The following is a 461,373-nucleotide window of genomic DNA, read 5'->3' on the forward strand; positions in this document are numbered from 1 at the left end:
GAAGGATTTAATGGGGTAAAACAGGCGACAATGTCTGTCTATGTGCAGCGATAACGCGTGATTGCGGCTGTTTACCCTCTTTGGAGTTTTTTCTCGATGTTCGGCTTTTTCAGGTCCCCCACTTTATCGCCGCGCTTGTTGCGTCTGAAGGATTCGGCGTTGTTCGCCACGCTCACACCCCTCGAACTGAAAATCGTCGACGGCCTGATGCATGAGCGCCGCTACCTTGCCGACGAAATCATCTTCGACGAGGGCGAGGAAGGCCAGGCGTTGTATGTGGTGATGTCGGGCCGGGTGCTGGTCAGCCGCGAGGTCGGCGCCGGGCGCGAAGTGGTGGCCGAGCTGTCGGCCGGCGCCTTCTTCGGCGACATGGCGCTGCTGGACGACTCGCCGCGCAACGCCCAGACGCGCGCGCTGGAAAACTGCGAGTTGGCGGTGTTCTTCCGCGCCGACTTCATGGGGCTGATGGAAACGGACGCCGTGATCGGCTACAAGATCGCGCTGGCCCTGGCGCGCCACATCGGCACCCGCCTGCGCGAATGGATGGGCGCCGCGCCGCACTTCGAGGCGCTATGACGTTCATCCCCACCCAACAGCGCGCCGGCCCGGTCGTCTGGAGCGGCATCATCGCCGCCACCTGCGCATTGCTGTTCCTGTTGCAGCAGATGCTGTTCCTGGCCATCCCCTTCTTGTTCGGCATCGTGCTGTACTACATCCTGCAACCGCCGATGCAGCGCCTGATCCGCATGGGCGTGAGCCTCAACGCGGCCACCATGACGGTCGGCTCGGTATTCCTGCTGGTATTGCTGATCGCCATCGTGATCGCCGTGCAGTGGGATTCCGGCCCGTCCGTGTCGTGGCAGGACATGCTGGGCAAATACATCAACGGCGGACTGGAATTCGTGCGCCAGACGATGCTGTCGCTCGAGCGCGAGTTCCCCATCCTCAAGCAGGTCAAGCTGGCGCGTACCGTCAACAGCCGCGTCAACTCGTTCACCGGCACCTTCGTGCAAAAGCACCTGACCGAGATCCTGGTGTCGGTGGCGGCGTGGCTGCCGTCGCTGCTGCTGGCGCCGTTCCTGACCTTCTTCTTCCTGCGCGACGGCCTGCGCTTCAAGAAATTCCTGGCGCGCGCGGTGCCGAACGCCTTCTTTGAAAAGACCCTGTGCCTGCTGCACGAGGTCGACCAGACCGCGCACCGCTACTTCCAGGGCCTGGTCAAGCTGACCCTGCTCGACACGGCGGTGCTGGCGCTGGGCCTGTGGGCGATCGGCGTATCCTCGCCGCTGGTGCTGGGGCTGATTGCGGCGGTGCTGGCGTGGGTGCCGTATGTCGGCTCCATCCTCGGCTGCGTGCTGGTGGTGATGGTCGCCTCGACCGACGCGCCCGGCGATCCGTCGGTGGCCTACCTGGCCATCGGCGTGTTCATCCTGGTGCGGCTGCTGGACGACTTCGTCTTCATGCCGTTGACCTTGGGACGCAGCCTGCACATCCACCCGCTGATCACGGTGCTGATGATCTTCATCGGCGGCTACGTGGCCGGCGTGGCCGGGTTGATGCTGGTGCTGCCGCTGCTCGGCGTGGTCATGGTCGTCGGCGAAACGCTGGGGCGTCTGATCACCGATGCGCGCCTGCGCGCGCGCCACCGCAACGCCATCCACCTGCGCAACAAGCAAGCCAGCGTCGGCCTCGTCACGTAAAACTGCGGGGGTCAGGTCCGACATTCGGACACGACCCCAGCTGCGGTACCAGATAGTTACCGATCAGGACGTGTCCGAATGTCGGACCTGACCCCGCCCTATGATTCCGCCCTAGGCGCGAAAGCCAGACTTGCCCCCACCTTAGGCGCCAATCGGCGCCTTTCACGCTCCGCGTCCGCTAATTTCCATTGACTTTTGAATGAGAATCGTTATCATTCCTGTTCCGGTCGAAATACCAGTAATTACAATCCTCCCGCCCCCACGTTTCGCCAAACTAACAACAGGAATCAATGAATACGCACGCCCGCGCCCACCAGCGTCTCAAACTGAATAAACTCGCCATCTGCGTGGGACTGGCGATGCCCTTCATCGCCCAGGCACAGATCGCCGACCAGAACAGCACCGTGCTGCCGCAGGTAGAAGTCACCGCCGACAAGATGGGCGACACCACCGAAGGCACCGGTTCGTACACGACCGGCCGCACCCGCACCGCTTTGCCGCTGGGCCTGTCGCTGCGCGACACGCCGCAATCGGTCTCCGTGGTCACCCAGCAGCGCATCGAAGACCAGGGCCTGGTATCGATCACCGACGTCATCAACAACGTCACCGGGGTCTCCGTCAACCAATACGAAACCAACCGCGCCGGCTTCACCGCGCGCGGCTTCGACATCACCAATCTGCAAATCGACGGCATCCCGACCACCTGGGAGCAGCCATGGAGCTCGGGCGAAGTGGCCGGCAGCCTGGCCATCTACGACCGCGTGGAAGTGGTACGCGGCGCCACCGGCCTGATGACCGGCGCCGGCAACCCGTCGGCCGCCATCAACCTGGTGCGCAAGCGCGCCACCAGCAAGGAACTGACCGGCTCGGCCGAAATCGGCTTCGGCCGCTTCAGCGAGCGCCGCGCGCTGGTCGACGTGTCGACCCCGCTGACCCAGGCCGGCAACGTGCGCGCGCGCGTGGTCGGCGAGTACCAGGAAGCGGACAGCTGGATCGACTCCGCCAGCAATCAAAACAAGACCATCTACGGCACCGTCGAGGCGGACCTGACGCCGAAGACCTTGCTGTCGGCCGGCTTCAGCCGTCAGGAGACCGATCCGAAAGGCGCGATGTGGGGCGGCCTGCCGTTCTGGTACAGGGACGGCGTGCGCACCAACTATCCGGTGTCGAAGACGTCGGCCGCCGGCTGGACCACCTGGGGTTCGTCGTACGAAAACTACTTCACCAATCTCGAGCACACCTTCGACAACGGCTGGAAAGTCCGCGCCACCTACACCCGCGGCGACCGCAAGGGCGACTCGCACCTGCTGTACCTGTCCGGCTTGCCCGACCGCGCGACCGGATTGGGCGTGTCGGCCTTCCCCGGCTCCTACGTCACCAATACCAAGCAGGACGACGCCGGCCTGCACGCCAGCGGTCCATTCGAGCTGGGCGGGCGCAAGCACGAGGCGGCCTTCGGCTACATGCACTCGAAGCAAAGGTTCAACGCCAACAGCCGCGCCGCCGATTTTGGCGGCCAATCGTCGGACGTGGGCAACTTCAACAACTGGAACGCGGACGCCTACCCGACCCCGACCTGGGGACCGCAGACGTTCTACGAAGGTGGCGTCACCAAGCAGGAAGGCTTGTACGGCGTGGCGCGCTTGTCGCTGGCCGATCCGCTCAAGCTGATCCTCGGCGCGCGCGTGACCAACTACGAGAAGGACGTCACGCTCAGCTATAGCGCCCCGTACACGATGAAGTACGACAAGGAAGTGACGCCGTACGCCGGCCTGGTCTACGACCTCAACGACACCTACTCGACCTACGTCAGCTACACCGACATCTTCCAGCCGCAGAGCCAGAAGAACTTCGGCGGCGGCTCGCTCGAACCGGTGATCGGCAAGAGCTACGAGGGCGGCATCAAGGGCGAGCATTTCGGCGGCCGCCTGAACACCTCTCTTGCCGTGTTCCGCATCAAGCAGAACAACCTGGCGCAGGAAGCCGGCCTGGTCGACCGCGACGGCAGCGGTCCTGCGGCGCCGGAAGTCTACTACCGCGGCGCCGAGGGCGCCACCAGCACCGGCTTCGAGCTGGAAGCGTCGGGCGAACTGGCGCGCGGCTGGAACGCCACCGTCGGCTACACGCAATTCAAGGCGGAGGAGGCCAGCGGCGCCGACTTCAACAGCATCTATCCACGCAAGTTGTTCCGCGTGTACACCACCTACCAGCTTCCCGGCCAACTGAGCGGCCTGACGGTGGGTGGCGGCGTCAACTGGGAAGGCCGCACCTACACGGTCGTCCCGGGCGCGCCGGCCAACACCAACGGCTTGATCGAGCAGGATTCGTTCAGCCTGGTCAACCTGATGGCGCGTTATGACATCACCAAGCAGCTGTCGGCGCAGTTCAACATCAACAACGCGCTCGACAAGAAACACTTCGGTATGTTCTCCGCCTACGGCGCCATCACCTACGCCGCGCCGCGCACGGCGTCGGTGTCGCTCAAGTACCGCTTCTGATCGACAGGGACGCTGACCCGCACGGCCAAGCGGGGTCGGACCCGACGGGTCCGACCCCTAAGAGGTAAAGCGAGCGTATCGCTAAAAGCAATCGGGGTTCGCCCTTAATTTTTTTTATAGGAGCTCAGAGATGCGCGCCTTCTGGACTTTGGTTCATCGCTACGCCGGCCTGCTCATGGCTGGCTTTTTGTTTATCAGCGGCGTCACCGGCGCCATCATTTCGTGGGACCACGAGCTCGATGACGTGCTCAATCCGCACCTGATGGAAGCCCACACGGCCGGCCCGGCGCAAGCGTCGCTGGGGCTGGCGCGGCAGGTCGAGGCGCGCTACCCGGACGTGCGCGTGTCGTACATTCCGCTGCACGCGGAAAAGGGCGAATCGATCGCGCTCGGCGTCAGTCCGCGCGTCGATCCGGCCACCAAAAAACTGGCCGAGCCGGGCTTCAACCAGGTCTTCGTCGACCCCGTCAGCGGCGCCGAGCTGGGCAAGCGCGAATGGGGCGCCGTCTGGCCGATCACCAAGGAAACCTTCGTTTCCTTCCTGTACCGTCTGCACTACACCCTGCACATTCCGGAAATGTGGGGCATCGACCGCTGGGGCATCTGGCTGCTGGGCGGCATCGCCATCATCTGGACCTTGGACTGCTTCGTCGGCTTCTACCTGACGCTGCCGGTGCGTCGCAAGAAGGCCGACGCTGCTGGTAACAACACGGCACGTGTTGTCGCCCGCGACGACATCGCCGGCGACCTGCCGGCACCGGCCGGCAAATCGTGGTGGCAGCGCTGGCAGCCGGCATGGAAGGTGCGCTGGAACGGCGGCAGCAACAAGCTCAACTTCGACCTGCACCGCGCCTTCAGCCTGTGGACGTGGGCGCTGCTGTTCATTCTCGCCTTCACCGCGTTCTCGCTCAATCTGTACAACGAAGTGTTCGCGCCGGTGATGAAGACGTTCTCGCAGGTCACGCCGACGCCGTTCGACACCCGTCCGATGGCCGACAAGCATCACCCGATCGAGCCGCGCCTGGGCTACGCCGAGGTGATCCAGCGCGCCAGCAACGAAGCGATCAACCGCAAGTGGGCCGAGCCGGCCGGTGCCGTGTTCTACTCGCAGGAATTCGGCATCTACGGCGTCAGCTTCTTCACGCCCGGCAATGACCACGGCACCGGCGGCGTCGGCACGGCCGCGCTGTACTACGACGGCGCGGACGGCCGCCTGCTGGGCGACCGTCAGCCGTGGAAAGGCACGGCCGCCGACATCTTCCTGCAGGCGCAGTTCCCGCTGCATTCGGGCCGCATCCTCGGCCTGCCGGGACGCATCCTGATCTCGTTCATGGGCGTGGTCGTCGCCATGCTCAGCGTCACTGGCGTCATCATCTGGTGGCGCAAGCGCGCCTCGCGCGTGACGGTGGCGCAAAAGCGCCAGCGCAACGTCCTGGTTACCGAATAGATTTTGCAGGGGCGAAAAAAAACCGGGAGCTTGCTCCCGGTTTTCATTTGATGCGGCGGTTGCTTACGCGGTCATCGCGTGCTTCTCGGCCGATTCCTCGACCACTTCCTCGTCGTCCGAGCGGATCAGGTGATCGAAGGCCGACAGCGCCGCCTTCGCGCCTTCACCGGTGGCGATGATGATCTGCTTGTACGGCACCGTGGTGACGTCGCCGGCGGCGAACACACCCGGAATCGAGGTCTGGCCACGGGCGTCGACTTCGATCTCGCCGTGGCGCGACAGCGCCAGCGTGCCCTTGAGCCACTCGGTGTTCGGCACCAGGCCGATCTGCACGAACACGCCTTCCAGCTCGACCTTCCTAGCTTCGCCCGACACGCGGTCGTTGTAGCTCAGGCCGTTGACGATCTTGCCGTCGCCGTGGATCTCGGTGGTTTGCGCCGAGGTGATCACGGTGACGTTGGCGAGACTGCGCAGCTTGCGTTGCAGGACCGCGTCGGCGCGCAGCTCGGCGCCGAACTCGATCAGGGTCACATGCTTGACCAGGCCGGCCAGGTCGATCGCCGCTTCGACGCCGGAGTTGCCGCCGCCGATGACCGCCACGCGCTTGCCCTTGAACAGCGGGCCGTCGCAGTGCGGGCAGTAGGCGACACCGTGGTTGCGGTATTCCTTCTCGCCCGGCACGTTGATCTCGCGCCAGCGGGCGCCCGTCGCCAGGATCACCGATTTGGCCTTCAAGGTCGCGCCGGTGGCGGTGGTGATCTCGATCAGCTTGCCCGGCACCAGCTTGGCGGCGCGCTGCGTGTTCATGATGTCGACTTCGTATTCCTTGACGTGCTGCTCCAGCGCCACGGCGAATTTCGGACCGTCGGTTTCCTTGACCGAGATGAAGTTCTCGATCGCCAGGGTGTCGAGCACCTGGCCGCCGAAACGCTCGGCCAGCACGCCGGTCTTGATGCCTTTGCGGGCGGCGTAGACGGCCGCTGCCGCGCCGGCGGGACCGCCGCCGACGATCAGCACGTCGAACACGTCCTTCTTGCTCAGCTCGGCGGCCTGGCGGGCGCCGGCGTTGGTGTCCAGCTTCGCCAGGATCTCTTCAACGTTGGTGCGGCCCTGGCCGAAATGCTCGCCGTTCAGGAACATCATCGGTACCGCCATGATCTGGCGCGCTTCGACTTCTTTCGGGAACACGCCGCCGTCGATGGTGGTGACCTTGATGCGTGGGTTAATCACCGACATCGCGTTGAGCGCCTGCACCACTTCCGGGCAATTGTGGCAAGTCAGCGAGATGAAGGTTTCGAAGGCGTAATCGCCGTCGAGGTTGCGGATCTGTTCGATGACGGCGTCGTCGAACTTGATGGTGTGGCCGCCGACCTGCAGCAATGCCAGCACCAGCGAGGTGAATTCGTGGCCCATCGGGATGCCGGCGAAGCGTACGCCGATATCGGTGCCGGGGCGGTTGATGCTGAACGACGGCTTGCGCTCGGCGTCGTCGGTGCGCTTGACGAGGGTGATCTTGTCGCTCAACAGGACGATTTCCTGGAGCAGTTCTTCCATCTCGCGGGCCTTGGCGCTGTCGTCGAGCGATGCGACGATCTCAATCGGTTGCACCACTTTTTCCAGGTAGGTTTTCAACTGGGCTTTGAGATTTGCATCCAACATGATTTTATTCCTTTTTTACAAATATTTAGGCGTATGCCGGGCCGGACGCCCGGTCCGGCATCGCGGTAACTACTTGTGTGCTGCGTGCTTCAAGCGCTCAGCTTTACAACTTAGATCTTGCCGACCAGGTCCAGCGATGGGGTCAGGGTCGCTGCGCCTTCGGTCCATTTAGCTGGGCACACTTCGCCTGGGTGGGAAGCGACGTACAGGGCGGCTTTTACTTTGCGCAGCAGTTCCGACGCGTCGCGGCCGATGCCGTTGTCGTGCACTTCCATCACTTTGATCTGGCCTTCTGGATTGATGACGAAGGTACCGCGCAGTGCCAGGCCTTCTTCTTCGATCATGACTTCGAAGTTGCGCGACAGGGTGCCGGTTGGGTCGCCGATCAGCGGGTAGTTCACTTTCTTGATCGCGTCCGAGGTGTCGTGCCATGCTTTGTGCGCGAAGTGGGTGTCGGTCGACACGCCGTACACTTCCACGCCCAGTTTGGCGAATTCAGGCTGGTGATCGGCCAGGTCTTCCAGTTCGGTTGGGCAAACGAAGGTGAAGTCGGCTGGGTAGAACATCAGAACGGACCACTTGCCCTTCAGGGATTCGTCGCTCACGTCGATGAACTTACCGTTAGCGTATGCGGTTGCCTTGAATGGTTTTACTTGGGTATTGATCAGAGACATTGTGGTTTCCTCGTTGGGGTTGTGAATCATTGAGACGCCAGTGTACGGCTTTTTAGTCCATATGCAAAATTGATTGTTCCAATAGTTTCAATTTGTTTTAACTATGACGCATGCATATGGGATAGCTATTATCGCCGTTCCGGCCAGGCGCCGCGCGCGCCTTACTTTTTGGCATGACGGTCGCCTGAGCGGCCGAACGGTAGGGGAAGCGGTAGGGAGGAAGGCGTGTCGGAACGGGCAGAACCGCCCGTTCATGCGTCCGGACGGCTCAACCATCTTACACAGGGCGCCGACGACTGATCAGGGTGTCCGACGTTTCTGGCCCTCCAGCCAGGCGGCCGGTAGCTTCGCAAACAAGGGGTCGTCGGCCAGCAGGTTGCGCCAGCGCTTGCCGCCGTCGCCCGAATACACCAGCAGATAAGGACTGGGGCCATCGCCTTCCGGCCACGCCGCCGCCAGCCAGATCTCGCGATCGTTGACCACGTAGCTGCTGACCAGCGACGACAAGCCCGCCGGCAGGCTCACCTTGCTCCAGCGGCGTCCATCGCGCGAGCGCAGCAGCGTTTGCTCGACCGAACCGGTGATCCACCAGCCGCCGCGCTCGGAATGCGCCAGCTCGACCAGCAAATCCGGGTTGCCCAAGCGCTGCTGCGCCACCACCTGACACCGGCCGATGTCGATGCGCTCGACCAGATAGTCGGCCACCGCGCCGTCGGGACCGAAGCGCGTCGCCAGCGCCAGCAAGGTATCGCTCGCGCTCACCAGGACAAGATTCGCGTCTTTCAGCGCGTCGAGCGCGCTCTTGTTTGCATCGAGATGGAGCTGCCGCGGCGACAGGCGGCACTCCTTGCCGCCGCGACGGAAACGATAGCCCTCATCGAGCACCGCCACCTCGACACCGTGCGGCAGCGCCAGCGTGGCGTCCGCGCGCGCCATCACGCGCCCGGTGGCGCCATCGATGACCGTGCCGCCGGCGTAGATGCGCCCGGCCTCGTCAAGCGACAATGCCGGCCAGGTCTTGCCCCCGGGCAGAATCGCCACGGTGACGGCAGGCTGCGCATGGATCACGATTTGATGCTGGTCCTCGCTCACCCTGGTTGCGCCAAGCTGGTAGTCGAAGGCTGCCACGCCGGCCAGCGCGGCCTGCGCCAAGCCCAGGCCCGCCGTCAATACTATGCACAGCAATCTCATCGATACTCCTTAAGGCGTTTTTTTAAGCAAGTCCGCGCCGACGGCGGACAGCCAAAAGCGCGAGCGGCCGATATGGGTGCCCGCGCCGGTCGGATTGTAGCCGCGAAAATTATCGTACTGATAGTTGGCATCGGGCCCGGCGGCCAGGAAGGCGTTGACCGCGTCGATCGCTTCGATCAGGTCGCCACACTCCCGCTTGCCCAGCCTCTGCGCCGACGCCTTGTCCGCCTGCGAAAACTTGGCCGTGCCTTTAAACACCGATTCGAACTGGCCCGGCGCGTCGCACACTTCACGGAACGTCTCGGCGACGTAGCGGTTATTGGGGTAGCCTTTACGATTTAACCTGAAATGATTGACGTTCATGATGGCGGACTTTTCCTTGTCCCGCTCGGCCTTGTCGGTCAATTGCATCGATCCGGACGCCTCGGCATACAGCACGCGCACGAGATAATTCAAGTCGACGCCGGAAAAGCTCAGCGCGGCGGTGCGCCCCGGTGCGTTGGCGATCTTGTACTGCTTGCGCTCGTCGAACCATTCGGGATCGCAAATGAGGATGTCGTGCCCCTTCTTGTCGGACACCGGCGTCAGCTCGGCATCCCGGCTGAGCGTGACAACACCGTTATCTGCCATCGCGCGCGCCCTCGACGACGGCCTGCCCTGCCAACGATGACACCACCAGCACCGACAAGCCCAGATTGGCATTGGGCACGGTGCCGGAGACGCTGGCCGTCAGTCCAGAATTGTCCAGTCCGCACGCCAGCGAGACAGCCGGATGCGCTTGCTGCCAGTTGGCCTGTGGCTGGGTGATCGCCAGCCGCACATCGCGCATGAGCATGAAGGTCAGCGGAATCTCATAGCGCTCGACCATCACTTGAGCCGGCCCGGAAGACGCTTGCCGCAAGCGGCGACGTACCGCGTCGGGATTGCCGCAATGCTGCAACACCGCCTGGTCGAACGCCGCCGAATCAAGTTCCGTCAGAGCAAATTGCGGCAAAGCCCGATAGCGCACCTCGACCACCGAGGACGCGTGCGGCGCGACCGGCGCGTTCCATGAGTAGGCGACATACCCCTGCCACTGGTCAAAGCGCAGTCCACCAATCTTGGGCAGTCTGCCCAGCTTTTTGGCGTCGGCCTGAAGGTCCGGCAACGGCGCCAGGCCCGCCCTCGACAACTCCGCAGTGATGTCGCGTCCCATGAAGTAGCCCCGCCGATAAACGGCCGGCGTCATCGCCCGGCCATCGAACCTCGCGCCGACATCGGAAAACGACTTGTCCAGATGCTCTTCGCCCTCGCCGAGCAAGATGAATTGCGGCGTGCTGGCATACCAGCCGATTTGCCGGGCGCGCGCGTCGTCGTTTCGCAGCGTGGTCAGCACCGAAACCTCGCGGCCGTCGAGCTTGACGGCGATTTGCTCAACGATGGCCTTGCCCGCCTCCAGTCCGAGCGTCAACGGTACCGCGTTCTCACTCTCATAGGCGGCAACGTTCGCGCCCACGGTCAGGGCGGCAAGCAACGCTGATAGTTTTAACGTGGTCTGTGTCATGGCGGACAATTCTCCGGGCCGGGCAGGATGAGGTAGCGATAGACGGTATAGGCGTCGCCACGGAACGTGGCGATATTGTAGGGCCCGTAAGGCGTATTGGTTCGGCTATTGAAGGCCGTGTACATATTGTTCGCCATCTTTTTGCCGCGCAGGACCACGCCGGTGTCGCGCCGGGGATCGCCTTCGGGGAACGGCGCATATATCGCCATGTGGCCCGGCCACAACAGCACGTCGCCTGCCTGCAGGGGTTGTTTCGCGGGATCGATCTTGCGAAAGCGGTTGCTGGTCCGCGCATAAGCCGCGAAGTTGGCGGTGGATTGATAAGGATAGGGAAAGCCCGCTTCCGTAAAACTTTTGTTGGTGGTGCCGGAGCAGTCGCCGCCAACCTGTTTGACCGAGTTGGCGCCGACCAGGCTGTAAGGCGTGCCTTCCCAACCCCTGGCCGCCTCAATGATCTTCCAACCGTCCGCCTCGGTGATAAATTTACCCAACACACAATCCTTGCCCTGTGTGTTGGCGCGCTCGCTAGTGGAGGACTGATCCAACTTGACATCAACATCGGCCATCAGTTTACCCCCTCGTCGGCGGGCATGTCGACCGCGATATATAACAATTCAATTTTCTCGATTTTGTCGCCGGCAAACAGCATGGTGCGGCCTTCATCGTCGGTCTGTCCCTCCACCTCGACACCATCGGCCGAACGGATCTTATAACGCATATTGGCCACGGGTTCGCCCAGCGGGTCGCGGATGATGAAGTGTTCATCATGGCTGGTATCGACCAGCTCGAACCGCGCAAGCTGACCAAGATAACCGTCCAATATCGCGCTGCGCCCCGCCGCATCGGTAAAACCCTCGATGGTCTGGTTGCCGGTGGCCGCGCGATAACGACGGTTCGCGACCGGCTTGCCGCTATGGCCCTTGAGGACAAAATGCTGGTCGGCCGGCTCACCTTCCGAACGCGGTAGCAAAGGCAGTTTCGGCGTGCTCGATGCAGGTCCGCTCAGCTCCTTCAGCGACGCCTTGAACGTCACAGCGCCCGGCCCGTGGAGCATGATGTTGCCGCCCTCGAGCTTCAACCCGGCACCCTGCGCCGTCAACATCACGTGCGCCTTGGCGCCGACCGTAACGCTCTTGCCGACGCTGGCCACGGTGACCTGTTTGTCGGCCGCGACCTTGGTGACGTCCGACTGGCTCTGCACGCTGACCTTGCCGCTGGCCGCATGCAGCTTGATGCCGGTTTCCTGGTTGGGTTTGTCTGCGCTGCTGGCTTTGCCATAGGTGAACAGACCGATGCCGGCCATGACCAGATGGTGGATGTTGCCCTGGGCGGCGACATTGACATCCTGCCCGGCACTCAGGCTGGCCGTGCCGCCGGCCGCCAGGACCGCGCCGGCTGGCGTCACGGCCGCGATGCCGGCCGGACTGGACAGCTGCAAATGCGGCTCGCTGTATGCCGTGACATCGCCGCCCGCGCCAGCGGCGGTGGCCCCCACCACCGCGCCGCTGCCTTCCATCCGCGCCAGCGCGGCCAGCTTGGCCGGCTCGGCTTCGTCCTTGAGCTTGGCGTTGTGCTTTTGCGCGGTCTCTGCCAGCGACACCTGCAACGTGTGGCTTTGCACGATCTGCGCCTGCGCCTCGCGCGAGTCGAGCTGGGTGCCAGTGCCGGCGCCGCGCGCATCGGTCGACAGCAACAAGCCCTGGCCGGCGCGCAGCGCGACGCTATGCTCCGTCTTGAGCTCGGCGCCGAAGCCGGCCGGCCCCAAGCGCTGGTTGTCGCTCTGGTGGCGCAGGTGGCCCAGGTTCAACTCGTCCGTTCCCGCGTGCGCCGACGCGTGCCGCTGCAGGGCCACGCGCGCTTCGCCCGGGTGATCGTCGAACACCAGTTGACTGTAGGCGCCGGCGCCGCTCTGGCTGGCCTGCATAACCTGCGACTTGAGGCCCGACAGCGCCGCCGGGTGCGCATGCGCGCCGCGCTCGCCGGGGAACCAGGCCGGCGCGTTGCCGGTCGCTACGCCGGCGCCTTGGCCGACCTCGTTGTGCTGCGCGTCGGGCGCGCCCCTGCCGTTGTAGACGCTGCCGATCACCACCGGCCGGTCGATGTCGCCGTCGATGAAGTCGATCAGCACTTCGCTGCCCACGCGCGGCACCGCCACCGCGCCCCAGTTGGCGCCGGCCACCGGCGCCATCGGCGTGGCGATGCGCACCCAGGTACCGACGGCGTCGTCGGCCGAGGCGTCGCTGTGGCCGTTCGGCGCGGGATGCGTCAGGCGGCTGTGGTACACCTCGCGCGCACACGGCGAGCGCATCGTCGCGCGGCAGGTCGAGGCGCTCGAGGCCAGCCGCGAAATCTTCACCGGCGCGGGCACCGTGCGCACGCTCAGCCCCGGCACCACGTTCACGCTGGACGGCCAGGCATCGCTGGACGCCGGCGATGCCGACGGGCGCAACTTCGCCATTACGCGCGTGCTGCACCTGGCGCACAACAACCTGGTCGCCGGAATCCGCGACGCGGCCGAGCGGGCGTTGGGCGCCAGCGCGCTGGAACAAACCATCGCGCGCGAAATGGCCGGCGGCCTGCACGCGGTCGGCGCCGGCAAGGGCGAACGGCCGCTATACCGCAACCGCATCGACGCCATCCGCAGCAAGGTGCCTTACCGCAGCAGCGATGTGGACGGCCACGGCCTGCTGCTGCATCCCAAGCCGACCGTGCGCGGGCAGCAGACCGCCATCGTCGTGGGACCGGCCGGCGCGGCCATCCATACCGACCGCGATCACCGTATCAAAGTACAGTTCCACTGGCAGCGCGGCGAGCTGTAGGCGTAGGCGCCCGGCGCGTCGCGGCTGAACGGGGCGCCGGGTTCGGCGCCGAAACTGGCGGCCGACGCCGGCCGCGTGCCGTTGACGCGATAGTCCCAGCTGGCGATCTCCAGCCCGCCGGGGGTCCAGCGCGACACGCTGCGCCAGCGGTCGATCACATCCTCCTTCATCACCGCGCCCGGCTGCGTGAAGCGCGCCGTGGCCTGGGCATTGGGCTGGAAGCTGCCGTTGTGATCGGCGATCACCATCATGTGGCCGCCCAGGCCGGGACCGGCCGCGTCGCCGCTGTGCTCGAAGTAATAAAACAGGCCTTCCTCGCGCATCAGGCGCTCGGCGAAGGCCAGGCTCGATTCCTGGTACTGGCAGGTCAGCGAGCGCTTCGGGTAGACCTCGCGCTCGACGATGTCGTAACGCCACTGCGGCGCCAGCTTGCCGGGGGCCTGCCAGCCGTTGAAGACGGCGTCGAGGATGTCGAACACGGTGCGGTCCTGGAACACCCGGCTGTCGCGCCCGACCGCCAGGAAGGCATACCACGGCCCGATGGTCAGCTCATAGCGGGCCAGGCCGCCATCGGCGCCTAGCATGCGCAGCGCGGTCACATGGCCGTGGAAGGGGCGCGGCGCATCGCGGCCGGCGGCCGTCTGCAGCTCGAGCAGCACCGGCTGGCCCAGCAGCGACTTCAGCGGGATCGCCGCGTCGCTGGACAACGCCGTCACGGTCAGCTTATAGGGCGCGCTGAGCGCCTCCTCGCCGCGCAGCCACTCGGCCACCAGCTTGTCCGCGCCCAAGGGCGTGCTCAGCCGCATGACGCGGTTATCCTGGGTCAAACTTTCCAAAAGCGGTGGCATGATCGTACCCATTTAACCTTATCGACAAAGAGCACCATTATGACTGAGGTTGCGATTTCAATAACATTACGAATGAGTAATATTCTCGTCTATGCGGGCTCATTCGGCGGCGGCGGACTTGAGGAAGGCGTCGAAATCGTCGGCCGGCATCGGCTTGGCGAACAGGTAGCCCTGCCCGTAGTCGCAGCCGGCGGCGGCCAGCAGCTCGCGCTGCTCGGGCGTTTCGACGCCCTCGGCGATCACTTTCAGCCCCAGCTTGTGCGCCATGACGATGATCGCGCCCGACAAGGCCATGTCGCTCGAGTCGGCCGCCAGGTTGCGCGTGAACGAGCGGTCGATCTTTAAATAGTCGATGTCGAATTTCTTCAGGTACGACAGCGACGAGTAGCCGGTGCCGAAGTCGTCCAGCGCGACCTGGATGCCGGCGTCGCGCAGCTGCAGCAGCTTGTTGCTGACGGCCGTGTTGGCGTCGAGCAGCAATCCTTCGGTGATTTCCACCACCACCGATTGGCCCGGCAAATCCAGCGCCCGCAAATGGTCGAGCCAGGCCACATAACAGCCGTCCTCGCGCTGGAACTCCAGCGGCGACTGGTTGATGCTGACCTGGAAATCCGGATGGTGCTCGCTGCGCCAGCGCCGCACCCACTGCGCCGATTCGCGGAACACCCATTCGCCGATGCCGGAGATCAGCCCGCTCGCCTCGGCCAACGGGATGAACTCCAGCGGGCTGACGACGCCGCGCTGCGGGTGGTTCCAGCGGATCAGCGCCTCGGCCTTGTGGATGCGCCCGCTCGCCAGGTCGACGATGGGCTGGAAGTACAGCGCGAACTGCTCGCCGGCGAGCGCGCCGCGCAGGTCGTTGGTCAGGCGCATGCGGTTGAGCGCGGCCACCTGCAGGGTCGGCGTGAAGAAGCTGTAGCGGTTGCGCCCGGCGCCCTTGGCCGCGTACATGGCCTGGTCGGCGTGCTTGAGCAGGTCGCCGATGTCGAGCGCGTCGTCCGGGTACAGGGTGATGCCGATGCTGGCCGACACGAACGCCTGCTCCTGCCCCAGCGCGAACGGCGCGCGCAGGCTGTCGATGATCTGCTGCGCGATGCGCTCGACGCGGTCGGTCTGGCCCAGCGTCGACAGGATCACGGTGAACTCGTCGCCGCCGAGCCGCGCGACGGTGTCGGATTTGCGCACGCAGGCGCTGATGCGGCGCGCCGCGTCCACCAGCAGGATGTCGCCCTGGTGGTGGCCGAGCGTGTCGTTGACCTCCTTGAAGTGGTCCAGGTCGATAAACAGCACGGCCAGGCTGGAGCGCTCGCGCTGGCAGACGACGATGTCGTGCGCCAGCCGGTCGTGGAACATGCGCCGGTTGGGCAGCTGCGTCAGGGTGTCGAAGTTGGCCTGCTGCCAGATCAGGGTCTCGCTCTGCTTCTTGGCCGTGACGTCCTCGATCATGCACAGGTGGTGCGGCTGGCTGGCGGCCTCGGTGTCGAGCACGGTGATCGACATGTCGATCCAGGCCATGTCGCCGTTCGGAAGGTACATGCGGCTGGTGGCCTTGAAGCCGGTCGAACCCTGCGCCGTCAACATGGCCATCTGCGCCTTGATCTGGGCGGCGTCGTCCGGATGGGCGATGTCGAGCCACTTGCCGGCGCGCAGCTCCTGCTGCGAGCGGCCGACGATGTCGAGGTAGCGCAGGTTCAGGTCGCGGTATTCGTAGCTGACCGAGTCGACCAGCGCGATGCCCAGCGGCGAGGCCTCGAACATGGTGCGAAAGCGCTGTTCGCCCTTGCGGATGGCGTCGAGCGCGCGCTTGCGTTCGCGCGCCAGCAGGCTGAAGTGGACCGTCGCCGCCAGCACCAGCGCCAGCGCGACCGCGCCCAGCACCCGGTACAGCCACACCAGGCTGGCGCGCTTGTCGTCGCCGTCGTACAGGAAGCCGTCGAAGCTGACCGCCTTGGGCAGCATGCCCAGCCCGGCGTAGACGTCGGCGATGTGGCGCCAGCGCTCCGGGTTCATGTAGCCGACCTCGACGAGCACCGGCTGCACCAGCCCCACCATCTGGCGCGCCTCGTACAGCAGGTGCCGGCGGTCGTTGCGGCGCGAGTACTTGTTCAGGATCAGGTCGACGGTCTCTTCCTGGTGGCTCATCGCCCATTGCCAGCCGCGCATGGTGGCGGCGCGGAAGGCGCGCACCCGCTCCGGATGGCTGGCGATCTCGCGCTCGCTGGTGAACAGGTTGTCGCCGTAGAAGTCGATGCCGACCGCGCGCGGGCTGTAGATATCGTACGGAAAGCCGACCCGGTCGAACAGGTCGGGCTCGTTGGTCGTGTAGACGGCCATGGCGTCGACCCGGCCCTCGATCAGGTCGTGCGGATCGAAACTGGGCGCCACGCGCTGGATGCTGCCGACCGGCACGCCCTCCTTGGCCAGGTAGGCCAGCAATTCGTCGGCGTTGCCGGCCTCGTCGGAAAGCGAGCCGATCATCGCCCGCTTGCCGATCACGCGGCGGATGTCGGGCTCGCCGCCGGACTGGCGCATCGCCAGCCCGTACGGCGAATGCTGGAAGATCACGCCCAGCACCACCACCGGCTTGCCGGCCAGCCGCGCCAGCAACAGGCTGCTGCCGGCCACGCCGTACTCGGCCTTGCCGGACAACACGTCGCGCTCGGCCTCGTTGCCGTCCGCGCCCTCGAGGATGCGCACGTCGAGCCCGGCGTCGCGGTAATAGCCCTGTTCGATCGCGGCGTAGTAGCCGGCGAACTGGAATTGATGCAGATGCTTGAGCCGCAGCGTGACTTTGTCCTGCGCGACGGTCGGCGCGGCGACCAGCAACAGCACAAGGAGGGAGAGGATGACGCGTATGCGGGATGGCACTAGTGGTCCTGGAGCGAAAGAGCTAGGCAAATTGTAGCCGCTCCACAGCGTTTGCCGGTGCTTTATGACATGTCATCGGTACAAAAAGCAACGGACGGACCGGCGCGCGCCGTCCGTCCGCCTCCCGCCGGCGCCAACCGGTGGCGGCGCCGCGCTTTGTGGCCTGGTGCGCTAGTTCGGCACGTTGACCGGCACCGGCGCGTACGGGGCGTTGGCGCCATTGCCCAGCTGGCCTTCCACATTGCGGCCCCAGCCCCACAGCGTGTCATCCGCTTTCAGGCCGAAGCTGTGCGACATGCCGGAGGTGACGGATTTCCAGTTGGCGCCGGTCCCGAGCTGCAGCGGCACCGGGGAATCGGTGCCGCCGGTGCCCAGTTGGCCCTCGGTGTTGGCGCCCCAGCTCCACAAGGTGCCGTCGTTGCGCAGGCCGACGGTGTGCTGCGCGCCCGCCGACAACTGCGACCAGTTGCCGTCGGTGCCGATCTGCACCGGCGCGGTGACGTCGGTCAAGGTGCCGGTGCCCAGCTGGCCATAGGTGTTCTGGCCCCATGCATACAAGGTGCCGGAGGTGGTGATCGCGGTCGAGTGGAAGGCGCCGGCCGCCACCGAGGTGTACTTGAGCGTGCCGATCTTGGCCGGCGCCGTCACATCGGTGCGGCTGGCGTTGCCGACCTGGCCGTTCACGTTGCCGCCCCAGCCATACAGATCGTTGGTGTCGCGCTGGATCGCCAGCGAATGGGTGTCGCCGGCGGCAATCGAGGCCCACAGCAGCACGCCGATCTTGGCCGGCGCCGTGCGGTTGCCGGTCAGGGCGACGTCGCCGAGCTGGCCCTTGTCGTTGCGGCCCCACGCGTACAGGTTGCCGTTGACCTTCAGCGCCAGCACGTGGGCCTTGCCCGCGGCCACCACGGCCCAGTCCTTGGCGGTACCGACCTGGGTCGGCACGGCGCGGTTGACCTGGGTGCCGTCACCCAGCTGGCCGTCCTGGTTGTAGCCCCATGCCCACATGGTGCCGTCGTTGCGGATCGCCACGGCGAACTGGTCGCCGACGGCCACCTGTTTCCAGGTCGGGCTCGCGCCGGCCACCAGCACCGGCGCGTTGCGGTCGATGGTGGTGCTGTCGCCCAACTGCGACTTGATGTTCGAGCCCCAGCTATAGAGATTGCCGTCGGCCTTGCGCGCGATGGTCTGGTAGCCGCCGGCGGTCACGCCCATCCATGGCGCCGTGACCGTGATGGGCAAGGTGCCGACCACGCTGTCGACCGTGGCGGTGACGTTCTCGGTGCCGACGGCCCTGGCCGTGAGCGAGCCGTTGGTGGCCACCGCCAGCACCTTGCCGTTGGTCGGCGCCCAGATCAGGCCGGTGGCGGCCGTCAGCGCCTTGGTGCTGCCGTCCGAATAGCTGCCGGTGGCGACCAATACCTTGGGCGCCGTGCCGACCGCGATCGTGGTGGCGTTGCCGGGCACGGTGATGGCGATGCTGCGCAAGGTCGGCGCCGTGGCGGCGGGAGGCGTCGCCGCCGAATCGCCGCCGCCGCCACCGCCGCAGGCGGCCAACACCGCCAGCAGGGCCACCATCGGCACGTGCAGCAGGGACGAGAATTTAAAGTTTTTCATGATGATCCAGTTTCACAGTGAAAGTCTGCGTTGCCGGCCGCCGGAGATGACAGCCATCCTCGACCAGTGTAGTCGGAAGGGCCACGCCCGCATCGCTGGAGCAGGACCGAATTAGCCGTGCAATTTGACCGATGCAACTATTTAGCAACATTTCCAGAGTGGATGTACGAAAAAAAAGCAGATACATCGCTGCATCTGCTTTTTGTGTACCTGCTTTTCGGCAGGGCGCCGGCGGTGCGGCCTTACTTGCGGCCGCGCGGCGCGGCGGCCGGCGCGCGCGCCGGTTTGCCGCCCTTGGCCGGGGCCGATGCGGCCGGCTTCTTGACCTTGATGGTGTCGAGGATGGACGCGCGCACCTTGGTCTCGAGCGACTGGCGCGCCGTGAGCGAACCGGTCAACGCGTTGGCGCGCTGGCCCTGGCCACGTTGTTGAGGCTGAGCCGACGCCACGATGCCGGACTTGGCGCCCTTCCTGGGGGCGGCACCCGGCAGCGGCAGCGCCGAGGCCGGGCCACGGCGGCCGTCGGTGCTCGGATTGCTGGTCGCTTCGCCCGCCGACCAGCTCGGGATCAAATGCTTGTCGCCGTTGCCGATCAAATCGCCACGGCCCATGGCCGCCAGCGCCTCGCGCAGGATCGGCCAGTTCTCCGGGTCCTGGTAGCGCAGGAAAGCCTTGTGCGTGCGGCGTATCTTGCCGCTGCGGGCCGTCTCGACGGTTTCCGAATCGGCCGTCACCTTGCGCAGCGGATTCTTGCGCGTGTGGTACATGGTGGTGGCCATCGCCATCGGCGTCGGCATGAAGGTCTGCACCTGGTCGAGCTTGAAGTTGTTCTTCTTCAGCCACAGCGCCAGGTTCAGCATGTCCAGGTCGGTCGTGCCCGGGTGGGCGGCGATGAAGTACGGGATCAGGTACTGCTTCTTGCCGGCTTCCAGCGAGAAGCGGTCGAACATTTCCTTAAACTCGTCGTAGGCGCCGATGCCCGGCTTCATCATCTTCGACAGCGTGTTCTCTTCGGTGTGCTCGGGCGCGATCTTGAGCAGGCCGCCGACGTGGTGCGTGACCAGCTCCTTGACGTACTCGGGCGAACGCACGGCGATGTCGTAGCGCAGGCCCGACGAGATCAGGATCTTCTTCACGCCCGGAATGGCGCGCGCCTTGCGGTACAGCGAGATCAGCTTGCTGTGGTCGGTGCCGAGGTTGACGCAGATCGACGGGTACACGCACGACAGGCGGCGGCACGATTCCTCGATCTTCGGGTCCTTGCAGGCCAGGCGGTACATATTGGCGGTCGGCCCGCCCAGGTCGGAAATGGTGCCGGTAAAGCCCTTGGTCTTGTCGCGGATGTGCTCGATCTCGCGCAGGATGGACGGCTCCGAGCGGCTCTGGATGATGCGGCCTTCGTGCTCGGTGATCGAGCAGAAGGTGCAGCCGCCGAAGCAGCCGCGCATGATGTTGACCGAAAAACGGATCATTTCCCACGCCGGGATGCGGGCCTTGCCGTACGACGGATGCGGCGCGCGCGCGTAGTTCATGTCGTAGACGCCGTCCATCTCGTCCATGCGCAGCGGCAGCGGCGGCGGATTGATCCACACGTCGCGCTCGCCGTGCGCCTGCACCATGGCGCGGGCGTTGCCGGGATTCGATTCCAGGTGGAAAACGCGCGAGGCGTGCGCGTACATCACCGGGTCTTCGCTGACGGTCTCGTACGACGGCAGCCGCACCACGGTCTTGTGGTGCTTTTCCTTTTCCATCGCCTGGCGCTCTTCGCGGCTCATGATGCGGATGGTTTTGACGACTTCGACAGGGGCGACCGGCTGAGGCTTGGGCTCGACCATGGCTTCGTTGACCTCGGCCTCACCGCCGGCCGCAGCCTTGGCGCCGCCGTTTTCGGTGGCGCACGACGAGGTGTTCTGCTGCACCATCATGTACGGATCGACGTGCGGATCGACCTTGCCCGGCGTATCCATGCGGGTGCTGTTGTTGACGCCCCATTCCTCGCTCGGCAGCCAGCCGGCCGGCACCATGAAGGCGGTGCCGCGCAGGTCGCGGATGGCCTTGATGTCCTCGCCCGCGGCCATGCGGTGGGTCAGGTCGACTAGCGCGCGCTCGGCGTTGCCGAAGATCAGCAGATCGGCCTTGGAATCGGTCAGCACCGAACGGCGCACCTTGTCGGACCAATAATCGTAGTGGGCGATGCGGCGCAGCGACGCCTCGATCGAGCCGATGACGACCGGCGTGCCGGGGAAGGCTTCGCGCACGCGCTGGGCGTAGACGGTGACGGCGCGGTCGGGCCGCTTGTTCGGCTCGCCGTTGGCGGTGTAGGCGTCGTCGGAGCGGATCTTGCGGTCGGCCGTGTAGCGGTTAACCATCGAATCCATATTGCCGGCGGTGATGCCGTAGTACAGGCGCGGCTTGCCGAGCGCGCGGAAGGCCTCGGCCGAGGTCCAGTCGGGCTGGCTGATGATGCCGACGCGGAAGCCTTGCGCCTCCAACAGACGGCCGACCAGCGCCATGCCGAAGCTCGGATGGTCGATGTAGGCGTCGCCGGTGACCAGGATCACGTCGCACTCGTCCCAGCCGAGCGCGTCCATCTCGGCGCGGGACATCGGCAGGAAAGGCGCGGCGGCAGCGCGGGCAGACCGCTTCGGGACGGTCGCAAATAAATTGGTAGGGGAGATCATATCGGACAGCATTGTACCGGAAATGCCATCCCTCCGCTCACGGGGCGCGGAAAATTCTTTTAGTATTCAACAACTTGTGACGAAAGCGCCAGTATTATCGGTCGATAAACGCTGGCGCTTCGACACCGCCCGGGCGGGCGGCGGCAAGCTTTAAACGCCGATATTGGACAGCATGCGGCCCAGTTCGCGCAGCGCCGGCTCCAGTTTGGGGTGTTCGGCGGCGAATTTGGCCGAAATTTCCTGCGAACGCTCGGCCAGCCCGTAGGTGGTGGTGCCGCCGTCGGGCTGTTCTTCCTTGCCGCGCTCGAGCAGCGCCTGGATGTCGCCGTCCAGCTGCACCAGCAATTCCTGCAGCTCGGCGTCGACCGGGCCGGCATTGGCCAGGTTGGCCTGCAGGGTTTTGAGCGATGTTTTCAGATTACTGTCCATGATGCTTATCCCTCGTTGTTCAATCGGCAAATTTAGTGGTCACGTACAACTCTTCGACCTTGGTCCTTGCCCACGGAGTCTTGCGCAAAAACTTCAGGCTGGATTTAACGCTTGGATCGCTGATGAAACAATTGATATCGATCCGCTGGGCCAGCTGTTCCCAGCCGTAATGCTTGTGCAAACGGGTGACGATGGCTTCCAGCGTGACGCCGTTCAGTTCGTTGCTCATGTGTTGCTGCTCATGGTTATATCTTACTCAAAAAATGAAAGGGCCGAAGCCGATTCTACACAAATCGGGTTCGGCCTCGGGTTCCGGGTGAACGAATCAAACCCGTATGCGTTTGGCGCCATGCATGCGTTATCGCTTAGGGGTCGGACCCAGAAGGGTCCGACCCCGCATGGGGGTGCGGGTTTACGAGAGATTACTTCTCGGTCAAACCCCGACGTTCCAGCAGCGGCTCGATCTTGGCGTCGCGGCCGCGGAATTCGCGGAACATTTGCATCGCGTCCATCGTGCCGCCCTTTGACAGCAGCATCTTGCGGAAGTAATCGCCGTTCTTGCGCAGCATGCCGCCGTTTTCGTTGAACCATTCGACGGTGTCGGCGTCCAGGCGCTCGGACCACAAGTAGCCGTAGTAACCGGCCGAATAGCCGCCCGAGAACACGTGCGAGAAGTACGTGGTGCGGTAGCGCGGCGGCACCGGCGCGTAGTCGACGCCGGCGGCCTTCAACGATGCCGCTTCAAAGCCCAGCACGTCGGTCGGGATTTGCGACGCGCCCAGCTGGTGCCATTTCTGGTCCAGGATCGACGCGGCCAGGTACTCGGTGGTGCGGAAACCTTCGTTGAATTTCTTCGAAGCGATCACCTTGTCGAGCAACTCCTGCGGCATGGCGGCGCCGGTCTGGTAGTGCTTGGCGTAGTTGGCCAGCACTTCCGGCTGGGTCGACCACATCTCGTTGACCTGCGACGGGAATTCGACGAAGTCGCGGGGCACACGGGTGCCGGCGAAGCGCGGGTATTTGACGTTCGAGAACATGCCGTGCAGCGCGTGGCCGAACTCGTGGAACAAGGTGCGCAGTTCGTCGTAGGTCAGCAAGGTCGGCTCGCCGTCGTTCGGCTTAGGAATGTTGAGGTGGTTGGCCACCACCGGCTGCGTGCCCATCAGCGACGATTGCGACACGTAGGCATTCATCCAGGCGCCGCCGCGCTTGTTGCTGCGGGCGTAGAAGTCGGCGATGAAGATGGCCAGTTGCTTGCCGTCGGCGTCGATGACGTCGAACACGCGCACGTCCGGGTTGTACACCGGCAGGTCCTTGCGCTCCTTGAACGACAGGCCGTAGACCTTGTTGGCGGCGAAGAACACTCCGTTTGTCAGCACGCTGTTCAGCTCGAAGTACGGCTTGAGCTGGTTCTGGTCGAAGTTGAAGCGCTCGGCGCGCACCTTGTCGCTGTAGAACGACCAGTCGTGGGCGGCCAGCTGGAAACTATTACCATTCGCACCCTTCTCCTTGTCGATCACCTGCTGGATCTCGGCGCCCTCTTTCTTGGCGTTGGCGACGGCCGGACGGGCGAACTCGGACAGCATCTTGTTGACCGCTTCCGGATCGTGCGCGGTCTGGTCTTCCAGCGCGTACGCGGCGAAGCTTGGATAGCCCAGCAACGCGGCCTTGTCGGCGCGCAGCTTGGCCAGTTGCAGCACCACTTGCGTGTTGTCGAACTTGCCGCCGTGGCTGCCGCGCGTCAGCGACGCGGCCATCAGGCGCTCGCGCGTGGCGCGGTTGGTCAGCACGGCCAGGTTGGCCTGGCCGGAGGTATTGACGACCGGGATGGCGAATTTGCCTTCCAGGCCGCGTTTGTTGGCGACGATGGCGGCGGCGTCGATCGCCTTGTCGGTCATGCCGGCCAGTTCCTCGCGGGTGTCGACGATCAGCGCCGAGGCGTTGGCTTCCTCCAGCACGTTTTGCGCGAAGGTGGTTTGCAGCTTGGCCAGCTCGGCGTTCATGGCCTTGAGCTTGTCCTTGTCGGCGGCCGACAGCTTGGCGCCGGCACGCACGAAGTCGGTGTTGTAGCGTTCCAGCAGGTATTTCGACTCGGCGTCGAGGTTCAGCTTGTCGCGCTTGTCGTACAGCGACTTGATGCGGGCATACAGCTTGCCGTTGAGGCGGATCGCGTCGCTGTGGGCGGCCAGTTTCGGCGACAGCTCGCGCTCGAGCGCCTTGAAGGTGTCGTTGGTGTTGGCGCCGGACAGGTTGCCGAACACGCTGGAGACGCGCGACAGCAGCTGGCCCGATTTTTCCATCGCGACGATGGTGTTGTCGAAGGTGGCCGGCTTCTTGTTGTTGGCGATGGCTTCGATCTCGGCGGCCTGCTGGCGCATGCCTTCGGTGAACGCCGGCGCGTAGTCGTCGTCCTTGATCTTGTCGAACTGCGGGTAGCCGTATTGCAGCGGGCTCACCTTGGCGAACGGGTTGCTCGCCGCCAGCAGCGAGGCGGGTTGGGCGGCGTGGGCAACGCTACAGATCGCGGCGACGCCGGCGGCAATGATCAGGTTGGTGCGATTCATGTTATCCCTTGGTGTATAAGTGGTTGTAACCCCGCACGGCGCTCAGTCGCGGGGTCGTACCCCTTGGGGTACGACCCCTCGTACGGGGTGCGGGTTTGGCTTTCTCTATTACTTGCCGGTCAGGCCACGGCGCTCCAGCAGCGGCTCGATGACAGGATCGCGGCCACGGAAATTGTGGAACAGATTCATCGCATCGTCCGTGCCGCCGCGCGACAGCAGCTTGGCGCGGAACCAGTCGCCGTTCTCGCGTTTCAGGCCGCCCTTCTCCTTGAACCATTCGACGGTGTCGGCGTCCAGCTTCTCCGACCACAGGTAGGCGTAGTAGCCGGCCGAATACCCGCCCGAGAAGCTATGCGAGAAATACGTGGTGCGGTAGCGCGGCGGCACCGGCGCGAAATCGACGCCCATGTCCTTCAGCGACTGCGCCTCGAAGCCCAGCACGTCGGTCGGGATCTGCGCCGGGGTCAGCTGGTGCCAGCGCTGGTCCAGCAGCGACGCGGCCAGGTACTCGGTGGTCATGAAACCCTGGTTGAACTTTTTCGATGCGACCACCTTGTCCAGCAATTCCTTCGGCATCGGCGCGCCGGTCTTGTAGTGCTTGGCGTAGTTGGCCAGCACTTCCGGCCATACGGCCCACATCTCGTTCACTTGCGACGGATACTCGACGAAGTCGCGCGGCACGCTGGTGCCGGAGAAACGCGGATACTTCACGTTCGAGAACATGCCGTGCAGCGCGTGGCCGAACTCGTGGAACGCGGTCTTGACCTCGTCGTAGGTCAGCAGGGTCGGCTCGCCGGCCGGCGGCTTAGGAATGTTGAGGTGGTTGGCCACCACCGATTTGGTGCCCAGCAGCGACGATTGCGAGATGTACTCGTTCATCCACGCGCCGCCCTGCTTGTTGCCACGGGCGTACATGTCGGCCAGGAAGATGGCCAGCTGCTTGCCGTCGGCGTCGAACACGTCGAACACGCGCACGTCCGGGTTGTACACCGGCAGATCCTTGCGCTCCTTGAAGGTGATGCCGTACAGCTTGGTGGCGGCGAAGAAGACGCCGTTGATCAGCACGTTATCCAGTTCGAAGTAAGGCTTCAGCTGGTTCTCGTCGAAGGCGAAGCGTTGCGCGCGCACCTTGTCGGTGTAGTAGGCCCAGTCGGCCGCGCCGATCTTGAAGGCACCCTTCTCGGCGTCGACCACGGCTTGCAGGTCGGCCGCTTCCTTCCTGGCGTTGGTGACGGCCGGCGGGGCCAGTTCGCCCAGCAGCTTGTTGACGGCGGCCGTATCGTGCGCGGTCTGGTCTTCCAGCGAGTAGGCGGCGTAGTTGGCGTAGCCCAGCAGGGTGGCCTTCTCGGCGCGCGCCTTGGCGATCTTCAGCACCACCTGGCGGTTGTCGAACTCGCCGCCATTGGCGCCGCGCGACAGCGACACGGCCATCAGCTTGTCGCGCACGGCGCGGCTCTTGAGCACGGCCAGCGGCGGCTGGCCGCTTGTGTTGACCAGCGCGATCAGGAACTTGCCATCCTTGCCTTTGGCCTTGGCGGCCGCGGCGGCCGCGTCGATCTCGGCGTCGCTCATGCCGGCCAGTTCCTCGCGGGTATCGACCAGCAGCGCCGACGCGTTGGTTTCCTTCAGCACGTTTTGCGTGAAGGTGGTCTGCAGGGTGGCGATGACGCCGTTGAGCGCCTTCAGTTTTTCCTTGTCGGCGGCCGACAGGTTGGCGCCGGCGCGGACGAAATCGGTGTGATAGCGTTCCAGCAGGTGCTTCGATTCGGCGTCCAGTTTCAGGTTGTCGCGCTTGTCATACAGCGCCTTGACGCGCGCGTACAGCTTGGCGTTCAGATAGATGGCGTCGCCATGGGCGGCCAGCTTGGGCGACATTTCGCTGTCGATGGCGTCGAGCTTGTCGTTGGTATTGGCACCTTGCAGGTTGGCGAAGGTGGTTTGCACGCGCGTCAGCAGCGCGCCGGATTTCTCCATCGCCACGATGGTGTTGTCGAACGTGGCCGCTTTCTTGTTGTTGGCGATGGCATCGATTTCCTTCAGTTGCAGGCGCATGCCTTCCGCGTAGGCGGGCAGGAAATGCTCATCCTTGATCTTGTCGAAGGCCGGATAGTGGAACGGCAAGGTGCTGGCGGTGGCCAACGGGTTGCCGGCCAGGGAGGCGGCCGGAGCGGCCAGAACTGTCTGGGAAAAAGCCAGGCCAAGGGCGACGGCGACAACAAGCATCTGAGGACGGGACATGATCTGGATCTTTCAATAAGCGCCAAGAAAAATGCCGGCGCGGCGAAGCGCGGCACGGAAGCGCAAGATCATATCAGGGTGATATACAGACAGTCACTCGCAAAAAATGGTGCACTGCACTTGATTGGAAAGCGGCGCCATTTTCCGAAGAATGCTTTGTTGAGGCGGGTTTTTTATCGTGGATGGACGTCAAGTAGCAATATCGGCCGTAGAAAAGGCGAGCCTTCTTCGACCCTCTCGCGGCAAACAATTGTTTGAATTGTTATTGTTTATATTAGTATTACGACATTCATTCTGGAGCCAGTTCCCATGCCGCGTATCCTGCTTGTTGCCGCCATGCTTGCCGCCGGTGCCACCGCCGTTCCGCGCGCCGCCGACGCCGCCGTCTCCCTGGCGGCTTACAAGAAGGTGGCGCCGCCGCCAGGCCTGTACCGTCTCGACCAGGACGGCACCATGCGTATGCCCGATGTGGACGCCAGCTTCCGGCAAAAGGAGGATGGCGCCACCGGTGACGTCAGCACCCGCAGTACCCAGGGCGGACAGAGCTACGACCGTCAATTCAAGGGCAAGGGGCCGAACACCTTCTGCGTCAAGTCCAGCGCGGGCAAGCCGGTGGCGCTCCCGCCCGAGATGGCGGCGGCGGCCTGCAAGAACCTATCGGAAAGCGCCACCGACGACACCATCGTGCTCGAGTCGCAGTGCTCGATCGGCAAGATCAAACTCACCATCCGCAAGCTGGGCAAGGACACCTGGGAATACCTGCACGAGGGCGACGTTAAGGTGCACAGTGGGGCGCCCGACATGAACGCCATGCGCCCGATGCTGGAGATCGCGGCGAAGAACGCCGCCACGCCGGAAGAACGGGCGCAGGCCAAGAAGATGTTGAAGGAGTTGCCGCAACAGCAGGCGGCTATGCAGGCGCAACTGGACGAAACCAGGGCCGCGATGCTCAAGGAACAAGCACAAGCCACCTCGCCCGAAGAGAAAGCCGCCATCGCGCAGGCGCTGCAGGCGATGGGGCAAGGCGGTCCGCGCATGCAGACCAACAGCCGCACGCTGTGGACGCGCATCGCCAACGGCTGCGCGCCGTAGGCGCGTGAGAAACTTACGAGCGCATCGCCGCCTCGATGCGGCGGTCGGGCAGGAACCACAGTATCGCCACCAGCACGAGCAACGTGAACGATGCCCACACCGCGACGAATGCCAGCGGCACTGCAAGGAAATACAGCACCATCGACGCCATGCCTTTGCGGTCCTTGCCGATGGCCTTGGCCAGCACGCGGTCCTTCGGATTGCAGGAGATCAGCATGTGCTCAAGGATGAAATAGGCCACCGAAGCCAGGAACAACGTGGCGGCGTAAAGCGCGACGGGCAGCGGCGCGAAATGGTTCTCCCCCATCCAGCCGGTGGCGAACGGGATCAACGACAGCCAGAACATCAGATGCAGGTTGGCCCACAGCACATTGCCGTTGACCACGGTCGAGGCGTGCAGCATGTGGTGGTGGTTGTTCCAATAAATGCCGACGTAGACGAAACTGAGCACATAGCTGAAAAACACCGGCACCAACGGCTCCAGCGCCGCCAGATCGGCACCATGCGGCACCTTTAGTTCCAGCACCATGATGGTGATGATGATCGCGATGACGCCATCGCTGAACGCCTCAAGCCTGCCTTTGCCCATGTGATTCCCCGGTGTTTTTTGTGGGCTGATTTTACAGGATGGCAGACAGCCTGGTGGCGTCCTGTCCTCCCCCATCGGTTAGGCTCGCATGAGCTGGCATCGAAGTCCGAAATGCGACGCTGCCTTTGCCATGATGCGATCAAAGGTCCACAGTTCGGCTTGGTATTCCTGGACCAAGGCCAAATGCAGTGCGTCGCCCGCGCGAACGCTTGTCTGCCATCCATCCAACATATGTGACGCCATACGATGGTCGTTGTCATCGACCGCAAGCCTGACTAACGCGGGCGCAACGACGTTCGCGAATGCATCAACTGCCTTCTTTGCTGCACGCTTTGTTATTAGCTTGCGCCGAACCTGTATGCCGAATGCCGACAGTAACTCCACCTCGGTCCAGCTACTGTAGGCGAGGGCATCACCGGGACTAGTCATCAAGCGCTCGGCAAGTTGGCTGCCGGATTCTGGGACCAGGAAAGCGATCAAGACACTGGTGTCGACATAGCGCATCAGAAACGATCCGAATCGCGCATTTTGCGAATGAATTCGGCGGCGGGCTCACCTCGATAACGAATGCCGGCCCGATGTTCGGCCAAGCTCGGAACTTGCTGGCGGGGCTGTTCGCTTTTAACGATCTTGACGACCGCTTTTCCACGCTTGGTGATCGTCACCTGCTCACCACTTTCCACTAACTCGACCAGCTTGCTAAGCTGGGCTTTCGCTTCAGCCAAAGAAAATGTGTACATGGGAACCTCATGACTATCTGGATAGTCATTTAATCATAGCACCGGGCGAAACCGACCGCACGGCCGGCTGTGGCGTTCGGAGCTGCGTCAATCGTGCGCTCTATCCCGCCCATGCGCAAGGGCGTAAAGTAGTGATCACTGCGGAGGAGCCCATCATGAACAGCAATCACCAGTCCCAGCAGGGCCAGCCTTACATCGCCGAGCGAGTCGCCCATCTGGAGACGGCGATTGACTACCAAGGCCAGGCCACATCAGGACTGCGCGACGAAATGCGGGCCGGCTTTGTCCGTACCGATGCCGGCTTCGTCCGTACCGACGCCGAGTTCGTTCGCGTGCACGAGCAATTGATGAAGATTCGCACCACGGACTTCCGCATTCTGTTGAGCATCTGCCTGACCACCGCCCTTGGCACGGCGGGCTTGATCGTCAAGGTCTATGGCCTGCTGCCGCCGCCTTGAGCGTCGATCATTGCGCCACCGCGTGCATACCTCACCCTTTGAAAACTACTGGCGAATCTCCGGCTCGACGAGTTGCGCCAGCAGCACCAGCGACTCCTGCCAACCCAGATAGCATGCCTCGGCCGGGATCACCGCCGGTATGCCTTCCTGCACGACCTTGATCTCCACGCCGCAGAACACCTCCCGCAAGGTCACGGTCGTCTGCATCTGGCCCGGCAGGTTGGGATCGTCGAACTTGGCCGTGTAGCGCAGCAACTCGTTTGGCACCAGTTCCAGGTATTCGCCGCCGAACGAGTGGCTGTCGCCGGTGGTGAAGTTGGTGAATGACATGCTGTAGGTGCCGCCGACCTTGGCATCCATCTGGTGGACCTTGCCGATAAAGCCAAACGGCGGCAGCCATTTGGCCATGGCGTCCGGGGTCAGGAAAGCGCGGTAAACCCGGTCCGGCGTGGACTTGAGGACGCGATGCAGTTGCACGGTATTGGTGGTCATAATCGATTCTCCTGAAAGAAGTAGAGGACAGCCCTCAGATGATACGACGAACGCCAAGCGGCCGATTCGACATCGGCCCGCATTTTTTTTTAACTATCGTGGCGCAGCTGCTGCAGCCTGGCCCGACTACCCGCCCAGCGTGACGGCCCGGCCCTGCGCCTTTGCCAGGTACAGCCCGGCGTCGGCGCGGCGCAGCATGGCCTCGATGCTGTCCGCATCCGACAGGCGCATGGCGATGCCGGCGCTGTACGACAGTTCGAAATCCAAGGTCGGCAACACATAATCGGTTAGCCAGTCGCGCAGGCGGCGGTCGTAGGCCTGGACGGCGGCGATGTCAGCACGGTTGAGCAGCACGCAGAATTCCTCGCCGCCGTAGCGGCAAAAGACGTCGCCGGTGCGGCTGACCGCCCGCAGCGCCGCCGCGAAGCGCTGCAGCGCGCGGTCGCCGGCGGCATGGCCGCGCGTGTCGTTCAGTTGCTTGAAGTGGTCGAGGTCGAGCATCAGCACACCCATCGGCTGCCGGTAGCGCACGCTGATCGCCAGGTCGACGCCGGCCTGCGCCAGCCAGGCGCGGCGGTTGAGGGCGCCGGTCAGGCCGTCGACCGTGGCGAGCCGCTCGAGCTCGCGCGCGGCCTCGTCGCGGTGGGCCAGCAGGATGGCCGCCAGCGACAGCACCACCGTGATGTTGGCCACCAGCGCGAACACCAGGTTGACCGCGTGCGGCGCGAAGAAATGGGGAAAGTCGACCGTGTAGAAGGCGCCCAGCGCGCCGCGCCAGGCGGTCACCACCATTTGCGCCAGCAGCGAGATCACCAGCAACCAGCGCCAGCGGCCGACCGGCGCCTGCGGCCGTCGGCACAGCGCCATGACCACCATCGCCATCTGCAGGGTCAGCAAACCATTGGCCCAGCCGACGCGGAAGGCGTAACTCGAAAAGCCTGCGCCGTAGCCGAGCGTCAGCAGCACGGCGATGATGGCTGGCGCGCGCGCGGTGGCCTGGCGGCCGCACCACAAATCGAAGGCGACCGCGTTGAACGCCATGCCGCCGGCGATGCAGCCCATCGACAAGGTCGACAGCAGGCGGTCGAGCCAGGCACCGGGCTCGCACATGCTCGACAGCAACAACAGCACCCAGCCGGCCGTTTGCAGGACGATGCCGACCTGCGCCCGCCGCGCGGGCCGGTTGACATGGCCCATGAAGTACGGCAACGCTACCGCCATCGTCAACATGTTGAGCGTCATGGCGATGAGCAGGGTGGAAACGTCGATTTGCATGAAAAACCACGGGAGGGCGTGGCGGGGCGCGGCACGCGGGCCGATAGTATAACGCACAACCATCTGTTCCATCAGACAACTTTATAGGCATTGACACAACTAAATATCGGTGTTGCGTCTTGCAGATGGGAACAAAGCGCCGAGCTCGGCTACACTGCGGTCTGCTACGCTTACCGACTAAGTACCCACTAAAGGATTATCGATGGAAAATTTCCCGGAGTTGCTCGACACGCTGACGCAGCAGGAAAAGGAATTGCAATTTACAGCCTTCGGCAGCGATACCGCGCTGGCGCTGGGCTTGAAGGTGGTCGAGCTGGCCAAAGACAGGCAAAAGAGCGTGACGATCAACATCACCGTCAACGGCAAGGTGCTGTTCCATCACGCGATGCAGGGCGCCTCGGCCGACCAGGCCGACTGGATACGCCGCAAGAACAATGTGGTGGAGCGCTTCGGCCGCTGCTCGTTCTTCATCGGCATCGACCATAAACACCGGGGCGTGGCGTTCGACGAGATCAAGTATCTCGATCCGGCCGACTACGCGGCCCACGGCGGCGCGTTCCCGATCACGATCAGGAACGTCGGCATGATCGGCACGGTGACGGTGTCGGGCCTGCGCCAGGCGGAAGACCACGCGATCGCCGTCGAGGCGTTGCGCGCGGTGCTGGTTTAAAACTCAGTATTCAGCAATTAATAGTGCGGCGGCGGCTCGTGCGCGAGCGCGCCGCCGCTGTTGCCCTGCGCCTGGTCGCGCACATGCTGGACCAGCGCGGCGCACATCTGCTCGAGCTTGTCGATCTGCTGTTGCTGCTCGTAGACGCGCTGGTTCAGCGACTCGACGATGTGCTCCTGGTGCGCCAGTTTGATTTCAATATCGATGAAGCGGTCTTCGGTGTTGCCCACGGCATGCTCCCTGCTGGAAAGCATGCATTCTAACCGCCCCGGCGCTTATTTCAGATAGACGCCCCCGCACATCACCATATCTTCTTCCGGCACGCAGTACATGCTCTTCGGTTCGATCTTGCCGTTGGTCGGGTTGGTGAACTTGTAATCCTGCCAGAACGGCTTTTTCTTCTTGGCCAGCTCGATGCGCTCCTTGATGAAGAACTTGCCGTCAACGTCGCGGATCTCCATCAAGTTCTTGCCGATCATCTTGGGATTGGCGCCGTGCGTGCGCACCGTGCCGTCGAGGCCGTAAATCACCAGATACAGGTCGCGATCGACGAACTGGCCATCTTTCTTGCCGATCTCGGCGTAGGTTTTCTCGTTGCCGTTGGCCTTCCAGTATTTCAAGCCCTTGGCCACCATGGCCTCGGCCTCCGGCTTGGTGGCGAATTCCTCGGCCTGGGCTGCGGGCAAGAGCGCGCAGGAGAGCAGCAAAGCAGCGATAAGTCGGGTACGCAAGATGTCACCTCCGGAAGCATTTGGACCAAAGCGGTCGGCAAATCGATGCTAGCACATTGCCCCGGAACAACGCGCGCTTATCGCCGACTCAGGACTTCACTTCCGGCTTGGGTGTGGTTAAAAGTTCCTTCATCCTTGCCAGTCGCTCCTTGGGCGTGATGATTTCGGACTCGACCGGCGCGGCGGTGCCGACGTCGAGCTCCATTTCCTTGATGAAGCGCGACGGGTCGCAATGCACTTGCTCGCCGCCGCGCTTGCGCTTTTTGCACCACGTGATCTGCAGGGTGCGCTGGGCGCGCGTGATGCCCACGTACATCAGGCGCCGCTCCTCCTGCACGCGGGCGGCGATGGTCTCGGCCGGCGCGTCCGGGTCGCCCTTGTGCGGCAGGATGCCCTCCTCCACGCCGACCAGGAACACGTGCGGATACTCCAGCCCCTTGGACGCGTGCAGGGTCGACATGCGCACCGCGTCGGGGTCCTCGTCCTGGCCCTCGAGCATGGACATCAGCGCCACCATCTGGGTCAGCTCGAGCACGTTCTTCTCGTCGCTGTCGCGGTCCTTGCCGCCACGGCCGCGCTCCTTGAGCCAGTTGGTGAATTCCAGCACGTTCTGCCACTTGCCCTGGGCGGCGCGCTCGTCGAACATATCGTACAGATAAGACTCGTAATTGATCGCCTCCAGCAGGTCGTCCAGCACCTGGGCGGCGTTGTCGCCGCTGCCGCTCGGACCGGGACGGCTGGCGCGCGACTCGAGATTGTTGATGAAATTGCAGAAGTCGCGCAGCGGGCCCAGTTGGCGATCGTTGAGCAGGGCTTCGATGCCGCCTTTGAACACGGCCTCGAACAGCGAGCACTGCCACTGGCCCGAGAAGGTGCCAAGCGTTTCCATGGTCGACTGGCCGACCCCGCGCCGGGGCGTGGTCACGGCGCGGATGAAGGCCGGATCGTCGTCGGTGTTGGCCAGCAGGCGCAGGTAGCTGATGATGTCCTTGATCTCGGCCTTGTCGAAGAAGCTTTGGCCGCCGGAAATCGTGTACGGAATGCGTTCCTTGCGCAGGCTCTGCTCGATGATGCGCGCCTGGTGGTTGCCCCGGTACAGAATGGCGTAGTCGGACCACTTGTTCTTGCGCTGGAAATGGTCGGCCGAGATCATGATGGCCACCTGCTCGGCCTCCTGGTCGTCGTTGGCCATGCCGAGCACGTTGATCGGCTCGCCCAAGCCGTGTTCGGACCACAGCGACTTTTCGAACAGCTTGGGATTGTTGCCGATCACCGCGTTGGCCGCCTGCAGGATGCGCGTGGTCGAGCGGTAGTTCTGCTCCAGCTTGATCACCTGCAGGTCGGGGAAGTCGGTCTGCAGGGTCTTCAGGTTTTCCACCGAGGCGCCGCGCCAGGCGTAGATGGCCTGGTCGTCGTCGCCCACGGCGGTGAACATCGGCTTTTTGCCGACGCCGGTCACCATCAGCTTGACCAGCTCGTACTGGCAGGTGTTGGTGTCCTGGTACTCGTCCATCAGCAGGTAGCGCAGGCGGCGCTGCCACTTGTCGCGCACCGGCTCGTTGCTGCGGAACAGTTCCACCGGCAAACGGATCAAATCGTCGAAGTCGACCGCCTGGTAGGCGGACAGGGTCGCCACGTAGCTGGCGTAGATGCGCGCCGACTGCGCCTCGTCCTCGTCCTTGGCCTGCTGCAGCGCGATCATCGGGTCGACCAGGCCGTTTTTCCACAGCGAGATGTCGGTCTGGATGCGGCGCACCACCTGCTTGTCGGTGGTGATGGCCAGATCCTGGATCAGCGAGCCGCAGTCGTCGCTGTCCATGATGGAAAAGCGGTCCTTGAGCCCGACGCCGTTGGCCTCCTGGCGCAGGATCTTGACGCCCAGCGAGTGGAAGGTCGATACCGTCAGCTGCTTGGCCTGCTTGGGCTGCTTGAGCAGCTTGGCGATACGCTCCTGCATCTCCAGCGCCGCCTTGTTGGTGAAGGTCAGCGCGGCGATGGTGCGCGGGTCGTAGCCCCGGTCCTCGATCAGGTGGGCGATCTTTTGCGTGATCACGCGCGTCTTGCCCGAGCCGGCGCCGGCCAGCACCAGGCACGGGCCGTCCAGATAGGTCACGGCTTCGCTTTGCGGGACGTTGAGGCCGAATTGTGGTGCTTTGGACATCGGGGGACGATCTGACGAGGAAATAGCCAGCCATTGTAGCAGCGCCGTGCACGGTCGGGGCGGCAGCGGGCCGCCCGGCGCGGGGCCTTCATGACATTTGCGTTACCATGTTGGCCTGGAGCGCAAACGCGCCCGCTTTTACACGGTAGAACTATGAAATTCGAACATTTAATTGAGATTAACGATCCGCTGAATCCTTTGATCGACGCCCTGACCGTCGAACAGCTGTGGGCCGGCCTGGTGCTGAGCGCAGAATCGCCGAAGTTGTTCGTACCGCACCTGGACGATTGCGTCGTCGACGAGCGCACCGAGAACGGCTTCCGCCGCCGCCGCCGCTTCGGCGAGCTGGTGGTCGAGGACCATGTGGTGCTCGAACCGATGCGCCAGCTGCGCTACGAAGTGGCGCCGCAGCAGGACATCAGCCGCCAGAGCCTGACGGTGACTATCGAGACCCCGACCGCCGACACCTTGTACGTGCGCTTCCAGTACCAGGACGACCACGACGCCGCCACCGACGCCGCCAACGCCATGTACGACGAGTTCCGCAAATCGGCCTATCAAGAGTCCGACATCGACATGATCCGCGTGCTGCGCGACCTGGCCTCGCAGGGACGGCTCGGCGCCACCTTAAACTAGGCGGCCGGCTTTCACCCCGCACTGCGGCGTACAGGGGTCGGACCCCGGGGGTCCGACCCGCTTGGCCTTGCGGGTTACTGCTGTGCTCAATCAAGCATCACAGCGCCGCCGCGCGGCCCCACACCTGTTCCATGCGCAGCGGCGGCGCGTTCAGCGCGGCCACCTGGGCATTGGTCAGCACCTCGCGGATCGCGTGCAGCGGCACGCGCGTGTCACGCTCCAGAAACACCTCCAGCGGCGCGCCGCGCGGGCCGAGCACCGACTCCACATGCGGTGTCGTCGATTGCAGCCCCCGGCGCGACACCACCGCCACCTCGCCGTTGATCAACCGTACATAACTGCCGATGGGATAGATGCCCAGCTCGCGTATCAGCAGCGACGCCAGGTTGGTGTGCAGGGTGGTTCTGGCTTCCAGCAGGATATCGCGCAGTGCCGCGTTGGCCGACATCGCCGGACGATAGCCGCGCTCCGATACGCGCGCGCAGTAGCGGTCGGCCAGGATCACCAGCTTGGCCAGCGGCGGAATCTGCGCCCCGGCCTTGCCGAACGGATAACCGGTGCCGTCCTCGTTTTCATGGTGGTGCAGCACGCAGTCGACCCAGGTCGGGTCGGTGATGCCCACATCGGCCAGCAAGCGCGCGCTCAGCTCGGGATGGGCCATCATGCGCTCGCGCTCGGCCGCATCGAAGGCGGCGGCGCCGTCATGCCAGCGCTGCTGATCCTCCAGCAAGCCCAGATTCATCGTCAGCGCGGCCAGGGTCACGGCCATGATGTCGTCCGGCGAGCGCTCGCGGGCGCGGGCGAGCACCTGGGCGACGATGGCGGTGTCGACGCAGTGGCGCACCGGATAAGGCGCCTGCCGCTGGTTGTGCAGGATGCTGGCGGTGGCGATATCGACATTCAGCGAGATCGCGTCGCCCACCAGGGTCGCGATCTCTTCGAGCTTTCGGCGCAGGCCGGGCGGCGCCGCGCCCCCGGCGATGGCCTGCTGCAGCCCTTGCAGTTCCAGGCACGCGCCGTTGAGCTTGCGCAGCACGGACGCTGGCCCGGCCGATTCCGGGCCGTGGTCGCTATAGTCTTCGAAACTGCCGCGCTCGACCAGATAAGCGATCTGATTGGCGCTGGCGATCATGTGTCCCTTGCGCACCAGCAACGCGCCGGTATCGCTATATACATTCCACGGAATCAGCATTCCCAACTTTAAATCCGCCGCCGTGACCTTTCGTATCTTCATCAAACCACTACCGGAACTATCGATCTAGCAGCATAAAGCTTCCGGATGGAAATGTGTGACTTTTTTTGTATCGTTGTGTGACAATCCAGAATCATGGCGCGGGGGTGCAATCGACGCACGGATCGTCGTGCTTGGGCTCGTTCGCCAGCTGGTGCGCCAGGTCGCGCAACGCGGTGCGCACGCCCTCCTCCACCACCGGATGGTAAAACGGCATGTCCAGCATGGCGGCCACGCTCAGCCCTGCCTGGGCGGCCCATGACAGCAGATGGCCGATGTGCTCGGCGCGCGGCCCGATCATCTCGGCGCCGAGGAAGCGGCCGCTGCGGAACTCGCCGTAGACGCGCAGCATCCCCTTGTTCTGCAACATCACGCGGCTGCGGCCCTGGTTCTCGAACGACACCTTGCCGACCGCGAAGCGGCCCGTGTGCGAGGCGCACAATTCCGCGTGGCTGGCGCCGGCCGTGGCGATCTGCGGCTCGGTGAAGGCGATCGTCAGCGGCGTGCGGCGCAGGCCCGGCTTGACGTCCGGATAGCGCGCGGCGTTGTCGCCGGCGATGCGGCCCTGGTCGGCAGCCTCCGGCAATTGCGGCCGTTCGTTGTCGGCGTCGCCGGCGATGAAGATGGGGCTTTCCTGGCACTGCATGGTGTATTTGTCGTACACCGGAATGCCGTGGTGGTCGCGCTTGAGGCCGGTGTGTTCCAGTCCGAGCTCGTGCACGTTCGGGCGCCGGCCCACCGCCGAGAGCAGGTGGCTGAAGCGCTCGGTGCGCTGCTCGCCGTCCAGCTTGGTGCTGGTGACGACCAGTTGCTCGCCGTCGAGCTCAACCTTGGTCACCTTGGTTTCATAACGGATATCGAGCTCGACGCTCATGGCGCGGCGCGCCACCGCCAGCACGTCCGGGTCGCTCAACTGGGCGATGCTCTCGCCGCGCGCGAAAATGGTCACGCGCACGCCCAGCCGGTGCAGCGCCTGCCCCAGCTCCAGCCCGATGATGCCGGTGCCGGCGATGGCGATCGATTCCGGCAAATCATCCCAATAGAACACGGCGTCGCTGTTGATGACGCGCGGACCGGCGGCGGCCCACTCCTCCGGCACGATGGGAGTCGAGCCGGTGGCGATGACGAAGCGCTCGGCCTCGACCACGGTATCGTCGCCGACCTGCAGCTTGTTGTCGCTGATGAAGCGGGCGTGGCCGTGCAGCTTGTCGGCGGCCGGATAGCCGTCGACCGCCTCGACGACGAAGCCGACAAAGCGGTCGCGCTCGGCACGCACGCGCGCCATCACGGCCTTGCCGTCGATGCGCACCGGCCCCGGATGGACGCCAAAAGCCGGCGCCGCCTTTGCCGCGTGCGCGGCCTCGGCCGCCGCGATCAGCAGCTTGCTGGGCATGCAGCCGACCCGGGCGCAGGTGGTGCCATAGGGACCGCTCTCGATCAACACGGCTTTCTTGCCGCCGGCGGTCGCCGCGCGATAGGCCGTCATGCCGGCGGTGCCGGCGCCGATCACCGCAACTTCTGTCTTGATAGTCTTCATGATGTGTTCCGATTGGTTTTCTAATTTTACTTTGGAGCAAAAGAGCATTAGTATTACTTATTGTATTTCAATTTTATAAGTAACACTTATGGCTCCACTAGACTATCGCGCGCTTGCCGTGCTGGACGCAGTCGCCAGCCACGGCAGCTTTGAAAAAGCCGCGACCGCGCTCGGCATCAGCCAGTCGGCCGTCTCGCAGCGCATCAAGGCGCTGGAAGACGCCGCCGGCCGCCTGCTGATCGTGCGCGGCCAGCCGGCCGTGCCGACCGGGCTGGGCCAGCGCCTGGTCTCGCACCACCGCAGCGTCAAATTGATGGAAGCCGCGCTCGACATCGATCTCGGCAACAAGGTTAGCATGCCGGAGATTTCCCTGGCGGTGGACGCGGCCAGCCTGGCCACCTGGTTCCCGCTGAGCTTGCAACCGCTGCTGTCGCCGCCGCGTTGTCAACTCAACATCCAGCAGGCAACGCGCGACATGGCCCTGCATCTGGTGCGGGAGGGTAGCGTATTCGGCAGCATCGCCGCCGCCCAGCCGCACGGCGAGCACACGGCAAACGGTCCCGAGGTGACGCCGCTGGGCAAGCTGCGCTATGTCTGCGTGGCCACGCCGGTGTTCGCCGGCCACTGGTTCGGCGACGGCTTCTCGGCCGAGGCGGCCCGGCTGGCGCCGGCGGTGGTGTGCGACCGCGACATGATGGCCGGCTTCCTGCGCGAGGTGCTCGACCTGGACGGCCCGTATCCGCACCACACGGTGCCGCTGTCGCCGGCCAGCGCCGAGTGCATCCACGGCGGCCTGGCCTACGGGCTGATGCCGCTGTCGCAGGCGACCCGGCCGCTGGCCGACGGCCGTCTGGTGGATCTGGCGCCGGGCAGGCATGTCGATGTGGCGCTGAACTGGCACGCGTGGAATCTGGACACGCCATTTACGCGCGCGCTCAGCGAGCAAATCATCGCCACCGCGCGGCGCTTTCTGTTGCAGCCTTAAATATCGAGCGGATCGACTTCCAGCGACCATTTCACGCGGCTTTTCATCTCGCGCAGGGTCCACAGCCAATCCTTTAGGAACGCCTGCAGCATCGGCCGCGACGCCGATTCGACCAGCAACTGCGCGCGGTCGACATTGTGCACGCGGGTCATGCTCATCGGGATCGGATCGTTGATCGTGATGCCCGGATGCTCGACGCAATCGCGCGCGATAGTCAGGAACTCGATGGCGGTCGCCAGCTCGGGCGCCTCGGCCCGCAACAGCGCCTGGAACAGGTACGGCGGCAGCGCGGCCTGCTCGCGCTCCTCCAGCAGCGCGGACGCGAAGTGGTCGTAATCGTGGTGCACCACCGCGCCGTACAGCGGATGCTGTGGATAGCGGGTCTGGATCAGCACCTCGCTGATGCTGCCGCCTTCCGTGCGCCCGGCGCGGCCGGCGCGTCCCGCCACCTGCATCAGCTGCGCGAACAGCCGCTCGCTGGCGCGGTAATCCTGCGAGAACAGCGCGGTGTCCGGATTGAGAATGCCGACCAGCGTAAGCTTCTTGAAGTCGTGTCCCTTGGCGACCATCTGGGTGCCGATCAGGATATCGACCTCGCCGCGATGGACGGTGTCGAAGGCCTCCTGTGCGCTGCCCTTCTTGCGGGTCGAGTCGGCGTCGATGCGCAGCACGCGCGCCTCCGGGAACAGCGCCTGCAGGCCCTCCTCGACGCGCTGGGTGCCGCGTCCCAGCGGTTGCAGGTCGACGTTGCCGCAGGTCGGGCAGTGGCGCGGAATGCGCAGCTCCAGGCTGCAGTGGTGGCAGCGCAGCCGGTGCTCGGGACGGTGCAGCACCATGAACGAGGTACAGCGCGTGCACTCGCTGATCCAGCCGCACGATTCGCAGCAGATCACCGGCGCGTAGCCGCGTCGGTTGAGGAACAACAGCGATTGCTCGCCGCGCTCCATGCGCTGCTTGATGGCGGCGATCAGTCCCGATGTCAGGCCGTCCTTCGGCTTGTCGCGCTCCATGTCGATCAGTTTCACCTGCGGCAGCACGGCGTTCTTGACGGCGCGCTCGCGCAGTTCCAGCTTGCGGTAGCGGCCCGACTGCGCGTGGTGCCAGCTCTCGAGCGACGGCGTGGCCGATCCGAGCACGATCGGAATCGCCAGCTGCCAGGCGCGCCACACGGCCAGGTCGCGCGCCGAATAGCGCAAGCCTTCCTGCTGCTTGTACGACGGGTCGTGCTCCTCGTCGATGACGATCAGCTTCAGGTTCGGCAGCGAGGCCAGGATCGCCAGCCGCGTGCCGAGCACGATGCGCGCCCGGCCCTGGTGCGCGGCCAGCCAGTGCAGCATGCGCTCGCCTTCGGACAGGCTGCTGTGCAGGGTCGCCAGCATCACGCCGGGGAAGCGCGCGCGGATATTGCCTTCCAACTGGGGCGTCAGGTTAATCTCGGGCACCAGGATCAAGATCTGCGCATCCACGTCGCGCGCCAGCACTTGCGCGCACGCCTGCAGATACACCTCGGTCTTGCCGCTGCCGGTCACGCCGTACAGCAAAGTGGGCGTGAAACCCACGGCGCCGCCGATGGCGTCGGCCGCCTCCTGCTGCGAGGGATTGAGCACCGGCATGTTGAGCGGCGTGCCGTCGTGGGGGGCGTCGAGCTTGGCCAGCTTTTTCAGCGCCTTGTCCAGGGTGAGCGGGGTGGGCGCGCGCAGGTTCTTCGGCAAGCCCGGCAGGGCCACCTCGCCCAACGGACGCTGATAATAGTCGGCGGCGAAGCCGGCCAGCGCCAGCCATTGCGCCGACAGCGGCGCCAGCTGGCTGCGGATCGCTAGCGCGTCCTTCAATTTCCCGTCGGGCACATCGGTCTCGGCGGCGACGCCGACGATCAGCCCCATCACCTCGCGCGGGCCGAACGGGACGAACGCCAATTGGCCGACTTGCGGCTGTTCCGCCGCATCGCAATACCAGCGGTAGTCGAAAATGGCATTCAGCGGCGTGTCGAGCGCCACCTGAAGAATGCAATGGTGAAAGAGGCCCTGCATAGATCCAATCACATGAAATTCGGTGCTGTGCAAGACTGCACAGTTTTTGTGGATAACTTTGTGGACAAGAGAATCTTAATCTCCGGAAACCAATCACTTAACAGTTGGTAGCCGTCGGAACCGGGCAAATATTCGAAATTATTTTCTTTTAAAATCAATCACTTGGAAAAACCCTCCTAGGAGACGGAGAAATGCGCTTTTTTCTCTCCGGCTGTGCATAAGTGAAGTATTTCCGATTAATTTTTAACGATTTCCAACACTTTCCGGGGCGTTTTAATGGCTACCGGAAAGTACAACGTTCGGCCGATAACGACAAATTTTATACAGGCCGCGCCCAAATGGTTTGCGCGCACATAACTTCGTTATCAAGCCAGCCATTTTGCCTAAAAATCGTGCAGCGCAACATAGACCTCATGCAAAACAACAACATTATGGCTAAGTCACGGTTTACTAAGTACTTTTATTTTTTATCCACAGTTTTTGTGGATAACTTTGTGGACAATGAAGAAATAAACTCGCGGAAGCCCGACTTATGGGTTTACAACCAGTACACAGCCTCATCCAGCAAGCCGAAATTACAATTACAAATCAACGACTTAGAACCAACGCCCGGGCGAGGAAAATAGTGCTGCCTGTTATTCTTGCACCAAAAAAAATTGTGCATAAGTCGGTTTGCTTTCCTCTGCGCACCAATGAAAATGGGGCACGCTCCATCGGAACGTGCCCCACGGGTTTGCGGTAGCTCAAGATGCGCGCTGGGCCTTGCTGTAGGCGTGAACAGCGTCCACCATGGCCGCCACATTCTCCGGCGGCGTGAACTGGGAGATGCCGTGGCCCAAATTAAATACGTGTCCATGGCCGTTTTCCGGCTTACCGAAGGCGTCCAGCACCTTGTGCACTTCGGCGCGGATCTGCTCGGGGCTGGCGAACAGGATCGCCGGGTCCAAGTTGCCTTGCAGACCGACCTTGTGGCCGACCAGCTTGCGCGCCTGCGTCAGGTTCACGGTCCAGTCCAGGCCTACCGCGTCGGCGCCGATGTCGGCGATCTGCTCGATCCACTGGCCGCCGCCCTTGGTGAAGACGATGGCCGGAATCTTAACGCCGTCCTTGTCCCTCTTCAGCAGCGACACCACCTGGCGCATGTAATCGAGCGAGAACGCCTGGTAGGCGCCGTCGGCCAGCGCGCCGCCCCACGAGTCGAAGATCATCACCGCCTGGGCGCCGGCGTCGATCTGGGCGTTCAGGTACTCGGCAACCGCCTTGGCATTGATGGCCAGGATGTGGTGCATCAGGTCCGGACGGTTGTACAGCATCTTTTTGATGGTGTGGAACTCGCGCGAGCCCTGGCCTTCGACCATATAGCACGCCAGCGTCCACGGGCTGCCCGAGAAGCCGATCAGCGGCACGCGGCCGTTCAATTCCGTGCGGATCTGCGTGACCGCCTTGAATACATAGTCCAGCGACCCCAGTTCCGGTGCGCGCAGCGCCAGCACGTCGGCCTCGGTTTTGAGCGGACGCTCGAACTTGGGGCCTTCGCCTTCGACGAAATACAGGCCCAGGCCCATCGCGTCGGGCACCGTCAGGATGTCGGAGAACAGGATGGCGGCGTCCAGCGGGAAGCGGTCCAGCGGCTGCAAGGTCACTTCGGTGGCGTAATCGGGATTGGTGGCCAGGCCCATGAAGGAGCCCGCTTTTTGGCGCGTGGCGCGGTATTCCGGCAGGTAGCGCCCCGCCTGACGCATCAGCCATACCGGGGTGTGCTCGGTCGGCTGGCGCAACAACGCACGCAAAAAGGTGTCATTCTGAAGCGGAGCAAATTGTGGCATGAAAGGCAATCAAAAAGCGGGGAAAGGGCTATTATCGCACTCCGCGCCGTTTTTTTTCGGCGGACGCTGGAACATTGCGCGCCCTTTCTCTATCATCCTAGCACCCCCGCCCAGTCACCCAACCCAAGCCCTCGGAGCCGCCATGACATCAGAAGCATCGACCATCGCCGAATACGGCACCTGGCCATCGACCATCAGCGCCGAGCGCGTGGCGGCCGGCGCCACGCCGATGTCGTCGCTGATGCTGGGCGGCGCCGACGGCGGCGATATCTTCTGGCTGGCCGGACGCGCCGCCGAGGCGGGCCGCAACACGCTGCTGCGCCATCACGGCGCCGTCACCGACGAACTGACGCCGGCGCCGTTCAATGTGCGCAGCCGCGTGCATGAATACGGCGGTGGCGCCTACGCGGTCGATGGCGAGACGGTCTACTTCTCACATTTTGCCGATAACCGCGTCCACCGGCTGGATTTCGCCGGAGATGAGGATTCGCTGTCCGCGCCAGTGCCGCTGACGGCGGCAGGCAAGCAGCGCTTCGCCGATTTCGTGGTCGACGGCGCGCGCGGACGCCTGATCGGCGTGCGCGAGCTGCACCGCGAGGATGGCCACGGCGAACCGTCCAACACCATTTGCGCGATCGGCATCGCCGACGGCGCTGAAACGGTATTGGCGCAAGGCGCCGACTTCTATTCGTCGCCACGGTTGTCGCCGGACGGCCGCGCGCTGGCGTGGCTGACCTGGGACCACCCGCGCATGCCGTGGGAAGGCACCACCTTGTGGCTGGCCGAATTCCAGGCCGACGGCACGCTGGCGGCCCCGGTGCGCGTGGCCGGCGGCGCCGAGGAATCGATCTGCCAGCCGGAATGGTCGCCGAACGGGCTGCTGCACTTCGTCTCCGACCGCAGCGGCTGGTGGAACCTGTACCGCCTGGGCGCGGACCGCCAAGGCGTCGAGGCCCTGTGCCCGATGCAGGCGGAATTCGGCTCGCCGCACTGGACCTTCGGTAACTCGATGTATGGCTTCCGCTCGGCCTCGGAAATCATCTGCACCTATATCGACAAGGGCGTGAGCCGGCTGGCGCGCCTGCTTCCGGCCAGCGGCAAGCTCGAAGCGATCGCCAATCCGTACGAGGAAATCCGCGAACTGCGCGTGGCGCCCGGCTACATCGCCATGCTGGCGGGCGGCCCGTCGATCCCGCTGGAGCTGGCGCGCATCGACTTTACCGAGGAAGGCGTGGAAATCCTGGCGCAATCGATCGCCGACCTGCCCGACGAGGACAACCTGTCCATCCCCGCCAATATCAGCTACCCGAGCGCCAACGGCCGCACCTCGCACGCGTTCTTCTACGCGCCGCGCAACCGCGACGCGCGCGCGCCGGACGGCAGCAAGCCGCCCGTGATCGTCATCAGCCACGGCGGCCCGACCGGCATGACCGTCAACACGCTGAAACTGGCGACCCAGTACTGGACCAGCCGTGGCTTCGGCGTGCTCGATGTGAACTACGGCGGCAGCACCGGTTTCGGCCGCGCCTACCGCGACCTGCTCAAGGGCCAGTGGGGCATCGTCGATGTCGAGGATTGCGTGGCCGGCGCCCGGGCGCTGGTCGAGCGCGGCCTGGCCGACAACGACCGCCTGATCATCCGTGGCGGCAGCGCCGGCGGCCTGACGACCCTTTGCGCGCTGACCTTCCATGATGTGTTCAAGGTCGGCGCCAGCTACTACGGCGTCTCCGACCTGCAAGGGCTGGACGACGACTCGCACAAGTTCGAATCACGCTATACCGCCTACCTGATCGCGCCGCAGCCGCAGGCGCAAGCGCTGTACAAGGACCGCTCGCCGATCAACCACACCGACAAGCTGTCGCGCCCGATGATCTTCTTCCAGGGCCTGGACGACAAGGTCGTGCCGCCGCAGCAATCGGAAATGATGGTCGACGCGCTCAAGGCGAGCGGCGTGCCGGTGGCCTATGTGCCGCTGGAGGGCGAGGGTCACGGCTTCCGCAAGGGCGAGAACATCGTCCGCACCCTGGAGGCGGAGCTGTACTTCTATCAGCGGATACTGAAGCTGAACCCCGGCCTGCACGATCCTGCGGCGGCAGCGCCGGTCCACATCGATAACCTGAAAGACTGATCCACGCATGGCCGACCCGAAGCTGCTTGCCGAATTTGACGCGCTTGAATTCAATGAAAAAATGATACTGGCGCTGCTCGCCCTGATCGGCGAGCCGGTCGGGCGCACCGCCATCCTCGATCATTTGAACAAGGCGCGCATCGAGGACAAGGACGGCCACCACTACAACGTCGGCACCCTGGACGAATCGATGCGCAAGCTGGAACGGCTGGCCTTCATCAGCGTCGTCACCGGGCGCGGCTTCGTCTGCAATCCCAAGCTGCGCTGGCCGGCCATGCGCGCCTCGATCGGTACCCACGCGCTCGACGACCTGTGCGAAGCCTACGATGAACTGGTGCCGATGCGCCAGACCTGGAACAGCGTCGAGCCGCGCAGCTACCGCGCCGGCATGGCGCGCCTGCGCATGGGCCTTCTGCGCGGCCAGGCGCCGCAGCAGATCCAGCCGATCCTGGCCTTCTGCCTCGGCAGCTACGAGGCGGCGCAGCTGCACCCCATCGTCGACATCTTCGGCCGTCCGTTCGAGCCGGGGATGATCGCGCGCGTCCATCCGCTGCTGCAGGACGACGTGCTGGCGGTGCTGCTGGAGAACGCCAAGCGTGAACTGCCCACCGTGCCGGTGATCCGCGAGTTCTGCGAACAGCACCTGCAACGGCGACTGGCGGCCAAGGACGACATCAGTCCCGAACTGCGGCTGGCGTTGGCGGAGGACGCCATCCTGTGCGGCCGCCTGGACGACGCCAAGCGCTATCTGGAGCGCACGGCCGGCCCGCAAAGCCAGTTCCTGGCCAGCACCATCGTGCTGCTGCGCGGCGCCACCGGCGCGGCCTTCGTCGGCTACGAGGCGGCGCTAAAGCTGCTGCGCCGCGAAACGGGCAAACGCAAACACCTGTTCGCCGGCATCGGCGCCTATCTGTATCTGCTGTCGCTGTTGCGCAGCGAGGACCCCAAACATCAAAAAGCGGCGGACGCCTACCTCGAGATCGCGGTACGCATGCCGCCAAACTACGACGCCGCCATCCACCAGCAGATCGACATGCTGCGCCAGATCCGCGCAGGCACCATGCAAACGGACGTCGTCTCCGCGCTGCCGTGGGACACCGCCGTGCAGACGCAGTTGTTCCAGTGCCTGCTATATTTCTGGCTGTCGTTGCCGCATCTGGGCGAGCGCCGCCTGCAGTTGCAGGAGCTGTTCGAGAACGCCGAACGCGCCGGCTACCTGTTCATCGCGGCGCAGGCGGCCGCCCTGCTCGGCCACCTGGGCGACGTCGACCAGCAGCGCCACGCGAGCGCGCTGCGCACGCGTCTCGGCATCCCGGACATGACGGTGTGGTTCGAGCGGCAGGAAGCGTGGCAGCGGCAGTTGTCGGCGTTGATCAACCTGCAGCAGCCGGCGACGGCGGAAGCGGCCGGCGCCACGCGACTGGTGTGGCAGCTGACCTACGACAACCGCCACGGCCTGACCGACGTCGCGCCGGTCGAGCAAAAACGCGACGCGCGCGGCTTGTGGAGCAAGGGCCGCGCCGTCGGCTTGAAGCGCCTGCGCTTCGAGCCGGAACAATTCGATTTCCTGACGCCGCAGGACGTGCGCGTGTCGGAGGCGATCTCGGTGGCCCACCGCAGCTACCAGTCCAGCGGCCTGGCCTACGAGATCGACCCGCAGCGCGCCGCCTCCGCGCTGATCGGCCACCCGCTGCTGTTTTGGGCCGACGCCCCCGACACGCGCGTGGAAATGCTGGCCGGCGAGCCGGAACTGCTGATCAAGAAAAGCCCGGGCAACCTGGAAATCCGCCTGCACCCGCGCATCCCGGACGACAATTCCTTCGTCATCGTCAGCAAGGAGACGCCGACGCGCCTGCGCGTGGTCAGCATCCTCGACGAGCACCGCCGCATCGCCGCCATCGTCGGCGACAGCCTGACGGTGCCGGCGCACGCCGAGCAGCAGGTGCTGCACGCGATCAGCTCCATCTCGTCGCTGGTGACGGTGCAGTCGGAGATCGGCGGCGCCGCGCCGGACATGCAGCAGGTGGAGGCCGACACCCGGCTGCACGTGCATCTGCTGCCGTACCAGCACGGCCTGAAGATGCAGATCCTGGTGCGGCCGCTGGCCAACGGCGCCTACTACGCGCCGGGCGCCGGCGCCGACAGCGTGATCGCCGATGTCGGCGGCAAGCCGGTGCAGGCGCGCCGCCATCTGATCGACGAACGCGACGCCGAGCGTGAGCTGATCGCCAAGTGCCCGGTGCTGGAATCGGCCGAACAGGATCATGGCGAATGGCTGCTCGGGCAACCGGCGCTGTGCCTGCAATTGCTGGTCGAGCTGCAGGAAATGAAAGCGGGCAGCATCGTGCTGGCCTGGCCGGAGGGCGAGAAATTCCGCGTCACCGCCAAGGTCGAGACCAAGCAGGTGCGCCTATCCATCAAGAGCAACAAGGACTGGTTCGCGGCCAGCGGCGAGGTGCAGATCGACGAAGACAAGGTTATGGACCTGCGCACCCTGCTGGAGCTGATGCAGAAGAACCAGAGCCGCTTCGTGGAACTGGGCGAGAACCGCTACCTGGCGCTGACCGAGGAGCTGCACCGGCGCCTGCGCGAAGTGTCGGCCTACGGCGAGCTGACCGCCGACGGCGTGCGCCTGCATCCGCTGGCCGCGTTCGCGCTTGAGGAGCTGGCCGACGACGTCGGCGGCCTGAAGGCGGACAAGCTGTGGAAGGAGCACTTGCAGCGCATGGCGTCGCAGGCGGCGTTCGAGCCGCATCTGCCAAGCACCTTGCAGGCCGAGTTGCGCGACTACCAGCTGGAAGGCTACAACTGGCTGTCGCGCCTTGCGCATTGGGGCGTGGGCGCCTGCCTGGCCGACGATATGGGCCTCGGTAAAACCTTGCAGGCGATCGCGCTGATCCTGTCGCGCGCGCCGCAAGGGCCGACCCTGGTCATCGCGCCGACGTCCGTCTGCATGAACTGGATCAGCGAGACGGCGCGCTTCGCGCCGACGCTCAACGTCAAGCTGTTCGGCGCCGGCGACCGCGCCGAAACGATGTCCACCCTGCAGCCGTACGACGTGGTGGTGGCCAGCTACGGCCTGCTGCAGCTGGAATCGGCGCTGTTCGCCGGCGTGAAGTGGAACACCATCGTGCTCGACGAGGCGCAGGCAATCAAGAACGGCGCCACCAAGCGCTCGCAGGCCGTCATGGCGCTGCAAGGCGACTTCCGCATGATCGCCACCGGCACGCCGCTGGAAAACCATCTGGGCGAGTTGTGGAACCTGTTCCGCTTCATCAATCCCGGCCTGCTGGGCAGCATCGAGCAGTTCAACCTGCGCTTCGCGGCGCCGATCGAAAAGCCGCAGGACCACCGCGCCGAACTGGGTGCGCGCAACCGCCTGCGACGCCTGATCCAGCCGTTCATGCTGCGCCGGACCAAGGCTCAGGTGCTGACCGAGCTGCCGTCGCGCACCGAGATCACGCTGGAGGTCGACCTGTCGAAGGAGGAGACGGCGCTGTACGAATCGTTGCGCCGCACCGCCCTGGAAAACCTGGCCGCCGTCGAGGGCCCGGCCGAGAAGAAGTCGATCCAGATCCTGGCCGAGATCATGCGGCTGCGGCGCGCCTGCTGCAATCCGAACCTGATCGCGCCCGAACTGGGACTGGCCAGCAGCAAGCTGGCGGCGTTCGCGCACCTGCTTGAGGGCCTGCTGGAGAACCGCCACAAGGTGCTGGTGTTCAGCCAGTTCGTCGACCACCTGTCCTTGATCCGCGCGCACCTGGACGCCAACGACATCAGCTATCAATACCTGGACGGTTCGACTTCGATGGCCGACCGCAAGAAGCGCGTCGACGCCTTCCAGGCCGGCACCGGCGACGTCTTCCTGATCAGCCTGAAGGCGGGCGGGGTCGGCATCAACCTCACCGCCGCCGACTACGTGATCCACATGGACCCGTGGTGGAACCCTGCGGTGGAGGACCAGGCCTCGGACCGCGCGCACCGCATGGGCCAGCTGCGCCCGGTGACCATCTACCGCCTGGTGGCGCGCCATACGATCGAGGAAGGCATCGTCGACCTGCACCAGCACAAACGCGACCTGGCCGACAGCTTGCTGGAGGGCAGCGACGTCTCGGGCCGCATGTCGGCCGGGGAAATGCTCAACATGCTGCAAGAAGGCTTGAAAAAATAAGGTTTGTGGATACCGCGTGAACTTTGCCGCGCGGCTCCCGTCTTACTGGCATGGCGCCGTGCGGCGCCACGTCACGTAAAGGGGAACCACGATGAAAACCATTGCAGAAGTCATGAGCCGGGACGTCACCAGCGTCTCCCCGGACGATACGATACGGCAGGCCGCCGAGATGATGGACGATCTCGACGTCGGCGCGCTGCCGGTCACCGAAGGCAACCGCCTGATCGGCATGATCACCGACCGCGACATCACCATCCGCGCCACCGCCGCCGGTCTGGGGCCGGAGGAAACCCTGGTCACCGAGGTGATGAGCGAGGATATCTGCCACTGCTACGAGGACCAAAGCATCGACGAGGTGATGCAGGACATGCGCGACATGCAGGTACGCCGCGTGCCGGTCGTCAGCCGCGACCAGCACACCTTGATCGGCATCGTGTCGCTGGCCGACCTGACCGACCCGGAGGCCGAGACCGATCCCGAGGAAACCGCCGAAACCCTGCGCGATATCTCGTCGCCGACCGGCATGGGACAGCCGTCGGCGCGGCCGTAGGGAGGCCCGGGATTTCCCCGGTCGCCGCGTTTTGTCTTGTATCGAGCGCTCTCAAGCGGGCCGATTAGTGATAATCTCCAACGCTTCGACTTGGCCCGCTTGCCGCAGCGTGATGTGGACGCGCGTGCCTTGTCAAAATAAACACAAGGCTGCAGACGATGATCAAGACAAAAATTGCACTGGCTGTGGTGATGGCGGCACTCGCCTTCACGCCGGCCGGCGCGGCGACCACCAACAAGGAAGCCAGCACCAGTACTAAAAACAAGAACGCCAAGAGCGGCAAGAGCGCCGGCAAAACCGGCACCAAAAGCGCGACCGCCGGCAAGGCTGGCAAAAACAGCAAGACGACCACGAAGGGCGGCAAGAGCGGCAAGGGCAAAGCTGTCGCGGCCGCGGCGGCGACAACTGCGGTGGTCGCCGCCAGGCCGGCCGTGGCCGCCGTGCCCGAACGGCGCCAGGACCGTTCGTTCGACACCCTCAGCAACCAGTTCCTCAACGCGCTGTGGCGCATCGACTCGGAAAGCGCGATCTACGCGGGCAAGTACGACACCGCCGCCACGCTGAGTATTCCGGACGTGGCCACGCAGACCAAGGAACTGGCCTTCATCGACGACTGGAAGCTGCGCTTCGGCAAAGTCAACGCCAGCCAACTGTCGCCCAAGCAGCGCACCGATCTGGCGCTGCTAATCAACAAGCTCGATAGCGACCGCTTCCGCCTGACCACCCTGCGCGAGTTCGAATGGAACCCGGCCAGCTACAACGTCGCAGGGCCACTGGACCTGATCCTGAGCACGGAATACGCGGCCCAGCCGCAGCGCCTGCGCACCTTGCTCAAGCGCATCGCCAGCATTCCGGCGTACTACGAGGCGGCGCGCAACAACATCGTCAACCCGACCCGCGAACATACGCGCCTGGCGATCAAGCAGGCGCCCGGCGTGCAGACCGTGCTGATCGAAGTCGACAAGGCGGCCCAAGCCTCGATCCTGACGCCGATCGAGAAGCAGCAGTTCACGCAGCGGGTCAACGCGGCGCTGACGGCGGTCGACGGCTACGTGGCCTTCCTGACCGAGATGGACAAGCTGATGGACACCAAAGGCCGTCGCACCTTCCGCATCGGCAAGGCGATGTATGAGCAGAAGTTCGCCTACGACATCCAATCCGGCAGCACCGCCGAGCAGACCTATCAAAAGGCGTTGGCCGCGCGGGAAGATCTGCTGGCCAATATGGACAAGCTGTCCGACGACATGTGGGACAAGTATTTCCCGGGCGTGGCCAAGCCGGCCGACCGCTTTGCCAAGATCGGCATGATGATCGACAAGCTGTCGGCCAACCACGTGCGGCGCGAGGATTTCGTCAACGAGATCAAGCGCCAGATCCCCGTGCTGCAGGATTGGGTGATCAGCAAAAACCTGCTGACCCTGGACCGCAACAAGCAGCTCGAAGTGCGCGCGACGCCGGCCTATCAGGCGGGTGTGGCGGGCGCCAGCATCGACGCGCCGGGACCGTACCGGCCGCAGGACCGCACCTACTACAACGTCACGCCGCTCGACGGCGCGACGGCGGAGGCGGCCGAGAGCAGCCTGCGCGAGTACAACCACTGGATCCTGCAGATTCTCAATATCCACGAGGCGATCCCGGGCCACTACGCGCAACTGGTGTATGCCAACAAGTCGCCGTCGATCGTCAAATCGATCTTCGGCAACGGCGCGATGGTCGAGGGTTGGGCGGTCTACGGCGAACGCATGATGCTGGACTCCGGCTACGGCGACAACGCGCCGGAGATGTGGCTGATGTATTCGAAGTGGAACCTGCGCAGCGTGACCAACACCATCCTCGACTACAGCGTGCACGTGCTGGGTATGACGGAGGAACAGGCGATCGACCTGCTGACGCGCCAGGCCTTCCAGACGCGCACCGAGGCGGTCGAGAAGTGGCATCGGGTGCAGGTGTCGTCGGTGCAGCTGACCAGCTATTTCAGCGGCTACAGCGAGATCATGGAATTACGCGAGGAACGTAAAAAGGCGCTGGGCGACAAGTTCAACCTCAAGGAATTCCACGAGCAATTCCTTAGCTACGGCAGCGCGCCGGTGCGGGTGATCAAGGGCTTGATGACGAAGTAGTAGTTGCACGGCATTGATATGGCGGGGCGGGGTGCCGGCGGAGACGTTGGCGCCCCGTTTTCATTGGGCCGCGCATTGAGCGCTTGCGAGCGCGCAAAGGCCTCATCCACCGATTCGATACGATGGTCGCTTGGCCCATGCCGGGCCGATTCTGCTAGGATAAAAGCCGGGAGTGATCATGACCATGCCGATCAAGTTTGATACCCTTGAGTACGCCAGAAGGTTGGCGGAAGCCGGAATCCCGGCCGATCAGGCCGACGCCCATGCGCAGGCGCTGAGCGAGGCGCTGGCGACGGCCAGCGTCACGCCGGCCGAGTTGGTGCTGGTGAGAAGCGAGCTCTTGGCGCGAATGGATATGCTGAAGAGCGAGGTGTATGCGCGCATGGATCGGCTGAAGGTCGAAATCGATGCGCGAATCGACCAGTTGAAGATTGAAATCGATGCGCGAATCGACCAGTTGAAGATTGAAATCGATGCGCGAATCGACCAGTTGAAGATTGAAATCGATGCGCGAATCGACCAGTTGAAGATTGAAATCGATGCGCGATTCGACCGATTGGACTTTGAAATCGATGCGCGATTCGACCTTTTCAAAAGGGAAATCGATGCGCGATTCGAGCGGCTTGAAGCGCGGACGAACGCCAAGTTCAAAGTCTTATACTGGCTGACCGGCTTATCGCTCGTAATGAGCGGTCTCACCCTCGCGACGCAAATCTATATGCTGGCGAAACTGTTGCCTTAACGTTAGGACTGCTTCTCTTCCGGCGCCGTCGAGATGCGCACGAACAGCGGCGCCACCAGCAGGCCCAGCTCGAACAGCAGGCACATCGGGATAGCCAGCGAGAACATGCTGACCGCGTCCGGCGGCGTGACGATGGCTGCGATGACGAACGCGCCGACGATGGCGTAGGGACGAATTTCCTTCAGCTTGGCCACGGTCACAAAGCCCATGCGCACCAGGATCACCACCACCACCGGCACCTCGAAGGTGGCGCCGAAGGCCAGGCACATCGACATGACGAAGTCGAGATAATTCTCAATGTCCGGCGTCACCGCGATCGACTGCGGCGAGAACTCGGCGATGAACTGGAACACGCGGCCGAACACCAGGAAGTAGCAGAACGCCACGCCCGACATGAACAGCAGCGACGACGAGATGACCAGCGGCGCGATCAGGCGCTTTTCATGCGCGTACAGACCGGGCGCGACGAACGCCCACAGCTGGTACAGCACCCACGGCAATGACAGGATGATCGAGATCACCAGCGTGACCTTCATCGGCACCAGGAACGGCGAAATGACGCCGGTGGCGATCATCTTCGAGCCGACCGGCAGCGAGGCAATCATCGGCTGCGCGATGAAATCGTAGATTTGCGCCGGCCCCGGCCACATCATCAAACCAAAACACACCAGCGCCACGCCGATCGACGCCTTGACCAGACGGTCGCGCAGTTCGATCAGGTGGGAAATGAAGGTTTCTTCGCCGGAGTTCGGTGTAGTCATTAGTAGAAGCTAGCGTTGGTATTGCCGCGTGGGCGGAAGCGGGCGACGCGCGCCGCGCCGGAGGTCACATGCAGCTTGCCGCCGTGGCGCTGCTTGTACCAGGCCGGGATGGCGGCGCTGCGCACCACCTTCTTGCGGCGGAATTCGCGCGCCTTGCGCGCCAGGTCGTCCGTGCTGACGCTGCCGTACGAGGAGGTGTCGGGTGTCGACGCCGGCGTGTCGTGCCAGGCGTTTTCGACTTCGGAGATATTCTGCGAAATCGAGTTTTCCACATCGCTCTTGATGTTCTGAGCGGCGTCCTGCACCGTCTTGTGAAGGTTTTTCAGTTCCTCCAGCTCGATTTCGCGCGAAACCTCGGATTTGACCTCGTTCAGGTAGCGCTGGGCGCGCCCGTACAAGGTCCCGGCCATGCGCGCCACGCGGGGCAGCTTTTCGGGACCGATGACGATCAGCGCAACCACGCCGATCACAGCAAGTTTGGTAAGACCGAGATCGATCATAGGATATGCGCGTAAGCCAGGGGCCGGGCGACAACTCGCGGGGCCCGCACAGGCTTACTGCTTGTTTTTCTCTTTGGCGTCGACGTCGATGGTGCTCGGCGTGGCCGGCGTGACGGGCTTGTCTTCGTCGCCCTTGACGCCATCCTTGAAGCCCTTGACGGCCTTGCCGATGTCGGAACCCATATTGCTCAGTTTCTTGGTGCCGAAGACCAGCATCACAATCACCAGAACGATCAGCCAGTGCCAAATACTAAATGAACCCATCATATTCCCCTTGCAAGGCGCATGCGCCCAGATTATCCGTTGATTCAAGAACCGCGTGCGACAGTATAAGCGAACAGCGGCGTGTCATGTAGATGTCATGTGGCAAGCGATATAAACCACCGGTATGCCGTTTGGAAGCCGGCTGTTACCGCTGGCCGCGCCAGGGGTGCGCGCCGCCGATCACGTGCAAATGCAGATGGTACACCTCCTGCCCGCCGTCCGGCCCACTGTTGATCAGGGTCTTGTAACCGCCGCCGGGCGTGCCGTCCGCATCATAGCTGACCGCGCAACCGAATTCCTCTGCCAGACGGGGGGCGAGCGCCAGCATCTTGCCCAGCAGCGGCGCCTCGTTGGCGCTGCAATCGGACAGTGTCGAGATGTGTTTCTTAGGAATCACCAGCAAATGCACGGGCGCCGCCGGATTGATATCCTTGAACGCGAGCAACTCGTCATCCTCGTACACGGCCGTCGAAGGAATTTTCTTTTCGGCTATCTTGCAAAACAAACAGTTTTCCACAGCGACTCCATCAATGATTCGAGTTGACCCGGCGTTATTCCTTGCGCGCGGCTTTTTCGGCGATGCCGGAGACGCCTTCGCGGCGCGCCAGCTCGTCGAGCACCTGCTGTGGCTTCAGATCGAACTGGGCCAGCAGCACCAGCGTATGGAACCACAAGTCGGCCACTTCGTACAAGACCTTGTCGGCGTCGCCGCTGGCGCGCGCGTCCTTGGCGGCCATGACGGTCTCGGTGGCTTCCTCGCCGATTTTTTTCAAGATGGCGTCGTCGCCCTTGGCGAACAGCTTGGCGACGTAGGAGGCGGCGGGGTCGCCGCCGTTGGCCGGCTTGCGTGACTCGATCAGCTCGGCCAGGCGGTCCAGTTGTGTGCTCATGGTGTCTTCTTCGGCTTTGCCGCGTAAATATCGGACGGGTCTTTCAGCACCGGCTCGCTGTTCTGCCAGTCGCCCTCGAGCGCGTCGCCCTCGAACTTCTGGTAGAAGCACGAATGCCGGCCCGTGTGGCAGGCGATGCCGCCCGCCTGCTCGATCTTGAGCAGCACCACGTCCTCGTCGCAGTCGAGGCGGATTTCCAGCACCTTTTGCGTGTGGCCGGACTCCTCGCCCTTGTGCCACAGTTTCTTGCGCGAACGGCTCCAGTACACCGCCTCGCCCAACTCGACCGTCTTGGCCAGGGCGTCGCGGTTCATCCATGCGAACATCAGCACGTCATTGCTGCCGGCTTCCTGGGCGATGACCGGCACCAGGCCGTTCTCGTCCCATTGAATTTTTTTCAGCCATTTGGCTTTGGCGAGGCTGCTCGGAGTGGTCGACATAATGCTATCCAGTGCTGTGATCAATTAGTCAGGCGCATCGGAATGCCCTGTTGTGCCATGAAACGTTTGGCTTCCTGCACCGTGTGCTGGCCGTAGTGGAAGATGCTGGCCGCCAGCACCGCGTCGGCCTTGCCCAGCTTGACGCCATCGGCCAGGTCTTGCAGGCCGCCGACACCGCCCGAGGCGATCACCGGGATGCCGACGGCGTCGGACACGCCGCGCGTCAAGCCCAGGTCGAAACCGGACTTGGTGCCGTCGCGGTCCATGCTGGTGAGCAGGATTTCGCCCGCGCCCAGTTTTTCCATTTTGACGGCCCACTCGATGGCGTCGATGCCGGTGGCCTTGCGGCCGCCGTGGGTGAACACTTCCCACTTGCCGGGCGAGACCTGCTTGGCGTCGATCGCCACCACGATGCATTGCGAACCGTGCTTTTGCGAGGCGTCGAACACCAGTTGCGGGTTGCTGACGGCCGACGAGTTCATGCTGACCTTGTCCGCGCCGGCGTTGAGCAGGCGGCGCACGTCGGCCACCTCGCGCACGCCGCCGCCGACCGTCAGCGGAATGAACACCTGCGAGGCCACGGCCTCGATGATGTGCAGGATCAGGCCGCGGTTGTCGCTGGTGGCGGTAATGTCGAGGAAGGTCAGTTCGTCGGCGCCCTGCTCGTCGTAGCGGCGGGCGATCTCGACCGGATCGCCGGCGTCGCGCAGCTCGGTGAAGTTGACGCCTTTGACGACGCGGCCGTCGGTCACGTCCAGGCAGGGAATGATGCGTTTAGCGAGCATGGCAGCCTTATTCTTCCTCGTCGTCGATGAGGTCGCCGCTGAGCTCGTCGGCGCGCAGCTGCGCCGAGGCCAGGTCGATCGTGCCCTCGTAGATCGAGCGGCCGCAGATGACGCCCTCGATGCCTTCGTCCTGCACCGCGCACAGCGCTTCGACGTCGGCCAGGTTGTGCAGGCCGCCGGAGGCGATGACCGGAATCTTGACCGCCTGCGCCAGCTTGACGGTGGCGTCGATGTTGACGCCGCCCATCATGCCGTCGCGGCCGATGTCGGTGTAGATGATCGATTCGACGCCGTAGGCCTCGAATTTCTTGGCCAGGTCGATCACCTCGTGGCCGGACATCTTGCTCCAGCCATCGGTGGCGACCTTGCCGTCCTTGGCGTCCAGGCCGACGATGATGTGGCCCGGGAACGCGCCGCAGGCGTCGTGCAGGAAGCCAGGCTCCTTGACGGCGGCCGTGCCGATGATGACGTAGCTGATGCCGGCGTCCAGATAGCGCTCGATGGTGTCGAGGTCGCGGATGCCGCCGCCCAGCTGCACCGGGATCTCATCCAGGCCGTTTTCCTCGGCGTACTCCTGCACCACCTTCAGGATCGCCTTGACGGCGCCCTCGTTCTTCGGCTTGCCCGCGAAGGCGCCGTTCAGATCGACCAGATGCAGGCGGCGCGCGCCCTGCTTCAGCCAATGCAAAGCCATGTCGGCCGGATCTTCGGAAAATACGGTGGCGAGTTCCATATCGCCTTGTTTCAAGCGAACGCAGTGACCGTCTTTGAGGTCGATGGCAGGAATGAGCAGCATGATGGTTTAAGTGTGAGAAGGTGAGAGGGTTCGGGGAAACATCAATAAGCGATCAAGGATTCCAGTGAACGAAGTTCTTGTACAACTGCAGCCCGGTCGCGGCGCTTTTCTCCGGATGGAACTGTGTAGCAAAAATATTATCACGAGCGACGGCGCAACTGAACGGCGCACCGTAGACGGTCAGGCCGACCGTGTGGGCGCTCTGCTCGGGCTGGGCGAAATAACTGTGCACAAAGTAGAAATAACTGTTGTCGGCGATCTCGCTCCACATTGGGTGGGACGCGTTTTGCTGGACTTGGTTCCACCCCATCTGCGGCACCTTGAAGCGCGAGCCGTCCTCCTGCAACTGGCCGTCGAGCTGGAAGCGCACCACCTTGCCGGGCAGCAGGCCCAGGCCGGCGGCGTCGCCCTCCTCGCTGCCATCGAACAACATCTGCTCGCCGATGCACACGCCCAGCAGCGGCTTGTTGCGCGCGGCCACCATCAGCGCGTCCTGCACGCCCGATTCGCGCAGGCTGCGCATGCAGTCCGGCATCGCGCCCTGGCCCGGCAGCACGATGCGGTCGGCGCTCTCGATATCGGCCACTTCGCCGGAGATCAGAACGTTGGCCTCGGGGGCGACGGCGCGCAGCGCTTGCGCGACCGAACGCAGATTACCCATACCGTAATCAACTACGACAATTTTTTTCATAATCTTGGTGTGTAAGCCGGTTGTGCCCTTACAGGCTGCCCTTGGTCGACGGAATGGTGCCGGCGGCGCGCGGATCCAGCTCGGACGCCATGCGCAGCGCGCGGCCAAAGGCCTTGAACACGGTTTCGCATTGATGGTGCGCGTTGGTGCCGCGCAGGTTGTCGATGTGCAAGGTCACCAGCGCGTGGTTGACGAAGCCGCGGAAAAATTCCAAGGTCAGGTCGACGTCGAAGGTGCCGATCATCGCGCGCGTGAACGGGATATGGTATTCGATGCCTGGACGGCCGGAGAAATCGAGCACCACGCGCGACAGCGCCTCGTCCAGCGGCACATACGAGTGGCCGTAGCGGACGATGCCCTTGCGGTCGCCGATGGCCTTGGCCACGGCCATGCCGAGGGTGATGCCGACGTCTTCGACCGTGTGGTGGTTGTCGATGTGGATGTCGCCGGTGGCTTCGACGTCGAGGTCGAACAGGCCGTGGCGGGCGATCTGGTCCAGCATATGGTCGAGGAAGGGCACGCCGGTGTTCAGCTTTTGCTTGCCGGTGCCGTCGAGATTGATGGAAACGCGGACTTGCGTCTCGTTGGTGTTGCGGATGATTTCTGCGGTGCGGTTCATGAAAGACTCGGTGGCGGTGATTTAAGCTGCAAGCGTTAAGCTAAAAGCGATGCAAGGGATGCCGAAAGGGCATCCAGGAAGGCGGCATTCTCTTCCGGTGTGCTGACCGTGACACGTAAACAATTGGCCATCACGGTATCCATTTTACTCATATTTTTAATTAATACCTTGTGAGACAGTAGTTTCGCATAGGCATCATCGGCATTTGGCACCCGAATCAAGATAAAATTCGCCGCCGACGGAAATACCTCGACCCCCGGCACAGCGGCCAGCGCGGCCATCAGATCGGTCCGTGCGGCGCGCAAAGCGGCCGCCTGCTGGTTCAGCACCTCCAGATGGTCGAGCGCGAATTCGGCCGCCGTCTGCGTCAGCACGTTGATGTTGTAAGGAGGCCGCACTTTGTCGAATTGCTCCAGCAATTTGGGCGCGGCGGACATGTAGCCGAGGCGGATGCCGGCCAAACCGAGCTTGGACACCGTGCGCATGACGATCAGATTGTCGAACTCCGGCAGGCGGTGCATGAAGGTTTGCTGGGCGAACGGCTCGTAGGCCTCGTCGACCACGGCCAGGCCGAAACCATCCAACGCCTTGATGATGGTGACGATGTCGTCGTCCGAGAACAGGTTGCCGGTCGGGTTGTTCGGGTAGGACAGGAACACCAGCGCCGGTTTGTGCTTCTCGATCGCCGCCAGCATGGCCGGCATGTCGAGCGTCAGGTCGGCCTTGACCGACACGCCGACGTAGTCCATGCCGGCGAACTTGGTCGAGCGCGAATACATGACGAACGACGGCGTCGGCGAGATGGCGACGGCGCGGCGGTCCTGGTGGGCGCAGGCCATGCACAGGATCGAAATCAGTTCGTCGGAGCCGTTGCCCAGCATGACGTCGTAGCCGGCCGGGATGCCCAGCTTGGCGCGGATGCGTTCCTTGGTGCTCTCATAGGACGCCACCGGGTAGCGGTTCAGGGTGACGTCGGCCAGGCGCTGGGCCAGTTCGCGCGTCAGATGCTCCGGCAGGTGGTAAGGGTTCTCCATCGCATCCAGCTTGATAAAACCGCTCGCGTCGGCGACATGGTAGCCATTAACGGCGCGCACATCGGAACGGATGGTGGTGTTGATCAGGGTGTCGATGGAAGACATCTTGCGTGGGCTCCTAGGTGGTGGTGGCGGTGCGTTTCACCGCGGGTTTTTTACTGCTACGGGGGACGGGCTTCTTCTTTTCGGGCGGTGGCGGCAGATCCGCCGCCGCGAGGCGTTCGGCGATGATGGCGCAGTAATCGGCATTGAGCTCGAAGCCGACGAAATTGCGCCCGCAGCGCTTGGCGGCGATGGCCGTCGTGCCGCTGCCCATGAACAGGTCCAGCACCACGCCGTCGGCCGGGCACGAGGCCTTGACCATGCGCTCGATGATCTCCAGCGGCTTCTGCGTCGGATGGTCGGCGCGCTCGGGATGCTCGCGGTGCAGACGCGACACGCTCCACAAATCCTTGGGGTTGTAGCCCACTTCCAGCCACTTGGCGCCGACGAAGATCGAGCGTGATCGCGCCTTCTTGGTCTCGGCGTCGTACGGAATGCGCACCGCGTCCAGATCGAAGTAGTAGTCCTTGCGGCGCACGAAGAAGCCGATGGTGTCGTGCACCGACGAATAACTGCGCACGCTGCCGCCCATCGACGGCACCCGGCGGTCCCAGATAATCTCGTTCATCATCGTCATGCGCTTTTTCAGCAGCACGAAGATCTCCGGCGAAAAACGCCAGGTCAGGAAGATATACAGGCTGCCGTTGGGTTTCAACTTGGGCAGCGCGGCGTCGATCCATTGCTCGGTCCAGCGCAGGTACTCCTCCACCGTCTGCGAGTCGGAATCGTTGCCGTAGTCCTTGCCCAGGTTATAGGGCGGGTCGGTCAGGATCAAATCGATGGAGCCATCCGGGATGCGCGCCAGTCCGGCCAGCGCATCCTCGCAGAAGACCTGGTTGATCCAGGCCTCCTGACTGTCCATGGCCACGGCCACGGTCATTGCGGCGTCTTCAAACGCAGTTCGGCGCTGCGCGCGTGGGCCTGCAAGCCTTCGCCGTAGGCCAGTTCGGCCGCGACCTTGCCCAGGGTTTGCGCGCCCTCTTCGCTGACCATGATCACCGATGAACGTTTCTGGAAATCGTACACGCCCAGCGGCGACGAGAAGCGCGCGGTGCGCGACGTCGGCAGCACGTGGTTCGGGCCGCAGCAGTAGTCCCCCAGCGACTCGGACGAGAAGCGGCCCAGGAACATGGCGCCGGCGTGGCGGATCTTGTCGGCCCACTGCTGCGGATTCTCGGCCGAGATTTCCAGGTGTTCGGCGGCGATCGAGTTGGCGATGGCACAGGCCTCGTCCATGTCGCGCACCTTGACCAGCGCGCCGCGATCGGTCAGCGAGGTGCGGATGGTTTCGTGGCGCGGCATCGTCGGCAGCAGTTTGTTGATGCTTTCTTCCACCTTGGCGATGTAATCGGCGTCGGGGCAAAGCATGATGGCCTGCGCCAGTTCGTCGTGCTCCGCCTGGGAGAACAGGTCCATCGCCACCCAATCCGGATCGGTGGTGCCATCGCAAACGATCAGGATTTCCGAAGGGCCGGCGATCATGTCGATGCCGACGATGCCGAACACGCGGCGCTTGGCGGCGGCCACGTAGGCGTTGCCCGGGCCGACGATCTTGTCGACCGGCTGTATCGTTTCGGTGCCGTGAGCCAGCGCGCCGACGGCTTGCGCGCCGCCGATGGTGATGACGCGGGTGACGCCGGCGATGGCGGCGGCGGCCAGCACCATCTGGTTCTTCACGCCGTCCGGCGTAGGCACCACCATGATGATTTCCTCGACGCCGGCGACGTGCGCCGGGATCGCGTTCATCAGCACCGACGACGGATAGGCGGCCTTGCCACCAGGGACATAGATGCCGACCCGGTCGAGCGGGGTGATTTTTTGGCCCAGCACCGTGCCATCGGGCTCGGTGTAGGTGAAGCCTTGCAGCTCCTGCTTCTGGCGCTCGTGGAACACGCGGATGCGCTGCGCGGCCACTTGCAGCGCCTCGCGCTGCGCGGCCGGAATCGCGGCCAGCGCGGCCTGCAGTTCGGATTCGGGAATGTCGAATGCGGCCATGCTGGCGGCGCCGCCGTTGGGGATGCGGTCGAAGCGGTTGGTGTATTCCAGCACGGCGGCGTCGCCGCGCGCCTTGACGTCGGCCAGGATGCCGGCGACGGCGCGCTCGATGGCGTCGTCGGTGCCCGCTTCAAACGCCAGCAGGGTGTCCAGTGACTTTTTGAAATCGGCTTGGGTGGAATCGAGCTTGGTGATTTGAATCGGCATGATGGAATCCGTGGTTACTTCTTCGAAGCGCGTTCGAACGCTTCGATGATCGGTTGCAGACGCTCGCGCTTGAGCTTCAACGCGGCCTGGTTGACGATCAGGCGCGACGAGATGTCCATGATGGCTTCGACTTCGACCAGGTCGTTGGCGCGCAGCGTGTTGCCGGTGCTGACCACGTCGACGATGGCGTCCGACAGGCCGACCAGCGGCGCCAGCTCCATCGAGCCGTACAGCTTGATCAGATCGACGTGCACGCCCTTCTTGGCGAAGTGCTCGCGCGCGGTCTGCACGAACTTGGTGGCCACGCGCAAGCGCGCGCCCTGGCGCACGGCGGTCTCGTAATCGAAGCCGTTCTTGACGGCGACCGACATGCGGCAGGCCGCGATGTTCAAGTCGATCGGCTGGTACAAGCCCTCGCCGCCATGCTCCAGCAGCACGTCCTTGCCGGCCACGCCGAAGTCCGCCGCGCCATGCTGCACATAGGTCGGTACGTCGGTGGCGCGCACGATGATGACGCGCACGTCGGGATCGTTGGTCGACAGGATCAGCTTGCGCGACGTCTCGGGGTTTTCGGTGACGGTGATGCCTGCCGCTTCCAGCAGCGGCAAGGTGTCCTCGAAAATACGTCCCTTCGACAGCGCCAGGATCAGCTGCTGGTTGGCCGGGGCTTGGGCTTGGAATGCGCTCATGTTTACTTTATCCGTTTGATATTGGCGCCGACGGCGGACAGCTTCACTTCCATTTGGTCGTAACCGCGGTCGAGGTGATAGATGCGGTCGATCAGGGTCTCGCCGCGCGCGGCCAGCGCCGCGATCACCAGCGAAGCCGAGGCGCGCAAGTCGGTCGCCATCACCGGCGCGCCGACCAGCTGCGCGACGCCCTTGATGTGGGCCGTGTTGCCGTCGGTCTCGATGGACGCGCCCAGGCGATTCATCTCCTGCACGTGCATGAAGCGGTTTTCGAAGATGGTTTCGGTCACGCGGCTAGGACCGGAGGCGATGGTGTTGACCGCCATGAACTGCGCCTGCATGTCGGTCGGGAAGCCGGGGTATTCGGTGGTGCGGAAGGTGACCGGCTCCGGGCGCTGGTCCATCTGCGCCCGGATCCAGTTGTCGCCGATGGTCATCTTAAGGCCGACTTCGCGCAGCTTGTCGAGCGCCGCGTCCATGATGTCGACGCGGGTGTTGCGGATCGTGATGTCGCCGCCGGTGGCCGCGACAGCGCACAGGAAGGTCGCCGCCTCGATGCGGTCGGAGATGACGGCGTGTTTGGCGCCGTGCAGCTCGGCCACGCCCTGGATCACCAGGCGGTCGGTGCCGATACCTTCGATCTTGGCGCCCATGGCAACCAGCAGGTTTGCCAGGTCGGTCACTTCCGGCTCGCGCGCGGCGTTTTCCAGGATCGTCTCGCCTTCGGCCAAGGTCGCGGCCATCAGCAGGTTCTCGGTGCCGGTCACGGTGATCATGTCGGTGACGATGCGCGCGCCCTTGAGCTTTGCGCACTTGGCGTAGATGTAGCCGGCGTCGATGGTGATCTCGGCGCCCAGCGCCTGCAGACCCTTGATGTGCTGGTCGACAGGGCGCGAACCGATCGCGCAGCCGCCCGGCAGCGACACCTTGGCTTCGCCGAAGCGCGCCAGCAATGGGCCGAGCACCAGGATCGAGGCGCGCATGGTTTTCACCAGCTCATACGGCGCTTCGAGCTTGTTGATCGCGGAGCCGTTCAGCGTGACGGCGTCGCCGTCCTGCTTGACCTGCAGGCCGGTTTCCTTCAGCAACTTGAGCATCGTGGCGACGTCGTGCAGGTGCGGCACGTTGGTCAGTTCCAGATCGCCGGCGGTCAGCAGGCCCGCGCACAGGATGGGCAGCGCCGCGTTCTTGGCGCCGGAGATGTTGATGTCGCCGTGCAGGCGGTTGCCGCCTTGGATGAGGAGCTTGTCCATGCTTATCCTTTGTATTCTTCAGGGGTGAGGGTTTTCATCGACAGCGCGTGGATCTCTTCGCGCATGCGGTCGCCCAGCGCGGCGTAAACGATCTGATGGCGCTGGATCGGACGCTTGCCCGCGAACGCCGGCGAGACGATGACGGCCTGGAAGTGCTGGCCGTCGCCTTCGACTTCGAGGTGGGTGCATTCGAGACCGGCGGAGATGTAGCCGTGGATCAGTTCTGGAGTGGTGGTCATGATGAATCCTTAAATAATAATGGCGCCGCTTTAGTGACGTAACCCTCAGTGGCGTAAACGATAGCCGCTGCGCAGAAGACGAATGGCGGCCAGCGACAGCACCACCAGGAAGCCGGAGACGATGGCAAGGCTGGTCCATGGATTGGTGTCGGACTGGCCGAAGAAACCGTAGCGGAAGCCGTCGATCATGTAGAAGAACGGGTTCAGGTGCGACACCGTCAGCCAGAACGGCGGCAGCGAGTGGATCGAGTAGAACACGCCGGACAGGAACGTCAGCGGCATGATCAGGAAGTTCTGGAACGCGGCCAGCTGGTCGAACTTCTCGGCCCAAATGCCGGCGATCAGGCCCATGGTGCCCAGGATGGCGGCGCCCAGCAGCGCGAACACGATGATCCACAGCGGCGCGGTGAACGACATGTGTGCGAAATAGGCGGTGGCGGCGAACACGCCAAGGCCGACCGCGATACCGCGCACCATCGCCGCCAGCACGTAGGCGGAGAAGATCTCCCAGTGCGACAGGGGCGTGAGCAGCACGAACACCAGGTTGCCGGTGATCTTGGACTGGATCAGCGACGACGACGAGTTGGCGAAGGCGTTCTGCAAAACGCTCATCATCACCAGGCCGGGAATCAGGAACGACGTGTAGCTGACGCCTTCATACACCTGCACCCGGCCTTCCAGCACGTGGCCGAAGATCAGCAGGTACAGCATGGCCGTCAGGATGGGCGCGGCGACGGTTTGCGTGGCGACTTTCCAGAAGCGCAGCGTCTCCTTGTAGACCAGGGTGCGGAAGCCGCTCGAGATGAAGTTCATACGGTCCCCTTGTCCATGATCTGCAGGAAGATATCTTCCAGGTCGGCCTGTTGCAGCTGCATGTCGTCGATGACGGCGCCGGATTCGCGCAGGCGCGCCAGGATGGCCTCGACCTCCGAATATTCGTTGATGCGCAGGCTGTATTTACGTCCGTGCTCGGATGCCTCGGGATGCGTGACCAGATGCTGCAAATCGGCCGGCAAATCGCCCTGCACCATGTTGACGATCAGCTGCGAGCCGGAGATGCGGCGGATCAGCGCTGCCATCGTATCCAGCGCGACGACCTTGCCGCTTTTGAGCATGGCCACGCGCTTGCACATGGCTTGCGCCTCTTCCAGATAGTGGGTGGTCAGCACCACGGTGTGGCCTTCTCGGTTCAGGCGCGAGATGAACTTCCACAAGGTCTGGCGCAGTTCGACGTCGACGCCGGCGGTCGGCTCGTCGAGCACGATGACGGGCGGCTTGTGCACCAGCGCCTGCGCCACCAGCACGCGGCGCTTCATGCCGCCCGAGAGCGCGCGCATATTGGTGTCGGCCTTGTTGGTCAGGTCGAGGTTGTGCATCACTTCGTCGATCCAGGCGTCGTTGTTGGGCAGGCCGAAGTAGCCGGACTGCAGGCGCAGGGTTTCGCGCACGGTGAAGAACGGGTCGAACACCAGCTCCTGCGGCACCACGCCGAGCTTGCGGCGCGCCTCGCGGAAGTCGCCCGTGACGTCGTGGCCGTGGATGGACACCTTGCCGGCGTCGGGCCGGATCAAGCCGGCGATGATGGAGATCAGCGTGGTTTTGCCGGCGCCGTTGGGGCCCAGCAGGCCGAAGAACTCGCCCTCCTCGATCGAGAGGGAGACGCCGCCCAGTGCCTGGAGCGACTTGTAGCGCTTCTCGACATTCGTTATTTGGATCGCTGTCATTCGTGACTTATCAGTTGTTCGCGGCGGCGTAGACCGGCGCGGGATGCGTAATGATGCCTAAAGGCGGAAGGTAGACCAGGCGCCACGGCTCTTAGGCGGTGGCAACGTTCAATTATATTGGAAATCTGGTTCGGCAGAGCCGGATGGGCAATAACCGGGGTGAGTCAGGGATACAGCGGGCGGCGGGGTGGGGCGGGGGTCAATGATGGCGGTGCAGGTCGGCAGGCACGTCGGCCTGGCCGGCGCAAGCTTGCGCGGGGTCGCTTTGTTCGGGGAAGACCAGCGCGCAGACGCCATAAAGCTTGGTCAAGCTTTGCAGCGCCGGCGGCAGGTTCTTCAGTTCCAGCTTGACGCCGGCCTCGCTGGCGGCGCGTTGCCAAGCCAGCAAGACCGAAACGGCCACCGAATCGACCGTCAACACGTGGCGCAAATCGAACACCGTCTGGCCGGCCTTGATGGCGGCCAAGCCGCGCTCCAGCGCCGCAGTGGCGTTGAGCACGGTCAGGGACGTGAGCGATTGCAAGTTGTCGGTCGGTTCGGACATGGTCGTTATCTTAGGAAAAACGTCGCGGAGACGTTATTTTGCCGTAGTTTTCAAAGGTTTGCTGGCCAGCGATTGGTTTTTCGCGGTCAGGGTCTTGATCAGGCCGTCGATGCCGCCCTTGCTGATCTCGGACGCGAACGTGCCTTTGTAGGTTTCGACCAGCCAGGCGCCCATGACGTTGATGTCATAGATCTTCCAGCCGGTGGCGGCCTTGGCCACGCGGTAGTTCAGGGTGATCGGCTCGCCACGGGTCATGTTGACCTTCGAGCGCACTTCCACCTCGGTATCCGACGGGTCGGCGCGCAGCGGCTGGAAGTCCACGGTTTCGTTCTTGATCTGCGACAGCGCGCCCGAGTAGGTGTAGATCAACAGGGTGCGGAACTGCTCCGACAGCTGCTTTTTCTGCTCGGGGGTGGCGTCGCGCCAGAAACGGCCGGCCGCCAGCGAGGTCATACGGTCCGAATCGACGTACGGCAGGATCTTGGTCTCGACCAGTTGCATGACTTTCTTGGTGTCGCCGGCCTGGATCGCCTTGTCGCTCTTGGCCGTCTCGATGACGTCCTGGCTGATGCGCTTGACCAGCGCGTCCGGCGCTTCGTTGGCTGGGCCGGCGGCGTGGGCATTGAAGGCCAGCGAAACGGTGGCGATGGCTAACAGCTGTTTAAATAATTTCATCTTTTATCTACCTATGTGGGTTCTTCGGGGTCACAGGCTGGCGTCGCTCGCAGCCGGCGTACCGGAGTTTAACTCCTTGGGTGCCGATTCGGATGACACGCTTGCGGATTTTTCCGCAGGTTTCGCGTCGGTAGGGCCTTGCGGCGTGACCGGCGCGGCCGGCGCGGCGTCGGGTTTGGCCGCTGGCGCGCCCTCGTCTTCCGCCGGATCTTGTTTCTTGGAACTATTCGGATTGCCGTCCGGATGGATCTGGCTCTCGCGGCGCTGCAGGTAGCCGTCGCGGATGAACTCATAGCGGTCCAGCGCGGCGTCTTCCAGCATGCTGGTGGCGTCGAGCAGGCTGGCGCGGGTGTCGACCAGGTTGACGCCGGTGCCGATGTTACGCAGGTAGACCGGGGTTTTGTACGACCAGATGTTGCCGGCGAAGTCGGCCGGCAGCGCCACGGTGTCGCGCACCGTCGACGGGCCCAGCAGCGGCAGCATCAGGTAGGGACCGGACGATACGCCCCAGGTGCCCAGCGTCTGGCCGAAGTCTTCCTTGTGCTTTTGCAGGCCCGCCTCGGAGGCGATGTCGAACAGGCCCAGGATGCCCAGGGTCGAGTTCAGCGCGAAGCGGGTGACGTCGGTCATGCCGGCCTCGCCCTTGCCTTGCAGCAGGTTGTTGACGGCGGTCCAGGCGTCGCCCAGGTTGCCGAAGAAGTTGCCCACGCCCGTTTGCACGAACGACGGCGTAACGTCGCGGTACACGGTCGCAACGGGCTTCAACGCGTAGGTATCGACCGTGTCATTGAACGAGAACACGGCGCGGTTGTAGCTCTCGTACGGATCGCGCGGGTTGGGACCGGCGCAGCCGGCCAGCATCAAGGTGACGCCCAGCGCCAGCGCGGCCTGACGGAAGTGTTTCGGAGTGCTAGACATTTATTCTTCCTTTTTTCCTTCAGCGGCCTTGCTGTAGATGAACTGATTGATCAGGTCTTCCAGCACGGCGGCCGATTGGGTTCGTGCGATTTTGTCTCCGGCGGCCAGATTATTGGTGTCGCCGCCGGCCTCGATGCCTACGTATTGCTCGCCCAGCAGACCGGCCGTCAGAATTTTGGCGGAGCTGTCCTTAGGGAATTTATAACCTTCTTCCATATTCAAGGTTACCAGCGCCTGGTAACTCTTGTCATCAAACTTGATCTCGCCGACGCGGCCAATCACCACGCCCGACGCCTTGACCGCCGCCTGTGGACGCAGGCTGCCGATGTTGTCGAACTTGGCCGTGATCGGGTACGTTTTGCCAAAGGACATGGAACCCATGTTGCCGGCTTTCAAGGCCAAGAACATCAGCGCGGCCACGCCGATGACGATGAACAGACCGACCCAGACATCCAGTGATTTACGTTGCATAGCTATCCTCGCGTAATACTACTAAGTATTCTTTAATAATGTTTTATTTGCTGAACATCAAAGCGGTCAGCATGAAGTCGAGCCACCAGATCATCAGCGATGAAATCACGACTGTGCGGGTGGTGGCGCGCGCAACGTCTTCCGGCGTCGGCTGGGTCTGATAACCCTGGTACAGCGCGATAAAGGTGATGGCGATGCCGAACACCACGCTCTTGACGAAGCCGTTGAAGATATCCTTCCAGATATCGACGCCGCCCTGCATCTGCGACCAGAACGCGCCCTCGTCGACCCCGATCAACTTGACGCCGACCAGATAGCCGCCCAGCACGCCAACGGCGCTGAACACCGACGCCAGCAGCGGCACCGAGATCACGCCGGCCCAGAAACGGGGCGCGAGCACGCGCTGGATCGGGTTGACGGCCATCATTTCCATCGCCGACAACTGCTCGCCGGCCTTCATCAGGCCGATTTCCGCCGTCAGCGAAGTGCCGGCGCGGCCGGCGAACAGCAGCGCGGTGATCACCGGCCCCAGCTCGCGCGTCAGGCCCAGGGCCACCAGCAGGCCGAGCGACTGCTCGGCGCCGTATTTATTCAGCGTGTAATAACCCTGCAGGCCCAGCACCATGCCGACGAACAAGCCGGACAGGGTGATGATCAACATCGAGTAATTGCCGATGAAGTGCAACTGCTCGATCAGCAAGCGCGGGCGGCGCAGCAGGCCGGGCGACAGGCCCAGCATGTTGAGGAACAAGCGCGCGCCGTAACCGATGCTTTCGATATAGTCGCGCAGCGGCGCGCCCAGCTGGGACAACCAATTTCTTACAGTCATGCTTTCCCCCCCAGGCCCAAATCATCGGCCAGGGACTTGCCTGGATAGTGGAACGGCACGGGGCCGTCCGCTTCGGCGTTGACGAACTGGTGCACGTAAGGATCGGTCGACACCATCATGTCGGCCGGCGTGCCGTGCGCGACGATCTTGCCCTGCGACAGGAAGTAGACGTAGTCGGCGATGGCGAAGCATTCCTTGACGTCGTGCGACACCAGCACCGTGGTCGAGCCGAGCGCGGTGTTGAGGTTGCGGATCAGGTTGGCGGTCACGCCCATCGAGATCGGGTCGAGGCCGGCGAACGGCTCGTCGTACAGGATCAGTTCCGGGTCGAGCGCGATCGAGCGCGCCAGCGCGACGCGGCGCGCCATGCCGCCGGAGATCTCGCCCGGCTTCAATTTGGCGGCGTTGCGCAGGCCCACCGCGTGCAGCTTCATCAGCACCAGGTTGCGGATTAGCTCTTCCGGCAGATCGGTGTGCTCGCGCAACGGGAAGGCGACGTTTTCAAAGACGGTGAGGTCGGTGAAGAGCGCGCCATGCTGGAACAGCATGCCCATTTTGCGCCGCAGCAGATACAAGCCGGCGGTATTCAACTTGTGCACAACCTGGCCCTGGACTTTCACCTGGCCTTTTTGCGGGCGGATCTGGCCGCCGATCAGTCGCAATACCGTCGTCTTGCCGCTGCCCGAACCGCCCATCACTGCGATCACTTTCCCGCGTGGGAAATCCATCTGGAGGCCCGACAGGATCGAGCGCTTTCCATAGGAAAAGTGTAAATCACGGATTTCGACAAGATTAGGCACGACTGAACTCATTATTTTTAATGCCGTATTGTAGTGCAGAAAGGTTAATCTCTGCTGGAGAGGCCCCGATTTCGGGCCTTTGGCGCTATGGTGCGTGGCAGATAATACAACACTACTGAATCTCAAGTCAGCAATTTACACGAGGCATGAAATGTTACATTGCTGCGGCGCGGTAGCCAGTGTGCGGGCAAAACTCTTACCGGATTCTGACTGACGCGGGATAAATAACCGTGCGGACAGGCACATAGTCCCCGATTTAGGCGCATCGGGGGCGGGCCGGGCTGAACAGAACCGTTCAGCCGCCGTTCATGCGCTCGAACAACGCCTCGCCCATCTTGCGCGAGCCCGCCGACAGGCCGACCAGCACCTCGTCGCGGCCGTCCGCCAGTTGGATCAGCGCCTCCGTGGCGAACTCGTCGGGAGACATCATCGGTTGGCCGCTGGTGGCGCCACTGCGCGTCCCACCGCCCAGGCCCGTGTCGACGATGGGCGGCGCCATCTCCACCACCCGCACGCCGGTGCTTTTGAGCTGGTGGCGCAGGGTGAGCGTAAACGAATGCATGGCCGCCTTGGTCGCGCAATAGATGGGGATGTCGGCCAGCGGGGCGAAAGCCAGGCCCGAGCTGACGTTGACGATTGCCGCCATCGGCTGCCGCAACAGCAGGGGCAGCAGCTCGCCGACCAGCCGCACCGGGGCGGTGAAATTGGTCGCCACCTCCTGTTCCAGCTGGTCGAGCGCTCCGGCCTCGTGATAGTTGCGTCGGTATTGCACGCCGGCGTTGTTGATCAGCACGTTCAGCGCGGGATGGTTGGCGGCCAGCCACTCCACCATGGCCTGGCGGCTGGCGGCGTCCGTGATGTCGCAGACGCGGGTAATCAGGGCCGGCGCTTGCGCCTGGGCCCGGCGCAGCGACTCTTCGCCGCGTCCGCAGATGATGACCTGGTTGCCGCGCTCGGCGAGTTGGCGCGCCAGCGCGAAGCCGATGCCGGCGGCGGCCCCGGTGATGAGGATGGTATTAGATGTCAGATGCATGTCGGGACTCCTTCTTTGGTTGTAAACGGGAAGGTGTGCCGACGAGGACGAGGGTTTTCCGCGGGCACACCTGTACCACCGGCAAGCCGGTGCAGGTGTCGCGGATACCCTGTTGGGAAAAGCAGCCGCCCCGGGGAGGGACGGTGACCGGGCTACCATCGGGTCAGCGCTCTTTCGACGGGGAAAATGGTAGCACGGCCCGTTTTAAGCCGCAAGCCGCTTACAGCAGCGCGGCGGGGAGCTGCTCGACCAGCGCGTCGATCGCCAGGCGCAGGCGCAGCGGCATATGCGAGGTGCCGGGCCAAACGGCATAGCAATCCATCGTCGCGCTTGGCAAATCGTCGAGCACGCCCACCAGCCGGCCGTCGCGCAGACGCTCGCGCACCAGCCATTCGGGCAGCCAGGCCAGGCCCAGCCCGGCGGTGGCGGCGTCGGCGATGGCCTCCAGGTCGTCGAGCTGCAGGCGCGAGGCCAGCGGCGTGTCGACGATGCGCCCGCTGGCGTCGGCTAACTGCCAAACGTTGATGCGGTCGCCGCGCCGGTACTGCAGGATGCTGTGCGCGGCCAGCGCGGCCGTGTCGCGCGGCGCGCCGTGGGCGGCCAGGTAGGCCGGCGACGCGCACACGCGCTTGCGCTGCACCACCAGCTTGCGCGCGCGCAGCCCGTCGCTGTCGGCGCCCAGCACGCCGCTGCGGATGGCCAGGTCGAAGCCTTCGGCCAGCACGTCCACCGGGCGGTCGCTAAAGCTCAGGTACAGGTCCAGCGCCGGATGCCGGCGCGCCAACTCCAGCAGGATGGGCGCCACGCAATGGCGGCCGAACAGCACCGGCATCGACACACGCAGCCGGCCCGCCACCTCGTGCCGGCCGGACAGCATCTGCGCCTCGGCCGCGCGCATCGCCGCCAGCGCGCGCAGGCAGTGCTCGTGATAGATCTGGCCGTCCTCGGTCAGGCTTTGCACCCGCGCGGCGCGGTGGAACAGGCGCGCGCCCAGCCGCGCCTCGAGCCGCGCCATCGCCTTCCCCACCGCCGAGCGCGTCAAGCCCAGGTGCTCGGCGGCACGCGCCAGCCCGCCCAGACGCACCACCTCGACGAACATGGTGATGCCGTCCAGCCGCTCCTGGCCAGCCGGCAACGCGTCCAGCTGGATCATCGGGGAATTTAATTCTTCTTTCATCGGAATTTATCTCTACCAAAGATCGTATTTTTCTACTTTAGCATAGCGCCTAGCCGTCGCGGCGGTGTTCCCGGCCGCCGGCCTCTTTCTGCTGATCAAGGAGCCACACCATGAAACTGCTTTGCCTCGACATCCCCCAGCCCGGCGCCACGATGGAAAAATACCAGCCGCACATGCTCGATGAGGCGCGCCACGCCTGGCAGCTCTACAAAAGCGGCGTCGTGCGCGATATGTATTTCCGCCAGGACCGCCCGGGCGTGGCCATCATCGCCGAGTGCGAGTCGGTCGAAGCGGCCAGGCAGGCGCTGCGCGAATTCCCGCTCGCGCAGGCCGGACTGATCGACTGGGAGGTCATTCCGCTCGGCCCCTTCCTCAACTGGGAGATGCTGTTCGCGCCCGGTAACGCCTGATCGCATGACAGCCGGCGTCGCATCCTCCCAACAACTGAAAGTCGCCATGATCAAGACAGTCGCCTTCCACAACAAAGCGGTGCAGCTTTCCGGACACCTTCATCTGCCGGACGACTTCCGCGAAGACAACAAATATCCGGCCCTGGTCGGGATACACCCGGCCGGCGGCGTCAAGGAACAAACGATCGGCCTGTATGCCGCCAGGCTCGCCGCGCACGGCTTCATCGTGGTGGTGTATGACTCGTCCTACCAGGGCGCCAGCGGCGGCGAACCGCGTTTGCTGGAAGACCCGGCGGTCCGGGTTGAAGATGCGCGCTGCGCAGCCGACTTCCTCACCACGCTGCCGTACGTCGACGCCGAGCGCATGGCCGTGTACGGCATCTGCGCCGGCGGTGGTTACGCGCTGGCCGTCGCCCAGAGTGAGCGCCGCTTCAAGGCGGTAGCCGGGATCAGCGCCACGCCGATGGGCGAGGCGGCCCGCAGCGCGTTCGGCGTACCGATACCAACGGCAGAACTGATCGGGACGATGGAAGCGGCGGCCGCGCAGCGTACCGCCGAGGCCCGGGGCGCGCCACCGGCCTATGTCCCCTTCGTTCCGGAAGGCCTGGAAGACATCGACGAGCACACGCCGACGATGTTACGCGAAGGTTACGATTACTACCGCACGCCGCGCGGTCAGCATCCCAACTCCAAGGGCCGCTTTACGATGGCCAGCCTGGACAAGATGCTGGCGTTTACGACCTTCCACCTGATCCCGGAGTTGCTGACGCAACCGTTGCTGTTGATCGCGGGTAGTGCCGCCGACACCAGGATCTACAGCGAACAGGCGTACGCGCTGTCGAACGGACCGAAGGAGTTGTTCGTCATCGACGGCGCCACCCACATCGCGCTGTACGACCGCCCCGAGTACGTGGACCAAGCCGTGCCCAAGCTCGCGCTCTTCTTCGCCGCCAATCTCAAGGCTTAATACGCCGCCACATCACTTTCGCTTCAATCAAGGAAACCAATACATGACCAAGCAAGCATCCGCACTCAAACCCGTCCTGTTCGTCGTCAGCAGCAACGCCGTCAAGGGCGCGACAGGCATTCCCACCGGCTACAACCTGGCCGAGGTGACGCACCCGCTGGAAAAACTGCAAGCGGCCGGCATCGCCGTGGAATTCGCCTCGCCCAAGGGCGGCGACGCCCCGCTCGACGGCCTTGAGGACATGAGCGACCCGGTCATCGCGCGTTACTGGGCCGACGCCGACTTCCGCCAAGCCATCGCCCACACGCTGCCGCTGGACGACATCGATCCGGCGCGCTATTCGGCCATTTTCTTCGCCGGCGGCCACGGCACGATGTGGGACTTCCCCGACAACGCCGCCGCGCAAAACGCCATCCGCGCAATCGACGCGGCCGGCGGCATCGTCTCGGCCGTGTGCCACGGACCGGCGGCGCTGGTCAACGCCCGCCGCGCCGACGGCTCCCTGCTGGTGGCCGGCAAGCGTCTGGCCGCCTTCACCGACGACGAAGAGGAGGAGGTGCAGTCGACCCACGTCGTGCCGTTCCTGCTGGCGAGCACGCTCACCGAACGCGGCGCGCACCACCAGAACGCCGCCAACTGGGCCGACAACGTGGTGGTCGACGGCCGCCTGATCACAGGTCAAAACCCGCAATCGGCCGGCAGCCTGGGCGTGGCGCTGCGCGACGCCTTGCTGGCGTAACGCGACAACCTGGAGGGCGCGATGAAACTGATCTGTGTTGAAGAGCATGTACTCGATCCGGCCATCGGCGCCGCCACGCAACGACTGGCCCTGGCGCAGGCGCCCTATCTGCCAGATTGGGGCAGCCGGGTGACCGACGGCGTGCACGTGGCCGACCCCGCCCGGCCGCACGTCATCGCCGCCAGCGAATCGACCCGCAAGGGGCTGGAGATGGGCGCGCCGCGCCTGGCCGACATGGACAGCGCCGGCATCACGATGCAGGTGCTCTCCTACGGCGGCTTTCCGCAGCTATTGCCCGACGCGCAGGCGATCGACCTGAACCGCGCGGCCAACGACCGGCTGGCCACGGCCGCGCAAGCGCACCCGACGCGCTTCGCCGGCTTCGCCACCCTCCCCTGGCAGGCGCCGGAGGCGGCGGCGCGCGAACTCGAGCGCGCCGTCACGCAGCTCGGCCTGAAGGGCGCGCTGATCAACGGCCGTCCCGGCGACAGCTTCCTCGACGATCCGCGCTACGCGCCCATCCTCGCCGCCTTCGACGAGTTGAAGGTGCCGCTGTATGTTCATCCCGGCCTGCCGTTGCCGGCGGTGCAGGCGCCCTACTACGGCGGGTTCGAGCGCGAACTTGGCGCGCGGCTGGCGATGTTCGCCTGGGGCTGGCATAACGAAGCCGGCATCCAGGTCGTGCGCATGCTGCTCGCCGGCATATTCGATCGCTACCCCGGCCTACAAGTCATCAGTGGCCACTGGGGCGAGATGGTGCCGTTCTTCCTGCAACGACTGGAAGATTCGATTCCACAAGAGGCCTCCGGCCTGCGCCGCCCCATCGTCCAGACCTACCGCGAGCATGTTTACGTGTCGCCCAGCGGTATGCTGACGATGCCGCACTTCCAGTTCATCCGTGCGGTGCTGGGCGCGGAGCGCATCCTGTACTCGATCGATTATCCATATCAGAGCCTGGACGGCGCGCGGGCGTTCATCGAACGCCTGCCGGTCAGCGACACGGACAAGGCGTTGATCGCCCACGGCAACGCCGAGCGGCTGCTGGGGCTGTAAGCAGCACGGCGGGCAAGTCTGAGCAGTGCGGGGGTCAGATACCGTCTTGAATAGCAAGCCCTTTCAGCAAATAATTTGCGTCAAAGGGCTTGCCGTTGTGAATCACCCCGTAGATCAGGTGGGCGAGTTTATGCATCACGGCGCCGACTACGGCCTTCTTTGCCATGCCAGTGGTGGCCAATCGCTCTGCGAAACGACGTAGTATGGGGTTATGCCGGCTCCCCACTAAGCTTGGCATGTAGAGTGCGGCACGCATCGACGTGCTGCCAGTTCGACTGATCACGGTTCGTCCTTTGAGCGAACTCCCGGAACTGCGCTGTTTGGGTGTTACTCCGAGAAAGGCTGCAAATGCCTTAGCGCTGTCAAATCGTCGAATGTTGCCGAGGTGGCCCAGGATTTTGGCCACCGTCGTCATCCCCAAGCCAGGAATGCTGACCAGTAAATCGGCGTCACGTTTGAGATCAGGATGACGGTCAATGTGGTCGTCGATATCATCTTCGAGCTTTTCAATCTCAGCGCTCAGCCAGGCGATGTGCTGCTTGACGTGTTCTGCTACATCATCGAGCCCACTGATGCTTAACGCCTCCATCCGATTTTCTTCTTGCTGGCGAATATCTTTTAATGCCTGTACGCGCAACGACCACGCCCGCAGCTGGCGCTGCTCGAGAGGCGGTGGATGCCAGGCCGGCGGTGCCATCGCACGGCAGTAGCGCGCAATCAAGCCTGCATCGATTTCATCGTTCTTATTGCGTATATTTTCGCTGTGGCCAAAGCCTTTGATGCAGGCAGGATTGACCACGCTCACCAGCATGCCGACTTGATGCAAAGCTAGCGCTACCGGTTCAGAATAGACCCCAGTCGCTTCCATGCACACATGCATCGCCGACAGCGGCACTTTGGATTTACCAAGCCAGTCCACCAACGCCTGATGGCCCTTGGCACAATTTTCAACTACCTTGGCCTTAATCTTCCCGTCCACCAACAAGGCCACATCGAGCTTCTTCTTACTGACATCAATACCTACCGCAGCGCTTATCGTATCCATTTTTGACCTTCCTCGTATGCGGGCTTACGCGCTAACGCGATGGCCCCAGATACCGTTCGGACTTATAAAATGAAACAGGCGAAGGCACCTATCTGACCCACGTGCTCGTCGGCACTAAGTCTGAACGGTGTCACTCCGCCTGACCGCATCAACATCTGTATTATCCGGTGCCGAGGCGGTAATCTCAATATACGAAGTCTGACATTCGGACATGAACCCATGCGTAGGTAGGGAGCTTCCTTTCTACGGCTTAGCCCGTGTCCGAATGTCAGACTTGACCCCGAGGTTTGGGAATAAAAAAACCGGGCAGCGAACGGGGATCACCCACTCGCTCCCGGCTGGGAAGCAAACCGTTCCGCTGCTAATTAACGTGGCAGGTCGGAATAGCCCATCAGGAACTCGTCGACCGCGCGCGCGCACTGGCGGCCTTCGCGGATCGCCCACACCACCAGCGACTGGCCACGGCGCACGTCGCCGGCGGCAAACACTTTAGGCGCGGAAGTCTTGTAGCAACCCTCGCCATCGGTGGTGGCCTTGGCGTTGCCGCGCGCATCCTTGTCGATGCCGAACGCATCCAGCACGTTGGCGACCGGCGATACGAAGCCCATTGCCAGCAGCACCAGGTCGGCCTTCATTTCGAATTCCGAGTTCGGCACTTCAGCCATCTTGCCGTCTTTCCATTCGACGCGGCAGGCGATCAGCTTCTCGACCTTGCCGCCCTTGCCTTCCAGACGCTTGGTGGCGACCGCCCAATCGCGCTCGCAACCTTCCTCGTGCGACGACGAGGTGCGCAGCTTGGTCGGCCAGTACGGCCACACCAGCGGCTTGTTCTCTTGCTCCGGTGGCATAGGCATCAGTTCGAACTGGGTGACCGAGGCGGCGCCGTGGCGGTTGGAAGTGCCGACGCAGTCGGAACCGGTGTCGCCGCCGCCGATGACGACCACGTGCTTGCCGGTGGCCTTCAGTTGGTCCTTGACCTTGTCGCCGGCGTTGACCTTGTTTTGCAGCGGCAGGAAGTCCATCGCGAAATGCACGCCCTTCAGTTCACGACCCGGCACCGGCAGGTCGCGCGGCTGCTCGGCGCCGCCGGCCAGGATGACCGCGTCGTATTCCTTTTCCAGGTCTTCCGGGAAAATGGTTTCCTTGGCCCAGTTGTTGACGTTGGCCGGGAAGTCCTTGCCCACCAACACGCTGGTGCGGAACACGACGCCTTCGGCTTCCATCTGCTTGATACGGCGGTCGATGTGCGACTTTTCCATCTTGAAGTCTGGAATGCCGTAACGCAGCAGGCCGCCGACGCGGTCGCTCTTCTCGAACACGGTCACGGCGTGGCCGGCGCGCGCCAGCTGCTGCGCCGCCGCCAGGCCGGCCGGGCCGGAGCCGACCACGGCCACTTTCTTGCCGGTCTGTTCGGCCGCAGGCTGCGGCACGACCCAGCCGTGCTCCCAGCCTTCGTCGATGATCTTGTGCTCGATCGACTTGATGCCGACCGGATCATTGTTGATGCCCAGGGTACAGGCGGACTCGCACGGCGCCGGGCAGATGCGGCCGGTGAATTCCGGGAAGTTGTTAGTCGAGTGCAGGGTGTCCAGCGCTTCGCGGTAGTTGCCGCGATAAACCAGATCGTTCCAGTCAGGGATGATGTTGTTGACCGGGCAGCCCGTGTTGCAGAACGGGATGCCGCAATCCATGCAGCGCGCGCCCTGCACCTTGGCCTGCTCGTTGGTCAGGGGGATGACGAACTCGGCGTAGTTCTTCAAACGCGCCGCTGGTGGCAGATAGCCCTCGTCCTGGCGCTGGAATTCCATGAAACCGGTGATTTTACCCACGATAAATCCTTAAATATATTCAGTCAACGACGTCGGTCGGAGGCGCTCAGGCGGCGATAGGCTGTACGGCGGCGGCTTCGTTCGCCACGTCCTCGGCCATTTCGGCCAGGGCGCGTTTGTATTCGCTTGGGAATACCTTGACGAACTTGCTGCGGCCATCGGCCCAGTTGTCCAGCAACAGACGGGCGCGCGTACTGCCGGTGTGCTTGAAGTGGCGCTCGATCAAGCGCTTCAGGATCACCTCGTCCGCTTCCGCGCCGTTGTCCTTGTGCTGGATGTGCCATGTGGCCTTGTCCGCTTCCTGCTGCTTGGCGGTCAACACCGGCTCCAGCGACACCATCGCGGTGTTGCAGCGCGTTTCGAAATCGCCGTCCGGGTCGTACACATAGGCGATACCGCCCGACATGCCCGCCGCGAAGTTGCGGCCGGTGCCGCCCAGCACGACAACGGTGCCGCCGGTCATGTATTCGCAGCCGTGGTCGCCGGTGCCTTCGACGATCGCCGTGGCGCCCGAGTTGCGCACCGCGAAACGCTCGCCGGCCACACCGTTGAAGAACGCTTCGCCGCTGATCGCGCCGTACAGCACCGTGTTACCGATGATGATGTTGTTGACGGCCCAGCCGCGGAACTCGGTGTTCGGACGCACGATGATGCGGCCGCCCGACAAGCCCTTGCCGACGTAATCGTTGCCTTCGCCGACCAGGTCAATCGTGATGCCGTGCGCCAGGAAGGCGCAGGCCGACTGGCCGGCCGTGCCCTGCAGCTGGATGTGGATGGTGTCGTCCGGCAGGCCGGCGTGGCCATAGCGCTTGGCCACTTCGCCCGACAGCATGGTGCCGACGGTGCGGTTGACGTTGCGCACCGGCGAGATGAACGAGACGCGCTCGCCCTTCTCCAGCGCGGCCTTGGCTTGCGCGATCAGCTTGTGGTCGAGCGCCTTGTCGAGGCCGTGGTCCTGGTCCATCGTGTGATAGATCGAGTGGCCATCCTGCACTTCCGGCTGGTAGAAGATGGCGCTGAAGTCCAGGCCCTTGGCCTTCCAGTGCGTGATCGCCTTCGACTTGTCCAGCAGGTCGACGCGGCCGATCAACTCGTCATAGGTGCGGATGCCCAGTTGCGCCATCAGCTGACGGGCTTCCTCGGCGACGAAGAAGAAGTAGTTCACGACATACTCAGGCTTGCCGGAGAACTTGGCGCGCAGCACAGGATCCTGGGTGGCGACGCCGACCGGGCAAGTGTTCAGATGGCATTTGCGCATCATGATGCAACCTTCGACCACCAGCGGCGCGGTGGCGAAGCCGATCTCGTCGGCGCCCAGCATGGCGGCGATGACAACGTCGCGGCCGGTGCGCATCTGGCCATCCGCTTGCACGCGAATACGGCTGCGCAGGCCGTTCAGCACCAGGGTTTGCTGGGTTTCAGCCAGGCCCAGCTCCCAAGGGGTGCCGGCGTGCTTGACCGACGACAGCGGCGAGGCGCCCGTGCCGCCGTCATGGCCGGCGACCACGACGTGGTCGGCCTTGGCCTTGGTGACGCCGGCGGCGACGGTGCCGATGCCCACTTCCGACACCAGCTTGACCGAGATCGAGGCGCGCGGGTTGGCGTTCTTCAGATCGTGGATCAGCTGCGCCAGGTCTTCGATCGAATAAATGTCATGGTGCGGCGGCGGCGAGATCAGACCCACGCCAGGCACCGAGAAGCGCAAGGTCGCGATGTATTCCGACACTTTATGGCCGGGCAGCTGGCCGCCTTCGCCAGGCTTGGCGCCCTGGGCCATCTTGATCTGGATCTGGTCGGCCGAGTTCAGGTAGGCGGCGGTGACGCCGAAACGGCCCGAAGCCACCTGCTTGATGCGCGAGCGCAGCGAATCGCCTTCCTGCAACGGAATGTCGACCACCATCTGCTCTTTGCCCATGACCGAAGCCATGGTCTCGCCCTGCTTGATCTTGATACCTTTCAGTTCCATCGTGTAGCGCGATGGGTCCTCGCCGCCTTCGCCGGTGTTGGACTTGCCGCCGATGCGGTTCATCGCCACGGCCAGGGTCGCGTGCGCCTCGGTCGAGATCGAACCCATCGACATCGCACCGGTGGCGAAACGCTTGACGATTTCCTTGGCAGGCTCGACTTCCTCCAGCGGAATCGCCTTGGTCGGGTCCAGCTTGAACTCGAACAGGCCACGCAGGGTCAGGTGACGCTTGCTCTGGTCGTTGATGATCTGCGCGTACTCTTTATAGCTGGAGAAGTTGTTGCTGCGGGTCGAGTGCTGCAACTTGGCGATCGCGTCCGGGGTCCACAGGTGGTCCTCGCCGCGCACGCGGAAGGCGTACTCGCCGCCGGCGTCCAGGTTGTTGGCAAGCACCGGATCGTCGCCGAAGGCCAGGTTATGCAGACGCAGCGCTTCCTCGGCCACTTCGAACACGCCGATACCCTCGACGTTCGAGGCGGTGCCCTTGAAGTACTTGTCGACCAGCGACTTGTTCAGGCCGACGGCTTCGAAGATCTGCGCGCCGCAGTACGACATATAAGTGGAGATGCCCATCTTCGACATCACCTTCATCAGGCCCTTGCCGATGGCCTTGGTGTAGTTGTAGACGGCCTTGTCGCCGGACATGTCGCCCGGCATGCCGTGCGCCAGCTCGACCAGCGTTTCCATCGCCAGGTACGGGTGGATCGCTTCCGCGCCGTAGCCTGCCAGCAGCGCGAAGTGGTGCGTTTCGCGGGCCGAGCCGGTTTCGACGACCAGACCGGTCGAGGCGCGCAGGCCTTTGCTGACCAAGTGCTGATGCACGGTCGATGTGGCCAGAAGCGCGGGGATGGCGACACGATCGGCGCCGATCGAGCGGTCCGAGACGATCAGGATGTTGTGACCGGATTTGACGGCGTCGACCGCCTCGGCGCACAGCGAGGCCAGGCAGGCTTCAACGCCTTCCTTGCCCCAGGCCAGCGGGTAGCAGATGCTCAGCTCGTACGACTTGAACTTGCCGCCGGTGTGCAGGCTGATGCCGCGCAGACGGGCCATGTCGTCGAAGCCCAGAATAGGCTGCGACACTTCCAGGCGCATCGGCGGGTTGACGTTGTTGGTGTCCAGCAGGTTAGGCTTGGGGCCGATGAACGACACCAGCGACATCACCATCGCTTCGCGGATCGGGTCGATCGGCGGGTTGGTCACCTGGGCGAACAGCTGCTTGAAGTAGTTGTACAGCGGCTTGAGCTTGTTGGACATGACGGCCAGCGGCGAGTCATTGCCCATCGAGCCGGTCGCCTCTTCGCCGGCGGCGGCCATCGGCGCCATCAGGAACTTCAGGTCTTCCTGGGTGTAGCCGAACGCCTGCTGGCGGTCCAGCACGGACGCGACGGCTTTTTCGCCCGGCGCGGCGCTGTACTTGACGCGGTTGTGCGCCAACTGGCTTTCGCTCAGCTTGATTTCGTTGAGCTTGATGCGCACGGCGTTGATCCACGCCTTGTACGGCTTGGCGTTGGCGTAGGTGTCTTTGAGCTCTTTATCGTCGATGATGCGGCCCGCTTCCAGGTCGATCAGGAACATCTTGCCCGGCTGCAAACGCCATTTCTGGATGATTTTCGACTCGGGAATCGGCAACACGCCCGATTCCGACGCCATCACCACCAAGTCGTCGTCGGTGACGATGTAACGCGCCGGACGCAAACCGTTGCGGTCCAGGGTGCCGCCGATGTAGCGGCCGTCGGTGAAGGCCATGGCGGCCGGGCCGTCCCATGGTTCCATCATCGCGGCATGATATTCGTAGAACGCACGGCGATTGTCGTCCATCGTGCCGTGATTTTCCCAGGCTTCCGGGATCATCATCATCATCGCCTGGGCGATCGGATAGCCCGCCATCAGCAGCAGTTCGAGCGCGTTGTCGAAGCAGGCGGTGTCCGACTGGCCTTCATAGATCAGCGGGAACAGCTTCTGCAGGTCTTCGCCCAGCACGGCGGACTTCATCACGCCTTCGCGCGCGCGCATCCAGTTGAAGTTGCCTTTGACGGTGTTGATCTCGCCGTTGTGGGCGATCAGGCGGTACGGGTGGGCCAGCGGCCACTCCGGGAAGGTGTTGGTCGAGAAACGCTGGTGCACCAGCGCCAGCGCCGACACGCAGCGCGCGTCCTGCAGGTCCTTGTAGTACACGCCGACCTGGTCGGCCAGCAGCAGGCCTTTGTAGACGATGGTGCGGGCGGACATCGAAGCGACGAAGAATTCCTTACCGTGCAGCAGCTTGAGCGCCTGGATGGCGTGGCCGGACGATTTGCGGATCACATACAGTTTGCGTTCCAGCGCGTCGGTCACCATGATGTCGGCGCCACGGCCAATAAAGATCTGGCGGATCACCGGCTCTTTGGCGCGCACGGTCGGCGACATCGGCATGTCGCAGTCGACCGGCACGTTGCGCCAGCCCAGCACGACCTGGCCTTCGGCGCGCACCGAGCGCTCGATTTCCTGTTCACAGGCGATGCGGGAAGCGTTTTCCTTCGGCAGGAACACCATGCCGACGCCATATTCGCCCGGCGGAGGCAGTTCCACGCCCTGCTTGGCCATCTCGTCGCGGTAGTACTGGTCCGGGATCTGGATCAGGATACCGGCGCCGTCGCCCATCAGCGCATCGGCGCCCACGGCGCCCCGGTGATCGAGGTTCTTCAGGATCAGCAGACCCTGTTCGACGATGGAGTGGCTTTTATTTCCCTTGATGTGGGCGACGAATCCGACGCCGCAGGCATCGTGTTCATTGGAAGGATCGTACAGACCTTGGGCTTTCATGGGGCTTCTCCGCTGGCAATTAGGCTAATGAGAAACTAGAGTAGTGCAATGCAGCGTAAAAGACAACCATAACAAATAGGGTCGGAGTCGAATTAAATTTTTTGAAGTTGCTAAAAATTTTAATTAGGGACAGAGTGAAACCGAATAAAGAAAAACCGCAGGAACGTCAGCTTCCTGCGGTTTGGCCGAATTAGCTTAAGCGGATTCAGTCTTGATTTTGAAGGGGCGGCCCCGCTTCGCGGGCAGCACCTGACGCTTGACCTTGTTCTGTAAAGCCGTCTTGAACTGGTCCGATCCCAGCGGCCAGCCCTTCAGCAGCGCCTTGCTGATTGAGGCGATCTGCTCGTCCGTCAGCGGCGGCTCGCTGATGGCGGTGTATGCCGCCTCGCGCTGGAATGGCGTATTGCCGAGCGCCCAGAACTGCGCGTGGTCGACCACCAGGCCGTCCGAGCGGATGCCGGCGTGGTGGCAATAGCTGGACCAGGGATAGTCCTCGGCGCGGGCGACCATGCCGTTGCGGACCGGGTTGAATTCGATATAGCGGCTGCACAGCATGAAGTATTCATCCGCGTCGATCAACGAGGTTTTGTAGCGTCCGTTCCACAAAGTTCCACTGCGGCTATATTTCTGGTTGAAGTAGGGCACGTAGTAGCGGCCGATCCATTGCATCATCTGGCCCAGGCCGTTTTCATCGGATGGCGTGACCAGCAAATGCAGGTGGTTGGGCATCAGCACGTAGGCATGCACCGCCACCTTGTGGTTTTTGGCGGCGGTGCGCAGCCAGCCGTGGAAAGCCTGGTAATCCTCGGCATCGTGGAAGATCAGTTGGTCGTTGTTACCGGTCTGGATAACGTGGTGCGGCTGGGCGGGGACGATCAGGCGTGGGAGGCGGGCCATAGATAAGCTAAAGGTAAATCCGCCCGAGTGACACGTAGGGCGGATTAGGCGGAACGCCGTAATCGGCCATGCATGCGTCTCGATGGCGCATGCATGGCCGATTACGCTGCGCTAATCCGCCCTACGTGTCTCCTATGTTAATCGGGCGGCAGTGGGCGAAACGCCGATTCTACACTACTCTGTCCCCGATTAATCACGCGCGCAGCAAAAACGGCGCGACTCTGTCCCTGTTTTTCCCGCCGGGGCTGGACAGCTGGAACACGCTGACCACCTTGGCCAGCGCGCCGCTCTGGTCCTCCAACGCCGCCGACGCCGCCGCCGCCTCCTCGACCAGCGCCGCGTTCTGCTGCGTGACCTGGTCCATCTGCGCGATGGCGCGGTTGATCTGCTCGATACCGGCAGTCTGCTCCACGCTGGCGCTGGTGATTTCGCCGATGATATCGGTCACCCGGCCGACGTTGGCGACGATCTCGCGCATCGTGGTGCCGGCCTCGGCCACCAGCCTGGCGCCGGTCTCCACCTTGTTGACCGAATCGCTGATCAGGGTTTTGATTTCCTTGGCCGCCGCCGCGCTGCGCTGGGCCAGGTTGCGCACCTCGGACGCCACCACCGCGAAGCCGCGTCCCTGCTCGCCGGCGCGGGCCGCCTCGACCGCCGCGTTCAAGGCCAGGATGTTGGTCTGGAAGGCGATGCCGTCGATGACGGCGATGATATCGACGATCTTGTGCGCCGACGCGTTGATCTCCGTCATGGTGTCGACCACCTGCTCGACCACGTTGCCGCCCTTGACGGCCACCTCGGACGCCGACAGCGCCAGGGTGTGCGCCTGGCGTGAGTTGTCGCCGTTCTGCTTGACGGTGGCGGTCAGCTCCTCCATCGACGACGCCGTCTGCTGCAGCGAGCTGGCCTGCTGCTCGGTGCGCGCCGACAGGTCCAGGTTGCCGTGGGCGATCTCGCCGGAGGCGGTGGCGATGGTGTCGGTGCCGCTGCGCACCTGACCGACGATGTTGACCAGGCTGGCGTTCATGTCCTTCAGGGCCTGCAACAGCTGACCGGTCTCGTCCTTGCTGCGCACCTCGATCTTGCTGCTCAAGTCGCCGGCGGCCACGGTTTGCGCCACCACCACCGCCTGGTGGATCGGGCGCGTGATCGACACCCCGATCACATAGGCGAACCAGGCGCCCAGCGCCAGCGCGCCGGCCGCCAGCGCCAGCAGGAAGTGCTGGCCGGAACGGTACTGTTGCTGCACGTCGGCGGCCAGCTCGCGGCCGACATCGGCCTCGTACTTGCCGATCTTGGCCACGCTGCTTAAATACGCGGCGAACTGCGGCTCGAGCCGGTCGTCGGCCAGGCGGCGGGCGGCCTCGATGTCGCCGCTTTTCTTCAGTTTGAACATGGCGTCGCGGCTGGCCGCGTAATCCTTGCGCACCGAGGCGACGGCGGCGAGTAGCGCCTTTTCCTCGTCGCTGACGAGCATCGGTTCGAGTTGTTTCTGGATGGCGTTGACGCGCGCCCGGGTGGCGGCGGCTTTCTCGGTGATCGCGGGGGACTCGGCCGTTTCAGTGTTGCGGGCGAAGGCCAGCACACCGATGCCGCTGATGCCGATCTGGTTGTGCCACTCGGCCGTCAGGCGCTCCTTGACGCTGGCGCTGCCGACCATTTCCTCGGTCAGGTCGCCGACCGACTGCAGGCGCCAGATGCCGGCCATGGCCATGCCAACGATGAGCAGCATGACCAGGCCGAAGCCGCCGGCCAGCCGCACCCCTATTTTCAAATCGGTGAAACGCATCGCAGTACTCCTCAAAAAACAGCGGTTGAGGAGTCATACTACGATGGAGATGCCCTACGGAAACTCACAAATTCTCACAATGCACTGCGCAAAATCAAATAAATTGCTTTGCCCAGGACGACTTGCGTCAAAGAAGTGGTTTTGCTCAGGACAGGTTGAAGCTGGCGGACAGGCTGTAGCCTTCGCCATAGGCGCTGCGCAGCGGCAGATCCTGGCCGAGGCCGGTGCGCGCCTTTTTGCGCAGGCGATACACCAGCATGTCGACGCGGCGGCCGGCGTCCGGATCGTCGCCGCCGATGCCGGCGACGATGACCTGGCGCGGCACCGGCCGGGTGTTAATCGTCAGCAGATGCAGGAAATTGCATTCCTTTTCCGTCAGGGTGATGGCCATGCCCTGCAGTTCGAGCTGGCGGGCGCTGACCCGCAAGGTCCACTTGCTCGGCAGCGGAATGGTTTCCTGCGGACCGACGCGGCGGTCGAGCGCCTCGATGTGCGCGGCCAGCTCGGGGAATTTGATCGGCTTGGTCAGGTAGTGGTCGGCGCCGAGGCGCAAACCGAGAATGCGGTTGTCGAAGGCGACGCGGCCGGTGAGCACCAGCAGGCCGATCTGCGGGTAAAGCTGGCGCATGCGCGGAATGACGTTGAAACCGTCTTCATCGGGCAAGCCGAGATCCAGCACCACCACTCCCACGTTTCCATGGCTCAAGGCCGTCCACATATCGCTGGCGTTGTTCGTGATATGCACTTCGTGTTGTAGCTCAATCAGGAACTCTGCCATTTCTTCGGCGTAGTCCAGATTGTCTTCCACGATAAGTATTTGCGTCATTGATGCGCCATTTGATCGATTGTTGAGCTTTGCGCCCGTACTGCTTCAGCTTGTATTCGGGGAATTATCACTGTTGCCACCCGCTCGCGCAAGGCTTTTCCCGGGCATGGTCGCCACCGGCAGCCAAATCCGAAATTCCGCGCCGCTTTCAGAAACATTTTGGACGGTGACCGTGCCGCCGTGGACGTCGGCGATCACGCGTGTCATATACAAACCAAGGCCCGAGCCGGGCACGCCGGCGGCGTTGCTGCCGCGGTAGGCCTTGGCGAAGATTTTTTCCATTTCCGCTTCCGGCACGCCGGCCCCGCCATCGCGCACGAGGAACTCGACACCGCCCTCCTTCGCAATTTTGCCCAGCAATTCTAACGGAGTATTCGCATCCGTGTATTTGATCGCGTTGTCGACCAATATTTCCAGGCACAGGCGGATGCCGGCGGGGTCGCAGCGCATCCATTGCGGCAGCGCTTCCACGCGTAGATCGACGCGGCTGCGCCGGCTGCGGGCCTGCTCGGCGACCGATTGCAGCAGCGCCGCCGGCGAGATCTCGTCGGGCTGGCGCGCGCGGCCGATGCTGGCCATGCGCTCCGGCGACAGGTACTCGTCGAGCATCGCCAACATGCGGTCGACCGCCGTTTGTATCTTGCGGTAGCGCTTGCGGGTGCCTTCGTCGTGATGGGCGCCGGTCATCTCCAGCCGCTGCACGGCGCCGTCGATGGTCGACAGCGGCGTGCGGAATTCGTGCGACAGCATGGAGGCGAATTTCTTCTGCTGCTCGGCCAGTTCGCGGCGCGGCGTCAGGTCGCGCACCACGCCGACCACGGTCACCGGCGCGCCGGCGTCGTCGAGGATCAGGGTGGAATCGATTTCGACCGGCACCACGCGGCCGTCGGCGTGCGCCAGCTCGGTCTCGCGCACCAGGTGGCGGCGGCTGGCGTCACCGGCCGCGAAGCGCGCCAGGCGCGGCGCCAGATCGACCAGCAGGCCGGCCGCCACGGTGTCGGCGGTGGCCAAGGTGTAGCCGAACTGGCGCTCGGCCGCAGGGCTGAGCCAGGTAAGAAGCAGCGTCGCGCAATCGACCATCCAGCTGACTTCGGTGCTGTTGTCGAGCAGCAGACGGTAGCGTGCTTCGTTGGCCCGCGACAGCGCCAATGCGGCCTGCAACTCGTCGACCGTGGACACCCGCTACTCCACCAGCGGCGCGAAGATCTGTTGCAGATCCTCTTGCGTGAGCGCCATTTTCTGCGACTCGCCCTCGGCCAGGATCGATTGCGCCAGGTCGGATTTTTTCTGCTGCAGCACCTGGATTTTTTCTTCCAGGGTGCCCTTGGCGATCAGCTTGTAGACGAACACCGGCTTGTCCTGGCCGATGCGCCAGGCGCGGTCGGTGGCCTGGTTCTCGGCCGCCGGGTTCCACCACGGATCGTAATGAATCACCGTGTCGGCTGCCGTCAGGTTCAGGCCGACGCCGCCGGCCTTCAGGCTGATCAGGAAGATCGGCACCGCGCCCTGCTGGAAGGCCGCCACCTGCGCGCTGCGGTCCTTGGTGTCGCCGGTCAACAGCGCGTACGGGATGTCGCGCGCCTCGAGCTCCTGCTCGATCAGCTCGAGCATGCTGGTGAACTGCGAGAACACCAGGATCTTGCGGTTCTCCTCCAGCAAGTCCTCGACCATCTGCATCAGGTCGATCAATTTGGCCGAGCCGGCCGTCTGCTTCTTCGACGGCAGCGACTTGACCAGTCGCGGATCGCAACAGACCTGGCGCAGCTTGAGCAGCGCCTCGAGGATGACGATCTGGCTGCGCGCCACACCTTTACGGTCGATTTCCTCGCGTACCTTTTGGTCCATCGCCAGGCGCACGGTTTCATACAGATCGCGCTGGGCGCCGGTCAGCTCGACCTTGCGCACCATCTCTGTCTTCGGCGGCAACTCCTTGGCCACGTTGTCCTTGGTCCGGCGCAGCAGGAAAGGTTTGATGCGGCGGTTGAGCAAGGTCCGGCGCATCGGATCGTCCTGGCGCTCGATCGGGTGGCGGAAGACGCTATTGAAGCCCTTCTCGTCGCCCAGCAAGCCCGGCAGCAGGAAGTGGAACTGCGACCATAGCTCGCCCAGATGGTTTTCCAGCGGCGTGCCGGACAGGCACAGGCGGTGGCGGGCGCGCAGCAAGCCGGCGCTTTGCGCGGCCTTGGAGCGGGTGTTCTTGATGTAGTGCGACTCGTCGAGGATAACCAGGTGGAAATCGTGCTCGCGCAGTTTTTCCTCGTCGCGCGGCAGCAGCGCGTAGGTGGTCAGCACCAGGTCGGCCTCTTCGATTTGGTCGAACTGGCCCATGCGGTCCTTGCCCTGCAACAGCAGCACGCGCAGGCTCGGCGCGAAACGGGCCGCCTCCTCCTGCCAGTTGCCCATCAGGCTGGTCGGCGCGATCACCAGCGCCGGCGCGGTCAGGCGGCCGGCCTCTTTTTCGATCAGGATGTGGGCCAGGGTTTGCACCGTCTTGCCCAGGCCCATGTCGTCGGCCAGGATGCCGGCGAAGCCGTATTCGCGCAGGAACTGCATCCACGACAAGCCGTCGGTCTGGTAGTCGCGCAGGGTGGCCTGCAGGCCGGCCGGCGTGGCCACTTTCTTGACTTCGCCGAACTGGTTCAGGCGCGCGCCCATTTCACGCAGCTCGTCGCCGCCGTTCCAGTTCAGTTCGACGTTGCGGGCCAGCTCGTCCAGACGCGCGGCGTCCAGCGTGGCCATGCGCAACGAGGTCTTGATCTTGTCGCTGAAATACAGCTCGCCCAGGGTAGACAGGATGGGCTTGATCCGCGCCCACGGCAGCGCCACGCGCGCGCCGTCGGCCAAAGTAGCCAGCATCTGGTCCTCGTCGCCGTGGCTGGCGATGGCCTTCGGATTGAAATCGTTGGGCGCGTTGCGGATCAGTTGCACCAGCACGGGCAGCAGCGGCACGCGCTCCTGGTTGACCATGATGCCCAGCTCCAGTTCGAACCAGGCGCGGCCGCCGTCGGCCGGGTCTTCGGTGACGTCCGCGTACCAGTCGCCGACTTCCATGACGTCATAGCGGTACTTGGTGGTCTTCTCGACTTTCCAGCCTTCGTCCTTCAGGGCGGCGATGCCGTCGCGGGCGAAGCGTATCCACTCGGCCTGGCTCGGCAACAGCAGCCCGCCCTTGACGCTGCTCAATGGCAGCGCAGTCGGCGCCTGGAAGTGGCGCTCGTTCAGCAGCGCCAGCGCCTGTTCCTCGGCGGCGGCGTCCCGCTGGATGATCTCGGTGACTTCGCCCTTCTGGCGCACCACGCGCTGCGACGGATCGAAGGAGACGCGCTCGCCGTCGTAGTCGAAGGACAGCACGGCGAAATCGTGCCAGCGCTGCAAGGAACCGTCGGCCAGCATCGCCGCGTCCAGGGTCAGCACCGGGCGCGGCTTGACGTCGTCGCGCACCCGCTGCGGCAGCGGCTGCGGCAACGGCATCAGCTGTTGCAGGCCGTGCGCCAGCAACAGTTGCGACACGCGCATCTTGTCGTTGGCCGTCAGCAGCGGCGCCTGCGCCACCAGCGCCTGCAGGTCCGCCAGCGGAATCGAGGCGCCCCCCTGGTTCAGTTGCAGCACGCCGCAGGACAGGTTGTCGATGTACCACGGTGGATCGGTCGGCAGCATGTAATCTACCTGGTCGGCGCCATTACTGGTGGCGCGCGCGCCCGGCGGCGGCTGCACCTGCCAGCCGAGGCGCAGGCCCTTGCCCTCTTCGCGCCAGGCCAGATTGGCTTCGCGCAACACGCCGCCCTTGAGCGGATACACCAGGCCGTTGCCGACGTCGGCCCATGAATTTGCCCACAGCAATTTATCCTGCTCGGCCAGCATCTGCAGCAGCGCCGCCCCGATCTTGCCGCGCGGTTCGGTGGCCGAGCCGGTCTGCGAATTCTGGCCGCTGCGCATGGCGACAAAGAAACGGATCAAATCCTCGTCGCCGGGCGCCAGGAAGGTCGGCGGCGCCGACAGCAGCGAAAACACCTCGCTGACCGGGGTGGCGGCGGCGACGTCGCCGTTCGAGCGCAGCCGCGCCTTGTACAGGCACAACGCCACGTGGCGGCCGCCGCTGGTGGGCGCCATCACGTAGATCAACCGGTACTGGGTTTGTTTCGGATCGCTATCGACCGGCGGCGCGGTCAGCTTGGCCTTGGGATGCGCGGCGGCGTCCACCCGTTGCAGCCAGGTAGCCACCGCGTACGACAATTGGTTCGCGGGCGGCGGCGGCAGGCGCGCGGGAGCAGCCGGCGCCGCAGGAGCGGCTGGCTTGGCGGGAACCTCGTCGGTGGCGTCGTCGCGGGTAAAATCCATAGGTCGCATGTTGTTCAAAGATGGTTCAAAAACGGCAACAGGCGATATTATCCGCCATACACGCGTTCGTGTTTGCGGATTCTTTTGAAAAACCCGCGTGCTTATGTGCCTTTGGTGTCTTTAGACGCCTCAAACACGGTTCAATATTTGCGGATCGGCTATATCTTCGTCCATTTGGACTGTCAAGACTGGCACAATCGCGCCGATTGCGTATCATTCCGGGCTTGACCGCTAAGGAATGACCCACATGCTGCCTTCCATCGAACAACGTCTCGCCCTCGAACTCGCCGCGAAACCGGTCCAGGTTGCCGCCGCCATCGCCCTGCTGGACGAAGGCGCCACCGTCCCCTTCATCGCCCGTTACCGCAAGGAAGCCACCGGCGGCCTCGACGACATCCAGCTGCGTTTGCTCGAAGAGCGCCTGCGCTACCTGCGCGAGCTGGAAGACCGCCGCGCCGCCATCGTGGCATCCATCACCGAACAGAATAAAATGACGCCAGCTCTATTAGATGCTGTCATGCATGCGGAAGACAAGACCCGGTTGGAAGACTTATATCTTCCGTACAAGCAAAAACGCCGCACCAAAGCGCAAATCGCCATCGAAGCGGGCCTCGCGCCGCTGGCCGACAGCCTGCTGGCCAACCCCGAACTGACTCCCGAAACGGAAGCCACCCGCTTCCTGCGCGAAGCCTTCACCACCGCCGACGGCAACAATCCCGGCGTCGCCGACACCAAAACCGCGCTCGACGGCGCCCGTCAAATCCTGATGGAACGCTTCGCCGAGGACGCCACCCTGCTGCAGTCGTTGCGCGAGTACGTACAAGAGCATGGCATCGTTGAATCGAAGGTTATTGAAGGAAAGCAAGACGAAGGCGAAAAATTCGCCGATTACTTCGATTATTCGGAAACCATTGCCACCGTGCCTTCGCACCGCGCGCTGGCGCTGATGCGCGGGCGCCGCGAAGGCATCCTCGACGTCACCCTGCGGCTCGACACCGAAGCCGAGAAACCGAAGTGGGACGCGCCGCACAATCCGTGCGAGGGCCGCATCGCCGCCCGCTTCGGCATCAAGAACCAGGGCCGCGCGGCCGACAAATGGCTGGCCGACACGGCGCGCTGGACGTGGCGCGTGAAAAGCTTCATGCACCTGGAAACAGAATTGATGGGCGCGCTGCGCGAGCGGTCCGAACTGGACGCCATCAACGTCTTCGCCACCAATTTGAAAGCCTTGTTGCTGGCTGCGCCGGCCGGCCAGCGCGCCACGATGGGCCTGGATCCGGGCCTGCGCACCGGCGTCAAGGTGGCCGTGGTCGACGCCACCGGCAAGGTGGTCGACACCGCCGTCATCTATCCGCACCAGCCGAAAAACGACTGGGACGGCTCGCTGCACACGCTGGGACGCCTGGCCGCCAAGCACAACGTCTCGCTGATCTCGATCGGCAACGGCACCGCCTCGCGCGAAACCGACAAGCTGGCGCAGGACCTGATCAAGCAGCATCCGGATCAGAAGATGACCAAGATCGTCGTCTCGGAGGCGGGCGCGTCGGTGTATTCAGCGTCCGAATTCGCCTCGCGCGAGTTGCCGGACATGGACGTCTCGCTGCGCGGCGCCGTCTCGATCGCGCGCCGCCTGCAAGACCCGCTGGCCGAGCTGGTCAAGATCGACCCGAAATCGATCGGCGTCGGCCAATACCAGCACGACGTCTCGCAAACCCAGCTGGCGCGCTCGCTCGACGCCGTCGTCGAGGATTGCGTCAACGCTGTGGGCGTGGACGTCAACACCGCGTCGGCGCCGCTGCTGGCGCGCGTATCGGGGCTGTCGACGTCGGTGGCGCAGGCCATCGTCTCGTACCGCGACGTCAAGGGCGCCTTCGCCTCGCGCGCCGCGCTCAAGTCGGTGCCGCGCCTGGGCGACAAGACCTTCGAGCAGGCGGCCGGCTTCCTGCGCGTGATGGGCGGCGAAAACCCGCTGGACGCCTCGGCGGTGCACCCGGAATCGTACCCGCTGGTCGAAAAGATCCTCGGCGACATCAAGAAGGACATCAAGGCCGTCATCGGCGAGACCGCGCTGATCAAGTCGCTCAGCCCGGCCAAATACGCCGACGACAAGTTCGGCGTGCCGACCATCACCGACATCTTGAAGGAGCTGGAAAAGCCGGGCCGCGATCCGCGTCCCGAGTTCACCACCGCCACCTTCAAGGACGGCGTCGAAGAGATCCGCGACCTGCGTCCGGACATGATCCTCGAAGGCGTAGTCACTAACGTGGCCGCCTTCGGCGCCTTCGTCGACATCGGCGTGCACCAGGACGGCCTGGTACATATCTCCGCCTTGTCGAACACGTTCGTCAAGGACCCGCACACGGTGGTCAAGGCCGGCCAGGTGGTCAAAGTGAAGGTGCTGGAAGTGGACGAAAAGCGCAAGCGCATCGCCTTAACGATGCGCCTGACCGACAGCGCCCCGCAAGCCGGCGCCCAGCCGCAGCAGCGCAGCGACCGCACCGACCGCAAGAGCATGGGCCAGCACCAGAAGCAAACCGCCCGCGCCGAGCCGATCGGCGGCAGCATGGCGGCCGCCTTCGCCAAACTACGCGGCTAACTCCGAAGCTTACCCCCGGGGGTCAGGTCCGACATTCGGACATTTTTGAACTTTTGCCAACCAAAAAAGTTCAACAAAATCTGGATTTGTCCGAATGTCGGACCTGACCCCGTGGGTTGTTGGTACGCGGGGGCCGCATTTCTTATAAAATGTGCGCACCTAATACTTATTTACACTGAGGCAGCTATGAGCGACGTACAAACCTGGATCAAAGAAACCGTGACCGCCACCCCGGTGGTGCTGTTCATGAAGGGCACCGCCCAGTTCCCGCAATGCGGCTTCTCCGGCCGCGCCATCCAGATCCTGAAAGCCTGCGGCGTCGAGAACATCGCCACCGTCAACGTGCTGGAAGATCCGGAAGTGCGCCAAGGCATCAAGGACTACTCGAACTGGCCGACCATTCCGCAGCTCTACGTCAAAGGCGAGTTCATCGGCGGTTCGGACATCATGAACGAGATGTTCGAGTCCGGCGAGCTGAAAGCCCTGCTGGATGCCTGATCGACCGCAGCGGATAATAATAGCCATCACCGGCGCCACCGGCGCCGTGTATGGCGTGCGTCTGCTGCAGCATTTGCAACACACTCCGAACGTCGAGACGCATCTGATCGTCTCCGACGCGGCCGTCCTCACCTTGCACCAGGAAACCGGCCTGCAGCGCAAGGAAGTCGAATCGTACGCCCACGTGGTGCACAGGGTGCGCGACGTCGGCGCGTCGATCGCCAGCGGCTCGTTCCAATCGGACGGCATGATCGTCGCGCCCTGCTCGATGAAGACCTTGGCGTCCGTGGCGCATGGCCTGTCGGACAACCTGATCGCGCGCGCGGCCGACGTGGTGCTCAAGGAGCGCCGCCGGCTGGTGCTGATGGTGAGGGAGACGCCGTTCAATCTCGCGCACTTGCGCAACATGACGGCGGTAACGGAGATGGGCGGCATTATCTACCCGCCGCTGCCGGGCTTTTATCACAATCCGCAAAGCATTGCGGAGATGGTGGACCACACCGTGGGCCGGGTCATCGACCTGTTCGGCATCGAGCACACGCTGGCCCCGCGCTGGGCTGGTATGAAGCCAGCCAGCCCGTCCAACGAAGATGGTGCCGGTCCCGCCTAGCGCTTATCGAACTGCGATCCGCTGGCTTTTTTCAAATCCCTGGCTTCCTCCACCATGCGGCGATGGGCGATGCGCTTGCGCATCACCTCGGCATGCTGGGCGGCGGTCATCGGAGGGACGGTCATCAAATCTTTTAGCTGCGCGACGTTGCTGTAGTTACTTTTCATAGGACGGCTCAAAAGCTTGGCTCCGAAGTAAATGCTGCGGTTCAGCGGCGCTGACTCCCCATTGTGCCTGAAATCCATGTCGAAACGATGACAATTCGCAAAGGGGCCCAAAATAAAAAGTCACTACTTCAAATACACTTTTTCCGAACAAAAACCGGTGAAATCATGAAACTAGTTTCACACCGCATCCGCCGGAAAAGTCGCCACAAACAGTCGATATAACTCCGTACCAGTACTTAAAATGACTACTTTTGGTAGTTCACCCGTACCAGCATGCGAATAAATTCGCGTGCGATTTGCCGATGATGCTCGTCCAGGCGCTGTAAATCGGCGATTAATTTGACGTCGGCCGACTCGAAGCGGGACACGCCGTTGCCGTTTTCGCCGGCCGGGGCGCCCGCCTCGGCGCCGCCGAAGCGCAGCCACTCGGCGGGCACACCCAACCACTGCGCGATCATGCGCAGCTTTTCCTGGGTCGGGATGGCCTCGCCCACCAGCCATTTGCGGGCCGCGTGGACTGTGATCGGTCTGCCATCAAACCGAATATTAAATTCCCTGGCCAGCCGTGTGGGGCTGTCGGGCGAGTAGTGGGCGTTCTTAAGAGCCTGCTGCAAGCGCTGGCTAAAGCTTTCGCGTTCATTGGAAGAGTTCATAGGTGCACTATTTCACGTTGCGTCATGAAAGTCAGTCTCTTGAAAACGAGCGCTGAAGGTGACGTGATGGGATGTCGAAATTGGCATTCTATCCTCTGTAAGTGCGGATGCCGGCGCGCAGGCCCACCAAATTATGTTTGGTCGGCTACTGCAAAAGAGGCAACTTCCGGCTCTCTCTTATGGGGGTGGTGAAGTTGCAAATCTTATCACTAGTTGCCCGGCGAAAGCCATACCACTTTTACGCGGAAGGGTATGATGCCGCCGGCCCGGGATCAACGTCGCACGATACCAGTGCGTCACGGTGGGCGGCGGTCGCCGCCGATAGCCGCCGGCCGGGCGCCAGGCGCGCTACAATATCCATGACGTTGACGTAAACGGAAATCGAACGACCTACCGCCCTGAGCCCGATGCCTACTTATACCATTACCGAACTGGCCCGTGAATTCGACATCACGGCGCGCGCCATCCGCTTCTACGAGGACCAGGGCTTGCTGAGCCCGTCCCGCGAGGGTGCCGGCGGCCGCAGCCGCGTCTACACCCCGCGCGACCGCACCCGCCTCAAGCTGACCCTGCGCGGCAAGCGCCTCGGCCTGTCGCTGTCCGAAATCAAGAGCCTGGTCGACATGTACGAGACGCCCAAGGACACCAGCGCCCAGATGCACCGCTTTCTCGGCGTACTGGCCCAGCACCGCCAAACGCTGGAACAGCAGCGCGAGGACATCGAAATGTCGCTGGCCGAGATCACCGCGCACGAGGACGAATGCAAACGCCTGCTGGCGGCCCAGGAAGAAGCCAAAACCGCTTGACGTAGTTTAGTAGGTTCCGCTTACTTTACGTTTACGTAAACGTCACTCCAAGGTATGATTACCGTTCAAATCAAACCAGAAGAATGAGGATGACATGCTCCATCTCCCAGGCCTGACCTTTGACCACGGCGAAGACATCGCCGCCCTGCGCGAAACCGTGCAACAGTTCGCCGCCGCCGAGATCGCACCGCGCGCGGCCGAGATCGACCGCAGCGACCAGTTCCCGATGGACCTGTGGCGCAAGATGGGGGAGCTGGGCGTGCTCGGCATCACCGTCAGCGAGGAATACGGCGGCGCCAACATGGGCTACCTGGCCCACATCGTGGCGATGGAGGAAATCTCGCGCGCATCGGCCTCGGTCGGCCTGTCGTACGGCGCCCACTCGAACCTGTGCGTCAACCAGATCAAGCGCAACGGCACCGAGGAGCAAAAACAAAAATACCTGCCGAAGCTGATCTCGGGCGAACACGTCGGCGCGCTGGCGATGTCCGAGCCCAACGCCGGTTCCGACGTCGTCAGCATGAAGCTGCGCGCCGATTTCAAGGGCGACCGCTGGGTGCTCAACGGCACCAAGATGTGGATCACCAACGGCCCCGACGCCGACGTGCTGGTGGTCTACGCCAAGAGCGACCTCGACGCCGGCGCCAAGGGCATGACCGCCTTCCTGATCGAAAAGGGCTACAAGGGGTTCTCGGTGGCGCAAAAGCTCGACAAGCTGGGCATGCGCGGCTCGCACACGGGCGAGCTGGTGTTCGAGGATTGCGAAGTGCCGGTCGAGAACGTGCTCGGCGGCCTGGGCAAGGGCGTCAACGTGCTGATGTCGGGCCTGGACTTCGAGCGCACCGTGCTGTCCGGCGGTCCGCTGGGCATCATGCAGGCGTGCATGGACGCGGTCGTGCCCTACATCCACGACCGCAAACAGTTCGGCCAGGCGATCGGCGAATTCCAGCTGATGCAGGGTAAGATCGCGGATATGTACTCGACCATGATGGCGTGCAAGGCCTATGTGTACGCCGTCGGCCAGGCCTGCGACCGCGCCACCACGCCGGAGGCGGTGCGCCAGCTGCGCAAGGACGCCGCCGGCGCCATCTTGTACAGCGCGGAGAAGGCGACCTGGATGGCCGGCGAGGCGATCCAGACCTTGGGCGGCAACGGCTACATCAACGAGTATCCGGTCGGCCGCCTGTGGCGCGATGCCAAGTTGTATGAAATCGGCGCCGGCACCAGCGAAATCCGCCGCATGCTGATCGGCCGCGAATTGTTCGCGGAAACCCGCTAACCCCTCATGCTTGCACCGACGTGCTTGCGTCGCGGCATAGGGGTCGTACCCCAGGGGGTACGACCCGCATGGGGTTGCGGGTTTGCTGCCGACCGACCGAACAAGTTTAGTTGAGTCAACGCGTAAAGGTGAGGGCCATCATGACCCAGGCTGCATTCCCAAAACTGCTGCGCTCGCAGATCGCGTTCGACATCGCGCGCACGATCCGCGATGGCTTCGACAAGCACTACCGCTTGTTCCGCCAGACCAGCCGGCAGGCCAAGGAGCATTTCGAGCGCGGCGCCTGGGGCGCGGCGCAGCAGGCCGCGCGCGAGCGAATCGATTTCTACGACCGCCGCGTGCAGGAATGCGTGCAAACCCTGGAGGACGAATACAGCCAGTCCGACCTGACCGACGAGGTGTGGCGCGAGCTCAAGCTGCACTACATCGGCATGCTGTCCGACCACAAGCAGCCGGAGCTGGCGGAAACCTTTTTCAACTCGGTCTGCTGCAACATCCTGCACCGCAGCTACTTCCACAACGAATTCATCTTCGTGCGGCCGGTGGTCTCGACCGAGTACATCGAAACCGAGGAACTGGCGCCGACCTACCGCGTCTACTATCCGGGCACGGACGGCTTGCACTGTACGATCAAGCGCATCGTCACCGACTTCCAGCTCGACGCCAAATTCGATAACCTGTCGCGCGACGTCGAACAGGTGGAGACACGTTTGCAAGACCTGTTCGGCGCCGGCAGGACCGAGCCGAACAACCAGATCCAGGTGCTGTCGAGCTTGTTCTTCCGCAACAAGGGCGCCTACATCGTCGGCAAGGGCATCAACGGCAACAAGGTATATCCGTTCGTCGTGCCGATCCTGCACAACCGCCACGGCGAACTGATACTCGATACCGTGCTGTTCGACCAGGAACTGATCACCATCCTGTTCTCGTTCACGCGCGCCTACTTCCTGGTGGACATGGAGGTGCCCTCGGCCTATGTGCAATTCCTGCGCACCCTGCTGCCGCGTAAACCGCGCAGCGAGATCTACACCATCCTCGGCCTGCAAAAGCAGGGCAAGACGCTGTTCTACCGCGATTACCTGCAACACCTGAAACATTCTTCGGACCAGTTCGAAATCGCGCCCGGCATCAAGGGGCTGGTGATGCTGGTGTTCGCGCTGCCGTCGTTCCCCTACGTGTTCAAAGTCATCAAGGATTTCTATCCGCCGCCCAAGGACACCACGCGCGCGCTGATCAAGGAAAAATACCTGCTGGTCAAACACCACGACCGCGTCGGCCGCATGGCCGACACCTTGGAGTATTCGAATGTCGCCTTCCCGCGCCACCGCTTCACCGAGGAACTGATCGCCGAGTTGAAACATTTCGCGCCGTCCTTATATGAGGAAGAGGGCGAGAAAATCATCATCAAGCACCTGTACATCGAGCGCCGCATGGTACCGCTGAACATGTGGCTCGGCAACGCGGACAAGGACGGCAACGACGCCCAGATCGAACACGGCATCCTTGAGTACGGCAACGCCATCAAGGAGCTGGTCGCCGCCAACATCTTCCCCGGCGATATGCTGTACAAGAACTTCGGCGTGACCCGGCACCAGCGCATCGTGTTCTACGATTACGACGAGATCGAATACATCACCGACTGCAATTTCCGCGACATCCCGGAAGCGCGCAATGAGGAGGACGAGATGGCATCGGAGCCGTGGTATCCGATCGGCAAGCACGACGTCTTCCCCGAGCAGTTCGGCCGCTTCCTGCTGGGCAACGCCAAGATCCGCAAGTATTTCATGAAGCACCACGCCGACCTGCTGACGCGCGAATACTGGCAGGCGCGCAAGCAGCGCATCCTCGACGGCGTCGTCGAGGACGTTTATCCGTATCCGCAGCACATCCGTTTCTTCCACGAGAACCAGTCCAACATTCCGGCGGTATCGATCCCGGTGCCGCCACCCTTTATGGAGACGCTAGAAAATGAATGATCCTATTGTTATCGTCGGTGCGGCCCGCACTCCCATGGGCGCCTTCCAGGGCGACTTTTCCGGCAAGGCCGCGCACGACCTGGGCGCGGTAGCGATCGCCGCCGCCGTCGAGCGCGCCGGCATCGACGGCAAGCTGGTCGAGCACGTCTACTTCGGCAACTGCCTGATGGCCGGCCAGGGCCAGGCGCCCGCGCGCCAGGCCCTGTTGAAAGCCGGCCTGCCCGCATCGACCGGCGCCGTCACCTTGTCCAAAATGTGCGGTTCCGCGATGCAGGCCGCCATCTTCGCCCACGACCAGCTGGTCGCCGGCAGCGCCGACGTGGTGATCGCCGGCGGCATGGAGTCGATGACCAACGCGCCGTATCTGATTCCGAAGGCGCGCGGCGGCTACCGCATCGGCCACGGCATGATGTTCGACCACATGATGTACGACGGCCTCGAGGACGCCTACTCGCGCAATGAGAAGACCGGCGAAGGCCGCTCCATGGGCACGTTCGCCGAGGAGTGCTCGGCCAAGTACGAATTCACCCGCGAGGCGCAGGACAACTTCGCCATCGAATCGGTCAAGCGCGCGCAGGCCGCCACCAACGAAGGCTGGTTCAAATGGGAAATCGCGCCCGTGACCGTCACCAGCCGCGCCGGCGACACCGTCATCGACAAGGATGAAGGCCCGCTGAAAGCCAAGATCGAAAAGATCCCGACCTTGCGCGCCGCGTTCAAGAAGGACGGCACCATCACGGCCGCGTCGTCGTCGTCGATCAACGACGGCGCCGCCGCGCTGGTGATGATGCGCGAATCGACCGCCAAGCAGCTGGGCGCGACCGTCATCGCCAAAATCCACGGCCACGCCACGTTCGCGCAGGAACCGAACCTGTTCACCACCGCCCCGATCGGCGCGGTGGAAAAGCTGTACAAGAAAATCGGCTGGGCCAGCAGGGACGTCGACCTGTTCGAGATCAACGAGGCGTTCGCCGCCGTGCCGATGGCCGCCATGCGCGACCTCGACATCCCGCACAGCAAGATCAACGTGCACGGCGGCGCTTGCGCGCTGGGCCACCCGATCGGCGCCTCCGGCGCGCGCATCATCGTCACGCTGATCGGCGCGCTCAAGCGCACCGGCGGCAAGAAGGGCGTCGCTGCCCTGTGCATCGGCGGCGGCGAGGCGACGGCCATGGCCATCGAGCTGGTGTAATCAGATGGCGACCGCACTCATCATTGGCGCCTCGCGCGGCATCGGGCACGAACTCGTCAAGCAATACCTGGCTGACGGCTGGCGTGTGATCGCCACCGCCCGCAAGGCCGAGGACTGCGCCGCGCTCGGCGCGCTGGGGGCCGAGCCGCATCAGCTCGACGTCACGGACGTCGAGGCGTGCGCCGGCATCGGCTGGAAGCTCGACGGCGAGGAACTCAACGTCGCCATCCTGAACGCCGGCGTCTACGGCCCGCGCCATGATGGCTTCCCGCTGCAGACGGATTTCGATTCCGTCATGCACACCAACGTGCTGGCGGCGATGCGCCTGCTGCCGATCATCGCGCCGCTGGTGTGCGCGGCGCGCGGCAAGCTGGCGGTGCTGTCGTCGAAGATGGGATCGCTGAGCGAGCGCGGCAGCCCCAGCGGCTCGCTGTACCGCGCCAGCAAAGCCGCCTTGAACTCGGTGCTGATCGACACGGCGCTGGTGTTCGGCAAGCAAGGCGCCACCTGCGTCGCCTTCCATCCGGGCTGGGTGCGCACGGAGATGGGCGGCGAGGGCGCCGACATCTCGGTGGAGGAAAGCGCCGGCGGCATCCGCGCCACGTTGGCCGCGCTGCCGGCGTCGGAGCGCGCCGTCTACCGCAACTACGACGGCAGCGAGATCGGCTGGTAACAGCTTCGCAATCAGAGGCGAACCCCGCACAGCCAGGCGGGGTGCTGGTTAAAATTAAAAAGACGAGACGACATGATACTGACCGAAGAACACGAAATGATCCGCGACGCCCTGCGCACCTTCGCGCAGGAACGCCTGGCGCCACAGGCCGCCCGCTGGGACAAGGAGCACCACTTCCCGAAAGAGGAACTGAAGGAACTGGCCGCGCTGGGCGCCTTCGGCGTCGCCGTGCCGGAAGCCCTGGGCGGCGCCGGCATGGACTACGTCTCGCTGGCGCTGGTGCTGGAGGAGATCGCGGCCGGCGACGGCGGCACCTCCACCATCATCTCGGTCAACAACTGTCCGGTGTGCAGCATCGCCATGATGTACGCCAACGACCGGCAAAAGGAGCAGTGGCTGCGTCCGCTAGCCCAGGGCGACATGCTGGGCGCCTTCTGCCTGACCGAACCGCACACCGGCAGCGACGCCGCCGCGTTGCGCACCACCGCCACGCGGGATGGCGGCGACTACGTCATCAACGGCGTCAAGCAATTCATCACCAGCGGCAAGTACGCCGACGTCGCCATCGTCCTGGCCGTCACCGACAAGGCCGCCGGCAAGAAGGGCATCAGCGCCTTCTGGGTGCCGACGTCGACGCCGGGCTACATCGTCGCCGGCCTGGAGCAAAAGATGGGACAGCACTCGTCGGACACGGCGCAGATCCTGTTCGAGAACTGCCGCATCCCGGCCGAGAACCTGATCGGCGAAGAAGGCCAAGGCTACAAGATCGCGCTGTCGGGTCTCGAGGGTGGCCGCATCGGCATCGCCTCGCAAGCGGTCGGCATGGCGCGCGCCGCGTACGAGGCCGCGCTGACGTACGCTCGCGACCGCGAAAGCTTCGGCAAGCCGATCTTCGAGCACCAGGCGGTGCAATTCCGGCTGGCCGACATGGCCACGCAAATCGAAGCGGCGCGCCAACTGATCCGCCACGCCGCATCAATGAAGGACGCCGGCCTGCCATGTTTAAAAGAGGCGGCGATGGCCAAGCTGTTCGCCTCCGAAATGGCGGAAAAAGTCTGCTCGGACGCCATCCAGGTACACGGCGGCTACGGCTACGTCTCCGACTTCCCGGTCGAGCGCATCTACCGCGACGTGCGCGTGTGCCAGATCTACGAAGGCACCAGCGACATCCAAAAACTCCTCATCGCCCGCGCGCTGTAAAACAAACTCCGGGGTCAGTCTGACATTCGGACACGAACTGAAGCATTGTGTAGTAGAGCTCGTGTCCGAATGACAGACTTGCCCCCCGCATTTTTACGAAAACGCGGACGAAAAAAAAGCCCGTATCTCAACGGGCTTCGTTCCAATGTATTACCAATGCTTTAATCGTGCCGTCGTCCAGTGCTATCTGCAAAGTGACTTCAGCGTTTCTCGGACGCCCATGCTATCTGCGTGGTGCCTCCAACGTGTAAAACGACCAATGTATTCGAAACTACAACTCCAGGTAGCGCCAGCTGTGATCCGCTCTTACACATATCGGACTACGGCGCTTGCCTCAGACGTGGGACTGAACGCTTGGAAACCAAGAGAACCTCAACCACGAACGTAGTGTAACACAGTTGTTTGTGCGACGCACAAATTATTTCATTTCTGTGGCTTCCGTGGTCAGCGGCGTCGGATTGCGGCGCGGCTTGTGGCGGCAGGCCCGCTCGAACTCGGAGATCACCTGGGCGCCGAACAGCAACAGGGTGGCGCCGATTTCCAGGCTGAACATGACGATGATGGCAGTCGTCATCGAGCCGTACACCACGTTCACCTGCGACAAGGTGGAAAAGTACCAGACCAGGATGTGGCGCGCCAGCTCCCACAGCAGCGCCGCCGTCACGCCGCCGATCAGGGCGTGCGACAGGGACAACCGGCCGACCGGCATGACCAGATAGATGGCCGTCAGCACCAGCACCTCGCCGCTCAGGCCCAGCATGTACAGCAGCGCGCCCGACACGCCTTCGAGCGACCAGTCGTAGCCGAACAAGTGCACGCTTTCCTCGCCCATCACTTGCAGGCTGCCCGCCACCAGGGTCACCAGCAGCATGCCAACGCCCAGCGAGAGGATGAAGCAGTACGGCATGATCGCCGAGATCAGAAAACGCCGGCGCTTGATCTCGACGCGATGCTTGAAGATGACGGACATGGCGTTTTCCAGCACCGTGAAGGCCAGCGAGCTGAAAAAGATCATGCTGACCAGCAGCACGCCGCCGACCACGTCGCGGTGTTCGAGGAAATGCCCGACCTCGGTGACGAACGGTTTCGTTTGTCCGGGCACCAGGTAGTTCAGATAGCGGCCGACGGTGTCGAGCAGCACGTCCTGGTCGATCACATGCGACAACGCGACCACCACCAGCATCAGCAACGGGACGATCGATAGCAGCGAGTAATAGGCCACCGCGCCCGCCAGCAGCAGGCCTTGATTGGCGCGAAAGCCCTTGAGGCATTGCACCAGGAAGTCCATGGGGTGCGTCAGCACGTAGGCCAGGCCCCGGCGATTGAGAAATTTCATTTATCCATTCTACGCGGCGGTTCAGCGCGGGGTATGTGCGTCTACGTCCAGATAACGCCAGTTGGTGAATTCCACCGGGTGGCGCGTGTAATGTTTAAGCCATGGCTGCTGCAGATCGGCGGCGATCGGATGCGTCAGCAGCACCCATGGCGTGTACGCGTGAATGATCTGCGCCATTTCATCATACAACCTGGTGCGCGCGGGCGTGTCCCCCATCGTGCGGGTTTGCTCGTAGCGCTGATTGTAGGCGGGCAGGTTGAAGCGGGCGTAGTTCGGCCCCGCCTTGTTCGGGCCGTACAGCAATTGATAGAAATTGTCGCCGTCGGGGAAGTCGGCCACCCAGTTGGTTTCGAACATCATCACGTTGCCCAGGCGCGAGGCTTTGATGATCTCGGTCTTCTTGTCGCTCTTGAAAGTGACGTTGAGACCGATCGCGTTCAGATTCTTGCGCCACAACTCGTCGCGCAGGCGGCCCACCATCGACGGCTCGGTGTGCATGACCAGGGTCAGCGGTTTGCCGTCGGGCAGGGTGCGGAAGCCGCCCGGTCCCTTTTTGTAGCCGTAGCGGTCCAGCAGCGCGTTGGCCAGCGCCGGATCGTAGCCGACCGGGCTGCGGTAGGCCGGATCGTAGCCGAGCACGTTCGGCGGCAGCGGCGTCTCGGCGCGCAGCGCAAGGCCTTTTTTCATCTGGGCGATGTCCTCGGCGCTGTTGTAGCTGAGCGCGATGGCGCGCCGCAGCGCCACCTTGTCCTTGCCGTAGCCGCCGATCAGCGGGTCTTCCATGTTCATCCACATGTAATAGGTTTGCAGCACGGGGAAGGGCGACAGCACCAGCCCCTTGCGGGCCAGTTCAGGCCGCAAGGTCGGCTTGGCGTCGTCGGTCAGCACCATTTCCTTCATCGATTCCGGCAACTGCTCGAGGAAATCGAATTCGCCGTTCAAAAAGCCCAGCACGCGCGACTGGTATTCCTCCATGATCTTGATGTCGACCCGGTCCACCAGCGGCAACTGCCGGCCCTGGAAGACCATCGGCCGAAAGTCGCGGTTGGCCAGCAGCGAGATCTGGTCGCTGCGCTTCCACGTGCCGATCTTGAACGGGCCCGTGCCCACGGGGTGGTTGCCGACCTGCACGCCGTACGCCTCGACCACCTCGCGCGCCACCACGCCCGTCGCCGGAATCGCCATATAAAACAGGAAGTTGGGATCGGCGGCGTTAAGCCGGATGCGCAGCGTGAACTTGTCCACCGCCTGCAGGCCGGCGATATCGCCGTCGTAGCCGAAGCGGGCCTTGAGCGCCGCGTCGCCGACGATTTTTCCTTCCAAGAGGAAGCTCCATGGCGACTTGAGCGCCGGATCGTACAACCGCTTCAGGCTGTAGACGTAGTCCTGCGCCGTCACTTGCCGGCGTGCGCCTTTAAAAGCCGGATCTGCCGTGAAATAAATGTCCTGGCGCAAATGGAAGGTGTAGGTGAGGCCGTTGTCCCCGACCGTGGGCATCGCCGTCAGCGTGTTGGCCTGCAATTTGACGGGGCGGGCCAGGTAATCGTAGCGCAACAGCGGATCGAACAGGTTTTCCAGCAGGCTGAGGCTGGCGATGTCGGAGGCCACCGCCGGATCGAGCCCGGTTTCGCCGGTGCTGAGGAAGGCGCGCAGGACCTTGGGTGCGGACGCGGAAGATGCCGGAAGGGGGGACGAAACGGCCGACAAGGCGGCCGGCGGCGAGGATTGCGGCGCGGCCGACGTCGCCGGCGCGGCAAGCCCGACCACCAGCGCCAGCACGGCGGCTGCATAACTTTTCAGCATGGCATCCATTTCACATCGCATACGTAAAGCGGCAGCTTATAACTTTTTCCGCGTGCCGACCCGCTATACTTTGCCTGTCGCCCACTGTTTCAAGAAAATCCGCACATATGTCGCTCAATTACATCTGGTCTGGCTTCTTCCTTGTCGGGTTCGCCGCCGCGCTGGCGCAGTACCTGTTCATGGGCGACACGGAAATTTTCAAGCGCATCATCGACGGCACCTTCGAGTCGGCCAAGAGCGGCGTGATGGACATCGCGCTGCCGCTGGCCGGCGTAATGACCTTATGGCTCGGCATCATGAACATCGGCGAGAAGGCCGGCGCCGTCAACCTGCTGGCGCGCATCATCGCGCCGTTCTTCTCGCGCATCTTCCCGGGCGTGCCCAAGGAGCATCCGGCCACCGGCCACATGTTGATGAACTTCTCGGCCAACCTGCTGGGCCTCGACAACGCGGCCACGCCGTTCGGCCTGAAGGCGATGGAAAGCCTGCAAACGCTCAACCCCAGCAAGGACGAGCCGACCGACGCCCAGATCCTGTTCCTGGTGCTGCACACCTCCGGCCTGACGCTGATCCCGGTGGCGATCATGGCGCAGCGCTCCATCCTGGGAGCGGCCGACCCGTCCGACATTTTCATTCCCTGCATGATCGCCACCTACGTCGCCACCGTCACCGGCCTGATCGCCGTGGCGATCCGCCAGCGCATCAACCTGTTCGACCGCGTCGTCTTGAGCTGGCTCGGTTGCAGCACCGCCGCCATCGTCGCGCTGATCTGGTATTTCACGCAGGTGCTCACCCGGCCTGAGATCGAACTGTTCTCCAAGGTCTTCAGCAACCTGATTCTGATGGGCGTCATCGGCGGCTTCATCATCGGCGCGCTGTGGAAGAAGGTCAACGTCTATGAAGCCTTCATCGAGGGCGCCAAGGGCGGCATCCAGACCTCGCTCACCGTCATCCCGTATCTGGTCGGCATGCTGGTGGCCATCAGCGTGATCCGCAACGCCGGCCTGTTCGGCTTTATCGTCGAGGGCTTCAGCTGGCTGTTCGGCGCGCTGGGCTTCAACACCGATTTCGTGCCGGCGCTGCCAACCGCGCTGATGAAGCCGCTCAGCGGCAGCGGCTCCAAGGCAATGATGATCGACGCCATGCAAACCTATGGCGTCGACTCCTTCGTCGGCCGCCTCGCCTGCGTATTCCAGGGCTCGGCCGATACCACCTTCTACATCGTGGCGCTGTACTTCGGCTCGGTCGGCATCCGCAAGACGCGCTACGCGATCTCGTGCGGCTTGATCGCCGACTTCGCCGGCGTCGTCACCGCCATCGCGGTCGCCTACGTCTTCTTCCATTGAACGGATTAGTTATGTTTCGTCGTCTCATCCTTGCCGGCCTGCTTGCCGCCGGCGCCGTCCACGCCGCCGACCTGCCGGAGCCGGTCGCGCGCCTGATGCAGTCGGCGCAAATCCCGCCGGAGGCCGCCGGCATCGTCGTGCTGCGCGGCGACACCACGCTCATTTCCCACAACGCCCAGCAAAGCATGCAGCCGGCATCGACGATGAAGCTGTTCACCACGCTGGCGGCGCTCGAGCGGCTGGGGCCGGTGTTCCGCGGCCGCACCGAATTGCTGACCAGCGCCCCGCTCGTCAACGGCGTGCTGCAGGGCGACCTGATCCTGCGCGGCGGCGCCGACGCCGACTTCAACGAGGACGTGCTGGGCCACATGCTGCGCGCGCTGCGCAACCAGGGCATCAAAGGCATCAAGGGCGACATCGTGCTGGACCGGCAACTGTTCCAGCCGTCGCGGCCCGACCTCGGCCAGCCGCAGTTCGACGAATATCCATGGGCGTACTACAACGTCGTGCCGGACGCGCTGCTGGTCAACACCAACCTGCTGAAGGTGGAGATGCGCTCGGTCGGCGGCAAGCTGTCGCTGGCGATGATGCCGGACATGGACCAGGTCAGCGTGCGCTCGGAAATGGCCGCCAGCGACGCGCCTTGTCCAGCGTGGGAGAACGGCTGGCGCAATCCGGACTTCAAGCGCAACGGCGACAAGATCGAAGTCGTGCTCCACGGCAGCTTCCCCCGCGATTGCGTCAAATCGATCAGCATCAACGTGCTCGACCCGCACGACTATCTGGCGCGCCTGGTGCGCGGTACGTGGCAAAAACTGGGCGGCACGTTGAAGGGCGAGGTGCGCGAAGCGAGCGCGCCGACGCCGCCCGCGCTTGAGGCACAGGCACCGGCCGCCAATGCCTCCAATGCCGACACCGACGCCACCGCCGCCACGAACGTACCCACCGCGCCGCCGGCGGCCGTGCCCGCGCCGGCCACCACGCCGGTGTTGCGCCTGTTGGCCGAGCACGTCGCCCGGCCGCTACCGGAAGTGCTGCGCGAGACCAACAAAAACTCCGACAACACGCTGGCGCGCACGATTTTCCTGAGCCTGGGCAGCCTGGAGGCCGACCCGGTCCTCGGCAGCCGCCCGCTGCCGCCGGACGCCGCCCAGCCCACCACGGCCGCCCGCGCCGAGGCGGCGATCCGCGCCTGGCTGCAACAGCACGCCATCGACGGCAACGGCCTGGTGTTCGACAACGGCTCGGGCCTGTCGCGCACCGAGCGCGCCACGCCGGCGCAAGTGGCCGGCGTGCTGCAAGCGGGCCTGAAAAGCCTGTGGATGCCCGAATTCCTCTCCAGCCTGCCGATCGCGGCCACCGACGGCACCATGCGCCGGCGCCTCAAGGACAGCCCGGCGGCGATGCGCGCGCGCATCAAGACCGGCAGCCTCAAGGGCGTCATCGCCATCGCCGGCTATGTGCAGGACGCCAACAACCAGCCCGTCATCGTGGTGGCCATGCTCAACGACGAGCACGTCGCCAACGGCGCCGGCCGCGCCGTGCTCGACGCGCTGATCGACTGGGTGGCGCGCTCCGGCGTGCCCGCAGCCGGCGTCACCCCCGCCGTCCCCAACGCTCCCTACGCGCCGAGCGCGCCTTCGGCCACCAGGTAGTCGATCATGGCCCGGACCTTCAACGCCAGGTGCGGGCCGGGCATGTAGACCGCGTGCACGGTGCCGGCATACGGCTCGTCGAACGTCCAGTCCGCCAAAATCCGCACCGCGCGCCCCTGCGCCAGCGCCGAGCGCGCGGTGAAATCGGGCACCAGGCCGATGCCACCGCCGGCCTCCACCACCGCCATCAGTGCCGCGCTGTTATTGATCGTCAAGCGCGACGGCACGCGGATGCTGGCGATTTCCGGCCCTCCGGCACCTTCGCGCCGCATGGTCCAGGCCGCGCCGAAACGCGCATACCCCAGATAGTTGCAACGATGCCCGGGCAACTCCTGCGGCGTGGCCGGCGTCCCGTTCGCGGCGAGATACTGCGGCGACGCCACCAGCACATAGCGCATCGGCCCCAGCGGCCGCGCGGCCAGCCCGGGCGCCAGGTCGGCCGAAATGCGGATGGCCAGGTCGATGCCCTCCTCGATCAGATCGACATTGCGGTCCACCAGCGACAGGCGGACATCGACCTCCGGGTAGCGGTCCAGAAACGCCGGCAGCAAGGGCGCCAGCCATAGCTGCCCCAACACCACCGGCGCGCTGATGCGCACCACGCCGTTGGGCCGCGCGCTGTAGCTGCCGGCCAGTGCGTGGATCTCGCGCGCCGTGTTCACCATGCGGACGCAGGCGGCGTGCACCTGCTCGCCCAGCTCAGTCAGCGACACCGAGCGCGTGGTCCGCTGCAACAGCCGCCCGCCCATATAAGTTTCCAGCCGCGACACGTGGCGGCTGACGGCCGACGTCGTCAGACCCAATTGGCGCGCGGCGGCGGAAAACCCGCCACTATCGACCACCTGCGCGAAAATCGCCATTTCCTTCAGCATTTCCATAAGCCAGCCGCCTCACCGTTGCACCTGCATCAATAATGCTTTGCATTTTAAGCGGATTGTGGATTTTTTTTATGGTGGCATACTTGAATCCAAGCTATCGACATGGAGGCAATCATGAAACAACGCAATTTGGGCAATCAAGGGTTGACGGTATCGGCGCAGGGCCTCGGCTGCATGGGCATGAGCAACACCTACGGCCCGGCCGACCAGACCGAGGCGGTCGCCACGCTGCACCGCGCGGTCGACCTTGGCGTGAATTTCTTCGACACCGCCGAGCAATACGGTCCATATGAGAATGAAGCGCTGCTGGGCCGCGCCTTTGCCGGGCGTCGCGGGGAAGTCATCCTCGCCACCAAGTTCGGCTTCGACATCCGCGACGGCAAGACCGTCGGCGTCACCAGCGACCCGGCCGGCATCCGCGCCAAGGTCGAAGGCTCGTTGCGCCGGCTGAACACCGACTACATCGATCTGCTGTACCAGCACCGCATCGATCCGCTGGTCCCGGTGGAGGAGGTGGTCGGCGTGATGGCCGATCTGGTCCGCGAGGGCAAGGTGCGCTATCTCGGGCTGTCCGAGGCGGGCGTGGCCAACATCCGCCGCGCGCACGCGGTGCACCCGATCAGCGCGGTGCAAAGCGAGTATTCGCTGTGGGAGCGCAACCTGGAGGCGGACGTGATCCCGGCGCTGCGCGAGCTCGGCATCGGCCTGGTGGCGTTCAGTCCGCTGGGACGCGGCTTTCTGGCCGGCACCGCCAAGCGCGCGGAGGAATATCCGCCGAGCGACTTCCGCCATCTGGACCCGCGCCTGCAAGGCGGGAATTTCGACCGCAACATGCAGGCCGCCGCCATCGTGCGCGAGCTGGCCGACGCGCGGCGGGTCACGCCCGGGCAAATCGCGCTGGCGTGGGCGATGCACAAGGGCGACGACATCGTGACGATTCCCGGCACGCGCCGCCGCACGTATCTGGAGCAGAATGTGGCCGCAGCCGAGATCGCGCTCGATGCCCGGGAGATGGGCGTACTCGACAACGCGTTGAAGCAGGTCGCGGGGCCGCGCTATAGCCAGGAGCGGATGGCGATGGTGGACCGGTAAAAAATCCTCCCGGCGGGGCGCGTGGCGTTACAGCACGCGCGCGTAGTCCCGCCGCACCTTCAGCCGATCACCGCAGTCGAAGTGCCACCATTCGCTGTTGATGCCGACAAAGCCGGCCTGGAACATCGCCCCCCGCAGCCAGCGGCGGTTTTCAATGTGCTGCATGCTCAACTCACCCCGCGCCAGCAAAAGTGCCTCTTTGGCCGGATGCGAGCGCTCACTCAGGTCGTCAAAACCGGTCCCCATGTCCAGCTCGGAGCCTTGCGCGTCCACTAGCGTGACGTCCAGTGCCATGCCGAACGAGTGGATCGAACCACGCGTCGGATCGGCGATATAGCCGAGCAGATCGGTTCCCTGCAGCGCTTGCCACAGTTGCTCCTGCACCCGTTGCGGGCGCAGGGCGTCCAATACTAAAAACTTGTAATCCGGACGGCGCGCCGCCAGCCATGCGACTGCCCGCTCGAGCGCGGCCGCCGCATCTTTATGCAGAAAGGAACAGTCCAACGGCGAGTAGAGATCCCTGCCGACAAAGTTGTCCGGCGTCGCGTAGCGCAGATCGACGGCGATTCCCTGGATGGTGTCGAGATGACGAAAATCTGGGTGGCCGGCAATCGTTTCGCAGTGGATGGGAGACGTCATTGCCGGCACCGGTGGCTTATTGGGACTCGACCGGCTCGGTGACGGGCACCGGTTGCGGAGGCACGGCCGGGGTCACCGGCGTTGGCACGGGCGCAACAGGTGCAGGCGTTGCGGGCAACGGCGTGACTGGCGTCGGCGAAACCGGCGCTGGCGAAACAGGCGCGGATGTTACGGGCTGAGGTGCCACAGGCGCCGGTGCCGGCACCGCCGGCGCAACAACCGCCGGCGCTGCCCCCGCACCCTGCGCCGGCAACGAAGGCAGCGGGCTAGTCAACACATCCAGAATCGCCGCCGTCTCCGCATCCGGCATGCCGTCGAACAACGACTGCCGATACTTCGACTGGAACACCGTCAACACATTGCGCGTCGCCTGATCGAACTGCCCGGTCTGCGGCACCGCATAGCCATGCTGCGCCAATTTAAGCTGGAACCACAGCACATCCGGCAACTGCTGCTGATACCCCGGCAGGCGCGCGGCCACGCGGCTCGGCTCCGGCCACGTGACCAGCCCGGCGTCGGCCAGCTGCTTCCACGGAAACATCGGCCCCGGATCCTGCTTGCGCTGCGGCGCGATATCGTTGTGGCCGAGAATATTCTCCGGCTTGATGCCATGGCGCTTGACGATATCCTTGAGCAGCAAAATCAGCTGGTCGATCTGCGCCTGCTTGAACGGATACCACACCCGTCCCTGCGGCGATTCGGTGAAGCCGGGGTTGACGATCTCGATGCCGATCGACGCCGAGTTGAGCTGGTTGTAGATCTTCCAGCTGCTGATGCCGGCGTGGTTCGACTGTCGCGATTCATCCACCAGCGCGTAAAAGAACGGCTGCTCGGTATCGGTCAGCAAATAGTGCGCGCTGACATCCTGCTGCGTCAAAATCTTGATCGAGCGCGGCAGGTCCGACACCGTGTAGTGCAGGATGATGTACTTGACCCGGTCGCTCTGCCCGCGCGAGGTCAGGCTGCGGTCGATGCGCGGCTCGCTCGGCGGCACGGTGGCGCAACCGGCCAGCAAAGCCATCATGGTGGACAAAACGGTGAGCGGAACGATCTTCATGGGCAATCTCGGCAGCGGTTCAATTTAGTGAGTTTAGAGCAATACGGGCCGCCGCGTGGTGCGCTTGTGTTTCGCGCTGCGTCAGTAACAACGCTTCGGGCAGCGCCGCGCGCATCGTCAGCGCGATCAGCGGATGCAAGGTGGCTGCGCGTCCGGCCAATGCAATGGGGCGCGGCCCATAGCGGCGCACCAGCGCCAGCGCGATGCGCGCCAGTTCGCGCCCGGCTTCTTCCAGGATGCCACGCGCGACCGGGTCGGCGTCGGCGCTGGCGGCGACGGCCAGCGCCAGCCGCCCGATCGCGCCCCGCTCCTGCCCATAAATGAACTGGCGCGACAAGGCCCAGTCGCTGCCGCCGACTTGGTCGAACACCGCGCGCGCCATGGCCGAGCGCCGCCACGCGCCGGGCTCCTCGTCCTCCAGCCGCCAGATGTGGCGCATCGCCTCGCGCGCGATCCAGAAGCCGCCGCCGCCGTCGTCGAGGGTCACGCCCCGTCCGCCGGCGCGGTGGAACTGGCCGTCCGGCGCGATCCAGGCGGCGATCGAGCCGGTGCCGGCGTACACCAGATAGCCCTCGCTTGGCGCGAAGCCGTCCAGATAGGCGATTTCGATATCGCTGCGCACCGTCACGGTGGCCGGCGCGACGTTCAGCAGCTCGGCCAGCCATTGCGCCGGCAACCTGGCGGCGCCGTCGAAACCGGTCAGGCCGGCGCACACTGCCACGGGGCGGCCGGCGGCCAGCACCTGCCCCGCCAACGTGGCGAAGACGGCGCGCACGGCCTCGCGGCCGGCGTCATTGCCCATCTGCGTGGCCGACATGCCGTCAACCGCACCCTCTGCGACGATGACGCCGGCCGAATCGGCCAGGGCCCAGCGGGTTTGCGTGCCGCCCGCGTCGATGCCGAGGCCCAGGCCGTTCACCATCAGCTCCGTTTGTAGACGCTGATGCGCGGGCTTTCGTTGCCCAGCCGATCGACGGCGCTGACCACCACCATCTCGGCCGCCTGCCCGGCCGCGTCATCCGCCAACAGCAGCACCGCACGCGACGCGGGCGCCACGGCGAAGCGCCACTCGGAACCGTAGCGGCTCCAGATCGCGTAATGCGTCACCGGCTTGCCGCCGCCGGCCGCCAGGCGCAGCCCCACGCCCTGCGATTCGCGCTTGGCGGTCGCGCTCGGCGCGGAAGGCAGCTCAGCCCCCAGCCACGGCGTGGCCGGCGACAGCGCCGGCGCCTGGTAAGTGCGCGCCTTGAGCTGGTCGGTGATGCCCTTGCGGTTCTCCATCAGCGCGGCGATCGAAAAGTGCAGGTGGCCCCTTGCGCCGGCGCGGCTGCGCGTGACGCCGATCTGCTTGACGATCTCCTCCGGCGCGAACGTCTTGGCGGTGTTGTCGATGCGGCTGGTGTAGAGCCCCGGCCAGACATGGCGCCCGCGCGTATTCTGCGCCAGCCAGTAGTCGAGCAGCACGTCGAACGCCTGCGGCGCCTGCGCCACCGGCCAGTACAGCTGCGGCGCCAGATAGTCGAGCCAGCCGTTGTTGAGCCACAGCTCGGCGTCCGCGTACAGCTTGTCGTACTGGCTGAGGCCGACGATGCCTGCGGGACGCCGGTCCGGCCGGCCGATGCCGAACGGGCTGATGCCGAAGCGCACCCAGCTCTTTTCCTTGTGGATGCCGATGTACAAGGCCTGGATCAGCGAATTAACGTTCTGGCGCCGCCAGTGCGGCCGGTCCAGCGTTCCGCCGCCGAGCAGATAGCGCTGCCAAGACGGCTGGTCCGGGAATTCGAGTTCCTGCTTGCCGCCCGCGCCGCCGCCGTCGAGCGCCACGCCCTCGGGGCCGGCCGCGTTGGGCGTGTCGATCGGGTACGGATAGAAATAATCGTCGATGTGCACGCCGTCGATGTCGTAGCGGCGCACCACGTCGAGGATGACGTCAAGCGTGCGCTGCGAGGCGGCCGACTCGCCCGGGTCCATCCACAGATAGCGGCCGTAGGTCTTGACCGCCTCCGGGTTGGTGTTGGCGATATGGTTGCGCGCCAGCGCCGACTTGGCCGTCGCGTGGCGGGCGCGGTAGGGATTGAACCACGCGTGCAGCTCGAGCCCGCGCGCGTGCGCCTGCTCGATCCAGAACTGCAGCGGATCGTAGCCGCCCTTGGGCGCGCGGCCCTGCTGGCCGGTCAGGAACTCCGACCACGGCTCGAGCTCGGACGGATAGATGGCGTCGGCGCTCGGGCGCACCTGCAGCACGATGGCGTTCAGGTTCAGCGCCTTGCAACGCTCCAGGATAGCGATGGCCTCGGCCTGCTGCTTCTCGGAACTCAGGTTGCTGCGGCTGGGCCAGTCGATATTGGCGACGGTCGACACCCAGGCCGCGCGGAACTCGCGCGGCGCCGGCGGCGGCATGTTCGGATCGAACGGCGGCGCCGGCGGCGGCGCGATGGCGCCGGGCTGGCGCGGCGTGCCGGGCGGGGGCGCGGGCGGCGGCGCAGTGGCGCCATCGGCGACGGGCGCCGTCGGCGTGCTTGAACAACCCTCCAGCAGCGCCGCCATAACGCCGGCCACGCCGGCGGTCAAGGTCAGCCGTTTCTTTGCATTAAAAACCAAAACCATTCCCCGATACAGTTGAGCCTAGTATTGTAATGCGGAACCCGCACGGCCACGCGGGGTCGTACCCAACCGGGTACGCCCCCTAAGCGGCAAAGCTGGCGCTTAGGCAAAAGCGGGCGGGTTGGGCTTATTTCTTACCGAATTCAGCCGGAATAGTCACCCTTGCCGTCATGAAAAACGCCGGCAAGGTTGAAATACATGCCCAGATGAAAAAGTTTTGATAGCCGAGGTGGTCCTGTATCCAGCCGCTGACCATTCCCGGCAACATCATGCCCAGCGCCATGAAGCCGGTGCAGATCGCGTAATGGGCGGTCTTGTGCTCGCCGTCGGCCACCAGGATCATGTACAGCATAAAGGCGGCGAAGCCGAAGCCGTAGCCGAACTGCTCGACCGCCAGGCAGGCCGAAATGAGCACGATATCGGTCGGCAAGGCCGTCGCCAGGTAGACGAACACCAGGTCCGGCACGTGCATGATGAACACCATCGGCCACAGCGCGCGCTTGAGGCCGAAGCGCGAAATGACCACGCCGCCGGCCAGGCCGCCCAGCACCAGCGCGCACACGCCGATGGTGCCGTAGACCAGGCCGAACTCCGACGTCGTCAAGCCCAGGCCGCCCTGGTCGCGCGGATCGAGCAGGAACGGCGCCGCCATTTTGAGCAACTGCGCCTCGCCCAGCCGGTACAGCAGCAGGAAGCCGAGGATGGCGCCGATTCCCGGCTTCTGGAAAAAGCTGCGGAAGGTATTGATGAAATCGGTCCACAACGCGCCGCCGCCGGCATGGCTGCGGTCCGAATCCGGGCGCGGCAAAACAAAATGGTGGTAGGCGCACAGCAGCAGGAACAGCGCCGACATCACGCCGAACACCACCGACCAGGCCCAGGCCGGATCGCCGCTGGACTTGATCAACTCGCCGGCCATGTAGACGATGCCGCCCTGGCCGGCGATCATCGCCAGCTTGTAAAACGCGCTGCGCACGCCGACGAAGGCGGCCTGCTGGCCCTGGGTCGGCAGGCCCAGCATGTAATAGCCGTCGGAGGCGATATCGTGGGTGGCCGAGCTGAACGCCATCAGCCACAGTACGGCCAGGCTCAGGGCGAAGAACTGCGGCAGGTGCAGCGTCAGCGCCACGCACGCCAGCGACGCGCCCGTCAACAACTGCAGCAGCACGATCCAGCGCCGCTTGGTGCCGACCAGCTCGACCAGCGGCGACCACAGCGGCTTGATCACCCACGGCAGGTACAGCCAGGCGGTATAGAAGGCTAGATCGGTGTTGGAGATGCCCAGGTTTTTGTACATCACCGTCGACAGCATCATCACGGCGACGTAGGGCACGGCCTGGCTAAATGAAATGCTGGGCACCCAGCTCCACGGGTTGCGTTGTTGCGCTGACTTCATACTTCCTTTCGCGGCTGCCGCTGCTGTTATGCTCACGGCAGTTACCATACGCACACAACGAACAGAACGCAACCGAACGCCGCCAAATCATGTACCTGCTGACTTTTTTGCTGATCTTCCTGTCCTACCCGCTAATGTTCCTGTTGGTGACCATCTTCCTGTTCGGTCCATTGAACATGTATCTTGGCTACCGCGCCTACCGGGGCACGCTGGCCAAGCGTCCCGGCCTCAGCTTCGGCCAAAAGTTGTGGGCCGCACGGGCACTGCTGGCGGCGGCAGCCTCGTTCGCCTTCCAGTACTACATCTTTTCCACGGGGTACAGGGCATAACCCGCCCCCGGAAGCGCTGCGGAAAAACCACGGAAATACGTAGGGCGGATTAGCGCAGCGTAATCCGCCATGCATGCGTTTCGACGGCGCATGCATTGGCGGATTACGGCGTTCCGCCTAATCCGCCCTACGTGTCTCCGAGGTTATTCACAGATCCGTGCCGCGTCACAATATCGCCGCCCGGCCCCGCAGCCGGCTGGCGTCGGTGGCCGGCGCCTCGCCATACAGGCGCCCATACTCGCGGCTGAACTGCGAGGCGCTGTCATACCCGACCTTGAACGCCGCCTGCGCCGCGTCCATGCCCTCGGCCACCATCAGCCGCCGGGCCTCCTGCAAGCGCAACCGGGCGCGGTACTGGATCGGACTCAAGTGCGTGATCAACTTGAAATGCGCATGCAGCGACGACGGACTCATGCCGGCCTGCTCGGCCAGGATATCGATCGTGATCGGCTCGCGGTAATGGTCCTTGATCCAGCCGATGGCCCGCGACACCTGGTTCAGGCTGCGGTCGCCGGTGGCGATATGATGCATCACCGCCCGCGCCGGCCCGGTCGCCAGCCGATAGATGATTTCCTGCTCGATCAGCGGCGCCAGGGTGTCGATGTCGGCCGGCGTGTCGAGCAGTTCCACCAGCCGGGTGAACGCGTCCACCAGCTGCGGCGTCATGTCGTGGACCGCCAGCCCGCGCACCGGACCGGATATCCCATCCCGCCGTGCGGCGGCGTCGACTTTCAACGCCAGCTTGGTCAACTCCGGCCGGTTGAACCGGTAATACACGCACAAATAGGGCCGCTCCACCGTGGCCTCGGTCACCGCGCCGACGGCCGGGACATCCACCGCCGCGATCAGATAACGGGTACTGTCGTAGTTCAATATCTGCTCGCCCGCCAGCACCTGCTTGCTCCCCTGCGCCATCACGCAAATCGAGGGTTCGTAGACCGCCGGCATCGGCGTGGTCGGCGTGGACGAGCGGATCAAGGTCACGCCGGGCAGGGCGCAATCGTGCATGCCATCGGCGGGCGCGTGGCGCAGCATCAGTGAGGTCAGTTTGTCGAGCATGATGATGACGGAATGATAGTCCAGGCCGCTACCGCAGCGCCGCGCGCACGTCGCCACGCGCCGCTTCCAATAGTCCCTGCGCCTGCTCGACACCGAGCTTTTTAAGCAGCGCGACAATGGCGACCTTGACCTGGAAATGGCATTGCTCCAGCACGCCGCGCGCGGCGTCGGCATCGGCGCCGGTGGCGTGCATGGTCAGCTGGATGGCGCGCTCGACCAGCTTGGTGTTATTGGCCTGCACATCGACCATCAGATTGCCGTAGACCTTGTGCAGCCGCACCATCAGCGCGCTCGACAAGGTGTTGAGCACGATCTTTTGCGCCGTGCCCGCCTTGAGCCGGGTGCTGCCGGAAATCACTTCCGGCCCCGTATCGAGCACGATGCCGACGTCGGCCCCGGCCGCCAGCGGCGTGCCGGCATTGTTGGCGATGCCCACCGTCAAGGCGCCCACCGTGCGCGCCGCCTGCAGCGCGCCCAGCACATACGGCGTGGTGCCCGACGCGGCCACCAGCAGCACCACATCGTTAAAGCCCGGATACAGCAACCTCAGGTCGGCGGCGCCCTTGGCGCGGTCGTCCTCGGCGCCCTCGACCGCCTCGAACATCGCGCCCAGGCCGCCGGCGAGCAGGGCCACGGCGCGCTGGTGCGGCCAAGAAAAGGTGGGGAACAGTTCGACGCTGTCGAGAATGCCCAGCCGGCCAGAGGTGCCGGCGCCGACATAGATCAGGCGCCCGCCGCCGGCGATGCGCGGCGTCATCGCCTCGACGGCGGCGCTGATGGCCGGCGCGGCCGCTTGCACCGCGCGCACCGCGTGCGCCTGGTCGTCGATCAGCGCATCGACCAGCAATTCCACCGGGTACCGGTCCAGTTCGGGGTGCTGCGTACTCGGCGTCTCGGTTTTCAGCATGGATAGAGAGGAGGGCGGTGGGTCAGGTGGCGCGGCGCATCTCGGCGACGAAATCGTAATGGTCACTATGACAATAAGAATGCGTCAACTCCATCGCCTCGCCCGATTCCAGATAAGCAATACGCGTAATGTACAACACCGCCTGCCCCTCCGGCACGCCGAGCTGGCGCGCCAGGTCGGCCGAGGCGTTCATGGCGCGGATGTGCTGCAGCGCCCGCACCGGCGACTGGCCGATGCTGTCCAGATACTGGTACAACGAGGCGCCGACCGCGTTCGGGTCGTTGAGCACCGTCTGCGGCAGCACGCTGACCTCGTAGGCCATGACGACATCGTCGGCCAGCCGCAGGCGCTCGAGCCGCGCCACCTTTGAATACGGCGACAGGCCCAGGCTCAGTTGCTCCTCGGGCGTGGGCGTGACGATCGCCCGCTTGAGCCAGCGCGAGCCCGGCACGTGGCCGCGCTGCTGCAACTGCTCCGAAAAACTGGTCAGGTTCGACAACGGCTGCTCGATGCGCGGCGCGATATAATTGCCCGACCCGCGCCGGCGCACCACCAGGCCCTGGTCGACCAGCTGGTCGATCGCCTTGCGCGCGGTCACCCGCGAGACGTTGAGCAACTCCGACAACGCCCGCTCGGACGGCAGGGCCTGGTCGACCTGATAACGACCGTTATGCACATCGTCGCTCAATTTCCGGGCAATCTGCATGTACAGGGGCGAACTGTCGTTGGCGTCCGCCTTGAATTCAAAACCACTCTGGCTCATTTGTTTCTCCTAACCCCCCTAGTGTAATAGCGATACGCAAGCCCGTGCGCCCGCAAGGCGCTAAAACACACTATTTAGTGCGCCCGGCGAAACTCCGGGCGGTGCGCAAGCGGCCCATTTGGCGGATAATGCTGGCTTGTCACACCAGCCCGTCCTGCCACCCATGTCCAAGAAGTCCGCCGCGCCAGCCGGCTGCCCTTGCGGCGGCCCGTCCCTCGCGGCCTGCTGCGGCCCCTATATCGATGGCGCCGCCATCCCGCCCACCGCCGAAACGCTGATGCGCTCGCGCTATACCGCCTATGGCCTGCGCGACGAGCCCTACCTGCTGGCCACCTGGCATCCAAGCACCCGGCCGACCGAGCCGATCATAAGCGATGAAGAAAAATTGCAATGGCTGGGACTTGAGGTAAAATCTGCTTTACGTTTACGTCAACGTAAAGCAGAAGTTGCATTGCTGGCAACTGCGGAGACAACTGATCCGGACCGCGACACGGTCGAATTCGTCGCCCGTTTCAAGGTCAACGACAAGGCGCAGCGCCTGCACGAGATCAGCAACTTCGTGCGCGAGCCGGCCGAGGGCGGCCCGCGCTGGTTCTACGTTGACGGTAGTTTTCCCGAATAAACATCACGACGCGTGCGAGACCACGCGCACAAAGGAAAAACAATGCCGCAGATCGAAAGCAAGCTCAATCCCCGCAGCGAGGACTTCAAGGCCAACGCCGCCGCCATGCAGGCCGTCGTCGACGACCTGCGCGCCAAGGTCGCGAAAATCGCGGCCGGCGGCGGCGAGGCGGCGTCGGCCAAGCACGTCGCGCGCGGCAAACTGCTGCCGCGCGACCGCGTGCAGATGCTGCTCGATCCCGGCACGCCCTTCCTCGAACTGTCGCAGATGGCCGCCTACGGCATGTACCAGGACGCCAACGGCGCCGACGCCGCGCCGGCGGCCGGCATCATCACCGGCATCGGCCGCGTGGCGGGGCAGGAATGCGTCATCGTCTGCAACGACGCCACCGTCAAGGGCGGCACCTACTACCCGATGACGGTCAAGAAGCACTTGCGCGCCCAGGAGATCGCCGACCAGAACAACCTGCCGTGCATCTACCTGGTCGATTCGGGCGGCGCCAACCTGCCCAACCAGGACGACGTCTTCCCCGACCGCGACCACTTCGGCCGCATCTTCTATAACCAGGCCAACCTGTCGGCCAAGGGCATCCCGCAGATCGCCGTCGTCATGGGTTCTTGCACGGCGGGCGGCGCCTACGTACCGGCCATGAGCGACGAATCGATCATCGTCAAGGACCAGGGCACCATCTTCCTCGGCGGCCCGCCGCTGGTGAAGGCGGCCACCGGCGAGGTGGTGACGGCTGAGGACCTGGGCGGCGGCGACGTCCACACCCGCCTGTCCGGCGTGGCCGACCACCTGGCGCAGAACGATTTGCACGCGCTGTCGCTGGCGCGCACCATCGTCTCGAATCTGAACCGCACCAAGCCGCAGCAGGGCGCGTTGCGCGAAGCGGAGCAGCCGAAATACGCCACGGAGGAACTGTACGGCGTGATCCCGGTCGACACCCGCAAACCGTTCGACGTGCGCGAGGTGATCGCCCGCATCGTCGACGGCAGCGAATTCGATGAATTCAAGGCGCGCTACGGCACCACCCTGATCTGCGGCTTCGCCCACATCTTCGGCATGAAGGTCGGCATCATTGCCAACAACGGCATCCTGTTCTCGGAATCGGCGCTCAAGGGCGCGCACTTCATCGAGCTGTGCGCGCAGCGCAAGATCCCGCTGGTGTTCCTGCAAAATATCACCGGCTTCATGGTCGGGCGCAAATACGAAAACGAAGGCATCGCCCGCAATGGCGCCAAGATGGTCACCGCCGTCGCCACCGCCGCCGTGCCCAAGTTCACCGTCATCATCGGCGGCAGCTTCGGCGCCGGCAACTACGGCATGTGCGGCCGCGCCTTTTCCCCGCGCTTCATGTGGATGTGGCCTAACGCCCGCATCTCCGTCATGGGCGGCGACCAGGCCGCGTCGGTGCTGGCCACCGTCAAGCGCGACGGCATCGAGGGCAAGGGCGGTTCGTGGTCGGCGGAAGAGGAAGCCGCCTTCAAGCAGCCGATCAAGGACCAGTACGAGCACCAGGGTCACCCTTATTACGCCACCGCGCGCCTGTGGGACGACGGTGTCATCGACCCGGCCGACACCCGCATGGTGCTGGGCCTGGGCCTGTCGGCCGCGCTCAACGCCGAAATCCCGGACACCAAGTTCGGTGTCTTCAGGATGTAACGACGACCATGCGCCATCGACTGCAACCCCGTCACCGTCTGGCCGCGACGCTGTGCATCTTGCCATGCGTGCTGGCGTGCGCCCGCGCCGTCGCGCAGGAGGGCACGCAAGAGCGCACACAGGTGACGATGTTGCAGCCGTTGACGGGACCCGCGCAGCGGCTGCCGATCGTCGACAAGCGCATGGGCGAACAGGTGGTCGATGTCCCCGCCACCATCGGCGGCGACCCGATCACCCTGCAAACGACGATCTTCAAACCACCGGGCAACGGCCCGTTCCCGGTGTTGTTCATGAATCACGGTAAATCGGGCGGCGCCGACGCCCACCAGCAGGAACGCGCGCGCTACGTCGTGCTGTCGAAGCAGTTCATCCGGCGCGGCTACGCGGTCGTCATCCCGATGCGGCTCGGTTTCGCCGGCTCGGGCGGCATCTACGTCAACTCCCACTGCCGCGCCGAGAAAAACGGCGACGACCAGGCCAATTCGCTGTTCTTCGCGATGCAATACGCGATGAAGCAGCCGTGGGCGGATCAAACCCACGTGCTGCTCGCCGGCCAGTCGCACGGCGGCCTGACGGCCATCGCCGCCGGCAGCCACAATATCAGCGGCGTGCGCGGCGTCATCAACTTCGCCGGTGGCGTCAACAGCCGCTCCAAATGCGACTGGCAGGGCGCGCTGGTCGACGCCTTCAAGGCCTATGGCGCGCGCAGCAAGGTGCCGACCCTGTGGTTCTACGGCGCCAACGACGCCCACTTCGGCCCCAAGCTGGCCGAGGATCTGTACGCGGCCTACACCGGCGCCGGCGGCAAGGCGCAACTGGTCGCCTTCGGCCCGTTCAAGAAGGACGCGCATACCATGGTCCTGAGCGGGGACGGCGTGCCGATCTGGCTGCCGGAGACCGAACGCTTTCTCAAAACGATCGGCATGCCGACCGAAATCAAGTACGCAATCAAGGAGTAGGCATGGCTTTCACCTCACTGACCATCGCGCGCGAAGCGAAAACCGCCACCGTCACGCTGAACCGGCCGGACACGCGCAACGCCTTCAACGAAGAGACCATCGCCGAACTCACGCGCGCCTTCCGCGAGTTGGGTGCCGACGACGAGCTGCGCGCCATCGTGCTGGCCGCGAACGGCCCGGCCTTCTGCGCCGGCGCCGATTTGAACTGGATGAAAAAAATGGCGGGCTACACGCACGCCGAAAACCATGCCGACGCCCTGCAACTGGCGGAGATGCTGCGCGCGATCTACCTGTGTCCCAAGCCCGTGGTGGCGAAGGTGCAGGGCGATTGCTACGCCGGCGGCATGGGCCTGGTGGCCGCATGCGATATCATCGTCGCGGTCGACGAGGCCAACTTCTGCCTGAGCGAAGTGAAACTGGGATTGATCCCCGCGACCATTTCGCCCTACGTGATCAAAGCCATGGGCGAGAACGCGTCGCGCCGCTACTTCCTGACGGCGGAGCGCTTCTCCGCCCGCGAAGCGCTGCGCATCGGCTTCGCCCACGAGGTGGTGGCCGCCGACGCGCTCGACGCCAAGGTGGCGGAGATCGTCAAGGCGCTGGTCAACAACAGCCCGAACGCGGTGCGCCAGGCCAAGGCGCTGGTGCGCGACGTGGTCGGGCAACCTGTGAACGACGCGCTGCTGGCCGACACCGCCGAGCGCATCGCGCATATCCGCGCATCGGAGCAGGGCCGCGAAGGCGTGGCCTCGTTCCTGGAAAAGCGCAAGCCGAACTGGCTGACGCATTAAAGAAATCGGAGTTTCCTTGCAAGACAAAACACAAAGCGAATGGGTGGCACGCAGCCTGCGCAGCGTATGGCACCCGTGCACGCAGATGCAGCACCACGCGCAGTTGGACAACCCTGTCCCTTTGATCCCGGTCAGCCGGGGCAAGGGCGCGTGGCTGTACGACCATGAAGGCCGCCGCTACCTGGACGCGATCAGCTCCTGGTGGGTCAATCTGTTCGGCCACGCCAACCCGCGCATCAACGCCGCGCTGAAGGACCAGCTGGACACGCTGGAACACGCCATGCTGGCCGGCTTCACGCACGAACCGGTGATCGAACTGTCGGAAAAACTGTCGGCGCTGACCGGCCATGTGCTGGGTCACAGCTTCTACGCCAGCGACGGCGCCTCGGCGGTGGAAATCGCGCTCAAAATGAGCTTCCACTCGTGGCGCAACAACGGCAAGGCCGGCAAGCAGGAATTCGTCTGCCTCAAGGGCAGCTACCACGGCGAGACCATCGGCGCGCTGGCCGTCACCGACGTCGCGCTGTTCAAGGACGCCTACGGCCCGCTGCTGCGCGCCTCGCAGACGGTGATGTCGCCGGACGCCCGCAATGCCAACGCCGCCGAAGGTGAAACGGCCCAAGACATGGCGCGCCGCGCCGCCGCCGACGTCGAACGCCTGTTCGTGGAAAAAGCCGACAAGATCGCCGCCATCATCATCGAGCCGCTGGTCCAATGCGCCACCGGCATGGCGATGCACGACCCGCTTTACCTGAAACTGGTGCGCGAACTGTGCGACCGCCACCAGGTGCACCTGATCCTCGACGAGATCGCCGTCGGCTGCGGCCGCACCGGCACCTTCTTCGCCTGCGAGCAGGCCGCCGTCTGGCCGGACTTCCTGTGCCTGTCCAAGGGCATCAGCGGCGGCTACCTGCCGCTGTCGCTGGTGATGACGCGCGACGAGATCTACCAGGCCTTCTACAGCAGCGACGTCACGCGCGGCTTCCTGCACTCGCACTCGTACACCGGCAACCCGCTGGCCTGCCGCGCGGCGCTGGCGACCTTGCAAATCTTCGAGGAGGACGATGTCCTCAACGCCAACAAGGCCAAGGCCGCGCGCCTGACGGCCGCGCTGCAACCGCTGGCGCAGCACAAGCAGGTGCGCAACTTCCGCCAGCGCGGCATGATCTGGGCCTTCGACGCCATCGGCGCCACCCCGGACTTTTCGCGCCGCTTCTTCGCCACGGCGGTCGAGCATGAACTGCTGATGCGCCCCATCGGCGCCACCGTCTACATGATGCCGCCGTATATCCTGAACGACGATGAAATCGACGGCCTGGCCGCCAACACGCTGGCCGTGTTCGACAAAACGATGGCGGGCTGACGATGAAGCTCCTGAATCAACTCACGCAGCAGCTGCGCGCCCTCGACGAGCAAAGCCTGATCCGCAAGCGCCGCACCGTCGACACGCCATGCGGCGCCCGCGTGTCGGTCGACGGCCGCCAGTTGCTGGCCTTCTGCAGCAACGACTATTTGGGCCTGGCCAACCACCCCAAGCTCAAGCTCGCGCTGCAGGAAGGCGCGGCGATTTATGGCGTCGGCAGCGGCGCCTCGCACATGATCAGCGGGCATGTCCGCGCCCACGCCATGCTGGAGGACCGCCTGGCCGAATTCGTCGGCGCCCATCTGGAGTCCGCGCGCGCGCTCACCTTCTGCACCGGCTACATGGCCAACCTCGCAATCATCACCGGCCTGACCGCCGGCGACCGCGAGGCCGAAATCTTCTCCGAGTCGCTCAACCACGCGTCGCTGATCGATGGCGCCCGCCTGTCGCGCGCCAAGGTCACCGTCTACCCGCACGCCGACCTGGAGGCGCTGGGCGCCATGCTCGCGGCCAGCAACGCCGCTACCAAGCTGGTAGTGACGGACAGCGTCTTCAGCATGGACGGCGACCTGGCGCCGCTGCCGGCCCTTCTCGCGTTGTGCGAACGGCACGGCGCCTGGCTGGTGATCGACGACGCCCACGGCTTCGGCACCCTGGGCGGTCATGGACGGGGCGCACTGGAGCATTTCAACCTGCGCTCGCCCTACCTGGTCTACATGGGCACGCTGGGCAAGGCGGTCGGCGTCGGCGGCGCCTTCGTGGCCGCCCACGAGACCGTGATCGAAACGCTGATCCAGAAGGCCCGGCCCTACATCTTCACCACCGCCACGCCGCCGGCGCTAGCGCACGCCCTGCTGACCAGCGTTGACCTGATCGAGGGCCAGGAAGGCATAAAACGGCGCGCGCACCTGGCCGCATTGGTGGCACAATTGGACGATGGCCAGGTTGGGCTCAAACTTCATCGCTGGCGGCGTTTGCCGTCGATGACGGCGATCCAACCTATCCTGATCGGCGATAATGCCGAAACCATGCGCGCCGGCGCGGCCTTGTACGAACAAGGGCTGTGGGTCGGCACTATCCGTCCGCCAACCGTCGCACCAGGCACGTCGCGCCTGCGGGTGACGCTGTCGGCGGCCCATAGCAGCATGGAAGTGGCGCAGTTGATCACCGCGCTGAATAATTTGGATGCCTTCGGAAAGGACGTCAGATGAGTCTCGATGATCCCGTCATAGCAGTCGACATACCGTCCGACGCGCCAGCGGTTGATGAGGTACTGGAGCAGGAGCCAGAGGTGCAACCGGCGGTGCTGGCCGGCGGCCTGCCGCCGCGCTTTTGCTGCTTCGTCACCGGCACCGACACGGAAATCGGCAAGACCCTGGTCTCGTCGGCGATGCTGCACGCCCTGGTGAAGGCCGGCGTGCGCGCCTGCGGCATGAAGCCGGTGGCCGCCGGCGCCGAGCTGCGCGACGGCGAATGGCACAACGACGACTGCGACCAATTGGCCGCCGCCGGCAATGTCCACCTGCTGCCGACCATCACCACGCCGTTCCTGCTCAAGGAGCCGGCCGCGCCGCACATCGCCGCCGCGCTCGAGGGCATCACCATTTCGGCGGTGCCGATCCTGGCGGCCTATGTCGAAATCAACGCCGCCTCCGACGCCGTGGTGGTCGAAGGCGTCGGCGGCTTCCGCGTGCCGCTCAACGACGAATTCGACACCGCCGACCTGGCCGAGCAGCTCGCGCTGCCGGTGGTGCTGGTGGTCGGCCTGCGGCTCGGCTGCATCAGCCACGCGCTGCTGACGGTCGAGGCGATCGAGTCGCGCGGCCTGACCGTGATCGGCTGGGTCGCCAACGAAACCCAGGCCGACATGGCCTTCGCCGACGAAAACGTCGCCGCGCTGGCGCAGCGCATCGACGCGCCGCTGCTGGGACGCATCCCGCGCCTGGAGAACCCCAGCGCGGAAGCCGCCGCCGCCCATATCGATTTTACCGAGCTGCCCAACTGGCCAACCCGGAACAAACTTTGAACGAACTTTGAACAGACAAGGAAACACAATGTCCATGACCACCCTCCAAGAACCTAAAACCGTCGCCCTGCACCGCCCGACCGCCGCGATCACCCTGCCGCCGGCGGCAACCTGGCCGCTGGAAGACGTGATGGCGCTGTTCGACCTGCCGTTCAATGACCTGATGTTCAAGGCCCAGCAAACGCACCGCCTCAACTTCCCGGACGGCGACGTCGAACTGGCCACGCTGTTGTCGATCAAGACCGGCGGCTGCGAGGAAGACTGCGGCTACTGCCCGCAGGCGGCGCGCTACGACACCGGCGTCGAAGCCAAGAAGATCCTCGACATCGACACGGTGCTCGACGCGGCCCGCCAAGCCAAGGACAACGGCGCCACCCGCTTCTGCATGGGCGCCGCCTGGCGCAGCCCGAAGGAGCGCGACATGGACAAGGTCGAGGAGATGGTGCGCGAAGTGAAGGCGCTCGGCCTGGAAACCTGCGCCACCCTGGGCATGCTGGAGGAAAGCCAGGCGCAGCGCCTGAAGGACGCCGGCCTGGATTACTACAACCACAACCTGGACACCGCGCCCGAGTTCTACGACAACGTCATCTCGACCCGCGAATACCAGGACCGCCTGGACACCTTGGGCCGCATCCGCGAAGCGGGCCTGAAGGTCTGCTGCGGCGGCATCGTCGGCATGGGCGAGACGCGCCTGCAGCGCGCCGGCTTGATCGCGCAGCTGGCCAACCTGAACCCGTATCCGGAATCGGTGCCCGTCAACCACCTGGTGCAGGTCGAAGGCACGCCGCTGTACGGCATGGACCCGCTGGACCCGTTCGAATTCGTGCGCACCATCGCCGTCGCCCGCATCACGATGCCGAAGGCGCGCGTGCGGCTTTCGGCTGGCCGCCGCCAGATGGGCGAAGCGGTGCAAGCGATGTGCTTCATGGCCGGCGCCAACTCGATCTTCTACGGCGACAAGCTGCTGACGACGGAGAATCCGGAAGCGGAGGACGACCGCAACCTGCTGGCGAAACTGGGCCTCAAAACCCGTGGCGCCGTGCTGGAATCGGCGCCGAAGGAAAAGTGCGGCTGCTAATCCGCAAAGCTATGCAAACCCGTAAGGCCATGCGGGGTCGTACCCCTTGGGGTACGACCCCATCTCCCGGACACCGGCGGGCCAATAACACGGTGGTGGGTTAAAAACAAAAAATAATCGGAGACAAAAATGTTCACCAAAATCCTGATCGCAAACCGTGGCGAGATCGCCTGCCGGGTCGCCGCCACCGCTCGCCGCATGGGCATCAAAACCGTCGCCGTCTACTCCGAGGCCGACGCCAACGCCAAGCACGTCGCCGTCTGCGACGAAGCGGTGCTGATCGGCCCCGCCGCCGCGAAAGAAAGCTACCTGTGCGGCGACAAGATCATCGCCGTCGCCAAGGCCACCGGCGCGCAAGCGATCCATCCCGGCTACGGCTTCCTGTCGGAGAACGCCGCCTTCGCCGACGCCTGCGCCGAAGCGGGCTTGGTCTTCATCGGCCCGCCGGCATCGGCGATGCGCGCGATGGGCTCCAAGTCCGCCGCCAAGTCGCTGATGGAAAAGGCCAACGTGCCGCTGGTGCCGGGCTATCACGGTGAACAGCAGGACGCCGACTTCCTGCATACGCAAGCCGACAAGATCGGCTACCCGGTGCTGCTCAAGGCCTCGGCCGGCGGCGGCGGCAAGGGCATGCGCGTGATCGAAAACTCGGCGCAGTTCAAGGACGCGCTGGCGTCGTGCAAGCGCGAGGCGATCAGCTCCTTCGGCGACGACAAGGTGCTGGCGGAGAAATACCTCCAGCGTCCGCGCCACATCGAAATCCAGGTCTTCGCCGACACCCTCGGCAACTGCATCTACCTGTTCGAGCGCGATTGCTCGGTGCAGCGCCGCCACCAGAAGGTATTGGAGGAAGCGCCGGCGCCGAACATGACGGCCGAACGCCGCGCCGCGATGGGCGAGGCGGCGGTGGCCGCCGCCAAGGCGGTCGGCTACGTCGGCGCCGGTACGGTGGAATTCATCGCCAACCAGGACGGCTCGTTCTACTTCATGGAGATGAATACCCGCCTGCAAGTCGAGCACCCGGTCACCGAGATGATCACCGGGACCGACCTGGTGGAATGGCAGCTGCGCGTGGCCGCCGGCGAACCGCTGCCGAAACAGCAGCACGAACTGGCCATCAAAGGCCACGCCATTGAAGCGCGCATCTACGCCGAGAACCCGGAAAAAGGCTTCCTGCCGTCGATCGGCACCCTGCGCCATCTGGCCACGCCGGACGCCGTCTCGTTCGAGCTTGGCGCAGGCTCGTCTGTCAGCGTGCCGGCCGGCGTGCGCATCGATTCCGGCGTGCGCGCCGGCGACGCCATCTCGCCGTTCTACGACCCGATGATCGCCAAGTTGATCGTCTGGGGCGCGGACCGCAAACAGGCGCTGGCCCGCATGGCGCAGGCGCTGTCCGAATACCAGGTGGTTGGCCTGGCGACCAACATCGCCTTCCTCAAGCGCCTGGTCGAAGGCCAGGCCTTCTCCACCGCCGATCTGGACACGGGCCTGATCGAACGCAATCAGGACGCCCTGTTCCCGGCGCCGCAGGCCGCGCCGAAAGCCGCCCTGGCCCTGGCCGTGGTGTCGCTGATCGCCGCCGAAAAACAAAGCGCCGCCGCCCAATCGCGCGCCAACCCGGCCGACCCGTGGGGCCAGGCGCTGGGCTGGCGCATGAACCAGCCGTACGTGCGCGCGCTGTCGTTCAGCGACGAATTCGCCAGCGACCAGCCCTACGCCGCCCACGTCAGCTACCGCGCCGACGGCTGGCTGTTCAGCGTGGGCGCGGGCGCGCAGCCGGAAGCCCTCAGCCTCACCGCCGAGGGCGCGGACGGCTACAGCATCAAACTGGGCGACCAGGCCGTGCACGGCGCGGTGCGTCGCGACGGCGACGTGCTGCACGTCTTCACCGGCGGCGCGCACTACCAGTTGACCTACAACGACCCGATGGCCCACGCCGGCGAGACGGAGGCCGAAGGCGGCCGACTGACCGCGCCGATGCCGGGCAAGGTGGTCGCGGTGCTGGCCGCCAAAGGCCAGGAAGTGAAGAAAGGGGACGCCCTCGTCATCATGGAAGCCATGAAAATGGAACACACCATCGCCGCGCCGCACGATGGGGTGGTCGATGACATCCTCTACGGCGTTGGCGACCAGGTGGCCGATGGCGCACCGCTGCTGGCGTTCAAGACGGCGTAAAGAGAGATCAGGGAGATCATCATGCGCATTCTTCTACATCGCGCGGACGGCAAGACCGAGCCGTGGATCAAGGACTTCACCAAATTCCTGCCCGAGGCGGAATTCGAAATCTGGCACGCCGGTGAAACCAGCCAGCCTTGCGACTACGCGGTGGTGTGGTCGCCACCCGAAGCCATGCTGCCGGAACTGGCGCAGGTCAAGGCGATCTTCAACACCGGCGCCGGCGTCGACGCGCTGCTGCGCTTCGGCGACGCCATTCCGCGCGAGGTGCCCATCATCCGCCTCGGGGACGCCGGCATGGCGGTGCAGATGGCCGAATACGTCACGTACTCGGTGCTGCGCTACTTCCGCCGTTTCGACGAATACGAGGCGCAGGCGCGCTCCGGCCTGTGGGCGCCGCTGCCGCAACATACCAAGGGCGACTTCCCGGTCGGCGTGCTGGGCATGGGTGTGCTGGGCACGCGGGTGCTCGAAGCGCTGGCGCCGTTCGGCTTCCCGCTGCGCGGCTGGAGCCGCAGCGAAAAACGCGTACCGGGCGTGCAGTGCTACCACGGCAGCGATGGACTGGACACCTTCCTGCGCGGCAGCCGGGTGCTGGTCTGCATGCTGCCGTTGACGCCGGAGACGTCCAACCTGGTCGACCGCACCAACATGGGCAAGCTCCCGGCGGGCGCCTTCATCATCAACGTCGCGCGCGGCGCGCACATCGCCGAACCGGACCTGCTGTCGCTGATCAAATCCGGCCACATCGCCGCCGCGACCCTGGACGTGTTCCGCAACGAGCCGCTGCCGGCGCAGCATCCGTTCTGGCAGGAGCCGCGCATCACGATCACGCCGCACATCTCGGCGCTGACCCTGCGCCGCGAAAGCGTGCAGCAGATCGCAGAGAAAATCCGCAAGCTCGAAAAGGGCGAACCCGTCGCCGACATCGTCGACCGCAACCAAGGATATTGAAGATGAACAGTCTGCCCCGGCAAGTGAAGATCGTCGAAGTGGGACCGCGTGACGGCCTGCAAAACGAAAAAGCCAGCGTGCCAGCCGCCGTCAAGATCGAACTGGTGGACCGCCTCACCAGCGCCGGCTTCCAGAACATCGAGGCGGCGTCCTTCGTCTCGCCGAAGTGGGTGCCACAGATGGCCACCAGCACCGAGGTCATGGCCTGCATCGCGCGCAAGAACGGCGTGATCTATTCGGCGCTAACGCCCAACATGCAGGGCCTGACGGCGGCGCTGGCCGCGCGCGCCGACGAAGTGGTGATTTTCGGCTCGGCGTCGGAGGCGTTCTCGCAAAAGAACATCAACTGCTCGATCGCCGAATCGATCGCCCGCTTCGAGGACGTGGCCAAGGCGGTCAAGGACAACGGTCTACGCCTGCGCGGCAGCATCAGCTGCTCGTTCGGCTGCCCGTACCAGGGCGACGTACCGCTCGACGCGGTGGCCGACGTGGTGGGCCGCATGCGCGACCTGGGTTGCGACGAAATCGACATCGCCGACACCATCGGCGTAGCCACGCCGCGCAAGACGCAGGCGGTGATGGAGCGCGCGATCCGCGAGTTCCGCGTCGACGGCCTGGCGGGGCACTTCCACGACACGTACGGGCAGGCACTGGCCAACATCTACGCCAGCCTGGAGGTGGGCATCTCGATCTACCACTCGTCGGTGTCGGGGCTGGGCGGCTGCCCTTACGCCAAGGGCGCGACCGGCAACGTCGCCACCGAGGACGTGCTGTACCTGATGCAGGGGCTGGGAATCGAGACCGGCATCGACCTCGATATCGTGGTCGATGCGGGGCAGTTTATCTCGCACTTCCTCGGCCGCAAAGGCGCCAGCCGCGCCGGCAACGCCATCGCCGCCAAGCGCGCGAACTAGGTAATATCACGCATTATCGACGGCCCACACATGGCGGATTACGGCGTGCCGCCTAATCCGCCCTACGTGTCTCCGTGGGCCATTTTCGGTCGCGTTACGTGGAGACACGTAGGGCGGATTAGCGCAGCGTAATCCGCCATCTGCGATCCGCCGCCGACTACATCTGTCGGAACTGGCGCGTGAACGCCTCGCTCACGGCAAGCCGCTCCGAGCGCCCCTTCAAATAAATTTCCATCGAAGCCCCATCGCGGTCGATACGCTCGATCGCCTCCAGATTGACGATCGCCCCGCGATGCACCTGCGCGAACTGTCCCGGGTCGAGCTGCTCGATCAAACTTTTCAACGGCACGCGTATCAACGCGTCGCCGGTGGCGGTCACCACCCGCGTGTACTTGCCGTCCGACGTGAAGAACTGTACGTCCTTCACCATCACCAGCCGCACCGAGCTGCCGGTCGACGCCTTGATCCACTTCAAATAAGCCGGCGCCGCCGCCTTGCCGAACAACCGTTCCCACACCTCCGGCGCCACCACGCGGCTTTCGCGGCTCTTCAACCGCTTTACCGTCTGCAGCAGGCGCGCCGCTGAAAGAGGCTTGACCAGATAATCGGCGGCACCGGCATCGAAGGCATTCAAAGCATGCTCCGCATACGCCGTCACAAAAACGATCTGCGCCGATTCCGGTACATGGCGCGCCACCTCCAGCCCATTCAAGCCCGGAATCTGGATATCGAGGAAAACAATATCGGGCCGCAGCGCCTCCAGCATCGCGACCGCCTCGATGCCGTTTTCCGCCTGGCCCGCGATCTCCAGCTCGGGCCACAGCATCGCCAGCTGGTCCACCAGTTCGGCGCGCAGCAGCGGCTCGTCCTCGACGATCAAGGCGCTGGTCATGCCGCCTCCAACACGGGCATTGGCACCGACAGCGTGGCCTCGACACCGCCATCGTCCAACGCCTCCACCGTCAACGACGCCCGCTCGCCATACAACAGCTGCAAGCGCTCATGGATGTTGGCCAGGCCGAGCCCCTGGCCCGGCTGGTCGCTCAGGCCCGCGCCGTTGTCGCGCACCGCCAGCCGCAGCGCGTCGCTATCGACGGTCGCACGGATCAGCAACTCGCCGGGGCGGGTAGCGCTTTCCAGCCCATGCTTGATCGCGTTTTCCACCAGCGAAATCAGCATCGCCGGCGGAAACGGCAGCATGCGCAGCGCGTCATCGGCGTCGATGCGGAAGCGCAGCCGCTCGCCCATCCGTATCTGCATGATGGACAGGTAATCGCCTGCCAGCGCCAGCTCGCGCCCCACAGTGGAAGACACGGAGCGCATGTCCGGCAGGGCGTTTTGGAGATAGCCGACCAGGTGGTCGAGCATCAGCTGCGCCGTGTCGCCGTCGGTGCGGATCAGGTATTTCAGGTTGGCCAGGGTATTGAACAGAAAATGCGGCTCCACCTGCGCCTGCAGCGCAGAGAGCTTGGCGTTGAGCGCGGCGCGTTCCAGCTCATGCTCGCGCCGCGCAAGTTGCAGCGTGTGGTGGCGGCGCTTCAATTCGGCACGCAGATGATCGGACACCGTTTGCACCTCGCGCCATGCTTCGCCCTTTTGTAGCTGGAAAAACGACAGGCCAAAGCGGCGTCGAACGTGGACTTGCGCCTGTTGTCCCGGCTCGCCAGTCACCCGTACCTCCATGCTCTGCCAGAGCCGCATCATGCGCGAAGGCGCCAGCAAAATCCGCCCCTTGAACGACTGGTGCCAAAACGCGGCGGGACCCGGATATCCGAGCGCCAGGCCAAGCGCGAGGCCGGACAGCGTTTCGGCGCACAGATCATAGGTACTGAGCGGATCGAGCGGCGAGGGCAGCGTCAGGTGCGGACGCGACGAGATCATCTCCGGCGTCAACGTGACGCCTGCCTCGCGCAGCCCCCGCAAGTGCTGCCAGGCCATTGAAATCGTCGCCGGGCAAAAACCGGCGAAGATAGCAAGCGCAGGACCGAAATATAGCCAGTTGGAAGCGTCGGGCGCGCGGCCCAGCGACCAGAAAATGAAGGTCACGGGAAGCGCCAGGCAGACGGTAAGGAGTAGCGCGGTCACCGACAGATAGCGCAACAGCGTCTGCCACAAATATCTACGTACCAGTCGCGCGTCGTGCTCGACCTGCGGCACTTTGGCGTTGAACGGCAAATTGGACGACATCATGGCACCACCTCCGGTTTGAACTGAAGGCATTCTAGCGAGCGGACCTGCGTGCCGGGCACCCATGCGACCGACAGCCGAATTTGGGGGATGAATACGGTTTAAAAACCGAAAACCAATGGAAAAACCCCCGTTTGACGTTGCCATCAAACGGGGGTTTTAGATTCTGGTCGGAGTACAAGGATTCGAACCTTGGACCCCCTGGTCCCAAACCAGGTGCGCTACCGGGCTGCGCTACACTCCGAAGAAGCAAGATAATACAAGCTGCCCCAGTATCCGTCAAGTGCCCCTATGAAAATCATTATGTACCACGGCCGATTTTTTTCAAGGTAAGATCCCGGGGTATGCATAACTTAACTAAAAAGCCATGAGCGCGACCTTGACCCTGGGCGAGCCCGCACGACTGCGGCGGCCCGGCATGGTCTGGGGCATCGCCGTTTCGGTGGTTTTGCATGCGCTGTTGATCTTCGGCTACCGGCTGACCTCGCCCCAGGCACCGGCCGAGCTGCCGCCGAAGGAAACACTGACGGTGTGGCTGGTGCCGCCGCCCAAGCCGCCGGCGCCGGTGGTCCTTAAGCTTGAGCCGCCACCGATCAAGCAGGTCCAACCGCGCGAGCGGGATAAGAAGGTCGAGGTGGCCCGGGCCAGCAAGCCAGCGCCAGCGGAAACGCCGGAAGAAAAGCCGTCGCAGGCGATCACGTTGCCAGCGCCAGCGCCAGCGCCAGCCAACAATCTGCCCGATCCGCTATATCCCGAACAACAGAAGCAGCAGCAGACCAAGCAATTCGATATGAACGCAGCGTTGAAGACGGCGCGTAAAGTGGCTAGTGAGAAAGACCCGGCGCGCGCGGGCTTGCCGGTCGCGCAGCTGGACGACCATCCGCTTTATCCGGAACGGACGGCCACCGAGCTGGCGACCAAGATGGAAGGCGCCAAACGTAAAAGTTGTCTTAACCAGCCCGGCGGCAACCTGTTGACCCCGTTATTTTGGTTGTTGGAGAAGAAGGATCACGGCTGCAAGTTTTGACCGCTGGCGTTGTTGGCGGCTCACAGATGGCGGATTACGGCGTGCCGCCTAATCCGCCCTACGTGGAACTTGTGGATGCTGGCTTCCTGTCCGAAAGTCCCTGTTAGTCTTCTTCTTTTAACTGTAACGCGCGGTCGTACAGCGCGTTTTTCTTGCGGCCGGTGATCTGGGCGGCCAGGTTGGCGGCCTGCTTGACCGAGCATTCGGTCAGCAAAATCTTCAATATCCGCTCGGCTTCGACATCCTGCTCGTCCTCGGCCGCCGGCGCGCCGGCCAGCAGCACGACGAATTCGCCCTTTTCGCGGTGCGGATCGGCCTTGATCCACGCCTCCGCCGCCGACAAGGGGCAGCGGTGGATTTCCTCGAACATTTTGGTCAGCTCGCGCGCGAACACCACTTCGCGCTCCGGCTCGAACACGGACGCCAGCGCGACGGCGCAATCCAGTATCCGGTGCGGCGCCTCGTAAAACACCATCGTCGCCGTCACCGCGCGCAATGTGCCGAGGAAATTCTCGCGCTGCTTGGCCTTGGCCGGCAGGAAACCGACAAAGTAAAATTGATCATTCACCAGCCCGCTGGCCGACAACGCCGTCACCGCCGCCGACGCCCCCGGCAGCGGCAATACGCGCAAACCGGCCGCCCGCACCGCGTCGACGATGCGCGCGCCCGGATCGGACACGCCCGGCGTGCCGGCGTCCGACACCAGCGCGATGCGCTCGCCACCCTGCAGGCGCGCGATCAGGGTCTCGGCCACTTCGCGCTCGTTGTGCTGGTGCGCGGCGATCAACGGCTTGTGCAGCCCGAAACGTGTCATCAATTGCGCCGTGTTGCGGGTATCCTCGCAGGCGACCGCGTCGACCAGGCTCAAAACGTGCAACGCGCGCAGCGTAATATCGGTCACATTGCCGATGGGGGTCGCCACGATATACAAGGTTGCGCTAGGATAGGCCTGGTGCGCCGTTTCACCCAGCACGGGTAGGGTGGAGATGGCGCGGGAATCTTGGTCGGTCATTGGGGGTCGAATGAAAAGTATGAGGTTGTCGCTGCGGTATGCGGCTATTACGACGATTGCGGCGGTCACGGCCGTCGCCTTGAGTGGATGCGGCAGCACGCCGATACCACCCATGGCGCCCATTATAAGCGCAACCCCGCCGCCGCCCGCCCCGCCCAAACCGCTGCCGAAGCCGCCACCAGAGCCGACGCCGCCGGCGGCCGAAACCTTCGCCATCGACCTGCCGGGCGGCGCCGCCCCCGCAGCGCCGGGAGCCACTGGCAACCGGCCCGCCGGCGACCAGCCCGAAGGCCGCGTGGCCGACGAGCGCGCGCTGCCGTCCAACGCCCCGATCAACATGGCGCTGCTGTTGCCGCTGCGCTCCGAAACCCTGGGCGCGGCCGCCGAATCGTTGCGCGCCGGCTTCATGGCCGCCTGGGAGCGCGACCGCGACAACATCACCGTCACCGTCATCGAGACCACCGACGTGCCGCAGGACATCCTGTCGACCTACGCCAGCGCGTCCGAGCGCGAGGACATCATCGTCGGTCCGCTGGCGCGTTCGGCCGTGGCGGCGATCGCCTCCAGCCCGCTGGTGAGCAAGCCGACCATCGCGCTGAACTATCCGGAGGGCTACGGCACCGCCAGCGCCGCGCCGCTGCCGCCGAAGATGCTGGCCATGGGCCTGTCGATCGAGGAAGAGGCGCGCCAGGCCGCCCAGTGGGCGGCTGCGGACCATCCCGGCGCCAGCGCGATGATATTGACCACCAGTTCGTCGTGGCAGCGCCGCATCGCCGCCGCCTTCGCCGGCCAGTGGCAGCGCATCGGCCAGCCGGTGCGCATGGTCGAGCTCAACGCCCCCAACGGCTACCTCAGCGATCCGGACTTGGTGCAGCTGCGCGCGCGCCTGGCGCAGGATCCGCCCGGCCTGCTGTTCTCGGCCATGGGCGCCGACCAGACCCGCCAGTTGCGCAGCGCCTTGAGCGCGCCGGTGACGACCGAGCCGACCAATCCGACCATCAGCACCGCCGACGCCATGCCGGCCCAGCCGCCGGTACCGCTCAGCTCGTTCAGCGCGCTGCCGGTCTATGGCACTTCGGCGCTCAACCCGGGCGCCACCATGGCCTTCGCCGGCCCCGAGCTGGACGGCGTGCGCCTGCTCGACCTGCCATGGCAGGTGCAACGCGACCATCCGGCCGTGATGGTCTATCCGCATCCGGTGCAGGCGGGCACGGCGGACATGGAACGCCTGTACGCGCTGGGCATCGACGCCTACCGCGTGGCGCGCGAAATCAGCCGCCATCCGGTCGGCCGCTTCCATATCGACGGCGTCACCGGCCGCCTGACGGTCGATTTCGGCTCGGGCACGTCCAGTTTCGAGCGTGTCGAGCAGCCGGCCATCTACAAAAACGGCGTGCCGCAGGCCGTCGCCCGATGAGATCGCCATGTCGCCGCCACGGCAACGCGCCAGCGGACAGCCCACCGAGCAGCAGCGGCTGGGCCGGCTGGGCGAGGACCGGGCGCTCGAGCACCTGATCGGCCAGGGCTTGACCCTGGTCGAGCGCAATTTCCTGTGCAAGGTCGGCGAAATCGACCTGATCATGAAGCAGCGGGGCGGCCTGGTGTTCGTCGAGGTGCGGCGCCGCGCGGCGGCCGGCTTCGGCGGGGCGGCCGCCAGCGTCACCCCGGCCAAGCGCCGGCGCCTGATCAACGCCGCCCAGTATTACCTGCTGCGCTACCCCGACCCGCCTCCGTGCCGCTTCGACCTGGTCGCCATCGACGATGAAACGTTGTCATGGATACAAAACATTCTGGAGTTGTAAGCATTTTTAACAGAGCTTGTCCGGCTCGTTGAGGGACTGCACTATAATCAGCACACTATGAATAATCAACGCATCCTGGCGCACTTCCACGAAAGTGCCGAAATCAAAATCCAATCCGCCACCGTCCTCGCCCCGCATCTGGCGCAGGCGATCGAACTGATGTTCTCGGCGCTGTCCAACGGCAACAAGATCCTCGTGTGCGGCAACGGCGGTTCGGCCGCCGACGCCCAGCACTTCGCGGCCGAGCTGGTGGGACGCTTCGAGCGCGAACGCTTCCCGCTGCCGGCGATGGCCCTGACCACCGACACCTCGATCCTGACGGCCGTGGCCAACGACTACAGCTACCGCGAGATCTTCTCCAAGCAGGTGCAAGCGTTCGGCCAGGCCGGCGACATCCTGCTGGCGTTTTCGACGTCGGGCAACTCGGCCAACGTGATGGCGGCCATCGAAGCGGCGCTGGAACGCGAAATGCGCGTGGTGGCGATGACCGGCAAGGGCGGCGGCGCCATCGGCAAAATGCTGACCGACGCCGACGTCCATATTTGCGTGCCGGCCGACCGCACCGCCCGTATCCAGGAAGTCCATCTGGTATCCATACATTGCATTTGCGACGGCATCGACGTCGCGCTATTCGGAGGAGATGTGAATGACTAACCCAGGTGCTATCTGGAACAAGATCCAGCGCCCGCTGGTCCTGAGCGTGCTGTGCGCAACGATGATGACCTCGCTGACCGGCTGCATCGCGCTGGTCGCCGGCGGCGCCATCAGCGGCACGCTGGCCGCGTCGGACCGCCGCACCTTCGGCGCCCAGACCGAGGACACCACGATCCAGATCAAGGCCGCGAACAAGCTGCGCAACGTCGTCGGCGACGCCGGCCACACCAACGTCAACAGCTTCAACCGCCGTGTGCTGCTGACCGGCGAAGTGCGCGACGAGGCCATGAAAGCGGCCGCCGAGCGCGAAGTGCGCGGCGTCGAAGGCGTGATTTCGGTCACCAACGAGCTGGAAATCGCCGGCCCGGCCAGCTACACCTCGCGCTCCAACGACACGCTGATCACCACCAAGGTCAAGGCCAGCCTGGTCGACGCCAAGGATATCTCGGCCAACTCCTACCAGGTCACCACCGAGCGCGGCACGGTCTACCTGCAGGGCCGCGTGACCCAGCGCGAAGGCCAGATCGGCGCCGACATCGCCCGTGGCGTCAGCGGCGTGAACAAGGTGGTCAAGGTGTTCGAGTACATCTCCGAGGACGAGTACAAGCAGTATCAGGCCACGCCTGCCGCAGCCCCGGCACCGGCGGCGACTCCGGCCAACGCCGACAGCGGTGGCGCCACCACCCACTCGGTGCAGTAAAGTTCGCCTAAAAAACGGCTCGCGGGCGTCGTCGGGGATACCGGTCTATAATGATCGCACCCTCTACGGCGCCCGACTCCATCATGCAAGATACGCTCACTTCCGCTGCTCCTTCCCCTACTTCGTCTTCGCGCGGCTGGATCAAGCCGGTGCTGGCGGCCGTGGTGATCGCCGCCATCGGCTTTGGCGGCTATGTCTCGCTGAACAAGCGCCCGGTCGCGCCGGATGTCGGCTTCGTCACCATCAAGGGCGAGAAGATCTCCCCGGACGCCTTGCGCGGCAAAGTCTACATGGTCAATTTCTGGGCGACGTCGTGCACCACGTGCGTGGCCGAAATGCCCCAAATGGTCGAGACCTACAACAAATTCAAGCCGCAGGGCATGGAATTCGTCGCCGTGGCGATGAGCTACGACCCCGCCAACTACGTCATCAACTACGCCGAAACGCGCCAGCTGCCCTTCAAGGTGGCGCTGGACACGGACGGCTCGGCCGCCAAGGCCTACGGCGACGTCTCCATGACGCCGACCACCTTCGTCGTCGGCAAGGATGGCAAAATCCTCAAGCGTTATCTGGGCAAGCCGGATTTCGACGAGCTGCACAAGCTGCTGGCCGCGTCGCTCAAGGGCTAAGAGCCCTCACCCAGCCTGCGCTGGCACAGCGCTTGCATGCTCCATGACCATCCCAACCCAAGGAGTCGTCATGGACCGCCAACAAGTCACGCATAAAATCCTGTCCGTCAAAGTCGCCCGCAAAATGCTGTGGGGCGACATCGCCAAAGAGATCGGCCAGAGCAAGGAGTGGACGACCGCCGCGCTGCTCGGCCAGATGACGTTCAACCGCCAGCAGGCCGACACCGCGCAGCGGCTGTTCGACCTGACCGACGAGGAGGCCGCGTGGCTGCAGATCGTGCCCTACAAAGGCTCGCTGCCGTCGGCGGTGCCGACCGATCCGCTGATCTACCGCTGGTACGAGATCGTCAGCGTGTACGGCACCACCATCAAGGAATTGATCCACGAGGAATTCGGCGACGGCATCATGAGCGCGATCGATTTTTCGATGGACATCCAGCGCGAGGAAGATCCCAAGGGCGACCGCGTGCAAGTGGTCCTGAGCGGCAAATTCCTGCCGTATAAATCCTACTAAGCCAGGATACACGTAGGGCGGATTAGCGAAGCGTAATCGGCCATGCATGCGTCATCGGCGGCGCATGCATGGCCGATTACGGCGTTCCGCCTAATCCGCCCTACGTGTTTTAGAAGCCCGCCTGCACCGACACGTACACGCCGTGCTGCTTCTTCGGATTGAAGATGGTGATGTCGCCCAGCTCCGCGTAGGCCGCCGTGACCGAAAAATTCTTGGTCGGGAACCAGGCCACGAAGGCGTCGTAATACGCCTTCTCGTCGTCGACGGTCAGGTTGCGCGGCTTGCGCCGGTACTCGGCGCCCACTGCCAGCTTGCGCGTGACCAGATACGCGGCCGAGAACTCCGGCATGAAGCGCCGGCTGTCGCGCAGGTCGCCGCCGAATCCCAGCAAGCCCATTTGATTGGCGTTGGTCGAGCGAAGGGTGGCGTTCAGCAGCAAGCTTTGCTCGAACAGAATCTTGGTGGCGGCGACGTAGTAGTCGTAGCCATGATCGTCCTTCGCGCCCAACTGCGTCACATTGGTCACGCCCAGCGCGCCCAGGCCACCGATGCCCTTGTTCTTCTTGTACATGGCGCCGACGGCGATCTGCGGCAGCCAGCTGTCCTGCTCGTAGACCGCGTCGCCCGCGACTTTCACCTTCAAGCCGACGATATCCTGCTGGATGGCCAGCTGGTTAAGCGGCGCCAGGCTGCCCTTGAATTCCTGGTTGGCCAGCGAAATCTCCACCCGGTCCGCGATCCCCACCGCCACGCCGTAGCTGGTCAGCTTGTAGTCCTGGGTTTTCAGATAAGTGTAGTGCGTGTTCGCGCCCCAGCTGTCGCGCGTGCCGTAACCGGAGATCAGCGCCCACGGCACGATGCCGCCGCCGCCCGCGCCTTCGACCTGGCTGACGCCCCCGGTGGCGAGGAACTTGCCCATATCCGGCATCGCCTGCGCGGCCGCGCCGCCGCAGGCACAAGCCGCGGTCACCGCCGCGAGGATACTTCTCAAAGAATGGTTGTTCACTGCGAGGCTCCCGGCCGGATCATTTGGTCACGATGGCGCGCTGCATCGGCGCCAGCTTGGCTATCAGCTTGTTCGCCACGCCATTGGGCACGTTGTTGCGCTCCATGGCGATCTGCAGGTCCTCGGTCAGCGCGTTGAACATCGCGTTGGTGATTTTCAAATCCTGGTGCACGGTCGCCATGTCACGCTCGGTGCCGACGCCGTCCATCGTCTTGTCGCGGTATTTGCCGGTGTACTTGCAAGGGCCGCCGGCGAACTCGCAGAACTGCTCCTGCAGGCGAACGTTGAGCTGCTCCATATCGAAATCGGCGAAGCTTTCCTTGATGCGCGGATCGGCCAGCATCAGCGGAATGAAGGTGTCGACGATCTTCTTGATGCCCTCTTTGCCGCCCAGGCCCTGATACACCTTGTCGTCGGTGTACGGCGTCTGCGCTACGGCCAGCGAGCAGGCCAGCAGCAACGCCATGCCGATGCCGGCCATCTTCGTGAATCGACTCATTTCATATCCTTGTGCGAGGGTTTCTTCACCGCACAATTTATCAGCTATTTGGGGAACAGAACCATCTGTGTGCAACGGAACAACGCTATTGTTTTACCAGTGGCCTGGCTGGTCACCACCGCGTCCCACACCTGCGTGGTGCGGCCCAGATGGACCGCCTTGGCGGTCGCCACGACCACGCCGTCGCGCGCGGTACCGAGGTGGTTCGACTTCAGTTCGATGGTGGTGAAATTCTGCGCGCCTTCCGGCAGATGCGCGAAACAGGCGTAGCCGCAAGCGGTATCGGCCAGCGTGACCACGCTGCCGGCATGCAGGAAACCGTTTGGCGCCAGGTGCTTGGCCGCGACCTCGAACTGCGCCACCAACTCGCCCTCGCGCACCGCCGTGATGACGATGCCGAGATGCGAAGGCAGCGTCTCCTGGCCGAACTGGTTGAAGTACTCGGGCGTGAATTTTTGAGCGTCCATGAATCTCTTTCGCGAGTAAGGGCGATGCCCAACACTCACGATGATACCAACTTACATCACGCGTACCCAAGCGCCTTTGTACAGGATAGGACCGGTCGGGCCGTTCGGATTCGGCGAGCCGCCCTTCGGCTCCAGGGTCACCGCCAGCAGCGCGACGTCGTCGCCGATGGCGTTGCTGGTCAGCGCCAGCTTGACCTCGCCGCGATCGGCCAGAAGGCCGAGCGAGCGTGGATTGCCCTGCTTGGGCACCGCCCACAGTTCCAGCGACTTATCCGACGGCACCGGCGCGTTGCCCACCATGCGCACCGTCAGCGCCTTGCGGCCGGTGTCGCCGGTCAGCACCAGCGCGGTCTGCGACTTCTCGTCGGTCAAAGTGGCGACATAATCGAGTTGCGGCGCGTCCAAGGTGCGCGTGGTGATGACCACCACCAGCAATGCCGCCAGCGCCGTCGACACCACGCCCAGCGAACGCCAGAACGTGACCGACTCGTTGCGCCAGAATTGCCACGCCGAGTGCGCGCGCTTCAGGTTCAGGCGCCGTTCGATGTTGGTCCAGACCTGGCGGCGCGGCGTCTGCGGGGTCGCGAACTCGGCCAGCGGCGTCAATCGGTCCGCCCACTCCTGCGTGGTGCGGCGCAGCGCCGCGTCGTTGTGCATATAGCCTTCGAAACGCCGCCGCGCGCCGCCCTTCAATGTGCCGAGCACGTATTCCGCCGCCAGCTTCTCGCGCAGCGGCCCGTTGTCGCGGATGTTCATGATTGCTCCCGCTTCGACAGGCAGGTCTTCAACCGTTCCAGGCTGCGGCGTATCCAGGTCTTGACGGTGCCGATCGGCAGCGCCATCTGCGCCGCCACCTCGCTATGCGACAGGTCGTGGAAAAAGGCCAGGCCGACCACCTGGCGGTGCAGCCCTTCCAGCGCGGACATGCAATAGGCCAATGCCTTGGCGTCGCTGCTCATCTGAAGTGCCTCGATCGGCGTGGCGCCCGGGTCCCGTAGTGCATTGATAACCTCGCTGTCAAACTGTTCCCCATCGATTTCGGTGGTCACATCGCTGCGGCGCAAGAGATCGAAAGCCTTGTTGCGCACGATGGTGGTCATCCACGTCATCGGTGCGGCCAAATGGCTTTGATAACTGCCGGCGTTGTTCCAGATCGCCACGAAACTCTCTTGCAACACCTCTTCGGCAAGTTCGCGCTTGGTCAATATACGCAGCGCGAAGCCAAACAGTTTCGATGATGTGGCGTCGTAGAGGGAACGGAAGGCGGCGTCATCGCGGTTGGCGGCGCCTTGCAGCCACGTGCGCAGCTGCTGGGGATCGAGTGAGTGAACGTCGGACACAGCCCGCCTTGAAAGTGATGATGCATTGATGGAAAACAAATCGAGCGTGTGAAAAATACCATATTCTCCCGCGCGCGCGCGAATAAATTATCGGGTCAACAATTGAATCCGAACCGCTTCCACCGCCGTACAAGTCCGTAACTTTGAAGAATTTATAACTCGGGTGGGAGACGCGATGGGGATCAAACGCAGGATGGCAACGGTATTGGCGGTCGCCGCCGCCCAGGGCCCGGGCGGGATGGCGCTGGCCGCCGAGGACGCCGAAGTGGCCGGCGCGGTGGCCATGACCCGGGTGACAGTGTTGGCGCATTACGACAACGCGGTCGGCACCTCGGACGCGGCCAGCCAGGGCACGGTGACCTCCAGCCTGATCGCCAGCCGCGCCGCGCTGCGCACCGGCGAGCTGCTGGAATTCGTGCCCGGCATGATCGTCACGCAGCACAGCGGCGACGGCAAGGCCAACCAGTACTTCCTGCGCGGCTTCAACCTCGACCACGGCACCGACTTCGCCACCTATGTCGACGCGATGCCCGTCAATATGCGCAGCAACGCCCACGGCCAGGGCTACTCCGACCTCAACTTCCTGATCCCCGAGCTGGTCCAGCGCATCGACTATAAAAAGGGGAGTTACTTCGCCGACGAGGGCGACTTTTCGTCGGCCGGCGCGGCCCACATCCGCCTGTCGGACCGCCTGCCCGACGGCATCGCCAGCCTGACCCTGGGACGCAACGGCTACCGCCGCGCGTTGCTGGCGGACTCGATGGACGCCGCCGGCGGCACCTTGCTGTACGGCATAGACCTGGGCCGCAACGACGGTCCGTGGCAAACCCCGGAACAGGTGCGAAAATACAACGCCATGCTGCGCTACAGCCGTGGCGACGCGCAAAACGGCTACAGCGTCACCGCCATGGCCTACCGCAACCGCTGGAACGCGACCGACCAGGTGCCGCAACGCGCCGTGCGCGACGGCCTGATCGATCGTTTCGGCACCATCGACGCCAGCGACGGCGGCGAAACGTCGCGCAGCAGCCTGTCGTGGGACATGCACCGGCGCGCCGACGGCCGCATCACCGAGGCGTCAGCCTATTTAGTGCGCTCCAGCCTGGATCTGTACAGCAACTTCACCTATCTGCTGGCCGATCCGGTCAACGGCGACCAGTTCCAGCAGAGCGAGCGCCGCACGATGGGCGGCTTCAACGCCAGCCAGACCTGGCTCGACAAGATCGCCGGCATCGACATGCGCAACAAGGTCGGCGTGCAGACGCGCTACGACCATATCTCGCCGATCGGCCTGTACGCCACGCGGCAACGTGAGCGCCTGAGCACAGTGCGCGAGGACCGCGTCAAGGAGGCGAGCGCCGGACTGTATCTGGAGAACACCAGCTATTGGCTGCCGGAATTCCGCACCATCGCCGGCTTGCGCTATGACGCCTACCGCTTCGACGTCAATGGTCGCGACGCCAGCGCGAACAAGGCCTCGCCGAAGCTGTCGCTGATCTTCGGCCCGTGGGCCAGCACCGAGTACTTCATCAACTACGGCGCCGGCTTCCACAGCAACGACGCCCGGGGCGTGCTCGCGCCCGACCGCGCCACGCCGCTGGTGGGCACGCGCGGCGCCGAACTGGGCGTGCGCAGCGAACTGGTACGCGGCCTGCAAAGCTCGCTGTCGCTGTGGACCCTGGACATCGACTCCGAACTGGTCTACGTCGGCGACAGCGGCGACACCGAGGCGAGCCGACCCAGCCGCCGCAGCGGCATCGAATGGAGCAACCACTACATCGCCGCGCCATGGCTGTTGTTCGACCTGGATCTGTCGGCCTCGCGCGCCCGCTACCGCCGCGACGACCCGGCCGGCAACCGCGTGCCCGGTTCGCTCAACAAGGTGGCCTCGTTCGGCGTGACCGTCAAGGACCTCGGGCGCTGGTTCGGCGGCATGGAGCTGCGCTACTTCGGACCGCGCCCGCTCATCGAGGACAACAGCGTGCGCTCGGCATCGACGGCGCTGGCCTACGGCCGCATCGGCTACCAGCTGAGCAAACGCACCAAACTCACCCTCGACGGCTTCAACCTGTTCAACCGCCGCGCCAGCGACATCGATTACTACTACGCCTCGCGCCTGCCCGGCGAGCCGGCGGAGGGCGTCGACGACGTCCACTCGCATCCGGTCGAGTCGCGCACCTGGCGCGTAACGCTTTCACACAATTTCTAAATATATTTTCAAAAATCTTATCGAATCTGAATCTGGCGCCGTGGACCCCGCGTATACGACCGTGCAGTCCAATCAAATCAACCAGTTGGGGAGAAATCGAATGCAAACAATCTTTAAGCAGGCGCTGTACGTGGCCGTTCTAGGCACGCTGGCCGGCGCCATCGCGCCGGCGGCCATCGCGTCCAGCCACCGCGAAGCACCGTTCGTCACGCAAAGTCCCAAAGTCGACGCCACCGACTTCTACATGTTCCGCAGCTACGAGAGCGGCCGATCCAACTTCGTCACCCTGATCGCCGACTACGTGCCGCTGCAGGACGCCTACGGTGGCCCGAACTACTTCGCCATGGATCCGAACGCGCTGTACGAGATCCACATCGATAACAACGGCGACGCCAAGGAAGACCTGACGTTCCAGTTCCGCTTCACTAACACCAACAAGGACACCAAGCTGACCGTCGGCGGCAAGGAAGTGTCGATTCCGCTGGTGATCAACGGCGGCGCCATCGCCGGCGTCAACGCCCCGGGCGCCAACGTGCGCGAGACCTACACCGTCAACGTCGTGCGCGGCGACCGCCGCACCGGCACCAAGGCGGCCGTCACCAACGTCGCCGGCGGCGCCACGTTCGACAAACCGCTCGATAACATCGGCAACAAGTCGATTCCCAACTATGCGGCCTACGCGGCGGCACACGTCTACAACGTCAACATCCCCGGTTGCAGCACGCCGGCGCGCCTGTTCGTCGGCCAGCGCAAGGATCCATTCGTCGTCAACCTGGGCGAGACCTTCGATCTGGTCAACATCAAAGCGCCGGCCACCGAGTTCTCCGCCGGCGCCGAGAAGGGCGCGAAGGACGACCTGGCGACCAAGAACGTGACGGCGATCGAGCTGGAAGTGGCGGCATCTTGCCTGACCGCGTCCACCGGGGCCGACCCGGTCATCGGCGGCTGGACCACCGCCAGCGTGCGCCAGGGACGCCTGTTGAACCCAACGCCGAATTCGAGCTCGCCGTCGAAAGAGGGCGGCGCCTGGACCCAGGTATCGCGCCTGGGCGCACCGCTGGTCAATGAAGTCGTCATCGGCCTCAAAGACAAGGACACCTTCAACGCCAGCAAGCCTGGCGGCGATGGCCAGTTCGCCACCTACGTCACCAATCCAACCCTGCCAGCGCTGATCGAAATCCTGTACGGCAAAGCCGGCGCCAAAGCGCCGACCAACTTCCCGCGCAACGACCTGGTGGCGGCCTTCCTCACCGGCGTGAAAGGCTTGAACCAGCCGGCCACCGTCACCGCGTCTGAAATGCTGCGCCTGAACACGTCGACGCCAGCCGTCGCCGCCGGCGCGCAGAAGCGCCTTGGCGTGATCGACGGCGACAACGCCGGCTTCCCGAACGGCCGTCGTCCTGGCGACGACGTGGTCGACATCGCACTGCGCGTGGTGATGGGCAAACTGTGCACCCTGAACCTGGGCTGCGCACCGGCCGACGCACCGGCCGGTGGCCTGCACTTCACCGACGGCGCCTACCTGGACGACAGCTTCTTCAACGCCTCGTTCCCGTACCTGAAAACGCCGATCGCCGGTTCGCCGCAGATGTAAGGGGGACGACATGAGATCCCTTAAATATCTGGGCCTGGTATGCGTGCTCGCGTTGAGCGCCTGCGGCGGCGGCAGCGACCATATCGCCTCCACGCCACCGCCAACGCCGCCTGTGGTCACGCCACCGGTGGTCACGCCGCCGGTCAGCATGTTGGATAGCTTCTTCGCTGCGGTGATGTCCCTCATCGGCGATGGCAGCGAAACCACCACCGAGCCGACGGCGACCGACTCTGTCGCCGTCACTACGCCGGATGACACGGAACCGGCAACCGTGAAGTAAGCAAGCAGTGACAAGGGCGGACGCCGCACGGTCCGCCCTTTACGCCGTTTAGAGGCCATCATGAGAACAAGAATATTCATCGCCCTGGCGTTATCGGCCGCCACCGCGCAAGCCGCGCCCTACATTCCGTCCAGCGGCAAGCAAGTGATCGAAACGCTGCCGCGCCGTGGCGATCCGGTGCAACAGCAGTTGCGCAGCCTGCGCGCGGAGTTGAACGCCAAGCCGACCGATATCGCGCTGGCCACCAGCGTCGCGCAGCGCTACATTTCGCTGGGCCGCAGTGAAACCGATCCGCGCTATCTGGGCTACGCGCAGGCCGCGCTGGCGCCATGGTGGTCGCAGGCCGCGCCACCGCCGCAGGTGCGCCTGCTGCGCGCAACGCTGCTGCAAAGCACCCATCAATTCGGTCCCGCGCTGGCGGACCTGAAAGGCGTGTTGGCGGCGCAGCCGGACAACGCGCAGGCGTGGCTGACGCAAGCGACAGTGCAAACGGTGCAGGGCGATTACGACGGCGCCACCGCCAGCTGCGCACACTTGTCGAACCTGTCGATAGAGCTGATCACCGTGACGTGCATCGCCAATGTCGGCACGGTCACGGGCCGCTCGGTTAAAAGCGAGCAGCTGTTGGACCTGACGTTGGAACGCAGCGCCAACGCGCCGGAGGAGTTGAAGGAATGGGCGCTGACACTGCTGGCCGAAATGGCGCAGCGGCGCGGCGACACCGCGGTGGCAGAGACGCGCTTTAAAAGCGCGCTGACCATGGCCCCGAATGACAGCTATCTGCTTGGCGCCTACGCCGACCTCCTGCTGGAGCAAAAGCGGCCAGGCGAGGTGTTGACGCTGTTGCGCGACCAATCGCGGATCGACGCGCTGTTATTGCGGCGCGCGCTGGCGTTGCAGCAGCAGGATGGCAAGAGCGGCGCGCTGGCCGCCGACATCAAGGAGCTGGCCGCCCGCTTCGACGCCGCCGCGCTGCGCGGCGATACGGTGCATCAACGCGAGCAAGCGCGCTTTGAATTAATGCTGCGCCGGAATGCACCGACCGCATTGGCACTGGCGAAGAAAAACTGGGCGATACAAAAAGAGCCGGCCGACATACGCATCTATCTGGAAGCGGCGGCGCAAGCGCGGGATGTAGGCGCCGCGAAACCAGTGATTGACTGGGTAAAGCAGCATCAGATCGAAGACGTCGCCGCGCAGCGCCTGATACGCCAACTAACCAACGGAACCACGTAGGGCGGATTAGCGAAGCGTAATCGGCCATGCATGCTCAGTCGGCGGCTCAAAGATGGCCGATTACGGCGTTCCGCCTAATCCGCCCTACGTGGTTCAACGAAGACTCAACTTAAACATGATGGCACGCCTCCTCATACTTTTTACGCTGCTGTTCGGCGCCATGCTGCCGGCTCAGGCGCACAAGCCGAGCGACAGCTATCTGTCGCTGACCACCCAGGGCGAAAACATCACCGGCCAGTGGGACATCGCCCTGCGCGACCTGGACTTCGCCATCGGCCTCGATCAGGATGGCGACGGCAAGCTGACCTGGGACGAAATCCGCGCGCGCCACACCGCCATCTCCGCCTACGCGCTGGAACGCCTGAAGCTATCAACCGAAAACGGTCCGTGCACAATCAACATCGCCGACCAACTGATCGACGACCACACCGACGGCGCCTACAGCGTGATGCGCTTCGGCGTCGCGTGCCAAAAACCGGTGACACAGCTAACCATCGACTACCGCCTCTTCGCCGACCTCGATCCCCAACACAAAGGCCTGCTGCGCCTGACGCACGACGGCGAGACCTCCACCGCCATCCTCGATCCGCAGCACGCGCAACAAACCCTGTCGCTAACTGCGCCGAACCGCTGGCAGCAATTCGCCACCTACATCAAGGAGGGCGTGTGGCACATCTGGATCGGCTACGACCACATCCTGTTCCTGCTATCGCTGCTGCTGCCTGCGGTGCTGCTGGCCGCGCCCGCAAACAATCTGCGCGGCTCCTTCATCGACGTGCTCAAGGTGGTGACCGCGTTCACGCTGGCGCACTCGCTGACGTTGACCCTGGCCAGCCTGTCGCTGATCGCGCTGCCGTCGCGCTTTGTCGAATCGGCCATCGCCGCCTCGGTGATACTGGCTGCGGTCAACAACATCTACCCGCTGTTCCGGGGACGGCGGCCGGTCGCGGCCTTCGTGTTCGGCCTGATCCACGGCTTCGGCTTCGCCAGCGTGCTGATCGATCTCGGCCTGCCAAAGACAGCGCTGCTGGCAAGCTTGTTTGGATTCAACCTCGGCGTGGAAATCGGGCAATTGTGCATCGTCGCACTATTCCTTCCGCTGGCATTTACGCTGCGAAATACCGTGTTCTACCGCCGCGTGCTCACCGGCGGTTCAGCCGCGATCGCCTTGGTGGCATTGGTCTGGTTCGTCGAGCGCGCGTTCGATATGCAGGTGTAGAGGGATCACGCGCGATATTGACCCACGTCGCATCCGTTGTCTTTTTGTTCAGCTACGATCAACGCCACTTTCATCGATCGCGAGAACAAAAAAATGTGCGGAATATGGGGCATGATCAACAATGGCGCAGCGCAATGCGACACCTCCGCCGCACTGGTCGCCGCCTTTCGCTATATCAATGGACGCGGGCCGGATGCGCGCGGTTCCCGACAAGTCGCCTGTTGCGGCCACGCCGTCACCTTCGCCCACAGCCGGCTTGCGGTGATCGAACTGTCGGCGCTGGGCGCGCAGCCGATGGTCGATGCGGAGTCCGGCTGGTCCATCGTCTACAACGGCGAGATCTACAACTACCGCGAAATCCGCGCGGCACTGCAAGCCGCCGGGCAAGTATTTAACGGCGGCAGCGACACCGAGGTCCTGTTGCGCGCGTGGGCGCTGTGGGGCCCGGACGCCTTGCAGCGACTCAACGGCATGTTCGCCTTTGCCGCGTTGAATGAAAGAACCGGCGAGCTCTGGCTGGTGCGCGACCGCTTCGGCGTCAAGCCGCTGCTGTGGGGACGCTGCCCGAATGGCGATATCGCTTTCGGCTCGTCGGTCGCCAGCATCGCCGGCATGGTCGGCACCGACATCGACACCGACTACTGCGCGCGCGGCGTGCGCTACAAGGCCTACGAGACCGCGCAATCCGGATCGCCCTACAAACACGTGAACGCGGTCGGCGCCGGATGCTGGGTCAAGTTCCAATTGTCGCCCGAGCGCATCGGCTTCACCCAAGGCAGATGGTATTCGCTGCGGGACGCGGTGGCCCTGCGGCGCGAGGCGATGTCGCACACGGGCGACGCCGACCTGCTCGACGAATGCCGCCAGCTGTTCGACAGCGCCGTCCAGCTGCGTTTACGCAGCGACGTGCCGGTGGCGGTATCGTTAAGCGCGGGCCTGGACTCGGCGTCGATCGCCTGCATGATGCAGCGCCATGGCGCGCGCACGCACGCGTTCTCGTTCGGCTCGCCGTCCGAACGTACGTCCGAAGGCCCCGGCACGCAATCGCTGGCCAAGGCCGCCGGCATCGGCGTCACCTACGTCTGGCCGCGCTACAGCAATTGGGACTTGTACGAGGTGCTGGAGAAGACCATGGCCTTCCAGGAAGCGCCGTTTTCGGGTTTGAGCCCGCTCGCGCAGAACGCCGTGTTCCGCGAAGTCAGCGACGCCGGCTTCAAGGTGCTGCTGGGCGGGCAAGGCAGCGACGAGATCTTCGCCGGCTACCGCAAATTCATCGTCATCGCGCTGCGCGAGGCGCTGCACCGGCGCGAGGCGAAAGACGCGTTGCGGCTGATGTATTCGTTGGGCCTGATGCTGGCGCACGAGGCCGGCCAGGCGCGCATGTACTGGCAAAACCTGAACCGCTACAAGGGCGGCAAGAGCAAGGCGGCCGCTTTCCGCCTGCTCGACTGGGAGCCCGGCGCGCACAACCTGTGGGGCGAGGCCGGCATATCGCTGCCGGACCGGCAGATCGAGGATATCCAGCAATGGAGCCTGCCCACCTTGCTGCGCTACGAGGACCGCAACTCGATGGGCTACGGCATCGAGACCCGGTTGCCGTTCATGGATTATCGGTTGATCGAATTCGCGCTGGCGCTGCCGACGCGCATGAAGATCGCCAACGGCTACGGCAAATGGATGCTGCGCCAAGCGGCCAAGGGACTGGTGCCGGACGTCGTGCGGCTCAATCGCAAGAAGCGCGGCTTCGACGTCACGCAGAACTGGATCACGCAAGGTATCGGCGCCGCGCTGCGCGGGACCATCTTCGACCATGCGACGGCGTTGCAGGGCCCCCTCAAAAGCAGCGAACAGCTCGACACGCTGCTGTCCGACGAAGCGCTGTCGCAAGACCCCGGCCTGCTCGATGAGGCCTTGCTATTGGCATGGCTGGTCGACCCGACGCGCGTGCCGCGCCGGCAGACCGGGGCCTCCAGGCTGGCGGCTTAGCGACGGAGCCGTACCATGAAAAAAGTCTGCCATTTTTCGTCGGTGCATCCGGGCCTCGACATCCGCATCTACCGTAAGCAGTGCGTCTCGCTGGCGCAGGCCGGTTTCGACGTGCACCTGGTCATCGGCGCGGACGAGACGCAGGTCGCCGAAGCGGCCGGCGCCGGAGTCACCATCCATCCCCTCGCGGCGTTGCCCGCCGGACGCTTGCGGCGCATGGTGGCGCACAGTTGGCGCTGCTACCGCACGGCCAGGGCGCTGGACGCCGATGTCTACCATTTCCACGATCCCGAGCTGATTCCATATGGCTTGCTGCTGAGTTGGCAGGGCCGCAAAGTCATCTACGACCTGCATGAGGACCTGCGCGCCGACATCCACTCGAAGCAATGGATACCGGGGCCGCTGCGCCATGTCATCGGCTCGGTCGCGCGCGGGGTCGAGCACTTCGCGGCGCGGCGCTTCGCCGCCATGGTCGCGGCCACGCCGTACATCGGCGCGCTGTTCGACAAGAGCGCGGCGCGCGTGGCGGTGATCCACAACTATCCGGCCATCAACGAGCTCGCCGGCACACCGGCGACGGTGTTGACCGCATTCCCGCGCGACAGCGTCTGCTACGTCGGCGCGATCAACGAGATGCGCGGTATCCGATACATCATCCAGGCACTGGAGATGGTGCCTGTCAAGCTGCTGCTGGCCGGCGCGTTCGACCCGCCCGCGCTGCGCGTGGAGCTAAGGACTTATCGCGGCTGGCGCCAGGTCGAGGAATACGGTTTCGTCGACCGGCAAACGGTGGGGGAGATCATGGCGCGCAGCCTGTGCGGCCTGGTGACCTTGAAGCCTGAGCCGAACTTCGTCAACGCGCTACCGATCAAGCTGTTCGAATACATGTCGGCCGGCGTGCCGGTGATCGCCTCGGACTTTCCGCTGTGGCGCGGGATTGTGGAGGATGCGGAGTGCGGGATCTGCGTCGATCCCGAAAACCCGAACGCGATCGCCAAGGCGATCAACTACCTGCTGACGCATCCCGAGGAGGCCGACGAGATGGGCCGCAACGGCAGGCGCGCGGCCGAAAGCAAGTACCGGTGGGATGGCGAGGGTGCAAAGCTGGTCGCGCTATATGCAGACATTCTGGCGGAGGTGCCAGATGCCGGCGGACGTACCCAAATCCGGGGTCAAGTCTGACATTCGGACACGCGCTCAGCCCTACTTCGAAAAAATCCGAACGGAGACTACGCCGGACTGGCATGTTCTCTCAATAGGCTGTCAGGAGACCAAGATTGGCTAGACCTCTCAGACTTGAATTTCCTGGAGCACTCTATCACGTCACTTGCCGAGGCAACCGACGCGAAAGGGTATTCTGCGACAGGCAAGATCGTCTCGTCTGGCTCGAAGAAACTGCGCGCATGTGCGACCGCTTTCACTTCGTGATTCACGCCTATTGCCAGATGACGAACCACTATCACTTGCTCATCGAAACACCCGACGGCAACCTTGGCCAGGGCATGCGGCAATTGAACAGTGTCTATTCCCGATACTATAACCGCCGCCACGACTTGGTCGGCCACGTGTTACAAGGCAGGTACCACGCAATATTGGTTCAGAAAGAAAGCTACCTGCTGGAGCTGGCGCGCTACATCGTTTTGAACCCCATTCGAGCGGGCATCGTCGATAAATTGGGAGACTGGGAATGGAGCAGTCTCCAATTTATGCTGGGGGACCGCCCGTCGCCATCGTGGATGAACACTAAGTGGCTATTGGATTCATTTGGCGAGGATCCCGTATCTGCGAGACAGGCTTATCTCGCTTTCCTGCTCTCAGGGATTGACGCGGAGAGCCCGCTTGAGCAAGTGGCTTTCCGGTGCATTTTGGGCGACGACGAATTCATCGCGCAACACCGGAAATCAGCAACGACCGAGATGTCCGGTGAAATCGCGAGGGAGCAACGGCGAGCGACCGCCTTACCGCTCGAAGGCTACGCGGCTAAATTCTCACCGCGCGAGATAGCAATGGCCGAGGCCTACCACTCTACCGTCTACACGATGAGCCAGATAGCCGCCTATTTTCAGGTCTCGGTGAAAACGGTGAGCCGTGCTATCGCCGCGCTCGAAAGAGCAGATCGCGCCGCGCCAAAAAGATGAGGTCGTGTCCGAATGACAGACTTGACCCCGTTCTTTAAGTGTTTACTCGTTGACGGCGGCCAGCACGTTATGCGCCTGCTCGTCCGCGTGGTACGAGCTGCGCACCATGGCGCCGACGGCGGCGTGCTTGAAGCCCATCTTGTACGCTTCCGCTTCGAACATCTTGAACACGTCCGGGTGCACGTACCGGCGCACCGGCAGGTGGCTGTTCGATGGCGCCAGGTACTGGCCGATGGTCAGCATGTCGATGTTGTGCTCGCGCATGTCGCGCATCACTTGCAGGATTTCCTCGTCGGTCTCGCCCAGGCCGACCATGATGCCCGACTTGGTTTTGACTTCAGGATACAGCTCCTTGAATTCCTTGAGCAGTTGCAGCGAGTGCATGTAGTCCGAACCCGGACGCGCTTCCTTGTACAGACGCGGCACCGTTTCCAGGTTGTGGTTCATCACGTCCGGCAGGCCGTCCTTGAAGATGTCCAGCGCCTTTTGCAGGCGGCCGCGGAAGTCCGGCACCAGCACTTCGATCTGGGTCTTCGGCGACAGCGCGCGGGTGTTCTGGATGCACTCGACGAAGTGGCCGGCGCCGCCGTCACGCAAGTCGTCGCGGTCGACCGAGGTGATGACCACGTAGCTCAGGCGCAGCTCGGCGATGGTGCGCGACAGGTTGCCCGGCTCTTCCTTGTCCAGCGGATCGGGACGGCCGTGGCCGACGTCGCAGAACGGGCAGCGGCGGGTGCACTTGTCGCCCATGATCATGAAGGTGGCCGTGCCCTTGCCGAAGCATTCGCCGATGTTCGGGCAGCTCGCCTCTTCGCAAACGGTGACCAGCTTGTTCTCGCGCAGGATGTCCTTGATCTCGTAGAAACGGGTCGAGGCCGACGCGGCCTTGACGCGGATCCACTCCGGCTTCTTCAGACGCTCAACTTGCTCGATCGGCACGATCTTAATCGGGATGCGCGCGGTCTTGCTGGCGCCTTTTTGCTTTTCGCTCGGGTTGTAAGCGGGGGCGATGCTGGAGGTGGTGTCAGTGGTCATTTGGCTGCGCGCCCTCGCGGGCATAGTTTGGTTATTCGTGTGTTGCTGGTGTTTCTGGCGTTGCTGGTTCTACAAGAGCCAGGACGCGTATCAGTTCGTCGGCCAGTTGCTGTTGCACGTCCGACAATTGCGCCTGGGCGCCGACGGACCGCATATCGACTGTTTCCAGTCCGGCATAGCCGCAAGGATTAATCCAGGAAAACGGGGCCAAATCCATCGCCACATTCAGCGACAGCCCATGGTAGGTGCAACCGTTGCCGCGTACTTTCAAGCCGAGCGCGGCGATTTTGGCGCCCTGCTTCGGCCCACCGGCCATGTAAATGCCCGGCGCGCCTTCAACGCGCTCACCGACGAGATTATACGCCCCTAACACATTGATGATCGCTTGCTCGATTTTATGGACGAATTGCCGGGCGTACAGCTTGCCGCCGGGCTTGTTGCGGCGCAGGTCGATCAGCAGGTAAATCACCACCTGGCCGGGGCCGTGGTAGGTGACTTCGCCGCCCCGGTCGGTCTGCACCACCGGGATGGCAGCGGCCCCGGCCAGCAGGTGGCCACGGTCGGCGCCCAGACCCAGCGTGAAGACGGGGGGATGCTCGACGATCCACAGTTCGTCGCGGGTGTCCGGCGTGCGCGCGTCGGTAAAGGCGCGCATCGCGGCGAAGGTGCTGTCGTAGTCGGCGAGACCGAGGTGGCGGATCAACGCCGGCTCGGTATGGGTAGGAGACGTCATGCCGCCATTATAAATCACCCCGCAAAGCGAGGCTGAAGGCGGTTATCCCGGCTGATGACGGGCCAGCCACTGCTGGATCGACGGACGCTGCCACTGGGCGGCGGCGTAATCCTTCAGTTTCTGCGGCACCTCGTCGCCGTTGAAGATCAGCCGGTTCAACATCATGGTCAAATCGACATCGACGATCGACCACTCGCCAAACAGATTCGGACCCTGCACCAGCTGGTCGGCGACATGGATCAACTTATCGGCGGCTGCCCGGCCGGCCTCCGTCAGCGGCGCGCTGGCCTTGCCGAAAAACACGGTTTCCGTGTCGCGCTCGACCCGCACAGGCACCAGATCGCTGCGCAGCCACGCCTGGACCTGCCGCGCCCGCGCCCGCTGACGCCGGTCTTTCGGATACAACGCCACATATTCCGGCGCCGGGAAGCTCTCCTCCAGATACTCCGTGATCGCGGTCGACTCGGTCAACACGAAATCGCCTTCCACCAATGCCGGCACCCGGGCGGTGAGTGCGCGGTCGGCGTAATCGCTGCGTTTCTGATGCCCGGCCTCCAGATCGACCGTTTGCAAGGTGAACGGCACGCCTTTTTCGGTCAGCGCCACAAAGGCGGACAGGGCGTAAGGGCTGGTGAACAGGCTATCGGCGTACAGGATAAAAGACATGGCGGCTCCGGCTTGGGTAGATTTATTCACATGTTAGACCTTGCCGTAGCGCCTGTATAACGTTATATTTTCGTGATTCTTGCTAATTTTATTCACATAGTTATCCACAGCATGCCGACCTGATGAGCGCCAGCCGCCGCCTGCCCAATTTTTCCGCTTTGCGCGCCTTCGAGGCGGCGGCCCGGCACGAGAACTTCTCGCGGGCGGCGGAAGAGTTGCATCTGACGCATGGTGCGATCAGCCATCAGGTGAGGGCGCTGGAACAGGAATTGGGCAGGCCGCTGTTCGTCCGTCACGGCCGACAGGTGAAAATAACTAGCGACGCGCTCAAATTTGCCCAGTTTTTAGGCAAATCGTTCGCCGATATCGCCGTCGCTGCCGATGCGATGCGGGCGGCCAGCGTCAACCAGCGGCTGACGGTGACGTCGATACCGTCGTTCGCGGCGCGCTGGCTGGCGCCCCGGCTCGGCCGCTTTATCGACTTGCATCCCGATATAGAGGTGGTATTGCAGTCGAGCGGGCAACTGCAGGATCTGGCGCGGGACGGCATCGATGTCGGCATCCGTTTTGGGCGGGGCAACTATCCGGGCATGGTGGTGGAGCGCCTGATGGGCGACGTCTACTACCCCGTAGTGAGTCCCCACTATCGCGATGGGCACCTGCCGGCCACGCCGCTACACCTGCCGCAGCAAACGCTGCTGCGCTCGGTCGAGCCGTGGTCGCCCTGGCTGCGGGCGGCAGGCGTCGATATGGCCGAGCCATCGGGCGGGGTGATGTTCGAGGATTTGTCGATGCTGATACGCTCCGCCGCCGACGGCAACGGGGTGGCGCTGGTGCGCCATGTGGTGGCAATGCAGGAGATCGCCTCCGGGCAACTGGTGCGGCTGTTCGATATCGCCACGCCTTGCCCGGATGAGTATTTCTTCGTCTCGCCAGCCGCCTCGGCCGACAGGCCGCAGGTGGTGGCGTTCCGCAACTGGTTGCTGGAAGAGATAGCCGCCTTCCAGCGCCAGCAACTTACATGACGATCTTGACCATCGGGTGCGCCGACAATTCGGAATACAGCGCGTCGAGCTGTTCGCGGCTGACGGCCCGCACGGTCACGGTCAGGCCGGTGTAGTTGCCCTTGGCCGAGGGACGCACTTCCATTTTGCCTTCGTGGAATTCCGGGTCATGCTTTTGCACGACCAGTACGATGGTCGGGGCGAAGTCGATATGAGTCGGCCCCATCACCTTGATCGGGAAGTCGCTCGGGTATTCGATGAGGGACTCTGACGGCGGGATCGCTTGCATATTCATTCCAATCAAAAAGAAAAACCGGCGGCATCAACACGATGCCACCGGCCTCTATTGTAGCGAATTCACGCTAACCGCCGCGTGGCTTACGATTTGCTCATCTCCAGAGCGGCCGGCGTGGCGGCTTGCTGGCCCGACAGGCGTTGCAGCCGCGCCAGCGCCGATTCGTTGCCCAGGCCGGGCTGTGTCACCGATTTGCGGATCGCTTCGAGCTCGGCCGCCTGCTCGTACGGACGCTGGCCGATATCGGTGACGATTTTCAGGCCGGCCGCCTCGTTGTTGATGGCTTGGGCGCGGCGGGTCAGCGCGTTGAGGGCGCTCGAATTGCCGCGCATGCCGGACAGGCCGGCCAGCTGGGCCTGACGCTCGGCGCGCAGCTCCTGCAAATCCTGCTGGGCCCGCGCGCTGGCCAGCGCCTGCATCGCCTTCTTGGCCGCCGAATCGAACTCGGCCAGTTGTTTGGACAGCGCGTCGACGATGGTTTGCAGCTCGTCCATGTACTGGCGGGCATCGGCCTCCTCCTGCAACTCCTGCGGCATGCGCTGCTTGTTCGACTCCAGCTCGTCGCAGAACAGGGTGATGGTCGCTTCCGAAATCTTGCCGGAGGCCAGGCGGTCGGCGAGGGTACCGGCGGCCTGCTCGTCGGTGGCGATCAACTGGCGCAGCTTGACGACGTCCGCCGCCTCCTTGTCGAAGGAGGCGCGGGCGGCCGCCAGCTTTTGCGCGGTGCTGCGCAGGCTGTCGGCCAGGCGGTCACGGTCGGCCTCGGTCGCCGTTTCCGGATCAAAATTGGCGATCGCTTCGGACACGCGGTCCCCCAAGGCGCCAAAGTGTTTGGAGATCAGGCGCGCGGTCAAACCCCAGCCATTCGAGTTGCTCATGTCGGTCTTCCTTTTTGAATTGACGTTAAAAATGCGCATCATTGGATAACGATGCGTTCCTGCTCCACCGGGATGCCGATGACAAAGTCCACGTGGATCCCGCGTTTCGATGCATCGCCGTTCACGCTGCTGATGATCTCAGTCGTGATCAGCAAATATTCGCTGCCGCCGTTGCGCAACTGGCGCACGTACGGCATGAAATACATTTCCTGGCGCAAGCCGAGGCTGCCGCTCGGGTTGTCGATCCTGGTTTCGGTGCCCGAGAAGGGCGCGATGAATTCCTCGTCGTCGCTGCCGGCGTCGCGCCAGTAGTCGATGCCCTCGTCGGTGCCGAACACCAGCTCGAGGTCGGACTCGTCCAGGCCGATATCGCCCAGCTGCGCGCGCCACAAGGTGTAGCTGCGGTCGCCCAGGCCGGCGTTGGCCAGGCCCATGTAGGCTTCCTGGTCTTCCACGGTCTCGGGTATCACGCGCGCCAGCTGGGTGCAATACATCACCTCGGCCACCTTGCCTTCGGGGTTCTGGTACACCTGTAAGAACTTTTCCTTCTCGTTCACGCCGCCCGTGTCCAGGTAATAGCGGTACAGGTCGCCCGTCTGCTTCAGGCGGATTTGCGAGACCGCGACGACGCGGTTGTCGTCGGCGTCCGGCATCGCGATCAGCGAACCGTTGGCAAGCGCGCCCAGCAGCGGAGACTGCTGCAACCGCACCAGGCTGCCGATGCGCGCGCCCAGCGGCAGGTCCTGATCGGTGCGGGGCGCGTCGGCTCCGCCCAGCTTGGCCACGCCGTTGCGCAGGTAGTTATAAGCGTCCGTCCAGCTCATCTCAATTCCTCTCGAATGAATAGTGGGGCTGTCGGGCCGCGCGCAGACTGCGCACCTTGCGCACCGCGAACACGGCCGCCCAGGCGATCCCGCTCACCAGGCCCAGCCAGGCGAACCAGCGTAGTACGCTGGCGCCGAACGACGGTTGAGGCGGCGCAGGCGTGCGCGCATTGACGGCCGGCGCATCGCCGAGGCCGGGCATGCCGGTGATCTGGCCGGCCTGGTTGATGGCCGGCGTGGGCGGCGGCACCGACCCCGCCGTGGTCGGGTAGGTCGTCGCGACTGGCGGGGTCGAAGATGTGGGGTAGGCCACCGGCTGGTTGGCCTGGCTCATTGCACGTCCCAGCATGAAGCCGACCACGCCGCTCATCAGACCGCTATTGCCGGAGGGCCGCTGCACGATGACCTGCCGCGGATAGCCGGGCGGCGCGGTGGCGCTGTTGCGGGCCGCCATCGTCTCCGGCTGCGCGGACGGGGCCGGACGCATCGGCGTATCGCCCAACGGCGGCAATGGGGCGGGCGCGCGCTCGGCGGCGCGCCGGGCTTCCAGATTGTTCAATGCCCGGGCTTGCGCCGCGCTGCGGTCGAGGTCGCGCGAGGCCGCAGATGAATTCGCCGGGCTATTGCGCGGATAGGCGGACGCCGGCGAGCCGGGCGCCTTGCCGAACGCGCCGGGACCGCTTTGACGGTTGGCCGGCGGCGCCGACGGCCGGCTCCTCTGGGTATTGCCTTTTTGTGAAGAAAATCCACTTTTGTACGTTGACGATGTGCCAAAATATGGCTGAGCTTCCGCTTGCGCCGGAGCGCAAGCGCCGAGTGCAAGGCAAAAGCTCAGCAGCAGTGCGGATTGAAGGGGCTTCATGATGTCTTTTCATAAAGAAGTTGAATAAAAAGCAGCATAGCGCCCGATCGCGGCGGATGCATCGGTAATAAAAGGCTCGCTTCACCATGACTCGCAAATACTTCGACATGAATCAACACGACGCGCTCTACAAGGTGGCGCGCAGCTATCCCGGCGGCATCGACGCGCTCGCGCAAGCGATGGGGATCTCGGTCAACGTACTGCGCAACAAGCTGGCGCCGACGATCGCCTCGCACTATCCGTCGTTCGAGGAAGTGTCGGCGGTGGTCGACCTGTGCCACCGCGCCGGCGTGGCCGATGCGCACCTGCCGCTGCACGCGCTGCTGACGCGCCACGGCATGGCCGCGTTCGTCGTCCCGCTGCCGGAGAACATCGGCGACGACGACCTGTCGCAAACGGTGTGCAAGGTGATGAGCCAGGTGGGATCGGTAGCCGAAGCGGTCTCGACGGCGCTAATGGACGGCAAGGTCACGGCCGCCGAAGCCGACCTGATCGAGCGCGAATTCCAGGGCGCGCTCTCGGCGCTGGGAGAATGGCGCGCGCGCCTGCGCCAAAAAGCCGCCCGCAGCCCCGGCTAACCAAAGCAACTCCGGGGTCAGGTCCTCCATTGCTACACAAGCTGAGCCGTCGAACGGGAAACTGCGCGCTACAGCCTAGTCCGTGTAGCAATGGAGGACCTGACCCCGGATCTGAGGGACAAAAAAAAGCCAGCCCGGAGGCTGGCGAAGACTATTCTCTCTCGGGAATTACCTAGAAAATAGCAGGGCAAATGGATGCGGTCCCGACGGCCCTGCGCGGCGGACGTTGTCGTCCTTGTCTTCGCGCTGCCGCCGTTTTGCAATGTTGCTACTGTATGCAAAGCGGCGAACCACTTCCAGCCGATTGTGACGAACTGCATTTTTTGCTGCCTGAACTGCTATTTTCCGGTTTAAACCGTCGCTCACTGCTGGTTGTGCGTCGGCCGGTTGCCGTTGTTGCGGCCCTGACCTTGTCCCTCGTTGCGCTGCGCCGGTTGGGGGCGCGGCTGTGGCTGTGGCTGCGCTTGCGGCTGGGGTTGATGAACCTGGGGCTGGTGCACCTGCGGCGGCGGTGATGGACGCGGCGCCGGCTGGAACTGCTGCGGCGCCTGGAACGGCTGCGGCTGAGGCCGCTGCGGTTGCACCTGGACCTGGTGCGGCTGCGATTGCGGCTGCGATTGCGGCTGCTGCTGCGGTTGCTGCGGCTGGAACGCCGGCCGCTGATCGCGCTGCTCGCGTTCGCGCGCTTCCCGCACATCGTCGCGCTGACGCGATGGCCGGCGGCCGTTGTCGTCGTCGCGATTGAACCGGTCGCGGTTCGGGTTGACGTGCAATATCGGCGCCGGCATCGCCCCCGGCTGCTGCACCGAAGTCTGCGGGCGCGGACGATAACCCGGCCGCAACTCGATGGCCACGTCGTTCGGATTGATCGTTTGCGCCGGCGCGTTCGGCGTGCCGAACTGTCCCGGGGCAAGCGTGGTGGTGGTCTGCGGACGACCCTGCCCGGTTTGCACTTGCGGCTGAGGCTGCGACGGCGCGGTAATCACCCGTCCCGGCTGCTGGCCATTGCTGCGCTCGAAACGATCATTGCGGTCGTTGCGGTCGTTGCGCCCAAAGCGGTCCGGCCGGCCGTCGCCGTCGCGATCCGGCCCGGGCCGCCGGCCGGGATCGCCCACCCGCGTACCCAGGCCCGGCGCCGGCGGCGCCACCGTCACCGCGTTCTTGACCAGGTTGGCCGGCGGAATCACCACGCCGCCGCGATTGACCGGCACCGTGTGGCGTCCCTCGAATTGATCACGCGGCAACATCGTCACGCCGTCGCGGCGGTCAGACCGGTCCGACCGTGGCCGGTACGGCTTGCCGTTGTAGCGCCACGTCATGCGGTCCTCGTAATGGTTCGAGACCCGGTAGTTCGGCACGTAGCGCTCGCGCGGCGACAGCGGGAACCAGCCCAGGCCGGGGCCGCGATGGTGCGGGAAACCGTCGCCGCCGACCCAGCCGACCAGCGCCGGCGCCCACACGGGACGCCCGACCGGACGGCCCGGCGCCCAGAACCAGCGGCGGTTGACCGTCACCCAGCGGCCGTAATGCGACGGCGCGTAGCCCCACGGGGCGTTGTCGACCCAGGTCCAGCCCCACGGCGCCAGCCACGTCCAGCGGCCGTCGCGGTAGGGCGCCCAATCGACCGCGACATTGCGCGGCGCCCACAGCGGGCCGTATTCGGCGCTCTCGGTCCAGTTGCCGTTGCGGTCCAGCTCCTCGTAGCCGGTGATGCCGCTCGACACATAGCGGGACGTCACCACGGCCTCCGACTGCCGGTCGCGCTCGTCGGCCCAGACATCGAAGCCGTCGCGCCGCGCCACGCTGGTGCGCACGTCGTCGCCGCTGATGTCGACCTGGCGGCCGTTGCTCACCACCACTGACGAACCGCCGCTCTCGACCCTGGCGCTGCCGCCCATCACGCTGACCTGGCTGGTATCGGCCACACGTTCGGCATCGACCCGCAACAAGCCCGGCTCGATCATCGTGATGCGCGCCTGCGGCGTGGTCAGCTCGAAGTCGCGCAGCAACTCAGGGCTGCGCACGCGGATGCTGACGCTGCCGTAATTGAGGCGCAGCCGCAGCAAATCCTCGTCCATGTCGGTGATTTCCAGGTCGGAATCGCCGTCCAGCCGCACCGCCGTCGAGCCGACCCGGAATTCGGTGCGCGCGCCGCTGGCGGTATTGATATGGTTGGCGCCGGTGACCGGCCAGTTCAGCGAGGCGGCGACCGGTTCGCTGTCGCCGTTGGGATCGTTGCTCACCAGGGTCACCTGGCCCTGGACGGCCGAAATCCGCCCCACCACGGCGGGCGGGTCGGCCAATGCAAGGGAACTGAAACCGGCCAGGATGGCCAGCACGACGGACGGGATGATCTTGCGGCTCATGGCTGCGCTCCTCTATTTACTCCACCTATAACGCCGCAGGCCGCGATTCGACTACCGGGGTTACAAATAATTGCAAAGTAAATCATACCTCAGGTGGTGGTACCTCAGGTGGTAGCGCCGCCCCGCTTGACGAAGAACAGCGCCGCGCCCACGCCCATCAGCAAGCCGCCGAACACCCGGTTCTGCTTCTTGACGGCGCCGGCGTCGCGGAAAAAGCGCTGCATCGACGACGCCAGATAGGCGTAGCTGTGCATCACCACCAGATCGATGCAGCACATGGTCGCCGCCAGGATCAGCAATTGCGGCAGCAACGGCGCATGTTGGTTAATAAACTGCGGCAGCACCGCCACCATGAAAATGATGCCCTTGGGATTGGTCGCGTTGGTCAGGAAGCCCGTCAAAAAGCGCTTGCGCGCCGAGGGCACGGCCACGGCGGCCTGTTTTTGCTGCTCGCCGATGGTCACCTTGGCGCGCCACTGGCTCAGACCGAGGTAAATCAGGTACAGCGCGCCCACCGTTTTAACGATGTTGAACGCCACTTCGGATGCCAGCAACAGCGAGCCGACCCCGGCGCCGGCGATGAAGAACACCAGCAGCAGGCCGGTCTGCAGGCCGAAAATCGTGCTGCTGGCACGGCGCACGCCGTACGACAATCCATGCGACATCGACAACACCGCGCCCGAGCCGGGCGACACGGCGATGATGCAGGCGGCGATGAAAAACCCCATCCAGGTGGCAAAACTCATAGTCATTCCATTGTTCAGGCCGCAGCGGCGCTGCGAGGCAACGCACATTGTAGCCGCGAAGCCATATCGCCGCGCCCTGCCTCTGGGTTAATATTGCTCCTTTAATATTGCTCGCTACAAGGACACCCCATGATCCCTACCACCACCCCAACCCCGCAAGGGAGCCGCTGAGATGGCCGGCTCCAGTCTGTTCGCGCTGATCGACGACATCGCCACCATCCTCGACGACGTCGCCCTGATGAGCAAGGTGGCGGCCAAGAAAACCGCCGGCGTGCTGGGCGACGATCTGGCGCTGAATGCCCAGCAGGTGGCCGGCGTGCGCGCCGACCGCGAATTGCCCGTGGTGTGGGCGGTGGCGCTCGGTTCGCTGAAGAACAAGGCCATCCTGGTGCCGGCCGCGCTGGCGATCAGCGCCTTCGTGCCCGCCGCCATCACGCCGCTGCTGATGATCGGCGGCCTCTACCTGTGCTTCGAGGGCTTCGAGAAGATCGCCCACGGCATCATGCACAAGGAAGAGAACGAGCGGCACAAAGAGGAACTGGCCGCCGCGCTCAGCGACCCCAACGCCGACATGGTGGCCATCGAAAAAGACAAGATCAAGGGCGCCGTGCGCACCGACTTCATCCTGTCGGCCGAGATCATCGTCATCGCGCTGGGCACGGTGGCGGCCGAGCCGTTCGCCAAGCAGGCGATGGTGGTGGTCAGCATCGCGCTGGTGATGACGGTGGGCGTGTACGGCATCGTCGCCGCCATCGTCAAGATGGACGACGCCGGCCTGTACCTGAGCCAGCGCGCCAACGGCGCCGCCCGCGCCCTGGGCGCCGTGCTGCTGGCCGCCGCGCCACGGCTGATGAAGCTGCTGTCGGTGGTCGGCACCGCCGCCATGTTCATGGTCGGCGGCGGCATCCTGGTGCACGGCACGCCGGGCGCGCACGACATCGTCCACCACGCCACCGAGGTGGCGGCGGCGGTCCCGGCCCTGGGACCGGTGCTGGGCTTCGTCACGCCGAGCGTGATCGACGCCGTGGCCGGCGTCATCGCCGGCGCGCTGGCGCTGGTGGTGGTCACCATCGGCGGCAAAATGTTGCGCTCGTTCAAGAAATAAGCCCGGCACGTCTGTTACGATGCACAAGCGCGCGCCAACCCGGCGCCGCTTTCCCCAACCAGCAAGGAGTACCCATGGCTCAGCCCCAACTCGGTCCCACCCCCGCCTTCGTCGCCGCCTCCTGGATCGCGCTGCTGGCGGGCGCCTGCAGCTTCATGATCGGCCTGTGGAACGCCACCATGGCCCTCAACGAAAAAGGGTATTACTTCACCATCCTGATGTACGGCCTGTTCGCCGCCGTCTCGCTGCAGAAGTCGGTGCGCGACCGCGCCGAGGGCATCCCCGTCAGCGGCCTGTATTTCGGCCTGTGCTGGCTGTCGCTGATCCTGACCCTGTGCTTGCTGACAGTCGGCCTGATGAACGCCACCCTGACCATGAGCGAAAAAGGCTTCTACGCGATGTCGTTCCTGTTAAGCCTGTTCGGCGCGGTAGCGGTGCAAAAGAACGTGCGCGACATCAGCGCCGTCAGACAACAGGCCGCCGCCCCGGTCGACCTGAAATAATCCGCGTTTCTTCCGAACTTTCACGCCCGCCCCCGCTCTAATGGCCGTAAGCCTGGCTATTGGAGCAAAAGAGGTATGGATATCATTCAGCGCCATCTGCGCATGGCGCTCGACGCCGCGCGCATGGCCATCTGGGATTCGAACATCACGGATGGCACGGTCATCAACAGCATCGTCAATTGGGTGGGCTGGGGCGCGGGTTTGCTGGGGCTTCCCCCCGGCGATCTGGCCCAGCCGTTCTCGCATTTCCTGCAATTCGTCGACCCCGAGGACCGCGACCACCTGCTCAACACCATGCAGGAGGCGGTCGATTGCGGCTCGGGCTATGACGTCGAATACCGCGTGGTCTGGCAGGACGGCAGCCAGCACTGGCTGGCCGCCAAGGCGCATGTCTTCTACAAAGAGGCCGAGCCCACCGGCACGCTCGGCATCGTCTGGGACATCACCGAACGCAAACGGATAGAGCAGGACGCCGCGCGTGCCCGCGAGCAAGCCGCCGTCACCCTGCGCTCGATCGGCGAGGGCGTCATCACCACCGACGAACACGGCAAGACCCAGTATCTGAACCGCATCGCCGAACAACTGACCGGCTGGAGCAACGACGAGGCGCGCGGCCTGGACATCGGCGCCACCTTGCCGCTGATCGACGACGACGGCGCGCCGCTGGCCGAGCACGCGGCGCTGCAATGCCTGCGGCTGCGCCAGACCATCAACATGCCGTCGCAAAACCAGCTCGTCACGCGCGAGGGGCGCCGCATCGCCGTCGAGGAATCGGCCGCGCCGATCTGGTCCGACACGGGCGAGCTGCTGGGCGCGGTGGTGGTGTTCCGCGACGTCAGCCACGAGCGCAAGCTGAGCAAGCAGCTGTCGTGGAACGCCAGCCACGACATGCTCACCGGCCTGATCAACCGGCGCGAGTTCGAGACGCAGATCGCCAACGCGCTGCACAGCGCCAAGGAGGAGGACCATGTGCACGCGCTGTTGTACATGGACCTGGACCAGTTCAAGATCGTCAACGATACCTGCGGCCACAGCGCCGGCGACCTGCTGCTGCAGCTGCTGGCCAAGATGCTGCAGACGGAGATGCGCGACAGCGACATCCTGGCCCGCCTCGGCGGCGACGAGCTGGGCGTGCTGCTGCCGCACTGTCCGCCGGACCAGGCGCTGCTAGTGGCCGACGGCATCCGCCAGTCGGTCAAGAATTTCCGCTTCGTGTGGGACAGCCGCACGTTCGAGCTGGGCGTGAGCATCGGCGTCGTCGAGATCAACCGCCACAGCAAATCGATGACCGAGCTGCTGATCGCGGCCGACCAGGCTTGCTACCTGGCCAAGGAGCGCGGCCGCAACCGCGTCCACCTGTACCAGGAGTCGGACCTGCGCCTGGCGCGGCGCCAGGGCGAGATGCAATGGGTGTCGCGCCTGAACGAGGCGTTCGAGCACCAGTATTTCCGGCTGTACGCCCAGCCCATCGTCGGCCTCGGCCCGCGCGGCGAGGTGCATGACGAGGTGCTGATCCGCATCCAGTCCGGCCCCGGCGAGCTGATACTGCCCGGCGCCTTCATCCCGGCCGCGGAGCGCTACGACATGATGACGGCGATCGACCGCTGGGTGATCCGCGCCGTATGCCGCCACGTGCGCAGCGTGAGCGAAGGCCGGGCCGGCGCGGACGCGGACGCGGAAGCTCAAGGCCGGGCGCCCGACGGCTATAGCGGCCGGTATTCGGTCAACCTGTCGGGCACCTCGCTGGGCGACGAGGGCTTGCACGACTACATCATCGAGCAATTCGCCGAGCACAACGTCGCCCCGGAACAGATCTGCTTCGAGATCACCGAGACGGCCGTCATCGCCAACCTGGTCAAGGCGCAGGATTTCATGGCCCGCATCAAGGCGCTCGGCTGCCGGTTCTCGCTCGACGACTTCGGCAGCGGCCTGTCGTCGTTCGCCTACCTGAAGGCGCTGCCGGTCGACTATCTCAAGATCGACGGCGTGTTCATCCGCGGCATCGCCAACAACCCCATCAACCGCGCGATGGTCAAGGCCATCAACGAGGTCGGCCACGTGATGGGCATCTGCACCGTGGCCGAATATGTGGAGGACGACAACACCCTGGCGGTGGTGCGCGAACTGGGCGTGGACTACGCGCAGGGCTACGCGGTCGGCCGGCTGCGCCCGCTGAGCGTGGAATAGGGCGATCGGCAATCCGGGGAATTTTGATCTACATCAATAAAATTTCAGGGTCGAATCCGTACACTGGCTGCATCTATTGTGATAGAGCAACAATTCAGCCGGAGCTACGTGATGCGCAACAATCAACCCCGCAACAAGCCAACTGTCACCAACCGTGAAGTCGACGTCCTGGACGACCAGGCCATCGTCTCGAAAACTGATTTAAAGGGCAACATTACCTATGTAAACCCATACTTCACGCAAATCAGCGGCTACGCCGAGGCCGAGTTGCTGGGCGCGCCGCAAAACATCCTGCGCCATCCGGACATGCCGGCCGAGGCCTTCGCCGACCTGTGGGCCTCGATCCAGTCCGGCACGCCGTGGACCGGCATCGTCAAGAACCGCTGCAAGAACGGCGACCACTACTGGGTGCGCGCCAACATCACCCCCATCCGCGAAAACGGCAAGACCACCGGCTACATGTCGGTGCGCGTCAAGGCCGGGCGCGAGCAGATCGCCAGGGCAGAACAGGCCTACCGCGACATCCGCGCCAAGCAAGGCCACGGCATCCGCATCAAGAACGGCCAGCTGATCCGCCCCGGCGTCGGCAACCTGCTCGCGCGCCTGGGCCACGTGTCGCTGGCGATGCGCGTGTGGCTGGCCACCAGCGTGGTCAACGTGCTGCAGGTGATCGTCTGCGCGGCCGCGCTGATGAGTGGTGGCGGCGGACACAGCTACGCCATCTTCGGCGCCACCTTCGTCGGCCTGCTGATCAACGTGTTCCTGTGGTACACCTTGCGCGTATCCGTGCTGCAGCCGCTTGACCGCGCGCTGCACGGCGCCCGCGCCATCGCCGCCGGCGACCTGTCGGGCAGCTTCGAGACCGAGGCCACCGACGAGGTGGGCCAGCTGCTGCGCGCGCTGCAGCAAATGAACAGCAACCTGATCGCCACCATCCGCGACGTGCGCGTCAATGTCGAGACGATGGCCGTGGCCACGCGCCAGATCGCCGCCGGCAACGCGGACCTGTCCGGCCGCACCGAGGCCCAGGCCGCCAGCCTGGAGGAGACGGCGTCGAGCGTTGAACAATTCTCCTCGACCGTCAAGCAAAACGCCGACAACTCGGCCCAGGCCAACGCGCTGGCGCAAAACGCCTCGACCGTGGCGGTGCAGGGCGGCGAGATCGTCGCCGACGTCATCGCCACCATGGATGAGATCAACACCTCCTCGCGCAAGATCGTCGACATCATCGGCCTGATCGAAGGCATCGCCTTCCAGACCAACATCCTGGCGCTCAACGCCGCCGTGGAGGCGGCCCGGGCGGGCGAGCAGGGACGCGGTTTCGCGGTCGTCGCCGGCGAGGTGCGCAACCTGGCCCAGCGCAGCGCCACCGCCGCCAAGGACATCAAGAACCTGATCGATATTTCGGTCGGCAAGGTCGGCGCCGGCATGGCCCAGGTCGACCGCGCCGGCGCCACCATGAAGGAGGTGGTGGCCTCGGTGCGGCAGGTAACGGCCATCATGGAGGAGATCTCGGTCGCCTCGCGCGAGCAAAGCATCGGCGTCGACCAGGTCAACTCGGCCATCGCCCACATGGATCAGGTCACGCAGCAGAACGCCGCTCTGGTCGAGGAGGCGGCCGCCGCCACCGCCAGCCTGGCGCTGGAGGCGGGCGGCCTGACGCAGGCGGTCAGCCTGTTCAAGTTCGGCCGCGCCACGCCGGTTCGTCCAACCACGCGCGCGGCCCGCAAATCGCCGCCAGCCGCGCGCCTGGCCGCGTGAGAACGGCCATGCATACCACCTCCATTCTGGGCCCCAGCCACGCCGGCGTCGGCGCCGCCTTTCCCGCCGTCGAATTCGACGCCGCCATCATCGGCAAACTGAGCCAGTCGGGGCCGCGCTACACCTCGTATCCGACCGCCGACCGCTTCACGCCGGAATTCGGCTACGGCCAGTTCCTCGAGGCGGTGGCCGGCCTGCGCATGCGCCGCAGCCAGCGGCCTTTGTCGCTGTATATCCACATCCCGTTCTGCGACACCGTCTGCTACTACTGCGGCTGCAACAAGATCGTCACCAAGGACCACGGCAAGGCCGCCACCTATCTCGGCTACCTCAAGCAGGAACTCGATATGCAAGGGCGCCTGTTCGCCGGCATCGGCCAGCTCGAGCAATTGCACTTCGGCGGCGGCACGCCGACCTACCTGAGCGACCGCCAGATGGGCGACCTGATGGCGCACCTGCGCGCCAACTTCGATTTCGCGCCGGACGCCCAGGGCGAGTATTCGATCGAGATCGATCCGCGCACCGTCAGTGTCGAGCGCGTGCACAGCCTGCGCGCGCAAGGCTTCAACCGCATCAGCCTGGGCGTGCAGGATTTCGACGCCGACGTGCAAAAGGCCGTCAACCGCATCCAGCCGGAGGCTGAAACGCGCGCCGTCATCGACGCCGCGCGTGACGCCGGCTTCCGCTCGGTCAGTATCGACCTGATCTACGGCCTGCCGAAGCAGTCCATCGCCAGCATGGAGCAAACGCTGGCCAAGGTGATCGACGCCAGCCCCGACCGCATCGCGCTGTACAACTACGCGCACCTGCCGCACCTGTTCAAACCGCAGCGCCGCATCCTCGACGCCGACCTGCCCAGCGCCGCCGTCAAACTGGAGCTGCTGGCCCTGTGCATCGCCCGCCTGTGCGCGGCCGGCTACGTCTACATTGGCATGGACCACTTCGCCAAGCCGGACGACGAACTGGCCGTGGCCCAGCGCCAGGGCCGGCTGCAGCGCAACTTCCAGGGCTATTCGACGCGCGCCGAGACCGATCTGATCGCCTGCGGCGTGTCGGCCATCAGCGCCGTCGGCGCCACCTACAGCCAGAACGAAAAGACGCTGGACGCGTATTACGAAAAACTCGACAACGGCGTGCTGCCGATCACGCGCGGCATCAAGCTCGACACCGACGACCTGCTGCGCCGCATCGTCATCCAAAAGCTGATGTGCAATTTCGAGTTGTCGATCTCGTCGCTGGAGCAAGCCTATCCGATCCGCTTCCCGCTGTACTTCGCCGACGAGCTGGAAAAGTTGAAAGCCTTCGAGGACGACGGCCTGCTGACGGTCGACGCCCACTGGATCAGCGTCACAGCCAAGGGCCGCCTGCTGATCCGCAATATCTGCATGGTGTTCGACCGCTATCTGACTTTGGCGCGCGCCGACACCACGCAGCCGTTGCGCTACTCCAAGACCATTTGACATCATGATCACCGGCTATCAGCTGCTGCCCGTCTTCCTGGTCGGATTGGCCGGCAGCGTCCATTGCGTCGGCATGTGCGGCGGCATCGTCGGCGCCATCTCGGCCAGCACGGGCAAGGCCGGCGCCACGGGGCTGCCGCGCAACGTCATTCCCATCCAGCGCGCCACAGGATTCAACGGCGGCGCGGCCGCGTTCGGCGCGCCGTCTGCCGCCCTGGCGCGGGCGATCCCGCGCGTGCTGGCCTACAACGCCGGCCGCATCGGCAGCTATATGGTGGCCGGCGCGCTGGCCGGCGGTCTGGCGAACGGCGCGCAAAACCTGGCGCAATTGGCTGGCTTGCAACTGGGCTTCTACTGGCTGGCCAATCTGATGCTCGTGGCGCTGGGCCTGTACCTGATGAACGCCTGGCACGGCCTGATCAAACTGGAGCAGGCCGGCCGCGTGCTGTGGCAGCGCGCCCAGCCGTGGATGGGGCCGGCGATGAAAACGCTGATGCCCGCCGACCGGCCGCACCAGGCCTTCGCGCTAGGCGCGCTGTGGGGATGGCTGCCGTGCGGCATGGTCTACAGCGTGCTGCTGACCGCCATGCTCAGCGGCAGCGCGCTCGGCGGCGCCGCCGTGATGCTGGCCTTCGGCCTGGGCACCCTGCCGATGCTGACCGGCCTCGGTCTTCTGGGGGCGCGGCTGCGCAACGCCCTGCAACAACGCACAGTGCGCATCGCCTGCGGCCTGCTGGTGCTCGCCTTCGGCCTGCTCGGCATCGCGCGCGCGGCGGTCGGCATCACGCCCGCCTGGCTGGATATCCTATGCTTGACACCACACCCCTGAACCAGCCGGCGGCCAAGCCGGCAACCAATCCGGACCGCGCCGCCTGCTACCACTGCGGCCTGCCGGTGCCTGCCTCCGCCCCGAGCGCCTGGACCGTGCGCATCGACGACACCGACCACGCGATGTGCTGCCCCGGCTGCGCGGCGGTGGCGCAGGCCATCGTCGATCTCGGCCAGCAATCCTATTACCGCGAGCGCTCGGCCTTCGCCGCCACCGCCGAGGGCGCGCAACTGCTGCCGCCGGAACTGCAACTGTACGACAACGCCGATCCCCGCTTCGCCCTCGACGAGCACAGCCGCGAAACCACCTTGTCGGTCGAAGGCATCCGCTGCGCAGCCTGCGTGTGGCTGATCGAAAGCCGGCTGGCGCGCCTGCCCGGCGTCGACGGCGCCCAGCTCAACGTCGCCACCGAGCGCCTGTACGTGCGCTGGCGTTCGGACGCCTGCCAGCCGGCCGACATCCTGACCGCGCTGCACACCATCGGCTACAGCGCCTATCCCTACGACGCCGGCCGCCATGGCGAACAGCAGCGCAAGGCCGCCCGCACACTGGGCCGCCAGTTGTTCGTCGCCGGGCTGTCGATGATGCAGGTGATGATGTATGTGGCGCCGGCCTATCTGGCAGAGGACGGCACCCTGGACGACACCATGGCCGCGCTGATGCGCTGGGCCAGCCTGCTGCTGACCCTGCCGGCGATCTGCTACTCGGCGCAGCCGTTCTGGCGCGGCGCCTGGACAAGTATCAAAGCCCGTGCGCCCGGCATGGACGTGCCGGTCGCGCTGGGCATTGCCGCCGCCTTCGGCGCCAGCGTCGTCGCTACCGTGCGCGGCCACGGTGGCGTCTGGTTCGATTCGGTGACGATGTTCATCTTCCTGCTGCTGTGCAGCCGCCACCTGGAACTGCGCGCGCGCCGCAAGGCCGGCGCCGCGCTCGAACGCCTGCAACACGCGCTGCCCGCCTCGGCCACCCTGCTGGCGGATTATCCCGCCAGCCGCGACCCCAGCCTGGTCAAGGCCGCCGCGCTGCTTGTGGATAACATCATCATGATCAGGCCGGGCGAGGCGGTGGCCGCCGATTGCGTCATCGTCGATGGCGCCACCACGCTCGACCTGTCCCTGCTGAGCGGCGAGAGCGCGCCGGTGGCCAAGGCGACGGGCGACGCGCTGCCCGGCGGCGCCATCAACGCCGGCGCCGTCGTGCTGGCAAGGGTGACGCGCCGCGCGCAGGACAGCACGCTGTCCAACCTGGTCAAGCTGATCGACCGCGCCGGGCGCGACAAGCCGCGCATCGCGCTGTGGGCCGACAAGGTCGCGGCCTGGTTCGTCGCCGGGCTGCTGGCGTTCGCGCTGGCGGCGTTCGGCTTCTGGTTCTGGCTCGACGGCGACGCCGCGCGCGCATGGCCGATCGCCATCGCCGTGCTGGTGGTGTCGTGCCCGTGCGCGCTGTCGCTGGCCACGCCGACGGCGCTGGCCGCCGCCACCGACCGGCTGCTGGGGCAGGGCGTGCTGGTGAGCGGCGCGCAAACGCTGGAAACCCTGCACCGCGCCACCCACGTCGTGTTCGACAAGACCGGCACCCTGACCTTCGGCCGACCGGTGCTGCAAGACGTGCAGCCGCTGGGGGCGATGCGCGACGACTTTTGCCTGCAGGTGGCGGCCGCGCTCGACGCCGGCAGCGGCCACCCGCTGGCGCGCGCCATCGTCAACGCAGCCGTCGAGGCGGGCGGCGGCGCGCGCGCCGACTGGCACGCCACGACGCTGACGGAAACGGCGGGGCGCGGCGTCGAAGGCAAGGTGCACAACCGCCTCTACCGCCTCGGCAACGCCGGCTACGTTGCCGAGCTATGCGGCTCGATGCCGCCGCACACAGTCGCCGACGGCGCCACGCCCGTCTACCTCGGCGCCGACGGTCAATGGCTGGCCTGCCTGCAACTGCATGACGGGCTGCGGCCAGACGCCCAGGCCACCGTCGATTACTTCCGCCAGGCCGGCAAGACGGTGGTGCTGCTCAGCGGCGACCACGACGTGCTGGCGCGCTGCGTCGGCGACCGGCTCGGCATCGGCACCACGGTCGGCGGCTACCTGCCCGACGAAAAGCTCGCCTTCGTGCGCCGGCTGCAAATGAAGGGCGCGGTGGTGGCGATGGTCGGCGACGGCATCAACGACGCCGCCGTGCTCAGCGCGGCCGACGTCTCGTTCGCGATGGGCGAGGGCGCCGCGCTGGCCCAGGCCCACGCGGACGCGGTGCTGCTTGGCGGGCGCCTGGGCGCGGTGGCCGACAGCGCGCGCGTGGCGCGCCGGACCATGGCGGTGATCCGCCAGAACCTGGCGTGGGCCAGCCTGTACAACCTGCTGGCGATACCGGCGGCCGCTATCGGCCTGCTCAATCCCTGGCTGTCCGGCGTCGGCATGGCGGCCAGCTCGGCCGTGGTGGTGCTCAACGCGCTGCGGCTGCGCAGACATAAGCTCGGGCGTGCAAAAAAGGAAATGTGATGGAAGCCTTATTCTTGCTGGTTCCCCTCAGCGTCGTACTGGTGTTCGCCGCGCTGTGGGTGTTCTTCAACGCCGCCGACGACGGCCAGTTCGATGACCTGGTCGGGCCGGCGCTGCGCGTGTTGCAGGACGACGACTCGCCGAAAGTAAACACCGGCGAAAAAGATCCATCCGGAAAATTTTGATCCACATCAAGGTTTTTTGAAGCCCCGAAAAGTAACCTTTGATCTACATCATCAAAGCGTTCTATGGGAGAACTTCGTGGACCAGAACTACAACTACAAGATCGTCAAGCAATTCGCGATCGCGACCGTGGTCTGGGGCATCGTCGGCATGCTGGTGGGGGTGATCATCGCCGCCCAACTGGCCTGGCCGGCGCTGAACCTGGACATTCCCTGGCTGACCTATGGCCGCCTGCGGCCGCTGCACACCAACGCGGTGATCTTCGCGTTCGGCATCTGCGGCCTGTTCGCCACCTCGTACTACGTGGTGCAGCGCACCTGCCAGGTCCGCCTGTTCTCGGACAAGCTGGCCGCCTTCACCTTCTGGGGCTGGCAGGCGGTGATCCTGAGCGCGGTCGTGACCCTGCCGATGGGCTTCACGCGCGGCAAGGAGTACGCCGAGCTGGAGTGGCCGATCTCGATTTTGATCGCCGTGGTCTGGATCTGCTACGCGATCGTATTCTTCGGCACGCTGCTCAAGCGCAAGGTCAAGCACGTCTACGTCGCCAACTGGTTTTTCGCAGGCTACATCATCGCCGTCACCCTGCTGCACGTAGTCAACGGCGCCAGCATGCCGGCCTCGGCGTTTAAATCGTACTCGGCCTACTCGGGCGTGCAGGACGCGATGATCCAGTGGTGGTACGGCCACAACGCGGTCGGCTTCATCCTGACCGCCGGCTACCTGGGCATGGTCTACTACTTCATCCCCAAGCAGGCCGAGCGTCCCGTGTACTCGTACCGCCTGTCGATCGTGCACTTCTGGGCGCTGATCTTCACCTACATGTGGGCCGGCCCGCACCACCTGCACTACACCGCCCTGCCGGACTGGACGCAATCGATCGGCATGGTGTTCTCGCTGGTGCTGCTGGCGCCGTCGTGGGGCGGCATGATCAACGGCATCATGACCCTGTCGGGCGCCTGGCACAAGCTGCGCACCGACCCGATCCTGAAATTCATGATCGTCTCGCTGTCGTTCTACGGCATCGCCACCTTCGAAGGTCCGATGATGTCGATCAAGACCATCAACTCGCTGTCGCACTACACCGACTGGGGCATCGCCCACGTCCACGGCGGCGCGCTCGGCTGGGTGGGCTTCATCACGATGGGTTCGATCTACTACCTGCTGCCGCGCCTGGCCGGCCAGCAAAAGATGTGGAGCACCAAATTGATCGACCTGCACTTCTGGGTCGCCACCATCGGCATCGTGCTGTACATCGCCGCGATGTGGATCGCCGGCGTCATGCAGGGCCTGATGTGGCGCGCGGTCAACCCCGACGGCACCCTGACCTACACCTTCGTCGAGAGCGTCAAGGCCACTTATCCGTACTACGTGGTGCGTTTCGGCGGCGGACTGTTGTACCTGAGCGGCATGTGCCTGATGGGCTACAACACCTGGATGACCCTGCGTAACCGCGAAACCGCCGTCGCGCGCATTCCCGCGCTGGCCGCCGGCCACGCCTGATATCGGAGCACAAGATGAAATTTTCACCGAATTTTAAACATGAGTGGATCGAGAAAAACCCCTGGCTGCTGATCGCGCTGGTGACCCTGGTGGTCAGCGTCGGCGGCGCCGTCGAAATCGTCCCGCTGTTCTTCCAGAAATCGACCACAGAGCCGGTGGCGGGCCTCAAGCCGTATTCGCCGCTGCGCCTGGCCGGCCGCGACGTCTATGTGCGCGAGGGCTGCTACAACTGCCACTCGCAGATGGTGCGGCCGTTCCGCGCCGAGACCGAACGCTACGGTCACTACTCGGTCGCCGGCGAGTTCGTCTACGACCGGCCGTTCCAGTGGGGTTCCAAGCGCACCGGTCCCGACCTGGCGCGGGTGGGCGGACGCTACAGCGACGAATGGCACCGCACCCACCTGGCCAGCCCGCGCGACGTGGTGCCGGAATCGAACATGCCGAACTATCCATGGCTGGCGAAAACTGCGCTGGTGCCGGCCGAAATCATGCCGAAGATGCGCGCGCTGCAACGCCTGGGCGACCCGTACACCGACGCCGAGATCGCCGCCGCGCCGGAAGAGCTGAAAGACAAGACCGAGGAAGACGCCCTGATCGCCTATCTGCAAGGCCTGGGCACACAAATCAAGACGAGGAACTAGCATGGCTATCGAGAACCTGTTTGACAGCGCCAGCAGCGTGATGACGGTGGTTTCCTTCATCACCTTCGTCGGCATCCTGTGGTGGGCGTTCATCGCCAACAAGGAAGCCGACTTCGCCAAGGCGGCGCAGTTGCCCTTCGACGAAGAGGAGAACGGCCATGGCTGATTTCACCAACGGCTTCTGGGATATGTACATCGTCGTGCTGACCCTGCTCGGCATCGTCGGTTGCGGCATCCTGCTGTACTCGCAGGCCAAGGTCAAGCTGGCCAAGGGCAAGGACGGCAAGGTTGGCACCACGGGGCATATCTGGGACGAAGACCTGACCGAACTGAACACGCCGATGCCGCGCTGGTGGATGTGGCTGTTCTACATCACCATCGTGTTCGCGCTGGCCTACCTGTTCCTGTATCCGGGCCTGGGCACCTACGCCGGCAAGCTGGGCTGGAAATCCTCGGGCCAGTATCAGGCCGAACTGAAACAGGCGGAATCCGAGTACGGCCCGTTGTTCGCGCAATACCAGAAGCAGGACCTCAAAAAGGTCGCCGCCAATCCGAAGGCCCACGCCATCGGGCAGCGCCTGTTCCTGACGTACTGCGCGCAATGCCACGGATCGGACGCGCGCGGCAACAAGGGCTTTCCCAACCTGACCGACAACGACTGGCTGTTCGGCGGCGCGCCGGAAACCATCAAGGAATCGATCCTGCGCGGACGCATGGGCGTGATGCCGCCGATGGGCGCGGCGCTCGGCTCGGACAAGGATGTGGAGAACGTCGCCCACTACGTGCTCAGCCTGTCCGGCTCGACCGCCGATCCGATCAAGGCGGTCTTTGGTAAAGGTAAATTCGGCGCCTGCATGGCCTGCCACAGCGCCGGCGGCACCGGCAACCAGACGCTCGGCGCGCCCAAGCTGAGCGACAAGGTCTGGCTGTTCGGCGGCAGCGCCGAGACCATCATGGAAACCATCCGCAAGGGCCGCAACGCCACCATGCCGGCGTTCGAGGATTTCCTCGGCGACGCCAAGGTGCACGTGCTGGCGGCGTATGTGTGGAGTTTGTCGAACGACGTCAACGCGCCGGAATCGTCGCCCAACCCGCCCGCGCCGGCGCCGGCCGTCGCCACCACCACGCCTGCGCCGGAATAAGCGATCGAAGACTATGAGCTCGCCTGAATCACAAGTCGTCCACATGTACGCCGCGCGGGAGGAGATTTACCCGCGCGAGGCCTCGGGCCGCTACGCCCGGCTGCGCTGGCTGTTCGTCTGGCTGACGCAGCTGGCGTTCTACTGCACGCCGTGGCTGCAATGGAACGACCGGCAGGCCCTGCTGTTCGACCTGGGCGCGCGCAAGTTCTACATCTTCGGGCTGGTGTTGTGGCCGCAGGACTTCATCTACCTGGCCGCCCTGCTGATCATCTGCGCCTATTTGCTGTTCCTGGCGACGGCGGTGGCGGGGCGCGTCTGGTGCGGCTTCGCCTGTCCGCAAACGGTGTACACCGAAATCTTCCTCTGGATAGAGCGCCGGATCGAAGGCAAGCGCAGCGCGCGCATCGCGCTCGACCGCCAACCGCCGTCGGCGTCCAAGTTCGCCAAGAAAAGCGCCAAGCACCTGGCCTGGGGCGCGGTCGCCTTGTGGACCGGCTTCACCTTCGTCGGCTACTTCACGCCGATCAAATTGCTGGCCGAGGAAGTGCTGACGTTGAGCTTCGGCCCGTGGGAATGGTTCTGGGTGGTGTTCTACAGCTTCGCCACCTACGGCAACGCCGGCTGGATGCGCGAGCAGGTGTGCAAGTACATGTGCCCGTACGCCCGCTTCCAGAGCTCGATGTTCGACCGCGACACCCTGATCATCACCTACGCCGGCGAGCGGGGCGAGCCGCGCATGCCGCTGTCGAAAAAGGAAGCGGGCAAGGGCGGCGATTGCATCGACTGCTCGATGTGCGTGCAGGTGTGCCCGACCGGCATCGACATCCGCAACGGCCTGCAGTACGAATGCATCGGCTGCGCCGCATGCGTCGACGCCTGCAACGGCGTCATGGACAAGGTCGGCCTGCCGCGCGGGCTGATCCGCTACAGCACCGAGCGCGCCATGACGATGCACTACACGCCGACGCAGATCCGCCAGCGCACCTTGCGTCCCCGGGTGCAAATCTACGCCGCCATCCTGGCGCTGATCGTGGCGGCCGTCGGCACCGCGCTCTACCTGCGGGTGCCGCTCAAGCTGGACGTCATACGCGACCGGGGCGCCATGGGCCGCGAGGTCGAGGACGGCATGATCGAAAACGTCTACCGGCTGCAGATCATGAACACGTCCGAGCGGGCGCAGACCTACCGCATCCGCGTCACCGGCATTCCCACCTTGGCGCAGGTCACGCCGGAGCTGGTGCGGGTCGAAGCCACCGAAACCAAGGCGCATCCGATCCGGCTGCGCACGGCGCACGGCGCCGCCCATCCGGGCTCGAACAAGATTGCCGTCGAACTGACGTCGGTCGACGAGCCGTCGCTGCATGTAAAGGAAGACGCGGTATTCATCGTACCGCGCTAAGGAGAACATCATGACCGTATCGATATCGCATAGCACGGTGACGCCGTGGTGGAAGCAACGCTGGCCGTGGCTGCTGATGGCAGGGCCGGCGATCGTCATCGTCGCCGGCGTCTACACCGGCTACCTCGCCTTCACGCGGCAGGACGCGCTGGTGGTGGGCGACTACTACAAGCGGGGCAAGGCCATCAACCAGGACTTGCGGCGCGACCGCGTGGCCAGCACCTTGGGGTTGTCGATGTCGATCGGCTACGACGCCACGCAAGGCATGCTGGCCGGCCAGCTGCGCCGCAACAGCGACGACCACGGCAAGACGGAGCGGCTGTTCGTACGCCTGTCGCACGCGACCTTGCCGGCCAAGGATATCCAACTGGTGGTGCAGCCGGACGCATCCGGCGCATTCAAGATCAATTTGCCGATGCTCGAGCGCAGCCGCTGGGTGGTTCTGGTGGAAGGCGAAAAGCGCGACTGGCGCCTGGCTGGCGCCTGGAGCTGGCCAGCCCAGCGCAGCGTAGAACTCACCGCGACCGAAGAGACACGTAGGGCGGATTAGGCGGAACGCCGTAATCGGCCATGCATGCGAAATCGGCGGCTCATGCATGGCCGATTACGCTTCGCTAATCCGCCCTACGTGGTTATGTGGTTACGTGGTTATGTGGCCACCGTTAGTGGCAGGTCTGCGTGCCGGCCGTGATGGCTTTGAGCATGGGCGGGTCGAGCAGTTCGATTTCGCGGTTGCTCACACGTAGCAGGCCTTCCTTCTTGAACTTGGACAACAGGCGGCTGATGCTTTCGATCGTCAGGCCAAGGTAGTTGCCGATCTCTTCGCGCGACATGCGCAGCTGGAAGGTGTTGGGCGAGTAGCCGCGCGCCTCGTAACGCGACGACAGGTTGACCAGGAAGGCGGCGAACCGCTGTGTCGCTTGCATATTGCCCAGCAGGAGCATGACGCTTTGCTCGCGCGTGATCTCCTGACTCATCATGCGGTGGAAGTGCCGCAGCAAGGTCGGCATGTCGGCCAACAGCTGTTGCAGGCTGCCGAACGGAATCTCGCACACTTCGCTGTCCTCCAGCGCGACGGCGGTGCAATGGTGCAGGTCGGTGCTGATGGCGTCCATGCCCAGCAGCTCGCCCGCCATCTGGAAACCGGTGATCTGCTCGGCGCCCTCGCGGTTGACCTGGTAGGTCTTGAAGTGGCCGAGCCGGATCGCGTACAAGTTCACGAACGGATCGCCGATGCGGAACAAGGTGCTGCCGCGCGCGACCTTGCGGCGGCGGCCGATAATCTGGTCGAGCCGCTCCATGTCTTCGTTGCCCAGTCCCATCGGCAGGCACAGCTGGTGCATGCTGCAATTGGCGCAGCTGGCCTTGAGGATGTCGATGGTGGCGCCGGGCAGCACCAGTGAGGGGAGGTCTCTTATCATGCCGCCAGTGTAGACCATTAGTCGCCGCATTTGGCCGATGCCGCAGTGGGCCGATCAGGTATTCGCCTCGCTCCAGGACTTGTTTTCTGCAAGTGACTTTTCACCGGTGGCGATCGGTCGCGAAAAATATTTTCGACATCCGGTTAAATTTAACTTGCGCGCTATTTGATTGTTCGCTATAGTTCAACTCAAGCAAGTAGCACACTACTTAATCGCAAACAGCCAAACTGAAAGGAATCACCATGAACCGCTCGATCATCGCCTCCGCCCTGCTGGCCTCCACCGTCCTGACCGCCCAAGCCGCCACGCCGGCCGCCGATACCACCGTGGTGCTGGTGCATGGCGCCTTCGCCGACGGTTCCAGCTGGGAAAAAATCATCCCGCTGCTCCAAGCCAAGGGCTTGAAAGTGGTGGCCGTGCAAAACCCGCTGACCTCGTTGAAAGACGACGTCGCCGCCGCCCAGCGCGTGATCGACGCGCAAACCGGTAAAGTGGTGCTGGTCGGCCACTCGTGGGGCGGTACCGTGATCACCGAGGCCGGCACCAGCGACAAGATCAAGGCGCTGGTTTACGTGGCCGCGTTCGCACCGTCGGAAGGCCAGGCCACCGGCGAACTGGGCAAGGACTACGCGGTGCCACCAGGCATCGCCACCCTGCAGGCCGACGCCGGCGGCTTCCTGTGGCTGCCGACCGCATCGGTCTCCACCAACTTCGCCCAGGACGTCCCGCCGGCCACTGCCGCGCTGATCGCCGCCACCCAGGGCCCGATCGCCGCCAAGGCCTTCGCCGACAAGACCACCGTGACGGCCTGGAAAAACAAGGCCAACTACTACATCGCCGCGTCGGAAGACCGCATGATCGATCCGGCCCTGCAGCAAGCGTTCGCGAAGAAAATCAACGCCACCACTATCACGCTGAAAGCGAGCCACGTGCCGATGGTGTCGCAGCCGCAAAAGGTCGCCGACGTGATCATCGCCGCCGCCCTTCGTTAATCCTGTTGCCAAGGTCGGGCATTGATAGGAGAATTCCTGAGCACTCAGGTAGTTCTCCGATTTCATGTCCGACCCGCCCGACAAGGATGAAATGAAGCCACTTGGCATCAAGGCGAAAGTAGCGCTGGCGACCAGCATCACATCGATCCTGATGATCGCGCTGGTGACCGTGGTTCAGATGCAACGCATGAAGGCGGATTTCACCAAGGTGCTGTTCACCCAGCAGACGGCGCTGATCGGCCGCACCGCCGAGGAACTCGACGACAAGCTGACCATGCTGCTCGACATCGTCGCCCTGTCGGCGCGCCACCAGCCGGTCGAGATCGCCGGCTCCCCCGAGCGGCTGCGCGCCTACTACCAGGACCGCGCCGTGCTGGCGCTGTTCGACGACCTGCTGGTGCTTAACCCGCAGGGCATGGTAATCGCCGACATCCCGGTCCAGCCCGGCCGCGTCGGCATCGACGCCTCCGACCGCGCCTACTTCCAAACGGTGATGCGCACCCGCAAACCGCTGATCGCCGAACCGGTGATCGGCAAATCCAACAAGCAACCGATCGTGCAGATGGTGGCGCCGGTGCTCAACGCCAACGGCGAGGTCGTGTGCGTGCTCAACGGCGTGCTGCGCCTGTACAAGGACAATGTGCTGGGCCACCTGCGCACCGCCAAGGTCGGCCGCAGCGGCTACTTTTTCGCCCTCACGCGCGGCGACCATCCGGTCTACGTGCTCCATCCCGACGCCAGCCGCCTGCTGCAACCGCGCCAGGCCGGCGCCAACGCCGCCACCACGCGCGCGCTGCGCGATGGCTTCGAGGGTACCGTCGACAGCATCAACGGCAGCGGCGAGCGCGCCCTCAACAGCTACAAGGCGCTCAAGTCGGTCGACTGGATACTGGCCGCCTCGCTGCCGGCGGAGGAGGCGTTCGAGCCCTTCGACGGCGTGCTCTCGCGCGTGCTGGTGTGGAGCGTGGTGGCGTCGATCCTGGCGGCGCTGCTGATCGGCTGGGTCACCCTGCGCCTGCTGGCACCGCTCATCCGGTTGCGCAACGCCATCGTCGCGCTGCGCGGCGACGCCACCCACTTCGCACCGCTGCCGGTGCGCGCCGACGACGAGGTCGGCCAGCTGACGGCCGCCTTCAACAACCTGATGCGCGACCGGCTGGCGGCCGACGCGCGCCTGCAAAGCCTGGTCGAGTTCGCCCCCAACGCGATCGTCGTGGTCGGCGTCGACGGCCGCATCGAAACCTTCAACCGCGAGGCCGAGCGCCGCTTCGGCTACGGCCGCGACGAGATCCTCGGTCAGCCGCTCGAGACCCTGGTGCCGGTGGCGCTGCGCGAGCAGCACGCCGGACACCGCGTGAAGTTCTTCGCCGACCGCCTCAGCGCCGAGCCGGTGCGCATGGGCGGCGGCGCCACGCTGCTCGGCCTGCGCCGCGACGGCAGCGAGTTCCCGATCGAGATCAACCTGAGCGCGGTGCGCACCGACCAGGGCACCAAGGTGCTGGCCGTCATCTCCGACATCACCGAGCGGCGCCGCCTGCAACTGGAGGTCGAAGCCCGCGCGCAGGAGCTGGAAAAGGAGCGCGACCGCGCCGAGGCCGCCAACCGCGCCAAGAGCGAGTTCGTCGCCAACATGAGCCACGAGATCCGCACGCCGATGAACGCGGTGCTGGGCATGGCCTACCTGCTCGGCAACACCACCCTGACCACCCAACAGCGCAAATACCTCAACATGGTGAAGGTATCCGGGCAATCGCTGCTGGGCATCCTCAACGACGTGCTCGACTTCTCCAAGATCGAGGCGCGCCACATGGAGTTGTCGCCCGTCGAGTTCAGCCTGGACGACACCATGAACTCGCTGGCGACGATGATGACGATGAACGCCGGCGACAAGGAACTGGAGCTGGCCATCAGCGTCGAGCCGTCGGTGCCCAAGCGGCTGCGCGGCGATTCGATGCGGCTGCAGCAAATCCTGGTCAACCTGGCCGGCAACGCCATCAAGTTCACCGAGCAGGGCGAGGTGGTGGTCGGCGTCGAGCTCGACGCGCGCAAAGCGCACACCCCCCACGGCGCGCTGCTGCGCTTCGAGGTGCGCGACACCGGCATGGGCATGACCGAGCAACAGCTGTCGCAGTTGTTCAACGCCTTCTCGCAGGGCGACCAGAGCATCACGCGGCGCTTTGGCGGCACCGGCCTGGGCCTGGCCATCACCAAGCGGCTGATCGAGCTGATGGGCGGGCAAATCGCCGTCCACAGCACGCCGGGGCAGGGCTCGAGCTTTTTCTTCAGCCTGCCGTTCGAGGTGTTGCCGGAACGGCCCGAGGAGCGCCGCAAGCCGGCGCTGGGCGACCTGCGCCTGCTGGTGGCCGACGACAGCCGTACCAGCCGCGAACTGATCGCCAAGCTGATCCGTGCATGGGGCTGGCAGGCCGACGAGGTCGATTCCGGCGCGGCCGCCCTCGAGCGCTTCCGGCTCGGCCTGGAGACGGAACGGGCCTACGACGTGGTGCTGGCCGACTGGCACATGCCCGGCATGGACGGGCTGGCCACGGCCAAGGGCATCCGCGCGGCCGCGCCCGACAAGAAGCAGCCGATCGTGGTGATGGTCAACGCCTTCGCCCGCGACCGCATGGAGGAGATCTCCAACGCGCCCGAGGCCGACGTGGTGCTGGTCAAGCCGATCACCAGCTCCAACCTGTTCGACGCGCTGCACCAGGCCCTGGTGACCAAGGCCGACGCCAGCGTGCAGGCGGCGGCCGACCAGGGCATAGACGGCAGCCTGGGCGGCATGCATTTCCTGCTGGTGGAGGACAACCTGCTCAACCAGGCGGTGGCGCGCGGCATCCTCGAGCTGGCCGGCGCCACGCTCGATGTCGTCGACAACGGCCAGCAGGCGGTCGACCGCATGAGCGCCAGTCCCGGCGTCTACGACCTGGTGTTGATGGACATGCAGATGCCGGTGATGGACGGCTTCACCGCCACCCGCCTGCTGCGCCAGGAGTTGAAGCTGAGCTTGCCCATCATCGCCATGACCGCCGGCGTGCTCGAATCGGAGCGCGAGCGCAGCGTCGAAGCCGGCATCACCGATTTCATTCCGAAGCCGATCGAGGTCGAGGAAATGCTGGCCGTGCTGCAAAAGCACTTGCCGAAAAAAGCGGCGAAGCCGGCGACCATACCCGCGCCGGTGGCCGTCCCCACGCCGGCTTCCCCGCCCACACCTTTGCCCGTCGAGCCAGTCAAGGCAAGCGTGCCGACGCCGGCTCGGGTCAACACCGATCTGCCAGCTTTCGTCCAGACGGCGGTCAAGCTGGTCAGCTCCCCGGCGCCGGCCGACGAGGCCGGCGCCTTCAACATCGACAGCCTGATGCGCGTGATGGGCCGTGACGCCAAGGGCCGCGCGGTGATGGTCAAGATGGTGCGCGGCGCCATCGACAGCGGCATGGAACCGGTCGAGCAGGCCGACCTGGCGCTGCGCGAAGGGCGACCGCGCGATGCCGCCCGCCTGTTCCACGGCCTGCGCGGCGCCGTCGGCGTGCTCGGCGCCCGGCGCCTGATCCAGGCCACCATCGACGCCGAGACGGCCATCACCGAAGAGCGCGGCGACGCGCTGGCGCAACACCTCGACGCCGTCCGCGCCGCGCTCGAACAAACGCTGGCCGAAGCCCGCGCCTGGCTCGACCGGCAAGCCTCCTAAGGCCACCCGAAATTTCTTCTAAACCACGTAGGGCGGATTAGGCGGCACGCCGTAATCGGCCATGCATGGGTCGCCGATGACGCATGCACGGCCGATTACGCTGCGCTAATCCGCCCTACGTCTCTGCCCGAAACGCGTCGATCGCATGACTCCCGACGCACATATATCCGTTGCCTTTTGCTACTATGTGAATAGTATTGATAACAATTCGCATTTACGTTAAGGCATTTTATTGTTACACTCTCACAAATTAGTAAAGATTCCCCGGCTGTCAGACACAGGTTGGCAACACTTCAGCAACACTTCGCACCGCCGGCCTCCCTTCGATTTAGATGAAAGAATGGCAATGATCAAGAGTCGCAAACACGCGCAATCGCGCTTCAACCAACACATGAGCGCGGCGCTGGCCGTGATGCTGCTCCCGGTCGCCGCCCACGCGGCCGCAGCCGACGCCGCCGAACCTGTCGTGGTCGCCGGCCAACAACAAACCATGCCCGAAGTCAAAGTCCAGGGCACCGCCGAGGGCATCAAGGCCGACAAGGCCGCGTCCGTCAAGTACACCGAAAAGCTGGTCGACACCGCCCAGACCATCACCGTCATCAAAAAAGAACTGATCGAACAGCAAGGCGCCGTCACCCTGACCGAAGCGCTGCGCAACACCCCCGGCGTGGGCGCCTTCTTCCTGGGCGAGAACGGCAACACCAACACCGGCGACGCCATCTTCATGCGCGGCTTCGACGCCTCCGGCAGCATCTACGTCGACGGCGTGCGCGACGTCGGCTCGATCTCGCGCGACACCTTCAACATCGAACAGATCGACGTGCTCAAGGGCCCGGCCGGCACCGACAACGGCCGCAGCTCGCCGACCGGTTCGATCAACCTGGTCAGCAAACAGCCGCAGCAGGAAAACGCCTACCTCGGCTCCGTCACCTTCGGCAGCGGCAAGCAAAAGCGCGCCACCGCCGACCTCAACCAGGTGCTCGACGCCGACAGCGGCACCGCCTTCCGCGTCAACGTGCTGGCCCAGGATGCCGGCAATCCGGCGCGCGACGTCGTCGAGAACAAGCGCTGGGCCGTGGCGCCGTCGCTCGCGTTCGGCCTGAACGGTCCGACCCGTGTCTACCTGAACTACCTGCACGTCAAGCAAAACAACATCCCCGACGGCGGCGTGCTGACCATCGGCATGCCCGGCTACACCGCGCCGGTGCCGACCACCGGCACTGCGGCGTTCAGGGCGGCCGAGGCCGTGCGCCTGGCGCCGCTCAACAGCGCGCCGCGCGTCGACCCGCGCAACTTCTACGGTTCCTCGTACGACCACGACGACGTCACCGCCGACATGGCCACCGTGCGCCTCGAGCACGACTTCGCCAACGGCATCAAACTGCAGAACACCACCCGCTTCGGCAAGACCGAGCAGGACTACCTGCTGACCGCGTTCATGGCCACCGCCGCCAACCTGGTGCTGCCGAGCGCCGATCCGGCCACCTGGCAAATGCTGCGCACCAACACGACGTTCAAGGACCAGAGCAACAAGATCTTCACCAACCAGACCACCGCCACCGGCGAATTCGCCACCGGCGCGCTCAAGCACACCGTGGTCGGCGGCCTTGAGATCACCACCGAGAAGCAGACCAACTACACCTGGGCGCCGACCGGCGGCACCGGCCTGCCGATCACCAGCATCTACTACCCGAACCCGGCGACGTCGTTCAACCTGACCTACGCCCGCAACGGCGCGCAAGCCCAGGGCAGCACCGACACCGTGAGCGCCTACGTGTTCGACACCCTCAAGATCGGCGACAAGTGGATCCTGAACGGCGGCGTGCGCGTCGACCACTACAGCACCGACTACAACGCCGTGGCGCTGCAGGCGACGGTGACCCCGCCGGCGGTGCAGCCGCTGCCGCCCGGCACGCGCATCCCGACCGCGCTTAAAAAGAGCGACAACCTGATCAACGGCAAGCTGTCGGCGCTGTACAAGATCACCCCTGAGAGCAGCGTCTATGGCCTGGTGGCGACGTCGAAGGCGCCGCCGGGCGGCACCACCTTCTCGCTGAGCGCGGCCGCCAACAGCGCCGCCAACGTCAACTACGATCCGCAGGAAACCACCAACTACGAGCTGGGCGGCAAATGGGATCTGCTCAAGCAGAAGCTGTCGCTGTCGGCCGCGCTGTACCGCACCGACGTCAAGAATGAAGTCGAAGTCGACCCGACCAACCCGGCCATCTACTACCAGAACGGCAAGAAGCGCGTCCAGGGTATCGAACTGGGCGTGACCGGTGAAATCACCCGCGGCTGGATCGTCAGCGCCGGCTACACCCGCATGTCGACCAAGGTCGAGAAGGGCCGCTCGGTGCTGGCCAACGGCGAGGAGCAACTGGCCTACACGCCGAAGCAGGCATTCACGTCGTGGACCTCGTACACCCTGCCGATGGGCCTGCAGATCGGCGGCGGCGTGCGCTACGCCGGCAAGCTGCTGCGCGGCACCGACGGCGCCGTCGGCACCCCGGCCTTCATCGAGTCGTACTGGGTGGCCGACGCCATGGCGTCGTACCCGATCAACAAGAACGTCGATGTGCGCCTGAACGTGTACAACCTGACCGACAAGGAATACGCCGCGTCGATCAACAAGTCGGGCTACCGCTACATCCCTGGCCAGCCACGCTCGGCCAGCCTGACGGCCAACATCAAGTTCTGATGTAAAGTTATATGGTTTAAGCAAAAGGGCCCTTCAGCCGTGTTGCTTGCCCCGCCCTCGCCGGCGGGGCTTTTGTTTTTCCGGACCAACTGTTTCGAGGAGTTTCACCATGATGCTGCACATCCCTGGCGTGTTGCGCCGCGAACAGGTGGCCGCCATGCGCGCCCGCCTGGACGCATCGGACTGGATCGACGGGCGCACCACCGTCGGCGCCCAGGGCGCCCAGGTCAAGCAGAACCGGCAACTGCCGGAGGGGTCGCCGCTGGCGCTCGAACTGGGCCGCATCGTGCTGGCGGCGCTGGCCGACAGCCCGCTGTTCTTCTCGGCCGCGCTGCCGCTGCGCACCATTGCGCCGCTGTTCAACAGCTACGCCGGCGGCGAGCACTACGGCGCGCACGTGGACGGCTCGATGCGCCGCATGGCGGACGGCCAGTGGCTGCGCACGGACGTTTCGTCGACCCTGTTCCTGAGCGATCCGGACGACTACGACGGCGGCGAGCTGATCGTCACCGACGCCTACGGCGAGCACGAGGTCAAGCTGCCGGCCGGCGACCTGATCCTGTACCCGTCGACCAGCATCCACCGGGTCGAACCGGTCACGCGCGGCGCCCGCGTGTGTTCCTTTTTCTGGACCCAAAGCATGGTGCGCGACGACATGCGGCGCGGCATGTTGCTCGAGCTGGATCAGAACATCCAGAGCCTGCGCGCGCGCTTGGGCGACTGCGCGGAACTGGTCGGCCTGACCGGGCATTACCACAATTTGTTGCGCCAGTGGAGCGAGGCGTAGGCCGGGCGACTGCTCGGTTTATACCCGCCCGATACCCCGCTGAAACCCCGGCCGCCGGCCCGCTGCCGCCCGGTGGCTACTCTTTCGCAAGTTCGCAACAGTTCCCCTCAAAGGAATATAAAAAAGTCTAGCAATTTTGAACACGCTGGTTAAACTGCCAGTTCACGGATGGCTGGGCGGCGCGACCGCGCTCCCAACGCGGCTTTCCGTTCATTCACGGAGGACTTCATGGCCAGCGTACAAGGCACCCGCCCACAACCCCATTCCCGTTCCAGCCGCCTGCGCACCGGACTGCGCCTGATACCGCTGCTGTGCGCGGCGTGGGCCGGCAACGCCGCGGCCATCGACGTCATCTACCAGGGCCCGCCGGGCGGCAGCGGCCTGACCGGCGCCGTGCCGGGCGCGGCCGGCGGCAACGGCATGACCGCGCCGCCGGCGCAGATCGTCACGTTCAGCGCCGACTTCACCAACACGCTGACCGTCACCGGCGGCCGGGGCGGCGACGGCGGCAACGGCGCGGCCGGCAACGCCAATGTCGCGGGCGGCAATGCCGGCGCCGGCGGCGCGGGCGCCGCCACCCTGGCCGACATGGCCTCGGCCATCGCGGCCGGCCCGGCCTCGCTGACGGTGGTCGGCACGGGCGGACGCGGCGGCAACGCCGGCCAGCCGGGCGCCGGCTTCGGCGGCCAGGCGAGCGGCCAGGGCGCCGTCGGCGGCCAGGGCGGCGCGGCGGTCGCCAACGCCACCCTGACCACCAACGGCGGCGCCTTCTCCCAAGTGGCGGCCACGGCCACCGGCGGCGAGGGCGGCCTGGGCATCGCCGGTTTCGCCGGCGGCGACGGCGGCGCCGCCACCAGCAACGCGCGCGCCGGCGGTAGCGGCAGCGCATTGTTGCAACTGACTTCCAGCGCCACCGGCGGCGCCGGCGCGGCGGCCACCTACGAAGGCGCACGGGGAGGCGACGGCGGCGCGGCCATCGCCACCAACGGCCTGAGCGGCCCCGGTTCCGGCGTGCTCGACCTGACCATGCTGACGACCGCCACCGGCGGTCGCGGCGGCGACGCCGACTTCGACATCACGGCCGTTCCCCACGGCTTTGGCGGCCACGGCGGCGCGGCATCGGTCAGCCACAGTGCCGCCTACGCCGGCAACTCGCTGAACCTGGCGCAAACGGCCACCGGCGGCGCCGGCGGCGGCACCATCTTCGGCCTGGCCGGCAACGGCGGCAACGCCGCGTCGACGATCTCGCTGTCGACGGGCGGCGCGTCGTGGGTCGACGTCGCCGGCACCGCCATCGGCGGCCAGGGCGGCGGCAGCGTGGGCGACCCGTTCAATATCGGTTCAGAGGTGGGCGCGACGGGCAGCGGCGGCTCGGCCAACAGCCAGCTATGGCTCAGCGCCTCGCCGGGCAACCTGGGCGCGCAGATCACCGGCACCAGCACGGCCACCGGCGGCAGGAGCGGCGCCGGCGCGTTCCTCTCCGACGTCGGCGCGGCCGAAGCCTTGGCCACCGTCCACGGCGGCGGCCGGGTGACCAGCGTGGCCAACGCCACCGGCCAACTTGGCGGCAGCAGCGGCGGCTATGCCAACGCCCAGGCCATCGCCGGCTCGAACTACGTCGCCGTCGCGCGCGCGAACGCGGCCGGCGGCGGCTCCGTGTACGAATCCGGCGCCGGCGCCACCGCCAGCGCGGTGGCCAGCGCCAGCTACCTCGCCAGCGCCGACGCGCTGGCCGCCTCCGGCAGCGGCCGTCACGGCATCATGAACGCTTCGACGGCGAGCGCGCAGGCGATCGTCACCCGCATCGCCGGCGACGCCTCGCCGGTGATCCCCGGACAGCCTTCCGAGGCGCGCGCCCACGCGATGGCCATCGGCATGGGCAACACCGCCCAGGCGCGCAGCACCTACACCGATCATGGCCTCGGCGCGGCCGTCACCACCCGCGCCGCCAACGACCAATCGGACATGTTCTACGCACCCGAGGCGCGGACCGCAGCCAACGTCGGCGGCGCGGCCTACGGCCCCTGGTCGCCCCAGGACGGCCTCGACGCGACGATCTTCTCCAACGCGAGCGCCCTGCCCGCAGCGGCCTCGGTGGCGCCGATGATCGCCTCGTCGACCGAGGTGACGAGCGCGTTCGCCGACGCCGAAACGCTGGCCGCCGGCACCATGGGCGCCGCCTTCTTCCCCGCGACCGCCAGCGCCGAATTGAGCTTGCCGTTTAGTGCCGGCAACCACCTGCTGCTGGCGCTGGTGCAACCGTTCTCGTTCGGCTTCGACAGCGTCTTCAGCTTTTCCGTCAGCAACGGCGGCACATCGCTGTACTCGGGCAGCTTCACCACGCTGGCCCAGGCCGACGCGGTGTTCAACGGCCATGTGCTGGACCTGGGCGTGATCAACGCCAACACCCTCGATCTGCTGCTCACCTTCACCATGGAGAGCGGCATGTACGGCTTCAGTTATCTGGTCGGCCAGGGCGGCGCGCTGGCGCCGGTGCCGGAGCCGGGCAGCTGGATGTTGCTGATGCTGGGCCTGGCGCTGTTGGCCTGGCGCGCAGGCGCGTTCAAGGCCACGCGTATCGGCCCCGCCAGTGTTTGAGAACACAATCTGTTGCGCCAGTGGAGCGGGGCGTAGGCCGGGCGAATGCTCGGTTTACACCCGGCCGATACCCCGCTGAAACGCGGCCGCCGGCCCGCTGCTGCCGGGCGGCTACACTTTCGCAAGTTCGCAACAGTTCCCCTCAAAAGAATATAAAAAAGTCTAGCAATTTTGAGCACGCTGGTTAAACTGCCAGTTCACGGATGGCTGGGGTGGCGCGACCGCGCTCCCAACGCGGCTTTCCGTTCATTCACGGAGGACTCCATGGTCAGCGTACAAGGCACCCGCCCACAACCCCATTCCCGTTCCAGCCGCCTGCGTACCGGGCTGCGCCTGATACCGCTGCTGTGCGCGGCGTGGGCCGGCAACGCCGCGGCCATCGACGTCATCTACCAGGGCCCGCCGGGCAGCAGCGGCCTGACCGGCGCCGCGCCGGGCGCGGCCGGCGGCAACGGCATGACGGCGCCGCCGGCGCAGATCGTCACGTTCAGCGCCGACTTCACCAACACGCTGACCGTCACCGGCGGCCGGGGCGGCGACGGCGGCAACGGCGCGGCCGGCAACGCCAATGTCGCGGGCGGCAACGCCGGCGCCGGCGGCGCGGGCGCCGCCACCCTGGCCGACATGGCCTCGGCCATCGCGGCCGGCCCGGCCTCGCTGACCGTCGTCGGCACGGGCGGACGCGGCGGCAACGCCGGCCAGCCGGGCGCCGGCTTCGGCGGCCAGGCGAGCGGCCAGGGCGCCGTCGGCGGCCAGGGCGGGGCGGCGGAAGCCAACGCCACCCTGACCACCAACGGCGGCGCCTTCTCGCAGGTGGCGGCCACGGCCACCGGCGGCGAGGGCGGCCTGGGCATCGCCGGTTTCGCCGGCGGCGACGGCGGCGCCGCCACCAGCAACGCGCGCGCCGGCGGTAGCGGCAGCGCGCCGTTGCAACTGACTTCCAGCGCAACCGGCGGCGCCGGCGCGGCGGCCACCTTCGAAGGCGCGCGCGGCGGGGCCGGCGGCGCGGCCACCGCCACCAATGGCCTGACCGGCGCCGGTTCCGGCGTGCTCGACCTGACCATGCTGACCACCGCCACCGGCGGTCGCGGCGGCGACGCCGATCTCGACTTCACGGCCGTTCCGCACGGCTTGGGCGGCAACGGCGGCGCGGCCTCGGTGAGCCACAGTTCGGTCTACGCCGGCGACTCGCTGAACCTGGCGCAAACGGCCACCGGCGGCGCCGGCGGCGGCACCATCTTCGGCATGGGCGGCAACGGCGGCAACGCCGCGTCGACGATCTCGCTGTCGACCGGCAGCGCGTGGTGGGTCGATGTCGCCGGCACCGCCATCGGCGGCCAGGGCGGCGCCAGCGTGGGCAGCCCGTTCGACCCCGGCTCGGAGGCGGGCACGCCGGGCGGCGGCGGTTCGGCCAACAGCCAGTTGTGGATCAACGCCTCGCCAGCGAGCCTGGGCGCCCAGATCACCGGCACCAGCACGGCCACCGCCGGCCTGGGCGGCAATGGCGCCTTCCCTCCCGATGGCGGCTCGGCCCAAGCCTCGGCGAACGTCTACGGCAGCGGCCGGGTAACCAGCGTGGCCAACGCCACCGGCCAGTACGGCGCCGGCGCCGGCGGGGTCGGCAACGCCCAGGCCACCGCCGGCTCGAACTACATCGCCGTCGCGCGCGCCAACGCGGCCGGCGGAGCCGCGTTCTTCAACGCCGGCGCCGGCGCCACCGCCAGCGCGGTGGCCAGCGCCAGCTACTTCGCCAGCGCCGACGCGGTGGCCACCTCCGGCAGCGGCCGTTTCGGGAACATGGACCCGTCGACGGCGAGCGCGCAGGCGATCGTCACCCGCATCGCCGGCGACGCCTCGCCGGTGATCCCCGGACAGCCTTCCGAGGCGCGCGCCCACGCGCTGGCCAGCGGCATAGGCAGCACCGCCCAGGCGCGCAGCACCTACACCGACTACGGCCGCGGCGCGGCCGTCACCACCCGTGCCGGCAACGGCCAACCGAACATGCTGTACACACCCGAGGCGGGCACCGCCGCCAACGTCGGCGGCGCGGCCTACGGCCCCTGGGCGCCCCAGGACATCAGCTCGGCGGTCTTCTCGTACGCCAGCGCACTGCCCACGGCGGACTCGGTGGCGCCGCTGATCGCCTCGTCGACCGAGGTGGCGAACGCGTTCGCCAACGCCGAGACACTGGCCGCCGGCACCATGGCCGCCGCCTTCTTCCCCATGACCGCCAGCGCCGAATTGAGCTTGCCGTTCAGCGCCGGCAACCACCTGCTGCTGGCACTGGTGCGGCCGTTCTTCTCGCCCGGCTTCGACAGCGTCTTCAGCTTCTCCGTCAGCAACGGCGGCACATCGCTGTATTCGGGCAGCTTCACCACGCTCGCCGAGTCCGACGCGGTGTTCAACGGCCATGTGCTCGACCTGGGCGTCATCAACGGCAACACGCTCGATCTGCTGCTCACCTTCACCCTGGAGAGCGGCATCTACGGCTTCAGCTATCTGGTCGGCCAGGGCGGTCCGCTGACGCCGGTGCCGGAGCCGGGCAGCTGGATGTTGCTGATGCTGGGCCTGGCGCTGCTGGCCTGGCGCGCCGGCGCGTTCAAGACCAACCGTTTCGGTCCGATGGGCGGCGTCGGCCGTGTTTGAGCGCGCGCGTTTGATGTGACCTATCCGGTCATGCGCCAGATCGGCCAGGACCGGTTGAACGGCCTGCGCCGGCTTACACACTGCAAGCCACCCATCGCGCATACGCCCTTGTGCCACAAGGGCGTATGCGCCCCCACCCCGGCGCGGAAAGGCCGCGCGACACAAGCTGCCGACTGAAAGCAACGCTCCCGCTCGTCCATCCTGAAAATACTTGCCACACGTAACGCTAACGTGACATGATCAAGATCAGACTTTGGTTTTGAAGTTCGCATTTCGAAAGGGAATGTGGTCGCGATGGTGGTGGATTTCTCCTCATGCCCGCAACGGGCACGGCACGTAGCAGCTTGCACTCCTCAAGCCTCACCACACGACGATCTGAAACACCGCTTGTATATCGCTAGCCTCTGCGCCGCTTTGCCGGCATTCATTTTCGCTTGTCCACGAACCATCGCCAGTGCGCCGCGCACATCGGCGATGCATCCGCTTTAGGGAGAAATTATGTTTTCAAACATGAAGGTGGCCGTCCGGCTGTCGCTGGGTTTCGGCGCGGTGGTGCTGTTGTTGCTCGTGCTATCGGCGGTCAGCATGATGCGCATGGCGGCGATGGACCAGGATATGGATCTGATCATGGAGGACCGCTATCCCAAGGTGGTGCTGGCCAACGAGGCGGCCAAGCTCACCTTGGACAACGCCCGCCAGGTGCGCAGCATGCTGCTGGCCACCAGCGACGATGAACGCGACAAATACAAGGCGGCGGCCGAGGGCAACCGCGCCAAGGTGACCGAGGTGCTGGCCAAGCTCGACAAGCTGCTCACGCTGCCCAAGGCGCGCGAAGTGTTCAAGGAGATCACCGACAAGAACACCGTGCTCAACCAGGCCTACAACGAACTGTATGACCTCATCAAGACCGATCCCAAGAAGGCGGTGTCCTTCCTGAAGGAGCAGTTCGTCACCGTCAACAGCGGCTACCTGGCCTCGCTCGAGTCGCTGGTCAAATTCCAGAACGAACTGATGGATCAGGAGCGCGTCGCCGCCAACGCCAATTACGAAACCACGCGCACGGTGATCATCACCCTCGCGGTGGCGGCGGTGCTGATCGCGATCGCGCTGGCCTGGGTCATCACCGCCAGCCTGGTCAAGAGCCTCGGCGGCGAACCGGGCTACGCGGCCGACGTGATGCGCCGCATTTCCGACGGCGACCTGAGCGGTGAAGTGCGGATCAAGCCGGGCGATAGCGGCAGCCTGCTGCTCACCATCAAGGAGATGGTGGCCAAACTGACGCAGGTGATCGACGGCCAGCGCACCGTGGTGGAAGCGGCCAACCGCGGCAACTTCGGCGCGCGCATCGACCTCAACGGTCTGCAGGGCTTCCAGCGCGAGATGGGCGAGGGCCTGAACCAGCTCGCCACCACCACCGGCGCCAGCATCGACGACGTGGTGCGCGTCATGGGCGCGATGTCCGAGGGCGACCTGACGCAGACCATCGACAAGCACTACGAGGGCGCCTTCGGCGAGCTGAAAAAATACGCCAACAACACCGTGGCCAAACTGGCGCAGGTGGTGTCGGAGGTCAACGCCAACGCCGAAGGCCTGGCGGCAGCCTCCGAAGAGGTCAGCGCAACGGCCAATTCGCTGGCGCAGGCGGCCAGCGAGCAGGCCGCCGGCGTCGAGGAAACCTCGGCATCGGTCGAGCAGATGACGGCGTCGGTGGCGCAAAACACCGACAACGCCAAGGTGACCGACGCCATGGCCAGCCGCGCGGCGTCCGAGGCCACCGAGGGCGGCGAGGCGGTGCGTTCGACGGTGTCGGCGATGAAGCAGATCGCCGCCAAGGTGCTGATCATCGACGACATCGCCTACCAGACCAACCTGCTGGCGCTGAACGCGGCCATCGAGGCGGCGCGCGCGGGCGAGCACGGCAAGGGCTTCGCGGTGGTCGCCGCCGAGGTGCGCAAGCTGGCCGAGCGCAGCCAGATTGCCGCGCAGGAGATCGGCGAGGTCGCCACCAGCAGCGTCAGCCTTGCCGAGCAGGCCGGGCAGATGCTGGGGGCGATGGTGCCGAACATCAAAAAGACGTCCGAGCTGGTGCAGGAGATCACGGCCGCGTCGGAGGAACAGTCGTCGGGGCTGGCGCAGATCAACGGCGCCATCGCGCAGCTGAGCCAGACCACGCAGCAGAACGCCGCCGGCTCGGAGGAGCTGGCGTCGACGGCCGAGCAGATGAGCAGCCAGGCCGAGGAGCTCCAGCAGGCCATGAGTTTCTTCAAGATCGGCCACGTGTCCGGCGGCGCCAGGAGCGCCGCCCCGCGCCCGCAGCCGCGCGGCGGCTCTCGTCCGGTGCCGATACGCCAGGTCGAACTGTCGGGCGTGGCGCCCGATGAATCGAAGTTCGTGAAGTATTGAAGCTTGGACACGGGTATCCGAACAACCTTGGAGACACGTAGGGCGGATTAGGCGAAGCCGTAATCGGCCATGCATGCGCCAACGAGACGCATGCATGGCCGATTACGCTGCGCTAATCCGCCCTACGTGTCTCTGCGGATTATTTCACCGCCGTTGGCCTAGCTCCGCTTCGGTATCTCCAGGCCCTTCGCCACCGCCGGCCTGGCGACGAACGCCTCCAGCGCCCGCGTCACGTGCGGGAAGTCCGCGATGCCCACCAGATCGCCGGCCTGATAGAAACCGATCAGATTGCGCACCCACGGGAAGGTGGCGATGTCGGCGATCGTGTATTGGTCGCCGACCAGCCACTGGCGCGTCGCCAGACGCTCGTTCAACACCCCCAGCAAGCGCTTGGACTCGGCCACGTAGCGGTCGCGCGGGCGCTTGTCTTCGTAGTCCTTGCCGGCGAACTTGTGGAAGAAGCCCAACTGGCCGAACATCGGCCCGATGCCGCCCATCTGGAACATCAGCCACTGGATGGTCTCATAACGCCCGGCGGCGTCGGCCGGCAGGAATTGCCCGCTCTTTTCCGCCAGATAGATCAAAATCGCGCCGGATTCAAACAGCGCCAGCGGCTTGCCGTCCGGACCGTTGGGATCGACGATGGCCGGAATCTTGTTGTTCGGATTGAGCGACAGGAATTCCGGCGACATCTGGTCGTTGGTCTCGAAGCTCACCAGATGGGGCTCGTACGGCAAACCGGTTTCCTCCAGCAGGATGGAGACCTTGACGCCGTTGGGCGTGGGCAGCGAATACAGCTGGATGCGGTCGGCGTGCTGGGCCGGCCATTTTTGCGTGATGGGGAAATTGGAGAGATCGGTCATGTGCTGCCTTTCAAATGTGCGTCCCACAAAATAGCAGAAATCCCGATTCCGGGTCCGGCGCCGCCCCATTTGCCGCCGGCTATCTCCTATCCGTGCGTAAATGAGATTGATTATCATTTATAATGTGAAACTTATTTCATTTCCAACGGATATCCATGTCTTTTCGTCCCACCGCGCGCGTCGTCGCGCTGAGTCTCTTGCTCGCCCCCGTCGCCCCCCTGGCCCACGCCGCCGCCGATGACGCCGCCAACGGCGCCGCCACCGACACCGCCCTGCCGCAAGTCAACGTCGTCGCCGACCGCGCCAGCGGCCAGTACAACCCGCAGCACAGCAGCGGCGCCACGCGCACCGACACGCCGCTGCGCGAAGTGCCGCAATCGGTCCGGGTGATGAGCCAGCAGCAGATCGAGGACCTCGGCGCGTTGCGCCTGGCCGACACGGTCGACTTCGTCAGCGGCATTTCCCGCCTCAACGATTTCGGCGGCACCTGGGACAACTTCGCCATTCGCGGCTTCAGCAGCACCGACATGGGCTTCCTGGTCAACGGCTTTCCCGGCTCGCGCGGCTACAACCCGCCGCGCGACACCGCCACCGTCGAGCGCTTCGAATTCCTCAAGGGACCGGCGTCGGCCCTCTACGGCAGCAGCGAGCCGGGCGGCACGATCAACATCGTCACCAAGAAGCCCAAGTTCAACGCGCACAACGTCGCCGAGGTCAGCCTGGGCAGCCGTGGCCTGCGCCGCGCCACCGTCGACAGCACCGGCGCGCTGGGCGCGAAGGTGGCCTACCGCATCAACCTGATGACGGAGGAGGGCGACAGCCGCTCCACCCTGCTGCACAACAAGCGCACCCTGGTGGCGCCGGCGCTGACCTGGGTCATCGATCCGCAAACGATGCTGAACTACGAAGCGGAATTCCTGCGCGCCGACACCCCGCTCGACCGCGGCGTCATCAACGTGCGCGGCACGCTCGGCACCCTGCCGCGCGACCGCATCCTGAACGAACCGTCCGACGGCAACATGAAACTGACCAGCGACACCCACCAGCTGACCCTGGACCGGGCGCTGTCGGACCACTGGCGCGCGCGCTTCGGCGCCAGCTACAAGGAAAGCACGTTCGACGGCAACTACACCGAGGCGACCTCGCTGGCGGCCGACAACCGCACGCTCAACCGCCAGGCGACGTGGCGCCAGCTGCCGTCGCGCGACGTCTCGGTGCAGGCCGAGGTCGAAGGCAAGTTCGACACCGCAGGCTTGGGCCACACGGTGCTGGTCGGCGCCGAGGCTTCGCGCCTGTGGATGAACACGGAAATCCTGCGCTCGGCCAACACCCCGATCGACATCTACAACCCCGTCTATGGCACGCCGGCGACGGCGCTGACCAACCGCACCTCCAGCTCGGACGAGCGCCAGCGCGTCAAGGCGGTGTTCGCGCAAGACCAGATCAGCCTGTCGCCGCAATGGAAGTTGCTCGGCGGCCTGCGCTGGGATGAAGTCAACCAGGACATCGACAACCGCGTGGCCAGGACGGCGACGTCGAAACAGCAAAGCGCCGTCTCGCCGCGCGCCGGGCTGACCTTCCTGCCCAACGAGTGGAGCTCGCTCTATGTCTCGGCCGGCAAATCGTTCCGCGGCAACAGCGGCACCGACATCAACGGCAGCCCGTTCGACCCGCAGCGCTCGACGTCGTACGAAGCGGGCTGGAAACTGCAAACCCTGGACCAGCGCCTGGGCGCCAACTTCGCCGTCTACGACATCGCCAAGACCAACGTGCTGACGGCCAGCGACGTGCCCGGCTATTCGGTCGCGGCCGGCAAGATCAAGAGCAGCGGCTTCGAGGCCGACGTCTACGGCCAGATCGACGCCAACTGGCGCGTCAGCGGCAATTTCTCGTGGGATGACGCCCGCGTGGACAAAGACCGGACCCTGGCCCCGGGTACGCGCGTGATGAACGTGCCGAAGGTCAGCGCCGGCCTGCTGGCCATCCGCGAAGCCGTCCTGGACAACGGCGGCCGCTACGGCGTCGGTGGCGGCGTCAACTACGTCGGCGACCGCTCCGGCAACACCGCCGACACCTACACCTTGCCGGCCTACACCACGGCCAAGCTGGTGAGCTACTGGCAAATCAGCAAGAAGGTGCGGCTGTCGCTGGACGTGCACAACCTGTTCAACCGCAACTACTACACCGCCTCGTGGGGCAACCTGTATGTCATCCCCGGCGCCGAGCGCAGCATCGTCACGCGCCTGAAGGTTGATCTGTAAAGCGTCGATCCGCTAGCGTCGAACCACCGGGCCGGCGGCGCCGCACCCCCCATCAGCGGTGCGTCGCCGCCGCGCCGCTTCTGCTAAGGTTTCGGTCTGGGCGCGGCGCGGATTCCCCATTTCCGCCGCGCGCTTTCCCATCAGTGCGGAGGAGGCAACATGGAACGATTCCTGATCGTCTATCGTGGCGCTCCCGGCGGTACGTCGGAGGCCTCGGAACACCACCCCGGGCGATGGTCGGCCTGGTTCGATACGCTGGGCGCGGCCGTCATCGACCGTGGCAACCTGACCCACAACAGCGTTGAAGTGACCAGCCGGCTGCTCGGTCCCAAATTGTCCGGCAGCACGCTGGCTGGCTATTGTCTGGTGGCGGCGGCCGACTTCAACGACGCGGTCCGGCTCGCCGAAGAATGCCCTATTTTCGATGAACACGGTTGGGTGGAGATCGCGCGGCTTACGGACGCACCCGCCTGATGCGCGGGAACGACGCACACATTCCTCCCTTCATGCGCTATGTGACGGGCATGCTGATGGTCGCCACCATCGGCTTGCTCATTTGGCATCACTACGGCATGGAACGTGTCATCGAGATATCCGACCGAAAAAACACCGCGCTGCAAGTCACGGACGACCGCGGCAGCGGCGGCGGCAGCGTCGCAACGCTCGAGCGCGGGAACGGCCTGTTGCGCCTGCGCTGCCAGCTGACGCGCAAGATCGATTGGCCCAACTGCAAATACATGTTCCTCATCAGTCAAACCGCCAAGGGCATGGACTTGTCGGAGTTCGACTCGGTCAGCGTCGACGTGCGCTACGCCGGCCCGGGGCGCCACGCGCTGCGCGTCATGCTGGTGAATTTCGAACCGCAAGTGTCGACCTTGGCCGACTGGATGTCGCAAAAGGTCAACGAGCTGGAATTCCAGGTGCCCGACCAGGGCGTCACCGAGATTCCGCTGAACGTGTTCCACACCGCTCCCTGGTGGATCGACTACAAGCAAGTGCCGCTGGAGCAGTCCGGCATGCGCATCGACAACGTCACGCGGGTCGAGCTGCTGACGGGCGCGCAAACCGAGGCCGGCGAGCACGTCATCGATTTGCGCTCGCTGCGTTTCCATGGAAAATGGATCAGCCAGGGCCGCCTGTACCTGCTGCTGATGGGCGCGTGGATATTGTGCGCGGTCGGCTGGCCGCTGATGGCGTCGCTGCAGTTGCGGCGCCAGCTGCGCCACAGCAGCAAGCGGCTCAATCTGCTGAGCGAGGTTAACCGGGCTCTGCAGCTGGAGGCGCGCGAGCTGGTCGAGCAGGTCAACACCGATCCGCTGACCGGCGCGCTGAACCGGCAGGGCCTGCGCGCGGCGCTGATGAGTACGCCGGCCATCCTGGCCGCGCCGATGTCGGTGGTGTTCACCGACATCGACCATTTCAAGCACATCAACGACCAGCACGGCCACGACGCCGGCGACGCCGTGCTGCGCCAGTTCGCCGCCGAGATCACGGCGGGGATACGCTCCAGCGACAAGCTGGTGCGCTGGGGCGGCGAGGAGTTCCTGATCATCTGCTCGGGCACCAGCGCCGAGCAGGCGCGCGTGCTGGCGGAGAAATTGCGCACCGGCTTGAAAAACGCCCGCTGGTCGACCGGACCCGGCATCACCGCGTCGTTCGGCGTTGCCGAGCTCACGCCCAACGACGACATCGGCGACGCCATCAAGCGCGCCGACGAAGCCCTGTACGCGGCCAAGGGCGCCGGCCGCGACCGGGTGGTGGTGGACATGACCTCGAACGGCACGGTGCCGGAAGGAAAGTTCCGCAAGTCCCTGAGCACGCTACGCTAGCGATCGCAGGCTCAATCCCAGCAATGCGGCGATGCCCCAATGCCATGGGGACCCGTCGTGCGGATAAACGGTGCTCACCGCAAAACCGGCCAATCCTTATTGCAATTCAGTTGCGTTTACGGCGGTATGTCCCTAGAATGCCTGCAACGCATACATTGCAAATGGAGGACTATGGAAGCCGCCCTGCTGCCGATTCCGGGCTTATCGCTCATGTTCATGCTGGGGTTGCGGCATGGTTTTGACCCCGACCATATCGCCATCATCGACAGCATGGCCTACCGCGCCCTGAGCGAGCGGCCGCGCCTGGCGCCCTGGACCGGCACCTTGTTCGCGCTGGGCCACGGCTTGGCGGTGACGGCCATCGCCGTCGCGCTGGGCGCGTTCGCCGGCGGCATCGAACTGCCGACCTTGTTGCGGACCATCCTGGACTGGCTGCCGACCTTGCTGCTGATCCTGGTCGGCACGCTCAACCTGCGCGACTTGCTGCAACAGCAGGTGTACCGGCCCAAGGGCTGGAAAACCCTCTTGATGCCCCGGCAACTGCGTAACAGCTCGCATCCGCTGACGATCTTCGGCACCGGCGTGCTGTTCGCGCTGGTGTTCGACACCGCCACGCAGGCGGCCGCGTGGGGCTATGCCGCGACCGCCAACGCCGGCAGCGCCACCGCCCTGGTCGCCGGCCTGGCCTTCACGGCCGGCATGGTCGTCACCGACAGCGCCGACGGCCGCCTGATGGTGCGGTTGCTGCGCAGCACCTCCGGCCAGGCCGCCGCCACTGCCGCCGCGTACCGGCGCAGGATAGGCTGGACCGTGGTGCTGATGTCGTACGGCATGGCGCTGTACCAGATCGCGACCGCGCTGCGACCCGATATCGAACTCGACGAGTTGGCGTTCACCGTCGTCGGCTGCGCCCTGTTCGCCTCCCTGCTGATCGCCTGCGCTGTCCTCGTCCGCAAACGCGCCGCCGTCGCCTATCCCATCACCAAGGAGTAACCATGTCCCTTCATGCCCGCATCGCCGCCCAGGTTCCCGTCACCTTGCTCACCGGTTTCCTCGGGGCCGGGAAAACCACGCTGCTCAACCGCATCCTCAGCGAGGAACACAATCAACGCATCGCCGTGATCGAGAATGAATTCGGCGAGGCCGGCGTCGACAGCGAGCTGCTGGTCAACAGCGAGGAGCAGGTCGTCGAAATGAACAACGGCTGCATCTGCTGCACCGTACGGGGCGACCTGGTGCGGATTCTCGGCCAGTTGGCCGAACGCCGCGACGCCGGCGAGATCCGCTTCGACCGCGTCATCATCGAGACCACCGGCTTGGCCGATCCGGCGCCCGTCGCGCAAACCTTCTTTGTCGACGAAACCATCGGCAGCTACTACCGGCTCGACGCCATCGTCACCGTCGTCGACGCGCTGCACGCCCAGCAACAGCTCGATGCCCACCACGAAGCCCAGGAACAGGTCGGTTTCGCCGACCGCATCCTGCTGTCCAAAACCGATCTGGTCACGCCGGCGGCGGCCGAGGCACTGGTGACCCGCCTGCAAAGCATCAACGCACGGGCGCCGATCTCTGCTGTACACTTTGGCCGCGCGGAAATCGACCGGCTGCTCCATGTCGGCGGTTTCAGCCTGGACGCCATCCTCGCGATCGAGCCCGACTTTCTCGACGACGTGACGCACGAACATGACGACGATATTTCCTCGTTCGTGTTCCGCGCCTCGCGTCCGATCAGGGCCGGCAAGCTCGAAGCCTTCCTGTCGATGATGCTGACCGACTACGGCAACGACATGCTGCGCTACAAGGGCGTGCTGGACGTCGCCGGCGTGCCGGCGCGCGTAGTGTTCCAGGGCGTGCACATGATGATGGGAACCAATCTCGGCGCGCCGTGGCGCGACGGCGAAGCGCGTGAGAGCCTGATGGTCTTTATCGGCCGCAAGCTGCCCAAGGAGCAGTTCCTGGCCGGCCTCGAGCAATGTTTAACCAAGGAAGTGGCAACGCATGAAATCAGATGACGTAAGGACGTTCCGCGTGGAAGCGGGCGCCGGCGTGCGGGGTTCGGATCGGGCCGCCGCTCGGCGATGAAATCGGTCTTTTTGCCACGTCCAGCAAGGCGCCGCCAGAACGCGTCGATGTGAATCCATTCCGCTTGATATCGTTCCCTTGTGCCAACGGCGCCCAGCCTCTACACTCGAAACAACTCCACAGCCGCCCCGGCCCCGCATGTCCGCCCATCATCTACGCGAAGCGCTCCTCTTCCTGGCCCTGGCCGGCATCCTGGTGCCGGTGCTGCAACGGCTGCGCGTCAATCAGATGCTGGGATTCCTGGTGGCCGGGATCTTGTTCGGCCCCCACGGCATCAGCGACTGGGCCGGCGGAGCGCCCTGGCTGGCGCTGGTGACCTTCCAGGACGTCGGGCGCATCAAGTCGCTTGCCGAGCTGGGCATCGTGTTCCTCATGTTTATGATCGGGCTGGAGCTGTCGCCGACGCGGCTGTGGTCCCTGCGGCGCGACGTGTTCGGCACCGGCGTGGCCCAGGTCGGCGTCACCGCCTGCGTGATCGGCTTGTTCGCCTACGTGTTCGGCAATCCGCCCGCCGCCGCCATGGCGATCGGGCTGACCCTGGCCATGTCCAGCACGGCCGTGGCGATGGAGCTGATGAGCAAGCAGCACGCGCTGAAAACCGCGCTGGGCCAGAAGTGCTTCGCGATCCTGATGTTGCAGGACCTGGCCGTGGTGCCGGCGCTGATTTTGGTCGAGGGCTTGGCCGGCAACGGCAGCCAGGCACTGGGCTGGACCTTGCTGATCGCTGTCGCCAAGGCCGCCGCCACCATCACCTTGCTGTATCTCGTGGGACGGCGCGTCGCCAAGCCGCTGCTGTCCTCGGCCGCCGTCCAGCGCCAGCCGGACGTGTTCGTCGCGCTGATCCTGCTGATGGTGCTGGGCATCGCGGCGTTGACGGCGGCCAGCGGCTTGTCGCTGGCGCTGGGCGCGTTGCTGGCGGGCCTGCTGCTGGCCGACACCGAGTTCCAGTACGAAGTGGAGATCATCGTCGAGCCGTTCAAAGGCTTGCTGATGGGCTTGTTCTTCATGGCGGTGGGGATGGAGGTCGACCTGCGGCTGGTGGCCGAATTCCCGCTGCTGCTGCCGGCCTCGGTGCTGGGACTGCTCGTCATCAAGACTGCGGTGGTGGCGGTGTTGCTGGGCAGGCTGGGCTGGGCCACGGCCGTGCAGGGCGGCCTGTTGCTTGGCCAGGGCGGCGAGTTCGCCTTCATCATCCTCGCCTACGCGGTCAGCACGCGGCTGCTGACGCCGGAGGCCAGCCAATTCCTGCTGCTGGTGGTCAGCCTGAGCATGCTGATCGCGCCCGGCGCCGCCGCCCTGGGCGCGGCCCTGGCCAGACGCGACCGCGCCGGGCGCGCGGCGGCGGCGTCGGACAATCTAGAGCCGCCCGCCACCGACCTTAAGGGACACGTCATCATCGGCGGCTTCGGCCGGGTGGGCCGCTTGATCGCCGATGTACTCGACAAGCAGGGGATCAAGTACCTCGCGGTGGAACGCGACCGCCACCTGGTCGACGACGCCAGAAGCCAGCGCCACGACGCGCGCGTTTTCTCGGGCGACGCCTCGCTGCCGGAACTGTTGCGGCGGCTGGGTGTCAACGAGGCCGCTTGCGTGGTGCTGACCATGGACGATCCGCACGCGGCACTGCACGCGGTGGGCGCGCTGCGCCGGCACTATCCTGCGCTGTGCCTGCTGGCGCGGGCGCGCGATGAAAAGCACGCGCGCGCGCTGAAGAAGGCCGGCGCCACCGAGGTGGTGTCGGAAGCGGTCGAGTCCGGATTACAGCTTGCCAGTTTCGCGCTCGGCGCGGCCGGCATGACGATGGCGGCGGCTGCCTTCCACATCGGCCAGGAGCGCGCCGACGTGCTGGCCCGGATCGACGATCGACCGTCCTTCTAGGCCGGCCTGGCGGACGCCAGGGTCGGCGGGCGCCGGTCCTGGGTGGGCAGGCGCCGGTCCTGCACCAGCAGTTGCTGGAACGCTTCGCTGCCGAGCGGACGGCTGTAGTGATAGCCCTGCATCATGTCGCAGCCCTCGTCGCGCAGGAAATCGAGTTGCGCCGTGTTTTCGACGCCTTCGGCGATCACCTCCAGCCGCAGGCTGTGCGCCAGGGTGACGATGGCGCGCACGATGGCCTCGTCGTCGGCGTCGTTGCTCAGCTCTCGCACGAAGGACTGGTCGATCTTGAGCACGTCGATGGGGAAGCGCCGCAGGTACGACAGGCTCGAGTAGCCGGTGCCGAAATCGTCGATCGAGATCTGCACGCCGAGCGCCTTCAGATTGCGCAGCACCTCGATCGCGTACTCGACATCGTGCATGACCGTGCCCTCGGTCAGCTCCAGCTCCAGCAACGCCGGGATCATGCCGGTTTCTTGCAGCAGGTCGGCGATCGATTGCACCAGCGTTTTCTGCGTGAACTGGCGCGGCGACAGGTTGACGGCCACCCTCAGCCCGGTCCAGCCGGCCTTGTGCCACGCCATCGTCTGCAGGCAGGCGGTGCGCAGCACCCAGGCGCCGATCGGCACAATCAGTCCCATGTCCTCGGCCAGGCCGATGAAGCGGGCCGGCGCGATCATGCCCTGGGTCGGATGGTTCCAGCGCAGCAGCGCCTCCATGCCGATGATCTTGCCGCTCTTCAAACAGAGCTGGGGCTGGTAGTGCAGCACGAACTCGTCGCGCTCGAGCGCGCGCCGCAGGTCGGTTTCGATCTTGAGCCGGTCCAGGGTGCGCTCGTTCATCTCCGCCGTATAGAACTGGAAGGCGTTGCGGCCCAGTTCCTTGGCGCGGTACATCGCGATGTCGGCGAAGCGGGATAGGCCGTCGGCGTTGTCGGCGTCGGTCGGATAGGTGGCCACCCCCACGCTGCAGGTGATGAAGAATTCGTGCCCCTCGATCATGATGGGCTGCCCGACCGCTTCCATGATGCGCGTGAGGACGGCGACGCCGGTGCCATCCTCGGGATTTTCTGGCAACACCAGCATGAATTCGTCGCCGCCGACGCGCGCCACCGTGTCGGTCTCCCGCACGCAGGCAGACAGCCGCTCGGCCACGATCTTCAACAGCGTGTCGCCGGCCTCGTGGCCCAAGGTGTCGTTGACGAATTTAAAGCGGTCCAGGTCGAGGAAGGCGACCCAGAACGCGCCGTTCCTGCGCCGCGCGCCGGCGATGGCGTCGTTCAGGCGGTCGCGCAGCAAATTGCGGTTGGCCAGGCCGGTCAGGCTGTCATGCGTGGCCTGGTATTCAATCTCGGCCTCGTAACCCATCGCCGCCGAGATGTCGTACTGGGCGACGACGAAGTGGCTGACGGCGCCATCCTGGTCCTGCACCGGCGCGACGAACAGGTCGCTCCAATAGCCGCTGCCGTCCTTGCGGTGGTTGCGCACCAGCGCGTGGCCCTCGCTTTGCTCGCGCAGCGCGGTCTGGATTTGCTCGATATTGCCCTGGTATTGGCCGCCGCCGTGCAGGAAATCGAGCCGCTGCCCCAGCACTTCCTGCGCGCTGAAGCCGGTAAGGCGTTCGAACGCCGGGTTGACGTATTCGATCGGGTGCTCCGGCGCCTGGGCGCCGCACAGGATGATGGCGTTGGCCGACACTTCGATCACGCGCTCGCGCAGGCGCAAGCCTTGCTCGGTCTGCACGCGCTGGGCCAGGTCCTCGGCCAGCCGCAAGTTGGCGAACTCCAGTGTGGAGGTGCGCGCGCGTGTGGCCCGCTCGACCATGGCGAGGCGTGTCACCAGCGCGTAGATATAGGCGGTCGCCAGCAGGGTGGACAGCAAACCGCCCATCAGCGCGTACAAAGAACCGTTGTGGCCGTCGGCGAAGAAGGTACCGGTTTGGCTCACCTCCACCCGCAAGGTCTGGCCTGCCAGCGCGAACGACGATACCACCGGCGCCGGGCGGTCGTAGAACAACCACGACGACAGCCAGTGCGGGCCGTTCGGCGACGCCGCCACCGCGCCGCCGACGTCGCCGTGGCTGGCGATCAGCCGGGACGGGATGCCAGGGGAGGCGGAAAACAGGCGGATGCCGATGCCGTCCAGCGCCGGGAAGCCGCGCGCCTCGAGCACCGGGTCGAACAGGCGGTCGACGCGCAGCTCGGCGACCAGCTCGCCGACGACGGCGCGCTGGCGCTCGGCGGCGGTGTCGAGCGGCGCGCCGCGCCAAAACACCGGCGCCAGCACGCGGAAGCCCTCGAACCGGCCGTTGGCGAACAGCAGCGGCAGCACGGCGGTGCCGGCGCTGCCGCCGCGTTGGCGCGATACCTGGCGGGCGTCGGCCAGCTCGGCCATCGGCGCCGTGTCCAGTCCCACGTGGTCTTCGTTGCCGAACAGCGGCTCCAGGTAGTCGACCACCAGGTAGCTGTCGCGGATGCCGGCGCGGCGCACGCGGCCGTCGACCAGTTCGGTCAGCGTGAAACCGGGGAAGCGTTCGCGCATGGCGGCCTCGTAGCCGGCGCGCTCGCGGTGCTGGATCAGGCGCTGGAAACCGAGCGCCTGGATTTGCGGCGAGTGCTCGCGCAGCGGCAGGCTCAATTGGTGGAATTGCTCGCGGGTGAGCAGGCCGAACGTGGCGTACAGCTGCCGCAGCGCGTCGATCTGCTCGACCGCGTCGCGCACGCCGCCGGCCACGGCGTTGATGCGCAATTTGGCGTTTTGCTCGAATTGCACGGTTTGCCGGGCCGCCTCGACGCGCCGGACGCTGACGAACAGCAGCGAGGTCAGCGTCAGGCCGACGAACAGGGTGATCAGGGCGGACAGCGACACGGATATGCGTACGCGCGTGATGAGCTTTTGCATTGCGGCTCCTGGTCGCGGTCGGCCGGCTCGGCGGGTCCGCGGAAATGGTGAAAAATCGAACGAAGCGTTGGAACCAAGCGTTGAAACCAGGTGCGGAAGCTAAGCAACTGAGACTAGTTGTTTGAGACTGTCGCCGCTGCGGCGGTGGGGCATTTGCCGTGGCAGGCGGATGGTGAAAGTAACGCCGTCATCGGCGTTGGAGGCGACCGTGATCTTGCCGTCGTGCGCGCTGACGATTTCTTTGACCACATACAGGCCCAAGCCCAGGTTCTGCATGCGCGCGCCCACCCGTTCGCTGGCAGGCCGGATGGCGAACCGTTTGATCGGATCGAACAAGGTGCGCAGCTTGGCAGGGGACAAGACGTCGGCCTCGTTGCGCACCTCGTACACCACTTCGTCGGCCAGGCCGTACACGGCGACGCGGATGACGCTGCCGGAGGTGCTGTGCTGGATCGCGTTGGAGATCAGGTTCGAGAACGCCTGCCCCATGCGCTGGCCGTCCCATGCGCCCACCATGTCGCCTTCCGCCTTGAAGTCGAACTGGCGGTCGGGATGGAAGATTCGTGCCTCGTCCATCGTATGGACGCAAATTTCCAGCAGATCGACCGTGCGCGGATCGATCGGGATGCCGTCGCCCAGGTGGGTGGTGGAAAAATCGAGCAGGTCGCGCACGATCGCGTCCATCCGCTTGGAGCTATTGAGAATGCGCAGTCCCACCTTGAGCGCCTTGGACGGCAGCGTCTGATCCATCAACAGCACCTGCGCGCCCATGCTGACCGCGCCCAGCGGGGTGCGCACGTCGTGCCCGAGGATGGCCAGGAACAGGTTCTGGGCTTCGCGCAGCATGCGCGAATAGCGCGCCATGGACTCGGTCTGGGCCTGATCGATCGCCTCGTTAAACCGGATCACATCCACCAGGCTTTCCGGCGTCGTGTCACCGGCGTCGCGGGCCCACAGGCGCAGCACGCTGGAGCGCAGCGCCCGGTACTCGGCCATCACCTGCTCGCCCGAAAACCCGGCCGCGACGCGCTCCTCCGCGTGGGTTTCGGCGGCCGTGTTGACGCCGGTGCCGAGGGCCAGTCCCTTGGACTTGGCGATGCTTTCATGCTCGGCCTGCGGCGTTTCCAGATCGGCCGCGATCACGCGCAGCACGTCGGCCGCATGGTCGCGCAGTTCGCCCCTGGTCGCGTCCTCAAGCGGCGCCAGCGACGCCGCAAACTCTTCCCATTCTTTTAGTATGGGCTCGAGATTGGACAGGATAAACGCGGCTAGTTTCATGGTGAGACCAGCGCCGGCGTCAAGCGGGGCGACGCTTCGCCCTGCAACAGCTTCTTCACTTCCGACAGCAACGACTCGGCCATGAAGGGTTTGCAGAGAAAAGCGTCGTAGCTGTCTCCGTGCGCGACCTGGTTGCGCAGCGACCCGCTCATGAGCAGGATCGGCAGCATGCCCCGCGTATAAGACCTGCGCAGCTCCTCGCTGAGCTCCACGCCGGTGCGACCCGGCATGATGCAGTCCGAAATCAACAGATCCGGCTTGCGGCGCATGATTTTCGTCAGCGCCTCCTCGGCGTCGTGGGCCAACTGCACTTCGTAGCCGGAACTCTCCAGCACCATCAGGCAGGCCTCGGCCAAATCCATGTCATCTTCGACCACTAAAATCATCGCTATCTCCGGTGTTTTGCCTTTGGCACCGAAGACTGATCGGCAGGGGGAAAAGCTGACCCCTTGCGCAGTGTCAATTATTTCCATACGGAACTCCGTACGGTACCGTACATTGCCTAAAGTGAATTTTTTGAGGCTGCCGGCCGTCGTCCGAGCGGTTGGCGCATCGTCCGTCGTCTATACTCGTGCCTTTCCAGGGGGCGGACCGCTCCCGCCGCGACCGTTTCGCGCTAACCGCCCAGCCGCCTTCCGCAATGATCAAAATCTCCGGTAACGAGACCCCCGCCCGCATTCGCCGCGGCCAAACCCTGTCGCTGGTGCTGCTGGTGGTGTGTGGCGTCATCAACTACCTCGACCGCGCGACCCTCGCCGTGGCCAACGAATACATCCGCGCCGACCTCGGCCTCTCGCTCGGTCAGATGGGCTTGCTGTTGTCGGCGTTCTCGTGGAGCTACGCGCTGTGCCAGCTGCCGGTGGGCGCGCTGGTCGACAAGATCGGGCCGCGCTGGCTGCTCGGCATCGGCCTGGTGGTGTGGTCGCTGGCGCAGGCGGCCGGCGGGCTGGCCTCGACCTTCGGCTGGTTCGTGATCGCCCGCATCGCGCTGGGCATCGGCGAGGCGCCGCAGTTCCCGGCGGCGGCGCGGGTGGTCAGCAACTGGTTCCCGCCGCGCTCGCGCGGCACGCCGACCGGCGTCTACAACTCGGCCTCGCCGCTGGGCGTGGCGCTGGCGCCGCTGTTGCTGGCGCCGCTGATCGCCGCCACCAGCTGGCACTGGGCCTTCTTCGTCACCGGCGCCATGGGCCTGGTGGCGGCCGTGGTCTGGGTGGCGCTGTACCGCGATCCGGTGCCGGCGCAGCTGAGCGCCGACGAGCGCGCCTATCTGGAGCCCAGCGCGACCGGGGAGGCGGCCACCAAGACCAAAACCGGCTTCGCCGCCTGGTGCGCGCTGTTCCGCCACCGCACGACGTGGGGCATGATGCTCGGGTTCTTCGGCTCGGTGTACCTGAACTGGGTGTACCTGACCTGGCTGCCGGGCTATCTGCGCACCGAGCGGCACATGGATCTGGCGGGCGCCGGCCTGGCGTCGTCGATTCCGTTCATCTGCGGCTTCGCCGGCGCCCTGATCGCCGGCTGGGCCTCCGACCGCGTCGCCAGCCGGGCCAAGTCCCAGATGTCCGGCCGCCGCAACGCGGTGGTGGTCGCCACCCTGGGCATGGTGGTGTTCACGGTGCCGGCCGCGCTGGTCGACAGCAACGTCCTGGCCGTCGCCTGCATCTCGATGGTCATCTTCCTCGCCAACGCCTCGTCGGCGTGCGCCTGGTCGCTCGCCACCGTGGCGGCGCCGCCCAGCCGCATCGCCTCGCTCGGCGCGTTGCAGAACTTCGGCGGCTTCCTCGGCGGCGCGTTGGCGCCCATCCTGACCGGCTACATCGCGCAGACCTGGTCCTTCGTGCCGGCGCTGCTGACCGGCGCCGGCATCGCCTTCGTCGGCGCCATGTCGTACCTCTTCCTGGTGGTGCGGCCGATCCCGGAGGACGACAAGGGTTAAGCACGGGCCAAAAACGCCGCTTGCACCGAACCACACGATACATATACAATCCATATACACTTCGTATATAGGACAAAATATGGGCATCGTAAACATCGACGACAATCTGCACGACCAGATCCGCAAGGCCAGCGGCGTGGGCTGCCGCTCGATCAACGCGCAGGCGGCGTTCTGGATCAAGATCGGCATGTTGTGCGAAATGAATCCTACGCTCAGCTTCAACGAGATCGTCGCCGGGGAGTTGCGCGCGGCGGGCGTCGGGGTCGATGTCGACACCCAGTTCCGGAGCGCGCTGGGATGACCAAGCGACCGGAAGAAATCGCGCTGATGGCGGAGTCGGGCAAGCTGCTGGCCAGCGTGTTCGGCCATCTGGACGGGTTCAGCCTGATCGGCATGTCCACCATGCAGGTCAACGACATGGTCGACGGCTTCATCGTCAATGAACTGCGCGCGCGTCCGGCCAGCAAGGGGCAGTACGGGTTCGCCTATTCACTCAACTCCTCCCGCAACAACGTGGTGTGCCACGGCGTGCCGTCCACCACCGACATCCTGCGGGACGGCGATATCGTCAATTTCGATATCACCTTGGAGAAGAACGGCTTCATCGCCGATTCCAGCAAAACCTATCTCGTCGGCGAAGTCTCGCCGCTGGCCAAGCGGCTGGTGGAAGTGACCTACGAGGCGATGTGGAAGGGCATCAAGGCCGTGCGCCCGGGCGCCAGGCTGGGCGACGTGGGCCACGCCATCGAGCGCCACGCGCGGCGCAACGGCTATTCGGTCGTGCGGGAGTATTGCGGGCACGGCATCGGCCGCGAAATGCACGAAGCGCCGCAGGTGCTGCATTGGGGTAAGCCGCAGACGGGACTGATGCTACAGGAAGGCATGGTCTTCACCATCGAGCCAATGCTCAACCAGGGCCGCCGCACCGTGCATACCGAGGATGACGGCTGGACCGTCGTGACCACGGACGGCAAACTGTCCGCGCAGTTCGAGCATACGGTGGCGGTCACGCGCAACGGCGTGCGGGTGCTGACCCTGCGTCCCGAGGAACGGGCGTTGAACTGAACCGCGTCGCTGGAGAGCCCGTCTTGCGGCGGAATCTCCGGCGCATGATCGCGCTTACTTCCGCTTACTTGATGGAGAAGCGGACGTTGCTGGTGGCCTTGTCCGGAAACACGATCGCCGCCACCACCTTGTTGCCCGCCTCGAGCTTGACGCCGTCCTTGGCGACCAGGGTGTTGGCGCCGCCCGGCGTCAGCGGGAACACCGTCTTTTCCGTTCCCTTGAGCACGGTCAAGGTGCCGCTGCCGCCGGCCATCGGCAAATCCTTGCCGTGGTCGTCCACGTAAATCGTGGTTTTGCCTTCCTTGTTGACCAGCTCGAACGACAGGTCGCCGGCGGTTTTCACGATGCCGCCATGCTTGGCTTCGCTCTCGTGCGCCTGCACGGCGTTGGACCCGGCGATCGCCAGCGCAACGGCCAGCACGGTCATGATTTTCTTCATTTTTTACTCCAGCTATCGAATGTGGCGGCTATCAGGGGCGCCGCCAGGTGAGCCCCAATCATTTTAATAACTGTCGCCGTCCTGGCGCGCGACCAGGCGCTCCAGCGGCGCCTTGCCGACCAGCCAGAAGATCAGCGGCGTCAGCAGCGTATCGAGCAAGGTCGAGCTGATCAGTCCACCGAAGATGACGACCGCGACCGGGTGCAGGATTTCCTTGCCGGGCGCGTCCGCCGCCAGCAGCAGCGGCACCAGCGCGAAGGCCGCCACCAGCGCGGTCATCAGCACCGGGGTCAGGCGCTCGAGCGAACCGCGTCGTATCATCGGCCAGCCGAAGGTCTCGCCCTCGAACTTGCACAGGTTGACGTAGTGGCTGATTTTCAGGATACCGTTGCGCGTGGCGATACCGGCCAGCGTGATGAAGCCGACCATCGACGCCACCGACAGCGAGACGCCGGCGATCCACATCGCGGCCACGCTGCCGACCAGCGCCAGCGGAATATTGCCCATGATGACCAGCGCCAGCACGCCGGAGCGGTAGCGCGTGTACAGCACCAGGTAGATCAGCAACAGCGACGCCAGCGACAGGCCGACGATCAGGCGCTGCGCCCGCTCCTGCGCCTGGAACTGGCCTTCGATGCTGATGAAGTAGCCGCCCGGCAGCGCCGTCTTCGCGACCGCTTGCCGCACGTCGCCGATGATGCGCGACATGTTCGAGCCGTCGGTATTGGCGTAGACGACGATGCGGCGGCGGCCGTTCTCGCGGCCGATCTGGTTGGGACCGTCGCTTTCCTCTATGGCCGCGATGCTGGACAACGGTATCGGGCCGGGGGGGCTGTCCAGCATCAGGCGCTCGAGGTCTTGCGGCGTGCGGTCAACGTCGGCCAGCCGCACCACCAGATCGAAGCGGCGCGCGCCGTCGATGACCTGCGTTACGCGCGTTCCCTCCGACATGGCTTCGATGGCGGCGAGCACCTGGCCCGTGGCGAGGCCGGCCTGCGCGGCCTTGCGGTAGTCGACCCGCACCGTGATTTGCGGAATCAGCACCTGCCGCTCGACGGACAGGTCGACCAGGCCCGTCACGCCGGCGAGGCGCGCGCGCAAGGCGTCGGCCAGGCCGCGCAGGGTGTCGAGGTCGTCTCCATAGATCTTCACCGCCACCTGCGCGCGCACGCCGGACAGCAAATGGTCCAGCCGGTGCGAAATCGGCTGGCCGATCGCCACCGACGCGGGGATCGACGACAACTGGGCGCGTATCGCGGCCATGACCTGCTCGCGCGTGCGTTCGGAAGGTTCCAGGTCGACATCGAGCTCGGAGGAGTGCACGCCTTCCGCATGCTCGTCCAGCTCGGCGCGGCCGGTTCGGCGGCCCACGTTGATCACCTCTGGCACGGCCTGGATCAGCGTCTCGGCCAGCGCGCCGAGGCGGTTGGCCTCGGCCAGCGAGGTACCCGGCGTGAAGGTCATCCCCATGACCAGCGACCCCTCGTTGAAGGCCGGCAGGAAAGCACGCGGGAAGAACGGCACCGACGCCGCCGCCACGATGACGGCGATCACGGCCGCCGCCAGCAGCGGACGCACCCTTGGCAGCGACCAGTCCAGCAAGCGGCCGTCCCACGCCTTGAGGCGACGCACCAGCGGGCTGTCGTCATGCCGCAGTGCCTTCATTTTAGGCAGCAAGTACATGGCCAGCACCGGCGTGACCGTCATCGACACCAGCATGGACGCCAGGATCGAAGCGATATAAGCGATGCCGAGCGGCGCGAACAGCCGGCCCTCGATGCCGGGCAGGGCGAACAGCGGCACGAACACCAGCACCACGATGATGGTCGCGTAGACGATGCCCGAGCGCACCTCCACCGAGGCGCGCCAGATGGTTTCCAGCACCGACGTGCCTTCGGCGCGCTGCTTGAGCCGTCGCACGATGTTCTCGACATCGACCACGGCGTCGTCGACCAGTTCGCCGATGGCGATCGCCAGCCCGCCCAGGGTCATCACGTTGATGGACTGGCCGAGCAGATGGAAGGCCAGCGCCGTGACGCCCAGCGACAACGGAATGGCGACTAGCGAGATGGCCGTGGTGCGGGCGCTGAGCAGGAAGGCGAACAGCACCACTGCGACCAGGATGGCGCCGTCGCGCAGCGCCTCGACCACGTTGCCGATGGATGACTCGATGAAGTCCGCCTGCCGGAACAACACCACCGGCGCGGCCAGTCCGGCCGGCAAGCCCTGCTTGAGTTCAGCGAGGGCGGTCTCGATGTCCTGCGTCAGACGCACGGTGTCGCCGGTCGGCTGTTTCTGCACGCTCAGGATGACGGCCGGGCGGCCGTTCATGCCGGCGTCGCCGCGCTTGAAGGCGGGCGCGTAGCGGACGTTCGCCACTTGCTCCAGCAACACCGGCGCACCGTTGCGGTAGGCCACCGCCAGCCCCTTGACGTCGTCCAGGCGGTTGGTGCGGCCCAGGTTGCGGATCAGGTATTCGCGGTTGTTCAAATCGATGAAGCCGCCGCTGGTGTTGCTGGCGAAGCCCTGCAAGGCGCCGGTGACCTGCGGCAGCGATACGCCGAACTGGGCCATGCGCGCCGTGTCCGGCTCCACGCGCAGCTGGCGCACCTCGCCGCCGATCGGAATGACCTGCGACACGCCGGGTATCGACAGTAGCCGTGGCCGCAGTACGAAGTCGGCGTACTCCCTGGCCTTCATCGGATCGGTCTTTTGCAGATCGATGGGCAGCGCGATCAGCATGATCTCGCCCATGATCGACGATACCGGCCCCATCACCGGCGCCAGCTGGCCGGGTAACTGCTCCTTGACCAGCGCCAGCCGTTCCGCCACCAGCTGGCGGTTGCGGTAGATGTCCGTGCCCCAGTCGAACTCGGCGTAGACGATGGACAGTCCCACGCCCGACACGGAACGCACCCGCGTCACGCCCGGCATGCCGTTCAAGGTGTTTTCGATGGGGAACGAGACGATCTGCTCGACCTCCTCCGGCGCCATGCCGCCGGCCTCGGTGAGCACCGTCACCACCGGCTTGTTGAGGTCGGGGAAAACGTCGACCGGCGTGCGCGAGGCCGTCACGGCGCCGTACAGCATCAGCATGGCCGCCGCCGCCAGCACCAGCAGCCGGTTGTTCAGACTAAAACGTACGATAGCGTTGAACATGGCGGCCCTAGCGGATCTGGTTGATCAGCGAACCGCCCGACACCACCACCCGGTTCTCCGGACTCAGGCCCTTCGTGATGACCACCGTGCGCGCGTCCAGCGGCTGCGCCTCGACCGGCTGGGCGATGAAGCGCATGGCGCCGGACTTGATCCACACCACCGTCTCGTTGGCGGGATTGCGCGCCAGCGCCTGGGCCGGCAGGGCGATTCCCTTGACCGAGGTGCGCAGTTTGACCAGCACCGTCACCGGCTGCCCGACGGCCAGCGGCAGGGCCGGGCCTTGGGCGCGGAAGGTGATCGGCACTGCGCCGTCGCGCAGGCTGCGGGCGCCGCCGAGCACGCTCAGGCGCGCCGTGGGTGCGGCGGGCAGGCTGGCGCTGTCGATGCGGCCGGCGAGCGCCACGTCGGTCGACAGCGCCTCCACCAGCAGCCGGGCGGGATCGACGATCTCGAACAGGATGTCGCGTATGTCGACGATCTGCCCGGCGAGCACCTGCGCCGAGGCGACGATGCCATCGGCCGGGGCCACCAGCGCCTCGCTGCCGCGCACCGAGGCACCGATGGCCTTCTCACGGCCGGCGATGCTGGCCAGCTCGGCCTTGGCGGCGTCGATTTCCCTGGCCGGCACCGTACCTTCCAGCGACTCCAGGCGGACGACCTTGCGCTCGGCCAGCGCGCGCATGGCGCGCAGGTCGGCCAGCGCAGCCTCCTGGCTGCCGCGCTCGAACGCGCTGGACACCGGCCGCAGCCGCGCCAGCACCTGGCCCTTGCGCACGGCCTGGCCCGCCACTGGGAAACCCTGCGGGACGGCTTCGATGCGGCCGGCGAACGGCGCCTGCACGCGGCCGCCGGCGTTGGGGTCGATGACCACGCGGCCGTTGAGCTGCGCGGTGAGCGGATGCGCGGCCTCGGTCACTTTCAACGTGCGGATTTCCATGCGGCGCTGCGCCAGCTTGGGCACGTGGACGCTGCCGTCCGGCAAACGCGCCAGGCCGCTGGTGGCGGGTGTGGCCTGGCCGTCGAGATGCTCGCCGTTGGGGCCGTGCGCGCCGGGAGAGGCGAACGCCGGCATGGCGGTGAGGATGGCGGCGGCCGCCAGGACGGTGAGTAGTTTGTTCATCATGCATTTCCCCGGGTGAATGGGCGGCGGCGCGCACGGGCGACGATGAAGGCCGGCACGGCCAGCGCCGGGATCGCTAACAGCCACCACCAGCGCCAGCGGCCGCCGTGATCGTCGTGATCGTCATGGGCGGCGGCGGTGACCTCCAGGGTGCCTTCCAGCAGATCGCTTTCGCCGCCGGCCACGAAAGTGAACAGCAGCGCGTGCTTGCCCGGCGCGGCCAGGGCTTTAAGGAACTTTTCGTCGTCGATGGCGTAGTCGCCGATGTCGTTATGGAACTTGGCTTGCGCCTTCATATCCTTGTATTGCACCTCAAGTTTGCCGTTGAGCACCGGTTCGTTGGTGTCGTAGCGGTCGATCAGGATCGACAGTTCGCCGCCGGACAGGTTGCCCACCAGCTCGAATAGTTCGCTGAATGTTTCGACCCTTGGCGCGGTGCCGGTGGCCGAACTCGTGGCGGGACCGTCGAGGTGCTCGCCGTTGGGGCCGTGGGCGCCGGGGGCCGCCAGCGCCGGCAGCGCCAAGGCCAGTAACAACAGGGCGGATAAAAGTCGCTTCATGGCAGTATTCCTAAGACTTGATTGAGTTGGGCATGAGCCATTCCGAGCGCGACGCGCTGCTGGCGCACCGCGACGTCGGCCTCATGGCTCAAGGTGCGCGAGCGCAGCAGTTCGGCCAGGCCGCGCTCGCCCTGCTTGAAGGCTTTTTCGAACAGGGCCGTGTGTTCGCGCATCAGCGCGGCCCTGGCCGTCGCCGTCTGCAACGCTTCCCGGGCGTACTCCAGTTGGCTGCGCGCCTGGGACTGCTCGATGGCGATGGATGCGCGTGCTTCGTTCAGTTCGGCGGCGGCGGTGGCAAACTGGGTCGCGGCCAGCGTCTCGGCCGGCCGGTTGCGCATGTTGCCGCCCAGCGGGATGTGCACGGCGATGCCGATGCTGCGGTCCGCGCTCGTGGTGGCGCTGTCCCGTTCGCGCCGCATCGACAGCGCCACAGTGGGCGCGCCCTGGACGCTTGCGGAGGCCAGGCCGACGGCGGCGCGGGCGCGTTGCTCGGAGGCTTCGGCCGCCCGCAGCCGCGCGTGGTCCGCCACCGCAGGTTGGGTCGGCGGCTCCTGCTCCGGCTCCAGCGAGGGAAGCTCGGCCACGCCGGTCAGCAGCTGGAAACGGGCCATCGCTTCGCGCAGGCGGCCCCGTGCCTGGCTGATTTCGCCCTGTGCGGCGAGCACTTCCTGGTCGGCCAGCAAGCCGTCGCTACGCGCCATGTCGCCGGCCGCGACACGGCGGCGCACTTCGTCGCGCAAATCTTCCAGATGATGCAGATGGCCTTCCTTCTCGGCCAGCAATTCGCGCGCGGCCGCCGTCTCCCACAGGCGGGCCCTTACCGCGCCGGCCACTTCAAGCCGGGCGCGGTGCAGTTGGGCCTGGACTTCGTCCGTGCTGCGCGCCGCTAGTTGCTGACGGGCGGATTGCTGCCCTGGCAGCAGCACCGGGGCGGCAACGGAGATTTCGGTTTCGTGCTGGGCGCGGTCGCCGGTCCAGCGGCCGGAGCGCTCGGACAGGCCCAACGTCGGCGCGCCGGCCAGCCAGGACTGCGCCACGGCGCGGCCGGCGGAGGCCTCGTCCTGGCGCGCGTCCAGGGTTCTGGCGGCAACCGAACGTTGCCAGGCCAGCTCGACTAGGGCGGCCAAGGTGGGGCCGGCGGCCGGGGCGATCGGCTCGGCCGTGGTCAACAATGGGAAAGACAGTACAACGCCGGCAATCAATGCCGGCCAGCGCACGGTGCGCATGGCAACTCCTTCGGTGAATGAATTCTTCACCGAGGGGCGACGCGCATCAAGCGCGGCTGGTCATCGCAATAAGTGTAAAGACGAGCGAAATCCCCCTCGGCAGCCTAGCCGAGGGTGGTTGCCGGAGGTCTGTGGGGACATTCCAGGAGCGGGTCCGGGATGCGGGTGGCGGCATCGGCCACCACGCTGCTCACCAGTTGTTCCGGCGCGACGGGAATGACTGGCATCGCAATATGCACCGGTTGGGGGGATGCCGGATGATCCAGCATGTGATCGGCGGATTCGCCGGATTCGTCGTAGTGGACGGAGCCGTCGTCCTCATGATGATGGGCGACCTGCTCGTCATGCTCGATTTGGTGCGCGATGGTGGTGTTTCCTCCGCTCAGCAGATCGCCCCACTGCATGGCGAAGCCATACAGCGGAAGGCACATCAGCAGGCAGATACCAATGATTCGTCGCACGGGGAATTCCTCGAAGTGAGTAAATTATAGCAGCAGGCCTGCCGACGTCGAGGCTTAGATTGACCTGTTACTATTTATGCCACGACCAGCAATTGCACGTAAAACATCGCTCGGAAGGAGTGCCAAATCGACATGATCATTGCGCCGAGAAGTGAATTGGAGGAGCGCCTGTGTCATATCGCGCGATCTTCTACATGGTTCATGGCGGCGTTGGGAACGGTGCGGGATTTGAAACTTCCGTCATGGTGCATCGGCGCGGGCGCGGTGCGCAATCTGGTGTGGGACGCCTTGCACGACTATTCGACGCCGTCGCAATTGCCCGACGTGGATGTCGCTTATTTTGACGCGTCCGATCTGGCGCCGGATACGGACGCGGACCTGCAGCGGCGCCTTCATGAAGCGACGCCCGGAATTCCTTGGGAAGTCACCAACCAGGCAGGAGTGCATCGATGGTTTGAAGCGTATTTCGGGCACGCGGTTGAGCCGCTTGCATCGCTTCCGGAAGCGGTCGCCTCGTGGCCGGAATATGCCACCTCCGTCGGTCTGTGCCTGAACCCGGATGACTCCATCGACGTGATCGCTCCGCACGGTTTGAACGATCTTTTCAATTGCGTGGTGCGCCGCAATCCGACGCGGGTTAGCATGGAAACATATCGTCTGCGCGTCGAGCAGAAAAACTATGCGTTGCGCTGGCCGCGTGTGACGGTAGTACACGGTTAGCGTTTTCGATGGCGAACGGCCCAAGGGGAGGCCAGCACCCTACTTCCCATGCCCGGCAACCAGGGAAACCGTGGTCTTCACGCCATCGAGCCCTGTTTGGCCGGCGATGTTGTCCACTTCGATAACGTATTTACCTTCCGGGAGATCCAGCCTACCCACGGTTCTGGCCTTTCGGAAGGGGTCCGCCGCTGAGTAAATGATACAAAGCGAGTTGAACACCTTGTCCATCGTGACATTGCCGCTTATTTTTTCGCGCACCAGTACATGAATGGGAATGGGCCGCCCCAATCCGGTTCTTTGTGCCAAGGGAATGTCCGCGTAATCGCGTTCGCAATTTGCATCGTAGCGCTCCCCCGCTACCTCATCGCTACGAATGGAAGCCGCCGATGGAAATTCAAAACCAATCTCCAGGAAATATAGCTTACTTACCGGCACGTTGAATTCTTTGACAAGGCTCGCTCCCGCTTGTTGCAACGGGAGCGATTCATCCTGAAACAGCGGCGGAAAAACACACAGACCCGAAGCAAACATTATCAAGCCGATGACCGGTTTCTGGCAGAGCGAATACGTGAGCGGGTTCATTTGATCAACACTCCAAGTGGGTAGCCGGTAGGGCCGGCGTCTGCCATAGCTCCTGGCATCATCAGTTTCCGTGTGCTACCGAGCATATGCGACGTGGTGCCAAGGATACAATGTCTTGCCGCACCGCGCCGGTGATGATGGACCAACCGACCTTGCCCAATGACAGCTACCGCTATCTCGCCCGACGCCCGTTTTTTCATCGCCCTCAATGCCGGCTCCGGCCATTCCGAGACCGAGGAACGCCGCACGACCATCGAATCGGTGCTGCGCGATGCTGGCCGGCAGTTTGAGTTGACCATCGTCGACCAGCCGGACACCATCGACGAGATCGCCGGCCAGCTTGCCAGGCAAGCGGCCGACGCCGGCGGCGTGCTGGTGGCGGCCGGCGGCGACGGCACCATCAACGCGGTGGCGCGCCAGGCAATCAAGCACGGCTGCGCGTTCGGCGTGCTGCCGCAGGGCACCTTCAATTATTTCGGCCGCACCCACGGCATCCCGGAAGACCTGAGCGAGGCCGTGCATGCGCTGCTCGCCGCGCGTGTGCACCAGGTGCAGGCGGGAATGGTCAACGATCACGTGTTTTTGGTCAACGCCAGCATCGGCCTGTATCCGAAGATGCTGGAGGAGCGCGAGCAGGACAAGAAGCAGTTCGGCCGCAGCCGGCTGGTGGCGGCGCTGTCGGCGCTGAAAACCGTCTTGAGCCCGCATCGTCGCCTGCGCCTGGTGCTGCAAATCGACGGCAAGCTGCAGCGGCTGCGCACGGCCACATTCTTCGTCGGGAACAATCGCCTGCAAATGGAGCAGGTCGGCATTCCGCCGATGAGCGCCGCCCTGGAAGACGGCCGGTTGGCGGCGGTGGCGCCCCGCACCAAAGGCAAGCTGGGGATATTGTGGTTGCTGCTGCACGGTGCGCTGGGCCGCATGGGACAGCTGGACCAGGCCGACGAGCTGACCACCTTCAGTTTCAAGCAGATGCAGGTGAGGGTAAGGGGACGCAGGTTGTCGCGCCGCCGCCAGGTCAAGGTGGCTCTGGATGGAGAAGTGAGCCATATGGACAACCCGCTGGAGTTTCGCGTGATGGAGGAGCAGTTGCTGCTTTTGAAGCCGGATGCGACATGGGCGAAGGATGTCGAGGCGCCCCAGGATGAGCCGCCTGCCCTGGTGAATATCCGGTAGCGCAGCCCCGACACTTCGCCTGTTATGATGCGGGAGACCGCACCCGTCAAGAGGTGCGGCGCCGAGACAATTCCATACCCTACCTCTATGCAAGAGTTCTATAAAAAGGCGCTGCTGGCGCTGATCTGCCTGCTCGCCGTGGACGCATTGCTGGCCGTTGTTTTTGTTTATCGGGCCTTTCCGACACAGACGTTATCGCGCGCACACGACAATGGCTACGGCTGGCATGGCGGAACGTTTTCCGACGTGGTCAGCGACGGAGCGTCGTCAGTGCGCCTGCACGACACGTCGCCCGACCGGCTGCGCTTCGACTTCAAGCTGAAGGACGTCGCCAAGTATCCTTTTGCCGCCGGCGACCTCAAACTCCGCGACGACAAGGGACGGCCGATCCAGGAGGATTGGTCGAAGTTCGATACCATTTCCTTCGTTGCCAAATGTTCATTGTCCACTGCCATGACGTTCGAGGTGTCCACCTTCGACGAGAAATTCTCCAAGCAAGGCTACTACGAGACTTACCGTCCACCCAGAACTTACTTTTTGTGTAATGAGCAGGGCATGCGGGTGACGCTCGACCTGGCCCGGCTGCTGATTCCCGACTGGTGGTATTCCACGATGAGGCAGGACTTGACTCGCCAGGGCGATAAACTGGAGAGGGTAGGGAAAATCATGTTCGGCACCAGCGCGGCCACTCCGCTCAATGTCGATGTCCAGATCGATATCAGCGAACTGACATTGCATGGCCGCGATTACAGCTACTTGGCCGCGCTGCTGGTCATTGTCCTGGCTGGATCGCTGGCATTCGGTGTTTGGTTTTTTCTGGCCTATTCCCGCGCGCTGCTGGCCAGCGTGGATTCAAAAGTGAAAATAAATTTGCCGTTGGTGGCCTATCGCCAGCTAACGCTGGAACCGTACAAGGACAAGGAGAAGGCGTCGGTCCTGCGATACATCGCCAGCGCTTATACCGATCCCGAACTGGACCTGGAAACCGTGGTGGAAGCGACCGGCGCGAACCGCCATAAAATCAATGAACTGCTGAAATCGGAACTGGGCATGACGTTCACCAGTTACCTGAATAAATTGCGGCTGACCGAGGCATCCAGGCTGTTGATTGAAAAAAACAGCGCCGCCGTGTCGGAAATCGCTTATCTGGTTGGCTACGGGAATATTCCTTATTTTAATAAGCTGTTCAAAGAGGAATATGGCTGCACGCCGAAGTCATTCCGCATGCTTGCCGCCCAGCAGCGGCAACAGGAGCAGCCCGTCGACAGCGCGCCGTCGGAACCAGGCGCCTGAACCGCTGCATCCCTACCACTCGTCCTCCGCTCACGCATCCTCACCGCTCAGCCTGGAACACCCCGGCTGAACCGCTACCGCCCCCTCCTGGCAACGCCCACTCTCCTGGCAATGCCCACTCTACGGGCGAGCCACGCCTGCCCGGCGATTGAACCGTGGCACGGCAGCCCGGTCCGCATGCCCGACCTGCTGTCAGCCGCCACGGCGGACTTTCACTGTGGCTAATTTTCCTTGCAATTTCCGGCGTTTACAAGAAATCCGCCCGTCGCCAATACCGTTGCTCAAGGTGGCAACCTAGGCTTCATGCTGGCCGCTTCTTCCGGAAATCCAAACTGGCCGGTCACTAAAAAAATTACGGATTTCATAAAAAAGTAATTAAACATTTCATTCAGGAGACAACCAGCATGAAAGCACTTAGTAACAGAATCGCCTTACTTGCCATCGGCGCCGCGGCATTCGTGACAGCTTGCGGCGGCGACTCGGGCAGCAAACCTGGCACGAACACGCCGGCTGTCATGACCAGCGCCAGCACGCTGGTGGGCCAGGCGACCAGTTGGAACAGCGTCAAGTGGGGCGGCGGCGGCTATGTCAGCGGCCTGATCTATCATCCGACGGCGCCCAACCTTTTGTACGCCCGCACGGACATCGGCGGCGCTTACCGCTGGAACCAGGGCACGTCGCAATGGGTGCCCATCACCGATGGCCTGGGTTTCAGCGAAGCCGAGGCGGCATTCCACTACGTCGAAAGCATCGGCCTCGATCCCACCAACGACCAGCGCGTCTATCTGGTCGCCGGCGCTGGCGGCAACGGCCGGCTGTATACCTCCACCAACCAGGGCGCCAGCTGGACGTGGATCACCCTGCCGTTCATCGTGGACGGCAACAATATCGGGCGGGCGACCGGCGAGCGCCTGAGGCTCGATCCCACCAATCCATCGACGATGTTCTACGGTTCCCGCATGGCCGGCCTGTGGAAGAGCTCGGACTCGGGCCAAACCTGGGCGCAGGTCACGGGTTTGTCTTCGTACACGTCGAGCACCATGTCGGTCGGCGTCGAGCAGATTATCTTCGACAACGGGAACGTGGGCGGCGGCCAGACGACCTGGAATATGTGGGCCGCAGTCGCGCCCGACTACGCCAGCGCGGCCGGCCTGACCTCGACCTTCTACCGGTCCAGCAACGGCGGCTTTTCATGGACGCCGGTGACAGTGCCGGCGGCGGTCGCCGGGTATTACATCCCGCACTACGCGCGCGCCGCCGATGGCATGTACTACGTGGTGTTCAACAAGACCTCGGGCCCGGGCGGCGACGGTCCCGGCTACCTCTACAAGTTTGACGGTCTTGGCGGCAACTGGACCCTACTGAGCAGCAGCACCATGGGCGGCTACGGCGGCGTGTCCGTCCACGGTTCCGGGGCGACCACGCGCATCGCGCTGGCGGTGACCAATGTCTACGGCGATACGGCCGACAAGAAGATCGTCCAGTTGTCCGACAATGCCGGCGGCACCTGGCGCGAAATCGAGGCCGCGATGCCCCATACGCCGGCGGGCGAAGCGTACTGGGGCTGGAATGACGACATCGAGATCGATCCGAACAACCGCGACCACATCTTGAAAGTCAGCGGCAGCGGCGCCTTCGAGACGCTGAACGCCTCGTCGGCGACACCGACCTGGACCATGAAGGTGGCCAACCTCGAGGAGACCGCGACCCTGGGCATCGCCACCCCGCCGGCCGGCGCGACGTACAAGTTCGTCAACAGCTCGGGCGACATCGGCACCTGGGTCCAGACCGACCTCGCGGCCAAGCCGACCAAAGGCCCGGCCACCTCCTGGTCCGTTGGCAATTCGGCCGACATGAGCTGGTCCGATCCGCAATACATTGCCGGTGTCGGCACCTTGAACCAGCAAAAGACCGGCTTCGGATTCTGGTCTGGCGACGGCGGCAACACGTGGGCGAACTTCGCCACCCTGCCTGCCGGCGGCGCCACCCCGTATGGCGAAGTGGCCAGCATCGCCGTCACCGCGCGCAACAAGGCGATCTGGGCGCCGACCAATACGGTGCCGTCCTATACCACCAACAACGGCGCGAGCTGGACGGCGACCAATCTCCCCGCGCTGACAGTGCAGAGCTGGCAGCGCGCCTACCGGCTCGCGGCGGACCGCAAGAACCCGAACAAGGTCTATGCCTACGATTCGGGCGGCGTATTCTGGTCGGGAGAGCCAGGCAAGGTCTATGTCTCGACCAATGGCGGCCAAACCTTCACGCTGAGCCAGGGCTCGGTGTCGGCGGGGCTGCGCGCCAATCCGTGGAAAGCCACCTCGCTGGCCGTCAATCCGAACGTCGAGGGCGACGTCTGGCTGGCCGACGGCAACACCGTGTACCACTCGGTCGACTCGGGCGCCACTTGGACCAAGCTCAACAACTTTGCCTCGATCTGGGGCGGCAGGAATCCCGCCACGGAGTATCCCGACGTGCAGGGTGCCAGCCACATTGCCCTGGGCAAGGCGGCCCCCGGCGCGCCGTACTCCGCCACGGTCTACGTGTCGGGTGTGATCAATGGCCAGTGGGGCGTGTGGGCTTCGGACAACGCGGGCAGCACCTGGACCCGCTTTAACGACGATGCACATCAGTTCGGCGGCATCCGCGCGATGGCGGCCGACTGGAACACCCACGGCCGGATCTACGTCAACGGCACCGGCCGCGGCTTGCAGTATTCCAACTGACCAACCCGCGTCAATGTCAGCCCATGACCGCCGCGGCACCGCAAGGATGCGCGGCGGTCCTTTGCAAACCAGGACCGGGCTGGAACCGACTGAGCGAGCACTCAAGTAAATGAAGACCACGAAGGTACGCCGGATCGCGTTGTTATTTAACGCAAACAATATATTCGATTACGAAGTCATGGCAGGCATCGCCGTCTATCTTGGAAGAACGCGCACTGCCGTGGATCTCTTCCTGGAGGAAGATTTCCGACTGCGGCTGTCAGGTATCGAGCGATGGCAGGGCGACGGCATCATCGCCAATTTGGACGATCCGGCCGTGGCGGAAGCTTTGTCGCGCTGCGGCGTACCGGTGGTGGTGGCGGTCGGCGGTTCCTATGCCGACCCTGCCAATTACCCGGCCGGGATGCCCTACGTGGCGACCGACAATTTCAAGCTGATCGAACTGGCACACAAGCATCTGGTCGATGTTGGCCTGCAGCGTTTCGCCATGTTCAGCGTTCCCGCCACAGCGGAAAACCGCTGGGCGCAGGAACGCGAAAACGCCTTCCGCAGCCTGACGCGGGAAGGGCAGCCGGAACCGGAAATTTTCCGTGGTTGCGAAACCAGCGCCGATTCGTGGGACGAGGCGGTCCAGGGCCAGATCGACTGGTTGCGCAGCTTGCCTAAACCGGTCGGCATCGTCGTCGTGACGGATGCGCGCGCGCGCCAGTTACTGCAGGCCTGTCTCATCGCCGGCATCGAAGTGCCGGCACAGGTGGCGATTATCGGCATCGACAACGATCCGCTGGTGCGCAGGCTTAGCCGCATACCGCTCAGTTCCGTGATTCAGGGCACGCAGGAGATGGGTCGCGCGGCAGCCCATCTGCTGGTGCAGTTGCTGAACGGGGTACCGCTGCCGGACACGCGGATCGTGGTGCCGCCAGCCGGCATCAACGTGCTCGCGTCCAGCCAGTACGAACTGGTCAGGCATCCGCACGTGATGCGGGCGCGCCACTTCATCCGCCTGTATGCCTGCCGGGGCATCAAGACCGAGCAGGTGGCCGATCATGTGGGGGTGTCGCGCTCCTGGCTCGAAGCCTACTTCCGCCAGGAGCTGGGATGCAGCGTGCACGACATGATCCTGAGCGTCAAACTCAATGCCGCCAAGGCGGGCCTGGAAAGCAGCGATTGCCGCATCGAGGACGTGGCCTTGTTCAGCGGCTTCACATCCGTCGAATACTTGCACGTCGTGTTCAAGCGCGAACTTGGCTGCACGCCGCGCGCCTACCGCCAGCGCGTGCTCAGCGAGCGCGGACAAATCGCCGGAGCCCTTGACCCGGGCCCCGGCGCGACGACATAGACGCGGCGCCGGAGGCGGCCTTCGCGCCCCGCGCTTTTGCAATGCGCCTACTTGCAGATGTCGCCGGTGACAGCCGGTACCGGGCCGGGATTGTCCTGCCCCCCATTGTTGAAGACAAAGCCGAACGAGGCCATTTGGTTAGGATAGATGTCGCGGTTCCAGGCTTCGCTGTTGGTTGCCGTGTAGGTTGGCGCGGTGCCGCTGACCGCCGCGTTCCAGCCACCTTCCACGGCCGAATTGTCGGCATAGGTCCACTTCACTGTCCAGCCGTTGATGACCGACGTGCCCTGGTTGGTAATGCGGATCTCGGCGATGCCGCCGCCGCCCCACGTGCTGGTCACGACGTACTTGCATTCGGCCTGTTTTGGCGGCGGCACATACGCCTGCGGCGTCACCTGGACGTTGCCGGACGGGTCGATCTTGCCGTAGACAATGCCGCGTCCGTTAGCGGCCATGTACACCGTGCCGTAGGTGTTCATGTCCCCGGTCACAAAGCGGCCGCCGATCATGCCGGAATATTGATGGGCATCGTCGTTGATACGGTCCCAGCTCACGCCCTGGTCGATCGAGCGCATCAGGCCGCGTTTGGTGTTCACCGAGCCCCACATGTACAGGGTCGGATAGCCGGCATCAGGCGCTGCCTTGCCCAGGCCCAGCCCGCTGCAGGAACTGATCGAACCCGCTTTGGTGAAGGTGGCGCCGGAATCGGTCGAGTGCATAACGCCATTCGATTCAAGGCACATCCACAGGTCGCCCTCGCGTCCCGGCGTGGCGCGCACGAAGTCCGAGCCGCCGCCGGGCAGTTGGGCCATGGGGCTGAACGACACGCCGCCATCGTTGCTCGCATGCAGCGTGCCCGTGCCACGATCGTAGGCATAGAACTTGGCCGGGTTGACTGCGTCGGCCACCGGGCGCGCATTATTCAAGTCCAATCCGGCGACAGCGGTCCAATTGGCGCCGAAATCGGTCGAGCGGTAGGTGGTGGTCGAATTTTCCGGGCTGTGCAGCAGCACGAAGCCATCGGCCGACAGCGCCAGGTTGCCTCGCGTAGCCATCTTGCTCGGTGCTTTTTCCCAGCTCGCGCCCTGGGTGGTCGAAGTGTAGAGCTCGTTGCCAACCCGCGCCATCACGTGCGTGGCCTGGGCGGCCACGGCAAGGCCGGTGGTGGAACCCATCGACGGGGTATGGCGCTGGACGTACTGGGACGGGTCGGTATGAATGAAGCCGTCGTAATCGCCGATGATCGACACCAGCGGCCCGCCCGGAATGCTCTCGGCCTGGTAGGCGCCGCTCTCTTCGATACCCTTGACGTCGAACTTCCAGACGCTCTTGGGCGCGTCGATGTCGGTGGTCTTGTACAGGCCATTGCCCGACACCACCCAGGCAGTCTTCGGATCGAAGGGATCGAACTCGATCGAACCGGCCCAGTGGATCGAGGCGCTGTTGGCGTAGGGGACGCCGTTCGTATCGATCGCCATGCCCCGGTCCATCAGATCGGTCCAGGTGCGGCCGGCGTCGATGGAGGTGAGGATGCGGTCGCCCCACATCGGGGCCGGCTGCGACGTCTGGAACGCCCAGATACTGAAGGTCGCGGCGACCAGGCGCTTGGGATTGCTCGGGTCGACACTGATGCCGCTGAACGGCGAGGTCAGGCCGGCCGGCGTGATGTTGGTCCACGCGCCGCCGATGGTGTTGTATTCCCAGATCGCGCCGGTGTTCAGCGGCTCGCTTTCCGACTGTCCGTGCGGCCCGGCGCCGTTGGCGTAGGTCAGGTACAGGCGGCCCTTGGGGGTGATCGCCGCGCGCTGCGGCATCAGGCCCGCCGGCGCGCCCGCCACCGGGGCGAAGGTGGCGCCGCCGTCCTTGCTGAGATACAGGTTCGGTCCGACCGAGCCGTAACGCGAGACGCCGACGTAGATGCGCTTGGCGGTTCCGTCCTTGACGCTGGTTGGATCGAGCAGCACGAAGCTGATGCCGTTGCCGTTCGCCGTCTCGGTGATGTTCAGGCCGTTCACCCGGTTCCAGGTCGCGCCCGAATCGACGCTTTTGAACAGCCCATGCTTGCGCGTGCCGACGAACAGGACATTGCCCGAACCCGGATCGACCTGCAGCTTCTCGCCATTGGCGCGGCCCATGCCGTTGCCGTGCGATGTGAACTGGGCCGTGACGTCGGTGACGGTGAAGGTTTTGCCGTAGTCGGTCGAGCGCATGATCGCGCTCTTGCCGTTGCTGAAGTATTCGGTGCCGGCCAGCATGTAGACATTGGCCGCGTTGCGCGGGTCGATCGCCAACGACTCAACGCCCATCAGGCCCTGCTGATCGTCGGATAGCCAGTCATTCATGCCCACCCAGCGCTCGTTGCGGGCATCGTAGCGGTAGGCGCCACCGACGTCGGTGCGCACAAATACCACCCCTCGCTCGCTCTTGCTGGCAACCACGCCGGAAACGAAGCCGGCGCCGCCCATTGCAACGGTGTCCCAGCGATACGTTTCGGCTCCGGCCCCTTGGGCCACCAGCCAACCTGCCGCCAGTGCCAATATAGTTTTCTTTACATGCATACCCGTCTCCCCCGGTTTTTGAATTGTTGCGGTGATAACGACGTCATCCAATTCGCCCCGCGAAACGACCCCTCTCTGTGTTGAAATCGTCTTCTTTGGCAATCCGATTATGTATCCATGCAAGGCTATTGAACATTGTGAAACTCACCAATTCTCAAACTCAAATTCAGTAAGAGATGCGGCAACTGCGGCGGCAACTGCGTTCACTCCGGCGTAGTGTTGCTGAACAGCTCTGTGGTCCAGTCGGTAAACGCGCGCATCGCCGGCGAGAGAAAGCGATGATGGGGGTAGAGCAGTGATACCGGCACCGGCGCCGGCCGTTTGTCGGCCAGCACCTCGACCAATTCTCCGGTCCGCAAATGGTCGGTCACCAGGATCTCGGCCAGCTGCATCAAGCCGTGGCCGTCGAGGCACAGTTTGATGTACAGCTCGGTCTCGTTGACCGCCACCGTGCCGGGGACCGGAACAGCGATGCTGACGCCCTCTTCGACGAAACGCAGATCGCTCCCGCGCCGCGTCGTGCTGGAAAAGTAATGGACCGCTCGATGTCGTTGCAGATCCTCCAGCACCTCCGGAACGCCTTGTTCGGCCAGGTAGGACGGCGCCGCGCAGGTGATCCAGCACAGCTCGCCCAGGCGGCGCGCGACCAGGGTCGAGTCGTCGAGGCTGCCGGTGCGGATGACGCAATCGACGTTCTCCTGGATCAGGTCCACCTGGCGGTCATTTACGCCGATCATCAGGTAGATATCCGGGTACCGCTGCTGGAATTGCCACAACTGCGGCAGGATCACGGCATGCGCGATGCCGCCAGGCATGTCCACACGCAGGCGTCCTTGCGGGCGCTCGACGGAACCTTGCAGGCTCGATTCGGTGTCGTCGATCAGGTCGAGTATTTCGCGGCAACGGTGGAAGTAGCGCTCGCCTTCCGGCGTCAGGCTGAGGTTTCTGGTGGAGCGATTTAGCAGGCGCGTCTGCAAATGTTTTTCCAGCCGCTTGATGATGCCAGTGACCGACGATGCGGGCATGCCCAGGGTCTCCGCCGCGCGAACAAAACTCCTGCTCTCGACCACGCGTAGGAATACCTGCATTGCTTGTACGCGATCCATGTCTTGTCCGTTTGGCGGTAAAGGAAACGGCACTATAACCCAGCATTGTTCGACTTTTCTGCATGGTGAAAACGCCCGGCGCTACTTTTTCCACGTGGCCGCCCTCGCTAGACTGCTTGCACACCATTACGTACAGTAGGAATCAACAATGTCCGATCAAGACCGTCAACTGCTCGCGCCGCTGGCGCCGGCCCCACATCAGATCCTCATTCGAGGCGCTACGATCATCAGCATGGATGGCGATGTCGGCAATTTGCCCAAGGGCGACATCCTGATTGCCGATGGCGCAATTGCCGCCATCGGCTTACATCTGGAGGCCGACGGCGCCGAAGTGATTGATGCGGCCAATATGATCGCCATTCCGGGCATGGTCGATACCCATCGTCACTCCTGGGAAGGACAGCTGCGCCGCATCAACCCCAATGCGGCAACGCTCGAGGACTATTGCAACGCCACGCATTTCTCGTTCGCCAAATACTACCGGCCGCGCGACATCTACGTGGGCAACCTGCTCACCGCGTTGGGCTGCATCGATGCCGGCATCACGACGGTGATCGACAACTCCCACAACAGCCGCACGGCGGCGCACTCCGACGCGGCGGTCGAGGCACTGCTCGATGCCGGCATCCGCGCGGTGCACGCGTCCGGGCCGCCGGTAGCGGGCGTTTGGGATGAGGCGCATTGGCCGGGCAATCTCGCACGCCTGCAGGCCAAGTATTTCACCGATCCCAACAGCCTGGTGACGCTGGCCATGATGGCGCAGCTTCAACCCGACCAGTGGGCCGTCGCACGGGGACTGGGTATTCCCATCGTGACCGAGTTTTTTGGCGGTGTCATGGCAACCGAGCTCGAACGCCTGCACCAGCAGGGGCTGCTCGGCAGCGACAACATCTTCAACCACTGCACCTGCCTGCCGGATTCCGGCTGGCAAATTTTGCACGAGGCGGGTGTGCGCGTCAATGTATGCCCGCGATCGGATGCCCACTACGGTATCGAGAATGGCATGTACGCCTGGCAGGCGGCGCTCCACCACGGCATACGCCCCGGCCTGAGTGTCGACAACGAGACCTCGTATAGCGGCGACATGTTCATGGAAATGCGCGTGGGTTTCTACCTGCAACGGGTCATGGCGCATAGCCAGCGTGTTCATGGTCATCACCATGCGCCGGCGCCGACCAATGCGTTCCGGTTGCTGGAGGCCGCCACAATCGACGGCGCCGCCTGCGCGGGACTGGAACAGCGCATCGGCAGCCTGACGCCGGGCAAGCAGGCCGACGTGGTACTGATCCGAACCGGCGACCTCAACATCTACCCGCTCAACAACGCCATCGGCACCGTGGTGCACGCGGCCGAGCGCAGCAATATCGATACCGTCATCATCGGCGGACGCGTGCGCAAACGCGGTGGCGTCGTGCTGGGCGTGGATCAGGCGACACTGCGCGCCGCGATCGACGAATCCTGCGCCCATCTGTTCAACGCCGCCGGGTACCAGCCCGATCTGTTTGCCGAATCGTTCGCGCCGATTCACCTTGCGTAAGCTCCCCTCGGCGTTGCACCATCTACTTTTTTGGCATGATTCCGACGGTGCTGCGCTTCACCTTAGCCGAGTGACGGCGCGATGCGTCGTCCGACAACGTTCTCAATCGCCGCCGCCGCGTGCAGTACCAAGTCGTCACTGCCCGGTTCCGCGAACACCGTCGCACCAAAAGGCAGCCCCACTTCATCCTCGCCAACGGCAACGGCCACAACCGGTGCGCCAGCCTTCCCCGTGCATTTTGCGGCGACAGCCATGGGGGCCAACAGCACATCGGCCGCTCCCGCGTGTAAAGCGCCTCGTATGCCTTCTTCGAGGCTCAGTTCGATATCACGCTGACGGTCCGCGACGTACTGCTCCGCGCTGGTGCCAGACGTGGCATTCGCCGCTTCCAGCAACGACTGGCCGTACGGTATCGCTTCCGGATGGACGCGATTCCACTCGATGATGTCTTGCAGCGACGCAATGCCGCAGGGACGATGCTCGCGCAGTAAACTGTTCAGGCTTTCCTTGAACTCAGTGCGGAACACACTGGAACGCAACTCGCTCAATTGCCGGGCGGCTGGCAGGTCGCATGGGTCGATGATGAGGGCTCCGGCGTCCGCCAGCGATGACAGGACCCGCTCGAATGCCCGGCCCGCTTCGGCGCCGACGACGTCCGCCATGTATTTGCGCGGCACACCTATCCGCATACCCCGGATCGACCCGCCGGTATGCGCGCACTGTGCGAACTCGCGCAGCGTCGCCAGATCGTTCACATCCGGGCCGGCCATCGCCTGATACACCAGCATGGCGTCATCGACAGTAATGGTCAGTGGGCCGGGGGAGTCCTGGCTGGGCACAAGCGGAATGACGCCGTAGCGGCTGACTCGCCCGACGCTGGGTTTGAAGCCGACGATAGAAGTGTGAATGGCCGGCGCCTGGATCGAATTCTGTGTTTCGCTGCCAATCGCAAATGCACACAAGCGCGCGGCGACGGCTGCCGCGGAGCCGACACTTGAGCCGAGCCCCCTGCCATAGCGCAGGCCAAATGGATGGCGCACGACGCCACCCGCGCCACTAAACTCGGCAGGCATGGTGTCGGAGACAAAGTCCGCGAACTCGGTCAGATTCGTTTTGCCAAGCAAGACCGCGCCGGCTTCCCTCAGGCGCTTCACCAGGGTAGCTTCGTAAGGCGGAATGAAGCCCGCCAGCGCTTTGCATCCCGCAGACGCGGCACTGCCATCGGCGGTGAACACATTATCCTTGACCAGGAATGGCACCCCATGCAGGGGACCGCGCCAGCGGCCTGCCGCCAGATCGGCATCGGCAAAACCCGCCTGCTCGAGGGCGAGCGGCGACACACTGCGCACGCAGTTGAGGCCCTGCGCGCCTGCATTGAATTGCTCGATGCGCTGCAGGTACCAGGCTGTTACGTCGGTGGACGTTACCTTATGTGCAGCGATTGCCTCGCCGATGGACCTCGCCGTGCCCACGGAAAGCAGCGACGAAAGATCCATCAAGCGTCAGTCGCGATCGGCCAAAACCGCCCGGAACGTCACTTCCACCAGTTGCGCAGGAAATGCTAGGCGGGAAATGCCGATGATATTGCTTGCGCACTGGGGCTGCTCGCAGCCATACATTGCTTTTCGTACCTTGGCGCCAGCGGTGAAGGCGGCATCGACGTCGAGCACATATAAGGTCTCTTCGACCACGTCGTCCAGGGTTGCGCCATAGCGGGCCAGCAACTCGATGGCGTTCACATAGGTCTGGTGCAATTGCGCTTCCATGTTGGAGAAGTCGACGGGCTTGCCCAATGCATCGAGCTCGGCCGGCGCGACCAGCGCGCCTTCGCCATCATGACTCAGTTGGCCGGAGATATAGATCGTATCCTTGACCTTCACGGCCTGAACATAACCGAAGGCTTTTTCCCAGGCGACGCCCAGATTCTCGCAATTTTTTTCTACTGACATATTGTTCGCTTTCTTGAGTGGGCCGTGGCAGGCGTTCTGCCTTACACCGATCAACGAAGAATAACGTTCCAATAGAGGCGCCGCCTCCCTCAAAAGGCAAATGTGCGCATTCCCTTTAAGATACGCGACTTCATCAACGGGCTGGAATGGCGGAGTTCGACAGCATGGTATCGGCGATATCCAGCAGCGCCCGCAGGCGATCCATATGCCGCAGGTCATGGTGGTAACCTACCCAGATATCCCTGCCCGGCGGCGGCTCGGGTGTCTCGATGCACTGTAACCCTGGTGTCGCATCGCCAAGTGGCCTCGGCAGGACTGCCACACCCATACCTTGCGCGCACATACGTGCCTGGACCGCGCGGCTGGTGCTGGTGAAGACACGCCGCGACAGCGGGAACCGATCAAGCAGCCAGGCGACATCGGGAAAGTGCGACTGCGCCGAATTCATGAGAATGAGTCCGACCGAAGCCGGATCCGTTTGCATCGCGCGCGCGGATTCGTCCGAACCGTAGAGGCCGTACGGAATGCTCATCAGGCGGCGCTGAACGATGTCCGGTTCCGTGAAGGGCACAATACGGAAGGCCACATCGGCCTCGCGACGCGACAGATCGAGCAGCCGGTAGCTGGCGATCACCTCGGGCACGATAGCTGGATAGCGGCGCGTCAATTCAGCCAGCACCGGCGCCAGAACATAGCCGGCAAACCACTCCGCCGAAGATATCCTTAGCACGCCTTCGAGGCGTTCGTGGTTGCCCGCCAACCGTCGTTCCATGGCCAGTCCGGAATTTTCCATGGATTCCGCCAGCGCCAGCACCGCGTCCCCGGTGTCCGTCAGTACCAGCCCATCCTTGGTCCTGCGGAAGAGCGCCTGCTCCGCCTCGTCTTCGAGCGCCTTGATCCGCCGACCCACGGTCGGATGACTTACCCCCAGTCTGCGGGCCGCCTCGCCCAGAGAACCTGAGCGGACCACCGCCAAGAAAATTCGGACGTCGCTCCATTCCATGTGTAAAAACCCGTTCAAAAATGTACGCCGAATATACAGGAATGGCAGTTCACCGACAAATCTGTTTGCAGCATCATGGCGCCTATCGAGCTGGCCCATGCTGGGTCGGCATTTTCAAATGCTATTCCACAAGGAGATTTCCCATGTCAAAAGAACTTGAGGCGCGCCTGGACGCCATCGAAAGCCGTTTCGCCATCGATGCACTCATCGCCAATTACGCGGAAGCGTTCGACACAATGAACATGGCCCTGCTAGCCACCCTTTGGCACCCCGACTCGCGGTTATTGCTTGGACAGAACGGCAACTCCGAGGGCCTGGAGGCCATCCTGGCACAGGCCGAAGTCAACATGAAACGCATGCCGCACATGCACCACTGGATGGCCAACGCGCTGATTACCGTGGAAGGCGATCGCGCCCATGGAACGGTAGCGGCGGACTGCATTTTCTACGACGTCGACCAAGGCCCGTTGCAGGTAAGCGGTCAGTACAAGGATATCTATGATCGGCGGGACGGCCGCTGGGCATTCGTCGAGCGCAGGTTCACGATGCACTATGCAACGCCACTGAAAGATTGGGCCCCGGTCGCGGGCACGGAGCGCTTCGGTCTGCCGGCATGACCCGCGCGTTCTCCACTAAAAACATGCACACGACGACGTCCGCCGCCCGCCGCTGGTTGGCATTTGCGGTGTTACTGGTGGGGGCATTTTTGCCTCCACTGGACTTTTTCATCGTGAACGTCGCCCTGCCGTCCATCCAGGGTTCGCTTCACGCCAGCGCTGCGGAACTACAACTGGTTATTTCCGGATACGCCTCGGCCTACGCGGTCTTCCTCATCACCGGTGGCCGGCTCGGTGACCTGTTCGGTCGACGCAAGATCTTCCTGATTGGCATCAGCGGCTTCGGACTGACCTCGGTATTGTGCGGTCTGGCCACTTCACCGGCCTTGCTGATCGTCGGTCGTATCCTTCAAGGCCTGAGTTCGGCCGCCATGGCGCCACAAGGCCTGGCGTCGATTCACGCGCTGTTTCCGGAGCACGAGCGTGCACGCGCGCTGGGACTGTACGGCGCCGCTGTCGGACTGGCAGCTGTGGCCGCGCAAGCGCTCGGCGGTGCCTTGATCACCACAAACTTCTTTCACCTGGAATGGCGCATTATTTTTCTGATTAACCTGCCGGTGGTCGCTGCCGTGCTCATTTTCGGCTTCCCACTGCTGCCTGACGTACGCGGCGATCACCCGGCGCCGCTCGACAAAATCGGGGCGCTGCTGTGTGCTTTCACGCTCGCCTTGTTGATTGTTCCGCTGGTCGAGGGACGGGAGTTGGGTTGGCCGTGGTGGACCTGCGCGATGCTCATCGCGTCCCCTCTCGCTGGCGTTTGCTTCTGGGAATACGAAAAGGCCTATGCCCGTCGGGGCGGGGTCCCGCTCGTCAGCGTTGAGCTGGTCAACTTGCCCGGGCTGATGAGTGGCCTCATAGGCGTTCTCTTCTTCTATGTCGTCTCTGCCTTTTTCCTGGTCTTCTCCGTTTATCTTCAATCGGCAATCGGGCTGAGTCCTCTGGAAACGGGGTTGGTCTTTCTGCCCTTCGGCATAGGCGCCTTCATTGGCCCGCTGACGACGCCGCTGGCCATCCGCGTTGTCGGGAGGTTCGTTCCCGCCATCGGCATGATGCTCGAAGTCGCCGGCTGCGTGATCCTGGCCGTCATCGTGGCTTGCGCGCCTGGCCGAATGCCCGCCCATATTCCGCTGGTCATTGCAGTCGGGTTATTGGGCTTCGGTCAGGGATGGGCGCTGCCAACGCTCGTGCGCGCTGTCATCAATCGGGCGCCGCCGACCGGTTCCGGAATGATTGCCGGCATAACGAACTCAGCCTTGCAGATCAGCGCGGCGCTTGGCGTCGCGGTGATGGGGGGCATCTTCTTCACCGTGGCAGGGGCGTCGCCCGATTCGGTCTCGATGGCCGACGCGTTAGCCGCCGCCATGCTGTGCGTGGCCGCCAGTCTCTCCATCTCTGCGGTCTTTTCCATCGTGGCGTCCAGACCGGGGCGATAGATAATGTTGCCATTCGCCCCCGTGAAGCGGGGGTTGGCGGTCAGTAATCCCAGATCACCGGCACCCAACGGAAGGCATCGCCGTCGACGGCCACTCGGCTGACGGAGGGGAACGGCAAGTGGGAGGCCACCAGCAGCCCGCCGTTCTCCGCCAGTTCCCGGAACAGGCCGATCCGAACGCGAGCCGCCTCCTCCGGGTCGTGTTCGAAGCCGTTTTGCCACTCCGGATGCTCGAACCCGACCGGGAACATGGCGTCGCCGGCAAACATCAGCCGTTCACCATCGGATTCAAGGTCGACCACGCTGTGGCCGGGTGTGTGGCCGCCGGTGAGACGCACAACCACTCCCGGCGCGACTTCGTACGTGTCGTCGAAAATCCGAATTCGGTCGCGGTATTCATCATGGAAGCTGGCGGCCGTTGAGCGCAGCACGTCCGGCACGGGCTTCGGCATATCCGTGTGGGAGAAATCGGGCGACGTCCAGAACTTGACCTCGGCGGCGGCCACGTGGATGCGCACGTCAGGACGCAGCCGGTTTTTCACGTCATCGACGAGCATCCCGCCGACGTGGTCCATGTGCATGTGGGTAATGATCACGTCGGTCACGGATTCCAGGCTGATGCCGGCGGCCTCCAGGCGCTGCGGAAACTGCCCGGCGCGCGGGAAGCCCGGGAACTGACCTCCCAACCCCGCGTCGATGAGGATGGTCTGGTCGCCGCTGCGCACCACCATCACGTTCAACGGCCAGTCGAACGTCTGTTGCGGCATGAAATGATCGTCCAGCCAGATTGCCAGGTCGGCTTCGGCGACATTGGTGGCCATCGTCGCTGTGGGTAACGGCAGCACCCCGTCGCTGATGACCAGCACGTCCAGCTTGCCGAGCTTTAGCGCATAACGCGACGGCACCAGCTCCTGTGGAGCATTGATTAAACCCATGTCGGTATGCGTATCGCGTTTGATCGGGCTCTTTTTTGTTGGCGCCTGAATATTGCTGACCATTTGATTCATGTTCATCTCCTGTGAATGTTGCGAATGGTTTGATACGTGTTGAAACGAGCTCCGCTAATGCGGGCGACAGGTTCAGAGGTCGGTGACCCGCTCCGGATCGGCCGACGCCAGCGCGGCGGCGCGCTCGGCCTTTGGTGGATAGATCCAGACGGTATTGATCTCCCGCTTCGTCTTCTTGGCAACCTCGCCGACCATCTCCACCTTGCGGTCCCAGCCGCGCGTGAACAGCGCACCAGCTTCGCCGAGGTCCAGACAGGTGACGTAGGCCTTCTGGTGGTAGGGTTTGGTCGGCACGCCGAGCAACTCGGCCGCGGCGTTATTGCCGGCAAAAGCGCCCATCCGAGTGGCGTGCTGGCAGGACATCAATGCATAGTTACCTTCGTCGTCGCAGGCGGCGCGGGCGGCGTCGCCGGTGGCGAAGACGCTTGGAACACCCGGCACGCGCAGGTCGCGATCGACCAGCAGCCGTCCGGAATTGTCGCGTTCGGCGGTGATGTGCTCGGTCAGCGGGGCGGCGCGAATGCCGGCCGCCCAAATGACGGTCTCGGTCCCTATGTGTTCGCCGCTGGACAAGGTGACGCCCGATTTGTCGAGCGAGGCGACGCCGACGCCGAGGCGGGTTTCCACGCCGAGCTTGCGCAGCGCGTCGTCGATGACGGGGCGGGAATCGGGGCCCATGTCGGGTGCGATCGCATTGTTGCGGTCGACGATGATGACGCGGGTCTGGACATCGTTGCCGAGGATGCCGCGCAGCCGCGCCGGGATTTCAGTCGCCGCCTCGATGCCGGTGAAGCCGCCGCCGACCACAACGACCGTGTTGCGCCCGTTCGTGGCGGGACGCCCGGCCAGGCCGTGCAGGTGCTTGTCTAGGGCGACCGCGTCGTCGAGCGAATCGACGCTGAAGCTGTGCTCGGCGAGACCGGGTATGTTCGGACGAAACAGCCGGCTACCCGAAGCGACGACCAAGCGGTCGTAGGAGAGCGACTTGCGTCCCCCTTCCCGGGTCGCGATGCCTACGGTGCGGGAGCTGGCGTCGATCGTCTCGGCACTGCCTTGCACATACACAACGTCGGTGGCATTGAACACCTCCAACAGCGATGCGGTGAGGGTTTCGGGATTTGGTTCGTAGAGCCGGGGGCGGACCACCAGCGTCGGTTCTGGAGAGACCAGCGCGATTTCCAGTTCCTCCGGTGTAACGCCCCGGATATCGCGCAGGCGGGCGGCGGAAAGCGCGGCGTACATGCCGGCGAAGCCGGCCCCTATGATGACGAGTCGCATGTGACTTACTCCTTTGGTGATGGGCACAGCCATAATGTAGCTAGCCGCGCACGCGAGCGCTCCATCGCGATTGACCTGATTGCAGCGCGATTGCTGCTAACGCGCGCGCCGACGCCATTCGCTCGGCGTTTCGCCGGTGAGCTTGCGAAACCCGGCGGCAAAGGCGGTTTGCGAGGCATAGCCCAGCGCCGCCGCGACCGACATGACGGATGCGTCGGTGTCGCGCAGCATGGTCATGGCTTGCTCGAGCCGGTGCTGGCGCAGCCACGCATGCGGCGCAAGCCCGGTGCTTTCCTTGAAGGCGCGACAGAAGTGAAACCGCGACAGGCCGGCCTCGGCTGCGAGCGCCGCGAGCGAAACGTCGGCGTCGCTGTCCGAACGCAGGCGTTCGATCGCGCGAAGCAGGGCCTTGGGCGCCAGCCCGCCCCTGGTCGGCTGTAGCGTTGCCGGCGAGCCGATGTGCGCGGCCAGCAGACGCGTGGCCAGCAGGTCGATCAGTTGCTGCCTGAACAGCGTATCAAGTGCCTCATTGCCTTCCAGGAAATCGGACACGCTCAAGAGCAAGCGCGAGGTGATGGGATCGGGCTGCGCGGTGCGCTCGAGCAGTTCGACCGGAGCGGCGATCCCGGCCTCGTTGGCGATGCGCGCGAGCGATGAATGCGGAAGATAGAGCGTAACAATATCGACAGGTTTCGGGATATCCCATCGGGAGCTGGAGGCTTGCGGAATGATGATCACCGTCCCGGGGCGAAGCGTTCCAATCGCCGTCGATCTTCCCGACCGGCGTTGCATGCGCTGCACGGTGCCGTTGTAAGCCATGATGACGTGGTGGATCATGGGTCCGACGACGTCGTGCAACGGATCATGTTTCCAATGGGCGATTCCGGCGCCGGACTGGTCCAAGGTGATGCGCAATGGCGTGGTTGCGAGCACACGCGCCATCTCCTTGTCGGCGGGACGGGCATCGGCAATTGGCAAGTCGCTCTCGCGCGCCTCGAAATAATCGCGTGAGATCGGTGAGGTTTTCATGCTTCGGGCCTGTCAGGGTAATGGGAGACGCCCCGTGCGTCTCCCATACCTTTAAGACGGCAGCCGCGACCGGTTTGTGACAGGTTGCCGGTCTATCTTGTTCGGCAAAAAAACGCCAACCGGTTGAATGGGTTGGCGTTTTTACGAAACACTCAGCCTTGACTTGAAACAATAAAGTTGGTCGAGATTGCCGAATGCGATGAACAGCAGCCCGAAAAAGAAGTCACTTTTTTTAACCTCATCTAGCTCATAGGCTCAGACGCCGAACCCAACGACGACCTGCAACGATCACTGCAGTTCTGCCGCGCTCGATTGCTGGAAGCGGAAAGTGGTCATGGGGTCGATCCTTCAGCTGTGGGTGAATGGCGGGCGCCATCCCAATGATGGCGCTACCAACCGACATGATCAATGATCCGTAAGGAACGCCGCCTGTCGGTTGCGCGGCAGGCGGCCGCTTCGTACGGGTTCGCTACGACGGCGGATTGTAGGTATTCAGTTGCCCCCAGTAGGTCAGGCTCTGGCAGTAGCCGTTCGACACGTTCGAATCCGAACCGGTGCATCCGAACCGCGGCACGCAACTCAGAACCTGGATCGGCATGTCCGCCGCGATGGTGCCGCTCACCGCCGGGTATTGCGCCGCGATGTCGGCGCCCGCCAGCGCCGCGAAGTAGCTCGTGTACGACCCGGTATACCATACCCGTGGCTGTACTTCCTCGGGCACGTCCAAGCCCTGCTTGATGGCGGCGTTGATGCAACTGTCCACATCGAACGTCTCGTCCAGCGCCATCAACATGATCCATAAGTTGAACAGGAACCAAGTGGCGGCCGCCGTGCTGTCGCCGCCTTGTGCGACCAATGTGTTGATATTGGCGGTAAACGTTCCGTTCACGATGGCGCTTTGCAATACCAGCGCCGTGGCAGGCCCCGCGTTGGACGCGCCGATCGCATCCAGCGCTGCCTGGGTGGGCGGATAGCCGTCAATGAAAGTAGCCAGATAAGTCGCCGACAACCAGTCCTGCAACTGGCCGTTATAGGTCGCGAGGTCCGTGGTGAGCTGGTTGACGTTGACCTGTGCCGCGCCCGCTTGGTTGATTTGGTCTGTTAATGTCGCCAAACAAAATGTTCCCCACCAGCTCGAATTCATTGCCGGGTTGACCTGCTGCACCGCTTGCAGGATCGCCGCCGCCGTCGCGGATTGTGCGATGCCATTGAAGAAGGCGTCGTTGTAGCCGTTGTAGTTGCCCTGGTAGCTGTAACTGGTCGAATCGAGCCCATCCCATTGGGTTGGCTGTTGGGCGACCGGATCGTTCGGCAGCGACGTGACCAGCAGGTTGACGATCCCGCCCCGATGCGCATTTTGCCAGTCCATGGACCCGTAATAGGGCATCGCATCGATCAAGGTCGTCAGCGGGTCGGTATTCCCCCCGGCCGGAGCGACCAGCGGCACGATGCCATTCAGGGACGCGGCAAGCTGTGCCTGGAGCTGCTGGAAACCGGTACTCATGACAGTTCCTTCGCGGCGGCGACGACGATCTGGAAGGACGTCGTCGCGTTGCCCAATGCATTCGATACCGCCAGCGAGAACGCGGCGTTGAACGCCGTCGCGACCGTTCCATTCGGCGAAAACGTGCAGGTGTCGCTGTCGAAATTCAGGAACGGCGGCAGCGTCCCGGTGAGAACGAAGGTCAGCTTCGGACTGGGCATGACGCTGAAACTCGGGGAGAACGCCTCGTTCTGCGACGGTTTATCGTTCACCGGGAGACAGATATCCTTCATTATGATGTACGAGGACGACGGGGCGATACCGGACATGGTGAGCGTGAACTGCGCGCCCGCCGCTGTCGAATAGCCCAGGCTACTACCCGAAGCCGCCAGCCAGCCTGTCGCCCCCGCCGCGCTGTAATTGCCGGCACTGTCCGGAACGACCGGTTGCAACATCAACTGCAGGGTGGCCAGGTTCTGTCCATCTGGCGCCAGCGCCGCATTGCCGACCGGACTGGACAGCCATTTTTGCGTGGTCACCGTGACGCTGCCACCGGCAACCGTCGCCGTTCCCGTGGGCGTCCCGGGCATGAACACGACCGTGTCGTCGCTGAGCAGCGTCAGGCACAGCGGGACGACCGAATTCGAGCCGCTGTACGAGACCTTGGCAAAAATGCCTGACAAGCCCTGGCTGTCCGTCTGGGTGAAGAACACCCATCCCGGAAGCGTGCTCGACGTGCCGCTGGCGATCGTGCCGTCCGCATTGCAGCCATAGAAGCTTCCATTGAGGCTGAGCGTGAATCCAAGCAGCGTCAAACCGTCAACCGTGTACGGGATCACGTAATCGATGCTGCTCGCCCTTGCCGCGACCGTCAGCCCCGCGGGCTGGGCGTAGTCGTTGACAAATTCCTGCACCGGGTCGGGCGGTTTCTGGAACATTTCGTAGAGCGCAAGCGCGATACCGGCCACGGCCGCGACGATCGCCAGGGGACCGGCCACGGAACAGATGCCGGCGATCACGCCGCCCTCGACCGCGAAGGCGCCGGCCATGGCGATCAGCGTCAGGCAGCCCGCAGCGATATTGAGCCCATCCATCGCCTTGCTGATGGTGCTCTCCCCCTCCACAAGGTTGTAGATGCTGAAACTGATCCCGGCCAGGATGAGAATTGGGCCGAGGCGCGCGGCGATGAATTCGTCCAGATTCCTGCCCAGGATGCGGGCAGCCACCGAGACCTCGGCGGCGACGTCGGCGTCGGCGTCGCCGATCATCATCATTTCCGTGATCGCCGGATCTTGCGTCAATCCGATCGATCCTTTCGTGTCTCCCAGCCATCTTGCCGCGCTGTTACCGATGCGTGCCAAGGCAGTGTCCAGGACATCCGCTTCGCCGCTGTTGAGGATATTGGCGATGGCGCCCGCACGCTGGCCCACGGACAGGCCCTCGGCGCCGAAGATCGCATAGATCCGCACGCCCCGTTTGACGATCGCGCCGACGATCTGCAAACCTAGCTGCACGGCATTGGTGATCAGCTCCGCCTTTTCGGCATCGCTCATCTTGTCCCAGCTCTTGAACGCCATGATCATCTGATAGGCGCTGAGCCCGGCGAGACCGGTGAACAGCAGCGATCCGAAGACGGAAGCCACCTTGGAAAACTGTGGATACGCGGCGATAAACTTCGGCAGGAATCCATTCGCAATACTCGGCAGCGACATCACGTCCTGGAACGCACTCGCAAGATCGTTGATGATATCGAGGCTGTGTTTCAGGATACTGTCGAAATCGCTGTCGTTGATCAGCGTTTGCAGTTCGGCCGCCGCGGCCTGGATTTGTGCGTCCTCGTTCGCAATGTTCTGGTTGACGAAGGTCTGGAGATATTCCTTGATGATCGAAAAGGTATTCGGATCGGCATTGAATCCGAACATCGACGGCAGAACGTTGGTTGCCAGGAAGACGTTCAGCGTTTGCGTGTACCGCTTCGCAAACACACCGGAAGGGTCGAGTGCCGTCAGCACCGCCGCGTTGAGCTGGAATAGCCTCGGCAATGCGGTCGCATCGCCGTTACCGCTGCCCGGGCTCATTTGCAGCGCGATATTGGCGAGTATGGAAGGCGCCGTATTGTAGGTGTAGTAGTAGAACGCCCAGTACAGGTTGTTTGTCGTGGCGTAGGTCTGCGCATCCGTGACATCGTCGATCAGGTTTTGGATCAACTGCGGATTCGTCGGATCGGGAACGACGTTCGCATTGATGTCGGCGATGGCCGCGGCCGCCACCTGATTGATGATCGGGGTGTACGTCGCGCTATTGCTTTGCTGATCGCCGAGATAATCGTTTATCGACGGGAACAGCTGCTGCCAGTGATATTGGAACAGGAGTTGTCCATGCGTGTAATACACCTTCGACGCCGCAACCTGTTCTTTCAGCCACGTTGCCGCGCGCGGCCCGTTCAGATACTGGCAATTGCTGTCGTTGCCGCCCGCGAGACCCTGCGTCATGACCGCCGTGGCCAGCGACTGGTACCAGGCTGAAGGATTTGCAACGCCCGGCACGGGCGAATTGGCGATGATGGCCAGTTCGCCCTCGAGCGTCGGCTGGGTGGAATTCGGGAACAGAAGATTATAAATGTCCGGCGAAACGAAACTGTTCATGATCGTCTGTAAGTCCGCCGTCACCGCCTGCTGTACCTGATCGTACCAATTTCCCGCAGCGTTTTGCACATAGCAATTCATCGCCAACAGTCCCGAAATCGTCAGAGCGGGCGGCGTGTCCTTCAAGCTTTGCAATGTCGCGGGACAATATCTTGGGGAACGCGTCAAGGCAGCAAGCGCGGTGTTCGTATCGAGGCGTTCGCACGGTACGCCATCCGCCGTTTCGAGCGGCAACCCGGCATCGGAAAACCGCAACACCCCCGCCGCCGGCAATCCGGTCGCGGCTTGCACCTCGGGCGCTAGGCCGCTCCACCGCAATTCGTTCGCGCCGACGCGGGCAGCACGCAGCACAAGATCGCCGACGACCATCTTGCCGTCGAAAACGCCGAACGGCACCGCCGCATCGTCACGCAGAAAATACCCGGTGATCAACTGGTTGGCGCGGGCGCCGGCGATGCCGACCAAGGTGTCGGATGCCTGGCCGCTACTCGTGATATCGATCGCGCCCGTGATGGTCGCCGCAGCCAGGTCTTCGGTGGCCATCAACCAGTACGGGTAGACCGATGTGGGACCGGTGGCCGGCATACCGGTGTCCGACGGCGGGGACGTCACCGTCTTGAACGTCAGGTTCCATTCGTTCGTCAAACCGAGCGAGGCGGAAAATGCGCCAACCGCGGGTGTCCACGGCAGCGAACCCGTTTCGTTATCGTCGAATTCGAACGTGAAGACGGGCGGCTGCATCGGTCGGCCCGGCGCCTCGGTATACTTGAGCAGCAAACGGCCTTTTACCCAGCAAGCCTGCTGCCATTGCGTGCAAGTCGGATCCCACGCCATGCCCGAGATGGCCGAGCCGTCGGTCGTGAACACGACGCCAGCATCGAGCGCCACGTCGCACAGGAACTGGGCCGTCACGCTGGCCTGGACGGACACCATGGCCATGTCCCGGGCAACGACGCCCACGCCGCCGGCACCGTCGTGCCTCAGATGCAGCTGGCCGCTGCCGAAGGCGCCGCTCCAGAGCAGTATCTTGTCGTGTTCGTCGTAGCGCCAGTTGCTTCTCGGGACGGGGACATGATCCAGAAACAGCTGCCCCTCCGGGATGCCGTGAACATTCGCGCTGCACAACGTCAAGGTCTTGGGAATCTCGAGGTCCGCATTTCCCGTCGCGTCCATTTTCGACATACTGAAGTGGTAAAAAAAGTCGTTCATGTCTGTACTCCCCTTGTCATCGGTTTATCGGCGATCCCGGCCTGGCCACGGATCGTGAGCACGCGGAAGATCATCCGCATACAAGCAAGGGTAGATAGCGCTTGCCACGTAACACAAGTAACAAGAGGGTAACTCAGCCTGGGTGGGAAGCAGGGCGGCGCACCGGCGCTGGGCGGCGGCGCCAGTACGTCGCCGCCGTCACGTGACGCTCGAGCGTGGTCGCACCACTGACGTCGTGCAGCCACCATCGACCAGCGGCACCGGCTTGCCCGGGCCATCCGTCAGCATGCCGACCGGCGAGACGACCGGGAACCGGGCGCTGAAGGCAGCTCCTGTAGGCCGCTCCATGCCCAAACTTGAGGCCGAGGTGACCGGAGCGAGATATCTTAGTACTTTGCGCCGCAGTCGCCGCCAAGTACGAGGTCATGGAGATCCTGTGCCGCGTCTTTAAAAAATTGGGGTTCGGGAGACCTTACGACAGGGTCGCGGCGTCCGCGAGAGCCTGGAGGAAGGGTCAATTCGAGAGGGCAATAAGCAAACGAACAGCATAAGGGTCGGTTCTAAATCTGACCACGCAAACGAAGACAATTACGGCGGCCAGAACTTGCGCTTCTATTAGCCGCCTACAAATATTAATGTCACGGACTCTGCGCTTATTCCACCGTGACCGATTTAGCCAAATTCCTAGGCTTATCCACATCCGTGCCCCGCGCCAGCGCCGAGTGGTACGCCAGCAGCTGCAACGACACCACGTGCAGGATCGGCGACAGCAAACCATAGTGCTCCGGCAACCGGATCACGTGGATGCCTTCACCCGAGGTGATGCGCGAATCGACGTCGGCGAACACATACAGCTGACCACCCCGCGCGCGTACTTCCTGCATGTTCGATTTCAGCTTCTCAATCAGCGCGTCGTTCGGCGCGATGGTGACGACCGGCATTTCCTCGGTGACCAGCGCCAGCGGGCCGTGCTTCAACTCCCCGGCTGGATACGCCTCGGCGTGGATATACGAAATCTCCTTGAGCTTGAGAGCGCCTTCGAGCGCGATCGGGTAGTGCATGCCGCGACCGAGGAACAACGCGTTTTCCTTGCGCGCGAAATCGTCGGCCCAGGCGATGATCAACGGCTCCAGCGCCAGCACGGCGGAGATGGCGACCGGCAGATGGCGCATCGCTTTCAGATGTCGCGCTTCCTCCTCGTCGGTGAGGCGGCCGTTGATTTGCGCCAGCGACAGCGTCAGCAGGAACAGCGCGGCCAGCTGGGTCGTGAAGGCCTTGGTCGAGGCGACGCCGACTTCCACGCCCGCACGCGTGATGTACGCCAGCTTGCATTCGCGCACCATGGCGCTGGTGGCGACGTTGCAGATGGTCAGCGTGTGCTCCATGCCGAGGCTGCGCGCGTGCTTGAGCGCGGCCAGGGTGTCGGCCGTTTCGCCGCTTTGCGAGATGGTGACGACCAGGGTGTTGGGATGCGGCACGCTGTCGCGGTAGCGGTATTCGCTGGCGATTTCGACGTTGACCGGGATCTTGGCGACGGATTCTATCCAGTATTTGGCGGTCAGGCCCGAGTAGTAGCTGGTGCCGCAGGCGAGGATGAGCACGCGGTCGATCTGCTTGAAGACGTTGTAGGCGCCGTCGCCGAAGAGCTCCGGCATGATGCCGGTGACGCCTTCGAGCGTGTCGCCGATGACGCGCGGCTGCTCGAAGATTTCCTTTTGCATGTAGTGACGGTACGGACCCAGCTCGGCCGCGCCGGTGTGCGCGAGCACGGTTTTGACTTCGCGCTGCACCGGCTTGCCGTTGACGTCGACGATCCAGGTGCGGCCCAGTTGCAGGTCGACCACGTCGCCTTCTTCCAGGTAGATGATCTGGTCGGTGGTGCCGGCCAGCGCCATGGCGTCGGAGGCGACGAAGTTTTCGCCCTGGCCGATGCCGACGATCAGCGGCGAGCCCTGGCGGGCGGCGACTACGCGGTGCGGCTCTTCGCGGCTGAAGACGGCGATGGCGTAGGCGCCATGCAGGCGTTTGACGGCGTGCTGGACGGTGTCGAACAGGTCGCCGTTGTACATGTGGTCGACCAGGTGGGCGATCACTTCGGTGTCGGTCTGGCTTTGGAAGACGTAGCCGAGCGCGGTCAGTTCGGCGCGCAGTTCGTCGTGGTTTTCAATGATGCCGTTGTGGACCAGGGCGATGCGCGCCTGGTCGGCCGATGGCGAGAAGTGCGGGTGGGCGTTGTGCGAGGCGGGCGCGCCGTGCGTGGCCCAGCGCGTGTGGGCGATGCCGGTGAAGCCTTTCATGTGCGCTTCGTCGATCTGCTTTTCCAGGTCGGCCACGCGCGAGGTGCTGCGCGAGCGTTGCAGTTGGCCGTCGACGTGCAGGGCGACGCCGCAGGAGTCGTAGCCGCGGTATTCCAGGCGCTTGAGGCCTTCGATCAGGATCGGGGTGATGTTGCGTTGCGCTACCGCGCCGACGATGCCGCACATAGAAAACCTCTTTTGTTAAGTTAGGAGGCCATCGTAGAGCAGCCTCTGTGAAATATGCTTTCTTATTGGCTCGGCTTCTGAAATAATCTTTCATCACTTCGATATCGTGAAATATTATTTCATTTAGGCGGGAAAATTTTATGGATGAGATAGATCGTCGCATTCTCAATGTGCTGCAGGTTGATGCGTCACAAACCAATAGCGAGCTGGCGCTGGCGGTCCATGTGTCGCCGCCGACTTGTCTGCGCAGGGTCAAGCATTTGACGGAAACCGGGGTTATCCAGCGGCAGGTGGCGATTGTCGCGCCGGAGAAGGTGGGGCCGAGCTTGACGGCGATTGTGGAGATTTCGCTGGATGTGCAGGCGGCCGAGCGCATGGCGGAGTTCGAGGCGCATGTGGCGGGGGAGGATGCGGTGCTGCAGTGTTATCGGGTGGCGCCCGGGCCGGATTTCGTGCTGATCGTGCAGGTGGCGGATATGCCTGCTTATCATGCGCTGGCGCATCGGTTGTTTGCGACGCAGACCAACGTGCGAAACGTGAAGGCTTACTTTTCTACGTTTCGGAGTAAGTTTGAGACGCGGATTGCGGTTTAGGCGGATTTGGAGCCACCCTGGAGACACGTAGGGCGGATTAGCGCAGCGTAATCCGCCAATGTATGCGTTTCGACAGATCACGCATTGGCCGATTACGGCGTTCCGCCTAATCCGCCCTACGTGTCTTACCTTATCCTCTGCTTATCCCTTATTTGTGCACAGGTTTGTTCACAAGTCATTATCGGCTGCTGGACTTTTCCCGCAGTTTGCACAGTTTGTTCAGAGGCTTTTCACCCGCTTATACCCAGCCTTATCCACAATTAAAAGTTATCCTGCGTTACTCACATGATTTCCCACAGGCTTATCCACAATATGGCCGATATCACGACGGAGTGCGGCTTTGCGGATCGTCGGTGCTCACCGGGTCGAAGTTGTTCATCAGATTTCCCCTGCTTATACCTGGCTTCTTCAGGGCTTATCAGCAGGCTTCTCCACATCTTTATCCACAAATAAAAAAGCCGGGATAGTTATCCCGGCTTGTTCTGGTGGATGTCCACACGTTTATCCACAACACCTCATTTTGGCTTTTTGACCGGGCGGCTCCAGTTGTCGATCGTGACCTGGCGCGGACGGGAAATCGTCAGCTTGCCGGCGGGCGCATCCTTGCTCAGGGTGGTGCCTGCGCCCAGGGTTGCGCCCTTGCCGACCGTGACCGGGGCGATCAGCTGGCTGTCGCTGCCGATGAAGGCGTCGTCTTCGATGACGGTGCGCGATTTGTTCACGCCGTCATAGTTACAGGTAATCGTACCGGCGCCGATGTTGACGCGCGAGCCGATGGTGGCGTCGCCGATGTAGGCCAAGTGGTTGGCCTTGCTGTGGGCGGCGACCTGGCCGTTCTTGATTTCGACGAAGTTGCCGACGTGGACGTCCTCGGCCAGCACCGTGCCCGGACGCAAACGCGCATATGGGCCGATGATCGAGACTTCGCCCACCACCGCCTCTTCGATATGGCAGAAGGGCTTGATCTGGGCGCCGGCCAGGATGCGGGCGTTGACGATGACGTTGTGGGCGGCGACGCGCACGCCGTCGCCCAGTTCGACCTTGCCTTCGAATACGCAGCCGACGTCGATGGTGACGTCGCGGCCGCAGATCAGCTCACCGCGCACATCGATGCGCGCCGGGTCCATCAAGGTCACGCCCTGTTCCAGCAGCTTGACGGCGATGTTGCGCTGGTGGATGCGCTCGAGCTCGGCCAGCTGCACTTTGCTGTTGACGCCGGCCACTTCCCATTGCGCCGACGGTTGCGCCGAGACCACCCGCACGCCGTCCGCCACGGCTTGCGCGACAATGTCGGTCAGGTAGTACTCGCCCTGGGCGTTGTTGTTCTTGAGCGCGCCCAGCCAGCGTTTCAGGTGCGCGGTCGGCGCGACCATGATGCCGCTGTTGATTTCCTTGATGGCGCGCTCGAACTCGGTGGCATCCTTCTGCTCGACGATGCGGACGATTTCGCCATTCTCACGGACGATGCGGCCCAGGCCGAATGGGTCGTCCTGCTCGACCGTCAGGATGCCCAGCTTGTCGTTGCCGGCCACGTCCACCAGCGCCTGCAGCGAGGCGGACGTGGTCAGCGGCACGTCGCCGTACAGGATCAAGGTCGGCACGCTGTCGTCCAGCTCCGGCAGCGCCTGCATGACGGCGTGGCCGGTGCCCAGCTGCGGCTCCTGCAGCGCGGTGGCGACCTTTTCCGGCTGCTTGGCCAGCAGTTCCTGCACGGCAGCGCCCCCATGTCCGTAAATAACGCATAATCGGCTTGCAGACAGGCTGCGCGCGGTATCGAGCACATGCGAGAGCAATGGCTTGCCGGCCAGTGGATGCAAAACCTTAGGCAGCGCGGATTGCATGCGTTTGCCCATACCTGCGGCGAGAATAACGACGTTCATAAGAAGCCAGATAGAGTGAGTGAGTAAATGCAAAAGTCTAACATGTCCCAAAACGGCAGCCGAACGATAAGCCGCCTTTTCCTGATTGCGCTCATGACCGTGCTGGCCGCGTGTAGTTCGCTGCGCCTGGCCTATAACAATGGCGACACCTTGCTGTACTGGTGGCTGGACGGCTACGTCGATCTGACCTCCGATCAAAAAGGCGTGGTGCAGAAGGAGATCGACAAGCTTTTCAGCTGGCACCGCAAGACCCAGTTGAACGACTACGTGCAGATCCTGCAAACGGGACAGAAGCAATTGGCCGGCAACCTGACCGCAGCCGACCTGCAAGCCGACTACGACGATATCAAAAACCGCACGCAGAAGCTGCTGCTGAAGGCGGCGCCGGAGCTGGCCGGCCTGGCCACTTCGCTGGAGCCGGACCAGATCGAGAACCTGGAGAAGAAGTTCGCCTCCAACCTCGACGACTTCCGCAAGAAGAACATGAAGGGCAGCAAGGAAGACCAGCAAAAATTCCGCTACAAAAAATCGATGGAGCAGTTCGAGCTGTGGTTCGGCAAGTTCTCGAAGACGCAGGAAGAAGAGATCCGCAAGGCTTCCGATGCCCGGCCGCTGGACAACGAAATCTGGCTCAACGAGCGCAAGCGCCGTCAAAACGCGATCCTGACCCTGGTGCGCAAAGTGCAGCAGGAGAAGTTGAGCAAGGAGGCGACCATTCCGCTGATCAACACGCTGATCAAGGATTCCTTCAACCGTCTGGACAACTCGGAGCACAAACAGTTCTTCGAGGCTTCCGAGCAGGGCAGCCTGCAGCTGATTTTGACGGTGGTGAAGATCGCCACGCCGGAACAGAAGGCGCACGCGCAGAAGCGCATGCAGGGCTGGATCGACGACTTCCGCAGCTTGGCGGCGGAGGCCCGCTGACCAGCGCCAGCAAGCCCGTATGGTATAGTGGCCCCTGTTGAATCAATGACTTAGAACACAGCCACATGCCAAAGAAGCCAGCAAGCAAAGCCGCAAAACCCGCAAAAGTACCGGTCCACGGTCCCCAGCACAGCAACCAGGTGCGCATCATCGGCGGGGCGTGGAAACGCACTCCGCTGCCGGTATTGAGCGCGCAGGGTTTGCGGCCGACGCCGGACCGCGTGCGCGAGACGGTGTTCAACTGGATCAACCATCAGCGCGACGCCAACTGGGCCGAGGCGCAGGTGCTGGATCTGTTCGCCGGCAGCGGCGCGCTCGGCTTCGAGGCGGCCAGCCGTGGCGCCAAGTCGGTCATGATGATCGACTCCAACGTGCCAGTCGTGCGACAGCTCGACGAAATCAAGACCAAGCTTAAGGCGGACAACGTGCAGATCATGCGCGGCGACGCATTGGCGGTGGCGCAATCTGCCGCCGCGCGCGGCCAGAAATTCGACCTGATTTTCCTCGATCCACCGTATCAGCAAGAGTTTTTGGAGCGCTGCCTGCCGCAGTGCACAAGAATCTTGAAAGAGGGCGGCCTGGTCTACGCCGAGTCCGGCGCGGCGCTGGAATTCGAAGCGGACGCGACGCCGGATTGGATGGCGCCATGGGAAGTGATCCGCGCCGACAAGGCGGGAATGGTATTCTTCCATTTGCTCAAGTTGAAGGCATTAGTGGCTTAGTAACAACTAAGTTGCAACCAATTCTGTGCAAACTGCCCGATATTAAGGCAAACATCGTTTTTCAGGCATAATGCGCGTTCTATATTGGTGCACTGCAGGGAGCCGCAATGGTAGTAGCCGTTTATCCAGGAACTTTCGATCCGCTGACCCGTGGTCATGAAGATCTGGTGCGTCGCGCATCGGGTCTGTTCGACACGCTGGTGGTCGGCGTCGCCGACAGTAAGAACAAGAAACCTTTCTTTTCACTGGAAGAACGCCTGACCATCGCCAACGAAGTGCTGGGCCACTATCCGAACGTGAAAGTGGAAAGTTTTTCCGGTCTGTTGAAGGATTTCGTGCGCGAGCACGACGCCCGCGTCATCGTTCGCGGCCTGCGCGCCGTGTCCGACTTCGAGTACGAGTTCCAAATGGCGGGCATGAACCGCTACCTGCTGCCGGACGTCGAAACATTGTTCCTGACGCCGTCCGACCAGTACCAGTTCATCTCCGGCACCATCGTGCGCGAAATCGCCGTGCTGGGCGGAGATGTCTCCAAGTTTGTTTTCCCATCGGTCGACCGCTGGCTGCAAAAGAAAATCGCAGCCACCCAGACCGAATAAGCGAGTTCCGTCATGGCCTTAATGATCACCGACGACTGTATCAATTGCGACGTGTGCGAGCCCGAGTGCCCGAACGACGCGATCTACATGGGCGCGGAAATTTACGAAATCAATCCGGACAAGTGCACCGAGTGCGTCGGCCATTTCAATGAGCCGCAATGCCAGCAGGTCTGTCCGGTCAGCTGCATCCCCTTCAATCCCGCCTGGCGCGAGACCGAAGAGCAGCTGCGCGCCAAATACGAGCACCTGCAGGCCGCCAAGGCCTGATCGCCATGCGACGCCGACAACTCATCAAGAGCTTGGTGGCTGGCGCCGTAGGGGCCGCCTGCGTCCAGCTGCCCGCGTTTGCGACCGTCGAGGTGGCAGGCGCCAAGTTCGACGACATCGCCACCGTGGCCGGCAAGGAGCTCAAGCTCAACGGCGCCGGGCTGCGCACCAAGGTCATCTTCAAGGTGTATGCGGCCGGTCTGTACCTGGCCGAAAAGAAAACCACCGTCCCCGACGTGCTCGGCGCGACCGGCCCGCGCCGCGTCAGCATCGTCATGCTGCGCGATGTCAGCTCGGATGATTTCGGCAAGTCCTTCATGGAAGGCTTGAGTTCGAACACCGACAAGATCGAACGCACCCGCATCCTGCCGCAGACGATGAAGTTCGGCGAAGTGTTCGCGCAGATCCAGACGCTGAAAAAAGGCGACCAGATGCTGCTCGACTGGATACCGGGCGAGGGCACCCAGTGCTATCTGAACGGTAAAAAGTTGGGGGAGTTGATGCCGGATGTTGCGTTCTATAACGCCGTGCTGCGTATCTGGCTGGGCGACAAGCCGGTGGACAGCTCGCTCAAACCCGCCCTGCTGGGCGAGCGGTAAAACCAAACCCGCATCCTTTTAGCGATACGCTAGCCTTACCGCTTAGGGGTCTGACCCCATACGGGGTCAGACCCCGGTTGGCCGTGCGGGTTTAGAAAATCAGGCGCGCGAAGCCATCGCGCGCAGCTCGGCGGCATGGCTCGCACCGCATTCGCTGGTGTTGAGCATGCGCTTGAGCATCATCGCATCGCGCATCTGACGGCGTTGCAGGCGTTCTTCCTTGGTCAACTTCGGTTTTACGATCAGCATGGCCGCGCGCGCGACGCCGCGCAGCAGCGGTTTGAACAAAACCAGCAGACCCACGGTGACAACGGCGACCAGCGCCAGCTGTATAGCGGTGATGAACGAAAGAGCTTGCAGTACTGAGATGATGGTAGACATGATAGACCGGTGCATTTAGAATCAAGTTAACTATAGTGCAGCGCAACATAAGTATCCAATTTACTTCCACGATAACAATTATTCGTTTGGTGAATGGCGAAGTTTATCCTTGACGAGAAATCCGTATTTCTCGATACTGTCTTATCCTATTTTCATACTACCTGAGCCAACATGAGCTTTTTGACGCTGGACTTGAATTTGTTACGCGTCTTCGACGCCGTGATGACAGAACAAAATCTGACACGCGCGGCCGGCCATCTGGCCATGACCCAGCCCGCCGTCTCGAACGCGATCAAGCGTCTGCGCGAGAGCCTGGGCGACGAATTGCTGATACGCACCGCCTACGGCGTCAAGCCGACGCCGCGCGCCGAATCGCTGTGGCCGTCCGTGCGCAGCGCGCTGGCCAGCCTGGAGGCTGCCGTGGCGCCGGAGACCTTCGACGTTTCCGCCGCCCACGCGACCTTCCGCATGGCGATGGCCGACGCCACCGCCGCCTTCTGGCTGCCGTCGCTGATGCGTTCAATCGAAGTGGAAGCGCCCGGCGTGAACGTGCGCATGGTGCCATTGACCACGCGCGAACCGCGGCCGATGCTGCTGCGGGGCGATATCGACCTGGCGGTTGGCTTCTTCCCTGGTGTGGCGGCGCAGCTGTCGTACGAGACGGGTTCGCCGATCCGCCATGAGCGACTGTATTCCGGACATTACGTTTGCGTGATGCGGCGCGACCATCCGCTGGCCAAGGTCGAGCTGAACCTGGATAACTATTGCAAGGCCAATCACCTGTTGGTGAGTTTCTCGGGCCGCGCGCATGGTCTGGTCGACGAGGCGCTGGCGCAAATCCAGCGCGAGCGGCGGATTTTGCTGACCGTGAACCAGTTCTTCACGGCGGGGAGGGTGGTGGCGAACTCGGATCTGATCACCGTGTTGCCGCGTCACTTGATCGCCTCGACGGGCATGACCGACGCGTTGATCGCCAAGGAATTGCCGTTCCAGCTGCCGGCGGTCCACCTGGACATGCTGTGGCACGAGCGCGATGCGCGCAGCCCGGCGCACAAGTGGCTGCGTATGCATCTGGAAGGCATGAATCAGGTGGCGGCGCGGACCGCGCCGGGCAGCTCGCCGAAGAAAGACACCGCCTGATTGCTCGCTCGGGCGTTTAACCCGCAAGGCGGCGCACAGGGGTCGTACCCTGCGGGTACGACCCCGCCTTTCGGGGTTACCGCGCGGCTCAATCCACGGCTAACCCGCCCAGTCGATCAGTGCTTGGTGCTGGAGCGGTATCCGATCCGGAAACCACCCCAATGCTTGCCGTTGACATAAATCGGCGCCGACAGGTCGTGCATCACTTCCCCCGTATCGCGCTTATACGTCTGCAACAAAAACGGCTTGATGTTCGAGCCGCAACGCTTGCCCGTGCGATCGCTGAAAATCCGCTTGGTGCGATTGTTGACGATATCGACGTCATAATTCCCAGTCAACGGCTGCGAAAACTTCTTGTTGTGGGTGGGGAAATAGCCGTTGTTATCCACAGCACCCGCGTAAGCCAGCTGCGGCATGGACACCAGCAGCGCCTCCTGCAATGAAGGCAGCACGCGATCCGTAAAATCATCGAACCTCGTCTTATGCTTGGGAGGATCGGTATTCGGAATCGGCGTATAAGTCCGGTCGAACAACGCATCCCGGGTAATCTTGCCCGACGACAGCGCCGCTTCGAAAATCCTGCCCACTTCCTGCGCCGCCTGCTGCGCGGCATGCCGGATCGCATCGTGCGACGTGGCGATCGACGACTCGCCCAGCGCGCCCGTGATGACCTCGGCCCGCTCGGCCAGCGCCATCGCCGAACTAGCGGCGCGCGGCAATTCCTTCTCCGTGGATAACAGACTGTCGCGGATGCTGGCGATCGCCGCCGCGATTTCCTCGGTGGTGGCGACATGCTCGCGCGACGCCCGGGCGATCTGGCCGATCTCGTCTTCCGAGACGCCGGAGGAACGCTCGATATTGCCCAGCAACCCGTGCACCTTCTCCACATTGCCGGCCGCTTCGCTGACCTGCACCGCCAGCGACGTCATGCCGGTGGCGGCTTGTTCCGCTTGCTGGTTGATCTCGCGCACCATGGTGCTGATCTCGTCGGTCGCTTCCTTGGTGCGCAACGCCAACTGGCGCACCTCGCTGGCGACGACGGCAAAACCGCGTCCCTGTTCACCGGCGCGCGCCGCCTCGATGGCGGCATTCAGCGCCAACAGGTTGGTACGGGCGGAAATCTCGCTGATCGCCTCGGTGAAACCGTAGATCTTGCGGGAATTGGTTTGGAGGCTGGTCATGACGGACGCGGCCGTCTGGGCGTCCTGGCGCGCGGTGCGGATGCGTTGCAGGCCGTTGTCCGCCTCGCTGCGGCCGGCGACGGTCTCGCCACGCACCTGGGCGGCGATTTTGGCGGCGCGCTCGGCGTTGGCGGCGATGCGCTCGGTGGTCGCGGCGTTTTGCGCCGAGCTCTGGACAATGCCGCCGGCGGTGCCGACATCGAGCTCGATCTTCTTCTTAACGGAATCGACGAAGTAGGAGGTTTCCGCCGCGCCGATCATGATGGCATCGATTTCAGCGCCGACGGTCTGGGCGAAGCGGCGCACGCCGCCCTCGTCGTTGTCCTGGCGCGCCGCCCACCAGGAGATCAGCGCGCCGGCCAGCGCCGCCGGCGCCGCCGTGTAGATCAACGAGGCTTTGTCGCCCGCAGCCAGATTGAACAAGTACGCCAAGCAAGTCCCGCCAGCCGTAGCGCCCAACAACCATAATCCACGTTGCACCAACTTATGCTGCAAAAGCTTCATTTGTCCCCCGTTGAACCCGACGCTATGGTGCGTAGCGACTAATTTATTTCCTACATACTACTTTATAGGTAACTTGGTGGTATTCTTGACTTCTTCCATCACGGCATAAGTGTGGGTTTCCCGCACACCTTTTTGGAGCAGGGTTTTACCCAGGAATTCGCGGTAGGCGGCCATGTCCTTGACCCGGGCTTTGACCAGGTAGTCGAAACCGCCGGCGACCATGTGGCATTCCAGCACTTCCGGAATGACCTGGACGCTGTGTTTGAAGGCGTCGAACACTTCGGGCGTCGTGCGATCGAGCACGACTTCGATGAAGACGAGCAATGAAACGTCAAGCAGCTGGGGATTCAGTTGCGCGGTGTAGCCCATGATGTAGCCGGACTCGTGCAACTTGCGCACGCGCTCCAGGCAAGCGGCCGGTGACAGATTTACCCGCGCCGCCAGCTCCACGTTGCTGATGCGACCATCGCTCTGCAACTCCATCAAGATTTTTTTGCTGATCTTGTCTAACATTTCCGGGGACTCCCAAATAAATATTATTTGGTTAAATTGTCTCACTAAAAACAATCTATTGCTAGCCCCCTGTAATACCAGAATTAATCCAGAAGAATTCACTTTACAATCGAATCATCAGCAGTTCACGATTCGAGACCACGATTCAACCTCAATTCACGCTCTCAAGCTACCCGCTTGCAGAGCGTGTTTTTGTAAGTGGACGCTCCTAAATTTCTATTCTGAGAGTCATTCATGCAAGCAGCAGATCCGACCGTTTTCACCCCCTTCGCAGCGTTACAAGCAGAAATCCTGCGCGACCCGATTCCATTGCGCGCAGCAGTGACGGCGGCCTACCGGCGCGACGAAGTGAGCGCGGTTCAGTGGTTGTTGGATCAGATCAAAAACAACGACGCCAATAGCTTGCAACAGGCGCAGCAACTGGCGCATAAACTGGTCAGCTCGGTACGCGAACAGCGCACCCGCGCCTCCGGCGTCGACGCCCTGATGCACGAGTTCTCGCTATCGTCGGAAGAGGGTGTCGCGCTGATGTGCCTGGCCGAAGCACTGTTGCGTATTCCCGACAATGCCACCGCCGACCGCCTGATCGCCGACAAAATCAGCAAGGGCGACTGGCGCAAGCACCTGGGCGAGTCGCCGTCGCTGTTCGTCAACGCGGCCACGTGGGGTCTGCTCATCACCGGCAAACTGGTCAGCACCAACAGCGAGACCGGCCTGGGCTCGGCCTTGACCAAGCTTATTTCCAAAGGCGGCGAGCCGCTGATCCGCAAAGGGGTCGACCTGGCGATGCGCATGCTGGGCAATCAGTTCGTCACCGGCCAGACCATCGACGAAGCCATCAAGAATGGCCAGGGCAACGAGGCGCGCGGTTATCGTTATTCATATGACATGTTGGGCGAGGCGGCGCTGACCGAGGCCGACGCCAAGAACTACTATGCCTCCTACGAGACGGCGATCCACGCGATCGGCAAGGCTTCGAACGGGCGCGGCATCAAGAACGGTCCCGGTATTTCGGTCAAGCTGTCGGCGCTGCACCCGCGTTACAGCCGCGCCCAGCGCGCGCGCGTGATGGAGGAATTGCTGCCGCGTATGCGTCAACTGGTGCTGCTGGCCAAGCACTACAACATCGGCCTGAACATCGATGCGGAAGAGGCCGACCGCCTGGAACTGTCGCTGGACCTGATGGAGGCGCTGGCTTACGACCCGGAACTGGCCGGCTTCGAAGGCATCGGCTTCGTCGTGCAGGCGTATCAGAAGCGCTGCCCGTTCGCGATCGATTTCCTGATCGACCTGGCCAAGCGCAGCGGCCGCAAATTCATGGTGCGCCTGGTCAAGGGCGCGTATTGGGATGCGGAGATCAAGCGCGCCCAGGTGGACGGCATGAGCGGCTATCCGGTCTACACGCGCAAGGTCTACACCGACGTTTCCTATCTGGTGTGCGCGCAAAAGCTGCTCGGCGCAACCGACGTAATCTATCCCCAGTTCGCCACGCACAACGCGCAAACCTTGTCGACCATCTACACCTGGGCCAAGCGCGACGGCGTGACCGACTACGAATTCCAGTGCCTTCACGGCATGGGCGAATCGCTGTACGACCAGGTCGTCGGCAAGGACAACCTGGACAAGCCGTGCCGTATTTACGCGCCGGTCGGCACGCATGAAACCTTGCTGGCCTACCTGGTGCGCCGCCTGCTGGAGAACGGCGCCAACTCGTCGTTCGTCAACCAGATCGTCGACGAGGCGATTCCGATCGAATCGCTGATCAAGGACCCGGTCGCCCAGGCGCGCGAGCAGGGCGGCCAGCCGCACGCCGGCATTCCGCTGCCGCAAGCGATGTTTGGCGCTGAGCGCAAGAACTCGGCAGGCTTCGACCTGGCCAACGAGGACGTGCTGCGCGAGATTTCGGCGGCGCTGGCCGTGCCGCGCACCTGGTACGCGTCGCCGCTGCTGGCGGGCGGCGTCAGCGTCGGCCAGCCGGTGCAGGATGTCAGCAATCCGGCCCAGCATAGCGATATCGTCGGCAAACTGGTCGAAGCGACCACCACCGACGTCGACAGCGCGCTGATCAGCGCCAGCAATTTTGCGATGGATTGGCAGACCACCCAGCCGTCCGAACGCGCCGCCGCGTTAAACCGCGCCGCCGACCTGTTCGAAGCGAACGCGATGGAACTGATGACCCTGGCGATCCGCGAAGCGGGCAAGTCGTTGCCGAACGCGATCGCCGAGCTGCGCGAAGCGGTCGATTTCCTGCGTTACTACGCGGCCGAAGTCGCCGGTTCGACCAATACCCTGGCCTTGGGTCCGGTCACCTGCATCAGCCCGTGGAACTTCCCGCTCGCGATTTTCACCGGCCAGGTCGCCGCCTCGCTGGCGGCGGGCAACGTGGTGCTGGCCAAGCCGGCCGAGCAAACGCCGCTGATCGCGCACCGCGCGGTCGAGCTGCTGCACGAAGCGGGCATTCCGCGCGCCGCGCTGCAATTCCTGCCTGGCCGTGGCGAAGTGGTCGGCGCCGCGCTGACCGCCGATCCGCGTGTGAAAGGTGTGATCTTCACCGGCTCGACCGAAGTGGCGCAGCTGATCAACCGCACCTTGGCCAAGCGTGCGGCCGCCGAGAACATCGAGATTCCGCTGATCGCCGAGACCGGTGGTCAAAACGCGATGATCGTCGATTCGTCGGCCTTGCCGGAACAGGTTGTTCAGGATGCGATTTCGTCCGCCTTCGACAGTGCCGGCCAGCGTTGCTCGGCGCTGCGCGTGCTGTTCCTGCAGGAAGATATCGCCGACAAAACCATCAAAATGCTCAAAGGCGCGATGCTGGAGCTGAAAGTCGGCTGTCCGGACCGCCTGGTGACCGATATCGGCCCGGTCATCGACGCCGAAGCGCAGCAAAACCTGCTGGCGCACATTAACAAGCTCAAGGGCACAGCGGTGAATTACTTCTCGCTGGATCTGCCATCAAGCGTGATTACCGCCGGTACTTTTGTTCCGCCGACGGTACTGGAGATCCGTTCACTGTCGGAACTGACGCAAGAAGTCTTCGGCCCGGTTCTGCACGTGATCCGCTACAAGCGGGCCGATCTGCCGAAACTGGTCCAGCAAATCAACGAAAGCGGTTTTGGCCTGACCCTGGGCATACATTCGCGCATCGATGAAACGATCGACTACATCAGCTCGAACGCGCATGTCGGCAATATCTACGTGAATCGCAACATCGTCGGCGCGGTTGTGGGCGTGCAGCCATTTGGTGGCGAAGGCAAATCCGGCACCGGCCCGAAAGCCGGCGGTCCGCTGTACTTGAAGCGTCTGCAGCGCGGTGCAACAGCAACGCCGCAACACCAGCACGACCGCCAGGCGACGCCCGCGCTGGACGCCCTGACCGCCTGGGCGCAAAAGCACGGCCGCGATGGCATCGCCAAGCTGGCCGATCAGTACAGCCGCACGACGATGCTGGGCAGCCTGACCGCCTTGCCGGGCCCGACCGGCGAGCGCAACACGCTGGCGTTGGTGCCACGTGGCGCGGTGGTTTGTGCCGCAGGCACCCAGGACGGCCTGCTGAACCAGCTGGCCGCCGTACTCGCCACCGGAAATATTGCCCTGCTCGCAGGCGAGACGGCCAAGCTGGTGCCAGGAGATCTGCCGGCGACAGTGAAGGACCGCATCAAGCCAGTGGCCGATTTAAACGGTTTCGAAGGCGATTTCCAGATCGCCCTGGTGGAATCGATGCTGGCCGGCAGCTTGTACAGCCAACTGGCGGCCCGTAGCGGGGCGCTGGTGAGCCTGATCGACACGAACGAGGATGGGGCCATCCCCCTGTGGCGTTTGCTTGCTGAGCGGGCTCTGTGCGTCAACACGACCGCTGCGGGCGGCAACGCCAGCCTGATGACGCTCGAAGCGTAAGAAACCAAGCTGTGAATACGAAGGGCCGGGATAAAACCCGGCCCTTTTTACATCCGTTGCTTTTACGGCTTGCAGAAGTTGTGGATAACCTCGAACGCGTAGCGCGATGCTACGGTTTTGATGAAATGCATGAAGTCGACGGCGGCGTCGTCATTGGCATTGTCCGAGATCGTTCTGATCACCGCGAACGGGATGCCAAGCTCAAAACACACTTGCGCGACGGCTGCACCTTCCATTTCCACTGCTAATAATTCAGGCAATCCGGCTTTGATGGCCTGGATTTGCGCCAATTTTCCGATGAACTGGTCGCCGCTGGCGATCAATCCACGATGCACACGCGTGGTTTTCGCGGCTGCGATGGCCAATCTTTCCGTCAAGGCGACGTCGGTGGCGAAGTGAGATAGCCCCGTTAGCGGGATTTCAAACTGCGGAAACAGTGGGCTGGCATCGAAATCATGCTGAACCAACGCTTCCGCGACGACGATATCGCCCACTTTGACGTTTCTATCCCCGCTTCCAGCGACGCCGGTGAAGACGATGTGGGTAACTCCGAACTTTTCCACAAGGATTGCGGCTGTCATCGCCGCTGCGACCTTGCCTATACGCGACAGAACGCACACAGCGTCGATTTCCCAGAGTTTCCCGGTCGTGTACTCCCTCATGCCATGGACGTGCTTGTAGGGGCTCTCAAGGGCTTCTATCAGCCCATGCTGTTCTTCAGCCAACGCACTAATGATGCCTAGACGCATATCTTTTTCCTGTTTTTCGAGTGGTGGCTGTGGACTTCTTGCTAGTTCTCCACAGTGCGAAGCTAAAAACGGTCGATTTTAAGGCGTTTTTTGCTGTGTAAACGGGTCTTTGCCCACGAAGAGGGCCTCAGATTTCGTCAGAAATCTGCGCTTTTTCGGGTTTTCGGGGTGTTTTTCGCTTTTCATGGTTTAGTAGTTTACAAAGATATATATAAAAAATAGTAGTAGTAGTAAACGGGCATTTAGCTGTGGATAAGTTCTGTATACGTTTACGAATCATCGGTTTACGCGAAAGATAAGCACTTGCATAAGCGCTGTACCATTTGCAGAGCAATTCTGTATAAAATGTCGGCCCTTGGATAACTTCGTGCTTACTCACAACTCATCCTGTGGATATCCAGTAAGTTATTCACAGGTAGCACGGTTTTGCAGTGTTTTCTGAGCTTTTCAGCAACATCAACTACGGCTACAGCCCCGAGATCTCATCTAAACCACGTAGGGCGGATTAGCGAAGCGTAATCCGCCAGGATCCGTCGGCGGCTCGTCGATGGCCGATTACGACCTTCGGTCTAATCCGCCCTACGTGTCTCCAGAGTAATTTTTGTTTTGCAGGTCATCAGCTTGCTAAGCAACCTTCATCTTTCTTGCTGGGACCTCTTTTTTTGAGACAAACGGCTTCAGGCGCTTGCGCCTCGGTTTTTTGGGGTTTTCTTCGAGCCGCGTGAACTATGGTTTACTCTAAAGATGTATATATAAAAATAGTAGTAGTTGTTAACGTAGACACTTTTCTGTGGATAAGTCCTCATTTTGGATTAGAATCAGGCGTTTACGAACTTCATAAGCAGGCTCGTAAGCCGTGTATGACCAAAGAACTGTTTTGGGATAAGAAAACAGCTCTCCAGAAATTTTTTGTTTACTCACATATCGTGCCTGTGGATATCCATAGACTTATCCACAGGGGTAAGTGGGCATTAAAGTGAGAAATATGATGAATCTGACATCCGTTTTTCCCCATCCAATCATCCAGGGGCCTACCGCAGGCGGGCCCAACACCCCGGCCCAAGTCGCCGCCGTCTCCAATGCCGGAGCGCTCGGTTCTCTGGCTTGCTCCTTACTTTCTCCAGCAACGATCCGCGAACAAACCGCACAAATCCGTGCGTTGACGGAGAGACCGTTCTGCCTCAACTTCTTCGTTTTGGAGACTCCGCAGCCGGACCCGGTCGAAATAAGCAGGGCTGTCGAATGGTTGAAACCGCTGTGGTCGTCGCTTGGGTGGACCGAGTTACCCACACCGGCCAAGTGGTGCGAGGACTTCGCCGCCCAGTTCGAGGCGCTGATCGAACTGCGCCCGGCCGTCGCCAGCTTCACTTTTGGCATCCTGAGCGCCGAACAAATCCAGCGTTTGCACGACGCAGGCATTGTCGTGATCGGCACAATCACCCATGCCCAGGAAGCCATCGAATGGCAGAGCAGGGGCGCCGATGCGGTGATCGCTTCCGGCACCGAGTCGGGCGGCCATCGCGGCACCTTTATCGGCGCGCAGGAAGACGCGACATTGAAAACGTTCGAGCTGTTGCCGAAAATTGTGGCGGCGGTGGATATTCCCGTCATCGCCGCCGGCGGCATCATGGACGGCGCCGACATCAAACGGGCGCTGGACATGGGCGCGCAGGCCGTTCAGATGGGAACCGCCTTCCTGGTGACCGACGAATCGGCAATTAATCCACACTACAAACAACGGTTGTTGACTGCCGGCGACCATCCGACGCGTCTGACCCGCACCTTTTCCGGCCGCTACGCGCGTGGATTGGTGAACCGCGTGATGCGGGATCTGGAGCCGGTCGAAACGCAATTGCCGGCATATCCGATCCAAAACGCGCTAACCTCGCCGATCCGCGCCGAAGCCGCCAAACGCGGCGATACCGAACTGATGTCGCTGTGGTGCGGCACCGGTGTCGCACGCGCCAGGCCGATGCCCGCCGCCAAGCTTGTTGAAACATTGCTATCGGAGATGAACGCAGCGTAGACTAAGCCTCAGACCGCCGAGAGAGCCCAACGCCCCGGCATACCGAGTCATCCTTGGAGGAGCAGTTTTTGGAATCAGCAGGCGACTACGATTACATCATCATTGGGGCAGGCTCGGCTGGCTGCGTATTGGCAAACCGTTTAAGCGCCGACAGAAACGTCGACGTCCTGCTGATCGAGGCGGGCGGCAGGGACGATTATGTGTGGATCCACATCCCGGTCGGCTATCTGCATTGCATCGACAATCCGCGCACCGACTGGATGTTCCGCACCGAAGCCGACGCCGGCCTGAACGGGCGCAGCCTGCTTTACCCGCGCGGCAAAGTACTGGGCGGAAGCTCGTCCATCAACGGCATGATTTACATGCGCGGCCAGGCGGAAGATTACAACCGCTGGGCCGAGCTGACCGGTGACACTAGCTGGCGTTGGGACCAGGTGCTGCCGCTGTTTAAAAATAGCGAGGATTATCACGGCGGCGCTTCCGAAGAGCACGGCGCCGGCGGTCCGTGGCGCGTGGAAAAACAGCGCCTCTCCTGGCAGATACTGGACGCGTTCCGCGATGCGGCCGAACAAACCGGCATCGCGAAAGTCGACGATTTCAATCGCGGCGACAACGCCGGCTGCGGCTATTTCGAAGTCAATCAAAAACGCGGCATCCGCTGGAACACGGCGAAGGCTTTCCTGAAGCCGGTGTCGGGCCGTCCCAATCTGACGGTCATGACCGGCTGCCACGTGGAACGATTGCAGATCGAAATGAGCGATCAAGGTCCCGTGTGCAAAGGCGTGATTTTCACCGGTGGCGGCGCCAAGTACCAAGCGATGGCCGCGAAAGAAACCGTGCTGGCCGCTGGCGCCGTTGGTTCGCCGCATATTTTGCAGTGCTCGGGCATCGGCTCGGCCGCGAAGCTGCTTGATCACGGTATCGCGCCGCTGGCGGAGCTGCCCGGCGTCGGTGAAAACCTGCAGGATCATCTGCAGCTGCGCATGGTCTACAAGCTCGGCGGCGGTGCCCGCACCTTGAACACGATGGCGTCGAACTGGTTCGGCAAGATGAAGATCGGCCTGGAGTATGCAATGTTCCAGAGCGGGCCGATGTCGATGGCGCCGTCGCAGCTGGGCGCGTTCGCGCGCTCCGATGCCAATCAGCCGACACCCAATCTTCAGTATCACGTGCAGCCCTTGTCGCTGGAAAAATTCGGCGACCCTTTGCACGCCTTCCCCGCGTTCACCGCCAGCGTGTGCAACCTGCGTCCGACATCGCGCGGCCATGTGCATATCGCCGGCGCCGATTCGTATGCGCCTCCCAAGATTTCGCCGATGTATTTGAGTACCGCCGAGGACCGCAAAGTGGCGGCGGCGGCGCTGACGTTGACGCGCCAAATCGTCGCGTCGCCCGCGCTGAACAAGTTCGCGCCGGAGGAATACAAGCCCGGCATCCACTACCGCACCGAGGAAGAACTCGCGGAGGCGGCAGGCCATATCGGCACCACCATCTTCCATCCGGTCGGCACCTGCAAGATGGGCCGCGCCGACGATCCCACCGCCGTCGTCGATAGCCAATTGCGTGTCATCGGCGTCGCCGGTTTGCGCGTTGTGGACGCATCCATCATGCCCTTCATCACCTCTGGTAACACCAACTCCCCGACGATCATGATCGCCGAAAAAGCTTCAGAAATGATCCGTTCAGCCTGGAAATGATGGGACCGCTTGTTAGCGTTAGATCAAAAGTAAGTAGTAGTTATACTGTATTGTTAGCTAATTTTTTACTCTGTATGATCTAAAAAAATTTAGTACCTTGAACCATAGAAGCAAGGGAGACAGGATGTCCGGTGTTATCTTGGAAACGAAGAACCTGACCAAGCAGTTCAGAGGTTTTACTGCGGTCAATGACGTCAATTTGAAAGTGCAGCGCGGTCATATCCACGCGCTGATCGGCCCCAACGGCGCCGGTAAAACCACATGCTTTAATCTGCTCACGAAATTCCTGGTGCCGACTTCGGGCCAGATTCTGTTTAACGAAAAAGACATCACCGCAGCGAAGCCGGCGCAGATCGCCCGCATGGGTGTGATTCGTTCGTTCCAGATTTCGGCGGTGTTTCCCCACCTGACGGTGCTGCAGAATGTCCGCATCGGATTGCAGCGCCAGCTGGGGACGAGCTTCCATTTCTGGCAGAGCGAGCGGGCTTTAAACAAGCTCAACGACCGCGCGATGCAGTTGCTGGCCGAGGTCGACCTGACCGAGTTCGCCGACACCGTCACCGTCGATATGCCTTATGGGCGCAAGCGCGCTTTGGAGATCGCCACCACGTTGGCGATGGAGCCGGAGCTGATGCTGCTCGATGAGCCGACGCAGGGCATGGGACACGAGGACGTTCACCGCGTAACCGACCTCATCAAAAAAGTGTCGGCCGGCCGCACCATTTTGATGGTCGAACACAATATGAAAGTCGTGTCCGGCATCTGCGACAAGATCTCCGTTTTGCAGCGCGGCGCCATGCTGGCCGAGGGCACCTACGCGGAAGTGTCGCGTAATCCGCAAGTGATGGAAGCGTACATGGGCACCGAAGCCGCCGAGCTCGAAGGAGCCCACTGATGACGGCCGCCCTGCAAATCTCCAACCTGCAAACCTGGTACGGCGAATCGCACATCCTGCACGACGTCAACCTGACGGTGCAGCCCGGCGAAGTGGTCACCTTGCTGGGCCGTAACGGCGCCGGCCGCACCACCACCTTGCGCGCCATCATGGGATTGACCGGCGCGCGCAAGGGCTCGATCAAGATCAACGGCGTCGAGGCGATCGGTTTGCCGACGCATAAGATCGCCCACCTCGGCGTTGGCTATTGCCCCGAGGAGCGCGGCATTTTCGCCTCGCTGTCGACCGAGGAAAACCTGTTGCTGCCGCCGCAGTTGTCGACCGGCGACAAGGGCATGTCGATCAAGGAAATCTACGCGATGTTCCCCAACCTGGAGGAGCGCAAGCACAGCCAGGGCACCCGCCTGTCGGGGGGCGAGCAGCAGATGTTGGCGGTGGCGCGCATCCTGCGCACCGGCGCGCGCCTGTTGCTGCTCGATGAAATTTCGGAGGGCCTGGCGCCGGTCATCGTGCAAGGCCTGGCGCGCATGATCACCACCCTCAAATCGAAGGGCTACACCATCGTCATGGTGGAACAGAATTTCCGGTTCGCCGCGCCGCTGGCGGACCGGTTTTATGTGATGGAACACGGTCAGATCGTCGAGACTTTTGTTTCATCGGAATTGAGCGACAAGATGCCGGTACTGACCGAGCTGCTTGGCGTGTAGAAAATTACTTCATCGTTCTGTGACTATACAAATCGAAATCACGACTATTCGAACGGAGACAAAATGAAACTCAAAGCTATCACCATCGCCGCCACCGCCGTCTGCGCGCTAGGCCTGTCCTTTGCCGCGCAAGCCCAGGTTTCCGGCGACACCATCAAGATCGGCATGATCACCGACATGTCCGGCCTGTACACGGATATCGACGGCGCCGGCGGCGCCGAGGCCATCAAAATGGCGATTGCGGATGCCGGCGTCGTCCTCGCCGGCAAGAAGGTGGAGTTCATCTCCGCCGACCACCAGAACAAGGCAGACATCGCCGCCTCCAAGGCGCGCGAATGGTTCGACCAGCAGGGCGTCGACATGCTGATCGGCGGCACCAACTCCGGCGCCAACCTGGCCATGGCCAAGGTCGCCGCGGAAAAGAAAAAGGTCTTCATCTCGATCGGCGCCGGCTCGGCCCGCTTGACCAATGAGGAGTGCACGCCTTACACCGTGCACTACGCCTACGACACGATCGCATTGGCGCGCGGCACCGGCGGCGCCATCGTCAAGCAGGGCGGCAAGAACTGGTACTTCATGACCGCCGACTACGCCTTTGGCCAGTCGCTGGAAAAGGATACGTCGGACGTGGTCAAGGCCGCCGGCGGCAAGGTGATGGGTTCGGTCAAGCATCCATTGTCGGCGTCGGACTTCTCGTCCTTCCTGCTGCAGGCGCAGTCGTCGGGCGCGCAGATCCTCGGCCTGGCCAACGCCGGCGGCGACGCGATCAACTCGATCAAGGCCGCCAACGAGTTTGGCATCACCAAGAAGATGAAACTGGCCGGCTTGCTGATCTTCATCAACGACGTCCACTCGCTTGGCCTGAACCTGACGCAGGGCATGTACCTGACCGACGGCTGGTACTGGGACCAGAACCAGGAAACGCGCGATTGGTCGAAGCGCTACTTCGCCAAGATGAAGAAGTCGCCGTCGATGTTGCAGGCGGCCGACTACTCGGCCGCCGCCAACTACCTGAAAGCGGTCAAGGCCGTGGGTACGGACGACGCCGACAAGGTCATGGCCCATCTGAAGGCCAACAAGATCAACGACATGTTCGCCAAGAATGGCGTGATCCGTCCGGACGGCCGCATGGTCCACGACATGTACCTGATGGAAGTGAAAAAGCCTTCGGAATCGAAATATCCGTGGGATTACTACAAGGTCGTGGCCACCATTCCGGGCGACCAGGCATACGCCACCAAGGCCGAAACCAAATGCAGCCTGTGGAAATAAGCTGAGTTGTGCACAGGGCCGGCGCAGCGCCACTCCGCGTGGCGAGGCGCCGGTCCGTTCCTTGTGTTCGTTCTTGTTCTTGTCCTTGTTTTTGTCCTCGTACTCCGCCTCGCCGTCCGGCCAGGTGCTCTTTAGACTGTGATCTCATGGAAATTTTCGGCTATCCCTTGAGCGTATGGATGAGCCAGCTGCTGCTGGGGCTGGTGAACGGCTCCTTCTACGCGATGCTGTCACTCGGCCTGGCCGTCATCTTTGGCCTTCTCAACGTTATTAACTTTTCCCACGGCGCCCTGTACATGATGGGTGCCTTCGTGGCTTGGATGGGGATGACTTATTTCGGTCTGAACTATTGGACCATGCTGCTGCTGGCGCCGCTGATCATCGGCGTGTTCGGCATCGTTATCGAAAAGACCATGCTGCGCCACCTGTACAAGCTCGATCATTTATACGGCTTGCTGCTGACTTTTGGCATCACCTTGCTGATCGAGGGCGTGTTCCGCTCCTTCTACGGCGTCTCGGGTCAGCCGTTCCAGGTACCCGACGCGCTGGCAGGCGCCACCGACCTCGGCTTCATGGTGATGCCGAACTACCGCGCCTGGGTGGTCGTGGCGTCCGTTGTCGTCTGCCTGGCCACCTGGTACGTGATCGAAAAGACCAAACTGGGCGCCTATTTGCGCGCCGGCACCGAGAATCCGAAGCTGGTGGAAGCGTTCGGCATCAACGTGCCGCTGATGGTCACGCTCACCTACGGCTTCGGCGTCGCTTTGGCGGGCTTTGCAGGGGTGCTGGCGGCCCCGATCATCCAGGTGCAGCCCCTGATGGGTCAGAACCTGATTATCGTCGTATTCGCCGTTGTGGTGATCGGGGGCATGGGGTCGATCATGGGTTCGATTCTCACCGGTCTCGGCCTGGGCGTGATCGAAGGCTTGACCAAGGTCGTGTATGCGCCGTTTTCGTCGACGGTCGTGTTCCTCGTGATGGTGGTCGTGCTGCTGATCCGTCCCGCTGGTTTGTTCGGTAAAGAAAAATAGGAGGGACGATGGACAAGAAAATTGGTTATACGATCGCTTTGGCAATTGCCCTGGCGGCGCCGTTCGTCGGCTATCCGGTGTTCCTCGCCAAGCTGCTGTGCTTTGTGCTGTTCGCCTGCGCCTTCAACCTGCTGATCGGCTTCACCGGCCTGCTGTCGTTCGGCCACGCCGCCTTCTTCGGCGGCGCCGGCTATGTGACCGGCAATGCGCTCAAGGTGTGGGGCTGGCCGTCCGAGCTGGGCATCCTGGCCGGCGTCGTCGGCGCCGCCTTGCTCGGCCTGGTGATGGGCGGCCTGGCGATCCGTCGCCAAGGCATTTACTTCTCGATGATCACCCTGGCGCTGGCGCAGATGGTGTTCTTCGGCGCCCTCAGCGCCGGCGAGTTCACCGGCGGCGAGGACGGCCTGCAAGGCGTTCCACGTGGAAAACTGCTGGGCATGATCGACTTGTCCAACGACACCACGTTGTACTTCTTCGTGCTGGCCATCGCCGTGCTGGCGTTCGCGCTGATCGTGCGCATCGTCCACTCGCCGTTCGGCCAGGTGCTCAAGGCGATCAAGGAAAACGAACCGCGCGCCATCTCGCTGGGCTATGACGTCGACAAGTACAAGCTGCTGGCTTTCGTGCTGTCGGCCGCGCTGGCCGGTCTGGCAGGCGGCACCAAGGTGCTGGTGCAGGGCTTCGAGACCCTGACCGACGTCCACTGGACCATGTCGGGCCTGGTGATCCTGATGACCTTGGTGGGCGGCATGGGCACCCTGGCCGGTCCTATTCTGGGCGCGGTGATCATCATCATGCTGGAAAACAAACTGGGCGACTGGGGCATCTACCTGACCCAGGTCACCGGCATCGAATGGTTCAACACCATCGGCGAAGCCGTGACCATGGTGATCGGCCTGATCTTCATCGTTTGCGTGTTGTTATTCCGCCGCGGAATCATCGGCGAAATTGTCGCCAAGCTCGGCAATAAGAAGCCTGCATGATCTAGCACAGACGCCGGGCGTTCTGCCCGGCGTCCTTTTCAAATCGAGAGTAAATTTTTTTATCCGGCCTCGGGCCGGATTGGGGGTAGTCCGTCTGTTGCTTTGAGTCTTACTGGAAGAAGAGGATGACATGCATACGAAGAAAATCACGCTGGCGCTGGCCGGCATCGCATTGACCGCTTGCGGCCATCACCACGATGAGCCCGAAATCATCAACGAGCGTCCGAGTTATCTCGGCACCATCACCGCGAAAACCTACGACGGCGTCAGCGACGATTTGCTGACCGCCGGCCTGGGGGCGACCGGTCTGGCCGGTGCGCTGCCGGCTTACGCAGACCCCCTGAACCCGACCCCGGCCGAACTGCGCCGCAACGCCATCTACGCCAACTACCGCGCCATCCAGGACATCAGCTCGGCCGCCGGCTACGGCAGGCTGTACGGCCCGAATGTGGACGTCAACGGCACGCCGACGACCAGCGAGGGCAAGATCGCAGGCAGCGAGTTCATCGCCTACGCCGACGACGGCAGCGGCAACAAGAATGTCACCCTGATGGTGCAAATACCGGCCAGCTTCGACGCCAACAATCCCTGCATCATCACGGGCGCGTCGAGCGGTTCGCGCGGCGTCTACGGAGCCATCGGCACGTCCGGCGAGTGGGGCCTGAAGAACAAGTGCGCGGTCGCCTACAGCGACAAGGGCTCGGGCACCGGCCTCTACACGTTCGACGACGACAGCGTGAACCTGCAAAACGGCGTGCGGGCCACGCGCACGGCGGCAGGCAAGAACTCCAACTTCACGCCGATACTGAGCGACGCCGACCGCGCGGCCTTCGCCGCCACCAAGCCCGGACGCATCGCTTTCAAGCACGCCCACTCGCAACAGAATCCGGAAAAGGACTGGGGCAACCACACCTTGCAGGCGGTCGAGTTCGCGTTCTACATGCTGAACGAGCAGTATGGCCGCTACGCCCGGGACAACACGCGCCATGTGGTGCGCTTCACGCCGACCAACACGATCACGATCGGGTCCAGCATCTCCAACGGCGCCGCTTCGGCCTTGCTGGCGGCCGAGCAGGACACCAAGGGCTTGATCGACGGCGTGGCCGCCAACGAACCGCAGATCCAGCCGCGCACCGCGACCGGCTACTCGATCCGCCAGAACGGTGTGCCGGTGACGGGGCAGGGCAAGTGGCTGATCGATTACTCCACCTATGCCGCGCTATACCAGCCGTGCATCGCCTCCACGGCGGCGGCGCCCGGCCGCTGCACGGCGCTGGTCGCCAAGGGCTTGTTGACCGGCGCGGACCTTGCGGCGCAGCAGGAGGACGCCCGCGCGCGGTTGAGGGCTTACGGCTGGCTGCCTGATTCCGACGTGCTGCAGGCCTCGCACGCGCTGACGACGGTGCTGGTGGCCGTGACCTACGCCAACGCCTATGGCCGCTTCTCGGTGACCGACCAGCTGTGCGGATTCACGTTCGCGCCGACCGACGCGACCGGTTCGCCGGTGCCGTTCACGCCGGCGCAGCGCGCCACCAGTTTCGCCACCCAGAACGGCATCATCGGCACGCCGATCTACGAGGCGTCGGTGGGCGGACCGCGCGCGTACAACCTTGGCGTATCGCCGAGCACTAATCTGGCCGACCAATCGCTCGACGGCTTCCTGTGCCTGCGCGCGCTGGCGACCGGCATCGATCCGGTCAACGGCAACGCGCTGACCGGCACCTTGGCGGAGCAGAGCGCACGCGTGCGTTCCGGCGCGGCCGAGTTGCTGGCGACCGGCAATCTGCATGGCAAACCTGCGATCATCGCCGCCGGCCGCAGCGACACGTTGATGGTGGTGAATTTCAATTCGCGCGCTTACCTGGGCTTGAATGCCCTGGCCGAAGGGCCATCGAGCAAGCTGCGCTACATCGAGGTGTTGAACGCCAACCACTTCGACGCCTTCACCAGCGTCTTCCCGCAGAACATCGTGCCGCTGCACATCTATCTGTTCCGCGCGCTAGATGCAATGATGGCCCACCTGCGCAACCCGAGCGTTCCGCTGCCACCGTCGCAGGTGGTGCGCACGGTGACGCGGCCGGACGCGACCACGCCGATGACCGTGGCCAACGTGCCGCCGTTCGTGCAGGCGCCCGCACCGGGCAACCTGATCAACGTCAGCGGCACGACGGTGGATGTTCCTCAGTAAGGTTGTTGTTGAAAGCGGCTGCGTTTAGAAGGCGGCCGCATAAATCGCCCTCGCATCGTCGCGCGTGACGGTGCGGGGGTTGTTCCCCAACAGACGGGTCTGGAGCATGGCGTCATCCGCCAGTTGATCCAGATCCGTTTCCTTTATGCCGACCTGCTGCAAGGTCCGCTCTATCCCCGTGATGGCGGCTATTTGTTGCATCGCAACAACCAGGGCTTCCGCGCGCGCCTCCGCACTGCCGCTTGCTTCCGGCACGACGATCTCCGCCAGCTCCGCATACAGGCCCGCCGCCGCCGGCAGGTTGAAGCGCAGCACGTGCGGCAGCACCAGCGAATTCGACAAGCCGTGTGGCACGTGGAACGTGCCGCCGATCGGATAGGCGAGGGCGTGCACCGCCGCCACCGGAGCGTTGGAGAATGCCTGTCCCGCCAGCATCGCCCCCAACAGCATGGCCTGACGTGCGGCCAGATTGCGGCCGTTCTCGCAAGCGGGAATCAGGTTGGCCGACAGCAGACCCAACGCTTTGCGCGCCAGGATGTCCGACAGCGGGTTCTTTTTGTGGCGGCTGGTGTAGGCCTCGATTGCGTGGACCATGGCGTCGATGCCGGTCGCTGCGGTGACCAGCGGCGGCAAGCCCAGGGTCAGTTCGGCATCGAGCAGGGCCATGTCGGCGTACAACTGCGGAGCGACGACGCCCATCTTGGTGGTGGCGCCGGTGGTGACGATGGCGATGTTGGTCACCTCGGAACCGGTGCCGGCGGTGGTGGGGATCTGCACCAGCGGCAGGCGGCTGCCCTTGACGTTGCCGATGCCGTAGATGGCGCCGATCTCCTGGTCGCCGCCGGCCAGCACGGCGATGAGTTTGGCGACGTCCATCGAGCTGCCGCCGCCCAGGCCGATGACAATGTCGCTGCGATGTTGGCGTGCCGCGCCGACGGCTTCGAGGACGATCTGCTCGGGCGGGTCGGCGACGACGTTGGAGTAGATGCTGACGTCGATGCCGGCCGTCTGCAGGCTGGCGGCGGGGGCGTCCACCAGTCCGGTTTTGAGGAAGCCGGGATCGGTGACGAGCAGGGCGCGTTTGACGGTGGGGAAGCGTTGGGCGATGTGCTCACCGAGTTTGTTTGCGGCGCCCAGTTCGGAGACGATGTGGGCGACGGTGCTGAAATTGAATGCCGGGAAATCGTTCATGGTTGTGGTCCGTGACGTGGTGGATTTCACGTGGAAGCTTACATGATGGCAGGGCACTTTGGGAGACGTGGGGTATGTCGGCTTTAACCCGCACTACGGTCGGAGGGGTCGTACCCCGTATGGGGTACGACCCCGGGGGCTTGCGCTTTGCGGGGTGGATGCGCCAACGCAACGACCTCAACTTCTTCCGTACAATGTGGCTTTTGCGAGTTGGGATATACGGGTCATGGTTGAGTATGCGGTGTTGGGTGTGGCGGCGTTCAGCGCCGGGTTGGTGGACGCGGTGGTCGGTGGCGGGGGACTGATACAGCTGCCAGCGATGTTTTCGATATTTCCCAACATGGCGCCGGCCACGATCATCGGCACCAACAAGCTGGCCAGTATCGCCGGCACCAGCGTTGCGGCGGTCAGCTACGCGCGTCGTGTCGCCATCGCCTGGACAGTCGCCGCCCCGGCCGCCTTCGCCGCGCTGGTCTTCTCCTTCTTCGGCGCCTATACCGTCACCAAGGTTTCGCCTGACTTCTTCCGCACAGTGCTGCCGGTCGTGCTGCTTGCCGTGGCCATCTACACCTTCGCCAAGAAGGACTTCGGTAGCGTGCACGCGCCACTGCATACCGGCCGAAAGGAGCAGACGCTGGCGCTGCTGATCGGTTCCGGCATTGGGTTCTACGACGGCTTCTTCGGACCCGGCACCGGCAGCTTCCTGGTGTTCCTGTTCGTGCGGATCTTCGGCTTCGACTTCCTCGGCGCGTCAGCCGTAGCCAAGATTGTCAACGTTGCCTGCAACCTCTCGGCACTGGTGTGGTTTGGTTACAGCGGCCACCTGATCTGGCAACTGGGCGCCATGATGGCCGTGTGCCAAGTGGCCGGCTCGATCATCGGCACCGCGCTGGCCATGAAACATGGCAGTGGATTTGTCCGCAAACTGTTCCTGGTGGTAGTGTCCATATTGATAGTGAAGACCAGTTACGACTCCTGGATACGTTGGTAGATTGTTCCACGTGGAACAGTGGAGACCACAAAGGGGATGCTTGTTTGATGACAAGCATCCCTTTTTTTTCATTGTTTCACGTGGAACAATGATGCCAATCAGACGAAAATATTTTGCCTAAAAAAGTCGCAGCTCCCAAAAGACTTTATAATCGGTGCTTGATCCCTTCGCTTTTACCCAATTCCATCATGTTATTTCCAACTAATTTCGACGTCATCGTCGTCGGCGGTGGTCACGCCGGTACCGAGGCGGCCCTCGCTTCCGCCCGAATGGGGCAGAAGACTTTGCTCTTGACGCACAACATAGAGACCCTGGGCCAGATGTCGTGCAACCCTTCCATCGGCGGTATCGGCAAAGGCCATCTGGTCAAGGAAGTCGATGCCATGGGCGGCGCCATGGCGATCGCCACCGATGAATCGGGCATCCAGTTCCGTATCCTGAACTCGTCCAAAGGCCCGGCGGTACGCGCCACGCGTGCCCAGGCCGACCGTATTTTGTACAAGGCCGCCATCCGTTCGCGCCTGGAAAACCAGCCCAACCTGTGGCTGTTCCAGCAGGCCGTGGACGACTTGATGGTGGAGGGCGACCGCGTGGTCGGCGCCGTCACGCAGATCGGCCTGAAGTTCCTGGCGCCGGCCGTCGTGCTGACGGCCGGTACCTTCCTCGACGGGAAGATCCACGTGGGCCTCCAGAACTACTCAGCGGGCCGTGCAGGCGATCCGCCAGCGATCTCGTTGTCTGCCCGCCTGAAGGAATTAAAGCTGCCACAGGGCCGTTTAAAGACCGGCACGCCGCCTCGCATCGACGGCCGCAGCATCGACTTTTCGCTGATGACCGAGCAGCCGGGCGACCTCGACCCGGTGCCGGTGTTCTCGGTGATGGGCAACGCCGCCATGCATCCGGCGCAAATGCCGTGCTGGGTCACGCATACCAACAATAAGACCCACGACATCATCCGTGCCGGGTTGGACCGCAGCCCGATGTACACCGGCGTCATCGAAGGGGTCGGCCCGCGCTATTGCCCGTCGATCGAAGACAAGATCCACCGCTTCTCGGCCAAGGAATCGCACCAGATTTTCTTGGAACCGGAAGGCCTGACGACCAACGAATTCTATCCAAACGGCATCTCGACCAGCCTGCCTTTCGATGTCCAGATCGAGCTGGTGCGGTCGATGAAGGGCATGGAAAACGCCCACATCCTGCGTCCCGGCTACGCCATCGAGTACGATTATTTCGACCCGCGCGGCCTCAAGGCATCGCTGGAAACCAAGGCTGTCAGCGGCCTGTACTTCGCCGGCCAGATCAACGGCACCACCGGCTACGAGGAAGCGGCGGCGCAGGGCATGCTCGCCGGCCTCAACGCGGCGCTGCAAACCCAGGGCAAGGAAGCCTGGACGCCGGCCCGTTCCGAGGCGTATCTGGGCGTGCTGGTCGACGATCTGGTCACGCAAGGCGTGCTGGAACCGTACCGCATGTTCACCAGCCGCGCGGAGTATCGCCTTAGCCTGCGCGAGGATAACGCGGACATGCGCCTGACCGAAATCGGCCGCAAACTGGGCTGCGTCGGCGACGCGCAGTGGGAAGCGTTCGAGAAAAAACGCGAAGCGGTGGCGCTGGAACTGGAGCGTCTGCGTTCCACGTGGGTGAATCCACGCATCCTGGAAGCGGCGGAATCCGAACGCGTTATCGGCCAGGCGATCGAGCGCGAGTACTCGCTGGCGGACCTGCTGCGCCGTCCCGGCGTCGAGTACGAGAAGCTGATGAGCCTGTCCGGCATCGACGGCCGCGAGCTCGCCGGACCCGGCGTGAGCGACGACGCGGTACGCGAACAGGTCGAAATCCAGCTCAAATATTCGGGCTATATCGACCGCCAGACCAAGGAAGTGGAGCGCCACGAGCACTACGAAAACCTGAAATTGCCGGAAGGTTTCAGCTATCTGGACATCACCGCGCTGTCGGTGGAAGTGCGCCAGAAGCTGCACGCGCAGCGTCCCGAGACCCTGGGCCAGGCGTCGCGCATCTCCGGTGTGACGCCGGCGGCGATCTCGCTGCTGTTGGTGCACCTGAAAAAGGCCGGTTTCGGCGGCTATCTGAATGACAAAAATGCGCAGAAAGACGAGGCAGTTCAATGAAGGTGTTTGACCGTGTAGTTGTCGCGGATGTTTTAAAACAGGGCATCAAGGATCTGAAGCTGGACCTGGCGGACGATCAAGTGGAAAAGCTGCTGGACTATCTGGCGCTGCTGAACAAGTGGAATTCGGTCTACAACCTGACGTCGGTGCGCGATCCGATGCAGATGGTGACCTTGCATTTGCTCGATTCGCTGGCCGCCGTATCGGCGTTCGCGGGCGCGAAAAACGTGCTGGATGTGGGTGCGGGCGGTGGTTTGCCGGGCATGGTGCTGGCGATCAGCCGTCCGGATATGAAGGTGTCGATGATCGATACGGTGCACAAGAAGACCGCGTTTTTGAACCAGGTGAAGGCGGAGCTGGGCCTGTCCAACGTGACGGTGTACACCAAGCGCGTGGAGCAGCTGGAAGTGAAGACGAAGTTCGACGTCATCACCTCGCGCGCCTTTGCGGACCTGTCGGACTTCGTCAACTGGTCGGGCCATCTGCTGCAAGAGGGCGGGCGATTCATAGCCCTTAAAGGGACGGCTCCAGAGGAAGAAAGAGAGCGGCTTCCGGAGCCATGGAAAGTGCAGAAATTAGAGCCTTTAACGGTGCCCGGACTGGAGGCGGAACGCCATCTGGTGTTCATCGAGGCGGAAACCATATAAACAGTTTATATCGTATAAATCGTTTATACCGTATAAACAGTATAAATCGTTTATATAGTTTAAACAGTATAAACAATTAACTGAAAACGAGACCTCGGCGTCCGGAACCCAAAAGAGATCGATAAGAACTACATGGCAAAAATTTTCTGCGTAGCGAATCAAAAAGGTGGAGTTGGTAAAACAACAACAACCGTCAACCTGGCCGCCGGCCTGGCAAAACTGAACCAGCGCGTGCTGCTGGTGGACCTGGACCCGCAAGGCAACGCGACGATGGGCGCGGGCATCAACAAGGCGGGCCTGCCCGCGTCGACCTATGAGGTCATGCTGGGCGAGTCCGACGTCGCCACCGCGCGCCAGCGTTCGGAGCCGGGCAAGTTCGACGTGCTGCCGTCCAACCGCGAGCTGGCGGGTGCGGAAGTGGAGATGGTCTCGCTGGACAACCGCGAACGCCGCCTGAAGGATGCGCTGACGGCCGTCGACAAGGAATACGACTTCATCCTGATCGACTGCCCGCCGGCGTTGTCCATGCTGACCCTGAACGGCCTGTGCGCCGCGCATGGCGTCATCATCCCGATGCAGTGCGAGTACTACGCACTGGAAGGCTTGTCCGACCTGGTCAACACCATCAAGAAGGTGCACGCCAACCTGAATCCGGACCTGAAGATCATCGGCCTGCTGCGCGTGATGTTCGATCCGCGCATGACGCTGTCGCAGCAGGTGTCGGCGCAGCTCGAGCAGCACTTCGGCGACAAGGTCTTCAAAACCATCATCCCGCGCAACGTGCGTCTGGCCGAAGCGCCATCGTATGGTTTGCCTGGCGTCACGTTCGATCCATCCTCCAAGGGTGCGCAGGCGTATATCGCCTTCGGCGCCGAGATGGTCGCGCGCATTAAAAAAATGTAACGTAAAGAGTCCAACATCATGGCAACCAAAAAACTCAAGGGCCTCGGTCGCGGCCTCGAAGCGCTGCTCGGCGGCGACGTCGATCTGACCACGGCGGACGCCAACACGCCGTCCGTATTGAACGTCACGCAAATGCAGGCGGGTAAATATCAACCGCGTACCCGCATGGACGAGGGCGGCCTGCAGGAACTGGCCGCGTCGATCAAGAGCCAGGGCATCATGCAGCCGATCCTGGTGCGCCCGGTCGGCACCAATAAAGCGACCGGCGAGATCAAGTACGAGATCATCGCCGGCGAACGCCGTTTCCGCGCCGCGCAAATCGCCGGTTTGGAGACGCTCCCCGTTTTGGTGCGCGACGTGGACGACCAGGCCGCCGCCGCGATGGCGCTGATCGAGAACATGCAGCGCGAGGATTTGAATCCGCTGGAAGAGGCGCAGGGCATCCATCGCCTGATCACCGATTTCAGTTTCACGCACGAGCAGGCGGCCGGCGCCGTCGGCCGTTCGCGCAGCGCGGTGTCGAATCTGTTGCGCCTGATGAATCTGGCGTCGGCGGTGCAAACCATGCTGATGGCCGGCGATATCGACATGGGCCACGCTCGCGCGCTGTTGGCGGTCGACGCGGCCACGCAGATCAATCTTGCCAACATGGTCATCGCCAAACGCCTGTCGGTGCGCGAGACCGAAAAATTAGTGACCAAGACCTTGGAAGAACAGAAGGCGTCTCCAACTGAGGCGCGGCAGAAGGAAAAGTCCGGCGACATCGTGCGTCTGGAGGAAGAGCTGTCCGACAAGCTGGCGACGCCGGTGGTATTCAAGATGGGCACCAAGGGACGCGGCCAGATGATCATCGATTTCGCCGACTTGGATATTTTGGATGGCGTTTTGGCAAGACTGCGGGCGTAACCCGGCAGTGCGGGGTCGGACCCACTGGGTCCGACCCCAAAAGGCGAAGCCGCCGGGTTTAGCGATTTTTGCTCACAAATCAACAAAACGCCAAACATCGAACTGGTTCCAAAGTGGTGCAAAGCGTTTGGAAATGTTTATAAAAGCGTCTCTTTCGCGCACAAAATGCTCTGCTGCGGTGCAGCAATGTTTGACGTGATACAGTAAAGACACATATAATCACGCGTCTTTGGGTTTTATCGGCTTTTTTTGGAGCTCGGCAGTGAGTAAATCAACGAGTCATTCCAAGCCGATGTTTAAAGTCGTCGCCCTCCAGTTGGCTATCGTCACTGGATTCGCCTTGCTCGCCTGGAACTGGGGTGGAGTACTCAAAGCTTGGTCGGCCGCCTATGGCGGAGCAATCGCAGTCATCGGGAGTCTGATGTACGCGATGATTGTTGCGGGCGGAACAAATGACCCCAAAAAAGTTTTCCGGTCGCATGTATGGGCTGAAGTAACGAAAATATTTATCACGGTAGTGCTGTTTGTTGTGGCACTGGCGCTGTTTCAGTCGGCCTCTTGGTTATGGCTGATCTTGGGTTTCGCGGTGGCAACCTTGGCATATTGGTTCTCACTGCTAGCAATTTAATCACCAAAATCTAAACTTTTATGACCACAGAAAACGCTGCAGGGGCGCACGAACAAGCCGCGCCGACCTCAATTGAGTATATCCAGCATCACCTGACCCACCTGAAAAGTGCCGATGGCATGTACAACCTGGACACGTTCTGGGTTTCGGCCATTCTGGGACTGATTTTCCTGGGCGTGTTTTACATGGCGTCGCGTAAAGCGACCGCCGGCGTCCCGGGCAAGCTGCAAAACTTCGTCGAAGCCGTCATGGAGCTGGTCAACGAAGTGGTCAATTCGGCCTTCCACGCCAAGAGCAAGGTCATCGCCCCGCTGGCGATCACCATTTTCTGCTGGGTTTGGCTGATGAACGCGATGGACTTCCTGCCGGTCGACCTGCTGCCTAAGCTGCTGGGCTACGCTGGCGTCCACTACCTGCGCGTCGTGCCTACCGCCGACGTCAACCACACTTTCGGCATGTCGTTCGGCGTCATGCTGTGCATTATTGGTTTCTCGATCAAAGCCAAGGGTCTGGGCGGCTGGGGTAAAGAGTTGCTGACCGCCCCGTTCCATGCGCATGGCTTCATGGCCATCGTGCTGGCGCCGGTCAACTTCATCTTCCAGATGATCGAGTTGCTGGCCAAGCCACTGTCGCTGTCGCTGCGACTCTTCGGCAATATGTACGCCGGCGAGCTGCTGTTCATTCTGATCGCTCTGCTGCCATGGTGGGCGCAGTGGCTGCTGGGTGGTCCTTGGGTTATCTTCCACATCCTGGTGGTGACCCTGCAAGCGTTTGTGTTTATGGCGTTGACTGTTGTTTACCTCAGCCTTGCGGTCGAGAAGCACTAATCAACAAATAGTTTTTCACTTTTTTAGTATCTGTAGTCTTTTTTAAAATCTTAGGAGAAATTTCAATGCAAGCTCTGATCGCACAAGTACAAAGCATGACCGTTCTGGCCGCAGCAATCATCATCGGTCTGGCCGCTATCGGCACCGCACTCGGTTTCGCAATTCTGGGCGGCAAATTCCTGGAAGCTTCGGCCCGTCAACCAGAACTGATGCCACAACTGCAAACCAAGCTGTTCGTTATCGCTGGTCTGCTGGATGCGATCTCGATGATCGGCGTCGGCGTTGCCCTGCTGTACACCTTCAGCAACCCGTTCCTGGCTGCCGTTATCTCCGCTGCTCAGTAATCCGCTCCACCCTAGGAGAAACTTTTAGTTAGGAGCAAAGGTATGGACATCAATATGTCTCTCATCGGCCAGATGATCACCTTCGCGGTGTTGGTCTGGGTATCGATGAAGTTCGTATTTCCATCGCTGAACGCAGCGTTGGATGAGCGTGCCAAGCGTATCGCTGATGGTCTGGCTGCGGCCGACCAGGGCCAGGCTGCGATGGTTGTCGCTGAAAAGCGCGCCGCCGAAGCACTGACCAGTGCACGCGAAGAAGCTTCGCAACGTGTTGCCGACGCCGAAAAGCGCGCGCAACTGGTGGCTGAAGAAATCAAAGCGAATGCACAAGCCGAAGCGGACCGCATCATTGCGCAAGCCAAGGCAGATGCCGATCAGCAACTGGCCAAGGCGCGCGACACGCTGCGCGCTCAGGTGGCTGACCTGGCTGTGAAGGGCGCCGAGCAAATCTTGAAGCGCGAAGTCAACGCCTCGGCTCACGCCGATCTGTTGTCGCGCCTGTCTGTCGAGCTGTAATCATGGCAGAAAACGCAACCGTCGCCCGTCCCTACGCGGAAGCTTTGTTCCGCGTAGCCCAAGCAGGTAAGGAATCGTTCAGCCTCGCGGCGTGGTCCGATCTAGTGGCCGAACTGGCCCAGATCGGTGCCCACCCCGAGGTGCAAGCATTCGCCCGCAACCCGAAGACCTCGGCAAGCGACGTGAGCGCCGCCATTACGGCCCTGGTGAAGTCGCCGCTGAACACGGAAGCGAAAAACTTCCTGGCGATGCTGGTCGACAACGGCCGTATCAGTCTGCTGCCGGAAATCGGCACGCAATTCCAGGCGTTGAAAAACGCCACGGAAGGTGCGGCGGACGCCGAGATCACCAGCGCCTTCGAACTGAGCGCCGCTCAGGTCGGTGACCTGGTCGCGACACTGGAAAAGAAATTCGGCCGCAAGCTGAACCCGGTCGTGACCGTGGATCCGGCGTTGATCGGTGGCGTGCGCGTGGTGGTTGGCGATGAAGTGCTGGACACTTCGGTCCGCGCCAAGCTGTCGCAAATGCGTGTGGCACTGGCCGCCTAAGGCGCAAGCCTGGGACCCGCTTAGAACAGATTCTTCCCCTCGCGCAAGCTGAGAGAAACACTTTTAGGAGTTAGTATGCAACTCAACCCATCTGAAATCAGCGAGCTGATCAAGAGCCGTATCCAAGGCCTTGATGGCGGCGCTGAAGTACGCAACCAAGGCACGGTTATTTCCGTCGCCGACGGTATCGTCCGCATCCACGGCCTGTCGGAAGTGATGCAGGGCGAAATGCTGGAATTCCCAGGTAACACCTTCGGTCTGGCGATGAACCTGGAGCGTGACTCCGTTGGCGCCGTGATTCTGGGTGCTTACGAGCACATCTCCGAAGGTGACACGGTCAAGTGCACCGGCCGCATTCTGGAAGTGCCGGTCGGTCCTGAACTGCGCGGCCGTGTGGTCAATGCGCTGGGCCAGCCGATCGACGGCAAGGGCGCCATCGAAGCCAAGCTGACCTCGCCGATCGAAAAGATCGCACCGGGCGTTATCGCCCGTGAGTCCGTTTCGCAGCCTATGCAGACCGGTCTGAAGTCGATCGACGCGATGGTACCGATTGGCCGTGGCCAGCGCGAGCTGATCATTGGCGACCGTCAAACCGGTAAATCGGCCGTGGCCGTTGATGCGATCATCAACCAAAAAGGCCAGGGCGTAACGTGTATCTACGTCGCCATCGGTCAAAAAGCCTCGACCATCAAAAACATCGTTCGCTCGCTGGAAACGCACGGCGCGCTCGAGTACACCATCGTGGTCGCAGCGACCGCGTCGGAATCGGCCGCTATGCAATACATCTCGGCCTACTCGGGCTGCACGATGGGCGAATACTTCCGCGACCGCGGCGAAGACGCACTGATCGTCTACGATGACTTGTCGAAGCAAGCTGTTGCCTACCGTCAGATCTCCCTGCTGCTGCGCCGCCCACCAGGCCGCGAAGCTTACCCAGGCGACGTGTTCTACCTCCACTCGCGTCTGCTGGAACGCGCAGCCCGCGTGAACGCCGACTACGTGTCCGCCTTCACCAACGGCGCCGTCACCGGCAAGACCGGTTCGCTGACCGCACTGCCGATCATCGAAACCCAGGCTGGCGACGTTTCGGCGTTCGTTCCAACCAACGTGATTTCGATCACCGACGGTCAGATCTTCCTGGAAACTTCGCTGTTCAACTCGGGCATCCGTCCTGCGATTAACGCCGGTATTTCGGTGTCGCGCGTCGGTGGCGCCGCTCAGACCAAGGTCATCAAAAACCTGTCCGGCGGTATCCGTACCGACTTGGCGCAGTACCGTGAGCTGGCCGCGTTCGCGCAGTTCGCCTCGGACCTGGACGAATCGACCCGCAAACAGCTGGACCGTGGCGCGCGCGTCACCGAACTGCTGAAGCAAGCCCAGTACTCGCCACTGTCGATCTCGCTGATGGCCGCTTCGCTGTTCGCAGTGAACAAGGGCTACCTGGATGACGTGCCAGTCAAGAAGGTACTGTCGTTCGAAGCCGGTCTGCACGCCTACCTGAAGACTAAGCAAGCTGATCTGCTGTCGAAGATTGAATCGTCGAAGCAACTGGACAAAGACGGCGAAGCAACGCTGTCGGCCGCTGTTGCCGACTTCAAGAAATCCGGCGCATTTTAAGCGGCACGGGCGGTCCAGCTTAGGCTGAGACCGCCTTCAGCGCAGAAGGAGTAAGGACTCATGGCAGCAGGCAAAGAGATACGAGGCAAGATCAAGAGCGTAGAGAATACGAAGAAGATCACCAAGGCGATGGAAATGGTTGCCGCATCGAAAATGCGCAAAGCGCAGGACCGTATGCGCGCCGCCCGTCCCTACAGTGAGAAGATTCGCAATATCGCCGCTAATCTGGCTACCGCTAATCCGGAATACACGCACCCGTTCCTGGCAACAGAGCAACAGGACACGGCCAAGAAGGTTGGTTTCATCATCGTCACCACGGACAAAGGTCTGTGCGGCGGTATGAACACCAACATCTTGCGCATGGTGACGTCGAAAACCCGTGAGCTGGAAACAGCCGGCAACAAAATTGCCGCGGTGGCCATCGGTAACAAAGGGTTGGGGTTTTTGAATCGCGTAGGCGTTCCTGTCGTTGCGCAAGTAACGCAGATCGGCGATACGCCGCACCTGGAAAAACTGATCGGACCGGTCAAGGTCATGCTCGAGAAATTCCAGAACGGTGAGGTCGACGCAGTCTATCTGTGCTACACCAAGTTTATCAACACGATGAAGCAAGAGCCGGTGGTGGAGCAGTTGCTGCCATTGCCAGCCGCTAAGATGCAAGCCGACGCGGGTAATCACAACTGGGATTACATCTACGAGCCGGACGCAGCAAGCGTGATCGATGAACTTCTGGAGCGCTATATTGAAGCGCTGGTGTACCAGTCGGTGGCGGAAAACCTGGCGTCCGAGCAATCGGCGCGTATGGTGGCGATGAAGTCGGCAAGCGATAACGCCGGCAGTGTGATCGGCGAATTGAAGCTGATCTACAACAAGACCCGCCAAGCTGCGATTACCAAAGAACTCTCCGAAATCGTCGCCGGTGCGGCTGCGGTTTAAACGAATTAAACTATATAGAAGGAACGAACATGGCTGATGGCAAAATCGTTCAGTGTATCGGCGCTGTGGTGGACGTTGAGTTTCCCCGCAACGCGATGCCTAAGGTATTCGATGCCTTGAAAATGGAAGGCTCCGAGCTGACCCTGGAAGTACAACAACAGCTGGGCGACGGCGTGGTCCGTACCATTGCTCTGGGTTCGTCCGACGGCCTGCGCCGCGGCATGATGATCCAGAACACCGGCAAGCCGATCATGGTGCCAGTGGGCAAAGCGACCCTGGGTCGCATCATGGACGTGCTGGGCAACCCGATCGACGAATGCGGCCCGGTCGCTCACGACCAGATCGCTTCGATCCACCGCACCCCTCCTGCATACGACGAACTGTCGCCATCGCAGGACCTGCTGGAAACCGGCATCAAGGTTATTGACCTGGTTTGCCCGTTCGCCAAAGGCGGTAAGGTCGGTCTGTTCGGTGGCGCCGGCGTCGGCAAGACCGTGAACATGATGGAACTGATCAACAACATCGCTAAAGCGCACTCGGGTTTGTCCGTGTTCGCCGGTGTGGGTGAGCGTACCCGCGAAGGTAACGACTTCTACCACGAGATGGCCGATGCCAAAGTGGTCGATCTGGAAAACCCAGAGAACTCCAAAGTGGCGATGGTTTACGGTCAGATGAACGAACCACCAGGCAACCGTCTGCGCGTCGCGCTGACCGGCCTGACCATGGCTGAAGCGTTCCGTGATGAAGGCAAGGACGTTCTGTTCTTCGTCGACAACATCTACCGCTTCACGCTGGCCGGTACCGAAGTATCCGCACTGCTGGGCCGTATGCCTTCCGCAGTGGGTTACCAGCCTACCCTGGCCGAAGAGATGGGCCGTCTGCAAGAGCGCATCACCTCGACCAAGACCGGTTCGATCACCTCGATCCAGGCCGTGTACGTTCCAGCGGATGACTTGACCGACCCGTCGCCAGCGACCACCTTCGGTCACCTGGATTCGACCGTCGTTCTGTCGCGTGACATCGCCTCGCTGGGTATCTACCCTGCGGTCGATCCACTGGACTCGACCTCGCGCCAGCTGGACCCGCTGGTCGTCGGTCAAGAGCACTACGACACCGCGCGCGCTGTTCAGGGCACCCTGCAGCGCTACAAGGAACTGCGTGACATTATCGCGATTCTGGGTATGGACGAACTGGCGCCGGAAGACAAACTGCTGGTCGCCCGTGCACGTAAGATGCAGCGTTTCCTGTCGCAGCCGTTCCACGTTGCTGAAGTGTTTACCGGCGCGCCTGGTAAATACGTCTCGCTGAAGGACACGATCAAGGGCTTCAAAATGATCGCTTCGGGCGAGCTCGATCACCTGCCGGAACAAGCGTTCTACATGGTCGGCACGATCGAAGAAGCAATCGAAAAAGCCAAGAAACTCAACTAATCGTTGAGCGCGGTCCCGCCCAGGCGGGGCCGCAGCTAACCCGACAGGACACACATGGCAAATACTATTCACGTTGACGTGGTTTCCGCCGAGGAGTTGATCTACTCCGGCGAAGCCGAATTCGTCGCGTTGCCGGGCGAACAGGGCGAGCTGGGGATCTATCCCAAGCACACGCCTTTGATCACCCGCATCCGTCCGGGCGCGGTCCGCATCCAGGTACCAGGTCAAGCTGAGGAAGAATTTGTCTTCGTCGCCGGCGGCCTGCTGGAAGTGCAGCCGGGCGCCGTGACGGTGCTGGCCGACACCGCGATTCGCGGCAAGGATCTGGACGAAGTCAAAGCGGCAGCGGCCAAGAAACGTGCCGAAGAAGCGCTGGCGAACAACACCTCCGGTATCGACTACGCGAAAGCGCAAGCCGAACTGGCGGCAGCGATCGGCCAACTGGCCGCGATCGCCAAACTGCGCGCCAAGCACTAAGCAACGCACACGCAGCACAGCAAAAAAGGCAGCCTCGGCTGCCTTTTTTTATGGCACTAGTGCTTCTTGAGTTCGGTTCGCGACGGCGACCAATGCTTCGGGATGGTTGAGGGCGATGGCAATCAGGGTGCGTATGGCGCCGTCCGGTTGTTGACGCTCTTGTTCCATCTCCGTGAGCTCACCTGGGGTGATTCCCAACAAAACCGAGAATTGTTCCCGTGTGAGACCGGTATTTTCACGGGCCGCAATCAGCGGTGAGTACACGACCCGCCCCAGACCCGCTTTCATTTCCTTGCCCGCCTGTAGCAGCTCGGCGCCCAAGTCACGGGTCGCTTCGAATACTTCCAGCTCTTCGTCGCTGAGAGGCAATTTTCTATTCGTAGACACGGCGAATTTCCTTAAGTATCGCACTCGATAGATTTGCGGTATCGGCTTTTGCGTACAATGTCAGCAAGACAATTTCGCCGGCCGCTGAGCGCGTGAAATAAATAACTCTGACACCGCCAGACTTGCCTGATCCCATCCGTCTCCAACGCACCTTGCGCACGCCACCGGTAGCTGGCACCACTGTTCCTGCGTTGGGATGAGCCGCGATGAATGATGCGAAATCTCCCCGCTCCTCCTCGCTCCAGTAGAGAGGCCAGCGGCTTTGGAACATCGGCGTTTCGACGACGGTAAACATCGAACGACTGTATCTTCAAGAAGTATAGTCGTTTTAGGGCGGTATCAAAGATCCACCATCTTTCGCGCGTGATGCATTTGCTTGCGGCAGCATGCTTTGGATGCTATATTCGTTAACACGTTAACTATCTCCAGCCATCGTGGACAGCGAAAATATCATCATTAACGTGCCTGATGCGGGCACGATCTCCGGAACCCACTGGCCGGCTGACAATCCACGCGCGCTGGTGCTGCTGCATCCGGCCACCGGCGTGCCGCAGGGCTACTACCAAAGTTTCGCCCGCTATCTGGCTAGCCTGGGGTTGAGCGTGCTCACCTACGACTATCGCGGCATCGGCCGCTCGCGTCCGGCCTCCTTGCGCGGTTATGACGTCAGCATGTCGGACTGGATCGATCACGACGTCCCGACCGTCACGGCGTGGGCACAAGGGCGGTTTCCGCAGTTGCCGCTGCTGGCCATCGGCCACAGCATCGGCGGCCATGCGATCGCCTTGTCGCCGTCGAGCGGAGCGCTGCGCGCGGCGGTGATGCTGGCGTCGCACGCCGGCGCCTCGCATACCATCAAGGGCTGGGCCGAGCGTCAACGCGTGCGTTTCATCATGCGCGTGCTGGCACCGATATTGGTTGCGGTGAAAGGCTATATGCCCAACAAGCGCCTGGGCTTCGGCGAAGACTTGCCCGGGACCGCGATGACGCAATGGCGCCGATGGACCACCTTGCCGCGCTACTTCTTCGACGATCCGGCGATGGCGGCCGAATCGCGCATGGCGCAACTGCGCATCCCGTTGCTGGTGGTCAGCTTTGAGGACGACCCATGGGCCAACGCCCGCGCCGTCCAGATGCTGATATCTCCGCTGAAAAACGCGCAAATGGAGCGCTGGCACCTCAATCCGCGCGTAGCAGGCATGCCGCCGGTCGGCCACATGGGTTTCTTTAAAAAACGCTTCGAGCAAGAGTTGTGGGGCAAGGTGGCGACGTGGCTGATGGCGGCGGTGCCCAAATGAGCGCGCCGCCGAAGCCGCCGCGCCTGGTCTTCCTGCTGAACCGAGCCCAGCGCGCGATCCAGAAATGGATTGAAGGCAGTCCCGATTCCTGGGAGGGGATTTCCTCGGCGCAGGTGGGGCTGTTGTTCCTGCTGACGTCGAAAGACGAGGCCTCGGTCGGCGAAATCGCCGAAGCCTTGCGGGTGGCCCCGGCGGCGGTCACCAACCTGTCCAAGCGTATGCAAGGTGCCGGCCTGATCGAACGCGTCGCCGATGCCGCCGATGGCCGCCTGACGCGCTTGCGTTTGACTGCGGCCGGTAAAGCCGCCAGCACCCAGTCGAGTTTGGTTTTACAAGGCTTGAATAGCCAATTGACTGCCGGATTCTCGCAGGAAGAGTTGGCCGTCGTTGCCCGCTGGCTGGATCACGCCGCGAAACTGCCCGGGGACGACGCGCCGGGCGTTTGAGGACTCAGGCCGCCGGTGCAGCGAGCCTTATCAGCGATCGCGCGGAAAGCGCACGGTGAACACGGTGCCGTCGGTCTCGCTCGACGCCACGCTGATCGTGCCGTCGTGCGCGGCGGTGATTTCCTGCGCGATGAACAAGCCCAGACCCAGACTGGTCTTGGGACGCGCATCGGGTCCGCCGGCCGGCTCCAGCTGCACCAGCGGCTGGAAGATGGTCTGCAGCGATTCGGCAGGGATCACCGGCCCGATGTTGGCCACCTTCAACGTGATGGCATCGGCGTCGCCGTGCGCGGACAAGGTCACCGGCGTGCCCTTGTCGCTGTGCTGCGCGGCGTTGATCAACAGATTGGTGACCAGCTGCAGCAGGCGAATATCGTCGAACTCGCCATGCAGGTCGCCCTCCGTGTGGAAGACGATGTCGGCGTTTGGAAACATGGCCTGCGCGTCGGCCACGGCCGTCTTGCAGACGTCGGCGGTCTGCAGCGGCGTGCGCGTGGTCGGCATGCCGGCAGCCATCTGAAGCCGGGCGAATCCCAACAGGTCCTTCACCATCGCGCTCATCAGCATGGCGCTGCGCTTGGTGCGTTCGGCCAACGTGGCGATTTGTTCCGGCGACGCGTCCTGCCGCGCGAGCAGCTCGCCAACCAGTGAGATGGTGGCCAGCGGCGCCCGCAGATCGTGGCCCAGCACGGCCAGGAACAGGTCCCGCGTGCGGTCGGCCCGCTCCGAATAGGTGACGATGGATTCGGCCAGCGCCTGGTCGATGGCCTCGTTGAAGCGCACCATGTCGTTGATGGTCTCGTCCGACATCTGCGTCACGCCCGGCAACCACAGCCGCAGCACCGTCGCCCGCAACGCCCGGAATTCCGAACTGAGCTGAAGCAGCGAGAAGTTGCTGGCGTGGCGCAGCCGTCCGTGGATGGCGGCGGCGCTTTCCTCGGGGCCCAGATCGATGTCCTCGCCCTGGGATTTGTCGTACTGCTGTTGATCGCTCTGATGCGTGTCGATATCGAGCGCGATCGCGGTCAGGATCTGTTGGGCGTGGTCGGTGAGCGCCAGCTTGGTCATTTCCCCTTCGGGTGGCGCGGTTTTCTCGGCGAAGGCGGTCCATTCGGCGAGGATCTCCGTCATGTTGTTGCGGATAAAGGCGGAGATGCTCATATCACTATTTGGCTTTCCAGAGTGGCGCGAGGCGCGTCTATCAATGACGCCCCTCGAAAATTTGGACGCGGCTGGGCCGCGTGGCTGTGACTAACTTTCAGTGTAACTGAATCCCGGCGTCCGGTATGTTCGCATCGGCGGCGCGCCGGGCTGGCACGTCGCCGTATCCTCAACCGCGCCGGGCTTTCGACCTCGCCTGGGCGGCGCGTTGCATGACCTTCCACTTGGCGACATCGGCGATGCGGTCCAGCGGCGTTTGCTGGCCGCGCCGCGCCTCGCGCAACAGCTTGTGATAGTTGCGCAGGCGGTCGGCGTCGATCGCCCCCTGCACGGCGCAACCCGTTTCGCCGCTGTGCCGGCAATCGCGGAACTGGCAATCGGCCGCCAAAGCGTCGATGTCCCCGAACGCCGCCGCCAAGCCGGCTTCATCGGTGTCGGGTTGCCAGCTGCGCAGCCCGGGCGTGTCGATGATGCAGGCGCCGCCGGCGCACTGGTGCAGCGAACGCGAGGTGGTCGTATGGCGGCCACGCCCGTCGCCCTTGCGCACACCACCGGTCGACTGGCCCGCTTGCGCGAGGGTGTTGGTCAAGGTCGATTTGCCGGCGCCGGAGGTGCCCAGCATCACCAGCGTTTGTCCCGCCTCCAGCCAAGGCGCCAGCTGGCGCGCGGCATCGTCGCTGGTGCCGTCGATGGCCAGCAGCGGAATGTCGGCGGGCAGCCGCTGGCGCAATTGTTCCACGCGTTGCGCCACGTCGTCGCCGATGTCGGCCTTGCTTAGCACCACCACCGGCTGCACGCCGGCGCTCTGTACGATCGCAAGGTAGCGCTCCAGGCGGCGCGGGTTGAAGTCGTGGTCGAGTCCCATCACGAGCAGCGCCGTGTCGACGTTGCTGACCAGGCGGTGATGCCGGCCATCGTTGCCGCGCCGCGCGATGTGGGTGGTGGGCGGCACCAGCGCGCATAGCCAGCGCTCGTCATGGTCGCGCACCGTGCCGAGCACCCAGTCGCCGACGGCCAGGTGTTCGTCGTGCAGCGCCGGCAGCGCGCGGGCGCGAAATTCCTCGTGTCCGTCATGGACGGTGATCCAGTCGCGCTGGATTTCGGTGATGCGCGCCAGGCGCGTGTCGTCGGGATATTGGTGAAGTTGGGCCGCGATGGCGTGCGTCAAGCCGATGCGGCGCAGTAAGGCGAAGTCGATCTCTATCATGTGTGTGTTTTCCGGTAAGCGAGCAGAATCCTTCGCGCGAGCGCGACAGGAACGGATACGGGAAGTCAGCTGCGCGTTGCCGCGCGGATCAACACAATGACAGGGGAGTCCGGGGAATCAGGCAGCCGACAGGAGGGCAAGGTCAAAGGTGCGCATGAATTGTCTCCGGTGGGTGAAAAGGGGAATTAATTTTCTCATAACTCCGGGGTCGGGTCCACCATTTCTACACGAGCTCTAGTGTCTGTGGCGGAGCTTGGCGGATTACGCTTCGCTAATCCGCCCTACGTGATTTAGAGGACTTAACGTTCTCAGGCCGTTGGTGTCTTGCAGCTGCGGCGGTAGTCGGCTGGCGGTTTGCCCACCAGCTTTTCAAAGTCCGTCGTGAAGTGGGCCTGGTCGTAGTAGCCCAGCGCTTGCGCCAAGGTGGCGAGGTCGACGTCCGTGCCGTTGGCCAGCTGGTCGGCGGCGTCGAGCAGGCGGTTGCGGCGGATGACCCACTTCGGACTGGCGCCGACATATTCCTTGAATAGCAGTTGCAGCCGGCGCACACTGATACCCAGTTGATCGGCAAGTTGCTGGACTTGCGTGATGTCGGGATGGTCTTTAATTGTCTGCAATATCGTGCCGATGCGTTCCACTTGCGGATCGTGCGGCGGCAGCGCGCCGCGGAGGATGGCGCTGGCGGCGGCGACCATGCCGGCGTCGTCGGGCGCGCCGAGCACATCGCGTTCGGCGTCGGCGTCGTCGCAGTGAAACAGCGACGACAGCGGCAGTTCCTGGTCGGTGATGGATTGCACCGGCCGGCCGAGAAAACCGCGAAACGCACCCGGCCGGAACCGTGTGCCCAGCACGCGGCCGCTGTCGCGCAGCGTGTATTCGAAGGCGCCCGTCATCACGCCGAACACGCCGCTTCTGCCGCTGTCAAACACCACGTGGATGCATGGCGAGGGCAGGGTGCGCTGGACGTGGACCACGCCTGGCGGCAATTGCCACGCGACCAGCCAGAAGTACTCGACAAATGGCGCCAGATCCGGCTCGGGCAGATAGCGCTCCAGCCGGAAGACCTTGCCCACCGCCGCCGGATGCACCACACCTTTGTAGCGGTCATCGGCCATCAGCTTGTTCATCATCATCGTGTTCGCGTTTTTACAAGACGGCCATGATAGCAGCGGCTATCGTGGCATTTTCCTCACCACCGACAGGAGACGTCTATGGCATCGCAAATCACTTTATATCACTGCCCGCACTCCCGCTCCACCAGCGTGATCACCTTGCTGGAGGAACTCAAGGCGCCTTACCAGTTGCACGTGATGAACATGAAGAAGGGCGAGAACCGCGAGGCCGCCTATCTGTCCGTCAATCCGATGGGCAAGGTGCCGGCCATCCGCCACGACGACGCCATCGTCACCGAACAGGTGGCGATCTACCCGTATCTGGCCGACCTGTTCCCCGAAGCGAAGCTGGCGCCGCCGATCGGCGATCCGCAGCGCGGCCCGTATCTGCGCTGGATGGCGTTTTACGGCAGCTGCTTCGAGCCGGCGCTGGTCGACCGTTGGCTCAAGCGCGAAGTCGAGGACAAGAAGACCACCGGCTACGGCAATTTCGACGACGTTTTCAACACGCTAGTGGGCCAGCTGTCCAAGGGACCTTACATGCTGGGCGAGCAGTTCACCGCGCTCGATGTGTTGTGGGGCGGGGCGCTGGGATGGATGACCGCTTTCGACCTGCTGCCCAAGCGCCAGGAAATCACCGACTACGTCGCCCGCGTGCAGGGCCGGCCGGCCGCCGTCGAGGTCCAGCGACGGGATGATGAGATGGCCGCCGCACAAGCGGCCTGACAAGCAATGGCCCATCGGGAAATTAGCACTAGTGCAACACCGTTGCTAATTTCCAATTTATTTTTCATTTTGAACCGTTTTTCAATTGTTCCCGTGGCGCTTTGAGGTATTGTTACTTCAGTTATGCGAGTAGGTAAAATAGCAAAACGGGGACAAAATATGAAAAAGGCATTCTTTTTGGTTGGCGTGGTGGTGCTTGCCGGCTGCGCATCGACTGTCCGGCATCAATCGCTGACGGCGGAGTCGGTCGCGGGCAACAGGACGCCGACCGTTACGCCCAAAAACGCCATCTTCCGCGACATTCCGCTTAAACCGATGACGGCCAGCCAAAGCGCGGCCAGGATGAACTGATCAGTCGGAGCCGGGCGGCGCCCGCCGCACCGTGTTGATCTGGCTGGAGGCAGGCGACAAGGCCTGTTCGATGATGGTGAGCGCTAGCTCCGGCTGCGCGTTGCCGCACATGAAGATGTCGGCGGCGGCAAAGCCGCATTCCGGCCACGTGTGGATCGAGATATGCGATTCGGCCAGCAACACCACCCCGGTCACACCCTGGCCTTCGCCAAATCCGTGAAAGTGGCTGTGCAACACGTGGGCCTGCGCCGCCTCGGCAGCCGCCCTTAACAACTGTTCCAGCGCCTCGCAGCTGCATAATTTTTCAGCATCGATTCCGTTCAGATCGGCCAGCACATGGATGCCGGCCGGCTGGTGAACGGCCGGCGCGGCCGCAACGGCGCCCGGGAGCGTTTCGCGTTTCACTTGTGGCCTCCGCCGCCGGAGCCGCCGCCAAAACTCCCACCGCCACCGCCCGTATGCGAACTCCAGGTGCTGCCACGAGAAGCCGCGCCGCCGCCGCCACCGAGCCGCCCCCAGCTGTTGCAGGAGGTGAGAACGGTAACAACGACCGCGTAAATGAAAAATTTCGTCATGATTTGTCGTTGCTATCTAAAAATGTCGCCGGCAGGTAAATCGCCAGGGCGCCGATCGCGCTCATGAACCAGGTGCCGGAAAAATTCGTCAGCAGCGGTATCGCGTTAATCACCAGCATGAACCCGATGATGTATTTGGCGGCGTTGCGGTAGCGGTTTTTGACCGTCAGCTTGCCGCCGGCCGTCTTCGCCGGCGTGGCGCTGCCGTGGAATTGAGCGCCGAACCAGGCCTTCAACTGGTCGACCGCCACCGGCGCGGAGCGCGACCATGTCATTTCCTGTTCGCTCGTCTCGCAGGCCAACCGGATCTGGCCTGCTTGGAATTCCTCGACCTGCGTATGGTCGCCAACGGCCACGCGCCAGTTGAAGGCGCCGGCGGCGAAGGTGACCTCCGAGCCGTAGGCGTACAGCAGCTCGTACTGCGCCTTTTCCACCACCACGCTTTGCTGCCCGGGCGTGTAGACGACCGGCCACTCCGACATCACCGTCGCGCCGGACCAGCCCTCGTCGGTCTCCACCAGCCACGAGAAGCCGGCGCGCGCGCCGTACATCAGGTACTCGGTCCACTCGGTGCCTTCGTCGTCCATGCGCCGCATCATGCCGATGATGGTGAAATCCTGTTTGTTGATATTGGCCGTGGCGCCCAGATCGAGCGTCGGCCGCGCGGCGGTCACGCGTTCGCCCGCCGCCAGCACCGTCGCCTCGGTGCCCGCCGCGTCGATTTGCGTCTGGCACGCCGGGCAGACCAGGGTGGTCGTCACGCCCGGCAGATATTTGATGCCGCTGCCGCAGGAGGGGCAATCGAGCGCATCGAGCTTGCCGCGATAACGGCCGGCGGAGCGATGGATGGTCTCGTCGTCGCGCAGCAGCTGCATGCGCAGGCTGTCGAGCGTGACCGCCGTGCCGGTGTAGATGATCGGGCGTGGCGAATCCGAGTAATCGAGGGTGATGAACTCCGTGCCGCGCCGGAAGTCGGCGACCTTGCTCTGATAGCCTTCGCCCACCTTGAACGGCAGCTCGCCCTGGCCGCCGATGCAATCGGCCACACGGATCTCGGCGGCGATATACGGCGCGCCGTTGATGCCGTAACTGGCGCCGGCGCGCAGGCGTTCGAACTCCGGCACGTTGATCTCGTGCGGCGTGATGCCGTTGCCTTTGTACTCGGCGGTGATGGTGTACAGGCCGGACGAGTCGCCCAGCCACGAGGTGGCGCCGTCGTCGAACAGCAAATACCACTCGTTCCACATGCCGGCCGAATAGCGCAGCTGGATGCGGCCGACGACGCTGAACTGCCGCTGACCGAGAACGCCGGCGGCGCCGATCTGGATCGGCGAATAGTCCTCCAGCACGGAGGACATCTTGCCAAGGTCCTTGACCGAGTCGGCGTCTTTGAGCACGCTGGTGCCGCAATATTCGCAGACGGCCATGACCGAGGCGTGCGAGCGGAATTTGACTTCCGCGCCGCAGCTGGGACAGGAAACGATTTGCATGTGTCCTTATCAGCCGATCAGTTTTTTGAGCAGTTCGGCCTTGGTGCTGTCGTAGTCGGCGGCCGAGATCAGGCCTTTGTCGAGCAGTCCTTTGAGCTTTTCCAGCCGGTTTTCGATGGAGTCCTCGGCCGGCGCAGTGGGTGCCGAAGGTGCCGCAGGCGCCGCTGCGCCCGCCATGGCCTGTCCCATCATCTGGCCGACCGTCATGCCGGCGCCCAGGCCGGCGCCGATGCCCGCCAGGCCGCCTTCGTTCGACGCCGCCATCGGGATCGCGCTGGCCACCTGGTAGCGGGTGAAGCCGGCCATTTTGTCGGCGCTCATGCCGCCCTTCATGCCGGCGGAGATGCGCTCGTCCAGCGCGGCCTGCAGTTCCTCCGGCAGGCTGACGCTGGCGACGTTGAATTCATCGAGCCCGATGCCGTAGCGGCCGAACGCGGTGGACAGGTCGCCCTTGACCTGCTGCGCCATCAGCGCCTGGTTGGCCGCCATGTCGAGGAACGGCACCTGCGCGCCGCCCAGGGAGCTGGCCATGGTCGCCATCAGGATGCCGCGCAGCTGCTCCTCCACCTCGTCGCGGGTGTAGACCTCGCGCGTGCCGCTGATCTCCTTGAAGAACAGGCGCGGATCGGTCACGCGGTACGAGAACATGCCGAAGGCGCGCACGCGCACCATGTCGAAGTCCTTGTCGCGGATCGTGATCGGTTGCGGCGTGCCCCATTTACGGCCGGTCTGCACCCGGGTGCTGAAAAAATAGACATCCGACTTGAACGGCGAGTCGAACAGCTTGTCCCAGTTTTTCAGGTTGGTCAGGATCGGCAAGGTTTGCGTGGTCAGCTTGTGGGTGCCGGGGCCGAAGACGTCCGCCACCTGGCCCTCGTTGACGAACACCGCCATCTGCGACTCGCGCACCACCAGCACGCCGCCGTTCTGGATCTCGAAATCCTGCATCGGATAGCGCCAGGCCAGTACGCCGTCGACTTCCTCGTTCCACTGCAGTACGTCGATAAACTGCTTCTTGATAAAGCTGCCGATGCCCATGATGGTCCTCGCTTTGGTTTGGCTAAATTAGGAAATGCAGGCGCCGTTGATGACGCCGATGGAAATGGAGATCGCGCCCAGCAGGCCGCCGAAGGCGGTGTTGTTCGCCTCGATCTGGTCCTTCGACATGTTCAGCACCCGCGTCGTGATGGCATACGCCAGCACCTGCACCAGCATCGCGCCGAAGGCCCAGGCGAAGAACTCCTGGTAATTCGCAGTATGCATCAGCGCCGAACCGACGGTGATTGAAAAACCAATCAACGCGCCGCCCAGCGATAGCGCCGCCGCCTGGTTGCCCTGGCGGATCAGCAGCACCTCGTTGGCCGGCGTCGTGCGCGTGTAGACGACGAAAAAGACGGCCAGCAGCACGGCGGCCAGTAATAGGTGAATCAGATAGTTTAGGATGGCGGGCACGGCGCGCTCTCAGTGGGGTAAAGTGTTGAACCTTGTGGTTAAGTTACTAACGCTGAAGCATATTAGTGCAAAAGAGCCAAATGAACAAAAAGATTCTTATATTGTCCGTGTTTGTGGTCGCTTCCTGCGGCCTTGCGTACGAGTTAATCGCTGGCGCCCTGTCCAGCTACCTGCTGGGCGATTCCATCCTGCAGTTCTCCACGGTGATTGGCTGCTACCTGTTCGCGATGGGCGTCGGCGCCCACTTTTCCAAGTATGTGCTCGATGAGGATGTGCTGGCGCGCTTTGTCGATATCGAACTGGCGGTCGGCCTGGTCGGCGGCCTGTCGGCGGCCATTCTGTTCCTGACGTTTTCGTGGATGGCGGCGCCGTTCCGCACCATGCTGTACGTGATGGTGTTCCTGATCGGCGCCTTCGTCGGCATGGAAGTGCCGCTGGTGATGCGCGCGCTGAACGCGCGCCAGACCGGTTTCAGCGAAATCGTCAGCAAGGTGCTGACCTTCGATTATCTGGGCGCGCTGGCCGTGTCGCTGCTGTTCCCGCTGGTGCTGGCGCCGACCCTGGGCTTGGTGCGCACCGGTTTTTTGTTCGGGATGCTCAACGTCGGCGTCGCCCTGTGGACAATTCGCGTGTTCCGCGCGGAGCTCAAGAACGTCACCGGCCGCATGCTGCGCGCGTCGGCGGTGATGTTCGTGCTGGTGGCCGGCTTCGCGTCGGCCGACAAGCTCACTTACTGGGGCGAGCATGGCCTGTTCGGCGACGAAATCGTCTTCGCCACCACCACGCCTTACCAGCGGCTGGTCGTCACGCGCTGGAAGGACGATCTGCGCCTGTACATCAACGGCAACCTGCAGTTCTCGTCGCGCGACGAGTACCGGTATCACGAGGCGCTGGTGCATCCGGTGCTGCAGCCCTTGCCATGGGCGAAAAGGGTGCTGGTGCTGGGCGGCGGCGACGGCCTGGCGCTGCGCGAGATCCTGCGCTACAAGAACATCGAGCATGTGACGCTGGTCGACCTGGACCCGGCGATGACGGGCGCCTTCACCAACCGCCCGGAGCTGGTCAGGCTCAATGGCGGCTCGTTCAGCGATAAGCGGGTACGCGTGGTCAACGCCGACGCGGCCCTCTGGCTGCGCGAGAACGATGACATGTTCGACGCCATCATCGTCGACTTCCCCGATCCGTCCAGTTTCGCGCTCGGCAAGCTGTACTCGGTGCCGTTCTACGGCATGGTGCGCAAGCACCTGGCGGCCAACGGCTTGATGACCGTGCAATCGACGTCGCCGTTCTTCGCGCCGCACGCCTACTGGACCATCGACGCCACCTTGCGCGAAGTCGGCATGAAGACCTATCCCTACCACGCCTACGTGCCGTCATTCGGCGAATGGGGCTTCATACTCGCCACGCCACAGGCGCAGTACACGCCGCCCGCCGAGTACCGTTTGCCGATGCGCTACCTGAATGCCGACACCACGCGCGAGATGTTCATCTTCCCGCCCGATATGAAGCGCCTGCCGATGGAGCCCAACCGGCTCAATACGCAGTCGCTGGTGCACGAGTTCGAGCAGGATTGGCGTCGGGTGATACGCTGATGCTGCGCCGATCCTTTCTGGTGTGGGCCGGCGCCACCGGCGTGGCGGCGGCGGGTACCGTGGCGGCCTTCCAGCGCTGGCAGGAGGTCACGCCCACGCTGCACTATCCGGGCCGCGACGAGGGCCACTTCCTGCGCGACCAGCGCAACAAGCCGCTGCCGCCGCCGTCGCAGGTGCTGCAGACCGATATTGCCATCCTCGGTTCCGGCATCGCCGGGCTGACCGCTGCGTGGAAGCTCAATAAACTCGGCAAGACCGACATGCTGATGGTGGACGGCCCGCAACCGCACGGCAACGCCGCCGGTGGCGCCTTCGGCGAGTTCGAATATCCGACCGGCGCCCATTATCTGCCGCTGCCGTCGCCGGAGTCGGTGCACGTGCGCGAGATCCTGGCCGACCTGGGCATCATTCAAAAAGATCCGCTGGGCGAAAAGCCCTACTACGACGAACGCTTCATCCTTCACGCGCCGGAGGAACGGCTGCTGTACAACGGCCAGTGGCAGGAAGGTTTCATGCCGACCGAGGGCGTGCCGCAATGGGAGATCGACGAGCACACGCGCTTTTTCGCCGAAGTGGAACGGCTGCGGCAAACGCACGGCGCCGATGGCCGTCGCGTGTTCGTGTTCCCGACTGTGATGTCGTCGGAAGACCCGAAGTGGCAGGCGCTGGATCGTATCACCCTCAAGCAGTGGCTGGAACAGAGTGGCTACCGCTCGCCCACCTTGCACTGGTACCTGAATTACTGCTGCCGCGACGACTACGGCACCCGCTACGACAAGGTCTCGGCCTGGGCCGGTCTGCACTACTACTGCAGCCGCTGGGGCGCGGCCGCCAACGCCAGCAGCGGCACCTGGCTGACGTGGCCGGGCGGCCTGCAACCGCTGGCCACCGGCATGGAGCGCGCCTCGGGCATCAAGCGCGTGGCCGGCACGGTGGTGTCGCTGAAAAAAACGGCGGACGGCGTCGAGGCCCTGTGCTTCAAGCTCGAAAACGGAAAACCGACGACGTATCTGGTGCGCGCGCGCAAAGCCATCTGCGCGATGCCGATCTATGTGGCCGCGCGGGTTGTGGATAACATCGCCGCCTACGGTTTCGATCCGGCCAAGCATATTCCGGAATACGCGCCGTGGATGGTCGCCAACTTCCTGCTCAAGCGTTTTCCACAGGAGCTGCAGGAAGGGCCGCATTCGCCGCCGCTGTCGTGGGATAACGTTGTCTACAGCGAGCCGGGATTGGGCTATGTCGTCTCCACCCACCAGGATATCCGCGTGCGGCCGCCGGAAAAGACCGTCTTCAGCGCCTACATCGCCCTGTCCGACCGCAAGCCGAGCAGCGCCCGGCACTGGATGGCGGCCGCCAAGCCGGAGGAACTGCTGGCGCTGGCCAGCGCCGACCTCAAAACCGCCTACGGCGCGCAGTTCGCGGCCTGCGTCGAGCGGGTCGACATCACCTTGCGCGGCCACGCGATGGCGGCGCCATGGCCCAACTTCCGCGCCAACGCCGGCATGAAGGCCTTGCGCGAGGTGGACGGGCCGATTTTGTTCGCGCACGCCGACCTGTCCGGCTTCTCGGTGTTCGAGGAGGCCGCGTGGTGGGGCTACCGGGCAGCCGGTCTGGCGGCGAAATGATATTCTAGCTAAATCATATAAACCGAATCGACGCCATGACCCATAACGCCCGCCAGCGCTTTCGCGCCGCCGACAAACAGAAGCTGCGCGACGAGGACGCTGGCGACAGCGCCTTCTCCAGCCGCGCCGCCAATCCTGAACTGAGCAAGTCCAAGGGCAAAGCGCTCGACATCAAGCGCACCGACGCGCTGATCAAGCGTATCGCCGCCTTGCAAAGCATGCTGTACGCCCAGCGCAAGCAGAAGGTGCTGCTGGTGCTGCAGGGGATGGATACCTCCGGCAAGGACGGCACCGTGCGGGCGATGTTCAGCGGCGTCAGTCCGATGGGCGTGAGCGCGGTGGCCTTCAAGGGGCCGACCGACGAGGAACTGGACCACGACTACCTGTGGCGCGTGCACCAGCACGTGCCGCCCAAGGGAAAGATCGCCATCTTCAACCGCAGTCATTACGAGGATGTGCTGATCACCAAGGTGCAAGGCATGATCGACGGCGGCGAGTGCAAGCGCCGTTACGCGCAGATCCGCGATTTCGAGCGCATGCTCGCCGAAACCGGCACCGTGATCGTCAAGGTGTTCCTGCATATCTCCAAGGAGGAGCAACGCGAGCGCCTGCAGGAGCGTCTGGACGATCCGGACAAGCAGTGGAAGTTCGATCCCAACGATATCGAGCAGCGCAAAAAGTGGAATGAATACCAGCGCGCCTACGAGCAGGCCATCCGCGAGACCGACCAGCCGCACGCGCCGTGGTACATCGTACCGGCCAACTCCAAGACGCACCGCAACCTGGTGATCGCCAGCCTGCTGCTGGAGACCCTGGAGGGCATGGACCTGAGCTTCCCGCCGCCGCACCCGGACCTGTCCTCGTTCACCGTAGTGTGAGAGGTAGACCCGCACCCCGGATGCCGGGGTCGTACCCCACGGGGTACGACCCCTTTGGGCCGCCGTGCGGGTTGGGAGTCCGTATCCCGTCAACCTAAAATCACGTCCGCGCGGTCTGTGGCATAGTCATTCTTTGCATGAGGAGGACTACCGATGCTGCAACTGAAAGACCCCACACTGCTGCGCCAGCAAGCCTACATCAACGGCGTCTGGAGCGATGCCGACAACGGTGAAACCCATCCGGTGACCAATCCCGCCACCGGCGAGCAAATCGGCACCGTGCCGCGCATGGGCGCGGCCGAAACCAAACGCGCCATCGACGCCGCCAACGCCGCCTGGCCGGCCTGGCGCAAAAAGACCGCCAAGGAGCGCGCCGCCATTCTGCGCAAGTGGAATGACCTGATCCTGGAAAACACCGACGACCTGGCGCTGCTGATGACGGCGGAGCAGGGCAAGCCGCTGACCGAGTCGCGCGGCGAGGTGGCCTACGGCGCCTCGTTCATCGAATGGTTCGGCGAGGAAGCCAAGCGCGTGGCCGGCGAGACGCTGGCGTCGCCCTGGCCGGACCGCCGCCTGCTGGTGACCAAGGAGCCGATCGGCGTGTGTGCGGCGATCACGCCGTGGAACTTCCCGATCGCGATGATCACCCGCAAGGCCGGCCCCGCGCTGGCGGCGGGTTGTCCGATGGTGCTCAAGCCGGCCGAGGCCACCCCGTACTGCGCGCTGGCGCTGGCCGAACTGGCCGGGCGCGCGGGTGTGCCGCCGGGCGTGTTCAGCGTGCTGACCGGCGCCTCCAAGGATATCGGCGGTGAAATGACGTCCAACCCGATCGTGCGCAAGCTGACCTTCACCGGTTCCACCGCCATCGGCCGACTGCTGATGGAGCAAAGCGCGCCGACGATCAAAAAGCTGTCGCTGGAATTGGGCGGCAACGCGCCGTTCATCGTGTTCGACGACGCCGATCTGGATGCCGCCGTCGAAGGGGCGATCGCCTCCAAGTACCGCAACGCCGGCCAGACCTGCGTGTGCGCCAACCGCCTGTATGTGCAGGACGGGGTGTACGAACAATTCGCCGAAAAACTGGTGGCCGCCGTCGAAAAACTCAAGGTCGGCAACGGCGTCGAGGAGGGCGTCACGCAAGGCCCGCTGATCGACGAGAAAGCCGTCCAGAAGGTCGAGGAGCATGTGGCCGATGCGCTGTCCAAGGGCGGCCGCCTGCTGACCGGCGGCAAGCGCCATGCGCTGGGCCACAGCTTCTTCCAGCCGACCGTCATCGCCGATGTCGGCAACGACATGCTGGTCGCCGGCGAGGAGACTTTCGGCCCGCTGGCGCCGCTGTTCCGCTTCAAGACCGACGAGGAAGTCATCGCCCTGGCCAACGACACGGAATTCGGCCTGGCCAGCTATTTCTACTCGCGCGATATCGGCCGCATCTGGCGCGTGGCCGAGGGACTGGAGTGCGGCATCGTCGGCGTCAATACCGGCCTGATCTCGACCGAGGTGGCGCCGTTCGGTGGCGTCAAGCAGTCGGGCCTGGGCCGCGAAGGCTCGCATCACGGCATCGACGAGTTCCTGGTGGTTAAGTACATTTGCCTAGGCGGCATTTAGCGGGTGGCGCCGGCGGCGCCGTCGGGGTCATGGCCGACGGCACGCCGGTGAGCCGGTCGACCATGCGCTTGACGGCCGTCATCTGGCGGCCGCCCTTCTGCGGATAGCGCAGGTCGTCGTAGGCAAACCAATCCCAGCAGGCGTTGGGGTTCGTGTACTGCCCGATCGACGCCGCCTGCGGATACAGGATCATCAGCTTGTTGCTGTCGGCCCAGGCGTTATAGCCGGCCCGTTCGACGAAGGTGGTGCCGATCTCCTCCAGGTCCTGCAGGCAGCCGTGGAACACCACGTGCAGCCGGCAGCCGTTGTTGCCGGCGTTGTCGCAGGCCGGCGGCACATACAGATACCCGCTCTCGGCCATGCCGTGCAAGCGTGGCTGCGCCAGAAATTCCGCCTGGTTGAACACGACGAAGCGGCCCGCCGGGCGGGCGGTGTTGCGCGCCGCCAGCGGTCCGTAGATCCATTTCAGCAATTCCCCCGCCGCATCAAAGCCGCAATTGTTGATGAAGGGGGAGGCCAGCTTGGCGCAGGCGTTGCCGAAGTTGTCCGTCGGCATGGCGTGCTGAACCGGCAAATCGCGTTTGTAGGAAATGCGATTCGCCGCGACATAGTGCCGGTAGAAGCTTTGCAGGTCGTTGACGACCACCTGGGGCACGACGGTATCGGCGGTGCCCGACAACATCCAGATCCGGTGGCCGGCCATGGCGCTGGTCGGATCGATCGCTTGCAAGGCGGCATACCAGTCGGTGACCGCGATCAGCTCGCGCACGCGGGTGGCGTGCGGGGCAACTTGGCAGGGGAACACGTCGTTCGTGCAGCTGCAGACGGTGGTGGCGGTGAGCACATTGCCGCGTGCGCAGAAGTACGGCCCGGCGGCGATGATGCCGGCGCCTTTGACCGTCCGGGAAAACGCCACCTGGAACTGCACCGCCATGTAGGCGCCGGCGGACAAGCCCGAGACCGTGACCTGTTCCGCCTTCATGTACGGCAACGCGACCAAATGCGTTGGCGCCTGCGCCCGTGCCGGACCCATGGCCTGGGCGGCGGCAAACAGCAGCAGTGCCAAGCAGAAAATACGCATGTCGACCTCCTTTCCGACCCAGTGTAAAGCGGATACCCAGTGTGGGTTACCAGGGTTGAGCTCGCTTAATCCCGGTCAAAGGAACGCCGATGTTAGCGCGATGTTTGCGATTTCGCATGCTCGTCAGGCAAGGTCCGGCGGATTGGCATAGAATGTTTTTTTTACTCTTAGCGGCCTCGACCATGTCCAAGACAATTGCCCAGTTGTGCGTAGTTTCCTCGCTGACCTTGTTGGCGGGCGCTTCGGCGTTCGCGCAAGCCCCCGCCGTCGCGGCCGGGACGGCGCCAGCAGCGACGGCCGCGCCGGCCAATTGCCCGGCCATCCTCAAGCAAACGTTCAAGCGTCTGCAGGACGAAGCGCCGCAGGACTTGTGCCAGTATTCGGGCAAGGTGATTCTGGTGGTTAATACCGCGTCGTACTGCGGCTTCACCAACCAGTACGAGGGGCTGGAGGCCATGTACGCCAAATACGGAGGCAAGGGCTTGGTGGTGCTGGGCTTCCCGTCCAACGACTTCGGCCAGCAGGAGCCGGGCAACAGCAAGGAAATCGCCGATTTCTGCTACAACACCTATGGCGTCAAGTTCCCGATGTTCTCCAAGTCGGTGGTGTCGGGCAAGGAGCCGAATCCGCTCTTCGCCAACCTGATCAAGGCGACCGGGAAGGCGCCGGCCTGGAACTTCCACAAATACCTGATCGACCGCAACGGCAAGGTTGTGGATAACTTCGGCAGCAAAGTGAAACCGGACGACAAGCAGTTGGTCGGCGCGGTCGAAAAAGCGCTGGCGATGTAATCAGTCTTCGTGCGGCTCGCCGGCCGGGGCGTTAGCGAGGGCGAAGCCTTCGTCGAGCCAGCCGGTGATGCCGCCCGCCATCAGTTTGACGGGCCGCCCCAGTTGCGCCAGCCGCACGGCGGCGCGCGCGGCGCCATTGCAGTGCGGGCCTGCGCAGTAGACGACAAACAGCGTGTCATCCGGGAATTCGGCGATCTTCGAGCCGATGATCTTGCGGTGCGCCAGATCCAGCGCGCCGGGCACGTGGCCGGCGGCGTACTTCTCCGTGCCGCGCACATCCAGCAACACGAAATCCTGCTTGCCGCCGGCGAGCGCGTCGTGCACGTCCCAGCAATCCGTTTCGTAGCTGAAGCTGGCTTCGAAGTGGGCCAGGGCGGCGGCGCTGGGAGCGGCCGGGATGGCGCTGACGAGGGATTTCGCGGGCATTGTTATCTCCTTGGTGGATGAGTTCCTGGGTTCCACGTAGGGCGGATTAGGCGGCACGCCGTAATCGGCCATGCAGGCGTCGACGCGGCGCACGCATGGCCGATTACGCTGCGCTAATCCGCCCTACGTGTTTCAAAGGTGACTCTATTGTCCACCTGCCCCGCCAATGCCATCAGTGGCGCATCGGCCATTCTGCGTTAAGATCACGACATGAAAAAACATCTCGTTGTCGCGCTGGCCTACGACCGGCTGTGCACTTTCGAGTTCGGCTGCACGGTCGAACTGTTCGCCCTGGAGCGTCCCGAGCTGGACGTCGACTGGTACGACTTCGCCGTCTGCGCCGTCGAGCCTGGGCCGATCCGCGCGGCCGGCGGCATCACCGTGCAGGCGCCGTACGCTCCCGAGTTGCTGGCGCTGGCCGACACCATCGTCATCCCCGGCTGGCGCGACGCCGACGAAGCGCCACCGCCCGCGCTGCTGGAGCTGATCCGCGCCGCGCATCGCCGTGGCGCGCGCCTGTGCTCGATCTGTTCCGGCGTCTTCGTGCTGGCCGCCGCCGGCGTGCTGGACGGCCAGCGCGCCACCACCCACTGGCGCTACGCCGACAAGCTGGCCAAGCGCTATCCGAACATCGACGTGCAGCCGGACCATTTGTACGTGGACACCGGCCAGGTCATCACCGCCGCCGGCTCGGCCGCCGGGCTGGACATGCTGCTGCACGTGGTGCGGCGCGACCATGGCGCCCGCATCGGCAATCTGGTGGCGCAGCGGCTGGTGGTGGCGCCGCACCGGGAAGGCGGGCAGGCACAGTTCCTGCCGCGGCCGATGGCGCTGGGCGAGCAGGGCAGGCTGTCGAAACTGATGGACTGGCTGCGCAGCCATCCGGAGCGGTCGCACACAGTCGCCAGCATGGCCGAGCGCGCAGCGATGAGCCCGCGCACCTTGCAGCGTCAGTTCCAGCAAGCAACGGGACTGGGCGCGGTCGAGTGGCTGATCCGCGAGCGGGTGGCGATCGTCAAGGAGATGCTCGAAGTGCCGGACGTGCCGCTGGCGCAGATCGCCGAGCGGGCCGGCTTCGGTTCCGAGGAATCGTTGCGGCATCATTTCCGGCGTCTCGCCGCGACCACGCCCGGCGCCTACCGGAAACGTTTCGTCGATGTAGGCTTGAAATCGTGAATCGTTTTGATTCGCCCTAAGCTATGTCGCTTGTCATCCGCCGCTTAGTTGACTAATCTGGTTGTTCACCCAATAACTAGGAGACAGTCATGGCATATGTCGATGGATTTGTGATTCCAGTACCCAAAGAGAACATCGAAGCGTACAAAAAAATGTCGTTGGCCTGCGGCGCGGTCTGGAAGGAATATGGCGCGCTGGAGTTCCGCGAAACCATCGGGGACGACGTACCGCCCGGCAAGGTCACCTCATTCCCGATGAGCGTGGACCTTAAGGAAAACGAAGTGGTGGCGTTTTCCTGGATAGTCTACGAATCGCGCGCCAAGCGCGACGAAATCAACGAGAAAGTCATGAAAGACCCGCGCCTGGCCGACTTCATGGACCCCAAGAGCATGCCCTTCGACGGCAAGCGCATGATCTACGGCGGTTTCGAGATGATCGTCGACCTTTAAAGCGTCGCCTTCATCGCGCCGCGCAGGGCATTGCAGACGACGATGTCCTGCGCGCGCTCCAGCATCGCACGCGTGATCACCGCCTCGCTGGCGTTCCATTCGGGATCGTCGAGCAGCACGCCGCGCATCACGCCGGGCAGCACGCCGCAAGCCAGGACTGGCGTTAGCCAACGGCCGTCGACGCGCACGAAGACGCTGCTGCGGCCACCTTCGGTCAGCTCCCCGCGTTCGTTGAAGAACAGCGTGTCGAAGGCGCCGTGCGCCTCGGCGTCGCGCCAGGCGTCGTCGTAATGCGCCCGGACGCTGGTTTTATGGCGCAGGAATACGTCGCCGGAAGCGGTGGCGTCGTCGGCCAGCAGCACGCGTACCGGTTGCGTGAGCGGCACCAACGGCGCGTGCTGCACCGAGAACGCCCCCGATGAACCCAGCGCCAATCGCAGGCGGTACGCGATGCCTGCCGCTGGTGAGAGGGGCGCGTCGTCCGCCAGCATGTGGCAGGCGGTGTCCAGATAGGCGTTGGCCGCCGCCTCGTCCCACGCGTAGCCGAAGTAGGCGGCCGACGCGGCGAGGCGCTTCAGGTGGCGCGCGCGGTGGCGCACCCCGCCTTGGGGCGTGGCGTACATCGTCTCGAAGATTTCGAAGTCGTTTTTCAGGCCGGTGAGGAAGCGCGCCTTCAACTGGCACTCGGCATACTCTCCGGAGGCGTCGCTGTCGAAGACGATGCCGGCGCCCACGCCCATCTCGCCCCGGCGCACGCCGTCGAGACCGTCCGGCGCGCCCAGCGCCAGGGTGCGGATCGGCACCGACATGCAGAAGTCGCCGACCTTGCCATCCGCGTTATCTTTTAGCGGATCGAACCAGCCGATCGCGCCGGTGTAGATGCCGCGCGGGTCCGGTTCCAGCTTGCCGATGATTTCCATCGTGCGGCGCTTCGGCGCGCCGGTGATCGAGCCGCACGGATAGAGCGCGTCGAAGATGTCGCCCAGCGATACGTCGTTGCGTAGTTCGGCCGTGATGGTCGACGTCATTTGCAGCACGCTGCTGTAGCGGTGCACCTCGAACAGCGCCGGCACCTGCACGCTGCCGGTACGCGCGATGCGGCCGATGTCGTTGCGCAGCAGGTCGACGATCATCAGGTTCTCGGCGCGGTTCTTCGGATCGGCCGCCAGTACGGTGGCGCGCAGGATGTTCTCGGCCGCCTGCGCCGGCGGCGCGGCCGGCGCCGTGCCCTTCATCGGGCGCGCCGTTAGCACGCCGTCCTGGTGGCGCACGAACAGCTCCGGCGACAGCGACAGGATCGCCGAGCCGTCTTCCAGTCCCACCAGCGCGCCGTAGGGCACCGGCTGGCGGCCGCGCAGGCGCGCGTATAGCGCGTGGATGCCGCCGAAGGCGTCGAAGCGCAAGCGGTAGGTGTAGTTGACCTGGTAGGTGTCGCCTGCCTCGATGTAGTCGTGGATGCGCGCCAGCGCGGCGTCGAACGCTTGCCGGTCGATGTTGGCGCGGATGTTGGCGATACCGGCCGGCCGGTCGATCGGGAACGAGTGCGCGGCCAGCCAGTCGCCCACTTCGGCGCCGGTCAGCGACGCGCAGTCCTTGAACAACAAGATTTGCGCCAGCGGCGCGCCCGCCGGCGGCGCGGTGCCGATATGGAGCAGCTCCCTGCCCAGCTCATAGGCGCACAAGGTGACCGCGTACTCGCCGCGCGTCAACGCTGCGCCCATCTGCTCGAGCACTTGCGGCCACTGGCCGATGTCGTCGCAGCGTAGCGTGCCCAGATGGCCGGTGTACAGTCGCGAACGCGAGGGCGCGGCGGGCGCGCCTTCGCCTCCGGTGCCTGCGCCTGGACTGGCGTCGTCCAGCAGTGCGAAACATTCAGCGTTCATGTCCATTTACGATAACAGCAGCGCGATTTGCAGCGGGGCGTCCTGCGACGGGTTGTTCTTGAAGCCACTCTTGGCGTAACGGTGCCAGCGGCCGATGACAAAACTGGTCAGCATGCCGGCGCGGGCCTGCACCTCGTTCTCGTGGGCCTGGCCCTCCGCCACCGACTGCCGCAACGCTTGTTTGAGCGCCAGGTCGATGCGGTCGTAGAACTGGTTCATGCGCAGTTGCAGGCGCTCGTCCTCGTTGACCAGCGCCTCGCCGATCAGCACCCGCGTCATGCCCGGGTTCTGGCTGGCGAATTGCAGCAGCATGCCGACGATGTCGCGCGCCTGCGTCAGGCCGTCGGCCTGGCGTTCGGCGATCTGGTTGATCAAGCCGAAGACGGTGGACTCGATGAATTCGATCAGCCCCTCGAACATCTGCGCCTTGCTGGCGAAATGCCGGTACAGCGCGGCCTCTGAAAACTCCAGCTTGCGCGCCAGCGCGGCCGTGGTGATCTTGTCGCCCTTGGGCTGTTCCAGCATCTCCGCCAGCGCTCGGAGGATTTCAAGGCGGCGCTGGCCCGGCGGTGTGCTTGCCATGTGATCTCGCGGATAGGTGTCGAAAAAGAGGGGAATCAGCGCAGATGATGCAGGCGTGCCGGCAGATTCCTGACAGATTTTACTTTGACATCGACATAAGCGGGGCGAATTAACCTTTTTTGGGGATGCGCCAGGCCGGCGGTGTCGCCGATGGTCAGGTACTGGGTGATCCAGGCGGTGCGCATGCCGAGTGAGTGGGCGCTGCGCAGATTTGCCAGGGTGTCCTCGACCAGGATGCAGCGCTCGGGCGTCAGGCGGTGGCGCCGCATCAGGTTGCGCAGCATCAGCTTGGACGGCTTGGGGCGCATCTGCCGGTGCACCGTCATCGATTCGACCGAGACGTGCTGGCCGAATTCACGGTGCAGGCCCAAATGGCGCAGCACCTGCGTCGAATAGCGGTGCGGCGCGTTGGTGAGCAGGATTTTGCGTCCGGGCAGGCGGCGCATCAGCTGGCGCAATCCGCGCTCGGCGCGGATCATCTCGGTCAGCTCGGCGATCGCATGGGTCTCGTGCAGAAAATGAGCCGGTATTACGCCATGGTGCTTGACCAGTCCCAGTATCGTCGCGCCGTACCTGCGCCAGTACTTGGTGCGCGCGGCGTTGACGATATCCTCGCCGGCCGGCGTGACGCCGTCGCCCAGCACGCGGGCGATATAGACGTTCATGTTCGCCATGATCGCGGGGAAGATGGCGTGGGAGGCGTTGTGCAGTGTGTTGTCGAGATCGAACAACCACACGGGTGAGTTACGGGTAATATTCACGGGAGACCAATCAACAAAGGAAGCCATGCGACGCCAGATTATAGTGATGTTCTGCAGTTTGTTCTGCTTTGCCTTCGGTCCCACTTGGGCGGCGGACCAGGCGACGGACCAGGAGCGGGCGCCCAACCGCGGCGCGCTGTTCAAGGTGCGCAGCGGCGAACATGCGCTATACCTGTTCGGCACCATCCACGTCGGCTCGAAGGATTTCTACCCGCTCGAGCCGCGCGTGGCCGGCGCGTTGAAGCAGGCGCCTGTGCTGGCGCTGGAAATCGATCCGCTGGGCGATCCGCAAAAACTGGCGCGGGCGGTGCAGAAGTATGGCTTGGTGGGCCCCGGCGCGGCCGCGCCGGCGTTGTCGCCGGAATGGCGGCGCCGGCTCGACGTTCTGCTCAAGCAGTACAAGATCGAACCGCAGACCGTGGCGGCGATGAAGCCATGGCTGCTCGCCAGCGTGCTGACAGTGAGCGAATTCGCCAGCCAGGGTTACGACGCCGCGCAGGCGGTCGACGCCCACCTGGCCAAGCAGGCGCACGACCGGGGCCAGAAAGTCATCGAGCTCGAATCGCCCGAGGGCCAAATGGGCCTGTTCGGCAATCTGTCGCCGGCCGAGCAGCTGCTGTTCCTGCAGGAGACCATCGCCGGCATCGAGGACAAGGAACAGGCCAAGCAGGCGCGCGAGATCGCCGAGGCCTGGCGCAACGCCGACATCAAGGCGCTCGACGCGCTGGCCGCCCAGGCGGAGCGCGACGACACCTTCTCCGGCCGCTTCGTGCAGAAGGTGCTGCTGGACGGTCGCAATCCGGCGCTGGCCGACAGCATGGCCAAGCTGATGGCGCGTGAAAACAACAGCGTCGCGGCGATCGGCGTGCTGCATTTGATCGGCAAGGGAAGCATTCCGGAACTGCTGCGCCAACGCGGCATGACGGTGGAGCGGATTTATTAAATAGTCAAGGACAGCGGGGGGAGGGTGCTACGGAGGGGCAATGCTGAAGAAGTGGTGCCCTTTACGTGGATTGAACACGTGGCCTCTCCCTTACCAAGGGAGTGCTCTACCACTGAGCTAAAAGGGCGTACTGGTATGGCGATGCACTCAAAAACGCGGCTAAACGTGCATCGCCGTTTTTTCAGTGAGACCGGATCATAGTTCCAAATGCCTGTTCGGTCAACACTTCGAGCAATAAAGAGTGTTCAATTCGCCCGTCGATGATGTGAACCGTATTGACGCCGGACTTCGCGGCATCCAGCGCTGATGATATTTTAGGCAGCATGCCGCCCGAAATCGTCCCGTCGGCGAACATCTCGTCGATCTCGCGCGCCGACAGGTCGGTCACCAGATTGCCCTGTTTGTCCTGAACGCCGGCGATATTGGTCATCATGATCAGCTTTTCGGCTTTCAGGATTTCCGCGATTTTACCGGCGACGACGTCGGCGTTGATGTTATACGCCTGGCCATCCTGGCCGAAGCCGATGGGCGAAATGATCGGGATGAAGGCGTCGTCCTGCAGCGCCTTGACGACGGCAGGGTTGATCGCGTCGATCTCGCCGACGAAGCCGATGTCGAGGAACTGGCCTGGATTTTCCTTATCCGGCATCGCCATCTTCTTGGCGCGGATCAGGCCACCGTCCTTGCCGGTCAGGCCCACGGCCTGGCCGCCGTAGTGATTAATCAGCATCACGATGTCCTGCTGGACTTCGCCGCCCAGCACCCACTCCACCACTTCCATCGTTTCTTCGTCGGTGATGCGCATGCCCTGCACGAAGGTGCCCTGCTTACCGATTTTTTTCAGCGCGTTGTCGATTTGCGGACCGCCGCCGTGCACCACGACCGGGTTCATGCCCACCAGTTTGAGCAAAATGACATCACGGGCGAAGCCGTGCTTCAAGCGCTCGTCGGTCATCGCATTGCCTCCGTATTTGATGACAATGGTCTTGCCATGGAAATTACGGATGTAGGGAAGGGCCTCGGCCAGAATCTGCGCCTTGATCTGCGGCGACACCGCGGTCAAGTCGTCATTCATGCCTAAGTTAAGGTTAGTCAGTTGGGTCATGGCGAGTCCGGTTAAAAATTTTGTGCAATTTTACAGCCTGTGGCTGCGATCGCTGCGATCGCGGCTATGAGTTGTGCATTATAGGGCTATCCGGTTGTATTTTCCGAGATCATCCGATACGCTGGACCGCATGACCAGCCAACTTGCCGCCATATGAGTACCTGCTCGCGTTGCGGCGCCGAATTCTCGTGCGCCATGGTGGACGCCGATCCCGCCACAGCCGCCCAGCCCTGCTGGTGCACCTACCTGCCGGCGTCGCTGCCGGTGCCGTCGGCGCCGGGCGCCAGTTGCTGGTGCCCGGATTGTTTAAAAAAGCACATTGCCGACACGGAACCGAAACAGACCCCGGAGGCACGTAGGGCGGATTAGGCGAAGCCGTAATCCGCCATGCATGCGTCGCCGGCGGCTCGATGGCGGATTACGCTGCGCTAATCCGCCCTACGTGTCTCCAGACGTCACCCGGGACGAGGCCTAGCTCACGGTCCGGAAAAACCGCAACATCTCGCGGCTGGCATCCGGCCCCTTGGCGTCGGTGTAGGTGCCGTGCGCGCTGCCGCCGGACCATGCGTGGCCCGCCCCGTGCACCACCCAATGCTCGCCGAGCGGCGAGCCGTCGGCCTTGGTGTGCGTCGTCTGCGTGTAGCGATACCCATTCGGCACGCTGCCCGACTGGATCGACGGCGCGCCCTTGTGGCTGTGCAGGCGCTGCTCGATCACCTGCTCGCCGTTGCGCGGGTTGACGGTGGTGTCGCTGTCGCCGTGGAACACGATGATCGGCTGCGAACCATTGCCGGCCTTGTGCGAGCTGCTCGCGCCGCGCTTCATGGCGCTCAGCGCCGACGGCAAATCCTGCGCCGAGGCGAACGGCAGGCCCGAATGCACGCCCACCGCCGCGAACAGCTCCGGGTACAAGGTGCCGACGATGACCGCCATCGCGCCGCCCGCCGACAGCCCGGCGACATACACCTGACGCTCGTTGACGGGATACTCGTCGATGATCTGCTGCGCGATGCCGGCGATGATCGACGGCTCGCCCTGGCCGTGCTGCTGGTCGATGGCGTTGAACCAGTTCCAGCATTTCGAGTGGTTGGCGCCGGCCGTCTGCTCCGGATAGGCGACGAAGCAGCCCATCTCCTCGGCCACCTGGTTCATCTGCGTGCCGGCGGCGAAATCGTCGGGATTCTGCGTGCAGCCGTGCAGCATCACCAGCAGCGGCATGGCCTGGCCGGTGTAGGTCGACGGCACGTACAACTTGTAATTGCGGCTGCCCGCGTGGTTGGCGTAGCTGCCGCTGATGAACTTCGCGCCTTCCGGCAGCGGCGCGGCCTTGGTGGGATTCATGATCGAACCCATGTCCATGCCGAAGTTGGACTGCAGATCGATGGATTGCAGATCGATCTTGATGCCCATCCGGTTCAGCATGTCCTGCGCGTATTCGGTCGGATTGGTGGCCGGATTGGGCGCGCTGGCCGGCGTGGCCTGCGGCTGCGGTTCTGCCGCCGCTTTGGCGGTGTGACTGGACTGATTCGGAGCCGGTTTCGCCGTCGATTCGGGGTGAACACGCGCGCTATCGGCGGTCGAATGTGGCGCCGAACGCGGCGCCACATATTCGGGCGGCGGGTTAATGTCACGCATATGCGGTTGCGCCGACGGTTGGGCCGCCGATGGCGATGGCGATGCCGGTTGCGGACCGGCTGCGCGTTGCTGCTGCTGCTTTTGCTGCAGTTCGATCATGCTTTCCATGGCTTTTTGCACGGCGGCCGTGGCGCCCTTGTTAATGAGCTTTTGTGCGGCACTGCGCACGCTCGACATAAACGGTAATTTCATAGCTGTCCTTTAGTGGATTCGTTGGGCTAATGCGGTTTTGATCACCGCGCTGGCGTGGAGCGAACCTAGTACAAAAATCGAATCGATGGTCGCCAGTGCCAGTTCGACCGAAACGTCGCTGGCGATACTGGCCAAACCAAGTACCTGTATCTGCAGCCGCTGGCCGGCCGCCTGCACCGCCTCAAGATCCGAGCGGGTGTAATGTTGCATTCCGAGCACCAGGCTTTTGCGCGCCACCGTTTGCTTCACCACGTCGGCGTGCTCGTTTAACTGATTGCGAATCGCCGTCCGGATCAAATCGGTGCGGTTGGAGTAAAAACCCTCCTGCACCAGCAAATCGATCTGCCCAAGGTCGATGGGACCGAGGTTGATCGTGATCTTTTCCGACTCGGCGGTCTTCAGTTTTAGTTCTTGCTTAGCCATACGTCTCCATCTGGTTACCATCTACATGGATGGTAGTATAGGCTTCGCGTTCCCCAAGTCAAGCGCATTCGGTCCATAATGTCGCCATGAGTGATCCAACTAACTTAGCAGTCCCGGGCCCAATTCCAGAGCTCGCCACCCCCGTGCCGTCGCCCTGCGTCAGCCTGTGCAAGATGGACGCCGAGCGGCGTTATTGCATGGGATGTCTGCGCACCATCGAGGAAATCGTCAGCTGGTCCAAGGCGGACGACGACTACAAACGGGGAGTCTGGGCGGAGATCCGCCGGCGCGAGCTGACGGTGAATTTCGACGACGATTTCGGGCAATGAGCGCGTTGCCGGCCTCGATCCAGGTATTCGAGCGGGGCTGGCTGTCCTCCAACAACGTGCTGTTGTTGGGACGCCACGACACGGCCCTGATCGACACCGGCTACCTGACCCACGCGCCGCAAACGCTGGAGTTGGTGCGGCACGCGCTGCAAGGCCGCCATCTCGACCTGGTGCTCAACACCCATCTGCACTCCGACCATTGCGGCGGCAACGCCACGCTGCAGGCGCATTACGGCAGCCGCATCGCGATTCCGGTCGCCGAGGCGGACAAGGTGCGGGACTGGGACGTGGACGCGCTCAGTTTCAAGGCCACGGGCCAGCGCTGCGAGCGATTCACCTTCGACTCCACCATCTCCCCGGGCGACATGCTGACCTTGGGCGGCATGGAATGGCAGGCGCTGGGCGCGCCGGGGCACGATCCGCACTCGCTGATTTTTTACTGTCCGGCGGAGCGCGTGCTGGTCTCGGCCGACGCGTTGTGGGAGAACGGCTTCGGCGTCATCTTCCCGGAACTCGATGGCGAATCCGGTTTCGCCGAGGAGCGGGCCACGCTCGACGTGATCGCGGGGCTCGATGTGCGCCTGGTGATTCCGGGGCACGGACGGCCGTTCAGCGACGCGGCGGGCGCGCTGGCGCGGGCGAGATCGCGGCTCGCGTATCTGGAGGCCGACCCGGTTCGCAACGCACAGAACGCGATCAAGGTGCTGCTGAAGTTCTTGTTGCTGGAGCGGCAGCGGATCGCGCTGAGCGAAGTGCCGGCACTGCTGCTAGCAATGCCGGTGTTCGAAACGGCTAACGCCAGGTTTTTGAAAGAGACGCCGGATACGCTGGCAACGTGGGCGATCAAGCAATTGGTACGAAGTCTTGCGGCCCGCATCGAAGGTGAGCACTTACTTAACACGTGATCCACGTAGGGCGGATTAGCGCAAAGCGCGTAATCCGCCACCGAGCCGCCACGGACTGGAGCAAACTCTAGAGCACTCCACCTATTTTCGGCACGATCGTACTATTTCCGGTCTATAATCCCCCGAGACCTTACACCCCCGATCAACTTTACGTCAGCGAGTTCGCCATGGCCCTGCCTGCAGCGTTGCAAAATCTTTCACTCCCCGTAATCGCCTCCCCGATGTTCATCGCCAGCGGTCCCGCGCTGGTGGCGGCGCAGTGCAAGGCGGGCATCGTCGGCTCCTTCCCGGCGCTGAACGCCCGCCCGGCGGAAACGCTCGACGTCTGGCTAACCGACCTGCAAAACGAACTGGCCGACTACCAGATGGCCAATCCGGACAAGCGCGTTGGCCCGATCGCCGTCAACCAGATCGTCCACCAATCGAACGACCGCCTGGCGCACGACGTCGAAGTCTGCGTCAAGCACCGGGTGCCGATCATCATTTCGTCGCTGCGCGCGCCGCCGAAGGAGATGCTGGACGCGATCCACAGCTACGGCGGCATCGTCATGCACGACATCGTATCGATCCGCCACGCCGAAAAAGCGCTGGAAGCTGGTGTCGATGGCCTGATCCTGGTCGCCAGCGGCGCCGGCGGCCACGCCGGCACGTTGTCGCCGTTCGCGCTGGTGGGCGAAGTGCGCAAATTCTTCAAAGGTCCGATCGCCCTGTCCGGCGCGATCGCCACCGGCGACGCGATTCTGGCGGCGCAGGCGATGGGCGCCGACTTCGCGTACATCGGCTCGCGCTGGCTCGCCACCAAGGAATCGAACGTCAGCGACGACTACCGCGACGCCATCGTCGAATCGTCGGCCGCAGACATCATCTATTCGAGCCTGTTCACCGGCGTGCATGGCAACTACCTGAAGAAATCCATCGTCAACGCCGGCCTGGACCCGGACGCGCTGCCGCAGGCCGACAAGAGCTCGATGAATTTCGGCTCCGGCAGCGCCAAGGCTTGGCGCGACATCTGGGGCGCCGGCCAGGGCGTGGGCCTGATGGACGACGTGCCGACCACCGCAGAAATGGTCGCGCGCCTGAAAGCCGAATACGACGCGGCGCGCGCGCGCCTGGCATTGTAAAAACCCCAGGGTCAGGTCCGACATTCGGACAAATGGCAAAAATGGGGAACTTTTCAACGCTTAAAAGTTCCCCAATGTCCGAATGTCGGACCTGACCCCCCGTCTTGCCGCGAAAGTACTTATAATAAATTCAACCTTGCCAAAAAATGGGATTGAGTGATGAATAAGTTGCGCGCGCTGTCGCTGTCTCTATCCTTGTCGTTCTCGCTGCTGTGCTTTGGTCCCATGGCGTCCGCGCAGGTGCCCATCAACGACGACGCCGCCGCGCTGGTGCAGGAAGGCGACACGCAGCTTTTCCAGCGCAAGCCTGTCGAGGCGATTCGCAGCTATGAGGCGGCGATGAAGGCCGATGCGACATCCTCGGTGCCGTTGTCGAAGCTGGCCAACGCGCTCTATTTTTTATCGATCCTGCAAAACGACGCCGCGAAAAAATCGGAATGGCGCGCACAGTCGGAGGCGTTCGCGCAGCAGGCGTTGAAGCTGGCGCCGCGCGATCCGATCGCGCAGGAAGTGTTGCGCTTGCTGTCCGAGGAAAAACCGGCTCCGCTGCACGAGCCGACGGAGCAGGCGTCAAACCTGAAGCACGAAGGCGAACAGCTTTTCGTCGCCGGAAAACTGGACGAGGCGCGGGAAAAATATCTTCAGGCGGCGCAGGCCGACCCGCTGTATTCCACCGCCTGGATTTACGCCGGCGATTGCTACTTCGCGCAGAAAAAATGGGCAGAGGCGGAGGAGCTGTTCCGCAAAGGCGTGACGATCGAGCCGCTCAATAGCCAGGGCTGGCGATTCTTGTCGGACGCGTTGGCGTATCAGGGCAAGCGCGCCGCCGCCGAGGACGCGCTGCTAAACGGGATCGCCGCGCAACCGAGCCAGATGCCCAACTGGGGCAAGCTGGCGCACCTGCGGGCGGCGAACGGCACGCCGCTACAGCCTTTGGGCCTGGTGCGTAAGGCCAGCGCCTTGCTTGATCCCGCTACCGGAAAGGGAACGGTAAGGCTCGATCCAGCATTCAGCGATCCCGCCGAGCAGAAGAAACCCGATGGCGCGGTGTGGCTGATGGTGGGAGTTAGCGAGGCGAATATCCGCCTCAAGGACCGTCAGGAAAAGACCACCACCACGCCGTTCGCAATGGAGCTGGCGGTTTGGAAGGCGGCCATGAACGTGGCCGACGAAATCGCGGCCAATGGCGGCGGCGCGCTCACCGATCCAGGCCTGATCGCCATGCACACACTGGCCAAGGCGGATCAGCTGGAGGCGGGCCTCCTGATATTGCGATACAAGGAATCCTACCGCCCCGAGTTCGAGGCGTGGAAGAAGGCGCATCCCAACGGTATTCGCAAATTCGTCGATACGTGGGGATTGCAGCCGTAGATTTCGTTACTGGTTCTCGGTCTGGATCGCCCACAGGCCAGGCAGATTGCGCCAGTAGCCATAAGCGTCCATGCCGAATCCGACCACGAAGCGGTTCGGGATCGTGATGCCGACGATGTCCGCCTTGACCGGCTTGGGCTTGCCGATCGCCTTGTCGGCGAAGACGGCCAGCACCACTTCGGCCGCGCCCATGTCCAGCAAACGCTGTTTGACGTGGGCCAGCGTTTCGCCTTCGTCCAGGATATCGTCCAATACGATGACGACGCGGCCGGCCACATTCGAACGTGGCACCACTTTCCACACCACTTGTCCGCCCTGGTCATCGTCGCCGTAGCGGCTGACGTGGATGTAGTCGAATTCGAGCGGGAACGTCAGCTGCGGCAGCAGGTTGCCGGTGAAGACGACCGCGCCACCCATCACGCCCAGCACCAGCGGAAATTCCTCGCTGTCGGCTTGGTTGAAACGGGCGTTGAGTGTGTCGGCCATCGCGGTGACGGCGCCGTCGACGGTCTCTTTATTGAACAGCTCTTCCGCGTTCTCCAGCAGGGCGCGGGCGCGGTTGTGGTGGAAGTCTTGCATGGTCTTCTTCGGCTTTTAAAAACATGTGGAAGAACGCTATTATCCGCCATATCCCCGCGCACCGCATATCGTTGCTATTCCACCACAGGATTTGCCGCAGCCCTACGTGTAATCCCGTACGTCGTCGATCACTTTGCCGTCGCCGGGCAGGCTGCCGATGGGGGCGAAACGCACCTCGCCACGCAGTTTGGTGAGCTCGCGGATCGATTCGACGATGGCTGCGTCGCTGACGGCGCCGGGATCGGCCACCTCGCAGTGCAAGGTCATCACGTCCTGCGCCATGCGGCCGGAGATCACCAGCCGCGCCTTGACGATTTCCGGATGGCGGCGCGTCACCTCATGCACCTGCGACGGGTGGACGAACATCGCGCGCACCTTGGTGGTCTGGTCGGCGCGGCCCATCCAGCCCTTGATGCGGGTGTTGGTGCGGCCGCACGGCGAATCTGGCACGCCGGTCAACACCGCCGACAGGTCGCCGGTGGCGAAGCGGATCAGCGGATAGTCGGGATTGAAAACGGTGACCACCACCTCCCCGATTTCACCTGCGGCCACCGGCTCGCCGCTGCCGGGACGGACGATTTCCAGGATCACGTCTTCATCGAGCACCATGCCGGGATGGCGCACGTCGCCGCTGCGCGTCTCGAAAGCGATGCTGCCGATATCGGCGGAGGCGTAGGTTTGCAGCACATGCGGCACGCCGTTGTTGGCGAACCACTCGCGCAGCGATTCGGGCAGCGCCTCGGCGCCCATCAGCGCCTTGGTCATGCTGCTGATGTCGGCCCCCATTTCCTGCGCCTTCTCGATGATGATCTTCAGGAAGGAGGGCGTGCCTACATAGGTGTCCGGCCGCAGTTCGCTGATCGCCTGCACCTGCATCTCGGTCTGGCCGCTGCCCGCCGGGATGACGGTGCAGCCGATGCGCGCGGCGCCGCCTTCGACCATGAAAGCCGCCGGCGTGAAATGGTAGGAGAAGCAGTTTTGCAGCAGGCCGCCGGGACGCACACCGGCCGCGTACATGGGGCGGCCGAAGCGCCACCAGTCCTGGCCCTTGCCTTCGGGGTCGAAGATCGGGCCGGGCGACATGTACAGGCGCGCCAATTGTCCGACCGGCGTCGTATTCAGGCCGCCGAACGGAGGCTGCATCTTCTGCAGCGCGTGCAGTTCGGATTTGCGCGTCACCGGCAAAGTCGCCAATGCCTCGCGGCTGGTGATGTCGGCCGCGTTCACGTCCCGCAGGATGCGCGACCAGCCGGCGGCAGCCTTCGCGCGCGCCACCAGCTGCGGCAGGCGCGCCATCAGTTCGCGCTCGCGTTGTTCGGGCGGGCGTACTTCCAGGCTGTCCAGGGTATCCGTCATCATTGCTGTCCTCCGATTTCGCGCTGCAGTTTTTTGGTCAGTTTGGCGAGCACCAGTTCGTGCGAGCGTTTCAGCAGCTCCGCCGCCTCGGCGTCACTGATGGTTTTCAGGTCTTCGATGTAGACCCATTTGGCGCGCGCCAGGTACTGCGCGGGGATGATGCCGGGGCGGTCCGTCAATTCCAGGAAGCGGTCGTCGTCCACCTTGAAGCTGATGCCTTTGTCGGCCTTGTCGTCGACATCGGTCAGGGCGAACATCTTGTCCCCGATGGAGAACACCAGCCGGGTTTCCCATTTGACGTCTTCGGTGGCGCCGGGCAGGGAGCGGCAAAACGCTTTCGCTTGCTTGATATTCATGCGCGGGATTCCTCAAGCCAGCCAGCGTTTGCGGCGGCGGTAAAATTTCATGTCGCGGAAGCTCTTGCGGCCGGCGCCGGACACGCCGAGGTAGAACTCCTTGACGTCTTCATTGCTGGCCAGGTCGGCGGCCGCGCCTTCCATCACGACGCGGCCGTTTTCCAGGATGTAGCCGAAATCGGCGTAGCGCAGCGCGATGTTGGTGTTTTGCTCGGCCAGCAGGAAGGACACGCTCTCCTTGCCGTTCAAGTCCTTCACGATGCCGAATATCTCGTCGACGATTTGCGGCGCGATGCCCATCGACGGCTCGTCCAGCAAAATCATCGACGGCTTGGCCATCAGCGCACGGCCGATCGCGCACATCTGCTGCTCGCCGCCGGAGGTGTAGCCGGCCTGGCTGGTGCGGCGCTCCTTCAATCGCGGGAAGTAGTGGTATACCTTGTCCAGCGATTCCTTGAGCTCCGCGCGCGACAGGCTGCGCGTGTACGCGCCGGTCAGCAGGTTTTCCTCGATGGTCAAGTGGCCGAAGCAGTGACGACCCTCCATCACCTGCGACAGGCCGCGCTTGACCAGTTCATTGGGCGTGAGCTGGTCGATGCGCTCTCCCTTGAACTGCACGTCGCCCTTGGTGACGTCGCCGCGCTCTCCGCGCAACAAGGTGGAGATGGTTTTCAAGGTGGTGGATTTGCCGGCGCCGTTAGCCCCCAGCAGCGCGACGATTTTCCCTTGCGGGACCTGTAGCGACACGCCTTTCAGCACCAGGATCACATGGTCGTAGATCACTTCCACGTTGTTGACGGAGAGGTAGGGCGTCATTTTGCGCAGGCCGGGGTGATTTTTTTCTCGGCCGCGTAGGCTGCGGAGCTTTCTTCCAACAGCTTGCGGGTCAGCGCCTTGTCGCCCACCACCCAGTTGGGCGTGATGGCGTTCCACTTTTTGCCGTCCCATTGCTGGACTTTCACCGCGCCGGAGCCCTCGTGATCGTCGCAGCTCGTCTTCACCACCGGTAGCATGCCGAGCGCGCCGATGGCTTTCTGGCGCGCCTCGTCGACGTTGAGGTTCTCCAGGCCCCAGCGCATTTGCTCGCCGGTGACGGCTTTGCCCTTGCCGAACTTCTCCTGCGCGGTGCGCATCGCCTCCACCCACAGGATGGCCGCGCTGACGCCGCGCATGTGGTACACGGAGCCGATGCGGTTGCGATCGGCCAGATTGCCCTTGCCGGCTTCGTAGAGTTTTTTCCTGATGTCGTCCATCACAGGGTAATTGCCGGGGGTGTTGAACGTCATCGCGCTGTAGCCCTTGGCGGCGTCGCCGGCCGGTACGGTGTCTTCCTCGGACCCAGCCCACCACACGCCGAGCATCTTCTCGCGCGGGAAGCCGTTGCGCTGCGCGGTCTTGATCGCCACCGCGTTCATCGAACCCCAGCCCCACAGGATCACGTGATCCGGCTTGGCCTGGCGGATTTGCAGCCATTGCGATTGCTGCTCGCTGCCCGGCGGCGTGACGGGGATTTTGATCAGTTCAAAGCCATATTGTTTGGACAGCGCCTCCAGCACCGGCAAGGGCTCCTTGCCGAAGGCGGAGTCGTGGTACAGGTGGACGATTTTTTTGCCTTTGAGTTTGTCCATGCCGCCGTTCTTGTCGCCCAGGTACTTGATCATGCCGGCCGCCTGGTTCCAGTAGCTGGTGATCAGGGGGAAAACGTAGGGGAAGACCTTGCCGTTGGCGGCGTCCGAGCGGCCGTAGCCGATCATCGTCATCGGGATTTTGTCGGTCGGCAGGCGGTCGAGCACTCCATAGGCGACGCCGGTGGACAGCGGCTCGACCAAAGTGGCGCCGCCGTTCTTGGTTTTCAGCCGCTCGTAGCATTCGACGCCGCGCGACGGGTTGTATTCGGTCTCGCATTCCTCCCAGCCGATCTTGACGCCATTGATGCCGCCCGACAGGTTGACCAGGTTGAAGTAGTCGATGATGCCGCCGTAAAAACCGGAACCGCCCGCCGCATAAGGGCCGACGCGGTACGAGGGCAGGGCGACGTACTGTCCGGCGGCCTGCTGCGCCAGCGCGGGCGCGATGGTTGCGACAAGTGCGGCGCCAATTACAAACGATGCCATGATTTTCATTGTTGTCTCCTCTTGGGTACTACGCTGGAAGGTTGCATCCAATTGCTGCGCTCAGTGCGGGAAAGGCCACAGGCGCAGTTTCTCTTTACCGATTTGCCACAAACGCGCCAGGCCGTGCGGCTCGACGATCAGGAAAAATATGATCAAGGCGCCGAACACCATCAACTCCAGATTGGACGCCACGCTATTCGGCAGCGACAGGCTGTGTGCCAGAATATTGAGCAGCACCGGCAGCAGCACGATGAAGGCCGCGCCGAGGAAGGAGCCGAGTATCGAGCCGACGCCGCCGATGATGATCATGAACAGGATGCGGAACGACAGATCGAGGTTGTAGGCCTCCGGTTCCACGGTGCCCAGGTAGGCGAAGGCGTACAGCGCGCCGGCCACACCGCAGTAGAAGGAGCTGACGGCGAACGCCAGCAGCTTGGTGCGCATCAGCCGGAAGCCGATCACTTCCGCCGCCACGTCCATGTCGCGCACCGCCATCCAGGAGCGGCCGACGTTGGAGCGCACCATGTTCTTGGCCAGCAGCGCCATCACGGCCACCACGCCGAGCACCAGCAGGTATTTGCGGTCCGGCGTATCGAACTGGTAGCCGAGGATGACGATTTTCTGCGCCGTGATGACGCCGGAGGCGCTGTAGTTGGTCAGGTAGGGGATCTTGGTCAGGCACCAGATCACGAAGAACTGCGTGGCCAGGGTCGACGCGGCCAGGTAGAAGCCGCGTATCCGCAGCGACGGCAGGCCGAAGGCGATGCCGACCGCCGCCGCGCTCAGCCCCCCGAGCACGAAAGCCACCAGCACCGGAATGCCGGGAATGCGGGCGACGAAGTTATACGAAGCGAAGGCGCCCACCGCCATGAAGGCGGCGGTGCCGAGCGACAGCTGGCCCGCGTAGCCGGTCAGGATGTTCAACCCGAGCGCGGCGAGCGAAAAGATCAAAAACGGAATCAGGATCGCCGACAAGGCGTAGGGCGACGCCACCAGCGGCACCACCACGATGGCGACGACCAGCAGCGCGAGCATCGCCACGCGGTCCTGCAAGATAGGGAAGATCTGGCTGTCGGCCTGATAGCTGGTCTTGAATTGTCCTGCTTCGCGGTAGAGCATGTGCGCCTCTTAAGGTTCGCTTTTAAATCCTGCGGATGATTTTTTCGCCGAACAGGCCTTCCGGCCGCACCAGCAGGAACATCAGCGCCAGCACGTACGGGAACCAGCCTTCGATGCCGCCGCCGACCAGCGGGCCGATATACACCTCGGCCAGTTTTTCCGACGCGCCGATAATCAGGCCGCCGACGATCGCTCCCGGCATCGATGTGAAGCCGCCCAGGATGAGCACCGGCAGCGCTTTGAGCGCCACGAAGGTCAGCGCGAACTGCACGCCATTGCGTGCGCCCCACAACAGGCCGGCCACCAGCGCGACCACACCGGCCACCGCCCACAGCACCGCCCAGATGCGCTGCAGCGGAATGCCCACCGCCAGCGCGGCTTGGTGATCGTCGGCGACGGCGCGCAGCGCGCGGCCCACCTTGGTTTTGGAGAACAGCAGCGCCAAAGAGGTGACCAGGACACCGCACACTGCCGCCGCCATGATGTCGAACTGCGACACCAGCAGATTGAAGTTCTCCATCAGGTACTCCGACGGCACGTCTTCGATCGGTAGTTCCAGCCTGTGCACTTGGTTGCCCCACATCAGCTGCGCCAAGCCCTCGATGAAGAAGGCCAAGCCGATGGTGGCCATAAACAGCGTGATTTCGGGCTGGTTGACCAGCGGCCGCAGGACCACCCGCTCGATCGCTATCCCGAGCAGTATCATCACCACGATGGTCAGCGGTATCGCCAACCACAGCGACACGCCGAATTTGTCCATGATGCCGACGCAGGTCAGGGCGGCGAAGAACACCATCGCCCCCTGGGCGAAATTGAACACGCCGGAGGCCTTATAGATCAGCACAAAGCCGATCGCCACCAGCGCGTACATGACACCGGACAGCAGGCCGCCGATCAGCACCTCGAAGAAGAAGTTGATGTTCATGCGTGCGCGACTCCAAGATAGGCGTTGATCACGTCCTGATTGCCGCGCACCTCGTCCGGCGTACCGTCGCCGATCTTGCGGCCGTAGTCCAGGACCACCACGCGGTCCGAGATATCCATCACCACGCCCATATCGTGCTCGATCAAGACGATGGTGGTGCCGAATTGGTCGTTGACGTCGAGGATGAAGCGGCACATGTCCTGCTTTTCTTCGACGTTCATGCCGGCCATCGGCTCGTCCAGCAGCAGGATCTCCGGCTCGGCGGCCAGCGCCCGGCCCAATTCCACACGCTTTTGCAGGCCGTATGGCAGGCGTCCAACGGGCGTTTTGCGGATCGCCTGGATTTCCAGGAAATCGATGATTTCCTCCGCCTTGACGCGGTGCGCGATCTCCTCGCGCCGCGCCGGCCCCCAGTACAGCGCCTGCATCAGGAAGTTGGACTTCATCTTCAGGTTACGGCCGGTCATGATGTTGTCGAGGACCGTCATGCCCTTGAACAGCGCGATGTTCTGGAAGGTGCGCGCGATGCCCGCCTTGGCGGCCGTGTGGCAATCCATGTTCTTGTGGTGCTGGCCGCGAAAAACAATCTCCCCCTGCTGCGGGCGATAGACGCCGTTGATCACGTTCAGCATCGAGCTTTTGCCGGCGCCATTGGGGCCGATGATGGCGCGAATCTCGTGTTTTTTCACGTCGAAGGAGATATCGGTCAGCGCCTTCACGCCGCCGAACGACAGCGAGATGTTTTTCAGGTCGAGGATCACGTCGCCGATGACGCGGCGCCCGCTACTCGTGTTTGCAAAAGCGTCGGCGCCGAAGTGGGCGTCTGGTTCGTTCATCTGCATGGTCGCTCTCTCCGTCATGCCGCTGCTTGGACTGCGGGGAAGGTCTTGCACCGTTCTATCTTCAGATCCGCCGCCACCAGGCCCGTTCGGCCATCTTCAAACTTCACCTGCGTCTCGATGTATTGCGACGTTTTGCCGCCGTACAGGGCGTCGATCAGCACCGAGTATTTCTCGGCGATGAATTTGCGCCGCACCTTGCGTGTGCGCGTCAACTCGTCGTCGTCGGGATCGAGCTCCTTGTGCAGCACCAGATAGCGGTGGATTTGCGTGTCGCCCATCATCGGCTCGGCGGCCAGGTCGGCGTTGACCTGCTCGATGCAGTCGCGGATCAGGCCATAGACTTGCGGATGCGCCGCCAGGTCCGTGTAGCCGGAATAGGCGATGCCGCGCCGCTCCGCCCAGTTACCCACGGCCTCGATGTCGATATTGATGAAGGCGCAAACTTCGTCGCGCTCATGGCCGAACGCCACTGCCTCTTTGATGAACGGGAAGAACTTGAGTTTATTTTCGATGTAGTTCGGCGCGAAGATGGCGCCGCCGTTCATCCGGCCCACGTCGGCCGCGCGGTCGATGATTTTCAAATGGCCTTCGGGATCGAACAAGCCGGCGTCGCCGGTGTGGAAGTAGCCTTGCGCGTCGATCGCCTCGCGCGTTGCGTCGGGACGCTTGTAATAGCAATCCATCAGTGTTGGCGATTTCACCAGCACCTCGCCGTTGTCGGCCAGTTTGACCTCCACGCCGGGCGCCGGCAGGCCGACGCTGTCGAATTTGATCTGGCTGTCCGGTTGCAGGCAAATGTAGGCGCAGGTTTCGGTCGAGCCGTAAAACTGCTTCAGATTGACGCCGATGGAGCGATAGAAGCGGAACAGATCGGGTCCTATCGCGGCACCGGCGGTGTAGGCGACGCGCACGCGCGACAATCCAAGCACGTTTTTCAGCGGCCCGTAAACCAGCACCCGGCCCAGCGCGTACAACAGGCGATCGGCCAGCGGCACCGCTTTGCCGTCCAAAATCGCCGCCCCGCTGCGGCGCGCCACCGCCATGAAGTACTGGAACATGGCGCGTTTGATGGCGCCGGCGTCCTCCATCCGTATCATCACGGTAGTGAGCATGTTCTCGAACACGCGCGGCGGGGCGAAGTAATAAGTAGGACCGATTTCGCGCATGTCCGTCATGACGGTGTCGCCGGACTCGGGGCAGTTGACGGTGAAACCGGCCGTCATCGCCTGCGCGAAGGAGAACAGGCAGTCGCCCACCCACGCCATCGGCAAGTAGGACAGGATGTCTTCGGCGTCGGTGAGGTTCTCGAAACCGACGCCGCCGGTGCCGGCCGCGATCAGCGCGGCGTGGGTTTGGCACACGCCTTTCGGCTTGCCGGTGGTGCCGGATGTGTAGAGGATGATGGCGTTGTCGCCGCCTTGGCCGGCATCGACGGCGGCGTCGAACATGCCGGGATGGGCTTTGTCCCAGTCGCGCCCCAGCTCCTGCAAGCGGGCGAAGGACAGCAAACCTGGCTGGCGGTAGTGGCGCATGCCGCGTTCATCGTCATAGGCGATGTGGCGGATATGCGGATACAACGTTTGCAATTCCATCAGTTTGTCGACCTGCTCCTGGTCTTCGACGATGGCGTAGTGGATCTCCGCGTTTTCGAGCACGTAGGCCATGTCGGCGGCCGGCGCGTCCTGGTACAGCGGCACCGGAACGCCGCCGAGGCATTGCGCGGCCAGCATCGCCCAATAAAGGCGCGGGCGGTTGTCGCCGATGATGGCCAGGTTCATGCCGCGTTCGAACCCCAGCGCCGCCAGTCCGCAGGCCAGCGCGCGCACTTCGCCGTTCACCTGCGCCCAGTTCCAGCTTTGCCAGATGCCCAAGTGTTTTTCGCGGAACGCGGGCTTGCCGGGTCTGACCTGGCCGTGCGCGAGCAGGCGGCGAGGAAAAGTCTCTTGATCGTTTTGCACCAGTTGTCTCCGGTTGCTTTTCTTGTACTTGTGTACAGCTTCTTGTGTGATGATATTAGCCTGCCGCAAAGACCTGTGTTGTCGTTTCGATGACAATTGACCGACTTTTCTATGGTGCGACGCAATAATGTCTGATCAACATCCACTCTCCCTGAAAGCAGCCTTACGCTCTGCAATTTGGGCGCAAAGCCTGACGCCGGAACAAATGGCGCGCGTCGAGGCCGATACCTTTGAAACCTTCGTTCCCAAAGGCGGTTATGTTTGCCGTAAAGGGGAGATGGTCGAGAATTGGCTCGGTATTATCGACGGCATGGTCAAAATGAATAATTTTTCGCGCTCCGGTAAAAGCGTGACTTTTACCGGTGTGCCGGCTGGGGGCTGGTTTGGCGAAGGGTCCATTTTAAAAAACGAGATTCTTAAATATGATGCGATGGCTTTACGTGATGCCCGCATAGCGCGCATGCCCGCTTCCACATTTATGTGGTTACTCGATTCGAGTTTGCCTTTCACGCGATTCCTGCTGATGCAATTGAATGAGCGTCTCGGGCAATTTATTGGCATGGTGGAAAACGACAGGCTGCTTAATCCGGATACCCGCGTGGCCCGATGTCTGGCGTCGATGTTTAATTCCCATCTCTATCCCGGCCTGGAAAAATTGATTCAAATATCGCAGGAAGAATTAGGGCTACTTTCCGGCGCATCTCGTCAGCGCGCGCATCAGGCTTTGCATCTGCTGGAGAAACAAGGCCTGTTGCGCGTCGATTACGGCGGCATCCGCATTCTCGATCTGGAAGGCCTGCGTCGCTACGAAGCTTAGCGCCTCATGCCGAAAATTGGCGAATACACGCCAATATTTAGCATGATTGCCGCGTAAATGCCGCCTGGACGCCAGCCTTCAAGGGCCGGACTGCTACAAACCTAAGCCTCTAGCGAATCCGATTTATCGACGATGCACTGTTTCGTGTAATAGAGCATTGAGGCTGTCGATAACGTTCGGTCCAGCGATGTGCTCGATGTGCGCGGATTCCAGGCGGCCCAATTCCGTTTCAATGAATTGGTTCAAGATAGGCACCTGCGGCGCCAAGCCCATTTCCGGAGCGGCCTGTTTCTTTATCAGTAACTCGTCAATTGCCGTCAGTAATTCCGGTGCATCGTCAAGCAGATGCAATAGTTTCTGGAAGTCGATTGGCGCCGGTGTCTGATACCGTTCCAGCCATCGCACCGAAAGCAGAGGTCTCAATACATAGAAGTATTTCTTCAATGGCACCATCCCCTCGCGCAGATAGGTCCGGTAATTTGTCTTTGCCATACTTCGGTAGTGGTAAATGCCACTATGCCGCGAATATACGTCGCCAATCATCGAAGGGACCATTTTCAACATAAATAATAGGCGAATGTATTGTCGCTGTTTGGCGAGTCAAAGCCCCCGGGCGCGGCTGCCGGATTCCGCGGCCAGCAAGATACGGATATTGTGTTCTTTCTCGACGGCGGCAAGACGCAGCATGATCTCGAGTCGGATTTCTTCAGAACTGCTAGGGTTCATTTGCGTGTTATTGGAAACCGGGGCTAAGGCAATCGCGGTATCATAGCGACAAGCTATGCCGCACCGGCGGCGCACCGGATTCAAGCTACCCATGGATACTTCAGATACCACCCACGTCACCGAGCGCCTGGCGCTGTTGCGGGCGGCGATGCGTCGGCGCGGCATCGACGCGCTGATGGTACCCTCGGCCGATCCTCACCTGTCCGAGTACCTGCCGGCCCGCTGGAAGGGCCGCGAATGGCTGTCCGGGTTCACCGGCTCGGTTGGCACCTTCATCATCACCGCCGATTTTGCCGGCGTCTGGACCGACGCCCGTTACTGGACTCAGGCCGAGCAAGAGCTGGCCGGCACCTCCATCCAGTTGATGAAGCTGACCTCCGGCGCCAGCGTGCAGTATGTCGACTGGCTGGCTGCCAAGCTGCAAGCCGGCCAGACCTTGGCGGTGGACGGCGCGGTGCTTGGCCTGGCGATCGCGCGCCTGTTAAGGCAGGCGCTGGAAGCAAAAAACGTCACCCTGCGCACCGATCTCGATCCGCTCGACGAGATCTGGCCCGACCGTCCCGCGCTGCCGGCCGCGCCGGTTTACGAACACCAGCCGCCGTACGCGTCGAAAAGCCGCACCGCCAAACTGGCCGAGTTGCGCGACGCGATGCAGCGGCTGGGCGCCGACCGGCACCTGATCTCGACCCTGGACGATATCGCCTACCTATTCAACCTGCGCGGCGCCGACGTCAACTTCAATCCCGTCTTCCTGGCGCACGCGCTGATCACGCCAACCCGCGCGACCTTGTTCGTCGCCGACGGCAAAATCGCCGCCGAACTGGCCAGCCAACTGGCGGAACAGCATATCTATATAGCACCCTACGGTGCCGTCGCCGGGGCGCTGGCCGACTTGCCGCACGATGCCACCTTGTTAATCGATCCGCGCCGCGTCACCTTCGGCACCCGCCAGTGCGTGCCGGCGGAAGTGCGCGTGATCGAGGCGGTCAACCCGACCACCTTCGCCAAATCGCAAAAGAGCGAGCAGGATGCAAGTCACATCCGCGCGACGATGGAGCACGACGGTGCCGCGCTGTGCGAGTTTTTCACGTGGCTGGAGCAAACGCTGGCCGATCCCGCCAGAACACCGCTGACCGAAGTGGCGATCGACCACCACATCACTGCGGCGCGCGCGCGCCGGCCGGGCTTTATCAGTCCGAGCTTCGCCACCATCGCCGGCTTCCGCGCCAACGGCGCGATCATGCACTACCGCGCCAGCGAGGCGCATCACGCGGTGATCGAAGGCGACGGCCTGCTGCTGATCGATTCCGGCGGCCAGTATTTGGGCGGCACCACCGATATCACCCGCGTGGTCGCCGTCGGCGCCATCACCGCCGAACATAAACGCGACTTCACCTTGGTGCTCAAGGGCGTCATCGCGCTGTCGTCCGCGCGCTTCCCGCGCGGGACCAAATCCCCGATGCTCGACGCCATCGCCCGCGCGCCGCTATGGGCCGAAGGACTCGATTTCGGTCACGGCACCGGCCATGGCGTCGGCTATTTCCTCAACGTGCACGAAGGCCCGCAGTCGATCTCGCAGTCGGCGATGCCGGAGCCGCACACCGCTATGGAACCAGGCATGATTACATCGATAGAACCGGGCCTTTACCGCCCGGGCAAATGGGGCATCCGGATTGAAAACCTGGTGCTCAACCGGCCCGCCGGCCAGACCGATTTCGGCGACTTCCTGCAGTTCGAGACGCTGACCCTGTGCCCGATCGACACCCGATGCATCGAGCTCTCGCTGCTGCGCGACGACGAAAAGCGCTGGCTCAACGACTACCACGCCACGGTGCGCAGCCGTTTGCTGCCGCTATTGTCCGGCGACGCGCTGGCCTGGCTGGAAAACCGCACGGTGGCGCTATGAGCGGCCGCGCAACCCGGGCCACGTCGGCCGTCGACCGCCTCAAGGTCCGCAGCGGCAACGCCAAGTATTCGATGTCGCGCACCGGCAGCGGCCACTTCTTCCTGACCGAGGGCCCCGGCCTGCCGCCACTGTGCGCGCCGTTGGAGCTCGACGATTTCGTCGCCTTCGTCAACGGCATCTCGCCCGGCCCGCCACGGCGCGTCAGCAAGCTCGATGTGGCGTTCGAAAAGCAGCTCGTTAAAAAAGCACCCAAAGAATAAAGGCTCGACATGCCCGCCATCGATTTCCTGAGTGCCTACTGGTCGCACGACGAACTGGCGACCAACGCCGTGATCCTGCTGAATCTACTGGGTGCGCTGGCACTGGGGCTGATGGTGGGCTACGAGCGCTCGTACCACGGCCGCGCGGCCGGCATGCGCACCTATGGCCTGGTGTGCATGGCCTCGGCCGCGCTCACCGTCATCGGCGGCTATCCCGGGCACTGGTTCGGCGGCCACGTGTCGCAGTACCTGATTAACTCCGATCCGACCCGCATCGTCCAGGGCATCGTCACCGGCATCGGCTTCCTCGGCGCCGGCGTGATCATGCGCGAAGGCTTCAACATCAGCGGCCTGACGACGGCCGCGTCGATCTGGGCTTCGTCGGTGATCGGCGTGATGGTGGGCGTGGGCTTTTATCTGGGCGCGATCGGCCTGGCGATATTGTGCGCCGGCTCGATGATTTTCCTGACCCGCGTGGAGGCGTGGCTGCCGTCGCGGCATGCGATCGCGATCACGATGCGCTTCAAGGCCGGCTATATGCCGCAGGAGCCGGCGCTCAGGGCGATGGCGCTGCAGCGCGGGTACGAGATCGCCGGCGGCTCGCTGATGATCGGCAGCGACGGCGGCCAGCAGGAATGGCGCTTCGTCGCCATCGCGCTGAGCAAGCGCAGTGGCGCGCCGATGGCGGTGCTGTCGGCCGAACTGGCCGCATTCGACGGCATCCACAGCTTCCAGCTGTCGCACGCGAGGAATTAAACGATGAATGAACAAGCTCAAGCCGTATTCGGTTTCTGGTTCCAGCCAGGTCCGGGCCAGCCGTCCGACGCACCGCGTCGCGAGTGGTTCCAGAAGGACGACGCCTTCGACCGTGAAATCAGCAGCCGTTTCGGCACGCTGATCGATCAGGCGCTGGCCGGCGGCCTGCTGGAATGGGATGCGGAAGGTCCGCAGTCGCAACTGGCGCGCATCCTGCTGCTCGACCAGTTCACCCGCAACGTCCATCGCGGCACGCCGCAGGCGTTCGCCGGCGACGCGCTGGCGCTGCAAGCGGCGCAGGCGATGGTCGACGCCGGGCAGGACGTGGCGCTGCCGCCGTTGCAGCGCGCCTTTGTCTACCTGCCTTTCGAGCACGCCGAGGACTTGGCGATGCAGGAGCTGGCCGTGGCGCTTTACACGGGCATGGAGAGCGAAGAACGCGATGTGGCGTCGGAAGCCACCCTCAAGGGCATCGCCGGCATGCTCGATTACGCGCAGCGCCACCGCGAGGTGATAGGCCGCTTCGGCCGCTTCCCGCACCGGAACGCGATCCTCAACAGGCCATCGACCGCTGAAGAACAGGCCTATCTCCAGCAGCCGGGATCGGGATTCTGATGACGCCGGGGTTCAACCTGATCGGCGCCGGGCATGTGGGGCGCGTGCTGGGGCGCCTGTTCGCGCGCCACGGCTGCTTCAATATCCAGCAGGTGCTCACGCGCTCCGTGGCGTCCGCCCGCGACGGCGTGGCCTTCATCGGCGCCGGCGACGCGGTCGAACGCTACGATCAGTTGCAGCCGGCGGCGGTGCACGTGCTGGCCGTCGGCGACGACCAGATCGCCGACGCCTGCGCCGCGTTGGCCCGGGCCGTGCCGCTGGACGGCAGCGTGGTGTTCCACTGCAGCGGCGCGCTGGCGTCGGACCAATTGCGGGCCGCGCGCGACGCCGGCGCGCTGGTCGCCAGCGTGCACCCGATCCGCAGCTTCGCCGACCCGTCGGCGGTGGCCGCGCAATTCACCGGCACTTTTTGCGGCATCGAGGGCGACGCCGGCGCGCTGGCGCTGCTCACGCCGGCCTTGACGGCGATCGGCGCGCAGCCGGTGCCGATCGAGGCGTCGGCCAAGACCGTGTACCACGCGGCCGCCGTCTTCGCCAGCAACTATCTGGTGACGGTGCTGGACGCCGCGCTGCGCGCCTACCAGGCCGCCGGCGTGCCGGAGCCGGTGGCGCGGCAAATGGCGCAGCCGCTGGCGTCCGAATCGATGGCCAATGTGTTCCGTCTGGGCGCCGCCGCCGCGCTGAGCGGGCCGATCGCGCGTGGCGACATGGCCATGGTCGAGCGCCAGCAACGCGCTGTGGCCGGCTGGGACGCCAACACCGGCGAGCTGTACCAGGCCCTGGTGGCGCCGACGGCCGCCCTGGCGCACAGAAAACATCACAAGCTGCCCTGACGGGCGCGCGCGCCGCGCGCTTCGGCACTTATCTCCTTGCAAATTACTACATAACAACTATATTTCAGACAGGGTTGCCTGTGCTCCGGCGCCATCTGTGGTCAGAGGTTGCAGTTTTATTGGTACGAATTCACAAATAAGTGGCGGGATTTGTCGACAAACGCGGCAATTCGCAATAAGCTTGTTCCTCAGAATGTTTTCTTTGAGAATCAAGAAGTACACAATACAACACGTCAGCAGGACTGCAGCCGGCGCCAATTGGATAGGGGTAAGAACATGTTATTTTTGAAAAGTACGACCGTCACAAAGGCGCCAGGCATTTACGACGTCGACATCGCCGCCAAGCCGCCGGGCAAGACCTTCGGCGTCTTCATGGCCACCGATCCGGACAATCCGCCGGCCGAAGTGCTGGCCGCGCTGGCCGCGATGGGCTTCAAGAACACCTATAGCGGCGGCTACACCCACAAGGACCGCGGCAAGGTGCTGGACCTGCACTTCCAGAAGGACGGCACCGACCTGTTCCAGGGTTGGAAGGCCGAGGAAATGGAAGCCAACATGGCCGCCATCACCGCGCTGTTCAGCGGCATCGGCATCACCATCGCACCGCGCGTGATGACCCTGGCCGAAGCCTACGCTTAAAACTTCCGCGCGGCGTTACGCCGCCACCTCGATGTGATACAAGGCCCACGGGCAGGAACCAAACCGCTCCGGCAGTGGTTTGCCTGCCATCCCGGGCACCTTGTCGGCATCGTAAATCGCCCATAGCGGACCGAGCCCGCCCAGCGCCATCGCCGCCCCGTCCATGTGGGTGGCGACGATGTAGCGCTGCGCGCGCGCCTGCGCCATCGTGATCGAGGCCGCATAGCCGTCCACCGCCCGCAGCACCAGCTTGACGTTGTCGCCGAGCGCGCCGCCGGCCGCCTTGACCACGTCCAGCAGCAGCGGGCCGCTCAGCGTGTGCGCCTTGGCGTCGTACTCCAGGGTCGGCTTGATAGTGACGGCGGGCAGCGCGGCCAGCGCCGCGAACGTAAACGCGTGCGCCTTATCGAAACCCAGCTTTTGCTTGAACATCATCTGGTCGCGCACCGGATCGAACTTGCCACGATTCGGCTTGCCGATGGCGCCGGTAACGGTCAGCAATGCGGGGCCGGTGGCGGCGGGGGAGGCCGCGCCGGCCGGCAAGGCCGAGGCCAGGCCGCCGGCGACGGCGGTGCCCAGGAACTGGCGTTTTTTCATGCGGAATTCTCCTCGATCGCGTAGTGCCGGTATCATACCGCGCATGGACTTATTCGCCGACGACGCCGCCCTGACACCGATCCCGATCGAGGATGGCGAACTGTGGTTTCAGCAGCGCCTGGCGCTGGATTGGCCCCCGCAAGAGGTCATGCAACGCCTGCTCGACGAGACCGACTGGCGCCACGAACAGGTGCAGGTCTGGGGCAAGCTGCATATGCAGCCGCGCCTGACGGCTTGGCATGGCGAGGCAAGCTATCGTTATTCCGGCAAGACCTTCCATCCGCTGCCGTTCACGCCGCTGCAACTGCACATCAAGGAGGCGGTCGAGCGCGCCACGGGGCGGCGTTTCAACAGCGTGCTGCTGAACTACTACCGAGACGAGCGCGACAGTATGGGCTTCCACGCCGACGACGAGCGCGAGCTGGGACCGGAGCCGGCCGTCGCCTCGGTCAGCTTCGGCGCGCCGCGCACCTTCATCCTCAAGCACCGGCGCCTGCCGAAAACCGTCAAGCTGGCGCTGGGCGACGGCTGCCTGCTGTTGATGGCCGGCACCTTGCAGCAACACTGGCTGCACGGCATCAACAAGGAGCGTACGCCACGCGGTCCGCGCATCAATCTCACCTTCCGCATGATTGCCTGATCCACTCAATTGTTGGGCGGCGGCTACAGCTTGCAGCTTGCAAGACCAGAAAAAAAGTGTGAATAGTCACTCGGTGTATTGAACAATTCCTGCATTCCGGCCCATTTTTGCGGATTCCCGGGCCGCTGTTCTGGACAGACATCACCTAGGCCCCAAGACGCTGTCGATCGACACCGTTTTTCGGGCGATACAGGCATGCGCCCGGCTGCTATCTTTGCCTTCTCAAAACGGGGAGGGCGTTATGTTCAGAAGCATGAAAGTCCGCACCAAGCTGATCTTGGGATTTGTTTTTGTCGCAGTACTTGGCGCGGTTGTCGCCTGCATCGGCATCATCAACATGAGCCATATCAACGACCAGGCCGACAGCATGTACCTGGAAGACTTGATGGGTCTTTCGTACATCAAGGAAGCCAACATCAACCTGATCTACGCGGGCCGCTCGCGCAACAGTTTCCTGCTGGCGACCTCGGCCGAAGAGCGCGCCGGCCATCGCCGCGACATCGACAAGTATCTGGCCACCGTCGATGATTACCTGCAAAAGGCGCGCCCGCTGTTCGTGCTGCCGCAGGGGATAAAAATGCTCGACGATTACGTCGCCTCGGCGCGCGACTACCGGCAGTTGTTGTCGCGCGCGCTCACGCGCGCCGACGCCGAGCCACTGGCGCAGCGGAGCGACGAACTGAACCAGATGCTGCTGGCCGCGCGCAAGCATGCCGACGTGCTGGACGACATGCTGACCGCGCTGACCAAGGTGAAAGAGGCGCGCGCCAAACAGAAATCGGATGACACCACCGAGCTGTTCAAATCGAGCCAGGCATTGATGATCGGCTTGGTGCTGGGCAGCCTGTGCGCCGGCCTCGGCTCGGGCGCGCTGATCGCCCGCGCGCTCACACGCCAGCTCGGTGGCGAACCTGCCTACGCCGCCGACGTGGCCGGCAAGATCGCTGCCGGCGACCTGACCGTCGACGTGGCGCTGCGCCACAACGACCACGACAGCGTGCTGTTCGCGATGAAAACCATGCGCGACAGCCTCGGCGGCATCGTTGGCGAGGTGCGCGCCGGTACCGACATGATCGCCACCGCCTCGTCGCAGATCGCCAGCGGCACGCAAGACTTGTCGGCTCGCACCGAGCAGCAGGCCGGCTCGCTTGAAGAGACCGCCTCGTCGATGGAAGAACTGACCTCCACCGTCAAGCAGAACGCCGAGCATGCGCGCCAGGCCAACAACCTCGCGCGGTCGGCCTCGGAGGTGGCGCAGAAGGGCGGCGCGGTGGTGGACGAGGTGATCGGCACGATGGGCGCGATCAACGAATCGTCGGGCAAGATCGCCGACATTATCGGCGTCATCGACGGCATCGCGTTCCAGACCAACATCCTGGCCCTGAACGCGGCGGTCGAGGCGGCCCGCGCGGGCGAGCAGGGCAGGGGCTTCGCCGTGGTCGCCTCGGAGGTGCGCAACCTGGCGCAGCGCTCGGCGGCGGCGGCCAAGGAAATCAAACAGTTGATCGACGATTCGGTGAGCAAGGTCGACGCCGGCGCCAAACAGGTCGACCAGGCAGGTCTGACGATGCGCGAGATCGTCGCCAGCATCCAGCGCGTGACCGACATCATGGCGGATATCCAGGCGGCCAGCGGCGAGCAATCCACGGGTATCGAGCAGATCAACGAGGCCATCGTGCAGATGGACCAGGTGACGCAGCAAAACGCGGCACTGGTGGAGCAATCGGCGGCGGCGTCGGAATCGATGCAGGACCAGGCCAGGAGGTTGTCGGAGATCGTCAGCGTGTTCCGTCTGGAGCGACAGCACGCCGCGCTGGCTGCGCCCGCGATGGCGGGGGCGAAAACGCCGCGTGTTCTGGCCAAGCCGCCCGCAAGGCCGGTCAAGGCGCCGTTACGTGTGTCCGATGCCAGCAAAAACAAGGCGGCCGCCAGCACCGCAACCTCCGATTGGGAGGAATTTTAAATCTCTTAAGCTTGGCTTAAGTTTGGCGAATAGGTGATTATACCATGAAACATATGGCTTACACTTGGTCACACTTATTACTAATTCGGTCGTGACGTAGGGTGGTCGGAGTGCTATCTTGAACACATCGCAATTCAAAGAACTGCGATCCCAAGCAAGTCCCACTTCAATCATTTTGCTGAAAGATCGATATCATGAAAAAAATTCTGTTCGCATTAGTCGCTTCCGCTGCCGCCATGAGCGCAACTTCCGCCTTCGCCGATGACGCTGGCACCGGTTACGTCGGCGCCGGTGTGGTTGGCAGCCGTTACGAGTTCAACGCGCCAAACGCGCTGAGCGGCGACAACCACAGCGGTTACAAGGCCGGCGGCAAGGTCTACGGTGGTTACAACATCGACCAGACCTGGGCTGTGGAAGCGGGCTATACCGACTTCGGTAAAAAGTCGTACAACTACACCTCCAACGGCCTGCCTGGCGGCGTGCGCACCGATGCGCATTCCTACTACCTGGCCGGCAAGGGCACGTGGCCTGTGAACCAGCAGATCGCGCTGTTCGGCAAGCTGGGCGTGGCACGCAACACCAACGAAGTGACCACCACCGGTTTCTCGACGGTGAGCGGCGACAAGGACAAGACCGCGCTGTACGCGTCGGTCGGTGCTGAATACGCCGTCAACAAAAACGTCAAAGTCTCGCTGGAATATGAAAACTACGGCAAGAACGACATCGACACCGGTCGCAAGAGCGGCGCTGTGACGGCAGGTGTGCGTTACGCGTTCTAAGCTTCGAGCACCAGCAACGGAAAAAGCCACCGCGAGGTGGCTTTTTTTCGTTTACACCGCCGTGCTTACACGGTCAGCGGTTTGTAACGGATACGCTTCGGCTTGGCGCCTTCCTCACCCAGGCGTTTCTTCTTGTCGGCTTCGTATTCCTGATAGTTACCGTCGAAGAAGGTGACCTGCGAGTTGCCTTCGAACGCCAGGATGTGCGTGGCGATACGGTCCAGGAACCAGCGATCGTGGGAGATCACCAGCACGGAACCGGCGAACTCGAGCAGCGCGTCTTCCAGCGCGCGCAAGGTTTCGATGTCCAGATCGTTCGACGGTTCATCGAGCAGCAGGACGTTGCCGCCCTTGAGCAGGGTCTTGGCCAGGTGCAAACGGCCGCGCTCACCGCCGGACAGGTTGCCGACGATCTTTTGCTGGTCCGAACCCTTGAAGTTGAAGCGGCCCAGGTAGGCGCGCGACGGCATGTCGAAGCGGCCGACGGTCAGCATGTCGGCGCCGCCGGAGACATCCTCGAACACGCTCTTGCTGTCGCTCAGGGTGTCGCGGTTCTGGTCCACCAGCGAGACGCGGGCGGTCTGGCCGATGACCACTTCGCCGCTGTCCGGCTTGTCCAGGCCGGCCACCATCTTGAACAGGGTCGATTTACCGGCGCCGTTCGGGCCGATGATGCCGACGATGGCGCCAGGCGGGATGGTGAACGAGATGTTGTCCATCAGCAGGCGGTCGCCGAACGCTTTCGAGACGTTCTTGAACTCGATCACTTCGTTGCCCAGACGCTCGGCCACCGGGATGAAGATCTCCTGGGTCTCGTTGCGCTTCTGGTATTCGTACTCGCTCAGCTCGTTGAATCGGGCCAGGCGGGCCTTGGACTTGGCCTGGCGCGCCTTCGGATTCTGGCGCGACCATTCCAATTCCTTGGCCAGCGCTTTTTGACGCGCCGATTCGGTCGATTCTTCCTGCTTCAGGCGGTTGGCCTTCTGGTCCAGCCAGGACGAGTAGTTGCCCTTCCATGGGATGCCATGGCCGCGGTCCAGTTCCAAAATCCACTCGGCGGCGTTGTCGAGGAAGTAGCGATCGTGGGTGATGCCGACCACGGTGCCCGGGAAGCGCAGCAGGAACTGCTCCAGCCATTCGACGGACTCGGCGTCCAGGTGGTTGGTCGGTTCGTCGAGCAGCAGCATGTCCGGCTTGGACAGCAGCAACTTGCACAGCGCCACGCGGCGCTTTTCGCCGCCGGACAGCACGCCGATCTTGGCGTCCCATGGCGGCAGGCGCAGCGCGTCGGCGGCCATTTCCAGTTGCAGGTTCAGGTTGCCGCCGTCGGAGGTCGAGATGATCGCTTCCAGACGGGCCTGCTCGGTGGCCAGCGCGTCGAAGTCGGCGTCCTCTTCGGCGTACGCGGCGTACACGGCCTCCAGCTTGGCTTGCGCCTCGAACACTTCGCCCAGGCCCGATTCGACTTCCTGGCGCACGGTTTTTTCGGGATCGAGCTGCGGTTCCTGCGGCAAGTAGCCGATGTTCAGGCCCGGCATCGGCACGGCTTCGCCCTGGATGTCGGTGTCGATGCCTGCCATAATTTTCAGCAAGGTCGACTTACCCGAGCCGTTCAGACCCAGCACGCCGATTTTTGCGCCTGGGAAAAAGGACAGCGAAATATCTTTCAGAATCTGGCGCTTGGGCGGGACGATTTTGCCCACGCGGTTCATGGTGTAGACGTAATTTGCCATTCAGGGGGAACTTTCAAAAGAGTAAGTGATAATCCGTATCCAGCATTATAGGCGCAGCGGACAGCGCCGGACACATTGCGCGCGCATCCGGACACCCCGTTTCAGCAAATTCAAGGACTTAGCGATGGCACGGATCGTGCTGATCTGGGCTGTTCTTTATTTCTATCAACATCCATGAAAAATACGATTTGCGCAGTCTTTTTTTGCATCGCCTCGGCAGCCGCCACGGCGGGCGCTGACACCTTGCCGGCGCCGCGCGACATCCCGTTCAAGGGCGAGATCAAGTTGAGCGTCGACGCTACCGATCAAGTCCATAAGATCCTGCGCGTGCGCCAAACCATTCCCGTCCAGGGTGGAAGGAAGATGGTGCTGATGTATCCACAGTGGGAAACCGACAGCCACTCGGCTACGCAGGAACTGACCGGCCTGGCCGGCCTGATCGTCAAGGCCGGCGCATCGATTGGCTGCGCGATGGCGGCGACCCGTACGCCTTCCATATCGACGTGCCGGCAGGCGCGCGCGAACTGGAGGTGGAATTCCAGTTCCTCTCGCCGACCGCCGGCAACGTGCTGATGAGCCGCGACATGCTGACCTTGCCGTGGCAAAAAGTCGCGCTGTATCCGGCGGGCTGGTTCATCCGCAACATCGCCGTGCGGGCGGAGCTGAAGCTGCCGGCCGGCTTTCAATATGCGACGTCGCTGGAGACGGCCGCCGTCCAGGACCAGTTGGTGTCGTTTAAGCCCACCACCTTCGACAACCTGGTGGACGCACCTGTGCACGCCGGCCGCTATTTCAAACGGTTCGACCTGGCGCCCGGCGCCGTCCGTCCCGTCCGCCTGAACATGATCGGCGACAACGAGGCCGCGCTGGCCATTCCGCCGGGCATGCTGGACAAATACCGTGCGATGGCCGCCGCACTTCCCCGGTTGTTCCGCTCGGAGCACTACCGCCACTACGATTTTTTGCTGACGGTGTCCGACATCCTGCCCTCTGGCGGCGGGCGCGAGCACCAGGAATCGAGCGAGAACAACTTTGCGCTGGATTTCTTCACCCGGCCGGACGCCCATCTGCCGATGGCCGATTTGATCGTCCACGAATACGCGCACTCGTGGAACGGCCGCTTCCGCCAGCCGGCCGACCTGTGGTCGCCGACGATGAACCAGCCGGTGCGCGGCAGCCTGTTGTGGGTGTACGAGGGGCAAACCGAATTCTGGGGCAGGATGCTGGCTGCGCAGTTGGGCCTGCGCACCCGCCAGCAAACGATGGACGCGCTGGCCGTCGACGCCGCCAACGCCGTCGCCCGCACCGGCCGCCAGTGGAAATCGCTGGCGGACACCACCAACGACCCGCTGTACATGCCCGGGCGCCGGATGCAATGGCGCGACTGGCAGCGGCGCGAGGATTATTACGGCGAGGGCGTGCTGCTGTGGCTGGACGTCGACATGCTGTTACGGGAGCGCACCGGCGGCAAACATAGCCTCGCCGATTTCGCCGGCGCCTTCTTTGGCGCGGTGAACAATGCGTTGGCGACCAGCACCTACACCTTCGCCGACGTCTGCAAGTCCCTTAGCGCGATCGCGCCCTACGACTGGGCCGGCTATTTCAACACCCGCCTGCGGGCGCACGACGACAGCCACTTGCTAAACGGCCTGGCGCGTGCCGGCTACCGCCTGGTCTACACCGACGAGGCGACTGAATATTTCGTGCAAAACGAGGATTTCAACGTCGGCGGCATGGATTTGAGCGCCTCGCTGGGCGTGACGGTCGGCAAGAAAGGCGTGGTGAAAACGGTGGCGTGGGAAGGGCCGGCCTTCCGCGCCGGCGTCGGTATCGGGGCCAGGTTGACCAAGGTCGGCGAGCAGCCTTACACCGACGAGGCCCTCAAACAGGCGATCAAGTCGGCAGCCGCGACGAAACAGCCGATTTCGCTTGGCTTCGAGGCCGACGGGCAGTCGCAAACCGTGCTGATACCATATTACGGCTCGCTTCGCTATCCGCGCCTCGAGCGCCTCCCCGGCACCCCGGATCGGCTCGAACGCCTGCTGGCCCCGAGTCCTGCCGTCCTATAAACGCCAGCGCTGATAAAACCATGATAAAAGCCATATTTTTGCTTTGCATAGCGAACCTGATGCCGTTGCCGTCCACCGCCGCCCCGGTAAACATCGACCGGACATTCACCCCCGATATCGGCGGCATCAAGCAGGTTGTCGAGATCAAGACCGACGACGCGGACAAGCCGGCGCTGCTCTTTTTATCGGGCGGGCCGGGAAGTTCCATGATCAATAATGCGGCCGCTTTCACCGACCAACTGAGAAAGCATTTCACGATTGTTCAATGGGATCAGCGTGACGCCGGCAAGACGCTGAAATTGAATCCTTCTCCCATCCAGCCTTCGCTCGCGCAAATGGAAAGCGACACGCTTGAGGTCATCAAATTCGTCAGGACCGAGCTGAAACAGCAAAAGATCTATTTGTTGGGTAGCTCGTGGGGGAATGTGCTGGGTTTTCATGTCGTCAAAACCCATCCGGAACTATTAAGCGCTTACTTCGCCGTCAATCCGGTGGTCAGCCAGTTGACAAGCGAAAAGGAATTGCTTGAAACCTTGAAGCTTCACTTTAAGGACAACGCCGCCGCCAGCGATGAACTGGCCGCCGTGAGCGTGCCGTTCAAAACAGACGAAGATCTTTTCTACCTGAGAAAATGGCTCTTCATCAAGGACGGCAAGGCCTTCGCGGCCAGCACCGGCTTCAAGAATGGTTTTCTGCAATGGTCGAAAGCCTGGTCTCCGGTCTGGAACGAAGTGATGACCATCGATCTGAACGCGTCGTTGAAGAAAGTCGACTGCCCGATCTACTTCCTGGTCGGCAAGAATGATATCCAGACGTTGACGAGCATCACTGTCCGCTATGCCGAGGCGTTACAGGCGAAGAAGAAGGAACTCTACCTGTTTGAACAATCGGGGCATCAAATTCATCAGGATGAACCGGAAAAGTTCCAGGTAACGATCATCCGGACGTTGGCCGCCGCCAGGTAGGCGGAGGCTACCGGCGCCGGCCGGCCCACAGGCCCTCGGCCACGTACAACGCCAGCGCGGCCCAGATGATGACAAAGCCGATCAGGCGCGCCGGCGGAAACGCTTCGTGGAACACCCACACGCCCAGCAGCGCCTGCATGGTCGGCGACAGGTACTGCAGCAACCCAAGCGCGGCCATCGGAATCTTGCGCGCGCCGGCGGCAAACAGCAGCAGCGGAATGGCCGTGATCGGCCCGGCCGCCGCCAGCAGCCAGCGGGTGCTGTCGAATTCGCTGTTGACGAAGGTGTTCTGGCCGTTCATCGTCAGCCAGACCACGTAGATCAGCGCCAGCGGGAACAGGATCATCGTTTCCAGCGACAGCCCCTCGAGCGCGGCGAGCGCCGCCGTCTTGCGCAGCAGGCCGTAGGAGCCGAAGGTGATGCCTAAAATCAGGGCAATCCACGGCACCTGGCCGGCCGACCACGTCAGCCACAGCACGCCGCAGGCCGCCACGCCGATCGCGATCCATTGCGCGCGCCGCAGCTTTTCCTTCAGCACCACCACGCCCAGCAGCACATTGACCAGCGGATTGATGAAGTAGCCGAGGCTGGCGTCGATGACGTGGCCGTTGTTGACCGACCAGATATAAACGAACCAGTTTGCCGACAGCAACACGGCGCTGGCGACGAAGCTGGCCAGCACGCGCGGCCGCCCCAGGGTGTGCGGCAGCCATTTCCATTGGCGCCGCGCGGTCAGCACGATGGCCAGGAACAGCAGCGACCACAGCATGCGGTGCGCGAGCATTTCCAGCGCCGGTACCTCGGCCAGCGCGTGGAAATACAGCGGGAACAGTCCCCAGCAAAAGAACGCGAAGGCGGCGTAGACAATACCTGGGTTCATGGTGCGCAGCGGCGAAAGGAGGTGGGTCGACATTATCGCGCAATTAACGGGCCCTTGCTGGCCGCAGGGCAACAACGGCGTCCCGACAGCGCGCCAGGCTCGCGCTTGCGGCCGCAGCAGCGTACACTGGCGTTATTGACTAATTGGAATGCCTGCGTATGCCAAAATTTCCTTGCCTTTTGCAAATAGTTATCCTATTGTGCAACGCACCAAAACAACAACAGGTGCAACCTTGACCGAGCAACACAAGAAAAGCAGTGTCGCCGCCCTGACCCTGGCGGCGGTCGGCATCGTCTACGGCGACATCGGTACCAGCCCCCTCTACACCCTCAAAACCATCTTCGACCCAGACCACGGCCTGGTGCTGAACGAATTCAACCTGCAAGGCATCATCTCGCTGATTTTCTGGGGCTTGACGATGATCGTCTCGCTCAAATACGTGACGTTGGTGCTGCGCGCCGACAACCGCGGCGAGGGCGGCATCATGGCGCTGATGGCCCTGGCGCTCAACTCCGTCACCAAGGCCGCGCCGCGCTGGCACTTTCCGCTGATGCTGCTGGGCGTGTTCGGCGCCACCATGTTCTATGGCGACAGCGTCATCACGCCGGCCATCTCGGTGCTGGGCGCGATCGAGGGCCTGGAAGTGGCCGCGCCGGGCCTGGAGCAGTACATCGTGCCGCTGTCGATCATCGTGCTGGTGTCGCTGTACGCGGTGCAAAGCCAGGGCACGGCCGGCATCGGCCGCTGGTTCGGACCGATCATGGTGATCTGGTTCGTCGCGCTGGCCGTCATGGGCGTGATCAACATCGTCGCCGCGCCGCAGATCCTGTACGCGCTCAATCCGATGAAGGCCTTCCACTTCATGCTGGAAAACCGCATGATCGCCTTCGTCGCGCTGGGCGCCGTGGTGCTTGCCTTCACAGGCGCCGAGGCGCTGTATGCCGACATGGGCCACTTCGGCAAAAAACCGATCCGCGCGGCCTGGTTCCTGATCGTGTTCCCGGCGCTGGCGCTGAACTACCTGGGCCAGGGCGCGCTGCTGCTGACGCACCCGGAGGCGGTGTCCAACCCGTTCTTCAACCAGTTGGGTTCATGGAGCGTTTATCCGCTGGTGGTGCTGTCGACGATGGCGGCGGTGATCGCCTCGCAGGCGACCATTTCCGGCACCTTCTCGATGACCAAGCAGGCCATCGCCCTGGGCCTGCTGCCGCGCATGCGCATCCTGCACACCTCGGCCACAGAGATCGGCCAGGTCTACATCCCGGCGGTCAACTGGCTGCAACTGGTGGTGGTGCTGATGGCGGTGATCGGCTTCGGCTCGTCGGACAAGCTGGCCGGCGCCTACGGCATCGCGGTCACGGCCACCATGCTGTGCACCACCGTGCTGACCTTCTTCGTGATCCGTTACCGCTGGCACCTGCCGCTGTGGCTGTGCTTTGGCGCCACCGGTTTCTTCATCGTCATCGACATCCTGCTGTTCTCGGCCAGCACGCTCAAGCTGTTCCACGGCGGCTGGTTCCCGCTGCTGCTGGCGATCATCCTGTTCACCATCATGCTGACCTGGAAGCGCGGGCGCGAGCTGGTGTTCAAGAATCTGCAAAAGCACGCCATCCCGCTCGAGGAGTTCCTGTCGTCGCTGTTCGTGGCGCCGCCCACGCGGGTCTACGGCACCGCCATTTTCCTGCGCGGCGAAAGCGACGGCGTGCCGCACGCGCTGCTGCACAACCTGTCGCACAACAAGGTGCTGCACGAGCGCGTGGTGTTCTTTACCGTGCATATCGTCGAGGAACCATGGGTGTCGGAGGCCGAGCAGGTCAAGGTGATCGACCTCGGACACCAGTGCTATCAGGTCAATGTGTTCTACGGCTTCAAGGACGAACCGGATATTCCCAAGGTGCTGGCGCAGTGCGAGTGTCTGGGCCTGCCGTTCGAGATGATGGAAACGTCGTTCTTCATCGCCCGCCAGACGGTCATCTCGACCCCTGGCCACGGCATGGCGCCATGGCGCGAGCATCTGTTCGTGACGATGTCGCGCAACGCCCGTGGCGCGGCCGACTACTACCAGATTCCGCCCAACCGCGTCATCGAACTTGGTACGCAAGTGGAAATATAAGCACACAAACGGCGCTAAAAGATGTAACCGAATGTAGTGCTTGGGGCGGAGGGGCCGGCGTCTGCTAAACTTCTGCTCCTAAAAGCTTGCACGAATATGAACTGTTCATCAAAGGTCATCATGAAATCGAAGTTTCACATTATTGTTGCTGTTGCCTGCCTGGCGATCTTGACGGCCTGCGGTGGCGGTTCGAAGAAATCCGATCCGGTTGTGGTGCCGCAGCCGGCGTACGCGATCAAGGATGTCACGGTCGGTCCCGGCGCCGACACCACCACGCTGGCGGAAAAAGGCGATTTGGTGACGGTGGCCTACACCGGCTACCTGTACGACGCCACCAAGACCGACGGCATCGGCGCCAAAGTGGAAAGCTCGATCGACACCAACACGACGGCGCCGCCGTTCACCTTGGGCGTTGGCGGCATCGTGCCGAGCGGCTGGGATCTCGCCACCGCCGGCATGCGCGTGGGTGGCGTGCGCCTGGCCACGCTGCCGGCCAACCTGGCCTACGGCGACTCCACGCGCCTGGCGCAAACGGTCGCGGGTTTCCAGTACGCCGCGATTCCGGCCAATGCGCCGCTGGTCTACGAACTGCGGCTGATCAACGTTACCAAGGTGGTCAAGCAGCCTAACGTTGCGCCGCCGACGGACCTGAAGATCGTCGAGGTCACGGCCGGCACGGGCGCCGTCGCCGCCCTCGGCAAGAGCGTCACGGTGCGCTACAGCGGTTACTTCTACGACGGCACGCGCGAGAGCCTCAAAGGCGCGCGCTTCGATCCGGGCGCCACTGCCACTGCGCCGTACGGTACCTTGACGTTCACCGTTGGTACCGTCACCGGCACCGGCAGTGTCATCCCTGGCTTCAGCCGTGGCACGGAAGGTATGCTGGTCGGCGGCAAACGCACCGTGTTCATCCCGCCCGCGCTCGGGTACGGCGCGACCGGATCGGGCACCACGATTCCACCTAACGCCAACCTGGTCTTCGATATCGAGCTGATGTCGGTGAATTGATCCGCAGCGCATGGAAATGAAAATGGCAGCCAATCAGATGGCTGCCATTTTTTTCGTCCCTGTGCTCTAGTCGCGCAGCGCCCTCGCGGGGGACATGCGCATCGCCGTCAAGGTGTGGCGCGCGGTGGCCGCCGCCACGATCAGCAGCGCGATGGCCAATGCCGCCGCCGGCGCCCAGCCGCCCAGTGGCGTGCGCTCGAGGAACGGCGCCAGATAGTGCTGGATCGCCAGCGCGGCCGGCGGCAGCCCGACCAGCGCGGCGACACCCGTCAGCAGCAGGAATTCCCGTCCCACCAGCGCGCCGATGGCCACGCGGCCGGCGCCATGCAGCTTGCGCAGCACGATCTCTCGCGCGCGCCGCTGCACGCTGTTCGCCGCCAGCACGTAGATCCCGAACGCCGCCAGCGCGAACACCACGCCGGTGGCGCAGGCCAGCATCCTGGCCACGCGCAGGTCGTCCCCATACGCCTCGGCGTGGTAGCCGCCGGCGCGCCGTATGATCGGCGGGGATGTCGGGAAGTAGCGCTGCGCCGTCGCGGAGATCGCCCGCTCCAGCGCCTCGGCCGCGCCGCTTGCCGATGGCGCGGCGCGCATCCGCACCGTCAGCAGGCGGCTGCTTTCGGCCGGAAGGTACAGCATCGGCGCCACCGGTTCGCGCAAGGTGTACCAGCGGATGTCCGGCGCCACGCCGACGATGCGCCAGTTGGAGTCGGGGAGACGCTGGCCCAGCGCCTGTTGCATCGAATTCCAGCCCAGCGCCGTCACTGCCGCCCGGTTGATGACGATATTGCGCTCTCCATCCTTGCTGGCGCCGGCGTTGTTGTCGATGCGCGGGTCGAACAGCCGCCCGGCGATGGCGGACAGGCCGTAGACATCGAAAAACTCGGGACTGACGAATTGCACCGTCAAAGCGGCGGTACTGCCGTCCGCACGCCGCGCCGACGTGCTGCCCCGTGTGCCGGTGTGGTCGTCGCGGCCGGGCACAGAGCCGCTGTCCGCCACGCCGGCGACCTCCGACAAGCGCGCGACGGCGTCGCGGAACGCCCGCGCCCGCGCATCGTCCAGCCCTTTGCTCATTTCCACCACCAGCAACGGCGCCGGATCGAAGCCCGGCGGCACGCGGCCGGCGAACTGCGTCTGCCACAGGATCGCCAGCGCCACGCTGCCCGTCGCCATCGCCGTGGCGAACTGCAGGGCCGTCAGCACGCGCCGCAGCCACGCGCCGCCGGCGGTCTCGCCGCTCCGGTGGGCCAGCGCTTCGCCCATGTCGACGCCGCGCGCCAGCCAGCCCGGATACAGGCCCGCGAGCACGCCCACCACAACGCCGAACAGCAGGCCGAGCGCCAGCGACAGCGGCGTGAAAACGCCGTCGAGCCGGCGGTCCAGCAGTTCGGACGACAGCGGCAGCACCAGCCACGCCAGCAGCATGCCCAGCGCGGCGGCGGCCAGCGACAGCAGCACGGATTCGGCCATGAACTGCGTCAGCAGCCGGCCCGTGGTGGCGCCCAGCACGCGGCGCATGGCGATCTCGCGCTGACGGCGCAGGGTGCGCACCGTCGCCAGGTTGACGTAGTTGACCACCGCCACGCCGAGGATCAGCAGCCCGGCCGCGCCCATGGCCAGCACCAGGCGCCTGTCGCCGCGCGGGCCGGTGCCCAGGGTGTTGGCGACGCTGCGGTCGAAGTAGGCGTCGGCCAGTGGACCGAGCCCGATGTCGACCATCTTGCGACCATCCAGCGTGGTCTTCATCTCCGGCGTTGCCAGGCCCTCCCACGGGGCGCGATCGACGACATCCTGCAGGACCTTTTGCAGCGCCTGCGCGCTGACGCCGGCGCCGGTCTTGACGTAGATCCGGCCTTCGATACCCATCCAGTTCGATAGCGCCCGCTGGCGCTCCGTGTCCGGCCACAGCGCGCTGCCGATGCCGACCATCGCCCCGAACTGCAAGGTACTGTTGCCCGGCCGGTCGTCCAGCACGGCGCGCACCTGCAAGGTTTGACCGGCGATGTCCACGGTCTTGCCAAGGGCATCGACGGTGCCGAACAAGGCCAGCGCGGTCCGTTGCGTTACCGCCAGGCCATCAGGCAAGGTCAGCGCCTGTTGCAGGTTGCCTTCCCGCGCCCGCAGGCCGGCGATGCGCTCGAAGGCCGGATCCACCGCCATGACCTCCAGCTCGCGCTCGCGGCCTCGCAGCGACGCCGTCGTCTTGTGCGGCCACCACACGCTGGCCTCCAGCGGCAGGCCGCTGCGCAGCGCCACCTCGCGCAGCGCGAACGGCGTGTACTCCATCCACTGCGGCTGCGGGATGAAGTTGAGCCGGTGTTTGATCACGTACACGCGCTCGCGCTGCGGCACGTCGCTGTCGTAGCTGAACGAGTAAGCCATAAACCCGAGCAGCAGGAAGCAGACCGCGAAGCCGGTCGCCAATCCCAGCAGCTCGACGGCCGATTGGAACGGTTGGCGGATCAGCAGGCGCCAGCCGATGCGAAAGTCCCTTAGTCTCATTTGCATCTCCTTTTTAATCGCCTAGCGCCAACGCCGGCGACATGCGTAACGCCGTCACCGTGTGACGCGTGGTTGCCAGCAGGGCGACCAGCGCCGCCATCGCCAGCGCCGCCGCCAGCGTCCACATGCCGATCGGCGCGCGGTCGGTATAGCTGGCGAGATAGCGTTCGATCGCCAGGGCCGCCAGCGGCAGCCCGATGAGGGCGCCGGCGCCGATCAGCGACAGGAACTCGCGAGCCATCATCAGCGCGATATCGAAACGCCGCGCGCCGTGCAGCTTGCGCATGACGATCTCGCGCCGGCTGCGTTGCACGCTGTAGGCCGACAACACGTAGATGCCGAAAGCCGCCAGCGCGATCGCCACCACGCTGGTGGTGACCAGGATGCGCACCAGGCGCGCATCGTCGGTATAGGGTTCGGCCAGCACCGCCTCCTGCGACGTGATCTCCAGGATGTCGTTGGGGAAGTGGCGGCGCCATACCGGCTCGATGGCGCCGTAGGCGTCGGCCAGACGGCCATCGGTGCGGACCGACAGCACGCCGGCCGGACGAATGCCGTAGATGATGGCCTTGGCCGGCTGCCGCAGTCCCTGGAAGCGGATATCCGGCGCGATGCCGTTGATCCGCAGGCCGCTCGGCGTCGCCTGGCCCACCGCATCCTGTGGCGAGGCATATCCGAGCGCCAGCGCGCCCGCCTGGTTCAGCACCACGCCGCCCAGGTTCTTGGTGTCGTTGGGATCGTGCGCGGGATTGAACAGTTCTCCATACAGCGCGCGTATCCGGTGCACTTCGAACCAGTTCGGCGACATGTACTTGGCCTCCATCGGAATCTCCCTGCCGTCCTTGCCGATGACGATGTTGACCAGTTTGAGGCCGTCGCGTCCCACCGCTTCCGAAATCGCGGCCACCGCCTCCACTCCCTGCACACGCCGCAGCTGTTCGATAAACGCGGTGGCTTCGGGCTTGCCCGCGGCGCCGTCGGGGAGCGGCAGCGCGATCAGGTTGGCCGTGTCGAAGCCGGGCGACGCGTGGCTGGCGAACCAGGTTTGCCAGCCGACCGCCAGCGCCGTGGCGCCGAGCGTCATCGCGCTGGCGAATTGCAGTACGGTGAGCACGCGGCGCACCCATAGCCCGGCCGCCGTCTCGCTGTTGCCGCGTCCCGTCAGCGACGCCCCGGGCAGCGAATGCAGGGCGATCCAGGCGGGGTAGGCACCGGCGCAAACGCCTATGAAAGCCCCGAACGCCAGCGCGATCGCGCAGCGCAGCGGCGTGAACATGCCGTCCAGCGGGCGGTTCACCATGTCGGAGAACACCGGCAGCAGCAGCCACGCGAGCATCAGCCCCGCGACGGTCGCGATCAGCGCGGTCAGCACCGCCTCGCTGAGGAACTGGCGCACCAGTCGCCCCGCGCTGGCGCCGAGCAGTTTGCGCAAGCCGATCTCGCGCTGGCGGCGCAAGGTGCGCACGGTGGCCAGGTTGACATAGTTGATGGCCGCCAGCAGCAGGATCAGCAAGCCGCCGGCGGCCATGCCGAACACGGTGCTGCGCTGGCCATACCGTTGCGCCGCGCGGCTATTGAGCAGTTCCTGGTCGAAGTAGGCGTCGCGCAGCGACAGCAGCTTGATGTCCGAGACGTTGCGGCCATTGAGCGCGGCGCCCATTGGACCTGCCTTGACGCGCTGGTTCATCGGCGACTTTTCGGTGGCGTCCTGCAGCAGCGCGGCCAGCGCCTCCATCGACGCGCCGGGTTTGAGCTTCATGTAGACAGTGCCGCGCGACCAGTTGGTGAAGGCGGTCTCGCGCTCGGGCCAGGCGCTGCTCTTGCTACCGATCAGCGCCTCGTAAAGCTGGCTGGAATTGGCCGGGGGATCTGGCAGCAGGGCGCGCACTTGCAGCACATTGTCACCGACTTTGACGCTTTGGCCCAGCGCCGGCGCTTCGCCGAACAGCTTGCGGGCGGCGGTCTTGGTCAGCGCCAGGCCGTCCGGCTGCGTCAGCGCCGCTTGCAGATCGCCGGCCGATGCGGAGATGCCGAACAACGGGCCGAAGGCCGGATCGACCACGTTCAAGTCCATCGCATGCAGCGTGCCGGCGGCGCGCAGCGGCTTGTCGATGCCCCTGACGATGCTGGCCCGTTCCACCAGCCCGCTGGCCAGCGCGATGTCGCGCAGCGGCAGATAGCCGATGGTTTGCCATTCGGGACGTGGAAAGACGTTGATGCGCTGCTTGACCACCATCAGGCGGTCGTTGTCCGGCACGCTGCTGTTGTAGTTCAGGCAGAAGGCGACAAAGCCGAACAGCAGGAAACAGGCCGCAAAGCCGATCGCCAGCCCGCCGGTGACGACGATGGAGTAGGCCGGCTGTTGCAGCAACAGGCGCCAGCCGATGCGGAAATCGCGCAGGTTCATGGCGTTGATCCTGACGCTTAAGCGGCTTGCAGGGCGTCGACCATGATGCGGCCGTCCAGCAGGTTTATGGTGCGCGAGGCCTGCGCCGCGTGGTCCGGCGAGTGCGTCACCATCACCACGGTCGTGCCCTCGGCGTTGATCTCGCGCAGCAGGCGCATGACTTCGTCGCCGTGGGCGGTGTCGAGGTTACCGGTCGGTTCATCCGCCAGCAGCACGGCGGGGCCGGCCACCAGCGCGCGCGCGATCGCCACGCGCTGCTGCTGGCCGCCCGACAGTTGCGAGGGGCGGTGCGCGGCGCGGTGGCCGACGCCCAGCTTATTGAGCATCGCCGTGACGCGCTCGCGCCGTTCGCGCGCCGGAGTACCGTTGTATTCGAGCGCCAGTTCGACGTTTTCGAACACGGTCAGCTCCTCGATCAGGTTGAAGCTCTGGAAAATGAAGCCGATGCGTCCGCGCCGCAGTTGGTTCAGCTTCGATTCGCTCCACCCGGCCACATTGCGGCCCTCGAACCAGTATTCGCCGTGGTTGGGCGTGTCCAGCAGCCCCAGGATGCCCAGCATGGTCGATTTGCCGCAGCCGGACGGACCGGTGATGGCGACGTATTCGCCCGCTTCGATCTCCAGGTCGATGCGGTCCAGGGCCGTGGTCTGGATTTCCCCTGCCTGGTGGATTTTGCTGATGCCGACGAGTTTGAGCATGTGGGTTTGCCTTTTGGTGGTGTGGATGTGAATTTACTGCGTAATCTGCAGCCTGGGTGAATTTCCGTAGGCGGCGTAGCTGGACAGGATCACCTTGTCGCCGGCCGCCAGGCCTTCGAGCACCTCGATCTGGCTGTTGTTGCGGCGCCCGACGCGCACCGCGCGCCGTTGCGCGCCACGGCCGCTGGCGTCGACCACGTAGACCCAGGCGCCGCCGCTGTCGTTGATGAAGGCGCCGTTGGGCAGCAGCAGCGCCGGCGCCGGTTCGCCCAGGGTGATGCGGGCGTCCAGGCTCTGGCCGGGGTTGAGCACCGGTGGCTGGCTGTCCTTGAACACCATTTCAACCGTGAAGCGGCCTTCCTTGATCTGCGGGTAGATGGTGCTGATGTCGGCGGCGTAGCTTTTATCGTCCTGTTTGACGCTGCCCTTGCGGCCGACCGCCATGCGATTAAGGTAGTACTCGTCCACGCTGGCCGACAGCTTGAAGCGCACAGGATCGTCGATGCGGCCGATGTTTTTGCCGGTGGCGATCGATTCGCCCACCTGCAGGCGGAAATTGGTGAGCCGGCCTTCGACCGGCGCGCGCACCGCCAGCGCGTCGACGGTGCCGGAGACCAGCTTCAGGCCCGAGTTCAGACCGTCGATGGCGCTTTCGAGCTGCTGGGCGGCGGCGCTGCGCACCTTGTCCTCGGTGCTCGATGCCCGCTGCTCGTTGGCCAGCTGGCGTTGTTGCTGGTCCAGCTTGTCGGCCGATTCCTCCAGCGCCACGCTGGAGATGAAGCCCTGCGCGGCCAGCCGCGCATTGCGCTGGTGCTGTTTGCGCGCCTGGTCCACCTCGAATTGCAGCTCGTCGAGCCGCCGCCGGTGGTCGCTGGCGCTGGCCTCCTGCGCCACGCGCAGATTCGAGAGGTTGAAGATGCTGACCGCGTGTTCGGACTGGCGCGCCAGCAGTTCCAGGTTGCGTTGCGGGTTGGAGATGCGGAACAGCAGTTGGCCTTTTTTGACCAGTGCGCCGTCGCTTGCCAGCACCTCCTCGACCCGGCCCGATTCCACCGAATCGAGGATCACGGAGTTGAGCGGTTCGGCGTTGGCGCGCACGACGATTTCGTCGACGAAGACGCCACGCGCGGCCTGGCCGATGCGCAGGTCGGCGCCGTCGATTTGCAAGCCGCGCGGCATCCAGGACCACAGCGCATAGCCGGCGGCGGCCAACGTCAGCACCGAGGCGACCGCGATGGCGATGGTTTTCCCGCGCCGGCGCGGTACCACGGTGTCCATCGCGGCGCCGCTGGCCGGCAGTCCCGGATTTGGCTGGTCGATATTTTTTTTGATCTGCATACGGGCCTTAGAGCAAAGGACGTGCCACGCGCAAAAAACGGCGATACAGAGGTTTTTGGCATGCGTGCGGCCCGCAGGTGTTCAATATCGAACACCGGGCGATGTTCGGAACTGGACATCGGCATGCAGCGCGGTTTGCCGGCGCGGTTTTGCCTTGTCCGCAGCCCCTCCAGCGCTGCTAGAATGCCTGCATGTCCGCCTACGTACTGATACTCGATGACGATCCCGACGTCGCCACTGCCGCGCAGTTGCTGCTGCGGCGCCGTCACGGCCAGGTCGTCACGCTTTGCGATCCCGCCGGCTTGCCCGCGCTGCTGGCGCAGGGCGTGCCCGACGTGGTGCTGCTCGACCTGAATTTCACGCCCGGCTGCATCGATGGCGCCGAGGGCCTGGCGCTGCTCGATGTGTTGCGCGCCCAGGGCCGTCCGCCGGCGGTGATCGCGATGACGGCGTATGCCGACGTCCCGCTGGCCGTCGAGGCGCTCAAGCGCGGGGCCGGCGACTTCATCACCAAGCCGTGGGACAACGCGCGGCTGGTGGCGGCCGTCGACCAGGCGCTGGCGCGGCGCGCGGCCCTGCGCGGATCGTCGGCGGCGGCGCCAGAGCTGATGGGCGAGTCGGCCGCGATGCGCGAGCTCAAGGCGTTGATCGGCAGCGTGGCGCCGACCGAGGCGAATGTGATGGTGCTCGGCGAGAACGGCGTCGGCAAGGAGCTGGTGGCGCGCGCCATCCACGCGCTGTCGCGCCGCGCGGCCGGCACGCTGCTGGCGGTGGACATGGGCGCGCTGCCGGAATCGACTTTCGAGAGCGAGTTGTTCGGCCATCGCAAAGGCTCGTTCACGGATGCCAAGTCCGACCGCGCGGGGCGCTTCCAGGCGGCGCGCGGCGGTTCTCTCTTCCTTGACGAAATCGGCAACATGCCATTGGCGGCGCAAGCCAAGCTGCTAACGGCGCTGGAGCGGCGCGAGGTGACGCCGATCGGCGCCGACAGGCCGGAGGCGATCGACGTGCGCATCATCAGCGCCACCAATCTGGACGAGGCGCGCCTGTTCGATCCCTCCGTCTTCCGGCCGGATTTGCTGTTCCGGCTCAATACCATCGTGATCCGCGTGCCGCCGCTGCGTGAACGGCGCGAGGACATCCCCTTGCTGCTCGCGCACTATCTGAAACTGTATGAGCTGCAGTATCAGCGGCCGGTGCGCGAGGTGGCAGGCACGGCGATGGACAGCCTGCACCGGCATGATTGGCCCGGCAACGTGCGCGCGCTGCGCCACGCGTGCGAACGCGCCGTCATCCTTGGACAGGGGACGGAATATGGCTTGAACGATTTCGGTCTTTGCGCCGCGCCGTCCGTCGTCAATATCGTCGCCGCCAACGAGGGCGCCGGCGTTGGCCCCGCCCTGGTCCCCGGAGACATGACCCTCGACGCCCTGGAACGCGAAGCCATCGCCAGCACGCTGGCCCAGTTCAACGGCAATATCAGCCACGCCGCCAAAACGCTCGGCATCAGCCGCGCCGCCTTGTACCGCAAGCTGGGCAAACATGGCATCTGAGCGCGCGCTCAAGTTCGGCGTCGCGGCCAGCGTGCTCGCTTTGCTGGCGCTGGCCGTCGCGGCGGACGCCTTGTCGGCCACGCCGGAGCCGCGCCGCATCGTGCTGTGCGCGACGCTTGCGCTGGCGCCGCTATGCACGTTGTGGCAATGTCTGCGAAAACTCGGACCGCGCGTCCCGCGCATGGAGCCTCAATGCGCCAGCGCCGACATGGCCCCCGGTTCCCGGCACAACGAACTTGCCGCCAACGTGCTGGCGCTGGAGGCGCGGTTGGAGCACGCGCCCATCGCGCTGTTCCGCATCATGCATGCCAGCGGCGCCGGGCAGGTCGCGCCGCTCAACGCCAGCGCCCGCAGGCTGCTGGCGCCGGGCCGCGCCAGCGCGCCGCAGGATTTGCACGAGCTGCTGGCGGCGCAGCCGGTCGGCCAGCGCAGGTTGATCACCTTTGACACCGAACGCGGTGGCGAGCGCGCGCTGGTCGCCATCTCGGCGTTGTCGGTGCAGGGTTCCGCGCAGCGTCTGGCCGCGCTGATGCCGGTGGAAAGCGAACTGGAAGCGGAGGCGTTGAACGCCTGGCGCGAGCTGGTGCAAGTGCTCACGCACGAGATCATGAATTCCCTGACGCCGGTGGCATCGCTGTCGCGCACCGCCTGCGGCCTGCTCGACGAGGCCAGCGCCGGACTACCCGCCGATATCCACGCCGATCTGGGCATCGCGCTGGACGCCATCGCCCGCCGCGCCGCCAGCCTGGTCGACTTTGTCGGCAGTTACCGCAGCCTGTCGACGGTGCCCCAGGCGCAGCCGCAGCGTGTGCAGTTGGAGGATTTGTTCGACCGCTTGGCCGCGCTGCTGGCGCCGCAGTGGCAGGCGCTGGGCGGACAGGTGGTGTTTTCGGTGGAACCGGCGTCGCTGGAGGTGATGATCGATCCGGGACAGCTGGAGCAGGCGCTGATCAACCTGCTCAAGAACGCCGCCGAGGCAATGGCCGGTGGCGCCCGTCCGCCGCGCGCGGTGGTGAGCGCACGTTTGAGCCGGGGCAGCCGTTTGCGTATCGAGGTGGCCGACAATGGTCCCGGGGTTCCGGAAGCGCTGGCCGCGCACATCTTCACGCCGTTCTTCTCGACGAAAAAACAGGGCAGGGGGATCGGGCTGGCGATGGTGCGCCATCTGGTGCACGCCAATGGCGGCACGGTGCGTTACGCGCGCTCGGTGGGCGAGGGCGCGCGGTTCATGCTGACGTTCTAAAGCCGCAGGTTAGCAAACCGTCAGCGCACCATATCGATGTGCATGATGCCGTCTTCGTCATACGGTTCGGTGACCGTTTTGAAGCCGAAGCTCGCGTAGAATTTTTCCAGGTGGGCCTGGGCGCCGATGCGGAACCGGTGGCCGGGATGCAGCGCCTCCGCCAGTGGAATGGCTTTGGCCAGCAGCTCGCGGCCAATGCCGCTGCCGCGCGCGGCGCGCGTGGTCAGTACGCGGCCCAGCGACATCTCGTCGTACTTCAAGCCGGGGGGCAGGCAGCGCAGATAGGCGACCAGGGTGCGCTTGCCGTCGATCTCACGCCACGCCATCAGGTGATGGCTGTCCAAATCGTAGCCGTCGATATCGGGATACAAGCAGGTTTGCTCGAGGATGAACACGTCCTGGCGCTGGCGCAGCACCTCGTACCAGTCGTCGCGGGGGATGTCGTCAAAGCCCAGCCAATGCCACTCAATCATTGCGTATCTCTGTAAGGGATGAACGATGATTGTAATGCAGAAGGCCGGCGCTGGTGGGCGCCGGCCTCGGGACCGTCAATCGCTGAACGCGGCGATTACAGAATGGTCAGGGTCACGTCGATGTTGCCACGGGTGGCGTTCGAGTAAGGGCACACGATGTGGGCGGCGTCGACCAGCTTCTGCGCGCTCTCGCGGTCCAGGCCTGGCAGCGAGATTTTCAGTTCCACTTCGATGCCGAAGCCCGTAGGGATGGCGCCGATGCCGACCGTGCCTTCGATCGAAACGTCCGCCGGCAGGGCGATCTTGTCACGGCCGCTGACGAATTTCATCGCGCCCAGGAAGCATGCCGAGTAGCCGGCCGCGAACAGTTGTTCCGGGTTGGTGCCGACGGCGCCGGCGCCGCCGAGTTCTTTCGGGGTGGTCAGCTTGACGTCCAGCACGCCGTCGGAGGAGACGGCTTTGCCTTCACGGCCGCCGGTGGCTTTTGCGGTTGCGCGGTACAGTACTTTTTCGATCGACATGATGAATTCCTTTTCAGTAAGTTGAAGTACAAATCGTTGGACTACAAATCTAACAAACTATCTAATCGCTAGCGATCTACCATCCAGCGCGACAGCTTGCTAATCTACTACGCTTCGCTGTCGTTTGCAGCGCCGATGTGAGAACTATACATAGTGTGCGATTGAATAGCAAGCTATTTCATAGGAATTTTTTTATCCGATGCGTTGACGTATATGTGACTAATGTCGCACAATGGTGGCATTAGTCACACAGGGGCCGCCATGACCATCCCATCCATCACCGAACTAACCGTGCTCAAGGCGCTGTGGAAGCAGCAGCCGCTGAGCGCGCGCGAAATCCACCAGCACATAGAAGACGAGCTCGGCTGGTCGTTCTCTTCGACCCGCAAGACGCTCGAGCGTATGCTCGACAAGGGATCGCTCGCCCAGCACACCGTGCACGGCGTGCAAGTTTATACGGCGGTGCTGGAGAAGGTCGGCACCCTGGCCGCGTTCGCGCGCGATTTCGGCCAGCGGGTGATGGAGATGGACGGCCCCCTGCCCGTGAATATGTTCACCGGCAGCAAGCTGGTCGACGATGACGAGCTGGCGCAACTCGAACAACTGCTGAAGGACTGGCCAGACGAGCCGGACGCGCCATGAGCTTCGACGATCTGCTGATTTACCGGTTTTTGCTGGCATGCGCCGGCTGCCTGGCCGCCGGCTTGGGCGTGTGGGCCATGCTGGCGGTGCTGGGCCGGCGCCTGCCCGCGCTGGCGTCGCAACGGTCGATCTGGCTGCTGGGCCAGGTCACCGTCGCCGCCGCCTTCCTGGTGGTGATGCTGCCGCACAGCGAACGACTGCGCGTGGTGCCGCAAATCGAACTGCCGAATCCGGCCACGGCCGCCGCGCCCGCGCCGGGCAAATCCACGCCCTCGACCGCCGCGACGGGCGCCGAGTGGAGCACGGATGTGCGGCCGGCGGGGCGGTCCTGGCTGGCCGTCGGCGCCAGCGCCTGGCTGGTGGTGTATCTGTCCGGCCTGGGCTACGCCACGTTCCGGCTGTGGAAAGCGGGGCGCTTCCTGCGCGGTTTGTCGGCGTCGGGCAGCAGCGTTCCCGGCACGTTGGCCGGCGACGCCGAAGTGATCGAGGTGGACGCGCCGATCTCGCCGATGTTGTACGGGTTTTTCCGCGCGCGTCTGCTGCTGCCCACGCATCTGTGCAGCTTCGATCCGCTGCAACGGCAGATGATGATCGAGCACGAGGTGACGCATTTGCGCCGGCGCGACCTGCAATGGATGGCTGCGGGCCTGCTGCTGCAAACGCTGTTCTGGTTCAATCCCTTCATGCGGATGCTGCGCGGGCGGCTGTCGTGGGCGCAGGAGCTGGGTTGCGACCGCGAGGTGCTGCGCGGCCGTCCGCCGGCCCAGCGCAAGGCTTACGCTGCGGCGCTGCTGGCGCAGTTGAAGATGCAAGGAGCGGGCGTCGAGACGGCGCTCGCTTTCGGCAGCGTTGGAGCGCGGCAGCTGGCCGCCCGCATCGGCTTGATACGCGCGCCGTCCGGCGCCGGGCGCTCGCTGTGGCTGCGGCTTGGGGCGCTGGCCGGATTGGCCGGCATCTTCCTCGTCACGCTGGCGTTTCAGCCGGCGCTGGCATGGCGCATCGATCCACAGTCGGCGGCGGCTTCGCGCCAGCCGTTCAGCTGCCTGACGATGTCCGACGCGGCCACCGGCGCCACCCTGGCGAACGAAGGCCGCTGCGACGAGCGCGTGACGCCGGCGTCGACGTTCAACATCGTGGTCAGCCTGATGGGCTACGACAGCGGCATCCTGACCGACGCGCACACGCCGATGATGCCGTTCAAGGCCGGCTATACCGACTACAACGAGTCGTGGCGGCAGGACACCGATCCCACGCTGTGGTTCAAGAACTCGGTGCTGTGGTTCGCGCAGCAGGTGACGGCCGCCTTGGGCATGGAGCGCTTCAAGCGCTACATCGACGGCTTCGATTACGGCAACCGCGACCTCTCCGGCGACGCCGGCAAGGACAACGGCCTGTCGCTGTCCTGGGTCGGCTCGAGTCTGAAGATTTCGCCGGTCGAGCAGGTGGCCTTTCTGCGCAAGATGGTGCGGCGCGAGCTGCCGCTGTCGCCGCAGGCTTACGAGATGACGTCGCGGATCATGGCGCCGGTGACGCTGTCCAACGGCTGGACCGTCCAGGGGAAAACCGGGACCGCGTCGCCGGTGCGGGTGGAGGGCGGCGGCGCCGGCGAGATGCAATACGGCTGGTATGTCGGCTGGGCCAGCAAAGGCGATCGCACCGTGGTGTTCGCGCATCTGGTCCTGGACCACACGCAGAACGGCGGCGTCGGCGGCCCCCGCGCCCGCGCCGCCGTGCTGCGCGAGCTGCCGGCGCGCCTGGACAAGCTTTATCCACCAAAGGAATGACTATGCAAAGTATGAAAAGTTTGATGCTGTCGGCGGTGTTTGCCGCAGGTTTGTTCGCAGCGCCTGCCATGGCCGAGGACTGGAACGATCCGCAGGAGCCGTTCGCGGTGTTCGGCGACACCTGGTACGTCGGCACGCGCGGCCTGAGCGCCGTGTTGATCACGTCGCCGCAGGGCCACATCCTGATCGACGGCGGCAGCCCCGAGTCGGCGCCGATGATCGCGCAGCATATCCGCCAGCTGGGATTCAAACTGGAGGACATCAAGTTCATTCTCAACTCGCACGACCACTTCGACCACGCCGGCGGCATCAGCGAATTGCAAAAACTGTCCGGGGCGACCGTGCTGGCCAGCGTGCAGGGCGAAAAGGTGCTGCGCAGCGGCCAGCCGAGCAAGGGCGATCCGCAATATGGCGAGCTGCCGGCGATGAAGCCGGTCGCCAATACCCGCGCCGTGGCCGATGGCGAAGTGGTCAAGCTCGGGCCGCTGGCGGTGACGGCGCGCTACACGCCGGGCCACACGCAGGGCGGCGTGAGCTGGACCTGGCGCTCCACCGAGAACGGCAAGGGCGCGGCCATGGTGTATGCGGACAGCCTGAACGCGTTCACCGCCAAGCCGTTCCGCTACAGCGATTCCAAGTCGTATCCGAGCGCGTTGGCCGATATCAAAAAATCGATCGCCACGGTGGCGGGGCTGGACTGCGACATCCTGATCTCGGCGCATCCCGGTGTCTCCGACCTGTTCGAGCGCCAGGCCAAACAGGCCAAATTGGGCAACGCGGCCTTTATCGACCGCCAGGGATGCCGCGATTATGCGCAGGCGGGCACCGAGCGGCTGAATAAAACGCTGGCGGCGGAGGCTGCGGGGAAATAGGGCAGCGGATAGTGGGAATTGATAATCATTCTCATTATCTAGTAAAATGACGGCATCCTTTCAATTTGATGCCTTCTTGTCCACTCATGTCCCAGCTTCGTCTCGTTCCTGTTTACCTCGCGCTGTGCGCCGCTTTTCCATCCGCCGCGCTGGCGCAGGAGACCGATGAAAAAATCCTGCAGACCGTCAAAGTGACGGCCGCGCGGGCCGACGGTTTCGTGCCGACGACGGTCGAAGCGGGCAGCTTCCGTGGCGCCGACATCATGGAAGTGCCGTCGACGGTCAACGTCGTCACGCGCGAAGTGCTGGAGCTGCAGGCGGCCGGTGGTTTGTACGACGCGCTGCGCAACACTGCTGGCGTCACGCGCCAGCAAAACGGCGGCGAGACCTGGGACCAGCTGGTCATACGCGGCATCGCGGTGGAAAACCGCACCAACTATCGCCTCAACGGCTCGCTGCCGATCATGAATTTCGGCCAGGTGCCGATGGAGGACAAGGAGCGTGTCGAAGTTTTGAAGGGCGCGACCGCGCTGTACTACGGCTTCACGTCGCCGGCCGGCGTGGTCAACTTCGTCACCAAGCGCGCCGGCGCCACGCCGGTGACCACGGTGGGCATGACGGTCGACCAGAACGGCACTGCGGTGGCCACCGCCGACGTCGCGCGCCGCTTCGGCGAGCAGCAGCAGGTCGGCGTGCGTATCAACGCCGCCGGCGGCACCCTGGGCAGCTATCTGGACGATGTGGGCAACGGCAACCGCCGCTTCATCTCGGCGGCGCTGGACTGGCGCGTCAACGCGCGCCTGCGCCTGGCGGCCGACCTGGAATACGACAAGCGCCGCGTCACCGAACAAGTGGGCATCACCCTGCCGACCGCCGTCAACGGCGTGATCACCCTGCCGGCGACCGTCGATCCGAAACGCCTGATCGGCCCGGACTGGGCCAAATTCGAGACCGAGACCAAGAACGCGCTGCTGCGCGCCGACTATGCGCTGAGCGACAACTGGGCGCTGACCGTCGAAGGCGGCCACTCGGAAACGGCGCGCGACCGCGCGCTGCCGATCTTCCGCTTCACGAACAACGCCGCCATCGCCACCGGCGCCGGCCGCATCACCGGCAACCTGCAACACAGCGTGCTCGATTCGACCATGCTGCGCGCCGAACTGGCGGGCACGGTGACCACCGGCCCGGTCAAGCATGACGTCACCTTCGGCGTGAACCGCACCGACAAGGGACAGGACCCGATCTACCAGGCCACCTTCACGATTCCGTCGCAGAATTTGTACAACCCGACGCCCGTTACCAACTACACCGTCAGCGCCTATTCCACCACGCCGACCACCGCCGGCCTGGAGACGCGCGACTCGGGCGCCTACGCGATCGACCGCATGACCTTTTCGCCGAACTGGCAGGCCGTCGCCGGCGTGCGCAGCGTGAAGTACAAGAGCGACCAGGGCACCAACCATTACGACGTGAGCAAAACCACGCCGATGGCGGCGCTGATCTACAAATATACCGACGACCTGTCGTTCTACGTTTCCGGCTCGCAGGGCCTTGAGGAAGGCGAGACCGCGCCGACCGGCACCGCCAACGCCAACCAGCGCCTGGCCCCCGGCGTGAGCCGCCAGAAGGAACTGGGCGCACGCTGGCGCATGCCGGGCGCCGGCGGCACCCTGGTGCAGGCTTCGCTGTTCGAGATCAATCGTCCGGGCTACTACACCAACACCGCCAACATCTACAGCGCCGACGGCGAACAGCATTTCCGTGGCCTGGAGCTGTCCACCCAGGGCAAGTTGACGCCGCAATTGTCGTGGCAAACCTCGGCCCAATTCATCGATCCGGAGTTCCGCGACATTGGCGCCGCCTACAACGGCAAACTGCCGGAGAACGCCGCCAAGCGCACCGCCAGCGCCTTCCTGTCGTATGAACTCGACGCGGTGCCGGGCCTGTCGTTCAACGGCGGCGCGTATTACACCGGCAGCCGTCCGGTCAACGATTTGAACCAGGCCTTCCTCGGCGGCGCCACCTTGTTCAGCGTCGGCGGCCGCTATGTGACGACGGTCATGGGCAAGCGCACCAGCGTGCAGCTCAATGTGGAAAACGCGGGCGGCAAGGAGTACTGGGCCGGCGCGGGCACGCGCCTGAGCTCCGGCGCGCCGCGCCTGATTAAACTGGGCGTGAAGGTCGATCTGTGAAAAAGCTCTGGTTCCAGCTGCACTGGTTTGTCGGCATTACCGCCGGCACGATCCTGATACTGATCGGGCTTACCGGCGCTATCCTCGCGTTCCGCGAGGAGATACTGGACCTGCTGAATCCGGGCGTGATGCACGTGCCGGTGGAGCCGGCGGCGCCGGTGCTGGCGCCGCCGCAACTCGCGCAAGCGACCAAGCGACTGCATCCGGACGCGCGCATCACCGGCATCATCGTCTACACCGAACCGGGGACCACCGCGCGCGTGACCATGGCGCCGGCGCCGGGCGCCGAGCATGGCGAAACGATTTATCTCAACCCCTACACCGGCGCGCTGCTGCCGCCACTGCACTACGACGAGGCCTTCGAATGGGTGGAGTCGCTGCACCGCCACCTGCTGCTGCCGCGCGACGTCGGCCGCATTGTGCTGGGCATACTGGCGATCTGCCTTCTCGGGCTGTCGCTTAGCGGACTATATCTGCGCTGGCCGCGCCGCGCGCTCGACTGGCGCACCTGGCTGACCTTCGACACGCGCCTCAAAGGTCGCTCCTTCCTGTGGGGACTGCACTCGGTGGCCGGCACCTGGGCGCTGGTCGCGTACGTGGTCTTCACGTTGACCGGTTTGTACTGGAGCTTCGACGTGATGCGGGACACCGTCGACGGCTGGCTGGGCACCACCCGTCCGCCGCGCGTGGCGACCGCGCCGAAGCCGAAAGGGGTGAAGCCGCCGAAGGCCGCCGCCGAGCAGGCCGACCTCACCGCGAGCTGGGCGACCTTCCAGCAGGCCGCGCCGGACTGGAAAATGGCCTTCCTGCGGCCGCCGGAGCGCGCCACGCAGCCGATCCAGATCCTGTGGGTGGCCAACGACGCGCCGCACGTGCGTGCGCGCGGCCGCATGTCGGTCAACCAGCAGACCGGCGCCATGATCAAGAACGAGCCGTATCGCGACATGGCGGTCGGCACGCGCGCGCAGTCGACGATTTATCCGCTGCACATGGGGACGTATTTCGGCTTGCCCGGTCGTCTGTTCATGTTCCTTACCAGCCTGGCGCTGCCGGGCTTCGCGATCACCGGCTGGATGCTGTACCTGAACCGCCGCCGCCAGAAGCGCATCGCGCAGGCCGAGCGCGCGCAGTTTGCCGCCGCCGCCGGCGCCAACGCCACCGATGACGCTTTGGAGCCGGTGCTGATGGCCTACGCGAGCCAGACGGGCCAGGCCGAACGTCTTGCGCTGCAAAGCGCGGCCGCCCTGCAAAAGGCCGGCGTTCCGGTGCACGTGCATTCGCTGGAAAAACTGACGCCGCCGCAGCTGGTCAAGTACCGGCGCGCGCTGTTCGTCGCCAGCAGCTTCGGCGAAGGCGAACCGCCGGACGGCGCGCGCCGCTTCAGCCGCCTGCTGCAAACGGCGGCGGAGGAACTGGCGCACATGCAGTACGCGGTGCTGGCGCTGGGCGACCGTAATTACGTGCAGTTCTGCGGCTTCGGCCAGACCTTGGACCAGCGCCTGCGCGTGATGGGTGCGCGGCCGCTGCATCCGATGATCGAAGTCGATAACGGCGACGCCGGGGCCCTGGCGCGTTGGTCGCACACCTTGCGTGAGCTGATCGGCGGCGATTCGGCCGAGGTGTCGCTGTCGGCGGCGGTGGCGGAGTCGGATTACACTAACTGGACGCTGATGGAACGCCAACTGCTCAACCCCGGCAGCGTCGGCGATGGGCTCTACGAAATCACGTTGTGCACCGGCGATGCCGAAGCGGCCGCCAACTGGCAACCGGGCGCGCTGGTCGACATCTGGCCGGGCCACTACACGCCGGAAGGCGCCAGCGACGAGCAGCGCCAGGCCATCGCGCCGCGCCGCTACTCGCTGGCGTCGCTGCCGTCGGACGGCGGCATGCAGCTGCTGGTGCGCCAGGTCAAACACGAACAGGGCTTGGGCTTGGCCTCCGGCTGGCTGACGGCGCAGGCCGCACTGGGTGACGCGGTGCGCGTGCGTCTGGTGGCCAATCCTTCGTTCGACGCGCATCCGCAGCCGCTGCCGAGCATTTACATAGGCAATGGTTCCGGCATGGCGGGGCTGCGTTCGCATTTGCGCGCGCGCGTGCGCGGCGGCGTGCGCCGCAACTGGCTCATTTTCGGCGAGCGCCAGCGCGAGTTCGACAGCATCTGCGCGGACGAAATTCGCGATTACCGCGAACGCGGTTTCCTGCCGGAGCTCGACCTGGTGTTCTCGCGCGACGTCTCTGGCGGCGAGTATGTGCAGGACCGCATGCGTACCAAGGCCGATACTTTGCGCGCCTGGATCGCCGACGGCGCCGTGCTGTATGTCTGCGGCAGTTTGCAGGGCATGGCCGGCGGCGTCGAAGCCGCGCTGGAGGAAATCATCGGCCGCGCCGCGCTCGACGATCTGATCGAGACGGGCCGCTATCGCCGCGATGTATACTGATCTTGTCTCGAGCCGTCGACGGCTCTTGGCCGATTACGCTGCGCTAATCCGCCCTACGTGATTTAACGCGGCTTTCAAATTGCGGCTTTCATGACAGGATGGGGTTTATATGCGCAGAACTCTTGTTTCCTTGATGTTGGCAGGCGTGACGACGGCCTCCATGGCTGCCGAGGAGTGGGGCTACGCCACGCCCTCCGACGCCGGCCTCGATCCGCGATCGCTGGAGGCCATGGACGCGGCGGTGCGCAAGGGTGATTTCAAGCAGATCACTAGCATCCTGATTGCCAGCGGCGGTAAGCTGGTCTACGAGGCCTACTTCGACGCCGAGGGCGAAGCCGCCCTGCGCAACACGCGTTCCGTGACCAAGAGCGTCACCGACATGCTGGTGGGGATCGCGATCGACAAGGGCAGCCTGTCCGGCGTGGCGGCGCCGGTGTTCGCCTTCTTTCCCGAGCGGCAGCCGGTGCGCTATCCCGATCCGCGCAAAGCCAGGATCACCATCGAAGATTTGCTGAGCATGAGCTCCATGCTCGAATGCGACGATCAAAACCAGTACTCGCGCGGCAACGAGGAGAGCATGTACCTGATCGAGGACTGGACCCAGTTCGCGTTGGACCTGCCGATCAAGGGTTTCCCCGCCTGGACGCCGAAGCCTAAGGACTCTCCGTACGGTCGCAGTTTTTCTTACTGCACCGCCGGTCCGACCTTGATGGGGCCTTTGCTGGAGAAGGCCACCGGCGAGAAAGTCGACCATTTTGCGCAACGCACCCTGTTCAACCCACTTGGCATCAGCAAACTTCAGTGGCAATACACGCCTGCGGGGACGGCGATGACGGGCGGCGGGCTGGCTTTGCGCAGCCGCGATCTGCTCAAGCTCGGCCAGCTGTATCTCGATGGCGGCATCTGGCAGGGCAAACGCGTAATCTCGGAGCAGTGGGTGCGGCAATCGATGGCGCCGCACGTGCGGGTCGACGACAGCACGGATTATGGTTATTGGTGGTGGATCAAGAGCTTCCCGCTGGAAGGCAAGACCTACCGCACGGTGATGATGCAGGGAAGCGGCGGGAACAAAGTGGTGATCATGCCGGAGCAACGCATGGTGGCGGTGATCACGACGACCAATTTCCAGGTCCGCTCGCCGCACGCGATCACCGACAAGCTGCTGACCGATTACGTTTTTAAAGCGATGAAGTGAGGCGCCACCGGTTGGTGTCGCCGACGGCTCGCCGAATGGCGGATTACGCCACGCTAATCCGCCCTACGTGTCTCCTCGATTACCCTGCGGCCAACGCATACCTTGGATCTACGTAGGGCGGATTAGGCGGAACGCCGTAATCCGCCGTGTGTGAGCCGCCGGCGCCTAAAGCGCGGTCTCGTAGCCTTCGAGGACGTTGACGACGTTGGTGCCCAGCTCCTTGACCGCGTAGCCGCCCTCGAAGATGAAGGCGGTCGGAAGGCCGAGATACGCCAGGCGCTCGCCCACTTTCAGATAATCCGCGCTTTGCAGCGCGAAGCGCGACAGCGGATCCCCGGCGAAGGTGTCCACGCCCAGCGACACCACCAGCGCGTCCGGCGCGAAGCCGCCGATGCGGATGCAGGCCGTCTCCAGCGCCGTGAACCACGCCTTGACCGAGCTGCCCGCCGCCAGCGGAAGGTTCATATTGAACCCCTGGCCCGCGCCTTCGCCCCGTTCATCCGCATGCCCCAGATAAAACGGATACTCGCTACGCGGATCGGCGTGTATCGACACGAACAACACGTCGTCACGCCCATAGAAAATACTCTGCGTGCCGTTGCCGTGGTGGTAGTCGATGTCGATGATGGCGACCTTTTTCGCGCCGTCGTCGAGCATGTGCTGCGCGGCCAGCGCGGCGTTGTTCAGGAAGCAGTAGCCGCCGAAGAAATCGGCGCCGGCATGGTGGCCCGGCGGGCGGCTGAGCACAAACGCGCCGCGCTCCCCCAGCCGCAGCGCGTGCGCGGCGTTGACCGCGCAGTCGGCGCCGGTCTTGGCGGCGGTCCAGGTGCCGGCCGTGAGCGGCGTGCCGCTGTCCATCGAGTACAAACCGAGTTTGGCGCAGAAGTTATCCGGTTCGATGTCGTCGCGCAGCGTGCGCACCGGCCAGACGGCGGGGAAGGCGTCCTTCTGCGCGTTGGCCGGATCGAGCGCCAGCCATTCGCTCCACGCGGTGCGCAGGAAGTGCAGGTAGCGCGGCGTGTGGATGCGTTCGAGCGACATCAACGGCACGCCGTGCGGCGTGACGATGCGGCCAAGGCCGCGCCGGCCCAGCTCCGCCAGCACCGAGTCGGCCCGCTCCGGCTTTTCGAAGCACGGCACCATCTCGCCGCGAAAAATCTCGTAGCGTCCCCGGTGCTGGGCATGCAGCTCGTTGTAGAAGGTGAGCACGGGTGTCTCGAAGGTTTGTGGTTAGTCGCAGTCGACGGTGGAGTGGCACAGATTGCTGGCGCGGTAGGCGGCGACGTAGTCGTCGAAATTACTTTGCGGGGCGGCTTCCATTTCGGCCTGTTCGGCCAGCGAGACGGCGGCCAGGCCGTCGAAATACGCCACCTCGTCCGCGCTCGGCGGATGGCTGCGGAAGTAGGCGGCGTGCTTTTCGCTCTGCGCCAGGCCGAAGGCGGCGAACGACTTGCCGTTGGCTTGCAACGTCGCCAGCACCTTGGCCGACGGCGTCAGGCTGGCGTCGGCCAGCTTGGCCGCTTGCGACGCCATTGCGTCGACATGGGCGCTGTCGCCGCGCAGCGAGTCGAGCAACTCGGCCGCCGGGCGGATACGTTCGAGCAGTTCGGCGCCCCAGCTTTGCAGGCCGATGTCGCCGTCGTCGTTGGTCAGCATCAGGCCCGGACGGCGGCCTTCCTTGACGGTGCGGGCAAAGTTGCGCGTGTGGCGCAGGCTTTCCTCCGGCGTGATCTTCGGGCTTTCCTCCAGCGCGCAGAACAGCAGGAAGGCGTCGAGGAAGCGGCCCGCTTCGACGCTGATGCCGACCGGTTCGAACGGGTCGACGTCCATGCAGCGCACTTCGATGTATTGCACGCCACGCGCGCACAGCGCCTGGATCGGCCGTTCGCCGGTTTGGATCACACGCTTCGGACGGATGGTGGAGTAGTACTCGTTTTCGATCTGCAGCACGTTGGTGCTGAGCTGTATCCATTCGTCATCGCGCTTGGTGCCCAGTTCCGCGTAAGGCGCGTACGGCTGGTTGACGGCCTTGGTCAGCGCGGCGACGTAACTGTCCAAACAGTTCTCGTGCGGGCTCAGACCCGATTGCGCGTCGTTCTGGTAACCGAGGTCGCTCATGCGCAGGCTGGTGGCGTAGGGCAGGTACAGCGTGTCCTCGGACAGCGTTTCGAGCTTGTGCGGACGGCCGCGCAGGAAGCCGGTCGACAGCACCGGCGAGGCGCCGAACAGGTACATCAGCAGCCAGCTGTAGCGGCGGAAGTTGCGGATGGTCGCGAGGTAGGCTTCCGACTGGTAGCCCTTTTTCGACAGGCGCTTTTCCGACGGTTCATTCTCCGCCAGCACGCGCCACAGGCGTTCGTCCAGCGAGTAGTTGTAGTGGATGCCGGCGATGCACTGCATCGCTTTACCGTAGCGCAGGGCCAGGCCGCGGCGGTACACATGTTTGAGCGTGCCCAGATTGGAGCTGCCGTACCAGGCGATCTCGATGTCTTCCTCGCCGGGCAGCTGGCATGGCATCGACTGGCTCCACAGCAGCTCGTCGCCCAATTTGCTGTAGGCGTAGCGGTGGATGCCATCGAGCTTTTCGATGGTGGTGGCGATGTCCTTTTCGGCCGGCGTGATGAACTCCAGCAGCGCCTCGGCATAATCGGTGGTGATTTGCGGATGCGTCAGGGCCGAGCCCATGGCCACTGGATGCGGCGTGGCGGCCAGGTGGCCGCTCCGGTCAACCCGCAGTGTTTCGCGCTCGATGCCACGCAAGCCGCCGAGCACCGCGCGGTGCTCTGGCTTGGCCAGCAGTGCCAGGCGGCGAGTCAGTAGATTGGACAATTGGATCTTCCTTTCGTGTTGCATCAAACAAACTGTGAGGTGCGAGATTAACCGAAAACGGGCAAACGCGTCGGCGGCGGCCAAAACTCGGCCGTCCTCGAGGAAACACGTAGGGCGGATTAGGCGGAACGCCGTAATCGGCCGTGCATGCGCCGCCGATAGATATATCGCTTGCTAGTTTATCAAATAGTTCGGAGGGTAGCGCAAAGCCACGATACCGCAGGGAAGGGCCGCCTTTCAGTGCGCCCGCGCACCGGTCACGCGCTCGATGCCGGCCAGGTCGGTCCAGCTTTGCACGTCGGTGTAACCTTGTTCGGATAATAACTGTCGCACGGCCGCCGATTGGTCGTAGCCGTGCTCCATCAGCAGCCAGCCGCCGGGCTTCAAACGCGCCTTGGCGCCGGCTACGATGATGCGCAGCGCCGACAGGCCGTCGGCGTGGTCGGTCAGCGCGCCCACCGGTTCGTAGCGCAGATCGCCCTCGGACAGATGACGGTCGCCGCTGGCGATGTAGGGCGGGTTGGAGGCGATGACGTCGAACGGCGGCAGGCCGTCCAGCGCCGCGTACCAGTCGCTTTGCAGGAAGGTGACGCGGGCGCCGTTGGCGGCGGCGTTGCGGCGCGCGACGGCCAGCGCCTCTTCGCTGACATCGAGGGCGGTGACGGCGGCGTCGCGCCGTGTGTGGGCCAGGGCGACGGCGATGGCGCCGCTGCCGGTGCCCATGTCGAGCACACGGCCCGAAGGCGGCAGGCGATCCAGGGTCAGCTCGACCAGCAGTTCGGTGTCGGGACGCGGGATCAGCACCGCACCGCTGACTTCAAATGGCAGGCCGAAAAACTCGCGCTGGCCGACGATGTAGGCGATCGGTTCGCCGTCCAGGCGGCGTTGCACAAGCGCGGCGAAGCGCTGTGCCTCGTCGGCGTCCAGCGCCCGTTCGGACTGGGTGATCAGGCTAACGCGGGTCAGTCCCAGCGCGTGGCACAACAGGATGCGGTTATCCAGCGCATCGAGCAGCGACTGGATTTGCAGCGCGCCGACGGTGACGCCGGCCCCGATGGCGTCGAGTCGCTCGATCATGCGCGCGGGCGTCGCAGCAGGGCCCACGCCAGCGCGAGGGCGAAGAAGGCGAACCAGATGAAGGACCACTGCGGAATCGACAGGCCGAACCACGGCGCCAGCGCGTCTTCGCACAGGCCGTCGGCCCTGAACAGGAAGGGCAGGTAAGTGGCGGTGGGGATCTTGTTGAGGAAGGTCTCCATCGGATCGATGCCGCACGACAGGCCGGGATTGGCCAGCACGTACAGGTGGTCGCCGGCGTAGTACAACCCTCCCAGCGCGGCCAGCAGGCCGACGCCGGCGCCGATTTTAGGCTTGCTGATGTAGGCGCCGATCAGCGATGCGAAGCCGATCGCCAGGAACAGGTAGCGCTGGATCACGCACAGCGGACAAGGGAGCATGTCGAGGCCATGCTGCAGATACAGGGCGACGGCGATCAGGCCGAAGCTGGCGAAGGCGATAAACAGCAGCAGGGAGCGGGACTGGTTCATGTTGTTATCCGTTTTTGTATATCGCGTGATTTTCGCACATCACCGGGAGCGGGGTCTTAGGCGGCTCTTAATCTTAACCCGCACCGCCAAGCTGGGGTCGTACCCCTTGGGGTACGACCCCGCCCGGCTGTGCGGGTTAATCGCCCAGCGCCGCCAGCAACTCGGCCTGGTGCTCGGCCGCCAGCGCGTTGGTCAGCTCCGTCAGGTCGCCGTCCATGATGAAGTCCAGCTTGTACAAGGTCAGGTTGATGCGGTGGTCCGTCATGCGGCCCTGCGGGAAGTTATAGGTGCGAATCCGCTCGCTGCGGTCGCCCGAGCCGATCAGGCTCTTACGGGTGGCCGCTTCCTTCGATTGCTGCTCGCGCAGTTGCACGTCCTTGATGCGCGCGGCCAGCACCTTCATCGCCTGCGCCTTGTTCTTGTGCTGCGAGCGGTCGTCCTGGCATTCGACCACGATCCCGGTCGGCAAGTGGGTCAGGCGCACCGCCGAATCGGTCTTGTTGATGTGCTGACCGCCGGCGCCGGAGGCGCGGAAGGTGTCGATGCGCAGGTCGGCCGGGTTGATGTTGACGTCTTCGACTTCGTCCGCCTCCGGCATCACCGCCACGGTGCAGGCGGAGGTGTGGATGCGACCCTGGGTTTCGGTGGCCGGCACGCGCTGCACGCGGTGGCCGCCGGATTCGAACTTCAGCTTGGCGTAGACGCCGTTGCCGACCAGGCGCACGATCACCTCGCGGTAGCCGCCCAGGTCCGACGCCGATTCCGACACCACTTCCACCTGCCAGCGATTGCGCTCGGCGAAGCGGGTGTACATGCGCAGCAGGTCGCCGGCGAACAAGGCCGATTCGTCGCCGCCGGTGCCGGCGCGGATTTCGAGGAAGATGTTGCGCTCGTCGTTGGCGTCCTTCGGCAGCAGCATTTTCTGCAGCTCGATTTCCAGCTCCGCCATGCGGGCCTTGGACGCTTCGATTTCGTCCTGCGCGAACTCCTTCATCTCGGGATCGGACAGCATCTCCTGCGCGGCGACGCCGTCGCCGATCGCTTCCTGGTAGGAGTTGTACAGCGCGACCAGCGGACCGAGTTCGGCGTGCTCGCGGGTCATTTTCCGGTAGGCGTCCATATTGCTGGTCGCGCCTTCGGACATCAGCAGTTCATCGAGTTCGACCAGGCGGTTGGCCAATTGATCGAGCTTGGACAGCATGGATGGTTTCATAGCGTATTCGGTATTCTGTGAGGGGTGAAGCGGATGCCGCGTGGACGCGGCGCGGGGTGCAGCTTGGCTCCGACCGGCGGCAAACGCCGTCGGTGGTGTGGTGCGTGCGGGGTCGCTAACGACGGCCGCGGAACAACTGCGGCAGCAGTTCGGCCAGGTGGGCGCGCTCGTCGCCCTGGGCACGGTGCAGCGCCTGCTGCGGACCGTGCATGAATTTCGCGGTCAGGCCCTTGGACAGGGCTTCGAGGACGGCGTCGATATCCTCGCCCTTGGCCAGCATCTTGCGGGCGCGTTCCAGTTCGATCTGGCGCAGCGCCTCGCCATTTTCCTGCAAACTTTGAATCACCGGCACCACGGCGCGGTCGTCGATCCAGTGCATGAACGACTGCACCCGCGTTTCGATGATCGCCTCGGCCTGCGCGACGGCTGCCTGGCGGTTCTCCATCCCGGTCTGCACGACTTTACCGAGATCGTCGACGGTGTACAGGAAGGCGTCGTTCAGGCGCGCCACTTCCGGTTCGATATCGCGCGGCACGGCCAGATCGACCATGAACATCGGCTTGTGGCGCCGTGCCTTGATCGCGCGCTCCACCATGCCAAGGCCGATCAGCGGCAGCGACGAGGCGGTGCACGAGATGACGATGTCGTACTGGTGCAGTTTGTCCTGCAGGTCGGCCAGGCGGATCGCGCGGCCGCCGTAGCGGTGCGCCAGCATCTCGCCGCGCTCGAGCGTGCGGTTGGCGATGGTGATGGTCTTTGGATTCTGCGCCGCGAAGTGAGTGGCGCACAATTCGATCATCTCGCCGGCGCCGATGAACAGCACGTTCTGCTCGGAGATCTTGTCGAAGATGCGCTGCGACAGGCGCACGGCGGCGGCGGCCATCGACACGCTGTGCGCGCCGATTTCGGTGGTGCTGCGCACTTCCTTGGCGACCGAGAAGCTGCGCTGGAACAGCTGGTGCAGATAGGTGCCCAGGCCGCCCGCCTCGTCGGCGGTGCGGATCGCGTCCTTGATCTGGCCGAGGATCTGCGTCTCGCCCAGCACCATCGAATCGAGCCCGGAGGCGACGCGGAAGGTGTGGCGCACGGCGTCGTGCTGCGGCAACAAATACAGGTGCGGGCGCAGTTCGGCGTAGTTCAGCTTATGGAAATCGGCTAGGAAATGGGCGCCGGCGTCGAGCGGCTCGGGCACCTGGCTGGCCGCGTAGAGCTCGGTGCGGTTGCAGGTCGACAGGATCGCCGCCTCGTCGCTGCCGCGATGGTCGATGCGCTCGAACCACGAACGCGCCGCCACCACCGCCTGGCCGAGCTGGTCAGGGGCGAACGCCAGCTGCTCGCGTAGCGAGACCGGTGCGGTGTTGTGGTTGAGGCCGACGGCGAGCAGCTGCATTGCGGGTCCGGACGATGGATTAGCGGACATTATACCGTGATGTACCTGTATGTTGCCCCGAAGCTGCCTAAAGCCATAGCAGCGGCGGTCGCGGCCTACCCGTCTCCCGAGCGGACGGCGGGAGGGATTACGCCGCGCCGAGTTTTTCCAGGCGGTAACCGTAACTGTAGACCGGCACCAGGCGGAAGCCGTTTTCCGGTTTCAGCTGCAATTTGTTGCGCACGCGCGAAACGTGGGTGTCCATGGTGCGGGACGGCACGGCGGTCTCGCGTATCCACACGGCCTCATGAATATAGGCGCGCGACAGCGGCCGGCCGATGTTGCGGAAAAATAACAGTGCGAGGTAGAACTCTTTGTGGGTAACGTCCAACACCACGCCATCCATCAGCAAACGGCCGGGTCGCGTCTCGAAAACGTATTGACCAAATTGCAATTGTTCGGCGCCGTTCTGGGCCGGATAGGCGCGGCGCAGCAGCGCTTGCACGCGCGCGACCATCTCGCTGCGGCGTAACGGCTTGATCATGTAATCGTCGGCGCCGGCGGCCAGGCCGGCGACGATATCGTCCTCGCCGGAGCTGGTCGTGAGGAACAAAACGGGGGCGCTGTCGGGCAGCTTTTCACGAGCGCGGCGCATCACTTCGGCGCCGGTCAGATCGACCACCTGCCAGTCGAGTATGAGCATGTCGTAACTGTCTTTACGCAGCTGTGCCAGCACGTCTTTTGCTGTCTGAAAACTGTGGCAAATGTGGCCGGCGGAGGTCAGTACCTGGCAGATCAAGTCTGCCTGGCTGCGGTCGTTGTCGAGTACGGCGATTCTCATACTGCTGCCTGTAGGAAATATATGTTAAAGAGATGTCACGTCAAATATAACAGAGATTCACAAATTAATTGGCAGAATGATTAAATATTTTTTTTGGGACATTAACGTTTGTCGTTTGACAATGCATTTTTGTTGCACTTTTTCATCGTGCGCGCCCGTCCGGTTATTACACGGTACACTGGAAAAAGCCCGAATTCAATGAAGAAGTTGAAATTTGGAAAGAATCTTCAGTTCATCCGGGAGGCGCTATGGGACTCAAATCAAACACCAACTGGACCCTGGTTCCGGGCACCGCGCGCGATATTGATGCAGTGCGGGAACGCTGCCGGAAACTGGTGCGGCGTCGCGCCAGGTGTCGGCCGGCGTCGCGGCGGTGCCGATTCCGGGCCTCGACGTGGTGTCGGACATGCGCCTGTTCGCGCAGCTGATCGACGACATCAACCACGAGTTCGGTTTGTCCGACGAGCAGATCGAGAAGCTGCAGCCCAAGTTCAGGCTGATCGCCTATGAAGCGGCGATCGGCGTCGGCGGCATGCTGATCGGTAAGGTGGTCACGCGCGAGGTGGTCACGCAGTTGCTGCGCCGGAGCGGCATGAAGGTGGTCGCGGGCCAGGCCGGCAAGATGGTGCCGCTGGCCGGCCAGCTGGCGGCGGCCGGGATCGGATTTTTCGCGTTCCGGCAGATCGGCTACCAGCACGTGGAAGCCTGCGCCAAGGTGGCGGCGAAGCTGGTGACGGCCGGTGTCGCGCACGACGGCGGAGTGGTCCGCCCGGCCTGATTGTGTCGTGGACGACACGTTGCGGGGCCGCGAGACCCGCACTGCCAACCGGGGTCGGACCCTGTTGGGTCCGACCCCTAAGCGGTGACGCTGGCGTATCGCTAAAAGTCTATGGGGTTACGCGTCCGGCAGCACCACGTTCACGTCCAGCACTTCCAGGTTGCCCTGGCGATCGAGCGAGATCTTGATGTCGTCGGCGTTGACCTTGGTGTACTTCGAAATCACCTCGATCAATTCCTTGTGCAGCGCCGGCAGAAAATCCGGACCGCTGCGGCCATTGCGCTCGCGCGCGATGATGATCTGCAACCGCTCCTTGGCCGCCGTCGCGGTTTTCTGTTTTTGCGGGAACAGGAAAGAAAGCAGGGCCATGTCACTTGCTCCCAAAAATACGCTGCAGAAGGCCTGGCTTTTCATAATTGACGAAGCGCAACGGCAATTCCTGGCCGAGGAAACGCGACACCACGTCTTCGTAGGCTTCCGCAACATCGGTGCCCTTGAAGTGAATGGCCGGGTTACCCTGGTTTGAAGCGTGCAGCACCGATTCCGATTCCGGGATGATGCCGATCAAAGGAATGCGCAGGATTTCCTGCACGTCTTGGTACGACAGCATTTCGTCCGCTTCCACGCGTTTCGGCGAGTAGCGGGTGATCAGCAGATGTTCCTTGACCGGCTCGCCGCCGGTCTGGGCGCGGCGCGACTTGGCCTGGATGATGCCGAGGATGCGGTCCGAATCGCGCACCGACGACACTTCCGGATTGGTAACGATGATCGCTTCGTCGGCGAAGGTCAACGCCATCAGCGCGCCATGCTCGATACCGGCCGGCGAATCGCAGATGATGAACTCGAAGCCCATGTTGATCAGCTCATGCAGTACGACTTCCACGCCGTCTTCCGATAGCGCATCCTTGTCGCGCGTCTGCGAGGCCGGCAGGATGAACAGGTTGTCGCAGTGCTTGTCCTTGATCAGCGCCTGGGTCAGCGACGCTTCCTTGTTGATCACGTTGATCAGGTCGTAGACGACGCGGCGTTCGCAGCCCATGATCAGGTCGAGGTTGCGCAGGCCGACGTCGAAGTCGATGACGGCCGTCTTATGGCCGCGCATGGCCAGGCCGGTGGAGAAGCTCGCGCTGGAAGTCGTCTTACCGACACCGCCCTTGCCGGACGTCACTACAATGATTCTCGCCACAAATAATCCTTTTCAGAGAGATGAACAGCAGGCCACTCAGGCGCGGTTCGCGGAATTGACAGATAGTATATCGATTCGGTCGCCGACCAAGCGAATTTGCGCAGGGGAACGCGCGAACTCGGCCGGGAAACCGTCTTCAAAAGTACGGTAAACGCCGGCAATTGACACCAATTCCGGCGACATGGTCATCGCGAAGATGCGCGCCTCGGGGTTGCCGGAGGCGCCCGCCAGCGCGCGGCCGTGGAGCGTGTTGTAGACATGGATGCTGCCGTCGGCAATGACTTCGGCGCCGTTGTTGACGACCGCCGTGATGATCAGGTCGCAGCCGCGCGCGTAGATGCGCTGACCGGCGCGCACCGGGGTGTCGATGATCATGACGCCGGCGTTGCCGGGCAGGCTGTCGGTGGCTGCCGCCGCCGTTGCCGCCGCGACCGGCGCTTTGCTGGCGGCCGGGGCTGGTGCTGGCGTTGCCGTCTTGGCGGCCGCTTTGGCCGCAGTTTTGGCCGACTCGACGTCGACCTCGTCGGCGCGCGGCTTGGTCGGAGTTTCCAGGCTCAGTCCGTGCGCGGCGATGTCGGCGGCCATGGACGGCGGCGCGTTGCGCACGGCGACCGGATTCAAGCGGTATTTTTTCAGCAGGGCGATGATGCCGGCCCAGTCGACCGGATCGCTGCCGGCCGGCAGCGCGGCGACGTCGATCACGGCCAGGTCGTCTTCAAAAAAGTCGGTGGTGCCGCCGGTCATTTCGGCCAGCGCGGCGTCGAGAGCGATGCTGTCGGCGGTCGCCAGGATGGCGGAGACGGCGACAACGGTGGAAATCTTGATTTCGATAGGCTTTTGAAACAGGCTCTTGGACATGGGCGACAGTATTAGAGGTTAACCTCGCGCGCATGCGCAGGCACGAGCATTCTACTGTGGAAAGCGGGAGATGGGGAGGCCCGATACGCGTGCGCGCCAGCAAATATGCGGGCGGCAGCCCATTCTGAATCACGTAGGGCGGATTAGCGCAGCGTAATCGGCCAATGCATGCGCCGTTCGCGGCTCATACATGGCCGATTACGGCGTGCCGCCTAATCCGCCCTACGTGTCTCCACGGTAATGCCGATGTCTGTTGCCCTTAATAAATGGCGTGCTCGGCGCGCAATTGGTGCGCTGCCGCCACCATGTTTCGCAGCGCCGTCTCCGTCTCCGCCCAGCCGCGCGTCTTCAGGCCGCAGTCCGGATTCACCCAGAGATTGCTAGCAGGAATCACCGCGCTGGCCTTGCGCAGCAGCCTCACCATTTCCGCCTGCCCGGGCACGCGCGGCGAGTGGATGTCGTACACGCCCGGTCCGATCTCGTTCGGATAGCGGAACTGTCCGAACCCATTGAGCAGCTCCATGTCCGAGCGGCTGGTCTCGATCGTGATCACGTCCGCGTCCATCGCGGCGATCTGCGGCAGGATGTCGTTGAACTCGGCATAGCACATGTGCGTGTGGATCTGCGTGCCGTCCGCCGCCACGCCGGCCGAGACGCGGAACGCGCGCGTGGCCCAGTCCAGATACTCGTCCCAACGGCTCCGGCGCAGCGGCAAGCCTTCGCGCACGGCGGGTTCGTCGATCTGGATGATGCCGATGCCGGCCCGCTGCAAATCGTCGACCTCGTCACGGATCGCCAGCGCGACATGCAGCGCGGTACGCGAGCGCGGCTGGTCGTCGCGCACGAACGACCATTGCAAGATCGTGATCGGTCCCGTCAGCATGCCCTTCATCGGCTTGCCGGTCAGGCTTTGCGCGTGCACGGTCCAGTCCACCGTCATCGCTTTCGGACGGCTGACGTCGCCATAAATGATGGGCGGCTTGACGCAGCGCGAGCCGTACGACTGCACCCAGCCCAGTTGCGTGAAGACAAAGCCGTCCAGCTGCTCGCCGAAATATTCAACCATGTCGTTGCGCTCGGCTTCGCCGTGCACCAGCACGTCGAGTCCCAGTTCCTCTTGGCGGCGCACCGCGTAGGCGATCTCTTCGCGCATTTTACCTTCGTAGTCGGCGGCGTTCAGTTCGCCGCGCTTGAAGCTGGCGCGGGCGGCGCGGATGGCCGGCGTTTGTGGGAACGAGCCGATGGTGGTGGTCGGAAAGTCGGGCAATCGCAGGCGCGCGCGCTGCACGGCCTGGCGTTGCGCGAAGCCCGATTGCCTGCGGTCGGCGTCGTCACCGAGCACGGCCAAGCGTTCCCGCACGGGGGACTGGTGCACGCGTTCGCTCGTACGGCGGCCGGCCAGCGCGGCGCGCGAGACGTCCAGCGCATCGATGACCGAGGCTTCGTGGATGCCTTGCAGCGCCTGCTTCAGCACGTACAGCTCGTCCAGCTTTTCGGTGGCGAAGGCCAGCCACGATTTGATGTCGCCGTCGAGTGCCTGTTCGGCGGCGAGCGTGAACGGCACATGCAGCAGCGAGCACGACGACGACAGCCACAGTTTGCCGCCGCGCTTGTCGGCGATGGGCGCCAGGGTGGCCAGCGCGGCGTCCAGATCGGTGCGCCAGATGTTGCGGCCGTCGACGATGCCGACCGACAGCACCTTGTGCACCGGCAGCCAGTCGGCGATGCTGGTCAGCTCATGCGCGGCACGCACGCCGTCCACATGCAATCCTGCGACAGGCAGGCGGCAGGCCAGGCTGAGGTTTTCTTCCAGCGGCGAGAAGTAGGTCGCCAGCAGCAGCGGCACGCCGACCTGGTTGAGTTGCCAGTAGGTGTTTTCAAACGCGCTGCGCCATGGCGCCGGCAGGTCCAGGCCCAGGATGGGTTCGTCAACCTGCACCCACTGCACGCCTTGCGCCTTCAGGCGGTCCAGCGCCGCGCCATAGACCGGCAGCAGCTTGTCGAGCAGGTCCAGGCGGTTAAATCCAGCATCGCCGCCGCCGCCTTTTTCCTTGCCCAGCCACAGGAAGCTCAGCGGCCCGAGCAGAACGGCCTTGACCGCGTGGCCGAGCGCCTGCGCTTCGGCGACCTCGTCAAACAGCCGTTCGCAGGCCAGCGAGAACGCGGTTTCCGGTGTGAATTCCGGCACGAGGTAGTGGTAGTTGGTGTCGAACCACTTGGTCATTTCCAGCGCGGCCGAGGCGTGCACGTCGCCATCGTGCGAATGGTCGTGGCCGCAGTCGTGGCCGTATTCCTTGTCGCTGCCTTTGCCACCATTGCCGCCGTCGCCGCGCGCCATGGCGAAGTAGCGGCTCAGCTGCGATTGGCGGTGATCGAAGCCGTAGCGCGCCGGTTCGCAGCCCAATAGCTGAACATGATTGGCGACCTGGTCGTAGAAGGCGAAATCGCCGACGGTGACGAAGTCCAGCCCGGCGCGTGCTTGCAGCGCCCAGTGCCGGGCGCGCAACTCGCGGCCGACCGCTTCCAATCCGGCTTCCGCCAACTCGCCGCGCCAGTGCGATTCCAGCGCGAATTTCAGTTCACGTGCCGCGCCGATGCGTGGAAAACCCGGAATATGGGTGTGGATGTGGCTTGAGGCCGCTTTATTTGATGTTGTCATGATTGGTGTCATCCGCATTTAATATTGATGCGATAAAGTTTGCGGCATTCCGGTCTATAATCAAAACGAAAGATTTTGTAGTTTCACATGAAAATTTTTAATAGACCATGCTAGAGATACGCCACCTCCGCACCCTGAGCGCGCTCCGTTCGGCCGGCAGCTTGGTGCGCGCCGCCCAACTACTCAACCTGACCCAGTCGGCGTTGTCCCATCAGATCAAGTTACTGGAAGATCGCTACGGCGGACCGCTTTTTGAGCGAAAATCCGTGCCGATAGGCTTTACAGCCACCGGTGCGCGGCTGCTCAAACTGGCCGATATGCTGCTGCCCGAAATCGAGGCTGCCGAGCGCGAAGTGGCCCGTTTGACGCAGGGCGACACCGGCCAGCTGCGCGTCGCGCTGGAATGTCATACCTGCTTCGATTGGCTGATGCCGGTCATGGACGAGTTCCGCAAACGCTGGCCGGACGTCGAAATCGACCTGGTCTCGGGCTTCCACAGCGAGCCGGCCGAGCTGCTGCGTGCCGGCGCCGCCGACCTTGTCATCGGCTCGCCATACGGCCCGGATTTCGTAACCTTCCCGCTGTTCCGTTATGAAATCCTGGTCGTGATGGCGCAAAAACACCGGCTGGCGATGCAGCGCCGCCTTCAGGCGGCCGACTTCGAGGGCGAGACCTTGATCACCTATCCGGTGCCGGAAACCCGCATCGACCTGATCCGCGAAGTGCTGCAGCCGGCCGGCATCCAGGTCCAGCGCCGCACCGCCGAGCTCACCGTGGCCGTGCTGCAACTGGTCGCCAGCCGCCGCGGCATCGCCGCCTTGCCCAACTGGGCCATCAAGAACTATGTCGACTACGACTACGTCATCGCCAAGCCGGTGGGCGACCACGGCCTGTGGAGCGACCTGTTCGTCTCGGTGCCGGAGTCGCAAAAGCAGAAAGCCTACGTGCTCGATTTCGTTAAAGTGATACGCGAGCAGTGCGCCGCCACGCTCGACGGTATCAGATTATTGTCGTGACAAATTTACATTGTTTCTTCAAAATGTCTTGCGGCAGGTCGATGCAAAGATTGACACAAATCAAAGTGTTGCCAAATCCGGGCGCTTACGATGAGTCCGCGACTTTGGACAGTCTGCTGGCATGGATGCTGCTAGAGAAAATCATGGGCAGTCCTCGCGGCGACGCACAATCGAAACCCCCCACGCCATCGCCGTCGTAGGCGTATTATCGACGTTCACGTAGTTGATCAATGTTGTTGCTAAACTAAGCCGGCCTTGGCCGGCGTATTGGAGAGTCATATGGATGATGTAGTTATCGTGGCCGCTGGCCGTACCGGTGTCGGCAAATTCGGCGGCAGCCTCGCCAAGATCGCGGCCTCGGACCTGGGCGCGCATGTGATCAAGGGCCTGTTGGCCAAGACCGGCATCGATCCAAGCCAGATCAGCGAAGCGATTCTCGGCCAAGTGCTGACCGCAGGCGTCGGCCAGAACCCGGCCCGCCAGGCGGTCATCAAGTCCGGCCTGCCAGATTCCATTCCCGGTTTCACCATCAACCACGTGTGCGGCAGCGGTTTGAAAGCCACCCACCTGGCGGCCCAGGCGATTAAATGTGGCGACGCACAAATCGTCATCGCCGGCGGCCAGGAAAATATGAGCGCCTCGCCGCACGCGATGCCGGGTTCGCGCGACGGCTTCCGCATGGGCGAGATCAAGATGGTCGACACCATGATCGTCGACGGTCTGTGGGACGCGTTCAACCAGTACCACATGGGCATCACCGCCGAGAACGTCGCGAAAAAACACGACATCTCGCGCACCGAGCAGGACGAGTTCGCGCTGCAATCGCAACTGAAGGCCGAAGCCGCTCAAAAAGAAGGCAAGTTCAAAGACGAGATCCTGCCGCTGGAAATCGCCAGTAAAAAAGCCACCGTCGTCTTCGACACCGACGAATACATCAAGCCCGGCTCGACCATCGAAGGCCTGGCCGGCCTGCGTCCGGCGTTCAACAAGGAAGGCAGCGTCACCGCCGGCAACGCGTCCGGCCTGAACGACGGCGCCGCCGCCGTCATCATGATGTCCGCCACCAAGGCCAAGGAACTGGGCCTGCCGGTGCTGGCCAAGGTCAAGGCCTACGCCTCGTCCGGCCTGGACCCGGCCCTGATGGGCATGGGCCCGGTCTCGGCCAGCCGCCTGTGCCTGAAAAAAGCCGGCTGGACTCCGGACGATCTGGACCTGATGGAAATTAACGAAGCGTTCGCCGCGCAGGCCGTCGCCGTCAACAAGGAAATGGGCTGGGACACCAGCAAGATCAACGTCAACGGCGGCGCCATCGCCATCGGCCACCCGATCGGCGCGTCCGGCGCCCGCATTTTGGTCACCCTGATCCACGAAATGATCCGCCGCGACGCCAAGAAGGGCCTGGCCTCGCTGTGCATCGGCGGCGGCATGGGCGTGGCGCTGGCGATCGAGCGTCCGTAAGGTTTAAACATGCCGCCTCCGCATTCGGGGGCGGCCCGCGAACTTTGGTGTCAGCGAAGTTTGGTATCAACTACGAAGAGGGGACAATAAAATGGCAAGAGTTGCATTGGTAACTGGCGGTATGGGCGGTCTGGGCGAAGCAGTGTGTTTCAAACTGTCGGCGCTCGGCTATAACGTGGTCACGACGTATTCCCCTGGTAATCCCAAGGTCGAGCAGTGGCTCGCCACGACGCGCGACCAGGGCTTCAACTTCCGTGCCTATCCTTGCGACGTGGCGGACTACGACTCGGCGCAAGCGTGCGTGGCCGCCATCGAAAAGGACATCGGTCCGATCGATGTGCTGGTCAACAACGCCGGCATCACTCGCGACATGACGTTCAAGAAGATGGACAAGCCGAATTGGGACGCCGTCATGGCCACCAATCTGGACTCCGTGTTCAACATGACCAAGCCGGTCTGCGACGGCATGGTCGATCGCGGCTGGGGCCGTATCATCAACATCTCGTCGGTCAACGGCCAGAAGGGCGCCTTCGGCCAGACCAACTACTCGGCGGCCAAGGCCGGCATGCACGGCTTCACCAAGGCGCTGGCCCTGGAAGTGGCGCGCAAGGGCGTGACCGTCAACACCATCTCGCCAGGCTACATCGGCACCAAGATGGTCATGGAAATCCCGCAGGAAGTGCTCGATACCAAGATCATTCCGCAAATTCCGATGGCGCGCTTGGGCAAGCCTGAGGAAGTGGCCGGCCTGGTCGCGTATCTGTCGTCGGACGAGGCGGCCTTCGTCACCGGCGCCAACATCGCCATCAACGGCGGCCAGCACATGTCTTAAACCCCAGGCAGAAACTGGGGTCGTACCCTCTGGGTACGACCCCGCCTGGCGGTACGGGTTGGCGGTACAATTCGCTATCGAAGCGAAAAGGACCGCCCCCAATGTTCGACCCATCCACCCCTCTTTTTCCGCCCATCCTGCCGACCCGGCACGGCATGCTGGCGGTCGACGACCTGCACACCATCTATTGGGAGGAGGTCGGCAATCCGGACGGCATCCCGGTCATCTTCCTGCATGGCGGCCCGGGCGCCGGCCTGTCGCCGCAGCACCGCCGCTTCTTCGACCCGGAACAGTACCGCGTGATCCTGTTCGACCAGCGCGGCGCCGGCAAGTCGCTGCCGCTGGGCGAGTGCCGCGACAACACCACCCAGCTGCTGATCGGGGACATCGAACGCCTGCGCGCGCTGTTCGGCATCGAGCAATGGCTGGTGTTCGGCGGTTCGTGGGGCTCGACCCTGGCGCTGGCCTATGGCCAGGCGCATCCCGAGCGCTGCCTGGGCTTCGTGCTGCGCGGGATCTTCCTGTGCACGCAGGCGGAAATCGACTGGTTCCTGTACGGCGCGCAGTGGTTCCACCCCGAGGTGTACGAGGAGTTCATCGCGCCGATCCCGCTGGCGGAGCGCGGCAACCTGCTCAAAGCCTATGTGGACCGCATCATGAGCGACGACCCGGAGGTTTACTGGCCGGCGGTGCGCGCGTGGAGCCGTTTCGAGGGCCGCCGCGTGTTCCTGCTGCCGCAGCCGGACGAACCGCCGTCCGACACGCTCGATCTGGGCGTGGGACGTCTGGAATCGCACTACATGGCCAACCTGGGTTTCTTCGGCGAGGACCAGTTGATCCGCGATATGGACCGCATCGCCCACCTGCCGGCGGTGATCGTGCAGGGCCGCTACGATGTGATTTGCCCGCCGTCGTCGGCCTGGCGCCTGCGCGAAGCGTGGCCCGGCGCGGTGCTGCACATGATTCCCGACGCAGGCCACGGCGCGATGGAAAAGGGGATCGCGCGCGCGCTGGTCGGCGCGACCGAACAGTTCAAACGCAGTCGCGCGTTTGTCGCAATTGTCTAGGGAGGCCGCACATTCGTGCGCGCGCGGCGCCGAGAATCGGCCCGCGCACGCTCCGGGCTGCTACACTATGGCTTGACTAGCAATATCGACGGCCCAGAGAGGCAAGCATAAAAACCCAGCACTTATGGCACTCATGAATCTTCAGATCGGCGATATCGGCCACATTATCCAGCTGGCCATCGCGCCGGTGTTCCTGCTGACGGGCGTGTGCACCAACTTGATGGTGCTGACCAACCGGCTGGCACGCATCATCGACCGTTCGCGGGTGCTGGAGGACCGGCTCGACATCGGTTACAGCGACGTTTATCTCAACGAACTCGACGTCCTCTACCGGCGATCGCACCTGATCAATGCCTCGATCACCCTGTCGACCGCCTGCGGCCTGCTGATTTGCCTGGTCATCGCGATGCTGTTTTTGGGCGACATCACCAACACCCCGCTGGACAAATACATCGCCGGCATGTTCGTGGTGGCGATGGTGGCGCTGATCGGCAGCTTCTGCTACCTGCTGCGCGAGATCTTCATCGCCTCGGCGGCGATGCGCTCGCACCGCCACGTGCGCCGCGCTCCGGTCAAATAACCTGTAAAGAATAGAGTACCAACATGCACGACTACCAACGCCCTCCGACCCTGCACCGCTATGGCGTGCGCGAAGACCTGGAACTGGCGCTGACCCAGGGCCAGTTCATCCTCGTCCCGGCCTCCAATTGCCTGACCCTGAGCTTCTCGAAGGCGTGGGACCGCAAGCTGTTCGAGCTGTTCTCGTCGGACGCCTGCCTGATCATCCACAACACCGAGGAATTCGGCGAGCGCCTGCACCGCGCGGTGCAGCGCGCGCTCCCCAGCTGGGCGGGCATCGACGGCGCGGTGGAATACGGCACCCGCGCCGCGCTGGGCGCCGCCTTCACCAAGACGGCGGCCGAAGCGCAGGAGCAGGAATGGCAGTTCGCCTGGCGCTCGATGCAGAGCAAATTGAGTTTGAATCCGGTGCTGGTGAAAATCGGCGGCCTGGAAAACTTCGCCGAGCTGCGCTCGCGCGATACCTACCTGGCCTGATTGGCCGGCGTCGGCGTTTGTGCCGGCGCGGGCGGCATGACGGGAACGGCCGGCGTGGCCTGCACGCCGCCGCGTTTGGGCGCATCGTCGCGCCGTTCGATGCGCGCCACGACGGCGCTCATCATGTGTTCGATATCGTTGCGTATCATCTTCGCGCCCAGGATGCCGGGCACATAGAAGTTCGGCACCAACCGGCCGCTGTAGACGATTTTGGTGCCGCCCGTTTCGGGCACCGGTATCAATTCCCATTTCGATTCGTAGTGCTTCATGTCGCCCGATATCAGCGAGATATCGATCGACGACATCGGCTGCTCGGTCGCCCGCACGATCAGGTGGATGGCCTTGGACATGAACAGAAAGCGCGCCACGCCGAATTGTTCGATGATCACTTCATTACCGTTGCGTGACAGGACCTTGCACGATTCCAGGTCCGGCACGAATTCGGACATGCGCTCATAGCCTGTCAGCACGCGCCATACCTTCGGCAGTGGCGCCGCCACCGTCGCGGTGGCGTCCACTTCGTACATGTGCTGCGCATCGGCGTCCACGCGATTGACCGAGACCTCCAGCTTGGGTAGTTCAAGCTTCGGTGCTTGTGCCGTCACCACCGGGGCAGTCACACCTAACAACAAAAACAGAAGGAATCGCATCATCTTTCCAGCGTAAGGGAAAGGGTGGCAGAATACAAGCGAAGCACCATCACGTTACAAAATACACGCGGTGCCGGGCCTTTAGAAGCCCGGGTCTAGGGAATTGGGTTTTAATGCGGGCATCCACGTCTGACGCATCACATCTGGACCATATAACCATAATGACAAACACACCATACCCCCACCTGCTCGCGCCCCTCGACCTGGGATTCACCACGCTGCGCAACCGCGTCGTCATGGGATCGATGCACACCGGTCTTGAAGACCGCTTCTACAACTACGGCAAGCTCGCAGCGTTCTATCGGGAGCGCGCGCGCGGCGGCGTGGGGCTGATCGTCACCGGCGGTATCTCTCCCAACCGCTCCGGATGGTTGCTGCCCTTCGGCGGAACGCTCAACTTCAAGGGCGACGTGCACAATCACCGCCGCGTCACCAGCGCGGTGCACGAGGAGGGCGGCAAGATCCTGATGCAGATCCTGCACGCGGGCCGCTACGGGTATCAGCCGTTCGTGGTGTCGGCGTCGGACAAGAAATCGCCGATCTCGCCGTTCAAGCCGCGCGCGCTGACGGAGGCCGGCATCGAGGGAACGATACGCGATTACGCCCGCTGTGCGAAGCTGGCGCGCGAGGCCGGCTACGACGGCATCGAGGTGATGGGCAGCGAAGGCTATCTGCTCAACCAGTTCCTGTGCGCGCGCACCAACCTGCGCACCGACCGCTGGGGCGGCAGCATCGAGAACCGCATGCGGCTGCCGGTGGAAATCGTCAAACGCATCCGCGCCGAAGTCGGTCATGACTTCATCATCATGTACCGCCACTCGCTGCTCGACCTGGTCGACGGCGGCAACACCTGGGAGGACGTGGTGGCCGTGGCCAAGGCGCTGCAGCACGCCGGCGTCACTATCCTCAACAGCGGCTACGGCTGGCACGAGGCGCGGGTGCCGACCATCGTCACGTCGGTGCCGCGCGCGGCCTTCGCCGGCATCGCCGGTCGCCTGCGGCTGGAGGTGACGATACCGGTGGTGGCGTCGAACCGCATCAACATGCCGGCCGAGGCGGAAGGTATCCTGCAACGCGGGGACGCCGACATGATATCGATGGCGCGGCCCTTCCTGGCCGATTCGCACTTTGTCGCCAAGGCGGCGCAGGGCAAGGCCGACGAGATCAACACCTGCATCGGCTGCAACCAGGCCTGCCTCGATCACACCTTCTCCAACAAGCGCGCCAGCTGCCTGGTCAACCCGCGCGCCTGCCACGAAACGGAACTGGTGTACGCGAAGACGGCCAAGCCGCGCCGCGTGGCGGTGGTCGGCGCCGGGCCGGCGGGACTGTCGGCGGCGACGGTGGCGGCCGAATGCGGCCACGATGTCACCCTGTTCGATTCCAGCGACAGCGTTGGCGGCCAGTTCAAGATCGCCATGCAAATCCCGGGCAAGGAGGAATTCGCTGAGACCATACGCTACTTCCGCCGCCAGATCGATTTGACCGGCGTAAAGCTCAGGCTGGGCGTGCGCGTCACGCGCGAGCAGTTGGTCGCGGAAGGCTACGACGAGGTGGTGGTCGCCACCGGCATCAAGGTGCGCCGCCCGCCGATCGAAGGCATCGATCATCCGAAAGTGCTGTCGTATATCGACGTCTTGCAGAACAAGGCGCCGGTGGGCAAGCGCGTGGCCATCATCGGCGCCGGCGGCATCGGCTTCGATGTCGGCGAATATCTGCTGCACGATCCGAAGCATCCGCTGCCGCTGGCGCTGGATGTCTGGGCGAAGGAGTGGGGCGTGGGTTTGAAGGGCGATACGCCGGGTGGGCTGGTCGCGCCGGAGACGCCCGAGCCGGTGCGCCAGTTGTATCTGCTCCAGCGCAAGACGTCCAAGCTGGGGGCGGGGCTGGGCAAGACTTCGGGCTGGGTGCATCGCGCCGTCCTCGCGCGCAATGGCGTGGTGATGATCGCCGGCGTGCAGTACGACCGGATCGACGACCAGGGCCTGCACATCACGGTCGGCGGCGAGCAGCGCTTGCTGTCGGTCGATAATGTGGTGGTGTGCGCGGGACAGGACAGCTTGACCGAGTTGATGCCGTCGGAGGAGGAAGTGAAAGCGAATCCGTCGTGGCCGCGCTTCCGCAAGATCGGCGGCGCCGCGCTGGCGGCGGAGCTGGACGCCAAGCGCGCGATCAAGGAAGGCGCGGAGCTGGCTGCCAGTTTGTAACGTCCGCGCTAAACCCGCACGGCGATCAGCCCCGGGGTCGTACCCATGGGGTACGACCCCTCTCACGGTGGCGGGTTAAAAGCTTAATGCCCACCACTCTTCCGCTCGAAATTGGTGACCACGAAATCGGTCATGCCGTTGGCCAGCTCCTCCTCGCCGATGAAGATCTTGCCGGCCAATTCGCTGCGCAGCAGCTCCGCTTCCTCTTCGTTGTGCGTGCGCACCACGGTCTTGATATTCGGGTTGAGCAAACGCGCCGTCTCCACCATCGCCCGCACATGGAAGGTATCCGGCGTGGCGATCACCAGCATGCCGGCGCGCGCGATGTGCGCCTGGATCAGCACCGCCGGCTCGCCCGCGTTGCCGGCCACCGCGTGGATGCCGTCCTTGCGCAGCTGGTCGACGATCTCGCGGTTCTGCTCCGCCACCACGAACGGGATGCTGTGCTTGACCAGCACCTCGGCGATGCGCCGGCCCACGCGGCCATAGCCGACCAGCACCACCTGCCCGTCCAGATGCTCGTGCGGCACCGACATCGGCAGCTCGGCCAGCGGATCGGCCGTGCGTTCGAACCTCGACACGATCGAACCGTCCTTGCCCATCCAGCGTTCCAGCGGTTTGGAAAGACGGAACACCACCGGATTCAACGCGATCGAGATGATGGCGCCGGCCAGGATCAGGCTTTGGCCTTCGATCGGCATCAGCTTGAGCGATAAGCCCAGCGCCGCCAGGATGAAGGAGAACTCGCCGATCTGCGCCAGGCTGGCCGACACCATCAGCGCCGTCTTGGCCGGATAGCGCAGCAACACCACCAGCACGAAGGCAGCCAGCGATTTGCCGAATACGATGATGGCCACCACCGCCAGCAGTTTGAGCGGCTGTTCCGTCACGATGCTCGGTTCGAACAGCATGCCCACCGAAACAAAGAACAACACCGCAAACGCGTCGCGCAGCGGCAGCGATTCCTGCGCCGCGCGGTGCGCCAGTTCGGACTCGCGCAGCACCATGCCGGCGAAGAACGCGCCCAGCGCGAACGAGACGCCGAAGTAGTGCGTCGAGCCGTAGGCGATGCCGACGGCGGCGGCGATCACGCACAAGGTGAACAGCTCGCGCGAACCGGTGCGCGCCACCTGCCACAGAATCCACGGGAACAGCTTGCGGCCTACCACCAGCATCAGCGCGATAAAGGCGCCGACCTTGCCGAGCGTGACGGCCAGGGTGCCCCACAGATCGACTTCGCCGGCGGGGATGGCGACGCCGTGTTCATCGAGCGAGACGCCGCCCAGCGAGCCGGCCAGCGCCGGCAGCAGCACCAGCACCATGACGGTGACCAGGTCTTCCACCACCAGCCAGCCGACCGCGATGCGGCCGTTGAACGTATCGAGGATGCCGCGTTCCTCCAGGGCGCGCAGCAGCACCACGGTGCTGGCCACCGACAGCGCCAGGCCGAACACCAACCCGCCGCCGATGCTCCAGCCCCAGAAGTGGGCCAGCGCCATGCCGAGCGCCGTGGCGACGGCGATTTGCAGCACCGCGCCGGGCAGCGCCACCTTGCGCACCGCCCACAGGTCGTCGAGCGAGAAGTGCAGGCCGACGCCGAACATCATCAGCATGACGCCAATTTCGGCCAGCTGCGACGCCAGGGCGGCGTCGGCGACGAAGCCCGGTGTAGCGGGTCCCAACATGATACCCGCAGCCAGATAACCAACCAGCGCCGGTAGTTTAAGGCGCGTTGCAAGGTAGCCGAACACCAGGCCGAAGCCCAGTGCCGCTGCGATTGTGGTGATCAGACTGATATTGTGGGGCATGCGCGGGGGGCTCCTCTGGAGATGGGGACAGTCCAAAGGGTAGCACACGAGGGCCCGCCGACAACACCCCGACCTTCGATGCAAAGCCGCGCGCGTCGCCTATTTGGTCAACGCCGCCGGCACCAGGCGCATGCCGACGCCGATGCGGTTGAAAGCGTTCATCAACGCCACGGCCATCGTCAGGTCGGCCAGTTCTTTTTGACCCAGCACGGCGGCGGCGTTTTGGTAGTCGGCGTCCGGCGCGTTGGTCTCGGCCACGCGGGTGAGCGTCTCGGCCCAGGCCAGCGCGGCGCGTTCCTTGTCGGTGAACAGCGCCTCGGCCTCCTGCCACACCGGCACCAGCACGACCTTGTCGACGCTGACGCCATGGCTCAGCAGATCGCGCGAGTGCATATCGATGCAATAGGCACAGCCGTTGATCTGCGACACGCGCAGATAGACCAGCTCCAGCAACTCGCGCGGCAGGCTGGATTCCTGCAAGGCGTTTTTAGCGATGCCGAGGCCCTTGTAGGCTTGCGGAGAGAGCGTGAAGATGTCGAGACGTACGGTCATGGCGTTGCCTTGGTTGATTGCGGATAGCCGTATTGTGCGATTTCATGGCTTAGCCAGGAAGTGCCAAGATCGGTTAACTTAGCTGGGCCATGATTCGCAGGGCCAGTTCGCGCGCCCGCTGCGGCGTTTCGATATTGGTAAAGCTCAGCAGCAGCGCGGAGGACGCGTGCGGCAGCGCGCTGCACTCGGACAGTGCTAGGGCGAACATGCCGTCCTGGCGCAGGCGTGCCGCCAGCGCGCGGTCGGTGTGACGGCCCGGCATGCGCAGCACCAGGTGCATGCCGCCCGGCTGCGGATCGATGCGCAGGCGCTTGCCCAGCACCTTGGCCAGTTCGGCCGCCACCATCTCCCGGCGCTCGCCATACAGGCGCCGCATGCGCTGGATGTGGCGGGCGAAGTGGCCTTCGTTCATGAAGCTGGCGACGATGTCCTGGGTCAGCGCCGGACCGCCGGCGGCGAAGGTCTCGCAGACCGCCTCGAAGCGCACCACCTGCGCCGGCGGCACCACCAGATAGGCCAGCCGGATCGCCGGGAACAGCACCTTGCTGAAGGTGCCCGCGTACAGCACGCGGCCCACGCGGTCCAGGCTTTTGAGCGCCGGCAGCGGGCGGCTCACGTAGCGGTACTCGCCGTCGTAGTCGTCCTCGATGATCCAGGCGTCGCTTTGCGCCGCCCAATCCAGCAACGCCAGGCGGCGCGGCAGCGACAGCGACACGCACAGCGGGCTTTGATGGGCGGGCGTGACGACGGCCGCCCGCGCGTCGGGCGCGCTGGCGACGCCGTGCGCCACTTGCAGCCCTTCGTCGTCGACCGGCACCGGCGCCGGGCGCATGCCCGCCTGCGCCAGCAGCTCGCCGGTCGGCGCATAGCCGGGATCTTCGATCCACACCCGGTCGCCGGGATGCAGCAGCGCGCGCGTGGCCAGCTCCAGCGAGTTGCGGTAGCCGGAGGTGACGAACACCTGCGACGGCGCGCAGTCGATACCGCGCGAGAGTTGCAGGTAGGTGGCGATGGCCGTGCGCAGCGCCGGCGTGCCGAAATAGGGCGGATAGGCCATGTCGGCGGCCTGCGTGGCGCGGATCGCGCGCGCCGCCAGCGCGGCCCACACCTTGCGCGGAAACGCATCAAGCGCCGGAAGTCCCATCTGAAACGGCTTGTGAAACGCCGTTGGCGACCCGCGCAGGTCGGCGGCGGCGTCGTTCGGCCGGGCGGGCAGCGCCACCGGCGCGTGGCGCACCAATGCCGGCGTGACGACGGTGCCGGCCTGGCCGCGTGTTTGCAGGTAGCCCTCGGCGCCAAGCAGCGAGTAGGCCGCTTCCACCGTGCCGCGCGCCAGCCCCAGGTCCAGCGCCAGCGCCCGCGCCGAAGGTACGCGGGCGCCCGGCTGCAGCATGCCGCTCGCGATGGCGGCCCGAAAGCGTGTGTAGATCTGGCGGTACAGCGGCTCGGTCGCGCCGTGGTCCAGCTGGAGGAATGTCGGAATGGTTGTCGTCATGGCCTACTCGTGTTGTTAATTTATGGCTCTAGGGATTATGCCATTGCGCTTCTAAGATATCGCCATCGATTTTGAAAGGGAGAGCGGCATGAATGAACAATTGAGGGACGTTGACGATGAACGGTCGCTGCGCGCCTGTTATCCGGTGATGAAGGAGTTGCGTCCGCACCTCGTGTCAGAGCAGGACTTCGTGGCGCGGGTGGAGCGCATGCGGCTGCAAGGGTATCGCATCCTCGCTGCATGGGATGGGGAGATGGTGGTGGCGCTGGCCGGCTATCGCTTGCAGGAGAATTTGGTTCACGGCCGCTTCCTGTACGTGGACGACCTGGTCTCTTCAGAGACGCACCGTGGCCAGCGCTGGGGCGCGCGCCTGTTGGAACAGTTGACCGGCTACGCGCGGCGCGAAGACTGCGTCAAGCTGGTGCTCGATACCGGCTTGTCGAACGTGCTGGCGCAGCGTTTTTACTTCCGCGCCGGCCTGCTGCCGGGCGCCACGCGCTTCGGGAAGCTGCTGTCGGAGGTTGCGGCATGAAGATCCTGCATATCACTTGCAGCGCGCGCGGCGGCGCCTCGTCCAGCTATCGTATGAGCCTGCGCATCATGGAAGGTCTTCTGGAACGCCATCCGGAGGCGCGGATCGTCGCGCGCGACCTGGCGAGCCACCCGCTGCCGCACATCGACGGCCGGTACGCGGCGGCGCTGGGCGGCTTCAATGGCGGCGCCGCGACGGATCCGGGTCGCTCGTCGCTGGCATGGTCCGACCTGTTGATTGAAGAACTGAAGCAGGCCGATTGCGTGGTGATCGCCACGCCGATGCACAACTTCACGGTGCCGTCGGTGCTGAAGGCCTGGCTTGACCACGTGGTGCGGATCGGCGTCACCTTCAATGCGACGCCGCAGGGAAAAATCGGCACGCTGGCCGACCGCCCGGTATATGTCGCGGTCAGTTCGGGCGGGCACCGCACCGGTGAGCGCGCGCGCCAGCCCGATTTCCTCGAGCCCTATCTGCGCGCCATTCTGCCGACCATCGGCCTCAAGGACTTGCGTTTCTTTTCCCTGGAGGCGACGGCCGCCGGCCCGGACGCCGCGACGGCCGCGTGGGCGGCATTCGACAGTGAACTGAGCGAGGGCCTACCTCAGACCTTGCGCACCACCACGCAGCCGATCGAGTAGCCGGCGCCGAAGGAGCAGATCACGCCCAGCTGGCCCGGGGCCATGTCGTCGGAGTGCTTGTGGAAGGCGATGATGGAGCCGGCCGACGAGGTGTTGGCGTATTCGTCCAGGATCACCGGCGCCTCGCCCGGCTCGGCGTCGCGGCCCAGCACCAGGCGGCTGATCAGCAGGTTCATGTTCAGGTTGGCCTGGTGCAGCCAGTAGCGGCTCACCTGCGGCACTTCCAGGCCGGCGCCGGCGATGGTGGTCTTGATCATCTCGGCGGCCATCGGGCACACGTCCTTGAACACTTTGCGGCCCTGCTGGCGGAACAGCTTGTCCGGCTGGCCGATGCCCGACTCGTCGAAACGATTCAGGAAGCCGAAGTTGTTGCGGATGTTGTTCGAGAAGCTGGTCTTGAGCTTGGTATCGAGGATTTCCCAGCGCTGCGAGCCCTTGGCCGTGTCGGCCGCTTCGATGACCATCGCCGTGCAGGCGTCGCCGAAGATGAAGTGGCTGTCGCGGTCGCGCCAGTTCAGGTGTCCGCTGGTAATTTCCGGATTGAGCACCAGCACCGCGCGCGCCTGGCCGCTTTGCACCGCCGCCACCGCCTGCTGGATGCCGAAGGTGGCCGACGAGCAGGCCACGTTCATGTCGAAGCCGTAGCCGTCGATGCCGAGCGCGCCCTGCACCTCGACCGCCATCGCCGGGTAGCCGCGCTGCATGTTCGAGCAGGCCACCAGCACCATGTCGATGTCGGCCGGCACGCGGCCGGCGCGGTCCAGCGCCTGGTGGGCGGCGGCCACGCAGATTTCGGCCTGCAGCGACAGCTCCTCGTCGGTGCGCTCGGGGATGCGCGAGACCATGCGCTTAGGGTCCAGGATGCCGGACTTTTCCATCACATAGCGCGACTTGATGCCGGACGCTTTTTCGATGAAGGCCACGCTCGACAGCTCCAGCGGCGTGACGGTGCCTTCGGCGATGGCGGCGGCGTTGTCGGCGTTGAACTGCTCGGCGTAGGCGTTGAAGCACTCGACCAGCTCTTCATTGGAGATCGATTGCGATGGCGTAAAAAGGCCGGTACCGCTGATGACGGCTTGTTTCATGATTAAACTTTCGAATTTGGCAATGGCTTGCGCCAATAATGAGCCAAATTCTACACAATGGCAGCACGATCCGCGTAATAAAGGGACGAAAATAAAACGGCGCCCCGAAGGCGCCGCCGATTACTGTCCGGCTCGTGTAGCAATGGCGGACCTGACCCCGGATTGTTAACTTCCCCAAAACAGGTCTTCCTGCTGCTGGTCGCTGGAGAACAGCCGGACTGCGACGATTTTGCCTTCTTCGATGCGGAGCAGGTCCACGCCGCGCTGTCGCAGCTTGACACCATTGGCCTCGCCGGCGAATTCGATCGTGATGGCGACCAACTCGCCGTTGGCCATGTAGTCGTCGGCGCGGGTGATCGCGAAGGTACCGTTCGATACTTCCATCATCTTGGCCAGCATCGGTCCGACGGCGGCCATGCCCCGATGCGTGCCGGAGAACTGGTTGTTGCCAGGCTGGTACCACATCACGTCGGGCGAGATGATGGCGCCCAAGGTGGCCTGGTCGCCGGCTTGTACTGCCTTGATGTAGGTTTGTGCGATGTCGATGTTGGTCATGGTTGGTTCCGGGTTCGGTTGGTCGATAGGGTTATTATTGGACATCTCTGGCAAAATTAAACGGTCTAAACGGGACAATGACTGATACATTCAAGACATTCGGCGACGAGATCCGGCCTCTGCGTTATCGGCCGAAGGCGCCTTATCTGCTCGACCTGGAAATCTTCGCCATGGCAGACCTGCGGCGCCGGGGCAGCAAGGAAAATGTGCAGGCGACGCACCGGTACGAGTTCCACACGCTGGTGTGTGTCACGCGCGGCGTTTGTACGCAGATGGTTGATTTCAAGGCTATCGCCTGTGCGCCGGGCTCCTTGCTGGTGCTGCGGCCGGGGCAGGCGCACAGCTTCGGATCGGACGAGGATTGGGAGGGCTGGAACGTGCTGTTTCGTCCGGAATTCGTTTTGCCGGTGTCGACTTCGCCGCGCGAACTCAAACTCGCCGTCGATATGATGCGGTTGGGGGAGCACCTGCGGCTAGGCAGTGATGAGCTGCGCCAAGTGACGGACGCGATCCAGCAGATGGGCGAGGACTCGCGGATGGCGGCGTCGGCGGAAGATGTGCATGCGCTGCTGCGCCATCAGCTCCACGCGCTGTTGACGCGGTTGAGTATTCTGCAAGGCAGGCCGCCCGCGCAGGAGGCGCCGGTGTCGCCCGCGTCGCAACGCTTCGGGCGCTTCCAGCAGCTGGTGGACGAGCGCTTCGCGCAGTGGCATCAGGTGGCCGACTACGCCGATCAACTCGGCTACACAGAAAAGAGCCTGGCGCGCGCGGTGACGGCGGTGCGGGGCACGACCGCCAAAGCCTTTATCGCCGCGCGTATCAACCTGGAGGCGAAGCGGCTGTTGGTGCATACCGATCTTTCGGTCGCCGGCATCGCGGAGAAGCTGGGCTTCGACGAGGCCACCAATTTCAGCAAGTTCTTCAAGCGGGAAGTGGGCTGCGCGCCGGCGGAGTTCCGCAAACGACAGCGGGATACGATCTGAGGCCACCGCATTGAGCGATCTTCTGAACCACGTAGGGCGGATTAGCGTAGCGTAATCCGCCAATGCGTGCGCCGTCGGTGGCGCATGCATGGCCGATTACGGCGTGGGCGGCCTCAGTTCGTGTCCGAATGACAGACTTGACCCCGGATTATTTCTTGACGTCGGCCTGCACGACCTTGGTTTCCTGCTTGGCCAGTTGCACCGGCAGGCCCTTGAGGTGGTTCAGCGCCTGCGCCAGCTGGAAGTCGTCGCCGCTGCCGTATTCGAGCGGCTTGCGGTTCTTTTCCATCGCGACGATGCGCAACTGCTCTTCCAGCTCGTCGCGCTTGGTCTTGGCGACTTCCTTCTCTTTATCGTTGCTCAGGTGCTTGTCCAGATCGGCCTCGCGCGTGCGCAGCGCGTTCAGGCCGTCGCCGTCGGCGTTCTCGTCCACCGCCAGGTCCGGCGTGATGCCCTTGGCCTGGATCGAGCGGCCGTGCGGCGTGTAGTAGCGCGCCGTGGTCAATTTGACGGCGGTGTCGGCGGTGAGTTGGCGTATCGTTTGCACCGAGCCCTTGCCGAACGTTTGCGTGCCGATGATGTCGGCCCGCTTGTAATCCTGCAGCGCGCCGGCGACGATTTCCGACGCGGACGCCGAGCCGGTGTTGACCAGCACCACCATCGGCACCTGCTTGACGGCGGCCGGCAGCTTGGCCAGCGCGTCGGCCTCGCTGCGCAGCGTGTAGTACTCGGGACGGCCGTAGAAAATTTGCTTCTGGTCCGGCAACTGGCCGTTGGTCGAGACGATCGCCGCGTCCTTCGGCAGGAAGGCGGCGGCCACGCCGATGGCGCCTTGCAGCACGCCGCCCGGGTCGTTGCGCAGGTCCAGCACCAGGCCCTTGATGTTCGGGTCTTGTTTGTACAGTTCGACAATCTTGGCGGCCATGTCGTCGATGGTCGGCTCCTGGAACTGCGAAATGCGCAGCCACGCGTAGCCCGGTTCGACGATCTTGCCCTTGACGCTCTTTTGATGGATCTCTTCGCGCGTGATGTTGAACACCAGCGGATCGGTCTCGCCCTTGCGCAGGATCGTCAGGCTGACCTTGGAGTGCGGCTCGCCGCGCATCTTCTTGACCGACTCGTCCAGGCTCAGGCCCTTGACGGCTGTGCTGTCGAGGCGGCTGATCAGATCACCCGCCTTGATGCCGGCGCGCCAGGCCGGCGAATCCTCGATCGGGGCGACGATCTTGATGTAGCCGTCCTCGCTTTGGCCGATCTCGATGCCGAGGCCGACAAACTTGCCCTGCGAACCTTCGCGCAGTTCGGCGTAGGCTTTCTTGTCCAGGTAAGCGGAATGGGGGTCGAGCGAGGCGACCATGCCGGAGATGGCCTCGGTCAGCAGCTTCTTGTCCTCGACCGGCTCGACGTAGTCGGACTTGATCAGTCCGAACACATCGGCCAGCTGGCGCAGCTCCTCGAGCGGCAGCGAGGGCTCGACCGGCTTTTGCGCCATGGCGGAAAATTGAAGGGAGACGGCGATGCCGGCGACGACACCGAGGCCGACCAAACCGGAATTCTTGAGTTTCTTGCCCATGTTTCACCTGTTGGAACAATGTACAGAGAGCCATCACCAGCGAGCGAATGCGCGCGCGATGTGCATGAGCTGAGTATAAACCTGATTTCGAGCAATCGTAGTAGCCGTCACGAAATGATTTATACCTTTACGGAATTTTACAACGGTTGGCGTTGACTTTGAATCTACACCAACGCCCGCTTGGCGTTACATCAAGTTTGCATAATTTTACGCAGTGTTTCCCCTACGTTCACGTCGGTAAGCATTTGTAAGAAGTGCCGCAGCAGCGTAGGGCGCGGCCTACACTGAACTCGTATTTCTCTCTACCCTGAAGTGGTTTTCGCCTGCGCCCCAAGCGCAGGCTTTTTTTTACCTACGGAGTTCCCATGCGTTCATCGTTCTTCCCCTTCACCGCTTCGCGCGCGTTGGCTTTGGCCGGCGCGCTGCTGCTCGCCGGGTCCCTGCCGTCGCCGGCCCTCGCGGTTCCCGTCCTCGACATGCATGCCGAGGACTTCCTGCCGATGGCGGACGATCTGAGGAAGGCGCTGAACCTGAATCCGAACCAGCAGATACTTTGGCAACAAACCGAGAGCAAGACGCGCAACCTGCTGCGCGAGCGCAAAGCCCGCCGCGAGCGCCTGCAGGCGGCAACGCAGGCCGGCACGCAGGGCGCCAACGTGGAGTTGCGCGATCTGACCAAGGCCATCGACGTGGAAACCGACGCCGCCGCCGCCGAGGAAAAGCTGCTGCGCGAATGGTGGCTGACCGTCAACGATGCGTTAAATGAAAGCCAGCGCAAGATCGTCGCGCAGCAGGTTAGCGAGCATTTGCTGCGGGTGCCGGACACCGGCGGCGGTCCGCACAGCGCCAGCGAGCGCAAGGAGGAGGGCGGCGAGCGTCGCGGCGGCGGCCGCAGGGGCGGTGGCGCCGGCGGCATAGGCGTTGGCGCGGGTGGCGCCAATATCACCTTGCCGGGTGGCGGCTAAGGAAACGCGCGGCGACCGGGCGTGTATCGTAAAGTAACAAAGCGGAACGGTGGCATTTAGACACGAGCTCAAGCGGTAGAATATTTGCGCGGCCGTCACAAGCGGCCGACAATGATGACTTGAAGTTCTAATCAAAGGACCGCCGTGAACCGCTTTCTGCTGAGTACCCTGACCCTGAGCCTGGCCGCCGCCTTCGCCTTCGCCACCGCCGCCGACGCTGAGGCGCCGCTGACGTCCGGCATCGAAGTGAAAAACATCGATCCGAGCGTGCGCGTGCAGGACGACTTCTACACCCACCTCAACGGCCAGTGGCTGAAGACGACGGAGATCCCGGCCGACAAGTCGAGCTGGGGCACCTTCGCCAAGCTGCGCGACGATACCCTGTCCGAACTGCGCGGCATCGTCGAGAAGACCGAGGCGCAACAAGGCAAGAAGGCCGGCAGCGAGGCGCAGAAAATCGGCGACCTGTACGCCAGTTTCATGGACGAGAAAAAGCTGGACGCGCTGGGCATCCGTCCGCTCACGGGCGAACTCAACCGCATCCGCGCGATCAAGGACAAGAAAGCCTTCCCGATGCTGATCGCGCGTCTGGACAAACTCGGCGTCGCCACGCCCTACGGCCTGAACGTGCGCCAAGACGCGCGCGAATCGACCAAGTACGCGGTGAGCATTTCGCAAAGCGGCCTGGGCCTGCCGGACCGCGACTATTACCTGAAAAAGGACGACGCCAAGCTGGCCGCCATCCTGGTCAAGTACGAGGCGCACATCGCCAAGACCCTGAAGCTGGGCGGCGACAAGAATCCGGAAGCCAACGCCAAGGCCATCGTCGCGCTGGAAACGGCGCTGGCCGAGGCGCAGTGGACCAAGGTGCAAAACCGCGACCCCGTCAAACGCTACAACAAGACGCCGATCGCCAAGCTGCCGGAACTGGCGCCCGCCTACGACTGGGGCCACGCGCTGGCGTCGGCCGGCGTGGCCAACAAGGTCGACTATGTGATCGTCAGCCAGCCGAGCTACCTGGCCGGCTTCAACGCGGCGCTGGAGCAGACCGACCTGGCGACGTGGAAGGCATACTTCGAATGGCAGCTGCTGCGCAGCGCCTCGCCCTACCTGTCGAAGGACTTCGCCGACGCCAGCTTCGATTTCTACAGCACCGTGCTGACCGGCGTGGCCGTGCAGGAGCCGCGCTGGAAACGCGGCGTGGCGCTGGTCGAGCGCTCGATCGGCGAAGGCCTGGGCAAGCTGTACGTGGCCGAGTATTTCCCGCCGGAGCGCAAGGCGCGCATGGACCAGCTGGTGAAGAACCTGCTGGCCTCGTACCAGACCAGCATCGACGCGCTCGACTGGATGGGGCCGGAGACCAAGAAGGAGGCGCAGGCCAAGCTGGCCAAGTTCACGCCCAAGATCGGCTACCCGAGCAAGTGGCGCGACTACTCGTCGCTGGCGATCGTCAAGTCGGACCTCATCGGCAACGTGCTGCGCGCAGCCAACTTCGCCAACCAGCGCATGATCAACAAGCTGGGCAAGCCGATCGACCGCGAGGAGTGGGGCATGACGCCGCAGACCGTCAACGCCTACTACAGCTCGACGATGAACGAGATCGTGTTCCCGGCCGCCATCCTGCAACCGCCGTTCTTCGACGTCAAAGCCGACGACGCCGTCAACTACGGCGCCATCGGCGCGGTCATCGGCCATGAGATCAGCCACGGCTTCGACGACGGCGGCAGCCAGGCCGACGGCGACGGCAACCTGCGCGACTGGTGGACCAAGGAAGACCGCGCCAACTTCAAGGCCAAGACCGACGCGCTGGTCAAGCAGTACGGCGCCTACAGCCCGATCAAGGGCTACAACGTCAACGGCGAGCTGACCCTGGGCGAGAACATCGCCGACAACAGCGGCGTGGCGATCGCCTACAAGGCCTACAAGTTGTCGCTGGGCGACAAGCCGGCGCCGGTGATCGACGGCCTCAGCGGCGACCAGCGCTTCTTCATGGGCTTCGGCCAGGTGTGGCGCGTGCGCATGCGCGACGAGCAGCAGATTTTGCAGGTGAAAACCGATCCGCACTCGCCGGGCCAGTTCCGCGCCAACGGCACCATGGTCAACCAGCCGGGCTTCTACGACGCCTTTGGCGTCAAGCCCGGCGACAAGATGTACGTGGCGCCGGAACAGCGTGTCATCATCTGGTAACAATGATATCGCTGTGATATAAAGTCGTGTCCTGCAACCCGCAAGGCCACACGGGGTCGGACCCCCGGGGTCCGACCCCTAAGCTGGGACGCGTGCGCATCGCCAAACGCGCACCGGGTTTCCCGTTTTTTACATTTGAAGGAATTTCTGTGAAACGTCATCTCGTAAGTGCATTGATGCTGAGCCTGATCGCAGGTTTGGCCGGCGCCGCGGACACCACCAAAAGTGCGACTCCGACCGCAGCCACCACCAACGCAGCCGCTAGCAAAATGACCTCCGGCATCGCCACCGAATACATCGACCCGGCCGTGCGCGTGCAGGACGACCTGTTCACCCACATGAACGGCAAATGGTTGGCCACGACGGAAATTCCGGCCGATAAGGCCAGCTGGGGCAGCTTCGCGAAACTGCGCGACGATATCCAGCCGCAACTGCGCGCCATCATCGAAGGCGCCGCCAACCAGCCGAACAAGGCCGCCGGTTCCGACGCCCAGCGCATCGGCGACTTCTACGCCAGCTTCATGGACGAGGCCAAGCTCGAGCAACTGGGCGTGACGCCGCTCAAGGCCGAGTTCGACCGCATCGCCGCCGTCGGCGACAAGAAGCAATTGCCGGCGCTGATCGCGCACTTCAACCAGATCGGCGTGAGCGCGCCCTACACCTTCGGCATCCACCAGGACAACAAGGATTCGACCAAGTACGTGGCCGACCTGTACCAGAGCGGCCTGGGCTTGCCGGACCGCGACTACTACCTGAAAGCCGACGACGCCAAGCTGGCGGACGTGCTGGCCAAGTACGAGTTGCACGTCGGCAAGATGCTGACGCTGGCGGGCGATCCGCACGGCGCCGTCACCGCGCACGGCATCGTCGAGTTCGAGAAGGAACTGGCCAAGCTGCAATGGACCAAGGTCGAGCTGCGCGATCCGATCAAGGCCTATAACAAGGTCGAGGTCGCCAAGCTGGGCGCGATGGCGCCGGGCTACGACTGGAACGCCTACCTGGACGGCACCGGCATCGCCGGCAAGGCCAGCTATGTGATCGTCAGCCAGCCGAGCTACCTGAAAGGCATGGCGGCGCTGCTGGACAAAACCCCGCTGGAAACCTTGAAAGCCTATTTCCACTGGCACACGGTGCGCGCATTCGCACCCTACCTGAGCAAAGCCTATGTGGACGAGAACTTCTCCTTCTACGGTACCGTGCTGAGCGGTGTGACCGAGCAGCGTCCGCGCTGGAAGCGTGGCGTTTCGGTGGCCGAGGGCGCGCTGGGCGAGGCGGTCGGCAAGCTGTACGTCGAGCAGCATTTCCCGGCGGACCGCAAGGCGCGCATGGAAGCGCTGGTCAAGAACCTGCTGGCGTCGTACAAGACCAGCATCGACAAGCTGGATTGGATGAGCCCGGTCACCAAGAAGCAGGCGCAAATCAAGCTGGCCAAGTTCACCACCAAGATCGGCTATCCGAACAAGTGGCGCGACTACTCGAAGCTGGAAGTGGCCAAGGACGACCTGGTTGGCAATGTGATCCGTTCGACCCAATTCGAGTACAACAAGGAATTGAACAAGCTGGGCAAGCCGATCGACCGCGACGAGTGGGGCATGACGCCGCAAACCGTCAACGCCTATTACAACCCGGAGATGAACGAGATCGTGTTCCCGGCGGCCATCCTGCAGGCGCCGTTCTTTAACGCCGACGCCGACGACGCAGTCAACTACGGCGCCATCGGCGGCGTGATCGGCCACGAGATCAGCCACGGCTTCGACGACCAGGGCGCCCAGTACGACGGCGACGGCAACCTGCGCGACTGGTGGACCAAGGCCGACCACAAGAACTTCGCGGCCAAGACCAAGATGCTGGTCAAGCAATACAGCGAGTTCAGCCCGCTGCCGGGCTACAACGTCAACGGCGAGCTGACCCTGGGCGAGAACATCGCCGACAACAGCGGCGTGGCGATCGCCTACAAGGCCTACAAGCTGTCGTTGAACGGCAAGCCGGCGCCGGTGATCGACGGCCTGACCGGCGACCAGCGCTTCTACATGGGCTTTGCGCAGGTGTGGCGCATGAAGATGCGCGAAGCGGCGCAGATCCAGCAGATCAAGACCGATCCGCACTCGCCGGGCCAGTACCGCGCCAACGGCACGATGCGCAACCAGCCGGGCTTCTATGACGCCTTCGGCGTCAAACCGGGCGACAAGATGTACCTGCCGCCTAAAGACCGCGTCATCATGTGGTAAAAAGCAGATGAAAAAAAACCCCCGCCACGGCGAGGGTTTTTTTTCGTCGGTGCGCTCCGGTCAGAGCTTGTTGGTCGGTACCGGTTTGCCCTTTTGTATCTTGGTCAGGTACACCGTGTTCAGGCCCTGGTGGTCGGTGGGGCTGAAGGCAATGTCGAGTCCGCCGAGGTTGACGCTCAGTTTTTCCATCGCCGCCAGGAAGCTGGCGCGCGTCAGGTCCGGCCCGGTCTTCTTCAAGGCTTCGACCAACGCCACTGCGTTGATATAGCCTTCCAGCGACGTGTAGTCGCCGTCGTTGACGCCGGCGGCCTTCATGTCGGCGCGGTACTGCTTAACGATGGGAATCGATTCGTCGAACGGCGACGGCACCACCTGCGTGATGTAGACGCCTTCGGCCGCGTCGCCGGCCGCCTTGATGAAGTTGGCGGTGCCGACGAACGACAGGTTGAAGAACTTCGGCTTGAAGCCGGCGGCGGCGGCCTTCTGCACGAACGCCGCGCAAGCTTTATAGGTGCCGACCATCAGCACCGCCTCCGGCTTGGCGGCGATCAGCGCGGCCAGGCCGGCGTCGACGTCCTCGGTGTTGCGCTGGTAGAAGCCCTCGCCGGCCATCGTCATTTTGCGCTTTTGCAGCGAGACCTGCAGACCTTCCTTGCCGACCTTGCCGTAGGTGTCTTCCTGGTAGAACAGGCCGATCTTGGTGACGCCGGCATCGGTGACCAGGCGCTCGACCTGCAATTCGATTTCATTGAAGTAGGACGAGCGGATGTTGAAGACGTTCTTGTTCAGCGGCGTGCGCAGGAATTCGGCGCCGGTGAACGGCGCGAAGAACGGAATATTCGCCTCGTTGACCAGGGACATCGCGGCCTTGCTGGTCGGCGTGCCGACATAGCCGAACAGCGCAAACACGCCATCCTTCTTGATCAGCTTTTCGGTGGCGGCGGCGGTGCGCGGCGGATCGTAGCCGTCGTCCTCGCTCACCAGGGTGATCTTGCGGCCATTGACGCCGCCGGCGGCGTTGATCTTTTTGAAGTAGGCCTCGGCGCCGGCCTTGATGCCCAGCCCCAGTCCGGCAGTCGGTCCCGTTTGGGCGTTGGCCATGCCGATCTTGATCTCGGTGGCGGTGACGCCGGGTTCCGCCGAGGCGGTCGAGACCAGCGTTGACAACAGCAATCCCAGCGCAGCGGTAAACAATTTGTTTTTCATATTATTGCTTCCATAGTATGCCGGCGCACCGGCGTTACAAAATCGAATAATTGCCCGACGAGAACTGTTACCTCACCTTAGTCCTTTGTGTGTCGCGTGACAAGGCCGGTTTTGCAACGTTTGGCTAGCCAAATGCGAGTCGCCCGGGACGGCCGCGTACTGGTAAACTGGGGGTTCTACTCCATAGGAAAGCCGTCTTCATGCGTCTGCGTTATCTGGCACCGATATTTTTTCCACTGTTGCTCGGCGGCTGCGGCGAGTCCTATACGCCCGGCAATCTTTACATGGCGACCACGCCCGAGTGCAAGACGTGGCAGGACGGCTCGCGCTTTGAACTGCCGCGCGGCATGAGCGTGGCGACCACGCCGCCGGTCACGTTGCCGGAGGGCGGCGCGGAGTTCACTTTCGTGTACATCATCCCGCGTGGCGAGCGTGCGCGTTTCCTCACACGCGATTACAACGTCACCGCGCCGAAGGGGGCGGTGCTGCACAAGGCCGAGCTGGTCACGTTGTATCAGCGCACAACCAACTCCCGGCCGGAGATCGTCGACTCGATTCCCAAGGTGCCGGACATGTTCGTCGCCAGCGCGTCTGGTGAGGAGACGTTGTGGCGGGTGCGGGTGCGGGTCAAGGCAAAGCTGCCGGAGCGTTTCGACATCGTCTCGCCGGGGTTCGAGATCGGGTTGAAGGAATATCCGGTGCGCACGTTCACCTACCGCTACTTCCCGGAGCGCAAAGCGTTCGGGTTGTGCAGCTAGGCTGCGTAGCGAGGCCAGCGACGTTTGAATAAACGTGGATCCACGTAGGGCGGATTAGGCGGAACGCCGTAATCCGCCAATCCATGAGCCGTCGAAACGCATGCATGGCGGATTACGCTGCGCTAATCCGCCCTACGTGTCTCCGAGGTTTGCAGGCGTTCGCGGCCTCGTGCGATTGCGCGGATTTCCGCAAAACCGTCTGCGCGGATTGTGGTTTGCCGCAGTAGCCGTCGATCTCCACATTCCCTCATCCTTTAAGAATCAAGCACTTGCCACCCACCCGGGCGCTGGCACAGAAGCTGCAATGTCTCCACCAACAACAACCACAATGGAGACAAGTAATGCCTAAATTCGTGCCCAAATTCCGTCTGTTAGCCCTGACCGCCGCCATCGCCTTCGCATCCACCGCGCAAGCGCAGGAAGTGGTCCGCCTCGGCAACCTCAAATTCGCCCACTACGGCGCCGTCTCATACATCAAGGAAATCGCACCGAAGTGCGGCCTCAAGGTCGAAGAGCACATCTTCGCCAAAGGCCCCGACGTCATGCAAGCCATCCTCGCGGGCGAGCTCGACGTTGGCGCCACCGCCTCGGAAGCGGCCATCTCCGGCCGCGCCAACGGCGCGCCGATCTACGTCGTGGCCGGCTTCGCCAAAGGCGGCGCCCGCCTTGTCGCCCGTCCCAACGAAGGCATCAAGTCCATCAAGGATTTGAAAGGCAAGAAAGTCGGCGTCACGCGCGGCGGCATTCACGAGGTGCTGCTGATCGCCGAACTGGCGCAAGCCGGCCTGACCTCGTCCGACAAGCCGGGCAAGGACGTGCAGCTGGTGTTCCTCGCCTTCGCCGACCTGAACCAGGCGCTGATGGGCAAGAACCTCGACGCCATCATGCAGAGCGAGCCGCAGTCGTCGCAGGCCATCAACAAGGGCTACGGCGTCGAAGTGATGAAGCCGTACGACACCGCCATCGGCGAGCCGGTGCGCACCCTGGTGATGAGCGAGAAGTTCTACAACGAGAAGCGTCCGCTGGCGCAGAAGTTCATGAACTGCTTCGTCCAGGCCACCAAGACCTTCATCGACAACCAGGCCGTGGCCGAGAAATACGTGCGCGAATCGATGTTCAAGAACCAGATCACCAAGGACGACTTCGAGGACGCGATCAGCAATTCGCCTTACAGCTACGACGTCACTGCCGAGCACATCCAGATCACCACCGACATCATGCTCAAGACCGGCGTTGGCCGCATGAGCAAGCCGCCGGTCGCCAAGGATTGGGTCAAGACCGATTTGCTGGACGCGTCGAAGAAAAGCCTGGGCATCAAATAAACCCATCATAAAGCAGGAGACACCATGAACAAACAAGACTGGCGCCAGAGCGCCACCGGGGCGGTGGTCCCGATTCTGATCGTCGTGCTGTGGCAGGCCAGCGCCATGCTCGGCTGGGTCAATCCGCAAGTGCTGCCGTCGCCGGTGGCGGTGGTCAGCAAATGGATCGAGTATCTGTTGCCGCTGACCGCCTACGATCCGGCGGCCAGCTCGTGGCTGAGCTGGGCGTTCTCCGGCGAACTGCTGGGCGACACCTTGAGCAGCCTTTACCGCGTGGTGGTCGGCTTCGCAGTGGGCGCCGGCCTGGCCTTGCCGCTGGGTCTGATGATGGGCGCGAGCCAGCGCATGTATGCCTGGCTCAATCCGCTGATGCAGGTGCTGCGGCCGATTCCGCCGATCGCCTATATTCCGCTGGCCATCCTGTGGTTCGGCCTGGGCAACGCGCCGGCCGTGTTCCTGATCGCGCTCGGCGCCTTCTTCCCGGTGTTGGTCAACACCATCGCCGGCGTGCGCCAGGTCGACGGCATCTACATCCGCGCCGCCCGCAATCTGGGCGTCAACCAGCGCACCATGTTTATCCGCGTGATGCTGCCGGCGGCCGTGCCGTACATCCTGTCGGGCGTGCGGATCGGCATCGGTACCGCTTTCATCGTCGTGATCGTCTCGGAGATGATCGCCGTGAACAACGGCCTCGGCTTCCGCATCCTCGAAGCGCGCGAATACTTCTGGTCGGACAAGATTATCGCCGGCATGATCAGCATCGGCCTGCTGGGCCTGATCATCGACGTGGGCATGAACAAACTGAATAATCATTTGCTGCGGTGGCACCGTGGTCTGGAGAATTAATATGAACGCTACCCATATTCAAGTCAGCGGCGTTAACAAAGTCTTCAAGACCGACAGCCGTGACGTTGTCGCACTGAAGGACATCAACCTCGACATTCCACAGGGCCAGTTCGTCTGCCTGCTGGGGCCTTCGGGCTGCGGCAAGTCGACCCTGCTGAACGCGGTCGCCGGCTTCTCGTTGCCGTCGTCCGGCACCATTACCGCCGACGGCAAGCTGGTCACCGGTCCGGGACCGGAGCGCGGCATGGTGTTCCAAGAATACGCGCTGTTCCCGTGGATGACGGTGGAAAAGAACATCGCCTTCGGCCTGGAGATCAAGGGCATGGACCAGTCCGCGATCACGGCCAAGGTCGATGAGCTGCTGGCGATGTTGTCGCTGAGCGATTTCCGTCACCGCTTCCCGAAAGATCTGTCGGGCGGCATGCGCCAGCGGGTGGCTATCGCCCGCGTGCTGGCGCTGGACTCGCCGATCATGCTGATGGACGAGCCTTTCGGTGCTTTGGACGCGCTGACGCGCCGCAATCTGCAAGACGAGCTACTGCGCATCTGGGCCGAGCTGAAGAAGACCATCATCTTCGTCACCCACAGCATCGAGGAAGCGATCTACCTGGCCGACCGCATCGTGGTGATGACCTACCGTCCCGGCACCGTCAAGCGCGACATGCTGGTCGACCTGCCGCGCCTGCGCGATCCAGCCGCCGCCGAGTTCAACGCTCTCAAGCGCGAACTGGGACAACTGGTCATGGAAGAGCAGCAACGTCACCACAACGACGAGATGCGGATGGCCGCAGTAGATTAAAATCATTTGGCCACCTGACCACTGTTCCACGTAGGGCGGATTAGGCGGAACGCCGTAATCGGCCAATGCGTGCGCCGTCGAGACGCATGCATGACGGATTACGCTACGCTAATCCGCCCTACGTGTTTCAGAAGAGCTCGTGTGAAGTAGAATCCGTTGATGCGCGCCAAAAAACCCCTGCTCCTTCTGTTCGCGTTGATCTGCGCGGTGGGCGTCATCGCCGGTTCGTATCTGGCCGGCACCTCGCGCGCCCGCGCCGACCTGCGCTTGCAAGGCCAGCGGCAATTGCAGCTGATGGCGCCGGACCTGCAATCGCTGCTGCAAAAATACGAGACGCTGCCGTTCGTGCTCGGCTTCCAGCCCGACCTGATCGAAGCGCTGGCGAACCCGTCCGACGCGCGCGCGATCAGCCGCCTCAACAGCACCTTGAAAACCATCCAGCAACAGGCCAACGTCGGCGCCATCTACGTGATGGACCGCGACGGCCTGACCATCGGCGCCAGCAACTGGGACCAGCCGCTGGGCTTTGTCGGCAAAAACTTTTCCTACCGCCCCTACTTCGACGCCGCGCTCAAGGGCAGGGCGGGGCGCTTCTACGGCATCGGCACCAGCACCACCGAGGCCGGCTACTTCATCGCCCAGCCTGTCTACGGCAACGGCAGCGCCGGCGGACCGGTCACCGGCGTGGTCGCCGTCAAGATCAGCCTGGCCGACTTCGAACGCACCTGGCGCAGCAGCGACGATGCCATCGTGCTGGCCGATCGCAGCGGCGTCATTTTCCTTAGCAACCGGCCGGACTGGATCTACCGCAGCCTGACCCCGCTGGACGCCGCCACCGAGCGTCAACTGGCGCATACCCAGCAATACATGGGCAAGACCGTCACGCCGCTGAGTGGCCAGCCCGACCTGTTCGTCACGCAGTCGGTCGGGCAGCTGGGCTGGCAGCTGATGCTGTTCCCCGGGCAGTCGCGAGTGCTGCGCGCCGGCCTGCAATGGGCGCTGGCGGCGGTCCTGTTGCTGGCTTGCGCCGCGCTGGCGGGCTGGGCCTCGCACCAGCGCCGGCGCCGGCTGGAGGAGCGGCTGGCCTCGCGCGCCGCGCTGCAAAAGGCTGAGCTGGAGCTGCACGACAAAATCGTCGAACGCACGCAGCAGCTGCGCACCACCAACCAGCACCTGGAAAGCAAGTACGCCAAGCTGCAGGAAACCGAGCACCTGCTGCGCTCGACGCAGAACGAACTGGTCCAGGCGGGCAAGCTGGCGATGCTGGGACAGATGGCGACAGGGATCACCCATGAACTGAACCAGCCGCTTGCCGCAATTCGCGCCTTTGCCGACAACGCCCGCGTCTTCCTTGAACGCGGGCAGGGAGAGCAGGTCGCGGGCAATCTCGGCCATATCAGCGAGGCGAGCGCGCGCATGGGCGCCATCATCGGCCAGCTCAAGGGATTCGCGCGCAAGGATGAAACCCTGGGTACGGTCGAGCTGGCCACGTCGGTGCGGGCGTCGGCCTTCTTGCTGGAGAGCGAATTCCGCCGCCACGCCGTCAGCCTCGATATCGACGTCGGCGTGGAGAATCTGAAAGTGACCGGCGACAGCGTGCGCATCGAACAAGTGCTGATCAACCTGCTGCGCAACGCGCTTGACGCCGTCGAGAGCACCGAGCGTCGCCTTGTCGCCATCCGCCTCGCGCGCGACGGCGACAGCGCGCTGGTCAGCATCAGCGACAGCGGCGAAGGCATCCCGGAGCAAGTGGTAGCGCACCTGTTCGAGCCGTTTTTCACCACCAAGCCGTCCGGCAAGGGCCTGGGCTTGGGGCTGGCGATCTCGTCGTCGATCGTGCAGGCGATGAACGGCCAGCTAACGGCGCATAATCAGACCGACGGCGGCGCGCGCTTCGAGCTGCGCCTTCCACTACAAAAGCAAGGAGCATGACGTGCAGGCCATCCTGATCGAAGACGAAGCCGCGCTGCGGCTGGCCACCAGCCAGACGCTGGAGCTGGGCGGCTTCAGCGTGCAAGCCTGCGCCAGCGCGGAGGAGGCGCAGGCGCTGCTGCGTGCCGACTACGCCGGCGTCATCGTCACCGACGTGCGCCTGCCCGGCCGCTCCGGCCTCGAGTTGCTGGCGCAGATCGCCGCGCTCGACGCCGAGTTGCCGGTCATCGTCGTCACCGGCCACGGCGACGTCGAGATGGCGGTGGCCGCCATGCGTGGCGGCGCCTACGACTTCATCGAAAAGCCCTTCGCCAGCGGCCGCCTGCTGGACGCCGTGCGGCGCGCGCAGGAGCGGCGCCGCCTGGTGCTGGAAAACCGCCAGCTGCGCACCGACCGCGCCCAGCATCCGGACCTGCCCGACCTGATCGGGCGCTCGGCCGCCATCGAGCAATTGAAGGTCCTGGTGCGCAACGTCGCCCCGTCCGGCGTGGACGTGCTGATCAACGGCCAGACCGGCACCGGCAAGGAAGTCGTCGCCCGCCTGCTGCACGCGGCAAGCGGACGCAAGGGCAATTTCGTCGCCATCAATTGCGGCGCGCTGCCTGAATCGGTGTTTGAAAGCGAGATCTTCGGCCACGAGGCGGGCGCTTTCACCGGCGCGCAAAAGCGCCGCGTGGGCAAGCTCGAGTTCGCGCAGGGCGGCACCGTCTTCCTCGACGAAATCGAAAGCATGCCGATGGCGTTGCAGGTCAAGCTGCTGCGCGTGCTGCAGGAACGCAAACTCGAGCGCCTGGGCGGGAACGACTCGGTCGCGCTGGAATGCTCGATCGTCGCCGCCACCAAGGTCGATCTGCTGCAGTTGAGCGCGCAGGGCCACTTCCGCGAAGATTTGTATTATCGGATTGGCGTGGTCAGCATCGACCTGCCGCGCCTGCGTGACCGGCGCGAGGACATTCCGCTGCTGCTGGCGCACTTCACCGCAGACGCCGCCGCCCGCTACCGGCGCCCTGTGCCGGCTTGGACCGCGCAGCAAATGGCGCAATGGCAGGCCGAGGACTGGCCGGGCAACGTCCGCGAACTGCGCAATTTCGCCGAGCGGCTGGTGCTGGGGATCGTCGCCGCGCCCGTGAATGCGCCGGCCGCCGTGGCCGGCGATGCCATCTCACTGCCGCAGCGGGTCGACCACCATGAGCGCGAATTGATCGTCCAGGCGCTGGCGGCTGTCGACGGCAACGTCGGCCTGGCGGCCGACAACCTGCTGGTGCCGCGCAAGACGCTGTACGACAAGCTGAAGAAGTACCAGATCGGCACCGGCCGCGTGAACAAGGAGTAACGACCAAAGGCCCTGAACCAACCCGTGCGCCTTGAGCGATACGCTCGCGTTACCACTTAGGGGTCGTACACCTCGGGGTACGACCCCGTCAGGCCGTGCGGGTTAAAAAAAACCGGCCTGAAGCCGGTTTTGATGTGGTGCCGCGTTCCGCTTATTTAGGATTGGCCGGATCGACGGTTTTTTCAGGTCCCGGGGCTGCTGGAGCCGCTGGAGCCGCCGGCACTTCCGGTTCCTTGAACTTGCCGCCGGACTTGTTGGCCATGAAGACCACGGCGCGCGCCACTTCCACATCGTCCAGATCCGGGTTGCCGCCTTTGGCCGGCATCGCGCGCAAGCCTTCGATCGCGTGCTTGACGATAGTGTCGTAGCCTTGCGCGATTCGGGCGGCCCAGCCGCCGGCGTCGCCGACTTTCGGGGCACCGGCGACGCCGGCGCCATGGCAGGCCGCGCAGGTGGAGGTATAGATGGCTTCGCCCGATTGCAGCACCTTCGGCGCGTTCACATCCTTGAACGTGAAGCCGGCATCGGCGACGGGGGAGAGACGGGCGGCGACTTGTTCCGGTGCCTGGCTGTTGGAGCCGGCGCCGGTCAATTTATCTTCCGTGACGTACTTGACGAGCAGGATGATGCCTAAGACGGTGACTAAGAAAAAGCCGATCACAGCAGCTGCAAGCTGTTTGGGTGTTCTGATTGCGGATTCGTGTTCGTTATGTGCGTCGCTCATGATTTCCTTAACAGACTATTGTCGAGCCGGGGTGGCGTGCGAAAAACTGATCAAGCAGCTGCCTTGCAAAACCTTCACCAAACGGGCGATTATAGACTCAAAAATCCCTGTATGGAAACGCAAAGGTGCTCAAAACGACACTTTACGTGGACGGGAAGCGATAAAAACGGTATCCTACGGCTCACTTCAAGAAATCCCCCTACGCGGCTGTAGCTCAGTGGATAGAGTATTGGCCTCCGAAGCCAAGGGTCGTGGGTTCGATCCCCGCCAGCCGCACCAGTTTTTCCCATAAAATCAAGAGGTTAGCCATTGCAAGACAATGCAATGTTTAGCGATATTATGCGTGGGTTGGCACACTGGCTGTGCCAAATTTGTGCCGTGTTTTTGTTGCATAGGAACATCAGCTTCCCGTCCTCGGATAATGCCAAGCAGTTCAGAACATTTTCACAGGGGTGTGAGACTTTTTGAAGTAGATGCGACGCAAAGTGCAGCAGTTCCGGCCGCCGCCCATCTCGTTCTGCTAATGGCTGCGACAATTTTCGCTGAATAGTTGCGACTAAACCCGAGGGATGTCGAAATGGCTGCGGGTAACTTCGTCCTTGACCTGACGTCCGAATTAATGCCGCCGCAGATCCAGGGATCTGGGACCGGCTGCTTCCGCACCCGAAGCGGACCTTTATAAGTACGGCATTGGGGTGAGCCCGAATCAACCGGAAACGCTGAGGCATCGATAAGTGTACGCGGTGGTTTTTGGCGAGCCGTTGGCGCGAATTGAAGGCTGTTTGTCCTGGGACCGAAGATGTTGCCGGGTAAGCTAGACGCATCACCTTGCCAGGATGCCTACTATGCCCAGATACCCATCCACCGCAGCGCAGATGTCGCCGCCTGAGCGCCCAGTCTTGCCGACTCGACAGGATGACGTCGGCCGTCCCCAGGCCTATCGCTGTGGATGTTGCATGCCGCGCGGCGACTATCTCGCGCTGTTGGCGTTACACGACAAGAACATGCGCCGCGTCCGCGCGAAAGCCGGCGCCGCGTCCGAATGGACCGTGCCGGGGCCGCTGACCAATTCCTTAACATGGACTTGCGCAGCCCATCGGTGGAGCACTCACATGCCGGCCCTGGCTGGGGGTAGTGGGGCTGCGGGTCACATGGCGTCCTCGTCCACCGGTGCTGTGCCTGCAGCGGGCCTGCGGCGGCGCACGGCTGACCTGACGGCCGCGCCTGGAGGGGTCGAGCGGGTGTTTGTGGGCGGTCGCATCTTCACCGCCAACCGCGACCACCTGTGGGCCGAGGCGTTGGCGGTTGATCAAGGCTGCATCGCCGCTGTCGGCGACCGTGCCGCTATCGAAAAGCTCATCGGCAGGGATACCGAGGTCTTCGAGCTGGACGGGCGGCTCGTCATTCCCGGCTTCAACGACGCGCACATGCACCACACACCCGACCCGTGCGGGATACGCTTGCCGAGCGACCCGATCGCCGACACCGGGTTCCACGAGCTCGGGGCGATGATCCAGACGGCGGTCCAGTCGTGCGACCCTGGCACTTGGATTTATGGCGTTATGGGCATGCGCTTGCTCGTCGATCGGGCTGTCAATCGCGACAACCTCGATCTGCTCGCGCCGCACCATCCGTTGATCCTGCTGGGCTTCACCAACCATACCAACGTCTTGAACAGCGAGGCGTTGCGTCGCCTTGGGATCGCGGACGACACCCCCGATCCAATCGGCGGCTACTACGAGCGCGTTCCCGGCTCGGCTCGGCTGTCGGGGCGTATCAACGAATATGCCCAGTGGGGGCCGCAACGCAGCTTCGCCTCGATGGCTAGCGTGGACGAGGGCGTCGCCAGTCTGCGTTCGTTGTCGGAGGAATGCGTCCAATGGGGCATCACCAGCATTCAGAACATGTCTTGGACGCCGGCGGAACGCTACCTGGAGATGCTGCGCTCGGCGGACCTGCCGATCAAGGTTCGCGTCATCCGCTTCCCGTCGTCTGGGCCGGCGGGCCGTCTCGTCAGCGAGGGCAGAGGTCTTCCAAAGGCTGTTGGCGCGCGTATCCGCGTTGACGGCACCAAATGGATCCTTGACGGCACGCCGGTCGAGCGCGGCGCCGCCCTGGGCCGGCCGTATGGCGACGATCCGGCCACCTGTGGTCGTGAGAACTTCTCCGCCGCCGAGGTCCGCGAGATGTTGCGCGAAAACTTGGCGCTGGGCGAGCCATTGCTGTTACATGCCATTGGCTGGCGTACCCTGGAGACCGTGCTCGATTCTGTCGAGTCCTTCGGGCCGGAGATTGACTGGCGCGCTGCCGGCTTGCGTATCGAGCACGGCGATGGTTTGAGTCCGTCGCAAATCGGTCGTGTCAAGGCGCTGGGACTGGTCGTGACGCAGAATCCTACGCATTTCCTGCTGCCGCAAGCCTATGGTCCGCGTTTCGGCGCGGCCGCCCCGTATGCCGCCTTTCGCTCGCTGTTCGATGCGGGCGTGCCGATGGCGATCGGCTCGGACGGGCCGCTGAATCCTTTTCTCGGCTTGTTCGCCGCGATCGTCCATCCAAGCCGTCCCGAGGAAGCTGCGACCCTTGAGGAGGCGCTGATCGCTTACACCTACGGCAGTGCGGTGGCCGAGGGCCAAGGCGAGCGCAAAGGCCGCCTGAGGCCCGGCGCGGCGGCCGATCTGGCCGTGTTGTCGCAAGACATTTTCACGCTGCCGCCGCAGGCACTTGCAGCCACGTGCAGCTTGCTGACCATGGTGAACGGAGCTGTTGTGTATGAGGCCCGCTGACCAGTCGCGTTTTCCTTCTTTTTGCACTCGATATTTGACGAAAGTAAAGCCATGCTGACCGCAATCTATAGGACGCTCAATAGTTGGTCCATGTTGACGAAGATGATCATCCTGGTCGTCATCGGGGCCACATCGTCGACCGTACTGGGCATCAGTGGCATTGTGGGCAGCCGGCATGTCATGGTCGCCGCCGGCTTGGCGCAGAACCAGCCGTCCGCCTGCGGGGGTATAACAGTATGCTTGCGCAGCATCGACCTCAAGGCCCGCCAGATCCAGACGGTGGCGGTCGTCGTCACGCTGCTCACCGTGGCAATCCTGCCAGGCGGATTTTTGCTCGTCACACTGTCGGTGGTGTCGCGGGTGCGCCGCGCCGAGCAGGCAGCCACGCGCATCGCGCAGCGCCATCTGTCTGACGCGGTGGCCATCGAAGGGAGCGACGAAATGGGGCGCCTCCTATTCGCGCTGGAGAACATGCGGTGCTCACTGGGCGACACGGTGCGCGACGTTCGTCTGGCAACCGAGGCGGTCGCCGATGCCAGTGCCGACATTGCCGCCGCCAACGGTGATCTGTCGCTCCGAACCGAGGATCAGGCGCTGCGCGTACGGCAGACCGTTGGCGCGGTGGGACAGCTTAGTGATGCCGTGCGCGCCAGCCTCGAGAATACTTGCCAAGCCGCCCGCTTGTCCGAAAGCGCGAGTGCCGTGTGCGATGCAGGGGACCGCGCGATGGGGCAGGTCATCGAACGCATGCAAAGCATCGGCGCGAGTTCCAAAAAAATTTCAGACATAATCGGCGTCATTGATGGCATCGCTTTCCAGACCAACATCCTGGCGTTGAACGCGGCGGTCGAAGCCGCACGCGCCGGCGACGCTGGACGCGGCTTCGCCGTCGTCGCCAGCGAGGTGCGTGGTCTTGCCCACCGCACCGCAACTGCCGCACGGGAGGTAACGGCGCTCATCGGCGACGCCGCAGCGCAGGTCGAGCATGGGACGGCGCTGGTTGGCGACGCCGGCCGCACCATGGCCGATATCAAAAATTCTGTTTCCCAAGTCAATAACATCATTGGCGAGATCAGTCGCGCCAACGCCGACCAAGGCGCGCGCATCACCGAGATCGACGCCGCCACCGGCGGCCTGGACGCTGCCACGCAGGGCAATGCGGCGATGGTCGAACAATGCGCTGCCGCCACCGTCAGTTTGCGCGATATGGCTGGTTCGCTGCGCCGTTCGGTTGGACAGTTTAAGCTCGGCTAGCTCACCCTTGCAGCGCGCAGGAGACGTTAAGGCGCGCCCGCCGCAGCGTTCTTGCGATACTGTTCCGGGCTCATGCCGCAGTAGCGCAGGAAGCTGCGGCGCAGGTTTTGCTCATCTCCGAAGCCGCAGGTGCGCGCAATCTGTTTGGCGCTCGCGTTCGTATCGGCCATCGCGCGCAGCGCGGCCTCCATGCGTAGCATGTAAATCGCTTTGGCCGGGGTTGTCCCCGTTTGTTCTGCGTAGCGCCGTGAAAACGTTCTTGGCGTCATGCCGACCTGCGCGGCCAGCACTTCGACCGAAAGATCGTCGGAGAGACGCTCCATCGCCCACGCGTGCAGCCGGCTGAATTGCCGGTCGGCGGTCGATTGCGTCGACAGCGCGGCCGACACCTGTGCCTGCTCGCCGCCCCGTTTGACGAACACCACGATCGATCTCGCCGCCTCCATCGCGGCCGCATAGCCTTCGTCGTCCTCCAAAATGGCCAGCGCCAAGTCCAACGCCGCCGTAAACCCTCCCGACGTCCACAGCCCGCCATCGCGCAGATAGACTCGGTCGGGATCGATCCGCAAGCCCGGGTAGCGTCTGGTGAGCATATCGGTCGACTGCCAATGCGTGGTGACCTTGCGCTGCCCGATGAGGCCGGCCTCGGCCAAAAGGAAGGTGCCGGTGCAAATGCCGCACAAGCGTCTGGCGCGGTGTCCTTCACGGGCCAACCAATCGATCAGATCAGCGGGCATTGGTGGATCGTGCGGCGGGCCGCCGCCGGGGACGACCAGGGTGTCGATGGTGTCGAGGTCGATCGACGACAGGGCGGTGGTTTCGATGACGATGCCAGAGAAGGTCCGGATCGGCAGACCGGCGACCGAGGCGACGATGACCCGGTAGCCGGCGCTGCCGGGCGGGCGTATGAAGCGCGTCGCCACAGCGAACACGTCGGCCACGCCGCAGACGTCGGACACGGTCACTTCGTCGAAGGCGATGATAACGACGGTGCGCGGCACGCCGGGTGGCGCGGTGTGGAAGTCGCTGGAGGTGGCCATAAATGTCTGTTAATTCCGGGTAGATATGGGTTAAAGGATGCATGATTTCCGGACCGTTGGCAATTGGCGCCAGAGCTGTCCGTTTTTGATGGCCAATTGACCGGTTGCCGTCAAGTTCCGATGCTAACCTCGCCTTTCATCGTTGCACTTTGCAAGCCCTGCGGCTCTCCGCCAAGGCGATAGATGGACTTTTTCACCAGCGGCGCGAGCGCCAGGGAAACATTGAAATGAAGATATTTTGCAACACTGTGAACGGGGAGCCGGTGAGTTCGCCGACCACTTTCGGATCGGTCAATCCGGCCACGGGGCAGGAGCTGGGCAGGGTGCCGGCGTCGACGCCGGAGCAGGTGGACGCTGCGGTTGAGGCCGCAAGAGCGGCCCAGCCGGCTTGGGCGGCCCTGCCGGACGGCCGGCGCCGCGAACTGATGATGGCAGTGGCCGATGTGCTGCGGGACAATGCCGATCTGCTGGCCGATTACGTCACGCGGGAGCAAGGCAAACCGCTCGGTGGCCTCGGGCCGGGCCAGGTGCCCGGATCGCGCTTCGAGCTGTGGGGGTGTGAGACGTGGACCCGGGTGCCGGCCGGCCTCGAGGTGCCGGTGGAGGTGGTGTTCGAGGACGACACACGGCGCGACGAGCTGCACCGCCGACCCTACGGCGTGGTCGCGGCCATCGCCCCGTGGAACTGGCCGTTGCTGATCGCTGTCTGGCAAATCATTCCGGCGCTGCGCGCGGGTAATACCGTCGTGCTCAAGCCGTCCGAGTACACCAGTATCTGCACCCTGGAAATGGTGCGCTTGATCGCCGCCGTGTTGCCGCCGGGCGTGCTCAACACCGTGAGCGGCGACGGGGCCGTGGGCGCGACATTGGTGAACAACCCGCAGATCGACAAGATCACCTTCACCGGTTCGAGCGCGACGGGGGCCAAGATCAGCGCTCTGGCGGCGCGCCACCTGACGCCGACGACGATGGAGCTGGGCGGCAACGACGCCGGCATCGTGCTGGCTGACGCCGACCCCAAGGCCATCGCCATGGGCCTGTTCTGGGGCGCCTTCCTCAACATGGGCCAAACCTGCGCGGCCCTCAAACGCCTGTATGTGCACGCCAGCGTGCACGACGCCGTGGTCGGCGAACTGGCTGACCTGGCACGCGCGATGCCGATGGGTGACGGCCTGCTGCCAGACGTGGTGGTTGGTCCGATCCAGAACCGTATGCAATACGACAAGGTCGAGCGCCTGCTCGCTGCGGCCGTGCGCGGCGGCGCGCGCGTGGTGTGCGGCGGCGAATCGCCCGGTGGTCCCGGCAACTTCTTCCCGTTGACCCTGGTGACCGACATCGCCGACGGCGCCGCACTGGTCGACGAGGAACAGTTCGGCCCTGTGTTGCCAATCATTCGCTATACCGACATCGACGACGCGGTGCGCTCGGCCAATGGGCTGGCAGTCGGGTTGGCTGCCTCGGTGTGGAGCGCCGACGTTGCCGCTGCCAAGGCGGTGGCGCTGCGACTCGAGGCCGGCACCGTGTGGATAAACCAGCACGGCATGGTCCATCCCATGGTGCCTTTCGGCGGTAGCAAGCGTTCCGGCTGGGGCACGCAATTCGGCCTGGACGGTCTCAAGGCGGTCACCCAGGCGCAAATCATCAGTTTGCCGAAATAAGTCCTGCAGGCGTGCCCTGCGAATCAAGGACATTTTTTATCACCACTAGAAAGGTAAATCATGCAACACATTTTCATCGAACTCTGGAAATTCAAAGACAGCTGGCACCAGCTCGGTGTCGAGGGCCGGGCGGCTTATGTCGAGAAGCTGGTGCCCGCCGTGCAGGGTATGCTGGCCGCCGGTGTCGAAATCGTCTCTTGGGGGTATAACGAGCAGGGCGTCGACCAGCGGGTCGACTACGACGTGTTCGCCGTGTACCGCCTGCCCAACCGGGCGCTGTACGAGCAATTGCAAAGCTCCATTAGGGCCTCGGGCTGGTATGAGTATTTTCATCATGTGAACGCGGGAGGCGTCGCGATGAGCCCGCAGGCCATCTTGGGCGAGCACATCGCGCTGGCGCCGCCGTCAACCTTCAGCGAGGACATCGGCGTTGCCATGACCGGCGAGCGCCACACCATCGAGGTGAACGGGCTCAACATGAGCGTCGCCGTGCAAGGCCGGGGACGACCGATCGTGTTCTTGCATGGCGACATAGGTCAGGCCTATATGTGGCGCAATGTCATGCCTTATGCTGCCAGCCACGGCCAAGCCATCGGTGTCGATCTGATCGGCATGGGCGCATCGGCCAAGCTGCCCGATTCGCGCGACGGCGCCTACTCGTTCGACACCCATTATCGCTATCTGGAGCAACTGCTCGCGCAGATGGGGGTGACCAAGGACGTGGTTTTCGTGACCCATGACTGGGGATCGAATCTGGCGTTCGAGTGGGCCATGAACCATCCCGGCGCTGTCGCGGGCATCGCCTACTGCGAGCCGGTAACGCCGCCGTTCGATTGGAGCGACTGGACGCCGATGATCGAGCCGCTGTTCCGGGGACTGCAATCCGAACAGGGCGAAGCCATGCAGCTTGCTAACAATGCGTTTGTCGAGGCGCTGCCGATGGGCGTGCTGCGCACGCTCGCGCCGGCCGAACTGGCAGCGTGGCGCCGTCCCTTCGAACAAGCCGGCGAAGACCGACGCCCGGCGCTCGACTGGCCGCGCCAAGTGCCGCTTGGCGGTGCCCGGCCCGACGTGCGCGAACGCGTGGAAGCGCATAGCGCGTGGATGGCGCGTAGCAGTATTCCCAAGCTGTTTATGCGCGGCGAGCCGGGTGCGCTCACCTTCGGCAAACGCCTGGAAGCGTTACGCCAGTGGAAAGAACAGAAGGAAGTCGCGGTGCGTGGCGTGCACTGGCTGCCGGAGGACGACCCGCACGCCATGGGCCGGGCGTTGAACGACTGGCTCGGCACGCTCGGTCGTTAGGCCGCGCGACATCCTCGTGTATGGCGCTGCGACGGGAGGCTTGCCTCACAGTCCCATACACCTTGCCTCATAAACCTTTTCTCAGGTCATCATGAAGATACTTGCAACATTGTTTCCGCAGTTCACGGCGATCGACTTGATCGGTCCGACCAACTGCTGGATGTTTATTCCTGGCGTAGAGATCCAGCTGGCGGCTGCGCGGCCCGGCCCGGTACGCACCGATATCGGGCTCGATATCGTGGCGACGCATGACTTTGACAGTTGTTTCCAGCAACCCGACGTGCTGTTGGTGCCGGGCGGCGGCGGCGGCGTGTTCCGCGCACTCCAGGACGACCAGTTTCTCGACCACCTCGCCCGCCTGGGCAAGGACGCGGGCTGGGTCACCAGCGTGTGTAACGGCTCGCTGCTGCTCGGGGCCGCAGGATTGTTGCGCGGCTACCAGGCCGCTTGTTACTGGTATTCGCGCGAATACCTGCGCCGCTTCGGCGCCGAGCCGGTCGACAAGCGCACGGTCATCGACCGCAACCGGGCTACCGGCGGCGGCATGACGGCCGGCATCGACTTCGGCTTGGAAATGATGGGCCTGTGGGGGGGCACGGCGGCCGGCCAATTGACCGAATTGAGCATGGAGTATGCGCCCCGTCCACCTTTCGGTACCGGCTTGCCTGAACTGGCGCCGCCCGAGATCCTGGCGCGGGCACGCGCGATCCTGGACATCGAAATGCCCAATGCATTGGTCGACCAAGCCGCTATCCGGCGTGGATTCATATAAGAACAACAGCGCCGCCGGATCCCGGCGGCATAACACGCCATATCTGGAGGGGACATAAGATGAAAATCAAAAACAATATTCACACAGGCGGCGCGCGCGCGTGGTCGCTTATCGCCGTATTCGCGGCTGCGTCGATGGCCAGTCCGGTCCAAGCCACCGAAAACGGCGGCTCGCAGTATCGTAACGGCGCCGAGGGATTTTTCGGCTGTTGCGCGCTGCCGCCACCCGGCATCTATGAGATGCTTTATGTGCAAAGGTACCGCGCGGACAAGCTCTACGGCGACCACGGCCAGGTGGTCTCGCCGCCCGGTTTCGACGTCGCAGCCAACGCCATCATCGTCCGCGCGCTGTGGGTCACCTCGGTCGAGATAGCCGGCGCCAAACTGGCGGCCCATGCGATTTTGCCGCTGGTCGACCTCGACCTGCAAATCATGCCAGGAATCGGGCAGCGTCACCGGGGTGCGGGCGACCTGACGATGGGCGCCGGCTTGGGCTGGCAACTGGGCCCGGCACTGCACGCGGTAGTGGCGCTCGACACCTACATACCCACCGGACGTTACCGGAGCACCGACATCGCCAATATCGGGCGCAACTATTGGGCGGTGCAGCCCATCGCCGCGCTGACCTGGCGCCAGCGCGAAGGACTGAACGCCGATGTCAAGGCGATGTGGACCATTAACGCCCGCAACAGCGACACCGATTACCGCTCTGGCCAGGAGGCGACCGCCGACTATTCGCTGGGCTGGGCGTTCGGCAATGGTTGGACGGTCGGGATCGGGGGGTACGCCTATCAGCAAGTCACCAACGACGAGCAGGGCGGTGCGACGATAGTTGGCAACAAGGGAAGAGCTTTCGCCATCGGCCCGGCGATCCAGTTCCAGGCCGCTAATGGATTCCAAATCAGCGCAAAGTTCGAACGCGAATCCAGGGTTCGCAACCGGCCAGGTGGCGAGAGCTTCTGGCTGAAGGGTATATTCCACTTCTGACTGCGAACGATAGCGATCGCGGGGCTCCAGGAAGGCCTGCCTTGCCAGGCAGGTCTGTTGCGCGGTGGCGCGTCACACCGCCCCAATTGACATCGCCGTCCCGGTCCAAGTCCTTAAAATAGCCTGTCATCCTGACAGGACTTCCCATGCAAATATCGCGGTCGATCGTATCGCGTGGAAAGCTACCACCCGCGTTTTCCCTAGCTTCGAGGCTTGGCGCGTGATCCCGTCAGAATGCGCGGGCCGAACGCCAGCACGACGTCGCGTACCAGGCCTGCGGAGCTGTGCGATCCCAGTTTCTCCTTCACGGCGGCGCGGTGCACGTCGACCGTTCGGGCGCTGATGTTTAGCTCGCGCGCGATGACCTTGCTGGCGTCGCCGCGCAGCATGCCGTCGAGCACCTCGCGCTCGCGCGGACTGAGTTGCTTGAGCCTTTCGCGCAGCTCGACCCGCTTGGCGCGCTCCGGAAAACGCTTTTCCTCCTCGCCCAGCACCAGCTGGATGCGGTCCAGTATCTGCTGCGAGTTGTACGGTTTTTCGAAAAAGTCGATGGCGCCGGCGCGCAGCGCCCGCACCGACATCGGAATGTCGCCGTGCCCGGAGACGAAGATGATCGGCAGCTCGCTGCCCAGCTCCTTCAACCGCTCCTGCAGCTGGAAGCCGCTGATTTCTGGCATGCGCACGTCCAGCACCAGGCATGCAGGAACCTGCGCGTCATAGGCGGCAAGAAACGCCGCTGCGCCGCCAAAGCAGGCAGTGCGGATATTCACCGAATTGAGCAGCCATGCCAGCGACGTGCGGGCGCCGTCGTCGTCATCGACGATATACACCACGGAAGTTTCCATCTTTTTCTTCTCCATCTCTGCGTCTCGACTACGTAATTTCCCTATCCGGACTGGCGTTCTGCCGCATTGCCCGGGGCTGGCGCGTCCCGTATTCTAGCCATAAACCCGCTGTGCACCGCCCACAACCACCCAGGAGACTTGCATGAGTACTGCCACCGTCAAACCCGCCGCTTCACCGGCCGCCCTGACCCCGCGCCAGACCGCCTTCCGCCATGCGATGGCGCATCTGCCCGCGGCCGTGTGTATCATCACCACCCATGGCAGCGCCGGCCGCTGCGGCATCACCGCCAGCGCCGTGTGCTCGGTCACCGACAGCCCGCCGACGGTGCTGGTCTGCATCAACCGCAACAGTGCCATGCACGACGTGTTAAAACAAAACGGCCACCTGTGCGTCAATGTGCTCAGCGGCGAGCACGAGCAACTGGCCATGCATTTCTCCGGCGCCACCAAGGTGGCGATGGACGAGCGCTTTACCTTCGACGACTGGCAGGCTGGCGTGTCTGGGCAGCCGGTGCTCGCCGGCGCGCTGGTCAAGTTGCAAGGGCACATTCAGGACGTCAAGGAGGTCGGTTCGCACTCGGTGCTGTTCGTCGAGCTGGACGATATCGACGTCAGGGAAGAGCGCGACAGCCTGATATATTTCAACCGCCTGTTCCACACCGTGCGTCCCACTCGCGCTGTCGCCTGATCGCGCCGCTCCCGCTCTAGAGCGCTCGCCGTTTTCCTATCGTTGCAGCAAAAAAGCCGGCCCTCCGCGTGAGCGGATGGCCGGGCGTGACGGCTGTGTAAATTGGATTCCGGCCATCGCCTAGCTGCAATCCGCAAACCCATCCTTACAGGTCCAACACCAACCGCGCCGAACGCGAACGCGACACGCACGCGCAGATCTGGTCGTTGGCCGCCTTTTCCTTCTTCGACAGGCAATGGTCGCGGTGGTCCGGCTCGCCTTCGAGCACGGCCACCACGCACGTGCCGCAAATGCCTTCCTTGCACGACGTGTCGAGCGTGATGCCGGCGCGCGCCAGTACGTCGACGATGCTGACACCCGGTGGCACCGCGAGCACTTGGCCGGAGGCAGCCAGCTCCAGCTCGAAGGCGTGATCCTCGCCAGACTTCGCCACAGGATCGGCCTTGAAGTGCTCCAGGTGGATCGCCTCCGACGGCCGGTCCATCGAGGCGCGCGCCACCACCTTGTCCATGAATTGCGCTGGACCGCAGGTGTAGACGTGCGCGGCGGGGCCGGTCGACGCCGCCGCCAAGCAGGCGTCCAGCACGGTGTCCATCGCCTCGGGTGCGACGCCGTAGTGGAAGCGCACGTTGGCGCCGAAGCGCGGCGACAGCAGCAATTTGGCGAACGCGGCGTCGGCTGCGCCGCGCGCAAAGTAGTGCAGCGTATAGCGCGCGCCGCTGGCGCTCAGCGCGTACGCCATGTTCAGCAGCGGCGTGATGCCGATGCCGGCGCCGAACAGCAGGTGTTCCGGCGCGCCCTCGTCGAGCGCGAACAGATTGCGCGGCGCGCCGATCTCCAGCACCGCGCCGGCCCGCACGTCGGCGTGCAGCGCGCGCGAGCCGCCCCGCGAAGTCGCTTCGAGCTTGACGGCGATCAGGTAGCTGGACCGGTCGGCAGGGTCGCCGCACAGTGAGTACTGGCGCACAATGCCGCCGGGCACGGTGACATCGACGTGGGCGCCCGGCGTGTAGCGCGGCAATTCGACGCCGGCCGGGTCGGTGAGTCGGAAGGCCAGGATGCCAGGCGCTTCCGTGGTGACGCTAGCGACGGTTAGTTTCATGGTCGCTCACAGCAAGAAACCGAGCGCGTTGAGCGCGTCCTGCGAATTCACCAGGCGCACCACCTTGCGCACCAGCCTCGGACCGTCCTCGGTCAGACGGATGCGGTGCGTCAGGTTGCCCGCGAACAGCGTCGTCGTGCCGCGCTTGTAGGCCGCCAGCAACTGGGCCGAGCGCAACTCGATCTCGTCGCTGTCGGACTCAACCAAGGTGAAACGCGAGATCGTGCGCACCGTCACGGCCGAATCGGCCGCTGACATCGAGAAGCCCGACGAAAAGCGCTCAATGCGCAGCTGGCGCATGCGGGCGTCGTCGTAGGCGTAGTTCAAGGTGCTGGCGAAGTCGGTGGTGTCCGGATCGATCGGTACCACGTAGTGGCCGTCGTCGGCCCACAGCTTGCCCCAGGCTTCGTAGTTTTTGCTGTCGAGCAGCTGGGCTTCGTGCCAGACGAAAGCGATGGCGCGGCCGATCGGCGTCTCAAGGTCGGCGGTTGGGAGGTTTTCGTTGTTCATTTGCTCATCATCCTTTTCCACATGGCATAGGCTTCGCGCATGCCGGTTTCGTCGGTCGAATGCGACACCTTGTCGCCGTTCTGGTCCTGCCACTCGCGGTTCAAGCCGCGATTGACGAGGATTGGCACGTCGCGTCCTGCACGCGAGCCGGCCTGCACGCGTTCCCACGCCTCGGCGTCGTCCGGGCTGCCGAAGCCGAACGGTCCCTGGAAATGCTCGTGGATGCGCAGCCGCTCGCGGTTGGCGATTTCCGGGCCGCCATCCATGCCCAGCGCCACGTGGCGGATCTCGGTCTCGTCAACGGCGACGGGGCGCAGCACGCGGAAGAACGACATCGACATGGCGACGTTCGGGAACAGGTTCAGGTTGAAGCCGGCGCCGTGCAGCGAGCGCACGATGCGGCGTACCTGCTCGGGCGGATAGTCCTTGGACAGCGCCTCCGTCACATGCGCGAAGCGCTCTTGCAACACCTCGGTTCCGTCGTCGATGTCAAGGTCGACGTGCTCGGGCACCATCACCATCACGCTGTGTCCATTGCCCAGCGAGCGGGTGATCGACTCGTCGTCGGTCATGAACGACAGCATCGCCGAGGTTTCGGCGTCGACCGATTGCAGGAAGGTCTTGTGCACCACCGGGAAGTGATAGCCGTCGGTGGTGTTCTCCAGCTGGATCTTCCAGTTGCCCTTAAAGCTGAATTTGTGCTCGCCCTGGGTCTTGACTGGGAAGCCGGCACCCTGTTTCATGAACAGGTCGATCCAGTGGCAAGCGTTGCCGAGGAAATCCTCCAGCGGTTCGATATCCTGGTTGTAGCTGGCGAAGATCATGCCGCTGTAGACGCCGACCTTCAGGCTTTTAAGCGGCAGGTCGGATTTCTCGATAACCTCCTCGTAACCGTCGGCGTAGGGCAGACCGCGCAGCTTGCCGTCCAGCCCATATGACCAGCTGTGGTAAGGGCAGGTGAAGCCGGTGGCGTTGCCCTTGGTTTTTTCACAGACGGTGGCGCCGCGATGGCGGCAGCGGTTTTCCAGCACATGGATGTTGTCCTGGCGGTCGCGCACCACGATCACCGGGTTGCGCCCCACGAAGGTCGCGCGGAAGTCGCCCGGCTTGGGCAGTTCGCTCACGTGGGCGACCCAGATCCAGGTCTGGCTGAAGATGCGGTCCATTTCCGCGTCGAAGATCTGCGGGTCGGTGTACACCGATGGATCTACCAAGGCGTCCTGCACCAGATCGGCGTAGGCGGAGTCCGGAGTGCGCGGATGGAAGCGTAAGGGGGCGTTCATGATTGCTCCTGTTGTTGGAATGAGACTGCGGTGTTGTTCAATGCCGTCTGCAGATGCAGCGCGAGGGCGCACAGGCGTTCGTCGTCGCCTTTGCGGCCGATCAGTTGCAATCCCGCCTTCGCGGGCGGTGCGCCGTCAGCGGCGGTGACGGGAATCGGGAAGCTCAGCGCCGGATGACCGCTCAGGTTGAAGGGGCGCACCAGTCGGCTCAAAGCTAATACCGGATGGCCGGCGGCAACCTCGGCCAAGGTGGGCGGCAGCGATGGTAACGTCGGCATCACCAGCGCGTCGACGCCGTCGAGCGCGAGGTCGATTTCCTCGGTGAAGGCGCGACGCACATCCTCGGCGGCCATCCGCGCGTCGTCGGTGGTGGCGCCGGCCGCTGTCAGCCGCGCAGCGACGTCGGCGCCGACATTGCCGGTGGCTAGCAGGTGGCCGAAGGCGGCCCAGGTCTCGATGTTGATGATCGCCACGCCGGCCTGGAATGCGGCTTGAAGGCCGGGCAGCGAACGCGCGGCGGTGTCCCAGCCGCTGGCGCGCAACGCGGCGGCCAGCGCCGCCTCGATGACGGCGTCGCTCCCGGTGGCGACCACCCCGATGCGGGCGCGTGCTTGCGGCGTTTTGGCCAGCGTCTCGTTGAAGTCGGGGGCGATGGCACGCATCACGCGGTTCAACACCAGCATGTCGTTGGCGAACGGGCCAACGCAATCGAGGCTGCTCTCGCGCGGCCAGGCGCCGACGCGGCTGACGCGGCCGAAAGTCGGCTTGAACCCGATCACGCCGCAGCAGGCGGCTGGCAGGCGGATCGAACCTCCGGTGTCGCTGCCGAGCGCCGCGTCCACTTCGCCGGCGCCGACGGCCGTCGCCGAGCCGCTCGACGAGCCGCCGGGGATCCAGTCCGGGTTTTGCGGATTGCGCGGCGTACCGGCCCAGGCGTTAATGCCGGTCATGCCGTAGGCCAGTTCGTGCATCGTGGTCTTGCCAGTGACAAGCCAGCCGTCGGCCAGCAGTTGGCGCACCACGTCGGCATGGTCGGCGGCCGGCGCGGCGTCAATCAGCGCGGCGCTGCCGCCGCGTGTGGCGTGGCCGGCGATGTCGATGCAATCCTTGATGGCGATGCTGCGGCCCTCGTTACGGCCCAGCATGAAGCGTTCGGTGAAGGCACTCATGCCGGTTGCTCCCCGGCCGCTTCGCGGTTCCACGGCACGCACTCCAGGCGTTCAGTGCGGAAGTGGGCGATCGCCCAGCGCCCGTCCGGCAGCGGCGCGAAGTCGATGGTCAGGCGCGCCGTGATGGCCTGCGCGGTTTCGTCGTCGTACGTGGACAGTTGCAGCATCAGCCATTGGCCTTGCACGCCGCCGTCCTCTTCGATACAGACCTGGTCGGAGGTCAGGAAATGGTGGTTGCGCTTGAAGTGCCGTGATGGCGCGAGATAGGCGCCGACGAAGGCGGCGATCGCGGCGCGGCCCTGGTGGCGGCCGAATTTCCCGGCGTACAAGGCGCCGATGCCTTCCCATACCGCGTCCTCGGTAAACAGGTCGGCCAGTCGCGGGAAGTTGCTGTCGGCGCAGGGCTGGTCGCATAGGTGCATGTAGCGCCCGAGCGTGTTGCGGATCTGCTGCTGCGCTTCGACGCGGTGCAGGCGCTCGGTCAGGGCTTGAACTTCGGTGGAGGGCATGGTGTCTCGCGATGTTGTTGTTGGGAGATGACCGCTTGATTCTATGACCGCGACTTGCATAGATCAAATTGATGTGCTGTATGATCTGCATCAATAGCATGGATTTTGGCGGGAAGATGACGACCTTCAACAACGTGGACTTGAACCTGCTGCGCGTCTTCCAGGCGGTATCGGAAGAGCGCAGCCTGACCTTGGCGGGGCACCGCCTGCATCTGTCGCAGCCGGCCGTCAGCGCCGCCGTCAGCCGGCTGCGCGAACTGTTCGGCGATCCGCTTTTCGTGCGCACCCGCGACGGCATGCAGCCGACTCCCGCCGCGCTGGAGCTGGCCAAGCCGATAAGCCGCGCGCTGCAAGCGGTGCACGAGGCGCTGCGCTACGCCGACGGTTTCGATCCGTCGGCCAGCACGCGCGTGTTCCGCGTTTCGATGACGGACGTGGCGGAGATGGTATTCCTGCCGCCGATCTGCGAGCAGTTGCGGGTGCTCGCGCCACAGGTGCAGTTGAAGGTGGTGCAAGTGCGGCAGGAGTCGATCGTCGAGGCGCTGCGCACCGGGCACCTCGATTGCGCGATCGGTAACCTGCCGGCGATTCGCGAAACCACCCGCCACGCCTTGTTGTTCAGTGAATCGTACTGCTGCCTGACGCGCCGCCGCGCTGGCCTGCCAAAGCGCCAAGCGCTGCGGCTTGACGAGTTTGAGGCCTTGTCGCACGTGCAGGTGCACTCGGCCGAGAGTAGCCACAGCCAGGTGGCCCAGGCTTTGCACGGGATGGGCGTGGAGCGCCGCGTGGCGCTGGAGATTCCGCATTTCTCGGTGCTGCCGCTGATCCTGGCGCAATCGGATCTGGCGGCCACGGTGCCGCTGCGGATCGGTCGTCTGTTCAACGCTGGCAAGCAGTTCAACGTCTACGACTTACCGGTCGCACTGCCGTCGGTGGAGATCATGCTGCACTGGCACGAGGAGTTCGACAACGACCTCGGCGGGAAATGGTTGCGCCAACTGGTGCAGGACCTGTTGCAGGGCTACGGGCGCAACTCGTGATCGTCATCGGCCGCAAGCAGCGGCAGCGCGAAGCGGAATATCGCACCGCCGGGTGCTCCCTGTTCGGCCCAGATATCACCCCGGTGGCGGCCGATGATGTTTTTGCACAGCGCCAGCCCGATGCCGTTGCCACTGACCTTGGAGGTGAAGAAGCCGTCGAACAGCCGCTCGTGCAGGGCCGCATCGATGCCGTCGCCCTGGTCGCGCACCGATAGCAGCGCGCGCCCGTCGTCGTGCTGGCACCAGATGCTGACTCGGCGCCGCGCCGCCGGCGCACGCTGCATCTCCTCGATGGCGTTGAAGGCGAGATTCAGGATCACCTGGCCGATCAGCACCTTCTCGCAGTTGACCATCAACGGACGCGGGGCGAAGTCGAACGCCAGCCGCACACCCGCTTCGGCGGCTTTCAGTTCGATAAAGTAGCGCGTGTCGGCGAGGATGGCGTTGAGGTCCGCCGGCGCCTCGGTTTGCTCCAGCTTCACCACGTAGGCACGCACGCTCTGGATGATGGCGCTGGCGTGGTCCACCTGGCGAGCGGCCGAGTCAAGGCCGAACCGAACGTCGTCGCGCGCGATCTGCGCGCCGCGCAGGCGCATGCCGATGCCCTCGATGTAGTTGCGGATCGCCGCCAGCGGCTGGCTAAGTTCATGGGCGATAGCTCCCGCCATCTCGCCCATGGCGTTGTGGCGCGCCAGGTATTCCAGTGCGGCTTGCTGGTCGCGCCGCGCGCGCGCCGACTCGACCTGTTCGGTGACGTCACGGAAGTGCAGCAGGTGGCCTTTCAGATCGCCCTCGATATCGATATGGCGGCAGGTGCCCTGGAACCAGCGCTTCACATCGCCGTCGAGCACCGTCGAAAAGCTCAATGACAGCGATGGCCCATCCGGCAAGGCCAGCGCCTGCACCCGTTCCAACTCGTGGCGCGAGTCGGTCGCGCACAGCGCCGCCAGCGAGGGCAGCGACGCTCCGGTGGCGGGATCGAGCCGCAACAGCTGGCGTCCGGCCGCGCTTAGGTACTCGAAGCCAGCGTCGGGCGCCAGCACCGCTAGGCCCTCGTCCGAATCCTGCAAGAATTCCTTGATCCGGCTCTCCAGCCGCTTCATTTGGCGCCTGGCCTGCTCCTCGCGCGCGATGTCGCGGAACTGCACCATGATTACGTCGTGGTTGGAAAGGCGGACCAGGGTGGCCACCGCCTCCGACATGATTTCCTCGCCCTGTTTGCTGCGGTAGCACCATTCGATGACGTTGATGCCGCGTTCGACCGCGCCTTGCAGCCACCGGTGGCCCACATCGCGGCCGTACTGCTCCGCGCGCGCGCTCATGTCCGGCGCCTTCAGCGGCAACAGTTCGTCGAGTGTGAACCCGAGCACCGAACAGGCGGCGGGATTGGCCCACAGAATGGATTTGGTTTGCGCGTCATGCACGATGATGCAGGAGGACATGGCCTCCACCATGCGCTGGAAGTCGCCCAGTTCGAATTGCGCCATGACCCGTCCTTTCGCAGTGAGCTTACCCATGTGAGCACACATTATAGGGTTGAGCGCGCGGAAGGCCGCCATTACGTATTTTCTTTAGGTGCCACCGTCATTCCACCTAGCGCCACCGGAATCATCCCGATTGAAGCGCATCGGCGTCCTCCCTACACTGGCATCAGCCGTCCGCGCCACGCCACATAATCAGGAGACCACCATGCTAGCAGTACACGCCGAAGCACCGTCCATCGCCGCCGCTTCCGACGGCCACGCCGAAACCCTCGATCAACTGCTGGCCGACATCCGCCTGCGCCATGCCGAATTCGCCAGCCTGCGCCACGTGCCGCGCGACGTCATCGACCGCCTCAAACAGCAGGGCGTGTACCGCGCCGCCACGCCGGCCTGTTTCGGCGGCAGCGGCATGAGCCCGAGCGACTTCCTGGCACTGGTCGAGCGCATCTCACAGGCCGATGGTTCGGTGGGCTGGGTGGCCAGCTTTGGCTCCGCTTCGATCTACTTGGCCGCTCTGCCGAAGGCGACGCAGGCCAGTATGTACGCCGACGGTCCGGACCTAGTATTCGCCGGCGGCCTGTTTCCGATCCAGCCGGCAATCCAGGTCGACGGCGGCTGGACCGTCAACGGCACCTGGAAGTTCGCCAGCGGCTGCAAGGGCGCCGACGTGCTGGGCGTGGGCATTGGCACCGCCACGCCGGGCCAGCCGGGCGGAAAGCCGCGCACCGCCGTGCTGCCGCGCGGCCAGGTCGAGATCATCGACAACTGGGACGTGGTCGGCCTGTGCGGCACCGGGAGCCATGACTTGCGCGTGGATTCGCGCTTCGTCGCCGACGATTGGACCTTTGTGCGCGGCGGCGAGCCGATGATCGACGAGCCGTTGTACCGCTATCCGACCATCGCCTACGCGGCGCAGGTGCTGGCCGTGGTCAATCTGGGCATTGCGCGCGCCGCCATCGAGGAGATCAACACCATGGCTGGCGGCCGCGTCGCCATCACCGGAGCGCCCAAGCTGGCCGACCGCTCCTACGTGCGCATCGAGGTGGCCAAGGCCGAGGCACGCCTGCGCGCCGCACGCGGCTTCTTCTACGATATCACCGGCGAGGTGTGGAACACAGTGCTGGCGGGCGACCCGGTCACACCGTCCCAGGTGGCGATCCTGCGCCTGGCGGCGGTCGACGCCGCGCGCGCCGGCGATTCGGTCACGCGCCACATGTACGGCCTGGCCGGAACCACCGCCATCTACAGCAGCCACCCGCTGCAGCGCTACCTGCGCGACGCGGCTGTTGTACGGCAGCACGCCTTCCTCGGCGAGGGTATCTATGACGGCGCCGGCGCCGTCGCGCTGGGCGTGCAGCCGATGCCAGGCTTCCTTTAATTTCTCAAAATACACTGGAGACATCAATGACCGACACCCGAAAAGATCCGCTGCGCGTTTTATTCTGCATCGGCGTCACGCAAAACTTCTTCGATCTGCCGGAAACCGATATCGGCGCCGTATGGAAGGGCTACGGCGAGATGATGAGCGCGATGAACGTCATGCCCGGCGTGACCATCCTCGGCACCATGGACGATGATCGCACGATGGTCGGCGCGTCCGAATCCTGGCCGTGGACCGTCTACATCATGGCCGATGTGGCTGATCTCGACACCGTCGTCGCCGCATGCAACCTGTTCCGTACCGTGAAGGTGGGCGATTATCGCCTCTGGAAGTTCGGCAAGATCGAAGCGCGCATCGGCCGCGCCCTGATCATCCAGGGAGGCTAGGCCATGGATGACAGAAAAGTAGCGTTGGTGACCGGCGCGGCGCGCGGCCTGGGTGAGTTGATCGCGCGGCGGCTGCATGCTGCCAGCTACCGTGTGGCGCTGGCCGACCTGGACGTGGCGATGGCGCAAGCTGTCGCCGACAGCCTCGATGACAGTGGCGACACCGCGCTGGCACTGCGTCTCGATGTGCGCGACAAAGCTGGCTTCGAAGCGGCCGCCGCACTGCTGGAACAGCGCTGGGGCGGCGCCCACGTCTTGGTTAACAACGCCGGTCAATCTCGCGTGGCGTCGCTGATGGAGATCTCCGCCGACGAATTCGACGCCGTCGTCGCCGTCAACCTGCGCAGCGTGTTCCTGGCGTGCCAAGTGTTCGGCCAGGCATTCGCGCGGCGGGGCTACGGCCGCATCGTCAACGTCGGCTCGCTTGCCGGCCAAACCGGCGGCACCGCCACCGGCGCCCACTACGCGGCGGCCAAGGGCGGCGTGCTGACCCTGACCAAGGTGTTCGCGCGCGAACTGGCCGCAAGCGGGGTGACGGTCAACACCATTTCTCCCGGCCCGCTGGACCTGCCCATCGTGCATGAAACGGTGCCGGTTGAGAAGATGGCCGCGATCACGCAAACCATCCCGGTGCGCACGCTCGGCGACGCCGGCTTCATCGCCGACGCCGTCGTGCTGCTGGCCGATCCTGCCGCCGGTTCCGCCACCGGCGCCTGCTGGGACATCAACGGCGGCTTGTTCATGCGCTGAAGGGACCTATCATGCCAACCATCCACGCCTTCATCATGGCCGGTCATCCGCATGGACCGAAGCAGCGCCTGATCGCCGCGCTGACCGAAGCCGTCGTCGACTCGGTCGAGGCGCCACCGGCGTCGGTGTGCGTGATGCTGACCGAAGTGCAGCACGAGCATTACGCGGTGGCCGGCAAGCCGGCGCCGGGACCGCGCGCGGTGTTGCAGGCCTTCCTCATCGCCGGGCGCAGCGACGCGCAGAAAGCGAAGCTGATCGCGCGTCTGACGGCGGCCACCGCCTCCATCGGCGTCGCCCCTGAAGTGGTGCGGGTGTTCATCCAGGACCTGCCCAACAGCGACTTCGGGCTCGGCGGCGTGACGGCGGCGGCGCTCGGACGCGGCATCGACCGCGCCGCCTTGTTGAACCAGCATTGACGGGAGTGGCCATGGAACTGCGGCATCTGAAATACTTTCACGCGGTCGCCGAGACGCTCAGTTTCAGCCGCGCCGCCGAACGGCTGCACATCGCGCAGCCGCCATTGAGCCGGCAGATCCGCCAGCTTGAGGAGCTGCTCGGTGTCGAATTGGTCGACCGCGACTCACGCCCCATCGCACTGACGGTGGCCGGCAAATTTTTCTACGAGCAGACTTGGCAAGTGATGTCGCGCTTGCGCGAGATCGAGGACGGCACGCGCCTACTGGCGCGCGGCCAGCGCGTCTGGTTCGGCGTCGGTTTCGTACCGTCGGTGATGTGCGGCTTGCTGCCGGACCTAATACGCCAGTTCCGCGCCGCCGAGCCGGAGGTGGAAACCGGCTTCACCGAGTTGTTGACGGCGGAGCAGGGGGCCGCGCTCAAGCTGGGGCGCATCGACGTCGGTTTCGGCCGCCTGCCGATCGACGATCCCGACATCACCTGCGTCACGCTGCTGCGCGAGCCGCTGTTGGCGGCGCTGCCGGCGTCCCACCCGTTGGCCGAGAGGATGGCGGTGCGCCTTGCCGATCTGGGGCGTCAGGCGCTGGTCGTCTATCCGGCCCGTCCCCGTCCGGGCTACGCCGACCAGGTGCTGGAGCTGTTCGCGCGCCACCGCGTTCGCCCGGCCGAGGTGCGCGAGGCCAACGAGATGCAGACCGCGCTGGGGTTGGTCGATGCTGGCATTGGCGTGGCGCTGGTGCCGGCGTCCGTCGCCCATGGCCGCCGTGGCAGCGTGGTGTTCCGTCCCGTGCTGGAGGCCGATGCCATCTCGCCCGTCATCATGAATTTCCGCCGTGGCGACGAGGGGCTAGTCCTGGCGCGTTTTCGGACGATGGCAGCGGAACTCCTATCTGAACAAGCGATCAATGTTGCAGAAATGCATGCCGCAAGTGCGCAACCCCCGCCGCAAAAGCGGGCGAGCCCGTTGGTAGCCGTTTGAAAGTCGGGTTATTAGGGCGCGAAGGCGCGCGAACCCTTTCTAATCCAGCCTGTTTGTTTGCGCTGCGGCGCTCGATCCGCGATGCGCCGTCGCCTCGCGGGCGTTTGCGCGTGCGTACCGGTCCACATCCTCGTCTTATACCTTGCGGGTATGGCACTTGCCTCCATCGGTCTTGGACGCGGCGCGCGCTTGTTCCTAATATGGTTCGAACATAACAAGGAGCGCCATGAGCCATACCAACATCGGGATCGCCAGCGTCGACGTGCTGCTGCTCGACCTGCCCACCATCCGCCCGCATCAGCTGTCGGTCGCCACGATGCGGCGCCAGAAGCTGGTTTTGGTGCGCATCCGCGCCGAAGACGGTGTCACCGGCTGGGGTGAGGCTACCACCATCGGCGGCCTGGCCTACGGCGAGGAGAGCCCGGACAGCATCTGCGTCAACATCGAAACCTATATGCGACCTTTGCTGACCGGTGCCGACGCCACCAGTCCCAACGCGCGCATGCGCGACTTGCGCGACAGCCTTCAGGGCAACCGCTTCGCCCTGTGCGCCATCGAAACCGCGCTGCTGGACGGCCAGGCTCGGCGCCTCGGCGTGCCGCTGTCGGACTTGTTCGGCGGGCGCGTACGCGATAGCTTGCCGGTGGCGTGGACCCTGGCCAGCGGCGACACCGGACGCGACATCGCCGAAGCCGAGGAGATGCTCGACCGCCGCCGCCACAACGTCTTCAAGCTCAAGATCGGCGCGCGCGAGGTGCGCGCCGACGCCGCCCACGTCGCGGCGATCAAGCGTGCGCTGGGCGACCGCGCCAGCGTGCGCGTCGACATCAACCAGGCCTGGAGCCAGACCGACGCCATGCTGGGCATGAGCCTGCTAGAGCACGCCGGCGTTGATCTGGTCGAGCAGCCGATCGCCGCGCACGACCACGAGGGCATGCGCCGCCTGCGCGACATGAACCGGGTGCCTTTGATGGCCGACGAGGCGTTGCACGGTCCATTGGATGCCTTCCGCATCGCCGAGCGACGCGCCGCCGACGTCTACGCCGTCAAGATCACCCAGTCTGGCGGCTTGCGTGCCGCGCAGCAGGTGGCGGCCATCGCGGAGGCGGCTAACATCGGCTTGTACGGCGGCACCATGCTGGAGGGAGCGGTCGGAACCGTCGCCTCGGCGCAGCTGTTCGCCACTTTCCCGGATCTGGCGTGGGGCACTGAGCTGTTTGGACCGCTGCTGCTGACCGAGGACATTCTGCGCACGCCGCTGGTTTACCAGGATTTCGCGCTCCGCCTGCCGTCCGGCCCGGGCCTGGGTATCGACATCGACGAAGAAAAGTTGCAATTCCTGCAGCGCCAGTACAACACTAACCATTGAAACGGGGAGCACACCGATGCTGTTCAAAGTAAGCATGACCGTCCGACTGCCGCATGCGATGCCGGCCGACGAAGCGGCCCGCCTCAAGGCAACCGAACGTGAAGTAGCGCAGGGCCTGCAACGCAGCGGCAAATGGCGCCACCTGTGGCGCGTGGCCGGCCAGTATGCCAACGTCAGCGTGTTCGACGTCGACAGCCCGGCGGAGCTGCACGATTTGCTGGGAACACTGCCGCTGTTCCCCTACATGGAGATCGGGGTCGAGGCGCTGTGCCGCCATCCTTCCTCGATCCACGAAGACGACCGCTAAGCCATCAACAATTTCAACAAGGGACCCACCATGGACAAGAACGCCATCGACGCGCTGCTGCGCAAAATCGAAAGCACCGAAAAGGACCACGGCAACCTGCGGGTGCAGACCATCGTCAACCGCATTGTGCGCGACCTGTTCGCTACCATCGAGGAGCACGACGTTCAGCCGCACGAATTCTGGAGCGCGATCAGTTATCTGACAGAGGCGGGCAAATCGGGCGAATACGGCCTGATCGCCGCCGGCCTGGGGCTGGAGCACTTCCTCGACCTGCGCATGGACGAACAGGAGGCGCGCCAGGGCGTCAGCGGCGGCACGCCGCGCACCATCGAAGGGCCGCTGTACGTGGCCGGCGCGCCGGAGACCAATGGCCTGGCGCGGCTCGACGTCGACGAGCAGCCGGGCGAGGTGCTGTTCATGCAGGGGCAGGTGCGCGGCGCCGACGGCAAACCGCTGGCCGGAGCACTGGTCGAGGTCTGGCACGCCAATCACCTTGGCCGCTATTCCTTCTTCGACCCGAGTCAAAGTGCCTACAACCTGCGCCGCGCCATCCGCACCGACGCCGACGGCCGCTATCGCCTGCGCAGCCGGGTGCCGGTCGGCTACAGCGTGCCGCCGGACGGCGCCACCGAGAAGTTGCTCAAGGCGCTGGGACGTCACGGCACGCGTCCGGCCCACATCCACTTCTTCGTCACTGCGGTGGACCACCGCAAGCTGACAACTCAGATCAACATTGATGGCGACCCCTACCTCTGGGACGATTTCGCTTTCGCCACGCGCGAGGGACTGGTGCCGGCGATGACCAAGGTCACCGACCCGGCGGAGTTGCGCAGCCACGAGGTGGAACAGCCGTTCTATTCGATCGACTTCGACTTTGACCTGCACGCGCAACGCGATGGCCTGCCGGCGGACCAGATCGAGCGCGTCCACTTCGTCGCCTGACGGAGCGCGCGATGCCGATACTCGATTTCGGCGATCGCCAGATCGCCTATACGCTGCAAGGACCCGCCACGGCACCGGTGCTAGTGCTGTCCAATTCCCTCGGTACCACGATGTCGATGTGGGACGCGCAAGCCGACGCGCTGGCGCCAGACTACCGCGTGCTGCGCTACGACACGCGCGGCCACGGCGGCTCGGGTATAGGCGCCGATCCAGCCGGCGGCTATACGCTCGCGGAGCTGGGCGGAGATGTCCTGCGGCTGCTGGATGGCCTGGCGATCGGCCGCGCGCACTTTTGCGGCATTTCCATGGGTGGGCTGACCGGCCTGTGGCTAGGCGTGCACGCCGGCGACCGTCTGCACAAGCTGGTGGTCGCCAACAGCGCGGCGCGCATCGGCGCCACACAGGTATGGCGCGAGCGCGCCGCGCTGGTGCGCTCGTCCGGCATGGACCAGGTGGCCGATGGCGCTGCGGGACGCTGGTTCACGCCGGGCTACGCGGCCGGGGCGCCGCGAGTCGTCGCTGGGCTGGTCGAAGGCTTGCGCCGCACCACGCCCGCCGGCTACGCGGCCTGCTGCCTGGCGCTGGCGGCGGCCGACTTGTCCGACCAGATCGAAGCGATCGGCACGGCCACCTTGCTGGTGGCGGGCGCCGGCGATCCAGTGACAACCGTCGCCGACGCCGACTTCCTGCGCAAGCGTATCCCCGGGGCCGCCATGGTCACGTTGCAAGCCTCGCACCTGTCGAACATTGAGGCTGCGGACGCCTTCACCAATGCGCTGCACGCCTTCCTGGATCGATAGCCGGCACGCTAACCACACCACAAATAATAAAACACACAACGGAGACAACCATGGATCAAGTCCTCATCGAAACGGCGGCCAGCCGGCCTGCGACCGCCCGCGACAACGACCACGCGCTATACCGCAAGGTCACTTTGCGCATCGTTCCCTTCCTCTTCATCTGCTATGTGGTCTCTTTCCTCGATCGCATCAACATCGGCTTCGCCCAGCTTCAACTGAAGCACGACCTGGGCTTCAGCGACGCCATGTACGGCCTTGGCGCGGCGGTGTTTTACATCGGCTACGTGCTGTTCGAAGTGCCGAGCAATCTGCTGCTGGCGCGGTTCGGCGCGCGCAAGACCTTCGTGCGCATCATGCTGCTCTGGGGCGCGGCCTCGGTTGGCATGATGTTCATCTCGACGCCGACGCAGTTTTATCTGCTGCGCTTCGCGCTGGGCGTGTTCGAAGCCGGCTTCTTCCCCGGCATCGTGCTTTATCTGACCTATTGGTATCCGCCGCTGCGGCGCGCCTCGGTCCTGTCATACTTCTTCGCCGGGGTTGCGGTCGCCGGCATCGTGGGCGGCTTGGTCTCGGGATGGATACTGCGCGATCTGGACGGCGTGATGGGCCTCAAGGGCTGGCAATGGATGTTCTTCCTTGAGGGCTCGCCGGCGCTGCTGCTGGCGGTGATCGCGCACCGCTGGCTGAGCGACTATCCGGAGGATGCCGTCTGGCTGTCCCAGTCCGAGAAAGCGCGTCTGGCGGCCAATCTGGACCACGGCGGCAGGGCGGCCCATCGCGGCGGCGCCACGCTGGCGGCGTGCCTGCGAGACCCGCGCATTTATCTGTTCTCGCTGCCGTATTTCGCCGTCACCGGCGCGGCGCTGACCTTGAGCTTCTGGATGCCGCTGATGATACGGGATTTCGGTGTCAAGGACGTGGTGCTGGTCAGCCTGTATTCCGTGATTCCCTACACCATAGGCGCGATCGGCGTGCTGCTGCTGGCGCGCAGCGCGGACCGCGACGGCCGCCATGCGCGCTACTTTGCCGGCTGCGTGGTCGCCGGCGCGCTGGCGTTGGCCGCGCTGACCACGCACCCGACAAACCTGGCGCTGGCGCTGGGATTGTTGTCGGTGGCGGCGGTGGGGCTGTATTCGGCATTGCCGATCTTCTGGGCCATTCCGACGGCGCACCTACCGCCCGACATGCGTGCCGGTGGCATAGGACTTATCAGCAGTCTTGGCACCAGCGCAGGCATCGCCGCGCCATGGGCCATCGGCCGTATTAAGACAGCTACGGGCAGCATGGACCTGGCGCTGCTGGGATTGGGCGTGCTGCTGGTTCTCAGCGCCGTGGTTTTGATGGCGGCGGGCCGCCGCGCGCGCAAGGGGACCGTATGAAGCAGTTCCCGATATTGGCGATGACGATGGCGATGGCTGCGGCGGTACCCGCGCATGGGCAAGACAGCGTCGCCATGTCCGGCATCCTCGACACTTACCTCGACGCCAGCCGCGCAGGCGACGCCCACGCGACACGCGTGCAAAGCGGCGGCATATCCGGTTCGCGCATCAGCTGGCGCGGCGGCGAGGACCTGGGTGGCGGCAACCGCGCGATCTTTCTGCTGGAGGCGGGCATCAACATGGACGATGGCAGCTCGGGACAGGGCGGTATCCTGTTCGGCCGCCAGGCATGGGTCGGGCTGGCCGGCCCGGCGGGGGAACTGACGCTAGGGCGCCAGTATTCGCCGAACTTCTACACCATCGTGACCTATGGCCTAGGCGGTGGTCTCGCATGGGGCAACGCGTCGAACTACTTCACGGACAATTCGCCGTTGCGCGTCAACAACGCCATCAGCTACGCGTCACCGTCGATGGCCGGTTTCAAGGTACGCGCCTTCATGACATTGGGTGAGAACACCACCCAGCCGGGCGGCACCAACATCGGCGCCATCCACAGCGGTTCGCTGCAGTACGACAGCGGCCCGCTATCGGCCGGTATCGCCGTTGAATCGCGCAAGACGGCGCTCGCTAACACCGAGCGCTTTTACGCGGCCGGCGCCAGCTACCGCTTCACGGGCTTCAAGCTGGGCATTCTCGGCCAGGGACGGCGTGACGATATCGGCGCCACCGCCAGCGACGCCATCGAGCTCGGGGTGTCCATCCCGCTTGGAATGGGCTCGCTGTTGCTCGATGCCGGCCGTTTCCGACACCGGGATGTGACGGACGGCGACGCCACGGCGCTGAGCGTGCGCTACGACCATAATCTGTCGAAGCGTTCAATGATCTACGTGGGCGCAGCGCAGATCCGCAACCAGGCACGCGCGCGGTTCGGCATCAACGGCAACACCGGTCCGGCTTTGGCGGTTTCGCCTGGCGCGGATCCACGCTCCGTGATCCTGGGCGTACGCCACCTCTTTTAAGGCGATTCTGGCCGTCGGTCAGATCCGAAATTCGCGAACCTGAAGCGCTACCGGCGGTTGATACGCGGAGGCGCTCTTACGTGGCGCGAGTGCAGGTCTTGTGCGAAAAGAGTTGCCCGTCGTGACAGCCGTCATTCCACTCTGCCCAAAGCCGTCGTGCGCGGCCAACAGTTCGCCGATCACGGACGTGCGATCTGCGTTTTACGGATAATGCGTCGGAGCAGCCACTGTCAAAGCTTATGACAGGTTTGCCACATCCAATTCAATAACTCGAGACAAAGTATCGATAACAATGTGAGCTCAATCAACAGAGCACGAAGCCGGATACCTGTGATGAAGTAAGGCTCGCCATGCGATAGTCCCCGAATGCGTCGGCCAATGTCTTGATGCGGGATTTGTCGGATTGCTCGCTGCGTTTCGTTGGCAGCACTTCAGTTTCGAAGCGATCCAGCACGTCTTTGATGAGTGTTGCCTCGGCCTCGTTTCGTGACACGAACACGCCCCGGACCATTTCTGATTCAATGACCGTTGCCCACTCTTCGGCCGCAATCAGCGAAGTGAAGGTCTTCGTCTGGGTCGGATAGCCCCGCTTACGGATTTGCACGTGGTACTGCTTGTCGCCTTTTTTACGGATCGTTGGCATAAAAGTCTGCTGCAAGTTCGGAAAGCAGCAGTGTGCCAAATTTGTGCCAATAAATGGGAATTTTCTATGTACGCGAAGCGGCTGTTGATGCTATTTTGGGCCTCCGAAGCCAAGGGTCGTGGGTTCGATCCCCGCCAGCCGCACCAGAATTCTCTCAGTAAAATCAATACGTTAGCCTGTCGATGTACTCTTTTCGAGCGGCGTCACCGGCACCGCCGTCCTCCAATCATTTTTGCGCCAACACCTCCGCCAACTGCCGCTGTGCGTGCGCGGGCGATATTTTTGGATTGTTGAAGTAGTCGGCGACGATATCGATCCATCCCTGCGACATTTGCGGCGGCATTAGCATCGATTGCGCGAACACCTGCCCGTGCTTGCGCGAAATTAGATCCAGCCCAATCTTCCCGCACGTATCGAGATTATCGCGCTGGATGTCGGTGCGCGGCGGAATCGACCCCTTGATCTTGTTGAAGGCGAGCTGGTTGTTGACGTTCATGATCTGGCGCGCGAAGAGCCGCTGGGAACGTCGCACCTGCTCGTTGCTTGAGACCGGAAAGGCGAAAGCGTCGATCACCACGAAATAAATCGAATTCGTCCCTGGCGCCAAGGTGCAGCGGAAATCCTTGTCGACCACCAGCCCGGCCTCCTTCAACTCCCCCTTCGCATAGTCGCCCATGAACTGCATGCCCGCCCGGCCCCGTCCGACCGAGAGGGTCGCGTCGACCCAGGTTTTGCCGCCCCGCGCGGGATCGACGAAGACGCTTAAGCGCCGCAGGATGTCCAGCGCTTTCAGCATCGCCGGGTCCATGGCGGCGTTCGAATCGCCACCGGCCAACAGGCGCGTATAACCTTCGGCGCCATAGACGGAATAGACGATGTCATTGAAGAGCAGGGAGATTTCCCACGCTCCCGATCCGAGTGCGATCGGTATATAACCGGCTGCCTTGATTTTGGCGGCACTGGTCAGAACGCTGTCCCAGGTCGTCGGCGGCGGCAATTTCAACTGATCGAATATCTTCTTGTTGGTCCAGACCCAGTTTTCGGCGTGGATGCTGACCGGCGCAAAATAAATGTGTCCCTTGTAGCTGATGTGGTTGACCAAATTCGGGGGCAGGAAATCGCGCCAATGATCGGCGGCCGCGATTTCTTCGATATCCTCGATGACCCCCATCGACGCCAGCTCCATGCTTTCCCCGTTGGCATTCCACTGAATGACGGCGGGAGGATAGCCGTTGGCGATCATGTCGGTGGCCAAGCCGTTTTGCGCCAGCTTGTTCTTGGACGGCATATCGACCCATTTGCCGCCCATTCCCTTCCAGGCGTCGCGATAGACGTCGAGGGCCTTGCGCTCGCTTGGCGAAATCCAGTAGTGCGCCACCTCCACCGACGGTTGAAACGCGCCCGTCCCGGGCTTGGGAACCGATGGCGGCTCCGCGCGGGCGAGCGGCGTGAGGCACATCGCAAGCATCAAGCTTGCGTATCCCGGGAATAGAGGGTGTCTGCGTGTCGTCATGGTCGAACCTGCTCCGTCATGAAATGACCAAGGCCGCGTCCAGGCCAAGGGTCGCGATGTCGAATGGCTGCGGCTGTGCGTAGAAATAGCCCTGCGCGATGGGGCAACCGGCCTGCCGCAAGAACTGGACATGCTCCTCCGTCTCCACGCCTTCGGCAACGCAGCTTTTTCCCAGACTGGCGGCGAGATCGATCATGGCTTTAATGATCTGCTCCGATTTGACGTCCTTGCCGATTTCGGAAACGAAGCTGCGGTCGATTTTGATGTCGTCGAAATGAAAGTTCCTGAGGTTGGTCAGGGAGGCGAAACCGGTCCCGAAATCGTCGAGCGCGATCGACACGCCCCGTTCACGCAGCTTGAGGACGGTCGCCAGTATCTGTTCCGTATATTTGTTCACAAAAACGTCTTCGGTGATTTCGATGGCGAGATCGTTCCAGTCGAGCGCGTAACGGGTCACCGCGTTCGCCAGCATGAAATAGCCGGCATCGGAAATGAGGGCGATTTCCGGCATGTTGATGGCCACGGTTCCGCAATCGAGGCCGGCATCGCGCCAGGCGCGGATGTCGCGGGCCACCCGGTTCACGACAATCTCGGTCATCGCTGTCATCGATGACGCCGTGTCGAGAAGATGCAGGAAGCGTCCCGGCGGCAGAACACCGAGCTGCGGATGGCGCCAGCGCACCAGCGCCTCGAACGCCAGATGCTGGCCCGTTCGGAGGTCGATCTTGGGTTGGTAATACACGAGGAACTCGTCGTCTTCGACCGCCTTGAACAGGGCGGCTCGCAGCTGGCTTTCCGCAAGGCGGTCGGCCATCATTGCCGCGTTGAAGATGATCTGGCTGTTGCGTTCCGTTTTCGCGGCGTACAGCGCCAGATCGGCGCATCGGATGATGGCTTGGGCGTCGGCGCCGTGATCGGGGAACACGGCGCCCCCAATGCTGGCCGAGATGCGATGGGTGTGTCCTTCAAAGCTGAACGGAGTGAACAGGCTTTCGAGGATGCGTGCGGCAAGCACCCCGGCGTCCGCGTTGTCCGCGAGGTCGGGCACCAGGATCGCGAACTCATCGCCGCCCAGGCGCGCGGCGATGGCGCCGGCTTCCACGGTCGAGGCGATGCGCCCCGCCACTTCCATTAGCAAGCCGTCGCCGGTTTGATGCCCGAAGGTGTCGTTGACCGCCTTGAAATCATCGAGATCGATCAGCAGAAGTGCGAACGAACCATCCATTGGATATCCGTCAGCCGAATATCGGGGCGCGACCAGCCCGGCGAGCGTTTGATTGAACGACCTGCGATTGCAGAGACCGGTCAGGCTATCCTTGTTGACGAGAACCGACAGCTCATGTTCGAAGACTTTCTTCTTTTCGTACTCGATGCGCAGTTTCTTGAGCAGCGGGAAAATCATCAGCGCGCCGACGACGCACAGTGCGATCAACAGCGACAGGATCAACAAAGCGCTGATCCGCTTGGCCGCGACGATGCTCTCCTGGCTTTTGTTGAACGATTGCGCGACCTCCAGTTGAAAGCCGCGCATGATGGCGCCGTCCGACGCTGCCGCGAAATCGATGGGCCCCCAAAAGGAGTAGTGCTTGCTGCGGCTGACGTTGTCGAACTTGCTCAGTTTTTCCGCCCTGTCGATGAAGCTGCGCAGACGAATGTCGAGATCGCTTGGCTTGGCGCCCATGTCCAACTGCAGGCGAAGGCGCTGCAGTTGCGCGCCGGTGTCCCTGATTTTTGCGATCTGCTGGATCATGTCCTCGATCATGTGTTCGAGCACATTAGCCGGCACGACGTCGGCCGTGGAGCCGCGCATCAATGCGCGCGCGGTGCCTTTGAGTTGCTGGAACTCGATAAATTGATTACTGGTGAGGAAACTGATGTTTTGCTGAACGGAATGACGTTCAAGAACGGTCTGCATGGAGGCATAAATGATCAACATGATGATGATGACCGCCGCCAATGTGCCCAGATAGTAATGGGAGATGGTCTTTATGTGCCGATCGAGCGAGTAATGATTTTTATTGAGATCGCCGAGGCTCATGGTGTGTCCTGACTAGCGCTAGGTTTCCGGAGACACGGTAGCGATATAGGCATCGCTTGCCGAGTCAAGACTTTGGCGATAGGGCCCGCAGCTTGTCGTGGCCGCGTCCATCGCATCGCCGACCGCGCCGGCTGGGTTTGTTTTGAATTGTATTTAGGAAATTATAATGGCATTGGTGCAAGTGCCATATCAGGAAATCCTGATTGTCGCGTCAGGAAAGCGGGGCGACGGCGTTGCAGATTGGATCGCTTTGGCGCAACGATTGGTTTTCCCTATCCAGGCGAGCGACTTGAAGGCGGCAAGACGGATGAATGGCGTCCGGGAGCGTGTCACACTTGCGGCGTCGAAAAAGGTGGGCCGGCGTGGTGAGCCCCGGCCAACTCCAACCATGGAGCAAAATTTTCCCGGCCACCGAGGCCGGGGACCACGACGAGAGCGGACGTGCGCCGATTTCTCGTGGACTTTTTTGACTTGGCGCCTCTGGTTTCCCCTGAGACGCCAGCGTTCCCGCGCGATCGACCCACGTCCTTTGATGAGCCATTTGGCAAAAAAGGACGTTTCTTATGCATACTCCCATTCTCGTTGTCGGTGGGTCCCTCGTTGGACTTTCAACTTCGCTGTTCCTCGGCTGGCACGGCGTGCCCCACATCCTTATCGACAAATATCCCGGCAGTTCGCCACATCCGCGCGCGATGGGCTTCACGGAAACAACGTTGGAGCATTACCGGGCGGTCGGCATCGCCGATCAAATCCCCCAAGTGGCCGCTGGCACCCGTCTGCGTCGCGTGACGGTCGACAGCCTGGTGGGCGACTGGAAAGGCGAGCAGGCCTGGACGCCGGGTGAAGCGCCGCCGCGCCAGTTCGAGCAATCCCCGTGCACCGGCGCGGCAATCGCGCAGGACCGGCTGGAGCCGATATTGCGGGCAGCGGCGCGCGCGCACGGCGCCGACCTGCGCCCTAGTACCGAGCTCACTGACTTCCAGACGAGCGAAGGCGGCGTGCTGGCACAAGTGCTCGACCGCTCCAGCGGCCACCGCTACGAGATCGGCGCGGACTACCTGATCGCCGCCGACGGCGCCAACAGCCCGATCAGGGAGGCGCTGGGTATCACGCGAAGCGGCGTCGGCCATCTTGGCGTCCTTCGTAGCGTGCTGTTCCGTTGCCCCGAAGCGGATGCCTTCCTGCGGCGCGGCGCGCAGCAATTCTCCATCGAACAGGAGGGCTTTCGCGGCTTTCTCACCACGTACGGGGACAGCCGCTGGGTGCTGATGCTCGACGGCGACGAGGAGCGCACCGAAGCCGCGCTGCAGGCGGCGATCCGCCGCGCACTCGGCGCCGACATGGCCTTCGACATCATCACGACCGGGCGATGGGAGATGGCGGGCCGCATCGCCGATGCCTACCGCCAGGGCCGCGTTTTCCTGGCCGGTGACGCGGCCCATCAACTGCCGCCCACACGGGGCGGCTTTGGCGCCAACACCGGTATTGACGATGCATGGAATCTCGCCTGGAAATTGCAGCGCGTGATCCAAGGCAAGGCCGCGCCGGCCTTGCTCGACACCTACGACGCGGAACGGCGCCCCATCGGCTGGCTGCGGCACCAGCAGACCTTTTCCCGCCCCGATTATGCAGCGCGCGCCGGCGCCGCTTTCGTGCCCGAGGCGCTGTTCAGTAACGATGCCATGGAGTTCGGACAGTTGGTCCGGTCGCGGGCGGTTGCCGGCGCGGGACCGGAGTTGCCGTCGGCCGCCACACCGCAGCAGTGGGCCGGCCAACCCGGAACGCGGGCGCCGCACGTGTGGGTGGACAATGCCGGCCAGCGGATGTCCTCGCTGGACCTGTTCGGCAGGGAGTATGTGCTGCTCACGGCAAACCCGGATTGGCGGGCGGCGGGAGGGCGCCTGCGGCTACCGTCCATCGCTGTCGGCGATGATGTCATCTTCCCGCCCTTGCAACCGTTCGCCGACGTCTTTGGCGTGTCCGTGTCCGGCGCGACATTGGTGCGGCCGGACGGCGTCATCGGCTGGCGAAGCCTCCTTGGGCCAGATAAGGGCGGCGTCGAGAACCTGTATGCCTCTCTCCTCCTCGGCTAAGAGTTACCCCATATCGGTATGAGCCGACGCCCGATAGGTTTTTCCTATCGGGCTAATAGATTCAAATTGCTTGCTATTAGATCGTACGCTATGTAAAGTACACACATCGGCGCGCTGCGAACGAAACAAGCTGCAAAAAGATCGCTAGCGATTAAATTGATAACGATTGAACGAATCCGCAGCCCGCCACCATCCAAACACTTTTAGGAGACTTACCATGAAAAACGCCGCCATCGCCCTGACCATCGCCCTGCTGTCCTCCTCGGCCGTGTACGCCCAGGAAGCTCCACAACTGACCCGTGCCCAGGTTATCGCAGAATACAAAGCCGCCGTCGCAGCAGGCTTGGCGCCGAACTCGGGTGAACTGTACGCCGGTTCCCAACCAGAGGCTGTCTCGACCAAGACCCGTCAGGAAGTCCGCGCCGAACTGCGCCTGGCCCAGCAACGCGGCGAGATCGTCAGTGGCGAGCAATATCCGCAGTTCGAGACCGAGTCCGCCGTGTCGAGCATCACCCGGGCGCAAGTGCGCGCCGAGCTGGCCGCCTACCTCAAGGCCAACCCGCATCCGGTCGGCGAAGTCAGCCTGTATCTGTGATCACGTATCACAAATATATAGTGTGCGATCTAATCGATAGTTATTTGTAGCGCCAGTCAGCCACCCCAAACATTTTAAGGAGCCTTACCATGAAAAAAGTTGCCATCGCCCTCTCCCTCGCCCTGCTGGCATCCACTGTCGTGTACGCCCAGGAAGCTCCCCAGCTGACCCGTGCACAAGTCATCGCAGAATACAAAGCCGCCGTCGCGGCGGGCCAGGCGCCGAACTCAGGCGAACTGTATGCAAGTTCCCTCCCGGAGGCCGTCTCGGCCAAAACCCGTGACGAAGTGCGCGCCGAGCTGCGCCTCGCCCAGCAACGCGGCGAGATCGCCAGCGGCGAACAGTATCCGCGCTTCGATACCGAACCCGTCGTGCCGGCCGTAACCCGTGCGCAAGTTCGTGCCGAACTGGCCGCCTACCGTCAGGCCAACCCGCATCTGGTCGGCGAAGCCAGCCTGTAAGCGCGGTCCATCCGTCGAACCCACCTCTCGCCGCGCAGCTTACTGCCGCGAGGGCAGCGCATATCGCGCGAGGATGCGCGAGTAGCTCTGGTCCTTGCGCATCTCGATCAGCGCGCGGTTAAAGGCGTCGCGCAGGTCGCGGTCGCGGAAGCCGACCTTGAAGCCGGTGGTCGCGTCGAAAATGGCGTGGTAGTCGAGCGCTACCCGCGTGTTGAACTGGCGCCGAACTGCTTGCGGTACCACTCGAAGACTTGTTTGTCGACGACGATCACGTCGACCCGGCCGAACCAGAACATCTTGTTTTGGGCTTGCTGGTTGGAGGGCTGGAAGTAGTTGCTGGGGAAGCGGCCATCGGCGCCCGGCCGGTAGCGCGCTTCGAAGGCGGGACCCAGGTCGCGCCAGCCGTTTTGCCAGATGGCGAAGGTGTAGCGGTCCAGATCGGCAATCGTCTTGAGCACGATGTGGCGGTCCCGCCGCGAAATGGCGACGTTGTGGAAAGTGACGAACTCGTCGGAGAAATACACGCCGCGTCCATCACTGCCGCGCACGCTCACGGCCAGGTCGACGCCGTCGCCCTCCCTGAACGGCAGCAGCCGCACATTGGGCGTCTCGCGAAAAATGACGTGGCGTCCGGCGCGCCGCAGCGCTTCGGTAACCACGTCCGCCTCGATTCCGCCGGCCTTGCCTTGCGCGTCGCGGAACGAGAACGGCGGCCGGTTGCCTTGGTAGACCGCCACGAGCTCGTCCGAGCTCGCGAGGGCGGTCAAGCTCACGAAGGCCAGGGTGCACAGTGCTGCCAGTCTTTTCATAATCCGCCAAGTGTTGCAATTTTGCATTGTGACAATTCGAGATTTTTCACGCCTAACCCCAATGGTACGATAATTCCTGGTGGCAATTCCGATATCGTCGCAGTCCGACTACAAGAGAACGGAATCATGGGTATTACTCCAGAAGTGACACGTCGTACCTTTTTAAAAGTATTGGCCAGCGGCGCGACCGTCGGCTTGTCGGTGACCAGCCTGCCCGGCATGGCGATGAACGCCTCCCGGCCGCGTTTGACCGAGGTGCCGGCCTGGGCGCCCGAGCCGGGCCGGGCCCGATGGCGCATCGATGGCCTGCCCAAGGTGCTGGGGCAAAAAATCTACGCGCGCGATTTCAAGGCGCGCGACTTCAAAGACTGGCCGCAGAACGAGCAGTTCCTGTACGCGGTGCGCTGCGACCGCTACGACCAGGTGGTCACCGGATACGACCTAAGCATGCTGCCCGCCGAGTTGCGTCCGGTGGCGGTGATCGACGACCAGGCGCTGATCGACAAAAAGCTCAAGCTGGCCGCCGGCAAGAACAGCCCGTTCCTGGCCAGCATCGGCAAGCCGGCCGACTTTTTCGGACAGCCGGTGGCGATGCTCATTTTCGCCGATTTCGACGCCTACCGCCGCGCCGTCAAAATCCTGCAATTCAATCCAGACGTGATCAAGTACGGCGCCCCGGCCGTCATCGCGACCGGCGTGTACAAGCCGGTCACCAGCTATATTCGCGACGACGCCAAGAACTTCAACTACGTCTACACGCCAAACTACGTGTCGAACAAGGACGCGGTGGCCGCCGGCATCTCGGCGGCGATCGACGGCAAGACCTGGCCTACCTTCACGCGCCAGTTCTACACGCAGACCATCGATCCGATGTTCATGGAGCCGGAGTCGGGCCTGGCGTGGTACGACCCGGCCACCCGGCAGCTGAGCCTGGTGCTGGGTACGCAGTCGCCAAACGGCGACCTCGGTAACGCTGCCGATATCTTCGACGGCAGTGCCTACCCGGTCAAGGACATCGATCTGCTGTCGTGCTATCCCGGCGGCGGTTTCGGTGGGCGCGATTCGTCGCTGTTTTCGATGTACCTGGCCCTGGCGGCGCCGTTCTCGAGCGGCCCGCTGCGCTGGGCGCAAAGCCGCTTCGAGCAGTTCCAGGTCGGCCTGAAACGGTGCGAGACGGATTTCAGCGAAACCCTGGCGGTGGACGTCAACGGCAAGATCCAGGCGCTGCGCTGCGATTTCACCCTGAATGGCGGCGACCAGATGAACCTGACGCCGTTCGTGGCGCAATTGGCCGCGCTCAGCTCCATGAGCTGCTACAACATCCCGCGTGCGATCGCCAACGCCAGGTCGAGGCAAACGCCGCAACTGATGGGCGGTTCGCAGCGCGGCTTCGGCGGGCCGCAGGCCTTCATGGCGATCGAGACCTTGCTCGACGAGGCGTCGCAGGCGCTCAACATCGACCCCTTCGAACTGCGCCGGCGCAACCTGCTGGGCAAGGGCCGTGGCGCCACCGTGTCGGGCGCGCCGATCCTGCAGGACCTGCAACTGGAGGAGATGTTGCAGCGCCTGGAGCGCCATCCCCTGTGGCAAAACCGCAAGCTGACGCAGCAGGCCAGGCAGCGCCAGGGATTGCTGTACGGCGTAGGTTTCGCGCTGTCGAACGAGGCCTACGGCACCTCCGGCGACGGCATGTTCGGCGCCGTGCAGATCGAGCCGACCGGCACCATCACCATCTACACCCCCTACATAGACATGGGCAACGGCGCCGCCACCGCGCTGGGCCTGGCGCCGGCATCCTACCTTGGACGCAACGCCAACAGCATCAACATGGGCGAGACCCAGCTGTTCGATTCGTTGAACCTGACCACCACCTTGCCCGACCCGCCCGCGCCGGTGCCGCAGAACTACGTGCTCAAGGCGTCCGGCTCGGCCAGCGCCTGCTTGGGCGCCTTCTACCAGTACCACGTGGTGGAGCAGGCGGGGCTGGCGCTGGTTTTGCAGACCTTGCTGCCGGCGGCCAACGCCATTTGGCGTAGGGAGGTGCCGGCCGCCGCGCTGAGCTGGAAGGACAACCGGCTGCATGCGGAGGGCATGTCGTCCCTGCCGTGGTCGGCGCTGGTCAAGCAGGCCACGCGCATGCGGCTGCCGATGGTGGCGGTGGTGCACGCCAGCTATGTGGGCGGCTTCGCCACGGCGCCGTTCACCTTCCGCAGCGGTGCCACGACCTTGCCGCTCGATTATGTCGCCATGGGTCTCACGGTCGATACCTTGCAGCCGATACCGCGCGGCCAGGTGGCCAATCCGCCATCGATCAATTTCAGGTTCGGCCGCACCACCTACGCGCCTTGCGGTTCGCTGGTGGCGGCCACGATCGAGCCGCGCACCGGCGTGATCGCGGTCGAGTCGGTGGTGTCGGTGCTCAGCGCCGGCGTCCAGCATTGCCCGCAAATGGTGTCCGGCCAGTCGCAGGGGGCGATCGCGATGGCGCTGGGGAACGTGTTGCTCGAGCATTGTCCGAACGACCGCACCGGGCCGGGCAACGGCACCTGGAACCTGAACCGCTACGCCATCGCGCGCTCGACCGATATTCCGCAGCAGGAATTGATCGTGCTGCCGCCGGCGCCGGGCGAGACCACCGCGCGCGGCATCGCCGAGGCGGTGATGTGCCCGATCGGTCCTTCCATCCTGAACGCGCTGGCGATGGCCACCGGCGGTAAACGCTATACGACGACGCCGGTCACCGCGCGCGCCGTCCTGGAGTCCCTGAAATGACACAGCCCATCCGTTTTCACATCAACGACAAACCCGTGCAGGCCGAGGCGGGCGACGCCGACATGGCGCTGATCGATTTTCTGCACGAGCGCCAGGACCTGACCGGCACCAAATTCTGTTGCGGCATCGGCGTGTGCCGCGCCTGCACCGTCGCCACCCGCGAGAAGGGGGACGGCGTGTTGGAAAAAACGCTGTCCTGCTCCACGCCCGTCAGCGCGGTCGAGAACATGTCTATCTACACGGTCGAAAGCCTGGGCTCGGAACAGGCGCTGGCGCCGTTGCAGCAAGCCTTCCTGGAGAATTTCTCGTTCCAGTGCGGCTACTGTGCGCCCGGATTTTTGATGGCGGCGACGGCCATGCTGTCGCACCTGAAGCGCGCGCCGGTACCGGCCTCGCAGCTCGACGCCGTCATGGAAACCTGGGTCGGCGGCAATCTGTGCCGCTGCACCGGCTACGTGCGCTACATGGAGGCGATCCGCAAGGTGGCCTTGCCCTACACGCTGGGTGGCGGGGTGGCGTTATGAGCCTGCCTTCACTGCTGTCATTGATTCCCGCCCTGCTGCTGGCGGCCACGGTGGGCATGGCGCAGGCCGCGCCCAAGGCCGCCGTCAGCAAATACAGCAAGCAAAGCGCCGTCGAGTACGGCCAGGTGTGCGCCGACATGATCGGGCAGATCCCCGCCTTCAACTGTCTGGACGGCACCATCGTGCCGATCACCGTCGATGGCAAGACTCCGGCGGAATACAAGCCCGGCATGACTTGCGACCGGCCGGCGCTGCTGCCGTATCCGGACGGCTCGTTCGGCCAGTGCACGCCGTATTCCCGCTTACTGAATCTGTCCTACGGCAAGACGCAGATCTCGGCCATGTGCCGGCGCGAACAGTTGCGCGAGCCGAACAGCAAGTTCTTCGACGAGGTCGACATCGTCGCCCACAACGTCGACACCGGCGACACCTGCTGGTTCCATGCCGAGGGCAAGCCGGGCCAGAAGACCGGTTTCGACGCGTCGCGCGTGCCGCCGCCCAACGAAAAGGCGCCGCCACCGCAGCGCATCTCCGCCGGCCAGTTCTGGTGGGCGCCGGCGGCCACCGCGTCGAAAAACTGTTTGAGCTGCCACGACGCAGACCCCTTCATGTACAGCCCGTGGATCGGCCAGCTCAAGTATTTGCTGCCGGCCGATCCGCTGGGCCGCTACAGCAACATCGGCAAGGAATTCGCGCAGTGGCATTCGAACAGCATCAGCACGCGCGACAACACCTGCGTCGGCTGCCACCGCATCGGCGACCAGGCCAGCTGCTCGCAATTCGTGCCGATGGCGGCCGGCAGGATACCGGCCAAGGACGGCAACGCGCTGGCCAACAGCTATCCGCTGAGCCACTGGATGCCGGTCAACAACGATCAAAGCAAGGAGTTCTGGGAGCAGGCCAATCTCGAATCGCTGAACCAGTTGCTGACATGCTGCGCCGATCCGAAGAACCCAATCTGCACGATCAAGCCCATCGTCACGCCGCCCAAAGTCGGCAAACGTTAATTCGAAACACGTAAAGACACGTAGGGCGGATTAGCGAAGCGTAATCGGCCAATGCGTGAGTCTCGACGGCTCATGCGTTGGCTCTATCTTTCTATGCCATCTGCGATCGCGGACCAGGCACATCGAAAATTTAGCCCCACGGGAAAGCGGGTAACCCTCAGTGGCCAAAGCCCCCCCATTTTCGACCTTTGCAGTAACTATCCAGACAGGAGTGATATGTTTAATGAGTACCTTTTTGGCAGGATGTATTTGGACGTAGAGTATGCGATGCTTCACATGCTGATTTCGGCTGGCGGCGGGGCCTGCGTCGTGTTTTACTATTGCTGTCGCCTTGGGAGTAACGATATTGAGCTTCGCCGGCGCTATCGCAAATTGACCTTTGTAGCGGAGTGTTTTGGCACATTTGCGTTGCTCGGCGTTGCCACCTTCTTTGGACACTCCCTGATCACACATAACAAGAACACCCTGAATGCAAATCGTGAAGCCCTCGTTACGCAGGCCGCCACGCTTTCGAATCAGATCCAAAAGAAATATTGCTCAAAGCTCGCTGCGGATGGTATAGCGCTAGCGTTTAAAGAAAACCAAGCCCCTCTTTGTCAGGCTACAAAGTTGCAGGGAAGGGAATACGACGATGTCAGTATTGTTAACCAGAAGATACATCAACTCGAACAAATGTCTGTACTGACTGTTCCGGTTCCCCTGATGCTCAAGCTAGACGAATTGAAGTCGGATTTGCAAAAGCTCGCGCACGCACTGAACGGGCTAACTAAGCACGATCCAAGGCTGATATTGACGACGACTAATCCTGCCTTAGTCCTGCTGGCGCTCCTTAGCGCTATCGTAACGACCTCGATAAAGACCGGAAAAGCGGGGCACGAATGGTTCGCCAATAGGAAAAAGTGAACCGCCCGTGCGTTGGCGGTGTGGTCTGGGAATTTTAGTCGCCGGTGGCTGCTGGGTCCAGGCAGCAACATGTGCCTCGGGACTATGTTATTTCCCCCGCGCACGGTTGGAATGGCGGTCTGGTCAAGCTTGTATTTGAGATAAACTCTTGCTTCTCAAGTTATCTTGGTCCGCGCCATGCCCAATAAAACGCTCGACGACGTTGGCTTCCGTCGTATCCTTGCCCGCAACATCACCTTGCCGCTGGCGGCCGGCGTCGTCAGCGCCGGCGTGTTCGTCGTGCTGTTGGTGTACCTGGTCACGACCATGAACTGGGTCGAGCACAGCGAGCGCGTGATCGGCAACGCCAGCGAAATCAGCAAGGAAATGGTCGATATGGAGACCGGCCTGCGCGGCTACATGCTGGCCGGTGATGAATCGTTCCTGCAGCCTTACGTGCTGGCCAAGCCGAAGGTTGCGTCCAGCCTGGCGAGCCTGCTGAAACTGGTGGAAGACAACCACGCCCAGGTCGACCGACTGCGCCTGATCGAGGCCCAGCATCTGCAATGGGACCAGTACGCGCAGGAAATGATACGGCTGCGCGCCGCCAATGGCGATGTGACCGGACCGGTCAAGACCGGGCGCGGCAAGAACCAGTTCGACGAGATCCGCCGCCAGCTCGACGCCTTCATCGACGTTGAGATGCGCATGCGCCAGGACCGCAACGCCTCGGCCCGCAATGTGACCGGCATGGTGGCGGCGGTATATCTGGTGCTGACCCTGGGCGTGGGCGGCGCGCTGGCCTGGTTCGGGCGGCGCGAGCTGCTCGGCCTGTCCAAAACCTATAACGCCGTGCTGCTGCAGCATACGGAGCACTCCGATCTGTTGCAGCAGCAAGCCTGGCTGCGCACCGGCCAGAGCGAGCTGGCGCAGCAGGGCATCGGTCAGCTGGCGCTGCCGCAATTGTCGGCGGTGCTGCTCCAATTCCTGGCGCGCTACATGAACGCGGTGGTCGGCGCGCTGTATTTGCGCAACCCGGACGGCAGCATGCGCCGCGTGGCGTCCTACGGCTTCAGCGCCGAGTGGGAGCAGCGCGACCAGCAGCTGAAATCGGGCGAGAGCCTGGTGGCGCAAGCCGCGCAGGAACGCCGCCTGATCCGCCTCGACCGGGTGCCGGCCGATTACATCCAGGTGGCCTCCGGCTTGGGTTCCGGGACGCCGGCCAGCGTGCTGCTGGCGCCGTTGGACAACGACGGCCAGATCAACGGCGTGGTCGAAATCGGCCTGCTGCGGCCGATCACGGTGCGCGACATGGACTTCCTCACCCTGGTCAAGGGCAACATCGGCAACGCCATCGAGGCCAGCCAGTCGCGCCAGCGCTTGCAGGAAGTGCTGGAGGAAACCCAGCAGCTCAACGAGGAATTGCAGGTGCAGCAGGAGGAACTGCGCACCGCCAACGAGGAGCTGGAAGAACAGTCGCGCGTGCTGGAGGAATCGCAGGCCAGCCTGGAGAACCAGAAGGCCGAACTGGAACAGACCAACGAGCAACTGGCCGAGCAGGGCACCGCGCTGGACCAGAAGAACGCCGCGCTGCTCAAGGCGCAGCTGGACCTGGAGGAGCGCGCCCGCGAGCTGGAGCGCGCCAGCCAGTACAAGTCGCAGTTCCTGGCGAACATGTCGCACGAGCTGCGCACGCCGTTGAACAGCTCGCTGATCCTGGCCAAGCTGCTGTCGGAGAATTCCGCAGGCAATCTGAACGACGAGCAGGTGCGCTTCGCCAACACGATTTACTCGGCCGGCAACGATCTGCTGAACCTGATCAACGACATTCTCGACATCTCCAAGGTCGAGGCGGGCAAGCTGGAGCTGGTGCCGGAGCAGTTGTCGCTGCGCCACGTGGTCGAAGGCATGGCGATGGTGTTCGAACCGCTGGCCCAGCAAAAGAAACTGGCCTTCCACGTGCAAGTGGCCGACGACCTGGCCACGCACATGGTCACCGACCGCCAGCGCCTGGAACAGATCCTCAAGAATCTGCTGTCGAACGCGCTCAAGTTCACCAGCAGCGGCCAGATCACCCTCGCCGTGCATGCGGCCGGCGACGGCGCGGTCGGCTTTTCGGTGCAGGACACCGGCATCGGCATCCGCCAGGAAGACCAGCAAGGCATTTTCAACGCCTTCCAGCAGGCCGACGGCACCACCAGCCGCAAGTACGGCGGCACCGGCCTGGGCCTGTCGATCTCGCGCGACCTCGCGCACCTGCTGGGCGGCGCCATCAGCCTGGTCAGCGAACCGGGCAAGGGCAGCTGCTTCACTTTGACGATGCCGCTGCGCTGGACCGCGCCGGAGCCGGGACCGCGCATCGGCAGCGCCAGCGCGCCGGCCACCATGGATGACAACGTCGGTGTCGGCGCCTACGCGGCCACGTCGCTGGGCCTGGCCATCGCCGCGACCTCGCCGCCGGCCTCCCACGGCCACCGTGCCGCTCAGGGCAACGACGACGAGGCGGCGCCGCGCGTGCGCGCCTTCGACGACGACCGCGACCAGCTGGTCGCCGGCGCCGACAACGCCCGTTCGGTGCTGGTGATCGAGGACGACCCCGCCTTCGCCCGCATCCTGTACGACCTGGCGCACGAAAAACAATACCGCTGCCTGGTCGCCTTCGACGCCGACGAGGGCCTGGAGCTGGCGCGCCTGCACCGCCCGAACGCGATCCTGCTCGATATCCGCCTGCCGGACCGCTCCGGCCTGTCGGTGCTGCAACTGCTCAAGGACGACGCCCAGACCCGCCACATCCCGGTGCACGTGGTGTCCGGCTCGGACGCCGGCGAGGCCGCGCTGCACCTGGGCGCGATCGGTTTCGCGCTCAAGCCGACCACGCGCGAACAGTTGATGGAGGTGTTCCGCCGCATCGAGACCAAGCTGACGCAGAAGATCAAACGCGTTCTGCTGGTTGAGGACGACGACCGCCAGCGCGACAGCGTGGTGCAACTGATTTCCGACGACGATGTCGACATCGTCGACGTCGGCAGCGGCGAGGAGGCGCTGGCGCTGCTGCGCACCACCGTGTTCGATTGCATGATCATCGACCTGAAGCTGCCCGACATGCAGGGCAACGAGTTGTTGCAGCGCATGTCCGGCGAGCAGCTGGCGGCGTTCCCGCCGGTGATCGTCTACACCGGCCGCAACCTGTCGCGCGCCGAGGAGGCCGACCTGCACAAGTATTCGCGCTCGATCATCATCAAGGGCGCCCGCTCGCCGGAGCGCCTGCTGGACGAGGTGACCCTGTTCCTGCACAAGGTCGAGGCCGACCTGTCGTCCGAGCGCCAGACCATGCTGCGCACGGTGCGCTCGCGCGACCGCGTGTTCGAAGGCCGGCGCATCCTGCTGGTCGACGACGACGTGCGCAACATCTTCGCGCTCACCAGCGCGCTGGAGCAAAAGGGCGTGCTGGTCGAGGTGGGCCGCAACGGCTTCGAGGCGATCGAAAAACTCGACCAGAACCCGGACATCGACCTGGTGCTGATGGATGTCATGATGCCGGGCATGGACGGGCTGGAGGCGACGCGCCACATCCGCGCCGACGCCCGCTTCGCCCGCCTGCCGATCATCGCCATCACCGCCAAGGCGATGAAGGACGACCAGGAGCAATGCCTGGCCGCCGGCGCCAGCGATTACCTGGCCAAGCCGATCGACCTGTCGCGCCTGTATTCCCTGCTGCGGGTATGGATGCCCAACGGCGAGCGCGCCTGATGAAGCGGAGGACCACGCATGCAACATAGCGACACCGACATCGAGCTCAAAGTGTTGATGGAAGCCATCTACATGAAGTACAGCTACGATTTCCGCGACTACACCGGCGCCTCGCAAAAGCGCCGCGTGCTGCATGCGCTCAAGGAAATGAATTGCGCCAGCATCTCGGCGCTGCAGGCGCGCATCATGCACGAGCCTGCCGCGTTCAGCCAGCTGCTGCAATACCTGACGATCCCGGTGACGTCGATGTTCCGCGACCCCAGCTATTTCAAGGCGCTGCGCGAGCAGGCCGTGCCCGTGCTGCGCACCTATCCGTCGCTGAAGATCTGGATCGCCGGCTGCAGCACCGGCGAAGAGGTGGTGTCGATGGCCATCCTGCTCAAGGAGGAGGGTTTGCTCGAGCGCAGCATGATCTACGCCACCGACATCAATCCGCAGTCGCTGGAGAAGGCGCGCAAGGGCGTGTTTCCGCTCGACGCCATGCGCGAATACACGGCCAACTACCAGGCCGCCGGCGGCACGCGCAGTTTTTCCGACTACTACACGGCGGCCTATAATGCTGCCCTGTTCGACAGTTCGCTGTGCGAGAACGTCACCTACGCCGACCACAGCCTGGCGACCGACGCCGTGTTCGCCGAGACCCATTTGATCAGCTGCCGCAACGTCATGATTTATTTTAAGAAGAGGCTGCAGGAGCGCGCGTTCGGGCTGTTCCACGAATCGCTGTGCCATCGTGGGTTTCTCGGCCTCGGCAGCAAGGAGAGCATCGACTTTTCCGCCTACGCGCCCAGTTTCGAGCCGGTGCAAAAGCGCGAGCGCTTGTTCAGGAAGCGTTAGCAATGAGTTCGACGGGTGCGCCACCAGGTTTGCCGGCGACGACGGCGGCGACGGCGATTTCGGCCGCGCTGGCCGGCCGCAAGATCGAGGCGGTGGTGATCGGCGCTTCGGCCGGCGGCGTGGGCGCGCTGCTCAAGCTGCTGCCGGGCCTGCCCGCCGGCTACGGCCGGCCGCTGGTGGCGCTGCTGCACCTGCCGGAGAACCGCCAAAGCCAGCTGGCCGAGGTGTTCCGCCAGCGCATGGCGCTGCGGGTGTGCGAGGCCGGCGACAAGGAACCGCTGTCATCCGGGACGCTGTATTTCGGCGGTTCCGGCTACCATTTGTCGGTTGAGTCGGACCGCAGCTTTTCGCTCAGCTGCGAGGCGCCGCTGCACTTCGCCCGCCCCGCGATTGATTTCCTGATGGAGTCGGCGGCGGACGCCTACGGCCCGGCTTTGCTGGGCATTTTATTGACCGGCGCCAATCAGGACGGCGCCGCCGGCCTGGCCGCCATCGGCCGCGCCGGCGGCCTGACCGTGGTGCAGGACCCGGACGAGGCCGAAGTGGCCACGATGCCGAAAGAAGCAATCCGTCTGCGGACGCCGGACCTGGTCCTGCCCTTGGACGCGATACACACAATGCTGTTGATGCTGGAGAATAATTGATGCAAGCCGAGCACCCGACCAAACTGCTGATCGTCGACGATCTGCCGGAAAACCTGCAGGCGCTTAACGCCGTCATCCGCGGCGCCGGGCGCGAGATCTTCCAGGCCGGCTCCGGCGAGGAGGCGCTGGCCTTGCTGCTGCAGCACGACTTCGCGATGGCCTTCCTCGACGTGCAGATGCCGGGCATGGACGGCTTCGAACTGGCCGAGCTGATGCGCGGCACCGAGCGCACCCGGCAAATTCCGATCGTCTTCGTCACCGCCGCCGGCAAGGAACTGAACTACTCCTTCAAGGGCTACGAGGCCGGCGCCGTCGATGTGCTGTACAAGCCGCTCGACTCGCGCGCCGTGCGCAGCAAGGTCGAGGTCTTCGTCCAGTTGTACGAGCAGCGCGAGGCCACGCGGCGCCAGGTGCAGGCGCTGGAGCTGGCGCGGCAGAAGCAGGAGGCCACCCTGGCCGAACTGAACGCGGCGCAGACGCAGTTGCAGCGGGCGCTGTCGATGCGCGACGAGTTCATGTCGATGGTGTCGCACGAGATGCGCACGCCGCTCAACACCTTGTACCTGGAAACGCAATTGCGCAAGATGCAGCTCGAGCGCGGCAACATGGCCGCCTTCGGCGCCGAGCAGTTGCAGCGCATGGTGGCGCGCGACGACCGCCAGATCCAGAGCATCATCCGCCTGATCGACGACATGCTCGACGTCTCGCGCATCCGCAGCGGCAAGCTGTCGCTGCGGCCGGGCTGGGTGGAGCTGTCGGGCTTGCTGCGGCGGGTGGTGCACGACCTGACGCCGCAGGCCACCACAGCCGGCTGCACCATCAGCCTCGACGCCGAGACGCCGGTCAGCGGCTGGTGGGACGAATTCCGCATCGAGCAGATCGTCGTCAACCTGCTGACCAACGCGCTGCGCTACGGCGCGCAGCAGCCGGTGGCGGTGTCGCTGGTGGTCGGGCAGGACGAGGTGCGGGTCGACGTGCGCGACCAGGGGCCGGGCATCGCGCCCGAGCAGCAGCAAAAGATCTTCGAACCCTATGAGCGCGGCGTCGGCAACGAGGTGCCGTCCGGCCTGGGGCTGGGCTTGTATATTTCGCGCGAGCTGGCCGAGGTGCACGAGGGCACCCTGACGGTCGCCAGCACGCCGGGCGAGGGCGCGGTGTTCAGCCTGATCTTGCCGCGCAGGGATGCGCCTCCGGCCTAAAAAATGGTTGGCTTGTTCAGCGCGAGCCCGATTCCTCGCGGCGCTGGATCAGATAGGCGTTCAGGTCGTCGAAGCTGACGTTGCCGCGCTGCGCGGTGTCGATGCTGTCGAAGTTCTTGTCGACCACGCCCAGGCCCGCCTGGCGCGCCTCCTCGCGGTTCAACGTGCCGCTGTGGTCGGTGTCGGCGTCTTCAAAACGTTTCTTCAGCTTTTGCACAATGGTGAAGCGCAGCAGCACCGGTCCGGGCGCGATGTCGCGCTGCGGCTGGCGCATCGAGCGCGGCACGTACGAATCCGAATAGGGCGTGGACATGCCTGCGGCGGACGCCGGCGTTTCCGCTTGCGGGGTTTGGGCGCCGGCGCCGGCGGTGGCCAGCAGCGCTGTCAGTAGGGTCGGATGCAAAAGGTTCATGATGGTCTCCCCGCCATCGATCGATGCGCGGCTCAGGTTGACACTTTGATCCCAATGCGCGGATTAATCAAACACCTTCTATGGTGCGGCGCGATTCTGTCGCCCGGAAACATCACTTTGACGATGTAAGTCTTTGTTTTGAATGGTAATTTTGTTTAAACAGTAAGTGTGCACTGTATGCCCAAGGGCATTATTCATCTGGCCGGGAGGGCATCGGCGCACTGCCTTCCCGGCACGCGTTGGATCAGCAAGGCGTGAACAGGTTCACCATCGCGACCGCCGGAGGGATGACCAGCGAGAAACGCACCAGATCGACCTCGACCCAGTAGCTGCTCGTCCCGAAGTTGAGCGCGATGCAACCGGCGCTGCGGTAC

General features: G+C 63.9%; 408 protein-coding genes, 4 tRNA genes and 5 pseudogenes (1 of these 417 only partly in view). 222 read left to right on the top strand and 195 right to left on the bottom strand.

The window, feature by feature from the left end; genetic code table 11:
- Positions 1-96 precede the first annotated feature (96 nt).
- The 4 genes from NHH88_00615 to NHH88_00630 all read left to right on the top strand — a co-directional run bounded on the left by NHH88_00615 (position 97) and on the right by NHH88_00630 (position 5,645).
- Entirely contained in the window at positions 97-576 is a 480-nt protein-coding gene (locus NHH88_00615; protein USX14333.1) for a cyclic nucleotide-binding domain-containing protein, read from the top strand.
- Positions 573-1,700 (top strand): AI-2E family transporter, encoded by a 1,128-nt coding sequence (locus NHH88_00620; protein USX14334.1) that lies wholly within the window; start codon positions 573-575, stop codon positions 1,698-1,700. Before NHH88_00615 ends, NHH88_00620 begins: the two co-directional genes overlap by 4 nt.
- Before the next feature lie 290 nt (positions 1,701-1,990).
- Complete coding sequence (locus NHH88_00625; GenBank protein USX14335.1) at positions 1,991-4,198, top strand: TonB-dependent siderophore receptor; 2,208 nt, start codon at positions 1,991-1,993, stop codon at positions 4,196-4,198.
- A 130-nt stretch (positions 4,199-4,328) separates the two neighbouring features.
- On the top strand, positions 4,329-5,645 hold the full coding sequence (locus NHH88_00630) for a PepSY domain-containing protein (protein USX14336.1): 1,317 nt from the start codon (positions 4,329-4,331) through the stop codon (positions 5,643-5,645).
- A gap of 63 nt (positions 5,646-5,708) precedes the next feature.
- On the opposite strand, the gene ahpF is transcribed toward NHH88_00630, so the two are convergent.
- From ahpF to NHH88_00665, 7 genes and pseudogenes are all read right to left on the bottom strand, one after another.
- A complete protein-coding gene (gene ahpF / locus NHH88_00635; protein USX14337.1) occupies positions 5,709-7,304 on the bottom strand; it encodes an alkyl hydroperoxide reductase subunit F in 1,596 nt (531 codons plus the stop codon).
- A 110-nt stretch (positions 7,305-7,414) separates the two neighbouring features.
- Positions 7,415-7,978, bottom strand: a complete 564-nt coding sequence (gene ahpC, locus NHH88_00640) for an alkyl hydroperoxide reductase subunit C (protein ID USX14338.1) — start codon at positions 7,976-7,978, stop codon at positions 7,415-7,417.
- A 300-nt stretch (positions 7,979-8,278) separates the two neighbouring features.
- Positions 8,279-9,169 (bottom strand): hypothetical protein, encoded by an 891-nt coding sequence (locus tag NHH88_00645; GenBank protein ID USX14339.1) that lies wholly within the window; start codon positions 9,167-9,169, stop codon positions 8,279-8,281.
- A gap of 9 nt (positions 9,170-9,178) precedes the next feature.
- Complete coding sequence (locus NHH88_00650; protein ID USX14340.1) at positions 9,179-9,799, bottom strand: hypothetical protein; 621 nt, start codon at positions 9,797-9,799, stop codon at positions 9,179-9,181.
- Positions 9,789-10,712 carry a DUF4424 domain-containing protein gene (locus NHH88_00655; GenBank protein USX14341.1) on the bottom strand — a complete coding sequence of 308 codons (924 nt, stop codon included), beginning with the start codon at positions 10,710-10,712 and terminating at the stop codon, positions 9,789-9,791. Before NHH88_00655 ends, NHH88_00650 begins: the two co-directional genes overlap by 11 nt.
- Entirely contained in the window at positions 10,709-11,278 is a 570-nt protein-coding gene (locus tag NHH88_00660) for an NlpC/P60 family protein (GenBank protein ID USX14342.1), read from the bottom strand. Before NHH88_00660 ends, NHH88_00655 begins: the two co-directional genes overlap by 4 nt.
- A 416-nt stretch (positions 11,279-11,694) precedes the next feature.
- Positions 11,695-12,990, bottom strand: a pseudogene (locus NHH88_00665) (DUF2345 domain-containing protein).
- On the opposite strand from NHH88_00665, the gene NHH88_00670 reads away from it, so the two are divergent.
- A complete protein-coding gene (locus NHH88_00670) occupies positions 12,911-13,531 on the top strand; it encodes a contractile injection system protein, VgrG/Pvc8 family (GenBank protein USX14343.1) in 621 nt (206 codons plus the stop codon). The pseudogene NHH88_00665 and the gene NHH88_00670 overlap by 80 nt on opposite strands.
- Here NHH88_00670 and NHH88_00675 read toward each other — a convergent pair.
- From NHH88_00675 to NHH88_00710, 8 genes are all read right to left on the bottom strand, one after another.
- A complete protein-coding gene (locus NHH88_00675; protein USX14344.1) occupies positions 13,486-14,379 on the bottom strand; it encodes a type VI secretion system Vgr family protein in 894 nt (297 codons plus the stop codon). The genes NHH88_00670 and NHH88_00675 overlap by 46 nt on opposite strands.
- Before the next feature lie 99 nt (positions 14,380-14,478).
- Complete coding sequence (locus tag NHH88_00680; protein USX14345.1) at positions 14,479-17,247, bottom strand: EAL domain-containing protein; 2,769 nt, start codon at positions 17,245-17,247, stop codon at positions 14,479-14,481.
- 171 nt (positions 17,248-17,418) lie between these two features.
- A complete protein-coding gene (locus tag NHH88_00685; protein ID USX14346.1) occupies positions 17,419-18,864 on the bottom strand; it encodes a hypothetical protein in 1,446 nt (481 codons plus the stop codon).
- Between the two features lie 242 nt (positions 18,865-19,106).
- Positions 19,107-21,470: a YgiQ family radical SAM protein gene (locus tag NHH88_00690; protein ID USX17498.1), complete on the bottom strand. Its 2,364-nt coding sequence runs from the start codon at positions 21,468-21,470 to the stop codon at positions 19,107-19,109.
- Positions 21,471-21,695: 225 nt separating this feature from the next.
- On the bottom strand, positions 21,696-21,974 hold the full coding sequence (locus NHH88_00695) for a DUF4404 family protein (protein ID USX14347.1): 279 nt from the start codon (positions 21,972-21,974) through the stop codon (positions 21,696-21,698).
- A 19-nt stretch (positions 21,975-21,993) separates the two neighbouring features.
- Entirely contained in the window at positions 21,994-22,203 is a 210-nt protein-coding gene (locus NHH88_00700) for a VF530 family protein (protein ID USX14348.1), read from the bottom strand.
- A gap of 193 nt (positions 22,204-22,396) precedes the next feature.
- Positions 22,397-24,538 (bottom strand): M3 family metallopeptidase, encoded by a 2,142-nt coding sequence (locus tag NHH88_00705; GenBank protein ID USX14349.1) that lies wholly within the window; start codon positions 24,536-24,538, stop codon positions 22,397-22,399.
- A gap of 108 nt (positions 24,539-24,646) precedes the next feature.
- On the bottom strand, positions 24,647-26,776 hold the full coding sequence (locus NHH88_00710; protein USX14350.1) for a M3 family metallopeptidase: 2,130 nt from the start codon (positions 26,774-26,776) through the stop codon (positions 24,647-24,649).
- Between the two features lie 309 nt (positions 26,777-27,085).
- Here NHH88_00710 and NHH88_00715 point away from each other — a divergent pair, with 309 nt between their 5' ends.
- Positions 27,086-27,868: a hypothetical protein gene (locus tag NHH88_00715; GenBank protein USX14351.1), complete on the top strand. Its 783-nt coding sequence runs from the start codon at positions 27,086-27,088 to the stop codon at positions 27,866-27,868.
- Positions 27,869-27,881: 13 nt separating this feature from the next.
- On the opposite strand, the gene NHH88_00720 is transcribed toward NHH88_00715, so the two are convergent.
- From NHH88_00720 to NHH88_00730, 3 genes are all read right to left on the bottom strand, one after another.
- A complete protein-coding gene (locus NHH88_00720) occupies positions 27,882-28,457 on the bottom strand; it encodes a TMEM175 family protein (protein ID USX14352.1) in 576 nt (191 codons plus the stop codon).
- A gap of 78 nt (positions 28,458-28,535) precedes the next feature.
- Entirely contained in the window at positions 28,536-28,961 is a 426-nt protein-coding gene (locus tag NHH88_00725) for a type II toxin-antitoxin system VapC family toxin (GenBank protein ID USX14353.1), read from the bottom strand.
- Positions 28,961-29,197, bottom strand: coding sequence for a type II toxin-antitoxin system prevent-host-death family antitoxin (locus tag NHH88_00730; GenBank protein USX14354.1), 237 nt, complete (start codon positions 29,195-29,197; stop codon positions 28,961-28,963). The genes NHH88_00725 and NHH88_00730 overlap by 1 nt, the downstream gene beginning before the upstream one ends.
- 155 nt (positions 29,198-29,352) lie before the next feature.
- Between NHH88_00730 and NHH88_00735 the strand changes: the two genes are divergently transcribed.
- Complete coding sequence (locus NHH88_00735) at positions 29,353-29,655, top strand: hypothetical protein (GenBank protein ID USX14355.1); 303 nt, start codon at positions 29,353-29,355, stop codon at positions 29,653-29,655.
- A gap of 45 nt (positions 29,656-29,700) precedes the next feature.
- Here the strand turns inward: NHH88_00735 and NHH88_00740 are convergent, their stop codons facing one another.
- Both NHH88_00740 and NHH88_00745 read right to left on the bottom strand, forming a co-directional pair.
- A complete protein-coding gene (locus NHH88_00740) occupies positions 29,701-30,147 on the bottom strand; it encodes an SRPBCC family protein (GenBank protein USX14356.1) in 447 nt (148 codons plus the stop codon).
- Positions 30,148-30,273: 126 nt separating this feature from the next.
- Positions 30,274-31,422 carry a GGDEF domain-containing protein gene (locus NHH88_00745; GenBank protein ID USX14357.1) on the bottom strand — a complete coding sequence of 383 codons (1,149 nt, stop codon included), beginning with the start codon at positions 31,420-31,422 and terminating at the stop codon, positions 30,274-30,276.
- Between the two features lie 202 nt (positions 31,423-31,624).
- Here NHH88_00745 and NHH88_00750 point away from each other — a divergent pair, with 202 nt between their 5' ends.
- Complete coding sequence (locus tag NHH88_00750) at positions 31,625-32,092, top strand: heme-degrading domain-containing protein (protein ID USX14358.1); 468 nt, start codon at positions 31,625-31,627, stop codon at positions 32,090-32,092.
- A 17-nt stretch (positions 32,093-32,109) separates the two neighbouring features.
- Here the strand turns inward: NHH88_00750 and NHH88_00755 are convergent, their stop codons facing one another.
- The 3 genes from NHH88_00755 to NHH88_00765 form a co-directional block, all read right to left on the bottom strand.
- Positions 32,110-32,322 (bottom strand): SlyX family protein, encoded by a 213-nt coding sequence (locus tag NHH88_00755; GenBank protein USX14359.1) that lies wholly within the window; start codon positions 32,320-32,322, stop codon positions 32,110-32,112.
- A 45-nt stretch (positions 32,323-32,367) separates the two neighbouring features.
- Positions 32,368-32,823, bottom strand: coding sequence for a cache domain-containing protein (locus tag NHH88_00760; protein USX14360.1), 456 nt, complete (start codon positions 32,821-32,823; stop codon positions 32,368-32,370).
- An 88-nt stretch (positions 32,824-32,911) separates the two neighbouring features.
- Positions 32,912-34,984 (bottom strand): UvrD-helicase domain-containing protein, encoded by a 2,073-nt coding sequence (locus tag NHH88_00765; GenBank protein ID USX14361.1) that lies wholly within the window; start codon positions 34,982-34,984, stop codon positions 32,912-32,914.
- A 153-nt stretch (positions 34,985-35,137) separates the two neighbouring features.
- Between NHH88_00765 and NHH88_00770 the strand changes: the two genes are divergently transcribed.
- On the top strand, positions 35,138-35,620 hold the full coding sequence (locus tag NHH88_00770) for a DUF1857 family protein (GenBank protein ID USX14362.1): 483 nt from the start codon (positions 35,138-35,140) through the stop codon (positions 35,618-35,620).
- A gap of 97 nt (positions 35,621-35,717) precedes the next feature.
- On the opposite strand, the gene NHH88_00775 is transcribed toward NHH88_00770, so the two are convergent.
- Together NHH88_00775 and NHH88_00780 are read right to left on the bottom strand one after the other, a co-directional pair.
- A complete protein-coding gene (locus NHH88_00775) occupies positions 35,718-36,854 on the bottom strand; it encodes an HD domain-containing protein (protein ID USX14363.1) in 1,137 nt (378 codons plus the stop codon).
- A gap of 91 nt (positions 36,855-36,945) precedes the next feature.
- Positions 36,946-38,388 carry a dihydrolipoyl dehydrogenase gene (locus NHH88_00780; GenBank protein ID USX14364.1) on the bottom strand — a complete coding sequence of 481 codons (1,443 nt, stop codon included), beginning with the start codon at positions 38,386-38,388 and terminating at the stop codon, positions 36,946-36,948.
- 88 nt (positions 38,389-38,476) lie between these two features.
- Between NHH88_00780 and NHH88_00785 the strand changes: the two genes are divergently transcribed.
- Positions 38,477-39,373 (top strand): ArgP/LysG family DNA-binding transcriptional regulator, encoded by an 897-nt coding sequence (locus tag NHH88_00785; GenBank protein USX14365.1) that lies wholly within the window; start codon positions 38,477-38,479, stop codon positions 39,371-39,373.
- Here the strand turns inward: NHH88_00785 and NHH88_00790 are convergent.
- Both NHH88_00790 and hemE read right to left on the bottom strand, forming a co-directional pair.
- Positions 39,370-41,403 (bottom strand): primosomal protein N', encoded by a 2,034-nt coding sequence (locus NHH88_00790; GenBank protein USX14366.1) that lies wholly within the window; start codon positions 41,401-41,403, stop codon positions 39,370-39,372. The two genes, NHH88_00785 and NHH88_00790, sit on opposite strands and share 4 nt — an antisense overlap.
- Before the next feature lie 743 nt (positions 41,404-42,146).
- The gene (gene hemE / locus NHH88_00795) at positions 42,147-43,229 is read right to left on the bottom strand and encodes a uroporphyrinogen decarboxylase (GenBank protein USX14367.1); all 1,083 of its coding nucleotides are present in this window, start codon (positions 43,227-43,229) and stop codon (positions 42,147-42,149) included.
- Positions 43,230-43,371: 142 nt separating this feature from the next.
- Between hemE and NHH88_00800 the strand changes: the two genes are divergently transcribed.
- From NHH88_00800 to NHH88_00820, 5 genes are all read left to right on the top strand, one after another.
- Positions 43,372-45,357 (top strand): S9 family peptidase, encoded by a 1,986-nt coding sequence (locus NHH88_00800; protein ID USX14368.1) that lies wholly within the window; start codon positions 43,372-43,374, stop codon positions 45,355-45,357.
- Positions 45,358-45,364: 7 nt separating this feature from the next.
- Positions 45,365-49,528, top strand: coding sequence for a DEAD/DEAH box helicase (locus tag NHH88_00805; GenBank protein USX14369.1), 4,164 nt, complete (start codon positions 45,365-45,367; stop codon positions 49,526-49,528).
- Between the two features lie 91 nt (positions 49,529-49,619).
- Entirely contained in the window at positions 49,620-50,078 is a 459-nt protein-coding gene (locus NHH88_00810; protein USX14370.1) for a CBS domain-containing protein, read from the top strand.
- A gap of 158 nt (positions 50,079-50,236) precedes the next feature.
- The gene (locus tag NHH88_00815) at positions 50,237-52,198 is read left to right on the top strand and encodes a DUF885 domain-containing protein (protein ID USX14371.1); all 1,962 of its coding nucleotides are present in this window, start codon (positions 50,237-50,239) and stop codon (positions 52,196-52,198) included.
- A 178-nt stretch (positions 52,199-52,376) separates the two neighbouring features.
- The gene (locus NHH88_00820) at positions 52,377-52,940 is read left to right on the top strand and encodes an apolipoprotein A1/A4/E family protein (GenBank protein USX14372.1); all 564 of its coding nucleotides are present in this window, start codon (positions 52,377-52,379) and stop codon (positions 52,938-52,940) included.
- Between the two features lie 2 nt (positions 52,941-52,942).
- On the opposite strand, the gene tatC is transcribed toward NHH88_00820, so the two are convergent.
- The 26 genes from tatC to NHH88_00950 all read right to left on the bottom strand — a co-directional run bounded on the left by tatC (position 52,943) and on the right by NHH88_00950 (position 72,376).
- Positions 52,943-53,701, bottom strand: coding sequence for a twin-arginine translocase subunit TatC (gene tatC, locus NHH88_00825; protein USX14373.1), 759 nt, complete (start codon positions 53,699-53,701; stop codon positions 52,943-52,945).
- Entirely contained in the window at positions 53,701-54,201 is a 501-nt protein-coding gene (gene tatB, locus NHH88_00830) for a Sec-independent protein translocase protein TatB (GenBank protein ID USX14374.1), read from the bottom strand. The genes tatC and tatB overlap by 1 nt, the downstream gene beginning before the upstream one ends.
- A gap of 54 nt (positions 54,202-54,255) precedes the next feature.
- On the bottom strand, positions 54,256-54,465 hold the full coding sequence (gene tatA, locus NHH88_00835; GenBank protein ID USX17499.1) for a Sec-independent protein translocase subunit TatA: 210 nt from the start codon (positions 54,463-54,465) through the stop codon (positions 54,256-54,258).
- Positions 54,466-54,610: 145 nt separating this feature from the next.
- The gene (locus NHH88_00840) at positions 54,611-54,982 is read right to left on the bottom strand and encodes a histidine triad nucleotide-binding protein (GenBank protein ID USX14375.1); all 372 of its coding nucleotides are present in this window, start codon (positions 54,980-54,982) and stop codon (positions 54,611-54,613) included.
- Between the two features lie 34 nt (positions 54,983-55,016).
- On the bottom strand, positions 55,017-55,355 hold the full coding sequence (locus tag NHH88_00845; GenBank protein USX14376.1) for a phosphoribosyl-ATP diphosphatase: 339 nt from the start codon (positions 55,353-55,355) through the stop codon (positions 55,017-55,019).
- Positions 55,352-55,795, bottom strand: a complete 444-nt coding sequence (hisI, locus tag NHH88_00850; GenBank protein USX14377.1) for a phosphoribosyl-AMP cyclohydrolase — start codon at positions 55,793-55,795, stop codon at positions 55,352-55,354. The genes NHH88_00845 and hisI overlap by 4 nt, the downstream gene beginning before the upstream one ends.
- A 20-nt stretch (positions 55,796-55,815) precedes the next feature.
- Positions 55,816-56,580, bottom strand: coding sequence for an imidazole glycerol phosphate synthase subunit HisF (gene hisF / locus NHH88_00855; protein USX14378.1), 765 nt, complete (start codon positions 56,578-56,580; stop codon positions 55,816-55,818).
- 7 nt (positions 56,581-56,587) lie between these two features.
- Positions 56,588-57,376 (bottom strand): 1-(5-phosphoribosyl)-5-[(5-phosphoribosylamino)methylideneamino]imidazole-4-carboxamide isomerase, encoded by a 789-nt coding sequence (hisA, locus tag NHH88_00860; protein ID USX14379.1) that lies wholly within the window; start codon positions 57,374-57,376, stop codon positions 56,588-56,590.
- A 52-nt stretch (positions 57,377-57,428) separates the two neighbouring features.
- Entirely contained in the window at positions 57,429-58,067 is a 639-nt protein-coding gene (gene hisH, locus NHH88_00865) for an imidazole glycerol phosphate synthase subunit HisH (GenBank protein ID USX14380.1), read from the bottom strand.
- Positions 58,068-58,095: 28 nt separating this feature from the next.
- The gene (hisB, locus tag NHH88_00870) at positions 58,096-58,686 is read right to left on the bottom strand and encodes an imidazoleglycerol-phosphate dehydratase HisB (GenBank protein ID USX14381.1); all 591 of its coding nucleotides are present in this window, start codon (positions 58,684-58,686) and stop codon (positions 58,096-58,098) included.
- Between the two features lie 35 nt (positions 58,687-58,721).
- Positions 58,722-59,825, bottom strand: a complete 1,104-nt coding sequence (gene hisC, locus NHH88_00875; GenBank protein USX14382.1) for a histidinol-phosphate transaminase — start codon at positions 59,823-59,825, stop codon at positions 58,722-58,724.
- Between the two features lie 13 nt (positions 59,826-59,838).
- Positions 59,839-60,684, bottom strand: a complete 846-nt coding sequence (locus tag NHH88_00880; protein ID USX17500.1) for a site-specific DNA-methyltransferase — start codon at positions 60,682-60,684, stop codon at positions 59,839-59,841.
- A gap of 14 nt (positions 60,685-60,698) precedes the next feature.
- Positions 60,699-62,024, bottom strand: coding sequence for a histidinol dehydrogenase (gene hisD, locus NHH88_00885; GenBank protein ID USX14383.1), 1,326 nt, complete (start codon positions 62,022-62,024; stop codon positions 60,699-60,701).
- A 14-nt stretch (positions 62,025-62,038) separates the two neighbouring features.
- Entirely contained in the window at positions 62,039-62,713 is a 675-nt protein-coding gene (gene hisG, locus NHH88_00890; GenBank protein USX14384.1) for an ATP phosphoribosyltransferase, read from the bottom strand.
- Positions 62,714-62,715: 2 nt separating this feature from the next.
- Positions 62,716-63,966 (bottom strand): UDP-N-acetylglucosamine 1-carboxyvinyltransferase, encoded by a 1,251-nt coding sequence (gene murA / locus NHH88_00895; GenBank protein USX14385.1) that lies wholly within the window; start codon positions 63,964-63,966, stop codon positions 62,716-62,718.
- Positions 63,967-63,968: 2 nt separating this feature from the next.
- Positions 63,969-64,205 (bottom strand): BolA family transcriptional regulator, encoded by a 237-nt coding sequence (locus NHH88_00900; protein USX14386.1) that lies wholly within the window; start codon positions 64,203-64,205, stop codon positions 63,969-63,971.
- A gap of 45 nt (positions 64,206-64,250) precedes the next feature.
- The gene (locus tag NHH88_00905; protein USX14387.1) at positions 64,251-65,018 is read right to left on the bottom strand and encodes an ABC transporter permease; all 768 of its coding nucleotides are present in this window, start codon (positions 65,016-65,018) and stop codon (positions 64,251-64,253) included.
- The gene (locus tag NHH88_00910; protein ID USX14388.1) at positions 65,015-65,929 is read right to left on the bottom strand and encodes an ABC transporter ATP-binding protein; all 915 of its coding nucleotides are present in this window, start codon (positions 65,927-65,929) and stop codon (positions 65,015-65,017) included. The genes NHH88_00905 and NHH88_00910 overlap by 4 nt, the downstream gene beginning before the upstream one ends.
- 199 nt (positions 65,930-66,128) lie before the next feature.
- On the bottom strand, positions 66,129-66,473 hold the full coding sequence (locus tag NHH88_00915) for an STAS domain-containing protein (protein ID USX14389.1): 345 nt from the start codon (positions 66,471-66,473) through the stop codon (positions 66,129-66,131).
- Positions 66,474-66,506: 33 nt separating this feature from the next.
- Positions 66,507-67,148, bottom strand: coding sequence for an ABC transporter substrate-binding protein (locus NHH88_00920; protein ID USX14390.1), 642 nt, complete (start codon positions 67,146-67,148; stop codon positions 66,507-66,509).
- Between the two features lie 30 nt (positions 67,149-67,178).
- On the bottom strand, positions 67,179-68,066 hold the full coding sequence (locus NHH88_00925) for a VacJ family lipoprotein (GenBank protein USX14391.1): 888 nt from the start codon (positions 68,064-68,066) through the stop codon (positions 67,179-67,181).
- Positions 68,067-68,537: an outer membrane lipid asymmetry maintenance protein MlaD gene (gene mlaD, locus NHH88_00930; protein ID USX14392.1), complete on the bottom strand. Its 471-nt coding sequence runs from the start codon at positions 68,535-68,537 to the stop codon at positions 68,067-68,069.
- Between the two features lie 43 nt (positions 68,538-68,580).
- Positions 68,581-69,366: a lipid asymmetry maintenance ABC transporter permease subunit MlaE gene (mlaE, locus tag NHH88_00935; protein USX14393.1), complete on the bottom strand. Its 786-nt coding sequence runs from the start codon at positions 69,364-69,366 to the stop codon at positions 68,581-68,583.
- The gene (locus NHH88_00940) at positions 69,363-70,166 is read right to left on the bottom strand and encodes an ABC transporter ATP-binding protein (protein ID USX14394.1); all 804 of its coding nucleotides are present in this window, start codon (positions 70,164-70,166) and stop codon (positions 69,363-69,365) included. The genes mlaE and NHH88_00940 overlap by 4 nt, the downstream gene beginning before the upstream one ends.
- 295 nt (positions 70,167-70,461) lie before the next feature.
- A complete protein-coding gene (locus NHH88_00945; GenBank protein USX14395.1) occupies positions 70,462-71,199 on the bottom strand; it encodes an SDR family oxidoreductase in 738 nt (245 codons plus the stop codon).
- A 220-nt stretch (positions 71,200-71,419) separates the two neighbouring features.
- Positions 71,420-72,376, bottom strand: a complete 957-nt coding sequence (locus NHH88_00950) for a LysR family transcriptional regulator (protein USX14396.1) — start codon at positions 72,374-72,376, stop codon at positions 71,420-71,422.
- Between the two features lie 110 nt (positions 72,377-72,486).
- Here NHH88_00950 and NHH88_00955 point away from each other — a divergent pair, with 110 nt between their 5' ends.
- From NHH88_00955 to NHH88_00970, 4 genes are read left to right on the top strand one after another with little or no spacing between them, the layout of a single operon-like run.
- A complete protein-coding gene (locus tag NHH88_00955; GenBank protein ID USX14397.1) occupies positions 72,487-72,786 on the top strand; it encodes a YciI family protein in 300 nt (99 codons plus the stop codon).
- 46 nt (positions 72,787-72,832) lie between these two features.
- The gene (locus tag NHH88_00960) at positions 72,833-73,753 is read left to right on the top strand and encodes an alpha/beta hydrolase (GenBank protein USX14398.1); all 921 of its coding nucleotides are present in this window, start codon (positions 72,833-72,835) and stop codon (positions 73,751-73,753) included.
- A 43-nt stretch (positions 73,754-73,796) separates the two neighbouring features.
- Positions 73,797-74,492, top strand: coding sequence for a type 1 glutamine amidotransferase domain-containing protein (locus tag NHH88_00965; GenBank protein USX14399.1), 696 nt, complete (start codon positions 73,797-73,799; stop codon positions 74,490-74,492).
- 21 nt (positions 74,493-74,513) lie between these two features.
- Entirely contained in the window at positions 74,514-75,545 is a 1,032-nt protein-coding gene (locus tag NHH88_00970) for an amidohydrolase family protein (GenBank protein USX14400.1), read from the top strand.
- A gap of 34 nt (positions 75,546-75,579) precedes the next feature.
- Here NHH88_00970 and NHH88_00975 read toward each other — a convergent pair whose 3' ends face one another.
- The 8 genes from NHH88_00975 to NHH88_01010 all read right to left on the bottom strand — a co-directional run bounded on the left by NHH88_00975 (position 75,580) and on the right by NHH88_01010 (position 91,040).
- Entirely contained in the window at positions 75,580-76,590 is a 1,011-nt protein-coding gene (locus NHH88_00975) for an IS110 family transposase (GenBank protein USX14401.1), read from the bottom strand.
- A 365-nt stretch (positions 76,591-76,955) separates the two neighbouring features.
- Positions 76,956-78,419: a glutamate synthase subunit beta gene (locus tag NHH88_00980; GenBank protein USX14402.1), complete on the bottom strand. Its 1,464-nt coding sequence runs from the start codon at positions 78,417-78,419 to the stop codon at positions 76,956-76,958.
- 46 nt (positions 78,420-78,465) lie between these two features.
- A complete protein-coding gene (locus tag NHH88_00985; GenBank protein ID USX14403.1) occupies positions 78,466-83,190 on the bottom strand; it encodes a glutamate synthase-related protein in 4,725 nt (1,574 codons plus the stop codon).
- Positions 83,191-83,385: 195 nt separating this feature from the next.
- Positions 83,386-84,087, bottom strand: a complete 702-nt coding sequence (locus NHH88_00990) for a transposase (GenBank protein USX14404.1) — start codon at positions 84,085-84,087, stop codon at positions 83,386-83,388.
- A gap of 193 nt (positions 84,088-84,280) precedes the next feature.
- Positions 84,281-85,876 carry a methyl-accepting chemotaxis protein gene (locus tag NHH88_00995; protein USX14405.1) on the bottom strand — a complete coding sequence of 532 codons (1,596 nt, stop codon included), beginning with the start codon at positions 85,874-85,876 and terminating at the stop codon, positions 84,281-84,283.
- Positions 85,877-86,021: 145 nt separating this feature from the next.
- Positions 86,022-86,702 (bottom strand): response regulator transcription factor, encoded by a 681-nt coding sequence (locus NHH88_01000; protein USX14406.1) that lies wholly within the window; start codon positions 86,700-86,702, stop codon positions 86,022-86,024.
- A 45-nt stretch (positions 86,703-86,747) separates the two neighbouring features.
- On the bottom strand, positions 86,748-87,881 hold the full coding sequence (locus tag NHH88_01005; GenBank protein ID USX14407.1) for a PAS domain-containing sensor histidine kinase: 1,134 nt from the start codon (positions 87,879-87,881) through the stop codon (positions 86,748-86,750).
- A 3-nt stretch (positions 87,882-87,884) separates the two neighbouring features.
- Positions 87,885-91,040 carry a DEAD/DEAH box helicase gene (locus NHH88_01010; GenBank protein USX14408.1) on the bottom strand — a complete coding sequence of 1,052 codons (3,156 nt, stop codon included), beginning with the start codon at positions 91,038-91,040 and terminating at the stop codon, positions 87,885-87,887.
- A 247-nt stretch (positions 91,041-91,287) separates the two neighbouring features.
- Between NHH88_01010 and NHH88_01015 the strand changes: the two genes are divergently transcribed.
- From NHH88_01015 to NHH88_01025, 3 genes are all read left to right on the top strand, one after another.
- Positions 91,288-93,636 (top strand): RNA-binding transcriptional accessory protein, encoded by a 2,349-nt coding sequence (locus NHH88_01015; GenBank protein USX14409.1) that lies wholly within the window; start codon positions 91,288-91,290, stop codon positions 93,634-93,636.
- A gap of 186 nt (positions 93,637-93,822) precedes the next feature.
- Positions 93,823-94,134, top strand: a complete 312-nt coding sequence (grxD, locus tag NHH88_01020; GenBank protein ID USX14410.1) for a Grx4 family monothiol glutaredoxin — start codon at positions 93,823-93,825, stop codon at positions 94,132-94,134.
- Positions 94,127-94,744, top strand: a complete 618-nt coding sequence (locus NHH88_01025; GenBank protein ID USX14411.1) for a UbiX family flavin prenyltransferase — start codon at positions 94,127-94,129, stop codon at positions 94,742-94,744. Before grxD ends, NHH88_01025 begins: the two co-directional genes overlap by 8 nt.
- On the opposite strand, the gene NHH88_01030 is transcribed toward NHH88_01025, so the two are convergent.
- Both NHH88_01030 and NHH88_01035 read right to left on the bottom strand, forming a co-directional pair.
- Positions 94,741-94,911: a hypothetical protein gene (locus tag NHH88_01030; GenBank protein ID USX14412.1), complete on the bottom strand. Its 171-nt coding sequence runs from the start codon at positions 94,909-94,911 to the stop codon at positions 94,741-94,743. The genes NHH88_01025 and NHH88_01030 overlap by 4 nt on opposite strands.
- A gap of 245 nt (positions 94,912-95,156) precedes the next feature.
- A complete protein-coding gene (locus NHH88_01035) occupies positions 95,157-95,564 on the bottom strand; it encodes a hypothetical protein (GenBank protein ID USX14413.1) in 408 nt (135 codons plus the stop codon).
- Positions 95,565-95,971: 407 nt separating this feature from the next.
- On the opposite strand from NHH88_01035, the gene NHH88_01040 reads away from it, so the two are divergent.
- From NHH88_01040 to NHH88_01065, 6 genes are all read left to right on the top strand, one after another.
- Positions 95,972-96,370, top strand: coding sequence for a MerR family DNA-binding transcriptional regulator (locus NHH88_01040; protein ID USX14414.1), 399 nt, complete (start codon positions 95,972-95,974; stop codon positions 96,368-96,370).
- A 94-nt stretch (positions 96,371-96,464) separates the two neighbouring features.
- Entirely contained in the window at positions 96,465-97,649 is a 1,185-nt protein-coding gene (locus NHH88_01045) for an isovaleryl-CoA dehydrogenase (GenBank protein ID USX14415.1), read from the top strand.
- Positions 97,650-97,789: 140 nt separating this feature from the next.
- Positions 97,790-99,625, top strand: coding sequence for a bifunctional isocitrate dehydrogenase kinase/phosphatase (gene aceK / locus NHH88_01050; GenBank protein ID USX14416.1), 1,836 nt, complete (start codon positions 97,790-97,792; stop codon positions 99,623-99,625).
- A complete protein-coding gene (locus tag NHH88_01055) occupies positions 99,618-100,817 on the top strand; it encodes an acetyl-CoA C-acyltransferase (GenBank protein ID USX14417.1) in 1,200 nt (399 codons plus the stop codon). Before aceK ends, NHH88_01055 begins: the two co-directional genes overlap by 8 nt.
- 4 nt (positions 100,818-100,821) lie before the next feature.
- Positions 100,822-101,490 carry an SDR family oxidoreductase gene (locus NHH88_01060; GenBank protein ID USX14418.1) on the top strand — a complete coding sequence of 223 codons (669 nt, stop codon included), beginning with the start codon at positions 100,822-100,824 and terminating at the stop codon, positions 101,488-101,490.
- A gap of 72 nt (positions 101,491-101,562) precedes the next feature.
- A complete protein-coding gene (locus NHH88_01065) occupies positions 101,563-102,690 on the top strand; it encodes an acyl-CoA dehydrogenase family protein (GenBank protein ID USX14419.1) in 1,128 nt (375 codons plus the stop codon).
- 418 nt (positions 102,691-103,108) lie between these two features.
- Here the strand turns inward: NHH88_01065 and NHH88_01070 are convergent, their stop codons facing one another.
- Together NHH88_01070 and NHH88_01075 are read right to left on the bottom strand one after the other, a co-directional pair.
- On the bottom strand, positions 103,109-104,026 hold the full coding sequence (locus NHH88_01070) for a YihY/virulence factor BrkB family protein (GenBank protein USX14420.1): 918 nt from the start codon (positions 104,024-104,026) through the stop codon (positions 103,109-103,111).
- A gap of 21 nt (positions 104,027-104,047) precedes the next feature.
- Positions 104,048-105,829 carry an ABC transporter substrate-binding protein gene (locus NHH88_01075; protein ID USX14421.1) on the bottom strand — a complete coding sequence of 594 codons (1,782 nt, stop codon included), beginning with the start codon at positions 105,827-105,829 and terminating at the stop codon, positions 104,048-104,050.
- Between the two features lie 107 nt (positions 105,830-105,936).
- On the opposite strand from NHH88_01075, the gene NHH88_01080 reads away from it, so the two are divergent.
- Together NHH88_01080 and NHH88_01085 are read left to right on the top strand one after the other, a co-directional pair.
- The gene (locus NHH88_01080; protein ID USX14422.1) at positions 105,937-107,175 is read left to right on the top strand and encodes a hypothetical protein; all 1,239 of its coding nucleotides are present in this window, start codon (positions 105,937-105,939) and stop codon (positions 107,173-107,175) included.
- Positions 107,176-107,186: 11 nt separating this feature from the next.
- Positions 107,187-108,830 carry a D-alanyl-D-alanine carboxypeptidase gene (locus NHH88_01085; protein ID USX14423.1) on the top strand — a complete coding sequence of 548 codons (1,644 nt, stop codon included), beginning with the start codon at positions 107,187-107,189 and terminating at the stop codon, positions 108,828-108,830.
- On the opposite strand, the gene NHH88_01090 is transcribed toward NHH88_01085, so the two are convergent.
- On the bottom strand, positions 108,797-109,708 hold the full coding sequence (locus NHH88_01090; protein ID USX14424.1) for a LysR family transcriptional regulator: 912 nt from the start codon (positions 109,706-109,708) through the stop codon (positions 108,797-108,799). The genes NHH88_01085 and NHH88_01090 overlap by 34 nt on opposite strands.
- Positions 109,709-109,822: 114 nt before the next feature.
- Here NHH88_01090 and NHH88_01095 point away from each other — a divergent pair, with 114 nt between their 5' ends.
- Positions 109,823-110,800 (top strand): aldo/keto reductase, encoded by a 978-nt coding sequence (locus tag NHH88_01095; protein USX14425.1) that lies wholly within the window; start codon positions 109,823-109,825, stop codon positions 110,798-110,800.
- 27 nt (positions 110,801-110,827) lie between these two features.
- Here the strand turns inward: NHH88_01095 and NHH88_01100 are convergent, their stop codons facing one another.
- The 5 genes and pseudogenes from NHH88_01100 to NHH88_01120 form a co-directional block, all read right to left on the bottom strand.
- Positions 110,828-111,439 carry a M15 family metallopeptidase gene (locus tag NHH88_01100; protein USX14426.1) on the bottom strand — a complete coding sequence of 204 codons (612 nt, stop codon included), beginning with the start codon at positions 111,437-111,439 and terminating at the stop codon, positions 110,828-110,830.
- Positions 111,440-111,704: 265 nt separating this feature from the next.
- Positions 111,705-112,496 (bottom strand): annotated as a pseudogene (locus tag NHH88_01105) (N-acetylmuramoyl-L-alanine amidase).
- A gap of 19 nt (positions 112,497-112,515) precedes the next feature.
- Entirely contained in the window at positions 112,516-113,418 is a 903-nt protein-coding gene (locus tag NHH88_01110; protein ID USX14427.1) for an ATPase, read from the bottom strand.
- Entirely contained in the window at positions 113,418-115,103 is a 1,686-nt protein-coding gene (locus NHH88_01115) for a family 10 glycosylhydrolase (protein USX14428.1), read from the bottom strand. Before NHH88_01115 ends, NHH88_01110 begins: the two co-directional genes overlap by 1 nt.
- A gap of 124 nt (positions 115,104-115,227) precedes the next feature.
- Positions 115,228-116,496, bottom strand: coding sequence for an MFS transporter (locus tag NHH88_01120; GenBank protein USX14429.1), 1,269 nt, complete (start codon positions 116,494-116,496; stop codon positions 115,228-115,230).
- A gap of 89 nt (positions 116,497-116,585) precedes the next feature.
- On the opposite strand from NHH88_01120, the gene NHH88_01125 reads away from it, so the two are divergent.
- Positions 116,586-116,825 (top strand): hypothetical protein, encoded by a 240-nt coding sequence (locus tag NHH88_01125; GenBank protein USX14430.1) that lies wholly within the window; start codon positions 116,586-116,588, stop codon positions 116,823-116,825.
- 165 nt (positions 116,826-116,990) lie between these two features.
- Here the strand turns inward: NHH88_01125 and NHH88_01130 are convergent, their stop codons facing one another.
- Genes NHH88_01130 through NHH88_01140 form a run of 3 tightly spaced genes read right to left on the bottom strand, consistent with a single transcriptional unit; the run spans position 116,991 to position 119,554 of the window.
- Positions 116,991-117,941, bottom strand: a complete 951-nt coding sequence (locus NHH88_01130) for an AraC family transcriptional regulator (GenBank protein USX14431.1) — start codon at positions 117,939-117,941, stop codon at positions 116,991-116,993.
- Positions 117,913-118,791: an N-acetylmuramic acid 6-phosphate etherase gene (gene murQ, locus NHH88_01135; GenBank protein ID USX14432.1), complete on the bottom strand. Its 879-nt coding sequence runs from the start codon at positions 118,789-118,791 to the stop codon at positions 117,913-117,915. The genes NHH88_01130 and murQ overlap by 29 nt, the downstream gene beginning before the upstream one ends.
- A 22-nt stretch (positions 118,792-118,813) precedes the next feature.
- Positions 118,814-119,554, bottom strand: coding sequence for a GntR family transcriptional regulator (locus NHH88_01140; GenBank protein USX14433.1), 741 nt, complete (start codon positions 119,552-119,554; stop codon positions 118,814-118,816).
- A 163-nt stretch (positions 119,555-119,717) separates the two neighbouring features.
- On the opposite strand from NHH88_01140, the gene NHH88_01145 reads away from it, so the two are divergent.
- The 11 genes from NHH88_01145 (at position 119,718) to NHH88_01195 (ending at position 132,101) form a co-directional block, all read left to right on the top strand.
- Positions 119,718-120,176: a YchJ family metal-binding protein gene (locus tag NHH88_01145; protein ID USX14434.1), complete on the top strand. Its 459-nt coding sequence runs from the start codon at positions 119,718-119,720 to the stop codon at positions 120,174-120,176.
- A 42-nt stretch (positions 120,177-120,218) separates the two neighbouring features.
- A complete protein-coding gene (locus tag NHH88_01150; protein USX14435.1) occupies positions 120,219-121,841 on the top strand; it encodes a methylcrotonoyl-CoA carboxylase in 1,623 nt (540 codons plus the stop codon).
- A gap of 8 nt (positions 121,842-121,849) precedes the next feature.
- Entirely contained in the window at positions 121,850-122,800 is a 951-nt protein-coding gene (locus tag NHH88_01155) for a prolyl oligopeptidase family serine peptidase (GenBank protein ID USX14436.1), read from the top strand.
- A gap of 2 nt (positions 122,801-122,802) precedes the next feature.
- A complete protein-coding gene (locus NHH88_01160) occupies positions 122,803-123,591 on the top strand; it encodes an enoyl-CoA hydratase/isomerase family protein (GenBank protein ID USX14437.1) in 789 nt (262 codons plus the stop codon).
- Positions 123,592-123,607: 16 nt separating this feature from the next.
- Positions 123,608-124,954, top strand: a complete 1,347-nt coding sequence (bioA, locus tag NHH88_01165; GenBank protein ID USX14438.1) for an adenosylmethionine--8-amino-7-oxononanoate transaminase — start codon at positions 123,608-123,610, stop codon at positions 124,952-124,954.
- A gap of 2 nt (positions 124,955-124,956) precedes the next feature.
- Positions 124,957-126,165, top strand: coding sequence for an 8-amino-7-oxononanoate synthase (gene bioF / locus NHH88_01170; GenBank protein USX14439.1), 1,209 nt, complete (start codon positions 124,957-124,959; stop codon positions 126,163-126,165).
- Positions 126,162-126,980 (top strand): dethiobiotin synthase, encoded by an 819-nt coding sequence (bioD, locus tag NHH88_01175; GenBank protein ID USX14440.1) that lies wholly within the window; start codon positions 126,162-126,164, stop codon positions 126,978-126,980. The genes bioF and bioD overlap by 4 nt, the downstream gene beginning before the upstream one ends.
- A 28-nt stretch (positions 126,981-127,008) precedes the next feature.
- Entirely contained in the window at positions 127,009-128,058 is a 1,050-nt protein-coding gene (bioB, locus tag NHH88_01180) for a biotin synthase BioB (protein USX14441.1), read from the top strand.
- Between the two features lie 129 nt (positions 128,059-128,187).
- Positions 128,188-130,233 (top strand): acetyl/propionyl/methylcrotonyl-CoA carboxylase subunit alpha, encoded by a 2,046-nt coding sequence (locus tag NHH88_01185; protein ID USX14442.1) that lies wholly within the window; start codon positions 128,188-128,190, stop codon positions 130,231-130,233.
- A 21-nt stretch (positions 130,234-130,254) separates the two neighbouring features.
- Complete coding sequence (locus NHH88_01190; GenBank protein ID USX14443.1) at positions 130,255-131,187, top strand: glyoxylate/hydroxypyruvate reductase A; 933 nt, start codon at positions 130,255-130,257, stop codon at positions 131,185-131,187.
- Positions 131,188-131,189: 2 nt separating this feature from the next.
- Positions 131,190-132,101 (top strand): hydroxymethylglutaryl-CoA lyase, encoded by a 912-nt coding sequence (locus tag NHH88_01195; protein USX14444.1) that lies wholly within the window; start codon positions 131,190-131,192, stop codon positions 132,099-132,101.
- Positions 132,102-132,258: 157 nt separating this feature from the next.
- Here the strand turns inward: NHH88_01195 and NHH88_01200 are convergent, their stop codons facing one another.
- From NHH88_01200 to NHH88_01210, 3 genes are all read right to left on the bottom strand, one after another.
- Positions 132,259-132,993 carry a LytTR family DNA-binding domain-containing protein gene (locus NHH88_01200; protein USX14445.1) on the bottom strand — a complete coding sequence of 245 codons (735 nt, stop codon included), beginning with the start codon at positions 132,991-132,993 and terminating at the stop codon, positions 132,259-132,261.
- Positions 132,990-134,291, bottom strand: coding sequence for a histidine kinase (locus NHH88_01205; GenBank protein USX14446.1), 1,302 nt, complete (start codon positions 134,289-134,291; stop codon positions 132,990-132,992). The genes NHH88_01200 and NHH88_01205 overlap by 4 nt, the downstream gene beginning before the upstream one ends.
- A gap of 164 nt (positions 134,292-134,455) precedes the next feature.
- Positions 134,456-134,532: transfer RNA gene (locus NHH88_01210), tRNA-Pro, on the bottom strand.
- A gap of 123 nt (positions 134,533-134,655) precedes the next feature.
- On the opposite strand from NHH88_01210, the gene NHH88_01215 reads away from it, so the two are divergent.
- On the top strand, positions 134,656-135,315 hold the full coding sequence (locus NHH88_01215; protein ID USX14447.1) for a hypothetical protein: 660 nt from the start codon (positions 134,656-134,658) through the stop codon (positions 135,313-135,315).
- A gap of 103 nt (positions 135,316-135,418) precedes the next feature.
- Here the strand turns inward: NHH88_01215 and rsmI are convergent, their stop codons facing one another.
- Complete coding sequence (gene rsmI / locus NHH88_01220; GenBank protein USX14448.1) at positions 135,419-136,327, bottom strand: 16S rRNA (cytidine(1402)-2'-O)-methyltransferase; 909 nt, start codon at positions 136,325-136,327, stop codon at positions 135,419-135,421.
- 112 nt (positions 136,328-136,439) lie between these two features.
- On the opposite strand from rsmI, the gene NHH88_01225 reads away from it, so the two are divergent.
- The 6 genes from NHH88_01225 (at position 136,440) to cynS (ending at position 140,626) form a co-directional block, all read left to right on the top strand.
- Positions 136,440-137,744: a penicillin-binding protein activator gene (locus tag NHH88_01225; protein USX14449.1), complete on the top strand. Its 1,305-nt coding sequence runs from the start codon at positions 136,440-136,442 to the stop codon at positions 137,742-137,744.
- A gap of 7 nt (positions 137,745-137,751) precedes the next feature.
- Positions 137,752-138,129, top strand: a complete 378-nt coding sequence (locus NHH88_01230; GenBank protein ID USX14450.1) for a YraN family protein — start codon at positions 137,752-137,754, stop codon at positions 138,127-138,129.
- A 57-nt stretch (positions 138,130-138,186) separates the two neighbouring features.
- Entirely contained in the window at positions 138,187-138,783 is a 597-nt protein-coding gene (locus NHH88_01235) for a phosphoheptose isomerase (GenBank protein ID USX14451.1), read from the top strand.
- Positions 138,776-139,483 (top strand): BON domain-containing protein, encoded by a 708-nt coding sequence (locus tag NHH88_01240; protein ID USX14452.1) that lies wholly within the window; start codon positions 138,776-138,778, stop codon positions 139,481-139,483. The genes NHH88_01235 and NHH88_01240 overlap by 8 nt, the downstream gene beginning before the upstream one ends.
- Positions 139,484-139,566: 83 nt before the next feature.
- Positions 139,567-140,112 (top strand): TlpA family protein disulfide reductase, encoded by a 546-nt coding sequence (locus tag NHH88_01245; GenBank protein ID USX14453.1) that lies wholly within the window; start codon positions 139,567-139,569, stop codon positions 140,110-140,112.
- Positions 140,113-140,182: 70 nt separating this feature from the next.
- Positions 140,183-140,626 carry a cyanase gene (gene cynS / locus NHH88_01250; GenBank protein ID USX14454.1) on the top strand — a complete coding sequence of 148 codons (444 nt, stop codon included), beginning with the start codon at positions 140,183-140,185 and terminating at the stop codon, positions 140,624-140,626.
- Positions 140,627-140,735: 109 nt separating this feature from the next.
- Here cynS and NHH88_01255 read toward each other — a convergent pair whose 3' ends face one another.
- The 5 genes from NHH88_01255 to NHH88_01275 form a co-directional block, all read right to left on the bottom strand.
- Complete coding sequence (locus NHH88_01255) at positions 140,736-141,554, bottom strand: DUF3034 family protein (protein ID USX17501.1); 819 nt, start codon at positions 141,552-141,554, stop codon at positions 140,736-140,738.
- Between the two features lie 97 nt (positions 141,555-141,651).
- Complete coding sequence (locus NHH88_01260) at positions 141,652-142,131, bottom strand: group 1 truncated hemoglobin (protein ID USX14455.1); 480 nt, start codon at positions 142,129-142,131, stop codon at positions 141,652-141,654.
- A gap of 44 nt (positions 142,132-142,175) precedes the next feature.
- Complete coding sequence (locus tag NHH88_01265; protein ID USX14456.1) at positions 142,176-142,598, bottom strand: PaaI family thioesterase; 423 nt, start codon at positions 142,596-142,598, stop codon at positions 142,176-142,178.
- Between the two features lie 51 nt (positions 142,599-142,649).
- Entirely contained in the window at positions 142,650-143,354 is a 705-nt protein-coding gene (locus NHH88_01270) for an anti-sigma factor (protein USX14457.1), read from the bottom strand.
- Positions 143,351-143,938 (bottom strand): sigma-70 family RNA polymerase sigma factor, encoded by a 588-nt coding sequence (locus tag NHH88_01275; protein USX14458.1) that lies wholly within the window; start codon positions 143,936-143,938, stop codon positions 143,351-143,353. Before NHH88_01275 ends, NHH88_01270 begins: the two co-directional genes overlap by 4 nt.
- A gap of 175 nt (positions 143,939-144,113) precedes the next feature.
- On the opposite strand from NHH88_01275, the gene NHH88_01280 reads away from it, so the two are divergent.
- The 8 genes from NHH88_01280 (at position 144,114) to NHH88_01315 (ending at position 154,600) form a co-directional block, all read left to right on the top strand.
- Entirely contained in the window at positions 144,114-146,147 is a 2,034-nt protein-coding gene (locus NHH88_01280) for a TonB-dependent receptor (GenBank protein USX14459.1), read from the top strand.
- Between the two features lie 100 nt (positions 146,148-146,247).
- Positions 146,248-147,741 (top strand): DUF4331 domain-containing protein, encoded by a 1,494-nt coding sequence (locus tag NHH88_01285; GenBank protein ID USX14460.1) that lies wholly within the window; start codon positions 146,248-146,250, stop codon positions 147,739-147,741.
- Positions 147,742-147,751: 10 nt separating this feature from the next.
- Positions 147,752-148,021 (top strand): hypothetical protein, encoded by a 270-nt coding sequence (locus tag NHH88_01290; protein USX14461.1) that lies wholly within the window; start codon positions 147,752-147,754, stop codon positions 148,019-148,021.
- Between the two features lie 60 nt (positions 148,022-148,081).
- Positions 148,082-149,257, top strand: coding sequence for a hypothetical protein (locus NHH88_01295; GenBank protein USX14462.1), 1,176 nt, complete (start codon positions 148,082-148,084; stop codon positions 149,255-149,257).
- A 115-nt stretch (positions 149,258-149,372) separates the two neighbouring features.
- Positions 149,373-150,476: a HupE/UreJ family protein gene (locus NHH88_01300; protein USX14463.1), complete on the top strand. Its 1,104-nt coding sequence runs from the start codon at positions 149,373-149,375 to the stop codon at positions 150,474-150,476.
- Between the two features lie 111 nt (positions 150,477-150,587).
- Positions 150,588-152,462: an asparagine synthase (glutamine-hydrolyzing) gene (asnB, locus tag NHH88_01305; GenBank protein ID USX14464.1), complete on the top strand. Its 1,875-nt coding sequence runs from the start codon at positions 150,588-150,590 to the stop codon at positions 152,460-152,462.
- A gap of 15 nt (positions 152,463-152,477) precedes the next feature.
- Positions 152,478-153,644, top strand: coding sequence for a glycosyltransferase family 4 protein (locus tag NHH88_01310; protein ID USX14465.1), 1,167 nt, complete (start codon positions 152,478-152,480; stop codon positions 153,642-153,644).
- 95 nt (positions 153,645-153,739) lie between these two features.
- Complete coding sequence (locus tag NHH88_01315; protein ID USX14466.1) at positions 153,740-154,600, top strand: transposase; 861 nt, start codon at positions 153,740-153,742, stop codon at positions 154,598-154,600.
- A 42-nt stretch (positions 154,601-154,642) separates the two neighbouring features.
- Here the strand turns inward: NHH88_01315 and lipA are convergent, their stop codons facing one another.
- The 3 genes from lipA to yfcF are packed head-to-tail and all read right to left on the bottom strand — an operon-like array spanning position 154,643 to position 157,034.
- The gene (gene lipA / locus NHH88_01320; protein ID USX14467.1) at positions 154,643-155,635 is read right to left on the bottom strand and encodes a lipoyl synthase; all 993 of its coding nucleotides are present in this window, start codon (positions 155,633-155,635) and stop codon (positions 154,643-154,645) included.
- A 31-nt stretch (positions 155,636-155,666) separates the two neighbouring features.
- Positions 155,667-156,368 (bottom strand): lipoyl(octanoyl) transferase LipB, encoded by a 702-nt coding sequence (lipB, locus tag NHH88_01325; GenBank protein USX14468.1) that lies wholly within the window; start codon positions 156,366-156,368, stop codon positions 155,667-155,669.
- 42 nt (positions 156,369-156,410) lie between these two features.
- The gene (yfcF, locus tag NHH88_01330; protein USX14469.1) at positions 156,411-157,034 is read right to left on the bottom strand and encodes a glutathione transferase; all 624 of its coding nucleotides are present in this window, start codon (positions 157,032-157,034) and stop codon (positions 156,411-156,413) included.
- A 122-nt stretch (positions 157,035-157,156) separates the two neighbouring features.
- On the opposite strand from yfcF, the gene gcvA reads away from it, so the two are divergent.
- Positions 157,157-158,059 (top strand): transcriptional regulator GcvA, encoded by a 903-nt coding sequence (gcvA, locus tag NHH88_01335; protein USX14470.1) that lies wholly within the window; start codon positions 157,157-157,159, stop codon positions 158,057-158,059.
- Here the strand turns inward: gcvA and NHH88_01340 are convergent.
- From NHH88_01340 to NHH88_01355, 4 genes are all read right to left on the bottom strand, one after another.
- Positions 158,052-158,327, bottom strand: coding sequence for a DUF493 family protein (locus tag NHH88_01340; protein USX14471.1), 276 nt, complete (start codon positions 158,325-158,327; stop codon positions 158,052-158,054). The genes gcvA and NHH88_01340 overlap by 8 nt on opposite strands.
- A gap of 89 nt (positions 158,328-158,416) precedes the next feature.
- Positions 158,417-159,211, bottom strand: a complete 795-nt coding sequence (locus NHH88_01345) for a hypothetical protein (protein ID USX14472.1) — start codon at positions 159,209-159,211, stop codon at positions 158,417-158,419.
- 38 nt (positions 159,212-159,249) lie between these two features.
- Positions 159,250-160,035, bottom strand: a complete 786-nt coding sequence (locus NHH88_01350; GenBank protein ID USX14473.1) for a YjfK family protein — start codon at positions 160,033-160,035, stop codon at positions 159,250-159,252.
- Position 160,036: 1 nt separating this feature from the next.
- Positions 160,037-160,897 carry a hypothetical protein gene (locus tag NHH88_01355; protein ID USX14474.1) on the bottom strand — a complete coding sequence of 287 codons (861 nt, stop codon included), beginning with the start codon at positions 160,895-160,897 and terminating at the stop codon, positions 160,037-160,039.
- A gap of 86 nt (positions 160,898-160,983) precedes the next feature.
- Between NHH88_01355 and NHH88_01360 the strand changes: the two genes are divergently transcribed.
- Positions 160,984-161,475 carry a phage regulatory CII family protein gene (locus tag NHH88_01360; protein USX14475.1) on the top strand — a complete coding sequence of 164 codons (492 nt, stop codon included), beginning with the start codon at positions 160,984-160,986 and terminating at the stop codon, positions 161,473-161,475.
- Positions 161,476-161,837: 362 nt separating this feature from the next.
- On the opposite strand, the gene NHH88_01365 is transcribed toward NHH88_01360, so the two are convergent.
- Both NHH88_01365 and NHH88_01370 read right to left on the bottom strand, forming a co-directional pair.
- Positions 161,838-163,841 (bottom strand): hypothetical protein, encoded by a 2,004-nt coding sequence (locus tag NHH88_01365; protein ID USX14476.1) that lies wholly within the window; start codon positions 163,839-163,841, stop codon positions 161,838-161,840.
- Between the two features lie 104 nt (positions 163,842-163,945).
- On the bottom strand, positions 163,946-164,587 hold the full coding sequence (locus NHH88_01370; GenBank protein USX14477.1) for a LysE family transporter: 642 nt from the start codon (positions 164,585-164,587) through the stop codon (positions 163,946-163,948).
- Positions 164,588-164,759: 172 nt separating this feature from the next.
- On the opposite strand from NHH88_01370, the gene NHH88_01375 reads away from it, so the two are divergent.
- The 14 genes from NHH88_01375 (at position 164,760) to NHH88_01440 (ending at position 180,339) form a co-directional block, all read left to right on the top strand.
- Positions 164,760-165,692 (top strand): DUF808 domain-containing protein, encoded by a 933-nt coding sequence (locus tag NHH88_01375; protein ID USX14478.1) that lies wholly within the window; start codon positions 164,760-164,762, stop codon positions 165,690-165,692.
- Between the two features lie 74 nt (positions 165,693-165,766).
- Positions 165,767-166,195 (top strand): hypothetical protein, encoded by a 429-nt coding sequence (locus NHH88_01380; protein ID USX14479.1) that lies wholly within the window; start codon positions 165,767-165,769, stop codon positions 166,193-166,195.
- A gap of 75 nt (positions 166,196-166,270) precedes the next feature.
- On the top strand, positions 166,271-168,382 hold the full coding sequence (locus tag NHH88_01385; protein USX14480.1) for an EAL domain-containing protein: 2,112 nt from the start codon (positions 166,271-166,273) through the stop codon (positions 168,380-168,382).
- 111 nt (positions 168,383-168,493) lie between these two features.
- On the top strand, positions 168,494-170,143 hold the full coding sequence (locus tag NHH88_01390; protein ID USX14481.1) for a methyl-accepting chemotaxis protein: 1,650 nt from the start codon (positions 168,494-168,496) through the stop codon (positions 170,141-170,143).
- An 8-nt stretch (positions 170,144-170,151) separates the two neighbouring features.
- Complete coding sequence (gene hemN / locus NHH88_01395; protein USX14482.1) at positions 170,152-171,603, top strand: oxygen-independent coproporphyrinogen III oxidase; 1,452 nt, start codon at positions 170,152-170,154, stop codon at positions 171,601-171,603.
- A 7-nt stretch (positions 171,604-171,610) separates the two neighbouring features.
- Positions 171,611-172,432 (top strand): sulfite exporter TauE/SafE family protein, encoded by an 822-nt coding sequence (locus NHH88_01400; protein USX17502.1) that lies wholly within the window; start codon positions 171,611-171,613, stop codon positions 172,430-172,432.
- A complete protein-coding gene (locus tag NHH88_01405; GenBank protein USX14483.1) occupies positions 172,411-174,924 on the top strand; it encodes a heavy metal translocating P-type ATPase in 2,514 nt (837 codons plus the stop codon). Before NHH88_01400 ends, NHH88_01405 begins: the two co-directional genes overlap by 22 nt.
- Positions 174,924-175,109, top strand: a complete 186-nt coding sequence (ccoS, locus tag NHH88_01410) for a cbb3-type cytochrome oxidase assembly protein CcoS (GenBank protein USX14484.1) — start codon at positions 174,924-174,926, stop codon at positions 175,107-175,109. The genes NHH88_01405 and ccoS overlap by 1 nt, the downstream gene beginning before the upstream one ends.
- A gap of 76 nt (positions 175,110-175,185) precedes the next feature.
- A complete protein-coding gene (ccoN, locus tag NHH88_01415) occupies positions 175,186-176,607 on the top strand; it encodes a cytochrome-c oxidase, cbb3-type subunit I (protein ID USX14485.1) in 1,422 nt (473 codons plus the stop codon).
- 14 nt (positions 176,608-176,621) lie between these two features.
- A complete protein-coding gene (gene ccoO / locus NHH88_01420) occupies positions 176,622-177,248 on the top strand; it encodes a cytochrome-c oxidase, cbb3-type subunit II (protein ID USX14486.1) in 627 nt (208 codons plus the stop codon).
- Between the two features lies 1 nt (position 177,249).
- Positions 177,250-177,414 (top strand): cbb3-type cytochrome c oxidase subunit 3, encoded by a 165-nt coding sequence (locus NHH88_01425; GenBank protein USX14487.1) that lies wholly within the window; start codon positions 177,250-177,252, stop codon positions 177,412-177,414.
- Positions 177,407-178,390 (top strand): cytochrome-c oxidase, cbb3-type subunit III, encoded by a 984-nt coding sequence (gene ccoP / locus NHH88_01430; GenBank protein USX14488.1) that lies wholly within the window; start codon positions 177,407-177,409, stop codon positions 178,388-178,390. The genes NHH88_01425 and ccoP overlap by 8 nt, the downstream gene beginning before the upstream one ends.
- A gap of 13 nt (positions 178,391-178,403) precedes the next feature.
- Positions 178,404-179,789 (top strand): cytochrome c oxidase accessory protein CcoG, encoded by a 1,386-nt coding sequence (gene ccoG / locus NHH88_01435; GenBank protein ID USX14489.1) that lies wholly within the window; start codon positions 178,404-178,406, stop codon positions 179,787-179,789.
- A gap of 10 nt (positions 179,790-179,799) precedes the next feature.
- A complete protein-coding gene (locus NHH88_01440; GenBank protein ID USX14490.1) occupies positions 179,800-180,339 on the top strand; it encodes a FixH family protein in 540 nt (179 codons plus the stop codon).
- A gap of 112 nt (positions 180,340-180,451) precedes the next feature.
- On the opposite strand, the gene fnr is transcribed toward NHH88_01440, so the two are convergent.
- Complete coding sequence (gene fnr, locus NHH88_01445) at positions 180,452-181,210, bottom strand: fumarate/nitrate reduction transcriptional regulator Fnr (GenBank protein ID USX14491.1); 759 nt, start codon at positions 181,208-181,210, stop codon at positions 180,452-180,454.
- A 242-nt stretch (positions 181,211-181,452) separates the two neighbouring features.
- On the opposite strand from fnr, the gene NHH88_01450 reads away from it, so the two are divergent.
- From NHH88_01450 to NHH88_01480, 7 genes are all read left to right on the top strand, one after another.
- Positions 181,453-182,202 (top strand): alpha/beta hydrolase, encoded by a 750-nt coding sequence (locus NHH88_01450; protein ID USX14492.1) that lies wholly within the window; start codon positions 181,453-181,455, stop codon positions 182,200-182,202.
- 91 nt (positions 182,203-182,293) lie between these two features.
- Positions 182,294-185,893: a response regulator gene (locus NHH88_01455; GenBank protein USX14493.1), complete on the top strand. Its 3,600-nt coding sequence runs from the start codon at positions 182,294-182,296 to the stop codon at positions 185,891-185,893.
- 340 nt (positions 185,894-186,233) lie between these two features.
- Entirely contained in the window at positions 186,234-188,591 is a 2,358-nt protein-coding gene (locus NHH88_01460) for a catecholate siderophore receptor Fiu (protein ID USX14494.1), read from the top strand.
- Positions 188,592-188,700: 109 nt separating this feature from the next.
- Positions 188,701-189,378: a Fe2+-dependent dioxygenase gene (locus NHH88_01465; GenBank protein USX14495.1), complete on the top strand. Its 678-nt coding sequence runs from the start codon at positions 188,701-188,703 to the stop codon at positions 189,376-189,378.
- Positions 189,379-189,606: 228 nt separating this feature from the next.
- On the top strand, positions 189,607-191,976 hold the full coding sequence (locus tag NHH88_01470; GenBank protein USX14496.1) for a PEP-CTERM sorting domain-containing protein: 2,370 nt from the start codon (positions 189,607-189,609) through the stop codon (positions 191,974-191,976).
- A gap of 264 nt (positions 191,977-192,240) precedes the next feature.
- Positions 192,241-194,622: a PEP-CTERM sorting domain-containing protein gene (locus NHH88_01475; protein USX14497.1), complete on the top strand. Its 2,382-nt coding sequence runs from the start codon at positions 192,241-192,243 to the stop codon at positions 194,620-194,622.
- A 498-nt stretch (positions 194,623-195,120) separates the two neighbouring features.
- Entirely contained in the window at positions 195,121-197,025 is a 1,905-nt protein-coding gene (locus NHH88_01480) for a methyl-accepting chemotaxis protein (GenBank protein USX14498.1), read from the top strand.
- A 158-nt stretch (positions 197,026-197,183) separates the two neighbouring features.
- Here the strand turns inward: NHH88_01480 and NHH88_01485 are convergent, their stop codons facing one another.
- The gene (locus tag NHH88_01485; GenBank protein USX14499.1) at positions 197,184-197,888 is read right to left on the bottom strand and encodes a glutathione S-transferase N-terminal domain-containing protein; all 705 of its coding nucleotides are present in this window, start codon (positions 197,886-197,888) and stop codon (positions 197,184-197,186) included.
- Between the two features lie 155 nt (positions 197,889-198,043).
- Between NHH88_01485 and NHH88_01490 the strand changes: the two genes are divergently transcribed.
- The 6 genes from NHH88_01490 (at position 198,044) to NHH88_01515 (ending at position 205,938) form a co-directional block, all read left to right on the top strand.
- Complete coding sequence (locus NHH88_01490; GenBank protein USX14500.1) at positions 198,044-200,149, top strand: TonB-dependent siderophore receptor; 2,106 nt, start codon at positions 198,044-198,046, stop codon at positions 200,147-200,149.
- A 159-nt stretch (positions 200,150-200,308) separates the two neighbouring features.
- Positions 200,309-200,623, top strand: coding sequence for a hypothetical protein (locus NHH88_01495; GenBank protein ID USX14501.1), 315 nt, complete (start codon positions 200,309-200,311; stop codon positions 200,621-200,623).
- Positions 200,623-201,978, top strand: a complete 1,356-nt coding sequence (locus NHH88_01500; GenBank protein ID USX14502.1) for a GGDEF domain-containing protein — start codon at positions 200,623-200,625, stop codon at positions 201,976-201,978. Before NHH88_01495 ends, NHH88_01500 begins: the two co-directional genes overlap by 1 nt.
- 171 nt (positions 201,979-202,149) lie before the next feature.
- Positions 202,150-202,971, top strand: a complete 822-nt coding sequence (locus NHH88_01505) for a hypothetical protein (GenBank protein ID USX14503.1) — start codon at positions 202,150-202,152, stop codon at positions 202,969-202,971.
- 2 nt (positions 202,972-202,973) lie between these two features.
- On the top strand, positions 202,974-203,990 hold the full coding sequence (locus tag NHH88_01510) for a GTP-binding protein (GenBank protein ID USX14504.1): 1,017 nt from the start codon (positions 202,974-202,976) through the stop codon (positions 203,988-203,990).
- Positions 203,991-204,198: 208 nt separating this feature from the next.
- Positions 204,199-205,938: a cation:proton antiporter gene (locus NHH88_01515; GenBank protein ID USX14505.1), complete on the top strand. Its 1,740-nt coding sequence runs from the start codon at positions 204,199-204,201 to the stop codon at positions 205,936-205,938.
- Here NHH88_01515 and NHH88_01520 read toward each other — a convergent pair.
- The 3 genes from NHH88_01520 to NHH88_01530 form a co-directional block, all read right to left on the bottom strand.
- The gene (locus tag NHH88_01520; protein ID USX14506.1) at positions 205,935-208,835 is read right to left on the bottom strand and encodes an EAL domain-containing protein; all 2,901 of its coding nucleotides are present in this window, start codon (positions 208,833-208,835) and stop codon (positions 205,935-205,937) included. The two genes, NHH88_01515 and NHH88_01520, sit on opposite strands and share 4 nt — an antisense overlap.
- 99 nt (positions 208,836-208,934) lie before the next feature.
- On the bottom strand, positions 208,935-210,113 hold the full coding sequence (locus NHH88_01525; protein USX14507.1) for a sensor histidine kinase: 1,179 nt from the start codon (positions 210,111-210,113) through the stop codon (positions 208,935-208,937).
- Positions 210,110-210,499 carry a response regulator gene (locus NHH88_01530; GenBank protein ID USX14508.1) on the bottom strand — a complete coding sequence of 130 codons (390 nt, stop codon included), beginning with the start codon at positions 210,497-210,499 and terminating at the stop codon, positions 210,110-210,112. Before NHH88_01530 ends, NHH88_01525 begins: the two co-directional genes overlap by 4 nt.
- 254 nt (positions 210,500-210,753) lie before the next feature.
- Here NHH88_01530 and NHH88_01535 point away from each other — a divergent pair, with 254 nt between their 5' ends.
- The 3 genes from NHH88_01535 (at position 210,754) to map (ending at position 213,114) form a co-directional block, all read left to right on the top strand.
- A complete protein-coding gene (locus NHH88_01535; protein USX14509.1) occupies positions 210,754-212,049 on the top strand; it encodes an MFS transporter in 1,296 nt (431 codons plus the stop codon).
- 79 nt (positions 212,050-212,128) lie between these two features.
- The gene (locus tag NHH88_01540; GenBank protein ID USX14510.1) at positions 212,129-212,350 is read left to right on the top strand and encodes a ParD-like family protein; all 222 of its coding nucleotides are present in this window, start codon (positions 212,129-212,131) and stop codon (positions 212,348-212,350) included.
- Positions 212,347-213,114: a type I methionyl aminopeptidase gene (map, locus tag NHH88_01545; GenBank protein USX14511.1), complete on the top strand. Its 768-nt coding sequence runs from the start codon at positions 212,347-212,349 to the stop codon at positions 213,112-213,114. Before NHH88_01540 ends, map begins: the two co-directional genes overlap by 4 nt.
- 64 nt (positions 213,115-213,178) lie before the next feature.
- On the opposite strand, the gene NHH88_01550 is transcribed toward map, so the two are convergent.
- The 6 genes from NHH88_01550 to NHH88_01575 form a co-directional block, all read right to left on the bottom strand.
- Entirely contained in the window at positions 213,179-213,553 is a 375-nt protein-coding gene (locus tag NHH88_01550) for a hypothetical protein (GenBank protein ID USX14512.1), read from the bottom strand.
- Between the two features lie 63 nt (positions 213,554-213,616).
- Entirely contained in the window at positions 213,617-216,712 is a 3,096-nt protein-coding gene (locus NHH88_01555) for an efflux RND transporter permease subunit (GenBank protein USX14513.1), read from the bottom strand.
- A gap of 7 nt (positions 216,713-216,719) precedes the next feature.
- A complete protein-coding gene (locus NHH88_01560) occupies positions 216,720-217,832 on the bottom strand; it encodes an efflux RND transporter periplasmic adaptor subunit (GenBank protein ID USX17503.1) in 1,113 nt (370 codons plus the stop codon).
- Positions 217,832-218,392: a hypothetical protein gene (locus NHH88_01565; protein USX14514.1), complete on the bottom strand. Its 561-nt coding sequence runs from the start codon at positions 218,390-218,392 to the stop codon at positions 217,832-217,834. The genes NHH88_01560 and NHH88_01565 overlap by 1 nt, the downstream gene beginning before the upstream one ends.
- Positions 218,389-219,618 (bottom strand): TolC family protein, encoded by a 1,230-nt coding sequence (locus tag NHH88_01570; GenBank protein USX14515.1) that lies wholly within the window; start codon positions 219,616-219,618, stop codon positions 218,389-218,391. The genes NHH88_01565 and NHH88_01570 overlap by 4 nt, the downstream gene beginning before the upstream one ends.
- Positions 219,619-219,722: 104 nt before the next feature.
- Positions 219,723-220,079, bottom strand: coding sequence for a hypothetical protein (locus tag NHH88_01575; protein USX14516.1), 357 nt, complete (start codon positions 220,077-220,079; stop codon positions 219,723-219,725).
- 132 nt (positions 220,080-220,211) lie between these two features.
- Here NHH88_01575 and NHH88_01580 point away from each other — a divergent pair, with 132 nt between their 5' ends.
- Positions 220,212-220,799, top strand: a complete 588-nt coding sequence (locus NHH88_01580; GenBank protein USX14517.1) for a nucleotidyltransferase family protein — start codon at positions 220,212-220,214, stop codon at positions 220,797-220,799.
- Positions 220,800-220,838: 39 nt separating this feature from the next.
- On the opposite strand, the gene NHH88_01585 is transcribed toward NHH88_01580, so the two are convergent.
- The gene (locus NHH88_01585) at positions 220,839-221,381 is read right to left on the bottom strand and encodes a DUF5625 family protein (GenBank protein ID USX14518.1); all 543 of its coding nucleotides are present in this window, start codon (positions 221,379-221,381) and stop codon (positions 220,839-220,841) included.
- 159 nt (positions 221,382-221,540) lie between these two features.
- On the opposite strand from NHH88_01585, the gene NHH88_01590 reads away from it, so the two are divergent.
- The 4 genes from NHH88_01590 (at position 221,541) to NHH88_01605 (ending at position 227,912) form a co-directional block, all read left to right on the top strand.
- Positions 221,541-222,557 carry a diacylglycerol kinase gene (locus NHH88_01590; GenBank protein ID USX14519.1) on the top strand — a complete coding sequence of 339 codons (1,017 nt, stop codon included), beginning with the start codon at positions 221,541-221,543 and terminating at the stop codon, positions 222,555-222,557.
- A gap of 87 nt (positions 222,558-222,644) precedes the next feature.
- Positions 222,645-223,850 carry a helix-turn-helix transcriptional regulator gene (locus NHH88_01595; GenBank protein USX14520.1) on the top strand — a complete coding sequence of 402 codons (1,206 nt, stop codon included), beginning with the start codon at positions 222,645-222,647 and terminating at the stop codon, positions 223,848-223,850.
- Between the two features lie 404 nt (positions 223,851-224,254).
- Positions 224,255-226,573 (top strand): dockerin, encoded by a 2,319-nt coding sequence (locus tag NHH88_01600; protein USX14521.1) that lies wholly within the window; start codon positions 224,255-224,257, stop codon positions 226,571-226,573.
- A gap of 109 nt (positions 226,574-226,682) precedes the next feature.
- Entirely contained in the window at positions 226,683-227,912 is a 1,230-nt protein-coding gene (locus tag NHH88_01605) for a substrate-binding domain-containing protein (protein ID USX14522.1), read from the top strand.
- Between the two features lie 47 nt (positions 227,913-227,959).
- Here the strand turns inward: NHH88_01605 and NHH88_01610 are convergent, their stop codons facing one another.
- The gene (locus NHH88_01610; GenBank protein ID USX14523.1) at positions 227,960-230,470 is read right to left on the bottom strand and encodes a cellulose binding domain-containing protein; all 2,511 of its coding nucleotides are present in this window, start codon (positions 230,468-230,470) and stop codon (positions 227,960-227,962) included.
- A 203-nt stretch (positions 230,471-230,673) separates the two neighbouring features.
- The gene (locus NHH88_01615) at positions 230,674-231,576 is read right to left on the bottom strand and encodes a LysR family transcriptional regulator (GenBank protein ID USX14524.1); all 903 of its coding nucleotides are present in this window, start codon (positions 231,574-231,576) and stop codon (positions 230,674-230,676) included.
- A 148-nt stretch (positions 231,577-231,724) separates the two neighbouring features.
- Between NHH88_01615 and NHH88_01620 the strand changes: the two genes are divergently transcribed.
- Positions 231,725-233,113, top strand: a complete 1,389-nt coding sequence (locus tag NHH88_01620; protein USX14525.1) for an amidohydrolase family protein — start codon at positions 231,725-231,727, stop codon at positions 233,111-233,113.
- A gap of 62 nt (positions 233,114-233,175) precedes the next feature.
- Here NHH88_01620 and NHH88_01625 read toward each other — a convergent pair whose 3' ends face one another.
- From NHH88_01625 to NHH88_01635, 3 genes are all read right to left on the bottom strand, one after another.
- Positions 233,176-234,609, bottom strand: coding sequence for an amidase family protein (locus tag NHH88_01625; protein ID USX14526.1), 1,434 nt, complete (start codon positions 234,607-234,609; stop codon positions 233,176-233,178).
- A gap of 6 nt (positions 234,610-234,615) precedes the next feature.
- The gene (locus tag NHH88_01630; GenBank protein ID USX14527.1) at positions 234,616-235,134 is read right to left on the bottom strand and encodes a Rid family hydrolase; all 519 of its coding nucleotides are present in this window, start codon (positions 235,132-235,134) and stop codon (positions 234,616-234,618) included.
- Positions 235,135-235,195: 61 nt separating this feature from the next.
- Positions 235,196-236,065, bottom strand: a complete 870-nt coding sequence (locus tag NHH88_01635; protein ID USX17504.1) for a LysR family transcriptional regulator — start codon at positions 236,063-236,065, stop codon at positions 235,196-235,198.
- Positions 236,066-236,208: 143 nt separating this feature from the next.
- Here NHH88_01635 and NHH88_01640 point away from each other — a divergent pair, with 143 nt between their 5' ends.
- Positions 236,209-236,682, top strand: coding sequence for a nuclear transport factor 2 family protein (locus NHH88_01640; GenBank protein ID USX14528.1), 474 nt, complete (start codon positions 236,209-236,211; stop codon positions 236,680-236,682).
- On the top strand, positions 236,679-238,115 hold the full coding sequence (locus tag NHH88_01645) for an MFS transporter (GenBank protein ID USX14529.1): 1,437 nt from the start codon (positions 236,679-236,681) through the stop codon (positions 238,113-238,115). The genes NHH88_01640 and NHH88_01645 overlap by 4 nt, the downstream gene beginning before the upstream one ends.
- A 40-nt stretch (positions 238,116-238,155) precedes the next feature.
- Here the strand turns inward: NHH88_01645 and NHH88_01650 are convergent, their stop codons facing one another.
- The 7 genes from NHH88_01650 to glmS all read right to left on the bottom strand — a co-directional run bounded on the left by NHH88_01650 (position 238,156) and on the right by glmS (position 249,248).
- Positions 238,156-239,049 (bottom strand): MBL fold metallo-hydrolase, encoded by an 894-nt coding sequence (locus NHH88_01650; GenBank protein USX17505.1) that lies wholly within the window; start codon positions 239,047-239,049, stop codon positions 238,156-238,158.
- Positions 239,050-239,193: 144 nt separating this feature from the next.
- Positions 239,194-240,399 carry an FAD-dependent oxidoreductase gene (locus NHH88_01655; GenBank protein ID USX14530.1) on the bottom strand — a complete coding sequence of 402 codons (1,206 nt, stop codon included), beginning with the start codon at positions 240,397-240,399 and terminating at the stop codon, positions 239,194-239,196.
- Positions 240,400-240,495: 96 nt separating this feature from the next.
- Positions 240,496-241,428, bottom strand: a complete 933-nt coding sequence (locus tag NHH88_01660) for an AraC family transcriptional regulator (protein USX14531.1) — start codon at positions 241,426-241,428, stop codon at positions 240,496-240,498.
- Between the two features lie 469 nt (positions 241,429-241,897).
- Positions 241,898-242,932, bottom strand: a complete 1,035-nt coding sequence (locus tag NHH88_01665) for a hypothetical protein (GenBank protein USX14532.1) — start codon at positions 242,930-242,932, stop codon at positions 241,898-241,900.
- Complete coding sequence (locus NHH88_01670) at positions 242,929-246,765, bottom strand: hypothetical protein (GenBank protein ID USX14533.1); 3,837 nt, start codon at positions 246,763-246,765, stop codon at positions 242,929-242,931. Before NHH88_01670 ends, NHH88_01665 begins: the two co-directional genes overlap by 4 nt.
- 198 nt (positions 246,766-246,963) lie before the next feature.
- Complete coding sequence (locus tag NHH88_01675; GenBank protein ID USX14534.1) at positions 246,964-247,113, bottom strand: hypothetical protein; 150 nt, start codon at positions 247,111-247,113, stop codon at positions 246,964-246,966.
- A 305-nt stretch (positions 247,114-247,418) separates the two neighbouring features.
- Positions 247,419-249,248, bottom strand: coding sequence for a glutamine--fructose-6-phosphate transaminase (isomerizing) (glmS, locus tag NHH88_01680; GenBank protein ID USX14535.1), 1,830 nt, complete (start codon positions 249,246-249,248; stop codon positions 247,419-247,421).
- 140 nt (positions 249,249-249,388) lie between these two features.
- On the opposite strand from glmS, the gene NHH88_01685 reads away from it, so the two are divergent.
- Positions 249,389-249,841: an Lrp/AsnC family transcriptional regulator gene (locus NHH88_01685; protein ID USX14536.1), complete on the top strand. Its 453-nt coding sequence runs from the start codon at positions 249,389-249,391 to the stop codon at positions 249,839-249,841.
- A gap of 515 nt (positions 249,842-250,356) precedes the next feature.
- Here the strand turns inward: NHH88_01685 and glmU are convergent.
- On the bottom strand, positions 250,357-251,721 hold the full coding sequence (glmU, locus tag NHH88_01690) for a bifunctional UDP-N-acetylglucosamine diphosphorylase/glucosamine-1-phosphate N-acetyltransferase GlmU (protein ID USX14537.1): 1,365 nt from the start codon (positions 251,719-251,721) through the stop codon (positions 250,357-250,359).
- Between the two features lie 93 nt (positions 251,722-251,814).
- Here glmU and NHH88_01695 point away from each other — a divergent pair, with 93 nt between their 5' ends.
- The 5 genes from NHH88_01695 (at position 251,815) to NHH88_01715 (ending at position 254,832) form a co-directional block, all read left to right on the top strand.
- Positions 251,815-252,645: a DUF6279 family lipoprotein gene (locus NHH88_01695; GenBank protein USX14538.1), complete on the top strand. Its 831-nt coding sequence runs from the start codon at positions 251,815-251,817 to the stop codon at positions 252,643-252,645.
- 65 nt (positions 252,646-252,710) lie between these two features.
- Positions 252,711-253,367 carry a 16S rRNA (guanine(966)-N(2))-methyltransferase RsmD gene (gene rsmD / locus NHH88_01700; GenBank protein USX14539.1) on the top strand — a complete coding sequence of 219 codons (657 nt, stop codon included), beginning with the start codon at positions 252,711-252,713 and terminating at the stop codon, positions 253,365-253,367.
- A gap of 107 nt (positions 253,368-253,474) precedes the next feature.
- Complete coding sequence (coaD, locus tag NHH88_01705) at positions 253,475-253,966, top strand: pantetheine-phosphate adenylyltransferase (protein USX14540.1); 492 nt, start codon at positions 253,475-253,477, stop codon at positions 253,964-253,966.
- A gap of 12 nt (positions 253,967-253,978) precedes the next feature.
- The gene (locus NHH88_01710; GenBank protein USX14541.1) at positions 253,979-254,233 is read left to right on the top strand and encodes a YfhL family 4Fe-4S dicluster ferredoxin; all 255 of its coding nucleotides are present in this window, start codon (positions 253,979-253,981) and stop codon (positions 254,231-254,233) included.
- Positions 254,234-254,238: 5 nt separating this feature from the next.
- Entirely contained in the window at positions 254,239-254,832 is a 594-nt protein-coding gene (locus tag NHH88_01715; protein USX14542.1) for a chalcone isomerase family protein, read from the top strand.
- Between the two features lie 99 nt (positions 254,833-254,931).
- On the opposite strand, the gene NHH88_01720 is transcribed toward NHH88_01715, so the two are convergent.
- On the bottom strand, positions 254,932-255,213 hold the full coding sequence (locus NHH88_01720; GenBank protein ID USX14543.1) for a hypothetical protein: 282 nt from the start codon (positions 255,211-255,213) through the stop codon (positions 254,932-254,934).
- Positions 255,214-255,384: 171 nt separating this feature from the next.
- Here NHH88_01720 and NHH88_01725 point away from each other — a divergent pair, with 171 nt between their 5' ends.
- On the top strand, positions 255,385-256,353 hold the full coding sequence (locus NHH88_01725; protein ID USX14544.1) for a LysR family transcriptional regulator: 969 nt from the start codon (positions 255,385-255,387) through the stop codon (positions 256,351-256,353).
- 116 nt (positions 256,354-256,469) lie between these two features.
- Here the strand turns inward: NHH88_01725 and NHH88_01730 are convergent, their stop codons facing one another.
- Together NHH88_01730 and NHH88_01735 are read right to left on the bottom strand one after the other, a co-directional pair.
- A complete protein-coding gene (locus tag NHH88_01730) occupies positions 256,470-258,038 on the bottom strand; it encodes a methyl-accepting chemotaxis protein (protein USX14545.1) in 1,569 nt (522 codons plus the stop codon).
- A gap of 57 nt (positions 258,039-258,095) precedes the next feature.
- Entirely contained in the window at positions 258,096-258,551 is a 456-nt protein-coding gene (locus NHH88_01735; GenBank protein USX14546.1) for an Lrp/AsnC ligand binding domain-containing protein, read from the bottom strand.
- A 234-nt stretch (positions 258,552-258,785) separates the two neighbouring features.
- On the opposite strand from NHH88_01735, the gene putA reads away from it, so the two are divergent.
- The gene (gene putA, locus NHH88_01740) at positions 258,786-262,448 is read left to right on the top strand and encodes a trifunctional transcriptional regulator/proline dehydrogenase/L-glutamate gamma-semialdehyde dehydrogenase (protein ID USX14547.1); all 3,663 of its coding nucleotides are present in this window, start codon (positions 258,786-258,788) and stop codon (positions 262,446-262,448) included.
- A gap of 62 nt (positions 262,449-262,510) precedes the next feature.
- Here the strand turns inward: putA and NHH88_01745 are convergent, their stop codons facing one another.
- Positions 262,511-263,197 carry a 5'-methylthioadenosine/adenosylhomocysteine nucleosidase gene (locus NHH88_01745; protein USX14548.1) on the bottom strand — a complete coding sequence of 229 codons (687 nt, stop codon included), beginning with the start codon at positions 263,195-263,197 and terminating at the stop codon, positions 262,511-262,513.
- A gap of 988 nt (positions 263,198-264,185) precedes the next feature.
- On the opposite strand from NHH88_01745, the gene NHH88_01750 reads away from it, so the two are divergent.
- The 8 genes from NHH88_01750 to NHH88_01785 all read left to right on the top strand — a co-directional run bounded on the left by NHH88_01750 (position 264,186) and on the right by NHH88_01785 (position 273,996).
- Positions 264,186-265,223 carry a nitronate monooxygenase gene (locus NHH88_01750; protein ID USX17506.1) on the top strand — a complete coding sequence of 346 codons (1,038 nt, stop codon included), beginning with the start codon at positions 264,186-264,188 and terminating at the stop codon, positions 265,221-265,223.
- Positions 265,224-265,291: 68 nt separating this feature from the next.
- A complete protein-coding gene (locus tag NHH88_01755) occupies positions 265,292-266,920 on the top strand; it encodes a GMC family oxidoreductase N-terminal domain-containing protein (GenBank protein USX14549.1) in 1,629 nt (542 codons plus the stop codon).
- 124 nt (positions 266,921-267,044) lie between these two features.
- Positions 267,045-267,815, top strand: a complete 771-nt coding sequence (locus NHH88_01760) for an ABC transporter ATP-binding protein (GenBank protein ID USX14550.1) — start codon at positions 267,045-267,047, stop codon at positions 267,813-267,815.
- Positions 267,815-268,522 carry an ABC transporter ATP-binding protein gene (locus NHH88_01765; protein ID USX14551.1) on the top strand — a complete coding sequence of 236 codons (708 nt, stop codon included), beginning with the start codon at positions 267,815-267,817 and terminating at the stop codon, positions 268,520-268,522. Before NHH88_01760 ends, NHH88_01765 begins: the two co-directional genes overlap by 1 nt.
- A 63-nt stretch (positions 268,523-268,585) precedes the next feature.
- A complete protein-coding gene (locus NHH88_01770) occupies positions 268,586-269,794 on the top strand; it encodes an ABC transporter substrate-binding protein (GenBank protein ID USX14552.1) in 1,209 nt (402 codons plus the stop codon).
- Between the two features lie 146 nt (positions 269,795-269,940).
- Positions 269,941-270,825, top strand: a complete 885-nt coding sequence (locus NHH88_01775; GenBank protein ID USX14553.1) for a branched-chain amino acid ABC transporter permease — start codon at positions 269,941-269,943, stop codon at positions 270,823-270,825.
- Positions 270,826-270,833: 8 nt separating this feature from the next.
- Positions 270,834-271,808, top strand: a complete 975-nt coding sequence (locus tag NHH88_01780) for a branched-chain amino acid ABC transporter permease (GenBank protein USX14554.1) — start codon at positions 270,834-270,836, stop codon at positions 271,806-271,808.
- Between the two features lie 130 nt (positions 271,809-271,938).
- Complete coding sequence (locus tag NHH88_01785; protein ID USX14555.1) at positions 271,939-273,996, top strand: D-(-)-3-hydroxybutyrate oligomer hydrolase; 2,058 nt, start codon at positions 271,939-271,941, stop codon at positions 273,994-273,996.
- A gap of 24 nt (positions 273,997-274,020) precedes the next feature.
- Here NHH88_01785 and NHH88_01790 read toward each other — a convergent pair whose 3' ends face one another.
- Positions 274,021-275,187 (bottom strand): iron-containing alcohol dehydrogenase, encoded by a 1,167-nt coding sequence (locus tag NHH88_01790; GenBank protein USX14556.1) that lies wholly within the window; start codon positions 275,185-275,187, stop codon positions 274,021-274,023.
- Positions 275,188-275,413: 226 nt separating this feature from the next.
- Here NHH88_01790 and NHH88_01795 point away from each other — a divergent pair, with 226 nt between their 5' ends.
- The 14 genes from NHH88_01795 (at position 275,414) to NHH88_01860 (ending at position 288,086) form a co-directional block, all read left to right on the top strand.
- Positions 275,414-276,178, top strand: coding sequence for a TSUP family transporter (locus NHH88_01795; protein USX14557.1), 765 nt, complete (start codon positions 275,414-275,416; stop codon positions 276,176-276,178).
- A gap of 188 nt (positions 276,179-276,366) precedes the next feature.
- Positions 276,367-278,310 (top strand): tRNA uridine-5-carboxymethylaminomethyl(34) synthesis enzyme MnmG, encoded by a 1,944-nt coding sequence (mnmG, locus tag NHH88_01800; GenBank protein ID USX14558.1) that lies wholly within the window; start codon positions 276,367-276,369, stop codon positions 278,308-278,310.
- Complete coding sequence (gene rsmG / locus NHH88_01805; GenBank protein USX14559.1) at positions 278,307-278,957, top strand: 16S rRNA (guanine(527)-N(7))-methyltransferase RsmG; 651 nt, start codon at positions 278,307-278,309, stop codon at positions 278,955-278,957. The genes mnmG and rsmG overlap by 4 nt, the downstream gene beginning before the upstream one ends.
- Positions 278,958-279,089: 132 nt before the next feature.
- Positions 279,090-279,860: an AAA family ATPase gene (locus tag NHH88_01810; GenBank protein USX14560.1), complete on the top strand. Its 771-nt coding sequence runs from the start codon at positions 279,090-279,092 to the stop codon at positions 279,858-279,860.
- An 18-nt stretch (positions 279,861-279,878) separates the two neighbouring features.
- Entirely contained in the window at positions 279,879-280,766 is an 888-nt protein-coding gene (locus NHH88_01815; GenBank protein USX14561.1) for a ParB/RepB/Spo0J family partition protein, read from the top strand.
- A 262-nt stretch (positions 280,767-281,028) separates the two neighbouring features.
- Entirely contained in the window at positions 281,029-281,394 is a 366-nt protein-coding gene (locus NHH88_01820) for an ATP synthase subunit I (GenBank protein ID USX14562.1), read from the top strand.
- A gap of 20 nt (positions 281,395-281,414) precedes the next feature.
- Entirely contained in the window at positions 281,415-282,221 is an 807-nt protein-coding gene (atpB, locus tag NHH88_01825; GenBank protein USX14563.1) for a F0F1 ATP synthase subunit A, read from the top strand.
- Positions 282,222-282,286: 65 nt separating this feature from the next.
- On the top strand, positions 282,287-282,565 hold the full coding sequence (gene atpE, locus NHH88_01830) for a F0F1 ATP synthase subunit C (protein USX14564.1): 279 nt from the start codon (positions 282,287-282,289) through the stop codon (positions 282,563-282,565).
- Between the two features lie 42 nt (positions 282,566-282,607).
- Positions 282,608-283,078, top strand: a complete 471-nt coding sequence (locus NHH88_01835; protein ID USX14565.1) for a F0F1 ATP synthase subunit B — start codon at positions 282,608-282,610, stop codon at positions 283,076-283,078.
- Between the two features lie 2 nt (positions 283,079-283,080).
- Positions 283,081-283,626 (top strand): F0F1 ATP synthase subunit delta, encoded by a 546-nt coding sequence (locus NHH88_01840; protein USX14566.1) that lies wholly within the window; start codon positions 283,081-283,083, stop codon positions 283,624-283,626.
- Between the two features lie 75 nt (positions 283,627-283,701).
- Positions 283,702-285,243 (top strand): F0F1 ATP synthase subunit alpha, encoded by a 1,542-nt coding sequence (gene atpA, locus NHH88_01845; GenBank protein ID USX14567.1) that lies wholly within the window; start codon positions 283,702-283,704, stop codon positions 285,241-285,243.
- 60 nt (positions 285,244-285,303) lie between these two features.
- On the top strand, positions 285,304-286,179 hold the full coding sequence (gene atpG / locus NHH88_01850) for a F0F1 ATP synthase subunit gamma (GenBank protein USX14568.1): 876 nt from the start codon (positions 285,304-285,306) through the stop codon (positions 286,177-286,179).
- Positions 286,180-286,208: 29 nt separating this feature from the next.
- Entirely contained in the window at positions 286,209-287,609 is a 1,401-nt protein-coding gene (gene atpD / locus NHH88_01855) for a F0F1 ATP synthase subunit beta (GenBank protein ID USX14569.1), read from the top strand.
- A gap of 54 nt (positions 287,610-287,663) precedes the next feature.
- Positions 287,664-288,086 (top strand): F0F1 ATP synthase subunit epsilon, encoded by a 423-nt coding sequence (locus tag NHH88_01860; GenBank protein USX14570.1) that lies wholly within the window; start codon positions 287,664-287,666, stop codon positions 288,084-288,086.
- A 48-nt stretch (positions 288,087-288,134) separates the two neighbouring features.
- On the opposite strand, the gene NHH88_01865 is transcribed toward NHH88_01860, so the two are convergent.
- Both NHH88_01865 and NHH88_01870 read right to left on the bottom strand, forming a co-directional pair.
- Complete coding sequence (locus tag NHH88_01865; GenBank protein USX14571.1) at positions 288,135-288,473, bottom strand: helix-turn-helix domain-containing protein; 339 nt, start codon at positions 288,471-288,473, stop codon at positions 288,135-288,137.
- Positions 288,460-288,768 carry a type II toxin-antitoxin system RelE/ParE family toxin gene (locus NHH88_01870; GenBank protein USX14572.1) on the bottom strand — a complete coding sequence of 103 codons (309 nt, stop codon included), beginning with the start codon at positions 288,766-288,768 and terminating at the stop codon, positions 288,460-288,462. Before NHH88_01870 ends, NHH88_01865 begins: the two co-directional genes overlap by 14 nt.
- Positions 288,769-288,907: 139 nt before the next feature.
- Between NHH88_01870 and NHH88_01875 the strand changes: the two genes are divergently transcribed.
- Together NHH88_01875 and NHH88_01880 are read left to right on the top strand one after the other, a co-directional pair.
- Positions 288,908-289,771 carry an alpha/beta fold hydrolase gene (locus tag NHH88_01875; GenBank protein ID USX14573.1) on the top strand — a complete coding sequence of 288 codons (864 nt, stop codon included), beginning with the start codon at positions 288,908-288,910 and terminating at the stop codon, positions 289,769-289,771.
- Positions 289,768-290,217, top strand: coding sequence for a MarR family winged helix-turn-helix transcriptional regulator (locus NHH88_01880; GenBank protein ID USX14574.1), 450 nt, complete (start codon positions 289,768-289,770; stop codon positions 290,215-290,217). The genes NHH88_01875 and NHH88_01880 overlap by 4 nt, the downstream gene beginning before the upstream one ends.
- 30 nt (positions 290,218-290,247) lie before the next feature.
- On the opposite strand, the gene NHH88_01885 is transcribed toward NHH88_01880, so the two are convergent.
- From NHH88_01885 to NHH88_01895, 3 genes are all read right to left on the bottom strand, one after another.
- Positions 290,248-291,378 carry a sensor histidine kinase gene (locus tag NHH88_01885; GenBank protein USX14575.1) on the bottom strand — a complete coding sequence of 377 codons (1,131 nt, stop codon included), beginning with the start codon at positions 291,376-291,378 and terminating at the stop codon, positions 290,248-290,250.
- Between the two features lie 169 nt (positions 291,379-291,547).
- A complete protein-coding gene (rsgA, locus tag NHH88_01890; protein ID USX14576.1) occupies positions 291,548-292,585 on the bottom strand; it encodes a ribosome small subunit-dependent GTPase A in 1,038 nt (345 codons plus the stop codon).
- Between the two features lie 308 nt (positions 292,586-292,893).
- Positions 292,894-293,715 carry a helix-turn-helix domain-containing protein gene (locus tag NHH88_01895; GenBank protein USX17507.1) on the bottom strand — a complete coding sequence of 274 codons (822 nt, stop codon included), beginning with the start codon at positions 293,713-293,715 and terminating at the stop codon, positions 292,894-292,896.
- An 81-nt stretch (positions 293,716-293,796) separates the two neighbouring features.
- Between NHH88_01895 and NHH88_01900 the strand changes: the two genes are divergently transcribed.
- Positions 293,797-294,423 (top strand): glutathione S-transferase family protein, encoded by a 627-nt coding sequence (locus tag NHH88_01900; protein ID USX14577.1) that lies wholly within the window; start codon positions 293,797-293,799, stop codon positions 294,421-294,423.
- Between the two features lie 159 nt (positions 294,424-294,582).
- Positions 294,583-294,774 carry a hypothetical protein gene (locus NHH88_01905; GenBank protein ID USX14578.1) on the top strand — a complete coding sequence of 64 codons (192 nt, stop codon included), beginning with the start codon at positions 294,583-294,585 and terminating at the stop codon, positions 294,772-294,774.
- Here NHH88_01905 and speD read toward each other — a convergent pair whose 3' ends face one another.
- The gene (speD, locus tag NHH88_01910; GenBank protein ID USX14579.1) at positions 294,775-295,179 is read right to left on the bottom strand and encodes an adenosylmethionine decarboxylase; all 405 of its coding nucleotides are present in this window, start codon (positions 295,177-295,179) and stop codon (positions 294,775-294,777) included.
- 6 nt (positions 295,180-295,185) lie between these two features.
- On the opposite strand from speD, the pseudogene NHH88_01915 reads away from it, so the two are divergent.
- Positions 295,186-295,292: pseudogene (locus NHH88_01915) on the top strand (energy transducer TonB).
- 53 nt (positions 295,293-295,345) lie between these two features.
- On the opposite strand, the gene NHH88_01920 reads toward NHH88_01915, so the two are convergent.
- The 3 genes from NHH88_01920 to NHH88_01930 are packed head-to-tail and all read right to left on the bottom strand — an operon-like array spanning position 295,346 to position 298,291.
- Positions 295,346-296,839, bottom strand: a complete 1,494-nt coding sequence (locus tag NHH88_01920) for a DUF4178 domain-containing protein (GenBank protein USX14580.1) — start codon at positions 296,837-296,839, stop codon at positions 295,346-295,348.
- A gap of 9 nt (positions 296,840-296,848) precedes the next feature.
- Entirely contained in the window at positions 296,849-297,877 is a 1,029-nt protein-coding gene (locus NHH88_01925; protein USX14581.1) for an SPFH domain-containing protein, read from the bottom strand.
- Between the two features lie 27 nt (positions 297,878-297,904).
- Complete coding sequence (locus tag NHH88_01930; GenBank protein ID USX14582.1) at positions 297,905-298,291, bottom strand: DUF350 domain-containing protein; 387 nt, start codon at positions 298,289-298,291, stop codon at positions 297,905-297,907.
- An 80-nt stretch (positions 298,292-298,371) separates the two neighbouring features.
- Between NHH88_01930 and NHH88_01935 the strand changes: the two genes are divergently transcribed.
- The 4 genes from NHH88_01935 to gabD all read left to right on the top strand — a co-directional run bounded on the left by NHH88_01935 (position 298,372) and on the right by gabD (position 303,997).
- A complete protein-coding gene (locus NHH88_01935; GenBank protein USX14583.1) occupies positions 298,372-299,883 on the top strand; it encodes a polyamine aminopropyltransferase in 1,512 nt (503 codons plus the stop codon).
- A complete protein-coding gene (locus NHH88_01940; GenBank protein USX14584.1) occupies positions 299,883-301,511 on the top strand; it encodes an NAD(P)-binding protein in 1,629 nt (542 codons plus the stop codon). Before NHH88_01935 ends, NHH88_01940 begins: the two co-directional genes overlap by 1 nt.
- A 35-nt stretch (positions 301,512-301,546) precedes the next feature.
- The gene (locus tag NHH88_01945) at positions 301,547-302,389 is read left to right on the top strand and encodes a polyphosphate kinase 2 family protein (protein ID USX14585.1); all 843 of its coding nucleotides are present in this window, start codon (positions 301,547-301,549) and stop codon (positions 302,387-302,389) included.
- A 153-nt stretch (positions 302,390-302,542) separates the two neighbouring features.
- On the top strand, positions 302,543-303,997 hold the full coding sequence (gene gabD, locus NHH88_01950) for an NADP-dependent succinate-semialdehyde dehydrogenase (GenBank protein USX14586.1): 1,455 nt from the start codon (positions 302,543-302,545) through the stop codon (positions 303,995-303,997).
- Here gabD and NHH88_01955 read toward each other — a convergent pair.
- Positions 303,969-305,078 (bottom strand): PHA-depolymerase-like protein, encoded by a 1,110-nt coding sequence (locus NHH88_01955; GenBank protein ID USX14587.1) that lies wholly within the window; start codon positions 305,076-305,078, stop codon positions 303,969-303,971. The genes gabD and NHH88_01955 overlap by 29 nt on opposite strands.
- Positions 305,079-305,260: 182 nt before the next feature.
- On the opposite strand from NHH88_01955, the gene NHH88_01960 reads away from it, so the two are divergent.
- Positions 305,261-305,869, top strand: coding sequence for a glutathione peroxidase (locus tag NHH88_01960; GenBank protein ID USX14588.1), 609 nt, complete (start codon positions 305,261-305,263; stop codon positions 305,867-305,869).
- Here the strand turns inward: NHH88_01960 and NHH88_01965 are convergent, their stop codons facing one another.
- Complete coding sequence (locus NHH88_01965; GenBank protein ID USX14589.1) at positions 305,870-306,295, bottom strand: rhodanese-like domain-containing protein; 426 nt, start codon at positions 306,293-306,295, stop codon at positions 305,870-305,872. It lies immediately after the preceding gene.
- Positions 306,296-306,505: 210 nt separating this feature from the next.
- Here NHH88_01965 and ftrA point away from each other — a divergent pair, with 210 nt between their 5' ends.
- Both ftrA and NHH88_01975 read left to right on the top strand, forming a co-directional pair.
- Complete coding sequence (gene ftrA / locus NHH88_01970) at positions 306,506-307,471, top strand: transcriptional regulator FtrA (GenBank protein USX14590.1); 966 nt, start codon at positions 306,506-306,508, stop codon at positions 307,469-307,471.
- A gap of 89 nt (positions 307,472-307,560) precedes the next feature.
- Positions 307,561-307,920: a DUF1428 domain-containing protein gene (locus NHH88_01975; GenBank protein ID USX14591.1), complete on the top strand. Its 360-nt coding sequence runs from the start codon at positions 307,561-307,563 to the stop codon at positions 307,918-307,920.
- Here NHH88_01975 and NHH88_01980 read toward each other — a convergent pair.
- From NHH88_01980 to NHH88_01990, 3 genes are read right to left on the bottom strand one after another with little or no spacing between them, the layout of a single operon-like run.
- Positions 307,917-309,803, bottom strand: a complete 1,887-nt coding sequence (locus NHH88_01980; protein USX14592.1) for a chorismate-binding protein — start codon at positions 309,801-309,803, stop codon at positions 307,917-307,919. The two genes, NHH88_01975 and NHH88_01980, sit on opposite strands and share 4 nt — an antisense overlap.
- A gap of 6 nt (positions 309,804-309,809) precedes the next feature.
- Positions 309,810-310,385, bottom strand: coding sequence for a nucleoid occlusion factor SlmA (gene slmA, locus NHH88_01985; GenBank protein ID USX14593.1), 576 nt, complete (start codon positions 310,383-310,385; stop codon positions 309,810-309,812).
- Between the two features lie 35 nt (positions 310,386-310,420).
- The gene (locus tag NHH88_01990; protein USX14594.1) at positions 310,421-311,173 is read right to left on the bottom strand and encodes an HAD-IA family hydrolase; all 753 of its coding nucleotides are present in this window, start codon (positions 311,171-311,173) and stop codon (positions 310,421-310,423) included.
- On the opposite strand from NHH88_01990, the gene NHH88_01995 reads away from it, so the two are divergent.
- On the top strand, positions 311,172-312,089 hold the full coding sequence (locus NHH88_01995; protein USX14595.1) for a TraB/GumN family protein: 918 nt from the start codon (positions 311,172-311,174) through the stop codon (positions 312,087-312,089). The two genes, NHH88_01990 and NHH88_01995, sit on opposite strands and share 2 nt — an antisense overlap.
- A gap of 52 nt (positions 312,090-312,141) precedes the next feature.
- On the opposite strand, the gene NHH88_02000 is transcribed toward NHH88_01995, so the two are convergent.
- Positions 312,142-312,216 (bottom strand) — tRNA-Thr (locus NHH88_02000).
- Between the two features lie 54 nt (positions 312,217-312,270).
- Positions 312,271-313,164, bottom strand: a complete 894-nt coding sequence (gene argB / locus NHH88_02005) for an acetylglutamate kinase (protein ID USX17508.1) — start codon at positions 313,162-313,164, stop codon at positions 312,271-312,273.
- Positions 313,165-313,347: 183 nt separating this feature from the next.
- On the opposite strand from argB, the gene NHH88_02010 reads away from it, so the two are divergent.
- Positions 313,348-313,563, top strand: a complete 216-nt coding sequence (locus NHH88_02010) for a cysteine-rich CWC family protein (GenBank protein ID USX14596.1) — start codon at positions 313,348-313,350, stop codon at positions 313,561-313,563.
- Between the two features lie 102 nt (positions 313,564-313,665).
- Here the strand turns inward: NHH88_02010 and NHH88_02015 are convergent, their stop codons facing one another.
- Both NHH88_02015 and NHH88_02020 read right to left on the bottom strand, forming a co-directional pair.
- Positions 313,666-315,021 carry a PHB depolymerase family esterase gene (locus NHH88_02015; protein USX14597.1) on the bottom strand — a complete coding sequence of 452 codons (1,356 nt, stop codon included), beginning with the start codon at positions 315,019-315,021 and terminating at the stop codon, positions 313,666-313,668.
- A gap of 9 nt (positions 315,022-315,030) precedes the next feature.
- Positions 315,031-315,444, bottom strand: coding sequence for a CopG family transcriptional regulator (locus NHH88_02020; GenBank protein ID USX14598.1), 414 nt, complete (start codon positions 315,442-315,444; stop codon positions 315,031-315,033).
- Between the two features lie 143 nt (positions 315,445-315,587).
- On the opposite strand from NHH88_02020, the gene NHH88_02025 reads away from it, so the two are divergent.
- The 4 genes from NHH88_02025 to NHH88_02040 all read left to right on the top strand — a co-directional run bounded on the left by NHH88_02025 (position 315,588) and on the right by NHH88_02040 (position 319,170).
- Positions 315,588-315,773: a DUF1289 domain-containing protein gene (locus NHH88_02025; GenBank protein ID USX14599.1), complete on the top strand. Its 186-nt coding sequence runs from the start codon at positions 315,588-315,590 to the stop codon at positions 315,771-315,773.
- On the top strand, positions 315,770-316,678 hold the full coding sequence (locus NHH88_02030) for an MBL fold metallo-hydrolase (GenBank protein ID USX14600.1): 909 nt from the start codon (positions 315,770-315,772) through the stop codon (positions 316,676-316,678). The genes NHH88_02025 and NHH88_02030 overlap by 4 nt, the downstream gene beginning before the upstream one ends.
- Before the next feature lie 167 nt (positions 316,679-316,845).
- Complete coding sequence (locus NHH88_02035) at positions 316,846-317,799, top strand: nitronate monooxygenase family protein (GenBank protein USX14601.1); 954 nt, start codon at positions 316,846-316,848, stop codon at positions 317,797-317,799.
- A gap of 159 nt (positions 317,800-317,958) precedes the next feature.
- Positions 317,959-319,170, top strand: coding sequence for a tetratricopeptide repeat protein (locus NHH88_02040; protein USX14602.1), 1,212 nt, complete (start codon positions 317,959-317,961; stop codon positions 319,168-319,170).
- A 6-nt stretch (positions 319,171-319,176) separates the two neighbouring features.
- Here the strand turns inward: NHH88_02040 and NHH88_02045 are convergent, their stop codons facing one another.
- The 9 genes from NHH88_02045 to NHH88_02085 form a co-directional block, all read right to left on the bottom strand.
- A complete protein-coding gene (locus tag NHH88_02045; protein ID USX14603.1) occupies positions 319,177-319,749 on the bottom strand; it encodes a hypoxanthine-guanine phosphoribosyltransferase in 573 nt (190 codons plus the stop codon).
- A gap of 102 nt (positions 319,750-319,851) precedes the next feature.
- The gene (locus NHH88_02050; protein ID USX17509.1) at positions 319,852-321,105 is read right to left on the bottom strand and encodes an AMP-binding protein; all 1,254 of its coding nucleotides are present in this window, start codon (positions 321,103-321,105) and stop codon (positions 319,852-319,854) included.
- A complete protein-coding gene (locus tag NHH88_02055) occupies positions 321,105-321,461 on the bottom strand; it encodes an MmcQ/YjbR family DNA-binding protein (GenBank protein ID USX14604.1) in 357 nt (118 codons plus the stop codon). Before NHH88_02055 ends, NHH88_02050 begins: the two co-directional genes overlap by 1 nt.
- A 12-nt stretch (positions 321,462-321,473) precedes the next feature.
- Positions 321,474-322,277, bottom strand: coding sequence for an ABC transporter ATP-binding protein (locus tag NHH88_02060; protein ID USX14605.1), 804 nt, complete (start codon positions 322,275-322,277; stop codon positions 321,474-321,476).
- Entirely contained in the window at positions 322,274-323,584 is a 1,311-nt protein-coding gene (locus NHH88_02065) for an ABC transporter substrate-binding protein (protein USX14606.1), read from the bottom strand. The genes NHH88_02060 and NHH88_02065 overlap by 4 nt, the downstream gene beginning before the upstream one ends.
- A gap of 51 nt (positions 323,585-323,635) precedes the next feature.
- Positions 323,636-324,694 carry a branched-chain amino acid ABC transporter permease gene (locus NHH88_02070; GenBank protein ID USX14607.1) on the bottom strand — a complete coding sequence of 353 codons (1,059 nt, stop codon included), beginning with the start codon at positions 324,692-324,694 and terminating at the stop codon, positions 323,636-323,638.
- A gap of 22 nt (positions 324,695-324,716) precedes the next feature.
- Positions 324,717-325,613 (bottom strand): branched-chain amino acid ABC transporter permease, encoded by an 897-nt coding sequence (locus tag NHH88_02075; GenBank protein ID USX17510.1) that lies wholly within the window; start codon positions 325,611-325,613, stop codon positions 324,717-324,719.
- A gap of 2 nt (positions 325,614-325,615) precedes the next feature.
- Positions 325,616-326,461, bottom strand: coding sequence for an ABC transporter ATP-binding protein (locus tag NHH88_02080; protein ID USX14608.1), 846 nt, complete (start codon positions 326,459-326,461; stop codon positions 325,616-325,618).
- 14 nt (positions 326,462-326,475) lie between these two features.
- On the bottom strand, positions 326,476-328,419 hold the full coding sequence (locus tag NHH88_02085) for an AMP-binding protein (GenBank protein USX14609.1): 1,944 nt from the start codon (positions 328,417-328,419) through the stop codon (positions 326,476-326,478).
- A 205-nt stretch (positions 328,420-328,624) separates the two neighbouring features.
- Here NHH88_02085 and NHH88_02090 point away from each other — a divergent pair, with 205 nt between their 5' ends.
- Positions 328,625-329,236, top strand: a complete 612-nt coding sequence (locus tag NHH88_02090; GenBank protein USX17511.1) for a Crp/Fnr family transcriptional regulator — start codon at positions 328,625-328,627, stop codon at positions 329,234-329,236.
- A 123-nt stretch (positions 329,237-329,359) separates the two neighbouring features.
- On the opposite strand, the gene NHH88_02095 is transcribed toward NHH88_02090, so the two are convergent.
- Together NHH88_02095 and NHH88_02100 are read right to left on the bottom strand one after the other, a co-directional pair.
- The gene (locus NHH88_02095; protein ID USX17512.1) at positions 329,360-329,779 is read right to left on the bottom strand and encodes a nucleotidyltransferase domain-containing protein; all 420 of its coding nucleotides are present in this window, start codon (positions 329,777-329,779) and stop codon (positions 329,360-329,362) included.
- A gap of 57 nt (positions 329,780-329,836) precedes the next feature.
- Complete coding sequence (locus NHH88_02100; GenBank protein ID USX14610.1) at positions 329,837-330,055, bottom strand: nucleotidyltransferase domain-containing protein; 219 nt, start codon at positions 330,053-330,055, stop codon at positions 329,837-329,839.
- Here NHH88_02100 and NHH88_02105 point away from each other — a divergent pair.
- From NHH88_02105 to NHH88_02130, 6 genes are all read left to right on the top strand, one after another.
- Positions 330,054-331,868, top strand: coding sequence for an aminopeptidase P family protein (locus NHH88_02105; protein USX14611.1), 1,815 nt, complete (start codon positions 330,054-330,056; stop codon positions 331,866-331,868). The genes NHH88_02100 and NHH88_02105 overlap by 2 nt on opposite strands.
- A complete protein-coding gene (locus tag NHH88_02110; GenBank protein USX14612.1) occupies positions 331,865-332,128 on the top strand; it encodes a hypothetical protein in 264 nt (87 codons plus the stop codon). The genes NHH88_02105 and NHH88_02110 overlap by 4 nt, the downstream gene beginning before the upstream one ends.
- Before the next feature lie 9 nt (positions 332,129-332,137).
- Positions 332,138-332,884 (top strand): MgtC/SapB family protein, encoded by a 747-nt coding sequence (locus tag NHH88_02115; protein ID USX14613.1) that lies wholly within the window; start codon positions 332,138-332,140, stop codon positions 332,882-332,884.
- Between the two features lie 3 nt (positions 332,885-332,887).
- On the top strand, positions 332,888-333,499 hold the full coding sequence (locus NHH88_02120; protein ID USX14614.1) for a DUF924 domain-containing protein: 612 nt from the start codon (positions 332,888-332,890) through the stop codon (positions 333,497-333,499).
- A complete protein-coding gene (locus tag NHH88_02125) occupies positions 333,499-334,332 on the top strand; it encodes a DUF2520 domain-containing protein (GenBank protein ID USX14615.1) in 834 nt (277 codons plus the stop codon). The genes NHH88_02120 and NHH88_02125 overlap by 1 nt, the downstream gene beginning before the upstream one ends.
- A gap of 276 nt (positions 334,333-334,608) precedes the next feature.
- Positions 334,609-334,971, top strand: coding sequence for a hypothetical protein (locus NHH88_02130; protein USX14616.1), 363 nt, complete (start codon positions 334,609-334,611; stop codon positions 334,969-334,971).
- Positions 334,972-334,986: 15 nt separating this feature from the next.
- Here NHH88_02130 and NHH88_02135 read toward each other — a convergent pair whose 3' ends face one another.
- Complete coding sequence (locus tag NHH88_02135) at positions 334,987-335,568, bottom strand: molybdopterin-dependent oxidoreductase (GenBank protein USX14617.1); 582 nt, start codon at positions 335,566-335,568, stop codon at positions 334,987-334,989.
- A 43-nt stretch (positions 335,569-335,611) separates the two neighbouring features.
- Between NHH88_02135 and NHH88_02140 the strand changes: the two genes are divergently transcribed.
- From NHH88_02140 to NHH88_02155, 4 genes and pseudogenes are all read left to right on the top strand, one after another.
- Entirely contained in the window at positions 335,612-336,208 is a 597-nt protein-coding gene (locus NHH88_02140) for an alpha-ketoglutarate-dependent dioxygenase AlkB (GenBank protein ID USX14618.1), read from the top strand.
- 253 nt (positions 336,209-336,461) lie between these two features.
- Positions 336,462-336,944: pseudogene (locus tag NHH88_02145) on the top strand (MCP four helix bundle domain-containing protein).
- A gap of 180 nt (positions 336,945-337,124) precedes the next feature.
- Positions 337,125-338,171: pseudogene (locus NHH88_02150) on the top strand (methyl-accepting chemotaxis protein).
- 194 nt (positions 338,172-338,365) lie between these two features.
- A complete protein-coding gene (locus tag NHH88_02155) occupies positions 338,366-338,950 on the top strand; it encodes an outer membrane beta-barrel protein (GenBank protein USX14619.1) in 585 nt (194 codons plus the stop codon).
- 65 nt (positions 338,951-339,015) lie between these two features.
- Here NHH88_02155 and ettA read toward each other — a convergent pair whose 3' ends face one another.
- The gene (gene ettA, locus NHH88_02160) at positions 339,016-340,683 is read right to left on the bottom strand and encodes an energy-dependent translational throttle protein EttA (protein ID USX14620.1); all 1,668 of its coding nucleotides are present in this window, start codon (positions 340,681-340,683) and stop codon (positions 339,016-339,018) included.
- A 174-nt stretch (positions 340,684-340,857) separates the two neighbouring features.
- Between ettA and NHH88_02165 the strand changes: the two genes are divergently transcribed.
- From NHH88_02165 to NHH88_02175, 3 genes are read left to right on the top strand one after another with little or no spacing between them, the layout of a single operon-like run.
- Positions 340,858-341,256, top strand: coding sequence for a hypothetical protein (locus NHH88_02165; protein ID USX17523.1), 399 nt, complete (start codon positions 340,858-340,860; stop codon positions 341,254-341,256).
- The gene (locus tag NHH88_02170; GenBank protein ID USX17513.1) at positions 341,181-342,752 is read left to right on the top strand and encodes a peptidase M61; all 1,572 of its coding nucleotides are present in this window, start codon (positions 341,181-341,183) and stop codon (positions 342,750-342,752) included. The genes NHH88_02165 and NHH88_02170 overlap by 76 nt, the downstream gene beginning before the upstream one ends.
- Positions 342,753-342,772: 20 nt before the next feature.
- On the top strand, positions 342,773-343,717 hold the full coding sequence (locus NHH88_02175) for an alpha/beta hydrolase (protein USX14621.1): 945 nt from the start codon (positions 342,773-342,775) through the stop codon (positions 343,715-343,717).
- A 7-nt stretch (positions 343,718-343,724) separates the two neighbouring features.
- On the opposite strand, the gene rarD is transcribed toward NHH88_02175, so the two are convergent.
- Complete coding sequence (rarD, locus tag NHH88_02180) at positions 343,725-344,597, bottom strand: EamA family transporter RarD (protein ID USX14622.1); 873 nt, start codon at positions 344,595-344,597, stop codon at positions 343,725-343,727.
- Between the two features lie 232 nt (positions 344,598-344,829).
- On the opposite strand from rarD, the gene NHH88_02185 reads away from it, so the two are divergent.
- Together NHH88_02185 and NHH88_02190 are read left to right on the top strand one after the other, a co-directional pair.
- On the top strand, positions 344,830-346,710 hold the full coding sequence (locus tag NHH88_02185) for a potassium transporter Kup (protein ID USX14623.1): 1,881 nt from the start codon (positions 344,830-344,832) through the stop codon (positions 346,708-346,710).
- 120 nt (positions 346,711-346,830) lie between these two features.
- Complete coding sequence (locus tag NHH88_02190; protein ID USX14624.1) at positions 346,831-347,718, top strand: FKBP-type peptidyl-prolyl cis-trans isomerase; 888 nt, start codon at positions 346,831-346,833, stop codon at positions 347,716-347,718.
- A 66-nt stretch (positions 347,719-347,784) separates the two neighbouring features.
- Here the strand turns inward: NHH88_02190 and NHH88_02195 are convergent, their stop codons facing one another.
- From NHH88_02195 to NHH88_02210, 4 genes are read right to left on the bottom strand one after another with little or no spacing between them, the layout of a single operon-like run.
- The gene (locus tag NHH88_02195) at positions 347,785-350,223 is read right to left on the bottom strand and encodes an ABC transporter permease (protein ID USX14625.1); all 2,439 of its coding nucleotides are present in this window, start codon (positions 350,221-350,223) and stop codon (positions 347,785-347,787) included.
- A 13-nt stretch (positions 350,224-350,236) separates the two neighbouring features.
- Positions 350,237-352,630: an ABC transporter permease gene (locus NHH88_02200; GenBank protein ID USX14626.1), complete on the bottom strand. Its 2,394-nt coding sequence runs from the start codon at positions 352,628-352,630 to the stop codon at positions 350,237-350,239.
- Positions 352,631-352,647: 17 nt separating this feature from the next.
- Complete coding sequence (locus tag NHH88_02205) at positions 352,648-353,328, bottom strand: ABC transporter ATP-binding protein (protein USX14627.1); 681 nt, start codon at positions 353,326-353,328, stop codon at positions 352,648-352,650.
- A 33-nt stretch (positions 353,329-353,361) separates the two neighbouring features.
- Positions 353,362-354,666 (bottom strand): efflux RND transporter periplasmic adaptor subunit, encoded by a 1,305-nt coding sequence (locus tag NHH88_02210; protein USX14628.1) that lies wholly within the window; start codon positions 354,664-354,666, stop codon positions 353,362-353,364.
- A gap of 191 nt (positions 354,667-354,857) precedes the next feature.
- Here NHH88_02210 and NHH88_02215 point away from each other — a divergent pair, with 191 nt between their 5' ends.
- Both NHH88_02215 and NHH88_02220 read left to right on the top strand, forming a co-directional pair.
- Positions 354,858-356,219 (top strand): sigma-54 dependent transcriptional regulator, encoded by a 1,362-nt coding sequence (locus NHH88_02215; GenBank protein ID USX14629.1) that lies wholly within the window; start codon positions 354,858-354,860, stop codon positions 356,217-356,219.
- Positions 356,209-357,462 (top strand): ATP-binding protein, encoded by a 1,254-nt coding sequence (locus tag NHH88_02220; GenBank protein USX14630.1) that lies wholly within the window; start codon positions 356,209-356,211, stop codon positions 357,460-357,462. The genes NHH88_02215 and NHH88_02220 overlap by 11 nt, the downstream gene beginning before the upstream one ends.
- A 20-nt stretch (positions 357,463-357,482) precedes the next feature.
- On the opposite strand, the gene NHH88_02225 is transcribed toward NHH88_02220, so the two are convergent.
- Together NHH88_02225 and NHH88_02230 are read right to left on the bottom strand one after the other, a co-directional pair.
- Positions 357,483-357,935, bottom strand: a complete 453-nt coding sequence (locus NHH88_02225) for a GNAT family N-acetyltransferase (protein USX14631.1) — start codon at positions 357,933-357,935, stop codon at positions 357,483-357,485.
- A gap of 95 nt (positions 357,936-358,030) precedes the next feature.
- On the bottom strand, positions 358,031-358,456 hold the full coding sequence (locus tag NHH88_02230) for an organic hydroperoxide resistance protein (protein USX14632.1): 426 nt from the start codon (positions 358,454-358,456) through the stop codon (positions 358,031-358,033).
- A 261-nt stretch (positions 358,457-358,717) separates the two neighbouring features.
- Between NHH88_02230 and NHH88_02235 the strand changes: the two genes are divergently transcribed.
- From NHH88_02235 to NHH88_02260, 6 genes are all read left to right on the top strand, one after another.
- Positions 358,718-359,098 (top strand): BlaI/MecI/CopY family transcriptional regulator, encoded by a 381-nt coding sequence (locus NHH88_02235; GenBank protein USX14633.1) that lies wholly within the window; start codon positions 358,718-358,720, stop codon positions 359,096-359,098.
- The gene (gene blaOXA, locus NHH88_02240) at positions 359,095-360,882 is read left to right on the top strand and encodes a class D beta-lactamase (GenBank protein ID USX14634.1); all 1,788 of its coding nucleotides are present in this window, start codon (positions 359,095-359,097) and stop codon (positions 360,880-360,882) included. Before NHH88_02235 ends, blaOXA begins: the two co-directional genes overlap by 4 nt.
- A gap of 2 nt (positions 360,883-360,884) precedes the next feature.
- The gene (bla, locus tag NHH88_02245; GenBank protein ID USX14635.1) at positions 360,885-361,754 is read left to right on the top strand and encodes a subclass B3 metallo-beta-lactamase; all 870 of its coding nucleotides are present in this window, start codon (positions 360,885-360,887) and stop codon (positions 361,752-361,754) included.
- Between the two features lie 86 nt (positions 361,755-361,840).
- The gene (locus tag NHH88_02250; protein USX14636.1) at positions 361,841-363,946 is read left to right on the top strand and encodes a TonB-dependent siderophore receptor; all 2,106 of its coding nucleotides are present in this window, start codon (positions 361,841-361,843) and stop codon (positions 363,944-363,946) included.
- Positions 363,943-366,384, top strand: coding sequence for a sulfite reductase flavoprotein subunit alpha (locus NHH88_02255; protein ID USX14637.1), 2,442 nt, complete (start codon positions 363,943-363,945; stop codon positions 366,382-366,384). Before NHH88_02250 ends, NHH88_02255 begins: the two co-directional genes overlap by 4 nt.
- Positions 366,385-366,493: 109 nt before the next feature.
- Complete coding sequence (locus tag NHH88_02260) at positions 366,494-367,579, top strand: beta-lactamase family protein (GenBank protein USX14638.1); 1,086 nt, start codon at positions 366,494-366,496, stop codon at positions 367,577-367,579.
- A 165-nt stretch (positions 367,580-367,744) separates the two neighbouring features.
- Here the strand turns inward: NHH88_02260 and NHH88_02265 are convergent, their stop codons facing one another.
- From NHH88_02265 to NHH88_02295, 7 genes are all read right to left on the bottom strand, one after another.
- Positions 367,745-368,788, bottom strand: a complete 1,044-nt coding sequence (locus NHH88_02265; protein USX14639.1) for a histone deacetylase family protein — start codon at positions 368,786-368,788, stop codon at positions 367,745-367,747.
- 21 nt (positions 368,789-368,809) lie between these two features.
- Positions 368,810-370,408, bottom strand: coding sequence for a glutamate--cysteine ligase (gshA, locus tag NHH88_02270; protein ID USX14640.1), 1,599 nt, complete (start codon positions 370,406-370,408; stop codon positions 368,810-368,812).
- Between the two features lie 237 nt (positions 370,409-370,645).
- Positions 370,646-371,485, bottom strand: coding sequence for a peptide chain release factor N(5)-glutamine methyltransferase (gene prmC / locus NHH88_02275; GenBank protein ID USX14641.1), 840 nt, complete (start codon positions 371,483-371,485; stop codon positions 370,646-370,648).
- Positions 371,482-371,955 carry a disulfide bond formation protein B gene (locus NHH88_02280; GenBank protein USX14642.1) on the bottom strand — a complete coding sequence of 158 codons (474 nt, stop codon included), beginning with the start codon at positions 371,953-371,955 and terminating at the stop codon, positions 371,482-371,484. Before NHH88_02280 ends, prmC begins: the two co-directional genes overlap by 4 nt.
- A gap of 136 nt (positions 371,956-372,091) precedes the next feature.
- Positions 372,092-373,168: a peptide chain release factor 1 gene (prfA, locus tag NHH88_02285; protein ID USX14643.1), complete on the bottom strand. Its 1,077-nt coding sequence runs from the start codon at positions 373,166-373,168 to the stop codon at positions 372,092-372,094.
- Between the two features lie 115 nt (positions 373,169-373,283).
- On the bottom strand, positions 373,284-374,558 hold the full coding sequence (gene hemA / locus NHH88_02290) for a glutamyl-tRNA reductase (GenBank protein ID USX14644.1): 1,275 nt from the start codon (positions 374,556-374,558) through the stop codon (positions 373,284-373,286).
- 127 nt (positions 374,559-374,685) lie between these two features.
- On the bottom strand, positions 374,686-375,378 hold the full coding sequence (locus NHH88_02295) for a response regulator transcription factor (protein ID USX14645.1): 693 nt from the start codon (positions 375,376-375,378) through the stop codon (positions 374,686-374,688).
- A 352-nt stretch (positions 375,379-375,730) separates the two neighbouring features.
- Between NHH88_02295 and NHH88_02300 the strand changes: the two genes are divergently transcribed.
- Positions 375,731-376,156, top strand: a complete 426-nt coding sequence (locus NHH88_02300; GenBank protein USX14646.1) for a hypothetical protein — start codon at positions 375,731-375,733, stop codon at positions 376,154-376,156.
- Between the two features lie 117 nt (positions 376,157-376,273).
- Here the strand turns inward: NHH88_02300 and minE are convergent, their stop codons facing one another.
- From minE to metE, 4 genes are all read right to left on the bottom strand, one after another.
- A complete protein-coding gene (gene minE, locus NHH88_02305; GenBank protein ID USX14647.1) occupies positions 376,274-376,525 on the bottom strand; it encodes a cell division topological specificity factor MinE in 252 nt (83 codons plus the stop codon).
- Position 376,526: 1 nt separating this feature from the next.
- Complete coding sequence (gene minD, locus NHH88_02310) at positions 376,527-377,342, bottom strand: septum site-determining protein MinD (protein ID USX14648.1); 816 nt, start codon at positions 377,340-377,342, stop codon at positions 376,527-376,529.
- 36 nt (positions 377,343-377,378) lie between these two features.
- On the bottom strand, positions 377,379-378,200 hold the full coding sequence (gene minC / locus NHH88_02315) for a septum site-determining protein MinC (GenBank protein USX14649.1): 822 nt from the start codon (positions 378,198-378,200) through the stop codon (positions 377,379-377,381).
- Positions 378,201-378,459: 259 nt separating this feature from the next.
- Entirely contained in the window at positions 378,460-380,859 is a 2,400-nt protein-coding gene (gene metE / locus NHH88_02320) for a 5-methyltetrahydropteroyltriglutamate--homocysteine S-methyltransferase (GenBank protein USX14650.1), read from the bottom strand.
- Positions 380,860-380,966: 107 nt separating this feature from the next.
- Here metE and NHH88_02325 point away from each other — a divergent pair, with 107 nt between their 5' ends.
- The 6 genes from NHH88_02325 to NHH88_02350 all read left to right on the top strand — a co-directional run bounded on the left by NHH88_02325 (position 380,967) and on the right by NHH88_02350 (position 386,288).
- Entirely contained in the window at positions 380,967-381,875 is a 909-nt protein-coding gene (locus NHH88_02325) for a LysR substrate-binding domain-containing protein (GenBank protein ID USX14651.1), read from the top strand.
- A 279-nt stretch (positions 381,876-382,154) separates the two neighbouring features.
- A complete protein-coding gene (locus NHH88_02330; GenBank protein ID USX14652.1) occupies positions 382,155-383,333 on the top strand; it encodes an acetyl-CoA C-acetyltransferase in 1,179 nt (392 codons plus the stop codon).
- Positions 383,334-383,424: 91 nt separating this feature from the next.
- Complete coding sequence (gene phbB, locus NHH88_02335; protein ID USX14653.1) at positions 383,425-384,165, top strand: acetoacetyl-CoA reductase; 741 nt, start codon at positions 383,425-383,427, stop codon at positions 384,163-384,165.
- Positions 384,166-384,266: 101 nt separating this feature from the next.
- Positions 384,267-385,232, top strand: a complete 966-nt coding sequence (pip, locus tag NHH88_02340; protein ID USX14654.1) for a prolyl aminopeptidase — start codon at positions 384,267-384,269, stop codon at positions 385,230-385,232.
- Between the two features lie 133 nt (positions 385,233-385,365).
- Positions 385,366-385,812 carry a DUF2721 domain-containing protein gene (locus NHH88_02345; protein ID USX14655.1) on the top strand — a complete coding sequence of 149 codons (447 nt, stop codon included), beginning with the start codon at positions 385,366-385,368 and terminating at the stop codon, positions 385,810-385,812.
- Positions 385,813-385,835: 23 nt separating this feature from the next.
- A complete protein-coding gene (locus NHH88_02350; protein USX14656.1) occupies positions 385,836-386,288 on the top strand; it encodes a hypothetical protein in 453 nt (150 codons plus the stop codon).
- Here NHH88_02350 and NHH88_02355 read toward each other — a convergent pair.
- Positions 386,276-386,938: an SRPBCC family protein gene (locus NHH88_02355; protein ID USX14657.1), complete on the bottom strand. Its 663-nt coding sequence runs from the start codon at positions 386,936-386,938 to the stop codon at positions 386,276-386,278. The genes NHH88_02350 and NHH88_02355 overlap by 13 nt on opposite strands.
- A gap of 161 nt (positions 386,939-387,099) precedes the next feature.
- Here NHH88_02355 and NHH88_02360 point away from each other — a divergent pair, with 161 nt between their 5' ends.
- Positions 387,100-389,145 (top strand): NADPH-dependent 2,4-dienoyl-CoA reductase, encoded by a 2,046-nt coding sequence (locus NHH88_02360; GenBank protein USX14658.1) that lies wholly within the window; start codon positions 387,100-387,102, stop codon positions 389,143-389,145.
- Positions 389,146-389,228: 83 nt separating this feature from the next.
- Here NHH88_02360 and NHH88_02365 read toward each other — a convergent pair whose 3' ends face one another.
- From NHH88_02365 to NHH88_02375, 3 genes are all read right to left on the bottom strand, one after another.
- The gene (locus NHH88_02365; protein USX14659.1) at positions 389,229-390,953 is read right to left on the bottom strand and encodes a Kef family K(+) transporter; all 1,725 of its coding nucleotides are present in this window, start codon (positions 390,951-390,953) and stop codon (positions 389,229-389,231) included.
- Between the two features lie 99 nt (positions 390,954-391,052).
- Positions 391,053-391,505 (bottom strand): carboxymuconolactone decarboxylase family protein, encoded by a 453-nt coding sequence (locus tag NHH88_02370; GenBank protein USX14660.1) that lies wholly within the window; start codon positions 391,503-391,505, stop codon positions 391,053-391,055.
- A 73-nt stretch (positions 391,506-391,578) separates the two neighbouring features.
- On the bottom strand, positions 391,579-393,000 hold the full coding sequence (locus NHH88_02375) for a PLP-dependent aminotransferase family protein (protein USX14661.1): 1,422 nt from the start codon (positions 392,998-393,000) through the stop codon (positions 391,579-391,581).
- Positions 393,001-393,088: 88 nt separating this feature from the next.
- Between NHH88_02375 and NHH88_02380 the strand changes: the two genes are divergently transcribed.
- A complete protein-coding gene (locus NHH88_02380) occupies positions 393,089-393,532 on the top strand; it encodes a GNAT family N-acetyltransferase (GenBank protein ID USX14662.1) in 444 nt (147 codons plus the stop codon).
- Positions 393,529-394,173, top strand: a complete 645-nt coding sequence (locus NHH88_02385; protein USX14663.1) for an NAD(P)H-dependent oxidoreductase — start codon at positions 393,529-393,531, stop codon at positions 394,171-394,173. Before NHH88_02380 ends, NHH88_02385 begins: the two co-directional genes overlap by 4 nt.
- On the opposite strand, the gene NHH88_02390 is transcribed toward NHH88_02385, so the two are convergent.
- Positions 394,137-395,258: a beta-ketoacyl-ACP synthase III gene (locus tag NHH88_02390; protein USX14664.1), complete on the bottom strand. Its 1,122-nt coding sequence runs from the start codon at positions 395,256-395,258 to the stop codon at positions 394,137-394,139. The two genes, NHH88_02385 and NHH88_02390, sit on opposite strands and share 37 nt — an antisense overlap.
- A gap of 165 nt (positions 395,259-395,423) precedes the next feature.
- On the bottom strand, positions 395,424-395,813 hold the full coding sequence (locus NHH88_02395) for a nuclear transport factor 2 family protein (protein USX14665.1): 390 nt from the start codon (positions 395,811-395,813) through the stop codon (positions 395,424-395,426).
- A 77-nt stretch (positions 395,814-395,890) separates the two neighbouring features.
- Here NHH88_02395 and NHH88_02400 point away from each other — a divergent pair, with 77 nt between their 5' ends.
- A complete protein-coding gene (locus NHH88_02400; GenBank protein ID USX14666.1) occupies positions 395,891-396,796 on the top strand; it encodes a helix-turn-helix transcriptional regulator in 906 nt (301 codons plus the stop codon).
- 148 nt (positions 396,797-396,944) lie between these two features.
- Here NHH88_02400 and NHH88_02405 read toward each other — a convergent pair whose 3' ends face one another.
- The gene (locus tag NHH88_02405) at positions 396,945-398,369 is read right to left on the bottom strand and encodes a S41 family peptidase (GenBank protein USX14667.1); all 1,425 of its coding nucleotides are present in this window, start codon (positions 398,367-398,369) and stop codon (positions 396,945-396,947) included.
- 365 nt (positions 398,370-398,734) lie between these two features.
- Here NHH88_02405 and NHH88_02410 point away from each other — a divergent pair, with 365 nt between their 5' ends.
- The 3 genes from NHH88_02410 to NHH88_02420 all read left to right on the top strand — a co-directional run bounded on the left by NHH88_02410 (position 398,735) and on the right by NHH88_02420 (position 403,749).
- A complete protein-coding gene (locus NHH88_02410; protein USX14668.1) occupies positions 398,735-399,334 on the top strand; it encodes a hypothetical protein in 600 nt (199 codons plus the stop codon).
- Between the two features lie 144 nt (positions 399,335-399,478).
- Positions 399,479-401,521 carry a M13 family peptidase gene (locus NHH88_02415; protein ID USX14669.1) on the top strand — a complete coding sequence of 681 codons (2,043 nt, stop codon included), beginning with the start codon at positions 399,479-399,481 and terminating at the stop codon, positions 401,519-401,521.
- Between the two features lie 269 nt (positions 401,522-401,790).
- Complete coding sequence (locus NHH88_02420) at positions 401,791-403,749, top strand: M13 family peptidase (GenBank protein USX17514.1); 1,959 nt, start codon at positions 401,791-401,793, stop codon at positions 403,747-403,749.
- Positions 403,750-403,809: 60 nt separating this feature from the next.
- Here the strand turns inward: NHH88_02420 and NHH88_02425 are convergent, their stop codons facing one another.
- Positions 403,810-404,955, bottom strand: a complete 1,146-nt coding sequence (locus NHH88_02425) for an ABC transporter substrate-binding protein (GenBank protein ID USX14670.1) — start codon at positions 404,953-404,955, stop codon at positions 403,810-403,812.
- Positions 404,956-405,155: 200 nt separating this feature from the next.
- On the opposite strand from NHH88_02425, the gene NHH88_02430 reads away from it, so the two are divergent.
- From NHH88_02430 to NHH88_02455, 6 genes are all read left to right on the top strand, one after another.
- Positions 405,156-405,713, top strand: coding sequence for a hypothetical protein (locus NHH88_02430; GenBank protein ID USX14671.1), 558 nt, complete (start codon positions 405,156-405,158; stop codon positions 405,711-405,713).
- Positions 405,714-406,054: 341 nt separating this feature from the next.
- Positions 406,055-407,035, top strand: coding sequence for an ABC transporter substrate-binding protein (locus NHH88_02435; protein USX14672.1), 981 nt, complete (start codon positions 406,055-406,057; stop codon positions 407,033-407,035).
- 24 nt (positions 407,036-407,059) lie between these two features.
- Entirely contained in the window at positions 407,060-407,881 is an 822-nt protein-coding gene (locus NHH88_02440; protein USX14673.1) for an ABC transporter permease, read from the top strand.
- 1 nt (position 407,882) lies between these two features.
- Complete coding sequence (locus NHH88_02445; GenBank protein ID USX14674.1) at positions 407,883-408,680, top strand: ABC transporter ATP-binding protein; 798 nt, start codon at positions 407,883-407,885, stop codon at positions 408,678-408,680.
- 159 nt (positions 408,681-408,839) lie between these two features.
- Positions 408,840-410,612, top strand: coding sequence for an ATP-binding protein (locus tag NHH88_02450; GenBank protein ID USX14675.1), 1,773 nt, complete (start codon positions 408,840-408,842; stop codon positions 410,610-410,612).
- A gap of 1 nt (position 410,613) precedes the next feature.
- Complete coding sequence (locus NHH88_02455; protein USX14676.1) at positions 410,614-411,945, top strand: sigma-54 dependent transcriptional regulator; 1,332 nt, start codon at positions 410,614-410,616, stop codon at positions 411,943-411,945.
- 151 nt (positions 411,946-412,096) lie between these two features.
- On the opposite strand, the gene NHH88_02460 is transcribed toward NHH88_02455, so the two are convergent.
- Positions 412,097-412,669 carry a c-type cytochrome gene (locus NHH88_02460; protein ID USX14677.1) on the bottom strand — a complete coding sequence of 191 codons (573 nt, stop codon included), beginning with the start codon at positions 412,667-412,669 and terminating at the stop codon, positions 412,097-412,099.
- 203 nt (positions 412,670-412,872) lie between these two features.
- Between NHH88_02460 and NHH88_02465 the strand changes: the two genes are divergently transcribed.
- The 3 genes from NHH88_02465 to NHH88_02475 all read left to right on the top strand — a co-directional run bounded on the left by NHH88_02465 (position 412,873) and on the right by NHH88_02475 (position 416,706).
- Positions 412,873-412,948, top strand: a tRNA-Arg gene (locus tag NHH88_02465).
- A gap of 677 nt (positions 412,949-413,625) precedes the next feature.
- Complete coding sequence (locus NHH88_02470) at positions 413,626-415,452, top strand: amidohydrolase (GenBank protein USX14678.1); 1,827 nt, start codon at positions 413,626-413,628, stop codon at positions 415,450-415,452.
- 51 nt (positions 415,453-415,503) lie between these two features.
- Positions 415,504-416,706, top strand: a complete 1,203-nt coding sequence (locus NHH88_02475; protein ID USX14679.1) for a methyl-accepting chemotaxis protein — start codon at positions 415,504-415,506, stop codon at positions 416,704-416,706.
- 26 nt (positions 416,707-416,732) lie between these two features.
- On the opposite strand, the gene NHH88_02480 is transcribed toward NHH88_02475, so the two are convergent.
- The gene (locus NHH88_02480; protein ID USX14680.1) at positions 416,733-417,746 is read right to left on the bottom strand and encodes a DJ-1/PfpI family protein; all 1,014 of its coding nucleotides are present in this window, start codon (positions 417,744-417,746) and stop codon (positions 416,733-416,735) included.
- A gap of 227 nt (positions 417,747-417,973) precedes the next feature.
- Here NHH88_02480 and NHH88_02485 point away from each other — a divergent pair, with 227 nt between their 5' ends.
- The 4 genes from NHH88_02485 (at position 417,974) to NHH88_02500 (ending at position 422,464) form a co-directional block, all read left to right on the top strand.
- Entirely contained in the window at positions 417,974-419,404 is a 1,431-nt protein-coding gene (locus NHH88_02485) for an aldehyde dehydrogenase family protein (GenBank protein ID USX14681.1), read from the top strand.
- Positions 419,405-419,464: 60 nt separating this feature from the next.
- Entirely contained in the window at positions 419,465-420,706 is a 1,242-nt protein-coding gene (locus NHH88_02490) for a haloalkane dehalogenase (protein USX14682.1), read from the top strand.
- 91 nt (positions 420,707-420,797) lie between these two features.
- Positions 420,798-421,478 carry a DJ-1/PfpI family protein gene (locus NHH88_02495; protein USX14683.1) on the top strand — a complete coding sequence of 227 codons (681 nt, stop codon included), beginning with the start codon at positions 420,798-420,800 and terminating at the stop codon, positions 421,476-421,478.
- Between the two features lie 59 nt (positions 421,479-421,537).
- The gene (locus NHH88_02500; GenBank protein ID USX14684.1) at positions 421,538-422,464 is read left to right on the top strand and encodes a transporter; all 927 of its coding nucleotides are present in this window, start codon (positions 421,538-421,540) and stop codon (positions 422,462-422,464) included.
- A gap of 200 nt (positions 422,465-422,664) precedes the next feature.
- On the opposite strand, the gene NHH88_02505 is transcribed toward NHH88_02500, so the two are convergent.
- Complete coding sequence (locus NHH88_02505) at positions 422,665-423,309, bottom strand: response regulator (protein ID USX14685.1); 645 nt, start codon at positions 423,307-423,309, stop codon at positions 422,665-422,667.
- 142 nt (positions 423,310-423,451) lie between these two features.
- Here NHH88_02505 and hpaC point away from each other — a divergent pair, with 142 nt between their 5' ends.
- A complete protein-coding gene (gene hpaC / locus NHH88_02510) occupies positions 423,452-423,997 on the top strand; it encodes a 4-hydroxyphenylacetate 3-monooxygenase, reductase component (GenBank protein USX14686.1) in 546 nt (181 codons plus the stop codon).
- A gap of 145 nt (positions 423,998-424,142) precedes the next feature.
- Here the strand turns inward: hpaC and NHH88_02515 are convergent, their stop codons facing one another.
- The 5 genes from NHH88_02515 to NHH88_02535 are packed head-to-tail and all read right to left on the bottom strand — an operon-like array spanning position 424,143 to position 428,570.
- Positions 424,143-425,099: a PDR/VanB family oxidoreductase gene (locus NHH88_02515; GenBank protein ID USX14687.1), complete on the bottom strand. Its 957-nt coding sequence runs from the start codon at positions 425,097-425,099 to the stop codon at positions 424,143-424,145.
- A 6-nt stretch (positions 425,100-425,105) separates the two neighbouring features.
- Entirely contained in the window at positions 425,106-425,609 is a 504-nt protein-coding gene (locus NHH88_02520) for an aromatic-ring-hydroxylating dioxygenase subunit beta (protein USX14688.1), read from the bottom strand.
- Positions 425,606-426,892, bottom strand: coding sequence for an aromatic ring-hydroxylating dioxygenase subunit alpha (locus NHH88_02525; protein ID USX14689.1), 1,287 nt, complete (start codon positions 426,890-426,892; stop codon positions 425,606-425,608). The genes NHH88_02520 and NHH88_02525 overlap by 4 nt, the downstream gene beginning before the upstream one ends.
- Entirely contained in the window at positions 426,889-428,061 is a 1,173-nt protein-coding gene (locus tag NHH88_02530) for an amidase (protein ID USX14690.1), read from the bottom strand. The genes NHH88_02525 and NHH88_02530 overlap by 4 nt, the downstream gene beginning before the upstream one ends.
- Positions 428,058-428,570 carry a nuclear transport factor 2 family protein gene (locus NHH88_02535; protein USX14691.1) on the bottom strand — a complete coding sequence of 171 codons (513 nt, stop codon included), beginning with the start codon at positions 428,568-428,570 and terminating at the stop codon, positions 428,058-428,060. Before NHH88_02535 ends, NHH88_02530 begins: the two co-directional genes overlap by 4 nt.
- A gap of 116 nt (positions 428,571-428,686) precedes the next feature.
- On the opposite strand from NHH88_02535, the gene NHH88_02540 reads away from it, so the two are divergent.
- Positions 428,687-429,610: a LysR family transcriptional regulator gene (locus NHH88_02540; GenBank protein USX14692.1), complete on the top strand. Its 924-nt coding sequence runs from the start codon at positions 428,687-428,689 to the stop codon at positions 429,608-429,610.
- On the opposite strand, the gene NHH88_02545 is transcribed toward NHH88_02540, so the two are convergent.
- Positions 429,592-431,097, bottom strand: a complete 1,506-nt coding sequence (locus NHH88_02545; GenBank protein USX14693.1) for an ATP-binding protein — start codon at positions 431,095-431,097, stop codon at positions 429,592-429,594. The two genes, NHH88_02540 and NHH88_02545, sit on opposite strands and share 19 nt — an antisense overlap.
- 202 nt (positions 431,098-431,299) lie before the next feature.
- Between NHH88_02545 and NHH88_02550 the strand changes: the two genes are divergently transcribed.
- From NHH88_02550 to NHH88_02600, 11 genes are all read left to right on the top strand, one after another.
- A complete protein-coding gene (locus NHH88_02550; protein USX14694.1) occupies positions 431,300-432,472 on the top strand; it encodes an acyl-CoA dehydrogenase family protein in 1,173 nt (390 codons plus the stop codon).
- A gap of 26 nt (positions 432,473-432,498) precedes the next feature.
- Positions 432,499-432,861 carry a hypothetical protein gene (locus tag NHH88_02555; GenBank protein ID USX14695.1) on the top strand — a complete coding sequence of 121 codons (363 nt, stop codon included), beginning with the start codon at positions 432,499-432,501 and terminating at the stop codon, positions 432,859-432,861.
- 3 nt (positions 432,862-432,864) lie between these two features.
- Positions 432,865-433,611, top strand: a complete 747-nt coding sequence (locus NHH88_02560) for an SDR family oxidoreductase (GenBank protein USX14696.1) — start codon at positions 432,865-432,867, stop codon at positions 433,609-433,611.
- A gap of 11 nt (positions 433,612-433,622) precedes the next feature.
- The gene (locus NHH88_02565) at positions 433,623-434,027 is read left to right on the top strand and encodes a tautomerase family protein (protein ID USX14697.1); all 405 of its coding nucleotides are present in this window, start codon (positions 433,623-433,625) and stop codon (positions 434,025-434,027) included.
- Positions 434,028-434,038: 11 nt separating this feature from the next.
- Positions 434,039-435,004 carry a LysR family transcriptional regulator gene (locus NHH88_02570; GenBank protein ID USX14698.1) on the top strand — a complete coding sequence of 322 codons (966 nt, stop codon included), beginning with the start codon at positions 434,039-434,041 and terminating at the stop codon, positions 435,002-435,004.
- 226 nt (positions 435,005-435,230) lie between these two features.
- Positions 435,231-436,373: a muconate/chloromuconate family cycloisomerase gene (locus NHH88_02575; GenBank protein ID USX14699.1), complete on the top strand. Its 1,143-nt coding sequence runs from the start codon at positions 435,231-435,233 to the stop codon at positions 436,371-436,373.
- Between the two features lie 16 nt (positions 436,374-436,389).
- Entirely contained in the window at positions 436,390-436,680 is a 291-nt protein-coding gene (catC, locus tag NHH88_02580) for a muconolactone Delta-isomerase (GenBank protein ID USX14700.1), read from the top strand.
- 30 nt (positions 436,681-436,710) lie between these two features.
- Positions 436,711-437,622 carry a catechol 1,2-dioxygenase gene (gene catA, locus NHH88_02585; protein USX14701.1) on the top strand — a complete coding sequence of 304 codons (912 nt, stop codon included), beginning with the start codon at positions 436,711-436,713 and terminating at the stop codon, positions 437,620-437,622.
- Between the two features lie 11 nt (positions 437,623-437,633).
- The gene (pcaD, locus tag NHH88_02590; protein USX14702.1) at positions 437,634-438,422 is read left to right on the top strand and encodes a 3-oxoadipate enol-lactonase; all 789 of its coding nucleotides are present in this window, start codon (positions 437,634-437,636) and stop codon (positions 438,420-438,422) included.
- A gap of 50 nt (positions 438,423-438,472) precedes the next feature.
- Complete coding sequence (locus NHH88_02595) at positions 438,473-439,801, top strand: MFS transporter (protein USX14703.1); 1,329 nt, start codon at positions 438,473-438,475, stop codon at positions 439,799-439,801.
- A complete protein-coding gene (locus NHH88_02600; protein ID USX14704.1) occupies positions 439,798-440,820 on the top strand; it encodes a porin in 1,023 nt (340 codons plus the stop codon). Before NHH88_02595 ends, NHH88_02600 begins: the two co-directional genes overlap by 4 nt.
- A gap of 304 nt (positions 440,821-441,124) precedes the next feature.
- On the opposite strand, the gene NHH88_02605 is transcribed toward NHH88_02600, so the two are convergent.
- Positions 441,125-441,463: a hypothetical protein gene (locus NHH88_02605; GenBank protein ID USX14705.1), complete on the bottom strand. Its 339-nt coding sequence runs from the start codon at positions 441,461-441,463 to the stop codon at positions 441,125-441,127.
- A 77-nt stretch (positions 441,464-441,540) separates the two neighbouring features.
- Between NHH88_02605 and NHH88_02610 the strand changes: the two genes are divergently transcribed.
- Positions 441,541-441,609: transfer RNA gene (locus tag NHH88_02610), tRNA-OTHER, on the top strand.
- A gap of 80 nt (positions 441,610-441,689) precedes the next feature.
- Here NHH88_02610 and NHH88_02615 read toward each other — a convergent pair.
- The gene (locus NHH88_02615; GenBank protein ID USX17515.1) at positions 441,690-442,931 is read right to left on the bottom strand and encodes an ABC transporter substrate-binding protein; all 1,242 of its coding nucleotides are present in this window, start codon (positions 442,929-442,931) and stop codon (positions 441,690-441,692) included.
- Positions 442,932-442,992: 61 nt separating this feature from the next.
- Positions 442,993-445,014 (bottom strand): EAL domain-containing protein, encoded by a 2,022-nt coding sequence (locus NHH88_02620; protein ID USX14706.1) that lies wholly within the window; start codon positions 445,012-445,014, stop codon positions 442,993-442,995.
- A 563-nt stretch (positions 445,015-445,577) separates the two neighbouring features.
- Between NHH88_02620 and NHH88_02625 the strand changes: the two genes are divergently transcribed.
- The 3 genes from NHH88_02625 to NHH88_02635 all read left to right on the top strand — a co-directional run bounded on the left by NHH88_02625 (position 445,578) and on the right by NHH88_02635 (position 448,163).
- Positions 445,578-447,107 (top strand): FAD-dependent monooxygenase, encoded by a 1,530-nt coding sequence (locus NHH88_02625; protein ID USX14707.1) that lies wholly within the window; start codon positions 445,578-445,580, stop codon positions 447,105-447,107.
- A gap of 217 nt (positions 447,108-447,324) precedes the next feature.
- Positions 447,325-447,702 (top strand): putative porin, encoded by a 378-nt coding sequence (locus NHH88_02630; GenBank protein USX14708.1) that lies wholly within the window; start codon positions 447,325-447,327, stop codon positions 447,700-447,702.
- Between the two features lie 89 nt (positions 447,703-447,791).
- On the top strand, positions 447,792-448,163 hold the full coding sequence (locus NHH88_02635; GenBank protein ID USX14709.1) for a putative porin: 372 nt from the start codon (positions 447,792-447,794) through the stop codon (positions 448,161-448,163).
- Between the two features lie 39 nt (positions 448,164-448,202).
- On the opposite strand, the gene NHH88_02640 is transcribed toward NHH88_02635, so the two are convergent.
- Both NHH88_02640 and NHH88_02645 read right to left on the bottom strand, forming a co-directional pair.
- The gene (locus NHH88_02640; GenBank protein USX14710.1) at positions 448,203-448,406 is read right to left on the bottom strand and encodes a transporter substrate-binding domain-containing protein; all 204 of its coding nucleotides are present in this window, start codon (positions 448,404-448,406) and stop codon (positions 448,203-448,205) included.
- On the bottom strand, positions 448,364-448,972 hold the full coding sequence (locus NHH88_02645) for a transporter substrate-binding domain-containing protein (protein USX14711.1): 609 nt from the start codon (positions 448,970-448,972) through the stop codon (positions 448,364-448,366). The genes NHH88_02640 and NHH88_02645 overlap by 43 nt, the downstream gene beginning before the upstream one ends.
- Before the next feature lie 126 nt (positions 448,973-449,098).
- Here NHH88_02645 and NHH88_02650 point away from each other — a divergent pair, with 126 nt between their 5' ends.
- From NHH88_02650 to NHH88_02685, 8 genes are all read left to right on the top strand, one after another.
- Positions 449,099-451,744, top strand: a complete 2,646-nt coding sequence (locus NHH88_02650) for a molybdopterin-dependent oxidoreductase (protein ID USX14712.1) — start codon at positions 449,099-449,101, stop codon at positions 451,742-451,744.
- Complete coding sequence (locus NHH88_02655; protein ID USX14713.1) at positions 451,741-452,268, top strand: 2Fe-2S iron-sulfur cluster-binding protein; 528 nt, start codon at positions 451,741-451,743, stop codon at positions 452,266-452,268. Before NHH88_02650 ends, NHH88_02655 begins: the two co-directional genes overlap by 4 nt.
- Positions 452,265-453,275: a hypothetical protein gene (locus NHH88_02660; protein USX14714.1), complete on the top strand. Its 1,011-nt coding sequence runs from the start codon at positions 452,265-452,267 to the stop codon at positions 453,273-453,275. The genes NHH88_02655 and NHH88_02660 overlap by 4 nt, the downstream gene beginning before the upstream one ends.
- A 216-nt stretch (positions 453,276-453,491) precedes the next feature.
- The gene (locus NHH88_02665; protein ID USX14715.1) at positions 453,492-454,178 is read left to right on the top strand and encodes a hypothetical protein; all 687 of its coding nucleotides are present in this window, start codon (positions 453,492-453,494) and stop codon (positions 454,176-454,178) included.
- A gap of 177 nt (positions 454,179-454,355) precedes the next feature.
- The gene (locus NHH88_02670) at positions 454,356-457,907 is read left to right on the top strand and encodes a response regulator (protein USX14716.1); all 3,552 of its coding nucleotides are present in this window, start codon (positions 454,356-454,358) and stop codon (positions 457,905-457,907) included.
- Between the two features lie 18 nt (positions 457,908-457,925).
- The gene (locus NHH88_02675) at positions 457,926-458,744 is read left to right on the top strand and encodes a protein-glutamate O-methyltransferase CheR (protein ID USX14717.1); all 819 of its coding nucleotides are present in this window, start codon (positions 457,926-457,928) and stop codon (positions 458,742-458,744) included.
- 2 nt (positions 458,745-458,746) lie between these two features.
- Positions 458,747-459,388, top strand: coding sequence for a chemotaxis protein CheB (locus tag NHH88_02680; protein ID USX14718.1), 642 nt, complete (start codon positions 458,747-458,749; stop codon positions 459,386-459,388).
- Positions 459,388-460,587: a hybrid sensor histidine kinase/response regulator gene (locus NHH88_02685; GenBank protein USX14719.1), complete on the top strand. Its 1,200-nt coding sequence runs from the start codon at positions 459,388-459,390 to the stop codon at positions 460,585-460,587. Before NHH88_02680 ends, NHH88_02685 begins: the two co-directional genes overlap by 1 nt.
- A 16-nt stretch (positions 460,588-460,603) precedes the next feature.
- Here NHH88_02685 and NHH88_02690 read toward each other — a convergent pair whose 3' ends face one another.
- On the bottom strand, positions 460,604-460,999 hold the full coding sequence (locus NHH88_02690; GenBank protein ID USX14720.1) for an EF-hand domain-containing protein: 396 nt from the start codon (positions 460,997-460,999) through the stop codon (positions 460,604-460,606).
- A gap of 244 nt (positions 461,000-461,243) precedes the next feature.
- On the bottom strand, positions 461,244-461,373 hold the end of the coding sequence (locus NHH88_02695; GenBank protein USX14721.1) for a hypothetical protein. Its footprint extends 431 nt past the window's final position; only the last 130 of its 561 coding nucleotides appear in the window; its start codon lies off the right edge, out of view; the stop codon is at positions 461,244-461,246.

This window comes from Oxalobacteraceae bacterium OTU3CAMAD1 (assembly GCA_024123915.1).
Classification (GTDB): domain Bacteria; phylum Pseudomonadota; class Gammaproteobacteria; order Burkholderiales; family Burkholderiaceae_D; genus Rugamonas.

Coding starts and splice junctions, on each gene's coding strand:
- NHH88_00615 (USX14333.1), top strand. CDS start 97: ATGTTCGGCTTTTTCAGGTCCCCCACTTTATCGCCGCGCTTGTTGCGT.
- NHH88_00620 (USX14334.1), top strand. CDS start 573: ATGACGTTCATCCCCACCCAACAGCGCGCCGGCCCGGTCGTCTGGAGC.
- NHH88_00625 (USX14335.1), top strand. CDS start 1,991: ATGAATACGCACGCCCGCGCCCACCAGCGTCTCAAACTGAATAAACTC.
- NHH88_00630 (USX14336.1), top strand. CDS start 4,329: ATGCGCGCCTTCTGGACTTTGGTTCATCGCTACGCCGGCCTGCTCATG.
- ahpF (USX14337.1), bottom strand. CDS start 7,304: ATGTTGGATGCAAATCTCAAAGCCCAGTTGAAAACCTACCTGGAAAAA.
- ahpC (USX14338.1), bottom strand. CDS start 7,978: ATGTCTCTGATCAATACCCAAGTAAAACCATTCAAGGCAACCGCATAC.
- NHH88_00645 (USX14339.1), bottom strand. CDS start 9,169: ATGAGATTGCTGTGCATAGTATTGACGGCGGGCCTGGGCTTGGCGCAG.
- NHH88_00650 (USX14340.1), bottom strand. CDS start 9,799: ATGGCAGATAACGGTGTTGTCACGCTCAGCCGGGATGCCGAGCTGACG.
- NHH88_00655 (USX14341.1), bottom strand. CDS start 10,712: ATGACACAGACCACGTTAAAACTATCAGCGTTGCTTGCCGCCCTGACC.
- NHH88_00660 (USX14342.1), bottom strand. CDS start 11,278: ATGGCCGATGTTGATGTCAAGTTGGATCAGTCCTCCACTAGCGAGCGC.
- NHH88_00670 (USX14343.1), top strand. CDS start 12,911: ATGCGCACCCAGGTACCGACGGCGTCGTCGGCCGAGGCGTCGCTGTGG.
- NHH88_00675 (USX14344.1), bottom strand. CDS start 14,379: ATGCCACCGCTTTTGGAAAGTTTGACCCAGGATAACCGCGTCATGCGG.
- NHH88_00685 (USX14346.1), bottom strand. CDS start 18,864: ATGAAAAACTTTAAATTCTCGTCCCTGCTGCACGTGCCGATGGTGGCC.
- NHH88_00690 (USX17498.1), bottom strand. CDS start 21,470: ATGTCCCGCGCCGAGATGGACGCGCTCGGCTGGGACGAGTGCGACGTG.
- NHH88_00695 (USX14347.1), bottom strand. CDS start 21,974: ATGGACAGTAATCTGAAAACATCGCTCAAAACCCTGCAGGCCAACCTG.
- NHH88_00700 (USX14348.1), bottom strand. CDS start 22,203: ATGAGCAACGAACTGAACGGCGTCACGCTGGAAGCCATCGTCACCCGT.
- NHH88_00705 (USX14349.1), bottom strand. CDS start 24,538: ATGAATCGCACCAACCTGATCATTGCCGCCGGCGTCGCCGCGATCTGT.
- NHH88_00710 (USX14350.1), bottom strand. CDS start 26,776: ATGTCCCGTCCTCAGATGCTTGTTGTCGCCGTCGCCCTTGGCCTGGCT.
- NHH88_00715 (USX14351.1), top strand. CDS start 27,086: ATGCCGCGTATCCTGCTTGTTGCCGCCATGCTTGCCGCCGGTGCCACC.
- NHH88_00720 (USX14352.1), bottom strand. CDS start 28,457: ATGGGCAAAGGCAGGCTTGAGGCGTTCAGCGATGGCGTCATCGCGATC.
- NHH88_00725 (USX14353.1), bottom strand. CDS start 28,961: ATGCGCTATGTCGACACCAGTGTCTTGATCGCTTTCCTGGTCCCAGAA.
- NHH88_00730 (USX14354.1), bottom strand. CDS start 29,197: ATGTACACATTTTCTTTGGCTGAAGCGAAAGCCCAGCTTAGCAAGCTG.
- NHH88_00735 (USX14355.1), top strand. CDS start 29,353: ATGAACAGCAATCACCAGTCCCAGCAGGGCCAGCCTTACATCGCCGAG.
- NHH88_00740 (USX14356.1), bottom strand. CDS start 30,147: ATGACCACCAATACCGTGCAACTGCATCGCGTCCTCAAGTCCACGCCG.
- NHH88_00745 (USX14357.1), bottom strand. CDS start 31,422: ATGCAAATCGACGTTTCCACCCTGCTCATCGCCATGACGCTCAACATG.
- NHH88_00750 (USX14358.1), top strand. CDS start 31,625: ATGGAAAATTTCCCGGAGTTGCTCGACACGCTGACGCAGCAGGAAAAG.
- NHH88_00765 (USX14361.1), bottom strand. CDS start 34,984: ATGTCCAAAGCACCACAATTCGGCCTCAACGTCCCGCAAAGCGAAGCC.
- NHH88_00770 (USX14362.1), top strand. CDS start 35,138: ATGAAATTCGAACATTTAATTGAGATTAACGATCCGCTGAATCCTTTG.
- NHH88_00775 (USX14363.1), bottom strand. CDS start 36,854: ATGAAGATACGAAAGGTCACGGCGGCGGATTTAAAGTTGGGAATGCTG.
- NHH88_00780 (USX14364.1), bottom strand. CDS start 38,388: ATGAAGACTATCAAGACAGAAGTTGCGGTGATCGGCGCCGGCACCGCC.
- NHH88_00785 (USX14365.1), top strand. CDS start 38,477: ATGGCTCCACTAGACTATCGCGCGCTTGCCGTGCTGGACGCAGTCGCC.
- NHH88_00790 (USX14366.1), bottom strand. CDS start 41,403: ATGCAGGGCCTCTTTCACCATTGCATTCTTCAGGTGGCGCTCGACACG.
- hemE (USX14367.1), bottom strand. CDS start 43,229: ATGCCACAATTTGCTCCGCTTCAGAATGACACCTTTTTGCGTGCGTTG.
- NHH88_00800 (USX14368.1), top strand. CDS start 43,372: ATGACATCAGAAGCATCGACCATCGCCGAATACGGCACCTGGCCATCG.
- NHH88_00805 (USX14369.1), top strand. CDS start 45,365: ATGGCCGACCCGAAGCTGCTTGCCGAATTTGACGCGCTTGAATTCAAT.
- NHH88_00810 (USX14370.1), top strand. CDS start 49,620: ATGAAAACCATTGCAGAAGTCATGAGCCGGGACGTCACCAGCGTCTCC.
- NHH88_00815 (USX14371.1), top strand. CDS start 50,237: ATGATCAAGACAAAAATTGCACTGGCTGTGGTGATGGCGGCACTCGCC.
- NHH88_00820 (USX14372.1), top strand. CDS start 52,377: ATGACCATGCCGATCAAGTTTGATACCCTTGAGTACGCCAGAAGGTTG.
- tatC (USX14373.1), bottom strand. CDS start 53,701: ATGACTACACCGAACTCCGGCGAAGAAACCTTCATTTCCCACCTGATC.
- tatB (USX14374.1), bottom strand. CDS start 54,201: ATGATCGATCTCGGTCTTACCAAACTTGCTGTGATCGGCGTGGTTGCG.
- tatA (USX17499.1), bottom strand. CDS start 54,465: ATGGGTTCATTTAGTATTTGGCACTGGCTGATCGTTCTGGTGATTGTG.
- NHH88_00845 (USX14376.1), bottom strand. CDS start 55,355: ATGAGCACACAACTGGACCGCCTGGCCGAGCTGATCGAGTCACGCAAG.
- hisI (USX14377.1), bottom strand. CDS start 55,795: ATGTCGACCACTCCGAGCAGCCTCGCCAAAGCCAAATGGCTGAAAAAA.
- hisF (USX14378.1), bottom strand. CDS start 56,580: ATGCTCGCTAAACGCATCATTCCCTGCCTGGACGTGACCGACGGCCGC.
- hisA (USX14379.1), bottom strand. CDS start 57,376: ATGCTGCTCATTCCTGCCATCGACCTCAAAGACGGTCACTGCGTTCGC.
- hisH (USX14380.1), bottom strand. CDS start 58,067: ATGAAAAAAATTGTCGTAGTTGATTACGGTATGGGTAATCTGCGTTCG.
- hisB (USX14381.1), bottom strand. CDS start 58,686: ATGAACCGCACCGCAGAAATCATCCGCAACACCAACGAGACGCAAGTC.
- hisC (USX14382.1), bottom strand. CDS start 59,825: ATGTCTTCCATCGACACCCTGATCAACACCACCATCCGTTCCGATGTG.
- NHH88_00880 (USX17500.1), bottom strand. CDS start 60,684: ATGGACAGTCAGGAGGCCTGGATCAACCAGGTCTTCTGCGAGGATGCG.
- hisD (USX14383.1), bottom strand. CDS start 62,024: ATGCCGATTCAAATCACCAAGCTCGATTCCACCCAAGCCGATTTCAAA.
- hisG (USX14384.1), bottom strand. CDS start 62,713: ATGAGCGCATTCCAAGCCCAAGCCCCGGCCAACCAGCAGCTGATCCTG.
- murA (USX14385.1), bottom strand. CDS start 63,966: ATGGACAAGCTCCTCATCCAAGGCGGCAACCGCCTGCACGGCGACATC.
- NHH88_00900 (USX14386.1), bottom strand. CDS start 64,205: ATGACCACCACTCCAGAACTGATCCACGGCTACATCTCCGCCGGTCTC.
- NHH88_00905 (USX14387.1), bottom strand. CDS start 65,018: ATGAACTTCATCTCGAGCGGCTTCCGCACCCTGGTCTACAAGGAGACG.
- NHH88_00910 (USX14388.1), bottom strand. CDS start 65,929: ATGACAGCGATCCAAATAACGAATGTCGAGAAGCGCTACAAGTCGCTC.
- NHH88_00915 (USX14389.1), bottom strand. CDS start 66,473: ATGTCCGAACCGACCGACAACTTGCAATCGCTCACGTCCCTGACCGTG.
- NHH88_00920 (USX14390.1), bottom strand. CDS start 67,148: ATGAAATTATTTAAACAGCTGTTAGCCATCGCCACCGTTTCGCTGGCC.
- NHH88_00925 (USX14391.1), bottom strand. CDS start 68,066: ATGTCTAGCACTCCGAAACACTTCCGTCAGGCCGCGCTGGCGCTGGGC.
- mlaD (USX14392.1), bottom strand. CDS start 68,537: ATGCAACGTAAATCACTGGATGTCTGGGTCGGTCTGTTCATCGTCATC.
- mlaE (USX14393.1), bottom strand. CDS start 69,366: ATGACTGTAAGAAATTGGTTGTCCCAGCTGGGCGCGCCGCTGCGCGAC.
- NHH88_00945 (USX14395.1), bottom strand. CDS start 71,199: ATGCATCTGACATCTAATACCATCCTCATCACCGGGGCCGCCGCCGGC.
- NHH88_00950 (USX14396.1), bottom strand. CDS start 72,376: ATGAAAGAAGAATTAAATTCCCCGATGATCCAGCTGGACGCGTTGCCG.
- NHH88_00955 (USX14397.1), top strand. CDS start 72,487: ATGAAACTGCTTTGCCTCGACATCCCCCAGCCCGGCGCCACGATGGAA.
- NHH88_00960 (USX14398.1), top strand. CDS start 72,833: ATGATCAAGACAGTCGCCTTCCACAACAAAGCGGTGCAGCTTTCCGGA.
- NHH88_00965 (USX14399.1), top strand. CDS start 73,797: ATGACCAAGCAAGCATCCGCACTCAAACCCGTCCTGTTCGTCGTCAGC.
- NHH88_00970 (USX14400.1), top strand. CDS start 74,514: ATGAAACTGATCTGTGTTGAAGAGCATGTACTCGATCCGGCCATCGGC.
- NHH88_00975 (USX14401.1), bottom strand. CDS start 76,590: ATGGATACGATAAGCGCTGCGGTAGGTATTGATGTCAGTAAGAAGAAG.
- NHH88_00985 (USX14403.1), bottom strand. CDS start 83,190: ATGAAAGCCCAAGGTCTGTACGATCCTTCCAATGAACACGATGCCTGC.
- NHH88_00990 (USX14404.1), bottom strand. CDS start 84,087: ATGGCCCGCCTCCCACGCCTGATCGTCCCCGCCCAGCCGCACCACGTT.
- NHH88_00995 (USX14405.1), bottom strand. CDS start 85,876: ATGCGTTTCACCGATTTGAAAATAGGGGTGCGGCTGGCCGGCGGCTTC.
- NHH88_01000 (USX14406.1), bottom strand. CDS start 86,702: ATGACGCAAATACTTATCGTGGAAGACAATCTGGACTACGCCGAAGAA.
- NHH88_01010 (USX14408.1), bottom strand. CDS start 91,040: ATGGATTTTACCCGCGACGACGCCACCGACGAGGTTCCCGCCAAGCCA.
- NHH88_01015 (USX14409.1), top strand. CDS start 91,288: ATGCTGCCTTCCATCGAACAACGTCTCGCCCTCGAACTCGCCGCGAAA.
- grxD (USX14410.1), top strand. CDS start 93,823: ATGAGCGACGTACAAACCTGGATCAAAGAAACCGTGACCGCCACCCCG.
- NHH88_01025 (USX14411.1), top strand. CDS start 94,127: ATGCCTGATCGACCGCAGCGGATAATAATAGCCATCACCGGCGCCACC.
- NHH88_01030 (USX14412.1), bottom strand. CDS start 94,911: ATGAAAAGTAACTACAGCAACGTCGCGCAGCTAAAAGATTTGATGACC.
- NHH88_01035 (USX14413.1), bottom strand. CDS start 95,564: ATGAACTCTTCCAATGAACGCGAAAGCTTTAGCCAGCGCTTGCAGCAG.
- NHH88_01040 (USX14414.1), top strand. CDS start 95,972: ATGCCTACTTATACCATTACCGAACTGGCCCGTGAATTCGACATCACG.
- NHH88_01045 (USX14415.1), top strand. CDS start 96,465: ATGCTCCATCTCCCAGGCCTGACCTTTGACCACGGCGAAGACATCGCC.
- aceK (USX14416.1), top strand. CDS start 97,790: ATGACCCAGGCTGCATTCCCAAAACTGCTGCGCTCGCAGATCGCGTTC.
- NHH88_01055 (USX14417.1), top strand. CDS start 99,618: ATGAATGATCCTATTGTTATCGTCGGTGCGGCCCGCACTCCCATGGGC.
- NHH88_01060 (USX14418.1), top strand. CDS start 100,822: ATGGCGACCGCACTCATCATTGGCGCCTCGCGCGGCATCGGGCACGAA.
- NHH88_01065 (USX14419.1), top strand. CDS start 101,563: ATGATACTGACCGAAGAACACGAAATGATCCGCGACGCCCTGCGCACC.
- NHH88_01070 (USX14420.1), bottom strand. CDS start 104,026: ATGAAATTTCTCAATCGCCGGGGCCTGGCCTACGTGCTGACGCACCCC.
- NHH88_01075 (USX14421.1), bottom strand. CDS start 105,829: ATGCTGAAAAGTTATGCAGCCGCCGTGCTGGCGCTGGTGGTCGGGCTT.
- NHH88_01080 (USX14422.1), top strand. CDS start 105,937: ATGTCGCTCAATTACATCTGGTCTGGCTTCTTCCTTGTCGGGTTCGCC.
- NHH88_01085 (USX14423.1), top strand. CDS start 107,187: ATGTTTCGTCGTCTCATCCTTGCCGGCCTGCTTGCCGCCGGCGCCGTC.
- NHH88_01090 (USX14424.1), bottom strand. CDS start 109,708: ATGGAAATGCTGAAGGAAATGGCGATTTTCGCGCAGGTGGTCGATAGT.
- NHH88_01095 (USX14425.1), top strand. CDS start 109,823: ATGAAACAACGCAATTTGGGCAATCAAGGGTTGACGGTATCGGCGCAG.
- NHH88_01100 (USX14426.1), bottom strand. CDS start 111,439: ATGACGTCTCCCATCCACTGCGAAACGATTGCCGGCCACCCAGATTTT.
- NHH88_01110 (USX14427.1), bottom strand. CDS start 113,418: ATGGTGAACGGCCTGGGCCTCGGCATCGACGCGGGCGGCACGCAAACC.
- NHH88_01115 (USX14428.1), bottom strand. CDS start 115,103: ATGGTTTTGGTTTTTAATGCAAAGAAACGGCTGACCTTGACCGCCGGC.
- NHH88_01120 (USX14429.1), bottom strand. CDS start 116,496: ATGAAGTCAGCGCAACAACGCAACCCGTGGAGCTGGGTGCCCAGCATT.
- NHH88_01125 (USX14430.1), top strand. CDS start 116,586: ATGTACCTGCTGACTTTTTTGCTGATCTTCCTGTCCTACCCGCTAATG.
- murQ (USX14432.1), bottom strand. CDS start 118,791: ATGCTGAAAACCGAGACGCCGAGTACGCAGCACCCCGAACTGGACCGG.
- NHH88_01140 (USX14433.1), bottom strand. CDS start 119,554: ATGAGCCAGAGTGGTTTTGAATTCAAGGCGGACGCCAACGACAGTTCG.
- NHH88_01145 (USX14434.1), top strand. CDS start 119,718: ATGTCCAAGAAGTCCGCCGCGCCAGCCGGCTGCCCTTGCGGCGGCCCG.
- NHH88_01150 (USX14435.1), top strand. CDS start 120,219: ATGCCGCAGATCGAAAGCAAGCTCAATCCCCGCAGCGAGGACTTCAAG.
- NHH88_01155 (USX14436.1), top strand. CDS start 121,850: ATGCGCCATCGACTGCAACCCCGTCACCGTCTGGCCGCGACGCTGTGC.
- NHH88_01160 (USX14437.1), top strand. CDS start 122,803: ATGGCTTTCACCTCACTGACCATCGCGCGCGAAGCGAAAACCGCCACC.
- bioF (USX14439.1), top strand. CDS start 124,957: ATGAAGCTCCTGAATCAACTCACGCAGCAGCTGCGCGCCCTCGACGAG.
- bioD (USX14440.1), top strand. CDS start 126,162: ATGAGTCTCGATGATCCCGTCATAGCAGTCGACATACCGTCCGACGCG.
- bioB (USX14441.1), top strand. CDS start 127,009: ATGTCCATGACCACCCTCCAAGAACCTAAAACCGTCGCCCTGCACCGC.
- NHH88_01185 (USX14442.1), top strand. CDS start 128,188: ATGTTCACCAAAATCCTGATCGCAAACCGTGGCGAGATCGCCTGCCGG.
- NHH88_01190 (USX14443.1), top strand. CDS start 130,255: ATGCGCATTCTTCTACATCGCGCGGACGGCAAGACCGAGCCGTGGATC.
- NHH88_01195 (USX14444.1), top strand. CDS start 131,190: ATGAACAGTCTGCCCCGGCAAGTGAAGATCGTCGAAGTGGGACCGCGT.
- NHH88_01200 (USX14445.1), bottom strand. CDS start 132,993: ATGACCAGCGCCTTGATCGTCGAGGACGAGCCGCTGCTGCGCGCCGAA.
- NHH88_01205 (USX14446.1), bottom strand. CDS start 134,291: ATGATGTCGTCCAATTTGCCGTTCAACGCCAAAGTGCCGCAGGTCGAG.
- NHH88_01215 (USX14447.1), top strand. CDS start 134,656: ATGAGCGCGACCTTGACCCTGGGCGAGCCCGCACGACTGCGGCGGCCC.
- rsmI (USX14448.1), bottom strand. CDS start 136,327: ATGACCGACCAAGATTCCCGCGCCATCTCCACCCTACCCGTGCTGGGT.
- NHH88_01225 (USX14449.1), top strand. CDS start 136,440: ATGGCGCCCATTATAAGCGCAACCCCGCCGCCGCCCGCCCCGCCCAAA.
- NHH88_01230 (USX14450.1), top strand. CDS start 137,752: ATGTCGCCGCCACGGCAACGCGCCAGCGGACAGCCCACCGAGCAGCAG.
- NHH88_01235 (USX14451.1), top strand. CDS start 138,187: ATGAATAATCAACGCATCCTGGCGCACTTCCACGAAAGTGCCGAAATC.
- NHH88_01240 (USX14452.1), top strand. CDS start 138,776: ATGACTAACCCAGGTGCTATCTGGAACAAGATCCAGCGCCCGCTGGTC.
- NHH88_01245 (USX14453.1), top strand. CDS start 139,567: ATGCAAGATACGCTCACTTCCGCTGCTCCTTCCCCTACTTCGTCTTCG.
- cynS (USX14454.1), top strand. CDS start 140,183: ATGGACCGCCAACAAGTCACGCATAAAATCCTGTCCGTCAAAGTCGCC.
- NHH88_01255 (USX17501.1), bottom strand. CDS start 141,554: ATGCCGGATATGGGCAAGTTCCTCGCCACCGGGGGCGTCAGCCAGGTC.
- NHH88_01260 (USX14455.1), bottom strand. CDS start 142,131: ATGAGTCGATTCACGAAGATGGCCGGCATCGGCATGGCGTTGCTGCTG.
- NHH88_01265 (USX14456.1), bottom strand. CDS start 142,598: ATGGACGCTCAAAAATTCACGCCCGAGTACTTCAACCAGTTCGGCCAG.
- NHH88_01270 (USX14457.1), bottom strand. CDS start 143,354: ATGAACATCCGCGACAACGGGCCGCTGCGCGAGAAGCTGGCGGCGGAA.
- NHH88_01280 (USX14459.1), top strand. CDS start 144,114: ATGGGGATCAAACGCAGGATGGCAACGGTATTGGCGGTCGCCGCCGCC.
- NHH88_01285 (USX14460.1), top strand. CDS start 146,248: ATGCAAACAATCTTTAAGCAGGCGCTGTACGTGGCCGTTCTAGGCACG.
- NHH88_01290 (USX14461.1), top strand. CDS start 147,752: ATGAGATCCCTTAAATATCTGGGCCTGGTATGCGTGCTCGCGTTGAGC.
- NHH88_01295 (USX14462.1), top strand. CDS start 148,082: ATGAGAACAAGAATATTCATCGCCCTGGCGTTATCGGCCGCCACCGCG.
- NHH88_01300 (USX14463.1), top strand. CDS start 149,373: ATGATGGCACGCCTCCTCATACTTTTTACGCTGCTGTTCGGCGCCATG.
- asnB (USX14464.1), top strand. CDS start 150,588: ATGATCAACAATGGCGCAGCGCAATGCGACACCTCCGCCGCACTGGTC.
- NHH88_01310 (USX14465.1), top strand. CDS start 152,478: ATGAAAAAAGTCTGCCATTTTTCGTCGGTGCATCCGGGCCTCGACATC.
- lipA (USX14467.1), bottom strand. CDS start 155,635: ATGACCACTGACACCACCTCCAGCATCGCCCCCGCTTACAACCCGAGC.
- lipB (USX14468.1), bottom strand. CDS start 156,368: ATGACGTCTCCTACCCATACCGAGCCGGCGTTGATCCGCCACCTCGGT.
- yfcF (USX14469.1), bottom strand. CDS start 157,034: ATGTCTTTTATCCTGTACGCCGATAGCCTGTTCACCAGCCCTTACGCC.
- gcvA (USX14470.1), top strand. CDS start 157,157: ATGAGCGCCAGCCGCCGCCTGCCCAATTTTTCCGCTTTGCGCGCCTTC.
- NHH88_01340 (USX14471.1), bottom strand. CDS start 158,327: ATGCAAGCGATCCCGCCGTCAGAGTCCCTCATCGAATACCCGAGCGAC.
- NHH88_01345 (USX14472.1), bottom strand. CDS start 159,211: ATGAGCAACTCGAATGGCTGGGGTTTGACCGCGCGCCTGATCTCCAAA.
- NHH88_01350 (USX14473.1), bottom strand. CDS start 160,035: ATGAGCTGGACGGACGCTTATAACTACCTGCGCAACGGCGTGGCCAAG.
- NHH88_01355 (USX14474.1), bottom strand. CDS start 160,897: ATGAAGCCCCTTCAATCCGCACTGCTGCTGAGCTTTTGCCTTGCACTC.
- NHH88_01360 (USX14475.1), top strand. CDS start 160,984: ATGACTCGCAAATACTTCGACATGAATCAACACGACGCGCTCTACAAG.
- NHH88_01365 (USX14476.1), bottom strand. CDS start 163,841: ATGAGCCGCAAGATCATCCCGTCCGTCGTGCTGGCCATCCTGGCCGGT.
- NHH88_01370 (USX14477.1), bottom strand. CDS start 164,587: ATGAGTTTTGCCACCTGGATGGGGTTTTTCATCGCCGCCTGCATCATC.
- NHH88_01375 (USX14478.1), top strand. CDS start 164,760: ATGGCCGGCTCCAGTCTGTTCGCGCTGATCGACGACATCGCCACCATC.
- NHH88_01380 (USX14479.1), top strand. CDS start 165,767: ATGGCTCAGCCCCAACTCGGTCCCACCCCCGCCTTCGTCGCCGCCTCC.
- NHH88_01385 (USX14480.1), top strand. CDS start 166,271: ATGGATATCATTCAGCGCCATCTGCGCATGGCGCTCGACGCCGCGCGC.
- NHH88_01390 (USX14481.1), top strand. CDS start 168,494: ATGCGCAACAATCAACCCCGCAACAAGCCAACTGTCACCAACCGTGAA.
- hemN (USX14482.1), top strand. CDS start 170,152: ATGCATACCACCTCCATTCTGGGCCCCAGCCACGCCGGCGTCGGCGCC.
- NHH88_01405 (USX14483.1), top strand. CDS start 172,411: ATGCTTGACACCACACCCCTGAACCAGCCGGCGGCCAAGCCGGCAACC.
- ccoS (USX14484.1), top strand. CDS start 174,924: ATGGAAGCCTTATTCTTGCTGGTTCCCCTCAGCGTCGTACTGGTGTTC.
- ccoO (USX14486.1), top strand. CDS start 176,622: ATGAAATTTTCACCGAATTTTAAACATGAGTGGATCGAGAAAAACCCC.
- NHH88_01425 (USX14487.1), top strand. CDS start 177,250: ATGGCTATCGAGAACCTGTTTGACAGCGCCAGCAGCGTGATGACGGTG.
- ccoP (USX14488.1), top strand. CDS start 177,407: ATGGCTGATTTCACCAACGGCTTCTGGGATATGTACATCGTCGTGCTG.
- ccoG (USX14489.1), top strand. CDS start 178,404: ATGAGCTCGCCTGAATCACAAGTCGTCCACATGTACGCCGCGCGGGAG.
- NHH88_01440 (USX14490.1), top strand. CDS start 179,800: ATGACCGTATCGATATCGCATAGCACGGTGACGCCGTGGTGGAAGCAA.
- fnr (USX14491.1), bottom strand. CDS start 181,210: ATGATAAGAGACCTCCCCTCACTGGTGCTGCCCGGCGCCACCATCGAC.
- NHH88_01450 (USX14492.1), top strand. CDS start 181,453: ATGAACCGCTCGATCATCGCCTCCGCCCTGCTGGCCTCCACCGTCCTG.
- NHH88_01455 (USX14493.1), top strand. CDS start 182,294: ATGAAGCCACTTGGCATCAAGGCGAAAGTAGCGCTGGCGACCAGCATC.
- NHH88_01460 (USX14494.1), top strand. CDS start 186,234: ATGGCAATGATCAAGAGTCGCAAACACGCGCAATCGCGCTTCAACCAA.
- NHH88_01465 (USX14495.1), top strand. CDS start 188,701: ATGATGCTGCACATCCCTGGCGTGTTGCGCCGCGAACAGGTGGCCGCC.
- NHH88_01470 (USX14496.1), top strand. CDS start 189,607: ATGGCCAGCGTACAAGGCACCCGCCCACAACCCCATTCCCGTTCCAGC.
- NHH88_01475 (USX14497.1), top strand. CDS start 192,241: ATGGTCAGCGTACAAGGCACCCGCCCACAACCCCATTCCCGTTCCAGC.
- NHH88_01480 (USX14498.1), top strand. CDS start 195,121: ATGTTTTCAAACATGAAGGTGGCCGTCCGGCTGTCGCTGGGTTTCGGC.
- NHH88_01485 (USX14499.1), bottom strand. CDS start 197,888: ATGACCGATCTCTCCAATTTCCCCATCACGCAAAAATGGCCGGCCCAG.
- NHH88_01490 (USX14500.1), top strand. CDS start 198,044: ATGTCTTTTCGTCCCACCGCGCGCGTCGTCGCGCTGAGTCTCTTGCTC.
- NHH88_01495 (USX14501.1), top strand. CDS start 200,309: ATGGAACGATTCCTGATCGTCTATCGTGGCGCTCCCGGCGGTACGTCG.
- NHH88_01500 (USX14502.1), top strand. CDS start 200,623: ATGCGCGGGAACGACGCACACATTCCTCCCTTCATGCGCTATGTGACG.
- NHH88_01505 (USX14503.1), top strand. CDS start 202,150: ATGGAAGCCGCCCTGCTGCCGATTCCGGGCTTATCGCTCATGTTCATG.
- NHH88_01510 (USX14504.1), top strand. CDS start 202,974: ATGTCCCTTCATGCCCGCATCGCCGCCCAGGTTCCCGTCACCTTGCTC.
- NHH88_01515 (USX14505.1), top strand. CDS start 204,199: ATGTCCGCCCATCATCTACGCGAAGCGCTCCTCTTCCTGGCCCTGGCC.
- NHH88_01520 (USX14506.1), bottom strand. CDS start 208,835: ATGCAAAAGCTCATCACGCGCGTACGCATATCCGTGTCGCTGTCCGCC.
- NHH88_01525 (USX14507.1), bottom strand. CDS start 210,113: ATGAAACTAGCCGCGTTTATCCTGTCCAATCTCGAGCCCATACTAAAA.
- NHH88_01530 (USX14508.1), bottom strand. CDS start 210,499: ATGATTTTAGTGGTCGAAGATGACATGGATTTGGCCGAGGCCTGCCTG.
- NHH88_01535 (USX14509.1), top strand. CDS start 210,754: ATGATCAAAATCTCCGGTAACGAGACCCCCGCCCGCATTCGCCGCGGC.
- NHH88_01540 (USX14510.1), top strand. CDS start 212,129: ATGGGCATCGTAAACATCGACGACAATCTGCACGACCAGATCCGCAAG.
- map (USX14511.1), top strand. CDS start 212,347: ATGACCAAGCGACCGGAAGAAATCGCGCTGATGGCGGAGTCGGGCAAG.
- NHH88_01550 (USX14512.1), bottom strand. CDS start 213,553: ATGAAGAAAATCATGACCGTGCTGGCCGTTGCGCTGGCGATCGCCGGG.
- NHH88_01555 (USX14513.1), bottom strand. CDS start 216,712: ATGTTCAACGCTATCGTACGTTTTAGTCTGAACAACCGGCTGCTGGTG.
- NHH88_01560 (USX17503.1), bottom strand. CDS start 217,832: ATGAACAAACTACTCACCGTCCTGGCGGCCGCCGCCATCCTCACCGCC.
- NHH88_01565 (USX14514.1), bottom strand. CDS start 218,392: ATGAAGCGACTTTTATCCGCCCTGTTGTTACTGGCCTTGGCGCTGCCG.
- NHH88_01570 (USX14515.1), bottom strand. CDS start 219,618: ATGCGCACCGTGCGCTGGCCGGCATTGATTGCCGGCGTTGTACTGTCT.
- NHH88_01580 (USX14517.1), top strand. CDS start 220,212: ATGATCATTGCGCCGAGAAGTGAATTGGAGGAGCGCCTGTGTCATATC.
- NHH88_01585 (USX14518.1), bottom strand. CDS start 221,381: ATGAACCCGCTCACGTATTCGCTCTGCCAGAAACCGGTCATCGGCTTG.
- NHH88_01590 (USX14519.1), top strand. CDS start 221,541: ATGACAGCTACCGCTATCTCGCCCGACGCCCGTTTTTTCATCGCCCTC.
- NHH88_01595 (USX14520.1), top strand. CDS start 222,645: ATGCAAGAGTTCTATAAAAAGGCGCTGCTGGCGCTGATCTGCCTGCTC.
- NHH88_01600 (USX14521.1), top strand. CDS start 224,255: ATGAAAGCACTTAGTAACAGAATCGCCTTACTTGCCATCGGCGCCGCG.
- NHH88_01605 (USX14522.1), top strand. CDS start 226,683: ATGAAGACCACGAAGGTACGCCGGATCGCGTTGTTATTTAACGCAAAC.
- NHH88_01610 (USX14523.1), bottom strand. CDS start 230,470: ATGCATGTAAAGAAAACTATATTGGCACTGGCGGCAGGTTGGCTGGTG.
- NHH88_01615 (USX14524.1), bottom strand. CDS start 231,576: ATGGATCGCGTACAAGCAATGCAGGTATTCCTACGCGTGGTCGAGAGC.
- NHH88_01620 (USX14525.1), top strand. CDS start 231,725: ATGTCCGATCAAGACCGTCAACTGCTCGCGCCGCTGGCGCCGGCCCCA.
- NHH88_01625 (USX14526.1), bottom strand. CDS start 234,609: ATGGATCTTTCGTCGCTGCTTTCCGTGGGCACGGCGAGGTCCATCGGC.
- NHH88_01635 (USX17504.1), bottom strand. CDS start 236,065: ATGGAATGGAGCGACGTCCGAATTTTCTTGGCGGTGGTCCGCTCAGGT.
- NHH88_01640 (USX14528.1), top strand. CDS start 236,209: ATGTCAAAAGAACTTGAGGCGCGCCTGGACGCCATCGAAAGCCGTTTC.
- NHH88_01645 (USX14529.1), top strand. CDS start 236,679: ATGACCCGCGCGTTCTCCACTAAAAACATGCACACGACGACGTCCGCC.
- NHH88_01650 (USX17505.1), bottom strand. CDS start 239,049: ATGGGTTTAATCAATGCTCCACAGGAGCTGGTGCCGTCGCGTTATGCG.
- NHH88_01655 (USX14530.1), bottom strand. CDS start 240,399: ATGCGACTCGTCATCATAGGGGCCGGCTTCGCCGGCATGTACGCCGCG.
- NHH88_01660 (USX14531.1), bottom strand. CDS start 241,428: ATGAAAACCTCACCGATCTCACGCGATTATTTCGAGGCGCGCGAGAGC.
- NHH88_01665 (USX14532.1), bottom strand. CDS start 242,932: ATGAGTACCGGTTTCCAGCAGCTCCAGGCACAGCTTGCCGCGTCCCTG.
- NHH88_01670 (USX14533.1), bottom strand. CDS start 246,765: ATGAACGACTTTTTTTACCACTTCAGTATGTCGAAAATGGACGCGACG.
- NHH88_01675 (USX14534.1), bottom strand. CDS start 247,113: ATGGAGCGGCCTACAGGAGCTGCCTTCAGCGCCCGGTTCCCGGTCGTC.
- glmS (USX14535.1), bottom strand. CDS start 249,248: ATGTGCGGCATCGTCGGCGCGGTAGCGCAACGCAACATCACCCCGATC.
- NHH88_01685 (USX14536.1), top strand. CDS start 249,389: ATGGATGAGATAGATCGTCGCATTCTCAATGTGCTGCAGGTTGATGCG.
- glmU (USX14537.1), bottom strand. CDS start 251,721: ATGAACGTCGTTATTCTCGCCGCAGGTATGGGCAAACGCATGCAATCC.
- NHH88_01695 (USX14538.1), top strand. CDS start 251,815: ATGACCGTGCTGGCCGCGTGTAGTTCGCTGCGCCTGGCCTATAACAAT.
- rsmD (USX14539.1), top strand. CDS start 252,711: ATGCCAAAGAAGCCAGCAAGCAAAGCCGCAAAACCCGCAAAAGTACCG.
- coaD (USX14540.1), top strand. CDS start 253,475: ATGGTAGTAGCCGTTTATCCAGGAACTTTCGATCCGCTGACCCGTGGT.
- NHH88_01710 (USX14541.1), top strand. CDS start 253,979: ATGGCCTTAATGATCACCGACGACTGTATCAATTGCGACGTGTGCGAG.
- NHH88_01715 (USX14542.1), top strand. CDS start 254,239: ATGCGACGCCGACAACTCATCAAGAGCTTGGTGGCTGGCGCCGTAGGG.
- NHH88_01720 (USX14543.1), bottom strand. CDS start 255,213: ATGTCTACCATCATCTCAGTACTGCAAGCTCTTTCGTTCATCACCGCT.
- NHH88_01725 (USX14544.1), top strand. CDS start 255,385: ATGAGCTTTTTGACGCTGGACTTGAATTTGTTACGCGTCTTCGACGCC.
- NHH88_01730 (USX14545.1), bottom strand. CDS start 258,038: ATGAAGCTTTTGCAGCATAAGTTGGTGCAACGTGGATTATGGTTGTTG.
- NHH88_01735 (USX14546.1), bottom strand. CDS start 258,551: ATGTTAGACAAGATCAGCAAAAAAATCTTGATGGAGTTGCAGAGCGAT.
- putA (USX14547.1), top strand. CDS start 258,786: ATGCAAGCAGCAGATCCGACCGTTTTCACCCCCTTCGCAGCGTTACAA.
- NHH88_01745 (USX14548.1), bottom strand. CDS start 263,197: ATGCGTCTAGGCATCATTAGTGCGTTGGCTGAAGAACAGCATGGGCTG.
- NHH88_01750 (USX17506.1), top strand. CDS start 264,186: ATGAATCTGACATCCGTTTTTCCCCATCCAATCATCCAGGGGCCTACC.
- NHH88_01760 (USX14550.1), top strand. CDS start 267,045: ATGTCCGGTGTTATCTTGGAAACGAAGAACCTGACCAAGCAGTTCAGA.
- NHH88_01765 (USX14551.1), top strand. CDS start 267,815: ATGACGGCCGCCCTGCAAATCTCCAACCTGCAAACCTGGTACGGCGAA.
- NHH88_01770 (USX14552.1), top strand. CDS start 268,586: ATGAAACTCAAAGCTATCACCATCGCCGCCACCGCCGTCTGCGCGCTA.
- NHH88_01775 (USX14553.1), top strand. CDS start 269,941: ATGGAAATTTTCGGCTATCCCTTGAGCGTATGGATGAGCCAGCTGCTG.
- NHH88_01780 (USX14554.1), top strand. CDS start 270,834: ATGGACAAGAAAATTGGTTATACGATCGCTTTGGCAATTGCCCTGGCG.
- NHH88_01785 (USX14555.1), top strand. CDS start 271,939: ATGCATACGAAGAAAATCACGCTGGCGCTGGCCGGCATCGCATTGACC.
- NHH88_01790 (USX14556.1), bottom strand. CDS start 275,187: ATGAACGATTTCCCGGCATTCAATTTCAGCACCGTCGCCCACATCGTC.
- NHH88_01795 (USX14557.1), top strand. CDS start 275,414: ATGGTTGAGTATGCGGTGTTGGGTGTGGCGGCGTTCAGCGCCGGGTTG.
- mnmG (USX14558.1), top strand. CDS start 276,367: ATGTTATTTCCAACTAATTTCGACGTCATCGTCGTCGGCGGTGGTCAC.
- rsmG (USX14559.1), top strand. CDS start 278,307: ATGAAGGTGTTTGACCGTGTAGTTGTCGCGGATGTTTTAAAACAGGGC.
- NHH88_01810 (USX14560.1), top strand. CDS start 279,090: ATGGCAAAAATTTTCTGCGTAGCGAATCAAAAAGGTGGAGTTGGTAAA.
- NHH88_01815 (USX14561.1), top strand. CDS start 279,879: ATGGCAACCAAAAAACTCAAGGGCCTCGGTCGCGGCCTCGAAGCGCTG.
- atpB (USX14563.1), top strand. CDS start 281,415: ATGACCACAGAAAACGCTGCAGGGGCGCACGAACAAGCCGCGCCGACC.
- atpE (USX14564.1), top strand. CDS start 282,287: ATGCAAGCTCTGATCGCACAAGTACAAAGCATGACCGTTCTGGCCGCA.
- NHH88_01835 (USX14565.1), top strand. CDS start 282,608: ATGGACATCAATATGTCTCTCATCGGCCAGATGATCACCTTCGCGGTG.
- NHH88_01840 (USX14566.1), top strand. CDS start 283,081: ATGGCAGAAAACGCAACCGTCGCCCGTCCCTACGCGGAAGCTTTGTTC.
- atpA (USX14567.1), top strand. CDS start 283,702: ATGCAACTCAACCCATCTGAAATCAGCGAGCTGATCAAGAGCCGTATC.
- atpG (USX14568.1), top strand. CDS start 285,304: ATGGCAGCAGGCAAAGAGATACGAGGCAAGATCAAGAGCGTAGAGAAT.
- atpD (USX14569.1), top strand. CDS start 286,209: ATGGCTGATGGCAAAATCGTTCAGTGTATCGGCGCTGTGGTGGACGTT.
- NHH88_01860 (USX14570.1), top strand. CDS start 287,664: ATGGCAAATACTATTCACGTTGACGTGGTTTCCGCCGAGGAGTTGATC.
- NHH88_01870 (USX14572.1), bottom strand. CDS start 288,768: ATGTTTACCGTCGTCGAAACGCCGATGTTCCAAAGCCGCTGGCCTCTC.
- NHH88_01880 (USX14574.1), top strand. CDS start 289,768: ATGAGCGCGCCGCCGAAGCCGCCGCGCCTGGTCTTCCTGCTGAACCGA.
- NHH88_01885 (USX14575.1), bottom strand. CDS start 291,378: ATGAGCATCTCCGCCTTTATCCGCAACAACATGACGGAGATCCTCGCC.
- rsgA (USX14576.1), bottom strand. CDS start 292,585: ATGATAGAGATCGACTTCGCCTTACTGCGCCGCATCGGCTTGACGCAC.
- NHH88_01895 (USX17507.1), bottom strand. CDS start 293,715: ATGATGAACAAGCTGATGGCCGATGACCGCTACAAAGGTGTGGTGCAT.
- NHH88_01900 (USX14577.1), top strand. CDS start 293,797: ATGGCATCGCAAATCACTTTATATCACTGCCCGCACTCCCGCTCCACC.
- NHH88_01905 (USX14578.1), top strand. CDS start 294,583: ATGAAAAAGGCATTCTTTTTGGTTGGCGTGGTGGTGCTTGCCGGCTGC.
- NHH88_01920 (USX14580.1), bottom strand. CDS start 296,839: ATGCAAATCGTTTCCTGTCCCAGCTGCGGCGCGGAAGTCAAATTCCGC.
- NHH88_01925 (USX14581.1), bottom strand. CDS start 297,877: ATGGGCATCGGCAGCTTTATCAAGAAGCAGTTTATCGACGTACTGCAG.
- NHH88_01935 (USX14583.1), top strand. CDS start 298,372: ATGAACAAAAAGATTCTTATATTGTCCGTGTTTGTGGTCGCTTCCTGC.
- NHH88_01940 (USX14584.1), top strand. CDS start 299,883: ATGCTGCGCCGATCCTTTCTGGTGTGGGCCGGCGCCACCGGCGTGGCG.
- NHH88_01945 (USX14585.1), top strand. CDS start 301,547: ATGACCCATAACGCCCGCCAGCGCTTTCGCGCCGCCGACAAACAGAAG.
- gabD (USX14586.1), top strand. CDS start 302,543: ATGCTGCAACTGAAAGACCCCACACTGCTGCGCCAGCAAGCCTACATC.
- NHH88_01955 (USX14587.1), bottom strand. CDS start 305,078: ATGCGTATTTTCTGCTTGGCACTGCTGCTGTTTGCCGCCGCCCAGGCC.
- NHH88_01960 (USX14588.1), top strand. CDS start 305,261: ATGTCCAAGACAATTGCCCAGTTGTGCGTAGTTTCCTCGCTGACCTTG.
- NHH88_01965 (USX14589.1), bottom strand. CDS start 306,295: ATGCCCGCGAAATCCCTCGTCAGCGCCATCCCGGCCGCTCCCAGCGCC.
- ftrA (USX14590.1), top strand. CDS start 306,506: ATGAAAAAACATCTCGTTGTCGCGCTGGCCTACGACCGGCTGTGCACT.
- NHH88_01975 (USX14591.1), top strand. CDS start 307,561: ATGGCATATGTCGATGGATTTGTGATTCCAGTACCCAAAGAGAACATC.
- NHH88_01980 (USX14592.1), bottom strand. CDS start 309,803: ATGAACGCTGAATGTTTCGCACTGCTGGACGACGCCAGTCCAGGCGCA.
- slmA (USX14593.1), bottom strand. CDS start 310,385: ATGGCAAGCACACCGCCGGGCCAGCGCCGCCTTGAAATCCTCCGAGCG.
- NHH88_01995 (USX14595.1), top strand. CDS start 311,172: ATGCGACGCCAGATTATAGTGATGTTCTGCAGTTTGTTCTGCTTTGCC.
- NHH88_01990 (USX14594.1), bottom strand. CDS start 311,173: ATGGCTTCCTTTGTTGATTGGTCTCCCGTGAATATTACCCGTAACTCA.
- argB (USX17508.1), bottom strand. CDS start 313,164: ATGAATGACGACTTGACCGCGGTGTCGCCGCAGATCAAGGCGCAGATT.
- NHH88_02010 (USX14596.1), top strand. CDS start 313,348: ATGAGTACCTGCTCGCGTTGCGGCGCCGAATTCTCGTGCGCCATGGTG.
- NHH88_02015 (USX14597.1), bottom strand. CDS start 315,021: ATGAAATTACCGTTTATGTCGAGCGTGCGCAGTGCCGCACAAAAGCTC.
- NHH88_02020 (USX14598.1), bottom strand. CDS start 315,444: ATGGCTAAGCAAGAACTAAAACTGAAGACCGCCGAGTCGGAAAAGATC.
- NHH88_02030 (USX14600.1), top strand. CDS start 315,770: ATGAGCGCGTTGCCGGCCTCGATCCAGGTATTCGAGCGGGGCTGGCTG.
- NHH88_02035 (USX14601.1), top strand. CDS start 316,846: ATGGCCCTGCCTGCAGCGTTGCAAAATCTTTCACTCCCCGTAATCGCC.
- NHH88_02040 (USX14602.1), top strand. CDS start 317,959: ATGAATAAGTTGCGCGCGCTGTCGCTGTCTCTATCCTTGTCGTTCTCG.
- NHH88_02045 (USX14603.1), bottom strand. CDS start 319,749: ATGCAAGACTTCCACCACAACCGCGCCCGCGCCCTGCTGGAGAACGCG.
- NHH88_02050 (USX17509.1), bottom strand. CDS start 321,105: ATGACGGATACCCTGGACAGCCTGGAAGTACGCCCGCCCGAACAACGC.
- NHH88_02055 (USX14604.1), bottom strand. CDS start 321,461: ATGAATATCAAGCAAGCGAAAGCGTTTTGCCGCTCCCTGCCCGGCGCC.
- NHH88_02060 (USX14605.1), bottom strand. CDS start 322,277: ATGACGCCCTACCTCTCCGTCAACAACGTGGAAGTGATCTACGACCAT.
- NHH88_02065 (USX14606.1), bottom strand. CDS start 323,584: ATGAAAATCATGGCATCGTTTGTAATTGGCGCCGCACTTGTCGCAACC.
- NHH88_02070 (USX14607.1), bottom strand. CDS start 324,694: ATGCTCTACCGCGAAGCAGGACAATTCAAGACCAGCTATCAGGCCGAC.
- NHH88_02080 (USX14608.1), bottom strand. CDS start 326,461: ATGCAGATGAACGAACCAGACGCCCACTTCGGCGCCGACGCTTTTGCA.
- NHH88_02090 (USX17511.1), top strand. CDS start 328,625: ATGGCGCGCGTCGAGGCCGATACCTTTGAAACCTTCGTTCCCAAAGGC.
- NHH88_02095 (USX17512.1), bottom strand. CDS start 329,779: ATGATTGGCGACGTATATTCGCGGCATAGTGGCATTTACCACTACCGA.
- NHH88_02105 (USX14611.1), top strand. CDS start 330,054: ATGGATACTTCAGATACCACCCACGTCACCGAGCGCCTGGCGCTGTTG.
- NHH88_02100 (USX14610.1), bottom strand. CDS start 330,055: ATGGGTAGCTTGAATCCGGTGCGCCGCCGGTGCGGCATAGCTTGTCGC.
- NHH88_02110 (USX14612.1), top strand. CDS start 331,865: ATGAGCGGCCGCGCAACCCGGGCCACGTCGGCCGTCGACCGCCTCAAG.
- NHH88_02115 (USX14613.1), top strand. CDS start 332,138: ATGCCCGCCATCGATTTCCTGAGTGCCTACTGGTCGCACGACGAACTG.
- NHH88_02120 (USX14614.1), top strand. CDS start 332,888: ATGAATGAACAAGCTCAAGCCGTATTCGGTTTCTGGTTCCAGCCAGGT.
- NHH88_02125 (USX14615.1), top strand. CDS start 333,499: ATGACGCCGGGGTTCAACCTGATCGGCGCCGGGCATGTGGGGCGCGTG.
- NHH88_02130 (USX14616.1), top strand. CDS start 334,609: ATGTTATTTTTGAAAAGTACGACCGTCACAAAGGCGCCAGGCATTTAC.
- NHH88_02135 (USX14617.1), bottom strand. CDS start 335,568: ATGAAAAAACGCCAGTTCCTGGGCACCGCCGTCGCCGGCGGCCTGGCC.
- NHH88_02140 (USX14618.1), top strand. CDS start 335,612: ATGGACTTATTCGCCGACGACGCCGCCCTGACACCGATCCCGATCGAG.
- NHH88_02155 (USX14619.1), top strand. CDS start 338,366: ATGAAAAAAATTCTGTTCGCATTAGTCGCTTCCGCTGCCGCCATGAGC.
- ettA (USX14620.1), bottom strand. CDS start 340,683: ATGGCAAATTACGTCTACACCATGAACCGCGTGGGCAAAATCGTCCCG.
- NHH88_02165 (USX17523.1), top strand. CDS start 340,858: ATGAAAAATACGATTTGCGCAGTCTTTTTTTGCATCGCCTCGGCAGCC.
- NHH88_02175 (USX14621.1), top strand. CDS start 342,773: ATGATAAAAGCCATATTTTTGCTTTGCATAGCGAACCTGATGCCGTTG.
- rarD (USX14622.1), bottom strand. CDS start 344,597: ATGAACCCAGGTATTGTCTACGCCGCCTTCGCGTTCTTTTGCTGGGGA.
- NHH88_02190 (USX14624.1), top strand. CDS start 346,831: ATGAAATCGAAGTTTCACATTATTGTTGCTGTTGCCTGCCTGGCGATC.
- NHH88_02195 (USX14625.1), bottom strand. CDS start 350,223: ATGAGACTAAGGGACTTTCGCATCGGCTGGCGCCTGCTGATCCGCCAA.
- NHH88_02200 (USX14626.1), bottom strand. CDS start 352,630: ATGAACCTGCGCGATTTCCGCATCGGCTGGCGCCTGTTGCTGCAACAG.
- NHH88_02205 (USX14627.1), bottom strand. CDS start 353,328: ATGCTCAAACTCGTCGGCATCAGCAAAATCCACCAGGCAGGGGAAATC.
- NHH88_02210 (USX14628.1), bottom strand. CDS start 354,666: ATGCAGATCAAAAAAAATATCGACCAGCCAAATCCGGGACTGCCGGCC.
- NHH88_02215 (USX14629.1), top strand. CDS start 354,858: ATGTCCGCCTACGTACTGATACTCGATGACGATCCCGACGTCGCCACT.
- NHH88_02220 (USX14630.1), top strand. CDS start 356,209: ATGGCATCTGAGCGCGCGCTCAAGTTCGGCGTCGCGGCCAGCGTGCTC.
- NHH88_02225 (USX14631.1), bottom strand. CDS start 357,935: ATGATTGAGTGGCATTGGCTGGGCTTTGACGACATCCCCCGCGACGAC.
- NHH88_02230 (USX14632.1), bottom strand. CDS start 358,456: ATGTCGATCGAAAAAGTACTGTACCGCGCAACCGCAAAAGCCACCGGC.
- NHH88_02235 (USX14633.1), top strand. CDS start 358,718: ATGACCATCCCATCCATCACCGAACTAACCGTGCTCAAGGCGCTGTGG.
- blaOXA (USX14634.1), top strand. CDS start 359,095: ATGAGCTTCGACGATCTGCTGATTTACCGGTTTTTGCTGGCATGCGCC.
- bla (USX14635.1), top strand. CDS start 360,885: ATGCAAAGTATGAAAAGTTTGATGCTGTCGGCGGTGTTTGCCGCAGGT.
- NHH88_02250 (USX14636.1), top strand. CDS start 361,841: ATGTCCCAGCTTCGTCTCGTTCCTGTTTACCTCGCGCTGTGCGCCGCT.
- NHH88_02260 (USX14638.1), top strand. CDS start 366,494: ATGCGCAGAACTCTTGTTTCCTTGATGTTGGCAGGCGTGACGACGGCC.
- prmC (USX14641.1), bottom strand. CDS start 371,485: ATGATCGAGCGACTCGACGCCATCGGGGCCGGCGTCACCGTCGGCGCG.
- NHH88_02280 (USX14642.1), bottom strand. CDS start 371,955: ATGAACCAGTCCCGCTCCCTGCTGCTGTTTATCGCCTTCGCCAGCTTC.
- prfA (USX14643.1), bottom strand. CDS start 373,168: ATGAAACCATCCATGCTGTCCAAGCTCGATCAATTGGCCAACCGCCTG.
- hemA (USX14644.1), bottom strand. CDS start 374,558: ATGCAGCTGCTCGCCGTCGGCCTCAACCACAACACCGCACCGGTCTCG.
- NHH88_02295 (USX14645.1), bottom strand. CDS start 375,378: ATGAGAATCGCCGTACTCGACAACGACCGCAGCCAGGCAGACTTGATC.
- minE (USX14647.1), bottom strand. CDS start 376,525: ATGGCCCTGCTTTCTTTCCTGTTCCCGCAAAAACAGAAAACCGCGACG.
- minC (USX14649.1), bottom strand. CDS start 378,200: ATGTCCAAGAGCCTGTTTCAAAAGCCTATCGAAATCAAGATTTCCACC.
- metE (USX14650.1), bottom strand. CDS start 380,859: ATGACAACATCAAATAAAGCGGCCTCAAGCCACATCCACACCCATATT.
- NHH88_02325 (USX14651.1), top strand. CDS start 380,967: ATGCTAGAGATACGCCACCTCCGCACCCTGAGCGCGCTCCGTTCGGCC.
- NHH88_02330 (USX14652.1), top strand. CDS start 382,155: ATGGATGATGTAGTTATCGTGGCCGCTGGCCGTACCGGTGTCGGCAAA.
- phbB (USX14653.1), top strand. CDS start 383,425: ATGGCAAGAGTTGCATTGGTAACTGGCGGTATGGGCGGTCTGGGCGAA.
- pip (USX14654.1), top strand. CDS start 384,267: ATGTTCGACCCATCCACCCCTCTTTTTCCGCCCATCCTGCCGACCCGG.
- NHH88_02345 (USX14655.1), top strand. CDS start 385,366: ATGAATCTTCAGATCGGCGATATCGGCCACATTATCCAGCTGGCCATC.
- NHH88_02350 (USX14656.1), top strand. CDS start 385,836: ATGCACGACTACCAACGCCCTCCGACCCTGCACCGCTATGGCGTGCGC.
- NHH88_02355 (USX14657.1), bottom strand. CDS start 386,938: ATGCGATTCCTTCTGTTTTTGTTGTTAGGTGTGACTGCCCCGGTGGTG.
- NHH88_02360 (USX14658.1), top strand. CDS start 387,100: ATGACAAACACACCATACCCCCACCTGCTCGCGCCCCTCGACCTGGGA.
- NHH88_02365 (USX14659.1), bottom strand. CDS start 390,953: ATGCCCCACAATATCAGTCTGATCACCACAATCGCAGCGGCACTGGGC.
- NHH88_02370 (USX14660.1), bottom strand. CDS start 391,505: ATGACCGTACGTCTCGACATCTTCACGCTCTCTCCGCAAGCCTACAAG.
- NHH88_02375 (USX14661.1), bottom strand. CDS start 393,000: ATGACGACAACCATTCCGACATTCCTCCAGCTGGACCACGGCGCGACC.
- NHH88_02380 (USX14662.1), top strand. CDS start 393,089: ATGAATGAACAATTGAGGGACGTTGACGATGAACGGTCGCTGCGCGCC.
- NHH88_02385 (USX14663.1), top strand. CDS start 393,529: ATGAAGATCCTGCATATCACTTGCAGCGCGCGCGGCGGCGCCTCGTCC.
- NHH88_02390 (USX14664.1), bottom strand. CDS start 395,258: ATGAAACAAGCCGTCATCAGCGGTACCGGCCTTTTTACGCCATCGCAA.
- NHH88_02395 (USX14665.1), bottom strand. CDS start 395,813: ATGACCAACATCGACATCGCACAAACCTACATCAAGGCAGTACAAGCC.
- NHH88_02400 (USX14666.1), top strand. CDS start 395,891: ATGACTGATACATTCAAGACATTCGGCGACGAGATCCGGCCTCTGCGT.
- NHH88_02405 (USX14667.1), bottom strand. CDS start 398,369: ATGGGCAAGAAACTCAAGAATTCCGGTTTGGTCGGCCTCGGTGTCGTC.
- NHH88_02410 (USX14668.1), top strand. CDS start 398,735: ATGCGTTCATCGTTCTTCCCCTTCACCGCTTCGCGCGCGTTGGCTTTG.
- NHH88_02420 (USX17514.1), top strand. CDS start 401,791: ATGACCTCCGGCATCGCCACCGAATACATCGACCCGGCCGTGCGCGTG.
- NHH88_02425 (USX14670.1), bottom strand. CDS start 404,955: ATGAAAAACAAATTGTTTACCGCTGCGCTGGGATTGCTGTTGTCAACG.
- NHH88_02430 (USX14671.1), top strand. CDS start 405,156: ATGCGTCTGCGTTATCTGGCACCGATATTTTTTCCACTGTTGCTCGGC.
- NHH88_02435 (USX14672.1), top strand. CDS start 406,055: ATGCCTAAATTCGTGCCCAAATTCCGTCTGTTAGCCCTGACCGCCGCC.
- NHH88_02440 (USX14673.1), top strand. CDS start 407,060: ATGAACAAACAAGACTGGCGCCAGAGCGCCACCGGGGCGGTGGTCCCG.
- NHH88_02445 (USX14674.1), top strand. CDS start 407,883: ATGAACGCTACCCATATTCAAGTCAGCGGCGTTAACAAAGTCTTCAAG.
- NHH88_02450 (USX14675.1), top strand. CDS start 408,840: ATGCGCGCCAAAAAACCCCTGCTCCTTCTGTTCGCGTTGATCTGCGCG.
- NHH88_02460 (USX14677.1), bottom strand. CDS start 412,669: ATGAGCGACGCACATAACGAACACGAATCCGCAATCAGAACACCCAAA.
- NHH88_02470 (USX14678.1), top strand. CDS start 413,626: ATGCCGCGCGGCGACTATCTCGCGCTGTTGGCGTTACACGACAAGAAC.
- NHH88_02475 (USX14679.1), top strand. CDS start 415,504: ATGCTGACCGCAATCTATAGGACGCTCAATAGTTGGTCCATGTTGACG.
- NHH88_02480 (USX14680.1), bottom strand. CDS start 417,746: ATGGCCACCTCCAGCGACTTCCACACCGCGCCACCCGGCGTGCCGCGC.
- NHH88_02485 (USX14681.1), top strand. CDS start 417,974: ATGAAGATATTTTGCAACACTGTGAACGGGGAGCCGGTGAGTTCGCCG.
- NHH88_02490 (USX14682.1), top strand. CDS start 419,465: ATGCAACACATTTTCATCGAACTCTGGAAATTCAAAGACAGCTGGCAC.
- NHH88_02495 (USX14683.1), top strand. CDS start 420,798: ATGAAGATACTTGCAACATTGTTTCCGCAGTTCACGGCGATCGACTTG.
- NHH88_02500 (USX14684.1), top strand. CDS start 421,538: ATGAAAATCAAAAACAATATTCACACAGGCGGCGCGCGCGCGTGGTCG.
- NHH88_02505 (USX14685.1), bottom strand. CDS start 423,309: ATGGAAACTTCCGTGGTGTATATCGTCGATGACGACGACGGCGCCCGC.
- hpaC (USX14686.1), top strand. CDS start 423,452: ATGAGTACTGCCACCGTCAAACCCGCCGCTTCACCGGCCGCCCTGACC.
- NHH88_02515 (USX14687.1), bottom strand. CDS start 425,099: ATGAAACTAACCGTCGCTAGCGTCACCACGGAAGCGCCTGGCATCCTG.
- NHH88_02520 (USX14688.1), bottom strand. CDS start 425,609: ATGAACAACGAAAACCTCCCAACCGCCGACCTTGAGACGCCGATCGGC.
- NHH88_02525 (USX14689.1), bottom strand. CDS start 426,892: ATGAACGCCCCCTTACGCTTCCATCCGCGCACTCCGGACTCCGCCTAC.
- NHH88_02530 (USX14690.1), bottom strand. CDS start 428,061: ATGAGTGCCTTCACCGAACGCTTCATGCTGGGCCGTAACGAGGGCCGC.
- NHH88_02535 (USX14691.1), bottom strand. CDS start 428,570: ATGCCCTCCACCGAAGTTCAAGCCCTGACCGAGCGCCTGCACCGCGTC.
- NHH88_02540 (USX14692.1), top strand. CDS start 428,687: ATGACGACCTTCAACAACGTGGACTTGAACCTGCTGCGCGTCTTCCAG.
- NHH88_02545 (USX14693.1), bottom strand. CDS start 431,097: ATGGCGCAATTCGAACTGGGCGACTTCCAGCGCATGGTGGAGGCCATG.
- NHH88_02550 (USX14694.1), top strand. CDS start 431,300: ATGCTAGCAGTACACGCCGAAGCACCGTCCATCGCCGCCGCTTCCGAC.
- NHH88_02555 (USX14695.1), top strand. CDS start 432,499: ATGACCGACACCCGAAAAGATCCGCTGCGCGTTTTATTCTGCATCGGC.
- NHH88_02560 (USX14696.1), top strand. CDS start 432,865: ATGGATGACAGAAAAGTAGCGTTGGTGACCGGCGCGGCGCGCGGCCTG.
- NHH88_02565 (USX14697.1), top strand. CDS start 433,623: ATGCCAACCATCCACGCCTTCATCATGGCCGGTCATCCGCATGGACCG.
- NHH88_02570 (USX14698.1), top strand. CDS start 434,039: ATGGAACTGCGGCATCTGAAATACTTTCACGCGGTCGCCGAGACGCTC.
- NHH88_02575 (USX14699.1), top strand. CDS start 435,231: ATGAGCCATACCAACATCGGGATCGCCAGCGTCGACGTGCTGCTGCTC.
- catC (USX14700.1), top strand. CDS start 436,390: ATGCTGTTCAAAGTAAGCATGACCGTCCGACTGCCGCATGCGATGCCG.
- catA (USX14701.1), top strand. CDS start 436,711: ATGGACAAGAACGCCATCGACGCGCTGCTGCGCAAAATCGAAAGCACC.
- pcaD (USX14702.1), top strand. CDS start 437,634: ATGCCGATACTCGATTTCGGCGATCGCCAGATCGCCTATACGCTGCAA.
- NHH88_02595 (USX14703.1), top strand. CDS start 438,473: ATGGATCAAGTCCTCATCGAAACGGCGGCCAGCCGGCCTGCGACCGCC.
- NHH88_02600 (USX14704.1), top strand. CDS start 439,798: ATGAAGCAGTTCCCGATATTGGCGATGACGATGGCGATGGCTGCGGCG.
- NHH88_02605 (USX14705.1), bottom strand. CDS start 441,463: ATGCCAACGATCCGTAAAAAAGGCGACAAGCAGTACCACGTGCAAATC.
- NHH88_02615 (USX17515.1), bottom strand. CDS start 442,931: ATGCTTGCGATGTGCCTCACGCCGCTCGCCCGCGCGGAGCCGCCATCG.
- NHH88_02620 (USX14706.1), bottom strand. CDS start 445,014: ATGAGCCTCGGCGATCTCAATAAAAATCATTACTCGCTCGATCGGCAC.
- NHH88_02625 (USX14707.1), top strand. CDS start 445,578: ATGCATACTCCCATTCTCGTTGTCGGTGGGTCCCTCGTTGGACTTTCA.
- NHH88_02630 (USX14708.1), top strand. CDS start 447,325: ATGAAAAACGCCGCCATCGCCCTGACCATCGCCCTGCTGTCCTCCTCG.
- NHH88_02635 (USX14709.1), top strand. CDS start 447,792: ATGAAAAAAGTTGCCATCGCCCTCTCCCTCGCCCTGCTGGCATCCACT.
- NHH88_02645 (USX14711.1), bottom strand. CDS start 448,972: ATGAAAAGACTGGCAGCACTGTGCACCCTGGCCTTCGTGAGCTTGACC.
- NHH88_02650 (USX14712.1), top strand. CDS start 449,099: ATGGGTATTACTCCAGAAGTGACACGTCGTACCTTTTTAAAAGTATTG.
- NHH88_02655 (USX14713.1), top strand. CDS start 451,741: ATGACACAGCCCATCCGTTTTCACATCAACGACAAACCCGTGCAGGCC.
- NHH88_02660 (USX14714.1), top strand. CDS start 452,265: ATGAGCCTGCCTTCACTGCTGTCATTGATTCCCGCCCTGCTGCTGGCG.
- NHH88_02665 (USX14715.1), top strand. CDS start 453,492: ATGTTTAATGAGTACCTTTTTGGCAGGATGTATTTGGACGTAGAGTAT.
- NHH88_02670 (USX14716.1), top strand. CDS start 454,356: ATGCCCAATAAAACGCTCGACGACGTTGGCTTCCGTCGTATCCTTGCC.
- NHH88_02675 (USX14717.1), top strand. CDS start 457,926: ATGCAACATAGCGACACCGACATCGAGCTCAAAGTGTTGATGGAAGCC.
- NHH88_02680 (USX14718.1), top strand. CDS start 458,747: ATGAGTTCGACGGGTGCGCCACCAGGTTTGCCGGCGACGACGGCGGCG.
- NHH88_02685 (USX14719.1), top strand. CDS start 459,388: ATGCAAGCCGAGCACCCGACCAAACTGCTGATCGTCGACGATCTGCCG.
- NHH88_02690 (USX14720.1), bottom strand. CDS start 460,999: ATGAACCTTTTGCATCCGACCCTACTGACAGCGCTGCTGGCCACCGCC.